Annotated in this window: 376 protein-coding genes, 10 tRNA genes, 1 other RNA gene and 7 pseudogenes (1 of these 394 cut by a window edge); 158 read left to right on the top strand and 236 right to left on the bottom strand. The window is 61.9% G+C overall.

Features of this window, described 5'->3' with window-relative positions; genetic code table 11:
• Nucleotides 1-89: 89 nt before the first annotated feature.
• Nucleotides 90-2,516 carry a TonB-dependent receptor gene (locus J3B00_RS10550; protein WP_209867423.1) on the top strand — a complete coding sequence of 809 codons (2,427 nt, stop codon included), beginning with the start codon at nt 90-92 and terminating at the stop codon, nt 2,514-2,516.
• A gap of 172 nt (nt 2,517-2,688) precedes the next feature.
• On the opposite strand, the gene J3B00_RS10545 is transcribed toward J3B00_RS10550, so the two are convergent.
• From J3B00_RS10545 to J3B00_RS10520, 6 genes are all read right to left on the bottom strand, one after another.
• Nucleotides 2,689-3,651 carry an alpha/beta hydrolase gene (locus tag J3B00_RS10545; protein WP_209874753.1) on the bottom strand — a complete coding sequence of 321 codons (963 nt, stop codon included), beginning with the start codon at nt 3,649-3,651 and terminating at the stop codon, nt 2,689-2,691.
• 32 nt (nt 3,652-3,683) lie between these two features.
• A complete protein-coding gene (locus J3B00_RS10540; protein ID WP_209867422.1) occupies nt 3,684-16,013 on the bottom strand; it encodes a non-ribosomal peptide synthase/polyketide synthase in 12,330 nt (4,109 codons plus the stop codon).
• On the bottom strand, nt 16,010-23,911 hold the full coding sequence (locus J3B00_RS10535; RefSeq protein WP_348635938.1) for an amino acid adenylation domain-containing protein: 7,902 nt from the start codon (nt 23,909-23,911) through the stop codon (nt 16,010-16,012). Before J3B00_RS10535 ends, J3B00_RS10540 begins: the two co-directional genes overlap by 4 nt.
• Nucleotides 23,912-23,922: 11 nt before the next feature.
• Nucleotides 23,923-27,303 carry a non-ribosomal peptide synthetase gene (locus J3B00_RS10530; RefSeq protein WP_209867421.1) on the bottom strand — a complete coding sequence of 1,127 codons (3,381 nt, stop codon included), beginning with the start codon at nt 27,301-27,303 and terminating at the stop codon, nt 23,923-23,925.
• Nucleotide 27,304: 1 nt separating this feature from the next.
• Nucleotides 27,305-41,560, bottom strand: a complete 14,256-nt coding sequence (locus tag J3B00_RS10525) for a non-ribosomal peptide synthase/polyketide synthase (protein ID WP_209867420.1) — start codon at nt 41,558-41,560, stop codon at nt 27,305-27,307.
• Between the two features lie 293 nt (nt 41,561-41,853).
• Entirely contained in the window at nt 41,854-54,807 is a 12,954-nt protein-coding gene (locus tag J3B00_RS10520; protein WP_209867419.1) for a non-ribosomal peptide synthetase, read from the bottom strand.
• 1,076 nt (nt 54,808-55,883) lie between these two features.
• Here J3B00_RS10520 and J3B00_RS10515 point away from each other — a divergent pair.
• Nucleotides 55,884-56,414 carry an RNA polymerase factor sigma-70 gene (locus J3B00_RS10515; RefSeq protein ID WP_209867418.1) on the top strand — a complete coding sequence of 177 codons (531 nt, stop codon included), beginning with the start codon at nt 55,884-55,886 and terminating at the stop codon, nt 56,412-56,414.
• A 36-nt stretch (nt 56,415-56,450) separates the two neighbouring features.
• Here J3B00_RS10515 and J3B00_RS10510 read toward each other — a convergent pair whose 3' ends face one another.
• Nucleotides 56,451-57,464, bottom strand: a complete 1,014-nt coding sequence (locus J3B00_RS10510) for a GNAT family N-acetyltransferase (protein WP_209867417.1) — start codon at nt 57,462-57,464, stop codon at nt 56,451-56,453.
• Between the two features lie 64 nt (nt 57,465-57,528).
• Entirely contained in the window at nt 57,529-58,329 is an 801-nt protein-coding gene (locus J3B00_RS10505) for a transporter substrate-binding domain-containing protein (protein ID WP_209867416.1), read from the bottom strand.
• A gap of 150 nt (nt 58,330-58,479) precedes the next feature.
• On the opposite strand from J3B00_RS10505, the gene J3B00_RS10500 reads away from it, so the two are divergent.
• Both J3B00_RS10500 and J3B00_RS10495 read left to right on the top strand, forming a co-directional pair.
• Nucleotides 58,480-59,031, top strand: coding sequence for an exonuclease domain-containing protein (locus tag J3B00_RS10500; protein ID WP_209867415.1), 552 nt, complete (start codon nt 58,480-58,482; stop codon nt 59,029-59,031).
• 74 nt (nt 59,032-59,105) lie between these two features.
• The gene (locus tag J3B00_RS10495; protein ID WP_209867413.1) at nt 59,106-59,390 is read left to right on the top strand and encodes a pyrimidine/purine nucleoside phosphorylase; all 285 of its coding nucleotides are present in this window, start codon (nt 59,106-59,108) and stop codon (nt 59,388-59,390) included.
• Nucleotides 59,391-59,496: 106 nt separating this feature from the next.
• On the opposite strand, the gene J3B00_RS10490 is transcribed toward J3B00_RS10495, so the two are convergent.
• A complete protein-coding gene (locus tag J3B00_RS10490) occupies nt 59,497-60,189 on the bottom strand; it encodes an alpha/beta family hydrolase (protein WP_209867411.1) in 693 nt (230 codons plus the stop codon).
• A gap of 49 nt (nt 60,190-60,238) precedes the next feature.
• Here J3B00_RS10490 and ccoN (J3B00_RS10485) point away from each other — a divergent pair, with 49 nt between their 5' ends.
• From ccoN (J3B00_RS10485) to J3B00_RS10410, 16 genes are all read left to right on the top strand, one after another.
• Nucleotides 60,239-61,663 carry a cytochrome-c oxidase, cbb3-type subunit I gene (ccoN, locus tag J3B00_RS10485; RefSeq protein ID WP_209867409.1) on the top strand — a complete coding sequence of 475 codons (1,425 nt, stop codon included), beginning with the start codon at nt 60,239-60,241 and terminating at the stop codon, nt 61,661-61,663.
• A 13-nt stretch (nt 61,664-61,676) separates the two neighbouring features.
• Nucleotides 61,677-62,285 (top strand): cytochrome-c oxidase, cbb3-type subunit II, encoded by a 609-nt coding sequence (gene ccoO, locus J3B00_RS10480; RefSeq protein WP_209867407.1) that lies wholly within the window; start codon nt 61,677-61,679, stop codon nt 62,283-62,285.
• 9 nt (nt 62,286-62,294) lie between these two features.
• Entirely contained in the window at nt 62,295-62,486 is a 192-nt protein-coding gene (locus J3B00_RS10475) for a CcoQ/FixQ family Cbb3-type cytochrome c oxidase assembly chaperone (protein ID WP_209874747.1), read from the top strand.
• Nucleotides 62,483-63,424 carry a cytochrome-c oxidase, cbb3-type subunit III gene (gene ccoP / locus J3B00_RS10470; protein ID WP_209867405.1) on the top strand — a complete coding sequence of 314 codons (942 nt, stop codon included), beginning with the start codon at nt 62,483-62,485 and terminating at the stop codon, nt 63,422-63,424. Before J3B00_RS10475 ends, ccoP (J3B00_RS10470) begins: the two co-directional genes overlap by 4 nt.
• A 512-nt stretch (nt 63,425-63,936) precedes the next feature.
• Nucleotides 63,937-65,379: a cytochrome-c oxidase, cbb3-type subunit I gene (ccoN, locus tag J3B00_RS10465; RefSeq protein ID WP_209867402.1), complete on the top strand. Its 1,443-nt coding sequence runs from the start codon at nt 63,937-63,939 to the stop codon at nt 65,377-65,379.
• A complete protein-coding gene (ccoO, locus tag J3B00_RS10460) occupies nt 65,379-65,987 on the top strand; it encodes a cytochrome-c oxidase, cbb3-type subunit II (protein WP_209867400.1) in 609 nt (202 codons plus the stop codon). The genes ccoN (J3B00_RS10465) and ccoO (J3B00_RS10460) overlap by 1 nt, the downstream gene beginning before the upstream one ends.
• Before the next feature lie 5 nt (nt 65,988-65,992).
• On the top strand, nt 65,993-66,190 hold the full coding sequence (locus tag J3B00_RS10455) for a cbb3-type cytochrome c oxidase subunit 3 (RefSeq protein ID WP_209874744.1): 198 nt from the start codon (nt 65,993-65,995) through the stop codon (nt 66,188-66,190).
• A complete protein-coding gene (gene ccoP, locus J3B00_RS10450) occupies nt 66,187-67,170 on the top strand; it encodes a cytochrome-c oxidase, cbb3-type subunit III (protein WP_209867399.1) in 984 nt (327 codons plus the stop codon). The genes J3B00_RS10455 and ccoP (J3B00_RS10450) overlap by 4 nt, the downstream gene beginning before the upstream one ends.
• 252 nt (nt 67,171-67,422) lie before the next feature.
• Entirely contained in the window at nt 67,423-68,838 is a 1,416-nt protein-coding gene (gene ccoG, locus J3B00_RS10445; RefSeq protein ID WP_209867396.1) for a cytochrome c oxidase accessory protein CcoG, read from the top strand.
• An 11-nt stretch (nt 68,839-68,849) separates the two neighbouring features.
• Nucleotides 68,850-69,374, top strand: coding sequence for a FixH family protein (locus J3B00_RS10440; RefSeq protein ID WP_209867395.1), 525 nt, complete (start codon nt 68,850-68,852; stop codon nt 69,372-69,374).
• A gap of 159 nt (nt 69,375-69,533) precedes the next feature.
• Nucleotides 69,534-71,999 carry a heavy metal translocating P-type ATPase gene (locus J3B00_RS10435; RefSeq protein WP_209867392.1) on the top strand — a complete coding sequence of 822 codons (2,466 nt, stop codon included), beginning with the start codon at nt 69,534-69,536 and terminating at the stop codon, nt 71,997-71,999.
• 11 nt (nt 72,000-72,010) lie between these two features.
• On the top strand, nt 72,011-72,223 hold the full coding sequence (gene ccoS / locus J3B00_RS10430; protein WP_209867390.1) for a cbb3-type cytochrome oxidase assembly protein CcoS: 213 nt from the start codon (nt 72,011-72,013) through the stop codon (nt 72,221-72,223).
• Nucleotides 72,216-72,899 (top strand): sulfite exporter TauE/SafE family protein, encoded by a 684-nt coding sequence (locus J3B00_RS10425; RefSeq protein WP_209867388.1) that lies wholly within the window; start codon nt 72,216-72,218, stop codon nt 72,897-72,899. The genes ccoS and J3B00_RS10425 overlap by 8 nt, the downstream gene beginning before the upstream one ends.
• A 131-nt stretch (nt 72,900-73,030) precedes the next feature.
• A complete protein-coding gene (hemN, locus tag J3B00_RS10420) occupies nt 73,031-74,413 on the top strand; it encodes an oxygen-independent coproporphyrinogen III oxidase (protein WP_209867387.1) in 1,383 nt (460 codons plus the stop codon).
• Between the two features lie 189 nt (nt 74,414-74,602).
• A complete protein-coding gene (gene fnrA / locus J3B00_RS10415; RefSeq protein WP_209867385.1) occupies nt 74,603-75,337 on the top strand; it encodes a Crp/Fnr family transcriptional regulator FnrA in 735 nt (244 codons plus the stop codon).
• A gap of 55 nt (nt 75,338-75,392) precedes the next feature.
• Complete coding sequence (locus J3B00_RS10410; protein WP_209867382.1) at nt 75,393-75,941, top strand: adenine phosphoribosyltransferase; 549 nt, start codon at nt 75,393-75,395, stop codon at nt 75,939-75,941.
• A 199-nt stretch (nt 75,942-76,140) separates the two neighbouring features.
• Here J3B00_RS10410 and recR read toward each other — a convergent pair whose 3' ends face one another.
• The 5 genes from recR to J3B00_RS10385 all read right to left on the bottom strand — a co-directional run bounded on the left by recR (nt 76,141) and on the right by J3B00_RS10385 (nt 81,107).
• A complete protein-coding gene (gene recR / locus J3B00_RS10405; RefSeq protein ID WP_209867380.1) occupies nt 76,141-76,743 on the bottom strand; it encodes a recombination mediator RecR in 603 nt (200 codons plus the stop codon).
• A 217-nt stretch (nt 76,744-76,960) separates the two neighbouring features.
• On the bottom strand, nt 76,961-77,287 hold the full coding sequence (locus tag J3B00_RS10400; RefSeq protein WP_119143025.1) for a YbaB/EbfC family nucleoid-associated protein: 327 nt from the start codon (nt 77,285-77,287) through the stop codon (nt 76,961-76,963).
• A gap of 63 nt (nt 77,288-77,350) precedes the next feature.
• A complete protein-coding gene (gene dnaX, locus J3B00_RS10395) occupies nt 77,351-79,402 on the bottom strand; it encodes a DNA polymerase III subunit gamma/tau (protein ID WP_209867377.1) in 2,052 nt (683 codons plus the stop codon).
• A 166-nt stretch (nt 79,403-79,568) separates the two neighbouring features.
• Complete coding sequence (locus tag J3B00_RS10390; protein ID WP_209867375.1) at nt 79,569-80,468, bottom strand: EamA family transporter; 900 nt, start codon at nt 80,466-80,468, stop codon at nt 79,569-79,571.
• Nucleotides 80,469-80,609: 141 nt separating this feature from the next.
• Complete coding sequence (locus J3B00_RS10385; RefSeq protein WP_209867373.1) at nt 80,610-81,107, bottom strand: DUF2938 domain-containing protein; 498 nt, start codon at nt 81,105-81,107, stop codon at nt 80,610-80,612.
• Between the two features lie 85 nt (nt 81,108-81,192).
• Between J3B00_RS10385 and J3B00_RS10380 the strand changes: the two genes are divergently transcribed.
• From J3B00_RS10380 to J3B00_RS10355, 6 genes and pseudogenes are all read left to right on the top strand, one after another.
• Entirely contained in the window at nt 81,193-81,600 is a 408-nt protein-coding gene (locus J3B00_RS10380) for a helix-turn-helix domain-containing protein (protein ID WP_209867370.1), read from the top strand.
• 616 nt (nt 81,601-82,216) lie between these two features.
• Nucleotides 82,217-82,363: pseudogene (locus J3B00_RS10375) on the top strand (DUF3077 domain-containing protein); the annotation flags it as partial.
• A gap of 558 nt (nt 82,364-82,921) precedes the next feature.
• Nucleotides 82,922-84,226, top strand: coding sequence for a site-specific integrase (locus J3B00_RS10370; protein WP_209867368.1), 1,305 nt, complete (start codon nt 82,922-82,924; stop codon nt 84,224-84,226).
• A gap of 752 nt (nt 84,227-84,978) precedes the next feature.
• Nucleotides 84,979-85,431 carry a phage antirepressor KilAC domain-containing protein gene (locus J3B00_RS10365; protein ID WP_209867366.1) on the top strand — a complete coding sequence of 151 codons (453 nt, stop codon included), beginning with the start codon at nt 84,979-84,981 and terminating at the stop codon, nt 85,429-85,431.
• Between the two features lie 522 nt (nt 85,432-85,953).
• Nucleotides 85,954-86,808 (top strand): Rha family transcriptional regulator, encoded by an 855-nt coding sequence (locus J3B00_RS10360; protein ID WP_209867364.1) that lies wholly within the window; start codon nt 85,954-85,956, stop codon nt 86,806-86,808.
• 154 nt (nt 86,809-86,962) lie between these two features.
• Nucleotides 86,963-87,847 (top strand): helix-turn-helix domain-containing protein, encoded by an 885-nt coding sequence (locus J3B00_RS10355; protein WP_209867361.1) that lies wholly within the window; start codon nt 86,963-86,965, stop codon nt 87,845-87,847.
• Nucleotides 87,848-88,738: 891 nt separating this feature from the next.
• On the opposite strand, the gene J3B00_RS10350 is transcribed toward J3B00_RS10355, so the two are convergent.
• The gene (locus J3B00_RS10350) at nt 88,739-89,098 is read right to left on the bottom strand and encodes a hypothetical protein (protein WP_209867359.1); all 360 of its coding nucleotides are present in this window, start codon (nt 89,096-89,098) and stop codon (nt 88,739-88,741) included.
• Between the two features lie 509 nt (nt 89,099-89,607).
• On the opposite strand from J3B00_RS10350, the gene J3B00_RS10345 reads away from it, so the two are divergent.
• Both J3B00_RS10345 and J3B00_RS10340 read left to right on the top strand, forming a co-directional pair.
• Nucleotides 89,608-89,838, top strand: a complete 231-nt coding sequence (locus J3B00_RS10345; RefSeq protein ID WP_209867357.1) for a helix-turn-helix transcriptional regulator — start codon at nt 89,608-89,610, stop codon at nt 89,836-89,838.
• 670 nt (nt 89,839-90,508) lie between these two features.
• On the top strand, nt 90,509-91,294 hold the full coding sequence (locus J3B00_RS10340) for an Abi-alpha family protein (RefSeq protein ID WP_209867355.1): 786 nt from the start codon (nt 90,509-90,511) through the stop codon (nt 91,292-91,294).
• Nucleotides 91,295-91,434: 140 nt separating this feature from the next.
• On the opposite strand, the gene J3B00_RS26550 is transcribed toward J3B00_RS10340, so the two are convergent.
• Nucleotides 91,435-92,112, bottom strand: a complete 678-nt coding sequence (locus tag J3B00_RS26550; protein ID WP_348635937.1) for a hypothetical protein — start codon at nt 92,110-92,112, stop codon at nt 91,435-91,437.
• Nucleotides 92,113-92,726: 614 nt separating this feature from the next.
• Between J3B00_RS26550 and J3B00_RS10330 the strand changes: the two genes are divergently transcribed.
• Nucleotides 92,727-93,287, top strand: a complete 561-nt coding sequence (locus tag J3B00_RS10330) for a recombinase family protein (protein WP_209867353.1) — start codon at nt 92,727-92,729, stop codon at nt 93,285-93,287.
• A 336-nt stretch (nt 93,288-93,623) separates the two neighbouring features.
• On the opposite strand, the gene J3B00_RS10325 is transcribed toward J3B00_RS10330, so the two are convergent.
• The 4 genes from J3B00_RS10325 to J3B00_RS10310 all read right to left on the bottom strand — a co-directional run bounded on the left by J3B00_RS10325 (nt 93,624) and on the right by J3B00_RS10310 (nt 98,378).
• Nucleotides 93,624-94,799, bottom strand: a complete 1,176-nt coding sequence (locus tag J3B00_RS10325; RefSeq protein ID WP_209867351.1) for an HNH endonuclease — start codon at nt 94,797-94,799, stop codon at nt 93,624-93,626.
• A 256-nt stretch (nt 94,800-95,055) separates the two neighbouring features.
• Nucleotides 95,056-96,195 carry an HNH endonuclease gene (locus tag J3B00_RS10320; RefSeq protein WP_209867349.1) on the bottom strand — a complete coding sequence of 380 codons (1,140 nt, stop codon included), beginning with the start codon at nt 96,193-96,195 and terminating at the stop codon, nt 95,056-95,058.
• A gap of 119 nt (nt 96,196-96,314) precedes the next feature.
• Complete coding sequence (locus tag J3B00_RS10315) at nt 96,315-97,610, bottom strand: HEPN domain-containing protein (protein WP_245362523.1); 1,296 nt, start codon at nt 97,608-97,610, stop codon at nt 96,315-96,317.
• Between the two features lie 513 nt (nt 97,611-98,123).
• The gene (locus tag J3B00_RS10310) at nt 98,124-98,378 is read right to left on the bottom strand and encodes a hypothetical protein (protein WP_209867347.1); all 255 of its coding nucleotides are present in this window, start codon (nt 98,376-98,378) and stop codon (nt 98,124-98,126) included.
• A gap of 674 nt (nt 98,379-99,052) precedes the next feature.
• Here J3B00_RS10310 and J3B00_RS10305 point away from each other — a divergent pair.
• From J3B00_RS10305 to J3B00_RS10295, 3 genes and pseudogenes are all read left to right on the top strand, one after another.
• A pseudogene (locus J3B00_RS10305) lies at nt 99,053-99,178 on the top strand (sulfate transporter CysZ); the annotation flags it as partial.
• 81 nt (nt 99,179-99,259) lie between these two features.
• On the top strand, nt 99,260-99,964 hold the full coding sequence (locus J3B00_RS10300) for a recombinase family protein (RefSeq protein ID WP_245362522.1): 705 nt from the start codon (nt 99,260-99,262) through the stop codon (nt 99,962-99,964).
• 314 nt (nt 99,965-100,278) lie between these two features.
• Nucleotides 100,279-100,485 (top strand): hypothetical protein, encoded by a 207-nt coding sequence (locus tag J3B00_RS10295; protein ID WP_209867345.1) that lies wholly within the window; start codon nt 100,279-100,281, stop codon nt 100,483-100,485.
• Nucleotides 100,486-100,679: 194 nt separating this feature from the next.
• Here the strand turns inward: J3B00_RS10295 and J3B00_RS10290 are convergent, their stop codons facing one another.
• From J3B00_RS10290 to J3B00_RS10260, 7 genes are all read right to left on the bottom strand, one after another.
• On the bottom strand, nt 100,680-102,125 hold the full coding sequence (locus J3B00_RS10290; protein WP_209867343.1) for an ATP-binding protein: 1,446 nt from the start codon (nt 102,123-102,125) through the stop codon (nt 100,680-100,682).
• Nucleotides 102,122-103,291 carry a DUF262 domain-containing protein gene (locus J3B00_RS10285; RefSeq protein ID WP_209867341.1) on the bottom strand — a complete coding sequence of 390 codons (1,170 nt, stop codon included), beginning with the start codon at nt 103,289-103,291 and terminating at the stop codon, nt 102,122-102,124. Before J3B00_RS10285 ends, J3B00_RS10290 begins: the two co-directional genes overlap by 4 nt.
• A 378-nt stretch (nt 103,292-103,669) precedes the next feature.
• An RNA gene (gene ffs / locus J3B00_RS10280) (signal recognition particle sRNA small type) lies at nt 103,670-103,766 on the bottom strand.
• 121 nt (nt 103,767-103,887) lie between these two features.
• Nucleotides 103,888-106,218: an NAD-dependent DNA ligase LigA gene (gene ligA / locus J3B00_RS10275; RefSeq protein WP_209867339.1), complete on the bottom strand. Its 2,331-nt coding sequence runs from the start codon at nt 106,216-106,218 to the stop codon at nt 103,888-103,890.
• 99 nt (nt 106,219-106,317) lie between these two features.
• Nucleotides 106,318-107,208 (bottom strand): cell division protein ZipA, encoded by an 891-nt coding sequence (gene zipA, locus J3B00_RS10270; protein ID WP_209867336.1) that lies wholly within the window; start codon nt 107,206-107,208, stop codon nt 106,318-106,320.
• Between the two features lie 205 nt (nt 107,209-107,413).
• The gene (smc, locus tag J3B00_RS10265) at nt 107,414-110,902 is read right to left on the bottom strand and encodes a chromosome segregation protein SMC (protein ID WP_209867334.1); all 3,489 of its coding nucleotides are present in this window, start codon (nt 110,900-110,902) and stop codon (nt 107,414-107,416) included.
• Between the two features lie 3 nt (nt 110,903-110,905).
• Nucleotides 110,906-111,565 (bottom strand): GntR family transcriptional regulator, encoded by a 660-nt coding sequence (locus tag J3B00_RS10260; protein ID WP_209867332.1) that lies wholly within the window; start codon nt 111,563-111,565, stop codon nt 110,906-110,908.
• 267 nt (nt 111,566-111,832) lie between these two features.
• Here J3B00_RS10260 and xdhA point away from each other — a divergent pair, with 267 nt between their 5' ends.
• The 4 genes from xdhA (at nt 111,833) to guaD (ending at nt 117,914) form a co-directional block, all read left to right on the top strand.
• The gene (gene xdhA, locus J3B00_RS10255; protein WP_209867330.1) at nt 111,833-113,287 is read left to right on the top strand and encodes a xanthine dehydrogenase small subunit; all 1,455 of its coding nucleotides are present in this window, start codon (nt 111,833-111,835) and stop codon (nt 113,285-113,287) included.
• Entirely contained in the window at nt 113,280-115,679 is a 2,400-nt protein-coding gene (gene xdhB / locus J3B00_RS10250) for a xanthine dehydrogenase molybdopterin binding subunit (RefSeq protein WP_209867327.1), read from the top strand. Before xdhA ends, xdhB begins: the two co-directional genes overlap by 8 nt.
• Nucleotides 115,680-115,753: 74 nt before the next feature.
• A complete protein-coding gene (gene xdhC / locus J3B00_RS10245) occupies nt 115,754-116,599 on the top strand; it encodes a xanthine dehydrogenase accessory protein XdhC (RefSeq protein ID WP_209867324.1) in 846 nt (281 codons plus the stop codon).
• A gap of 10 nt (nt 116,600-116,609) precedes the next feature.
• The gene (guaD, locus tag J3B00_RS10240; protein ID WP_209867322.1) at nt 116,610-117,914 is read left to right on the top strand and encodes a guanine deaminase; all 1,305 of its coding nucleotides are present in this window, start codon (nt 116,610-116,612) and stop codon (nt 117,912-117,914) included.
• 219 nt (nt 117,915-118,133) lie between these two features.
• Here the strand turns inward: guaD and J3B00_RS10235 are convergent, their stop codons facing one another.
• Complete coding sequence (locus J3B00_RS10235) at nt 118,134-118,892, bottom strand: GntR family transcriptional regulator (RefSeq protein ID WP_209867320.1); 759 nt, start codon at nt 118,890-118,892, stop codon at nt 118,134-118,136.
• 384 nt (nt 118,893-119,276) lie between these two features.
• Between J3B00_RS10235 and J3B00_RS10230 the strand changes: the two genes are divergently transcribed.
• On the top strand, nt 119,277-120,596 hold the full coding sequence (locus tag J3B00_RS10230) for an NCS2 family permease (protein WP_245362759.1): 1,320 nt from the start codon (nt 119,277-119,279) through the stop codon (nt 120,594-120,596).
• Nucleotides 120,597-120,728: 132 nt separating this feature from the next.
• On the opposite strand, the gene J3B00_RS10225 is transcribed toward J3B00_RS10230, so the two are convergent.
• From J3B00_RS10225 to uraH, 3 genes are all read right to left on the bottom strand, one after another.
• Nucleotides 120,729-120,875, bottom strand: coding sequence for a hypothetical protein (locus J3B00_RS10225; protein WP_209867315.1), 147 nt, complete (start codon nt 120,873-120,875; stop codon nt 120,729-120,731).
• A gap of 766 nt (nt 120,876-121,641) precedes the next feature.
• Nucleotides 121,642-123,009, bottom strand: a complete 1,368-nt coding sequence (gene ltrA, locus J3B00_RS10220) for a group II intron reverse transcriptase/maturase (protein WP_209867312.1) — start codon at nt 123,007-123,009, stop codon at nt 121,642-121,644.
• A gap of 544 nt (nt 123,010-123,553) precedes the next feature.
• Nucleotides 123,554-123,907 carry a hydroxyisourate hydrolase gene (gene uraH / locus J3B00_RS10215; RefSeq protein ID WP_150572689.1) on the bottom strand — a complete coding sequence of 118 codons (354 nt, stop codon included), beginning with the start codon at nt 123,905-123,907 and terminating at the stop codon, nt 123,554-123,556.
• Between the two features lie 388 nt (nt 123,908-124,295).
• Here uraH and puuE point away from each other — a divergent pair, with 388 nt between their 5' ends.
• The 7 genes from puuE (at nt 124,296) to J3B00_RS10180 (ending at nt 131,270) form a co-directional block, all read left to right on the top strand.
• Complete coding sequence (gene puuE / locus J3B00_RS10210) at nt 124,296-125,222, top strand: allantoinase PuuE (RefSeq protein WP_209867310.1); 927 nt, start codon at nt 124,296-124,298, stop codon at nt 125,220-125,222.
• A complete protein-coding gene (gene uraD / locus J3B00_RS10205) occupies nt 125,222-125,737 on the top strand; it encodes a 2-oxo-4-hydroxy-4-carboxy-5-ureidoimidazoline decarboxylase (protein WP_209867308.1) in 516 nt (171 codons plus the stop codon). Before puuE ends, uraD begins: the two co-directional genes overlap by 1 nt.
• 69 nt (nt 125,738-125,806) lie before the next feature.
• Nucleotides 125,807-126,310, top strand: a complete 504-nt coding sequence (locus J3B00_RS10200) for an ureidoglycolate lyase (protein ID WP_209867306.1) — start codon at nt 125,807-125,809, stop codon at nt 126,308-126,310.
• Between the two features lie 62 nt (nt 126,311-126,372).
• Nucleotides 126,373-127,692, top strand: a complete 1,320-nt coding sequence (locus tag J3B00_RS10195; protein WP_209867304.1) for a urate hydroxylase PuuD — start codon at nt 126,373-126,375, stop codon at nt 127,690-127,692.
• A gap of 156 nt (nt 127,693-127,848) precedes the next feature.
• The gene (locus J3B00_RS10190) at nt 127,849-129,204 is read left to right on the top strand and encodes a nucleobase:cation symporter-2 family protein (protein ID WP_209867302.1); all 1,356 of its coding nucleotides are present in this window, start codon (nt 127,849-127,851) and stop codon (nt 129,202-129,204) included.
• Between the two features lie 142 nt (nt 129,205-129,346).
• Entirely contained in the window at nt 129,347-130,132 is a 786-nt protein-coding gene (locus J3B00_RS10185; RefSeq protein ID WP_209867300.1) for an outer membrane protein OmpK, read from the top strand.
• 355 nt (nt 130,133-130,487) lie between these two features.
• On the top strand, nt 130,488-131,270 hold the full coding sequence (locus tag J3B00_RS10180) for an outer membrane protein OmpK (protein ID WP_209867298.1): 783 nt from the start codon (nt 130,488-130,490) through the stop codon (nt 131,268-131,270).
• Nucleotides 131,271-131,607: 337 nt separating this feature from the next.
• Here the strand turns inward: J3B00_RS10180 and J3B00_RS10175 are convergent, their stop codons facing one another.
• Nucleotides 131,608-132,522: a DUF808 domain-containing protein gene (locus J3B00_RS10175; RefSeq protein WP_209867296.1), complete on the bottom strand. Its 915-nt coding sequence runs from the start codon at nt 132,520-132,522 to the stop codon at nt 131,608-131,610.
• A 130-nt stretch (nt 132,523-132,652) separates the two neighbouring features.
• Between J3B00_RS10175 and J3B00_RS10170 the strand changes: the two genes are divergently transcribed.
• Nucleotides 132,653-133,264: a TetR/AcrR family transcriptional regulator gene (locus J3B00_RS10170; protein ID WP_209867294.1), complete on the top strand. Its 612-nt coding sequence runs from the start codon at nt 132,653-132,655 to the stop codon at nt 133,262-133,264.
• 153 nt (nt 133,265-133,417) lie between these two features.
• On the opposite strand, the gene J3B00_RS10165 is transcribed toward J3B00_RS10170, so the two are convergent.
• On the bottom strand, nt 133,418-133,858 hold the full coding sequence (locus J3B00_RS10165) for a heme-binding protein (RefSeq protein ID WP_209867291.1): 441 nt from the start codon (nt 133,856-133,858) through the stop codon (nt 133,418-133,420).
• A 258-nt stretch (nt 133,859-134,116) separates the two neighbouring features.
• Here J3B00_RS10165 and gcl point away from each other — a divergent pair, with 258 nt between their 5' ends.
• The 9 genes from gcl to J3B00_RS10120 all read left to right on the top strand — a co-directional run bounded on the left by gcl (nt 134,117) and on the right by J3B00_RS10120 (nt 145,890).
• Nucleotides 134,117-135,892 (top strand): glyoxylate carboligase, encoded by a 1,776-nt coding sequence (gcl, locus tag J3B00_RS10160; RefSeq protein WP_209867289.1) that lies wholly within the window; start codon nt 134,117-134,119, stop codon nt 135,890-135,892.
• A gap of 57 nt (nt 135,893-135,949) precedes the next feature.
• Nucleotides 135,950-136,732, top strand: coding sequence for a hydroxypyruvate isomerase (gene hyi, locus J3B00_RS10155; RefSeq protein WP_209867286.1), 783 nt, complete (start codon nt 135,950-135,952; stop codon nt 136,730-136,732).
• 168 nt (nt 136,733-136,900) lie between these two features.
• Nucleotides 136,901-137,794 (top strand): 2-hydroxy-3-oxopropionate reductase, encoded by an 894-nt coding sequence (locus tag J3B00_RS10150; protein WP_209867284.1) that lies wholly within the window; start codon nt 136,901-136,903, stop codon nt 137,792-137,794.
• 227 nt (nt 137,795-138,021) lie between these two features.
• Entirely contained in the window at nt 138,022-139,296 is a 1,275-nt protein-coding gene (locus J3B00_RS10145; RefSeq protein WP_209867282.1) for a glycerate kinase, read from the top strand.
• A complete protein-coding gene (pyk, locus tag J3B00_RS10140; protein ID WP_209867280.1) occupies nt 139,293-140,708 on the top strand; it encodes a pyruvate kinase in 1,416 nt (471 codons plus the stop codon). Before J3B00_RS10145 ends, pyk begins: the two co-directional genes overlap by 4 nt.
• Nucleotides 140,709-140,897: 189 nt before the next feature.
• Nucleotides 140,898-141,776: an urea transporter gene (locus J3B00_RS10135; RefSeq protein ID WP_209867277.1), complete on the top strand. Its 879-nt coding sequence runs from the start codon at nt 140,898-140,900 to the stop codon at nt 141,774-141,776.
• Nucleotides 141,777-141,820: 44 nt separating this feature from the next.
• Nucleotides 141,821-142,645, top strand: a complete 825-nt coding sequence (locus J3B00_RS10130) for an ion transporter (protein ID WP_209867275.1) — start codon at nt 141,821-141,823, stop codon at nt 142,643-142,645.
• 92 nt (nt 142,646-142,737) lie between these two features.
• Nucleotides 142,738-143,736, top strand: coding sequence for a sulfate ABC transporter substrate-binding protein (locus J3B00_RS10125; protein WP_209867273.1), 999 nt, complete (start codon nt 142,738-142,740; stop codon nt 143,734-143,736).
• A gap of 123 nt (nt 143,737-143,859) precedes the next feature.
• Entirely contained in the window at nt 143,860-145,890 is a 2,031-nt protein-coding gene (locus J3B00_RS10120) for a mechanosensitive ion channel domain-containing protein (protein WP_209867271.1), read from the top strand.
• A 117-nt stretch (nt 145,891-146,007) separates the two neighbouring features.
• On the opposite strand, the gene J3B00_RS10115 is transcribed toward J3B00_RS10120, so the two are convergent.
• On the bottom strand, nt 146,008-146,937 hold the full coding sequence (locus J3B00_RS10115; protein WP_209867269.1) for a class I SAM-dependent methyltransferase: 930 nt from the start codon (nt 146,935-146,937) through the stop codon (nt 146,008-146,010).
• 32 nt (nt 146,938-146,969) lie between these two features.
• A complete protein-coding gene (locus tag J3B00_RS10110; RefSeq protein WP_209867266.1) occupies nt 146,970-147,875 on the bottom strand; it encodes a DMT family transporter in 906 nt (301 codons plus the stop codon).
• 135 nt (nt 147,876-148,010) lie between these two features.
• Between J3B00_RS10110 and J3B00_RS10105 the strand changes: the two genes are divergently transcribed.
• Complete coding sequence (locus J3B00_RS10105; RefSeq protein ID WP_209867264.1) at nt 148,011-148,448, top strand: Lrp/AsnC family transcriptional regulator; 438 nt, start codon at nt 148,011-148,013, stop codon at nt 148,446-148,448.
• 332 nt (nt 148,449-148,780) lie between these two features.
• Here the strand turns inward: J3B00_RS10105 and J3B00_RS10100 are convergent, their stop codons facing one another.
• The gene (locus J3B00_RS10100; RefSeq protein WP_209867262.1) at nt 148,781-149,008 is read right to left on the bottom strand and encodes a hypothetical protein; all 228 of its coding nucleotides are present in this window, start codon (nt 149,006-149,008) and stop codon (nt 148,781-148,783) included.
• Between the two features lie 21 nt (nt 149,009-149,029).
• On the opposite strand from J3B00_RS10100, the gene J3B00_RS10095 reads away from it, so the two are divergent.
• Together J3B00_RS10095 and J3B00_RS10090 are read left to right on the top strand one after the other, a co-directional pair.
• Nucleotides 149,030-150,562: an NCS1 family nucleobase:cation symporter-1 gene (locus J3B00_RS10095; RefSeq protein ID WP_209867259.1), complete on the top strand. Its 1,533-nt coding sequence runs from the start codon at nt 149,030-149,032 to the stop codon at nt 150,560-150,562.
• 16 nt (nt 150,563-150,578) lie between these two features.
• On the top strand, nt 150,579-151,307 hold the full coding sequence (locus J3B00_RS10090) for an aspartate/glutamate racemase family protein (protein WP_209867257.1): 729 nt from the start codon (nt 150,579-150,581) through the stop codon (nt 151,305-151,307).
• 29 nt (nt 151,308-151,336) lie between these two features.
• Here the strand turns inward: J3B00_RS10090 and J3B00_RS10085 are convergent, their stop codons facing one another.
• The 14 genes from J3B00_RS10085 to ccmA form a co-directional block, all read right to left on the bottom strand.
• Complete coding sequence (locus J3B00_RS10085; protein WP_209874734.1) at nt 151,337-151,996, bottom strand: histidine phosphatase family protein; 660 nt, start codon at nt 151,994-151,996, stop codon at nt 151,337-151,339.
• Between the two features lie 180 nt (nt 151,997-152,176).
• Nucleotides 152,177-152,515, bottom strand: coding sequence for an FKBP-type peptidyl-prolyl cis-trans isomerase (locus tag J3B00_RS10080; protein ID WP_209867255.1), 339 nt, complete (start codon nt 152,513-152,515; stop codon nt 152,177-152,179).
• A 73-nt stretch (nt 152,516-152,588) separates the two neighbouring features.
• Nucleotides 152,589-152,996 (bottom strand): GFA family protein, encoded by a 408-nt coding sequence (locus tag J3B00_RS10075; RefSeq protein ID WP_209867253.1) that lies wholly within the window; start codon nt 152,994-152,996, stop codon nt 152,589-152,591.
• Between the two features lie 63 nt (nt 152,997-153,059).
• Complete coding sequence (locus tag J3B00_RS10070; protein WP_209867251.1) at nt 153,060-153,998, bottom strand: 2-hydroxyacid dehydrogenase; 939 nt, start codon at nt 153,996-153,998, stop codon at nt 153,060-153,062.
• Between the two features lie 139 nt (nt 153,999-154,137).
• Entirely contained in the window at nt 154,138-154,557 is a 420-nt protein-coding gene (locus J3B00_RS10065) for a hypothetical protein (protein WP_209867249.1), read from the bottom strand.
• A 12-nt stretch (nt 154,558-154,569) separates the two neighbouring features.
• Nucleotides 154,570-155,757, bottom strand: a complete 1,188-nt coding sequence (gene ccmI, locus J3B00_RS10060) for a c-type cytochrome biogenesis protein CcmI (protein WP_209867247.1) — start codon at nt 155,755-155,757, stop codon at nt 154,570-154,572.
• Nucleotides 155,750-156,226 (bottom strand): cytochrome c-type biogenesis protein, encoded by a 477-nt coding sequence (locus J3B00_RS10055; protein ID WP_209867245.1) that lies wholly within the window; start codon nt 156,224-156,226, stop codon nt 155,750-155,752. The genes ccmI and J3B00_RS10055 overlap by 8 nt, the downstream gene beginning before the upstream one ends.
• A complete protein-coding gene (locus J3B00_RS10050; protein ID WP_209867243.1) occupies nt 156,223-156,759 on the bottom strand; it encodes a DsbE family thiol:disulfide interchange protein in 537 nt (178 codons plus the stop codon). The genes J3B00_RS10055 and J3B00_RS10050 overlap by 4 nt, the downstream gene beginning before the upstream one ends.
• The gene (locus J3B00_RS10045; protein WP_209874731.1) at nt 156,756-158,729 is read right to left on the bottom strand and encodes a heme lyase CcmF/NrfE family subunit; all 1,974 of its coding nucleotides are present in this window, start codon (nt 158,727-158,729) and stop codon (nt 156,756-156,758) included. Before J3B00_RS10045 ends, J3B00_RS10050 begins: the two co-directional genes overlap by 4 nt.
• Nucleotides 158,730-158,740: 11 nt before the next feature.
• Nucleotides 158,741-159,199, bottom strand: a complete 459-nt coding sequence (ccmE, locus tag J3B00_RS10040) for a cytochrome c maturation protein CcmE (RefSeq protein ID WP_209867241.1) — start codon at nt 159,197-159,199, stop codon at nt 158,741-158,743.
• On the bottom strand, nt 159,196-159,372 hold the full coding sequence (ccmD, locus tag J3B00_RS10035; RefSeq protein ID WP_209867239.1) for a heme exporter protein CcmD: 177 nt from the start codon (nt 159,370-159,372) through the stop codon (nt 159,196-159,198). The genes ccmE and ccmD overlap by 4 nt, the downstream gene beginning before the upstream one ends.
• Nucleotides 159,369-160,136 carry a heme ABC transporter permease gene (locus tag J3B00_RS10030; protein WP_209867237.1) on the bottom strand — a complete coding sequence of 256 codons (768 nt, stop codon included), beginning with the start codon at nt 160,134-160,136 and terminating at the stop codon, nt 159,369-159,371. Before J3B00_RS10030 ends, ccmD begins: the two co-directional genes overlap by 4 nt.
• 58 nt (nt 160,137-160,194) lie before the next feature.
• Complete coding sequence (gene ccmB, locus J3B00_RS10025) at nt 160,195-160,863, bottom strand: heme exporter protein CcmB (protein WP_209867235.1); 669 nt, start codon at nt 160,861-160,863, stop codon at nt 160,195-160,197.
• A complete protein-coding gene (ccmA, locus tag J3B00_RS10020) occupies nt 160,860-161,492 on the bottom strand; it encodes a cytochrome c biogenesis heme-transporting ATPase CcmA (protein ID WP_209867233.1) in 633 nt (210 codons plus the stop codon). The genes ccmB and ccmA overlap by 4 nt, the downstream gene beginning before the upstream one ends.
• A gap of 254 nt (nt 161,493-161,746) precedes the next feature.
• On the opposite strand from ccmA, the gene J3B00_RS10015 reads away from it, so the two are divergent.
• From J3B00_RS10015 to J3B00_RS10000, 4 genes are all read left to right on the top strand, one after another.
• The gene (locus J3B00_RS10015) at nt 161,747-163,315 is read left to right on the top strand and encodes a flagellar hook-length control protein FliK (protein ID WP_209867231.1); all 1,569 of its coding nucleotides are present in this window, start codon (nt 161,747-161,749) and stop codon (nt 163,313-163,315) included.
• Entirely contained in the window at nt 163,312-163,656 is a 345-nt protein-coding gene (locus tag J3B00_RS10010; protein WP_209867229.1) for an EscU/YscU/HrcU family type III secretion system export apparatus switch protein, read from the top strand. Before J3B00_RS10015 ends, J3B00_RS10010 begins: the two co-directional genes overlap by 4 nt.
• A gap of 58 nt (nt 163,657-163,714) precedes the next feature.
• Nucleotides 163,715-166,519, top strand: a complete 2,805-nt coding sequence (locus tag J3B00_RS10005; protein ID WP_209867227.1) for a DUF6543 domain-containing protein — start codon at nt 163,715-163,717, stop codon at nt 166,517-166,519.
• A gap of 1,028 nt (nt 166,520-167,547) precedes the next feature.
• Complete coding sequence (locus J3B00_RS10000) at nt 167,548-170,343, top strand: DUF6543 domain-containing protein (protein ID WP_209867225.1); 2,796 nt, start codon at nt 167,548-167,550, stop codon at nt 170,341-170,343.
• A gap of 237 nt (nt 170,344-170,580) precedes the next feature.
• On the opposite strand, the gene J3B00_RS09995 is transcribed toward J3B00_RS10000, so the two are convergent.
• The 58 genes from J3B00_RS09995 to J3B00_RS09710 form a co-directional block, all read right to left on the bottom strand.
• Nucleotides 170,581-170,976 carry a DUF2802 domain-containing protein gene (locus J3B00_RS09995; protein WP_209867222.1) on the bottom strand — a complete coding sequence of 132 codons (396 nt, stop codon included), beginning with the start codon at nt 170,974-170,976 and terminating at the stop codon, nt 170,581-170,583.
• 1 nt (nt 170,977) lies between these two features.
• Complete coding sequence (locus J3B00_RS09990; RefSeq protein WP_119143286.1) at nt 170,978-171,457, bottom strand: chemotaxis protein CheW; 480 nt, start codon at nt 171,455-171,457, stop codon at nt 170,978-170,980.
• A 66-nt stretch (nt 171,458-171,523) separates the two neighbouring features.
• Nucleotides 171,524-172,423 (bottom strand): CheW domain-containing protein, encoded by a 900-nt coding sequence (locus J3B00_RS09985; protein WP_209867220.1) that lies wholly within the window; start codon nt 172,421-172,423, stop codon nt 171,524-171,526.
• Complete coding sequence (locus J3B00_RS09980; protein ID WP_209867218.1) at nt 172,423-173,211, bottom strand: ParA family protein; 789 nt, start codon at nt 173,209-173,211, stop codon at nt 172,423-172,425. Before J3B00_RS09980 ends, J3B00_RS09985 begins: the two co-directional genes overlap by 1 nt.
• Before the next feature lie 78 nt (nt 173,212-173,289).
• Nucleotides 173,290-174,147: a flagellar motor protein MotD gene (gene motD / locus J3B00_RS09975; protein ID WP_209867216.1), complete on the bottom strand. Its 858-nt coding sequence runs from the start codon at nt 174,145-174,147 to the stop codon at nt 173,290-173,292.
• Nucleotides 174,148-174,150: 3 nt separating this feature from the next.
• The gene (locus J3B00_RS09970; RefSeq protein ID WP_209867214.1) at nt 174,151-174,891 is read right to left on the bottom strand and encodes a flagellar motor protein; all 741 of its coding nucleotides are present in this window, start codon (nt 174,889-174,891) and stop codon (nt 174,151-174,153) included.
• A complete protein-coding gene (locus tag J3B00_RS09965) occupies nt 174,891-176,030 on the bottom strand; it encodes a chemotaxis response regulator protein-glutamate methylesterase (RefSeq protein WP_209867211.1) in 1,140 nt (379 codons plus the stop codon). Before J3B00_RS09965 ends, J3B00_RS09970 begins: the two co-directional genes overlap by 1 nt.
• A gap of 45 nt (nt 176,031-176,075) precedes the next feature.
• Nucleotides 176,076-178,301 carry a chemotaxis protein CheA gene (locus J3B00_RS09960; protein WP_209867209.1) on the bottom strand — a complete coding sequence of 742 codons (2,226 nt, stop codon included), beginning with the start codon at nt 178,299-178,301 and terminating at the stop codon, nt 176,076-176,078.
• Nucleotides 178,302-178,313: 12 nt separating this feature from the next.
• The gene (locus J3B00_RS09955) at nt 178,314-179,102 is read right to left on the bottom strand and encodes a protein phosphatase CheZ (protein ID WP_209867207.1); all 789 of its coding nucleotides are present in this window, start codon (nt 179,100-179,102) and stop codon (nt 178,314-178,316) included.
• Nucleotides 179,103-179,120: 18 nt separating this feature from the next.
• Nucleotides 179,121-179,495: a chemotaxis response regulator CheY gene (locus J3B00_RS09950; protein ID WP_209867205.1), complete on the bottom strand. Its 375-nt coding sequence runs from the start codon at nt 179,493-179,495 to the stop codon at nt 179,121-179,123.
• 103 nt (nt 179,496-179,598) lie between these two features.
• Entirely contained in the window at nt 179,599-180,339 is a 741-nt protein-coding gene (fliA, locus tag J3B00_RS09945; protein ID WP_209867203.1) for an RNA polymerase sigma factor FliA, read from the bottom strand.
• Complete coding sequence (fleN, locus tag J3B00_RS09940) at nt 180,336-181,169, bottom strand: flagellar synthesis regulator FleN (protein ID WP_209867200.1); 834 nt, start codon at nt 181,167-181,169, stop codon at nt 180,336-180,338. Before fleN ends, fliA begins: the two co-directional genes overlap by 4 nt.
• Before the next feature lie 92 nt (nt 181,170-181,261).
• Nucleotides 181,262-182,572 carry a flagellar biosynthesis protein FlhF gene (gene flhF, locus J3B00_RS09935; protein ID WP_209867198.1) on the bottom strand — a complete coding sequence of 437 codons (1,311 nt, stop codon included), beginning with the start codon at nt 182,570-182,572 and terminating at the stop codon, nt 181,262-181,264.
• Between the two features lie 11 nt (nt 182,573-182,583).
• Nucleotides 182,584-184,713: a flagellar biosynthesis protein FlhA gene (gene flhA, locus J3B00_RS09930; RefSeq protein ID WP_209867195.1), complete on the bottom strand. Its 2,130-nt coding sequence runs from the start codon at nt 184,711-184,713 to the stop codon at nt 182,584-182,586.
• Between the two features lie 379 nt (nt 184,714-185,092).
• The gene (gene flhB / locus J3B00_RS09925; RefSeq protein ID WP_209867193.1) at nt 185,093-186,238 is read right to left on the bottom strand and encodes a flagellar biosynthesis protein FlhB; all 1,146 of its coding nucleotides are present in this window, start codon (nt 186,236-186,238) and stop codon (nt 185,093-185,095) included.
• 2 nt (nt 186,239-186,240) lie between these two features.
• Nucleotides 186,241-187,017, bottom strand: coding sequence for a flagellar biosynthetic protein FliR (fliR, locus tag J3B00_RS09920; protein ID WP_209867191.1), 777 nt, complete (start codon nt 187,015-187,017; stop codon nt 186,241-186,243).
• Between the two features lie 7 nt (nt 187,018-187,024).
• Nucleotides 187,025-187,294: a flagellar biosynthesis protein FliQ gene (gene fliQ, locus J3B00_RS09915; RefSeq protein WP_209867188.1), complete on the bottom strand. Its 270-nt coding sequence runs from the start codon at nt 187,292-187,294 to the stop codon at nt 187,025-187,027.
• Between the two features lie 21 nt (nt 187,295-187,315).
• Nucleotides 187,316-188,071 (bottom strand): flagellar type III secretion system pore protein FliP, encoded by a 756-nt coding sequence (gene fliP / locus J3B00_RS09910; protein WP_209867186.1) that lies wholly within the window; start codon nt 188,069-188,071, stop codon nt 187,316-187,318.
• Nucleotides 188,071-188,508 carry a flagellar biosynthetic protein FliO gene (fliO, locus tag J3B00_RS09905; RefSeq protein ID WP_209874728.1) on the bottom strand — a complete coding sequence of 146 codons (438 nt, stop codon included), beginning with the start codon at nt 188,506-188,508 and terminating at the stop codon, nt 188,071-188,073. Before fliO ends, fliP begins: the two co-directional genes overlap by 1 nt.
• 12 nt (nt 188,509-188,520) lie before the next feature.
• Complete coding sequence (gene fliN, locus J3B00_RS09900) at nt 188,521-188,979, bottom strand: flagellar motor switch protein FliN (RefSeq protein ID WP_209867184.1); 459 nt, start codon at nt 188,977-188,979, stop codon at nt 188,521-188,523.
• 47 nt (nt 188,980-189,026) lie between these two features.
• Complete coding sequence (gene fliM, locus J3B00_RS09895; protein WP_209867182.1) at nt 189,027-189,995, bottom strand: flagellar motor switch protein FliM; 969 nt, start codon at nt 189,993-189,995, stop codon at nt 189,027-189,029.
• A gap of 9 nt (nt 189,996-190,004) precedes the next feature.
• Nucleotides 190,005-190,502 (bottom strand): flagellar basal body-associated protein FliL, encoded by a 498-nt coding sequence (fliL, locus tag J3B00_RS09890; RefSeq protein WP_209867180.1) that lies wholly within the window; start codon nt 190,500-190,502, stop codon nt 190,005-190,007.
• A 308-nt stretch (nt 190,503-190,810) separates the two neighbouring features.
• The gene (locus J3B00_RS09885; RefSeq protein WP_209867178.1) at nt 190,811-192,073 is read right to left on the bottom strand and encodes a flagellar hook-length control protein FliK; all 1,263 of its coding nucleotides are present in this window, start codon (nt 192,071-192,073) and stop codon (nt 190,811-190,813) included.
• Between the two features lie 71 nt (nt 192,074-192,144).
• A complete protein-coding gene (locus J3B00_RS09880) occupies nt 192,145-192,492 on the bottom strand; it encodes an Hpt domain-containing protein (RefSeq protein ID WP_209874725.1) in 348 nt (115 codons plus the stop codon).
• Between the two features lie 41 nt (nt 192,493-192,533).
• Nucleotides 192,534-194,225 (bottom strand): fused response regulator/phosphatase, encoded by a 1,692-nt coding sequence (locus tag J3B00_RS09875; RefSeq protein WP_209867176.1) that lies wholly within the window; start codon nt 194,223-194,225, stop codon nt 192,534-192,536.
• Nucleotides 194,226-194,233: 8 nt separating this feature from the next.
• Nucleotides 194,234-194,539, bottom strand: coding sequence for an STAS domain-containing protein (locus tag J3B00_RS09870; RefSeq protein WP_209867174.1), 306 nt, complete (start codon nt 194,537-194,539; stop codon nt 194,234-194,236).
• Nucleotides 194,540-194,740: 201 nt separating this feature from the next.
• Nucleotides 194,741-195,193, bottom strand: coding sequence for a flagellar export protein FliJ (fliJ, locus tag J3B00_RS09865; protein ID WP_209867172.1), 453 nt, complete (start codon nt 195,191-195,193; stop codon nt 194,741-194,743).
• Between the two features lie 6 nt (nt 195,194-195,199).
• Nucleotides 195,200-196,558 carry a flagellar protein export ATPase FliI gene (gene fliI / locus J3B00_RS09860; RefSeq protein ID WP_209867170.1) on the bottom strand — a complete coding sequence of 453 codons (1,359 nt, stop codon included), beginning with the start codon at nt 196,556-196,558 and terminating at the stop codon, nt 195,200-195,202.
• On the bottom strand, nt 196,548-197,309 hold the full coding sequence (gene fliH / locus J3B00_RS09855) for a flagellar assembly protein FliH (protein ID WP_209867168.1): 762 nt from the start codon (nt 197,307-197,309) through the stop codon (nt 196,548-196,550). Before fliH ends, fliI begins: the two co-directional genes overlap by 11 nt.
• Before the next feature lie 285 nt (nt 197,310-197,594).
• A complete protein-coding gene (fliG, locus tag J3B00_RS09850) occupies nt 197,595-198,614 on the bottom strand; it encodes a flagellar motor switch protein FliG (RefSeq protein ID WP_209867165.1) in 1,020 nt (339 codons plus the stop codon).
• Entirely contained in the window at nt 198,607-200,385 is a 1,779-nt protein-coding gene (gene fliF / locus J3B00_RS09845; protein ID WP_209867163.1) for a flagellar basal-body MS-ring/collar protein FliF, read from the bottom strand. Before fliF ends, fliG begins: the two co-directional genes overlap by 8 nt.
• A gap of 14 nt (nt 200,386-200,399) precedes the next feature.
• Complete coding sequence (gene fliE / locus J3B00_RS09840) at nt 200,400-200,732, bottom strand: flagellar hook-basal body complex protein FliE (RefSeq protein ID WP_209867161.1); 333 nt, start codon at nt 200,730-200,732, stop codon at nt 200,400-200,402.
• A gap of 263 nt (nt 200,733-200,995) precedes the next feature.
• A complete protein-coding gene (locus J3B00_RS09835; RefSeq protein ID WP_209867158.1) occupies nt 200,996-202,357 on the bottom strand; it encodes a sigma-54 dependent transcriptional regulator in 1,362 nt (453 codons plus the stop codon).
• Nucleotides 202,357-203,553, bottom strand: a complete 1,197-nt coding sequence (locus tag J3B00_RS09830) for an ATP-binding protein (protein WP_209867156.1) — start codon at nt 203,551-203,553, stop codon at nt 202,357-202,359. Before J3B00_RS09830 ends, J3B00_RS09835 begins: the two co-directional genes overlap by 1 nt.
• Nucleotides 203,554-203,906: 353 nt before the next feature.
• Nucleotides 203,907-205,382 (bottom strand): transcriptional regulator FleQ, encoded by a 1,476-nt coding sequence (fleQ, locus tag J3B00_RS09825; RefSeq protein ID WP_209867154.1) that lies wholly within the window; start codon nt 205,380-205,382, stop codon nt 203,907-203,909.
• A 169-nt stretch (nt 205,383-205,551) separates the two neighbouring features.
• Nucleotides 205,552-205,848: a flagellar protein FliT gene (gene fliT, locus J3B00_RS09820; RefSeq protein ID WP_209867152.1), complete on the bottom strand. Its 297-nt coding sequence runs from the start codon at nt 205,846-205,848 to the stop codon at nt 205,552-205,554.
• A 15-nt stretch (nt 205,849-205,863) separates the two neighbouring features.
• Nucleotides 205,864-206,259, bottom strand: a complete 396-nt coding sequence (gene fliS, locus J3B00_RS09815) for a flagellar export chaperone FliS (RefSeq protein ID WP_209867149.1) — start codon at nt 206,257-206,259, stop codon at nt 205,864-205,866.
• Between the two features lie 134 nt (nt 206,260-206,393).
• Nucleotides 206,394-207,791, bottom strand: a complete 1,398-nt coding sequence (gene fliD / locus J3B00_RS09810; RefSeq protein WP_209867147.1) for a flagellar filament capping protein FliD — start codon at nt 207,789-207,791, stop codon at nt 206,394-206,396.
• Between the two features lie 78 nt (nt 207,792-207,869).
• Nucleotides 207,870-208,226 (bottom strand): flagellar protein FlaG, encoded by a 357-nt coding sequence (locus tag J3B00_RS09805; RefSeq protein WP_209867144.1) that lies wholly within the window; start codon nt 208,224-208,226, stop codon nt 207,870-207,872.
• 69 nt (nt 208,227-208,295) lie between these two features.
• On the bottom strand, nt 208,296-209,168 hold the full coding sequence (locus J3B00_RS09800; RefSeq protein ID WP_209867142.1) for a flagellin domain-containing protein: 873 nt from the start codon (nt 209,166-209,168) through the stop codon (nt 208,296-208,298).
• Nucleotides 209,169-209,440: 272 nt separating this feature from the next.
• Nucleotides 209,441-210,376: a ketoacyl-ACP synthase III gene (locus tag J3B00_RS09795; RefSeq protein ID WP_209867140.1), complete on the bottom strand. Its 936-nt coding sequence runs from the start codon at nt 210,374-210,376 to the stop codon at nt 209,441-209,443.
• 292 nt (nt 210,377-210,668) lie between these two features.
• Nucleotides 210,669-212,051 (bottom strand): class I SAM-dependent methyltransferase, encoded by a 1,383-nt coding sequence (locus J3B00_RS09790; protein ID WP_209867138.1) that lies wholly within the window; start codon nt 212,049-212,051, stop codon nt 210,669-210,671.
• Between the two features lie 46 nt (nt 212,052-212,097).
• Nucleotides 212,098-214,824 carry a glycosyltransferase gene (locus J3B00_RS09785; RefSeq protein ID WP_209867135.1) on the bottom strand — a complete coding sequence of 909 codons (2,727 nt, stop codon included), beginning with the start codon at nt 214,822-214,824 and terminating at the stop codon, nt 212,098-212,100.
• Nucleotides 214,825-214,878: 54 nt separating this feature from the next.
• Nucleotides 214,879-218,436 (bottom strand): glycosyltransferase, encoded by a 3,558-nt coding sequence (locus tag J3B00_RS09780; RefSeq protein WP_209874723.1) that lies wholly within the window; start codon nt 218,434-218,436, stop codon nt 214,879-214,881.
• A gap of 92 nt (nt 218,437-218,528) precedes the next feature.
• Entirely contained in the window at nt 218,529-220,106 is a 1,578-nt protein-coding gene (locus J3B00_RS09775) for a flagellar hook-associated protein 3 (protein WP_209867133.1), read from the bottom strand.
• Nucleotides 220,107-220,119: 13 nt separating this feature from the next.
• Nucleotides 220,120-222,153 carry a flagellar hook-associated protein FlgK gene (gene flgK, locus J3B00_RS09770; protein WP_209867131.1) on the bottom strand — a complete coding sequence of 678 codons (2,034 nt, stop codon included), beginning with the start codon at nt 222,151-222,153 and terminating at the stop codon, nt 220,120-220,122.
• Nucleotides 222,154-222,165: 12 nt separating this feature from the next.
• On the bottom strand, nt 222,166-223,362 hold the full coding sequence (gene flgJ / locus J3B00_RS09765; protein WP_209867128.1) for a flagellar assembly peptidoglycan hydrolase FlgJ: 1,197 nt from the start codon (nt 223,360-223,362) through the stop codon (nt 222,166-222,168).
• A gap of 11 nt (nt 223,363-223,373) precedes the next feature.
• Nucleotides 223,374-224,483, bottom strand: coding sequence for a flagellar basal body P-ring protein FlgI (locus J3B00_RS09760; protein ID WP_209867125.1), 1,110 nt, complete (start codon nt 224,481-224,483; stop codon nt 223,374-223,376).
• 12 nt (nt 224,484-224,495) lie between these two features.
• Nucleotides 224,496-225,191, bottom strand: a complete 696-nt coding sequence (flgH, locus tag J3B00_RS09755) for a flagellar basal body L-ring protein FlgH (protein ID WP_209867123.1) — start codon at nt 225,189-225,191, stop codon at nt 224,496-224,498.
• A 48-nt stretch (nt 225,192-225,239) separates the two neighbouring features.
• Nucleotides 225,240-226,025 carry a flagellar basal-body rod protein FlgG gene (gene flgG / locus J3B00_RS09750; RefSeq protein WP_209867121.1) on the bottom strand — a complete coding sequence of 262 codons (786 nt, stop codon included), beginning with the start codon at nt 226,023-226,025 and terminating at the stop codon, nt 225,240-225,242.
• Between the two features lie 46 nt (nt 226,026-226,071).
• The gene (gene flgF, locus J3B00_RS09745) at nt 226,072-226,812 is read right to left on the bottom strand and encodes a flagellar basal-body rod protein FlgF (RefSeq protein WP_209867119.1); all 741 of its coding nucleotides are present in this window, start codon (nt 226,810-226,812) and stop codon (nt 226,072-226,074) included.
• Nucleotides 226,813-227,069: 257 nt separating this feature from the next.
• Nucleotides 227,070-227,255 carry a hypothetical protein gene (locus J3B00_RS09740; protein WP_209867117.1) on the bottom strand — a complete coding sequence of 62 codons (186 nt, stop codon included), beginning with the start codon at nt 227,253-227,255 and terminating at the stop codon, nt 227,070-227,072.
• Nucleotides 227,256-227,326: 71 nt separating this feature from the next.
• Complete coding sequence (locus J3B00_RS26795; protein ID WP_209867115.1) at nt 227,327-229,090, bottom strand: flagellar hook-basal body complex protein; 1,764 nt, start codon at nt 229,088-229,090, stop codon at nt 227,327-227,329.
• A gap of 30 nt (nt 229,091-229,120) precedes the next feature.
• Nucleotides 229,121-229,822: a flagellar hook assembly protein FlgD gene (gene flgD / locus J3B00_RS09730; protein WP_209867113.1), complete on the bottom strand. Its 702-nt coding sequence runs from the start codon at nt 229,820-229,822 to the stop codon at nt 229,121-229,123.
• Nucleotides 229,823-229,837: 15 nt separating this feature from the next.
• Nucleotides 229,838-230,281: a flagellar basal body rod protein FlgC gene (gene flgC, locus J3B00_RS09725; RefSeq protein WP_209867111.1), complete on the bottom strand. Its 444-nt coding sequence runs from the start codon at nt 230,279-230,281 to the stop codon at nt 229,838-229,840.
• A 2-nt stretch (nt 230,282-230,283) separates the two neighbouring features.
• The gene (gene flgB, locus J3B00_RS09720) at nt 230,284-230,691 is read right to left on the bottom strand and encodes a flagellar basal body rod protein FlgB (protein ID WP_209867108.1); all 408 of its coding nucleotides are present in this window, start codon (nt 230,689-230,691) and stop codon (nt 230,284-230,286) included.
• Nucleotides 230,692-231,128: 437 nt separating this feature from the next.
• On the bottom strand, nt 231,129-231,956 hold the full coding sequence (gene cheR / locus J3B00_RS09715; protein WP_209867106.1) for a protein-glutamate O-methyltransferase CheR: 828 nt from the start codon (nt 231,954-231,956) through the stop codon (nt 231,129-231,131).
• Nucleotides 231,957-232,006: 50 nt separating this feature from the next.
• A complete protein-coding gene (locus tag J3B00_RS09710; protein ID WP_209867104.1) occupies nt 232,007-232,936 on the bottom strand; it encodes a chemotaxis protein CheV in 930 nt (309 codons plus the stop codon).
• A 65-nt stretch (nt 232,937-233,001) separates the two neighbouring features.
• Between J3B00_RS09710 and flgA the strand changes: the two genes are divergently transcribed.
• The 4 genes from flgA (at nt 233,002) to J3B00_RS09690 (ending at nt 235,560) form a co-directional block, all read left to right on the top strand.
• A complete protein-coding gene (gene flgA, locus J3B00_RS09705) occupies nt 233,002-233,754 on the top strand; it encodes a flagellar basal body P-ring formation chaperone FlgA (protein ID WP_209867102.1) in 753 nt (250 codons plus the stop codon).
• 152 nt (nt 233,755-233,906) lie between these two features.
• On the top strand, nt 233,907-234,221 hold the full coding sequence (flgM, locus tag J3B00_RS09700; protein ID WP_209867099.1) for a flagellar biosynthesis anti-sigma factor FlgM: 315 nt from the start codon (nt 233,907-233,909) through the stop codon (nt 234,219-234,221).
• A 47-nt stretch (nt 234,222-234,268) separates the two neighbouring features.
• A complete protein-coding gene (locus tag J3B00_RS09695) occupies nt 234,269-234,736 on the top strand; it encodes a flagellar protein FlgN (RefSeq protein WP_209867097.1) in 468 nt (155 codons plus the stop codon).
• Between the two features lie 80 nt (nt 234,737-234,816).
• A complete protein-coding gene (locus tag J3B00_RS09690; RefSeq protein WP_209867094.1) occupies nt 234,817-235,560 on the top strand; it encodes a flagellar brake protein in 744 nt (247 codons plus the stop codon).
• Between the two features lie 845 nt (nt 235,561-236,405).
• Here the strand turns inward: J3B00_RS09690 and J3B00_RS09685 are convergent.
• The 3 genes from J3B00_RS09685 to bkdR all read right to left on the bottom strand — a co-directional run bounded on the left by J3B00_RS09685 (nt 236,406) and on the right by bkdR (nt 240,023).
• A complete protein-coding gene (locus tag J3B00_RS09685) occupies nt 236,406-237,737 on the bottom strand; it encodes an MFS transporter (RefSeq protein ID WP_209867092.1) in 1,332 nt (443 codons plus the stop codon).
• A 128-nt stretch (nt 237,738-237,865) separates the two neighbouring features.
• Entirely contained in the window at nt 237,866-239,107 is a 1,242-nt protein-coding gene (locus J3B00_RS09680; protein ID WP_209874720.1) for a glutamine synthetase family protein, read from the bottom strand.
• A gap of 430 nt (nt 239,108-239,537) precedes the next feature.
• The gene (bkdR, locus tag J3B00_RS09675) at nt 239,538-240,023 is read right to left on the bottom strand and encodes a Bkd operon transcriptional regulator BkdR (protein ID WP_054891915.1); all 486 of its coding nucleotides are present in this window, start codon (nt 240,021-240,023) and stop codon (nt 239,538-239,540) included.
• A 197-nt stretch (nt 240,024-240,220) separates the two neighbouring features.
• Here bkdR and J3B00_RS09670 point away from each other — a divergent pair, with 197 nt between their 5' ends.
• From J3B00_RS09670 to J3B00_RS26530, 6 genes and pseudogenes are all read left to right on the top strand, one after another.
• On the top strand, nt 240,221-241,453 hold the full coding sequence (locus J3B00_RS09670; RefSeq protein ID WP_209867090.1) for a 3-methyl-2-oxobutanoate dehydrogenase (2-methylpropanoyl-transferring) subunit alpha: 1,233 nt from the start codon (nt 240,221-240,223) through the stop codon (nt 241,451-241,453).
• A gap of 1 nt (nt 241,454) precedes the next feature.
• Nucleotides 241,455-242,513 carry an alpha-ketoacid dehydrogenase subunit beta gene (locus J3B00_RS09665; protein ID WP_209867088.1) on the top strand — a complete coding sequence of 353 codons (1,059 nt, stop codon included), beginning with the start codon at nt 241,455-241,457 and terminating at the stop codon, nt 242,511-242,513.
• Nucleotides 242,514-243,785, top strand: coding sequence for a dihydrolipoamide acetyltransferase family protein (locus J3B00_RS09660; protein WP_209867086.1), 1,272 nt, complete (start codon nt 242,514-242,516; stop codon nt 243,783-243,785).
• 2 nt (nt 243,786-243,787) lie between these two features.
• Nucleotides 243,788-245,167 carry a dihydrolipoyl dehydrogenase gene (lpdA, locus tag J3B00_RS09655; RefSeq protein WP_209867084.1) on the top strand — a complete coding sequence of 460 codons (1,380 nt, stop codon included), beginning with the start codon at nt 243,788-243,790 and terminating at the stop codon, nt 245,165-245,167.
• Nucleotides 245,168-245,530: 363 nt separating this feature from the next.
• Entirely contained in the window at nt 245,531-246,904 is a 1,374-nt protein-coding gene (locus J3B00_RS09650; protein ID WP_209867081.1) for an LLM class flavin-dependent oxidoreductase, read from the top strand.
• 76 nt (nt 246,905-246,980) lie between these two features.
• Nucleotides 246,981-247,359, top strand: a pseudogene (locus J3B00_RS26530) (tail assembly protein); the annotation flags it as partial.
• 163 nt (nt 247,360-247,522) lie between these two features.
• Here the strand turns inward: J3B00_RS26530 and J3B00_RS09645 are convergent.
• Entirely contained in the window at nt 247,523-248,191 is a 669-nt protein-coding gene (locus J3B00_RS09645; RefSeq protein ID WP_209867079.1) for a hypothetical protein, read from the bottom strand.
• 533 nt (nt 248,192-248,724) lie between these two features.
• Between J3B00_RS09645 and J3B00_RS09640 the strand changes: the two genes are divergently transcribed.
• The 8 genes and pseudogenes from J3B00_RS09640 (at nt 248,725) to J3B00_RS09605 (ending at nt 253,985) form a co-directional block, all read left to right on the top strand.
• On the top strand, nt 248,725-249,438 hold the full coding sequence (locus tag J3B00_RS09640; protein WP_209867077.1) for an endonuclease NucS domain-containing protein: 714 nt from the start codon (nt 248,725-248,727) through the stop codon (nt 249,436-249,438).
• 288 nt (nt 249,439-249,726) lie between these two features.
• Nucleotides 249,727-250,014, top strand: coding sequence for a hypothetical protein (locus tag J3B00_RS09635; protein WP_245362519.1), 288 nt, complete (start codon nt 249,727-249,729; stop codon nt 250,012-250,014).
• A 130-nt stretch (nt 250,015-250,144) separates the two neighbouring features.
• Nucleotides 250,145-250,645: a phage major capsid protein gene (locus J3B00_RS09630; RefSeq protein WP_245362518.1), complete on the top strand. Its 501-nt coding sequence runs from the start codon at nt 250,145-250,147 to the stop codon at nt 250,643-250,645.
• Between the two features lie 129 nt (nt 250,646-250,774).
• On the top strand, nt 250,775-250,972 hold the full coding sequence (locus J3B00_RS09625) for a hypothetical protein (protein WP_209867075.1): 198 nt from the start codon (nt 250,775-250,777) through the stop codon (nt 250,970-250,972).
• 310 nt (nt 250,973-251,282) lie between these two features.
• Entirely contained in the window at nt 251,283-251,585 is a 303-nt protein-coding gene (locus J3B00_RS09620; protein ID WP_348635935.1) for a hypothetical protein, read from the top strand.
• Nucleotides 251,585-252,229 (top strand): annotated as a pseudogene (locus J3B00_RS09615) (tail assembly protein). The gene J3B00_RS09620 and the pseudogene J3B00_RS09615 overlap by 1 nt, the downstream one beginning before the upstream one ends.
• 299 nt (nt 252,230-252,528) lie before the next feature.
• Entirely contained in the window at nt 252,529-253,239 is a 711-nt protein-coding gene (locus J3B00_RS09610) for a hypothetical protein (protein ID WP_209867071.1), read from the top strand.
• 89 nt (nt 253,240-253,328) lie between these two features.
• Entirely contained in the window at nt 253,329-253,985 is a 657-nt protein-coding gene (locus J3B00_RS09605; RefSeq protein ID WP_209867069.1) for a hypothetical protein, read from the top strand.
• A 47-nt stretch (nt 253,986-254,032) separates the two neighbouring features.
• On the opposite strand, the pseudogene J3B00_RS09600 reads toward J3B00_RS09605, so the two are convergent.
• From J3B00_RS09600 to phnN, 4 genes and pseudogenes are all read right to left on the bottom strand, one after another.
• Nucleotides 254,033-254,248: pseudogene (locus J3B00_RS09600) on the bottom strand (hypothetical protein); the annotation flags it as partial.
• Nucleotides 254,249-254,432: 184 nt separating this feature from the next.
• Nucleotides 254,433-255,713 carry a hypothetical protein gene (locus J3B00_RS09595; protein WP_209867066.1) on the bottom strand — a complete coding sequence of 427 codons (1,281 nt, stop codon included), beginning with the start codon at nt 255,711-255,713 and terminating at the stop codon, nt 254,433-254,435.
• Between the two features lie 101 nt (nt 255,714-255,814).
• Nucleotides 255,815-255,891: transfer RNA gene (locus J3B00_RS09590), tRNA-Arg, on the bottom strand.
• A 120-nt stretch (nt 255,892-256,011) separates the two neighbouring features.
• Entirely contained in the window at nt 256,012-256,617 is a 606-nt protein-coding gene (gene phnN / locus J3B00_RS09585; protein WP_209874716.1) for a phosphonate metabolism protein/1,5-bisphosphokinase (PRPP-forming) PhnN, read from the bottom strand.
• 346 nt (nt 256,618-256,963) lie between these two features.
• On the opposite strand from phnN, the gene J3B00_RS09580 reads away from it, so the two are divergent.
• Complete coding sequence (locus J3B00_RS09580) at nt 256,964-257,290, top strand: Arc family DNA-binding protein (protein ID WP_003254499.1); 327 nt, start codon at nt 256,964-256,966, stop codon at nt 257,288-257,290.
• A gap of 142 nt (nt 257,291-257,432) precedes the next feature.
• Here the strand turns inward: J3B00_RS09580 and mgtE are convergent, their stop codons facing one another.
• The 21 genes from mgtE to acs all read right to left on the bottom strand — a co-directional run bounded on the left by mgtE (nt 257,433) and on the right by acs (nt 279,051).
• Nucleotides 257,433-258,875: a magnesium transporter gene (mgtE, locus tag J3B00_RS09575; RefSeq protein ID WP_209867064.1), complete on the bottom strand. Its 1,443-nt coding sequence runs from the start codon at nt 258,873-258,875 to the stop codon at nt 257,433-257,435.
• A gap of 398 nt (nt 258,876-259,273) precedes the next feature.
• A tRNA-Arg gene (locus tag J3B00_RS09570) sits at nt 259,274-259,350 on the bottom strand.
• A 73-nt stretch (nt 259,351-259,423) separates the two neighbouring features.
• Nucleotides 259,424-259,500: transfer RNA gene (locus tag J3B00_RS09565), tRNA-Arg, on the bottom strand.
• Nucleotides 259,501-259,572: 72 nt separating this feature from the next.
• Nucleotides 259,573-259,649, bottom strand: a tRNA-Arg gene (locus J3B00_RS09560).
• Nucleotides 259,650-259,759: 110 nt separating this feature from the next.
• Nucleotides 259,760-259,850 (bottom strand) — tRNA-Ser (locus J3B00_RS09555).
• 72 nt (nt 259,851-259,922) lie between these two features.
• The gene (gene csrA / locus J3B00_RS09550) at nt 259,923-260,111 is read right to left on the bottom strand and encodes a carbon storage regulator CsrA (RefSeq protein ID WP_003254503.1); all 189 of its coding nucleotides are present in this window, start codon (nt 260,109-260,111) and stop codon (nt 259,923-259,925) included.
• Between the two features lie 170 nt (nt 260,112-260,281).
• A complete protein-coding gene (locus tag J3B00_RS09545) occupies nt 260,282-261,517 on the bottom strand; it encodes an aspartate kinase (RefSeq protein WP_209867062.1) in 1,236 nt (411 codons plus the stop codon).
• Between the two features lie 84 nt (nt 261,518-261,601).
• A complete protein-coding gene (gene alaS / locus J3B00_RS09540) occupies nt 261,602-264,226 on the bottom strand; it encodes an alanine--tRNA ligase (protein ID WP_209867060.1) in 2,625 nt (874 codons plus the stop codon).
• 334 nt (nt 264,227-264,560) lie between these two features.
• The gene (astE, locus tag J3B00_RS09535; RefSeq protein ID WP_209867058.1) at nt 264,561-265,568 is read right to left on the bottom strand and encodes a succinylglutamate desuccinylase; all 1,008 of its coding nucleotides are present in this window, start codon (nt 265,566-265,568) and stop codon (nt 264,561-264,563) included.
• A 10-nt stretch (nt 265,569-265,578) separates the two neighbouring features.
• Nucleotides 265,579-265,869 carry a topoisomerase II gene (locus tag J3B00_RS09530; protein ID WP_209867056.1) on the bottom strand — a complete coding sequence of 97 codons (291 nt, stop codon included), beginning with the start codon at nt 265,867-265,869 and terminating at the stop codon, nt 265,579-265,581.
• A 13-nt stretch (nt 265,870-265,882) separates the two neighbouring features.
• Complete coding sequence (gene astB, locus J3B00_RS09525; protein WP_209867054.1) at nt 265,883-267,232, bottom strand: N-succinylarginine dihydrolase; 1,350 nt, start codon at nt 267,230-267,232, stop codon at nt 265,883-265,885.
• Between the two features lie 23 nt (nt 267,233-267,255).
• Nucleotides 267,256-268,719, bottom strand: coding sequence for a succinylglutamate-semialdehyde dehydrogenase (gene astD, locus J3B00_RS09520; protein ID WP_209867052.1), 1,464 nt, complete (start codon nt 268,717-268,719; stop codon nt 267,256-267,258).
• Between the two features lie 2 nt (nt 268,720-268,721).
• Nucleotides 268,722-269,747 carry an arginine N-succinyltransferase gene (gene astA, locus J3B00_RS09515; RefSeq protein WP_209867049.1) on the bottom strand — a complete coding sequence of 342 codons (1,026 nt, stop codon included), beginning with the start codon at nt 269,745-269,747 and terminating at the stop codon, nt 268,722-268,724.
• A gap of 80 nt (nt 269,748-269,827) precedes the next feature.
• Nucleotides 269,828-270,847 carry an arginine/ornithine succinyltransferase subunit alpha gene (gene aruF, locus J3B00_RS09510; RefSeq protein ID WP_209867046.1) on the bottom strand — a complete coding sequence of 340 codons (1,020 nt, stop codon included), beginning with the start codon at nt 270,845-270,847 and terminating at the stop codon, nt 269,828-269,830.
• A gap of 148 nt (nt 270,848-270,995) precedes the next feature.
• On the bottom strand, nt 270,996-272,204 hold the full coding sequence (locus J3B00_RS09505; RefSeq protein WP_209867044.1) for an aspartate aminotransferase family protein: 1,209 nt from the start codon (nt 272,202-272,204) through the stop codon (nt 270,996-270,998).
• 247 nt (nt 272,205-272,451) lie between these two features.
• Nucleotides 272,452-273,432, bottom strand: a complete 981-nt coding sequence (argR, locus tag J3B00_RS09500; RefSeq protein ID WP_209867041.1) for a transcriptional regulator ArgR — start codon at nt 273,430-273,432, stop codon at nt 272,452-272,454.
• A gap of 99 nt (nt 273,433-273,531) precedes the next feature.
• A complete protein-coding gene (locus J3B00_RS09495) occupies nt 273,532-274,296 on the bottom strand; it encodes an ATP-binding cassette domain-containing protein (RefSeq protein ID WP_209867039.1) in 765 nt (254 codons plus the stop codon).
• Between the two features lie 22 nt (nt 274,297-274,318).
• Nucleotides 274,319-275,017, bottom strand: a complete 699-nt coding sequence (locus J3B00_RS09490) for an ABC transporter permease (RefSeq protein WP_209867037.1) — start codon at nt 275,015-275,017, stop codon at nt 274,319-274,321.
• Nucleotides 275,014-275,703: an ABC transporter permease gene (locus J3B00_RS09485; protein WP_209867034.1), complete on the bottom strand. Its 690-nt coding sequence runs from the start codon at nt 275,701-275,703 to the stop codon at nt 275,014-275,016. The genes J3B00_RS09490 and J3B00_RS09485 overlap by 4 nt, the downstream gene beginning before the upstream one ends.
• A gap of 91 nt (nt 275,704-275,794) precedes the next feature.
• Nucleotides 275,795-276,580 carry an ABC transporter substrate-binding protein gene (locus J3B00_RS09480; protein ID WP_209867032.1) on the bottom strand — a complete coding sequence of 262 codons (786 nt, stop codon included), beginning with the start codon at nt 276,578-276,580 and terminating at the stop codon, nt 275,795-275,797.
• A gap of 509 nt (nt 276,581-277,089) precedes the next feature.
• Nucleotides 277,090-279,051, bottom strand: a complete 1,962-nt coding sequence (acs, locus tag J3B00_RS09475) for an acetate--CoA ligase (RefSeq protein ID WP_209867030.1) — start codon at nt 279,049-279,051, stop codon at nt 277,090-277,092.
• A 410-nt stretch (nt 279,052-279,461) separates the two neighbouring features.
• Between acs and J3B00_RS09470 the strand changes: the two genes are divergently transcribed.
• Nucleotides 279,462-279,719 (top strand): DUF2790 domain-containing protein, encoded by a 258-nt coding sequence (locus J3B00_RS09470; protein ID WP_209867028.1) that lies wholly within the window; start codon nt 279,462-279,464, stop codon nt 279,717-279,719.
• A gap of 73 nt (nt 279,720-279,792) precedes the next feature.
• Here the strand turns inward: J3B00_RS09470 and J3B00_RS09465 are convergent, their stop codons facing one another.
• Complete coding sequence (locus tag J3B00_RS09465; protein WP_209867026.1) at nt 279,793-281,352, bottom strand: sigma-54-dependent transcriptional regulator; 1,560 nt, start codon at nt 281,350-281,352, stop codon at nt 279,793-279,795.
• Between the two features lie 254 nt (nt 281,353-281,606).
• Here J3B00_RS09465 and phhA point away from each other — a divergent pair, with 254 nt between their 5' ends.
• The 3 genes from phhA to J3B00_RS09450 all read left to right on the top strand — a co-directional run bounded on the left by phhA (nt 281,607) and on the right by J3B00_RS09450 (nt 284,511).
• The gene (gene phhA, locus J3B00_RS09460; protein WP_209867024.1) at nt 281,607-282,395 is read left to right on the top strand and encodes a phenylalanine 4-monooxygenase; all 789 of its coding nucleotides are present in this window, start codon (nt 281,607-281,609) and stop codon (nt 282,393-282,395) included.
• A 39-nt stretch (nt 282,396-282,434) separates the two neighbouring features.
• A complete protein-coding gene (locus tag J3B00_RS09455; protein WP_209867022.1) occupies nt 282,435-282,791 on the top strand; it encodes a 4a-hydroxytetrahydrobiopterin dehydratase in 357 nt (118 codons plus the stop codon).
• 532 nt (nt 282,792-283,323) lie between these two features.
• On the top strand, nt 283,324-284,511 hold the full coding sequence (locus J3B00_RS09450; protein ID WP_209867020.1) for an MFS transporter: 1,188 nt from the start codon (nt 283,324-283,326) through the stop codon (nt 284,509-284,511).
• A gap of 38 nt (nt 284,512-284,549) precedes the next feature.
• Here J3B00_RS09450 and J3B00_RS09445 read toward each other — a convergent pair whose 3' ends face one another.
• On the bottom strand, nt 284,550-287,570 hold the full coding sequence (locus tag J3B00_RS09445) for an FAD-binding and (Fe-S)-binding domain-containing protein (protein WP_209867018.1): 3,021 nt from the start codon (nt 287,568-287,570) through the stop codon (nt 284,550-284,552).
• 151 nt (nt 287,571-287,721) lie between these two features.
• Here J3B00_RS09445 and J3B00_RS09440 point away from each other — a divergent pair, with 151 nt between their 5' ends.
• A complete protein-coding gene (locus J3B00_RS09440; protein ID WP_209867016.1) occupies nt 287,722-288,606 on the top strand; it encodes a LysR substrate-binding domain-containing protein in 885 nt (294 codons plus the stop codon).
• A 77-nt stretch (nt 288,607-288,683) separates the two neighbouring features.
• Here the strand turns inward: J3B00_RS09440 and J3B00_RS09435 are convergent, their stop codons facing one another.
• The 6 genes from J3B00_RS09435 to J3B00_RS09410 form a co-directional block, all read right to left on the bottom strand.
• Nucleotides 288,684-290,102 (bottom strand): amino acid permease, encoded by a 1,419-nt coding sequence (locus tag J3B00_RS09435; RefSeq protein WP_209867014.1) that lies wholly within the window; start codon nt 290,100-290,102, stop codon nt 288,684-288,686.
• Between the two features lie 704 nt (nt 290,103-290,806).
• The gene (rluB, locus tag J3B00_RS09430; RefSeq protein ID WP_209867011.1) at nt 290,807-291,910 is read right to left on the bottom strand and encodes a 23S rRNA pseudouridine(2605) synthase RluB; all 1,104 of its coding nucleotides are present in this window, start codon (nt 291,908-291,910) and stop codon (nt 290,807-290,809) included.
• 260 nt (nt 291,911-292,170) lie between these two features.
• Entirely contained in the window at nt 292,171-292,956 is a 786-nt protein-coding gene (gene scpB, locus J3B00_RS09425; protein ID WP_209867009.1) for an SMC-Scp complex subunit ScpB, read from the bottom strand.
• Nucleotides 292,957-292,977: 21 nt separating this feature from the next.
• On the bottom strand, nt 292,978-293,676 hold the full coding sequence (locus J3B00_RS09420) for a ScpA family protein (RefSeq protein ID WP_209874713.1): 699 nt from the start codon (nt 293,674-293,676) through the stop codon (nt 292,978-292,980).
• 125 nt (nt 293,677-293,801) lie between these two features.
• On the bottom strand, nt 293,802-294,431 hold the full coding sequence (locus J3B00_RS09415; RefSeq protein ID WP_209867006.1) for an L-threonylcarbamoyladenylate synthase: 630 nt from the start codon (nt 294,429-294,431) through the stop codon (nt 293,802-293,804).
• 13 nt (nt 294,432-294,444) lie between these two features.
• On the bottom strand, nt 294,445-295,305 hold the full coding sequence (locus J3B00_RS09410) for a PHP domain-containing protein (protein ID WP_209867004.1): 861 nt from the start codon (nt 295,303-295,305) through the stop codon (nt 294,445-294,447).
• 67 nt (nt 295,306-295,372) lie between these two features.
• Here J3B00_RS09410 and J3B00_RS09405 point away from each other — a divergent pair, with 67 nt between their 5' ends.
• The 6 genes from J3B00_RS09405 (at nt 295,373) to J3B00_RS09380 (ending at nt 299,903) form a co-directional block, all read left to right on the top strand.
• Nucleotides 295,373-295,969 carry a septation protein A gene (locus J3B00_RS09405; RefSeq protein ID WP_119143676.1) on the top strand — a complete coding sequence of 199 codons (597 nt, stop codon included), beginning with the start codon at nt 295,373-295,375 and terminating at the stop codon, nt 295,967-295,969.
• Nucleotide 295,970: 1 nt separating this feature from the next.
• On the top strand, nt 295,971-296,270 hold the full coding sequence (locus J3B00_RS09400; protein WP_209867001.1) for a YciI family protein: 300 nt from the start codon (nt 295,971-295,973) through the stop codon (nt 296,268-296,270).
• A 113-nt stretch (nt 296,271-296,383) separates the two neighbouring features.
• Nucleotides 296,384-296,734, top strand: a complete 351-nt coding sequence (locus J3B00_RS09395; protein ID WP_209866999.1) for a translation initiation factor 2 — start codon at nt 296,384-296,386, stop codon at nt 296,732-296,734.
• Nucleotides 296,735-296,741: 7 nt separating this feature from the next.
• Nucleotides 296,742-297,419 (top strand): response regulator transcription factor, encoded by a 678-nt coding sequence (locus tag J3B00_RS09390; RefSeq protein ID WP_209866997.1) that lies wholly within the window; start codon nt 296,742-296,744, stop codon nt 297,417-297,419.
• Nucleotides 297,420-298,082: 663 nt separating this feature from the next.
• A complete protein-coding gene (locus J3B00_RS09385) occupies nt 298,083-298,499 on the top strand; it encodes an LTXXQ domain protein (RefSeq protein WP_209866995.1) in 417 nt (138 codons plus the stop codon).
• 69 nt (nt 298,500-298,568) lie between these two features.
• A complete protein-coding gene (locus tag J3B00_RS09380; RefSeq protein WP_209866992.1) occupies nt 298,569-299,903 on the top strand; it encodes a HAMP domain-containing sensor histidine kinase in 1,335 nt (444 codons plus the stop codon).
• 32 nt (nt 299,904-299,935) lie between these two features.
• Here the strand turns inward: J3B00_RS09380 and J3B00_RS09375 are convergent, their stop codons facing one another.
• Nucleotides 299,936-300,490 carry a nitroreductase family protein gene (locus J3B00_RS09375; protein WP_209866990.1) on the bottom strand — a complete coding sequence of 185 codons (555 nt, stop codon included), beginning with the start codon at nt 300,488-300,490 and terminating at the stop codon, nt 299,936-299,938.
• A gap of 147 nt (nt 300,491-300,637) precedes the next feature.
• On the opposite strand from J3B00_RS09375, the gene J3B00_RS09370 reads away from it, so the two are divergent.
• Nucleotides 300,638-302,092, top strand: coding sequence for a TrkH family potassium uptake protein (locus tag J3B00_RS09370; protein ID WP_209866988.1), 1,455 nt, complete (start codon nt 300,638-300,640; stop codon nt 302,090-302,092).
• Here the strand turns inward: J3B00_RS09370 and J3B00_RS09365 are convergent.
• Complete coding sequence (locus J3B00_RS09365; protein ID WP_209866985.1) at nt 302,049-303,104, bottom strand: AraC family transcriptional regulator; 1,056 nt, start codon at nt 303,102-303,104, stop codon at nt 302,049-302,051. The genes J3B00_RS09370 and J3B00_RS09365 overlap by 44 nt on opposite strands.
• Before the next feature lie 155 nt (nt 303,105-303,259).
• Here J3B00_RS09365 and J3B00_RS09360 point away from each other — a divergent pair, with 155 nt between their 5' ends.
• From J3B00_RS09360 to J3B00_RS09350, 3 genes are all read left to right on the top strand, one after another.
• A complete protein-coding gene (locus J3B00_RS09360) occupies nt 303,260-303,571 on the top strand; it encodes a DUF962 domain-containing protein (protein ID WP_209866984.1) in 312 nt (103 codons plus the stop codon).
• Between the two features lie 94 nt (nt 303,572-303,665).
• The gene (locus J3B00_RS09355; protein ID WP_209866982.1) at nt 303,666-304,430 is read left to right on the top strand and encodes an AraC family transcriptional regulator; all 765 of its coding nucleotides are present in this window, start codon (nt 303,666-303,668) and stop codon (nt 304,428-304,430) included.
• Nucleotides 304,431-304,554: 124 nt separating this feature from the next.
• Nucleotides 304,555-305,445 carry a DMT family transporter gene (locus J3B00_RS09350; protein ID WP_209866980.1) on the top strand — a complete coding sequence of 297 codons (891 nt, stop codon included), beginning with the start codon at nt 304,555-304,557 and terminating at the stop codon, nt 305,443-305,445.
• On the opposite strand, the gene J3B00_RS09345 is transcribed toward J3B00_RS09350, so the two are convergent.
• Entirely contained in the window at nt 305,446-305,727 is a 282-nt protein-coding gene (locus J3B00_RS09345; RefSeq protein ID WP_209866978.1) for a SelT/SelW/SelH family protein, read from the bottom strand. It abuts the gene before it with no gap.
• Nucleotides 305,728-305,793: 66 nt separating this feature from the next.
• Here J3B00_RS09345 and J3B00_RS09340 point away from each other — a divergent pair, with 66 nt between their 5' ends.
• Complete coding sequence (locus J3B00_RS09340) at nt 305,794-307,980, top strand: patatin-like phospholipase family protein (protein WP_209866977.1); 2,187 nt, start codon at nt 305,794-305,796, stop codon at nt 307,978-307,980.
• Nucleotides 307,981-308,088: 108 nt separating this feature from the next.
• Here J3B00_RS09340 and J3B00_RS09335 read toward each other — a convergent pair whose 3' ends face one another.
• Entirely contained in the window at nt 308,089-308,526 is a 438-nt protein-coding gene (locus tag J3B00_RS09335; protein WP_209866975.1) for a MarR family transcriptional regulator, read from the bottom strand.
• 146 nt (nt 308,527-308,672) lie between these two features.
• Nucleotides 308,673-310,820 (bottom strand): DNA helicase RecQ, encoded by a 2,148-nt coding sequence (gene recQ / locus J3B00_RS09330; RefSeq protein ID WP_209866973.1) that lies wholly within the window; start codon nt 310,818-310,820, stop codon nt 308,673-308,675.
• 247 nt (nt 310,821-311,067) lie between these two features.
• On the opposite strand from recQ, the gene J3B00_RS09325 reads away from it, so the two are divergent.
• Nucleotides 311,068-311,655 (top strand): UPF0149 family protein, encoded by a 588-nt coding sequence (locus J3B00_RS09325; RefSeq protein ID WP_209866971.1) that lies wholly within the window; start codon nt 311,068-311,070, stop codon nt 311,653-311,655.
• Entirely contained in the window at nt 311,652-312,026 is a 375-nt protein-coding gene (locus J3B00_RS09320; RefSeq protein ID WP_209874710.1) for a YbaN family protein, read from the top strand. Before J3B00_RS09325 ends, J3B00_RS09320 begins: the two co-directional genes overlap by 4 nt.
• Nucleotides 312,027-312,071: 45 nt before the next feature.
• On the opposite strand, the gene J3B00_RS09315 is transcribed toward J3B00_RS09320, so the two are convergent.
• Nucleotides 312,072-318,101, bottom strand: coding sequence for a retention module-containing protein (locus tag J3B00_RS09315; RefSeq protein WP_209866970.1), 6,030 nt, complete (start codon nt 318,099-318,101; stop codon nt 312,072-312,074).
• A 438-nt stretch (nt 318,102-318,539) separates the two neighbouring features.
• Here J3B00_RS09315 and J3B00_RS09310 point away from each other — a divergent pair, with 438 nt between their 5' ends.
• From J3B00_RS09310 to J3B00_RS09300, 3 genes are all read left to right on the top strand, one after another.
• Nucleotides 318,540-319,913, top strand: coding sequence for a TolC family outer membrane protein (locus J3B00_RS09310; protein ID WP_209866968.1), 1,374 nt, complete (start codon nt 318,540-318,542; stop codon nt 319,911-319,913).
• 76 nt (nt 319,914-319,989) lie between these two features.
• A complete protein-coding gene (locus J3B00_RS09305) occupies nt 319,990-322,125 on the top strand; it encodes a type I secretion system permease/ATPase (RefSeq protein ID WP_209874707.1) in 2,136 nt (711 codons plus the stop codon).
• A gap of 21 nt (nt 322,126-322,146) precedes the next feature.
• The gene (locus J3B00_RS09300; protein ID WP_209866966.1) at nt 322,147-323,493 is read left to right on the top strand and encodes an HlyD family type I secretion periplasmic adaptor subunit; all 1,347 of its coding nucleotides are present in this window, start codon (nt 322,147-322,149) and stop codon (nt 323,491-323,493) included.
• Nucleotides 323,494-323,567: 74 nt separating this feature from the next.
• On the opposite strand, the gene J3B00_RS09295 is transcribed toward J3B00_RS09300, so the two are convergent.
• The 3 genes from J3B00_RS09295 to J3B00_RS09285 form a co-directional block, all read right to left on the bottom strand.
• On the bottom strand, nt 323,568-324,167 hold the full coding sequence (locus J3B00_RS09295) for a DTW domain-containing protein (RefSeq protein ID WP_209866964.1): 600 nt from the start codon (nt 324,165-324,167) through the stop codon (nt 323,568-323,570).
• A 181-nt stretch (nt 324,168-324,348) separates the two neighbouring features.
• Nucleotides 324,349-325,914: a PAS domain-containing methyl-accepting chemotaxis protein gene (locus J3B00_RS09290; RefSeq protein ID WP_209866962.1), complete on the bottom strand. Its 1,566-nt coding sequence runs from the start codon at nt 325,912-325,914 to the stop codon at nt 324,349-324,351.
• 143 nt (nt 325,915-326,057) lie between these two features.
• The gene (locus tag J3B00_RS09285) at nt 326,058-326,951 is read right to left on the bottom strand and encodes a LysR family transcriptional regulator (RefSeq protein ID WP_209866959.1); all 894 of its coding nucleotides are present in this window, start codon (nt 326,949-326,951) and stop codon (nt 326,058-326,060) included.
• A gap of 223 nt (nt 326,952-327,174) precedes the next feature.
• On the opposite strand from J3B00_RS09285, the gene speB reads away from it, so the two are divergent.
• Nucleotides 327,175-328,125 carry an agmatinase gene (speB, locus tag J3B00_RS09280; RefSeq protein ID WP_209866957.1) on the top strand — a complete coding sequence of 317 codons (951 nt, stop codon included), beginning with the start codon at nt 327,175-327,177 and terminating at the stop codon, nt 328,123-328,125.
• A 124-nt stretch (nt 328,126-328,249) separates the two neighbouring features.
• Complete coding sequence (locus tag J3B00_RS09275) at nt 328,250-329,629, top strand: sodium:solute symporter (RefSeq protein ID WP_209866955.1); 1,380 nt, start codon at nt 328,250-328,252, stop codon at nt 329,627-329,629.
• Between the two features lie 158 nt (nt 329,630-329,787).
• Here J3B00_RS09275 and J3B00_RS26790 read toward each other — a convergent pair whose 3' ends face one another.
• Nucleotides 329,788-329,916: a PA1414 family protein gene (locus J3B00_RS26790; RefSeq protein WP_281075133.1), complete on the bottom strand. Its 129-nt coding sequence runs from the start codon at nt 329,914-329,916 to the stop codon at nt 329,788-329,790.
• A gap of 124 nt (nt 329,917-330,040) precedes the next feature.
• Entirely contained in the window at nt 330,041-330,934 is an 894-nt protein-coding gene (locus J3B00_RS09270) for a LysR family transcriptional regulator (protein ID WP_209866954.1), read from the bottom strand.
• Between the two features lie 107 nt (nt 330,935-331,041).
• Between J3B00_RS09270 and J3B00_RS09265 the strand changes: the two genes are divergently transcribed.
• Nucleotides 331,042-332,214 (top strand): YbfB/YjiJ family MFS transporter, encoded by a 1,173-nt coding sequence (locus tag J3B00_RS09265; RefSeq protein ID WP_209866953.1) that lies wholly within the window; start codon nt 331,042-331,044, stop codon nt 332,212-332,214.
• Between the two features lie 136 nt (nt 332,215-332,350).
• On the opposite strand, the gene J3B00_RS09260 is transcribed toward J3B00_RS09265, so the two are convergent.
• Nucleotides 332,351-333,277, bottom strand: coding sequence for a DMT family transporter (locus J3B00_RS09260; RefSeq protein ID WP_209866952.1), 927 nt, complete (start codon nt 333,275-333,277; stop codon nt 332,351-332,353).
• Between the two features lie 96 nt (nt 333,278-333,373).
• The gene (locus J3B00_RS09255; RefSeq protein WP_209866951.1) at nt 333,374-333,778 is read right to left on the bottom strand and encodes a transcriptional regulator; all 405 of its coding nucleotides are present in this window, start codon (nt 333,776-333,778) and stop codon (nt 333,374-333,376) included.
• 193 nt (nt 333,779-333,971) lie between these two features.
• On the opposite strand from J3B00_RS09255, the gene J3B00_RS09250 reads away from it, so the two are divergent.
• On the top strand, nt 333,972-334,274 hold the full coding sequence (locus J3B00_RS09250) for a type II toxin-antitoxin system RelE/ParE family toxin (RefSeq protein ID WP_209866948.1): 303 nt from the start codon (nt 333,972-333,974) through the stop codon (nt 334,272-334,274).
• The gene (locus J3B00_RS09245) at nt 334,267-334,560 is read left to right on the top strand and encodes an addiction module antidote protein (RefSeq protein WP_209866946.1); all 294 of its coding nucleotides are present in this window, start codon (nt 334,267-334,269) and stop codon (nt 334,558-334,560) included. Before J3B00_RS09250 ends, J3B00_RS09245 begins: the two co-directional genes overlap by 8 nt.
• 72 nt (nt 334,561-334,632) lie before the next feature.
• Here the strand turns inward: J3B00_RS09245 and J3B00_RS09240 are convergent.
• Nucleotides 334,633-334,785, bottom strand: a pseudogene (locus J3B00_RS09240) (3-oxoacyl-ACP synthase); the annotation flags it as partial.
• Between the two features lie 244 nt (nt 334,786-335,029).
• Between J3B00_RS09240 and J3B00_RS09235 the strand changes: the two are divergent.
• Entirely contained in the window at nt 335,030-335,302 is a 273-nt protein-coding gene (locus tag J3B00_RS09235) for a hypothetical protein (RefSeq protein WP_209866941.1), read from the top strand.
• Between the two features lie 89 nt (nt 335,303-335,391).
• On the opposite strand, the gene J3B00_RS09230 is transcribed toward J3B00_RS09235, so the two are convergent.
• On the bottom strand, nt 335,392-336,753 hold the full coding sequence (locus J3B00_RS09230; RefSeq protein ID WP_209866938.1) for a DEAD/DEAH box helicase: 1,362 nt from the start codon (nt 336,751-336,753) through the stop codon (nt 335,392-335,394).
• Between the two features lie 104 nt (nt 336,754-336,857).
• Here J3B00_RS09230 and J3B00_RS09225 point away from each other — a divergent pair, with 104 nt between their 5' ends.
• Nucleotides 336,858-338,159, top strand: a complete 1,302-nt coding sequence (locus J3B00_RS09225; RefSeq protein WP_209866936.1) for a mechanosensitive ion channel family protein — start codon at nt 336,858-336,860, stop codon at nt 338,157-338,159.
• 32 nt (nt 338,160-338,191) lie between these two features.
• On the opposite strand, the gene J3B00_RS09220 is transcribed toward J3B00_RS09225, so the two are convergent.
• The 3 genes from J3B00_RS09220 to J3B00_RS09210 form a co-directional block, all read right to left on the bottom strand.
• Nucleotides 338,192-339,067: a carboxylate/amino acid/amine transporter gene (locus J3B00_RS09220; RefSeq protein ID WP_209866933.1), complete on the bottom strand. Its 876-nt coding sequence runs from the start codon at nt 339,065-339,067 to the stop codon at nt 338,192-338,194.
• 291 nt (nt 339,068-339,358) lie between these two features.
• The gene (locus J3B00_RS09215; protein WP_209866931.1) at nt 339,359-339,958 is read right to left on the bottom strand and encodes an FMN-dependent NADH-azoreductase; all 600 of its coding nucleotides are present in this window, start codon (nt 339,956-339,958) and stop codon (nt 339,359-339,361) included.
• 109 nt (nt 339,959-340,067) lie between these two features.
• The gene (locus J3B00_RS09210) at nt 340,068-340,382 is read right to left on the bottom strand and encodes a 3-phosphoglycerate kinase (protein ID WP_209866929.1); all 315 of its coding nucleotides are present in this window, start codon (nt 340,380-340,382) and stop codon (nt 340,068-340,070) included.
• Between the two features lie 48 nt (nt 340,383-340,430).
• Between J3B00_RS09210 and J3B00_RS09205 the strand changes: the two genes are divergently transcribed.
• From J3B00_RS09205 to J3B00_RS09190, 4 genes are all read left to right on the top strand, one after another.
• A complete protein-coding gene (locus J3B00_RS09205) occupies nt 340,431-341,354 on the top strand; it encodes a LysR family transcriptional regulator (protein ID WP_209866927.1) in 924 nt (307 codons plus the stop codon).
• A 13-nt stretch (nt 341,355-341,367) separates the two neighbouring features.
• The gene (locus J3B00_RS09200; protein WP_209866925.1) at nt 341,368-342,180 is read left to right on the top strand and encodes an alpha/beta hydrolase; all 813 of its coding nucleotides are present in this window, start codon (nt 341,368-341,370) and stop codon (nt 342,178-342,180) included.
• Nucleotides 342,174-342,731 carry a peptidylprolyl isomerase gene (locus J3B00_RS09195; RefSeq protein ID WP_209866922.1) on the top strand — a complete coding sequence of 186 codons (558 nt, stop codon included), beginning with the start codon at nt 342,174-342,176 and terminating at the stop codon, nt 342,729-342,731. The genes J3B00_RS09200 and J3B00_RS09195 overlap by 7 nt, the downstream gene beginning before the upstream one ends.
• A gap of 64 nt (nt 342,732-342,795) precedes the next feature.
• Nucleotides 342,796-344,628: an ABC transporter ATP-binding protein gene (locus J3B00_RS09190; protein WP_209874704.1), complete on the top strand. Its 1,833-nt coding sequence runs from the start codon at nt 342,796-342,798 to the stop codon at nt 344,626-344,628.
• Between the two features lie 152 nt (nt 344,629-344,780).
• Here J3B00_RS09190 and J3B00_RS09185 read toward each other — a convergent pair whose 3' ends face one another.
• Nucleotides 344,781-345,908 (bottom strand): GNAT family N-acetyltransferase, encoded by a 1,128-nt coding sequence (locus J3B00_RS09185; protein ID WP_209866920.1) that lies wholly within the window; start codon nt 345,906-345,908, stop codon nt 344,781-344,783.
• A 242-nt stretch (nt 345,909-346,150) separates the two neighbouring features.
• On the opposite strand from J3B00_RS09185, the gene J3B00_RS09180 reads away from it, so the two are divergent.
• On the top strand, nt 346,151-347,395 hold the full coding sequence (locus J3B00_RS09180) for a putative porin (RefSeq protein ID WP_209866917.1): 1,245 nt from the start codon (nt 346,151-346,153) through the stop codon (nt 347,393-347,395).
• 177 nt (nt 347,396-347,572) lie between these two features.
• Here the strand turns inward: J3B00_RS09180 and J3B00_RS09175 are convergent, their stop codons facing one another.
• Nucleotides 347,573-348,694 (bottom strand): beta-ketoacyl-ACP synthase III, encoded by a 1,122-nt coding sequence (locus J3B00_RS09175; protein WP_209866915.1) that lies wholly within the window; start codon nt 348,692-348,694, stop codon nt 347,573-347,575.
• Between the two features lie 173 nt (nt 348,695-348,867).
• Entirely contained in the window at nt 348,868-352,773 is a 3,906-nt protein-coding gene (gene hrpA, locus J3B00_RS09170) for an ATP-dependent RNA helicase HrpA (RefSeq protein ID WP_209866913.1), read from the bottom strand.
• A 596-nt stretch (nt 352,774-353,369) separates the two neighbouring features.
• Between hrpA and J3B00_RS09165 the strand changes: the two genes are divergently transcribed.
• Together J3B00_RS09165 and J3B00_RS09160 are read left to right on the top strand one after the other, a co-directional pair.
• Nucleotides 353,370-354,734, top strand: a complete 1,365-nt coding sequence (locus tag J3B00_RS09165) for a glutamine synthetase family protein (protein ID WP_209866911.1) — start codon at nt 353,370-353,372, stop codon at nt 354,732-354,734.
• Nucleotides 354,735-354,764: 30 nt separating this feature from the next.
• Nucleotides 354,765-356,072, top strand: coding sequence for an FAD-binding oxidoreductase (locus tag J3B00_RS09160; protein WP_209866909.1), 1,308 nt, complete (start codon nt 354,765-354,767; stop codon nt 356,070-356,072).
• A 74-nt stretch (nt 356,073-356,146) separates the two neighbouring features.
• Here J3B00_RS09160 and fadD1 read toward each other — a convergent pair whose 3' ends face one another.
• The gene (fadD1, locus tag J3B00_RS09155) at nt 356,147-357,844 is read right to left on the bottom strand and encodes a long-chain-fatty-acid--CoA ligase FadD1 (RefSeq protein ID WP_209866907.1); all 1,698 of its coding nucleotides are present in this window, start codon (nt 357,842-357,844) and stop codon (nt 356,147-356,149) included.
• A gap of 292 nt (nt 357,845-358,136) precedes the next feature.
• A complete protein-coding gene (gene fadD2, locus J3B00_RS09150; protein ID WP_209866904.1) occupies nt 358,137-359,825 on the bottom strand; it encodes a long-chain-fatty-acid--CoA ligase FadD2 in 1,689 nt (562 codons plus the stop codon).
• 213 nt (nt 359,826-360,038) lie between these two features.
• Here fadD2 and J3B00_RS09145 point away from each other — a divergent pair.
• Nucleotides 360,039-360,254, top strand: a pseudogene (locus tag J3B00_RS09145) (alpha/beta hydrolase); the annotation flags it as partial.
• A gap of 34 nt (nt 360,255-360,288) precedes the next feature.
• Nucleotides 360,289-360,759 (top strand): MaoC family dehydratase, encoded by a 471-nt coding sequence (locus tag J3B00_RS09140; protein WP_209866902.1) that lies wholly within the window; start codon nt 360,289-360,291, stop codon nt 360,757-360,759.
• Nucleotides 360,760-360,876: 117 nt separating this feature from the next.
• On the opposite strand, the gene J3B00_RS09135 is transcribed toward J3B00_RS09140, so the two are convergent.
• Genes J3B00_RS09135 through J3B00_RS09120 form a run of 4 tightly spaced genes read right to left on the bottom strand, consistent with a single transcriptional unit; the run spans nt 360,877 to nt 363,452 of the window.
• The gene (locus tag J3B00_RS09135; protein ID WP_209866900.1) at nt 360,877-362,115 is read right to left on the bottom strand and encodes an RNA polymerase sigma factor; all 1,239 of its coding nucleotides are present in this window, start codon (nt 362,113-362,115) and stop codon (nt 360,877-360,879) included.
• Nucleotides 362,115-362,606 (bottom strand): SRPBCC family protein, encoded by a 492-nt coding sequence (locus tag J3B00_RS09130; RefSeq protein ID WP_209866898.1) that lies wholly within the window; start codon nt 362,604-362,606, stop codon nt 362,115-362,117. Before J3B00_RS09130 ends, J3B00_RS09135 begins: the two co-directional genes overlap by 1 nt.
• A gap of 18 nt (nt 362,607-362,624) precedes the next feature.
• A complete protein-coding gene (locus J3B00_RS09125) occupies nt 362,625-362,969 on the bottom strand; it encodes a YciI family protein (RefSeq protein WP_209866895.1) in 345 nt (114 codons plus the stop codon).
• A gap of 57 nt (nt 362,970-363,026) precedes the next feature.
• On the bottom strand, nt 363,027-363,452 hold the full coding sequence (locus J3B00_RS09120) for a nuclear transport factor 2 family protein (RefSeq protein WP_209866892.1): 426 nt from the start codon (nt 363,450-363,452) through the stop codon (nt 363,027-363,029).
• 172 nt (nt 363,453-363,624) lie between these two features.
• Here J3B00_RS09120 and J3B00_RS09115 point away from each other — a divergent pair, with 172 nt between their 5' ends.
• Nucleotides 363,625-364,416 (top strand): AraC family transcriptional regulator, encoded by a 792-nt coding sequence (locus tag J3B00_RS09115; protein WP_209866889.1) that lies wholly within the window; start codon nt 363,625-363,627, stop codon nt 364,414-364,416.
• On the opposite strand, the gene J3B00_RS09110 is transcribed toward J3B00_RS09115, so the two are convergent.
• From J3B00_RS09110 to J3B00_RS09100, 3 genes are all read right to left on the bottom strand, one after another.
• On the bottom strand, nt 364,386-365,024 hold the full coding sequence (locus J3B00_RS09110; protein ID WP_209866887.1) for a LysE family transporter: 639 nt from the start codon (nt 365,022-365,024) through the stop codon (nt 364,386-364,388). The genes J3B00_RS09115 and J3B00_RS09110 overlap by 31 nt on opposite strands.
• Nucleotides 365,025-365,130: 106 nt before the next feature.
• Nucleotides 365,131-366,096: a threonine dehydratase gene (locus tag J3B00_RS09105; RefSeq protein WP_209866884.1), complete on the bottom strand. Its 966-nt coding sequence runs from the start codon at nt 366,094-366,096 to the stop codon at nt 365,131-365,133.
• Nucleotides 366,097-366,313: 217 nt separating this feature from the next.
• Nucleotides 366,314-366,571, bottom strand: a complete 258-nt coding sequence (locus J3B00_RS09100; protein WP_209866882.1) for a DUF2790 domain-containing protein — start codon at nt 366,569-366,571, stop codon at nt 366,314-366,316.
• A gap of 247 nt (nt 366,572-366,818) precedes the next feature.
• Between J3B00_RS09100 and J3B00_RS09095 the strand changes: the two genes are divergently transcribed.
• Nucleotides 366,819-367,268 (top strand): GNAT family N-acetyltransferase, encoded by a 450-nt coding sequence (locus tag J3B00_RS09095; RefSeq protein WP_209866880.1) that lies wholly within the window; start codon nt 366,819-366,821, stop codon nt 367,266-367,268.
• Here J3B00_RS09095 and def read toward each other — a convergent pair.
• The 3 genes from def to J3B00_RS09080 all read right to left on the bottom strand — a co-directional run bounded on the left by def (nt 367,223) and on the right by J3B00_RS09080 (nt 369,059).
• On the bottom strand, nt 367,223-367,759 hold the full coding sequence (gene def / locus J3B00_RS09090) for a peptide deformylase (protein WP_209866878.1): 537 nt from the start codon (nt 367,757-367,759) through the stop codon (nt 367,223-367,225). The genes J3B00_RS09095 and def overlap by 46 nt on opposite strands.
• Nucleotides 367,756-368,715 carry a YihY/virulence factor BrkB family protein gene (locus tag J3B00_RS09085; RefSeq protein ID WP_209866876.1) on the bottom strand — a complete coding sequence of 320 codons (960 nt, stop codon included), beginning with the start codon at nt 368,713-368,715 and terminating at the stop codon, nt 367,756-367,758. The genes def and J3B00_RS09085 overlap by 4 nt, the downstream gene beginning before the upstream one ends.
• A gap of 164 nt (nt 368,716-368,879) precedes the next feature.
• On the bottom strand, nt 368,880-369,059 hold the full coding sequence (locus tag J3B00_RS09080) for a CsbD family protein (protein WP_209866874.1): 180 nt from the start codon (nt 369,057-369,059) through the stop codon (nt 368,880-368,882).
• A gap of 241 nt (nt 369,060-369,300) precedes the next feature.
• On the opposite strand from J3B00_RS09080, the gene J3B00_RS09075 reads away from it, so the two are divergent.
• Together J3B00_RS09075 and J3B00_RS09070 are read left to right on the top strand one after the other, a co-directional pair.
• Nucleotides 369,301-370,773 (top strand): NosD domain-containing protein, encoded by a 1,473-nt coding sequence (locus J3B00_RS09075; RefSeq protein ID WP_209866871.1) that lies wholly within the window; start codon nt 369,301-369,303, stop codon nt 370,771-370,773.
• Nucleotides 370,774-371,027: 254 nt separating this feature from the next.
• Nucleotides 371,028-371,408 carry a hypothetical protein gene (locus J3B00_RS09070; RefSeq protein ID WP_209866869.1) on the top strand — a complete coding sequence of 127 codons (381 nt, stop codon included), beginning with the start codon at nt 371,028-371,030 and terminating at the stop codon, nt 371,406-371,408.
• On the opposite strand, the gene J3B00_RS09065 is transcribed toward J3B00_RS09070, so the two are convergent.
• Complete coding sequence (locus tag J3B00_RS09065; protein WP_209866867.1) at nt 371,409-372,245, bottom strand: S1-like domain-containing RNA-binding protein; 837 nt, start codon at nt 372,243-372,245, stop codon at nt 371,409-371,411.
• A gap of 131 nt (nt 372,246-372,376) precedes the next feature.
• Here J3B00_RS09065 and J3B00_RS09060 point away from each other — a divergent pair, with 131 nt between their 5' ends.
• Nucleotides 372,377-373,246, top strand: coding sequence for a DUF6279 family lipoprotein (locus tag J3B00_RS09060; RefSeq protein WP_209866865.1), 870 nt, complete (start codon nt 372,377-372,379; stop codon nt 373,244-373,246).
• Nucleotides 373,247-373,253: 7 nt separating this feature from the next.
• On the opposite strand, the gene aceK is transcribed toward J3B00_RS09060, so the two are convergent.
• Nucleotides 373,254-374,969 carry a bifunctional isocitrate dehydrogenase kinase/phosphatase gene (aceK, locus tag J3B00_RS09055; protein WP_209866863.1) on the bottom strand — a complete coding sequence of 572 codons (1,716 nt, stop codon included), beginning with the start codon at nt 374,967-374,969 and terminating at the stop codon, nt 373,254-373,256.
• Between the two features lie 152 nt (nt 374,970-375,121).
• Between aceK and J3B00_RS09050 the strand changes: the two genes are divergently transcribed.
• The 3 genes from J3B00_RS09050 to J3B00_RS09040 all read left to right on the top strand — a co-directional run bounded on the left by J3B00_RS09050 (nt 375,122) and on the right by J3B00_RS09040 (nt 377,429).
• Entirely contained in the window at nt 375,122-376,003 is an 882-nt protein-coding gene (locus tag J3B00_RS09050) for a DMT family transporter (RefSeq protein ID WP_209866860.1), read from the top strand.
• Between the two features lie 404 nt (nt 376,004-376,407).
• Nucleotides 376,408-376,647: a pyocin S6 family toxin immunity protein gene (locus tag J3B00_RS09045; protein ID WP_209866858.1), complete on the top strand. Its 240-nt coding sequence runs from the start codon at nt 376,408-376,410 to the stop codon at nt 376,645-376,647.
• A gap of 311 nt (nt 376,648-376,958) precedes the next feature.
• A complete protein-coding gene (locus tag J3B00_RS09040) occupies nt 376,959-377,429 on the top strand; it encodes a DUF4265 domain-containing protein (protein WP_209866855.1) in 471 nt (156 codons plus the stop codon).
• Between the two features lie 19 nt (nt 377,430-377,448).
• On the opposite strand, the gene J3B00_RS09035 is transcribed toward J3B00_RS09040, so the two are convergent.
• The 3 genes from J3B00_RS09035 to cysK all read right to left on the bottom strand — a co-directional run bounded on the left by J3B00_RS09035 (nt 377,449) and on the right by cysK (nt 379,677).
• Nucleotides 377,449-378,384, bottom strand: a complete 936-nt coding sequence (locus tag J3B00_RS09035) for an aspartyl/asparaginyl beta-hydroxylase domain-containing protein (RefSeq protein ID WP_209866853.1) — start codon at nt 378,382-378,384, stop codon at nt 377,449-377,451.
• A 23-nt stretch (nt 378,385-378,407) separates the two neighbouring features.
• Nucleotides 378,408-378,593 carry a hypothetical protein gene (locus J3B00_RS09030; protein WP_209866851.1) on the bottom strand — a complete coding sequence of 62 codons (186 nt, stop codon included), beginning with the start codon at nt 378,591-378,593 and terminating at the stop codon, nt 378,408-378,410.
• Nucleotides 378,594-378,702: 109 nt separating this feature from the next.
• The gene (gene cysK / locus J3B00_RS09025; RefSeq protein ID WP_209866848.1) at nt 378,703-379,677 is read right to left on the bottom strand and encodes a cysteine synthase A; all 975 of its coding nucleotides are present in this window, start codon (nt 379,675-379,677) and stop codon (nt 378,703-378,705) included.
• Nucleotides 379,678-379,802: 125 nt separating this feature from the next.
• On the opposite strand from cysK, the gene J3B00_RS09020 reads away from it, so the two are divergent.
• The 3 genes from J3B00_RS09020 (at nt 379,803) to J3B00_RS09010 (ending at nt 383,098) form a co-directional block, all read left to right on the top strand.
• Nucleotides 379,803-380,876, top strand: coding sequence for a DUF748 domain-containing protein (locus J3B00_RS09020; protein WP_209866846.1), 1,074 nt, complete (start codon nt 379,803-379,805; stop codon nt 380,874-380,876).
• Nucleotides 380,877-381,061: 185 nt separating this feature from the next.
• Complete coding sequence (locus J3B00_RS09015; RefSeq protein WP_209866843.1) at nt 381,062-381,907, top strand: MoxR family ATPase; 846 nt, start codon at nt 381,062-381,064, stop codon at nt 381,905-381,907.
• 12 nt (nt 381,908-381,919) lie between these two features.
• The gene (locus J3B00_RS09010; RefSeq protein WP_209866841.1) at nt 381,920-383,098 is read left to right on the top strand and encodes a VWA domain-containing protein; all 1,179 of its coding nucleotides are present in this window, start codon (nt 381,920-381,922) and stop codon (nt 383,096-383,098) included.
• Between the two features lie 108 nt (nt 383,099-383,206).
• Here J3B00_RS09010 and J3B00_RS09005 read toward each other — a convergent pair whose 3' ends face one another.
• The 6 genes from J3B00_RS09005 to J3B00_RS08980 form a co-directional block, all read right to left on the bottom strand.
• Complete coding sequence (locus J3B00_RS09005; protein ID WP_209866838.1) at nt 383,207-384,121, bottom strand: biotin-dependent carboxyltransferase family protein; 915 nt, start codon at nt 384,119-384,121, stop codon at nt 383,207-383,209.
• On the bottom strand, nt 384,118-384,801 hold the full coding sequence (pxpB, locus tag J3B00_RS09000) for a 5-oxoprolinase subunit PxpB (RefSeq protein WP_209866836.1): 684 nt from the start codon (nt 384,799-384,801) through the stop codon (nt 384,118-384,120). The genes J3B00_RS09005 and pxpB overlap by 4 nt, the downstream gene beginning before the upstream one ends.
• Nucleotides 384,798-385,577, bottom strand: coding sequence for a 5-oxoprolinase subunit PxpA (locus tag J3B00_RS08995; RefSeq protein WP_209866834.1), 780 nt, complete (start codon nt 385,575-385,577; stop codon nt 384,798-384,800). Before J3B00_RS08995 ends, pxpB begins: the two co-directional genes overlap by 4 nt.
• 147 nt (nt 385,578-385,724) lie before the next feature.
• Nucleotides 385,725-386,246 carry a DUF2937 family protein gene (locus tag J3B00_RS08990; RefSeq protein WP_209866832.1) on the bottom strand — a complete coding sequence of 174 codons (522 nt, stop codon included), beginning with the start codon at nt 386,244-386,246 and terminating at the stop codon, nt 385,725-385,727.
• Between the two features lie 9 nt (nt 386,247-386,255).
• Nucleotides 386,256-387,029, bottom strand: coding sequence for a class II glutamine amidotransferase (locus tag J3B00_RS08985; protein WP_209866830.1), 774 nt, complete (start codon nt 387,027-387,029; stop codon nt 386,256-386,258).
• A 14-nt stretch (nt 387,030-387,043) separates the two neighbouring features.
• Nucleotides 387,044-387,538 (bottom strand): MFS transporter, encoded by a 495-nt coding sequence (locus tag J3B00_RS08980; RefSeq protein WP_209866827.1) that lies wholly within the window; start codon nt 387,536-387,538, stop codon nt 387,044-387,046.
• Between the two features lie 177 nt (nt 387,539-387,715).
• Here J3B00_RS08980 and J3B00_RS08975 point away from each other — a divergent pair, with 177 nt between their 5' ends.
• Nucleotides 387,716-389,749 carry a S9 family peptidase gene (locus tag J3B00_RS08975; RefSeq protein ID WP_209866825.1) on the top strand — a complete coding sequence of 678 codons (2,034 nt, stop codon included), beginning with the start codon at nt 387,716-387,718 and terminating at the stop codon, nt 389,747-389,749.
• A 96-nt stretch (nt 389,750-389,845) separates the two neighbouring features.
• The gene (locus tag J3B00_RS08970) at nt 389,846-390,313 is read left to right on the top strand and encodes a cyclic nucleotide-binding domain-containing protein (protein WP_209866823.1); all 468 of its coding nucleotides are present in this window, start codon (nt 389,846-389,848) and stop codon (nt 390,311-390,313) included.
• On the opposite strand, the gene J3B00_RS08965 is transcribed toward J3B00_RS08970, so the two are convergent.
• A complete protein-coding gene (locus J3B00_RS08965; RefSeq protein ID WP_209866821.1) occupies nt 390,310-390,588 on the bottom strand; it encodes a hypothetical protein in 279 nt (92 codons plus the stop codon). The genes J3B00_RS08970 and J3B00_RS08965 overlap by 4 nt on opposite strands.
• 132 nt (nt 390,589-390,720) lie before the next feature.
• Between J3B00_RS08965 and J3B00_RS08960 the strand changes: the two genes are divergently transcribed.
• From J3B00_RS08960 to J3B00_RS08950, 3 genes are all read left to right on the top strand, one after another.
• A complete protein-coding gene (locus J3B00_RS08960) occupies nt 390,721-391,086 on the top strand; it encodes a YajD family HNH nuclease (protein ID WP_119144066.1) in 366 nt (121 codons plus the stop codon).
• A gap of 60 nt (nt 391,087-391,146) precedes the next feature.
• Nucleotides 391,147-391,617, top strand: a complete 471-nt coding sequence (locus J3B00_RS08955; protein WP_186555290.1) for an RNA methyltransferase — start codon at nt 391,147-391,149, stop codon at nt 391,615-391,617.
• A 111-nt stretch (nt 391,618-391,728) separates the two neighbouring features.
• Nucleotides 391,729-392,076, top strand: a complete 348-nt coding sequence (locus J3B00_RS08950) for a DUF2892 domain-containing protein (RefSeq protein WP_209866819.1) — start codon at nt 391,729-391,731, stop codon at nt 392,074-392,076.
• A 41-nt stretch (nt 392,077-392,117) separates the two neighbouring features.
• On the opposite strand, the gene J3B00_RS08945 is transcribed toward J3B00_RS08950, so the two are convergent.
• Complete coding sequence (locus tag J3B00_RS08945) at nt 392,118-393,326, bottom strand: hypothetical protein (RefSeq protein ID WP_209866816.1); 1,209 nt, start codon at nt 393,324-393,326, stop codon at nt 392,118-392,120.
• Nucleotides 393,327-393,367: 41 nt separating this feature from the next.
• Nucleotides 393,368-393,817, bottom strand: coding sequence for a YcgN family cysteine cluster protein (locus J3B00_RS08940; RefSeq protein ID WP_209866814.1), 450 nt, complete (start codon nt 393,815-393,817; stop codon nt 393,368-393,370).
• 170 nt (nt 393,818-393,987) lie between these two features.
• Between J3B00_RS08940 and J3B00_RS08935 the strand changes: the two genes are divergently transcribed.
• Entirely contained in the window at nt 393,988-394,581 is a 594-nt protein-coding gene (locus J3B00_RS08935) for a nitroreductase family protein (RefSeq protein ID WP_209866812.1), read from the top strand.
• A 33-nt stretch (nt 394,582-394,614) separates the two neighbouring features.
• Here J3B00_RS08935 and J3B00_RS08930 read toward each other — a convergent pair whose 3' ends face one another.
• From J3B00_RS08930 to J3B00_RS08915, 4 genes are all read right to left on the bottom strand, one after another.
• A complete protein-coding gene (locus J3B00_RS08930) occupies nt 394,615-395,547 on the bottom strand; it encodes a D-2-hydroxyacid dehydrogenase (protein ID WP_209866810.1) in 933 nt (310 codons plus the stop codon).
• Between the two features lie 75 nt (nt 395,548-395,622).
• Nucleotides 395,623-395,916 (bottom strand): YcgL domain-containing protein, encoded by a 294-nt coding sequence (locus tag J3B00_RS08925; protein ID WP_209866807.1) that lies wholly within the window; start codon nt 395,914-395,916, stop codon nt 395,623-395,625.
• The gene (rnd, locus tag J3B00_RS08920; RefSeq protein ID WP_209866805.1) at nt 395,916-397,046 is read right to left on the bottom strand and encodes a ribonuclease D; all 1,131 of its coding nucleotides are present in this window, start codon (nt 397,044-397,046) and stop codon (nt 395,916-395,918) included. Before rnd ends, J3B00_RS08925 begins: the two co-directional genes overlap by 1 nt.
• A 102-nt stretch (nt 397,047-397,148) precedes the next feature.
• Nucleotides 397,149-397,514, bottom strand: a complete 366-nt coding sequence (locus tag J3B00_RS08915) for a 5-carboxymethyl-2-hydroxymuconate Delta-isomerase (protein WP_209866803.1) — start codon at nt 397,512-397,514, stop codon at nt 397,149-397,151.
• A gap of 116 nt (nt 397,515-397,630) precedes the next feature.
• Here J3B00_RS08915 and J3B00_RS08910 point away from each other — a divergent pair, with 116 nt between their 5' ends.
• On the top strand, nt 397,631-397,867 hold the full coding sequence (locus J3B00_RS08910; RefSeq protein ID WP_209866800.1) for a YdcH family protein: 237 nt from the start codon (nt 397,631-397,633) through the stop codon (nt 397,865-397,867).
• Nucleotides 397,868-397,947: 80 nt separating this feature from the next.
• Here J3B00_RS08910 and J3B00_RS08905 read toward each other — a convergent pair whose 3' ends face one another.
• Complete coding sequence (locus J3B00_RS08905; RefSeq protein WP_209874700.1) at nt 397,948-399,129, bottom strand: aminotransferase class I/II-fold pyridoxal phosphate-dependent enzyme; 1,182 nt, start codon at nt 399,127-399,129, stop codon at nt 397,948-397,950.
• Nucleotides 399,130-399,290: 161 nt separating this feature from the next.
• Between J3B00_RS08905 and J3B00_RS08900 the strand changes: the two genes are divergently transcribed.
• From J3B00_RS08900 to J3B00_RS08885, 4 genes are all read left to right on the top strand, one after another.
• On the top strand, nt 399,291-399,749 hold the full coding sequence (locus J3B00_RS08900; protein WP_209866799.1) for an Lrp/AsnC family transcriptional regulator: 459 nt from the start codon (nt 399,291-399,293) through the stop codon (nt 399,747-399,749).
• Between the two features lie 168 nt (nt 399,750-399,917).
• Nucleotides 399,918-400,922 (top strand): GTP 3',8-cyclase MoaA, encoded by a 1,005-nt coding sequence (gene moaA, locus J3B00_RS08895; protein WP_209866797.1) that lies wholly within the window; start codon nt 399,918-399,920, stop codon nt 400,920-400,922.
• 20 nt (nt 400,923-400,942) lie between these two features.
• Nucleotides 400,943-401,842, top strand: a complete 900-nt coding sequence (locus J3B00_RS08890; protein ID WP_209866796.1) for a bestrophin family protein — start codon at nt 400,943-400,945, stop codon at nt 401,840-401,842.
• A 100-nt stretch (nt 401,843-401,942) separates the two neighbouring features.
• Nucleotides 401,943-402,827: a LysR family transcriptional regulator gene (locus J3B00_RS08885; protein WP_209866795.1), complete on the top strand. Its 885-nt coding sequence runs from the start codon at nt 401,943-401,945 to the stop codon at nt 402,825-402,827.
• Between the two features lie 8 nt (nt 402,828-402,835).
• Here the strand turns inward: J3B00_RS08885 and xenA are convergent, their stop codons facing one another.
• Nucleotides 402,836-403,927, bottom strand: coding sequence for a xenobiotic reductase XenA (gene xenA / locus J3B00_RS08880; RefSeq protein ID WP_209866794.1), 1,092 nt, complete (start codon nt 403,925-403,927; stop codon nt 402,836-402,838).
• A 52-nt stretch (nt 403,928-403,979) separates the two neighbouring features.
• Between xenA and J3B00_RS08875 the strand changes: the two genes are divergently transcribed.
• The gene (locus J3B00_RS08875; RefSeq protein WP_209866793.1) at nt 403,980-404,315 is read left to right on the top strand and encodes a helix-turn-helix domain-containing protein; all 336 of its coding nucleotides are present in this window, start codon (nt 403,980-403,982) and stop codon (nt 404,313-404,315) included.
• Between the two features lie 558 nt (nt 404,316-404,873).
• On the opposite strand, the gene J3B00_RS08870 is transcribed toward J3B00_RS08875, so the two are convergent.
• The 6 genes from J3B00_RS08870 to J3B00_RS08845 all read right to left on the bottom strand — a co-directional run bounded on the left by J3B00_RS08870 (nt 404,874) and on the right by J3B00_RS08845 (nt 411,500).
• Nucleotides 404,874-405,785, bottom strand: a complete 912-nt coding sequence (locus J3B00_RS08870) for a 2-hydroxyacid dehydrogenase (protein ID WP_209866792.1) — start codon at nt 405,783-405,785, stop codon at nt 404,874-404,876.
• Between the two features lie 10 nt (nt 405,786-405,795).
• Nucleotides 405,796-406,644: an ureidoglycolate lyase gene (locus tag J3B00_RS08865; protein WP_209866790.1), complete on the bottom strand. Its 849-nt coding sequence runs from the start codon at nt 406,642-406,644 to the stop codon at nt 405,796-405,798.
• 28 nt (nt 406,645-406,672) lie between these two features.
• Nucleotides 406,673-407,413, bottom strand: a complete 741-nt coding sequence (locus J3B00_RS08860; protein ID WP_209866787.1) for an SDR family oxidoreductase — start codon at nt 407,411-407,413, stop codon at nt 406,673-406,675.
• Nucleotides 407,410-408,858: an MFS transporter gene (locus tag J3B00_RS08855; protein WP_348635980.1), complete on the bottom strand. Its 1,449-nt coding sequence runs from the start codon at nt 408,856-408,858 to the stop codon at nt 407,410-407,412. Before J3B00_RS08855 ends, J3B00_RS08860 begins: the two co-directional genes overlap by 4 nt.
• A 12-nt stretch (nt 408,859-408,870) precedes the next feature.
• A complete protein-coding gene (locus J3B00_RS08850) occupies nt 408,871-410,454 on the bottom strand; it encodes an aldehyde dehydrogenase (NADP(+)) (protein ID WP_209866783.1) in 1,584 nt (527 codons plus the stop codon).
• 101 nt (nt 410,455-410,555) lie between these two features.
• A complete protein-coding gene (locus J3B00_RS08845) occupies nt 410,556-411,500 on the bottom strand; it encodes a LysR family transcriptional regulator (RefSeq protein ID WP_209866781.1) in 945 nt (314 codons plus the stop codon).
• Nucleotides 411,501-411,615: 115 nt separating this feature from the next.
• Here J3B00_RS08845 and J3B00_RS08840 point away from each other — a divergent pair, with 115 nt between their 5' ends.
• Genes J3B00_RS08840 through J3B00_RS08830 form a run of 3 tightly spaced genes read left to right on the top strand, consistent with a single transcriptional unit; the run spans nt 411,616 to nt 416,054 of the window.
• Nucleotides 411,616-412,797 (top strand): fumarylacetoacetate hydrolase family protein, encoded by a 1,182-nt coding sequence (locus J3B00_RS08840; RefSeq protein WP_209866779.1) that lies wholly within the window; start codon nt 411,616-411,618, stop codon nt 412,795-412,797.
• Nucleotides 412,798-412,842: 45 nt separating this feature from the next.
• On the top strand, nt 412,843-414,234 hold the full coding sequence (locus tag J3B00_RS08835; protein ID WP_209866776.1) for an MFS transporter: 1,392 nt from the start codon (nt 412,843-412,845) through the stop codon (nt 414,232-414,234).
• Nucleotides 414,235-414,266: 32 nt separating this feature from the next.
• Nucleotides 414,267-416,054, top strand: a complete 1,788-nt coding sequence (locus tag J3B00_RS08830; RefSeq protein ID WP_209866774.1) for an IlvD/Edd family dehydratase — start codon at nt 414,267-414,269, stop codon at nt 416,052-416,054.
• Nucleotides 416,055-416,288: 234 nt separating this feature from the next.
• Here J3B00_RS08830 and mqo read toward each other — a convergent pair whose 3' ends face one another.
• Both mqo and J3B00_RS08820 read right to left on the bottom strand, forming a co-directional pair.
• Nucleotides 416,289-417,926, bottom strand: coding sequence for a malate dehydrogenase (quinone) (mqo, locus tag J3B00_RS08825; RefSeq protein ID WP_209866771.1), 1,638 nt, complete (start codon nt 417,924-417,926; stop codon nt 416,289-416,291).
• Between the two features lie 359 nt (nt 417,927-418,285).
• Nucleotides 418,286-418,477 (bottom strand): DUF4223 family protein, encoded by a 192-nt coding sequence (locus J3B00_RS08820; protein ID WP_101317458.1) that lies wholly within the window; start codon nt 418,475-418,477, stop codon nt 418,286-418,288.
• A 734-nt stretch (nt 418,478-419,211) separates the two neighbouring features.
• On the opposite strand from J3B00_RS08820, the gene J3B00_RS08815 reads away from it, so the two are divergent.
• Nucleotides 419,212-419,355 (top strand): hypothetical protein, encoded by a 144-nt coding sequence (locus tag J3B00_RS08815; protein ID WP_209866768.1) that lies wholly within the window; start codon nt 419,212-419,214, stop codon nt 419,353-419,355.
• A gap of 1,263 nt (nt 419,356-420,618) precedes the next feature.
• Here the strand turns inward: J3B00_RS08815 and J3B00_RS08810 are convergent.
• The 5 genes from J3B00_RS08810 to dapA form a co-directional block, all read right to left on the bottom strand.
• Nucleotides 420,619-420,708: transfer RNA gene (locus J3B00_RS08810), tRNA-Ser, on the bottom strand.
• 91 nt (nt 420,709-420,799) lie between these two features.
• On the bottom strand, nt 420,800-421,510 hold the full coding sequence (purC, locus tag J3B00_RS08805) for a phosphoribosylaminoimidazolesuccinocarboxamide synthase (protein WP_209866765.1): 711 nt from the start codon (nt 421,508-421,510) through the stop codon (nt 420,800-420,802).
• Nucleotides 421,511-421,540: 30 nt separating this feature from the next.
• On the bottom strand, nt 421,541-422,299 hold the full coding sequence (locus J3B00_RS08800) for an MBL fold metallo-hydrolase (protein ID WP_209866762.1): 759 nt from the start codon (nt 422,297-422,299) through the stop codon (nt 421,541-421,543).
• Nucleotides 422,300-423,415: an outer membrane protein assembly factor BamC gene (gene bamC / locus J3B00_RS08795; protein WP_209866759.1), complete on the bottom strand. Its 1,116-nt coding sequence runs from the start codon at nt 423,413-423,415 to the stop codon at nt 422,300-422,302.
• 17 nt (nt 423,416-423,432) lie between these two features.
• A complete protein-coding gene (gene dapA, locus J3B00_RS08790) occupies nt 423,433-424,311 on the bottom strand; it encodes a 4-hydroxy-tetrahydrodipicolinate synthase (protein ID WP_209866757.1) in 879 nt (292 codons plus the stop codon).
• A gap of 259 nt (nt 424,312-424,570) precedes the next feature.
• On the opposite strand from dapA, the gene J3B00_RS08785 reads away from it, so the two are divergent.
• Complete coding sequence (locus tag J3B00_RS08785; RefSeq protein ID WP_119143957.1) at nt 424,571-425,131, top strand: glycine cleavage system protein R; 561 nt, start codon at nt 424,571-424,573, stop codon at nt 425,129-425,131.
• A gap of 10 nt (nt 425,132-425,141) precedes the next feature.
• On the top strand, nt 425,142-425,615 hold the full coding sequence (locus tag J3B00_RS08780) for a peroxiredoxin (RefSeq protein ID WP_209866755.1): 474 nt from the start codon (nt 425,142-425,144) through the stop codon (nt 425,613-425,615).
• A 104-nt stretch (nt 425,616-425,719) separates the two neighbouring features.
• On the opposite strand, the gene J3B00_RS08775 is transcribed toward J3B00_RS08780, so the two are convergent.
• Both J3B00_RS08775 and J3B00_RS08770 read right to left on the bottom strand, forming a co-directional pair.
• Nucleotides 425,720-426,790, bottom strand: a complete 1,071-nt coding sequence (locus tag J3B00_RS08775) for an AI-2E family transporter (protein ID WP_209866752.1) — start codon at nt 426,788-426,790, stop codon at nt 425,720-425,722.
• Between the two features lie 21 nt (nt 426,791-426,811).
• Nucleotides 426,812-427,051, bottom strand: coding sequence for a sulfurtransferase TusA family protein (locus tag J3B00_RS08770; RefSeq protein ID WP_209866749.1), 240 nt, complete (start codon nt 427,049-427,051; stop codon nt 426,812-426,814).
• A 122-nt stretch (nt 427,052-427,173) separates the two neighbouring features.
• Between J3B00_RS08770 and J3B00_RS08765 the strand changes: the two genes are divergently transcribed.
• Nucleotides 427,174-428,607 (top strand): M48 family metalloprotease, encoded by a 1,434-nt coding sequence (locus J3B00_RS08765; protein WP_209866746.1) that lies wholly within the window; start codon nt 427,174-427,176, stop codon nt 428,605-428,607.
• Nucleotides 428,608-428,654: 47 nt separating this feature from the next.
• Here the strand turns inward: J3B00_RS08765 and nadA are convergent, their stop codons facing one another.
• The gene (gene nadA, locus J3B00_RS08760) at nt 428,655-429,713 is read right to left on the bottom strand and encodes a quinolinate synthase NadA (protein ID WP_209866744.1); all 1,059 of its coding nucleotides are present in this window, start codon (nt 429,711-429,713) and stop codon (nt 428,655-428,657) included.
• Nucleotides 429,714-430,014: 301 nt separating this feature from the next.
• Nucleotides 430,015-431,532: a YdgA family protein gene (locus tag J3B00_RS08755; protein WP_209866742.1), complete on the bottom strand. Its 1,518-nt coding sequence runs from the start codon at nt 431,530-431,532 to the stop codon at nt 430,015-430,017.
• Nucleotides 431,533-432,039: 507 nt separating this feature from the next.
• Between J3B00_RS08755 and J3B00_RS08750 the strand changes: the two genes are divergently transcribed.
• The 3 genes from J3B00_RS08750 (at nt 432,040) to J3B00_RS08740 (ending at nt 436,665) form a co-directional block, all read left to right on the top strand.
• The gene (locus tag J3B00_RS08750) at nt 432,040-433,392 is read left to right on the top strand and encodes an APC family permease (RefSeq protein WP_209866740.1); all 1,353 of its coding nucleotides are present in this window, start codon (nt 432,040-432,042) and stop codon (nt 433,390-433,392) included.
• 56 nt (nt 433,393-433,448) lie between these two features.
• Nucleotides 433,449-435,575 (top strand): methyl-accepting chemotaxis protein, encoded by a 2,127-nt coding sequence (locus J3B00_RS08745; RefSeq protein WP_209866738.1) that lies wholly within the window; start codon nt 433,449-433,451, stop codon nt 435,573-435,575.
• 130 nt (nt 435,576-435,705) lie between these two features.
• Nucleotides 435,706-436,665: a cation transporter gene (locus J3B00_RS08740; protein ID WP_209866735.1), complete on the top strand. Its 960-nt coding sequence runs from the start codon at nt 435,706-435,708 to the stop codon at nt 436,663-436,665.
• A gap of 73 nt (nt 436,666-436,738) precedes the next feature.
• Here J3B00_RS08740 and J3B00_RS08735 read toward each other — a convergent pair.
• The 18 genes from J3B00_RS08735 to J3B00_RS08650 all read right to left on the bottom strand — a co-directional run bounded on the left by J3B00_RS08735 (nt 436,739) and on the right by J3B00_RS08650 (nt 450,995).
• Nucleotides 436,739-436,814, bottom strand: a tRNA-Lys gene (locus tag J3B00_RS08735).
• A gap of 61 nt (nt 436,815-436,875) precedes the next feature.
• On the bottom strand, nt 436,876-437,550 hold the full coding sequence (queC, locus tag J3B00_RS08730) for a 7-cyano-7-deazaguanine synthase QueC (protein WP_209866732.1): 675 nt from the start codon (nt 437,548-437,550) through the stop codon (nt 436,876-436,878).
• 17 nt (nt 437,551-437,567) lie between these two features.
• Nucleotides 437,568-438,215 (bottom strand): 7-carboxy-7-deazaguanine synthase QueE, encoded by a 648-nt coding sequence (queE, locus tag J3B00_RS08725; protein ID WP_209866730.1) that lies wholly within the window; start codon nt 438,213-438,215, stop codon nt 437,568-437,570.
• 803 nt (nt 438,216-439,018) lie between these two features.
• Nucleotides 439,019-439,837 carry a tol-pal system protein YbgF gene (gene ybgF / locus J3B00_RS08720; RefSeq protein WP_209866726.1) on the bottom strand — a complete coding sequence of 273 codons (819 nt, stop codon included), beginning with the start codon at nt 439,835-439,837 and terminating at the stop codon, nt 439,019-439,021.
• Nucleotides 439,838-439,842: 5 nt separating this feature from the next.
• Nucleotides 439,843-440,343 (bottom strand): peptidoglycan-associated lipoprotein Pal, encoded by a 501-nt coding sequence (gene pal / locus J3B00_RS08715; RefSeq protein ID WP_012273762.1) that lies wholly within the window; start codon nt 440,341-440,343, stop codon nt 439,843-439,845.
• A gap of 54 nt (nt 440,344-440,397) precedes the next feature.
• Complete coding sequence (gene tolB, locus J3B00_RS08710) at nt 440,398-441,669, bottom strand: Tol-Pal system beta propeller repeat protein TolB (protein WP_245362741.1); 1,272 nt, start codon at nt 441,667-441,669, stop codon at nt 440,398-440,400.
• 26 nt (nt 441,670-441,695) lie between these two features.
• Complete coding sequence (tolA, locus tag J3B00_RS08705) at nt 441,696-442,772, bottom strand: cell envelope integrity protein TolA (RefSeq protein ID WP_209866722.1); 1,077 nt, start codon at nt 442,770-442,772, stop codon at nt 441,696-441,698.
• The gene (gene tolR, locus J3B00_RS08700; protein WP_209866721.1) at nt 442,772-443,224 is read right to left on the bottom strand and encodes a protein TolR; all 453 of its coding nucleotides are present in this window, start codon (nt 443,222-443,224) and stop codon (nt 442,772-442,774) included. Before tolR ends, tolA begins: the two co-directional genes overlap by 1 nt.
• A gap of 14 nt (nt 443,225-443,238) precedes the next feature.
• Nucleotides 443,239-443,934: a protein TolQ gene (tolQ, locus tag J3B00_RS08695; protein WP_119143916.1), complete on the bottom strand. Its 696-nt coding sequence runs from the start codon at nt 443,932-443,934 to the stop codon at nt 443,239-443,241.
• 2 nt (nt 443,935-443,936) lie between these two features.
• Entirely contained in the window at nt 443,937-444,389 is a 453-nt protein-coding gene (gene ybgC / locus J3B00_RS08690) for a tol-pal system-associated acyl-CoA thioesterase (RefSeq protein ID WP_209866720.1), read from the bottom strand.
• Nucleotides 444,390-444,511: 122 nt separating this feature from the next.
• A complete protein-coding gene (gene ruvB / locus J3B00_RS08685; RefSeq protein WP_209866719.1) occupies nt 444,512-445,558 on the bottom strand; it encodes a Holliday junction branch migration DNA helicase RuvB in 1,047 nt (348 codons plus the stop codon).
• A complete protein-coding gene (gene ruvA, locus J3B00_RS08680; RefSeq protein WP_209866717.1) occupies nt 445,555-446,172 on the bottom strand; it encodes a Holliday junction branch migration protein RuvA in 618 nt (205 codons plus the stop codon). The genes ruvB and ruvA overlap by 4 nt, the downstream gene beginning before the upstream one ends.
• Before the next feature lie 108 nt (nt 446,173-446,280).
• Entirely contained in the window at nt 446,281-446,805 is a 525-nt protein-coding gene (gene ruvC / locus J3B00_RS08675) for a crossover junction endodeoxyribonuclease RuvC (RefSeq protein WP_209866714.1), read from the bottom strand.
• 162 nt (nt 446,806-446,967) lie between these two features.
• Nucleotides 446,968-447,714 carry a YebC/PmpR family DNA-binding transcriptional regulator gene (locus tag J3B00_RS08670; protein WP_209866712.1) on the bottom strand — a complete coding sequence of 249 codons (747 nt, stop codon included), beginning with the start codon at nt 447,712-447,714 and terminating at the stop codon, nt 446,968-446,970.
• 111 nt (nt 447,715-447,825) lie between these two features.
• The gene (gene aspS, locus J3B00_RS08665) at nt 447,826-449,601 is read right to left on the bottom strand and encodes an aspartate--tRNA ligase (RefSeq protein WP_209866710.1); all 1,776 of its coding nucleotides are present in this window, start codon (nt 449,599-449,601) and stop codon (nt 447,826-447,828) included.
• 94 nt (nt 449,602-449,695) lie between these two features.
• Nucleotides 449,696-449,917 (bottom strand): zinc ribbon domain-containing protein, encoded by a 222-nt coding sequence (locus J3B00_RS08660; protein WP_209866708.1) that lies wholly within the window; start codon nt 449,915-449,917, stop codon nt 449,696-449,698.
• Nucleotides 449,918-450,010: 93 nt separating this feature from the next.
• Nucleotides 450,011-450,340, bottom strand: a complete 330-nt coding sequence (locus J3B00_RS08655) for a ribbon-helix-helix domain-containing protein (RefSeq protein ID WP_209874697.1) — start codon at nt 450,338-450,340, stop codon at nt 450,011-450,013.
• 181 nt (nt 450,341-450,521) lie between these two features.
• Nucleotides 450,522-450,995 carry a Dps family protein gene (locus J3B00_RS08650; RefSeq protein WP_186555362.1) on the bottom strand — a complete coding sequence of 158 codons (474 nt, stop codon included), beginning with the start codon at nt 450,993-450,995 and terminating at the stop codon, nt 450,522-450,524.
• Nucleotides 450,996-451,273: 278 nt separating this feature from the next.
• On the opposite strand from J3B00_RS08650, the gene J3B00_RS26785 reads away from it, so the two are divergent.
• A complete protein-coding gene (locus J3B00_RS26785) occupies nt 451,274-451,867 on the top strand; it encodes a cold-shock protein (RefSeq protein WP_281075080.1) in 594 nt (197 codons plus the stop codon).
• 44 nt (nt 451,868-451,911) lie between these two features.
• On the opposite strand, the gene J3B00_RS08640 is transcribed toward J3B00_RS26785, so the two are convergent.
• Nucleotides 451,912-452,118 carry a SlyX family protein gene (locus J3B00_RS08640; protein WP_209866706.1) on the bottom strand — a complete coding sequence of 69 codons (207 nt, stop codon included), beginning with the start codon at nt 452,116-452,118 and terminating at the stop codon, nt 451,912-451,914.
• A 4-nt stretch (nt 452,119-452,122) separates the two neighbouring features.
• A complete protein-coding gene (locus tag J3B00_RS08635; protein ID WP_209866704.1) occupies nt 452,123-452,542 on the bottom strand; it encodes an HIT domain-containing protein in 420 nt (139 codons plus the stop codon).
• A gap of 764 nt (nt 452,543-453,306) precedes the next feature.
• Between J3B00_RS08635 and J3B00_RS08630 the strand changes: the two genes are divergently transcribed.
• The 3 genes from J3B00_RS08630 (at nt 453,307) to J3B00_RS08620 (ending at nt 457,467) form a co-directional block, all read left to right on the top strand.
• Complete coding sequence (locus J3B00_RS08630) at nt 453,307-454,617, top strand: OprD family porin (protein ID WP_209866702.1); 1,311 nt, start codon at nt 453,307-453,309, stop codon at nt 454,615-454,617.
• A gap of 159 nt (nt 454,618-454,776) precedes the next feature.
• On the top strand, nt 454,777-456,492 hold the full coding sequence (locus J3B00_RS08625; RefSeq protein ID WP_209866701.1) for a proline--tRNA ligase: 1,716 nt from the start codon (nt 454,777-454,779) through the stop codon (nt 456,490-456,492).
• 21 nt (nt 456,493-456,513) lie between these two features.
• On the top strand, nt 456,514-457,467 hold the full coding sequence (locus J3B00_RS08620) for a hypothetical protein (RefSeq protein WP_209866699.1): 954 nt from the start codon (nt 456,514-456,516) through the stop codon (nt 457,465-457,467).
• Nucleotides 457,468-457,607: 140 nt separating this feature from the next.
• On the opposite strand, the gene dinB is transcribed toward J3B00_RS08620, so the two are convergent.
• Nucleotides 457,608-458,666 carry a DNA polymerase IV gene (gene dinB, locus J3B00_RS08615; RefSeq protein WP_209874691.1) on the bottom strand — a complete coding sequence of 353 codons (1,059 nt, stop codon included), beginning with the start codon at nt 458,664-458,666 and terminating at the stop codon, nt 457,608-457,610.
• 221 nt (nt 458,667-458,887) lie between these two features.
• Here dinB and J3B00_RS08610 point away from each other — a divergent pair.
• The 4 genes from J3B00_RS08610 to mprF form a co-directional block, all read left to right on the top strand.
• A tRNA-Met gene (locus J3B00_RS08610) sits at nt 458,888-458,964 on the top strand.
• Nucleotides 458,965-459,098: 134 nt separating this feature from the next.
• Nucleotides 459,099-459,175: transfer RNA gene (locus tag J3B00_RS08605), tRNA-Met, on the top strand.
• A gap of 132 nt (nt 459,176-459,307) precedes the next feature.
• A tRNA-Met gene (locus J3B00_RS08600) sits at nt 459,308-459,384 on the top strand.
• A 253-nt stretch (nt 459,385-459,637) separates the two neighbouring features.
• Nucleotides 459,638-461,373, top strand: the 5' portion of a protein-coding gene (gene mprF, locus J3B00_RS08595) for a bifunctional lysylphosphatidylglycerol flippase/synthetase MprF (RefSeq protein ID WP_209866696.1). Its footprint extends 907 nt past the window's final position; only the first 1,736 of its 2,643 coding nucleotides appear in the window; the start codon lies at nt 459,638-459,640; the stop codon falls past the right edge of the window.

Below are 461,373 nucleotides of genomic sequence, written 5' to 3'. Positions count from 1 at the left end.
GTTTGTCACCCGCCGTGCGTCATACCCGTAGTCAACACAAAAACAGATCTGCCCAGCCTATCCACTCAACATCTACAACGAGCACCGAAATGCCCACCCACCTTCGATTGAATCACTTGACCCGGGCGCTTGGCCTTCGACGCGCTTTCAACGTACAACTGCCGGCGCTGGCAGTGACTCTGGCCCTGCCCCTGGCCGCCCTGGCGCAAGATCAGCAACTGACCTTGAGTATCCCGGCACAGCCATTGAGCTCGGCGCTTAAGGCATTTGCGCAACAGACCGGCGTGCAGGTGTTGTATGAGCCTGATGCCGTGCAGAATCTGCGCTCGGGTGCGTTGAATGGTCGCTACAGGCTGGATGAGTCGGTACGTATTCTGTTCAGGGAGAGTGGCCTGCGCTATCAGTTGCGCGACAACACCTTGACCTTGCAGGCGACCCATGAGGGTGACAGCGCAATGCTCCTCGATGCCACGAGCATCCAGTCCGCTGCCTTGGGTGCAACTACCGAAAACACAGGCTCGTACACCACAGGTGTGACCAGCACAGCCACCAGGCTGGGGCTGTCGCCACGCGAGACGCCCCAGTCGGTCAGCGTCGTCACCCGCCAACAGATGAACGACCAGAACATGCAGTCCCTGGAAGACGTGGCCATGGCCGCGACAGGGATCAATACCGTCAAAGGTTTCGGTACCGAGCGCCCACTGTATTACTCGCGAGGATTCCAGGTGGACGACCTGCAGGTCGACGGCCTGCCAACCAGCGTGACCGAAAGCTTCTCGATGGACGTCATGTCCGTGAACAACATGGCCATGTACGATCGAGTCGAGATCGTGCGCGGCGCCAATGGCCTGCTGCAAGGTGCGGGCAACCCGTCGGCGGCCATCAACATGGTGCGCAAGCGGCCTACCCGGGACTATCAGCTCAAGGCCGAGATAGGTGCAGGTTCATGGGATAACTACCGGACCCAGCTGGATGTCGGTGGCCCGTTGAATGCCGAAGGGACCCTGCGCGGTCGAACGGTACTGATGTACAACAACCGCAATAGCTACCAGGACTACGCTGGCAAGGAAAACCAGCTGTTCTATGTAATCGGCGAAGCGGATCTGAGTGACTCGACCACCTTGACCGTCGGTGGATCGCTGCAGCAAGACAACAACAACGGCTATGACTGGGGTGGGCTGCCGACCCACAAGGACGGCAGCTTCTATGACTTTTCCCGCTCGACGTCCCTGGCCGGCAAATGGGCCTATCTGGACAAGCTGAACCGCAACGTCTTCGCCGATATCAAGCACTCCTTCAACGAAGACTGGAACCTGACCGTCGCGACCAATCTCATCTGGTCCAATGCGGATTTTCTGGCACAGGTCGGCTATCACACCCCCAACAGCGACTCGATAATGGAGTACTTCCCCAACAGCGCCAGATACGATGACGAGCAGATCAACCTGGACGCAGCGCTGAACGGCGCATTCAACCTGGGGGGCCAGAAGCATGAAGTGGTCGTGGGCACGAGCATGCGCCGCGATCGACTGCAGTACGTGACCGGCTCGCCTGCCATCAACCCCAAGGTAGACGTACTCGACTTCAACTCTTCGCAGTTTCCCAAACCGGAAATTGTCGGCGATCTCACACCAAGCCGCCATGTGCGCAAGGACAAAGGGATCTACGCGGCTACCCGTCTCAATCCTACCGACGACCTCCACGTGATCCTCGGTAGCCGCTTGAGCTGGGTCGATTACGATACCCAAGGGCCATGGGAAACCGACCGATTCAAGGAAGACCGCAAGGTCATTCCGTACGGCGGCATCGTTTATGACCTCACTGATCAGGCCTCGGTCTACGCCAGTTACACCGAAATCTACAAACTGCAAAGCAACTACAGTGTCGACAACAAGCTGCTCGCCCCCACGACGGGTAGCAACTACGAGATCGGCCTGAAGAACGAGCTGTTCGACGGTAGGCTCAACACCTCCCTGGCGCTTTTCCAGGTCGATCTGACGGGTCTGCCCCAGGTTGTTCCCGAGGCAGGCCGTGTCTGCGGACCGAACCGCGATGCACGCTGCTATACCGAAGGGGCCAAGGTGCGCAACCAAGGTTTCGATGCTGAAGTGTCGGGCGAGCTGATGCCTGGATGGAATGCGTCGATGGGTTACACCTACAGCCATCCCAAGTACGTTGCCGGAGCCAGCAAGGGCGACACCTACGGCACGGAAAACTCGCCTCAGCGACTGTTCAAGGCGGCTACCACCTATCAGCTGCCGGGTGAGCTGGACCAATGGCGAGTGGGTACCAGCATCTATCACCAGAGCAAGCTGTACCTGAACAACATCACTCAGAACGCTTACAACCTGGTCGATCTCAACGCCAACTTTCGCGTCAACCAGAATGTCAGCGTCCAGTTGAACCTCAACAACGTGTTTGACGAGAAGTACTACACAGCCATCTTCAGCCCAGACACCGGCAACTACTACGGCGCCCCGCGCAATTTCGCGCTTACCCTGCGCTACGAAAACTGATCTGCCCTGCGCCAGCCACCTCCGAGCCTGGGCTCACAGGTGGCTGGCGCCTTGCCCTCCTCCTTTGAACACCACCTGACCAGTCCATTCAGCAGGCCCCGTGCAAGCGTGCTTGCCCTATGCCCCTGACTGACCGCAATGCTCATTGCCAGGCCAGTCCGGGGCTGGAGATTTATCGGGCTTTGGCGATCAGCGCAAGCAGGCTGTCGACCAACCGCTCGTAGACGGTTGAAACTTCTGCAGTCACTGACATCATGCGCAGCAGGTCGTGGGTCATGTCCTGTGCCAGGATGATGTCCACCTCCACTGCGCAGGCTTGCAATCGCTCGGCGTATGCTTGCCCTTCATCCAACAGCGGATCCAGGCCGGCCAGCAAGATGATGGCTGGAGCGACACCGCTCAGGCTCTCTGCCCGCAATGGAGAGAAACGCCAGTCGTGACGATCCAGGGGTTCGCGGGCATAGAGGTCATAGAACCATTCGAGCGTTTCGTCCTCCAGCAAGTAGCCCTCCCCGAACAGGGTGCGCGAGGCGTATTCGCCCCCCGCATCCGTGACCGGGTAACACAACAATTGCCCGATTGGCCGGACCGCGGCAGCCTTGCCTTGCCTGGCGGCATGCAGGGCCAGGGTGGTGGCCAGGGTCGCGCCGACGCTGTCGCCGGCAAGGACGACGCGTTGCAGGTCCAGGCCCTTTGCCCGGGCCAGCGACGGCAGCGCCTGGAGCACATCCCAGCCGTCCTCGAAAGCCGTTGGGAAGCGGTGCTCGGGAGCCAGGCGATAACCTACCGAAACCACCGCGCAGCCTGACCGTGCACACAGCTCACGGCATACGCCATCATGTGAATCCAGGCTGCCGACGACAAAGCCGCCCCCGTGAAAATACACCAGCACCGGCAGCGGCTGGCTATCGGCCTGCGCAGGTTTGTACACACGCAACGGCAAAGCCGCACCATCGCGTGCTGTACAGGTCAGCACAGCGAGCTCCAGGTTCTGCGGCGTGTGCCAGCGCAGACGCTGCGTGGCCAGCTCGAAACTCGCGCGTGCCTGCACCGGACCAAGCCGATGCAAGGCCTGATCCTGTGGGTTCATTGCAACCATATCGAGAAACGCTTCCAGATCGTTGTTCAACTTGATATTCCTTGAGAAAAACCGCTTGGCGCTTGCCCTCAGGCAGCGCCATTCACGCAGAGACAGTGATCAATCAGCAGTTCAAGTTCTTCGCGGTAGCTTTCCATCAAGGCGTCGATGGTCTGCGCCCGATACCGGCGCTTGCTGTAGACACATCGCAACGAAAGTGAGCCATCGTAGACCTGACCGACGATTTCCAACCAGTTGGCCAGGCGCGCCCTCGGGCTATAGCAGTCGCCTGATCCTTCCGGGGCGGGCTCGAGCAAGGCCTGCTTATCGAAGCTTTGGTCGAACTGACCGAAATAGTTGAACGTCACGCGCGGTTGAGCTGCAGCCGCCAAGCGCTCGCGCATCCGAGGTTCGCCCAGGTAACGCAACACGCCATAGCCGACACCCTTGTCCGGTACCGCCGCCAGTTGTCGTTGCGTCGCCTGAATCGACTCACCGACCGCCGCAGCATCTCCAGGAACGAGGCGTACCGGGAACATACTGGTGAACCAGCCCACTGTGCGGGACAGATCAACGCCTTCGTAAAGGTCTTCGCGACCATGTCCTTCGAGCTGGATCAATGCGGCATCTTCACCACTCCAACGGCACAGCACACGTGCCAGAGCAGCCAGCAGAATGTCGTTCACCTGGGTGCGATAGGCGGCAGGCGCCTGCTTGAGCAACTGCGCAGTCTTTTCCCGAGTCAGGTAGAGATGGGCGGCCGCCTGCTCGCTGACCTGATTGCGCCCGCGCGGGTTGTCGCAAGGAAGCTCGCTCGACAGCGGTTCGAGCTGAGCAAGCCACCAGTCACCCTGCTGAGCGGCAATCGATGCAGCCTGTGTCCGCAAAAGTTCTGCCCAAGCCCTGTAGCTGGTGGTGCGAGCAGGCAATGCCGGCGTAGCGCCCTGGGTACAGGCTTGGTAGGCCCGCTGCAGATCCTCGAGCAGTATCCGCCATGACACACCGTCCATGACCAGGTGATGGATGACCAGCAACAGTCGCGCCTGCCCATCGGCAAGCTGTACGTGCAAAGCCCGCCAGACAGGTCCATCGACAAGCCCCAGGCTGCGTTGGGCTTGATTCGCCAGCGCCATCAGCGCCTGCTCATCACACGCCTGTTCACGCTGCAACAGCGGTTGCCTGGCCTCATCGGATGTCAGGTAGCGTTGCAGCCAACGACCGTTCTCCTCGACGAAGCGAAGCCGCAGGGCGTCATGGTGCTCTTCGATGCATGCAAGCGCTTTATCGAGCGCATCCAGGTCCAGATTGATGCGCGGCTTGAGCATCAGGGCCTGGTTGAAGTGCGCCGGGTCCGGAAGCTCCTCGGCGAACATCCACTCCTGGATGGGCAGCAGATTGAACAGGCCGTCGACCGCTCCGGTGTCGGCGGCCTGCACGGGCGCACGATCGGCCTGGTCCTGCTTGCCGACGATCGCTTCGATGGTCTGGTAACGCAGCACATCACGCAGTTTGAGTTCCATGTCCAGGGTCGGGTGATTCCTCACCCGAGACACGACTTGCAGGCTGAGAATGGAGTCGCCACCGAGCTCGAAGAAGTTGTCCGTTATGCCGACGGAATCGACCTGCAACACCTCCTCCCAGATCTGCGCCAGCAACCGCTCCTGCTCGTTGCGAGGAGCGACATGCCCTGAGGACTCGAATATCGGCTCCGGCAAGCGCTTGCGGTCGAGCTTGCCGTTCGGTGTAACCGGGAACGCGGACAACACGATGATCTGCGCCGGCACCATGTACTCTGGCAATTCGGCGGCCAATACGGCTCTTAAAGCCTTCGCCAGACTCGCCTCGTCACCTACCACATACCCGATCAGTTGCTTGCCCACCGACGTTTCGTGCACCACCACCACAGCGTCCCGCACCCCGTCCTGGGTGCGCAGCACGGCTTCGACTTCACCCAGTTCGATCCGGAAACCCCTGATCTTGACCTGGTTGTCGATACGGCCCACGTAGTCGACCGTGCCGTCATCCCGTCGACGCACCAGGTCACCACTGCGGTAGATACGAGCTCCGTCCTTACCAAGCGGGTCAGGCACGAAGCGCTCCGCCGTCAGGCCAGGGCGGCCGTAATAGCCGCGAGCCACCCCGTCGCCGCCGATCATCAATTCACCCGCAAAGCCCGGAGGCAGCGGATTGAGTTCGTCATCGAGTACGCGAAGGGAGCGCCGACCTACGGCATGGCCGATAGGTGCATAGGCAGCCAAACAATGACCGTCGCCAGGCACCTTCCACAGAAGCGGCGTCACCACCGTTTCGGTCGGGCCGTAGCCATTGGTCATCCAGGAAGGCTTGAGCGCCGCCCTGACCTGCTCGAACGTCTGTTCGGGCACCGCATCGCCACCGAAGCAGTAGATCTGCACCGGTGGCGGCTGATCGCCGCTGGCCTGTACCGACTCTGCCAGTTGCTTCAGGTAGGCCGGCGGGAAACAGGCGATGGTGATGCGCTGGCGCCACAAGGCCTCCAGGGTCTGCTCCACGGTCCACAAGTCGCCGTCGCGAATAACCAGCGTGCCACCACTGAGCAGGGTACTCAGCCAGCGTTCCTGAGCCCCGTCGAAGGCGAACGACATGAAATGCAGTTCGCGCGTCGAGGGCCCCATTTCATATCGTTCAACGATAGCCTGGCAATGCCGACTCAATGGCCCCTGAGCGACGGCCACGCCCTTGGGCTTGCCAGTCGAGCCTGAGGTATAGATCAGGTAGGCCAGGTTGCCATCTTCGATGGCCGCGGGAGGCAGCACGATCTGCGGGGCAAGCTGATCGCCATCAGGCTCGACGACTTGTACGCGTTCCAGTGACGGCAGGCGCTGAAGCAGCGAGTGGCGCGTCACCAGCATTTTCATGCCCGAATCCTCGATCATCCAGGCCAGACGATCAGCCGGATACTCGAGATCCAGAGGTACATAGGCCGCGCCCGTCTTCATGATCGCCAGCAATGTCACGACCAGCTCCAGCGACCGCTCCAGGGCCACGCCGACGATCACTTCGGGCGCGGCACCCTTGAGCCGCAGCACTGTGCACAGTTGCTCGGCCTGCCGCTCCAGCTCCGCGTAGGTGAGGCTTCGCTCGGCACACACCAGCGCGATGGCATCAGGTTGGCGCTGAGCGTGTGCTGCGATCGACTGCGCCAATGTCTGCGCACCATACGCCGTCGCAGGCTCTGCGCCCCATCGCGCTGCCTGCTCCAGTTGTGCAGGCAGCAAGCACTGGAGGTTGCCGAGGCGCGCCTGCGGCTGGCTCAGCATCGCGTCCAGCGTGGCTTCCATGGTCTGCCGGATGCCTTGTACCGACGCTTCACTGAAGCTGTTGCGCAGGTACAGGTATTCGATCGACAAGGTGTCGTTGAGATGCACGGCCAAGTCCATGGGGACGTTGGTGACACCCACGCCACTGGATTCGCCAAAACCCACTTCGGTATCGGACGACTCGCGCATGCTCTCGTCGATCGGGTAGTTCTCGAACACGATGATGCTGTCGAACAGCGTCTGCCCGGGGGTACCGGACCACCTCTGGACATCGTTAAGTGGGGTATGCGACCAGTTGCGCAGTTCCAGGTTGTATGCCTGCAGGTCACGGAGCCAGTCTTCCAGGCAGGTGGTCGGATCAAGTTCCTGCGATACCGGCAACGTGTTGATGAACAGCCCCAAGGTACTGTCAGCGCCCGGCAGCGACTCTGGCCGACCGGCGACGGTCGCCCCGAAGGTGACTGCAGACTTGGCCGTGTAGCGCTGCAGCAACAGCAGCCAGGCGCCCTGGATCACGGTATTGGGCGTGATCCTCAGGCTTCGGCAGTAATCCTGCAGGCGCGTCGTCCACGCTTTGTCCCAGCGCGAATAGAGCGCGTTGTGCCCGGTTTCGATAGAGCTGTGTCGCGGGTGAATCGTCTGGGCCAGCAAGGTAGGTTCGACACCTGCCAGGCTTTCACGCCAGAACACCTCCTGCCGCCCCTTGTCCTGGGACTGCAGCCACGCGATGAAATCACCATAGCGACCGACATTGCCGGACACCGGTTTGCCGGCGTAGTGCTGCATGACCTCGGCAAACAGACGGGATGTGCTCCAGCCGTCCATCAGGATGTGGTGGCTGGTCCAGACCATGTGATAGGTGTTCGAGTCCAGCTTCACCAGCAACAACCGATGCAGAGGCGCCTGGGTCAGGTCGAAACCGTTCAGCCACTCTTCATGGGCAAGCGCCTGCAAGGTGGCTTCAGGCGCCTCGCTGCCCTGCAGATCGATTTCCCGTACGGGCATCTGCGCATGTGCATGGACAACCTGCAGCGGTTCGGCCAGGCCGGCCCAGTGGAAACTGGTGCGTAGCACCTCGTGACGCGCGGTTACCGCTGCCCATGCCTGAATGAAAGGTGCCGTCTTCAGGCCAGTCACCGGCAGGCTGACCTGATGGATATACAGCCCTTCACCCTTCTCCTCGATAGAATGGAACAGCATGCCTTGCTGCATCGGCGAGAGCGGGTAGACATCTTCGATGACGTCGACGGACAGGGGCAGCAATGCGCGCTGTTCTTCACTGACGACGACACGTGCAATGACCGGCGCTTCGGATACTGGCGCCTGGCGCTCCAACGTCGCGGCCAGTTGAGCGATGGTCTGCTGCTCGAATACCCGTTTAGGCGAGACGTCGTAACCCGCGAGCCGCGCCTTGCTGGCGATGCGGATCGACACGATCGAGTCGCCACCGAGTTCGAAGAAGTTGTCGTGGATACCGACCTGCTCCCGCTGCAAGATTTCTTGCCAGATCAGCGCCAGGGCGCCTTCGACCTCGTTGCTCGGAGCAGTGTATTGCTGCGCGGTAGCCTTGAGTTCGGGCATTGGCAGGCGCTTGCGGTCCAGCTTGCCGTTGGGTGACAGCGGCATGCTGTCGAGCAGGACGTAATGGTAAGGCACCATGTAATCCGGCAACCGTCGAGCCAGCACGGCCTTTACATCGTTCAGGTGGTCATCTCGGTCGATGACGACAAATGCCACCAGTTGCTTGCCCGTCGCGAGATCGATTGCCAGGACTGCGGCTTCCTTCACGGCCGGGTGCTCCAGCAGGCTCGCTTCGATCTCGCCGAGCTCGATACGCAGGCCGCGGATCTTCACCTGATGGTCGATCCGCCCAGCGTATTCGATCACGCCGTCTTCACGCTGGCGCGCCAGGTCACCCGTGCGGTAAAGACGCTCCCCGTCACCAAAGGGGCTGACACAGAAACGCTCGGCCGTCAGCATCGCGCGCTCATGGTAACCGCGGGCCAGGCCGATACCGCCCAGATACAGCTCGCCTGTAACGGGCGGCGGCACGGGATTGAGCTCATCGTCGAGAATGTAGGTACGCAGGTTGGCGATCGGTCGGCCGATCGGGACGCTGTGACTCTGTTCGTCCACACAGTGCCAATGGGTTACGTCGATGGCCGCTTCGGTAGGCCCATACAGGTTGTAGAACTGGGTACCCGGCAGCAATGCCATTGCGCTGCGTTGCAGCTCCAGCGGCAGCGCCTCGCCGGAACACATCACCTGCCGTAGCGACGCACAGGCAGCCTGCGGGCTATCGCCACTGATGAAGGCCTGCAGCATCGACGGCACAAAGTGCAACGTGGTGATCGCTTCGGCCTCGATCAGACGCATCAACAGCGCCGGGTCGCGATGTTCGCCCGGTTTGGCAAGCACCAGGCGGGCTCCCGTCATCAAAGGCCAGAAGAACTCCCAGACCGATACATCGAAGCTGAAAGGGGTTTTCTGCAGGACCTTGTCATCGGCGCCCAATGCGTAAGCGTCCTGCATCCAGAACAGTCTGTTGAGCAGCGCTTCATGGGTATTGGCCGCACCTTTTGGCTTGCCGGTCGAGCCCGAGGTGTAGATCACGTAGGCAAGATTGCCAGGGTGCCCTGCAAACGCCAGGTTGTCAGCCTCGCGCGGCAGGTAGTCGTCCGGCTCATCGAGCATCATGGTCTGGACATGTGGACAGGCAGGCAGCTGAACATCTCGATGGGTCAACAGCAGCTGGATTCGGCTGTCTTCGATCATGTACGCCAGACGGTCCTGCGGATACTCAGGGTCGAGGGGGACATAAGCCCCTCCTGCTTTCAGGATCGCCAGCAATCCCACAACCATGTCCACCGAGCGCTCCAGGGCAATGCCGACCAATGCGTCCGGCCCCACCCCGCGCTCGCGCAAGCTGTGCGCCAGGCCGTTGGCGCGGGCATTGAGCTGCCGGTAGGTGAGCTGCTGCCCGGCAAATACCAGTGCGATAGCGTCGGGCTGTTGCTGTGCCTGTGCCTCGAACAGCTGGTGCACGCAATGCGAGCCAGGATACTCGACCGTCGTGTGGTTCCACTCCTCCACGATGCGACGGCGTTCATCCACGCCCAACATCGGCAGCTCGGCGATCAGGCGCTGCGGCGTCTGGATGATCGCATGCAGCAGATTGGCGAAGTGAACGGCAATTTGCTCGATGTCCCGGTCGCTGAAGCTCGAACGGTCATAGCTGTAGTGAACGGACAACTGCGTGCCCAGGCCGATGGCCAAGGTCAAGGGGTAGTTGGTCTGCTCGTGAATGTGCGTGTCGTTGAACGTCAAGCCTGCAGGAGCGCCTTCGCGCAGTGCCTCGGAAACGGGATAGTTCTCGAACACCAGCAAGGTATCGAACAGCCCCTCCGCAGACACGCCCGCCAGGCGCTGGACATCATACAGCGCGGTGTGTTCATGCTCACGCAATGCCAGGTTCCGACCCTGCAGCTCGGTGACCCATTGTTCCACGGTCATCGTCGGCTGCAGCCGGTTGATCACCGGCAACGTATTGATGAACAGCCCCAGCTGATGCTCCGAGCCGGGCACTTCCGCCGGTCGGCCGGCGACCGTGGCGCCCACGGCGACACATTCCTGGCCAGTATGGCATTGCAGCAGCAACAGCCAGGCCGCTTGCACTAGCGTATTGACGGTGACCCGTCGCTCACGGGCAAATTCACTCAGCGACGCCTGCCAGTCCAGCACCTGATAATGGTCGGCATAACCGCTGTCCTTGCCCGACTTGCCTTGTCGGAACACTTGCGCCAGATGTGTCGGCTCCTGCAGATCCAGCAGTTGCTCCCGCCAGAAAGCGTCGCTGCTATCCTTGCTCTGGGCCTGCAGCCAATGGATGTAGTCACGATAGCGTCCAGGCTTGCGCTCGGCCGGTTGCCCCGCATAGTGCTGCAGCACCTCGCCTAGCAACTGCGAGTTGCTCCAGCCATCCATGAGAATATGGTGGCTGGTGTAGATCAGGTGATGGCTGTCGTGCCCTGTACGGATCGCGGTGATCCTGAGCAACGGATCACTCTGCAGGTCGAAGCCCTTGCGCCGATCGTTCTCGGCCCAGAGGGAGAGCTCCCGCTGCAGATCCTTGTGCGCCGACCAGTCGAGCTCGATGCAAGGTATCTGCACCTGCTGACGGATGATCTGCAAAGGCTGCTCGAACAAAGTGATGAAGCTGGCACGCAGGACGTCATGCTGCGCCGCCATCGCTTGCCAGGCCTGATCGAAGCGCGCCACGTCCAGGCCCTGCACGTCGACGCGCATCTGGTTGATATAATCGCCGGTCTGCTCATAGGCGCTGTGGAACAACATCCCCTGCTGCATCGGCGACAAGGGGTAAATGTCCTCGATCCCGGCGACGGCGACAGGCAGCGCGTCAAGTTGCGCCTGGCTCAAGCTGCACAGCGGGAAATCCGAAGGCGTCCTGCCGAACGCATCTGCGGACACGCAATGATCAATCAGTTCCTGCAGTTCCCGAGCGTATTCGGCTGCCAGTCGTTCGACTGTCGTGACGTCGAACATGGCTTGGCTGAAGGTCCAGTTCAGGCTCAGCTCACCTTTGAATATCTGCCCATCGATCGATAACCAGTTGCCCAGCGGCGCCGTCTCGCCCCGGCTTGCGCCACTGTGCTCGGCGGCAGGTACCAAAAAGGCTGCCTCGTGGAGCTCGCCGGCAGGCTCGTCGAAGCTGCCATCGAACTGCCCGAGGTAATTGAAGGTGATCCTGGGCGGTGCCAATGTCGCCAGGGCCTGGCGCGCCTCCCGATCGCCCAGATAGCGCAGCGCGCCGAACCCAAGACCTTTGTTGGGAACCGCCCGCAACTGCTCCTTGATGGTCTTGATCGAGGTGTCCATCGCTTCGCTGGTGCTGAGCCTGACCGGGAACATGCTCGTGAACCATCCCACGGTGCGGCTGAGGTCGACCGTATCGCACAGTTCTTCACGACCATGCCCTTCCAGTTGCACGAGCACATCTTCCTGCTTCGTCCAGCGGGCGATCACCCGGGCCAGGGCAGTCAACAACAGGTCGTTGACCTGGGTGCGATAAGCCCTAGGGGCGTGCTGCAGGAGCTGGCGGGTGTAGCGCTGATCGAGCCGTGTCCGGGCGACAGCTGCATGCCTGGCCTGCAGTGAACCGTAAGCGTTGTCGCAAGGGAGCGTGGCATCGACATCCGCTGACAGTGCCTGCCAATAAGGCAGTTCACTGCGCAGTACCTCGCTGTTGGCGTAATTCTGCAACGCCTCGGCCCATGCCTTCACGGAACTGGTCTTGGCCGGCAGGGCAATGGTCTGACCGAGCTCCGCCTGGCGGTAGGCAGCTTGCAGGTCTTCGAGCAGAATTCGCCATGAAACGCCATCCACGGACAGATGGTGGATCACCAGCAACAGCCGCTGGGTACCGTCGGGCAGGTCTGCCAGGACGGCTCGCAGCAGTGGCCCTTGCTGCAGATCAAGGCTGCGTTGCGCCTTATCGCACAGCGCCGGCAGTTCGGACGGGTGCTGAAGTTGCGCTTGCCACAGACAATCCGCCTGGGCTGGCTCGCCGATCTCGCGATAGCAGGCGGACCAAGAGCTGTCATCCTCCTGCGCGAAGCTCACGCGTAATGCATCGTGATGGGCCAGCAGCGCTTGCAGGGCGCGGTCGAGCACATTGCTGTCCAGGGCCTGGCCGGGCTTGAGCAAAAGGGCCTGGTTCCAGTGGTGACGATCGGCGATGTCATCGTCGAAGAATGCCTGGTGGATCGGCAGCAGCTGCAGGTGTCCCTGCACGGCGCCCTGATCGATCTGCATGGCCGGGGTCTGCCCCTTGCCGACCACTGCCGCCAGCCCTTCGACTGTCTGGAGCTGGAATAGCTGCTTGGGAGTGAATGTCATGCCCTCGCGTCTGGCCCTGCTGACCACCTGGATCGAGATGATCGAGTCGCCGCCCAGTTCGAAGAAGTTGTCGGTAGCCCCTACCCGTTCAAGCTTGAGAACGTCTGCCCAGATCGCTGCGATTCGTTGCTCGAGAGGGTTGCGCGGCGCCACATGGTTTTTCTGCCGCCGACGTTCATCCGGGCGTGGCAGTGCCTTGCGATCCAGCTTGCCGTTTGGGGTCAGCGGCAGGGCATCGACGAACAGCAGATGACTGGGGACCATGTAATCCGGCAATGTGGCCTTGAGGTGCCGGCGCAGGTGCTCTTCCAGTTCGCCAGCATGTACATCGACCACCAGATAGGCGGCCAACTGCTTGGCACTCGGCCCATCGATATCGATCACCACGGCCTCGCGCACGCTGTCGTGCTCCAGGAGCTTGGACTCGATCTCGCCAAGCTCGATGCGCAAACCGCGAATTTTCACCTGATGGTCGAGGCGGCCGGCGTATTCGATCACGCCGCCCGAGCGGTACCGCGCCAGGTCACCGGTGCGATACAGGCGCGCACCGCCCTGCTCGCTCCGATCATACGGGTCGGGCACGAATCGCTCAGCCGTAAGCCCCGGACGGCGATGATATCCACGCGCCAGACCCACGCCGCCCAGGTAGAGTTCACCAGCAGCACCTTGCGGTACCGGCAGCAAGGCGCTGCTGAGGATATGCGTCTTGAGGTTATCGATAGCGGTGCCGATCGGCACGCTGCCATTGGCTTGCGCCTGGCAAGTCCAGTGAGTGACGTCGATTGCCGCTTCCGTCGGGCCGTAAAGGTTGAAGAGCCCGGCGTGCGGGAGCCTCGCCAGGACTTGCTCGGAAAGGTCTGCAGGCAATGCCTCGCCACTGCAGACCACTCGCTTGAGTGTCTCGCACAGCTCTACATGCTCGCTGGTCATGAATGCCTGGAGCATGGACGGAACGAAATGCAATGTGGTGATCTTGTAGTGTCTGATCGACTCGACCAGGCGTTCGGGATCACGGTGATCGCCAGGTCGAGCCACCGCCAGCCGCGCGCCGGTGAACAGTGGCCAAAAGAACTCCCACACCGATACGTCGAAGCTGAAGGGGGTCTTCTGCAGCACGGTGTCGCCATGATCCAGACCGTAGGCCTTCTGCATCCACCAGAGCCGGTTGACCAGCGCCTGATGGGTGTTGCCCGCGCCCTTGGGCCTGCCGGTCGAACCTGAGGTGTAGATCACATACGCCAGATCGGCCGGCAGGTTGAGATTGACAGGGTCGGCATCGCTATAGGCAGCCAGCCAGTCCTCTGCGCCATCGAGCACGATGCAGGCGACGCTGGGATCGATCGGCAACTGGTCGCGCAGAGCGCTCTGAGTCAGCAGCAAGCGGATGCCGCTGTCCTCCATCATGTAGGTCAGGCGTTCGGCCGGGTACTCTGGATCGAAAGGCACATAGGCGCCCCCGGCCTTGAGCACGGCGAGCAGTCCGACCACCATCTCCAACGAACGCTCCACCGCGATGCCTACCAGCACGTCCGGGCCTACGCCTTGGTCGCGCAACGCGTGGGCGAGCCGGTTGGCGCGCTGGTTCAGTTGACGGTAGGTCAATACATCCTCGCCGAACACTACCGCAGGGGCCTGCGGCGTCGCGCGGGCTTGCGCTTCGATCAGCTGATGCATGCCTTGGTCGGCAGGATAGGACGCTTGAGTGCTATTCCATTGCTCCACTATCTGCTGATGCTCCTGCGCGCCCAGCATCGGCAACTCGGCGACAAGCTGCCAAGGTCGCTCGGCGATCGCCTGCAACAAATGGGTCCAATGCGAAGCCATGCGAGCGATCGACGACGCTTCGAACAGCGCCGTAGCGTAGTTGAGCTCTACCGCAATCCCACGCTCATGCTCGACTGTGTTCAGCGTCAGGTCGAACTGGGCGGTCTGTCGCTCCCAGCCGATGCCTTCGACATGCAGACCCTGCAGGCGCCGGGCATCTCCCTTGGACTGTGTCTGGTGGTTGTACATGACTTGGAACAACGGGCTGTGGCTCAGGCTCCGTTCCGGGTGCAGCGCTTCGACCAATTGCTCGAAGGGAAGGTCCTGATGAGCTTGGGCCGCCAGCATGGTCTTGTGCATCTGGCCGAGCAGGCCAGTGAATGTAAGCGAGTCATCGAACTCGGCCTTGAGGACCTGGGTGTTGACGAAGAAGCCGATCAGACGCTCGGTTTCGACCCGATTGCGATTGGCGATGGGAATACCGACACGCACTTCATCCTGACCCGAGTAGCGATGCAGCAGGGTCTGGAAACTGGCCAGCAGCAGTGTGAAAAGCGTCACTCCCTGCTGTTGCGCCTGCTGCTTGAGCGCGCCGGCAAGCGCTGCTTCGAGCTCGAACTTCAGGCTGGCGCCCTCGAAACACTGCGTCGCCGGACGCGGCCGGTCGCTGGGCAGTTCCACCACCGGATGTTCATCCCCCAGGTGCGCCTGCCAGTACGCCAGCTGGCGCTCCTGCTCACCCGCTTCCATCCAGTGCCGTTGCCAGATGGCATAGTCGGCATACTGGATGGGCAGCGGTGCCAGCGCCAGGGTGTCGCCGGTACATGCGTGGGCGTAAAGCTCGATGAGCTCGTCGACCAGCACCTGCATTGACCAGCCATCGGTAGCGATGTGGTGCAGGGTGATGATCAGAACATGATCATCCTCTTGCAGACGCAGCAACCTGACTCGCGTCGGCCACTGGCGCTCCAGATCGAAGGGCGTTCGAGCCTCGGCTTCGACCCATGCCTTGAGCTGAGGGTCGATTGCACCAGCCCCCCCGATATCGACAGCTTGCGCTTCAAGCTCGAACGACTCCGAAGGGTGAATGACCTGCACAAGCTGCTCGTCGTCGTGCACGAACGTCGTACGCAGGGTCTGGTGCCGCACGATCAAGGCCTGAAAGGCGCCACCCAGGGCATCGATATCCAGGTCTCCCTGCAGCCTCAGCGCGATAGGCAGGTTGTAGGCCGTGCTCTGCGGATCCATCTGCCACAGGAACCATTGACGCTGCTGGGCGAACGATACCGGGACGCGGTCGAATAGCGACTGAGTGCAAGGCACTGGCAAGTTGGCCGGGGAGATGTTCTCGGCGTGCATCTTCTGCAGATACAGCTTGCGCTTGGCCAGTGGCAGCGTGACAAAACGCTTGGCGATATTCAGCGCGGCATCGTTACTCATTCATTCACCTCGAACTCTTCAAAAAGCATATCCAGACGCTGCAGTTTTTCGTCGAAAGCCGACGCGTCGCCGATGGATTCGATGTATCTGGCGAAATCGCCAAGGACCGGATGCAGGAAGAGAACGGCCGGTTCCACGGTCAGTCCCAGCGAAAGTTGCAAGCGCGAGAGCACCGACAGCGCCAGCAGCGAGTGCCCTCCCAGCTCGAAGAAATTGTCATTGAGACCGACCTTCTCGACATTCAGCAGCTGCGCCCAAACGGCAGCGATCTGCTGCTCCACCTCGCTCTGCGGCGCGACATACCCTTGCTGCGATACACCGATATCAGGCTGGGGCAAGGCTTTACGGTCGAGCTTGCCGTTGGGTGTCAGCGGTAGCGCATCGAGCCAGGTGAGGTACGCGGGAACCATGTAGTCCGGCAAGGTCGCGCGCAGCTGTTCGCGCAGATGGCGACGCAGGGCACTGCGTTGTTCGTCCGTCGCGACCGCTTCGCCGCTCGAGACCAGGTAGCCGGCCAGTTGCTTGCCGCCAGGGCCATCGATGTCGATGACCACTGCCTCGCGCACCGCAGGATCATCGATCAACCTTGCCTCGATCTCGCCCAGTTCGATGCGATAGCCACGCACCTTCACCTGGTGGTCGATGCGGCCCACGTACTCGAGCAGCCCATCGCTGCGATAGCTGGCCAGGTCACCGGTACGGTAGAGCCTGCCACCGCCCTGCCCGCTGCGATCGTATGGATCCGGGACGAAGCGCTCGGCCGTCAATGCGGCGCGACGTTGATAACCCCGGGCCAGGCCATCGCCACCGATCATCAGTTCCCCGGCAATGCCGGTCGCGGCTGTCGAAAGGTCGTGCGCCATGACCTGCAAGGTCGTGTTGGCGATCGGCTTGCCCAGCAACGGCAAGGGGTGGTGGTTGTCCAGGCAGTACGCCGCCGACCAGATCGTCGTCTCGGTTGGCCCGTACAGGTTCCAGATGCGCCCGGACAGCGGCAGCAGCTGCTCGGCGAGGTCGACAGGCAGTGCCTCACCGCCACTGATGACCTTGCAACCGCGCAAGCTCTGCGCAGGCAGCGCCTGCAGCAGCATGCGCCAGGTCGAAGGTGTGGCCTGAATGGTGGTGATGGCGTGGCGCTCGATCACAGCCTGCAGCGCCGACGGATCCTTGTTCTGGCGCTCGCCGATCAGCACCACCGAAGCCCCGGCCAACAACGGCAGGTACAGCTCCAGGCCGGCAATGTCGAACGACAGCGAGGTCAGCGCCAGGACCCGATCGCGGGCGTCGATCCCCGGCTCGACCGCCATGCTGGCGAGGAAGTTGACCAGTGCCTGGTGGCGCACCTCGACCCCCTTGGGCCGACCGGTGGAACCGGAGGTGTAGATGCAATAGGCGAGATGCTCGGGATGCTGCACGATGCCGAGGTTCTCGCCATCAAAGGCCTCGACCTGATGCCAGTCGCTGTCCAGGCACCAGGTCTGCGCGCTGTGCGCGGGCAACTGCGGCAGCAGATGGCTGAGGGTCAGCAGCAGATGCGCCCCGCTCTGTTCCATCATGTACCCCAGGCGCTCGCGGGGATACTCCGGGTCCAATGGCACATAGGCGCCACCGGCCTTGAGGATCGCCAGCAGGCCAACGACCATTTCCACCGATCGCTCGAGCGCAATCGCGACCAGAACATCCGGCCCGACGCCCAATGTGCGCAGCTTGCCCGCCAGGCGGTTGGCCCGCTGATTGAGCTGGCGATAGCTCAAGGTCTGCTCGGCAAACAGCAGTGCCAGGGCCTCAGGGGTGCGCGCGACCTGCATTTCGAACAGCTCGGGCAGGCTGCGCTCATGCGGGTACTGCATCTGGGTACGGTTCCAGTCGTGGACGATGCGCTGTCGCTCTTCGTCATCGAGCATCTGCAGTTCACCGACAGGGGTATCGGCGTGCTGTACCAGAGCGCGCAGCAGATTGGCAAAGTGCCGGGCGATCTGCTCGACGCCGGTGTCGCCGAGGTGGCTGCGGTCGTAGTGGTAATGGACCGTCAGGGCATTGCCCGACTCGATCATCAGCGTCAACGGATAGTTGGTCCGCTCGCGATTCTGCGTGCCTGAAAACGCCAGGCCTGCGCTGGAGCCCTGCTGCAGGACTTCACCGACCGGGTAGTTCTCGAACACCAGCAGCGTGTCGAACAACTGCTCACCGGCCGAGCCCGCCCAACGCTGAATGTCATAGAGCGGCGTGTGTTCATGTTCGCGCATGCTCAGGTTCTGCGCCTGCAGACGTTCGACCCACTCCCCCACCGGCAGGTCAGGCTGCAGTCTGGCTGCCACCGGCAAGGTATTGATGAACAGGCCCAACTGGTGCTCGACGCCGCGCAGGTCTGCCGGCCGTCCGGCAACCGTGGCACCGAATGCCACGCCTTCCTGACCGGTATAGCGGTGCAACAGCAACAGCCAGGCTGCCTGCAGCAACGTGTTGATCGTCACCCGCCGCTGCCTGGCAAACGCGCTCAACGCCTGGAAGCACGCTGCGTCGAGCGTCTGATGATATTCGCCATGGCCAGCATCCGCGCGGCTACGATCCAGGCGCAGCGCCTGGGCCAGTCGCGTGGGCTCGGTGAGGTGCAGCAATTGCTGGCGCCAGAACGTCTCGCTCTGCTCGGCATCCTGGCGCTGCAGCCATTCGATATAGTCGCGGTAGCGGCCTGCCGGTCGTTCCAGGGCAACGCCCGCGTAGTGCTGCAACACCTCGCCCAGCAGCTGCGCATTGCTCCAGCCATCCATCAGGATATGGTGGCTGGTGAAGATCAGGTGATGCCGCTCGCTGCCTGTCTGGATGACCGTCAGTCGCAGCAACGGCGCCGCCTGCAGGTCGAAGCCACGCCGACGATCGGCCTCGGCCCAGGTATCCAGACGCCCCTCGAGGTCATCCTGCGCGGCCCAGTCAAACACGTCGAAAGGCAGCTCGACGTGTTTGCGAATCACCTGCACCGGGCGTTCCAGGTTGGCGACGAACGCGGCGCGCAACACGTCGTGTCGATCCAGCATTGCCTGCCAGGCAAGCTTGAAACGCTCGATGTCCAGGCCCGAAACGTTGACGCGCATCTGATTGACATACTCACCCTGGCCCTGCTCGAAGACCGTGTGAAACAGCATGCCCTGCTGCATGGGCGAAAGCGGATAGATGTCTTCGATTGCACCTGCCGGGATCGGCAAGGCATCCAGCTGGGCCTGATCCAGCGCCGCCAGCGGGACATCGGACGGTGTAAGGGCGCCGACGCCCTGGCTGACGCAATGGTCGATCAACGCCTGAAGTTCGCTGACATAGTCGTCGGCCAGGGTCTGGACCGTGGCGCGGTCGAACATGTCCTGACTGAACGTCCAGGCCAGGCTCAGTTCGCCGGCGTAGACCTGCCCGTTGATGGACAGCAGGTTCTCCAGCAAGGCCTCGGCAGACTGGCTGGCACCGCTGCTTTCTTTGGCTGGCTGGAGGAATCGCTCGGTGCCCGGGGCCGAGCTTTCGGCGAAGGTACTGTCAAGCTGCCCCAGGTAATTGAACGTGATGGGTGGCACTGGCAGGCGAGCCAGCACATCGCGTGCGTGCGAATCCCCCAGATACCGCAGCGCGCCATAGCCGACGCCCTTGTCGGGGATCGCGCGAAGTTGTTCCTTGATCTGCTTGATCGAGGCATCAAGGCCCGACGCCGCGGTCAGCTTCACCGGGAACAGGCTGGTCAGCCAGCCGACAGTGCGGGTCAGGTCGACCACATCGAAGAGGTCTTCACGGCCATGCCCTTCCAGTTGCACCAGCACTTCATCGCGTTGGGTCCAACGGCCGATCACGCGGGCCAGGGCGGTCAGCAGCAAGTCGTTGACCTGGGTGCGGTAGGCCGCTGGCGCCTGTTGCAACAGCCGTGACGTCTGCTGCCGGTCAAGGCGCGCATGCACCGTCGCGGCGTGGCGGCCATGCAGCGATCCATCAGCCCGGTCCTGAGGCAGTTGCGCCTCGACCCCTTGCAACTGCGACTGCCAATAACCGAGCTCTGCCTGCACTGCATCGCTCTGCGCGTGGGCCTGCAGCCGTTCAGCCCAGGCTTTGGTCGAAGTGGTCCTGGCGGGCAGCACGGCAGGTTGACCTGCCACGTGACGGTCATAGGCGTTCTGCAGGTCTTCCAGGAGAATGCGCCAGGACACGCCATCCACCGCCAGGTGATGGACAACCAGAAGCAGGCGCTGGCTGCCATCGGGCAGGATCGCCAATACACCGCGCAACAGCGGCCCCTGTTGCAGGTTCAGGCTGCGCTGTGCGCGTTCGCACAGGGCTTGCAGCGCTTCAGCGTCGGTCAGGGTTTCTGTCCACAGCAGCCCGGCCTCGACGTCGCCCGGGGCGCAATGAGCGGCGAGCCATGCACCTGCGTCCTGTTGTGGCGTGAAGCGCAGGCGCAACGCATCGTGATGCTCGAGCAGCGAGTGCAGTGCCTTCTCCAGCGCTGCGCCATCGATGAGCTTGGTCGAAGCAAGCAGGACCGCCTGGTTCCAGTGATGAGGCTCGGCGATCGACTGTTCGAGAAACGCCTGCTGGATGGGCAACAAGCGTGTCTCGCCGACCACCGGAGCCTGGTCGATCTGCGGGCCGCTGCCTTCCATGCGCGTGGCCACCGAGGCCAGCTCTTGTACGGTCTGATGCTGGAACAGCGCCTTGGGCGTGAAGCGGATCCCGACCTGTCTTGCCCGGCTGACGACCTGGATCGAGATGATCGAGTCCCCTCCCAGTTCGAAGAAGTTGTCCGTCACGCCGACCTGATCGAGCTTCAGGACCTCGGCCCAGATCGCCGCGATCTGTTGTTCCAGCTCGCTGCGCGGGGCCACGTAGCTGTCCTGCAAAGCGCTTGCGTCGGGCTTGGGCAGGGCCTTGCGGTCCAACTTGCCGTTGGCGGTCACCGGCAGGCGCTCGAGGAACAGCAGGTGGGTCGGGACCATGTAGTCGGCCAGCCCGAGCCTGAGGTGCTCGCGCAGTTCGCTGCGCAGTGCGTTCTGCTGCTGCGGGTCGGCCGGCGGTTCGCCGGCCACCACCAGGTAGCCGGCCAGTTGCTTGCCGCCTGGCCCGTCGATGTCCAGCACCACCGCCTCGCGCACGCTCGGGTGCTCGAGCAGGCGTGTCTCGATTTCGCCCAGTTCGATGCGCAGGCCGCGGATCTTCACCTGATGGTCGAGACGGCCTTTGTACTCGATCACCCCGTCGGCCCGATAACGTGCCAGGTCACCGGTGCGGTACAGGCGACCGCCGCCTTGGGCCGTGCTGTCGAAGGGGTCCGGGACGAAGCGTTCCGCGGTCAGCGACGGGCGCCGGTGATAACCACGGGCCAGGCCGACGCCGCCCAGGTACAGCTCACCGGCCGCTCGCGGGGCGACGCTCTGCAGCCCGGCGCCGAGGATGTGTGTCTTCAGGTTGTCGATCGGCCGGCCGATCGGCACGCCGCTCTCGCTGCCCGGGCGGCAGGTCCAGTGGGTGACATCGATGGCCGCTTCGGTCGGGCCATAGAGGTTGTACAACTGAGCGCCGGGCAGCCGCGCCAGGGTCTGTTGCGCCAGCTCTGCGGGCAAGGCTTCGCCGCTGCACACCACGCGCTTGAGGCCGCTGCAACGCTCGACCTCGGCGCTGCCCATGAACGCTTGCAGCATCGAGGGGACGAAGTGCAGCGTGGTCACCGCGTGCTGCCTGATCACCTCGACCAGGCGCTGCGGATCACGGTGTTCACCCGGCTGCGCCACGGCCAGGCGTGCGCCGACAAGCAACGGCCAGAAGAACTCCCAGACCGAGACGTCGAAACTGAACGGGGTCTTCTGCAGCACCGTATCGTCGGCGTCGAGGCCGTAGGCCTTCTGCATCCAGCACAGGCGGTTGACCAGGGCGCGATGGCTGTTGCCCGCGCCCTTGGGGCGGCCGGTGGAGCCGGAGGTGTAGATCACGTAGGCCAGGTTGTCCGGGCAGGTGGCGTGCACCAGGTTGGCGTCGCTGTAGCCCGGCAGCGGCTCGAGCAGCAGCGGCTGCACACCCTCGGGCACCGGCAACTGCGCCAGCAGGTGGGCTTGCGTCAGCAGCAGGCGGATGCCGCTGTCCTGCATCATGTAGGTCAGGCGCTCTGCGGGGTATTCCGGGTCCAGCGGCACATAGGCGCCGCCGGCCTTGAGGATGCCCAGCAGGCCGATGACCATCTCCACGCTGCGTTCGGCAGCGATGCCCACCAGCACGTCCGGCCCTACACCCTGCTCGCGCAGCTTGTGCGCCAGCTGGTTGGCGCGCTGGTTCAGTTGGCGATAGCTCAGTGTCTGCTCGGCAAATACCAGTGCCGGGGCGTCCGGGGTGGCGGCGACCTGGGCCTCGATCAGAGCCTGCAGGCACTGCTCGGCCGGGTACGCGACCTGGGTGCGGTTCCAGTCGTGGACCACCTGTTGCTGCTGCGCGGCATTCAACAGCGCCAGCTCGGCGATGCGCTGCTGCGGCTGGGCGACGATGGCGGCCAACAGGTCCTGCCAGTGCCCGGCGAGCTGGGCGATGGTGGCTTCGTCGAACAAGGCGGTTGCGTAGGTCAGGAACGCACCGATACCGTGCTCGTGCTCGAGGGTGTTCAAGGCCAGGTCGAACTGGGTGGTATGGATTTCCCAGTCGAGCGCCTCGAGGGTCAGGCCTGGCAGACGCCTTGTCTGGCCACGCCCCTCACTGGCGTGGTTGTGCATCACCTGGAACAACGGGCTATGGCTGAGGCTGCGCTCCGGCTGCAGGGCTTCGACCAGCTGCTCGAACGGCAGGTCCTGACGCGCCTGTGCGTCGAGCCCGGCCTGGTGGACCTGCTCGACCAGCGCGTCGAAGGTGGTGGTCAGGTCGAATTCGGCCTTGAGTACCTGGGTGTTGACGAAGAAGCCGATGAGGCCCTCGACTTCGCTGCGATTGCGGTTGGCGATCGGGACGCCGACACGGATATCGTTCTGCCCGCTGTAGCGGTGCAGCAAGGCCTGGAAGCTTGCCAGCAACACCGTGAAGAGGGTCACGCCCTGACGCTTGGCCAACAGCTTCAGCGAGTCGGCCAGCGCATCGCCGATGGCGATGTCGAAGCGTGCGCCTGCGTGACTCTGCACCGAGCCGCGCGGGCGGTCCAGCGGCAATTCGAGCACAGGTTGTTCGTCACCCAGACGCGCCGTCCAGTAGCCCAGTTGCTTCTCGCGTTCGCCCGCCTCCATCCATTGCCGTTGCCATAGCGCGTAGTCGGCGTACTGCACAGGAAGCGCCGGCAGTTGCAGCGCCTGTCCGGACCTGCCCGCCTCGTAAAAACGCACCAGCTCGTCGACCATGATCGGTGTCGACCAGCCATCGGAGACGATGTGGTGCAAGGTCAGGACCAGTACATGGTCATCCGCCGCCAGACGCAGCAGCTTGACCCGCAGCAGGGGGCCCTGCTCCAGGTCGAATGGCTGTTGAACTTCGTGCTCCACCCATGACTTCAGCGCCGCACTGGCGTCGGCACCGATGTCCTTGAGCGTTTCGATGACCAACGCGAAGGGCGCCTCGGGGTGAATCACCTGCACCGGTTGGTCACCGTCGAGGTGAATGGTGGTGCGCAGGGTTTCATGTCGAGCGATCAGGGCGTCAAAGCTGGCCTGCAGCGCCTGAAGATCGAGATCGCCTTTCAGGCGCAGGGCGACCGGTATGTTGTAGGCGCTGCCCTGGGGGTCCATCTGCCAGAGAAACCACTGCCGCTGCTGGGCGTAGGACAACGCCAGAACCTCCTCCGGCGCTCTCGCAGGGATCGGCGTGACTCCGTACAAGTTGATTCCCTGACGCTTCAGGAGCATGGCCAGAGCGTGACGCTCTTTGGTGGACAACGATTTGACGGAGTCGAGCAACGCTTGCACAGATGTATCCCCTATGAAATCAGTTCATCAATTTCCTCCGTGGTTAGACGTTTGAGCGCCTCCAGCGATTTAGCCAGTTCTGCCTGAATAGGGTCGATTTGCTGATTTTTCTGTTCGAGGCAACGTGAGAAATCCTCCAGCCGGGGCTGTTCGAACAGTTCTTTCAAGGTGGCGTCGATGCCTGTCGCCTCACGAACGCGCACGATCACTTGGGTGGCGGACAGCGAATGGCCACCCAAGGCGAAGAACCCATCGCCTAGGCCGACCCTCTCGAGCTTAAGCACGTCTGCCCAGATCGCCGCGACCTGCTGCTCCAGCTCACTGCGCGGGGCCACGTAGCTATCCTGCAAAGCGCTTGCGTCGGGTTTGGGCAGGGCCTTGCGGTCCAGCTTGCCGTTGGCGGTCACCGGCAGGCGCTCGAGGAACAGCAGGTGGGTCGGGACCATGTAGTCGGCCAGCCCGAGCCTGAGGTGCTCGCGCAGTTCGCTGCGCAGTGCGTTCTGCTGCTGCGGGTCGGCCGGCGGTTCGCCGGCCACCACCAGGTAGCCGGCCAGTTGCTTGCCACCTGGCCCGTCGATGTCCAGCACCACCGCCTCGCGCACGCTCGGGTGCTCGAGCAGACGTGTCTCGATTTCGCCCAGTTCGATGCGCAGGCCGCGGATCTTCACCTGATGGTCGAGACGGCCTTTGTACTCGATCACCCCGTCGGCCCGATAACGTGCCAGGTCACCGGTGCGGTACAGGCGACCGCCGCCTTGGGCCGTGCTGTCGAAGGGGTCCGGGACGAAGCGTTCCGCGGTCAGCGACGGGCGCCGGTGATAGCCACGGGCCAGGCCAACGCCGCCCAGGTACAGCTCACCGGCGGCTCGCGGGGCGACGCTCTGCAGCCCGGCGCCGAGGATGTGTGTCTTCAGGTTGTCGATCGGCCGGCCGATCGGCACACCGCTCTCGCTGCTCGGGCGGCAGGTCCAGTGGGTGACATCGATGGCCGCTTCGGTCGGGCCATAGAGGTTGTACAACTGGGCGCCGGGCAGCCGCGCCAGGGTCTGTTGCGCCAGCTCTGCGGGCAAGGCTTCGCCGCTGCACACCACGCGCTTGAGACCGCTGCAACGCTCGACCTCGGCGCTGCCCATGAACGCTTGCAACATCGAGGGGACGAAGTGCAGCGTGGTCACCGCGTGCTGCCTGATCACCTCGACCAGCCGCTGCGGATCACGGTGTTCGCCCGGCTGCGCCACGGCCAGGCGTGCGCCGACAAGCAACGGCCAGAAGAACTCCCAGACCGAGACGTCGAAACTGAACGGGGTCTTCTGCAGCACCGTATCGTCGGCGTCGAGGCCGTAGGCCTTCTGCATCCAGCACAGGCGGTTGACCAGGGCGCGATGGCTGTTGCCCGCGCCCTTGGGGCGGCCGGTGGAACCGGAGGTGTAGATCACGTAGGCCAGGTTGTCCGGGCAGGTGCCGTGCACCAGGTTGGCGTCGCTGTAGCCCGGCAGCGGCTCGAGCAGCAGCGGCTGCACACCCTCGGGCACCGGCAACTGCGCCAACAGGTGGGCTTGCGTCAGCAGCAGGCGGATGCCGCTGTCCTGCATCATGTAGGTCAGGCGCTCTGCGGGGTATTCCGGGTCCAGCGGCACATAGGCGCCGCCGGCCTTGAGGATGCCCAGCAGGCCGATGACCATCTCCACGCTGCGTTCGGCAGCGATGCCCACCAGCACGTCCGGCCCTACACCCTGCTCGCGCAGCTTGTGCGCCAACTGGTTGGCGCGCTGGTTCAGCTGGCGATAGCTCAGTGTCTGCTCGGCAAATACCAGTGCCGGGGCGTCCGGGGTGGCGGTGACCTGAGCCTCGATCAGCTCCTGCAGGCACTGCTCGGCCGGGTACGCGACCTGGGTGCGGTTCCAGTCGTGGACCACCTGTTGCTGCTGCGCGGCATTCAGCAGCGCCAGCTCGGCGATACGCTGCTGCGGCTGGGCGACGATGGCGGCCAACAGGTCCTGCCAGTGCCCGGCGAGCTGGGCGATGGTGGCTTCGTCGAACAGCGCAGTGGCGTAGGTCAGCGATACCGCGATGCCAGCCTCGTGCTCCACGGTCTCCAGGGTCAGATCGAACTGCGCGGTGCTGCGCTCCCAGTCCAGGGTCTCGACGGTCAGCCCGGGCAACTGCCGACCCTGCCCGCGCGCTTCGGTCTGGTGGTTGTACATGACCTGGAACAGCGGGCTATGGCTGAGGCTGCGCTCCGGCTGCAGGGCTTCGACCAGTTGCTCGAACGGCAGGTCCTGATGGGCCTGGGCGCCAGAGACGCGTCGCTGGGTCTGCTCGAGCAGCTCAATGAAGGTCGTGCCCAGGTCGAATTCGGCCTTGAGTACCTGAGTGTTGACGAAGAAGCCGATCAGGCCTTCGGTCTCCATTCGATTGCGATTGGCCGTGGGTATGCCGACCCGGATATCGTTCTGCCCGCTGTAGCGGTGCAGCAAGGTCTGGTAGCTGGCCAGCAGGAGCATGAACACTGTCACGCCCTGATCACGCGCCAGCTGTTTGAGGTCGGCGCACAGTGCATCGTCCAGGGTTATATCCAGGCTTGCACCTGCCCGGCTCTGCAAGGCCGGGCGCGGATGGTCGGTCGGCAGCTCCAGCACCGGCTGTTCACCACCGAGCTCCGCCTGCCAGTACGACAGCTGACGCTCCAGCTCGCCCGCTTCCAGGCACTGGCGCTGCCAGATGGCATAGTCGCCATACTGGATCGGCAGGTCCGGCAACGACGCCGGCTGGCCGAGGCGATGCCCCTCGTAGCTGCGGATCCACTCGTCCAGCAGTATCGGCATCGACCAGCCATCGGAGACGATATGGTGCATGACCAGGATCAGCACGTGATCGGTCTCGCTCACCTGCAGCAGCTTCACCCGCCACAGCGGCATCTGCCCCAGGTCGAAGGGTTGGCCGGCCTCTTCTTCGATGCGCCGTGTCAGGCGCTCGGCGAAACCGGCGTCTGCTGCCTTTGCAAAGGGCTCCCGAACTATTTCCACCCGCACGTCTGGGTCAACGACCTGGACAGGCTGGTCGCCGTCCTGGGCAAAAGCGGTACGCAGGCTTTCATGGCGTCGCACCAGGTCTTCAAGGCTGCGCTGCAGCAAGTCGCAATCCAGGGTCCCCTTGAAACGTAAGGCCATGCTGATGTTGTAGGCAGCGCTCTGCGGCTCGAACTGCCAGAGAAACCACTGTCGCCGCTGGGCGTACGACAGGCCGATGGGGCCCCATTCGTCGCGTATCTGCGGGATCGGCAGGCGAGCGAAGCTCATGCCCTTGGACTGCATCTTTTCAAAGAATTGCTTGCGCTGCGCCAATGGCAGATGCAGGAACCGTTTTACCAGCTCGATGTTCTGGGCCGTCATTTCAAACACTCTCCAGTTCTGCCAGGAAATCACTCAACTCATCGACATCCGCTGCGCTGGCAGGCGCCAGCTCAGCCATCGTCGCCACGTAGTCGGCAAGCCGTCCGGCACCGAACAGGGCCGAAAGCGGCACCTCCAGCCCCAGCAGCAACTGCACGCGCTGGGTAGCCTGGACTGCCAGCAGCGAATGCCCGCCCAGCTCGAAGAAGTTGTCGTTGAGGCCGACCCTTTCAAGCTTCAGTACATCGGCCCAGATCGCTGCGACGTCCTGTTCCAGCGGGCTCTGCGGTGCGACGAACTGCTGCTGCAGTTGCGTGGCATCAGGGCTGGGCAACGCTCGTCGATCAAGCTTGCCGTTTGCCGTAAGGGGCAGCGTTTCCAGAAATACCTGGTGGGCAGGCACCATATGCTCGGGCAGTGTCGCCTTGAGGTGCTCGCGCAGGCTCTCGCGCAACGCTGCCGAGGGCGCTTGGGCAGGGATCAGATAGGCAACCAGTTGCGTACCGCTTGGGCCCTCCATGGCGAGTACCACCGCTTCGCGGACTTGCGAGTGCTCCTGCAGCCTGGCCTCGATCTCGCCCAACTCGATACGGAAACCGCGGATCTTCACCTGATGATCGACACGACCGACGTACTCGATCGCACCCTGGATGCGATAGCGTGCCAGATCGCTGGTGCGGTAGAGGCGACCGCCACCCTGCTCGCTGTCATCGAACGGGTCGGGTACGAACCGCTCCGCCGTGAGCGCCGCACGTCGGTGATAGCCACGGGCAAGGCCGGCCTGACCAACGTGCAGTTCGCCATGACAACCAGGGGCGGCGATGTTGAAGTCAGCATCGAGCAGGTACAGCGACTGATCCGGGATCACCTCGCCGATGGGGCTGACGCCATCGCGCTGCAGATCCTCGCGACACACTGGTCGGTAGGTGACATGCACCGTGGTTTCAGTGATGCCGTACATGTTGATCAAGGTCGGCTGGCTGTCGCCGAAGTGGTTGAACCACGGTGCCAGGCTCCCGACATCCAGTGCTTCGCCTCCAAACACGATATAGCGCATGGCAAGCTCAGTCTGACCCTGCGGCCTTGCGCAGGCGTGCGGGATCAGTTGCTTGAACGCCGATGGTGTCTGGTTGAGCACCGTGACCTGCTCACGGACCAGCAGCGCGTGGAAGTCCGCAGGCGATCGGGCAACGTCCTTGGCCACGATCACTGCCTTGGCCCCATGCACCAGCGCACCAAACAGTTCCCAGACCGAGAAATCGAACGCGTAGGAATGGAAGACGCTCCAGACATCCTGGCTGTCGAACCGGAACCAGTCCTGGGTTGCCTGGAACAGGCGCACGACGTTGTGATGGGGCAGCAAGGTCCCTTTGGGCTTGCCGGTAGACCCCGAGGTATAGATCACGTAAGCCAGGTTTGCCGGTTGCGTAAAGTTGACCGGGTTGGCTTCGCTGTAGCCCAGCAGTGGCTCCAGGAGCAGCGGATCGACATCTTCAGGTAGCGGCAAGTGAGCGAGCAGATGCGACTGGGTCAGCAACAGGCGAATACCGCTATCGCTCATCATGTAGGCCAGGCGATCCTCCGGATACTCCGGATCCAGCGGCACATAGGCGCCTCCCGCCTTGAGGATGCCCAGAAGGCCGATGACCATTTCCAGACTGCGATCCACAGCGATCCCCACCAGTACATCCGGGCCCACGCCCTGCTCGCGCAGCCTGTGGGCCAGCTGATTGGCGCGCCGATTGAGATGGCTGTAGCTGAGTGTCCGCTCGCCCGACACCACGGCAATGGCCTCCGGCGTACGCGCGGCCTGGGCTTCGATCATCTGGTGCAGGCATTGATCGGGATGGTGATTAGCAGGCGCTCGATTCCAGTCCTGGATGATTGCCTGCTGCTCCTGTGCGTCAAGCAAGTTCAGTCGAGCGACCACTTGCTGCGGGTCCTCGACCAGCGCCTCCAGCAAGGTACCGAAGTGGCGGGCGATCTGCGCGATGCTTTCTTGCGCGAAACACTGCCGGTCATAGCTGTAGTGCACCGACAGGTGCGTACCTGCGCCAATCGCCAGGGTCAGCGGCACGCTCGACTGTTCATGGCCGTGCACGTTGCCGAATTCGAGCCCGGCGGGTGCGCTCTGCTGCAACGCATCGCCGACCGGGTAGTTCTCGAACACCAGCAGGGTATCGAACAGCCCTTCACCACCCGATCCGGCCCAGCGCTGAATGTCGTACAAGGGGCTGTGCTCGTATTCGCGCAGCGCCAGGTTCTGCGCCTGCAATTGCTGCACCCACTCCGCCACCCGCTGCTGTGGGCGCGGGCTGGCGACCACCGGCAGTGTGTTGATGAACAGCCCCAGCTGTTGCTCGACGCCTCGCAGCTCTGCCGGGCGACCGGATACCGTAGCGCCGAAGCTCACGCACGATTGCCCGGTGTAACGCTGCAGAAGCAGAAGCCATGCCGCCTGCACCACGGTATTGACGGTCACTCGCTGCTGCCGGGCAAAGGCACCCAAAGCCTGCGTCTGCCGCTCGCTCAAGCGCTGCTGGTGCTCACCGTAGCCCGTGCCCAGGCGGGTCTTGTCCTGACGCATGGCCAGCGCCAGGCGCGTGGGCTCATTCAGGTCATGCAACTGCTGCTGCCAGAAGACCTGGCCCTGCTGGGAATCCTGGCGCTGCAGCCATTCGATGTAGTCGCGATAGCGGCCCGTCAGCCCGCTGTTGGCCAGCCCGGCATAGGCCTGGAGCACCTCACCGAGCAACTGCGCATTGCTCCAGCCATCCAGCAGAATGTGATGGCTGGTGAACACCAGATGGCAGGACTTCTCGCTGGTTTGGATCACCGCCAGACGCAGCAGGGGGTCATGCTGCAGGTCGAAGCCCTTGCGCAGGTCCGCATCGGCCCAGCTGTCCAGGGCCGCGCCCTGCTCGGCGACGCCCACCCAGTCCAGGTGCGTGAACGGCAGTTCGAGCTGCCTGCGGATCACCTGCAGAGGGTGCTCGAAGCAGGTCACGAAGTTGGCCCGCAGCACTTCATGGCGATCGACAGCGGCCTGCCAGGCAAGCCTGAAGCGTGGCACGTCGAGCCCTTTGACATCGACGCGCATCTGGTTGATGTAATGCCCGCCGCCCTGCTCGAGCAGGCTGTGGAACAGCATGCCCTGCTGCATCGGCGCAAGGGGATAGAGGTCTTCGATGTGCGCCGCCGGAATCGGCAGGCTGTCCAGCTGGGTCTGGGTAAGCCCGGCCAGCGGGACGTCCGAAGGGGTCAGACCTGACTGGGCATCCTCCAGGCAATGCGCGACGATCGCCTCGAGCTCGGCGGCGAACTGGTCGGCCAGGCGCTGCACCGTATCAACCTCGAACATGTCGCGGCTGAAGGTCCACTCCAGACTCAGCTCACCGGCATAGACCTGGCCATTGATCGACAACCAATTGTCCAGCGGCGCTTCGGTGCTCTGGCTGGCGCCGGCGCTTTCGTCGGCGGGCACCAGGAATGCCGGCGCATCGGCGTGCGCGGCCGGTGCGAAGCTGCCGTCGAACTGCCCCAGGTAGTTGAAGGTGATGCGTGGGGTCGGCAACTGCGCAAGGGCGGCTCGAGCCTGGTCATCGCCCAGGTAACGCAGGGCACCGTAGCCGATGCCTTTGTCCGGGATCGCCCGCAGCTGTTCCTTGATGCGCTTGATCGACGCGTCAAGCGTCTGCTCCGGACTCAGCCGCACCGGGAACACGCTGGTGAACCAGCCCACGGTCCGCGTCAGGTCGAGGGTATCGAACAGGTCTTCACGACCATGCCCTTCCAACTGCACGAGCACGTCGCTGCGCTGGGTCCAGCGTGCGATGACGCGGGCCAACGCGGTCAGCAGCAGGTCGTTGACCTGTGTGCGGTAGGCAGCAGGTGCCTGTTGCAGCAGTTGCCGGGTACTGGCCGAGCCAAGACGGGTGCGGGCGGTGCCGACATGCATGCCATGCAACGAGCCACCAGGGTTGTCACAAGGCAGGTCGGCATCAGCGTGGCCGAGTTGCGCCTGCCAGTAAGCCAACTGCGCCTGCAACGCTTCGCTGCGTGCGTAGGTCTGCAGGTGCCCGGCCCACGCTTGGGTCGAGCTGGTCTTGGCGGGCAGGCCGAATGGCTGGCCAGCGTGCAGCTGGTTGTAGGCGGTTTGCAGGTCTTCGAGCAGTACACGCCAGGAGACCCCGTCCACCACCAAGTGATGGATCGCCAGCAACAAGCGCTGGCTGCCATCCGCGAGGGTCGCCAGCAATGCTCGCAGCAAAGGACCGCGCTGCAGATCGAGGCTACCTTGAACCTCATCGCACAACGCTTCGAGGACCTCTGCATCAGCCACCGTAGCCTGCCACAGCAGACCTTGCTGTGGGTCGGGCGAGCCGTAATGGGCCGTCCACTCGCCCCCTGCACAATCAAAGCGCAGGCGCAGAGCGTCATGGTGGATTACCAGGGCCTGAAGCGCCTGCTCCAGCGCCTGGCTGTCGAGCGCCTCGCCTGCCTTGAGCAGCAGCGCCTGGTTCCAGTGGTGGCGCTGGGCAATGTCCTGCTCGAAGAACGCTTGCTGGATCGGCAACAGCAGGGTCTGGCCACTGGCAGCCTTCTGCTCGATCAACAGGCCGCCTTCGCCCCCTTGCCGGGCGACCGAGGCCAACCCTTGGACGGTCTGGTGCTGGAACAGCTCTTTGGGAGTGAAGCGAATTCCCGCCTGGCGCGCACGGCTGACCACCTGGATCGAAATGATGGAATCGCCACCCAGTTCGAAGAAGTTATCGGACAGCCCCACCTTGTCGACTTTCAGCACATCCGCCCAGATCCCGGCGATGGTCTGCTCCAGCGCGTTTCGAGGTGCGACGTACACCTGCTGCAGCTGGCTGACGTCGGGCGTGGGCAGGCCCTTGCGGTCCAGCTTGCCATTGGGCGTGAGCGGCAACTTGTCGAGGAAGACCAGGTGGGTGGGCACCATGTAGTCCGGCAAGATCGCCTTGAGGTGATCGCGCAACTCGCTGCGCAGCAGGCTCTGCCCCTGCAGGTCGTCGAGTTGCACATCCGCGCTGACCAGATACGCAGCCAGCTGCTTGCCGCCTGGACCCTGGATGTCGATCACCACGCTTTCGCGCACTGCCGGGTGATCCTGCAACCGCGCCTCGATCTCGCCAAGCTCGATACGAAAACCGCGGATCTTCACCTGATGGTCGATACGCCCCAGATAGTCGACCAGACCGTCGGCCCGGGTGCGGGTCAGGTCACCACTGCGGTACACGCGCTCGCCGTTCGCAGCGAACGGGTCGGGCACGAAGCGCTCGGCGGTCAGCCCTGGGCGGTCGAGATAGCCCCGCGCCAGGCAGAGCCCGCCGAGGAACAGCTCGCCACTGTGACCCAACGGCACCAGGTTGAGGCTGGCGTCAAGCACATAACTGCGGCGGCACCCGACCAGGCGGCCGATAGGGGCGTAGGCCGCGCCGCAGGTATCGCCAGGCGACGCGCTCCAGAGCAGCGGTGTGACCACGGTTTCAGTCGGCCCGTAGCCGTTGAAGATGTATTGCGGGCGCAGGGCCTGCCAGGCCAGCTCGTAACCGGCTTGCGGCACGGCATCACCGCCAAAGCAGTAGATGCGCACCGGCGGCGGGTTGCCCACGCGCAGGGCATGCTCGGCCAGCTGTTGCAGATAGACCGGCGGGAACACCGCAATGGTCACGCCATGCCGGTGCATCTCGGCGTAGGCCTGCTCGGGCAGCCACAGGCTGTCGTCGCGCACCAGCACACTGGCGCCGTTGATCAGCAGGTGCATCCAGGCCTCATGGGCGCCATCGAAGGCAAATGACATGAAGTGCAGCTCGCAATCCTGCGGGCCGGTTTCATAGCGCTCACCGTTGGCCAGGATGTGCGAGGCCAGCGGCCCATGCGCCACGGCGACGCCCTTGGGCATGCCGGTCGAGCCCGAGGTGTAGATCACATAGGCAAGGTTGTGCCTGGACAACGCCACCTCGGGTGCCGTGTCCGGGCCTTGCTGCCAGGCGGCCGGCAGGTCCACCGCCAACGTCGGCAAACCCTGAGGGATCGGCAGCGTGCCCAGCACATCGCTCTGGGTCAGCACCAATGCCGCGGCGCAGTCCTGCATCATGTAGCGCAGGCGGTCCTGCGGATAGGCGATGTCCAGCGGTACATACACACCACCTGCCTTGAGCACCGCCATGAACGCCACCATGATGTCGGTGCAGCGGCGCATGGCGATGACTACCCTGACCTCGGGGCCGACGCCCTGCTCGATCAGGCGGTGCGCCAGGCGATTGGCCTGCGCATCGAGTTGGCGGTAGCTCAGGCGTTGATCGTCGAAGCGGATCGCGATGGCTTCGGGCGTGCGGGCGACCTGGTCGGCGAACAGTTGATGGACGAAACGGTCGTCCGGATGATCGTCGCCGGTCTGGTCCCACGCTGCCAACAGCTGCTCACGCTCGTGGCTGCCCAGCATCGCCAGCTCGGCGACGCGCTGATGGGGTTGTCGCACGATGTCGGCCAGCAGATTGCACCAGTGCTGCGCCAGCGCCTCGATGCGCGGACGGTCGAACAGCGACGTGGCATAGACCAGCGAAGCGCCCAGACCTTCGGCATGCTCGAAGGTGTCCAGAGTCAGGTCGAACTGTGCGGTATAGCGCTCCCAGGCCAGGCCTTGAACTTCCAGCCCGGGCAGGCTGCGCGTCTGCCCCCGGAGCTCGGACTGGTGATTGTAGAGCGCCTGGAACAGCGGGCTGTGGCTCAGGCTGCGTTCGGGGTGCAGCGCCTCGACCAACTGCTCGAACGGCAGGTCCTGATGAGCCTGGGCCGCCAGGGCGGTCAGGCGCGTCTGTTCGAGCAACTGGCTGAAGGTGGTGTGCAGGTCGAAGTCGGCCTTGAGCACCTGGGTATTGACGAAGAAGCCGATCAGGCGTTCGGTTTCCAGGCGATTGCGGTTAGCGATCGGCACCCCGACGCGAATGTCGTCCTGCCCCGAATAGCGGTGCAACAGGGTCTGGAAACTGGCCAGCAGCAGCATGAACAGGCTGACGCCCTGCTGCTGGGCCAATGCCTTGAGCGAGTCCACCAGGTCGCGATCCAGGTCGATGGCGATACTGGCGCCGGCGAAGTCCTGGGTAGCCGGGCGTGGGCGATCGCCGGGCAGTTCGAGAACCGGTTGGCGGTCTCCCAGCTGGCCCTTCCAGTAGGCCAGCTGGCGCTCTCGCTCACCGGCCTCCATCCACTGCCGCTGCCATACGGCGTAGTCGGCGTACTGCACAGGCAGTTCAGGCAGCTCGACCGTTTGCCCAGTGCGCAGCCCTTGGTACAACTGCACCAGCTCATCGACCATCACCGGCATCGACCAGCCATCGGAGACGATATGGTGCAAGGTCAGTACGAGGACATGGTCATCTTGTGCCACGCGTAACAGTTTCACGCGCAGCAACGGCCCGTGCTCCAGGTCGAAGGGGCATTGCGTCTCTGCCTCGGCCAGACGCTTGAGCAGCGCGGCCAGGTCGTCCCCCTCGCGCAGTTCGACCACCTCGCTTGGCAGGTTGAACGGCTGCGCTGGATGGATCACTTGCAGGGCATGGTCACCCGCCTGGCGGAAGGTAGTACGCAGGGTCTCGTGTCGCGCGATCAACGCTTCGAAGCTCAGGCGCAGTGCATCGACATCCAGATCGCCGCGCAGGCGCAGGACCGTGGCCATGTTGTAGGCGGTGCTTTCAGGTGCCATCTGCCAAAAGAACCACTGCCGCTGCTGGGCGTAGGACAAGGCCAACGGCTGCGTACGGTCGACCGGCTGCAACGCCGGGGCGGGCGCGTCCGTGCCCTGCCCGATCAATGCGACGAAATCAACCAGTAGCGGGGCTTCGAACAGCGTGCGCAGGGGTATTTCCAGGCCCAGGGCCTGGCGGATGCGCGAGGTGACTTGGGTGGCCAGCAACGAATGCCCGCCCAGTTCGAAGAAATGATCGGTCAGACCGATACGGTCTACCTTGAGGACCTGGGCCCAGATGGCAGCGATCTGTCTTTCACGTTCGCTGCGAGCGGGCACATAGGCAGGCTGGTCAAGATTCAGCTCGGGCTGTGGCAGCGCCTTGCGGTCCAGCTTGCCGTTCGGCGTCAGCGGCAACGCGCCGAGGAACATCAGGTGCGCCGGAACCATGTAGTCCGGCAATGCGCCCTTGAGGTGGCTTGCCAGGTTTTCGCGCAACGCATCCTGCTGTTCGAGAGCACCCTCGATCACCAGATAGGCGACCAGTTGCTTGCCGGTCGGCCCGTCGATGTCGATCACCTGTGCTTCGCGCACCTTGGCATGCTCTTGCAGCCGCGCTTCGATCTCGCCCAGCTCGATGCGCAGGCCGCGAATCTTGACTTGATGGTCGATGCGACCGACATAGTCGATAACACCATCGACACGGTAGCTCGCCAGATCGCCGGTACGGTACAAACGCCCGCCGCCGACCGGGTCGAACGGGTCGGGAATGAAACGCTCGGCGGTCAATGCCGGGCGGTTGAAATAACCACGGGCGAGGCAGCCGCGGCCACCGATCAGCAGTTCGTTCACCCAACCGACCGGGGCCAAGCCAAGGCCATCGTCACAGACGTACGTCACCCTGCCGCCCACCGCCCGACCGATCGGCACGATGGCTTTGCCACCGGCACCGGGCTGCAAGCCGGCGCAGTCCTGCACGGTGGTCACCACGGTCGCTTCGGTAGGCCCATAGGTATTGAGCAGACGCGCCTGCTGCAGGCCGCTGGCGTACCAGTCGCCGAGACTTTCCATCGGCATGGCCTCACCCCCCACGTGCACCTGACGCAGCGACGCGCAGGCGCCGGCAGGCAGTTTTTCCGCCGCCAACATGCGCCAGTAGGCGGTGGTCAGGTCCGCCACGGTGATGCCGTGGGTGACGATGGCCTGCTTGAGGGTTTCGATGTCCCACAGCTGCGGTCCGCGCATGACCACCCGGGCACCGCAACACAAGGCTGGGTAAAGCTGCTCGACGAAGCCATCGAAGTTGACCGTGGCAAACTGCAGCACCCGATCACTGGCGTCGAGTCGCGAATAGTCAGCCGCCACGCTGCAGAACACCGACAGTTCTCGATGAGCGACGGCCACACCTTTCGGCTTGCCGGTGGATCCGGAGGTGTAGATCACGTAGGCAAGGTTGTCGGCGACAGTCAGGTTCACCGGGTTGGCTGTGCTGTAGTTGTCCAGCCATTGCTCATCCGCCTGCATTTCCAGGCAGGTCACTGCAGGGGAAATCGGCAGCGTCGGTGCCAGGTGAGGCTGGGTCAGGAGCAGGTAAATGCCGCTGTCCTGCATCATGAAACGCAGGCGTTCCTGCGGGTATTGCGGGTCGAGCGGCACATAGGCAGCACCGGCCTTGAGGATGCCCAGCAGGCCTACCACCATGTCCAGGCTGCGTTCCACGGCGATGCCGACACGCACATCAGGCCCCACGCCAAGTTCGCGCAGCTTGTGGGCCAGCTGGTTGGCGCGGCGGTTGAGTGCGTGGTAAGTCAGCGTCTGATCATCGAGGACCAGCGCCGTGGCCTGCGGTGCGCGCTGGGCCTGCGCCTCGAACAGCTGATGCACGCCAAGGTCTTCGGCGAAACGCAAGGGGGCCGAGTCGACGGCTTCGAGTGCCAGCGTGTGCTGGGCTGCGGTGAGCAGTGGCAACTCGGCGACCGGCAATGCCGCCTCACTGGCCAGTGCGCCCAGCAGGTTGACCCAGACCGATGCCAGGCGCTCGATCCGCTCGACGTCGAACAGGTCCGATGCATAGCCGAAGGAGGCGATCACGCCATCGCTGCGTTCGAGGGTGTCCAGCGACAGGTCGAACTGCGTGGTGTGCTCGACCAGGTCGACCTCCTCGACGCTCAGCCCTTGCACGCTGTCGCCGGAGACCCGCTCGCCAAGATTGCTCAGGTGGTTGTACATGACCTGGAACAGCGGGTTGTGGCCCAAGCCCCGCTCGGGCTTGAGCGCTTCCACCAGTACGTCGAAGGGGATGTCCTTGTTCGCCTGAGCCTGCAGGGTGGTCTCCTTGACCGCCAGCAGCAAGTGCCTGAAGGACTGCAACGGGTCGACCGCCACGCGAGCGACCAGCGTGTTGACGAAGAAACCGATCAGACCTTCCAGCTCGAGGCGATTGCGGTTGGTCACCGGGATGCCGATGTTGAGCGTTTCGCGTCCGCTGTAGCGCGACAGCAGCAGTGCGAACGAGGCCAGGAACACATGGAACAGCGTGGCATTGGCGGCAACCGCCAGGCGCTGCAGATCGGCCGTGAGCGCGGCTGGCAGGAGCACATCCACGCGCCCGCCTCGATAGCTTTGGACCTGAGGACGAATACGGTCGGCAGGCAGCTCGAGGACTGCAAAATCGTCTTCCAGCGTGGCTTTCCAGAATGCCAGCTGAGCCTGCAGCTCGCCCGAGGCCAGACGTTCGCGCTGCCAGGCGGCGTAATCGGCGTATTGCACTGCCAGCGCCTGGCGTTCGAGCGGCTGCCCGGTGGTGTGAGCGTTGTAGACGGCAGCCAGCTCGCGGACCATGACGCTCATGGACCAGCCGTCCGAGACGATGTGGTGCAACAGCACGGTCAGCACTTGCTCCTGCGAGCCACCCTGGAACAGCTTGACCCGGATCAGTGGACCCTGTTCGAGGTCGAAGGGGGTGAGCGCTTCGTCCTGTATGCGCTGCTGCAGCGCCTGGCCGTCCGCCGCACTGAGGTCATGAAATTCGATGATCGGCGATGCTGCGGGCAGTACGCGCTGCAGGGGGATGCCGTCATGCTCTTCAAAGACCGTGCGCAGGGATTCGTGGCGCATCACCAGCGCATCGAACGCGGCCTGTATGGCGGCGCGGTCCACCTGACCTTGCAAGCGTACGGCCAGGGGGGTGTTGTAGGCGGTGCTCTGCGGGTGCAGCTTCCAGAACATCCACTGGCGATACTGAGCATGCGAAACCTGCAGCGCGGTCGTCCGGTCCAGGGCCTGGATTTCCCCTCCGGCGACCTGCTCCAGCCCCTGCAGCGCTTCGGCGAAACCGGCCAGGTCGGCAGTGTCGAAGAGCACCCGCAAGGCCACGTCCAGGCGCAGTTGCTGCCTGATCCGCGAGACTACCTGGGTAGCCAGCAACGAATGCCCACCCAAGGCGAAGAAGTTGTCGTCGAGGCCGACCTGGTTCTGTTGCAGCACGTCGGCCCAGATGGCCGCGACCTGGCTCTGCAGCACTGTCTCTGGAGCGCGGTAAACGGCCGTGACAGCGACCGGTTCAGGCAGCGCCTTGACGTCGACCTTGCCGTTGAGGGTCACTGGCAGACGCTCCAGCAGCATCAGGTAATGCGGCACCAGATGCTCGGGCAGGGCCAGCTTCAGCGCGGCCCGAATGCCGTCGACGACGGCTTGACGGGCCTCGTCCTGTGCTGGCCAGCGCTGGGGGACCAGGTAGGCGGCCAGCTGCCGATCGGCGTCTTCGCCAACCACTCGCACAACGGCGCTTTCGATCCCCGGCAACTGCCGCAGACAGGTATCAAGCTCGGCCAGTTCGACGCGGTAGCCGCGAATCTTCACCTGGCCATCGATACGTCCGGCGAAAACGCGTTCACCGTCAGCATCCAGGCGTATCCAGTCGCCGCTACGGTACATCCTCGCACCTTCGGTACCGCTGGGGTCGGGCACGAAACGCTCGGCGGTGAGCGCCGCCTGGCCCAGGTAGCCACGCGCAAGCCCTGCACCGGCGATATAGAGCTCTCCCCTGGCCTTGCCGGGCACCGGTTGCAGACAGCTGTCCAGCACATGGGCGCGCAGGTTTTCCAGGGGCTGGCCGAGCAGCGGCAGATCCTGCAGGGCATGGGTAAGGACACCGACCGTGGTTTCGGTAGGGCCGTAGTGGTTGATCACGTCGAGGCCGGGCGCCAAAGCCTTGATCCGGCCCAGAAGTGCCGCGCTGCAGGCTTCGCCCCCGACCACCAGGCAGCGCCGTGGCAAGGCCTCGGCGCCGGCGGCGAGCATGGCCTGCAAGTGCGAGGGGACGATTTTCAGTGCATCGATGGCATGGGTCTGCAGGTAGGCGGCGAAGACCTCGGCGTCGAGCACCGTCTCCTTGGGCAGCATGTGCAGGGTCTTGCCGTAGCACAGCGCACCGAACAGCATGGTGTGGCCAAGGTCGGCCGCAGGCGTGGTGACCATCGCCAGGCTGCTGATCTGGTCCATTGGCAGGCGTTGGCTCACGCCGCGCACATAGTTGACCAAGGCGCCGTGGCTGACCGCGACGCCCTTGGGCTTGCCAGTGGTGCCGGAGGTGTAGATGACATAGGCAAGGTTGTCTGCATGGACCGCCACCTTGGGCGCCGACGCTGGCGGGTAGTCGCCCTCGAGGGCGATCGCCGTCACGCCTTGGGGCAGGCTGATCTGCCCTGCTCGGCCAAGCACCCAGTTGACCGCGCTATCGGCAAGCATGAAGTTGATGCGAGACTGGGGCTGGTCAGGGTCCAGCGGCAGGTAGGCGGCCCCGGCCTTGAGCACGGCCAGGATGCCGATAAGCATCTCGCAGGAGCGGTCGGCCACCACGCCGACCCGCTGGTCCACCTGTACGCCACGATCGAGCAGTGCCTGAGCCAGGGCATCCGAGCGTGCCTGCAAAGTGGCATAGCTGATCCGACCGGCGTCTGCGCTCGCTGCCAGGCCCTGCAAGTTGCGCTTGGCGGCCGTTTCGATCAGGTGATGAACGCACAGGTCGGGCTCTGGCGAACCGGCAGCTTGCTGCTCCACCCAGTTCGCCGCCTGAGTCGCCAAGGGCAGCTCGCCAACCGGAGTGGCGGATGATTGGGTCAGCCCATCGAGCAGTCGCAGCCAGTCTTCGCCGAAACCGATGATCGTGGTTTCTTCGAAGACATCCAGCGCATAGGTGAGCACAGCGTGCAGACGCCCGGCGCTTTCATAAGTGTCGAGGGATAAGTCGAAGCGAGCGCTGTGCTTGTCCAGGGCGACCTTTTCCAGCGTCAGCCCGCTACCAAGGCGGACCTGACCGGCGTCGGCGATAGCCGCCTGATGGTTGAACAGCACCTGGAACAACGGGCTCTGCGCGCTGCTGCGGTCCAGGTCGAGCGCCTCGACCAGGCGCTCGAACGGCAGGTCCTGGTGCGCCTGGGCCCCGAGGGCGGTGTCCTTGACCCGGCCGAGCAGTTGGCTCACATCCATGAGCGGGTCGATATCGGTATGCAGCACCTGGGTGTTGATGAAGCAGCCGATCAAGCCCTCGACTTCGGTACGGTGACGGTTGGCGACCGGAACGCCGACGCGGATCGCGCGCTGGCCACTGTAGCGTTGCAGCAGCAGCTTGAACGATGCCAGCAGCACCATGAACAGGGTGACGCCCTGGGCACTGGCCAACGCCCTGAGACGCTCGGCGAGCGCCGGATCGATCTGCAACTCGCGCCGTGCGCCGCGGTGGCTCTGTGCACCAACACGCGGATGGTCGAACGGCAACTCCAGCACGGCATGATCATCACCCAGTTTGTCGCGCCAGTAGCTCAGCTGACGCTCCTGCTCACCGGCTTCCAGCCAGCTGCGTTGCCACAGCGCATAGTCGCGGTACTGGATGGGCAGAGCCGGCAGGATCGCTTCGCTGCGCTGACACGCGGCATCGTACAAACGCACGAACTCGTCGATCAGTACATTCAGCGACCAGCCGTCGGCAACGATGTGGTGCAGGGTAAGCAGCAACACGTGCTCGTCGGTGGCCAGTTGCAGCAGGTTCACGCGCAGCAGCGGTCCCTGCAGCAGGTTGAAAGGTGCCTGCGCTTCGGCTTCGGCCAGAGACGCGACACGGGCCTCGCGTTGCGCCATTGCCAAGGCGGTTAGGTCATGCTCGACGATGGCGACTGCCTGTGCGGCGACAACGTCCTGGTACAGGTGCTCGCCCTGGGTGCGCAGGCGCGTACGCAGGCTCTCGTGGCGCGCGACCAGACGATCGAACGCCTGCTGCAGGGCTGGGCGGTCGAGCTGGCCTTGCAGGCGCACGGCCATGGGCAGGTTGTAGGCCGCGCCCTGCGGGTCCAACTGCCAGAGAAACGACATGCGTCGCTGGGCATAGGACAACCCATCGCGCTCATCGCAGGCAACATCGGCAGGGATCGGAAACACGGAAAAGTCGACGCCCTCTGCCTGTAGCCCAGCCAGGAACAAACGGCGTTTTTCCGGCGGCAGTTCGATAAAGCGGCGAGCGAGTTTCAACGAGTTTTCGGCATTCATGCGATGCGTCCTTAGCGATAGGAAGCGGGACCACAGGGCCCAGTCATCCCTCAAAGACGAAACAGCCGCGAGCTGATTTAGCCCAAGCCCCGGCCACCGACGACAGCCCGGGCTGCTCGATTAAATCGCCGGGAAGGCGACTCGTCTGAACGTCATGCCTACCCTCCAGAAGGGGCCTCGCGATGCTCTCCACCCCTGGGCAGCCCCAATAGTTCGTTTCCCGCTTGAGTGGCGGGTCGGGCGGGCTTTGGATTGATTTGAGAAAGTCGGGGGCGCTTTGCGACCCCGACTTTCTACAGCCCTTCGAGTTGCGCCATCAGATCACTAAGCCGATCAACCTTGTCGTCATCCAGCGCACTGCCCTGCAACCCCTGCACATACTCGGCCAGCTCCTCCACCGTGCTGCACTCGAACATCGCCCGCAGCGGCACGTTCAGCTGCAGCTGCTTCTGCACCCGCGAGGCGATCTGCGTGGCCAGCAGCGAATGCCCGCCCAGCTCGAAGAAGTTGTCGTGCACCCCTACCCGCTCGGCCTTCAGCACATCGGCCCAGATACCCGCCAACACGTCCTCCAGCTCATTGCGCGGCGCCTGGTAGGCCTGGCTGTGCTGGCCGCCGATGTCGATGGCCGGCAGCGCCTTGCGGTCGAGCTTGCCGTTGGCATTGTGCGGCAGGCTGTCGAACCAGCCCCAGTGCAGCGGCACCATGTACTCCGGCAACTCGGCACGCAGGCGTTGCTTGATCTGCTCCAGCAATGCGGCATCGGCGGCGATCCCCTGGTGTGCCACCAGGTAACCGACCAGATGCTTGCCGTTGGCGCCTTCCTGTACGCCCACCGCTGCATCGCGGATTTGCGCCTGTTCGTGCAGGCGGGCTTCGATCTCGCCAAGCTCGATGCGGTAGCCGCGTATCTTCACCTGGTGGCCGATGCGCCCGACGTACTCCAGCACACCGTCCGGGCGCTGCCGCGCCAGGTCACCGGTACGGTACAGGCGCTCGCCCGCAGCACCATGGGGATGGGGGATGAACGCCAGGGCAGTGCGCACCGGGTCGCCGACATAGCCACGGCCCACGCCGGTGCCCGCAACGCACAGCTCACCCACTGCGCCCAACGGCACCAGTGCCTGCTCTTCGCCAAACAGGTACAGGCGGTTGTTGTCGGTCGGCGTGCCGATCGGCAGGTAGCTGCCTTGGGTCGACGCGGCATCGACGCGGAAGAACGCCACGTCATCGGAGCATTCTGCCGGGCCGTAGGCGTTGACCAAGCCGATCTGTGGGTAACGCTGCAGCCACTGCGCGGCCAGCTCCGGTGGCATGGCTTCGCCGGTCGGCAGCATCCAGCGCAGGCCGTCGAGGGTCTGGTGGTCGTTGGCCAGCATGCCCTGGATCAGCGACGGCACGCTTTCCAGCACAGTGATGCCGGTGGCTTGCACATGCGCCAGCAGGCCCTGCGGATCATGGGCGATGGCATTCGGCACGATCTCCACCTTGGCGCCGAACAGCGGCGCGGCAAGGAACTGCCACACCGAAATGTCGAAGCTTTGCGAGGCGGTCTGGGCGATCACGTCGTGCTCGCTCAGGGCCAGGTACGGCACCTTGCTCAGTTGGTTGTTGAGCATGCCACGCTGCTCCACCATCACCCCTTTCGGCAAGCCGGTGGAGCCTGAGGTGTAGATCACATAGGCAAGGTTGTCCGGCCCACTGTGAATGCCAGGGTTGTGGCTGGCAACCGGGCTGGCCTGGGTGTCTTCCCAAACCAGCAGCTGCGGCCGTAGCGCAACGTCCAACTCGGCCAGCAACTGCCGGCCTTGCTCGGCACAGGCTGCACTGCACACCAGCACCGGGGTACGGCTGAGCTGGATGATGCTCTGCAGGCGCGCCGCCGGCAGCCCTGGGTCCAGCGGCAGGTAGCCGGCGCCGGCCTTGAAGCTGCCGACGATCATGCCCAGCAGCGGCAACCCGCGCTCGGCCAGCAGCGCCACCGGTTGGTCCACCTTTACGCCGGCCGAGATCAAGGCGTGGCCCAGGCGGTTGGCCGCCAGGTTCAGCCCGGCATAGTCGTAGGAGGCCGCCAGGCAGCGGGCCACGGTACGTTCCGGGTGGGCGGCCACCTGCGCCTCGAACTGCGCGATGTAGCTCTGTTCCAGCGGATAAGCCCGCTCGGTGCGGTTGCAATCTTGCAGCAGGAAGCGCTGTTCTTCTGCCCCCAACAGCGGCAGAGCGCTGACCTCGCCGTCGAAGCCCTCCACCAGCGCCAGCAACAGGCGCTTGAACTCGGCCAGCAGGCGCTCGACGGTCGGGTAGTCGAAGTAGCGTTGGTCGAACGACAGGTGCAGGCCCAAATCGTCACCCGGGTAGCACACTGCCGTCAGCGGGAAGTTGGTGTGGGTACGGCCCGAGTCGGAGCTGGCGTTCAGGTGCTGGGCGTGGTCGAGCACGGCGGTTTCCACCGGCGCGTTCTCGAACACGAACAGGCTGTCGAACAGCGGCTGGCCCTTGGGCAGCTCGCTGCACTCCTGAATCGCCACCAGCGGCAGGTACTCGTACTCGCGCAGCTCCATGTTGCTTTGCAGCAGGCCCTGCAGCCACTGACGCACACTGCAACGCTCACCCGACACGGGCAACTGCACACGCAGGGCAACGCTGTTGATGAACAAGCCGACGGTGCGCTGCATCTGCGGCATGCTTACCGGGCGCCCGGCCACGGTCACGCCAAAGGCCACGTCGCGGTCGCCACTGTAGCGTGCCAGCACCAGGGCCCAGGCGGCCTGGGCGAAGGTGTTGACGGTAAGCTGGTGGGCCTGGGCCAGTTCGCGCAGGCGCACGCCTGCGCTCACGTCCAGCCGGGTGTAGCAGTCGCCGACGACCATGCCGCTACCGGCGTGGTCATGGCGCAGCGGGCGGTCGCTAGGGATGGCCGTGGCGCGTTCGAAGCCGGCCAGGTTGGCCTGCCACCAGGCGCGTGCATCATCCAGGCCCTGGCGTTGCAACCAGCCGATGTAGTCGCGGTAACGCGGCGGCACCGACAGCTGGGCCTGGCGACCGTCGCCGAGGGCCTGGTAAACCTCGAAGAAGTCGTTCATCAACAGCGAGCGGCACCAGGCATCAATGAGGATGTGGTGGTTGCTCATCATGAACCAGTAGCGCTCGTCGGCCACGCGCACCAGGCGCAAGTGGAACGGTGCTTCGCTGAGCAGGGCAAAACCGGCCTCGCGCTCCTGCTGGTGCAGGGCCTGCAGGCGCTGCTCCTGGGCCTCGTCAGCAAGGCCGCGCCAGTCCTGGTAGTCCACCGCCAGCGTGCCCGGCTTGTGGATGATCTGCAGCATCGCCTCGCCGCTGTTCCAGCTGAACGATGCGCGCAACGCTTCGTGGCGCGCCACCACGGCCTGCCAGGCTTGGGCGAAACGTTCAGGGTCCAGGGCACTGTTGATGCGGTAGCGGTCTTGCATGTAGTAGAGGCCGGTGCCCGGCTCCAGCAGGGTGTGCAGGAGCATACCTTCCTGCATCGGCGTCAGCGGGTAAACGTCCTCGATCTGCGCAGCCGGTACCGGCAGTGCGTCGATCTGTTCCTGGGTCAGGTGCGCCAGCGGGAAGTCCGATGGGGTGAAGCTGCCGTTGCCATCGGCCAGGCAATGCGCGACCAGCGCCAGCAGCTCCTGGCGATAGGCCTCTGCCAGCCGGGCAATGGTCTGCGGCTCATAGCGCTCGGCGCTGAAGGTCCAGCGCAGTTGCAAGGCACCGCCATACACCTGGCCATCGACGCTCAGCCAGTTTGGCAGTGGTGCATCGAGGTCATGCGCCAGACCAGCCGGCGTCTCCAGCGGCTGGAACAGCGCCGCGCTGTCGAACTGCTGGTCGAACTGGCCCAGGTAGTTGAAGGTGATACGCGCCTGCGGCAAGGCCGCCAGCTGCTCGCGCCCGGACGGGTCGGCCAGATAGCGCAGTACGCCGTAGCCCAGGCCCTTGTGCGGCACCTGGCGCAGTTGTTCCTTGATGCGTTTGATCGAACCGGCCCGCGCCGCGTCGTCCTCGCCTGGCAGCGGGCGCAGGCTCAGCGGGTAGGCGTTGGTGAACCAGCCGACGCTGCGGGTCAGGTCCATGTCTTCGAACAGCCCGTCACGGCCGTGACCTTCGAGCTGTACCAGCACTTCCTCATCGCCGCTCCAGCGACTCAAGGCACGTGCCAGTGCAGTCAAAAGCAGGTCGTTGACCTGGGTGTGATAGGCCGCCGGGGCCTGTTGCAGCAGTTGCCGGGTCTGCTCCACGTCCAGGCCGATGGCCAGGGTCTGGGCGTGGCGGTGCAGGTTGCCGCCCTGCGGATGATCACACGGCAGCTCGCGGCGCACGCCGCCCAGTTGGCCTTGCCACCAGCTCAGTTCGTCGCGCAGCGAATCGCTGCCGGCGTAACTGGCCAGACGCGCAGCCCAGTCGCCCATGGCATGAGTCTTGGCTGGCAGCGGCTGACCACGGTAAAGCGCCTGCAGGTCTTCCAGCAGTACCCGCCAGGACACGCCATCGACCACCAGGTGATGGATCGCCAGCAACAGGCGCTGGCTGCCCTGCCCGTCACGCACCAGCAAGGCGCGCAGCAGCGGGCCTTGTTGCAGGTCGAGGCTGCGCTGCAGGTCGGTGTACAGCGCCTGGCAATCGGCGAAATCGGCGACGGTGGCGGTCCACAGCAATTGCCTGGCGTCAGGTTGGGCGTACTCCGCCTGCCAGCGGTCACGGGCCTCGCAGAAGCGCAGGCGCAGGCTGTCGTGGTGCTGCACCAGCATAGCCAGGGCCTGCTCCAGTAGCGCCTCATCCAGCGCTTGACGCGCCTCCAGCAACACCGCCTGGTTCCAGTGCTGCGGCTGCGGCACTTCGCTGTCGAAGAACCAGTGCTGGATCGGCGTCAGCCCGCTCTTGCCCTGACGCAGCCCCTGTTCGACCGTGCTCGCGGCTTCGCTGTGCTGAACCACGGCCGCCAGGGTCTGGATGGTCTGGTGCTGGAACAGGTCACGCGGGGTGAATTGCAAGCCGGCCTGACGGGCCCGGCTGACCACCTGGATCGACAGGATCGAGTCGCCGCCCAGTTCGAAGAAGTTGTCCTGCACACCCACCCGGGCAACGTTGAGCACATCGCGCCAGATCTGTGCCAGTTGCGTTTCCACCTCGCTACCAGGGGCCTGGTACTGTTGACGCGCTTGTTCCAGGTCCGGCAGCGGCAGCGCACGGCGGTCGAGCTTGCCGTTACCCATCAGCGGCAGGCAGTCGAGCAGCACCAGGTGCGCAGGCACCATGTAATCCGGCAGGTGCTGGCGGGCATCGGCTTTCACTGCTTCACGCAGCAGGCTTTGCGCCTCGCTACCGGCGCTGGCCTGCTTGCACACCAGATAACCCACCAACTGCTTGCCACCCGGCAGGTCGAGGGCCAGCACCACGGCCTCGTCGACATCGGCATGGGCCTGCAAGCGGCTCTCGATCTCGCCCAGTTCGATGCGGAAGCCGCGGATCTTTACCTGCTGGTCGGCACGCCCGACGTACTCGACCAAGCCGTCAGTGCCCAGCCGCACCAGGTCGCCAGTGCGATACAAGCGGCCACCTTCGCGGCTGAACGGGTCGGCGACGAAGCGCTCGGCACTGAGGCCCGGGCGGTCGTGATAGCCCTGGGCCAGGCCGGCGCCGCCAACGTACAGTTCGCCAATGCCACCTTGCGGCAACAGGGCAAGGTCTTCGTCGAGGATGTAGGCCGTGCGGCTACCGATGACGCGGCCGATCGGCACACTGCCGAGGTCCGCTGGCAATACCTCAGGCGCCAGGCAGGCCAGCGGCATGACCACGGTTTCGGTCGGGCCGTAGGCGTTGAAGAACTGCTGCGGCGCAAAGGCCTGGCGAATACGCTGCAGGTGCTCACCGGTCAGCGCTTCGCCACCGGTGATCACCAGGCGCACCGGCAGTTGTTCGCCCTGCCCGCTCAGGTATTGAGCCAGCTGGCTGCCATAGCTGGGGGTAAAGCCCAGAATGCTCACCTGCTGCTCGCGCACCAGCTGGCAGATGTCCTCGGCGCCCCACTGACCCTGGGCGCGCAGTACCACACGGGCACCGCACAGCAACGGCACCCACAGGCGCTCGCTGGCAGCGTCGAAGTTGATCGAATAGAAATGCAGCTCGCAATCATCGCTGCGCATGCCGAACGCCGCGATTACCGCCTGACAGTGCATGGCGAATTCGCCATGGCTGACCACCACGCCCTTGGGCTTGCCGGTGGAGCCGGAGGTGTAGATCAGGTAAGCCTGGTGCTGCGGCAGGTTGAGGTTGTCCAGAGGCGCATCGCTGTACGCCACCAGGCAGGCGGCATCGTCTTCCAGGCTCCAGCGGGCCACGCCCTCAGGCAGCTCGCCCAGGGTTTGCAGCAGCTCACGCTGGCTGAGCAGCAAGCCGATGCGGCTGTCTTCGATCATGTAGCGCAGGCGGTCGAGCGGGTACTCGGGGTCGAGTGGCACGTAGGCGCCGCCGGCCTTGAGAATGGCCAGCAGACCGACGACCATTTCCAACGAGCGCTCCAGCGCCAGGCCCACGCGTACCTGCGGGCCGACGCCACGCTCGCGCAGGGCGCGGGCCAGGCGGTTGGACTGCTGATCGAGTTCGGCATAGCTCATGTGCTGGCCGGCGAAGGTCAGCGCGCCAGCCTCTGGCGTGCGCGCCGCCTGGGCGGCGAACAGGCCGTGCAGGGTCTGCTCGAGGTCGAAGCCGTGCTCGCCCTGCAACTGGCCGGCCAGCACCTGCTGTTCGGCGCTGCCGAGCATCGGTAGCTCGCACAGGCGCTGCTGCGGGTTGTCCAGCAAGCCGACCAGCAGCTGCTGCCAGTGCTCGGCCATGCGCGCGATGCGGGGCTCGTCGAACAGGTCGCGGCTGTAGGTCAGGCAGCAACCCAGGCGGCCGTCGAGGTCGGTGACTTCCAGGTACAGGTCGAACTTGGTGGCACTGGCGTCGTTGACCAGATAATCCACCTGCATGCCGGCCAGTGTGCGGCTTTGCTGGAAGGCCCAGCGCTGCACGTTGCACATCACCTGGAACAGCGGGTTGTAGGCGCTACTGCGCGGCGGTTGCAAAGCTTCCACCAACTGATCGAACGGCAGGTCCTGGTGCGACTGGCCTTCGATGGCGGCCTGGCGCATCTGCTCCAGCAGCGCGTTGGCGGTCATCTGACCGTCCAGCTCGCAGCGGAGCACCTGGGTATTGAGGAAGGCGCCGATCAGGCCTTCGCTTTCCGGGCGGATGCGATTGGCCACCGGCGCACCGATGCGCAGGTCACGCTGGCCGCTGTAGCGGTGTAGCAAAGCGGCCAGGGTGGCGGTCATGGTCATGAACAGGGTCAGGCCGCGCTGGCTGTTGAAGGCATGCACACGGGCGACCAGCGCCGGGTCGAGTTCGAAGCGGTACAACTCACCGCGGTGGCTCTGTACTGCCGGCCGCGGGCGGTCGGCAGGCAACGCCAGCACCGGGTGCTCATCGCCCAGGCGGTCCTTCCAGTAGGCCAATTGGCGAGCGCCCTCGCCGCTTTCCAGCCATTGCCGTTGCCACACGCTGTAGTCAAGGTATTGCACCGGCAGCGGCGCCAGCGGTGACTCGCGGTCATCGACAAAGGCTTCGTACAGTTCGCCCAGCTCGCGGGCGAAGATGTCCATGGCCCAGCCTTCGGTGACGATATGGTGCAGGGTCAGCACGACGTAGTGCTCGCGCTCGTCGGCCTTGACCAGGCAGGCGCGCAGCAACGGGCCGCGCTCCAGGTCAAACGGCTGGTGCGCCTGGTCGTCGGCCAGTTGTTGCAGGCGTTGCTGGCGGGCATCAATGGGCAAGGCGCTGGAGTCTTGCCAGTCGAGGTGCAGGCCACTGTCTTCGGCCACGCACTGATACGGCACGCCGTCGATGCTGGGGAAGGTGGTACGCAGGGTTTCGTGGCGCACGATCAGCGCCTGCAGCGCACGCTCGAAGGCGTCCACATGCAGGGTACCGCGCAGGCGCGCCATACCGCCGACGTTGTATGCGGGGCTGTCCGGCTCCATTTGCCAGAGGAACCACATGCGCTGCTGCGAGTACGACAGCGCTACGGCCTGACGGCGGTCGACGCGAGCGATTGCGCCTTGCAGGTTGCGCTCGCCGGCCGCGCGGATGCGAGCGATCTCGGCACAGAAGGCGCCCAGCTCACTGGCTTCGAACAGGGCCTTGAGCGGCAGCTCGACATCGCAGGCCTGGCGGCTGCGCGAGACGATCTGGGTGGCCAGCAGCGAGTGTCCGCCCAAGGCGAAGAAGTCATCCTGCAGACCGACGCGCGGCAGGTTCAGCACCTCGCGCCAGATGGCGGCGACCTGTTGCTGCAACTCGGTTTGCGGCTCGACATGTTCGCGTTGCTGCCACACCGGGGCCGGCAGCGCCTTACGGTCGACCTTGCCGCTGGGGCCCAGTGGCAGCTGTGCCAGCTGGATGAGCTGCGCCGGCACCATGTACGCGGGCAGTTGCTCGGCCAGCACGGCCAGGACTTCGCCGGGCTGCGCACTGCCACGGTAATAACCCACCAGTTGCGCGCCAACGGCATCCTTGTGAATCAGCACCAGCGCCTGCTCCACACCTGCCTGTGCCAGCAGGCAGGCCTGCACTTCCTCAGGCTCGACGCGGAAACCACGCACCTTTACCTGCTGGTCGAGGCGACCGAGGTATTCCAGCGCCTCAAGCTGCACCTGCCAGCGGGCACGGTCGCCGCTGCGGTACAGACGCTCGCCGTGCCCGTCGGCCTGGGGCACGAAGCGCTCGGCAGTAAGGCCGGGGCGGCCAAGGTAGCCACGGGCCAGGCCCGCCCCACCGAGGTACAGCTCGCCCGGCACGCCGGGGGCGGTCAGCTCAAGCTCATCGTCCAGCACACGGCACACCACATTGCCCAGCGGCCGGCCGATTGGCGAGCGCTCGCCATCCGCCGCCTGGCAGTGCCAGTGGGTGACGTTGATGGCGGTTTCGGTCGGGCCGTAGCGGTTGTGCAACTGCACCTGCGGCAGCACTTGCAGCACGCGGTCACGCAGCGTGGCAGAGAGCGCTTCGCCACCGGAGAACAACCGGCGCAGGCTGCTGCAGGCACCCGCCTGCGGCTCCTGGACGAACACCTGTAACAGCGGCGGCACGAAGTGCAGCGTGGTCACGCCATGGGCCTGCACCAGCGCGGCAATGCGCTGTGGATCACGGTGTTCGCCGGGGCCGGCAAGTACCAGTGTGCAGCCGGTCACCAGCGGCCAGAAGCATTCCCACACCGACACATCGAAGCTGATCGGCGCCTTCTGCATCAGCACGTCGCTGTCATTCAGCGCGTAGGTGGCCTGCATCCACTGCAAGCGCTCGGCCAGCGCCGCATGGGTATTGCCCACGCCCTTGGGCTGGCCGGTGGAGCCGGAGGTGTAGATCACGTACGCCAAATTGTCGCCGCAGAGGTGCAGGCCAGGCGCGTGGCTGGGCCAGCTGTCCAGGTGCAGCTGGTCGAGGGCGATGGCGCTGACCCCGTCGACCTGCGGCAGCTTGCCCAGCTGGCTGCTGTGGCTCAGCAACAGGCCGGCGTTGCAGTCGGCGAGCATGTAGGCCAGGCGTTCGGCCGGGTAGTCAACGTCTAGCGGCACATAGGCGCCGCCGGCCTTGAGGATCGCCAGCAGGCCCACCAGCAACTGCGGTGAACGCTCGATGGCGATCGCTACGCAGGTGTCGGGGCCGACGCCTTTGTCGCGCAGGTAGTGCGCCAGGCGGTTGGCCTGCTGGTGCAGTTCGGCGTAGTCGAGGCTACCGCCGTCCCAGGCCAGGGCAGTGCGCTGCGGGGTCAGGCGTGCCTGCTGATTGAGTTGCTCGACCAGCAGGTGCTGCGGTGCGCTGGCCGGTGCCTGGCCCCAACCCAGCAGTTGCGCGCGGCCAGGTTGGTCGAGCAATTGCACCTCGCCCAGCACCCGCTGCGGCGCTGCGCACACCTGTTCGAGCAGCGCCAGCAGGTGATGGGCCAGACGTTTGACGGTGCTGGCGTCGAACAGCTCGGCGGCATAGTCAAAGGCCAGGCTCAGGCGGCCCTGATGGTCTTCTTCACTGTGCAACTGAAGGTCGAACTTGGCTTCACGGCTGTGCCACGGCAGCTCCTCGGCCAACAACCCCGGCAGGCGACGCAGGGCCGACAGGTCGCGTTGCTGGTGGTTGAACATGACCTGGAACAGACCTTGCTCACGGGCTTCAGGCAGGGCTTCGACCAGCTGTTCGAACGGCAGATCCTGGTTAGCCTGCGCCTCAAGGGTGGCCTGGCGCACTTGGGCCAGCAACTGCGTGAATGGCAGGCGGCCATCGAGCTGCGCGCGCAGTACCTGGGTATTGATGAAGAAGCCGACCATACCCTGGGCTTCCAGGCGCGGGCGGTTGGCGTTGGGCACACCGACACGGATGTCAGCCTGGCCGCTGTAGCGGTGCAGCAGTGCCTGCCAACCGGCCAGCAGGACCATGAACAGGCTGGCCTGCTGTTCGCGGGCCAGGCCCTTGAGTGCGTCAGCGAGCTTGGCCGGCACCTTGAGGTTGAACCGCGCAGCACTGTGCTCGCGCTGGCTGGCGCGGGGGTGGTCGGTGCACAGGTCGAGCACCGGCAGTTCATCACCCAACTGTGCCTTCCAGTGCTGCAGTTGGCGTTCGGCTTCACCGCCGGCCAGCCATTGGCGCTGCCAGGTGCCATAGTCGGCGTAACCCAGGGTCAGCGGTGCCAGGTTGGCCTCCAGGCCCTGACAACGGGCAGCGTAAAGCTTGGCGAATTCATCCAGCAGGATGTTCAGCGACCAGCCGTCAGCGACGATGTGGTGCAGGGTCACCCATAGCTGATGGTCTTCGTCGTCCAGGCGTGCCAGGGTCACGCGTAGCAATGGGCCTTGGGTCAGGTCGAACGGCTGACGGGCCTCGGCTTCACGCTGGTCGGTGACCTGCTCGAGGGTTTGGCCTTCGAGGTCCAGACGGCGCAGGCTGAACGACTGCTTCGGCAAGATGCGTTGCAGGGCCTCGCCGTTTTCTTCGCTGAATACCGTGCGCAGGGATTCGTGGCGTGCCACCAGCGCCTCGAACGCCGCTTCCAACGCGCTTTCGTCCAGCTCGCCGCGCAGTTGCAGGCCGGCCGGGATGTTGTAGGCCGCCGATTGCGGCTGCAACTGCCACATGAGCCACAAGCGGTTCTGCGCCAGCGACTGGGGCAAGGCCTGAGTGCGCTCCAGCGTTGCGATGGTGGCGGTGCCAGCAGCGCCCTCGGCGATGATCGACGCCACAGCGTTACGGTAATCGGCCAGTACCGGCGCTTCGAACAAGGTGCGCAGGCTCAGGTTGACACCCAGCTCATCGGCCAGACGCGCGCTGGCCTGGGTGGCGGCGATGGAGTTGCCGCCCAGCAGCAGGAAGTGGTCGTCTGCCGCAACCGCCTCAACCTTGAGGATATCGCGCCACACAGCGGCGATGCGCGCCTGCAGCTCATCGCCAACAGCCGCGCTTGCACCGGTTTCGTTCAGGTCAGGGAAGCGCGCGTAGCAGTCCAGGCTGCCATCGTCCATACGCAGGCGACAGGCCGAGCGCTGCAGCTTGCCACTGGAAGTCTTGGGCAACGCGCCCGGGTTCAGCAGCAGGACCACGGCCGGGGCCTGGCGGCAGGCGTCGGCGATCACCTGGCGCAGGGTCTTGATCAGGTCCTGGGGCTTGATTGCCTTTTGCACATTGCGGCTGATCTCCACTGCCACGCCGATGCCCTCCTCGCCGCGCTGCTCGACGGCAAACACGGCCACCCGGCCTTTGCGCAGCACCTCGACTTCGCGTTCAAGGGTTTTTTCAAGATCCTGCGGGTACAGGTTCTGACCGCGCACGATCAGCATGTCTTTCAGTCGCCCGGTGACAAACACCTCGCCCTCGCGCATGAAGCCCAGGTCGCCGGTGCGCAGCCAGGTCTGGCCGTCCATTGCAACGAAGGTACGGGCGCTGGCTTCTGGGTTGCGCCAGTAACCCAGGGCGATGCTCGGGCCACCCGCCCAGATTTCGCCGACCTGGTTGTCGCCCAGCACCTGCAAGTGCTGCGGCTCGACAACACGTACCGGGTGACCGGGCTGCGGGTAGCCGCAGCTCATCAGCACGCTGCCTTTGCCCGGCTCGGCGCGGTTGGCGGCGAAGGCTTCGGCGTCCAGTTGCAGCGCGGCGATGCCCTGGCCACGGCGGCTGCCGCTGACGAACAGGGTGGCTTCGGCCAGGCCGTAGCTGGCGAAGAAGCTTTGCGGGTCGAAGCCGCTGGCCTGGAACTTGTCGGCGAACGTCGCCAGGCTGTCCTGGCGGATCGGCTCGGAGCCGGAATAGGCCACGCGCCAGCGGCTCAGGTCGAGCCCGGCCAACGAGGCCTCGCTAACCCGCTCGCTGCACAGGCGATAGGCAAAGTCGGGGCCACCGCTGATGGTGCCGCCATACTCGCTGATGGCCTGCAACCAGCGCTGCGGCCGGGCCAGGAAGTAACCCGGCGACATCAATACGCACGGCACGCCACTGAAGATCGGCTGCAGCAGGCCGCCAATCAGGCCCATGTCGTGGTACAGCGGCAACCAGCTGACGATCACGTCGTCGGGGTTGAGGTCGATGCCGAAACCTTGGCGGATCAACTGTTCGTTGGCCACCAGATTGCCGTGGCTGACCTGCACGCCCTTGGGCAATGCGGTGGAGCCCGAGGTGTACTGCAGGAAGGCGACGTCATCAGCCTTCAGCACGGGCTCGCGCCAGTTCGCGGCCAGCGCCGAGTCCAGGCTGTCCACTGCCAGCAGTTCAGGGCCGTTGTCCGCCGCCAGCGCTTCCAGGCCTTGCAGGCTGCCGTGCAAGGCCGTAACAGTCAGCAGCAGGCGCGGCTCGGCATCGTCGATGATCGACAGCAATCGCTCTTGATGGTGCTGGCGGGCCGACTCCGGCGGGTAAGCCGGTACCGCGATCACCCCGGCATACAGGCAACCGAAGAACGCCGCCACGTAGTCTGGACCACTGGGGAACAACAGCACAGCACGGTCGCCGAAGCCGGCACGGGCCTGCAAGGCAGCGGCGATGGTGCGTGCACGCTGGTCGAGCTCCCGGTAGCTGAGCACGGCCTGCTCGCGGGGATCGTCGGCCAGAAAGCGCAAGGCGATCTTGTCCGGGGTCTGCGCGGCGCGTTGCGCCAGGGCCTGGACCAGCGAGTGCGGGAGTTCGAAGGCGTCCGTCATGGGGTGTTCCTGCCAGTGTCTGGGTAAGTCGCGCCGGCGCGGCCACGCAAGGTCGGTGGGCAGCGTTCGGCAGCCGGATGTACACAGGGGAACGGATTGGCGGACGGAATAATTAAGGTTCTTCACGGATTGTGGAGTGAGATGGGGCTGGGGCTGGGGCTTGCAGGTTGAGGGCTTATCCATTTGATGGGGTGGCGCTGCTGGCCCCTTCCGCCCTTACGGCGGTCACTTTTTTTCTTGGAGAAAAGTAACCAAAAACCGCTGGCTCCCACATACGGCCTCCTGAGGTCTCCAAGTTACGGGTGGCGTCTGGGCTGGCGTTGTTTTCGATAGTGGCATAGGTGGTGGATATTCGGGCCTCTTCGCGGGGCAAGCCCGCTCCTACAGGTACAGCGCAAACTTTGAATTCGGCGCAACCCCTGTAGGAGCGGGCTTGTCCCGCGAAGAGGCCGGGACTGCCAATGCAAATCGCAGGGCGCAGCCCTGCCAGCCACACCACAATTCCGCTGGTAAATAAACAAAGCGAGAGCGCAGCGATTCGCCCGCCGTTGCCCTGGCTGTTGATCTTGATCTGGCTCTTGATCTACCAGCGACTTCAGGAGGCCGAGCGCAGGTCTTGCGCAGGGAGGTGGAGGCCATGGATGGCCGGAAAGCGCTGAGGCCCAGGATGGGCCGTACAGCGCGGTCCTCCCGGAGCAAGACCGGAGCGAGGGAACCCGTAGCGCAGCGAAGGGCCGGATGCAGGAGCAAGCGGTTTTTGGTTACTTTTTTCCAAGAAAAAAAGTGACCCGCCGTAAGGGCGGAAGGGGCCCGAAAAGCCACCACATCAATTGGATAAGCCCCCCAACCTACAAACCCCACCACCCGAACCACCCCCCCGGGCAATCCGATGGCAGACCAACGATACGGACCAAGAAGTGACCCGCTTCACGCTGTTGCGAATAGAACCAACCGGAATACGTACTGATTCGATTTCGCATTTGACAATAATTATCATTGGGAATAGCGTGTCGCACGTCGTTGGAAGCATCCAGTTACAGGATGCTCCCTCCCCCTTAAGAGACAAGGTGATTTCCATGGCGGAACAGCTATCCACAGGTAAGTGCGATTCACCCTTGCTGCAGGCATTCGTCGACAACCGAAGCATTCTGGTCAAAATCGCCGCACGGATCACTGGCTGCCGTTCGCGCGCTGAGGATGTGGTGCAGGATGCATTCTTTCGGCTCAGTACCGCGCCGCAGATCACCTCGTCCTTCAAGGCTCAGCTGAGCTACCTGTTCCAGATCGTGCGCAACCTGGCGATCGACCACTATCGCAAGCAGGCGATGGAGCTGCGCTATTCCGGTAGCGAGGAAGAAGGGATGAATGTCGTCATTCAGAACGCCTCGCCAGAAGCCAAACATATCAATCTGACGACGCTCGAAGACATCGCTGAAGCGCTCAACGAGTTGCCCAAGCGCACCCGCTATGCCTTTGAGATGTACCGCCTGCATGGCGTGCCGCAGAAGGACATCGCCAAGGAACTCGGCGTATCGCCGACCCTGGTCAACTTCATGATCCGTGATGCCCTGGTCCACTGCCGCAAGACCGCCAGCCGCCTGGCTTGAGGCATTCAGGGGTCGCCAGGCGACCCCGCCCAGCGGTCAGACTAACGCACACCGATCAAAAAACCGCTCGCGCCCCAGGATCATCAGCGCTGCCCGCTTGTGAGGGAAGTCAAACTCCTTCTCGCAGTGGAAGCACTGATTCTGCATATAGCCGATCATCTTCGCGTTATCAGCCCGCGGTTCGGCTACCACGCGCTGAGTGCGCGGATCATCCAGGAACAGGTAGTGCACCAGCGCCGACATCCAGCTGGCAACCTTGTGCGGCCCACGATGGCTCTCTTCGCCTACCAGCATGTGGATACCGCGGTCATAGTCGTCAGCCGGGTAGAACGGCGCAATGCGGTCTTCCTTGGCCCAATAGGCCTCGAAATAGGCGAACGGTTGATCGTCGAAACAGCCAATCAAGGTCAAGGTATGCGGGTCAGCCTCAAGCTTGGCCAGGTACTCCCGGTGTTGCTCCAGGCTGCCCTGCTCCTGCCAGAAATGCGCCACCCGCGGGTTGTTCTGCCAACGGTTGTAACGCTGCAGATCCTGCTCGATCTCCAAGGTGCGCAGCGACACCCACGCCCCCAGCCGCGCATCGAAACGCCGATACACCTCACCCCGCGGCTTGGGCGCTCGCACCGGGTGACGCTTGCCATGGCTCATCTGCATCTGCTGCGGATAAACCCCCACAGCCGACTCACCCAACCAAGGCTGCGGAAGCTGCCAGAACAGTGTGCGCTCACTGAGGTAGACACCTGCTCGCTCAGTGGCCAGCAACAAACCATTGGCCTGAGCCTGCGGCACCGGGTCGGGCAAATGCCACTCAAGCCGCTGGCAACCCGGATCGCGCGCAAACAGCCAATAACAGGCCGCCCACAACGCTTGTTGCGGCCGCTCACGGCACAGCTCCAGCACTTGCACGGCAAGCACCTCGCCCGGTGCCAGGTGGAGCTGAATCAGCGGGCGGCCCTCAAGGGTCAGGCTCAGGCGACAGTCACCCTCATCGGCACTGAGGCTACGCCAACGGGGTAAGGACAGGGGCTGCGAAGCGGCATCGAACGGCATGGTCTTGGCTCACGGCAAATGAAAGAAAGGCTCACTTGTGCAAACGTCAGCGCACCACGCTAATTTAGTGGCCAGGCGCGGCAACGGTGATTCGATAAGGCTGAAAGATCCGCAGCAGTTCGCCGTTGTCGCGCAGGCGATCCAGTAACAGCTCGAACGCTTGGCTGCTGATCGGTGCGCCCGGACGCAACAGGGCGTAGTGATGGTAGACCTGGTCCACCCGATCGGAGGCCATCAGCTGATTACGGCTGGCCGGGTTGCGCACTAGAAAGTCGCTGAAGAACGAGCGCGTCACCAAAGCGATATCGGCACGCCCGCGCTGGACCATGAACAGGTTGCTGTCGTGGGAATAGGTCAGCGTCGCGTTGTAGCTGGCGCTCAACTGGCGCGAGTCGGCAGTGAACTTGGCGAAGGCGTAATGATAGCCGTTGAACAATGCCAATCGTTTGCTTCGAAGGTCGTCGAAATAGTGCTGGTCGCGCCCAGGTTGGCGCTGTGCGACAAAGATTTCGGCGTCCTCCAGACCCATGTCGACGGCCTGGTGGGCAATCTGCTGCCAACCCCACTGCGGGTTCTCGAAGATCGCCATGTCAGTGCGACCCTGCTGAAAATCACCAAAGCGTCGCGGAATCGAGGTCGGCACCAGAACGAAGTGATAGTCATGCTGCAGCGTGTTCAGGGCCGCGGCCAGTTGCGGCAACAAGCCGCTGTCGACGCCTTGCTCCGGGCGCACGGTATACGGCGGGAAATGCGCCGCGCCGATCCTCACCTCGACGCAGGCTTGAGCCTGAGCAGGTGCAGCCAGCCACAGCAGGGCGAACATCAGCAGCGGGGACATGGCCTTGAGCCTGGGCATTGGAGTCAAGACACACACTCGATACGGGACGTAACCTCGATTGGCCTAAGCTAGGCGTTTTCCCGCCCAGGCACAACCGCCGGGTATGCCAAAGTGCCAGGGGGTGTCGCGCGGGCCGACTTTGGCTACGCTCTAGCAAGTCTTGCAAGGGAGCCCACCATGGCCCATTGGTTAGTGATCGACCTGGAGGCCACCACCGACGACGGTGGCTGGCCGGTCACGGAAATGGAAATCATCGAAATTGGCGCCAGCCTGGTGACCCGCGAAGGGCATGAGGTCGACCATTTCCAATGTTTCGTCAGGCCCAAACGGCGCCCGCAACTGACGCCGTTCTGCCGCGAGCTGACCCACATCAGCCAGGCCGATGTGGATGGCGCGGCCTGTTTTCGTGAAGCCTGGGCCCAGTTCGAGGGCTGGCTCGGCGCGCAGGCCGATGCGCTGCAGGCCTGGGTCAGTTGGGGTGACTATGACCGGCGGCAATTGCTTCAGGAATGGCACGACTACAAGGTCCGCAGCCGGCTCCAGGATCTGCCCCACATCAACCTCAAGCAGCGCTTCGCCAAGGCGCGTCACCTGCAGCGCCCCGCCGGCCTGAACGGCGCGCTGCAACTGGCCGGCTTGCAGTTCACCGGCCAGCAGCACCGTGCCCTGGAAGACGCGCGCAATACCGCACGCCTGCTGCCGCTGAGCCTGCCGGCCGACGGCGCCTGAAAGCAGATGACGACGGGGCAGGCCTTGGGCATACTGGCCAGCCCTTTTTCTCATCCTTTTTCAGGAGTCGCCCCATGTTCAAGGTCAACGAGTACTTCGATGGCACCGTCAAGTCGATCGCCTTTACCGGCGAAGAAGGTCCGGCCACCGTTGGCGTGATGGCCCCGGGCGAATACGAATTCGGCACGGCCAAGCGCGAGATCATGCACGTGGTTTCCGGCGCGCTGACCGTCAAGCTGCCGGGCAGCGACAACTGGGAAAACTTCACCGCCGGCAGCCAGTTCAATGTGCCTGCCGACAGCAAGTTCCAGCTGAAAGTGGCTGTTGAAACCGCTTACCTGTGTGAATACCGCGACTGATGCATTGAATGTGCGGGCCTCTTCGCGGGGCAAGCCCGCTCCTACAGGTTCAGCATGATCCCTGTAGGAGCGGGCTTGCCCCGCGAAGAAGCCCGCCCAGATACCCTCAACCGCGAATAAACGCCGCCACCCGCTCCGCCGCCGTCTGCAAATGCCCTTCATGGGTCAACCCCGACGCCTTCAACGGCTTCAGGTCATGGTCCGCCGCACCCAGCCAGCACACTTCGATCGCCGGCGACAGTTGATACCCTTCCACCGCCTGCCGGTTGCCCAACGCATCACGCTCGCCCTGCACGATCAACGTGCGCGTACGCAACCCTGCCAGATGCTCGACCCGCGGCTTTTCCGGCTTGCCCACGGCATAGAACGGATAGCCCAGGCATACCAGCGCATCGACCTCCAGTTCATCCGCCACCAGGCTGGCCATGCGCCCGCCCATCGACTTGCCGCCAATCGCCACAGGCCCCGTGACCAAAGGTCGCACCTGCCCATACACCTCGCGCCAGCGCTCCAGGAGCACCTTCTGCGGATTGGGTGGCCGCTTGCCACCGCTGAGCCGCCGCTCGGCCATGTAGGGAAACTCGAAGCGCACCACGGCCACGCCTTGTGCCGCCAGCCTTTGCGCCATATCGCTCATGAAGCCGCTGTCCATCGGCGCGCCTGCGCCATGGGCGAGGATCAAGCAGCCCGAATAGCCGCGATCACTGCCTGTTTGTGGAGCATCGCAGCGCAAGCCTGGGACATTTCCCACATGCGCCCATTGACCCCCGTCAATACCGGCACTTTGCCCTTCTTTCATTCTTGCCTCGCTGTTTAGCCTGCCTATAACCGTGGATGGGAACCCATACATGAACACAACACCCAGTACCGCCTATAACTACAAGGTGGTCCGCCAATTCGCCATTATGACGGTGGTGTGGGGAATCGTCGGGATGGGGCTCGGCGTATTCATCGCCGCTCAACTCGCCTGGCCCTCACTCAACTTCGACCTGCCGTGGACCAGCTTCGGCCGCCTGCGCCCGCTGCACACCAATGCGGTGATCTTCGCCTTCGGCGGCTGCGCGTTGTTTGCCACCTCCTATTATTCGGTGCAACGCACCTGCCAGACCACCCTCTTCGCACCGCGCCTGGCAGCGTTCTCGTTCTGGGGCTGGCAACTGGTCATCGTCCTCGCCGCCATCAGCCTGCCGCTGGGCTACACCAGTTCCAAGGAATACGCCGAACTGGAATGGCCGATCGATATCCTCATCACCATCGTCTGGGTGGCCTACGCAATCGTCTTCTTCGGCACGCTGATCAAGCGCAACACCAAGCACATCTATGTCGGCAACTGGTTCTTCGGCGCGTTCATCCTTACCGTGGCGCTGCTGCACATCGTCAACAACCTGGAGATCCCGGTCAGCCTGACCAAGTCCTACTCGGTCTACGCCGGCGCCACCGACGCCATGGTGCAGTGGTGGTACGGGCATAACGCGGTGGGTTTCTTCCTGACCGCAGGCTTCCTCGGGATGATGTACTACTACGTGCCCAAGCAAGCCGAACGGCCGGTGTATTCCTATCGCCTGTCGATCGTCCACTTCTGGGCGCTGATCACCCTGTACATCTGGGCCGGCCCGCATCACCTGCACTACACCGCCCTGCCCGACTGGGCACAGTCGCTGGGCATGGTGATGTCGCTGATTCTCCTGGCACCGAGCTGGGGCGGCATGATCAACGGCATGATGACCCTCTCCGGGGCCTGGCACAAACTGCGCAGCGACCCGATCCTGCGCTTTCTGGTGGTGTCGCTGGCGTTCTATGGCATGTCGACCTTCGAAGGCCCGATGATGGCCATCAAGACGGTCAACGCCCTGTCGCACTACACCGACTGGACCATCGGCCACGTGCATGCCGGCGCCCTCGGCTGGGTGGCGATGATCTCGATCGGCGCGCTGTACCACACCATCCCCAAGATCTACGGCAAAGAGCGCATGTACAGCATCGGCCTGATCAACGCGCACTTCTGGCTGGCAACCATCGGCACCGTGCTGTACATCGCCTCGATGTGGGTCAACGGCATCGCCCAAGGCTTGATGTGGCGTGCGGTGAACAGCGACGGCACGCTCACCTACTCGTTCGTCGAAACCCTGGTGGCGAGCCACCCCGGCTTCATCGTGCGCTTCGTTGGCGGGGCGATCTTCCTCAGCGGCATGTTCCTGATGGCCTGGAACACCTGGCGCACGGTGCGCGCACCACACACCGTGCCCGCCCCTGCCAACGCCCAACTGGCCTGAGGAGACACGCCTGATGAAACATGAAGTCATCGAGAAAAACGTCGGCCTGCTGGCCATCCTGATGGTCCTGGCCGTCAGCATCGGCGGCCTGACCCAGATCGTCCCGCTGTTCTTCCAGGACGTCACCAACAAGCCGGTCGAGGGCATGAAGCCATACACCGCGCTGCAGCTCGAAGGCCGCGACATCTATATCCGTGAAGGCTGTGTCGGCTGCCACTCGCAGATGATCCGCCCGTTCCGCGCCGAGACCGAGCGCTACGGCCACTATTCGGTGGCCGGTGAGAGCGTGTGGGATCACCCGTTCCTGTGGGGCTCCAAGCGCACCGGGCCGGACCTCGCGCGGGTCGGCGGACGCTACTCCGACGACTGGCACCGGGCGCACTTGTACAACCCGCGCAACGTCGTGCCCGAGTCGAAGATGCCGTCCTACCCGTGGCTGGTGGCCGATCAGGTCGACAACAGCCACACCGAGGCCAAGATGCGCGCCCTGCGCACCCTCGGCGTGCCCTACAGCGATGCCGACATCGCCGGGGCCCGCGAGGCGGTCAACGGCCATACCGAGATGGACGCTCTGGTGGCCTACCTGCAGGTGCTCGGCACCGCGATCAAGAACAAGAGGTAAGCAATGGACCTGTCAATTGACATCGGCATGATCCGCGGCATCGGCACCCTGGTGGTGATGATCGCCTTCATCGGCCTGAGTCTGTGGGTCTTCAACCGCCGCCGTGACCGTGATTTCGCCGAAGCGCGCCTGCTGCCCTTCGACGATCACCGCCTGCCCCCTGCCGGGCAGGAATCTGCCATGAGGAATAATCGGCAATGACCACCTTCTGGAGTACCTACATCAGTGTACTGACCCTCGGCAGCCTGATCGGCCTGACCTGGTTGCTGCTCAGCACGCGCAAGGGGCAGAGCTCGGACACCACCGACCAGACCATGGGGCACAGCTTCGACGGGATCGAGGAGTACGACAATCCGCTGCCCAAATGGTGGTTCTGGCTGTTTGTCGGCACCCTGGCATTTGGCGTTGGTTACCTGATTCTCTATCCGGGCCTGGGCAACTGGAAAGGCATCCTGCCCGGCTATGAAAACGGTTGGACTCAGGTCAATGAATGGCAGCGGGAAATGGACAAGGCCGACGCGCGCTTCGGGCCAATCTTCGCCAAGTTTGCCGCCATGCCGGTGGAAGAAGTGGCCAAGGACCCGCAAGCGCTGAAAATGGGTGGCCGTCTGTTTGCCTCCAACTGTTCGGTGTGCCATGGCTCGGACGCCAAGGGCGCCTATGGCTTCCCCAACCTGACCGACAGCGACTGGCGCTGGGGTGGCGATCCGGAGACGATCAAGGCGTCGATCATGAGCGGTCGGCACGGAGTCATGCCGGGTTGGGCAGAGGTGATCGGCGAACAGGGCGTAGCCGATGTGGCGGCATTCGTCCTGACCAGCATGGACGGCCGCAGCCTGCCGGAAGGGGCCAAGGCCGATCCGCTCAAGGGCCAGGAGATCTTCGCCGGCAACTGCGTGGCCTGCCACGGGCCTGAAGGCAAAGGCACCCCGACGATGGGCGCGCCTGACCTGACCCATCCGCAGGCGTTCATCTATGGTTCGAGCTTTGCCCAGTTGCAACAGACCATTCGCTATGGTCGCCAAGGGCAAATGCCGGCGCAGGAAGATATCCAGGGGCATGACAAGGTGCACCTGCTGGCTGCCTATGTGTACAGCCTGTCGCAGCAAGAGCCCGCTGAAACCGTAACTGCGAAATAACCCCGCCCTCCAAGCCCACACACAGATCCTGTAGGAGCGGGCTTGCCCCGCGAAGGCGTCAGCCCTGACAACATCGTTGCCGGGCCTGACGCCTTCGCGGGGCAAGCCCGCTCCTACAAGGGCTGGGTGGCTCCGCTCCTGCTTGCACCCCCTTCGAACAGAACTAAGCTTGTTGCCAAAGTGGCCACGCACTCAGCGTCGGCCTACAACGCGGCGCATGGCCTGACGCCGCGCAGACTTTGGCACGGTTCAACTTACGGCTTTGGGATGATACCTAGGGTATCCTGACCCGAAAAAAGCCTGACCGATCGATCAGAAAAAGTTGAAAAACGGTACACATTACAAGAATTTATTTGTGTACAATCTTTCGAACCCGAAGCCGCGGGACGGCGGCGAAAAGGGCCTGGACACGGGTCGGCGCAAGCAGCCTTGGATTGCGATAACCCTGGTGGTTACCGATACTGGCGCCGATTTTCAACCAACAAGAACTACCCAAACCGTGGAACCTTAGAATGAGCACAGCAATCAGTCCGACTGCTTATAACTATAAGGTGGTCCGCCAGTTCGCCATCATGACGGTGGTCTGGGGGATCCTTGGCATGGGCCTCGGCGTCTTCATCGCCTCGCAACTGGTATGGCCTCAGCTGAACCTGGACCTGCCATGGACGAGCTTTGGCCGCCTGCGCCCACTGCACACCAACCTGGTGATCTTCGCCTTTGGCGGGTGTGCGCTGTTCGCCACCTCCTACTACGTGGTGCAGCGCACCTGCCAGACCCGGCTGATCTCCGACGGCATGGCCGCCTTTACCTTCTGGGGCTGGCAGGCGGTGATCGTCAGTGCACTGATCACCTTGCCGATGGGCTACACCACCACCAAGGAGTACGCCGAGCTCGAATGGCCGATCGCGATCCTCCTGGCCATCGTCTGGATCACCTACGCACTGGTGTTCTTCGGCACCATCGTCAAGCGCAAGACCAAGCACATCTATGTCGGCAACTGGTTCTACGGCGCGTTCATCGTGGTCACCGCGATGCTGCATATCGTCAACCACATCTCGTTGCCGGTCAGCCTGTTCAAGTCGTACTCGGCTTACGCCGGTGCCACCGATGCGATGATCCAGTGGTGGTACGGCCATAACGCCGTAGGCTTCTTCCTCACCACCGGTTTCCTGGGGATGATGTACTACTTCGTGCCCAAGCAAGCCGAGCGGCCGATCTATTCGTATCGGCTGTCGATCGTGCACTTCTGGGCGCTGATCACCCTGTACATCTGGGCCGGCCCGCACCACCTGCACTACACCGCCCTGCCCGACTGGGCGCAGTCGCTGGGCATGGTCATGTCGATCATCCTCCTGGCACCGAGCTGGGGCGGCATGATCAACGGCATGATGACCCTGTCCGGGGCCTGGCACAAACTGCGCACCGACCCGATCCTGCGCTTCCTCGTGGTGTCGCTGGCGTTCTACGGGATGTCGACCTTCGAAGGCCCGATGATGGCCATCAAGACGGTCAACTCGCTGTCGCACTACACCGACTGGACCATCGGCCACGTGCATGCCGGCGCCCTCGGCTGGGTGGCGATGATCTCCATCGGCGCCATCTACCACATGATTCCCAAGCTCTACGGCCGCATCCAGATGCACAGCATCGGCCTGATCAACGCGCACTTCTGGCTGGCGACCATCGGCACCGTGCTGTACATCGCCTCGATGTGGGTCAACGGCATTACCCAAGGCCTGATGTGGCGCGCGATCAACGATGACGGCACCCTCACCTACTCGTTCGTCGAGGCCCTGCAGGCCAGCCATCCGGGTTACATCGTCCGCGCCCTGGGCGGTGCGTTCTTTGCCTCGGGCATGCTGTTGATGGCCTACAACGTGTTCCGTACGGTGCGTGCCGCTGACGCGACACAAGCGGAAGACGCCGCCAAGATCGTCGTCGTGGGAGCGCACTGATGAAGCATGAAGCAGTCGAGAAGAATATCGGCCTGTTGGCCTTCTTCATGGTCATCGCCGTGAGCATCGGCGGCCTGACCCAGATCGTCCCGTTGTTTTTCCAGGACGTCACCAACAAGCCGGTCGAAGGCATGAAGCCGCGCACGGCGCTCGAGCTCGAAGGCCGCGATATCTATATCCGCGAAGGTTGCGTGGGTTGCCACTCGCAGATGATCCGTCCGTTCCGCGCCGAGACCGAACGCTATGGGCACTACTCGGTGGCCGGTGAAAGCGTCTGGGATCATCCGTTCCTGTGGGGTTCGAAGCGCACCGGGCCGGACCTTGCCCGGGTCGGCGGCCGCTATTCCGACGATTGGCACCGTGCGCACCTGTACAACCCGCGCAACGTCGTGCCTGAGTCGAAAATGCCGTCCTATCCGTGGCTGGTCGAGCACACGCTCGATGGCAAGGACACCGCGAAGAAGCTCGAAGTGCTGCGCACCCTCGGTGTGCCGTACACCGACGCCGACATCGCCGGTGCTGCCGACGCGGTCAGGGGCAAGACCGAGATGGACGCCCTGGTGGCGTACCTGCAAGGCCTTGGCACCATCATCAAGAGCAAACGGTGACGCTGATGGATATCGGAATGATCCGTGGCCTGGGCACCGTGGTGGTGATGGTGGCTTTTGTCGGCCTGGCGCTGTGGGTGTTCAACCCACGGCGCAAGCAGGATTTCGACGAGGCGACGCGATTGCCCTTTGCCGATGATCCCGAGGCCAGCCAGCACGTCGACAAAGCGCAAGCAAAAGCGTCTAGGAGCAAACAAGAATGACAACCTTCTGGAGTCTGTACGTCAGCGTCCTGACGTTGGGCACGATCTTCGCCCTGACCTGGCTGTTGCTGTCGACCCGCAAGGGCCAGCGCGAAGAGATTACCGACGAGACCGTCGGGCACGCCTTCGATGGCATCGAGGAATACGACAACCCGCTGCCCAAGTGGTGGTTCTGGCTGTTCGTCGGCACCATCATCTTCGCCCTCGGTTACCTGGTGCTGTACCCGGGGCTGGGCAACTGGAAAGGCATCCTGCCCGGCTACAGCTACCTTGATACCGACAAGCAGACCGAGTTCAGCAACGGCCAGCCAGGCTGGACCGGCGTGCACGAGTGGGAAAAGGAAATGGCCAAGGCCGACGCCCGCTTCGGACCAATCTTCGCCAAGTTCGCCGCCATGCCGATCGAAGAAGTGGCCAAGGACCCGCAGGCACTGAAAATGGGTGGCCGGCTGTTCGCCTCCAACTGCTCGGTGTGCCACGGTTCCGACGCCAAGGGCTCGTATGGTTTCCCCAACCTGACCGACAACGACTGGCGTTGGGGCGGCGAGCCGGAGACCATCAAGACCTCTATCCTGAACGGTCGTCATGGGGTCATGCCGGCCTGGTCGGAAGTGATTGGCGAACAGGGCGTGGCCGATGTCGCCGCCTTTGTCCTGACCAACCTGGACGGGCGCACCTTGCCCGAAGGGATCAAGGCCGACGCCGCCAATGGGCAGAAAATCTTCGCCGCCAACTGCGTTGCCTGCCACGGCCCGGAAGCCAAGGGCACGCCGGCCATGGGCGCGCCTGACCTGACCCATCCGCAGGCGTTCATCTACGGCTCGAGCTTTGCCCAACTGCAGCAGACCATTCGCTATGGCCGCCAGGGCCAGATGCCGGCGCAAGTCGATCTGCAGGGTAACGACAAAGTGCACTTGCTGGCGGCGTATGTGTACAGCCTGTCGCAGCAGGAGCAAGAAGAAACCGCCAAGGCTGATTAGCGGTCTGTCAGTGCCGGCCTCTTCGCGGGTTACCCGCGAAGAGGCCGGCAAATCCATCCCGAAATGACCTGGATCAATTGACACCCGCCATAACACGATTCAACCCGCCAACCCAATGCGGCTAAAAGTCGCACCACCGCCCCGCCCCGCCAACACAGGCGTATCATGGGCCGCAGAGCGCCAGCAGACGGCGCACGACCACGGCCGGCACGCACTGGCCATGGCATTTCTCCACAGCCGTGGGACTTGATGATGAGCAAGCAAATACCGGTACATGACGTCACCCCGCCTGCCAGCAAAGGAAAGGATTCCGTCGACCTCTACGCCTCTCGCGAGAAGATCTACACCCGTGCGTTCACTGGCATTTTCCGCAGGTTGCGGATGGTCGGCGGCGCCGTGCTGTTTCTGCTCTACTTCGGCACCGTATGGCTGAACTGGGGCGGCCACCAGGCAGTCTGGTGGAACCTGCCCGAGCGCAAGTTCTACATTTTCGGCACGACCATCTGGCCGCAAGACTTCATCCTGCTGTCGGGCATCCTCATCGTCGCCGCCTTCGGCCTGTTCTTCATCACCGTCTATGCCGGCCGGGTGTGGTGCGGCTACACCTGCCCGCAAAGCGTCTGGACCTGGATCTTCATGTGGTGCGAGAAGGTCACCGAAGGCGACCGCAACCAGCGCATCAAGCTCGACAAGGCGCCGATGAGCGGCAACAAGCTGCTGCGCAAGACCGCCAAGCACACCCTGTGGCTGCTGATCGGCCTGGTCACGGGCCTCACCTTTGTCGGCTATTTTTCGCCGATCCGCGAACTGGTCATCGAGTTTTTCACCGGCCAGGCCGACGGCTGGGCGTACTTCTGGGTCGGCTTCTTCACCCTCGCCACCTACGGCAATGCCGGCTGGCTGCGCGAGCAGGTGTGCGTGTACATGTGCCCGTATGCGCGCTTCCAGAGCGTGATGTTCGACAAGGACACGCTGATCGTCTCCTACGACCCGCGCCGTGGCGAACCCCGCAGCCCGCGCAAGAAAGACCTCGACTACAAGGCCCAGGGCCTGGGCGACTGTATCGACTGCACGATGTGCGTGCAGGTCTGCCCAACCGGCATCGACATCCGCGACGGCCTGCAGATCGAGTGCATCGGCTGCGCCGCCTGTATCGACGCCTGCGACAGCATCATGGACAAGATGAACTACCCCAAGGGCCTGATCAGCTACACCACCGAGCACAACCTGTCGGGCCAGAAGACCCACAGGGTCAGGCCACGGCTGATCGGCTATGCGCTGGTGCTGCTGGTGATGATCGGCGCCCTGGCCGCAGCTTTCGCCACCCGCTCGCTGGTCGGCTTCGATGTCAGCAAGGACCGCGTGCTGTACCGCGAGAACGCCCAGGGGCGGATCGAAAACGTCTACAGCCTCAAGATCATGAACAAGGACCAGCGCGACCACGTCTATGTGCTCGACGCCAGCGGCCTGCCCGATCTCAAACTCGAAGGCCGGCGCGAGATTGCCGTGGCCGCCGGTGATATCGTCAGCCTGCCGGTGCAGCTGTCGGTCGCCCCCGAGCAATTGCCGTCGACCACCAACGACGTCCTGTTCACCCTCAAGGATGCCGATGACAACGGCACCAAGGTTGAAGCCAAGAGCCGCTTCATCGGCCCGCAAATACGCTAAGGAACCGCTCCATGCCTGCCACCGCCACCAGCCCCTGGTACAAGCACCTCTGGCCCTGGATCATCATTGGCATCCTGACCACCTCGGTGTGCCTGAGCCTGACCATGGTCAGCATTGCCGTGCGCAATCCGGACAACCTGGTCAACGACAACTACTACGAGGCCGGCAAGGGCATCAACCGCTCGCTGGACCGCGAGCTGCTGGCGCAGACCCTCAACCTCAAGGCGCGGGTGTTCCTCGACGAGCTGACCGGCGAAGTCGAACTGCGCCTGAGCGGTAACAGCGACCCGCAAACGCTGGAGCTGAACCTGATTTCGCCGACCCAACCGGACAAGGACCGCAAGGTACAGCTGGCGCGCAGCGAGCCGGGACGCTATATCGGCCAGCTGGATGACAAGGTCGAGGGCCGGCGCTTCGTCGAATTGCTCGGTAGCCAGGATGGCCAGGTGTGGCGGCTGTTCGAGGAAGAGAAAGTCGCGCATGGCGTGACCCTGGAACTGGGTGACGAGGCCCTGCAAGGGGCCGAGCATCGATAATGACCGGCGCTAGCTGGGGCCGCTGCCGGCCCCTTCGCGGGTCAAGCCCGCTCCTACAGGATCTGCGCCGGCTTCAACAACGACGCACTACCTGTAGGAGCGGGCTTGACCCGCGAAGGGGCCGGCAGCAGCCCATCTCACCCATAAGACAGTAACCCGATGACCCACCCCACCCTCTGCTACCACTGCGCCCTGCCCGTCCCCGCCGGCAGCCGTTTCACCGCCGTGGTGCTCGGTGAACCACGTGCGTTCTGCTGCCCCGGTTGCCAGGCCGTGGCCGAGTCGATCGTCGCCGGTGGCCTTGAGCATTACTACCAGCATCGCAGCGAAACCAACGCCAACCCCGAGGCCTTGCCACGCCAGCTGCAGGACGAACTGGCGCTGTACGACCGGGCCGACGTGCAGCAAAACTTCGTCCGTCATCAAGGCGCCCTGGCCGAGGCGGTTCTGATGATCGAAGGCATCAGTTGCGCCGCCTGTGGCTGGCTGATCGAAAAGCACCTGCGGGCACTGCAAGGTGTCGCCGAAGCCCGCCTCAACCTCTCTAATCACCGCCTGTTGATCAGCTGGGACGACCAGCAACTGCCGCTCTCACGGCTGTTGGCCGAACTGCGCCAGATCGGCTATGCCGGCCATCCCTACCAGCCCGATCAGGCTGCCGAGCAGTTGGCCAAGGAAAACCGCAGCGCCCTGCGCCGACTGGGCGTGGCCGGCCTGCTGTGGTTCCAGGCGATGATGGCGACCATGGCCACCTGGCCGGAATTCAACATCGACCTGAGCCCCGAACTGCACACCATCCTGCGCTGGGTCGCGCTGTTCCTGACCACGCCCATCGTCTTCTACAGTTGCGCGCCGATATTCAAGGGCGCCGCCCGCGACCTGCGCACCCGCCACCTGAGCATGGACGTCTCGGTCTCGCTGGCCATCGGCCTGGCCTACTGCGCAGGGATCTGGACGGCGATCACCGGCAGTGGCGAGCTGTACTTCGATACCGTTGGCATGTTCGCACTGTTCCTGCTCACCGGCCGCTACCTGGAGCGGCGCGCCCGCGAACGCACCGCGGCGGCCACCGCGCAACTGGTCAACCTGCTGCCGGCCTCGTGTCTGCGGCTCAACGACGATGGCCGCAGCGAGCGCATTCTGCTCGCCGAACTACAGCGCGGTGATCGCGTGCAGGTGTTGCCCGGGGCGGTGATTCCGGCTGACGGGCGCATCCTCGAGGGCTGCTCGAGCGTCGATGAGTCACTGCTGACCGGTGAATACCTGCCACTGGCGCGTCGTCCGGATGACCGTGTCACTGGCGGTACGCTCAACATCGAAAGCAGCCTGACCGTCGAGGTCGAAGCGCTCGGCCAGGCGTCGCGCCTGTCGGCGATCGTCCGCCTGCTGGAGCGGGCCCAGGCGCAGAAGCCGCGCCTGGCGCAGATCGCCGACCGCGCCGCGCAGTGGTTCTTGCTGTTCAGCCTGCTCGCCGCCGCCGCGATCGGTGTGCTGTGGTGGCAACTGGATGCCTCGCGGGCGTTCTGGATCGTCCTCGCCATGCTCGTCGCCACCTGTCCCTGCGCCCTGTCCCTGGCGACCCCGACGGCGCTGACCGCCGCCACCGGCACCCTGCACAAGCTCGGCCTGTTGGTGACCCGCGGCCATGTGCTGGAAGGCCTCAACCAGATCGACACGGTGATTTTCGACAAGACCGGCACGCTCACCGAGGGTCGCCTGGCCCTGCGCAGTGTACGTCCGCTTGGCGCGCTCGCCGCCGACCGCTGCCTGGCCTTGGCCGCAGCCCTGGAAAACCGCTCCGAACACCCCATCGCCCGCGCCTTCGGCCGCACCGCGCAAGCCGCCGAGGAGGTGCAGAACGTGCCCGGCCTGGGCCTTGAGGGGCAGCTCGACGGCCAGCGCCTGCGCATCGGCCAGGCCAGTTTTGTCTGCGCCCTGAGCGGCGCCGAAGTGCCGCCAGTGCCCGAGCCGCGTGGCCAGTGGCTGCTGCTCGGTGACCGCCAGGGGCCGCTGGCCTGGTTTGGCCTCGATGATCGCCTGCGTGACGACGCCAAGGCCCTGCTCGACGCCTGCAGGGCGCGCGGCTGGCGGACCTTGCTGCTGTCCGGCGACAGCTCGCCGATGGTCGCCGAAGTGGCCGCGCAACTGAACATCGACCAGGCCATTGGCGGTTTGTTGCCGGACGACAAGCTGGCACGCCTGCGCGCGTTGCAAGCCGAAGGTCGCAAGGTGCTCATGCTCGGCGACGGGGTCAACGACGTGCCGGTGCTGGCCGCCGCGGACATCAGCATCGCCATGGGCTCGGCCACCGACCTGGCCAAGACCAGCGCCGATGCCGTGTTGCTATCCAATCGCCTGCAGGCGTTGGCGCAGGCCTTTGACCTGGCCCGGCGCACGCGCCGCGTTATCCTCGAGAACCTGCTCTGGGCCACCCTGTATAATGGCCTCATGCTGCCCTTCGCCGCGCTGGGCTGGATCACCCCGGTGTGGGCCGCCATCGGCATGTCGGTCAGCTCGTTGATCGTGGTTCTCAATGCCTTGCGCCTGACCCGCTTGCCGCAGGCGCCCGTGGCAGCAGATCAGCCCCGCGTTGAAGCCGGCACCGGCTCAACCCTTCTCAACTGAGCGATACCACCATGCCCGCCCTCTACATCATGATCCCCGCAGCCCTGCTGATCGTCGGTGTGGCCATCTACATCTTCTTCTGGGCGGTGGACAGCGGTCAGTACGACGACCTCGACAGCCCGGCACACAGCATCCTCTTCGACGACCAGGACCCGAGCCACCAGGCTGCGGTCAAGCACGACAGCGCCAAGCCCGCCGACGAGGACAAGACCCCTCGTGACTGAGTTGCTGCCACTGCTGGGCTCCGCCCTGGTCCTCGGCCTGCTCGGTGGAGGGCACTGCCTGGGCATGTGTGGCGGGCTGATGGGCGCCCTGACCTTGGCCATCCCCCGTGAACAACGGGGCAGGCGCCTGCGCCTGCTGCTGGCGTATAACCTGGGGCGGATTCTCAGCTATGCCTGTGCCGGCCTGCTGGTCGGCCTGGCCGGCTGGGCCGTGGCCAGCAGCCCTGCCGCCCAGGCGCTACGGGTGGTGGCCGCACTGCTGCTGATCGCCATGGGGCTGTACCTGGCTGGGTGGTGGAGCGGGCTGACCCGGGTCGAAGCACTGGGACGGGGCTTGTGGCGGCACATTCAACCGATCGCCACGCGCTTGCTGCCGGTGTCCAGCATACCGCGGGCACTGTTGCTCGGCGCGCTATGGGGCTGGTTGCCGTGCGGGCTGGTGTACAGCACCTTGCTCTGGGCAGCGAGCCAGGGCAATGCCGGCTACAGCGCGGCGTTGATGATTGCCTTTGGGCTAGGCACCTGGCCGGTGTTGCTGGCCACCGGGCTAGCGGCGGAGCGGGTCAACCGCCTGCTGCGTAAACGCAGCGTGCGCGTGGCCGGCGGCGTGCTGGTGATGCTGTTTGGCCTGTGGACCCTGCCCGGGCCGCACCAGCACTGGCTGATGGGGCATTGAGATTGCCGGGGCGGCGGACCGGTCGAAGGACTGCGCAGCGGCCCCAATGCTTTTTGATACAAGTCAACATAGATTCTTACAGACGCGCCTAGACTCCGGACACTGATGCTCCTTTTCCGGGGACTACCCACATGCTCGACGACATTCGTTGGGATGCCGACCTGATCCGCCGCTACGACCTGGCCGGCCCTCGCTACACCTCCTACCCGACCGCGGTGCAACTGCACAGCGAAGTGGGTTCTTTCGACCTGCTCCACGCCCTGCGCGAAAGCCGCCGGGCGACGCGCCCGCTGTCGCTGTATGTGCACGTGCCGTTCTGCGCCAACATCTGCTACTACTGCGCCTGCAACAAAGTCATCACCAAGGACCGCGCCCGCGCCCAGCCCTACCTGCAACGCCTGCAGCAGGAAATCCAGCTGATTGCCTGCCACCTGGCCCCTGAACAGCGTGTTGAACAGCTGCACTTTGGCGGCGGTACCCCCACCTTCCTAAGCCACGTCGAGCTACGCCAGTTGATGGCTACCTTGCGCCAGCACTTCAACCTGGTCGACGATGCCAGTGGTGACTTCGGCATCGAGATCGACCCGCGCGAGGCCGACTGGTCGACCATGGGCCTGCTGCGTGAACTGGGCTTCAACCGGGTCAGCCTCGGCGTGCAGGACCTCGACCCAGTGGTGCAGCGCGCGGTCAATCGGCTGCAGAGCCTGGAGCAGACCCGCACGCTGATCGAGGCGGCGCGTACCCTGCAGTTTCGCTCGGTCAACCTCGACCTGATCTACGGCCTGCCCAAGCAGACTCCGGAGGGCTTCGCCCGCACCGTCGACGAAGTGATCCGCCTGCAGCCCGATCGCCTGTCGGTATTCAACTACGCGCACCTGCCCGAACGCTTCATGCCGCAACGGCGCATCGACAGCAGCGACCTGCCGGCCCCGGCAGCCAAGCTGGAGATGCTTCACGCCACCATCGAGCAACTGACCGGCGCCGGCTACCGCTACATCGGCATGGACCACTTCGCCCTGCCCGACGACGAACTGGCGATTGCCCAGGAAGAAGGCACTTTGCAGCGCAACTTCCAGGGCTACACCACCCACGGTCACTGCGACCTGATCGGCCTCGGGGTGTCGGCGATCAGCCAGATTGGCGACCTCTATTGCCAGAACAGCAGCGACCTCAACACCTACAAAGAGACTCTCTCCAGCGCCCAGCTGGCGACCCAGCGTGGCCTGTTGTGCAACCAGGACGATCGTCTGCGCCGCGCCGTTATCCAGCAACTGATCTGCCACTTCGAGCTGAGCTTCGAGCAGATCGAACGGCAGTTCACGATCGATTTTCGCGGTTACTTCAACGCTCAATGGCCACAACTGCAAGCGATGCACCGCGATGGCCTGATCAGTCTGGATCGCCACGGCTTCAAGGTCCTGCCTGCCGGTCGGCTGCTGGTGCGGTCGGTGTGCATGGTGTTCGACGGCTACCTGGCCCAGCTTGATCGCCAGCGTTTTTCACGGGTGATCTGAGCCAGAGCAAGACGATATACCCACATGGACATCGTTCAGTGAGCGACACACTAAGGACTGGTGAACGGCTACGGCACACCCCTGCCGTAGCCAGGTCGACGCGGCCGCAAAAAGTGCGCGCTGGCCTCCAGCCTATGCCGTCGGTTATCCTTACGGCTTATGTGTGATTTCCCACAAGGATCGATTGAAATGTCCGAGCCAGTCAAACTGCGCACACACAATCAGGCCCATTGCAAGGATTGCAGCCTGGCCCCCCTGTGCCTGCCCCTGTCCCTCAACCTTGAGGACATGGACGCACTGGATGAGATCGTCAAACGCGGTCGCCCACTGAAAAAGGGCGAGTTTCTGTTCCGCCAGGGTGACGGTTTCGCCTCGGTCTACGCAGTACGCTCCGGTGCGCTCAAGACCTTCAGCCTGAGCGACAGCGGCGAAGAGCAGATCACTGGCTTTCACCTGCCCAGCGAACTGGTCGGCCTGTCCGGCATGGACACCGAGGCCTATCCGGTTTCGGCCCAGGCGCAGGAGACCACTTCGGTCTGCGAAATCCCGTTCGAGCGCCTCGATGAACTCTCCGTGCAGTTGCCGCAACTGCGCCGTCAATTGATGCGGGTGATGAGCCGCGAGATTCGCGACGACCAGCAGATGATGCTGCTGCTGTCGAAAAAGACCGCCGACGAGCGCATTGCAACCTTCCTGGTCAACCTGTCAGCGCGCTTCCGTGCACGCGGTTATTCGGCCAACCAGTTCCGCCTGAGCATGTCGCGCAACGAGATCGGCAACTACCTGGGCCTGGCCGTGGAGACCGTGTCGCGGGTGTTCACCCGCTTCCAGCAGAACGGTCTGATCAGCGCCGAGGGCAAGGAAGTGCATATCCTCGACCCGATCCAGCTGTGCGCCCTGGCCGGCGGCGCAATGGACGCCTGAATCCGCCAGCACTACGGGGTATACTTGCCGCTTGGTTTTACAGGATACCCCTTACATGCACAGCGACACCTTCGACCTCAAAGCCCTGATCCGTCCGGTAGTGGACTTCCCCAAGGCAGGCGTGATCTTCCGTGACATCACCCCGCTGTTCCAGTCGCCGCGCGGCTTGCGCTATGTGGCCGACCAGTTCATCGAGCGCTATGTCGAGGCCGAGTTCAGCCACATCGGCGCGATGGACGCGCGCGGCTTCTTGATCGGCTCGATCATCGCCCACCAGTTGAACAAGCCGCTGATCCTGTTCCGCAAACAGGGCAAGCTGCCGGCTGATGTGCTCTCGGAGGGCTACCAGACCGAATACGGCGAGGCTTTCCTTGAAGTCCACGCCGACAGCATCTGCGAAGGTGATTCGGTGCTGATCTTCGATGACCTGATCGCCACTGGCGGTACCCTGCTGGCGGCCACCAACCTGGTGCGTCGCACCGGTGCCCAGGTGTTCGAAGCGGCTGCGATCATCGACCTGCCAGAGCTGGACGGCTCGCGTCGCCTGCAGGCGGCCGGCGTGCCGACCTTCTGCCTGACCGAGTTTTCCCTGAACGAATACTGAGTCGCCTGTCTTTGGGCCGCTTTGCGGCCCAGCGTCCCGGTAAATCGGCTCCCATCCCTGTAGGAGCGGGCTTGACCCGCGAAACCGGCGAAGCCGGTGCCATCCACCACGGTGGCTGGACCGGCCTCTTCGCGGGTCAAGCCCGCTCCTACAGGGTATGCGGCGCGCCTGCCAAAAGGCTGGGTGATCTTCTACTGACTCACAACGAAATCGGCCGGCGCCCAGCCAACGCATGGGCCAAGGTCCCGCCATCGACCAGTTCCAGCTCGCCGCCCAGCGGCACGCCATGCGCAATCCGCGAAGCCACCAGCCCCTTCTCGTTCAGCAATTGCGCAATGTAGTGCGCCGTCGCCTCACCTTCCACAGTCGGGTTGGTCGCCAGAATCACCTCAGTAAAACTGCCCTGCTCTTCAATCCGCGCCATCAGCTGCGGAATGCCGATCGCCTCAGGCCCCAAGCCGTCCAGCGGCGACAGGTGGCCTTTCAATACGAAGAAGCGCCCGCGATAACCGGTCTGCTCCACTGCGTACACATCCATCGGCCCTTCCACCACGCACAGCTGGGTATCGTCGCGGCGGACATCCGCGCACAGCGGGCACAGCTCCTGCTCGGTCAGGGTGCGGCACTGACGGCAATGGCCTACCCCTTCCATCGCCTGGGTCAGGCTCTGGGCCAGGCGCAGGCCGCCACTGCGATCGCGCTCGAGCAACTGCAGCGCCATGCGCTGGGCGGTTTTCTGACCGACGCCAGGCAAGATGCGCAGCGAGTCGATCAGTTGGCGAATGAGAGGACTGAAGCTCATGGGAAAGGCCTGACAGATCAATGAGAGGCGGTTTATACCGGCCAAGGCAGGCAGCGTCAAATCAGCTAGCCGTTGCTGCGGTTGACCTACGGACGCCTGCCAGCGTTCACATGCCTGGCAGCGGGCCGTAGCGCAGGCGAAAAAAAACGCCCGGTGCGAACCCCGAGCGTTTTTGCCGCGACCTGTCCTGCAAGGCCTGGTCGCCGGCCAGTACCCATCAGAATGGCATCTTGAACCCAGGCGGCAACTGCATACCGGCAGTCATGCCACCCATCTTGTCCTGGCTGTTCTGCTCGACCTTGCGTACTGCGTCATTGACGGCAGCAGCGATCAGGTCTTCCAGCACTTCCTTGTCTTCCTGCATCAGGCTGTCGTCCAGGCTGATGCGCTTGACGTCATGACGCCCAGTCATCACCACACTGACCAGGCCCGCACCGGATTGACCGGTCACTTCTGCATTGGCCAACTCTTCCTGCATCTTGGCCATTTTTTCCTGCATCTGCTGCGCCTGCTTCATCAGGCCGGCCATGCCACCTTTCATCATGGGGTACACCTCGATTGGGTCATGTGATGCGCCCGGCACACTGCCGGCCACACGGATATCGGTTTACTGCGCCTGGCTGACCAGGGGCTCCACAGGTTCAATAGTATCCTGCCGCACGGTCGCGCCAAACTGGCGGATCATCTGCTGGATGAGCGGATCCTGCTCGATCGACACTTCCGCCTCATGCTGACGTTCGGAACGCTTGCGCGATGCGGCTTGGGCTGGCGTCTCCTGTTCGGGGCGGATCAGCTCGATCTTCAGCTGCAAGGTGCGCCCAAGGTGCTGGTTGAGCGCCTCGTTCAAGCGCCGCTGCTGGGTCGAGTTGAACAGCGCGCCCTGAGCAGGGTCCAGGTGCAGCAGCCACTCATCACCGTCGGCAGCGATCAGCGTACAGTTTGCGGCGATGTTGCCTGTCATCCCGGATACAGGCAACTGTGGGAATAATTCCAGCCATTGCAGGGCCAGGCCGGTGGCCGGCTTGGATGCTGGCAGTGGCTCAGGCAGTGCAGCCGGCTCGGCCTCGTGCACGTGTTCAGCCAGTTCGTCCAGGTAGCTGAAGCCGACCGGGTCAGACTCTGGCGCGTAATAGTCTTCGTCCAGCGGCGGCTCGTCGTCGCGGTCCATGCCTACCGATTCGTAGGCAGAGGGGTCGAACGGCGGCTCATCATCTGCAGGCTGGGCACTCTGCGGCGCCACTGCCGGCGCCGCTGGTTGTGGCGCGGGTCTGGCGGCTGGCGCAGGAGCAGCGGGCTCGTCCCACGGCAGGTCGATGACCTCTTCCACCACAGGTTCGGGCGCAGCCACAGCGATTTCAGGCTCAGACTCAGGCACAGCCTCGGGCGCTGCGGGCACTGCAACCGGCTCGACGACAGCAGGCTCTGCCGCCGCTACAGGCACGGCAACTGCAACCGGCACCTGGGCAACTGGGGGTTCGGCAACAATTGCCGCCGCTGCCACCGGTTTTGCAGAATCAGCTGTGGCCTGGCTGATCCCCACCGGCTTTAGTACCGGTTTCGGTGCGTCGTCGGTATCGGCCGGCCTGAACGCCAGCATGCGCAACAGGACCATCTCGAAGCCGCCACGCGGATCCGGTGCCAACGGCAGGTCGCGTCGGCCGATCAAGCCCATCTGGTAATAGAACTGCACATCTTCGGCCGGCAGCGCCGAGGCCAGGCTCAACACCCGGTCACGGTCGCCGTGGCCGTTATCGACCGCCTCCGGCAATGCCTGGGCAATCGCCACCCGGTGCAGCACGTTGAGCATTTCGGCCAGCACGCCGCTCCAGTCCGGGCTCTGCTCGGCGAGGTCGCGCACGGCCTCGAGCAGTGCCCGCGCATCGCCTTCGAGCAGTGCCTGCAGTACGCCATACACCTGCCCGTGGTCGAGGGTGCCGAGCATCGCCCGCACATCAGCGGCGAGCACCTTGCCTTCGCCAAAGGCGATGGCCTGGTCGGTCAGGCTCATGGCGTCGCGCATCGAGCCATCGGCAGCGCGCCCGAGCAGCCACAGGGCGTCTTCTTCGTAGGGAACGCTCTCCGCACCGAGCACATGGCTCAGGTGCTCGACCACCCGCTCCGGGCTCATGTTCTTCAGCGAGAACTGCAGGCAACGCGAGAGGATGGTCGCCGGCAGCTTCTGCGGATCCGTCGTGGCCAGGATGAACTTGACGTAGGGTGGCGGCTCTTCCAGCGTCTTCAGCAAGGCGTTGAACGAGTGGGTCGAGAGCATGTGCACTTCGTCGATCAGGTAGACCTTGAAGCGCCCACGGCTCGGTGCGTACTGGACGTTGTCGAGCAGTTCGCGGGTGTCTTCGACCTTGGTGCGGCTGGCGGCGTCGATCTCGATCAGGTCGACAAAGCGCCCCTCGTCGATCTCGCGGCACACCGAACAGGTGCCGCAGGGCGTCGAAGTGATGCCGGTTTCGCAGTTCAGGCACTTGGCGATGATCCGCGCGATGGTGGTCTTGCCGACCCCACGGGTGCCGGTGAACAGGTAGGCGTGATGCAAGCGCTGGTTGTCCAGGGCGTTGATCAAAGCCTTGAGCACATGGGTCTGGCCGACCATTTCGCGGAACGAGCGCGGACGCCATTTACGTGCAAGAACCTGATAACTCATCAAAAAACCATCGCAAACTGAACCAGCGGGAGATCGCTAATGCTAGCGGAGCGGGGCCGAAATTGCACCCGGCCAATCTCGTCTACATTAAGGAACGCATGGTTCTGCGCTGATCAGGCCAGTCACCAACCCTATGCAGAGCCGGCAAGATCCCGCCTGGCATGCTTCATGCGGTGTTTGAACGCGTTTCTATGAATGACTGCAAGGCGTGCGCATTGAGAAAAATCAGGATTCCCAGCAATACCACCCCGATCGCCACTCCCTGAAGCTGGCTCATTTCTTCCCCGAAAAAAACATGCGAAGCAAGCAAACCTGATACAGGTACCAACAACGACAGCGGTGCGACCGTGGTTGCCGGGTATTTTTTCATGAGGTTGTTCCAGACCAGATAACCCAAGATCGTCGTGATATAACTTTGAAACCCGATTGAAAACACCGCTCCCCAGCTCAGGCTTTCTGCCAATCCTGAGAAGGGTTCCCATCCTTTGGCGACCAGGGTTAGTGCGAAAATGGCGGGCACCGAGAACAGGCTGGACCAGATGATGAAAGCCATCATTTCGACGGGACGATTGAATTTGACCAGCAGATTGCAGAAAGACCACGCCAACGCCGCGACCAGTATCAACGCTATGCCAGCGGGCGTGGACGAAGCATCAGTGGACAAAAGAATGATCATTAAGCCCACAACAGCCAGCAACATCCCGCAGCCGTGCAGTGCGGTTATGCGCTCCTTTAACAACACGCTACTGAAGATGATCGTGAAGAATGCGCTGAATTGCAGGAACACCGAAGACATCCCAGGCGACAAACCTTGGTACATGGCAAAGTTGACCATCCACCATAGCCCCGCCCCGAACAGTACGCCGTATAACGCCAAGACATAAAAAGAAATACCAGCCGGCCTTCGGATGAAGAACACCAACGGAATCGCGCAAAAGGTGAATCGTAGTAGGGTCAACAGATAGGGGTCGAGCGACCTCAAGCCGAGCTCGATCACTGAAAAATTACCCCCCCACACTATCGTGACCAATACGCCAGCGGCGAAGTCCAGCTTGCTAAGTTTCATTTTCGTGCGCCTGTTGTCTGACCAGCCCCCACACTATCAGCGCCGGCCGCGACTGAATGCCAGACGTCACCCCGACGACGCGTCAGGCCCATCTGAATTTTCCGGCCCTCTATAAACATGACGTGTTTAATCAGCAACCTGTCAGGCAGGCCAAATAGCACAGGACAACTGTGCAGACATGAACAGGCCGAGGCCGAAAACGGCATGGGTGCAGAGGCTGCGCAAGCAGTTTTTCAAAGGCGTGGGTGTTTTCGCAGCAAAGAACCCCGCCCCCATTGCCGGCTGCATCAGGCATAGCGGCGCTATGGCCGAGCACAGACCAAAAATCAGCGCCTGAGACAGTGTCGGCGATAGCAGCCATCCCTGCCCCGCCATTGCGACCAGCAGCCCTGCGAATAGCAGCCCGATCGCATAGTGCAGCAGCCAACCCCAGGCTAGCTCATGACGCACTGGCGTAGCCTTGGCGATTGCCTGATGGCGAATACGCCCTTGCAGCACATGCCCCGCCCAGCGGCCAAGCATGGCGTAGTTCAATGTGGTAATACCCAGGCGCCTGAGCAGCAGGGTCCACAAGTCCATGACCAGAGTGGCACCGATGCCGATGAGTATGATGGATAAGGTCAGGTTGGCGATGGTCATTGTGAATGCCTCTGGCGAGTTGACGGAAAAGCCCAATGCCGCGCAGCATAGAAGTTGAAGTCAACTTCAAGTCAAGGAGTCGTCAATGGACATCGCCGATGTGGCCAAACGCACTGGAGTGCCTGCCTCGACGCTGCGTTACTACCAGAAGATCGGCTTGCTTCGGTCGTTGTCAGGGCCCGGTCAGCGCCGACAATTTGCGGCGGACGTGGCGGATCGGCTGGCGCTGATTGCATTGGGGCAGGCAGCGGGTATTTCGCTGGACGAAGTGGGCGCGATGCTGGTGGACCTGCAGGTGGATCGGGGGATGTTGATCGCCAAGGCAGACGAGATAGATGCGCGGGTGAAGCGGTTGCAGGCGATGAGCAAGGGTCTGCGGCATGCGGCGGCGTGTCCGGAGAAGGATCATCTGGCGTGTCCGACGTTTCAGCGGTTGATGAAGTTGTCGGCCGCGGGGGCGCTGCCGGCTGAGCCGAGGCGGAAATTGATTTAGAGAAATCCTTTAGGAGCGGCGGTGCGGCGATCGGACTTGCCCGCGAAACCGGCACAGCCGGTGCCTGCCATACACCGGGGTGGCTGGGCCGGCCTCTTCGCGGGACAAGCCCGCTCCTACAGGGGTATGCGCCGTATTTGAAGGCTTTGTTCTCTGCGCGGTAGTGCAGCCCTCAGACACCTCAGATGCCCTCCAGTCGTAGGACATTTCCGAACCTGAAACCAAATACTTCAGATTAGTCGTGCTTCGGAACTATCCTACGCGCCTTGCCGAAGCGCCTGTCTTGTCGGGGATATGCCTCGGGGATAACTTCCTCGGGTCGCCATATCTGGTGACCGGGTGTGAGAACCCGTACGAAACTCATTCGGCAAGCCGTTATGGCAGCCGTACGCCGGCAGACTTCGGTCTGGCCGAGTTTGTCCGTTTCCTCGGTTTCTCACCCTGCGTACGGCTGCCACCTTGACCCGTAAGAAGGCTGAGATGGCAGCTCCTGCTGAAATGGAGATTCGCCATGAAAAAAATAGTGCCCGCCCCCCTCTTCCGACAACAGCCCCATCTACGCCTCCATTCAACCCGACCTTTACCCACCTGACGCCTTGGCCCACACCCTTGAACTTCAGTGCTGCTCGGCTATATCAAACACCTGGTGCGCGAAGGGGATATGGAGGATGACCACAAGTTTCTTGGGGCTGCCGATTACCTGAGTGCGTTTGCCAAGGCGATCATGGACGACATCGAGGCTGCACGTAGCCGGTTGCATTGAGTCTGGCTTGAGATTGCCGGGGCCGCTGCGCAGCCCTTTCGCGACACAAGGCCGCTTCCACACCGTCCGCGCTCGCCCTGTAAATAGGGAGCATGCACGATCAGGGTGGGAGCGGCCTTGTGTCGCGAAAGGGCTGCGCAGCGGCCCCAAACCAGGCGACCAAGCCTTAACTGATAAGCGCTGGAGGTTGACCCGCGAAGAGGCCCGCAAACACACCATCCGCCAGCAAGGCAGACAGCGAATAAATTCTGGAGAGGGAGGTTTGACGCTGAGGCAGGACAGTCGGCATATTTTCCGACCCCTGAAATGGAGGCGGCCCCACCAGCCACACCCCGGCACTCAATGTCCCCGCCTTGGCTGCTTCCTTCCGGATCTGACCAGGTAGCATGCAAGCATGCAAGGGAATCAATGCAGGCCTTACAGGAAAAGGGTTTGAGGCTGATGAGGGTGCAGTATCTCTACCTGCGTGAACACCACGCATGGACGCTCATGGCTTGGGGTGTGACCAGAATTGTTCCACTCAATTGGTCCACTTTAGTGGTCCACTCTGGTGATCTCATGGCCTATATCGTCCGCCGACAGTCTGTCTATTACCTCAACCTGAGACTACCGAAGCACCTGTTCCCGAACCGTGACACCCTTCGTCTATCGCTGCGAGTGAGAGAGCGTCAGGCAGCCCTGTACCTTGCCAGCTCACTTGCTCAGCAGGTAAACAGCCATCTGAGCGAACACCCCTTAACGTCCCCCGAGACTCTGCGTGTGCTGTGCGTTCAATGGCGCGACTCGTCACCTCTGCCAACCACCCTGCCGCAACTGCACCGGGCAACGGTCACCCCAGCCAACCCGTCAAGTAACGGCCCTACCCTCGCTGCTCTCTCGAAGCTCTATATAGAAGAAGGGAAACGTGGCGGCACATGGCGGCAGGGCAGTATCGATGACGTAGAACGTGCCCTAGCGGATCTGTTCGAGCTGATGGGTGATATGCCTGCGGTAGCGTTCGATGCTCAACAAGCCCGCCTGCTGAAAGAACGGCTCAGTCGCTGCCCCCAGTACTTTGGCCTACGCCCCGAGTTCAAGGGCAAGACCCTGAGACAGGTGGTGGAATCAGGCAGCACGTACAAACCCATCACCGCCGTGACTGTGAACAACAGGCTCCGCAAGCTCAATGCCTTCCTGAATTGGTGCAGGGTGAACGGGTATGTGGCTGACAACCCGCTAGCCGGAATGAAAGTGATGACAGGATCTGCCAAAGAGGCACGGCTGTCGTTCGACTCTGGCGACCTGATAATTCTCCTAAACCAGGACTTCCTACTTAAAGAAGCCCGCAAGCTTCCATGGCGTTACTGGCTGCCGCTGCTTGGGCGAGTCACTGGGGCACGCATTGAAGAGCTGTGCCAACTACGTGTCGATGACTTCATTGAACAGCAGGGCATCCAGTGCATCCGCGTTGATGACAGTCGCGAAGGACAAAACCTGAAGAACGCCAGCAGTCGTCGTGTGCTGCCTCTGCACCCCGCACTTATCGATCTAGGCCTGCTTCAGCATGTTGAAGCAGTTAAGGCGACTGGAGCTGATCGCCTGTTCCCCGAACTAGAAGCGGTGCGAGGGAAGCTGGGCCACGCACCCTCGAAGTGGTTTGGGCGGTACAAGATGAAGCTGGGCATCACCGACCCGAGGAAGACTTTCCACAGTTTTCGCCACACGCTCATCGACGACTTACGCGACGCCGGGGTACAGGACTCACTCATCAAGAGAATCGCCGGGCACGAGGACAGCGCGGTGACCTTCAGCATTTATGGCAGCCGATCCCCGTTGAACGCGATGATGGACGCACTTCGCAATATTCCCGTGACCCAAGCCTAGCCTAGCTCGATGGCCGAACCACCGGGTCCGGCCTTCTATAATGAGAGATGCCCCACGGGACCAGAAACCTTAAAGGGGCAGCCCAACGGTGGGTGGTGGATAGAAACTTACTGCGACGCTTTTTTTCAGGTGACTTGTTGACAGGGATTTCTGAGCCTGTATGATGGCACCCATCACCAAGCCACCGGTGATTATCAGGCCCCAATAGCCAGCTGCAACACCTACCTCCCTGCGGATTCGACCAAAAGTTGAATTGTTAGCACGGAGGTTTTGTCGTGCCCTGGATTTGACAAATCTAGACATCCTAGACCTAGTTTCAACCACGCGAGTAGCCTCAATGCCCTGACGACACGCCCAGCACTGATCTGCAACACATCCTCAGCCTGTAAAGGAGCGCAGCCATGACATAAGAGAATCACCCTTGTTCACTCGGCTAAGCATAGAGCCGCAAGGTAAAGCTGATACCCCAACTCTACTCATAAAACGGAATATCGAGTTTCCGTGACGGCATCACTTTACCTAAATCCCCTACAATTACAGAGAGAACATTCGATGCCCTGACAACACGAACAACTACACACCTCGCCCGCATTAGAGTCACGCGAGGAAACCGCAATCTATTAATGCCCACAATCATCGCTAAACTAATAGCGACGGGCAACTGCACTCCAAATTTGAGAAGTTAACATCATATGAAAACGCAAAACACATACACCCACCCAACACACAACCAAACAGCTGGCGCTGTAATCATGGCTAACGGAACCCCCTTCACGGTGCCGAATACGCTCTACAACACGCTAAAACTCGCTGCTGATCTGGAAGGAGAACGCGAAGCACTGACTAGCTTAGTGGATGTACTGGAACGACAGCTGGATGCTGATGCAGATAAGGTAGAGTTCTACGACGACATGGCCGGCACAGAGGAGCTCTTTAATACAGGCGTCACTGCTAAGGCGAATGATACGGGCAAGACAAGGTTCGTCAAATATCTTGTTCAGCATAAGATTCTGATGGGCGGGGGATATAAGCGCAACCTACCATACCAGCAACATCTGGATGCTGGACGATTCAAGGTTGTGTGGGTCAATTGCGTGGACCGCAAGACCGGCAAGCGGAAGATCACTCCCGTTCCTCTGTTCACTGGTAAAGGGATCATCTGGATTCAGCAATTTATTAAGCAGAACGGACGAGATGGCTTGTAATGGGATTGGCTTGGCACTACCAAAGCGGTAGTTAAGGGCACCACTGCATCATGACTGCCACTTGGCGAGCCAAGTCTAAATGGGAAAGTGCGGGGCCGGGAACGACGTTATGCACCGATCTTGGCTGAAGCACTCTTAGAGGATCGCTAATGGTAACGCATGGACAGCCGCTGTACACATTGCAATAAACCACCAAATTAACACCCGGCGAGCTCGATAGCCTTCTCCCAGAAGGCAATCTTATTTGCTGCAGCCCATAGGCCGTTGAGCAGACGTGGGCTTCGCGGCACCTGGAGAAAGGCGGACCAACAACCTAATTTCTCGGTAGGAGCACCCATTGATGACTTAATAATTATACCGAGCATTTATCCGCCCTGACGATCTATGCCTGACGCCTGTTCCATCGTAAACCGACTTCCTATCACCCACTTAAGACTGAAGCGAATGTGTGTGTGTGTGTGTGGGGGGGGGGGGGGGGGGGGGGGCGGATGACTTAAATCCTGTACTTATAGAGAGAAACAAATGACCCAGAATATTAGCTACAATCAGGCTGTAACCAAACATACCACCAGCAGCATTCTTGCTGGTAATGGAGGCCCCATCGAAGTCCCCGCCTTCAGCACTACGATTAATGGCGACGATGACACTGAACATCCTGTGACCATGAGCAGCCTGGAGATTGCAGAACTGACAGGCAAGCGGCACGACAACGTAGCCCGTGACATCCGGACGATGCTCGAAAGCCTTGATTTGCCCCACCTCAGTTTTGAGGGCGGATATAAAGACCTGAATAATCAGGAGCGGATGTGCTTTAACCTCCCACGCGATTTGACTGAAACGCTGATCACCGGTTACAGCATCCCGCTTCGCCACAAGGTTGTTGTGCGATTGCGTGAACTTGAGACCAAGGCGGCCAAACCGCCTGCGTTCATACTGCCGGATTTCACGAACCCAGTTGTAGCAGCTCGCGCTTGGGCTACAGAGTTCGAAGGCCGCACCCTGGCCCTTGAGATTGTGAAGGAACGCGACGAGAAGATTGCCAAAGATGCACCGAAGGTTAAGGTGTTCAACAAGTTCATTGCCTCAGGAGGCTTGTACGGTTTTCAAGAGTTCTGCACGCAACTGAGTGTGAATCAACGCACCATTAAACTTTGGCTTCGTGATATCAAGTGGCTTCGTGTAAACCGCTGGGAGCGTAATCCACTCCCGACTGCCAAAGCTGTAGACGATGGTTACTGTAAAGTAATCTCTGAACAGAATGAGTATGGCTTCAGTCAAGTAATCAAGTTCACTGAGAAGGCCAAGGCCTATGTTGAACTCAAGGCCCCAGACCACGTTCGCAAGAAAGTTGATGGCAGCCACTCTCAGGCAGCATAACCATGTACCGCGATGCCGTTGAATATCACCCAGTGCACTTCTTGACTCCAGGGAGTAATGCACTGGGGTTGTTAGCAACGAGTTCCCGACCATCCATAACCGGAACACACCGAGGCTCGCACATGAACTAGATCGCACACAAGGAATAACATTCATGAAGTTAAATACAGCTACGCTCGAACATATCGCATGCCCCACTGAACAACTTCGAGCAAAAGTAGCCGAAGCCCGAACCACATTACTTGGCAGTGATGTTTACGACAAAAATACTGGAGAGTATTACGGGACCTACATTGAAGTTCCATTCTCACCAGGCCAGCCCTCAAAACAGCCAGATAAACCTACTAGGCTGAAGGAGCGCTGGTACGCTGAAGAGGATGGCACCCCTCGACTCTTACAGGACAACCCAAGTAGCCCTCCGCAACTCGCTCCGATTATTGAGCTGTTTCCTCGACAACCGGATAAACAACCGGGGCAGAAGTCGCGGGCGGGCAAGAAACCCCAGGTTATCGACAACCCCCTTGCCGATATTTTGAGCGTTCTGAGCTTTGAGGGTCACCACACGCCCTGGTTAGATGACTTCGCCTTTGGAGCGATATACATGGGCCCAGGTTTGATCGGGGGCCGCCACAGCGTATCCCTCGCAGACGTCAAGCGGGTACTGCGCATTCATGAACTCTCAGTAGCGGCGGCGGCTGAATGTCTCTGCAATCATGACAGGGAACCAATGAGCACCCGGCAGATACAGCGGGTAATACAAGCCGCAAGAACCGCACTACGTGGCATAGCATTACATCTTGAACGCCACTCGCACATTGCTGAATCCGTTGGCATGACGATCAACTTCGACACTCTCTGGCCAGCTCAAGGCGAACGCGATTTAACAACTGTCCCCCGCTCAAAGAAATACCTGGCACTGGAGATGAGGCGGGCGGGAGCTCCGATCAAAACGGTCGCGAGAGAGCTGGGCATCTCCAAGAACACTGTCAAGGCTTGGGATAAAGGGTCACTGCCGGTAGCAGAGAGGGGGGGTCAATGATCGGCAATTAGCGACAGATATATAGAGTGAATCTCGCCATGCTCAGCATGGTGAGTGAACGCATGGCCAAAGCGAAGCTTTGAGATTAACCACCTCTACTACTTATTAGCCATGTAACGTTGACGTCACCGATGATAGCCTGTGCCTAGAGGAACATATGATAATCTTGCAGGGTTAACGGGGAGATGGGGCGGACAGCCCTCCCCGCTCTTGATCTTAACTGTAGAATCAAGCCCCGGAGTTGATGTTCGTGACGATGCGTCACATATTGTTATGAAAGCTAACATTGCAAGCATAAGGGGCTTCTACTCTGCCCCAACTCTAATGAGTGCATTCATGGGTAAATGTCAATGTAGCTTAGTGAGCCGGGACTATCGGGAACTCCTCGTGGGGACAAGACCGTGAAGCGCTTAGCGCCTAGATCGAGCGCTTCGCACAATTCCGCGCCACTGTGTTGTGCTAAGACCTCGTTGCCAGGTGGTAGATAGCCAAAGGTCTCAGTGGAGCCAGTATCCATAACGACAATGTCGATTCGCTCACGGGTTACGTCTGAATCATGCTGAAAACGTAGCTCGCGGAGGTCGCGTAGCTGCTAAAAGACCGCCGCGCCGCTGCCGAGGCTCACCCTGTACCACTGTTCCATGACGACGCCCACCAATCGTAACAAGCCAGCCCTTACCTTACTCGTCGACCGAGAGAGTCACATCTCAAGCTGGGAAATGCCAAAAATGGAGTGCCAAGCCGGCAAGGCACACCAGCATTTCATGCAATACGACTTCGCCAGACGCTTACCACCAATCTGCCCCACGCAACTGATGACACCGGTAGGAAGACTTTGCCCGCACTTCCACTCGACACGGCAAAGGCAGCAACACTTGCAGCGGGACACCCTTAGAACCGCGTGGTTAAGCGACCATGGCGAAGGTCGCCTAAGCACAGCTCCATCCGCTCGTCGAGTGCACCGACTAACCGCACGTGCTTGGAGTACTTGATCCTAAACTCAAGAGCAGCGGCAATTTTGTTTACCTGCCACCATGCATGGGCTTCATATGGATCATCGAAGTGCCTAGACTTGTCTCCACATATTGCCCTATAGCGTTGCTGTGATGTCGACCAGCCCACGAAAGGGATATCTGGTAGTGCCGGATCTGGGTAGGGAAGCTTCTGAGACCCACCAATGCAGAAAAACTTGTTGACCTCCTGTGGCACGAACACACAGGTAATCGGGCCGTAATCGGCGTTGCCGGTCATGAGGATATCCTTGTCCAAGCACCACGAGGCTTCATTCAGATCGTATCCGTACTCCCCCCGCGACCAACATACAAAATGCTGAAAGCTCTCGAAGCTCGACCTTGCCTCCGCATACCCTGGATTGGCTAGCTTCCTCGCACTGGACGTGCAACGCTCCATCAACGCACCGTATCTGCTCGCACTAAGGCTTTGATAAGTGATCGTCTCGCCCTCACCAGGCTCAGACCAGTGCTTCAACCACTGACCGTTAAGCTCTCTATCGTATTTAACCCTGACCTTGCGTTGCTTCATGTACCTGAACCCTATCAAGCCGCGTCGAGTGCGGCTAAAAACCAAACGGTGAGTCGGTAACCCCGACAGACCACTACCCACCAATCGAACCGCCGCTTGCAGTACAGCGCCATACCACAATGCAATGGTGCACATGTCGACACTGGTAGGATGGCATTCCACCCCGATGTCACGATTAGTGTGTTCACGATTAGAGCACATCCCTGGACGATGGGGAAATGCCTGCCCCACCCCACCATCCAGCCCTGCAACATCAATTCGGCACCCGAGTCAGGGAGCTGCGTGTGGCTATGGGCATGAGCCAGGAGGCTTTTGCTGATCGGTGTGGCTTCGCTAGGACGTACATGTCCCGTATAGAGACGGGGGGAGCGAATCCGTCCATCAACGCCATCAAGGTGCTGGCCGACGCCCTAGGCGTCAGCATTTCCGCTCTGTTTGAAGGAATGTGAGCCAGCGCCAAGCCTACACGCCAACGCTTTATTTAATTGGTTGCTAATCGCCAACTAGGCCTATGCGCGCACCTCTGACAGCTAGCCTTTCCTCTAACCCCTATTCATGCTGGGATTGATACGCGCAGGGTCAAGAGAATCGCCCTCCTGAGGAATTAACCTTTCAAATAATAAGGGCTTAGGTTCAGCCAGTCATTTAGCTGCCGCGATGAAGGAGAAGGCCGCTATCTAAGCAGCCGGTGGAGCATCCGGGCTGCTGCAATGATCGGAGAGCAGGGAGGCAGGCATCATGTCGGAACAAGAAGTTTGCATCACCACAGTGGTCCCGCGTCTCTGGGGGAATCAAATGGCCATGTGCGAGGCCCTTCCTGCCCTGGCGTTACTGCTTACTGAGACCGGCCACCCTGATCAGGCTGTACGGGTAATGCAACTGTCCAAGAGACTTCTGGATTCAAGCTACAAGATCGAACCGGCAATCAGGGCTCTCGTGGAGATATCAGGCAGGAGGTTTCGGCCTGCCAATGATGAAGACGCTAATCCCTGATACTTGTGAGAGCGAGACAAACCCTGTAAAGGACCGAGCGTGTCGACTCCACTCTTTGAATCTATGGTAATAGCGCCCTGACCAGTCCATACTAAGCTATCGCCAGAATAAAATTGAGAGCCTTACATGACCATATTACCGGATGTAGAGGTCAAACTGGATCTAACACCAGTCTTGCAAAGCACCTATCAAGATGCAGCTTCGCCGCTACTTCAAGAAGTTGGTAAGCTGGGAGCGGATGCTGCCCGAATGGTTCGACTTGCACTATTTCCAGTACAGTTTGCTTCACATTATCAAAAGCGACTTGAGAATTACCTAAACCAGGCACTACAGCGCGTCCCGGAACAGGATAGAGTCAAGCCTGTAGAATCACTGGTTTTACAAGTATCTGAGAAGCTGCGCTTTCAGGAAGAAGACTCCTTGTTAACAGATATGTACTTAGAGCTTCTTGCATGTGCATTTGACAAGCGCCGCTGTGGTCAAGCTCACCCTGCATTCACCGGATTGATATCGCAGCTTAGTCCGGACGAAGCAATTCTGCTCAATCATCTAGCCGGCCCCTTAGCTAGAATTTACATCGGCAAGGAACTGCTATCATGGACCGAACACTCGCGCGACATAAAAGCGCATCTAACTGCTAACTCACTTGAACCAGTAGAGTTAGATTGGAATCGTTTCATAGCCCCTGAGATTCTTTCGCAGCCAGCTTACTTGCAGCTTTACATACAACACCTACAGACACTCGGGCTGATTGAGTACGTTAATGACCAACAACACGCTCTCGCTTCATGCTTCAGTGTATTAAATGGGCAACCAGCCTGGGCGGTAAAGCTGAGTGAATTCGGTAGCTTATTCCATGCCGCTTGCACACGTGGGCCGACAATCAAGGCGACCACAGCAGACAGGATTTGAAAGTTTTGGGGCGGAACGCTAGCCTGCCCCAACACGGAAATTAGCTCATGGCGCAGCAGCGAAACCTCCCTTCCAATGATCCCTGACCGCTAGTAAGAAAGGCTCATTGACCAGGTGGAATTTGTCAAACTGCTCCAACGCTAAATACCGTATCGTTTATTGCCGCCAGCGGTTATGCAGTATCGACCACCTCTAGGCCCATAGCACACATTACCGCCCGCACATGAACAGCCCCCACCACTATCGAAGCCCCCTCCCTGCCGCTGCTCCTGCTCATAGGCTCTATGCTGAGCTCTCCTGTGCTCAGCAGATTTAGCCGCAACACGAGCCTGAACACTAGCCTGCTTCTTGAGCTCAGCGAATTGCTCAGAGTAGGGAGCGATAGCAAGAGTATGAAGGAGTTCAAATTTCTCAACCGCCTCTCTTACTCGAACTTTCGGACTATTTGACTCATAACGCTTGCTTTCAGTAATAGCCATCTCCGCACCGGCACGAAGGTATGGATCTCGATCATTAGTTTTGCGGACAACCTCTCGAGCCATTGCCTCATAATCTATCGAAGGCTGAGAAGAGTAAAAGTCAAACATGTTTTCGCCATCTTCAATCATGCGTTTCAATGGCGCCTCCAATGATTGCAGGGATGCAATGGCGGCAAGCACCTCGCCCTCCGATGTATTTTGGTTGCCACTGACAACATCACTAACGTAGCGGCTCATTGCAAATTTCAGCAGGGACACCCTGGAGTTGACCAAAGACTTAGCGTCATACGCTGACTGGCTGTAGGTCTTAGGCGTGGATGAATCTAGGTAAACATACACGATACCTCCCCCACTAGCGTTGCTTCCCAACCTCACTACTTCTGCCGAAGAATTGAGGTACGAAGCTGGGGAATTTGTCTGACCCCGCTTCAGCGCTAGCTGTCTGCGGACCTCGCTGTCTACAAAAAACGAGCAAGTCCTAACCGTCGCTTTCGCTGACGAACAGCCCCTCGCATCGAGGTCGCTGAGATTGCAAGTTCTATCGCTGTACTGGGGCTTGCACATAATCAAGTAATGCTGATTCTGACACCCGGCAAGGAGTGCCGTCATGATAAAGCCAGTTAGCAGTAGTCGAAGCATCAAATTCCCCATCCTGGGATTCAAGCAAGATGGCAGTTCGCCAGTGGATTTAACTTTATACAAGATCCGCACAGAGACTGTGAGGGTGTTCTCGCCGAAACACCGCCGCATCGAGGTTACCAGATAGCCGCCTGCGGGTATGACCTCGCCAAGTCCTAAGAAGCCTAGCTTTGTAGTCTTTAGGCTCTACCCAACCGACCACAAGCTGATGAATACACTTAACCCCAGAGATCCGTGTTCATTAGACTTGATTTTATTAATGAATACAGTCACACTGCCAGCATCTAGAATCAAATGAATACAGAGGCAGCCGTATGGCACGAGTTGGATACATCCGTGTTAGCTCCATAGATCAGAACGTAGATCGCCAGCTTGATGGTGTTACTCTGGATAAAGTCTTCACCGACAAAGAGAGCGGTGCTACGACCGACCGCCCGCAATTACAAGCGATGCTTGAGTACGTGAGAGAGGGAGATAGCATCGTCGTTCACTCGATTGATCGGTTTGCTCGCTCGCTGTCCGACCTGCTCAAACTGGTAGAAGACCTGACCAAGCGGGGCATATTTATCCGCTTTGATAAGGAGCAGTTGGAGTTCACTGGCGAGGACAACCCGACCCAGCAATTGATGCTATCGATGATGGGAGCTGTCGCACAATTTGAGCGAGCTATGATCAGGGAACGCCAACGAGAAGGTATCGCCAAGGCTAAAGAGAGAGGCGCCTACAAAGGCCGTACTAAGACAGTGGATGACGCAGCAATACGAGCAGCTATCGCTGGTGACGGCGTAACCAAGGGCTTGTCATTCCGTAAGGCGGCTGAGCAATTGCGTGTAAGCCTGAGCACCATCCAGCGTGCGATGAAGGCTAGCACCTGACTTCACTCAATCCAAGCCACTACAATTGTTGAGATGACATTATGGATGATGATAAAGCGGCCGTCCTGGCCGATACCTTAGAATTGCTGCACCTTAACCAGATCGCCCTCAGAGCTTCGGTGGAGGAGGTCAGTGCCTGGATACGAAAGCGGGGCAGCTTGAACGTCCACCATAACGTGATGGCGATCCTAGAGGCACTGGACACCAATTCGGAAGCAATAGCTTCAGCCATAGAACGGCTGCGACCCTAGCTAACGACCCCGCCTGCGATATTCTGGAATTTGCGCCACTGGCAGCGACAGCGAATAGTCGAGGTTCTTAACACCGCTCCCCAGATCAAGCATTTGACTGCAGACGAGCCAGATGCATCTGACGCTGCAGCTCCTCAATTGTGAGGGCTGGCATTGAGCGATGAAGCATCGCGTGGCAATTAGGACAAACCGGACGCAGGTCTTGCTCTGGATTCAAATCATATTCCCCACCCTGCTCCGACAAAGGTTTAAGGTGATGAACATGTATGAACCCCCTACCTAACTCCCCATAAACCTTCTCAAACTCAAAGCCACATACAAAGCACTTTCGCCCCCAACGCTTAACACATCGCAATCTAGCCCCACGATCTCGTTCATACACTTTGACTATCTTCATTGAAGCAGCACCCTCAAGCACAGTCGCAGAGACTGCCCCCTCAACTAATTTCTGTATATGCTGAGAACTAAAATCCCACACCACCTTTAGAGGATCCCCATCAGCGGCGTCCACTACTTCATATGGCAGAGCAATCCCAGCGAACATAAATGGATCTCTATCACTTTGACGATAGAAGACGAATACACTCTCTTCTTGACCAATAAGCTTAGAGACAAGCGGCTGACCCAGCCTATAATCCGATCTAGCGTACCAAACCAACCTACTGTCAAGGTAGTGATTATTATAGTTATGCCCAGTCCTGCCAGCGCTGCCTACATTACAGAATAAAAAGTGGTTACCAGCGTGATAAACATGCCCGCTGTACCACTTACCACCAGTGGGGCGAGGGATGCCGAGCAATGCGAGCACCCCTACCCTCGTGTATTCTTGCCCAACATTAAATGACAGACTCTGAACATCAGAATCATAAGAAGAATTATTTAACATCTCGGCTCCTGATGCTGCATCCATCCCCCCTGAGAAAGCACCTGCACTCTGGTCTGGTCTTACGACCTTGTAACCAACATTGCTAAGCCGCTTTTCAGCAGATGAGATCAAGTAATCATCAAAGAACCTTGCCCATCGACTCTCTAAAATTACCGCCTCAACGGTCAAATCCAACCTACCCCCTATAAAGAGCCTGGTAAATCCATTGGAAACCTTAGGTTTCGTGAGCAGTGACACGGCGGTTTTGTAACCACCAATTGAGCCGAGCATCTTTAAAAACTCAATCGGCCTATACTTAACGGCCCGTTGAGCTTCTGCTGCTTTCTCTCGCAAAAAAGCAGTAAATACGTCGTCTTCCACTGGAGTCATTGACATTGGCTATTCCCTGCAATTGTTCGCTTCATAAACTTCATCTCTATGCATTCACTCAAACCACACCATAGTAGCATGGAGCCTAAATGAAGATAATCGATTATAAGCGTAGCGGCATCGGCAGTGATACTTAATAACTCCTCAGTAGGGAGCCCTTTGCCTTCCTGAGAACTGCGTTGACCACTAACGCATTACGCCATCACCCCAACTGCTTCGCGCTTTTTTATAGGACAAAGAGAACGGCTAAAGGTAAACAAGGTCAGCGCGGGGCCCGTCGCCGCATATTCCCAATAATATGCACTAGGTAAGGTGTCAGCTCATGCATGAGTAATCCGGAAAGCTTTTCGAGATCCGGTTCCGTAAGAATGGCGCCTTCATCCAGACCAAGGTTGCTGATTGTATATTGCACTGCCCTATCAATAGCTTGATCTCTTGCTCTTAGAGCTGAGCGCTTCACGGCCTCACTTAATATACAATCAAACGCTCGCTCAATGCTGCCATCAGGAATGCGTCCATAGTTATAAGATGCATGTACATCAGCTCTATCAAGCCCAAGGTCAAATTCTATATCAATTTCCTGAGAACTTCTTGGATCAATACAGTAACTAGTATGCACAGGCGCACCCGAATAACTCTCAGCCAAGCATACCACCATCCGCCGGACGCCGAAGAACTCTACATACCCAAGCAGTTGACCATCCGTCCCCCGGTTACTCACTGTCACACAGTGAAGTGGAATCCCTTCCGGCCTACGCAGAATTAAATCACTCTCATACCAGTACCCGAAGCATGCCTCCGCTCCGTCCTCCAGCAAATACTGCCTGGCATTAATACAATGTTGGGGTACAACCCCGTTAACTACAGCAAAACAAAGCACAGATTTAACGAGCGAGCGACCCGATAGCGGACCACCAAACTCCATGATAAAATTCAGCGGGCTCTCTGAATACCTTGACTGCACTCCAGAGTTGGCAATGGCCGACTCCAAGTCAAATTTAGGATACTTCCGCTTAACACCTTTAAGTATCTTACGCGCCTCTTCAGGAGTACGAGCGACGAGCTCAATCTTCATCGCTCCAGAACCTTCGGGAGTTTGGCTGAACGTGGCTCTAGCTGGACTCATGCTACCATCAGCATGTAGCAATAGCTCCTCGCCGTCGAGGTTCTCAACCTTTAACGAGGGCAACTCTCCACGCTCCCTTTTTATTCCAATTAACAGGCTAAGAGAGTGAAGGTCCTTTGCTAAAGCGCTATCCCAAGCCTGGCCAACACCACTATTACACCTAATACAAAGCACACCAGATACCTTGTAGCGTCCGCCAACGGCATTAATTATAATGTGCTCATCAGAATCATTATCTGACGTAATCGCGACATCACACAGCACACACTCTTTCACCTCTCCTCCTTAAGAATAACTCTTGGAACACCGGCGACACGACCACGACTGAGCACCCTATTCCATTTTGACAAGTACTACTTATGCTCTGAGTCACCAATACGAGATTCAGAGTTTGACTATACTGATTTAACCGGTGTTGTGCCGTGAAACTTATGAATGCATTCCACATCAGCTTTCAACTGCAGTCGGCTGACCATCCCTCGGGATATCATCATTGATACCTCGATCAGGATAAAAGCCGCCCACTTACTAACATCCACAACATCTCGCAAAACGATGTGATCATGTCTAGCATCGTGGACTGCCTCACTACGAAGCTGATAGAGCTGAACTATTCGCCGATCTATGAGGCCCCACCCTTCAGGATTAGAGTAACGGTAACGGCCATAACAAAGCAAAGCCGTCAACCCTCTTCTAATCTGCTCAGTCACCTTAGACTTACTGATTGAAAACATACATTCGATACAGCTCCAATACTTTACGAACTTCATCTCAAGACTTGTATCTGCTTGAGCATCTAAGAACCAGTAAAGAGCGCGATATACAGCACTTTCCGCGTCACCCCTAGCGTCGGACTGTATGATACGAATAATTGCTTGAAACCACTCACAAGCGACAAGAGAGTCAGCATGCTCTCTAGTGAAGTCCAAACGTTGGATACCATCGAAGCTGGTTTTGAGATGGAGGAGCTTAGAGTTAGAATTTATGGAGAACCATGTGACCGCTCCCGGTTTGAAACGGCCTTCTAACCCAGGCACAAGGCGCACTGCCGCTCCGCCGCGTTTCAGGCAAACAGCACAAGAGAGAGCAAGCAAGCCACAGGTTGCCTTCGCCAATTCGAAGAAGCGACGCTCTGCATTATTCGGACTCCCTTTAACCCGAGCACTTAGCCACAAGCCGTGTTTAGTTTCTTTCCATGCGGCATTGATAACTGCATCTTGAGCAACACTGGACTTCAGCACACCGAAACTAGGCTTACTAATGACCACACTACCTATATTAAAACCATCAAGATCCACGAACTCAATACCACTCAAAGCTGTATAGAATTCATGCTCACTCACGCAGCGAACTGCTACGTCTTCAACCTCTCTAAAAAAGCATTCTACGCTATCAACAACATCATCTTCGTACCAACGCCCCAAAACCTCTTTACACACAAGATCAATATCACTCGCGTCGACATACTCCTTACCCGAAAGCGTTTGCCAGACGAGTCCACTCAGACGCTCAAAACTTTCTAGCGCCGCATTGGAAAAACACACTATATCGCCTTTGGGCGTCTTCACTTGCCTATAAACACTTTCCATAAAGCCGAAAGCCTTAGAAGCTTGATACTCAGTCATAAGATTCGCTGCTTTCAGCAAAACACTTAAGGCTGCCTGAGCTTGTCGCAATTGCTTCGATGGCATGGATATCCGTTACCTTGGCAGTAGGAGGATCAGTTCATCTTAGTTTTGGGGATATGGGGTACGCAACAACCCACCACAGGTATCAGATAGCTTGCGTACCGCATGTGTCTGATATCTTAAACGCTAATAGCTGGACCTGCAGTCATACGCATAACAGATACTAAAAGGCCCCGCCGTAGCGGGGCCTGATCTCCTGTTAGTAGCTCCGCAATGCGCCAGTCAAGAGGGTAGAGGAACTGCGAGCTCCCTTCCACTCAGCAGCCGGCTGAGTTCCTTGCATGAGTAGGGCCTCGTAGTCAGTGATACCAGCGGTCCTAGCTGCGAGGGCTACATGCTCTCGCGCAATCCGTTCAGCGCTCGCAGGCGTCGTGCTGGGTGTAAATTGCACGGTCCAGAGGGTGGTGAGCTTGTGTTTCACATAGTGATGGTTCTTCAGCACCTCGTAGAACCTGGCCCGCGCAGCGGTGGAGACAGAACCGTTCAAGTCCACAGTGAGAATTGCATGAATGGTCATTATTTACGCCCCCGCTGCTTGTTGGATTGAGCTACCACAGACGCTGCGAGCACCTTGGTATCAGCACTGAACTTGGTGCTTTGCAAAGCCTTGCCAGCTTTTGCTTCCATCTCAGCGCTCGTCTGCTTACCAGTTTTTGCCTGAGCCAAAGCAGACGCAGCAAAGCTCTTGGCTATAGCGGAAGCAGCAGGATCACGAAGCGTCTCAGAAGCCAGCTTGGCGACTTTAGGGGAGGTTCGATTAGTATTGGTCATGGTTGTCAAATCTCAATCAAAGGTAGATTTGTCAGACCAGAGGCTTGCCAACGAGCAGGAAGCCATTGACGCAGGCTACACGGTTTGGCTCAATGCTCGTCCCCTGGACTAACGCGTAGTCGCTACCGTGGTGTCAGGTGGTGCGGGTGATTGCGTTCTAAGTTTGGCGACCGAAGCGCTATCACTCGCAGACTCTTCTTCCTACCTCGTCCGAGGTCAGTAACTGGCAAGGACACTACATCTAGTGCCTAGCTCTTGCCTGCAATACAAGATAATGCGGTCTCGGGGCCTTTGCAAGGTGAGCGCCTGTGGATAACTTGTGCATAGATTTTGTGTGATTCGTGGGTATCGGCTGTGGGCCTTATCCCCAGAGGTTTTCACTTTTTTTGGGAGCACGTACAAGGCCTGTCGCCGTTTGCCGGGGTCGGCCCCTCTTACAGAAGCCTGTAGTTGTGCCACAACCACTCTCCTTCCGCCCCTTGCTGAAATGCTCCACTGCCTAAGGACACTCCTACGCTCGGGCGGCTCTTCATCGCCCGGAACCCGAGCCAGGCCAAGTAGTGGAGCGCGCAGTCTGCCCCTTCACACGATATCCACCTAGCTGATACGTTTCCCGCTCAACCCCCTTGGGGAAGGGCATTGATTTAACGTGGGTTGCAGACGATGTATTAGGCTTCTTGCCTCGCGCGCTGGCGTTGTTGATCCTCTCGTTCATCCCGGTGGTGAACGTCATCGCCGCGCCGCTGTGGTTGATTTTCGGTGTGTGGATGATGGCGATCCAGTACATCGACTATCCGGCAAGACCGAGCAATTTACTCCACACCAATAATTACAACTTTTGGTAGGTCGTTCTAACAGATGTAAAATCTATCTATCCGCTATTGTCCAGAGACCACCAGCGTGAGTCCGGCCTGGGCCTCGACGCTCAGCGGGAGTACATCAAGGTTGCCGCACAGCAACATGGATGGCAGGTCGTGACAGAATTTGAAGACGTGGGGGTCTCGGGATCTATTCACCCGCTACAGCGCCCAGCAGGGGCATCAGCGTTCGCCAATGGCAGGACTGTGGTAGTTGCCAAGCTTGACCGACTGAGCCGAGACGTTGAGCACATTGCTGGCCTGATGAAACGAGGCAACTTCAAGGTCGCGACAATGCCCAACGCCTCTACGGTGGAACTGCACATTCACGCGATGCTGGCCGAGCAGGAACGCACCATCATCAGCGAACGAACCAAAGCCGCTCTTAAGTCTCTGGAGGCACGAGCAGCGGCTGGTGACACCGAAGCATTGGAGAAGATCAATAACCGCTCTCAGGCACTCGCCAAGGTTCGTAGCATGCTGAATAGGACGAAGGGACACGATACCCAGCGTCAGCAGGCAGACGAACGTGCAGCGTCGGTCAAGGACACTATCCGGTTGTGCATCCATGATGGTGCCAGTAGCCTACAAGCGGTGGCCGATTGCTTAGTTGCACGTAAGATACCTACCGCTCGTGGTGGACAGTGGTCACCGACGGCTGTGATGCGTGTGATGCAGCGACTGGGCTTGGAACTGGCTAAGGCCGCCAGCGGCCCTACAAGCTTGTAAACCTCCTTCAACACCACGTTTGGAAGTCTTTCGAACACCCCGCGATATTTTGAAATCGTAGTGTGCGGCTCGCTACGGGCCAGCCAGAAGCATTAAGCACCGACTCACCCGTTCACCCGCGAGCCAGTTGCTAACGTTCCTCATTTGAGACACTCCGATGATATTCCGACTCCGGCTCACCCTAATATTCGGCAGTAGCTGACGCACGGTTTAGATGATTGCAGGTATCTGCCAATATGGAGATGGCAGGGTATTAAATCCGCACTCCCTAACCTGCCACTCACGATTGAAGCTCACCCACGAGGCATCCCATCATGGAAGACAAGGCCGCAGTAGTCGCTGACACCCTTGAAATGCTGCTGATAAATCAGACAGCGTTACGGGCAGCCATCGAGGAAGTGGATACGTGGATACGCCAGCGTGGCTCAGTTAACATCCATGAAAACGCAATGGTTGCACTCGAAGCCCTAGAGACCAATGCCGAGGCCATGGCGTCCGCTATTGAGCGACTACGCTCATAGCCGCCTTCGGGGCGGCTATCTTTCACCTTCAATACTATATAAAAGTGCTAGGTGGCTAGGACAGTGTAGGGTCTCGGCGGCATAGCTAGATTCAGCCCTGCGAGGCTGAAGAGTTGAAAGTTACCGCCTCTACCGATACCCAGACCTATCTCTTAGGTGATAGCTCGCCCTACAAACGTGCATAAGACGAATTATCATAGAGCTTGTTTAACATCCGCGATGAACTGGCGAGCAGCAGCATCGTTTCCATTAATCCAGATCTTTGTAATACCCTTAATAAAATGAGATTTTTCTATGTTTAACCCCCCTGATACATGACGAGCCCAGTCATGAAAATCGACCCCCGCAGCAGCCGCTAGAGCAACATCCAAATCTAGCCGGTCTACGCGAAGCTCTCGTGCAGTCTCATCCCTATCAAAGCCATGAAAACCACTTTGAAGAATTCTATCTGGAGCTTCAGCACCAGGCAAGAAAACATGGGGCCACGGAAGAACTAGTTGACCACGCGACTCTCTTTGATCCCCATCAAAGCATCCAATGAGAGTGGCCCAGCCTTGCACCCTAGGCATTGTACGAAGGATTTTAACTATTTCTGACTCACCATCACTCGATACGGAGTAGCTTATTTGCCTAGAAAAATCTGGATCAATATTTTCAACCATAGCCTCGCAAAATTCTTTCGCAGTATCATCCTCAACAATAAGCAGAGCCTTGTGAGAAACCCCACCACCTAACAATGAAGATATGTGATGCTGGCGTGGCGATGTTATCACCTTTGAACGCGAACCACTCCCCAAGAGCAAGTACACGTTGCTTATTGGTATCTTCTGCAAAATCACTGGCGAATGCGTTGTCAGCAGAAAACTAATCCCCCTCTGCTTCCCTTCTCTGGCCAGGAAGTCCATAAAAGCAACTTGAGACCGTGAAGAAACATGAGTTTCTGGCTCCTCAAGAATCACCAAGGAGTCACTTGACGCCCGTTGAACCGCCCATATAGCAGTGAGCATTGCTAGCTCCCCCTGCCCCATGGTTTCACTGCAATACTCAACATCCTCAATTTTAACCTTAAAGTACGGCCACACATCGAATGGGCCATATTCTAAAACTTCCCACACCTCACAGGCACTGTAATTCTTACCCACTACATAGGATGCCAGCTTGACCTGCGGCTCAGAAAAAACCCTCCCTGTGATTCCGTCAAGCACGTCTTCAAATGCTTCATCCCCCTGGACTTGCTGCCGACACATGGTAGAAAACAACGAGGGATCAAGCCAAGTACAGGCTACCGTATCATCACCTTCGACAATCTTTTTGCCGCTAGAGAAAGTGACACGACGAGCATGCTGCGTGCCGCTCTTATCTATATTGAAATTTATTATTGAGCCATTGATGCGGTCTTGCTGAACAATCAGGTCAGGGGTGCCAGATGAATTTAACAAACCCTCAACAATAGCATGAGCAAAAGTTGATTTACCTACACCGTTCCCACCAACTAGAGCTGAAATACCCTTCCCCAAAGGCACACGGGCATCTTCAATTGTTTTAGAGTTCTCCAGCGTTATGACCTGAATGCATTCGGCGTAATCTCGCTTGAAGACCGCTCTCCAATCATCATTAAAGCTAGCGGCGCGGACACTCATTTCAGCTCCCCCCAACCTGAATTCTGAATGAGACGACTGAGAGCGTCTGGCTCACGCACCCCACTAGAACTAATCAACTTCAGTCTATCCTTGATGTCAGTCAGGGCCGTAGAGCTATATCCGCTAGCTACTGAAAACTCCAAAAACGCGTACCATATTGCAAAGTCACGCAGAAGGATTGATGAGACATCAGCCACCCTAGAAGTCGCTCGATCCTCATATATTGGAATTAGTGCAAGTGCAGAAGAAGCTTCTGAACCCTCCTCTCTCTGGGAACTCTCAACTCCAAGCAGGTGAAAATAAGTCAAGAACTGACCAATATACTTAGAGTGCTTGGAATCAAAAGCACCAAGCAGCGTTCCTCGAGCAACAAACACCAGCCAGGAGTACAATGTTGCCTTGTTGAATTTCGGTTTCGGAACCGTAGCGCACGACTCGACAAATAGATCTAAGCAACTCGCCAAACAGGAGCGATCATGACCGCCAAGTGGCTCTTCACTCCTATAAAGCTCCACCAAGTCATTACCGATTATCTTCGTTGCAATCGTGCCGCGCTTGACGGTCAACGCAACACGACAAATCACGTCATCATAAGCCATTCGAGCATTTGAAAACCCGAACTGCTCCTTACCGACACCACGCGCCTCTAAAGAAAGCACAAGCTCTCTTATTTGATCTCTAACTGGACCGTAGAATGCATTTCTCTGCTCAGCCCCTGTCAAGTTTGAAGGCTGATTTAGACGATAGAATAGCTCTGCTGGCTCTGATGGCTTAAAATCGACAATCCTATATAGCCGAAGCGTAAACTGGTCAAACTGGCGCTTAACCTCATCAGGAAGCATCCTATACTTCAACCCATCTAAATCTTGAATCTTAGGATCTAAGGGGTCCGTAGATCCATCTACAGCGAATTCTCCCCGGACAAAGTCCCGGATCGCCACTAGACGCTGCTGACCATCTAGTACCTCTTGCTTTCTTGTTTCAGGGTTCTCAATCACGTGAATCGGTGGGACGTGCCACTCACGAAGAACGCTGTCTATCAATCTTTGCTTTTTAGACTTCGGCCAAACCTCACCCCGTTGGAAATTTGGCTGCAAATCCAACGCCAGCGATTCGATCCGGGTCATAACTGTCTGAATATCCGGATCCCAGGGAACTAGCCGCATGCTTCCTCCTTAAGCAATGAGAGTCAATGTGCGAGCATAACAGATTCGGCTCACGGACCAATTCGAGATCCGCTTCATCATGGACGGCACACCACACACCTCAACATAAACAGAAGCTACTTTTCTGAAACCAGTGTGATTGCTCTGGACGCGTCGAAGATGGAGTTCCGGCGGCTTGGCAGTTAGCAAAGACCAGCATCAGCCCGATAGGGCACGTAGAAATCTGAACTGGAAGAACAGCGGCAGGGCGGAAAGCTAGAGAGAGGTGATAGAATTGCCGGCATGGTGCACCACTTAGGTGTACTACGGCACTGGTCCACTTCGAGATTTTGAGAGAGGAAAGTCCTTTAGAATTAAGGACTTACAGTATGGAGGCAGCCCCACCAGCCACACCCCGGCACACGATGTTCCCGCTGTGGCTGCTTCCTTCCGGATCTGACCAGGTTAACGGGTAATCGTTGCGGAGGGACCGATGGAGCCACCACTACGCTGCTCGCCATGTGACGAGCCGCGCCATTGTACCGCTCTGAGACGAAGTTACAACCTCTGCATCAAGAAAAAACCATCATTTCTCAATGACTTGTCCCGCAACCCCCTCAAACGCTAATGCCCTGCTCGCCAAGGAAGACGATAAACGCATCCTCATCCAGCACCTTCACCCCCAGCTCACTGGCCTTGGTCAGCTTCGACCCGGCACCCGGCCCGGCAACCACACAGTGGGTCTTGCCCGACACCGAGCCCGCCACCTTGGCGCCCAGGCTCTCCAGCTTGTCTTTGGCGATGTCGCGGCTCATGCGTTCGAGGCTGCCGGTCAGTACCCAGGTCTGGCCCGCCAGTGGCAGGCCTTCAACAACTTTCTTCTCACTGGCCCAGTGCATGCCGAACGCTAGCAGCTGCGCCTCGATATCCCGCGCCAGTTGCTGGTTGGCCTCAACCTTGAAGAACTCACGCACTGCTTCGGCCTGCTTGGCCGCCAGGGCTTGGCGCAGGTCGATACCGTCGGCAGCGATGATCTGCTCCAGACTGCCCAGCTTGGCCACCAGCTTCTCGGCACCGGTCGGGCCAACCGAGGCGATGTCGAGCTTGGCGATCAACCCGGCCAAGGTGGTGCTGGCAGCAAACTCCGGGGCCAGCTCACCTTCGTCCTGCAGTTGCATGCCGCTGTCGAGCAATTGCTGGATGACCTCGCGGTTGTGCGCGTCCTCGAAGAAGTTGTGGATCTCGTGAGCGACTTCCAGGCCGATGTCCGGCAGGTAGGTCAGCACTTGCGGCAAGGCCACTTGAACCCGCGCCAGGCTACCCAGCGAGCGCGCGAGGACCTTGGCGGTCTCCTCGCCAACATCGGGAATCCCCAGGGCGTAGATGAAGCGCGCCAGGGTCGGGCGTTTGCTGTCCTTGATGGCGTCCAGCAACTTGTTGCTGGAAACCTCGGCAAAGCCTTCGAGGTCGACGATCTGCTCGAAGGTGAGGCTGTAGAGGTCTGCCGGCGAGCGGATCAGGCCTTCATCGACCAACTGCTCGACGCTCTTCTCACCCAAACCGTCGATGTCCATGGCCCGCCGCGAAACATAATGGATGATCGCCTGCTTGAGCTGCGCCGCACAGGCCAGGCGGCCAACGCAGCGGTACACCGCCCCTTCACTGGTGGTCTCCTTGCCCTTGCTGCGCTTGATCAACTGGGTACGCTCGACCTGCGAGCCACACACCGGGCATTCACTCGGCACCTCGACCGGCCGGGCATCGTCGGGACGGCGCTCGAGCACCACTTGCATGACCTGCGGGATAACGTCACCGGCGCGACGGATGATCACCGTGTCGCCGATACGCAGGCCCAACCGGGCGATTTCATCCATGTTGTGCAGGGTCGCATTGGACACCGTCACGCCAGCCACCTTGACCGGCTTGAGCCGCGCCACGGGGGTGACGGCGCCGGTGCGGCCGACCTGGAACTCGACGTCGAGCACTTCGGTCAGCTCTTCCATCGCCGGGAATTTGTGGGCGATGGCCCAACGCGGTTCACGTGCGCGGAAGCCCAGCTCGCGCTGCGAGGCCAAGCTGTTGACCTTGAACACCACGCCGTCGATCTCGTAGGGCAACTCGTTGCGCCGGGCGCCGATGTCACGGTAGTAGTCCAGGCACTCTTCAATGCCGGCAGCGTGCTTGAGCTCGCGGCTGATGGGCATGCCCCAGGCCTTGAGCTGCTCGAGGATGCCGATATGGCTGTCGGCGATGCTCTCGGAGACCTGGCCCAGGCCATAGCAGCAGAACTCCAGCGGGCGGCTGGCGGTGATCTTCGAATCCAGTTGGCGCAGGCTGCCGGCAGCGGCGTTGCGCGGGTTGGCGAAGGTCTTGCCACCGCTTTCGGCTTGCGCAGCATTGAGCCGGTCGAAGCCGGCCTTGCTCATGTACACCTCGCCGCGCACTTCGAGCACCGCCGGCCAGCCACTGCCCTGCAGTTTGAGCGGGATATTGCGCACGGTGCGCACATTGCTGCTGATGTCTTCGCCGGTGCTACCGTCGCCGCGGGTGGCACCTTGCACCAGCTGGCCATCGCGGTAAAGCAGGCTGACCGCCAGGCCGTCGAGCTTGGGCTCGCAGCTGTAATCGACCTTGCCTGGCTGGTCGAGGCCGTCCACCACCCGCCGATCAAACTCGCGCAGGTCGGTTTCTTCGAAGGCGTTACCCAGGCTGAGCATGGGCACTTCATGACGGACCTGGCTGAACGCGGCCAGGGCACTGCCACCGACGCGCTGAGTCGGCGAGTCTGGCGTCACCAGGTGCGGATGCTCGGCTTCCAGCGCCTTGAGCTCGTTGAACAGCCGGTCGTATTCGGCATCGGGGACGCTTGGCTCGTCGAGCACGTAATAGCGGTAGTTGTGCTGATCGAGCTCGGCACGCAGTTCATGGATTCGGGTTTCGGCGGTCATGGTCATCTTCTCTTGCAAAGCAAAAGAGCAGCCCCGGGGCTGCTCTTGCGCTTGAATCATACGGACAGGATCGAGGCAGGATCTGTCCGTTCGGTGGTATCAACGCTTCTGGGTCAGCGCACGGCGCTCGAACTCGACGATGCGCTGGCGATAATGCTCGATGGTCTGCGCGGTCAGTACGCTGCGCTGGTCATCCTTCAACTCGCCGTTCAGCTCATGGGCCAACTTGCGCGCCGCGGCGACCATTACATCGAAGGCCTGCTTGGGATGACGCGGGCCCGGCAAGCCAAGGAAGAAGCTCACCGCACGGGTGCTGAAGTGGTCGATGTCGTCCAGGTCGAACACGCCCGGCTTGACCGCATTGGCCATGGAGAACAGTACTTCGCCATGACCGGCCATGCTTTCGTGGCGATGGAAGATGTCCATCTCGCCAAAACGCAGACCGCTCTCGAGAATGTTCTGCAGCAGCGCCGGGCCCTTGAAGCCGCTCTCATCGCGGGAGATGACACTGATCACCAGGACTTCTTCAGCCGGTGGCATATCCTTGACGCTGCTGTTCGACGACGTCGACGAGGCATAACCACCGTTGCGGTTGCTCTCGGTTTCGTAGTCATCGTCAGCATCGGCAAACAGGTCGGGCTCACGGCTATCGGCGGCCAGGCTCAGGTCACCCTGCTGCGATTCAGTGGCGCGCTTGCCGCGCTTGGAAGCCTTGCTCGGCTTGATATCGCGCTCGCGCTCACGTCCGGCGCTGAGCGACGGCAGGTCGGTTTCATCCAGCTCCGGCTCTTTATGCTCACCCTCGAGCACGCGCGCAGGGCCGAGCACCTCAGCCCCGCCCTCTTCATCGGGCAGGTTGGTGTAGCTGCGGTCCAGACGGAATTTCAATTTGCCCTTGCCACCACGCATGCGACGCCAGCCGTCAAAAAGAATACCGGCGATGACAATGATGCCGATGACGATCAGCCACTCGCGCAGACCGATTTCCATGTAATCCCGTGCCTCTATCAAAAATATGCTTGAAAACAAAGGGTTCAAAGCCCTTTAACACGTGGCGCCAACTCTATGTTCTGACAGGCGTTTTACCCACGCAAAATACACGTGACATTAAGCTAGCACGACCTTGCGCAACTTTACACCGTCTGTCGCACATGACAGGGGCTTTTACCGTGGGAAAACGCCCTATCTTCGCTTATCAGGTGTCTACCATGGCCATTGCTTCCTCTACATCAACTGCAACAAGACGTGAACAGCCCGGCTCGTGCATGGTCACCCCCATCAATTGATCGGCCATTTCCATGGCGATCTTGTTGTGGGTGATGTAGATGAACTGCACGGTCTCGCTCATCTCCTTGACCAGCCGGGCGTAACGCCCGACGTTGGCATCGTCCAGCGGCGCATCGACTTCGTCGAGCATGCAGAACGGTGCCGGGTTGAGCTTGAAGATGGCAAAAACCAACGCTAGCGCGGTCAGGGCTTTTTCGCCGCCGGACAGCAGATGAATCGTGCTGTTTTTCTTGCCCGGCGGACGCGCCATGATCGTCACCCCAGTATCGAGTAGATCTTCGCCCGTCAGTTCCAGGTAAGCACTGCCGCCACCGAAAACTTTTGGAAAAAGCGCCTGTAAACCGGCATTTATCTGATCAAAGGTATCTTTGAAGCGGTTGCGGGTTTCCTTGTCGATCTTGCGAATGACGTTTTCCAGGGTCTCCAGCGCTTCGACCAGATCAGCATCCTGAGCATCCAGGTAACGCTTGCGCTCAGACTGCTGCTCGTACTCTTCGATGGCCGCCAGGTTGATCGCGCCGAGGCGTTGGATACGCCCCTCGACCTGTTCCAACTCTTGTTCGGTGCCCTGCTCGCTGGCGTCCGGCGCCAAGCTGGCAAGGACGCCTTGCAGATCGAAGCCATCGGCGAGCAGTTGCTCCTGCAAGGTCGTGCGACGCAGTTCCAGGCCTTGCGACTCCAGGCGGGACTGCTCGAGCTGGCCGCGCAGCAGTTGCGCCTGCTGCTCGGCCTGGCTGCGGCGCTTCTCGGCGTCGCGCAGTTCGCGGTCGGCCTCGTCCATGTGCAGGCGGGCCAAGCGCATTTCTTCATCGACGCTCATGCGTCGCTCGAGCAATTCTTCCAGCTTGAGGCGCAGTTCCTCCTGCGGTGCCTCGCCCTCCTCCAGGTTCAGGCTCAACTGCTCCTGGCGTTCGCTGAGGCGGGCGGCTTGCTGCTCAAGACGCTCCAGGGCCTGGCGGGTGGAATCATGCTGAGCGCGCAGCGAGCCCAGGCGCACGGCCAGTTGATGGGCATGGTCCTTGTGCTGGCGAGCCTCTTGGCGAATACGGTCGAGGCCTTCGCGCAAGGTGTCGCGACGGGCCAGCAATTGCTCGCGCTGGTCGGTGTCCTGGGCCATCAGGTCGAGGGCTTCCTGCAGGATCAGGCGCCCCTCGCCCAGCTGTTCATGCTCGATGGCGCGCTGTTCTTGCAGCTCGGTCAGCTCTTCTTCAAGCCGGCGTCGACGCAACTCAAGCTGTTCGGCGCGGGCACGGCCGGCAGACAGCCGCGCCTTGAGTTCACCGTGCTGGCGGTTTTCGTCCTGGCTGCGGCGGCGCAGTTGCTCGCGCTGCTCTTCAAGGTCGCGCTGTTGTTCACGATGGGCCTGCAGTTGCTGATCCAGCTGTTCGAGCAGCGCCTCCTGCTCCAGTTGCTCGGCAGCCAGCCGTTCGATCTCCTGGCCGCGGGCGAGGATGCCACCTTCGGCTTCACCGCCGCGGCTGACCCGCAAAAAATTCCGCCCGACCCAGTAGCCATCGCGACTGACCAGGCTCTGCCCGGCGCCCAAGCCGGAACGCCGCGCCAGTGCTTGCTCAAGACTTTCAACGGGCAGCACCTGACCGAGCCAAGGCGTCAGGTCGGTGCGCCCCTCGACCTTGTCGAGCAGGCTCCCGACCAATCGTGTGCCGTCCCCATCGGCCAGCAGCAAGCGCAGGTCGCCCTGCTCCAGCGCCGCAAAGTCGAGACCGGCGAAGTCATCTACCAGTAGCGCTTGCAGGTCGGCGCCCAGCACGGTTTCCACCGCCAGCTCCCAGCCGGGCTCGACACGCAGCCCTTCAGCCAGTGTGGGGCGTTGTTCCAGGCCTTGGGCGCGCAGCCAGTCGACGGCACCAGCGGCAGGCTCCAGCGCGGCCTGTTGCAGCGCCTCAAGCGAGGCCAGACGACCGCCCAGACGCTGCTGATCGCCCTGCACCTGCTGGTGGGCCTGAGTCGCCTGCTGGAGTTGCTCACGCACGCCCTCAAGCCGCTCGACCACTTCCTGCTCGGCGACGTGCAGCTCTTCAAGTAGTAACTCGCTGCTGGCCACCTGCTCGGACAATTCGAACATGGCGGCATCCTGCGGATCTGCGCCCAGTTGATCGCGCTCTTCGCCAAGCTTGCGCTGGCGCTCGGCCAGGCGCTCAAGACCAGATTCGAGCTGCTGCAGACGCGACTGCTGAACTTCGGCCTGACGCCGCGGCTCGGCCGAGCGGGTATTGAAAACGTCCCACTGCTCCTGCCAACCGTGCATGCCCAGCTCGGCTTCTTCGAGGGTGGCCGCCGCTTCTTCGGCAGCGGCCAGGGTCATCTCCTGCTCCGGCTCGAGCATGGCCAGCTCTTCGCCGAGGGTGGCCAGCAAGGTGCGATCGTGCCCCAGGTGCGACTCGGTCTCCAGGCGCGTGCGTTCAGCTTCCTTGAGGTCATCCTGCAACTGCCGCAGACGCTGCTGGCCATGCTGGATGCTCTGCTCGACCCGGGCGATATCGCCGGCAACCGAATAGAAGCGGCCTTGTACCTGGTTGAAGCGCTCGGACAACTCGTGATGGCCATCACGCAGGCGCTCGATGCTGGCATCGGCATTGCGCTGCTCGGCCACCAAGGCCTCGAAGGCCACTTCCTGATCGCCGGTAATCGCCGTGCGCTGCTGCACACGCTCATCCAGCGCACGCCAGCGCAGGGCTGACAGACGCGCCTTGAGCTGGCGTTCGCTGGCCTTGTATTCACGGTACTTCTCGGCCGCCTGGGCCTGACGGTGCAAGCGTTCGAGCTGACGCGCCAGCTCATCGCGCAGGTCGGTCAGGCGGGCGAGGTTTTCCTGGGTGCGGCGAATGCGGGTTTCGGTTTCGCGGCGGCGCTCCTTGTATTTGGAGATGCCTGCCGCTTCTTCGATGAAATTGCGCAGTTCCTCGGGCTTGGCTTCGATCAGCTTGGAGATCATGCCCTGCTCGATGATCGAGTAGCTGCGCGGCCCCAGCCCGGTGCCGAGGAAGATGTCGGTAATGTCGCGTCGACGGCACTTGGTGCCGTTGAGGTAATAGGTGTTCTGCGCGTCGCGGGTGACCTTGCGCCGGATCGAGATCTCGGCATAAGCCGCATACTCGCCGACCAAGGTGTTGTCGCTGTTGTCGAACACCAGTTCGATGCTGGCCTGGCTGACCGGCTTGCGGCTGGTCGAGCCATTGAAGATGACGTCGGTCATCGACTCGCCACGCAGGTTTTTCGCCGAGCTTTCGCCCATGACCCAGCGCACCGCATCGATGATATTGGACTTGCCACAGCCATTGGGGCCAACCACGGCGGCCATGTTGCTGGGGAAGTTGACCGTGGTCGGGTCGACGAACGACTTGAACCCGGCCAGGCGAATGCATTTGAGGCGCATCGGTCAGGTCCGCGCCAATGCCGCCAGCACCAGCTCGCAACTGCGCTGGCAATAGGCAACCAATACCTCGCGGATTCGCGGCAGGTCGCGCGCGACCACCGCACTGAGCAGGCGGTCGAACAGTTCGAGGTAGTCGAGCATGTTTGCCTGACGCTGATCGAGCGCCAGGTAATAGGCACGGCTCATGGCCGGCTGAAGGTTCTCGACGGTTTCCTGCAGATACGGATTGTCGGCGAATGGATACGCTGCACGCATCACCGCGAAGCTTTCGGCAACGAAAGTCTTGATATCGGTGCTGGCATGGGCCTGTTGCAGGCGCTGCTGAATGCCCATAAACGGCATCAGGTCGGTCTCGGTGCGCCATTTTTGCGCAACGGCATTGCCGAGCAGGATGTAGAACTCGCCCATCAAGGCACACAGGCTGCGCACGCTACGCTCGTCGAGCTTGGTTACGTGGGCGCCACGACGCGGCAGGATCGCTACCAGATGGCGACGCTCGAGGATCAACAGCGCCTCACGCACCGACCCGCGGCTGACGTTCAGTGCCTGGGTGACCTTCTGCTCCTGGATGCGCTCGCCTGGCGCAAGTTCACCGCGGATGATCCGCTCTGCCAGGTAGTGGGCAATTTGCTCGGAGAGACTGTCCGGCGCCTTGAACGTCATGGTTTTCCTTCAAAATCATTGAACTGGGCACAAGGGGCGGATTGTAGCGCACTTGCCTGGGGCTCGCGCAGAGGGGCATCGCGGTTTATTCGCGGGCACCGCCCCCACCCGAGCGGCGCGATCTATGCTTGTAGGAAAGGCGTCAGGTGCGGCGAAGACTCGGCATGCGCGATTTCTTGACCTTTGAGTCAGAAAAATATTGACCCAATGATCAAGCCTGCTTAGAGTCCGCCGGAACAACAATAAAACCATTGCGAGGCCTTCCCCGTGATCCAGTTTCTCGTTAACCAGGAGCTGCGTAATGAGCACGCCCTGGACCCGAACATGACGGTGCTGCAATACCTGCGCGAGCACCTCGGCAAACCCGGCACCAAGGAAGGCTGCGCCAGTGGCGACTGCGGCGCCTGCACCGTGGTAGTGGGTGAGCTGATCCAGGACGAGCAGGGCCAGGACAGCCTGCGCTACCGCAGCCTCAACTCGTGCCTGACGTTTGTCTCATCGTTGCACGGCAAGCAATTGATTAGCGTCGAAGGCCTCAAGCATCAGGGCGAACTGCACAGCGTGCAGCGGGCCATGGCCGACTGCCATGGTTCGCAATGCGGCTTCTGCACCCCGGGCTTCGTCATGTCGCTGTTCGCCCTGCAGAAGAACAGCGACGGCCCCGACCTGCACCAGGCCCAGGAAGCTCTCGCCGGCAACCTCTGCCGCTGCACCGGCTACCGGCCGATCCTCGATGCCGCCAAGCAGAGCTGCACCTCGCCGTGCCGCGACCAGTTCGACGCGCAACAAGCGCAGACCATCGCCCGCCTCAAGGCCATCACCCCGGCCGAGACCGGTGAGCTGAACAGCGGCGACAAGCGCTGCCTGGTACCACTGACCGTCGCCGACCTGGCTGACCTGTACAGCTCGCACCCGGAAGCCCGGCTGCTCGCCGGTGGCACCGACCTGGCGCTGGAAGTGACCCAGTTCCACAAGACCTTGCCGGTGATGATCTACGTCGGCGGTGTCGCCGAGCTCAAGCGCATCGACACCACTGCTACCCATCTGCAGATCGGCGCTGCTACCCCGCTGACCGACTGCTACGGCGCGCTAAGCGCGGAATACCCGGACTTCGGCGACCTGCTGCACCGCTTTGCCTCGCTGCAGATCCGCAACCAGGGCACCCTCGGCGGCAATATCGGCAACGCCTCGCCGATCGGCGATTCGCCGCCCTTGCTGATCGCCCTGGATGCCCAGGTGGTCCTGCGCCAAGGCCAACGCCAGCGCACCTTGCCCCTTGAAGACTACTTCATCGACTACCGGATCACCGCCCGCCAGGACAGCGAGTTCATCGAGAAGATCATCGTGCCGCGCGCGAGCAACGACTGGACCTTCCGTGCCTACAAGGTTTCCAAGCGCCTCGACGACGACATCTCCGCGGTGTGCGCGGCGTTCAACCTGAGCATCGATGACGGTGTGGTCAGTGGCGTGCGCATCGCCTTTGGTGGCATGGCAGCCATCCCCAAGCGCGCGCGCGCCTGCGAAGCCGCCCTGCGCGGCAAACCGTTCAACCAGGCCAGCATCGAACGCGCCTGCCAGGCCTTGGCCGAAGACTTCAGCCCGCTCACGGATTTTCGCGCGAGCAAGGAATACCGCCTGCTGACCGCACAGAACCTGCTGCGCAAGTACTTCATCGAACTGCAATCGCCGCACATCGAAACCCGGGTGACCGCCTATGTCTAACCATCACGCCTTCAAGAGCCAGGCCGAGATGGCCGAACTGTTCCGCCAGGACCTGACCACCGGGGTCGGCCGCAGCGTCAAGCACGACAGCGCCGACAAGCACGTGACCGGCGAGGCGATCTATATCGATGACCGCCTTGAATTCCCCAATCAGCTGCACGTCTATGCGCGCACCTCAGACCGCGCCCATGCGCGCATCCTGCGCATCGACACGTCGCCGTGCTATGCCATCGAAGGCGTGCGCATTGCCATCACCCACGAAGACATCCCCGGCCTGAAGGACATCGGCCCGGTGGTTGCCGGTGACCCGCTGCTGGCCATCGACAAGGTCGAATTCTTCGGCCAGCCAGTGCTCGCCGTGGCCGCGCGCGACCTCGACACCGCGCGCCGCGCTGCCATGGCGGCGATCATCGAGTACCAAGACCTCGAGCCGGTGCTCGACGTGGTCGACGCCCTGCGCAAGAAGCACTTCGTCCTCGACAGCCACACCCACCAGCGCGGCGACTCGGCGGCGGCATTGGCCAGCGCCCCGCACCGACTACAAGGCACGCTGCACATCGGCGGCCAGGAGCACTTCTACCTGGAAACGCAGATCTCCTCGGTGATGCCCACCGAAGATGGCGGGATGATCGTCTACTGCTCCACCCAGAACCCCACCGAAGTACAGAAGCTGGTGGCCGAAGTACTCGATGTGCCGATGAACAAGATCGTCCTCGACATGCGCCGCATGGGCGGCGGTTTCGGCGGCAAGGAAACCCAGGCGGCCAGCCCCGCTTGCCTGTGCGCGGTGATCGCGCGGCTTACCGGCCAGCCAACCAAGATGCGCCTGCCACGGGTCGAAGACATGACCATGACCGGCAAGCGTCACCCGTTCTACGTCGAGTACGACGTAGGCTACGACGACGATGGCCGCTTGCATGGCATCCAGTTCGACCTGGCCGGCAACTGTGGCTACTCGCCCGACTTGTCTGGCTCGATCGTCGACCGGGCGATGTTCCACTCGGACAACGCCTATTACCTGGGCGATGCCACCGTAAATGGTCACCGCTGCAAGACCAACACCGCCTCCAATACCGCCTACCGCGGTTTCGGCGGCCCGCAGGGAATGGTCGCCATCGAGCAGGTGATGGACCACATTGCCCGCCAGCTCGGCCGCGACCCGCTGGCCGTGCGCAAGGCCAACTACTATGGCAAGACCGAGCGTAACGTCACCCATTACTACCAGACCGTCGAGCACAACCTGCTCGAGGAAATGACCGCCGACCTCGAGGCCAGTAGCGACTACGCCGAGCGGCGCGAATCGATCCGCCGCTTCAATGAGCACAGCCCTGTATTGAAGAAAGGCCTGGCGCTGACCCCGGTCAAGTTCGGCATCTCCTTCACCGCCACCTTCCTCAACCAGGCCGGGGCGCTGATCCACATCTATACCGACGGCAGCATCCACCTCAACCACGGCGGCACCGAAATGGGCCAGGGCCTCAACACCAAGGTCGCCCAGGTCGTCGCCCAGGTGTTCCAGGTTGATTTCGACCGCATCCAGATCACCGCAACCAATACCGACAAAGTCCCCAACACCTCGCCGACCGCCGCCTCCAGCGGCGCCGACCTGAACGGCAAGGCCGCGCAGAACGCCGCCGAGATCCTCAAGCAACGCCTGACCGAATTTGCCGCGCGGCACTGGAAGGTCACCGAGGAAGACGTCGAGTTCCGCAACGGCCATGTGCGCATTCGCGAAGAGATCGTCAGCTTCGAGAGCCTGGTGCAGCAGGCCTACTTCGCCCAGGTGTCGCTGTCGAGCACCGGTTTCTATCGCACGCCGAAGATCTTCTACGACCGCACCCAGGCCCGCGGTCGGCCGTTCTATTACTTCGCCTTCGGCGCAGCCTGCGTCGAGGTGATCGTCGACACCCTGACCGGCGAGTACAAGATGTTGCGCGCCGACATCCTGCATGACGTCGGCGACTCGCTGAACCCGGCCATCGACATCGGCCAGGTCGAGGGCGGCTTCATCCAGGGCATGGGCTGGCTGACCACCGAAGAGCTGGTATGGAACGCCAAGGGCAAGCTGATGACCAACGGCCCGGCCAGCTACAAGATCCCGGCCGTGGCCGACATGCCGCTGGACCTGCGCGTCAAGCTGGTGGAAAACCGCAAGAACCCGGAAGACACCGTGTTCCATTCCAAGGCCGTCGGCGAGCCGCCGTTCATGCTCGGCATGGCCGCCTGGTGCGCAATCAAGGATGCGGTGGCGAGCATTGCCCACTACCGCGTGCAGCCCGACATCGACGCCCCGGCAACGCCCGAGCGGGTCCTGTGGGGCTGTGAGCAGATGCGCAAGGCAGTGGCTACTGCGCAACCTGCGGTGCAGGAAGTGGAAAGCGTCACGCACTGACAACACCCTCCCTGTGGGAGCGGGTTCAACCGCGCCCACAGGGGCCGTGTAGATCTTCAGAGAGGTTCAGGATCATGCACCAATGGATCAACGCCCTCGCCGACCTGCAAGCTCGCGGCGAACCCTGCGTGCTGGTCACCATCATCGAGGAACGCGGCTCGACCCCGCGCAACGCCGGCTCGAAGATGGTCGTCAGCGCCCGCCAGCTGTTCGACACCATCGGCGGCGGCCACCTGGAATACAAAGCCTTGCACATCGCCCGGCAGATGCTCGAGGAGCAACGCAGCACGCCCCACCTGGAGCGTTTCAGCCTCGGCGCCAGCCTTGGCCAATGCTGCGGCGGCGTCACCGTGCTGTTGTTCGAACCGATGGCCGCGGTGCAGGCGCAGATCGCCGTGTTCGGCGCGGGCCATGTCGGCCGGGCTCTGGTACCCTTGCTCGCCGCCCTGCCCTGCCGAGTGCGCTGGATCGACTCACGCGAGCAGGAGTTTCCCGAGCTGATCCCCGCCGGGGTCAGCCGAATCATCAGCGAGGAGCCGGTTGACGAAGTCGCTGACCTGCCGCCAGGCAGCTACTGCATCGTCATGACCCACAACCACCAGCTCGATCTGGAGCTGACCGCGGCCATCCTCAAGCGCAATGATTTCACCTGGTTCGGCCTGATCGGCTCGAAGACCAAGCGGGTCAAGTTCGAGCACCGCTTGCGCGAGCGCGGCTACGACGATGCCCTGCTGGCGCGCATGCGCTGCCCAATGGGCCTCGCCGAGGTCAAGGGCAAACTGCCGATCGAGATCGCCGTGTCGATTGCCGCCGAGATCATTGCCACCTACAACGCCTGCTTCGGCCAGCACGATGCTGCCGTCAACGCCGGCCCTATCGCCCAACTGCTGCCGCCTTCCCGGCGCAGCCAAGCCATCTGACGAGCGTTATATGAGCACAACCCGCAAAGCCTACCGTTCCGCCATCCTGCACAGCGTCGCCGACCCTGCCGAGGTCGGCCTGGAAGCGTCGCATGCCTATTACGAAGACGGCCTGCTGGTGGTCGACAACGGCCGCATCAGCGCGCTCGGCCATGCCAGCGACCTGTTGCCCACCCTCGATGCCGATATCGAAGTGGTGCACTACCAGGACAGCCTGATCACCCCGGGTTTCATCGACACCCATATCCACTTCCCGCAGACCGGCATGATCGGCTCCTACGGCGAGCAATTGCTGGACTGGCTGAACACCTACACCTTCCCGTGCGAAAAACAGTTCGCCGACAAGGACCATGCCGACAAGGTCGCGAAGATCTTCCTGCAGGAACTGCTGCGCAACGGCACCACCACCGCACTGGTGTTCGGCAGCGTGCACCCTGAGTCGGTCAATGCCCTGTTCGAAGAAGCCGAGCGTCTTGACCTGCGCCTGATCGCCGGCAAGGTGATGATGGACCGCAATGCACCTGACTACCTGACCGACACCGCCGAATCGTCCTACAGCGAGAGCAAGGCGCTGATCCAGCGCTGGCATGGCAAGGGCCGCCTGCACTACGCAGTAACCCCACGCTTCGCGCCGACCAGCACCCCCGAGCAATTGGCCCTGGCGGGGCAGCTGCTCAAGGAGCATCCAGGCGTGTACCTGCACACCCACCTGTCGGAGAACCTCAAGGAGATCGACTGGGTCAAGGCGCTGTTCCCCGAGCAGAAGGGCTACCTGGACGTCTATGACCATTTCGAGCTGCTCGGTGAGCGCTCGGTGTTCGCCCACGGCGTGCACCTGTGCGACGACGAATGCCAGCGCCTGGCCGAAACCGGCTCGGCGGTTGCCTTCTGCCCGACCTCCAACCTGTTCCTCGGCAGCGGCCTGTTCAACCTGCCGCAGGCGGAAAAATTCAAGGTCAATGTTGGCCTGGGTACCGACGTCGGCGCCGGCACCAGTTTCTCGCTGCTCAACACCTTAAATGAGGCGTACAAGGTCATGCAGATGCAGGGCGCACGCCTGCACCCGTACAAATCGCTGTACCTGGCGACTTTAGGTGGCGCCCGAGCGCTGCGCTTGGACGACCGCATCGGCAGCCTGCAACCGGGCAACGACGCCGACTTCGTGGTGCTCGACTACAAGGCCACGCCACTCCTGGACTACCGTATCCAGCAGTCCAACAGCATCGAAGAAACCCTGTTCGTGTTGACCACCCTCGGCGATGACCGCACCGTGCGCGAAACCTACGCCGCCGGACGCTGCGTGCACCAGCGCTAAGCTTCGCGCGCCAGGCCCCGGTACTCTGCGCCGCCGATCGCCGCCCCGGGCCAATGGCCAGTGGCGTTGCAGGGTGCCGGCATTTGCAGTGACAGCTCGGGCCCCTTCGCGGGGCAAGCCCGCTCCTACAGGTTCGGCGGCGTTCACCGATCCTGTAGGAGCGGGCTTGCCCCGCGAAGAGGCCCGAAGCCTCACCACACAGTCACCCGAGGAAGACGATCAACCCTTGGCCGGTGCGCGCTTCTTGGTCTGCAGCAAGTGCGAAAACACCGCATGCAGATCATCCGAAGCACTCTCTTCGTCCAGGTTCAACTTGCTGTCGATATGGTCCATGTGATGCATCATCAGGCTCACCGCCTGCGCGGCATCGCGCGCCTCGATGGCGTCGATCAGTTGCATGTGTTCATCGTACGAGCAATGCGAGCGGTTGCCGCTCTCGTACTGGGCGATGATCAGTGAGGTCTGCGACACCAGGCTGCGCTGGAAGCTCACCAGCGGTGCATTGCCCGCCGCCTCGGCCAGCTTCAGATGAAACTCGCCGGACAAGCGGATCCCCGCGCCACGATCGCCACGGGAGAAGCTGTCGCGCTCCTCGCGGACCATATGCCGCAGCTCGTTGAGTTGCTCGACGGTTGCATGCTGCACCGCCAATTCAGTGATGGCCCGTTCGACCATGCGCCGCGAGAAGAACACCTGGCGCGCTTCTTCAACCGTTGGGCTGGCGACCACAGCGCCGCGGTTAGGCCGCAACAGCACCACGCTTTCATGGGCCAGGCGCGACAGCGCACGGCGAATGATGGTGCGGCTGACGCCGAAGATCTCGCCCAACGCTTCCTCGCTCAACTTGGTGCCAGGCGCCAGGCGCTGCTCAAGGATCGCCTCGAAAATATGCGCGTAGACGATGTCGTCCTGGGTACCGCTGCGGCCGGCCTTGCCAACGCGCACAGGTTTCTTGAGAGGTTGCAGCTGTTCGTTCATGGGCACTCGAGCACGGGAATCCGCCAGTCGGACCTTGACTGTAATACCTGTCAGAGGGTGGATGGCAAGCCCTGGTTGATAAATAAGGGGAAAGGTATGCGTCCATTGTACACAGGCTGACCCGTTTCTGCAGGTGGCCTTTTCGCCATATAGCCACACTGCGAAGGATTGTGCGAACAAAAGATAAAACATTATTTGCATTCTTTGTACACAAAAGGATAATCCAGCGAGCGACTTCCTGACCCATAAGTCAACAAAACGGTCAGGCGTCTGCCACCCCCTCGCGGAGTCACCAAGTGCATGGCGCAGGTCACTGGCTCCGAACAACAAGAAATACTTGAGGAGTACCCCGCTGTGGAAAGCCGCAAATCCGAAGCCCCTACGCTGGATCTCGCCCCGCCGCCCGAAAGGAGCTGGCTGGAGCGGATTTTCAAACTCAAGCACCACGGCACCACCGTCAGGACGGAAATGATCGCCGGGGTGACCACCTTCATCACCATGGCCTACATCATCTTCGTCAACCCCAACATCATGGCTGATGCGGGTATCGATCACGGCGCGGCATTCGTCGCCACCTGCATCTCGGCGGCACTCGGTTGCCTGTTGATGGGCCTCTACGCCAACTGGCCGGTCGGCCTGGCACCGGGGATGGGCCTCAACGCCTTCTTTACCTACACCGTGGTCGGCACCATGGGCTACACCTGGGAGGCCGCGCTGGGTGCGGTGTTCGTTTCCGGGGTGCTGTTCATGTTCCTGACCTTGTCGAAGGTGCGCGAGTGGTTGCTCAACAGCATCCCGTTGAGCCTGCGCCATGCAATGGGGGCTGGCGTCGGATTGTTTCTCGGACTGATCGGCCTGAAGACCGCAGGCATCATCGTCGACAGCCCGGCCACGCTGATCAAGCTGGGCTCGCTGCATGAACCTGGCCCGCTGCTGGCGGCGGTGTGCTTCCTGATGATCGCCATCCTCAGCTACAAACGGGTATTCGGCGCGATTCTGATCAGCATCGTCGGCGTCACCCTGGCCGGCTGGGGACTGGGCCTGGTCAAATTTGGCGGGGTGGTGTCGATGCCGCCGAGCCTGGCGCCGACCTGGATGGCCATGGATGTCGCCGGCGTGTTCAACATCAGCATGATCAGCGTGGTCCTGGCGTTTCTCTTCGTGCACATGTTCGACACTGCCGGAACCTTGATGGGCGTTGCCCAGCGAGCCAACCTGGTGGGGCCGGATGGCAAGATCGAAAACCTGTCACGGGCCTTGAAGGCCGACAGTGCATCGAGTGTGTTTGGTGCAGCGGTGGGTGTACCGCCGGTGACCAGCTACGTCGAGAGCGCGGCAGGTGTTGCGGCGGGTGGCCGTACCGGGCTGACTGCCGTGGTGGTTGGCATCCTGTTCGTCGCGGCGATGTTCTTCGCCCCGCTGGCGGGGATGATCCCCGCCTATGCGACTGCTGGCGCGCTGATTTATGTGGCGATGCTGATGATGGGCAGCATGGCCCATATCAACTGGGACGAAGCGACTGACAGCATTCCGGCGATCGTCACGGTGATCATGATGCCGTTGACCTTCTCTGTAGCGGACGGCATTGCGCTGGGCTTTATCAGCTATGTGGTGCTCAAGGCGGGGACGGGCAAGTACAAGGAAATCTCGGCCAGTTTGTGGGTACTGTGCGCGATATTCATTGCCAAGTTCGTGTTCCTTTAACCTCCGCTGCGATAACCAAGGGCGCTTCGGCGCCCTTTCTTTTGGGCTGGGCTTTGGGGGTGTGCGGTGAGGATTGTGGGCTTATCCGTTTGATGTGGTCGCGCCACTGGCCCCTTCCGCCCTTACGGCGGGTCACTTTTTTTCTTGGAAAAAGTAACCAAAAACCGCCTGCTCCTGCATCCGGCCTCCTGACGTCGCGAAGTTACGGGTGGCGTCTGGGCTGGCGTTGTCTTCGACAGTGGCTGCGGTGGTGGATATTCGGGCCTCTTCGCGGGACAAGCCCGCTCCTACAGGTATTGCGCAAATTTTGAATTCGGCGCAACCCCTGTTACGGGTGGCGTCTGGACTGGCGTTGTCTTCGATAGTGGCAGGTGTGGTGGATATTCGGGCCTCTTCGCGGGGCAAGTCGGATCGCCGCACCGCCGCCCCTACAGGTATTGCGCAAATTTTGAATTCGGCGCAACCCCTGTTACGGGTGGCGTCTGGGCTGGCGTTGTCTTCGATAGTGGCAGGTGTGGTGGATATTCGGGCCTCTTCGCGGGACAAGCCCGCTCCTACAGGTACAGCGCAAATTTTGAATTCGGCGCAACCCCTGTAGGAGCGGGCTTGTCCCGCGAAGAGGCCGGGACTGCCGATGCAAATCGCAGGGCGGAGCCCTGCCAGCCACACCACAATTCCGCTGGTAAATAAACAAAGCGAGAGCGCAGCGATTCGCCAGCCGTTGCCCTAGCTGTTGATCTTGATCTTGATCTTGCTCTTGATCTACAGCGACTTCAGGAGGCCGAGCGCAGGTCTTGCGCAGGGAGGTGGAGGCCATGGATGGCCGGAAAGCGCTGAGGCCCAGGATGGGCCGTACAGCGCGGTCCTCCCGGAGCAAGACCGGAGCGAGGGAACCCGTAGCGCAGCGAAGGGCCGGATGCAGGAGCAAGCGGTTTTTGGTTACTTTTTTCCAAGAAAAAATCGGCATAGGGGGCAGCCCTCTAGCCGCGCCCCTGCCACACCACCCGGCATGCGGGTCCGCACCGGGCGGTTCGAGAACTCCAGATCAGATCAGGCGGGGTAACCCCATCCGGTCAAACCAGGCAACCGTCAGTACGCCATGAATCAGGCCGGCACTGTTATGCCATACCCTATGGCTCTGCGCCGCAGTCTGTGCAGCCAACTTGGGGCTGGCGCCCATCTTGCGCACTTCACGATAGATCGTTCTGCCGGTTCTCCATTGCTTGAGCTGGATCGCCCTGAGCCTTCGTCGTATCCACCCGTCCAAACGCCTCCACATCGCGGTGGTTTGCGACAAGCAGAAGTACGCTTTCCAGCCCAGTAGGTAAGGTCTCAACCCCTCAATCACCTGCTCCAGACTTCGACCACCATTACGTTTGGTCAACCCCCGGATCCGTTGTTTGAAGGTCTGTAACGCCTTGGTTGTTGCCCAGCGTCTGATCTTGCCTTGCGCTGACAGCCAGAAGCCGTACCCCAGAAACTTTCGACCAAACGCACTGCCAACCGCGCTTTTGCCTTCGTTCACCCGCAGCCCAAGACGACCGTAAAGGCGTCGGAGCAGTGCCATCACCCGCAAGCCGGCTTTGGGGCTTCGAACGTAAACGTTGGCATCATCCGCATACCTGACGAAGCGATGACCCCGTCGCTCCAGCTCCTTGTCCACCTCATCCAGCACCACGTTCGCCAACAGGGGTGAAAGCGGACCGCCTTGCGGCGTCCCCTGTCGGTCCACCACTATGTCCTGGCCGATCAATGTCCCGCAGTTCAGGTAGGCACGAATCAGGCGCAGTACGCCACGATCAGTCACCGTCCTGCTCAGCCGGGCGATCAGCAAGTCATGCTGGACGCAGTCGAAAAACTGCTCAAGATCCACGTCCACCACGATTCCACACCCCGAATGGATGTGTTGCTGCGCGGCCAAAACAGCTTGGTGCGCGTTGCGACCGGGGCGAAAACCATAGCTGTGCTCACTGAAACCAGGATCCAGCAAAGGCTGGAGAACCTGCAGCAGCGCCTGCTGGATGACCCTGTCCGTGACCGTCGGTATACCGAGCTTACGCTCGCCACCGCCCGGCTTTGGGATCAATACCCTACGCACCGGCGCTGGCCGGTATTCACCCGCCAGCAGTTGCCGACGGATCAGCGGCCACGCCGTTTTCAGGTGCTCTACGGTTTCGTCGATCGTGAGACCGTCTACACCTGCAACACCTTTGTTCGAACGCACCCGCTTGAGTGCAAGCAATAGATTTTCTCTGGTTAGGGCTGCTTGCAGCAGCCCTCCATCTGTGGGGTTTGGATCATGTCGCGGACAGCCAGCTTCAACGCTGGAGCCGCGCGCCAGGGATTCACCCCTCTTCGTCGACTCCCGCCCCGAGTTACCAGGCATCTGTTGCACGGCCGGCTGTATCTTCATGTCAAACCACTTTCCTTCTCGTTCGGCCCTTCGCTGTTAAACAGCTACTACGACCTCTGCTGACTTCTCGCTCCAGCTCACACCGTCGTCCTTTCGGACACAAGGCGAGATCTCCCCGGGTAAGAACGCCATCCTTCACCTCACAACCGCCGCATTTACGTATCCGGCCTTTAGGCCACAAGAGCTTCGCAGGCACTTGGCTGCTCGCCCTGACCGAATACGCCTCAGATGCGATTCGTGTACCTCGGCTCAAGGTTTATGCTCCACGCTTCCTCCCCACAGTCGGTCGCCCTTCTGCAGTTGCGCTTCGCTTCGCTCGCTGTGGCCAGCTCGCGGGAGGACTTGCACCTCCAGGATGGCGCCCATGCCGGGCGCACAAGTGACCCGCCGTAAGGGCGGAAGGGGCCGGTAGCACCACCACATCAAATGGATAAGCCCCCAACCCAACCCAACCCCAACCCCCCCTGGCAAAAAGTCCAGACGAAAAAAAGCCCGCCAGTGTGAGAGCGGGCCAAGGACCTACGAAGATTCTTCTAGCGACCAACTAGCTTCCACGATAGGTCGAGTAGCTGTAAGGCGAGATCAGCAACGGCACATGGTAGTGCTCCTGCTTCTCGTCGACCCCAAAGCGCAGCACCACAACATCCAGGAACGCCGCTTCTGGCAAAGCAACGCCCCGAGCCCGATAGTAATCCCCGGCGCTGAACTGCAACTGGTAGACGCCGGTACGGTAATCATCACCCTGCAGCAACGGCGCATCGACGCGGCCATCGCTATTGGTCAGCGCGGTGTTTACCAATTCCAGCTGCTGGCCTTCGACACGGTACAGCTCGACCTTGATCGAGCTGCCTGGGCAGCCATGCGCAGCGTCCAGTACGTGAGTGGTCAAACGTCCCATTTGCGTGTCGCCTCTTGTTCAGTTCGTGGGCAGAAAATACCCAGCAAGCACCCTAAGAGGGCCTGCCGTGTGCGGGAATGAGTTCATTAAGACACTTTCTCAATAGATTGTACACAATTTTTTAGACCCTTCCGCACCACCGCCTCTCACGCCTGCGAAAACCTGCTATGTGAGGCCGGATATGGGTTGTATGCGCAGGCCAAGGTCATTAGCTGACCATTCAGGCAAGTTTCTTGCAAAGCATTCTCAAGCGACAAAAGGGCAGAAATGCGGAAAAACAGGCTTACAAAAGATTTCAGAAGTTGTATACAATCAGCCTATCCGGTGAGTGCGACAACCCGACGCGGGCCCACCACCCCTCGCACAACGTACAAGAAGGAAGACTGCAGTGAGCGCTGACTACCCTCGCGACCTGATCGGTTACGGCAACAACCCACCTCACCCGCAATGGCCGGGCAACGCCCGCATCGCGCTGTCTTTCGTACTCAATTATGAAGAAGGTGGCGAGCGCAACATCCTGCACGGCGACAAAGAGTCCGAAGCCTTCCTCTCTGAAATGGTTGCCGCCCAGCCCCTGCAGGGCCAGCGCAACATGAGCATGGAATCGCTCTACGAGTACGGCAGCCGCGCAGGCGTATGGCGCCTGCTCAAGCTGTTCAAGGACACCGGCGTGCCGCTGACCATCTTCGCCGTGGCCATGGCCGCCCAGCGCCACCCTGACGTGATCCGCGCCATGGTCGACGCTGGCCATGAGATCTGCAGCCACGGCTACCGCTGGATCGATTACCAGAACATGGACGAGGCCCAGGAACGCGAGCACATGCTCGAGGCCATCCGCATTCTCACCGAGCTCACCGGCGAACGCCCGCTGGGCTGGTACACCGGCCGCACCGGCGCCAACACCCGCCGCCTGGTGATGGAAGAAGGTGGTTTCCTCTATGACAGCGACACCTACGACGACGACCTGCCCTACTGGGAAAGCAACAACCCGACCGACAAGCCGCACCTAGTGATCCCCTACACCCTGGACACCAACGACATGCGCTTCACCCAGGTGCAGGGTTTCAACTGCGGCGAGCAATTCTTCCAGTACCTCAAGGACGCCTTCGACGTGCTCTACGAAGAAGGCGCCGAGGCGCCGAAGATGCTCTCCATCGGCCTGCACTGCCGCCTGATCGGTCGCCCGGCGCGGCTGGCTGCGCTCAAGCGCTTCGTCGAGTACGCCAAGAGCCATGAGCAGGTCTGGTTCGCCCGTCGCGTGGACATCGCCCGCCACTGGCACACCACCCACCCGTACCAGAAAGAGAACGCCTGATGACCGCCTTCAAGACCCTCACGCCATCGACCCTCGACCGCGACGCCTTCGTCAGCGCCTTTGCCGACGTCTACGAGCACTCGCCGTGGGTTGCCGAGAAGGCCTATGACCTGGGCCAACTGGCAGAGCTGGACGAGGTCGAAGCCCTCCACCAGCGCATGAGCGACATCCTCCTCAGCGCCAATCACGCTGACCAGCTGGCCTTGATCAACGCTCACCCGGACCTCGCCGGCAAGGCCGCGATCCAGGGAGAGCTGACCGAATCGAGCACCAACGAACAGGCCGGTGCCGGTATCCACCAGTGCACCGCCGAAGAGTTCGCCCGGTTCACCGAACTCAACGACGCCTACAAGGCCAAGTTCCAGTTCCCGTTCATCATGGCGGTCAAGGGCAGCAACCGGCACCAGATCCTCGCCGCGTTCGAGAAGCGCATCCATAACGATGCCGCTGCCGAATTCAAGGAAGCCCTGGCGCAGATCAACCTGATCGCGTTGTTCCGCCTGCTGCAACTGTAACAACCGCGGGCCCGCGCCCGCCGCAACCGTCTTAGCCCTATTCAGAACATAGAAGAAGAGATAACAAGCATGCGCACACTAGTGATCGAGCCCCTGACCAAAGAAGCCTTCGCCCAGTTCGGTGACGTGATCGAAACCGACGGCAGCGACCACTTCATGATCAACAACGGCTCGACCATGCGCTTCCACAAGCTCGCCACGGTCGAAACCGCCGAGCCCGAGGACAACGCCATCATCAGCATCTTCCGCGCCGACGCGCTGGAAATGCCCTTGACCGTGCGCATGCTGGAACGCCATCCGCTGGGCAGCCAGGCTTTCATTCCGCTGCTCGGCAACCCCTTTCTGATCGTGGTCGCGCCAGTTGGCGATGCACCTGTATCAGGTCATGTCCGCGCCTTCCGCAGTAACGGCAGGCAGGGCATCAATTACCATCGCGGCGTTTGGCACCACCCGGTGCTTACGATCGAAAAGCGGGATGATTTCCTGGTGGTTGATCGCAGTGGTTCCGGCAACAACTGCGACGAGCATTACTTCAGCGAGGAACAGATGCTGATCCTCAATCCCCACCAATAAGAAAAGGTCGGTCATCCAGGGGCCATGCGTGCCTGAGTTGTGACCGGCAAGAGGTAACTACTGTGGAAGCACACCTTCACGAATGGCTGAACCTGAGCATTCGCTGGGTTCACATGATCACCGGCGTGGCCTGGATCGGTGCATCGTTCTACTTCGTCTGGCTGGAGAACCACCTGAATCGAAGCAACCCGCGCGATGGGTTGTCAGGTGACCTCTGGGCCATCCACGGTGGCGGTATCTACCACCTGGAGAAGTACAAGCTCGCGCCGCCAAAAATGCCCGAGAACCTGCACTGGTTCAAATGGGAAGCCTATTTCACCTGGATGTCCGGGATCGCCCTGCTGTGCGTGGTGTTCTACTGGAACCCGACGCTCTACCTGCTGGCACCCGGCAGCACCCTCAGCGGTGCCGAAGGCGTTGCCATCGGTATCGGCTCGCTGGTGGCCGGCTGGTTCATCTACGACATCCTTTGCGACTCGCCACTGGGCAAGCGCCCCGCCCTGCTCGGCGGTGTGCTGTTCGTGCTGATCATCGCCGCCTGCTGGGGCTTCAGCCTGGTGTTCAGCGGCCGTGGCGCCTACCTGCACACTGGCGCGATCATCGGTACGATCATGGTCGGCAACGTGTTCCGCATCATCATGCCGGCCCAACGCCAGCTGGTGGCTGCGATCGAGAACAACCAGACGCCTGACCCGTTGCTGCCGGCCAAGGGCCTGCTGCGCTCGCGCCACAACAACTACTTCACCCTGCCGGTGCTGTTCATCATGATCAGCAACCACTTCCCGAGCACCTATGGCAGCCAGTACAACTGGCTGATCCTGGCCGGGATCGCAGTGGCTGCGGTATTGATCCGTCACTACTTCAACACCCGTCACGACAGCAACAAGTACGCCTGGACCCTGCCGGTCGGCGCCCTGGCGATGATCTGCCTGGCCTACGTCACCGGCCCCAAGCCGATGTCTGTTGCGCCTGAGCAGGCTGCGGCGAAGATCGACTACCAGCCGCTGCCAGCCACTGCCGTAGGCGGCAAGACCGCCGCCGAGCTGCGCGCCGAAGAAGCCACCAAGGCTGCCCAGGCACCTGCCGAGGCGCCAGCCCAGGCCAGCGCCCAGGGTGCGGGTGACACCTTCGACACGATCCACAATGTCATCCAGGAACGCTGCACCGTGTGCCACTCGTCGAAACCGACCAGCCCACTGTTCAGCACCGCACCTGGCGGCGTGGTATTCGACACGCCGCAACAGATCCAGGCCCAGGCCGCGCGGATTCAAGCGCAAGCGGTTGCCAGCCAGATCATGCCGCTGGGCAACATCACCCAGATGACTGTCGAGGAACGCAAGCTGGTCGGTGACTGGATCGCCAAGGGCGCCCCGGTCAACTGATCGACACCGCAAGCCATACATCGACGTCAAGCTGTACGTAGTACGTTGCAAGCATCGAGCTAGGACTCCCGGTGGTACCCAGGCCTTGTCTGGCAAGCCTGCCACCGGGAGCCCGACGCTTGGCTCCGAGAATAAGAACAAAACTCGAGGTGCTGCATGTCCGAGTCATCCAAGGCGTACATTCCCGTTGCGCCGCCCCGACAGCCCCTGCCCCTGTTTCAGCTGATTCTGGTCGGCCTGCAACATGTGCTGCTGATGTACGGAGGCGCGATTGCCGTGCCGCTGATCATCGGCCAGGCTGCTGGCCTGTCACGCGAAGAAGTCGCGTTCCTGATCAACGCCGACCTGCTGGTCGCAGGCGTTGCCACCATCATCCAATCGTTCGGTATCGGCCCGGTCGGCATTCGCATGCCGGTCATGATGGGCGCCAGCTTTGCCGCTGTCGGCAGCATGGTGGCCATGGCCGGCATGCCCGGGGTGGGCCTGCAGGGGATCTTCGGCGCGACCATCGCCGCCGGCTTCTTCGGCATGCTGATCGCGCCGTTCATGTCCAAGGTGGTGCGCTTCTTCCCACCACTGGTCACCGGCACGGTGATTACCTCGATCGGCCTGTCGTTGTTCCCGGTCGCGGTCAACTGGGCCGGCGGCGGCGACCAGGCAGAAACCTTCGGCTCGCCGATCTACCTGATGGTGGCCAGCCTGGTGCTGGCGGTCATCCTGTTGATCAACCGCTTCATGCGCGGGTTCTGGGTCAACGTTTCGGTACTGGTCGGGATGGGCCTGGGCTATATCCTGGCCGGCTCGATCGGCATGGTCGACCTGTCGGGCCTGGGTGCTGCACCCTGGCTGCAGGTAGTGACCCCGCTGCACTTCGGCATGCCGACGTTCAGCCTCGCACCGATCCTGTCGATGTGCCTGGTGGTGGTGATCATCTTCGTCGAGTCCACCGGCATGTTTCTCGCGCTGGGCAAGGTGACCGATCGCGAAGTAACCCCAGGGATGCTTCGCCGTGGCCTGTTGTGCGATGCCGGCGCATCGTTCATCGCGGGCTTTTTCAACACCTTCACCCACTCCTCGTTTGCCCAGAACATCGGCCTGGTGCAAATGACCGGGGTACGCTGCCGCTACGTCACGGTCATGGCCGGCGCCATGCTGATCATGCTCAGCCTGCTGCCCAAGGCGGCCTACCTGATCGCCTCGATCCCGCCGGCGGTACTCGGCGGTGCGTCCATCGCCATGTTCGGCATGGTCACCGCGACCGGGATCAAGATCCTCCAGGAGGCGGACATCGCTGACCGGCGCAACCAGTTGCTGGTGGCAGTGAGCATCGGTTTTGGCCTGATCCCCGTGGTCAAGCCGGAATTCTTCGCCCAGATGCCTGGCTGGATGGAGCCCATCACCCACAGCGGCATCGCCATGGCCACGCTCAGTGCCCTGGTGCTGAACGTGCTGTTCAACATCCTCGGTGGGGCTGATCGGGCGGCGCACAACGACGCCTGTCACCAGCACTGAATGAGAAGGGGTGGCGCTGCTGCCCACCCCGTTTCTCATACCTCGTAGCAACGCATCACCGTCGGCCCGCCGGAATGGGCCGTCCGGGGCGCCTGCGCGCCGAAAACACCCCAACAAAAACAATAAGTCCGGGAATCACAACATGAAGCGCATCACCTCGTCCCTGTTGCTGGGCAGCAGCTTGCTGGCCGCCCTCCCCACCCACGCCGGCGAATGGCTGCAGTGGCATGGCGAAAGCCTGTCGTACTTGTACGGCAAGGACTTCAAGGTCAACCCAGGCATCCAGCAGACGATCACCTTCGAGCACGCCAACAAATGGAAGTACGGCGACACCTTCATGTTCGTCGACAAGATTTTCTACAACGGCAAGGCCGACGCCAGCAAAGGCGTCACTACCTACTACGGTGAGTTCAGCCCACGCCTGTCACTGGGCAAGATCACCGGCCAGAGCTTCGCCTTCGGCCCGGTCAAGGACGTGCTCCTGGCGATGACCTACGAGCGTGGTGAAGGCGACAACGAGGCCTACCTGATCGGCCCCGGCTTCGATCTGGCGATCCCTGGCTTCAACTACTTCACCCTCAACTTCTACCTGCGCAACACCGAAGGCAGCCGCCCCGGTGACAATGTCTGGCAGATTACCCCGGCCTGGTCCTACACCATTCCGGTCGGTCGCTCCGACATTCTCATCGATGGCTACATCGATTGGGTGGTGGACAACGACCAGACCCGCCGCGGCACCTACCACGCCAACCTGCAGTTCAACCCGCAGGTCAAATACGACCTGGGCAAGGCGCTCAACCTCGGCGCCAAACAGCTGTATGTCGGCTTTGAATACAGCTACTGGAAAGACAAATACGGCATCGACAGCCGTGGCAACGTCGACAGTAATCAGAGCGTTGCCAGTGCGCTGGTGAAAGTGCACTTTTAAGAATCTGACCAAGCGCCCAAGTTTGGTGAGTAGTGCTCCAGGACGGAGCACTTGAGGCGCGACGCGCAAGTGAGTAATCTGCGCGCCCCCTCGCTCAGGGCAGAATGATTTCTGCCCGCGTTTTCTGACCGCTCAGTCAATGAATTCGGGCGGTTGGCCAACGTGTTGCCAGCCTTACAGTACCCTTTTCATCCGTTCAGAAAGACGTCGAGCAGGATAGCTGCGACCAACTGCGAAAGTTGGCGCAGCTCTTGCCAAACAGTTGTGGCCTATCGAAAAAAACTGACTCAAAAGACAAGAAAGGCGCCACTTACGAGCGCCGACAACAGATAGAAACAAGGGAGCGACACACCCAATGCGTACCATCAATAGCCTGATCCTCGCCGGTGGCCTGCTGGCTTCTGGCGCAAGCGTCGCTGGTGACCTGCTGCAGTGGCAGAACAACAGCCTGACCTACCTGTGGGGCAAGAACTTCAAGGTCAACCCGGCGATCCAGCAAACCGTCACCTTCGAGCACGCCGATGGCTGGAAGTACGGCGACAACTTCATCTTCGTCGACAAGATCTTCTACAACGGCAAGAAGGACTCGGGTAACGGCGACAATACCTACTACGGCGAGATCAGCCCGCGTTTGTCGTTCGGCAAGATCTTCGACCAGAAGCTGGCATTCGGCCCGGTCAAGGACGTGCTGCTGGCGATGACCTACGAGTTTGGCGAGGGTGACACCGAGTCGTACCTGATCGGCCCTGGCTTCGACCTGGACATCCCGGGCTTCGACTACTTCCAGCTGAACTTCTACCAGCGCACCACCGACGGCAGCCGTGCCGGTGACAATGTCTGGCAGATCACCCCGGTCTGGTCGTACACCATTCCTGTGGGCTCCTCCGACATCCTCATCGACGGTTTCATGGACTGGGTGGTCGACAACGACGAGAACCGCCGCGGTACCTATCAGGCCAACCTGCACTTCAACCCGCAGGTCAAATACGACCTGGGCAAGGCGCTGCACCTGGGTGACAAGCAGTTGTATGTGGGCTTTGAGTACGACTATTGGAAGAACAAGTACGGGATCAAGGATTCCGACGGGTTCACCACCGACCAGAACACCGCCAGCCTGCTGGTCAAGGTGCACTTCTGATCTGAGTAGCTGGGGCTGCTGCGCAGCCCTTCGCGGGGCAAGCCCGCTCCTACAGGATCTGCGTCGATCACAAAATCCGGCCGACCGCGGATCCTCCTACAGGATCTGCGTCGATCACAAAATCCGACCGATCCCGGATCCTCCTACAGGACCTGCGTCGATCACAAAATCCGACCGATCCCGGATCCTCCTACAGGATCTGCGTCGATCACAAAATCCGGCCGACCCCGGATCCTCCTACAGGATCTGCGTCGATCACAAAATCCGGCCGACCGCAGATCCTGTAGGAGCGGGCTTGTCCCGCGAACCGGGGCCTTGCCCCGGCCATCCACTGCGGTCACTTGGCGGGTTTGAACGCTCGCCACACCTTGCCCACCACACTCACCAGCGCCAACACCAGCGCCCCGGCAACCATCCCGACAACGCCATTGAGCAACGCCCCGGTCAACGCCCCACCGCGCCCGGCACTGAATGCCTCGATCGCATGATGCAGCGGCTCGACGCCATGCACCAGAATCCCGCCACCGACCAGAAACATTGCCGCAGTACCAATCACCGACAGGCTCTTCATCATGTACGGCGCCGCCCGCAGGATGCCGTTGCCCACCGCCTGGGCGGCACGCGAAGCCTTCTGGGTCAGCCACAAGCCAAGGTCATCCAGCTTGACGATGCCGGCCACCAGCCCATACACGCCGATGGTCATGACAATCGCAATGCCCGACAGCACGATGATCTGCTGGGTCAGCGGCGCATCAGCCACGGTGCCCAGGGTGATCGCGATGATCTCCGCCGAGAGGATGAAGTCGGTGCGCACCGCGCCCTTGATCTTGTCCTTCTCGTAGGCCACCAGATCAACCTTGGGATCAGCCACCGCCTCTGACCGCGCGCTGTGCTCGGCGTCGTCCTCGGCCTTGCCATGGAGGAAGGGGTGCGCCAGCTTCTCGAACCCCTCGAAGCACAGGTAGGCGCCCCCCAGCATCAGCAGCGGGGTCACCGCCCAAGGAATGAACGCACTGATCAACAGCGCCGCCGGCACCAGGATCAGCTTGTTAAGGAACGAGCCCTTGGCTACCGCCCAGACCACCGGGATTTCCCGTTCGGCGCGCACGCCGGTGACCTGCTGGGCATTGAGCGCGAGGTCGTCACCGAGTACGCCGGCGGTCTTTTTAGCCGCGACCTTGGTCATCAGCGAGACATCGTCGAGCACTGTCGCGATGTCGTCGATCAGTACCAGTAGACTGCTTCCTGCCATGTTTGCCTGTATCCCATAGAGTCAATCGCCAAATTCTAGCCCAAACCTGCTGCCTTGAGCGTCCGTCAGGGCCGGTGCTACCATGCCCGATCCCTCTTAGAGGCGACCATTCCGAGGAAGATCCCTGACAATGAGCACCATTCGCGAGCGCAACAAGGAACTGATCCTGCGCGCGGCCAGCGAGGAATTCGCCGACAAGGGCTTTGCCGCCACCAAGACCAGCGACATCGCGGCCAAGGCCGGCCTGCCTAAGCCAAACGTGTACTACTACTTCAAATCCAAGGACAACCTCTACCGCGAGGTCCTGGAAAGCATCATCGCGCCGATCATGCAGGCGTCCACGCCGTTCAACGCCGACGGTGATCCCAAGGAAGTGCTGAGCGCTTATATCCGCTCCAAGATCCGCATCTCGCGTGATCTGCCACATGCTTCCAAGGTATTCGCCAGCGAGATCATGCATGGCGCGCCGCACCTGTCGCCGAGCCAGGTCGAGCAGCTCAACGAGCAGGCCCGGCACAACATCGAATGCATCCAGCGCTGGATCGAGCGCAAGCAGATTGCTCCGGTCGATGCCCACCACCTGATGTTCAGCATCTGGGCGGCGACGCAGACCTACGCGGATTTCGATTGGCAGATTTCAGCGGTCACCGGCAAGGCCAAGCTGGCTGACAGTGATTACGAAGCCGCGGCCGAGACGATCATTCGCCTGGTATTGAAGGGATGTGAGCCAGAGGCGGCCTGAGCCGGCCCTAGGGGCTGCTTTGCAGCCCATCACGGGACAAGCCCGCTCCTACAGGGGTCGATTAAATCAATGAGTTAGCGTTGTTGTGGGAGCGGCCTTGCCGGGGCGCCGGACCGGTCGGAAAGGGCCGCAAAGCGGCCCCAATGGCACAGATCAGGCAGCCACACCCGCATCTGCCGTCAAGCCAACCTCCTCGATCGCAGTGATCGCGCACTGCTCGTCGATATCCGACGTATCCCCGCTGATCCCCACCGCGCCGAGCACTTTGCCGGCTTGATCACGAATCAGCACGCCACCCGGCGCCGGCACCACCGGCCGCTCGCCCAGCCCATTCAGCGCGGCAAAAAATGCCGGCCGCTGCTGCGCATCCAGCGCCAGCAAGCGCGAGCCCTTGCCCAGGGCAATCGCGCCCCATGCCTTGCCGGTCGCCAGGTCCGGGCGCAACAGGCTGCCGCCATCCTCGCGCTGCAGCGCCAGCAGGTGACCGCCGGCATCCAGCACCACCACGGTCAGTGGCGCCGCGTTGATCTTGCGGCCCGCCGCCAGCGCGGCGTTGACCAGGCCGACAGCGACTTTCAGGGTCAATGTAGTCATTGCAAAGGTCCTCTTCTTGTTGTGAGAAGCCCCGAGGGCAGTTAAAAACCTGTCCTGCAAATAGAACACAACGGCATATCTTTTTGTATACAATATTTTTAGACGATCGTGCACGATCAGACTAAACGCCGTTTTTATGGGCTTCCCGACGAAAGCTATCGGTTCCGATGAAAATGGATTGACCTAAGCCGCCGAGCGTGAATACACTTTGCCGCAGAGCAAGTTGTATACAATTACAAAATCGATGAGGCACAACCCATGAGCAAAATGAGAGCAATCGATGCAGCCGTGCTGGTCATGCGCCGTGAAGGTGTAGATACCGCGTTCGGCATCCCAGGGGCTGCCATCAACCCTCTGTACTCGGCCCTGAAGAAAGTCGGCGGCATCGATCACGTCCTCGCTCGCCACGTCGAAGGCGCCTCGCACATGGCCGAGGGTTACACCCGTGCCAATCCGGGCAACATCGGCGTGTGCATCGGCACCTCCGGCCCTGCCGGCACCGACATGGTCACCGGCCTGTACAGTGCGTCGGCCGACTCCATCCCGATCCTCTGCATCACCGGCCAAGCCCCGCGTGCACGCTTGCACAAGGAAGACTTCCAGGCCGTCGACATCACCAACATCGTCAAGCCGGTGACCAAATGGGCCACCACCGTGCTCGAGCCGGGCCAGGTGCCGTACGCCTTCCAGAAGGCCTTCTTTGAAATGCGCAGCGGCCGCCCAGGCCCTGTGCTGATCGACCTGCCGTTCGACGTGCAGATGGCCGAGATCGAGTTCGACATCGACGCCTACGAGCCGCTGCAGGTGAACAAGCCTGCCGCCAGCCGCGTACAAGCCGAAAAAGCCCTGGCCATGCTCAACGACGCCGAGCGTCCGCTGCTGGTCGCCGGTGGTGGCATCATCAACGCTGATGCCTGCGAGAAACTGGTCGAGTTCGCCGAACTGACCGGCGTACCGGTGATCCCGACCCTGATGGGCTGGGGCATCATCCCTGACGACCACCCACAGATGGTCGGCATGGTCGGTCTGCAGACTTCGCACCGCTACGGCAACGCCACCCTGCTCAAATCCGACCTGGTACTGGGCATCGGCAACCGTTGGGCCAACCGCCACACCGGCTCGGTCGACGTCTACACCGAAGGCCGCAAATTCGTCCACGTCGACATCGAACCGACCCAGATCGGCCGCGTGTTCACCCCGGACCTGGGCATCGTTTCCGATGCCGGCAAGGCCCTGGACGTGTTCCTCGAAGTGGCCCGCGAGTGGAAAGCCGCCGGCAAGCTGAAGGACCGCGGCGCGTGGCTGGAAGACTGCCAGCAGCGCAAGGCCAGCCTGCAGCGCAAGACCCACTTCGACAACGTGCCGGTCAAGCCGCAGCGGGTTTATCAAGAGATGAACCAGGTGTTCGGCAAAGACACCTGCTACGTCAGCACCATCGGTCTGTCGCAGATCGCCGGCGCGCAGTTCCTGCACGTGTACAAGCCGCGTCACTGGATCAACTGTGGCCAGGCCGGCCCGCTCGGCTGGACCATTCCTGCTGCACTGGGCGTGGTCAAGGCCGACCCGAAACGCAAGGTGGTCGCGCTGTCCGGTGACTACGACTTCCAGTTCATGATCGAAGAGCTTGCAGTGGGCGCGCAGTTCAACCTGCCATACGTCCACGTGCTGGTGAACAACGCCTACCTCGGCCTGATCCGCCAGGCGCAGCGTGGCTTCGACATGGATTACTGTGTACAACTGGCGTTCGAGAACATCAACTCGACCGAAGCCGGCAGCTACGGTGTCGACCACGTCGCCGTGGTCGAAGGCCTGGGTTGCAAGGCCCTGCGTGTGTTCGAGCCGGGTGACATCGCCCCTGCCCTGCTCAAGGCGCAGAAAATGGCCGAAGAGTTCCGCGTACCGGTCGTGGTTGAGGTGATTCTCGAGCGTGTGACCAACATTTCCATGGGCACCGAGATCAACGCGGTCAACGAGTTCGAAGACCTCGCCCTGGTCGGCAACGACGCGCCTACCGCGATCTCGATGCTCGACTGACTGCCTGACGCCCCCGCGCCGGCTGTGCCGGGGGCCTTCTTCTGCAAGGAGACAACCATGCCTCGCTTCGCTGCCAACCTGTCCATGCTGTTCACCGAGCAGGACTTCCTGGCCCGCTTCAAGGCCGCCGCCGACGCTGGCTTCAGTGGCGTCGAGTACCTCTTCCCGTACGATTTCAGCCCCGCCGAGATCAAGCAGCAACTCGACGGCCACGGCCTGACCCAGGTGCTGTTCAACCTGCCGGCCGGCGACTGGGGCAAAGGTGAGCGCGGCATCGCCTGCCACCCGGACCGCGTTGAAGAATTCCGTGCCGGCGTCGACAAAGCGATCGAATACGCCAAGGTGCTGGGCAATACCCAGATCAACTGCCTGGCCGGTATTCGTCCGCAGGGCCTGCAGTGCGCCGATGTGCGCAAGACCTTTGTCGACAACCTGAAGTTTGCCGCCGACAAGCTGCAAGCCGCCGGGATCCGCCTGGTCATGGAAATGATCAACACCCGCGACATCCCCGGCTTCTACCTGAACACCACCAAGCAGGCGCTGGAGATCCAGGCCGAGGTCGGCAGCGCCAACCTGTTCCTGCAGTACGACATCTACCACATGCAGATCATGGAAGGTGACCTGGCCCGTACCCTCGAGGCCAACCTGAAGCTGATCAACCATGTCCAGCTGGCCGACAACCCCGGCCGCAACGAGCCAGGCACCGGCGAGATCAACTACCGCTTCCTGTTCGAGCACCTGGACCGCATCGGCTACCAGGGCTGGGTGGGCGCGGAGTACAAGCCGCTGACCACCACCGAGGCAGGCCTCGGCTGGCTCAAGACCCATAACGCAATCTAAGGCACGCACGCGCCCTCTGCAGGAGCGGGCTAATCCCGCGAAGAGGCCTGCCCAGCTACCGCGGGGCATGGCAAGGGCTGCGCCCTTGTTCGCGGGGCAAGCCCGCTTCTACAGGGGTGCGAGTCGCCTCTCCAGCGAGATTCAACAATTACAACGAGGTAATCTCTCATGGCTAAAATCGGTTTCATCGGCACCGGCATCATGGGCAAGCCCATGGCCCAAAACCTGCAAAAAGCAGGTCACAGCCTGTTCGTTTCCACCCACCACGACGCGGCCCCGGCTGAGCTGATCGCCGCCGGCGCAGTCGCCCTGGCCAATCCGAAGGAAGTGGCCCAGGAAGCTGAATTCATCATCGTCATGGTTCCCGATACCCCACAGGTCGAAGCCGTCCTGTTCGGTGAGAACGGCGTAGCCGAAGGCATTGGCCCGAACAAGATCGTCATCGACATGAGCTCGATCTCGCCGACCGCCACCAAGGCCTTCGCCGAGAAGATCAAGGCCACCGGTGCCGCCTACCTGGACGCGCCAGTCTCCGGTGGTGAAGTCGGTGCCAAGGCAGCGACCCTGAGCATCATGGTCGGCGGTTGCCCGAAAGCCTTCGAGCGCACCCTGCCGCTGTTCGAACTGATGGGCAAGAACATCACCCGCGTCGGTGGCAATGGCGATGGCCAGACCGCCAAGGTTGCCAACCAGATCATCGTCGCCCTGAACATCCAGGCCGTCAGTGAAGCGCTGCTGTTCGCCGCCAAGAACGGTGCCGATCCGGCCAAGGTGCGTGAAGCACTGATGGGCGGTTTCGCTTCGTCGAAAATCCTTGAAGTGCATGCCGAGCGCATGATCAAAGGCACCTTCGACCCAGGCTTCCGCATCAACCTGCACCAGAAGGACCTGAACCTGGCCCTGCAAGGCGCCAAGGAGCTGGGCATCAACCTGCCCAATACCTCCAACGCCCAGCAAGTGTTCAGCACCTGTGTCGCCCTCGGTGGCGGCAACTGGGACCACTCGGCGCTGATCAAGGGCCTGGAGCACATGGCCAACTTCTCGATCCGCGGCGACAAGTAACAGGTTGTAAGCCTTCTCTGGCCTCTTCGCGGGACAAGCCCGCTCCTACAGGTACTGCGCGAATCCTGTAGGAGCGGGCTTACCCCGCGAAGCAGCCAACACCGATGAGCCTGCGACCACGGGCCCGTCAGTGGCAACGCGCAACACCGCCCCTGGTTCAGCCTGCACGGAGGCAGTTCCGGGGGCGTTTTTGCTTTAGCAGAACAACAATAATCTGGGAGCCTGCCATGTCGGTCGATCCGCAACAATTACTCCGCGAGCTGTTCGACACAGCCATCGCCGCCGCCCACCCCCGCCAGGTCCTCGAACCCTACCTGCCCGCCGACCGTAGCGGCCGGGTCATCGTCATCGGTGCCGGCAAGGCCGCCGCCGCCATGGCCGAAGTGGTCGAAAAAAGCTGGCAGGGCGAAGTCTCCGGTCTGGTCGTGACCCGCTACGGGCACGGCGCCAACTGCCAGAAGATCGAAGTGGTCGAAGCCGCTCACCCGGTCCCCGACGCCGCCGGCCTGGCCGTGGCCAAGCGCGTGCTGGCGCTGGTCAGCAACCTGTCCGAAGACGACCGCGTGATCTTCCTGCTGTCAGGCGGCGGCTCGGCCCTGCTGGCCCTGCCCGCCGAAGGCCTGACCTTGGCCGACAAGCAACAGATCAACAAGGCGCTGCTCAAATCCGGCGCCACCATCGGCGAGATGAACTGCGTGCGCAAGCACCTCTCGGCAATCAAGGGCGGCCGCCTGGCCAAGGCCTGCTGGCCAGCCACGGTGTACACCTATGCCATTTCCGATGTGCCGGGCGACCTCGCCACGGTGATCGCCTCTGGCCCGACCGTGGCCGACCCGAGCACCTCGGCCGACGCCCTGGCAATCATCAAGCGCTACAACATCGGTGCGCCCAAGGCCGTCATCGACTGGCTCAACAACCCTGCCTCGGAAACCGTCAAGGCGGATGATCCGGCGCTGGCCCGCAGCCACTTTCAGCTGATCGCCAAACCCCAGCAGTCGCTGGAAGCCGCCGCCGTCAAATGCCGCCAGGCCGGCTTCAGCCCGCTGATTCTCGGCGACCTCGAAGGTGAGTCGCGCGAAGTCGCCAAGGTGCACGCCGGGATCGCCCGGCAAATCGTCCTGCACGGCCAGCCGCTGAAAGCGCCCTGCGTGATCCTTTCCGGCGGCGAGACCACCGTCACCGTGCGCGGCAACGGCCGTGGCGGGCGTAACGCCGAGTTTCTGCTCAGCCTTACCGAAAACCTCAAGGGCATGCCTGGGGTGTACGCCTTGGCTGGCGACACCGACGGCATCGATGGCTCGGAAGAAAACGCCGGCGCCGTAATGACCCCGGACAGCCATGCCCGCGCCGCTGCCCTGGGTCTGTCAGCCTCGGACGAGCTGGACAACAACAACGGCTACGGCTACTTCGCCGCGCTGGATGCGCTGATCGTCACCGAGCCGACCCGCACCAACGTCAACGACTTCCGCGCCATTCTGATCCTCGAGACTCCGCAATCATGACGCCTGATAAAAAAGTCAAAATCCTCGCCACCCTCGGCCCAGCCATCAATGGCATCGACGATGTGCGCCAACTGGTCGAAGCCGGGGTGAACATCTTCCGCCTCAACTTCAGCCACGGTGAACACGCCGACCACGCCCTGCGCTACCAGTGGATTCGCGACGTCGAACAGCAGCTCAACTACCCGCTGGGCATCCTCATGGACCTGCAAGGGCCAAAGCTGCGCGTGGGCCGTTTTGCCGAAGGCAAGGTTCAGTTGCAGCGCGGCCAGGCCCTGCGCCTGGACCTCGACAGCACGCCGGGCGACAGCCGCCGGGTCAACCTGCCACACCCGGAAATCATTGCTGCGCTGGAGCCGGGCATGGACCTGCTGCTTGATGACGGCAAGCTGCGCCTGCGGGTGACCGCCAAACACAGCGATGCGATCGACACCGAAGTGCTCGCCGGTGGCGAGCTGTCCGACCGCAAGGGCGTCAACGTGCCGCAGGCAGTGCTCGAGCTCAGCCCGCTGACCGAAAAAGACCGCCGCGACCTCGCCTTCGGCCTGGAGCTGGGTGTCGACTGGGTGGCGCTGTCGTTTGTTCAGCGCCCGGAAGACATCATCGAAGCGCGCCAACTGATCGGCGACCGCGCCTACCTGATGGCCAAGATCGAGAAGCCTTCGGCGGTCGAGCAGTTGCAGGCGATTGCCGAGCTGTCCGACGCGATCATGGTTGCCCGTGGCGACCTGGGCGTGGAAGTGCCGGCCGAAAGCGTGCCGCAGATCCAGAAACGCATCATCAATACCTGCCGCCAGCTCGGGCGCCCGGTGGTGGTGGCGACACAGATGCTCGAGTCGATGCGCTTCTCGCCGGCGCCGACCCGCGCCGAGGTCACCGACGTGGCCAACGCCGTGGCCGAAGGCGCCGATGCGGTGATGCTGTCGGCCGAGACCGCCTCGGGTGACTACCCACTGGAAGCCGTGCAGATGATGAGCAAGATCATCCGCCAAGTCGAAAACGGCCCGGACTACCAGGCCCAGCTCGACGTTGGCCGGCCCAAGGCCGAGGCTACCGTCTCGGATGCGATCAGCTGTGCGATCCGCCGGATCAGCGGGATCCTGCCGCTGGCGGTGCTGGTCAACTACAGCGAGTCGGGTGCCTCGACGCTGCGTGCTGCGCGTGAGCGACCACGGGCGCCGATCCTCAACCTGACGCCGAACCTGGTCACCGCACGGCGCCTGAGCGTGACCTGGGGCGTGCATTCGGTGGTCAACGACCGTCTGCGCCAGGTCGACGAGATCTGCTCGACGGCGCTGGAGATTGCCCAGGCGCAAGGCATGGCCAGCCGGGGTGACACCTTGCTGATCACCGCCGGTGTGCCTTTCGGCAAACCGGGAACGACTAACACGCTACGGATCGAGACACTGATCTGAGACCGCCGGGGGCGCTTTGCGCCCCATTCGCGGGTCAAGCCCGCTCCTACAGGAATCTCACAAATCCTGTAGGAGCGGGCTTGACCCGCGAATGGAGGGCAAAGCCCTCCCTGGCCCAGGCAACACCGACGCTGCGGAAAACCGAGGCCCAAAGAGGCCCACCGCCCACCTCAACCCTACTGACTGCCCATGTACACGAAAAATTTCGTCAACCCGTGCCCCGACTGGGCCACGGCGCTGCTCAACGGCTTCAGCCAGGTGGTGCTGCAGCGCAACCCGCTGTGCGGCCTGTGCTGCCTGCTGGCCATCCTTCTGACCGCGCCCAACCTGGTCGGCGGCGCCCTGCTCGGCGCCCTGGCCGGCCTGCTCACCGCACAACGGCGCGGCTATGACCGCGGCGACCGCCAGGCCGGGCTGTACAGCTACAACGGTGTGCTGATCGGCGTACTGTTCAGCGCGGTACTGCCGTGGTCGGCGATTTTACCGCCGCTGATCATCGCCGCCGGTGGCCTGTCGAGCATCCTCGTCCATCAATGGCGCAAGCGCGGCGGCTATCTGCTGACGGTCTATACGGCGCCGTTCGTGCTGTTCGGCTGGGGCGCCCTGCTCCTGGCCGAGCCTTCGGCGGTGAGCGCCCCGGTCGAGGCTGAGCCGGTCCAGGCTCTGGCCCGCGGCCTAGGCCAGATCTTCCTCCTCGACCAACCACTGGCCGGCGTGCTGATCGCGATCGGCCTGTTTATCTGCAACCGCTACGCTGCGTTCTGGGCACTGCTTGGCTCCGCTATCGGCGGCAGCGTGGCGCTGCTCGCCGGCGAAGCACAGACCGCCTGGATGGGGCTGCTGGGGTTCAATGCGGCGCTGGCCGCGCTGGCCTTCTGCAGCCAACGCGAACGCCCCTGGCTGCCGTTGCTGGCCATTGTCCTGGCGATCCTGCTGCAGCCGCTGTTCAACCTGCTGCCAGTCGCCGGGCTGACCGCCCCGTTTGTCACTGCCTGCTGGTTGCTCAATCTGAGCCTGCACCTGCCACGCCTGGCCGGAGGTGGCAACCCGCGCCGCTTGCACAGCTGAGGGGCAGCCCCTAGGCTCTGGCCATTGAACATTGGAACGCGCCCATGCCAACCCCTGCGAGCCTGCGCGAGCGGCTCTACATCATCGTCTTCCAGACCGACACCACGGCAGGCAGACGCTTCGACAAGACCCTCCTGCTGATCATCCTTGCCAGCCTGGTGACGGTCATCCTCGACAGCATCGACCAGGTGCACCAGAGCTATGCCGGCCTGCTCGCCGCCATCGAATGGGGCTTTACGGCGATCTTTCTCGCCGAGTACCTGACGCGCCTGTACTGCTCGCCCAAGCCGCTGCGGTATGCCTTCAGCTTCTACGGGCTGGTCGACCTGCTGGCGATCGTGCCCGGGATCATTGCGCTGTACTACAGCGACGCCCAGTACCTGCTGATCATCCGCGTGATCCGCATGCTGCGAATCTTCCGCGTGCTCAAGCTTGGCCAGTACCTCAAGCAGGCCAATTACCTGATGGCGGCGCTGCGCGGCAGCAAGCAGAAGATCATCGTCTTTCTGGTCACCGTATCCACCCTGGTGACCGTGTTCGGCACCTTGATGTACGTGATCGAAGGCCCAGAGCATGGCTTCACCAGTATCCCCAAGGGTATCTATTGGGCCATCGTCACCCTGACCACCGTCGGCTTCGGCGATATCGTGCCCAAGACCCCGCTAGGCCAGGTGCTGTCGTCACTGGTGATGATCACCGGCTACTCGATCATCGCCGTACCCACCGGCATCTTCACCGCCGAACTGGCCAATGCCATGCGCGGTGAGCAGCTGCAGCATGACTGCCCGGTATGCCGCAAAAAAAGCCATGAACATGGCGCGGCATTCTGCTCGCGCTGCGGTAATGCACTGTTTACCAAGCGGGAATAACCAAAGCGTTTTTTGTTCTTTAAACCGCTGCGAAGCACCCGCTATAGTCGCTGGCAATCTGCCAACAATTCTTAAAGAACAAGGAATGCGTCGTGAAAAAACTGTTCACTGCCTCACTGCTTGCCGCGGGCCTGACCCTCGGCAACCTGGCCCATGCAGCGCCGACCCTGCTTAACGTTTCCTACGACGTGATGCGCGACTTCTACAAGGACTACAACAGCGCGTTCCAGAAGCACTGGGAGGCTGAGCACAAGGAGAAGGTCGCCCTGCAGATGTCCTTCGGTGGCTCGAGCAAGCAGGCGCGGGCAGTGATCGATGGCCTGCCGGCCGATGTCATCACCATGAACATGGCGACCGACATCAACGCCCTGGTCGACAACGGCAAGCTGGTCCCGGACAACTGGGTGACACGCCTGCCGAACAACAGCGCGCCGTTCACCTCGGCCACCGTGTTCATCGTCCGCAAGGGCAACCCGAAAGCCCTGAAAGACTGGCCCGACCTGCTCAAGGATGGCGTGCAGGTAATCGTGCCCAACCCGAAGACCTCGGGTAATGGCCGCTATACCTACCTGTCGGCCTGGGGCTACGTGCTGAAGAACGGCGGCGACGAGAACAAGGCCAAGGACTTCGTCGGCAAGCTGTTCAAGCAGGCGCCGGTGCTCGATACCGGTGGCCGTGCCGCCACCACCACGTTCATGACCAACCAGATCGGCGACGTGCTGGTGACCTTCGAGAACGAAGCCGAGATGATCGCGCGGGAGTTCGGCCGCGATCAGTTTGAAGTGGTCTATCCAAGCGTTTCGGCCGAAGCCGAGCCGCCGGTGAGCGTGGTCGACAAGGTTGTCGACAAGAAAGGCACCCGCGCCGTGGCCGAGGAATACCTGAAGTACCTGTGGTCGCCTGCGGCCCAGGAGATCGCCGCGCAGAACTACCTGCGCCCGCGTGATCCGGCGGTGCTGGCGAAGTACACCGACCGCTTCCCGAAAGTCGACTTCCTCTCGGTCGAGAAGACCTTCGGTGACTGGCGCACCGTGCAGAAGACCCACTTCAATGACGGTGGCGTGTTCGATCAGATCTATACCGGTCAGTAACTGACACTGACTGGGGCTGCCACGCAGCCCCAGTCAACCGCAGCCGCTTGAACTTCCCAGCCCATTGCCAATCAGTTCCTTGAGTAACCCTTCTCCGCTCGCCCCGGCCCAAGGAGTACTCCAGTGCTGCGTTTCCTCACCCCGTTCCTGCTTGGCATGATGCTGAGCACCTCACTGTTCGCCGCTGACCCCACGCCTGCCGAAACACCTGCCGAGGAGCCGGCCCCAGTCCTCCAGGGCGGCCTGCTCGGTGCGTTGGCCGACAGCTTTGACAGCGCCGCCCAGCAACTCGATCTCGACGCCCACCTGGTCGACGCCTGGCGCCTGCGCACTGATCGCGCGGCCAAAGAGGTCGAGCGCCTGGTCAACCGGCATTCGGCCGAAGACTCGTTGCAACTGACCGGTAACTTTCTGCTGCTGACCCTGACCTGGGCCGCCAGCTTCGCCCTGCTGACCACGCTTGGCCGCTGGCTGGCCGGCCGCTGCGGGCGAACCCGCCTGGTGCAGTCACGCAAACGGCTGCGCGGCCTGCTCGGCTATTTGCTGCCCTACACGCTGCCAGCCTTGGCCAGCCTGCCGCTGACCCTCTACGCCAGCCGCTTCCTTGACCCCTCGGTGGCCCGCGCGCTGGGCCTGAGCCTGGCCTACGCCACCAGCAGTGGCCTGTTCTCGACGTCGATCATTCTTTGCCTGATCACCCTGTTTGACGCCGGCCACAAGCGCTCGGCGGTGGCAGTGATCCGCCGCTTGGCACCCCGCTCGCTGTTCATGATCGGCTTTCTGGCGGCCTGGAGCGACGCCCTGACCAGCCCGCAGATTGCCCGCCAACTGGGCGGCAACGTCACCGCCAGTATCGCGGTGATCACCGGCCTGCTGGCCACCTTCATCTTTGCCAGCCTGGTCCTGCGCCTGCGCCGACCGGTGGCCCACCTGATCCGCAACCGCGACCTCAAGGACCGCCTCCAGCACCGCGCTGTCCAGGAAACCCTGCGGATCTTTTCCAACCTCTGGTACCTGCCGATCCTGATGATGATCCTGGTATCGGCCATTCACCTGATCGGCGCTGGCGAAGAAAGCCAGAAGGCCCTGCAGAACGCCCTGCTGACCACGGTGCTACTGGTGGCCGCAGTATTCCTCAGCACCCTCATGCAGCACCTGCTCGCCTCCGGCAGCGTCGATACCGAGCAACGCGTGCGGCCCTACAAAGAGCTGCTACGCAGCCTCGCCCATGCACTGCTGCGAATTGCCATGGCGGTGGCCTTCATCGAGCTGCTGGGGCGCATCTGGGGTTTCTCGGTGGTCAACTTCGCCCTGAGCAACAGCCTCGGCCAGGCGATCAGCAACTCGTTGTCGAGCATCGGCCTGATCCTGCTGGTGACCTGGCTGCTGTGGGTGGTCCTCGACACCGCGATCCAGGAAGCGCTCAAGCCGGCGGTAGGCAAACGCGCCGCGCGTCAGCCGAGTACCCGCACGCGGACCATCCTGCCGATGCTGCGCAACGCCATCAAAGTGGTGCTGATCGTGATCTGCACCATCACCACCATGGCCAACCTGGGGATCAACGTCGCGCCGTTGCTGGCCGGTGCCGGGGTGATCGGCCTGGCGATCGGTTTTGGCTCGCAGCAGTTGGTCCAGGATGTGATTACCGGGCTGTTCATCCTGATCGAAGACACCATCTCGATCGGCGACTGGGTGGTGCTTGATTCAGGCCACGCGGGCACCGTCGAGAGCCTGACCATCCGTACCCTGCGCCTGCGCGATGGCAAAGGCTTCGTGCATTCGGTGCCGTTTGGCCAGATCAAGGCGGTCACCAACCAGTCGCGGCAGTTCGCCTATGCGTTTTTCTCGGTGCAGTTCACGTATGACAGCGATGTCGATCAGTCGATGGCGCTGATTCACGAGGTGGGCAAGTCGATCAGCGAAGACCCCCTGCTGAGGATCAACCTGCAGGGGCCGTTGCAGGTGTTCGGGGTAGACCGGATGGACTTGAACGGGTTTGTCCTCACCGCCCAGTTCCGCACCATTTCCGGTGGGCAATATGCGGTGAGTCGTGCGTTCAACGAGCGCCTGAAAAAGCGCGTGGACCAGACCGACAATGTCGCGTTTGCGCAGGTGTATCCGATGCTCGCGCAGCCTCGCGCAGTGTCAGCCTGAGAGGGTGGTGGATGGCACCGGCTTCGCCGGTTTCGCGGGGCAAGCCCGCTCCTACAAGGTTCACCGCAATCCCTGTAGGAGCGGGCTTGCCCCGCGAAGGGGCCGGTACGGCTGGCCTCAATCCTGTTGACGGAACACCAACGCCTTCAATCCACCCTCCGGGTCCGCATCAGGAAACTCCGGCGGATTCTCCAGCCGCTCGACAAACGTCAGCCCAGGCGCCTGCTCGGCCATGCCCTGAATCAGGAAGTCCGAGCCAATCCCCGGGTCATTTACACAGGCCAGCACCGTCCCGCCCGCGCTGAGCAACTCCGGCAAACGCCGGAGAATCTTCGCGTAGTCCTGGGTCAACACGAAGCTGCCACGCTGGAAGGTTGGCGGGTCAATGATGATCAGGTCATACGGCCCATACTTGCGCACCTTGCCCCATGACTTGAACAGTTCGTGCCCGAGAAACGCCACCTGGCCTACATCATGGCCGTTGAGCCGATGATTTTCACGGCCACGCGACAGCGCCGACTTGGCCATGTCCAGGTTGACCACTTGCACGGCACCACCGGCCATGGCCGTCACCGAGAAGCCACAGGTATAGGCGAACAGGTTGAGCACGCGTTTGCCCGCAGCTTGTTCACGCACCCAGCGCCGGCCGTAGCGCATGTCGAGGAACAGCCCGTTGTTCTGCCGTACGCCCAGATCAAGCAGGTAGGTCAGGCCGTCTTCGACCACTTCACGTTGCTGCACCGGCTCACCAAGCAGCCACTGGCCAGGGCTGTCGGGCAGGTAGCGGTGCTGGATCAGGATCGCCTCGCCCGTCCATTGCGGGGCCTGGGCAAGCTTGCGCAACATGGCTTCAAGCGCTGCCAACTGGCCCTCGGCCGGCTCGCGAAACAACGCCACCAGCAGCACACCCTGCAACCAGTCCACGGTGATCTGCTCAAGCCCCGGCCAGCAACGGCCACGGCCGTGGAACAGGCGGCGGGTCTCTGCGGGTGCAGGGTCGAGGGCAGTTAGCAGGTGCTGTTCGAGGGTGTCGATCACGGAGGTCATGGGCAAGTCGCAAGGCTTGAAAAGGGAGCATTCTACCCAATGCCGGCCTGCTTGACGGCTACCTTCGAACGAAACCACCAGCCCTGCTGCATACCCGCCGCTGCCAGCAGGATCAGCGCCACCCCCAGCCATTGCAACGGCGCCAGACGATGGCCGAAGGCCAGCCAGTCGACCAGAATCGCCGCAATCGGGTAGATGAACGACAGCGCACCGGTCAGCGCAGTAGGCAGACGCTGGATGGCACTGTACAGCAGCACATACATCAGCCCGGTGTGGACGACGCCCAGCGTCACCAGGCTGGCCAGCGCCGGCATTTCGCCCGGCAACCCACCGAGCTTGACCCACGGCGCCAGCAGGATGGCGCCGGTGGTGACCTGGATCAGCGCGATCAGGTGCGGCGGCGTGCCGCTAAGGCGCTTGATGATCAGTGCCGCGACCGCATACAAAAACGCCGCGCCCAAGGCCAGGCCGATCCCCAGCAGGTACTCACTGCCACTGCCCTGCCCCGCGCCATGCGCGCTGACGATGGCCAGCATGCCGACGAACGCCACGCTCAGCCAGGTCAGTTTGGCGACAGTGATCTTCTCACCGAGGAACAGCGCCGCGAGCCCGACCAGAATGAACGGCTGGACGTTGTATACCGCGGTGCCGATGGCGATTGAGGCGCGAGAGTAGGAGGCGAACAACAGTAACCAGTTACCGACGATGGCCACCCCGCTGACCACGGCCAGGAGCAACGCAGTACGGCCAATCACCCCAGGCTTGAGCAAGCCGAAACCGGCACAGATCAGCAGCAAGGTGCCAGCGCCGAATACGCAGCGCCAGAACACCACCTCCAGCACCGGTCGGCCGGAGACCAGCACGAACCAGCCGATGGTCCCGGAAATCAGCATGGCGACCACCATTTCCAACGAGCCACGGCGTACTGAACTGTCCATCTCACACCTCCTGATGACGATGGCAACAGTATGAACAAGGGCCGGCGCTGCCTTCCAGCGGATAAACAAGGCGCAGCCTGCCTTGCACCTTTACTATCAAGGCAATACTCCGCATCTGCCTGAGGAAGTAAAAACATGACCGACGCCATCGATCAACTGCTGATCAATGCCCTGATGGAAGACTCACGGCGCTCACTCAAGGCCCTTGCGCACATCAGCGGGCTCTCCGCCCCCAGCGTCAGCGAGCGCCTGCGCCGACTGGAAGAACGTGGCGTGCTCCGTGGCTACACGGTTGATGTCGACCCGCGCAGCTTTGGCTACCAGTTGCAGGCCATCGTGCGCATCCGCCCGTTGCCCGGGCAGTTGCAGGAAGTCGAACGGCAGATCATTGCCATCCCCGAGTTCACCGAATGCGACAAGGTAACGGGTGACGATTGCTTCATCGCCCGCCTGCATGTGCGCTCCATGGAGCAACTCGACAGCTTGCTCGACGGCCTCAATGTGCTGGCCGAGACCAATACGGCGATCATCAAGAAAAGCCCGGTAAAGCGACGGCTGCCACCGATGGACTGAGCACTGGATTTGCGGGTGTCGTGCAGTGACGGCCTCTTCGCGGGGCAAGCCCGCTCCTACAGGATCTACAGCGTTCACCAAACCTGTAGGAGCGGGCTTGCCCCGCGAAGAGGCCGTCACTGACACGCCTAACTCCAACTGCTGGTGATTTTTTGTACACAAGAATGTCACCTTTAGTGCCATTTTTGTGTGCACTTCTGAGAAGTAACGCACCACGACGTTACACACCGCACTCTTAAAAATCTGACCAATTAATCAACTAATTGAACACAATAAAAATATATCCTGTTCATTTGGTCAACTTATAAATCCATTTATTCATAAACTTATCTTTAAATAGTAAAGATTGAAAATGATGGCAAGCTAAAACCAGCATCCACAATGGCATAGAACTGGCTTTTGTGTGTTTGTGTTTTGTATACAAAGTTAAGCAAACACAAATACACAATAACGCGCAGCGCCTGTTCCAACAGGCCGCCGCCTTCAGAACCCAGTGATGCCAACGCCTGCATCGGATGAAACAGCGAGCCCGTGCGCCCTCGCCTATTCATCGCAGCCAACGTGCATCAGGAGCCGCCGGAATGAGTAGCAGCCTCGACCTTGCCCCTGAACTATCCGTCGCCAGCACCCCGTCCACGTCAACGTTGACCGGCCACTTGCCGAACCTCGAACTCAGCCCGCGCCTGCACAACCGCGACCTCGCCCCGACCCGCAGCGAAGGTCGCCGCTGGGGCGGCTACAGCATCTTTGCCCTGTGGACCAACGACGTACACAACATCGCCAACTACTCCTTCGCCATGGGCCTGTTCGCGCTCGGCCTGGGCGGCTGGCAGATCCTTCTGTCGCTGGCGATCGGGGCAGTGCTGGTGTACTTCTTCATGAACCTGTCCGGCTACATGGGGCAGAAAACCGGCGTACCGTTCCCGGTCATCAGCCGCATCGCCTTCGGGATCCACGGGGCGCAGATCCCTGCACTGATCCGCGCGGTCATCGCCATCGCCTGGTTCGGCATCCAGACCTACCTCGCCTCAGTGGTCCTGCGCGTGCTGCTCACCGCCGTCTGGCCGCAACTGGCCATGCATGACCAGGACAGCATCCTCGGCCTGTCGAGCCTGGGCTGGGTGTGCTTCGTGGCGATCTGGCTGGTGCAACTGGTGATCCTTGCCTACGGCATGGAGATGGTCCGCCGCTACGAAGCGTTCGCCGGCCCGGTGATCCTGCTGACGGTGGCCAGTCTGGCCGGGTGGATGTACTTCCAGGCCGACACGCGCATCGCCTGGTCAGTGGCCGAGCCACTCAGCGGCTATGAGATGTGGCGCAACATTTTTGCCGGCGGCGCCCTGTGGCTGGCGATCTACGGCACCCTGGTGCTCAACTTCTGCGACTTCGCCCGCTCTTCGCCGTGCCGCAAGACCATCCGCGTCGGCAACTTCTGGGGCCTGCCGGTGAACATCCTGGTATTCGCGATCATCACCGTAGTGCTCTGTGGTGCGCAGTTCCAGATTAACGGGCAGATCATCGACAGCCCGACCCAGATCGTCGCGAGCATCCCCAGCACGCCGTTCCTGGTGCTCGGCTGCCTGGCCTTCCTGATCGTCACCGTGGCGGTGAACATCATGGCCAACTTCGTCGCGCCGGCGTTCGTCCTCAGCAACCTGGCGCCCAAGCATCTCAACTTCCGCCGCGCCGGGCTGATCAGCGCCACCCTGGCGGTGCTGATCCTGCCGTGGAACCTGTACAACAGCCCGTTGGTGATCGTGTATTTCCTGTCTGGCCTGGGCGCCCTGCTCGGCCCGCTGTACGGGGTGATCATGGCCGACTACTGGCTGCTGCGCAAAGGCTGCATCAACGTACCGGAGCTGTATAGCGAGAACCCTGCCGGCGCCTATCACTACACCCGCGGGATCAACCTGCGCGCGGTGGCAGCGTTCGTCCCCGCCGCGTTGCTGGCGATCGTCCTGGCACTGGTGCCCAACTTCCATGGCGTGGCGCCGTTCTCCTGGCTGATCGGGGCTGGCATCGCCGCAGCGGTGTACCTGCTGATCGCCCCGCGCAAGCGCCTCTACCACGATGTCAGCGGCGAGTGCATTGCCGTCGACCACAGCAGCCACTGATCAAGGAGATCCCTGCATGCGTATTCTGATCGTCAACGTCAACACTACCGAAGCCATCACCGAGGCCATCGCCGAGCAGGCGCGCAGCGTTGCCGCACCGGGCACCGAGATCATCGGCCTGACGCCCTGGTTCGGCGCAGAGTCGGTCGAGGGCAATTTCGAGAGCTACCTGGCGGCAATTGCCGTGATGGACCGGGTGTTGGCGTATGAGGGGCCGTACGATGCGGTGATCCAGGCCGGCTACGGTGAACACGGCCGTGAGGGCCTGCAGGAGCTGCTCGACGTGCCGGTGGTCGACATCACCGATGCTGCCGCCAGCACCGCCATGTACCTGGGACATGCCTATTCAGTGGTGACCACCCTGGACCGCACCGTGCCGTTGATCGAGGACCGCCTGAAGCTTTCGGGGCTGTATGACCGCTGCGCTTCGGTGCGCGCCAGCGGGCTGGCCGTGCTTGAGCTTGAGGCCGATCCGCGGCGTGCGGTCGAGGCGATTGTCGAACAGGCCGAACGGGCCGTGCGCGAGGACAAGGCCGAGGTGATCTGCCTGGGCTGCGGCGGCATGGCCGGGCTTGATGAGCAAATTCGCCAGCGCACCGGGGTGCCGGTGGTGGATGGGGTGAGTGCCGCGGTAACCATTGCCGAGTCGCTGGTGCGGCTGGGGCTGAGCACGTCCAAGGTGAGGACGTATGCGACGCCCCGGGCGAAACAGGTGATTGGCTGGCCGATGCGGCTTGGCCGCTGATTGAGCATCGGCCTGAGCCGGCCTGCTGCTCAGGTCGGACAGGCCTTGTTGCCGCCATCGAGACCCTGACGGACATTACGGCTGAGCATGCTGGCCTTGCCGTCATGCCAGGTCAGGGTAATCACGTACAAGCTGTCGAAATCCTCATTGCTCCAATCATCAGTGATCACCTGTTCATCCCCTGCAGCCTTGCCGGCCACCGCGTTGATCAAGTCCGGCAGGTAGCCGTGCGACCAAGCGGTATAGACCGTCGCATTGCGATACTTGTTACTGGTCAGCTCGTCTGCCAGGGCATCGTAGTCATTGGCCCCGTAGTCGATATTGACTGGCAGGCCCAGGCGGATGGCACTCGGCGTAATCGTCATCAGCGGACGGATGTAGCTGTAGCTGAGGTCCTGGCTGCCTTCCTCGACATGCCGCGAAGGATTGGCGGCGAACACGTAGTCGGCCTCACCCACCCGCTCGGGCAATACCGTCGCAAGGTCGATTGCGCGGTTGAGGCCCTGACAGTTCAATTGACCGAGGCCCTCGCCAGGCTTTTCGGCGTGGCGCAGGAAGACCAGGGTCTGCACACCGTCGACCGGCTGCTCGCGGCTTTCCACGACGCCCAGCGTGACGGGTACGAGAATCGCGGCAAGCGCGGCGACCAACATCAGGTGACGGCGTCGCAAGTAGTGCGGCAACTTCATGGCGAAAGACTCATCCGGCAAATAGAGGGAGGCGTCCATGCCTGCATTCCATGCTCGTCGACCGGGGTCTATTAGGCAATAGCCGCCCGGCGCGGCATTTCCTAGACCGCTAAACGTGAGCAAAATTCACTTTAGCGGGCAAACGTTGCCAAATGATGTCGTTAGCAAGGTAGCAGCGGATCAGTCGTCGCGGGTCAGCACTTCAAGCAATTCGATCTCGAAGGTCAGGTCCGAATGAGGTGGAATCGCGCCCACGCTGCGCTCGCCATAGGCCAATTCCGCTGGCACCTGCAACCTGCGCTTGCCACCGACGCGCATCCCCATCAGGCCTTGGTCCCAACCCTTGATCACTCGACCGCTGCCGATCACGCACTGGAACGGCTTGCCGCGCGACCAGGACGAATCGAACTCGCTACCATCGGCCAGCCAGCCAGTGTACTGGGTAGTGATCAGCGCGCCCTTGACCACGGCCTTGCCGTCGCCTTCTTGAAGATCAATGACTTGCAGTTCGCTGCTCATGCGGGTTCCTTTCAAGCGGATATCGAAAGGCGCCGTTTTCTCAGGTCTGCCGCGGTTTGGCAAGCACGGTTGGCTAGTTGTGTTCGTCGAAAGCTTGCTGGCCGGTGAGTTCGCGGGTCTGGTTGGCAAAGCAGTACCATGCTGGTTTTTCTTCAACAAAGATCTGCAAATCGAAGGCCCAGGCTTCGTCGCCGTCGAGCAGGCCAACCGGAATGGCATAGAAGTCGTTGGCCTTGAGCCGGTAATAAAGGTGCGTGCCGCACTGGCCGCAGAAGCCACGCTGGGCCCAGTCGGAGGAGTTGTAGACGCTGGGCGCACGGCCGTCGATCTGCGGCGGCTGGCTGCAGCTGACCACCAGCAACGGGCCGCCGGTCCATTTGCGGCACATGCTGCAGTGGCAGGCGCTGATCTGGGTGCTATCGATCAGGGCGGTCAACTGGGTGGCGCCGCAGAGGCAGGAACCTTGCTTGTGCAGGGGCATGGGAAGCTCCTTCAACGTGAGCGGGAGCTGGCAAGTATAGGCACGGGGTGGCGATCAATCGGATTAGTGACGCACCGGCGTCAGCACCGGCTCGCCGGCAAAGAATGCCTGCAGGTTGCGCAGCACCAGGGTGACGGTATCGCGCGCGGCTTCTGGCGATTGCCCGGCCACGTGCGGAGTCAGTACGGTATTGCCCAACGCCTTGAGCGCTTGCGGCACGGCCGGCTCGTCATCGAATACGTCCAGCGCTGCGCCGGCGAGGGTGCCGTGTTGCAGGGCTTCGGTCAGCGCGTGAGTGTCAACCACGCTGGCCCGGGCGATATTGACCAGATAGCCTTCAGCGCCGAGCGCTTTGAGTACCTCAGCGTTTACCAGATGGCGGGTATTGGCCCCACCCGGGGTGGCGATCACCAGGATGTCGACGGCGTCGGCCAGCTGCAGCGGGCTGTCGTACCAGCTGTAGGCGACGTCGGTACGGGGTGTGCGGCTGTGGTAACTGATGCTCATGTCAAAACCCAGCGACGCCCGTTTGGCAATCGCCAGGCCAACCGCGCCAAGGCCGAGGATACCCAGGCGCTTGCCTGATACCGAGGGGCTGATGACCCGATTCCACTCGCCACGGCGGGTGCTGGCATCACCGCGAGGAATGTCGCGCAGCAGCGCCAGGAGCATGGCCAGGGTGTGATCGGCGACCGCGTCTGCATTGGCGCCCGCGCCATTGGTGACGGTGATGCCGCGGGCTGCGGCAGCAGTCAGGTCGACCTGCTCGTAGCCGGCACCGATCACACAGATGATCTGCAGGTTGACCAGGGTGTCGATTTCAGTGGCGGTGAGGCCCAGCGGACCACGGGTGAGGACCGCGTCGATCTCGTGCGCATGGCGGGTGATGGCCTCGGCACGCAGCTGCGGCGACTGGGCGCGAATCAGGCGGTAACCAGCCTGCTCCAGCAACGGCAGGTAAACGTCGACGGTTTCAACCAGTACCAGGACTGTCTTGCTCATGCACCCTCCGGCTCAAATGCGAGGGGGGATTATGCGGGGACGGGGGCAAGTACAGTCAAGATTACTGTCAGGGTTGTCAGGACGCCCGTTAGATCGCGACAACGCTCAAGGCATGCGCCGGATAGATAACCAGCCCTCGCTATTGCGCAAACGCCCGCCCCAACCCACCTGGCACGCCACTGCTGTCAGTCTCCTGCCAAGGCCCCTCTGGGCTCAGCGACCAGCTCCAGCCGCCGTCATAGCGGTAATAGGTGCGCTGGCGATAGAACGTATTGGGCTTCTTCTCCAACACATACACGCCAAGCTTCGGATCCCAGTGACTGGCCCCCCCAGGCGGCGGTGCAAAGCTGGCAGACGTGCGCGGCATCGGCTTGGGTATCGCCGCCGGCTTGCTCGGCTGGGTCCCAGGCTGGCTGCCCGGCAGTGGCTTGACCACCGGCCCCTGGCGCGGTGGCACGGTCTCGATCGGCGGCAACGGCTGTTCGACCGGTTCACGCACGGTACACGCGGACAGACCCAGGGCCAGGGTGATCAGGGTCAAACGAACAGTGCTGTTCATGGCGGGGTTCTCTTAGCGGTCAGGGCTGTCGATGGTCACATGCTGAGTAGCCGGGCTACGGTTGCTCAGCGGCGCACTTTGGCCGATCCATTCGCCTTGGGTCGGCTGGCCTGCGCGGGAGACACGTGCAACCAGTTGGACTTCATTGAAATCGGACAGTTTCATCTGCGCCATCATCGCATCGGCATCAGACAATTCCAGCTCGATCGGCAATTGGGCCACGGTGACCCGCTTGGCCGCCAACGGCATGGGTGGCCCGCTGGTGGCCCGGGCAAAGATGAATACCGTGTCGCCCGGCTGCACCTTGTCCTTGAGCGCTGCCGCCAGTTCAACCCTGACCTTGAGCCGGGCAGCCGGCGCAGCTGCAACGCCCGGCTGGGCCTGGAGCCGCTCGGCAGCGCGGTCGATACCACCCTGCAACGCCGCCCGCGACGCATCGCCTTCGGGCAGTTGCGCCAGCAGCCGCTGCCAATAGTCGATCGCCTCCTGATAGCGCTCGCCCTCGAAGGCGGCGATACCACGCAGGCCGAGGCTGGTGACTTCGTTCGGGTCGGCCTTGAGCGCCTCGTCGGTGAGTGCCTGCACCTGCGCGTTCCATTGTTTGTCAGCGGCAAAGTACAGGGCCTGGGCCCACTGGCCGAGCAGCTCGGGCTGGCGTCCGGCCAGGGCCAGCGCTCGCTCGAAGGTCTTCGCCGCATCGGCCGGGCGCTGATCGGCCATGTAGGCACGGCCGAGGAAGTACAAACCTTCAGCTGAGTCGGGCTGGGCCTGGACGGCGCGCTCCAGGCGGGTGGTCATCTCATCCATGGATTTCGGCGCCTCGGCGAACTCGCGGGTCAGCTCGACCTTGTCGGCGGCGCCGAAATGCAGGTACAGGCCCAAGGCCATGACCGGCACCAGCACGGCTGCCAACAGCGGTAGCGCCTTGCCCAGATGACCTTGGCGCGGCGCCTCGGCGCCCTCGGTGTCGGCCAACAGCTCACGCGCCGCTTCATCGCGACCGGTGGCCAGTTGCCCGGCATCGAGCACGCCTGCGGCCTGCTGGGCAGCAAGCTCGGCAACGCGCTCCTGGTACAACGCCACGTTGAGGGCGGTACGGTCTTCTTCCTGCTGACGGCCACGGCCACGCAGGATCGGGATCAGCAAAAAGCCGAGGGCGGCGAGCAACAGCAGGCCCGCGCCAAGCCAGAATTCAGTCATGGGTGTGTTCTTTATCCAGCAGTTTGGCGAGACGCTCGCGTTGTTCGGCGGTCAGCTCATCGGAGCCAGCCGCCACCGGGCCATGACGCCGACGGACAATCACCGCCAGCACCACGAAGCCACCGACCAGCAGTATCCCCGGGCCGAACCAGAGCAGCCAGGTACGCCCGCTCAAGGCCGGCTTGTAGCGCACGAAATCACCATAGCGATCGACCATGAAATCGACGATCTGCTGGTTGCTGCGGCCTTCGCCGAGCATACGGAAGATTTCTCGGCGCAGGTCAGCGGCAATCGGTGCGTTGGAGTCTGCGATATCCTGGTTCTGGCACTTGGGGCAGCGCAGCTCCTTGGTCAGTTGCTGATAGCGCTCACGCTCGGCGTCGTCGCGAAACTGATAAGTGTCGATCGCGGCCTTGGCCACGCCAGCCAGGCTCAGGCCAAGCACGGCCGCCGCTAACCAGCGCTTCATGGCTTGGCCTCATCGACCAGGCCCTGGTACAGCGGCGCCAGTTGCTCGCGCCAGACCGTGGCATCGACGACGCCGACGTGTTTGTAGCGAATCACGCCCTGAGCGTCGATGAGGAAGGTCTCCGGCGCGCCATACACGCCCAGGTCCAGGCCCAGGGTGCCCTGCTCGTCACGGATATCCAGCTGATAGGGATTATGGAAATCGGCCAGCCACTTCAACGCCGCGGCATTGTCATCCTTGTAGTTGATGCCATGGATCACCACGCCCTGCTCTGCCAGCTGGTTCAGGTACGGATGCTCGACTTTGCACGATGGGCACCAGGTGCCCCAGACATTGACCAGCGCCGGTCGGCCGAGCAGGTCGGCCTGGGTCAGGGCCCGCTCGCCCTGCACTGACGCCAGGGAAAACGCCGGGAACGGCTTGCCGATCATTGCCGAAGGCAGTTCGTCAGGCTTGAGGAACAGCCCCTTGTAAAGAAACACCGCCATCAGCAGAAACACCGCCAGTGGCAGAACCATGATCCAACGCTTCATGCAGTTGCTCCAGACACGCCCAGGACATCACGCACCCGGGTCTTGACCTTGACCCGGTAGCGCCGGTCGAAGGCCGCCAGCAGGCCACCCAGGCCGGTCAGCAGACCGCCCAGCCAGATCCACCTGACGTAAGGTTTGATATGCACGCGCACCGCCCAGGCACCGTTCTCCAGCGGCTCGCCGAGGGCGACGTAGAGGTCACGGGTAAAGCCGGCGTCGATACCGGCCTCGGTCATCATCGACTGCTGCACGGTGTACAGGCGCTTCTCGGGGTGCAGCACGCTGACTTCACGGCCATCGCGCGAGACGCGCACAGTGCCCTTGTCGGAGATGAAGTTCGGCCCTTCGAAGTGCTTGGCACCCTCGAACAGGAAGTGGTAACCGCCGAGCTCGACGGTTTCGCCCGGCGCCATGCGCAGGTCGCGCTCACTGCTGTTGCTGCTCGACAGCACCACACCCAACGCGCAGACCGCCAGGCCCACGTGCGCCAGTTGCATGCCCCAGTAGCTGCGCGAGAGGCCGCGCAGGCCCTTGCCCAGGCCTTTGTGACGGGTCTTGTCGAAGATGTCGCGCAGACCCGCCAGCACCACCCAGGCAGCCAGGGCGAAGGTGGCCAGCGCCGGCCAGTCGAAATCATCGGCGATCAGCCCGGCGATCGGTGCGAGGATCGCGCTGCCGATCAGCACCGGGGTCAGCATGCCTGCCAGCCACTTGCCCGGGGTGTTCTTCCAGCGCACCAGCACACCGACCCCGAGCACCACCATCAACAACGCCATCAACGGCAGGAACAGCGCATCGAAGTACGGCGGGCCGACCGACAGCTTGGCCCCGGTCAGCGCATCCAGTACCAGTGGGTACAGCGTCCCCAACAGGATCATCGAGGCCGCCACCACCAGCACCAGGTTGTTGGCCAGCAGCAGCGTCTCCCGCGACCACAGGGCAAAGCCCACGTGGCTCTTGACCACGGGAGCGCGCAGGGCAAACAGGGTCAGCGAGCCACCGACCACGAACAGCAGGAAGATCAGGATGAACACGCCACGCGACGGGTCGGCGGCAAACGCATGCACCGAGGTCAGCACCCCGGAGCGGACCAGGAAGGTCCCCAGCAAGCTCAGCGAGAAGGCAGCAATCGCCAGCAGCACCGTCCAGCTCTTGAACACCCCGCGTTTCTCGGTGACGGCCAGCGAGTGGATCAGCGCCGTGCCTACCAGCCACGGCATGAACGAGGCGTTTTCGACCGGGTCCCAGAACCACCAGCCGCCCCAGCCGAGCTCGTAATAGGCCCACCATGAGCCCAAGGTGATACCCACCCCGAGAAAGGCCCAGGCAACGATGGTCCACGGCCGCGACCAGCGCGCCCAGGCCGCATCCAGGCGCCCGCCGAGCAATGCCGCGATGGCAAAGGCAAAGGCCACCGAGAAGCCCACGTAGCCCATGTAGAGCATCGGCGGGTGGACGATCAGGCCGAAGTCCTGCAGCAGCGGATTAAGGTCGCGGCCATCTGTCGGCACTTGCGGCAACAGGCGCTGGAACGGGTTGGAGGTGACGATCAGGAACGACAGGAAGCCCACGCTGATCATGCCCATCACGGCCAGCACGCGGGCCAGCATGACCTGCGGCAGCTGCCGGGAGAACACCGAGACGGCAAAGGTCCAGCCACCAAGGATCAGTGCCCAGAGCAACAACGAGCCTTCATGGGCGCCCCACACCGCACTGAACTTGTAGTACCAGGGCAAGGCGCTGTTGGAGTTGCTGGCAACGTAGGCGACCGAGAAGTTATCGGTCATGAAGGCATGGGTCAGGCAGGCAAAGGCAAACGCGAGGAAGGCAAACTGACCCCAGGCCGCCGGCCGTGCCAGGCTCATCCACAGGCTGTCACCACGCCAGGCGCCCAGGAGCGGCACGCTGGCCTGCACGACGGCAAAGCAGATGGCCAGGATCATCGCCAGCTGGCCCAGTTCGGGAACCATCAGGGCAGCGTTCATGGTCTTTGCTCCGTACCGGCGGCAGCGGCCTGGCCGCTTTCCTTGAGCGCCTTGGTCACCTCGGGCGGCATGTATTTCTCGTCATGCTTGGCCAGCACTTCATCGGCCACCACCACGCCCTCGGCATTGACCTTGCCCAAGGCCACGATGCCCTGCCCTTCACGGAACAGGTCTGGGAGGATGCCGCGGTAGGTGATTGGTACCGACTTGTTGAAGTCGGTGACCACGAAACGCACGTCCAGCGAGTCGGACGAGCGCTGCACCGAGCCTTTTTCAACCATGCCACCGGCGCGGATGCGGGTGTCCAGCGGCGCTTCGCCATTGGCGATCTGGGTCGGGGTGTAGAACAGGTTGATGTTCTGCTGCAGGGCACTCAGGGCAAAACCCACTGCGACGGTGACACCGACCAGCAGGCCGACGATGAGCAACAGGCGTTTCTTGCGCTGCGGATTCACAGATTGTTCTCCCGGCGCAGACGACGCGCCTCTTCTTGCAGGTAGCGACGTCGACCGAGCAGCGGCGCGGCGACGTTGAGGGCCAGCACCGCCAGGCAGATGCCATAGGCCGACCACACATAAAGGCCATGGTGGCCCATGGCGAGAAACTCGCCGAAGGAGGCGAAACTCATGGTGCGGCCCTCCGCCCGAGACTGTTCAAGACTTCTTCCCTGACCCAACTGGCGCGCGCCTCGCGCTTGAGCACTTCCAGACGCATGCGCAGTAGCAGCACCGCACCAAAGAAGCAGTAGAAGCCCAGCGCCGTCAGCAGCAGCGGCAGCCACATCTCTGCGGGCATCGCCGGCTTTTCGGTGAGGGTGAAGGTGGCGCCCTGGTGCAGGGTGTTCCACCACTCCACCGAGTACTTGATGATCGGGATATTGATCACGCCGACAATCGCCAGCACCGCACAGGCCTTGGCCGAGCTGTCCCGGTTGCTGATCGCCTGGCCCAGGGCAATGATGCCGAAGTACAGGAAAAGCAGGATGAGCATCGACGTCAGGCGCGCGTCCCAGACCCACCAACTGCCCCAGGTCGGCTTGCCCCAGATCGCCCCGGTGACCAGCGCCACCGCAGTCATCCAGGCGCCGATGGGGGCTGCGCACTGCAGGGCGATGTCGGCGATCTTCATTTTCCACACCAGGCCGACCACGCCGGCCACCGCCAGCAGCACATAGCAGGACTGCGCCAGCATGGCCGCCGGCACGTGGATATAGATGATGCGGAAGCTGTTGCCCTGCTGGTAGTCCGGTGGCGCAAAGGCCAGGCCCCAGGTAATGCCGACCGCCAGCAGGAGGATGGCGGCGACGGTCAGCCACGGCAGCAGGCGGCCGCTGATGGCATAGAACCATTTTGGCGAGCCGAGCTTGTGAAACCATGTCCAGCTTATTTTCATCAGGGTGCATCCGGTGTTGTCTGGGCTTTAGGCGGTTGCTCCGCAGGCCCAGATCTCGTTATTCGCCGACGCTGATCTTCAGGCCGGCCGCTATCGCAAAGGGTGCCAAGGTCACAGCCAGCGCAGTCAGGCTGGCCAGCCACAATAAATGGCCGGTCGCCGGCATATTCTGCAACGCCGCTTGCAGGGCGCCACTGCCCAGGATCAATACTGGGATATACAGCGGCAGGATCAGTAACGCCAGCAGCAAGCCGCCGCGCTTGAGGCCGACCGTCAGTGCCGCGCCGACTGCACCGAGCAAGCTCAGCACCGGCGTGCCCAACAGCAGCGAGGCCAGCAGCACCGGCAGGCAACTGCTTGGCAGCCCGAGCATCATGGCCAGCAGCGGCGCCAACAATACCAGCGCCAGCCCGGAAAAGATCCAGTGCGCCAGCACCTTGGCCAGCACCAGCAGCGCCAACGGATGCGGCGACAGCACCCACTGTTCCAGTGAACCGTCTTCAAAATCGCTGCGAAACAGCCCGTCGAGCGAGAGCAGTACCGCCAGCAATGCAGCCACCCAGACCAAACCAGGCGACAAGGTTTGCAACAATTGTGTCTCTGGGCCCACCGCCAGGGGAAACAGGGCAACCACGATGGCAAAGAACACCAACGGATTGGCCAGCTCCGCTGGGCGGCGGAACAACAGGCGCGCTTCGCGGCGCAACAACAGGACGAATACACTCATGCCGCCCACTGCCCCACGTTCAGTTCACGGTAAGCGGACGGCTTGCAGACCAGGCTGTGGTGGGTAGTTAGCACCACGGTGCCGCCGGCTTCGCAATGGGCCGCCAGATGGGCCTCGAGTTGCGCGACGCCCTGCTTGTCGAGGGCGGTGAACGGCTCGTCGAGGATCCACAACGGCGGGCTGTCCAGGTACAGCCGGGCCAAGGCGACACGCCGCTGCTGGCCGGCCGACAAGGTGTGGCACGGCACGTCCTCGAAGCCGCGCAAGCCTACCGCCTCGAGCGCCTGCCAGATCGCGTCGGGGCTGGCCGGCTGGTGCAGGGCACAGAGCCAGGCGAGGTTCTCCTCGGCGGTCAGCACATCCTTGATACCGGCGGCATGGCCAATCCACAGGAGCATGCTGGCCAAGGCATGGCGCTGCTCGGCGAGTGGCCGGCCATTGAGCAGGATCTGCCCGGCGGTGGGCTGCATCAGCCCGGCCAGCAGCCGCAACAGGCTGGTCTTGCCACTGCCGTTGGGGCCGCTGACTTGCAGCATGTCGCCAGGGCGCAGCTGGAAATCCAGGTGCTCGAAGAGCAGCCGCCAGTCGCGTTCGCAGGCCAGGCCAGTGGCTTGAAGGTCGAGGGTCACGGTTTCGCCTTATGCTGTGTAGGGCTCGTCATCGGTGTCGTCTGCTTCGCGGGTCAAGCCCGCTCCTACAGGGTCTTCGCCGCCCCTGTAAGAGCGGGCTTGACCCGCGAAGCAGACGACACCGATATCAGCCATGTGTCTCAAGTCGCCCCCTGCCCTGCCGTTATACTGAGCAGTGATGGGCGGCGCGGCCGGCATTATTACACGCGGCGAATCGCTGCCAAGAGGGCTGGCCCCACAGGTTGTATACAATCATGACCGAAATCAATAGTCTCGGCACACAAACAGTGCTACCGGTACAAACGGCCAAGGCAGCGATGACCGGTGAACTGCTGCGCCTGCTGCAACCGCAGCCAGGCCTGCTGGCTGCGGGCGATACCGTTCGCGCCGAAGTCATGTCGCTGAAACAGATTGGCGTCGACTTCCAGTTGCTGTTGCGCCTGACCCTGGCCAACGGCAGCCAGACCCAGCTCCAGGCCAACGCCAATCAGCCCTTTGCCCTCGGCAGCCAACTGCTGCTCAGCCAGACCGACGGCAACCGGCTGGCCGTCATGGTTCAACAGGCCAATGCCGGTAACGCCACCACCCTCACCCGCCTCGACACCACGCAGGTACCGATCGGCACGCTGCTGCAAGGCAAGGTCCTGACCAGCCAGGCGCTGCCACTCAACCCCGGCGAGGCGGCGAGCTTCCGCTCGCTGGTGAGCCTGCTCAACAGCAGCCAGGCCGGCGCCACCCTGAGCATCGACAGCCCGCGTCCGCTGCCCATCGGCAGCCTGCTCAGCGCCTTGGTGCAAGGTGATCAGTCGCTGCGCTTCGTGCCACTGAGCGGCCGTCAGGAGCAACTGCTGGTCAGTCAGCAACTGGCCACCCAGCAGAGCCGCCAGGCATCGCTCACTGGCGTCTTGAACGCGCTGCAGCAATTGACCAGCACTGCCGCCAGCAATGGCGAAGTGCGCGCCACGGCCGAACGCCTGTTGGCCAGCCTGCCGGACGCACGCCAGTTGGACGATGCCAAGGGCGTGGCCCAGGCGCTGTCCAACAGTGGCGGATTTCTCGAGTCGAAGCTGCTCGGCGGGCAAGCCGCCGGCATCGCGCCGGACATCAAGGCGCAGTTGATCCGCCTGGTCGCCCAGGCGCTGCCCGGCGTCCCCGGCAATCCGGTCATCAGCCCGGCGGTTGCCGCCAACACCCTGGCCCAGGTCCTCCCGGGCATGGCTCGCAGCGCCTTGGGCATGCTCGACCGGGTCAGCCCACGCCCTCAACCGGGGACCTTCCCCCTGCCCTCGCGGCTGCTGCAGAACCTCGAGCAAGACGCTGATCTGCAACAACTGCTGCGCCTCGCCGCAGCGGCCATCTCGCGCCTGCAAAGCCACGCGCTGTCCAGCTTGCAGCAGACCGGCACACTGGAAAACGGCAACCTGCAGACCACTTGGCAGACCGAGATCCCGATCCGCCACGGCCAGGACTTCATCCCTCTGCAGGCCAAGCTGCAACGTGAAGAAACCGCGCAACAGCAGGCTGACCCACAGCGCGAGCAACGCGATCCGCTGGAGTCGCTGTGGCGCATCGAACTGGCGTTCGACCTGCCGCCGCTGGGTCCTTTGCAGGTCCAGGCGCAACTGAGCCAGGGACGATTGTCTGGCCAACTCTGGGCAGAGCTGCCACGCACTGCGCAGTTGATCGACAGTCAACTCGGCAGCTTGCGCGCCCGTCTGCTTGAGCGTGGCCTGGAGGTGGGCGACCTGGCGTGCCATCCCGGCACCCCGCCCCAAGGCCCACGAACCCGACTCGAACAACGCTGGGTGGACGAGACCGCATGAGCAACAAGCAACCACGCCAGGCCATCGCCCTCAGCTACGATGGCGACCAGGCCCCTACCCTCACTGCCAAGGGCGATGACGAGCTGGCCGAAGCCATCCTCGCCCTGGCTCGCGAGCATGAGGTGCCGATCTACGAAAATGCCGAGCTGGTGCGGCTACTGGCGCGCCTGGAACTGGGCGAGCAGATCCCCGAAGCGCTGTACCTGACCATCGCCGAGATCATCGCCTTCGCCTGGCAGCTGCGCGGCAAAGTGCCGCCAGGCTTTAACGACGAGCCTGTCCCCCCTCGCGATATCACCCCTGACAGGCTGCGCCTGCCACCGACCACAAGCACTAAGTAACGCCTGCCAGCGGCAAAGCCTACCGATCCTGTGCGGCTCCATCCCACAGGATCCCCCCATGCCCTACATACCGAGCGAAAACCTGCACCTGCCGCGCGAAGCGCTGATCGACTTCCCGCGGCCCGACACCCTCGCCAGCGAGCAGTTGGCAGGCTGGCTGCGGGGTCGAGGCATCGAGCTGGCGCCGGCCGACATCGACGTTGTCACCCTGCACTACCAGTACGAACCGCTGGGCGAAGGTCGCCAGCACTTTCGCGAAAACGCCATCGTCACGCAAAAAATGTCCCTGGTCGAAGCACTGCTCGGCAATTGGCAGGGTGAGCCCAGCGAGGGCTATGGCAATTTTCATTTCGGCGACTGGGCCGGCCTGGCACCACAAGGCGCGGTCACCCTGGTTGAACGCCTGGAGCCGGAAATCGCCTTGTCCAACGCCTCGGCGTACCTGATCTTCAATGGCCTCTATCGGCGCACCAGCCCGCAGGTCTATGGTCCTCAGACCAAGCTGGCGGTGAGGGCCGAAGACTTCCAGGGTTTCATATGGGGCCTGCACTTTCACCACTTGTACCGAGCCAGCCTCGACCGCTTCTGGGAAGCGCGCCTCGCCCATTACCAGCGCGCGCTGAAGATCAGCTTCATCGCGGCCTGCAACCGGCAGGTGCTGGAAGGCAGTCTGTCGGACCAAGGCCAGCGCCTGGCTTGGCAGGCGGCAGGCCTGAGCCGGAGCAAGCTGCCCGCGTTGCAGCGACGGATGCTCAATGTCTACGGCTACACCTCGACCTCGATCCTTTGCCTGACCGACGCCGACAGCGGATTCACCCTGCTCTACCTGCCGGGCAACGCCTCACCCTTGCATGAATTTTCCGATCAGGCGGCCATGCAGCAGTGGTTCGCCGAGCAATGCCAGGACCCGGCGAAGCGAGTCGCACTGGAACGCTATTTCACTCCCGCCGACTGGCCCGACGGCCTCGACTACAGCGGTTTGCGCACCGCACTCAAGGGCCTGGGGCTGTACCCTAAACCGCACCGGCTTGCGGTCAACCACGATGGCTTCGCAACCAGTGGCTTCTGGGTTGCTCAGGAGATGGTCAACTACCGCGCCCAGACTTACAGCCCGCTCATCATCGGCGATCTGTTTGCCTACCTGGCAGAACGGCAAAAACAACGCAGCTACGAAGATGCCGACAGCCAGATCACCACCAACCACCAGATCGACAAGGCGCGCTGGACCAGCTACCTGAATGCGGCCATGGTCATCATCAGCCCGTTGGCGATGGTCGTGCCGGAACTGATTCCCGTCCTGCTGACCGGCGGGCTGAGCCAGTTCGCACTGGGCATGGATCAGCTGCTCAACGGCAAGACGCTGGAGGAGAAGTCCAGCGCCGTGACCACTCAGGTGTTCGGCCTGCTCAACGCGTTGCCACTGGCCGCCACCCTGGCGGCCGACCCGGCGCAGGTCTACCGCTGGTACCGACCCGGCTTTGTCACCCCGTCCCGGCTGCGCGACCTGCTCAGCGCCGGCAGCCCAGCCGCCAGCCAGGCCGAAGAAATCGAGCTGGCACCCGCGGAAAGTGCCTTCCGTGAAGCGCCTGTCATACCGTCCTCGCAGATCAGCGCGCTGGCCACGCGCATCGATGCAAACCTGCACGTGCGCTTCCTCGGGTGGTTCGAAGAGGACGGCAAGGCAACCGGCAAGTGGATGGAATACGAGCTGGCCAGCGACAGCTTCATCAAGCTCGAAGAGGCGCGACTCGCTGAACCGCCGCGCTGGATCGTCAGCAACCGCAGCACCCTGGTCAGGCTGGCCGACCTCAGCCACCCGGTCAGCGATGTGCAGCGCATGGCAACCCTGCGAGCGCTGGGCATCCATGTGCATTTGCCGATTGAACTTGGCGCCTACGACGCGCTGGCGACTACGGCCATCCCGCGGATCATTTCCAGCCTCTGGGTAGGCGACCGCGCCATCGGGCCGACCTTTCTCGAAGCGCTGGCGCATAACGCCCAAGCCTTGAGCGCAAGCGACTACCGTTACCAGCTGTTCCTGTCGCGACTGAACCCGGACGCCTATCAGCACAACCTCGCCTTGCTGGCCGAAAGAGCGCCCACCCTGGTGGTCTCGCCGCTGGAACAGCAGCCTTTCTTCCAGGCATTCACCACCTCGAGGTACTTCAGCCAGTACCAGGCCGCAATCGACGGCAATGGCGGCGTTGCCACCAATTTCAGCTCAGCCTGCGACATCTTGCGCTATCGGCTGCTCAGCCACTTGGGTGGCATCTATCTGGATGCCGACGACCAATTGCTGCTGGCCGCCAGACCGGAGCGTGATCCCCTTCCGCTGTTGCGCCAGCCTCTCAAGACCTCCGCGGACGGCCTCTTACTGGCACCGCCGGTGTCCAACGACCAGATGGGGATGTACATCAAGTTCAACAGCAGCGTGATCGGCAGCCATCCCGGCAACCCGACTCTGCAGGCTATTTCCGATGAGATCCTGCGGCGCTACCAGCTAGAACCGACTTTCTACAGCCGCCGCCCCTTCCGAGCTGACAACAGCGCGGCCCTCGCCGCCTATTCCCGACGACTGAGCCTGCTTACCGGGCCGGGCGTGCTCAACGATGTCATCGACCAGCGGCTGCCCTGGCTCAGCCAGCTGCGTGAAATCTGCAATCTGCTGGTTGCGCCTCTGCATGACGTGCATCGAGCGATCAATCTGCGGGGGTTCAGTCAGACGTTGCACGAGCATGTGCCTATGGACCAGATCTTTCAGATGGGCCAGGCGCACAGCTGGTGGATCACTGAGCCGGCCGCTAACTCGCTGTCATCCGTGATCCCATGTATCAGCGCTCTGCCGAGTTCGAGCTCCGGGTGAAACCGCCGAGGGGTTGATTAAGGGTTCTTCAGTGATTGTGGGGGGAGATGATTGGCTTGGTTGGCTTGGCTTGGCTGGCTGGTTGGCTTGGGAATTGTGGTCTTATCCAATTGATGTGGGGGCGCCACTGGCCCCTTCCGCCCTTACGGCGGGTCACTTTTTTTCTTGGAAAAAAGTAACCAAAAACCGCCTGCTCCTGCATCCGGCCCTGCGCTGCGCTGCGGGTCCCCTCGCTCCGGTCTTGCTCCGGGAGGACCGCGCTGTACGGCCCATCCTGGGCCTCAGCGCTTTCCGGCCATCCATGGCCTCCACCTCCCTGCGCAAGACCTCCACTCGGCCTCCTGAAGTCGCGAAGTTACGGGCGGCGCCTGGTCTGGCGTTGTTTTTGATAGTGGCATGGGTGGTGGATATTAGGGCCTCTTCGCGGGGCAAGCCCGCTCCTACAGGATCTGCGCAAATTTTGAATTCGGCGCAATCCCTGTAGGAGCGGGCTTGCCCCGCGAAGAGGCCGGTACTGCCAACGCAAATCGCAGGGCGCAGCCCTGCCAGCACCCCACAAATCCGCTCGTAAACAAACAAAGCGAGAGCGCAGCGATTCGCCTGCCGTTGCCCAGGCTGTTGATCTTGCTCTTGATCTACCAGCGACTTCAGGAGGCCGAGCGCAGGTCTTGCGCAGGGAGGTGGAGGCCATGGATGGCCGGAAAGCGCTGAGGCCCAGGATGGGCCGTACAGCGCGGTCCTCCCGGAGCAAGACCGGAGCGAGGGAACCCCGCAGCGCAGCGGAGGGGCCGGATGACGGAGCCAAGACCTTTTTGGTTACTTTTTGGGGCGTTTGCCAAAAAGTGACCCGCCGTAAGGACGGAAGGGGCCATCACAGCCACTACATCAAATGGATAAGCGCCCAACCCACAAGCCCAAGACCCAGACCCACCCCCCCGAAGTCCGCGAAAAACCTAATTAAATAGCCCCGCAACGTCCGCCAGTCGAGCCACCTTTGCCAGCCTTACCCCACGACAAAAGTGACCTGCATGAACAACCAATACGTGAACGCCAAGGGTGTGCAATACGTACGCGACAACCTCACCGGCTTCCCCAGGCCGGACCGGGCGGCGGCCGATGCCATACGCCAATGGGCCACAGCACAAGGCCTGGCGCTGGACCCAGACAAGACCGACGCCGTCACCCTGCACTATCAGCACGACCCGCAACGCGGCTGGGTCGGGGTCGTCACGCAGAAGATGAGCCTGACCCAGGCAGTGTTGTCCAACTGGCAGGGCGAGTCGAACAACAACATGATCGGCGCCGCTCTCGGTGCACCCTGGGCCGGCCAGTTTCCCGAGGCCCCCCTGACAATCGTCGCAAGCCTGCGCGGTCAAGGCCTGATCCACTACGGCGACCCGTACGCGATCTTCAACGGCCTGTTCCGCCAGACCGAAACCCAGGAATACAGCGCAGACACCCATGTCCCGCTATCGGCCGAGGCCTTCCAGTCGTTCATCTGGAACCTCGACTTCCACGCACACTACAAAGCGATGCTCGACAGCTACTGGCAAAGCAATCTGGAAAGCTACCGTATCGGGGCCAAGATCAACCTGCTTGCCGCGTGCAACAAGCAAGTCAGTGAAGCCAGCCTCAGCGACGCGGGCAGGCAGCTGGTCTGGCAGGCCTGTGGCCTGCTGGCCACACCGCCGCTGACCAGCAGCACAGGCAAGGCCCGCAGCAAAACCAGGATCCAGTCCAGGTTGCTCAACGTTTATGGCTACCCCTCCACCGACCTGTTGTGCCTGCGCGATACCGTCAGCGGCCTGACAATCCTGTATATCCCTGGCAACGCCTCGCCATTGCATGAGTTCAGGGACAAACAGCACCTGTTCGACTGGTTTACCCAACAGTGCCGTGAAGCCCCAACCCGCGACGCACTGCAGGCCCACTTTGCCCTCGCCGACCGCGACGACGGTCTGAGTTACAGCGGCCTGCACACCGCCCTGTGTGGGCTAGGCAGCTACCCCAAGCCCTACCACCTCGACAGCGACCGCCCCGGCTTCACCACCGAAGGCATCTGGGCGCCGGCCGACTACATCAACTACAAGGCCAAGGACTACAGCCCGCTGATCGAGGGCGACCTGTTCCTAACCCTGGCCAAGCGCCACAAGCGGCGCAGCTACCAGGACGCCGACTTCATCATCACCCGCGACAGCGACGTGACCAAGGCCAAATGGCGGGGCTACCTGAACTCGGCGATCAACCTGCTGGCACCGCTGGCACTGGTGGTGCCGGAACTGGCGCCGATATTCGCCCTCGGTGGCGTCGCCCAGTTCGGCTTGGGCCTGGACCAGGCCATCCACGGCAAAACCGCGCAAGACAAGGCCGACGGCGTCACCACCACGGTATTCGGCCTGCTCAACGCGGCGCCCCTGATCACCACCGGATTGTCCAAGGCGCCGGTGCTGCTGCGTTTCAAGCAAGATCGATTCGTCCTGCCCAGCCGGGTCAATGAGCAACTTGGCTATCCATTGAGCCCCATCACCCCGCCGCACTTGCCCGCGGCCGACGTGGCTGACTATTTCCACCTGCCGGAGGCGATTGCGCCGCTGCCCGCGGGTAACCCTGGTATCGCCGGCGCAATCATCAGGACGCCGCGATACGACGGTACTCCTGACCTGCTCACGGGGATGATCGGCGGTTATAACGCGGAGATGGTCTACGATATCGAGGCGGATGCCTTCATTACCGAAGGTGATCTCAACGAGGTTGCACCCACCTATTACATCGCGACACCAGACTCGCTCAACCTGATCGAGGTCAACGCCGCCTCCCGCCCCGTCACCGACCAGATGCGCATGTCCAGCCTGCGCGCGCTGGGGGTCGATCTGCAGCTGCCTGTCTCCCTCCCTCACTTGCCCAGTGAAAGTCTGCACCCCATCCCCAAGCAGATCCTCAGCATCTGGGTAGGTGACCGTGTTCTCAGTCAAAGCCTGATAGCCAATATCGCCACCAATGCCGATCGGCTCAACGGCAGTCAGTACGCATTTCGCCTCTATTTGTCCAAGACTACTCCGGCGGCATTCGAACAGAACCTCCAGTTGCTGAGCGCCCGGGCGCCCGGGGTGACGGTGCTGCCGTTGGAAGAACAACCGTTCTATGCAGGTTTTCGCAGCCACCCGAACTACCGCCAGTACGCCGCCGCCATTGACGGCAATGGCGGCACTGCGAGCAATTTCGCCTCGGCCTCGGATGTCCTGCGCTATGCCTTGCTCGACCACGAAGGCGGCTTGTACATGGATATCGACGATACCCTGCTGATGCCCGGCGAAACCGCCAACATGCTCCCGGACCCCGCGCAGGAAACGCCAGGCGAAGCCCTGGATCAGGTGCCTCTGGCGACCAGCGCCGAAGGGCTCCTGCTGTACCCGCCCATGTCCAACGAAAAGATGGGCATGAACTGCCTGTACAACAGCAGCCTGATTGGCAGCCATGCCGACAACCCGACGCTCAAGGCAATCCTTCAGGAAATGCACAGCCGCTACCTCGCCGAGCCGGCGTTCTACGATACCCGTCCGACCCTGCAAAGCGACCCGGAAGCCTTCTATCGCTACGCCAGCACCCTCAGCCGCCTCACAGGCCCAGCGCTGTTGACCGACGTGGTCGACCGCCACCTGCCCGCCCTGCAGGTAATGCGGCAGATCAACAACCTGTATGCCTTCCCTCGAATCAATTCATGGCGCTTTATCAACCTTGAGCACTACAAAGCGATCCGCGCCCAATTGCTGCCGCTTGACCGGGTGGCCCGGGTAGGTGGCTTCAACTCTTGGGCCAAGCCATGACACCTTGAAAAAAGGCGACCCGCGAATTAATGCCGGTCAGTTGAACCAGGTCGCCTGTTTTGGGGCCGCTTTGCGGCCCTTTCGCGACACAAGGCCGCTCCCACAGTGACCGTGTATGCCGCTATTTACAGGGCAAGTGCGGACATTGTGGGAGCGGCCTTGTGTCGCGAAAGGGCTGCAAAGCAGCCCCCGACGGCTTAACTGACCGGCATCAACCCGGGGTTCGCCTTTGCTATCTCATTCGCTGCGGTGCAGCTTGGTCATCAACTGCGCCTCGGCCTGGGTCAGGCCACAGGTCTGGGTCAGTTCCTCGACACTGGCGCCCATCCCCACCAGCTTGGCCGCCTGGGAGAAGGTCACGTCGTTAGGATCACGCTGCTCCAGCTTGTGCAGTTTATCCGGCAATGGCGCCACCACCGTGCGCAACTCATGCAGCGCCTCGCCCATACGCACCGTGCCGTTCTGATAATCGTCCAGGCGCTTGGCCAGGTCCTTGATGCGCTGGTCGCGCAGCGCGTCGCCCTGTGCCTGCTGGGTAGCCAGCTCGCGCTGGCGTTTGCTGTAGTTGAGGAAGAACCACAGGCTCAGCGCCCAGAGCAGCGCCAGGAAGATGACAGCAACCTCGAAAATCAACTCAGATATTCTCCAGCTCGGACCACTCTTCCTCGGTCATCATCTTGTCCAGTTCGACCAGAATCAACAGCTCGCCGTTCTTGTTGCACACGCCCTGGATGAACTTGGCCGACTCTTCGTTACCCACGTTCGGCGCGGTCTCGATCTCCGACTGACGCAGGTAGACCACTTCCGCGACGCTATCGACCAGAATGCCGACCACTTGCTTGTCGGCCTCGATGATGACGATTCGGGTATTGTCGGTGACTTCGGTCGGCACCAGGCCAAAGCGCTGGCGGGTGTCGATCACGGTGACCACGTTGCCGCGCAGGTTGATGATGCCCAGCACGTAGCTCGGCGCACCCGGTACCGGCGCGATCTCGGTGTAGCGCAGGACTTCCTGCACCTGCATGACGTTGATGCCGTAGGACTCGTTGTCCAGGCGGAAGGTTACCCACTGCAGGATCGGATCTTCGGAACCTTGTGCGGACGACTTTTTCATTCCCCTACCCTCAAAATCCGCCATCGGCGGTGTGCTCGGTCTGGCCGCGACAGCGGCGGCCTTCATTTATTGGTGTTTGGCGTGCATCTGTTTGACGGCGCCGCTGGCGATCAATTCGGCCAGTTCGGCGACATCGAGCAAGGCACACATGTGTTCGATCACCGTGCCGGCCAGCCACGGGCGCTGCCCGCGCTGGCTGCGCCACTTGATCTCGTTCGGGTCCAGGCGCAGCGAGCGGCTGACCTGATGCACCGCCAGCCCCCACTCGTAGCCCTGAACAGAAATCACATACTGCAGGCCCTGGCGAAAATCCTCGCGGTAACGGTCAGGCATGACCCAGCGCGCAGTGTCCAGCACCTTGAGGTTACCCGCCTGGCAGGTGAGGATGCCGAGGAACCAGTCAGGCTGGCCGAACAGCGGTGTCAGCTCCTGGCCGGCCAGGGTATAGATCGAACCCAGGCAGACCAACGGCACCGCCAGAGTCAGCCCGGCGACATCGAACAGCAAACACTCGAAGGGCTCGGCTGCCCAGTGCGGGCGACCATCGGCGGTGACCGGCGGTACCGGCATGCGCGCCGACGGCAGGTGCACATCGACCACGGGCGCAACTTTCTCGGGAGCCTGCACCTGGGTCAATACCGGAATACTGGCCTCGGCCACCACCTCGGCATCGACCACAGTGACAACCGGCTCCGGAGCGGGCGCAACCGGCGTCAGGACGCTGGCGAGAAGCTTGGGCTGCGGCTCGGCGAACGCGCGGGTGGCCAACGCTGGCGCAGCTTCTGGCTGGCGCTGGGCATCAAGCGCCTGCTCCTCGCGCACCGCCGCTTCGAAGTCTTCGCCAGGCGCTGCCGCAGGTAGTTCGACAAGTATGTCGAACGACTCGGTGGCCTCCTGAAGCAAACCATCGAGGTAGGATTGCAAGGCCAATTGGGGCTTGCTGGTGATCTGCCGCACTGGGTTCATCAGGCCACCTGCAGGGCGGGTTTATAGGTAAGCATGTGCTTGAGCAGCGCGCGGTAGGCGACTACCCCGCGGCTCTTGCCATCGAATTGCGACGGCGTGACACCTGCCCTGCTGGCATCACGCAGGCGCGTGTCGACCGGGATGTAGCCCTGCCAGACGCTCTCTGCGTAGGTGTCGCGCAAGACCTTGAGGGTTCCCAGCGAAGCCTGCGTGCGGCGGTCGAACAGGGTCGGCACGATCTGATACGGCAGCGCCTGCTTGCGCGAGCGGTTGATCATGGCCAGGGTGCCCACCATGCGCTCCAGGCCCTTGACCGCAAGAAACTCGGTCTGCACCGGGATGACCAGCTGCTGGCTGGCCGCCAGGGCATTGACCATCAGCACGCCGAGCAGTGGCGGGCTGTCGATCAGGGCGAAGTCGAAATCCTGCCACAGCTGCGCCAGACTCTTGGCGATCACCAGGCCCAGGCCACTCTGACCCGGCGACTGGCGCTCGAGTACCGCCAGTGCGGTGCTCGACGGCAGCAAGGCGATGCGCTCATGACTGGTCGGCAGCAGCAGCTGGCCCGGCAGCCCTTCTGGCACCGTGCCCTTGTGCAAAAACAAGTCGTAGCAACTGTGTTCCAGCGCATCCGGGTTATGCCCGAAATAACTGGTCATGGAGCCATGTGGATCCAGGTCGACAACGACCACGCGCTTGCCCGCATCGGCCAGCAAACCGGCCAGGGCGATAGTGGTGGTGGTCTTGCCGACGCCACCTTTTTGATTGGCTACTGCCCAGACTCTCATGGTGCGCTGCTTCCTCCCGGTATGGCCGCCTGCCCTGCCGGGAACGGTGTGAAATTCAGTGACGGGGATTTGACGGGGCTAGCCCCCTCCCGCCGGTGCAGTGGTTGCCGGTGCACTTTGTGTGCCAGCACGGCGCAATGCCGCATCGGGTGTGGCATTGGCGCTGCCGGTCGCGGTCAGGCTGCGGCGTACCTCGAGGTTGCGCGAGATCACCAACACTACCCGGCGGTTGCGCGCGCGGCCTTCGGCTGTGTCATTGGTGGCAACCGGCTGGTATTCGCCATAACCCACCGACGCCATGCGCCCTGGGTTGACCCCGTTCATGGCCAGCAAGCGGACGATACTGGCCGCGCGCGAGGCCGACAGTTCCCAGTTGGTCGGGTACTGCGCGGTACGGATCGGCAAGTTGTCGGTAAAGCCTTCGACGTGCACCGGGTTGGCGAACGGCTTGAGGATGTTGGCCACCTTCTCGATGATGGCGAAAGCGGTATCGCTGGGCATGGCGTCGCCGCTGCCAAACAGCAGCGACGAGTTGAGCTCGATCTCGACCCACAGTTCATTGCCGCGCACGGTCATCTGGTTGGCGCTGATCAGGTCGCCAAAGGCATCGCGTACGTCATCGCTGATGGTCTGCAACGGATCGGTGCTGGTCTGCGCCAGGCCGGCGTCGGTCTCTTCGCTGTCCTTGACCAACGGCACGGCCGGCCTGACGCTGAGCGGCTGCTCATCGCCGATAGGAATTGGCTGCATGCTCCGCTCAGGGTCGTTGAATACCCCCAGCAGTGCCTGGGAGACGACCTTGTACTTGCCCTCGTTGATCGAGGAGATCGAATACATGACCACGAAAAAGGCAAACAGCAGCGTGATGAAGTCGGCGTACGATACCAGCCAACGTTCATGATTTTCGTGTTCCTCGGTATGACGACGGCGACGCATGGCTTACTCCATGAAGCCTTGCAGCTTCAGCTCGATCGAGCGTGGGTTCTCGCCTTCGGCGATCGACAAGAGGCCCTCCAGGAGCATCTCGCGGTAGCGCGATTGACGCATGACGATGGCTTTGAGCTTGTTGGCGACAGGCAGCAGGATCAGGTTGGCGCTGGCCACGCCATAGATGGTGGCGACAAAGGCGACCGCGATGCCATTGCCCAGCTGCGACGGATCGGCCAGATTGCCCATGACATGGATCAGGCCCATCACGGCACCGATGATGCCGATGGTCGGCGCGTAGCCACCCATGCTCTCAAAGACTTTTGCCGCCTGGATATCGCGGCTCTCCTGGGTCAGGAAATCGACCTCGAGGATACTCCGGATGGCCTCCGGCTCAGCGCCATCGACCAGCAGCTGCAAGCCCTTGCGGGCATAAGGATCGGGTTCGGCGTCAGCCACTCCTTCCAGCCCGAGCAAGCCTTCCTTGCGCGCGGTGAGGCTCCAGTTGACCACCCGATCAATGCCGCCAGCGAGATCGACCCGCGGCGGGAAGAGGATCCAGCGGACAATCTGCAGCGCGCGCTTGAACGACGACAACGGCGCTTGCAGCAGCGCCGCGCCGAGGGTGCCGCCGAGCACGATCAACGCGGCCGGGGCATTGAGCAGCGCGCCAACGTGGCCACCCTCGAGGAAGTTGCCGCCGACAATCGCGACGAAGGCGAGGATCAGGCCAATCAGGCTGAGGACATCCATCAGACACAGGCCTCGACCAGGTGCTTGCCGATCTCGTCCAGGCTGTACACCGCATCCGCCAGATTGGCTTTGACGATGGCCATGGGCATGCCGTAGATCACGCAGCTGGCTTCATCCTGGGCCCACACGGTGCTGCCGCCCTGCTTGAGCAGGCGCGCACCTTCACGACCGTCGGCGCCCATGCCGGTGAGCACCACCGACAGGACCTTGTCGCCATACGACTTGGCCGCCGAGCCGAAGGTGATGTCCACGCACGGCTTGTAGTTGAGACGCTCGTCGCCCGGCAGAATCTTCACCGTGCCACGGCCATCGACCATCATCTGCTTGCCACCGGGGGCCAGCAGGGCCAAACCTGGACGCAACACGTCGCCATCCTCAGCTTCCTTGACACTGATCTTGCACAGTTTGTCCAAGCGCTCGGCAAAGGCTTTGGTGAAGGCCGCGGGCATGTGCTGGATAAGCACGATCGGCGCCGGAAAATTGGCCGGCAGCTGGGTCAGGACCCGCTGCAGCGCCACCGGCCCGCCGGTCGAAGTACCGATTGCGACCAGCTTGTACGGCTTGCGCTTGGGCGCTGGCGCATGACTGGCAGCTGGCGCCGCGGCCCGCACCGGGGCAGCCGTGCGCACCGGCGCCGTGCCAGCGAAACTGCTGGCAGGTGCATGACTGCTGGCCGCTGCCGTCGGGGCTGGCGCTGCAGTGGGCGCCGGCGCGGGCGCGGCATAGCTGCCAAAACGGCGGTTGCTGCGCGACAGGGTATGGACCTTTTCGCAGAGCAGTTGCTTGACCTTGTCCGGGTTGCGCGAGATGTCTTCGAAGTTTTTCGGCAGGTAATCCACCGCGCCGGCATCCAGCGCATCGAGTGTGACCCGCGCGCCTTCATGGGTCAGCGAGGAGAACATCAGGACCGGCGTCGGGCAGCGCTGCATGATGTGGCGCACGGCAGTGATGCCATCCATCATGGGCATTTCGTAGTCCATGGTGATGACATCGGGCTTGAGCGACAGCGCCTGGTCGATTGCTTCCTTGCCATTGGTCGCGGTACCCACGACCTGGATCGTCGGGTCCGCCGAGAGAATTTCCGAGACGCGGCGGCGGAAGAAACCGGAATCATCCACCACCAGGACCTTGACTGCCATAAACACTCCATTAGGTGGCGCAACCGCGAGGTCGCGCCACCGAAATCAATAACGCCGGGCGGCGTAACGCTTGAGCATGCTCGGAACATCGAGGATCAGCGCGATACGACCGTCGCCGGTAATGGTGGCGCCGGACATGCCCGGGGTTCCCTGGAGCATCTTGCCCAGCGGCTTGATCACCACCTCTTCCTGGCCGACCAGCTGATCGACCACAAAGCCGATGCGCTGAGTGCCCACTGAGAGGATCACCACGTGCCCTTCGCGTTGCTCCTCGTGCACCTGGTTCTGCACCAGCCAGCGCTTGAGGTAGAACAGCGGCAGGGCCTTGTCGCGGACGATCACCACTTCCTGACCATCGACCACGTTGGTGCGCGACAGGTCGAGGTGGAAGATCTCGTTGACGTTGACCAGCGGGAAGGCGAACGCCTGGTTGCCCAGCATGACCATCAGGGTCGGCATGATCGCCAGGGTCAGCGGCACCTTGATGACGATCTTCGAGCCCTGGCCCTTGGCCGAGTAGATGTTGATCGAGCCGTTGAGCTGGGAGATCTTGGTTTTCACCACGTCCATGCCCACGCCACGCCCGGACACATCGGAGATCTCGGTCTTGGTCGAGAAGCCCGGGGCGAAGATCAGGTTGTAGCAGTCCGATTCGCTCAGGCGTTCGGCCGCGTCCTTGTCCATCAGGCCTTTTTCCACGGCCTTGGCACGGAGGATGTTCGGGTCCATGCCCTTGCCGTCGTCAGAGATCGACAAGAGGATGTGATCGCCTTCCTGCTCGGCCGACAGCACTACCTTGCCTGTGCGCGCCTTGCCGGAGGCCTCGCGCTCATCGGGCATTTCGACGCCATGGTCGACGGCGTTGCGCACCAAGTGCACCAGCGGGTCGGCCAGGGCCTCGACGAGGTTCTTGTCGAGGTCGGTCTCTTCACCGACCAGCTCCAGGTTGATTTCCTTCTTGAGCTGGCGCGCCAGGTCACGGACCAGACGCGGGAAGCGGCCGAAGACTTTCTTGATCGGCTGCATGCGGGTTTTCATCACCGCCGTCTGCAGGTCGGCGGTCACCACATCAAGGTTCGACACGGCCTTGGACATGGCCTCGTCGCCACTGTTGAGGCCCAGGCGGACCAGGCGGTTACGCACCAGCACCAGTTCGCCGACCATGTTCATGATCTCGTCCAGGCGCGCAGTATCGACGCGCACGGTGGTTTCCGCTTCGCTGACGTGTTTTTCCGCAGCCGGAGCCGCAGCTCGGGCCGGCGCCGGGGCGACTGGCCGGGCAGCGGCCACGGCTGCAGCGCTGGGGGCTGCTGCGGGCTTGACCGCAGGGCTGGCTTCGACCTTGGCGGCGACCGCCGCCACTGGCGCCTCGGCGGTTACCGTGTCGGCGTTGAACTTGCCCTTGCCGTGCAGTTGGTCAAGCAAGGCCTCGAATTCGTGCTCACTGATGTCATCGCCGCTGGCGGCGGGTTCGCCACTGGCAACAGGCGCGGCCGCAGCCGGCAGCGCGTCGGCGGCAAAGGTGCCCTTGCCGTGCAACTGGTCGAGCAGCGCTTCGAATTCGTCGTCGGTGATTTCATCGCTGGCCGGCGCCGCTGCAGGTGCCTCTGCCGGCGCGACGGCGACTTCAGCAGAGAACTGGCCCTTGCCGTGCAGTTGATCGAGTAACGACTCGAATTCAGCGTCAGTGATCTCGTCAGCGTCAGCAGCCACCGCGTCCAGCGCCTTGGCCGGTTCGGCCAACGACTGTTCGCTGGCAGCAGCCTGCGCCTTGACCGCATCGAGGGAATCGAGCAGCTGTTCGAATTCGGTGTCGGTGATGTCCGCCTCGGCGGCAGCAACCGGAGTCTCTTCGACTGCCGGCACGACGGCCACGGCAGCACCCGGCTCAGCCAGGCGCGACAACGCCGCGAGCAACTCGGGCGTGGCCGGGGTAACTTCACTGCGCTCGCGCACCTGGCCGAACATGCTGTTGACCGCGTCCAGCGCTTCAAGCACCACGTCCATCAGTTCGGCGTCGACCCGGCGCTCACCTTTGCGCAGGATGTCGAAGACGTTCTCCGCGATATGGCAGCACTCCACCAGCTCATTGAGCTGAAGGAAGCCGGCGCCCCCTTTTACAGTGTGAAAACCGCGAAAAATTGCATTGAGCAGGTCGGCATCATCAGGTCGGCTTTCCAGCTCGACCAATTGCTCGGACAGTTGCTCAAGAATTTCGCCGGCTTCTACCAGGAAATCCTGAAGGATTTCTTCATCGGCGCCGAAGCTCATTAAACGTGCTCCCTAAAAACCAAGGCTGGACAGCAGATCGTCGACATCGTCCTGACCGGACACGACGTCTTCACGCTTATCGGCATGAATCTGCGGACCTTCACCCCGAGTCGGATGTTTTTCTTGATCTTTTTCAGCACGCAGCTGCTGGTGGTCATGTTCGATACCGGCAAAACGGTCGACCTGACTGGCCATCAGCACGAGCTTGAGCAGATTGCTTTCTACTTCGGTGACCAGCGCCGTGACGCGCTTGATCACCTGGCCGGTCAGGTCTTGGTAGTCCTGGGCCAGCAAGATATCGTTGAGGTGCCCCGAAACCTTACGGTTACCTTCGGCGCTGTGTGTCAGGAAGCTGTCGACCCGTTTGACCAGGTCGCGAAACTCTGGCGCAGCCACTTCGCGGCGCATGAAACGCTGCCAGTCGGCGCTCAGCGCCTGGGCCTCAGCTGCCAGCTCATTGAGCACGGGCGTGCCCGCCTCGACCAGGTCCATGGTGCGATTGGCCGCACCCTCGGTCAGCTTGACCACATAGGACAAGCGCTCGGTGGCGTCGGTGATCTGCGAGACTTCTTCAGCCTGCGGCATGGACGGGTCGATCTGGAAGCTGACGATGGCACTGTGCAGCTCACGGGTGAGCTTGCCGACTTCCTGGTACAGGCCTCGGTCACGGGTCTGATTAAGCTGATGAATCAGCTGAACAGCCTCGCCAAAACGGCCGCGCTCAAGGCTCTCGACCAGTTCCTGGGCATGCTTTTTCAGGGTCGATTCGAACTCACCCAGCGATGTATTGTTTGACTCCATGGTGCCCCCTGGCGTGACTTAGCCGTTCACGCGTTCGAAGATCTTTTCGATCTTTTCTTTGAGCACCTGGGCAGTGAAAGGCTTGACCACGTAGCCATTGACGCCGGCCTGGGCCGCTTCAATGATCTGCTCGCGCTTGGCCTCGGCGGTGACCATCAGCACTGGCAAGTGCTTGAGGCGGTCATCGGCACGCACCTGACGCAGCAGGTCGATGCCGCTCATGCCGGGCATGTTCCAGTCGGTTACCAGAAAATCGAACGCTTCGCTGTGCAGCATCGGCAACGCAGTGGTGCCGTCGTCGGCTTCCTTGACGTTGGTGAAGCCCAGATCACGCAGCAGGTTCTTGATGATCCGCCGCATCGTCGAGAAGTCGTCAACGATGAGGATTTTCATGTTTTTGTCCAATTAGACCTCCAAGCAGTCTTAAACGCGCTCGGCCCCGAGCGCGCATTCAATCAATTCGGTACAAGGTGAAACGACTGCATCGAAACTGCGCTCAGCGTGCCCGCCATTCGCCCAGACGGCTGCGCAGACGCGCTGCGCATTGGCTGTGCAACTGGCTGACACGTGATTCGCTGACCCCCAGCACCTCACCGATTTCCTTGAGGTTCAGCTCTTCGTCGTAGTACAGCGCCAGCACCAGCCGCTCGCGTTCCGGCAGGTTGGCGATCGCGTCGGTCAGCGCAGCCTGGAAGCGCTCGTCTTCCAGGTCGCGTGACGGCTCGACCTGGCCGCTGGCGCCGTCCTCGTGCAGCCCTTCGTGCTCGCCGTCCTGCAACAGGTCGTCGAAACTGAACAGGCGGCTGCCCAGGGTATCGTTCAGGATCCCGTAGTAATCATCGAGACTCAGTTGGAGTTCGGCAGCAACCTCGTAATCTTTAGCGTCGCGACCACTTCTTGCTTCAACCGCGCGCATTGCGTCACTGACCATACGGGTATTGCGGTGCACCGAACGCGGCGCCCAGTCGCCCTTGCGGACTTCATCGAGCATGGCCCCGCGGATGCGGATGCCGGCATAGGTTTCAAAACTGGCGCCCTTGCTGGCGTCGTACTTGTTGGCCACTTCGAGCAGGCCGATCATGCCGGCCTGGATCAGGTCTTCGACCTGGACGTTGGCCGGCAGGCGCGCGAGCAGGTGGAAGGCAATGCGCTTGACCAGCGGCGCGTAACGCTCGACCAGCTCGTACTGGGCGTCCTTGGACGCCTTGCTGTACATCTTGAAACCGCTCGCACTCATAGCACTGGTCCCGCACTGGTGGGTTGCACCAGACGCTCGACGAAAAACTCCAGGTGTCCGCGTGGATTGGCCGGCAACGGCCAGCTGTCGACCTTCTGCGCGATGGCCTTGAACGCCAGCGCGCACTTGGACCGAGGGAAGGCTTCATAGACCGCCCGCTGCTTCTGTACCGCCTTGCGTACACATTCGTCGTACGGCACGGCGCCGACGTATTGTAGGGCGACGTCAAGGAAGCGATCCGTGACCTTGGTCAACTTGGCAAACAGGTTGCGCCCTTCCTGCGGGCTCTGGGCCATGTTCGCCAGCACGCGGAAGCGGTTCATCCCGTAGTCGCGGTTGAGCAGCTTGATCAGTGCGTAGGCGTCGGTGATCGAGGTCGGCTCATCGCACACCACCAGCAGGACTTCCTGCGCGGCGCGGACAAAGCTCACCACCGAATCACCAATGCCGGCGGCGGTGTCGATCACCAGCACGTCGAGGTTGTCGCCGACTTCGCTGAAGGCCTGGATCAGCCCGGCGTGTTGCGCGGGCTGCAGGTGCACCATGCTCTGCGTGCCGGAGGCAGCCGGGACAATCCGCACACCGCCAGGTCCCTGCAGCAGCACATCGCGCAGCTCGCAGCGGCCCTCGATGACATCGGCCAGGGTGCGCTTGGGCGTGAGCCCGAGCAGGACATCGACATTGGCCAGGCCAAGGTCGGCGTCCAGCAGCATGACCCGGCGGCCCAGCTCGGCCAACGCCAGGGACAGGTTTACTGAAACGTTAGTCTTGCCGACGCCACCTTTGCCACCGGTCACGGCGATCACTTGTACGGGATGCATGCTACCCATATCTGTTCTTTACCTTGTCTCGCTTGGACCGAGGCCACATGAAGGGCTGTTCTCAAAGCCCTTGATGTAGGTACTTTTCACTTCGTTCATCCTCAACCCGCGCGCTTGCCAGAGTTGTGGTAGAGATCAGCGAACATGTCGGCCATCGCCTCTTCGCTGGGGTCTTCCTGCATTTGCACACTGACCGCCCGGCTGACCAACTGATGCTTGCGCGGCAGGTGCAGGTCGTCAGGAATGCGCGGGCCATCGGTGAGATAGGCCACGGGCAGTTCATGACTGATGGCCAGGCTCAGCACTTCGCCGAGACAAGCCGTTTCATCAAGCTTGGTCAGGATGCAGCCGGCCAGGCCACAGCGCTTGTAGCTGTGGTAGGCCGCGGTCAGCACCTGTTTCTGGCTGGTGGTGGCCAGTACCAGATAATTCTTCGCGGCAATGCCGCGGCCGGCCAGGGTCTCGAGCTGCATGCGCAGGGCCGGGTCGCTGGCCTGCAGGCCAGCGGTATCGATCAGCACCACGCGCTTGCGCAGCAGCGGCTCCAGCGCCTGGGCCAGGGACTCGCCCGGGTCGACGTAGGTCACCGACACGTTAAGGATCCGGCCAAGGGTCTTGAGCTGCTCCTGGGCGCCAATGCGGAAGCTGTCCATGCTCACCAGGGCCAGGTTGCTGGCACCGTACTTGAGCACGTAGCGCGCCGCCAACTTGGCCAGGGTGGTGGTCTTGCCCATGCCGGCCGGGCCGACCATGGCGATCACTCCACCCTCCTCGATCGGTTCGATTTCCGGCACATCGATCATCCGCGCCAGGTGCGCCAGGATCATCCGCCAGGCTTGCCGGGGTTCATCGACCTCGCCAACCAGATCAAGCAGTTCACGCGCCAGCGCACCGGTCAGGCCGACCCGCTGCAGGCGACGCCAGAGGTTGGCCTGCATCGGCTTGTTGCCCTGCAACTGGCCCCACGCCAGCGAGCCGAGCTGCACTTCGAGCAGTTCGCGCAAGCCCGACAGCTCTTCGCGCATGGCATCGAACAGGCGTGGATCAACCGGTGCCAGGGCAGCTGCGGCGGGCACCGGTGGTACCTCCACATGCGCCTCGACCAGCGGCTCGGAAGCGGTCAGCGACAGCCCGGCAAACAACTGCCGGTTGCCTTCGTCGGTATCGGTGCGGTTGCTCAGCTCGGCCTGGGCGGTAGCGATGCGCGAGTGGGTCTTGCGCAGCTCGTCTTCGAGCTCGACATTGGGCACGCGCGGGGCCAGGGCCGACAGCTTGTAGTCCAGCGCGGCCGTCAGCTCGACACCGCCGGCAATGCGCCGGTTACCGATGATGGCGGCATCGGAGCCAAGCTCATCCCGGACCAGCTTCATGGCCTGACGCATATCGGCGGCGAAAAAACGCTTAACTTGCATAACCCACTACCTCAGCCGTTGGGGCCCACGGTGGCAACGATGGTGACTTGCTTGTTGTCAGGTATTTCCTGATACGCCAAAACATGCAAATTCGGTACAGCCAGGCGACCGAAGCGCGACAACATTGCGCGAATCGGCCCGGCTACCAGAAGAATAGCGGGTTGGCCCTGCATCTCCTGACGCTGGGCCGCTTCGATCAGCGAACGTTGAAGCTTCTCGGCCATGCTCGGTTCCAGGAGAACACCATCTTCCTGACCTTGCCCGGCCCTCTGCAGACTATTGAGCAAAATCTGTTCCAACCTTGGTTCCAAGGTGATCACAGGCAGCTCGGACTCAACGCCGACAATGCTTTGCACGATGGCGCGACACAATCCGACGCGCACTGCCGCCACCAGCGCGGCGGTATCTTGACTCTTGCCGGCGTTGTTGGCGATCGCCTCGGCGATACTGCGAATGTCGCGTACCGGCACCTGCTCGGAGAGCAACGCCTGCAGGACCTTGAGCAGCCCCGACAAGGAAATGACACCTGGCACCAGCTCTTCGGCAAGTTTAGGCGATGCCTTGGCCAGCACCTGGAGCAATTGCTGGACTTCTTCGTGGCCAATCAGCTCGTGACAGTGCTTCTGCAGGATCTGGTTCAAGTGCGTCGCGACCACCGTGCTGGCGTCGACCACGGTATACCCCAGCGACTGCGCCTGGGCCCGCTGACCGACATCGATCCACACCGCCTCCAGGCCGAAGGCAGGGTCACGTGCGGCGATGCCGTTGAGGGTACCGAACACCTGGCCTGGGTTGATCGCCAGCTCGCGGTCGGGATAGATCTCCGCCTCGGCCAGGATCACCCCCATCAGCGTCAGCCGATAGGCGCTGGGCTGCAGGTCGAGATTGTCGCGAATGTGCACTGTCGGCATGAGGAAGCCGAGGTCCTGGGAGAGCTTCTTGCGCACCCCCTTGATCCGCGCCAGCAACTGCCCGCCCTGGTTGCGGTCGACCAGCGGAATCAGCCGGTAACCCACCTCAAGGCCGATCATGTCGATCGGAGTCACGTCATCCCAGCCCAGCTCCTTGGTTTCCATGGCGCGCTGCGGCGAAGGCAGCAGATCTTGCTGGCGCTGCACTTCGGCCAGCGCCTTGACCTTGCTTGCCTGCTGCTTGCGCCAGACCAGGTAGGCAGCGCCGGCCGCTACCACGCCCAGGCCGAGGAAGGCCACGTGGGGCATGCCCGGCACCAGGCCCATGACGATCATGATCCCGGCCGCAACCGCCAAGGCCCGCGGCGAGTCGAACATCTGCCGGTTGATCAGCTTGCCCATGTCCTCGGAGCCCGAGGCCCGGGTAACCATGATCGCGGCGGCGGTGGACAGCAGCAACGACGGCAATTGCGCCACCAAACCGTCACCGATGGTCAACAGAGCGTAGACCTTGCCGGCCTCGCTGAATGGCATGCCGTACTGCAGCATGCCGATCAGCATGCCGCCAATCAGGTTGATGAACAGAATCAGCAGGCCGGCGATAGCATCACCACGAACAAACTTGCTGGCACCGTCCATCGAGCCGTAGAACTCGGCCTCCTGGGCTACTTCGCTGCGGCGGGCCTTGGCCTGCGCCTGGTCGATCAGGCCGGCATTAAGGTCGGCGTCGATGGCCATCTGCTTGCCGGGCATGGCGTCGAGGGTGAAACGCGCGCTGACCTCGGAGATCCGCCCGGCACCCTTGGTCACCACCACGAAGTTGATGATCATGAGGATGGCGAACACCACCGCACCGACCACATAGTTACCGCCGATCACCACTTCACCGAAGGCCTGGATCACCTTGCCCGCGGCCTGGTGGCCCTCATGGCCGTGGAGCATGACCACCCGGGTCGAGGCGACGTTGAGCGCCAGGCGCAGCAGGGTCGCCACCAGCAGGATGGTCGGGAATGCGGCGAAATCGAGTGGGCGCAGGGCGTAGACGCAGACCAGCAGGACCACGATCGACAGGGCGATGTTGAACGTGAAGAACACGTCGAGCAGGAATGGTGGAATCGGCAACATCATCATTGCCAACATCACCAGCAGCAGCAGCGGCACACCCAGGTTGCCCCGACCGAGGCCGGCCAGGTTGTTGCGGGCGTTGCTGATTAACTGAGTGCGATCCACCGCGAGTCCTCTTCGAGCAAAAACTTTGACGCCGTCAGGGCGACTGGCGCTGTCTTTGCAAGAAGCTGTCCAACTTTGGCCTGGGCCTCTCAGTACCGGCCTTTTCGCGGGGCAAGCCCCAATTTGCGCCAATGAAAACGTGCTGATCCGGTAGGGACAACGGCGATTACCCGCATTGGGATTGTATGTGGCTGTGAGTCAGCTGGTGAGGGCTTCGCCCTCATTTCGCGACACAAGGCCGCTCCCACAGAGACCGCGCCAGCTTGAGGTTTAGTGAAAGGCAGTTGCTCACACAGAGACCGCGCCAGCTTGGGAGCAGCAGGGCTGCCGGACAGGTCGCGATGGGCTGCGACGCGAGCCTAAACCAGACAACCCGACCTCAACTGTCGCGGCGCAGATCCGGCGGGATCGGCAGATCTTCCTTCAACGGCTCCGGCCGCTTGCCCTTGCCCGCGCGGAACTGGCGGATCTGGAACACATAGGCCAGCACCTGCGCCACCGCCAGGTACAAGCCCGCCGGGATCTCCTGCTCAACCTCGGTCGAGTAAAAGATCGCCCGCGCCAGCTCCGGCGACTGCAGGATCTGCACCTTGTGCTCGGCACCAATCTCGCGGATCTTCAACGCGATGAAGTCGGTGCCCTTGGCCAGCAGCAGCGGCGCTGCCGCCCCACCCTTCTCAGGGTCGTACTTCAACGCCACCGCATAGTGAGTCGGGTTGGTGATGATCACGTCCGCCTCGGGGATCGCCGCCATCATCCGCCGCTGGGACATCTCCCGCTGCAACTGACGAATCCGCTGTTTGACCTCGGGCCTGCCGTCGGAGTCCTTGTGCTCGTCGCGCACTTCCTGCTTGGTCATCTTCAGTTTCTTGTGCGTCTGCCACAGCTGGAACGGCACGTCTGCCGCCGCAATCAGCAACAATCCCGACGCCATCCACAAGGCACTCCAGCCCACCACCTGAATGCTGTGAATGATCGCCTGTTCCAAGGGTTCATTGGCAATCGCCAGCAGCGCATCACGGTCCTTGGACAGCACCACCAACCCCACCACCAGGATCAGCACAAACTTGGCGATGGCCTTGATCAGCTCGGTCAAGGCATTGAGCGAGAACATCCGCTTGATCCCGGCCAACGGATTCATCCGACTGAATTTTGGCTGCAGCAGGCTGCCGGAAAAGATGAACCCACCCAAGGCGATCGGCGCCACGAACGAGATCACGAACAGCAGCACCAACAGCGGTTGGACCGCCCACAAGGCCTTTTCGCCGGAGGCCAGGAGCAAGGTACTCATGGTCCGCTCATCCATCAGCACTTCACGCGACAGGGTGAAGTTCATGTGCATGAGGTCCATCAGGGTTTCGGCCATATGCCCGCCGAACGCCAACAGCCCGCCTGCCCCACCCAGGGTCACCGCCACGGTATTGAGCTCCTTGGAACGGGCGATTTCACCTTTCTTGCGCGAGTCCTTCACCCGCTTGTCGGTGGGATCTTCTGTCTTGTCCTGACCGCTTTCGCTCTCGGCCATGGTCAGCGCGCCCTTGCCAGTTCACGCAGCCATTGCAGCGCTTCAGTGACCAACTCCTGGTAATGGGCATGGATATCGGCCAAGCCTACCCAGAACATCCAGATACCCAACACCAGGGTCAACGGAAAACCAATCGAGAAGATGTTCAACTGCGGTGCAGCGCGGGTCATCACCCCAAAAGCGATGTTGACCACCAGCAGCGCCGCGATCACCGGCAGGATCAGCAGCAAGCCGGCACCGAACACCCAGCTCATGCGCCCGACCATCTCCCAGTAGTGATTGACCACCAGGGCACTGCCCACCGGCAAGGTGGTGAAACTTTCAGTGAGGATCTCGAATGCCACCAAGTGACCATTCATGACCAGGAACAGAATGCTTACCAGCATGGTCATGAACTGGCTGACCACTGCCACGTTGACGCCGTTGGCCGGATCGACCATGGACGCGAAGGCCATACCCATCTGCACCGCGACGATCTGCCCGGCAATCACGAAGGCCTGGAACAGCAGCTGCAAGGAAAAACCGAACAAGGCGCCGACGATGACCTGCTCGCCGCACAGGAGCAGGCCGCGCAGGCTCAGCGGCTCGAACTCGGGCAGCGGTGGCAGCCCCGGCACGATCGCCACGGTGATGGCCACCGCCGCGTACAGGCGGACCCGCGCCGGCAGCATCTTGGTGCCGAAGATCGGCATGGTCATCAGCACCGCAGTCACCCGAAACAGCGGCAACATGAAGGTGGCAACCCAGGTGCCGATCTGCGCAGCGCTCAGCTCCAGCATGGTCTTCTCACCCGATCAGCAGCGGGATGTTGTTGTACAGGTTGAGGAAGTACTCCATGAACTTGGTCACCAGCCAAGGCCCGGCGACAATCAGCGTCACCAGCATCACCAGCAGGCGCGGAAGGAAGCTCAGGGTCTGTTCGTTGATCTGCGTGGCGGCCTGGAACATGGCCACCACCAAGCCCACCAACAGGCTCGGCACGACCAGTACGGCAACCATCAGGGCGGTCAGCCAGAGCGCATCACGGAACAGGTCAACGGCGACTTCAGGTGTCATGCAAGGCTCTCCTTGACGGCGTCAGACGCCGCCGAAACTGCCAGCCAGGGTGCCCATGATCAGCGCCCAGCCGTCAACCAGGACGAACAGCATGATCTTGAACGGCAGGGAAATGATCAGCGGCGACAGCATCATCATACCCATCGCCATCAGTACACTGGCGACCACCATGTCGATGATCAGGAACGGGATGAAGATCATGAAGCCGATCTGGAAGGCGGTCTTCAGCTCCGAGGTGACGAACGCCGGCACCAGGATAGTCAGCGGGGCCTGCTCGGGGCTGGCGATGTCGGTGCGCTTGGACAGGCGCATGAACATGTCCAGGTCGCTCTGCCGGGTCTGCGCCAGCATGAAGTCCTTGAGCGGGCCCTGGGCCTTGTCGATGGCCTGCTGGGCAGTCATCTGCTCGTTCAGGTAGGGCTGCAGGGCATCCTGATTCACCTTGTCGAACACCGGCGCCATGATGAACAGGGTGAGAAACAGGGCCATGCCGGTCAGCACCTGGTTCGACGGGGTCTGCTGCAGGCCCAGCGCCTGGCGCAGGATCGAGAAGACGATGATGATCCGGGTGAAGCTGGTCATGAGGATGACAAACGCCGGAATGAAGCTCAGCGCCGTCATGATCATCAGGATCTGCAGGCTGACCGAATACTCCTGCTGGCCGTCCGCCCCACTGGACAGGGTAATGGCCGGGATCGACAGCGGGTCGGCGGCCAAGGCCAACGGCGCGGCCATCAGCAGCGCCAGGGTCAACAGTACGCGCAGGGCGCCGGTCATCACTTCTTGTCCTTCTGATCCTTGCCCATCAGCTCCAACAGCCGCTGGGCGAACTCTGGCGCGGCCGGACGGGCACCGCTTGGCACCTCGACCGGCTCGGCCAGCACATGCAGGGCCTCGATGCTGCCCGGGGTGTGCCCGATCAGGATCTGCTCCTTGCCCACCTGCACCAGCAACAAGCGGTCGCGCGGGCCGATGGCGCGGCTGCCGACGATCTCGATCACCTGCCCGCCGCGCGGCGCCGCACCTTGCATGCGCCGCAGCAGCCAGGCCAGGAAGAAGATCAGGCCGACCACCAGCAACAGGCCCAGGACCATCTGCGTCAGCTGTCCACCCAGGCTGCCGGGCGGCGTGCTCGCAACAGGGGCGCCCGCCACCTGGGCAGCGATCGCCGCTTCACTGGCCAGCAGCGTCGCGGCGGCCATCACGGCGCGCATGACAGGCTTCACTCAGCGCAGCTTCTTGATGCGTTCGCTTGGGCTGATCACGTCGGTCAGGCGGATGCCGAACTTCTCGTTGACCACCACCACTTCGCCGTGAGCGATCAGGGTGCCGTTGACCAGCACGTCCAGCGGCTCGCCGGCCAGCCGATCAAGCTCGATCACCGAGCCCTGGTTGAGCTGCAGCAGGTTGCGGATGTTGATTTCGGTACTGCCGACTTCCATCGAGATGCTCACCGGGATGTCCAGGATCACGTCCAGGTTCGGCCCTTCGAGGCTGACATTCTCGTTTGGCTTGGGCGAGCTGGCGAACTCTTCCATCGGCAGGCGACCCGAGCCGCCGCCATCACCGGCCAACAGGGCGTCGATATCGGACTGCCCGGCATCACCGGTTTCTTCCAGGGCCGCAGCCCACTCGTCGGCCAGGGCCTGGTCCTCGGCAGAGGTGATCTCGTTTTCGTTAGCCATAAAATCCTCGACAGGCATTCAATTCGGGGGTTGCGACCGGCACGCCGTCAGCGGCGCTCGATCGGATCGATGATCTGCAGCGACAGGGTGCCCTTGTGCGAGCCCAGGCGTGCCTTGAACGACGGCACGCCATTGGCGCGCACGACAAGGTGCTCTGGCAGCTCTACCGGGATCACATCGCCTGGCTGCATGTGGAGGATGTCGCGCAGCTTCAGCTGGCGCCGGGCCACGGTCGCTGTAAGCGGTACGCTGACGTCCAGGACGTCCTCGCGCAGGGCCTTGACCCAACGCTCGTCCTGGTCGTCCAGATCGGACTGGAAGCCGGCATCGAGCATCTCGCGCACGGGTTCGATCATCGAGTACGGCATGGTCACGTGCAGGTCGCCGCCGCCACCGTCGAGTTCGATGTGGAAGGTCGATACCACCACCGCCTCGCTCGGGCCGACGATGTTGGCCATGGCCGGGTTGACCTCGGAGTTCATGTACTCGAAGTTGACCGGCATGATCGCCTGCCAGGCTTCCTTGAGGTCGACGAAGCACTGGTCGAGGACCATGCGCACCACGCGCAGCTCGGTCGGGGTGAACTCACGCCCTTCGATCTTGGCGTGACGGCCGTCGCCGCCAAAGAAGTTGTCGACCAGCTTGAACACCAGCTTGGCGTCGAGGATGAACAACGAGGTGCCACGCAGCGGCTTGATCTTGACCAGGTTGAGGCTGGTCGGGACGTACAGCGAATGCACGTACTCACCAAACTTCATCACCTGCACACCGCCCACCGCGACGTCAGCGGAACGCCGCAACAGGTTGAACATGCTGATCCGGGTGTAGCGGGCGAAACGCTCGTTGATCATTTCCAGGGTCGGCATGCGCCCGCGGACGATCCGGTCCTGGCTGGTCAGGTCGTAGCTCTTGACGCTACCCGGCTCGGCAGCGGTCTCGGTCTCTACCAGGCCATCGTCCACGCCGTGCAACAGCGCATCGATCTCATCCTGGGACAGCAAGTCCTGTACGGCCATCTCGGACTCCTACTGCAATACAAAATTGGTGAACAGCAGCTGGTCGATGACCGGCTTGCCGACTTCCTTCTGCGCCACTTCCTGGACCACCACGGTGGCCTTCTGGCGCAGCATCTCCTGACCCACCGAACTGCTCGCCAGGGTGTCGAAGCCTTGACCGGAGAACATCATCACGAGGTTGTTGCGGATCACCGGCATGTGCACCTTGAGCGCATCCAGGTCAGCCTGGCTGCGGCCCTGCAAGCTGATACTCACCTGCATGTAGCGCTGGCGGCCGTTCTGGTTGAAGTTGACCACGAAGGCCGGGGTCAACGTCTCGTAGATCGCGGCCGGCTTGGCACTGGCCAGGGCGGGGTCTACTGCCGGCGCGGCATCACTCTTGTGCATGATGAACCAGGTGGCACCGACCGACAGGCCGATGGCCAGCAGCAAGGCGCCGGCCAGCATCAGGATCAGCTTGAGTTTGCCTTTCGTGGCGGGGTCTTTCACTGCGTCGCTATTCGCCATGCCAATAATCCGTCGTCCAGCTGGGGTAGAAAGGAGGATGACGTGGCTTGAGCAAGTGTTATGCCAGAATTCCTATGACGGCCGAACAGACTTCCGCATCAGCGGACTGAAGTGATATCTGCGGTGAGCATACGGGGGCTGCTGCGCAGCCCTTTCGCGACACAAGACTGCTCCCACAAGTAGGTAGCAGGCAGGGCGCGATAGCGTCGCCGTACCTGTGGGAGCGGCCTTGTGTCGCGAAAGGGCCGCGTAGCGGCCCCAGCATTGGTGCTTTCACCGAAGAAATACAGGTAACGCACAGAAGGCCTTCAGGCGTAGTAATCCACCGCGCTGTCGCCGATGACCACCTGTTGCTCCATTGGCCGCGCAGCTTCGGCCGTACCGCCCTGCTCCGCCGCTGCGGCTTCAGCCCGTCGCGCGGCAACCCCGGACAACTGCGAAGCGTCCTGCTGGGCCTGCTGTTGCTGGCCCCGCGACTGATCGGCGACGCTCACATCCGGCTGCGCCAGCCCTTGCTGGGCGAACAGCTCGCGCAAGCGGTGCAACTGGCTGTCGAGCGTATCGCGCACGCCAGCATGGCCGCTGATGAAGGTGACCTGGGTCGACTGATCCGTCGCGACATTGACGCGGATGTCCAGGCGCCCAAGCTCAGCTGGCTCGAGCTGGATATCAGCAGACTTGAGGTTCTGACTGGAGAGATACATGACGCGGTTGACCAGCCCCTCAGTCCAGGCGCCCTGGTTCATGGCCAGCGGCTGGTGCAGCGGCGCCGGGGTGGCAGGCACGGCATTGGCGGTCTTGGCCGTGGCGGCCTGGGTCAGGTTGGCCAGGCGATCGGCAAAGTTGTCGACGCGGGTATCACTGCTGGCACTCTTGGTGTCTTTCAGGCCGTCTTCAAGCAGATTGCCAAACGCATTATCGCCAGGCTCGGATTCGCCGCCCTCCGCCTCGGCCTGGCCGACCAGATTCGCCAAGGTATTGACGGCTGCCTGATCGTCACTGGCTGGTTGAGCGCTGGCGTGCGCCGAGGTAGTGCCCTTTGCCTGGGCGCTCTGTTCGAGCGCCAGGCGCAGCGTGGGCAGCCCCGCCAGCGCATCGGCCTCAGGATCAAAGGCCTCCTCTACAGCTTCTTCTACAGCCGTTGCCGCGGGCTGTAGCGCCACCGCCTGGAGCACCGGCGCAACGGCCTCGGCCTGAGCCTGGATCAATTGCGCACCAGGCTGCGCGTCGCTGACCTGGCCGGCCACCAGGTTGGCGTCGAGCGATCCGGCGCTATCACTTTGCGCGCTATCGGCCGCCTGCTGAGACGGATCATTGGCTGGCAACTTATTGCCGTCAGCGGCAACCGCCGGCTTGTCGCCGGCGTCTTTGTTGCCGCTGGGCGCGCTGCCCTGAGTACCTTTTGGCCGGCCTTGGGCAACCTTGTCGTCTGCCTGCCTGGCCATCACCTGATCGAAGCCCTTGCCCTGCTCGCCCGCCGTACGCTGTGGCTTGTCGGCCATGGCAGCGCTCGCGCGCGACGATGCACCTGCGACGTTGGCTTGCAACAAAGGGTTGGGTGAAACAGGCATTGAACGTCTCCGCGCCGGAAGGCATAACAGTCATCTGAGCAGAGAGAGGCAAAACTCGCGCCAGCTTTAGCTCAGCCTGTCGAAACACGCTCGCACTCGCCGCGATAGAAACACTGCACAGCCCGGTATTCCTGATCGATGCGGGTGATCAGGTCCTCAATGCCGTGCAGCGATGACTGCCGCACACGGTCTTCGAGCTGTTGGCACAACGCAGCCAGGCCCACTGCACCCATGTTGCTGCTGCTGCCCTTGAAACTGTGGGCAGCCATGCCCAGTTCGGCGGCGTCTCGCGCCCCGTGCAGTTGGCTCAGGCGGCGCTCGGAGTCCTCCAGAAACGTCTCCAGCAACTGCTGATAGCCGCCCTCCATGACTTCCTGCAGGTCACTGAGGACTTTGTAATCGATGTGCACGTCCATCACCTGTTCACTCCCTGTATCGGCAGCCTCGCGCTGCGAAGGGCTCACCAGAGCACCTCCACCCGTGCGCATCGGCCACCTTCTGTCCATTGTGCATGCTGACTCAGGCGCCGCACCAGATTTACCCCGCGACCACTCAAGCCTTGCGCCTGCAACGGCTGCGCCAGCAACTGCTGGACATCAAAGCCGCTGCCGCTGTCACGGATCTCGATGATCAGACGACCGCCGTCGCCACGAGGTTCCACCTTCAAGTCAAACCGCACATGACCAGCAACCAACCCAGCCAGGCGGGCGCCACGTTCGCGGTAATAAGCAGCGAACCCCAGCGCGTCGCGCTTGAGCGTTGAGTCCAGGCCCAGCACGCCATGTTCCAGGGCATTCGAGTAGAGCTCGCTGAGCAACGTGTGCAACAGCCCGCTACTGGGCCGCAGCCCGTGGATTTCCTGCAGCAGTTGCAGCAGGTAAGGCACGGGATTGAAACGCTTCAAACTGGCGCCGCGCAATTCGTAGCTTAGCGACCAATCCAGCGGACTGGAGCGCCCGCTGTCGGAATACACCATCGCCTGTGGCAGCTCCAGGCTCGGCGCGATCATACGGATATCACACAAGCTGATGTCGTCCCGGGGCCGCCCGCCAAATCGCTCCACGGCCTGCAGCACTTCGTCGAACAGCCGCTCGGGTTGACGATTGTCCGCCACCACCGCCTGCAGCCGCTCGACACCGAACAAGCGCTCCTGATCATCGCTGGTATCGATCACCCCGTCCGAGAGCAACAACAGCCGCTCATCGACGCCCAAGGCCAGCACCAGGGTGCGGTCATCGAACCGCTCGGGGCTGAGCACCCCCAATGGCAGATGAGTCGACGCCAGGCTGCCCAACACCTCGCCGTCGATCCCCAGGTGGTAGCCATCAGGCATGCCCCCGTTCCAGACCTCGACCGTGCCGCACTGAAAGCTCAGGTTGAGCAGCATCGCGCAACAGAACATGTCCACCGGCAGGATGCGCTTGAGCTTGGCGTTCATCTCGCGCAGGGTCTCGGCCAGCCCGTAGCCCTTGGCGGTCATGCCGTAGAACACTTCGGCCAGCGGCATCGCGCCCACTGCGGCGGGCAAGCCGTGGCCGGTGAAGTCGCCCAACAGCACATGCATATCGCCCGACGGGGTGAATGCCGCCAGCAACAGATCGCCGTTGAACAACGCATAGGGCGATTGCAGGTAGCGGATATTCGGCGCACGCAGGCAGCCGGTGTGCGCCACCTTGTCGAACACTGCCTTTGCCACCCGCTGCTCGTTGAGCAGGTGGTGATGGTGGCGGGCGATTTCATCCCGCTGCTGGAGGACTGTCGCCTGCAGGCGGCGCAAGCGGTCCATGGCGCGGATCTTGGCGCCGAGGATCACTGCACTGTAGGGTTTGGCCACGAAGTCGTCGCCACCCGCCTCAAGGCAGCGCACCAGGGCGTCCTCCTCGCTCAGCGAGGTGAGAAAGATGATCGGCACCAACGCTTCGCCGGCCAAGGCCTTGATCTGGCGGGCCGCCTCAAAGCCATCCATGACGGGCATCAACGCGTCGAGCAGGACCAGTTGCGGGCGCTGTTCAACGAACAGGGCAACCGCCTGCTCGCCGTTGTCGGCAGTGAACACCTCATGCCCATGGCGCCGGACGATCTGCGCAAGCAGCAGGCGATCGGCCGCACCGTCCTCGGCAATCAAGACACGCAGCGCATGCTCTGCGGGCATGGCGGCGATCAACTGATGTCGAACAGTTTATCGAAATTGGAGATGGCGAAGATCTTGCGCACATCAGAATTGGCGTGGACCACCCGCACATCAGCGTCATCGCCGCCAACATGGTCACGCAACAGCAGCAACATGCCTAGCGCCGAACTGTCCAGATAGGTCGCCTCTTTGAGGTCGATCACCACCTGATCAGGTTTGTGGTTGTGGCGCTCGTAGGCATCCCTGAATTCCTGATGCTTGCCGAAATCGAATCGGCCTTTGACGGCGATGGTGAGGGTTGTGCCGTCCGCTGAAAGCGTGGGTTCGACTGCCATGCTAGCGATTCCTTCGATGATGGCGGATACAACTTGGAAAGGTTTAGCAGCCGCGGCGCGGCGGTGCAAGCCAACGTGGCGACAGGCCGGTCAGCGTCGACCTCTTCGCAGGTAAACCCGCTCCCACAGAACTAACGCTAACTCATTGATTTAGCAGAACCCTGTAGGAGCGGGCTCGCCCCGCGAAGAGGCCCGAACGGGCTACATGAAGCTCTGCCGCGGCAGCCGCTGGGATAATTCATCCAGCAACTTCTGCTCGCGCTTGTCCTCGGCACGCCGCGCCTCGTCCAGATAGCGCTGGACCAGCTTGCGCAAACCCTCGACCCTGGCATAGGCCTGCTGCCAGGTATTGCGGGCGTTGTTCAGGTTGGTCTGATGCCAGGTCAGGCTCTGCCGCTGCTGGGTCATGGCCGTTTCCAGCTGCGCCAGGAAGCGCTGGTAGTTGAGCAGCCAGCTGCCATTGACGCCTTGCCCGCCGCGATTGATCCATTGCAGCTGGTAATCCTCGCGAAAGCGCTCGAGTTCGGCGAGTTTGGCCTGAGCCTGGGCGACCTGCTGCTGAAAATGCCCCAGGCGCTGGACAGCCTTGCGCTCCGCCTCTTCGGCCATTTCGACCACCGGCGCCAGACGCGCCGCTCGGCTAGGCATGCTCATGGCCTATCAGCCGCCCGCCGGCGCGGCGAACACCGCGCCCAGCTGTTCGCGGCTCTGTGCCATGCCAACGTTCTCATCCAGGCCTTGGCGCAGGAAGCCCACCAGCTTGGCCTGCAAGGCGATGGCAAGGTCGGTCTCCGGGTCACCACCGGGCACATAGGCGCCCACGCTGATGAGGTCGCGACTCTGCGACAGGCGCGACCACAACTGCTTGAATTTTTGCGCCTGACGCAGGTGATCGACATCGACCACCTGGGGCATGACCCGGCTGATCGATGCTTCGATATCAATGGCCGGGTAGTGGCCTTCTTCGGCCAGGCGCCGCGACAGCACGAAGTGACCATCCAGCACACCCCGCGCGGCGTCGGCGATCGGGTCCTGCTGGTCATCACCTTCGGACAGCACCGTATAGAACGCCGTGATCGAACCACCGCCGGCCTCGGCATTACCCGCACGCTCGACCAGCTTGGGCAGCTTGGCGAACACCGAAGGCGGATAGCCACGGGTTGCCGGCGGCTCACCGATGGCCAGGGCGATCTCACGCTGGGCCTGGGCGAAACGGGTCAGGGAGTCCATCAACAGCAGGACGTTCTTGCCCTTGTCACGGAAGTATTCGGCGATCCGCGTGCAGTACATGGCTGCGCGCAAACGCATCAGCGGCGCATCGTCGGCGGGCGACGCCACCACTACCGAGCGCTTCAGGCCTTCTTCACCGAGAATGTGCTCGATGAACTCCTTCACCTCACGACCCCGCTCGCCAATCAGGCCGACCACGATGATCTCGGCTTCGGTAAAGCGCGTCATCATGCCGAGCAGTACCGACTTACCCACGCCAGTACCGGCGAACAGGCCCAGACGCTGGCCGCGACCAACCGTCAACAAACCATTGATGCTGCGGATGCCGACATCCAGCGGCTGGCTGATCGGGTCGCGGTTGAGCGGGTTGATGATCGGCCCATCGAGCGGCACCCAGTCCTCGGCTTTCATCCCGCCCTTGCCATCCAGGGCACGTCCGGCACCGTCGAGCACCCGGCCAAGCATGCTCATGCCCATGGGCAGACGGCCGCTGTCGTCCAGCGGCACGACACGGGCGCCCGGGGCGATCCCGGCAATGCTGCCGACCGGCATGAGGAACACCTTGGTGCCGGAGAAGCCCATCACCTCGGCTTCAACCTGCACCGGGTGATAGCTGTCGTCGTTGATCACCATGCAGCGACTGCCCACTGCGCCACGCAGCCCTTCGGCTTCCAGGGTCAGGCCGACCATGCGCAGCAGACGGCCTTCCACGACCGGCTGCTCGGGCAACTTGATGACCTCGGCGTAGCCGCCGAGGCGCTTGCCGAAACTGGTGCGGTCAAGGCGCATCGGTGCTCCCCAGCGCAAGGGAAAGGTCTGCTGCCGCCGGATGCAAGGCCTGGTCGTGCAACTGATCGAACAGCTGCGCCACGGCCTTCTCCATACGGGTTTCCATGGTCGCGTCGATGCGACTGTGAGCGGTCTCGATGCGGCAGCCGCCGGGCAGCAGCGCCTCATCTTCGAGCAGCTTCCAGTTCTCCTCATGCCGCTCGCGCAGGGCCTTGGCCAGCTCGAAGTCCTGCGGATTGAGGTGAATGCGAATATTGTCGGCGCCCATCGGCAGCAGCTTGAGCGCTTCGCGCAGGACATGGGTGATCTGGCTGGAGTCGGTGCGCAACTCACGGCCAATCACCTGGCGCGCCATGTGCGCGACCAGATGCACCACAGAGCGCTCGATCTGCGTGTCCTGCTCGGCGATCGGCTCGAGCAGATGCCCCATCAGTTGCTCGAGTTCGGCCAGCTTGGCCGTCAGGGCGACTTCGGCCTCCTGGCGAACCTTCAACTGGGTGCTGTGAAAACCTTCGCGCTCGCCCGTGGCGAAGCCTTCGTTATAGGCCTCCTCACGGATCGCTTCGAGCTCTTCAAGGGTCAGCGGCTGGACTTCCTCGAGCGGCACTTCTTCAACTTCGGCCTCGATGATTTCCGGCTCGGGCTCCGGCACATACTCAGGCTCAGGGTCGAAGCTGGGCAGCGTCCACACGTCGACGCCTTCAAGGTCGCGGGCGCGGATCAGATCGCTGGTGTGTTCGCTTTTGGACATGTCGTAGGATTCTCAAAAGTCGGCCAACGCGATCCCTGCAGGAGCGGGCTTGTCCCGCGAAGAGGCAGGGCCAGCCGCTGTTGTGTATGGCACCGGCTCTGCCGGTTTCGCGGGTCAAGCCCGCTCCTACAGGGTTCCGTTAAATCAATGAGTTAGCGTTAGTTACATGAGAGCGGGCTTGCCCGCGCAGGCGTCGGCACGGGCAAGCAAGGCCAACCTGCCGACGCCTTCGCGGATACACCCGCTCCCACAGAGGGGATGGCGCCAGCAGGCCAGCCGCCGCGATCAGATCATTTCTTCGGCGCCTTTGCCGCCGAGCACGATCTCGCCAGCATCGGCCATACGCCGGGCGATGGTGAGGATTTCCTTCTGCGCCGTTTCGACGTCGCTGACCCGCACCGGGCCCTTGGCCTCGAGGTCGTCGCGCAGCAGCTCCGAGGCACGCTTGGACATGTTCTTGAAGATCTTGTCCCGGACCCGCTCGTCGGCCCCCTTGAGCGACACCACCAGCACGTCCGAGGACACCTCGCGCAACAGCGCCTGGATCCCGCGGTCGTCGACGTCGGCCAGGTTGTTGAAGACGAACATCAGGTCTTCGATCTGCTCCGACAGGTCGTTGTCGATCTCGCGGATCGAGTCCATCAGCTGGCCTTCCACCGAACTGTCGAGGAAGTTCATGATGTCTGCAGCGCGCTTGATGCCACCCAAGGTGGTGCGCGCGGCGTTGGAGTTGCCCGAGAACTGCTTCTCGAGGATCTGGTTCAACTCTTTCAGCGCCGCTGGCTGCACGGTATTGAGCGAGGATACGCGCAGGATGATGTCCAGACGTACCTTGTGGTCGAAGTTACCCAGCACTTCACCGGCCTGGTCTGGGTCCAGATATGCCACCACGATGGCCTGGATCTGCGGGTGCTCGAAGCGGATAACGTCGGCCACGGCACGCGGCTCCATCCACTTGAGGCTGTCCAGGCCACTGGTGTTGCCACCGAGCAGGATGCGGTCGATCAGGCCGTTGGCCTTGTCTTCGCCAAGCGCCTGGTTGAGCATCTTGCGGATGTAGCCATCGGAGCCAACCCCCAGGCTGGTCTGGTCGCCGACGATCTCGACGAACTCGCTCATCACCTGCTGGACCTGCTCGCGATGGACGTTGCCCATCTGCGCCATGGCCACGCCGACCCGCTGCACTTCCTTGGGGCCCATGTGCCGCAGGACCTGGGCAGCATCGGTCTCGCCCAGCGAGAGCAGGAGGATCGCCGCCTTGTCGGTGCGGCTCAACTTGGCGGTAACGGCTCGGTTATCACTCATCGGCGTTGATCCACTCTTTCACGACCTGGGCCACGCGACCCGGGTCCTCGGCCACGAGGCCCTTGATTGCGTTCAGCTGTGCCTCATAACCCTCGCTCGGGCTCGGCAACAGAATGCTTTGCGGGCCACCCAGGCTGACCCGGTCGTTGGCCAGTTCGCCATCCAGACCGATCATCCCGCCCAGTTCCATGTCGCCGTCTGCGGCGGCTTGCTTGCCACCACTGGTAATGTTGTTGAGCACCGGCCGCAGCACGCCGAACACCAGTACCAGGATGAACACCACGCCCAGCACTTGCTTGACGATGTCCCAGAACCACGGCTGGGTGTAGAACGCGGCTTCGGCGATTTCCACGCTGCGGTCAGCGGCGAACGGCACGTTGATCACGGTCACGCTGTCGCCACGACTGGCATCGAAGCCGACGGCATCCTGGACCAGGCGGGTGAAGCGTGCCAGGTCGTCGGCAGCCCACGGTGCGCGGGTGGTCTCGCCGGTGGCGGCGTCGATCTTGGCCTGGTCGTCGACCACCACCGCCACCGACAGGCGGCTGAGGCGGCCTTGTTGTTGACGGGTGTGGCTGATCGAGCGGTCCAGCTCGAAGTTCTTGGTCGACTGCTTGCGCTTGTCGGCTGGATACGGCGCGAGCATCGGTTGCCCAGTGGCCGGGTCCATGATCTGCGCGCCATTGGCATCCAGCAACGGCTGGCCTGGCTGCACCGCACCGGCCGGCGCGGCGCCGGCAGCAGCGTTCTGCGGCGCGGCGGCAGCGGCTGGCGGCTGATTGCTGAGGGCACCCGGCACGCCTTGCGGACCCTGGCTGCTGGTGCGCTGCTCATCCACCGACTGCTCACTGCGCAGGGCTGGCTGGTCAGGGTTGAACTGCTCGGAGGTGGACTCGACCGCACTGAAGTCGACATCGGCGGACACTTCGGCCTTGTAGCGGTCGTTGCCCAGCACCGGCTGGAGAATGTTGTGCACACGCTGGGTGAGCATGCCTTCCATGCGCCGACTGTAATCGAACTGCTTGCCGGCCATGCTCAGGGCGGTGTCCTGCAACTGATCGGAGAGCAGGTTGCCCTTCTGGTCGACCACGGTGACCTGGGTCTTGTCCAGCTCGGGAACGCTGGTCGCCACCAGATTGACGATCGCCATTACCTGGCCCGCCTCGAGGGCCCGGCCTGGGTACAACTCGACCAGCACCGAGGCGCTCGGCTTGCGCTCGTCACGGACGAACACCGAACTTTTCGGGATTGCCAGGTGCACGCGTGCCGCCTTGACGTTGTTCAGGCTCGACACCGTGCGCGCCAGTTCGCCTTCGAGGCTGCGACGGTAGCGGGTGGTTTCCATGAACTGGCTGGTGCCCAGGCCCTGCTCTTTGTCGAGCAGCTCGAAGCCAACGTTGCCATCGCCTGGCGCCACGCCAGCGGCTGCCAGTTTCAGGCGCGCACGGGAGAGGTCGTCGGCCTTGACTAGCAGAGCGCCGGAGTTGGGCTCCACGTTATAGGGGATGTCGGCCGCGCCGAGCACTTCCATGACCTGCTTGGTGTCCATCCCGGCCAGGCTGCCATACAGCGGCCGGTAGTCCGGCTGCTGCGACCAGAGCACCACGGCAAAACCAATGGCCACGCTGGCAGCCAGGCCGACCAGCAGGCCAACCTGACGCAGCATGGGCATGCGTGAAATATTTTCCAGGAACGACATGCCGAACAGCGGCGGCTTGGCCACTGGCGGCCCACTCTTGGTGGGGGCGTTATCGACGACTGCTTCGGCCATGACTCAATCTGTCCTCAAACCGGCATCTGCATGATGTCCTGGTACGCCTGGACCAGCTTGTTGCGTACCTGGGTAAGGGCCTGGAACGATACGGAGGCTTTCTGCGAGGCGACCATCACGTCGGTCAGGTCGACGCCGCTCTTGCCGATTTCAAAGGCGTTGGCCAGGTTGGACGAGGCTTGCTGGGTTTCATGGACCTTGCCAATAGCCTGGCCGAGCATGTCGGCAAAGCTGCTCTGCCCTGGCGCCAGCTCAGGCGCGGCAGCGACCTTGGGCAGCGACATGGCATCGGCCTGCATGGCACGCATGTCCAACATCAGACGATTGAATTCAACACCTTGGCTCATGAACTTCTCTCTCCGGCGGCCGCATTTTTTTGACACTCATGCAGCGGATAGCCTACGTAAAGCAACAAAGGTGCCAGCCATCGCGACTAATTTCCCAGGGATCACACAATTCCTGTGGGAGCGGCCTTGCGTCGCGGATAGGGCCGCAAAGCGGCCCCGGCGATCTTTGCGGCGCAGCTGAAGACCTGGGGCCGCTTCGCGCCCCTTTCGCGACACAAGGCCGCTCCCACAGAGGTCCGCACCAGTTGCAGATGATTTGCCTGTCAGCCGAACAGGCTGGCCTCGACGTCGAACCCGGCATCGCGCATCTGCGCCAGCTTGTAACGCAAGGTGCGCGGACTGATGCCCAGGCGCTCGGCTGCCTCTTTGCGCCGACCGCGCTCGGCGCGCAGGGTATCGATGATCATCTGGTACTCATGGCGGCGCATGTCATCGCCCAGTCCGCTGGCCTCTGCAGTGGCTTCAAATGATGGCTCAGTGCCAGCTGACAAGGGAATGGCGCCTGCCAGACAGAAATCCGCCGCCTCGATAAGGCCGCCCTGCTGGAGGATCAACGCCCGCTGCAGGGCGTTGTCCAACTCGCGCACGTTGCCCGGCCAGGCATGCTGCTGCAGGCAACTGCGGGCGGCGGCGGACAAGCGCACCGGCGCATGCTTCATCTTCGCCACATGGCGCGCCAGCAACCGCTCGGCCAGCGGCAGGATATCGCCGCTGCGCTCGCGCAGCGGGCTCCAGGCCAGCGGAAACACCGACAACCGGTAGAACAGGTCTTCACGGAAGCGCCCCGCCGCCACTTCACCGGCCAGATCGCGGTTGGTGGTGGCCAACACCCGAATATCCAGCGTGATCGGCTTGCGCCCGCCGACCCGCTCGACTTCACGCTCCTGCAACACGCGCAGCAGCTTGGCCTGCAAGCCCAGCGGCATTTCCGATATCTCGTCGAGCAGCAAGGTACCGCCATTGGCCTGTTCGAACTTGCCCGCTTGGGCGGCGATGGCACCGGTGAACGCGCCCTTCTCATGGCCGAACAAGGTTGCTTCGAGCATGTTGTCGGGGATCGCCGCGCAGTTGATCGCGACGAACGCCTGCGCGGCACGCGAGGAATGCTGGTGGATGTAACGCGCCAAGACTTCCTTGCCGGTGCCCGACTCGCCGGAAATCAACACGGTGGAATCACTCCGGGCAACCCGCGCGGCCAGCTCGAGCAATTGCCGGCTGGCCGCTTCGCAGGCGACCGGCCCATCTTCATCGACACCGCCCACCCGACCGCCCGCATGCCGCTCGACCAGGCTAAGCAGCGCTTTGGGCTCGAACGGCTTGACCAGATAATCTGCCGCGCCCTGACGCATGGCCTGCACCGCCCGCTCGACTGCGGCATGGGCGGTCATCAGCAGGACCGGCAACTGCGGATGCTGGCTGCGCAGCTGGGCCAGCAACTGATGACCGTCCATGCCCGGCATGTTGACATCACTGACCACCAGGCTGAACGACTCGCGAGCCACTGCCTCGAGCGCCTCCTCGCCACTACCGACAGCCAGGTAGGCGAAACCGCCGATTTCCAGGGTGTCGGCCAATGCCTGACGCAGGGCCCGATCATCCTCGACCAACAGCACCTTGACGCCCATCACACGGCCTCCATTGGCAACTCGCCAATCAGCGGCAGCACCACCTGCACGCAGGTGCCGCGGGCGACTTTCGAGCGCAGTTGCACGCTGCCCTGGTGAGCCCGGACCACGGCCTGGACCACCGCCAGGCCGAGGCCGGTACCGGTGGCCTTGGTGGTCAGGAACGGCTCGCCGAGCCGCGCCAGCAGTTGTGCGTCGATCCCGCAGCCGGCGTCACTGATGCACAGGTGCAGGGCCAGCCCGCGACGGAACAGGTGAATCTTGACCCGCGCAGGCGTCGGGCTGGCCTGCAAGGCATTTTCGATCAGGTTGAGCAAGGCGCCTACCAGGGTGTCGCGATTGCACAGCAGCTCACCCAGGTGGGTATCGCATTGCCAGCGTACCGAATGCCCTTGCACATGCGCCTGAGCGGCCTGTTGCAGGGCCTGGAACAGCGCCTTGGGGCTGACCCGGTCGGCCAACGGCAGCTCGCCACGGGCAAACACCAGCATGTCGCGCACCTGGTGCTCCAGTTCGTGCAGGCGCTCTTTGAGATTGCCGGCGAAACGCTGGCGGGTGTCCTTGGCCAGTTCTTGCTGTGGATCAGCCAGATGGCTGGCGTAGAGCATCGCCGCCGACAACGGCGTACGAATCTGATGGGCCAGGGAGGCGACCATGCGCCCCAGCGACGACAAGCGCTCATGGCGTGCGAGCTGGTCTTGCAGGCGGCGGGTTTCGGTCAGGTCAGTCAGCAATACCAACTGGCCGGGCTCGGCATCCAGCGAACGGGTAGCAATCGACAGGCGTCGGCCATCGCGCAGCGACACTTCGTGGCCGTCATCCTTGCGCGGGGCAAAACTGCGGGCGATGACCTGACGCCACAACTGGCCGATCAGCGGCTCGCCAAGCAGCTCGCAGGCTGCCGGGTTGGCTTCACTGACCAAGCCTTGCGCATCGATCACGATGACCCCGCCCGGTAGCAGGTCGAGCAGGTTCTGCAGGCGGTTGGCCAGGCGCTCTTTCTCGTCCAGCTCGGCCATGCGCTGCGCGCTGACCACGGCCAGCTCACCTTTGAGTTCACGCACCCGCGCTTCGAGCATGCCGTACGACTCGTTCAGCTGGCTCGACACCTGGTTGAACAGCGCGACCGCCTGCTCACGGCCTTGGTGGGCTTGCTGCTCGTCCGGAATACGGGAAATCGGGGCGGCCTGGGGCATCGTGCTCTCTCGCGTGGCTGACCGTCATAAAAACGGTGTGTTGCCAGCGGTGTAGCAATAGCCGTGCCGGAGATAGGGGTATCTGCAGTTCTGCTGGGGCATGTTAAATCGTGGGGCCGCTTTGCGGCCCTTTCGCGACACAAGGCCGCTCCCACAGTGTCCGTGCCTGCCCTGTAAATAGCGGCATGCACGATCCATGTGGGAGCGGCCTTGTGTCGCGAAAGGGCTGCAAAGCAGCCCCCGGCGTCTTAACTGACCGGCATTGGGGCAAGCCCGCTCCTACAGAGTGTGCGCCGGCCCTGCAGGAGCGGGCTTGCCCCGCGAAAGGGCCGGCGCTGACGCGCCGCCAGGCGTCAATCCTCTGCCTGCTCCTCGCCACCCTGCCGGCTCATGCCGTACTTGCGCATCTTCTCAACCAGCGTGGTCCGGCGAATCCGCAAGCGTTCAGCCGCCCGCGCAACAATGCCATTGGCATCGTCCAGCGCCTGCTGGATCAAGCCTTGCTCAAGGTTGCCGAGGTAGTCCTTCAGGTCCAGCCCTTCCGGCGGCAGCATGGCGTGATTGGAGAAGCTCGGCGCATGGCCATTGATTGCCACGCGCTCTTCGAGGTCGCTGCGCAGACTGTCGACCAATTGCTCGTCTTCGTCATCGACATAGCGGAACTTCTTCGGCAACTCCGACACGCCAATCACGCCATACGGGTGCATGATCGCCATGCGCTCGACCAGGTTGGCCAGTTCACGCACGTTACCCGGCCAGCCATGCCGACAAAGCGACATGATCGATGCCGAATTGAAGCGGATCGAACCGCGTTTCTCGTGTTCCATGCGCGAGATCAGTTCATTCATCAGCAACGGGATGTCTTCGACGCGCTCGCGGAGCGGGGCCATCTCGATCGGGAACACGTTCAGGCGATAGTAAAGGTCTTCGCGGAAGGTGCCCTCCTCGATCATGCTCTCGAGGTTCTTGTGGGTCGCGGCGATGATCCGTACATCGATGCTCTGGGTCTTGTTGCTGCCCACCCGCTCGAAGGTACGCTCCTGCAGCACACGCAGCAGCTTGACCTGCATAGGCAGCGGCATGTCGCCGATCTCATCGAGGAACAGCGTACCGCCATTGGCCAGCTCGAAGCGCCCGGCACGGCTGGTGATCGCCCCGGTAAAGGCGCCCTTCTCATGCCCGAACAGCTCACTCTCGAGCAGCTCTGCCGGGATCGCCCCGCAGTTGACCGGCACAAAAGGCGCTTCACGGCGCTTGGAGTGATAGTGCAGGTTACGCGCCACCACTTCCTTGCCGGTACCGGACTCACCCAGGATCAGCACGCTGGCATCGGTATCCGCCACCTGCTGCATCATCTGCCGCACGTGCTGGATGGCGCGGCTGGTACCGACCAGGCTACGGAACAGATTGGTTTCGCGCTGGCGACCGCGCTCACGGGCTTGGTCGTACATCTCGCGGTAGACCTGGGCGCGGTGCAGCGAGTCGAGCAACTGGCTGTAGCTCGGCGGCATCTCCAGACTGGACAGGACGCGGCGACGCAGGTCTTCGGGGAAGTCCGCCGAAGAATTTTCACCGAGCAGCAATACCGGAAGGAACTCATCCCAGGCAGCCACTGTCTTAAGGAGCGCCAAGACGCCTGCTGGGGCACTGACCGTACCGATCAGCACGCACAGCACTTCGCGACTCGAAGACAATGCCTCTACCGACTGCTGCCAGTCCTGGCTGGAGCACGGCAGGTTTTCTTCGCCGAGGAAATTAAGCACCACCGCGAGATCGCGGCGGCGGGCGCTGTCGTCATCGATCAGGAGAATCTTGGTTTCACGCCACATGCAATAGCAACTTCCCTAGTCATATCGGCGCCCCCGAGGGCGTGCTCGACATCATTCCGACTGAATGGTCAGTGTTAGGACGTCTGAAATTCGAATACAGCCACTAGTAAAGTCAAAAAAAACTACACAGTCAAATTTATGGCGCGCAGATTTTTGCATCTTGTCAGTGTCAGCTGAACAGATGGTATACCTTGGCGGCGTTTTTCGCCTGACGGATTTGCATCATCTCGTCGACTAAAGTTTGACGCTCGCCACTTGCAACCTCAATTAAATGGCGATAGACCTCGAGCAATTGCTCAAGGCTGGCCCTTACAGCGCTTTCATTTTCAGACGCTTCAGCCAGTACGTCTTCGACGCACAGCCGACACTCGAGGTCGAGTTCGCCCACCGCATCCCAGTCGCGCCCGGCCAAAGCAGCCAGCAGCGCTTCGCGGGTCTGCTCGATACGCTCGATAACCTCGCTCATGACAGTCTCCTTGAATCAGCCTTCAGGCTGCTGGTCGGCGATCGCGTCCCAGCCTTCCTTGACCGTGATCAGCAGGCGCGCGACTTCGTCGATGATGGCTGGATCACTCTGCACGTTGGCCTCAACCAGGCGGCGGCTCATGTAGGTGTAGAGGTTATCCAGCTCTGTCAGGCTCTCGGCGTGGTTTTCCAGGTCGAGACCCTCGCGCAGGCCGCCGATGATGTCGATGGCCTTGCCGATCAGGATGCCCTTCTGGGCGATATCCTTGCGGGCAATCGCGCCCTTGGCCTGGGCCAGACGATCCAGACCACCCTGCATGAGCATTTGCACCAGGCGGTGCGGGCTCGCCTCGGACGTCTGCGCCGCACCGTTGACTTTCTGGTATTGCCGAAGGGCCAACATCGGGTTCATGTATCTACCTCGTTGCAGCGAAAAGGTTGCTTGTACCTTGTGTATCGCCGCCGCGTCAAAAAACTTTAGCGGCTGAAACAAAAAGCCCGGCGCGTCGATATGACGCAGCCGGGCTTTGCACGAGCAGCCAGGAATCAGGATTTCTTGGCTTGGGCGTTGATGGCTTCGAAGATCGAGGTGATCTGGTCGGCCTGGGCCTTCATCTTGCCCAGCGCGGTATCCAGGGCAACGTACTTCTTGGTCAACGAGTCGGTCAGCGAGTCAGTACGACGATCAAGCGCAGCCTGCTGCTCGGCAAGGTTCTTGGCCACTTTGTCCAGGTTCGTCTTGCGATTCGCCAGGCTACCATCGGTGGCGTTGTAAGGGTTAACTGCCTTGTTCATGCGTTCAAAGAGGCCATTGGCGCCCGTGAACAGCTCCTGCACTTCGCCACCCAGCTTCTTGTCGTTCATCGCCGCGGTGAACTTGGTGCTATTGAACTCCAAGCTGCCGTCTTTCTGGGTGTTGACACCCAGCTGGCTTAACGTGGTCAGACGATCACCCGAACCTACCTCAGTTAACACACTGCGTATGTCCGACAGTAATGAGCGCGTTGTAGGGTCATTGGTCAGAGAGCCCAACACCATATTGCCATCTTCGTCTGTGCTGGTACTGGTTAGCGACGAAATGGCCTTCTGCAGTGTGTTATAGGCATCAACGAAACCTTGAACAGATGTCTTCAGGCCGTCATTGTTAGCGGCTACCGTCACCTTGGTCGCTGTGCCAGCCGCACTGGCGCCAGTAAGCTCGAGCTTGATGCCACTGATAGCATCGCTGACCGTATTGGAAGCACTCTTTACCTCAAGACCATCGATCAGAACTACCGCATCCTTAGCGACCCCGGTAATGAAGCCCGCGCCGTTATCCTCCATGGACTGGGTACCATCGATGTCCAGGCCAAGGCCCGCCACCGAGATATCGGTGTTGGCACCGGTAGCAGTGGAACCAAGAACCAGACGCGCTCCATCTTTACCGGCAATGATGTTCGCGGAGAAACCGTTATCACCCAACTCTTTGTTAATCTGATCACGCACAGTCTGCAGCGTGGCGTCGGCCCCCACCTTCACGGTGTATTCTTTACCGCCCTGACTGATGACCAGGTCACCTTCAGCGATAGCATGGCTTGCACCACCACTGAATGGCTGGCTTGCAACCTTGGAGCTGGTCGCCACATTCTTGACTTCGATGCTGTAGGTACCTGCCACAGCCGTATTGCTGGCAGTGGCCTTTACAATTGCCTCACTTGCAGAAGATGCGGCGAAAGCATTGAACGAGGGCGCAGCTTTATCGTTGAGCTTGCCCATGGCCGTTGTAAAAGCCGTAAGGGCACTTCGCAGCGCGCCAACCCCTGAGATATACGCAGTATTGTTAGCAGTCTGCCGAGTAATCTGCGCCTGCTTGGCTGCAGTATCGGCGTTGACCAAGGCGGAAACGATCTGGGTAATGTTTAAACCAGAACCCAGGCCAGTACTGGAAGTAATCGGGCTTGCCATGCTGCTATCCCTCTCGTCAACGTGTCAGCCCACTCCTGCGGGACTAACATGCCTCACTTCATTGATATTCGCCGCCAATCATACCTTGGCGTCGAACAGAACACTGTTGACATCGCTCAGGCTGCGAGCGATCCGCAGAGCCTCCTCCGATGGCAGCTGACGAATCAGTTGCCCGCTATCGGTTGCGATGACTTTGACAACAATCTTGCCGGATTCTTCATCCGTGGAGAATGCCAGGTTGCGCTGTGACGCCTTCAGGAATTTTTCGATTTCCGAAACTGCACTCTTGACCTTTTCAGCATCCTTCGCCGCCAAAGAGTCTTCATCCACTTCGCGCTTAGCATGCTCCGCCTCGCGGGCAACCGGCTTTTCGGCAACCTGCTCAGCCGAACGTGCGGCCGGATACGACAGGTTCAGCTTGACGCTCATGTCCATGTCCACCACCTCGCAATGAAAAGGCGGGGAAGCACTGCAAGAGCACTTCCCCGCCAGCAACTAGGCAGATTAGCCCAGCAGCTTGAGTACTGCCGACGGCAGTTGGTTGGCCTGTGCCAGAACCGAAGTGGAAGCTTGCTGCAGGGTCTGCTGCTTGGTCAGCTGAGCAGTTTCAGAAGCGAAGTCGGTGTCCTGAATACGGCCACGAGCAGCTTCGGCGTTCTCGTTGATGTTCTGCAGGTTGTTGATGGTGCTGGTCAGGCGGTTCTGGGCAGCACCCAGGTCAGCACGGGTGGTGTTGATGTTCTGCAGTGCGTCATCGATACCGGTAACCACCGCCTGGAACAGAGTATCGTAGTCATCCGCCGTCATGTCAGAAGCAGACATAGCAATGGTGGAGTTTGCGTTCAGAGCCGACATGACACCAGTATCACTGGTGTCTACCGATGCGCTCAGAGTAATGGAGATCTGGTTGCCAGTACCGCCATTAGAGCCCACCTGGAAGGTCATGGTGCCAGCGTCACCGCTCAGGAGCTTCTTGCCGTTCAGCTCAGTGCTACCAGCGATACGGTTGATTTCATCCAACATCGCCTTGAACTCGCCGTTGAGGGCGTCACGGTCCTTGAAGCTGTTGGAGTCGCTTCGAGCCTGCAGGGCCAGTTCACGCATCCGCTGCAACATGTTGGTCTGCTCTTGCATCGCACCTTCAGCAGTCTGGGCGATGGAGATACCGTCGTTGGCGTTCTTGATAGCCATGGTCTGACCACGGATTTGCGAAGTCATGCGAGTCGCGATCTGCAGGCCTGCAGCATCGTCTTTGGCGCTATTGATCTTCAAGCCCGACGACAGGCGGGTCATCGAAGTGGCCAGTGCATCGGAAGCACGGTTCAGGTTTTTCTGAACGCCCAGAGAGGTGGTGTTGGTGGTAACGGTCAAAGCCATGACGAATTCCTCGTTGGATTGGGTACTGCGGCTTCCGGCCTTGGCAATTCGCCGGGTGTGGCACAGAGAACCTTCGTAATAGTTATCGTCGTCAAGGCGGGTTGCTTTAGGGGATTTTCAAAAAAAATTGCTGGCATCCTGCCAGCCCAATGAAATCAAGGTGTTGACGCCAGAAGTCTGGCGCACCGCCCATGCTGGTTTGGCGGGAACCGCAAAACCCTCATAAAAAAAAGCCGCCAGAAAGCGGCGGCGTTTGGTATCGCAAGAAAGGGTCAGTCACTGCGCTCGATAATAGCCGAGCCCCAGGATAGCCCGACACCGAAGCCACTAAGCGCGACGCGTTTATGCTGCGAGCCAAGCACGTGCTTTTCAACCAGCAATGGAATGCTCGACGACACGGTATTGCCGGTCTCGATCATATCCTTGACAAACTTATGCTTGTGCTCACCATCGTCGAAACGCGCTGAAACGGCATCGACAATTGCAGCACTGCCCTGATGGAGGCAGTACACGTCGACATCCTCAGCCCTGAGCTCACTCGCCTCAAGCAATTGCTGCAGATGGGCAGGCACCTTGACCAAGGCAAAGTTATATACCTGGCGACCATTCATGAAGAATTTGCCGTCAGTGGTGCGCAGATGCTCGGCACCCGCACCGTCGCTGCCAAACAGCGATTTACCTAACTGCCAGGCGGCATCTTCGCCCATCCAAGTGGCCGTGGCCGCATCCCCGAATAGCATGGTGGTATTGCGGTCCTCGGGGTCGACGATCTTGGAGTAAGGGTCAGCGGTGATCAGCAGGCCGTTCTTGAGGCCCGCCGCCTCCATGAAGCCTTTCATCACATAGAGGCCATAGACATAGCCAGAGCAACCCAGCGAAACATCGAAGGCAGCAACCGCGGTCGACAAACCCAGTTTGTGCTGAACGATAGCGGCAGTGTGCGGCAGCCCTTCAGCATCACCGTTCTGGGTCACGACGATCACCGCATCGATAGCGGCCGGATCGAGTGATGGATTAGCAGAGAACAGATTCTTTGCAGCTTGCACGCACAGGTCGGAGGTTTCCTGACCGTCATCTTTGCGCGGCAAGAAGGTCGAACCGATCTTGCCAAAGATAAAATCCTGATCTTTGCCGAATTTTGCGCCTTGGGCGTAGTTGTCTACCCCTTTAGCCGGCACGTAACTGGCGATACTTTTAATGCCAATCATATGGCTTCCCAATTCTGAAAAAGCAAAATGCCTGCTGAGCGGCACGAGCGTTTGCGGGGGAGGCAAAGCTCCTGGCAACACGCTTCATCAGCTCAGCCGTTCCCGGTTGCGGCAATCATATCAGTGAAGATGCTTGCCGTAACTTCCGAGTCACGTGCTTTTGTCTATTCCCGGGAGCAAGCGCAACGGCGCCCGCTTGGAATCCATTGCACGTTCAACCCAAGTATTGGTTGGGGCGCCCGATCAAGAGACGCCCTTGAAGCTGGTTACGCTCACCCGGCGCAACCTCTGATCAATTGACGACCGCTCTGATTACGTACTGTAACGGCAAGGCATCCTGCACGGCAGCTTCCGGGTCTTTGCCTGCCGCCGTCGCCATTGCATGGATAACCGGCAGATAGCGCTCGCGCTGGGGCTCGTCGAACACGCGCGGTATCCCCGCCTCCACTGTCAAACCCGCCTGGGTGAACATTTCCAGCATGGTGGCAAGTGTAAACCAACGGATATGCGTCCTGTCGAACAGGCCCGAGTCTTCATACCTGAAGTCTCCAACACTCAAGCGAACCTGAACACTCCAATGCTGGGCGTTCGGGATACACGCAACGATACTGGTACCTGGCGCGCTCGCCTGACGGATTATGTTCAACAGGTGCCACGGATCGTACAGATGCTCCAACACATCGCCAAAGACCCAGCAATCGGCCGCAAGATCCGTGGCCAGAAGGTCAGTAGTCACTGCCTCAATATTCATGTCCAGCACACGGTCACAATGCTCCCGGGCCAGCGCCGCGTAACTGGGTTCGATCTCGATCCCCGTGTAATGCACGCTCGGGTTCAGCTTCTTGTACTCACGGGCAAGTGCACCCGAACTGCAACCAATTTCCACCACGCGCGTTGCATTGACTGGCATTAATTTCAGAAGATCAGAATTGTGTCGCTGATGGACCGGTGTTTGGCTTTGCACGCTTTTCTCCTGAACGGTGGGATCTCGCTTTTCGTCATACTTGCTTTGATAGCGGCGCAAACCTTCTCGCCAGCTAGGTGTGCCGAACGCGCCCCCGCTCTCATGCACGACGCTAAGTGGCCAAGTCCCCATGCGCAGTCCTTTTGCCTCGGCCTGACGACAAAAGTCCATGTCATAAAAATGGAACTGAAACTGCTCATCGAAACTTACACCGGCCTGTACCAGCCGCTCACTATCGGCAGCCAGCAACAGCCCATCCAGCAGCTTGCATGCCTGCGGCGCCGGTCCGAAGTTAGAAACAGCGCATGGGAAACTGCTGCCATGCCCTACAGCGCCACTCAGGAAGCATTTGTCATCCCAGGTGAGCCGTTCGTCGACAAACGCCCACGCCGGTTGCCCCTCAACGCGGCGGGTGTTGCCTGCAAGGCCAATGACATCGAAGGTTTCAACCCCATCCCTTAACCGCTCCCCCCACCAGTAATCACATAGGTGTACGTCATCATGCACAAATACCAGGATTGCTGGATCTTCTTTGGCCTGATCGATGGCACGGTTGTACAGGGTCGACAGCCCTTCAGTATTGCGCGCGTGGAGCACCAACTCTACTGGATTAGACGCGTGATGAATCTGCAGGGACCGGCCCAATGCAGTTTTGCTCGGGAAATCCTCACGAGACTCACGCGTCGCACAAATAATTCGGATAGGTTTCATGTGGCTATCTGTCAATAAGTGGTTCATAGGGCAATACGACACTGAATTACAACGCTGCCAACCAGGCCAGCCCCGCACCGGGCGTTACCTTTTCATCGAAAGCGCGCCCGGTAAAAGCCTGCGGCCAACGTTCGCACAGCGCTTGCGCGACGCGCGTATCAAATGCCGATGCACGCCTGACGCTGACCTCAGACTGCGGTGCCCAGACCGCCATCAAACCCGCGTCCTGGACACGCAGGGAAAGGTCGATATCGCTCCCAGGCATGCCCTGCAATCCACCCACCTGCTCAAACAGACCCTTGCCCAACATCAAGCAATCGCCTGAGACGGCAGAGCAGCTACGAACCGATTGCTGCCAGCGCTGTTCTGCACTCAACCATGGCTCATGTATCCGCGGGCCATCGAGCAATTGATAGCCTGCGTGCGAGAGCGTCGCGCCCGCGCCATACAAGGCGCCGCCAACCACACCCACTTCAGGACGCTGGACTTCATTGAGAAGGCTTTCGAGCCAAGCAGGGCTCATCACTTCTCCTGCACCGGAAAATAGCACCAGGTACTCGCCCCGAGCCTGGCTGGCGGCCAGATTGAGCAAGTCGTCATGCGATCCTCCAGGCTTGCCCATCAACAATCGCACGCGGCTGCCCGCGCCCTGGGGAGCTTCGCCTTGAGGAGCATCAGCATCACCCACGCACGCTACCAGGATCTCATAGCGCGGGTAGCGAGTGCGCTGCACGATGCTGGTCAAGCAAGGCTGGAGCGCGGCAAGTCCGTCCATGCTGGCGATCAGGATGCTGACTAACGGCGTAGTGCCATGCCGGTAATCAATACCCAGGCCGGCCACACCCCGTTCACTGACATTGGCACGATAGCCAAGCTGTCTGAGGTGCCGTTCCAGTACCGTAACGGCCTCCTTAGTCATGGCCTCTGGCGACTGCTCGCCCAAAATCAAGTAGTCATCCAGATGAGCCAAGCTGGCCATCCCCTGAGCCTCTACAAGGCGCAGCAGCAGGTCGAGCTCCAAGGCTTGCGGCTGGCTTTCGCTGTATGCCCCCACGTCAAGCACTGCCTGACGTCGCATGAGCCAGTGCCGAGACATCAATCCAGGTTGACTGCGCAGCAAGTCCAGGTCGGCGCCTGGGCGTACCACGTCGTGCAACCGTCCCTGATCATCTCGCTGAACTTCATGGGCACAAATGGCCTGACACGCAGGTCCTTCGGCCAACTCCAAAAGCAGGTGCATGAGTCCGCCGGCGAGCACTTGCTCGCCAGCGTGCAACAACATCAACCATTCGCTGGGCAATTGGTGAATCACTTGGTTCAGATGAGCGACCCAGTTCTCAGGCGTGACTTGAACAAAATGAAGTGTTTCTTGGGAAGTCGTGATCACCGGCAGTTTGCCAGCTTTGAGCACCAGCAACTTGAAGTTGCGTACACCACTGCCTAGCAGACTATCGAAAGTAGCTTGTAATCCCGCATCATCATCGCCCAAGTCCAGCACCACAAAAGCGAGCTGAGGCGGGGGCGACTGCTCTAGTTGCTCCAGCACACGCTGACGAGCGACATCGTCCAGAATTGTGGTATCGAGCAGCGCGAGCAAATGGCCTGATGGGGTCGCGGCCAGCCCTTGCTCAGGAGAAAGTGCCGGAATTGCTGCCAACCGCTGGCACCAGTCCTGCAGTTCACGTACCGGGCGCTCATCGGTGTCTGCGGCCCATGATCCGGACAAGCGCAGGCAAACTTCGCGATTGAACATGCCTAACGCCATTGCTTGCAGATAACGCTGCTGCAGACTGCCAGGCGTGTCGTTGGCATGCACCTGCAACAATTCGCGCTGACGCACCCAAGCGCCTTCCAGGGCGCGGTAATGCTGCGCGCCAGCCGGCCAGGCATGACACAGGAATTCCAACTCGACCAAGCTATCGAACAACTCAATGTGGTAATACGGCATCTCAACGTACTGTTGTGGCGCGAACACTCGCCCAGGCGCCGCTGCGACACTCTTCCACGTCGAGGTAAACAACAATCGCTGTTCTGATGCGCCATACGTGTCGCGCACGAAGCGATTGAGCACGTCGAAGTTATCACTGCAAAGGCCAACGCCGGCCGAGTCCCACTCACGCAGCGTGCGTAGCGCCAATGTCAGACGCTCCTCCAACTGAGTCGCAGATAACGGGGACACCACATACTCACTCACCACATCGGTTTGCTCGAGACGCTCGATTTCGCCATGGGTCAGCAGCGCGTACGACAACCCCACACGCCAGGCAGGGAAATCGACAGCGTCTGGCAGATGGGTCAAAACAGCCTTCAGCGCTGATACACGCAATACAGCACGCCAAGCCTGCTGAGCGGCCTGAGCATAGACCTGCAGACGGCTAAGGGCGCTTTGTTCGGCCGAAGGTAACACTGCCGATCCAACCTTGTGATATGTCACCTCGCAATTGGCCGTGGCATAACCCAAGGCATACCCTTGCGCACCGATTGCCTGGGACGCCCCGTGCAAGAGCGCGGCTGCATTATCCAAAGCTGCCGGCAGGATGAAGTCAGCATCCAGGCTCAGCACCACCAAGGGCGTCGTCACTTGATCCAGCGCTTGCATCAAACGCTCTTTGCAAACCTCGCCCGAACTGACGCCATGCAATGACTCTAGCGCGACGCACGGCACGTCTGCTTGGCTGTAGTAATGATGCGCTCGTGCACGGGTATCGGCTTGCTCGTGGCCGAGCAGGATGACGGTTACATCACTGCGAGCCCCGGTAGTGATTACGCTCATAAAACACCTGTTTCAAATGATGGTTTAGCGCCCAGCCACGCCAGGCGCCGGAATTCAGTCGGCAAGCCAGGCGTTGGCCCAGTGCTGCAGATGGCGCGGCGCAAGCACGTAGTCGCGCAATACCGCTTCGCGAAGCCTATCGCCTTGGATATAGCTAGCGCCTGGGTCAGCAAGGTGCATACGAATGGCATCCAGCCACAATTCGGTTGTGTTTGAGCGGACCCGAGTGCATGGCAGGTAACCGTCGTAAGCCTTGGTGTCTGTACAGATCACCGGAAAGCCACAAACACCGTACTCCAGCAGCCGTAGATTGCTCTTGCAGTCGTTGAACAGGTTTTGTTCGAGGGGCGCCAAGGCAAGGTCGAGGTTAAGACTGGCCAGCTTGCGCGGGTACTGAGACAGCGGGACGCCCTTATGAAATTCCTTGATATAGGGACGCAGCATTTCCGGGCACATACCAAAAAACACCCAGTCAACCTCATCTGCAAGTGCCCGAACGACGCCCAGCATCAGCTCCAGGTCACCACGATGGCTCGTACCTCCCGCCCATCCGACTCGCGGCTTTGCGCTCGTCTGGCGCTGACTTGAAAGGCCCGTCCACAGTGATGCGGACAACATGTTCGGAACAACCCGAATATCACGGTGCAAATGCGACAGAGCGTCTGCCAGTGGCTCCGTGGAAACCACCAACCGGTCACACAGCCCGATCGCTTGACCCAATAGTTCACCGATATTTTTTGGCCGATTACGGATGTGATCATTTTTTTCAGACGGTTCGATCACGTAATCGTCAATTTCGAATATTCGCCGAGCACTGGAGTATTTCTTGAGCTCTGCGATTTCCTTGATGCTGTCGGCGGAATAGCGCAGTTGCAAGATCATCGTATCCGGCTTTTCCCGCTCTGCCGCTATAGGGTCGACTGCCTGATAACTGATCCGTCCTTGAATCCAGCCGGCGCGCTCCAGCTCTGAGAATGGCTGAATGACCCGATAATGCCCGATAGCGGACGTATTGAAAGGTAACGCCAGAACCGACGGCATTACCCGAGCGATAAAGGGATCCCAACCACTACGCAGCCCTGGCTCGAGCCTGAAGCCCCCTTGTATGAGGCTCAAGTTCTTATTGTAAGCCGGGTCATTGGCGACAGTGGGCAGCCAGCGCTGATAAAAGGCCTGCTGGTCAACATGCTCCTTGCTAGGTGCGCTAGAGGCCATGCGAGCCACTCTCGAAAACGGCGTCCAGACTACAAGGTAGCCTGCCTCACGCACCCTCAAGCACAGATCTGCATCGAACCAGCTTTGCTGCAGCGCCTGCGTATCCAAGCCTTGCAGCTCATTGAAAAGCTCACGCCGAATCATCAAACAATCCAGGCTCAACGCACTCCAGTTCTGTACCAGACGCGACCGGCCCAGATAGCTTTCAGCGTCAGCCGCATTCCCCGCAAACGGATTACCCGCAGGGCCGTTCAGACCCAGGACCAATGCACTGGGTCCAGCAGTACCATCGCGGGCATAAAGTTTCGGCCCGACTATTCCCACCTCGGGACGCTGGGCTTGGCTCATCAGCTCATGCAACCACTGTGCGTCAAACAGCGCGCACCCGACATCAAACAACAAGAGATAGTCGCCATACGCGTGTTCACCGCCCAGGTTCAGGCTTGCCGCCCCCGCCTGTACGTCGACCTCAAGTATACGCAACTGGTGACTGCCCATACCCTTCATGGCCATCAGCCAATCACGCACTTCAACAGGTTCATCCCCGCTGGCGATCAACAACACTTCATAGTTGCTGTAATGGGTGTACTCAAACAGCGACTCGACACAACGGCGCAACGTCAGCAGGTCACTGCCGACCTGAATCAAAATAGAGACGCTAGCCTGAAACTCGTGCTGATAGTGCACGCGGCTCGCCATACTCTTGGCAACTGCTTCAACTTCAGCTGCTACCCCCATGCGCGTCAAATGCGCACGCACCACTCCGGCGGCATGGGCTTGGACTGTCGGATCAAGCATCCAGTCGGCGTAGGTATGCTGGCTCTGCACCAGCAACTCGGGAATATGCTCGATTGCTGTTAAACCATGAGTTTCGACTAAACGCCAAATCGCATCATGGGGCGCCAGGCTGCCGAACTGGGTATCAAAACCTTCCAGGGCAGACAGCGCCTTGCAGTTGAATGCCAGCTGTCGACCTACGTAAGGCAAGCTGCGCATCAGATCCAAATTGAAGTCGGGCTTGAAAATCGGCTGGCTCGATTCGCGCCCATTGTAAGCACCTTCATCGCTGTACAGACATAAGCTGCTGGCATTCAATGCCATGCGCTCTGCCATGATCACCAGCGCGTGGGGATGTAGGCGGTCTCCCGCGCGCAACAGTAGCACCCAGTCCGCCGATGAGTTCGCCAGCCAGGCATTCACATTACCGAAGCCATCCTCATGGCGAAGCTGAAGCCGTACCCCCGTCACCGTCAATAAGGGCAGTTGACCGGTGCCCAGCACCTGAATATCGCTCGCGGCATATGACTGCTGAGCCAGGCTATCGAGAGTGGCACGAAGGGCAAGCTCTTCGCCTTCGTCGCAGAACACTACCGGCATAATACGGGGACGGCTTTGCCACTGCTCGACACGCTTGGGCAACAGCCGTTGCTGCCCCTCAGACAATGTTCGACACTCCAGCCAGTCAGCGTACAACTCTACGAAACTGAGGCTCTGAGCGCCCACCTGCTGATTGAAAGAAGCCATTTGCCGGCTAGTAAAGTTACGCATTTCCAGCTCTAGCCACACATCTTCAACGCCGCCAGTGTATGAGGGCATCGGCAAGTAACGCACCCATCCTTCGGCAGGTTCCTGCTCACCTGTTCGCGCGGCCAACATCTGCTGCAACCATTCAGTCTCACCCTTGGCCGCCTCAGTCATCGCCACGTGATAACTGAGCCTTCCAGCATGAATCCGTTCTACGCTCAGCACCTGTTCAAGGCTGGCCAAATGCCCACGACGCAGTAGGCAAATGTACAACGCCATATCTAATCGCGCACAAAAGCCCTGTCCATCCTGCACCAACATCTCCAGGTATTCCCCCACCTGGGCACGGCGGAAAAGTGCGTGGCTGATACCACCAAACAGGTTGACTGCATTCTCGGCAACACACGCCAACAGATCTGTACCATAGAGCACAGCAGTGGTCGGAGCGACCACTGCGTTGAGCGCTCGGGAAGGCAGCAAGATGTCATCGGCGTCGCAGACCAGCCGCTGGCTGATCACCATGTTCACCTGCTCATGATCACACAGCGCCCTCACCTGGAAGCTTATGCACTGGGTCATCAAGAGGTCATCGTCGCAGAGGAATTTAACCATCTCCCCTGTAGCGTGACCGAGGCACGCCTGCATGTTACGGGCGAACCCAAGGCGCCCTGGATTGCGCACGTAACGCAGTGCTACCGAAGACGTCTCGCTCAGCTCATCGCAAATCTTCTTGATCTCCTGACCCAGGCTGTCATCACATATGACGACTTCCAGGTTCGGGTAATCCTGGTTCAGCGCGCTGCTCAAAGTGCGGCGGAAGAAAGCGGGATTGAACGCTGGGATGGCGATGGAGACAAGAGGTTGTGCGTTCACGCGTTGCTCACTTAGCGATAAAACATTCAATGTCATCAGGCACGCCGTGGCGGTAATCTGTGTACAGGCCGCCTAGCACGATCAGGCGTCAATCAGATGTAATTGACCAACGATAGCCCCGCAACTTTCGCGTAAGCCTGCAGTGAAGCCTGCAACATGTTGGTTTGCATCGTCAGGCGAAGCATCACCTCTGCTGGGTCACTTTCACGAATCGAACTCTGGGTCTTGACGTTCTCAGCGCTCAACGCTTCATTGGTTTCGGCCTGCACATCCAGCGACTGCCCACGCCCACCTATTGCGCTGATCGACGACGACACCTGGCTGATGCCACTTGCAATGTTGCCTATAGCCGAATCCAGCGATGCCAGGAAGTTCTGCCGCGCCACCGGGTCAGCATCTTGCGGTGTCGTTAGCGCAGTACGCAGCTTGCTGATGGTGTCGAGCACGTTCTGAGTCTGATGCGTTTCTACCTTGACGGCGAACGAATCCCCAGCGTTTGGTGCACCCGACAACTCAAAGCTGACACCGGCTACAGTTGCGGTAGTCCCATTCGGCCCACCCAATGCACCGGAAGCGACCGGGCGGCTATCAGTAGTAACCGGTGAGGCATACAGTTCGAAAGTGCTGGTTCCCGTAAATTTGAGGACTGCTCCCCCTGGTGGGAACGCCGCTTTATACGCAGCCTTGTCAGTGATGCTCGCGCCAGTCACTTGCTCAGATGAGGCATTACCCGGGCTGCGGGTTCCTGAAAGCTGATCGGCCTTCGAACTCAGACTGAACGTATGGCCAGCGATGGCGGCATCTTCGTTGCCCTTGTCGCCATCCTTGTAGGTGATGTCCAGTCGTAGGTCGACGCCCCGGAAGCTGATGGTGGTGTTATCACCATTGGGATCGAACTTACCGCCCTGACTGGCTTCTAGCGTCACGTCATTATTGTTGGCATCGGTGATTTTGAATTCGGTGCTGCTGCTGAATTCGATTTTGTAAGGCTCTCCACTGCGGAAGCGATCGTTGTAGGTCGAGTTGCCCGATACCTGACCATTGGAAAGGCCAACACGGCCATCGTCCGTCGCTGGCGCGGTCATCTTGGTCTCGCTGCGACTGGTGTTGAGCGCTTGCTCGAACGCGTCGTAGCCAGTCTCGTTGGCAGCCAGGCTGATCATGTCCCCGACCTGCAGGTTCAGCTTGCCTTGGTCGCCCTGATAGCTGTAGGTCCCGTCGGCGTTGCGCGCGTAGGGCGGGGTGTCGCCTTTCGAACCGGAGAAGAGGTATTGACCGCTCTCGTCCTTGCTATTCATCAACGTCAACAACTGGTCTTCCAGTGAAGCGAGTTCATCCGCGTTGGCTTTACGATCTGCATCAGTGAAAGCGCCGTTACCTGAGCTCACGGCCAGTTCATTTACACGCTGCAGAAGTGTACCGATCGAGTTCAAGGTGCTCTCGGCAGTCCCCAGCGCATTTCGCACATTGGTGATGTTGCCCGAATACTGCTTGAGCATGTTCTGCTGCTGCTCCAGCTGTAACAAGCGCGCTGCACCCACCGGGTCGTCCATACCGGTCCGCACACGGATGCCGTCGCTGGCCTCCTGCTGAGTCTTCACCGTGTTGGCAAAGTTCTTCTGGTAATTGGCGCTGTTGGTGTTGTAGAACTGCGAAGTAGAAATGCGCACGGTCTACGGCTCCTTAAAGGCTGTTGATCAAGGTGGCGAAGGTTTCCTGGGCCGCCTTGATGATCTGCGACGACGCGGTGTAGTACTGCTGGAACTTGACCAGGTTGCCGACCTCTTCGTCGACCGACACACCCGACAACGAATTTCGGCCATCCAGTGCAGAGGTCTGCAAGGCACTGGTGGCGTTACCGTCCATCTTCGCCTGATTGGCCTTGCCACCCACATTGGACACCAGCTTGGCATAGGCATCAGTGATGCTGATGCCCTTGCCATTGGCGCCGACATCGACGGTCGACTTGGTCTGCAGGTCGATCACCGACTGGGCGTTGCGGTTGTCGGCCGAGCCTGCGCCGGTCAGCGCCACACTGAAGCTGTCACCCGTCTGCGGCGCGCCGTTGACGTTCATCTCGAAGGTGAAGTTGCTGCCCAGCGCGTTACCGTTGGCATCGACCATCGGCACCGACAGCTGCAGCTTGTTGTCCTGCCCGGGGATGATTGTGCCGGTGCCGATCGAATCGCCCTTGGCGTTGTACAGCGTGTAGCTTTGCGGCGAGGCGGTGTTGTCGCCGAACACCAGCTTCACCGGGGTGGAATACTTGAGGCCGGTCTGCAGCTGATTGAGCTGAGTCGGGTCGTAGATATCCAGCTCTGAGGTAAGCGTCGGCTGGGTGATCACCCCCGTGCCCTTGTTGCCCGCGCCACTGGTGCCGGTCAGCGGCGCAGACAGGGCCAGGCGCTTGGGATCGGTCAGTACCGACTCGATGTCGGATGCTGCATTGCGAGTGGGGGTGATCTTGAAGCTGTCGCCGGCAGCCACGGCGGCGCCGTTGAGCGAAAGGCTGAAACCGTCGATCACCGGAGGCGGCGTCTGGCCCAGGTCGTAGCTACCCATCTCGGTGTTATCGGGCAAACGACGCACGGAATAACCGGTGGCACTAGTAAAGGTCACCTGGTAATCGTTGGTGGTCAGCTTGCCGGTGTCCTTGATGGTCACATCCAGGTTGCCAGAGCCTGCGCTGTTGCCCGGTTTGGCGACACTGCGTTCGCTGATTGCCTTGGCGCTGTTGATATCGCCGAACAGAATGGCGCCGAAGTCGCCGTTCTTGTCGACCCCTTGCGCCAGCTGGCTGTTGATCGCATCGGCGACCACCAGGGCAACCCGCCCAAGCTCGTTGAGCGCCGGATCGAGGGTATCACTGCGGTAGCGAATCAGGCCGCCGAGTTCACCACCGGTGGTGCTGTTGGTGATGTCCATCTTGGTCGAACCGCGGTTGAGCACCAGGCTCATGCGGGTCGGATCGGTCGCACCCGGTTGGACACCGATAGTCTGGGTGGTATTGCCCAGTACCAGCGCTTGGCCGTTCTTCAGATAGATGTCGTAGTTGCCATTTTTCTGCTCGACCACATCAGCGCCGATCAATGCTGTCAGCTCGCGCACCGCACCATCGCGTTGATCAAGCAGGTCGTTGGGCTGGCCGGAGACGGCACTGGCTCGCACGATCTGATCGTTGAGGTCGGCGATGCTTTTGGTCAGGTTGTTCACCTGAGTAGCGATCGCGGCCATGTTGCTGTTGATATTGCTGTTCTGCTGGTTCAACTGCGCCGAAAGCGTATTGAAACGCTTGGCCAGGCTCTGCGAGCTGCTCAGCAACAACTGCCGCGAGGCATCTTCGTTGGGTTTGGCAGAGGCGTCCTGCATGGCGCTGAAGAAGCTCTGCAGTGCGGCGGTGATACCGGTGTCGGCACTCGACAGTGAAGCGTCCAGCGAGGTGATCTGGCTGAGGTAGGCGCTGGCGTCGCTGGACAGCGAGGTGGTCGTGCGCAACTGGTTCTCGAGAAACGCGTTGTACACCCGACGCACGTCGGCCAGGGTGGTCCCGGTACCGATGTAGACGTTGCCTTGCTGCTCTGCGCCTTTGGTCTTCTGCACGTTCTGCTGGCGCGAGTAGCTGTCGACATCGGCATTGGCGATGTTGTTACCCAGGGTGTACATCCCGGACTGCGCGGCGCCAAGCCCCGACATGCCAATATTGATCAAACTCGCCATGGTTGCGGACCCTTATAGTTGCGTTGTAGTACCGAGCGACGCATAGCTCTGGTACGACTTCATCTGTCTTGCGATCTGCGAGATCTTGCTGGCGTAGTTCGGGTCGGTTGCATACCCGGCCTTTTGCAGTTCTCGCACGAACTGTTCTGGGTTATCGGCTGATTTCACTGCATCTTGATAGCGCGAATTGCTCTGCAGCAGGCTGACCAGGTCGTGGAAGCTGTCCTGGTAGGAATCGTAGGAACGGAACGCTGCCGTCTCCTTGACGAACTGCCCGTCACGAAACTCGCTGGTGATCGCCCGCGCTTCGCCGCCTTGCCAACTGCCCGTGGCCTTGATGCCAAACAGGTTATGGCTGCTGCTGCCGTCGCCGTTACGCATGACCGACTTGCCCCAGCCGGTTTCCAGCGCCGCCTGGGCCACCAGATAGCGTGGGTCGACACCGATCCGCTTGGCGGCCTGCTCGGCCATGGGCAGCATGGTGGCGACGAATTCGTCGCTGTTGCCAAAGGCCCGCTTCGGCGCCAGCGGCGGCTGGGCCACGGCGCGACCGAGAATACGCGTGCCGCCATCGGCCGCGGCAAAGGCCTGCGCCGGCTCCCAGTCACCCTTGACCACGCCATTGACCATTTGCCCATCACGGGCCGGAATGGCAGCGCTATTGGTGGTTGCCGCCGGAGTACCCGCCGACGGCACGATGCCGGCCAGCAGGCGATCGGTGAGCTTGCCCGGCAAGGACAGGCGTCGTGAGTTGAGCGCCGCGACGTCGTTGCGTGTGCTCGTGGTTGAACTGCCGTGTACCGGGTCGGCCACCTTGGCACCCCACAGCGCCGGGCCAGCGGCCTCGCCACGCAGGAACGGATTGGGCGTGGCAACCTGGGCCTTCTGCTTGGACAGCTGGCGCATCAGGACTTCCTGCAAACCGATACCACCGCCCTCGCGGGACATGCTCACGGCCAACTGCTGGTCGTACATGTCGCGGTACTGCTTGACCGTTTCGGTGTTCATCGGGTTATCGGCGGCGAGCACGTCGCTGGCCTTGCGTGACGCCTTGAGCATCTCGCTGATGAACAGCGACTCGAATTCCTGGGCTACCTTGCGCACATTGGCTTCGCTGTCGCGATCACCATGCTTGAGCGACGTCAGGCGATTGAGGTCGGTATAGGCGCCGCTGTCGGCGTGGGTCGAGACCAGGCTCTTGGAGTCCATGCGCGGGTTCCTCAGATCACGATCAGGTCGGCTTGCAAGGCGCCGGCCTGCTTGAGGGCTTCAAGAATTGCCATCAGGTCGCTGGGCGCTGCGCCAACCTGGTTCACCGCGCGGACGATTTCATCCAGCGTGGTCCCCGGGCCGAACTTGAACATCGGCTTGGCTTCCTGCTCGGCATTGACCCGCGAGCGTGGCACCACGGCGGTCTGGCCGTTGGAGAACGGCCCCGGCTGGCTGACGATCGGGTCTTCGGTAATGGTCACGGTGAGGCTGCCGTGGGTCACGGCTGCCGGCGACACCTTGACGTTCTGGCCGATGACGATGGTGCCGGTACGCGAGTTGATGATGACCTTGGCCACCGCCTGGCCCGGATCGATCTCGAGGTTTTCCAGAATCGACAGGTAATCGACCCGCTGGCTCGGATCCATCGGCGCCGTGACCCGGACCGAGCCGCCATCCAGGGCTTGGGCGACACCCGGGCCGAGCAGGTCGTTGATCTTGTCGACGATGCGCTTGGCGGTGGTGAAGTCTGGCCGGTTGAGGTTCAGGGTCAGGCTGTTGCCCTGGTTGAAACCGCTCGGCACGGCCCGCTCGACGCTGGCACCGCCGGGGATGCGACCGGCCGACGGTACGTTGACGGTGATCTTCGAGCCGTCACGGCCTTCGGCATCGAAGCCGCCCACCACCAGGTTGCCCTGGGCGATGGCGTAGACGTTGCCGTCGATACCCTTGAGCGGCGTCATCAACAGGCTGCCGCCGCGCAGGCTCTTCGAGTTACCAATCGACGACACCGTGATGTCGACAACCTGACCAGGCTTGGCGAACGCCGGCAGGTCGGCATGCACCGACACCGCGGCGACGTTCTTCAACTGCACGTTGCCGGAGCCGGCCGGTACCTTGATGCCGAACTGCGACAGCATGTTGTTGAAGGTCTGCAGGGTGAACGGGGTCTGGGTGGTTTGGTCACCCGTGCCGTTGAGCCCCACCACCAGGCCATAACCAATCAGCTGGTTGGTGCGCACGCCAGAAATACTGGCGATGTCCTTGAGGCGTTCGGCGTGAGCGGCGAACGCACAGGACATGAGGAGTGTTGCGGCAATCAGCTGCCTGATGTTGAACATGGGCATCCAGACTCAGAAAGGCCACAGCGGGCTGATGAAGAAGCGGTCCAACCAACCCGGCTGGCTGGCATCGGCAAACGAGCCAGTACCCGAATAAGTGATGCGCGCATCGGCAATACGGGTCGATGGCACGGTGTTGTCGGTCGCGATGTCATCGGCGCGGATCAATCCGGCGATGCGTACCAGTTCGTCACCGGTATTGAGGGTCATCCACTTCTCGCCGCGCACGGCAATGATGCCGTTGGGCAGCACTTCGGCCACGGTGACGGTGATCGAGCCGGTCAAGGTATTGCCCTGGGCCGCCTTGCTGTCGCCCTTGGTCGCACGGCTGCCGCTGTAGCCGGCATCGAGCGACAGGTCGCCACTGCCCAACGGGTTATTGGTGTTGGGGATCGCGCCAAACAACGAGGTCAGGCCGATGTTGGCCGTGCTGTCCTTGTCGATCTGCGAGTTGGCGCTCTTGCTGGCCGAGGTGCGCTCGTTCAGGGTGATGGTGATGATGTCACCGACCCGGAACGCCTTGCGGTCGCCGTACATGTCCTGTTCGAAACCGGCCTGGTAGATCGAACCGTTGTTGGCCGACGCCGGCAATGGGGTGCGCGGCAACACCGGCGCGTAGTACGGGTCGTTGGGTTTGGGCGTCGGACCGACGCAACCGGCCAACAACACCGCCCCCCCCAGGGCGAATACGGACAACAGACGCTTCATGACACTTACCTCACGGTGGAACAGACGCTGCAACAGCGACCTCAGGGATTACAGCTGCTGGGTGACGAACGACAGCATCTGGTCGGCGGTGGAGATGACTTTGGAGTTCATCTCGTAGGCACGCTGAGTGGTGATCATGTTGACCAGCTCTTCAACGGTGCTGACGTTGGAGTTTTCCAAGGTCTGCTGCAGGGTCGTACCAAAGCCGTTCAGGCCCGGCGTACCCACCTGCGGCGCGCCACTGGCAGCGGTTTCCAGGAACAGGTTGTTGCCCATCGCCTGCAGGCCGGCCGGGTTGATGAAGTCGGCGGTCTGGATGTTGCCGATGACCTGCGCAGCCGGGTTACCGGCGATGGTGATCGACACGGTGCCATCCTGGCCAACGGTGAAGGTCTGGGCATCGTTGGGCACGACGATGGCCGGCTCCAGGGCGAAGCCGTTGGCAGTGACGACCTGGCCATCGGAGTTCAGGTGGAAAGTACCGTCACGGGTGTAGGAGACGGTACCGTCGGGCTGCAGCACCTGGAAGAAACCGCGACCGTTGACGGCCATGTCCAGCGGGTTCTCGGTGGTCTGCAGGCTGCCGACCTGGAAGTTTTTCTGGGTGCCGACAATGCGCACACCGGTACCGACCTGCAGGCCCGACGGCAGTTCGCTGTCCTGGGTCGACTGGGCACCTGGTTGGCGCTTGACCTGGTAGAGCAGGTCCTGGAACTCGGCGCGATCACGTTTGAAGCCGGTGGTCGAGACGTTGGCCAGGTTGTTGGAAATGACCGTCAGGTTGGTGTCCTGGGCGGACAGACCGGTTTTAGCGACCCAAAGAGCCGGAAGCATAGTGTTCTCCTCGTGCGCCTGTTTTACGGCACCCGTTCAAATGTGATTAGCCGATTTGCAAAACACGCGCCATGGCTTCGTCGCCTTCCTTGGCCGTGTTCATCATCTTGACGTGCAGTTCGAATTGACGGGACAGCGCCAGCACCGAGGTCATCTCTTCGACGGCGTTGACGTTGCTCGACTCAAGGAAGCCCGAGACCACCTTGACGTTGATGTCGGCATCGGCCGGCTGGCCGCTGGTGGTGTGGATCATGCCGTCCAGGCCTTTGGTCAGGCCTTTGATGTCGGGGTTGACCAGCTTGATCCGGTCGACTTCGGCCATCACCCGCGGATCCTCGCCCATGGCGCGAATGCTGATGGTGCCGTCTTCGCCGACCTCGACCTTCTGCTCGGGCGGAATGGCGATCGGGCCGCCATTGCCTATCACCGGCATGCCGTTGCCGGCACGCAGCACACCGAGGGCGTCGATGTTCAGGCTACCGGTACGCACATAGGCCTCGCTGCCGTCGGGTGCCTGCACGGCGATAAAGCCGTTGCCGCTGACCGCGACGTCCAGTTCGCGCCCGGTTTCAACCAGGGCACCGGCGCTGAAGTCGGTGGCCGGGCGCTCGCTCAGGGCAAACGCGCGCGACGGAAAGCTGTCACCAAACACCGGCATCGAACGCGCCTGCTCGAGGTCACGCTGGAAGCCGTTGGTGGAAATGTTCGCCAGGTTGTTGGCGTGGGCCTTCTGCGCGAGCGCGTTCTGGCTGGCGCCGGTCATGGCCACGTAAAGCATCTTGTCCACAGTCATTCTCCGCTGCACTGGCGATCGTTTGCCGCTCGCCGCTGCTGTGCAGGCAACAAAGCAAGTTCCGAACCAACTTTCAAAAAAGATGAAAAAGCCAGTGAATACGGGGTTTTAAGGCGAGTCAGGGAAAGACGGCCGCCGGATATCCGGCGCCATGTTGCCGGGGACGGCAAACCCGCTTGGGATCAGGTCAATGCGCGGCCGTTGGCACTGCGCACGACTTGGACCTGCCGGGGCCGCTGCGCAGCCCATGCCTACGGCGCTCGGCAGCCGCCATTGGTGTAAGGCCCGGCAAAGCGCTTCCAGCCCTCCCCCGGCGACCACTGCGAGCACACTAGGCGCCCATCGGCCTGGCTCTCCCAACGCCACCATGGTGCAGTCCCGGCCTGCGCCTGGAGCAGAAACAGCGCAGCAGCACAGGCGACGATAAGGTACTTCATGAGCTGCTCCTCAAAAACGACAGACCCCTTGCGATCAAGGGGTCTGTGATTACGCCTGCTTCAGCAACTCATCAGGCCATCTGAATGATGGTCTGCATGATGGTGCTTTCGGTGGAGATGGTCTTGGCGTTGGCCTGGTAGTTGCTCTGCGCCTTGATCAACTCGACCAGCTCCTGGGTCAGGTTGACGTTGGAGCCTTCCAATGCGTTGGACTCGACACTGCCCAGCGTGCCGGTCTTCGGCGAGTCGATACCAGGGATGCCGGAGGTGTAGGTTTCAGTCCAGCGGGTACCGCCCTGTTGCTGCAGACCTTGCTCGTTGGCAAAGCTGGCGATGGCCACCTGACCAACAGCGCGCGACTGCGAGTTGCTGAAGCTGGCGAACAGTACGCCGGTCGAGTCGATGCTCAGGCTGGACAGGATGCCAGTGGCATAACCGTCCTGAGATTGCGACATGCGTGCGCTCTCGGTGTTGTAGGAGGTGGTGCTGTTCATCGACAGACGCATGCCAGCGGCATCGCCTACCGCACCATTGGAACCCCATACACCGGCCGGATCTTCAACCGCAGGCACCCAGCCGACCATGCTGAAGACGCTGTTGGTCACCGTGAACGAAGAGCCTGCCGGATGCCCGGTGTTGTCCGCAGTCATCGAGTTGACGCTGCCGTCGCTGTTGAAGTTGATGGTGCCCACCAGCGGCTCGGTGCTGGCCGGGTTGAACGGATTGCGACCATCAACCAAGGTGTACAAGGTCCACTCGTTGGTGCTGGTCTTGCGGTAGAACTGCTCGAGGGTGTGCTCGTTACCCTGGCTGTCGAAGACCTTGGTCGGGAACGACTTGCTGTACGTCGTTTCATCGGACGGATCGAAGGCCTTGTTGGCGACCATCACCGGCAGGTTGCTGGTCGCCAGGGAGATACCACCCGCAGCGCCAGTGGCGCCACTGGCTACCCAGTCACCATTGACATCCTGCTCGGCCGGCACCCAGCCAACCATGCTGAAGGCGTTGTTGTTGACCGTGAACGAAGCGCCCGCCGGTACACCGGTGGTGTCGGCAGTCATCGAGCTGATGGAGCCATCATTGTTGTAGTTGATGGTGCCCGACAGCGGCGCGGTGCTGCTTGGATCGTAGGGGTTGCGGCCGTCGACCAGGGTGTACATGGTGTACTGGTTGGTGCCGGTCTTGCGGTAGTACTGCTGGACGTCGTGCTCGACACCGGCACTGTCGGTGGCCTTGCTGGTGAACGCCTGGGTGTAGGTGGTCGGATCAGCCGGATTGAACGCGGCCATGACCGGCGGGGTGCTGTTGTCGAAGATCTGGAACGGGATCGACGCTGCCGAGGAGTTCAGGTTCAGCCCCTGGTCGATCAGGCTGGTAGCCTTGGGTTGCAGTGCCGAAGTGTCGATCTTCAGGTCGGTTAGCGAACCCTTCTGGATGTTGCCGGCCGTGTCCGCAGCATAGCCTTGCAGGCGCATGCCGTCGGCGGTGACCACGAAGTTGTCTTTGTTGGTCTGGAAGGCACCGGCACGGGTGTACATCTTCGAGCCGTTGTCGTTGAGGATAAAGAAGCCCTGCCCCTGAATCCCCATGTCCAGCACGTTGCCGGTGTTGTTGATGTCACCCTGGGTGAACTGCTGGGAGACCGCTGCCAGGCGTACGCCGTTGCCGATCTGGTTCTTGCCCACGCCCAGGCGGTTGGCGCCGGCATAGACGTCGGCGAACTCGGCGCGCGACGATTTGAAACCGGTGGTGTTGACGTTGGCGATGTTGTTGCCAGTAACGTCAAGTTGCTTGTTGGCTGCGTACAGACCGCTAAGACCGATATTGAAAGACATGTAATTGCTCCTGTTGCCGTCTAGTCGGCCTTAGATCCCGATGGTTTGTACGTCGGACAGGGAAACCTTCCCTAGCCCGGCCAGGTTCAGCACCATTTCGCCGGAGGCACTAAAGCTGACGCTGGTCACTTTCGCCGGCAGCAGGGTATTCATCTGCACCGACTGGCCGTCCACGGTGGTGCTGGCAGTGAAGGTGTAGGTACCCGGGTCGACCTTCTCGCCACTCGAATTGGTGCCATCCCAGATGAAGTCGGCGTAACCAGCCGCCTGCTCGCCCATCTCGATGGTCTTGACGGTGTTGCCGTCCTTGTCCTTGATGGTGATCTTCGCTTCGCTGATCGACTGCGGCACCACAAACTGCGCGTTGAAGCTCTCGCTGGTGTCGACCACGGCCTTGTCGTTCTGCACGACCACCGAGCGCCCCACCAGCGACGATGCCTGCAAGGCCTGGGACGAGCCCAGCGAACTGGTGATGGTATTGACCGAATCGTTCAGCGAGGTAATCCCCTCGAGACTGCTGAACTGCGCCAACTGCGCCACGAACTCGCCGTTGTCCTGTGGGTCCAGCGGGTTCTGGTGCTGCATCTGGGTAACCAGCAGCTGCAGGAACGCGTCTTTGCCGAGGGTATCGGTGCCGGTCTGAGATGCAGTGTTGGTGGCGGTCTTCTTGGTGCCGGTGCTGACACCCGACGCCGCGAGGACGTCATTGAGCGAAGTGCTATCGATAGCCATGGTCCTGATTCCTTATCACTGACCCAGGGTCAGCACTTTCTGCATCATGGTCTTGGCGGTGTTCATCAGCTCGGCGTTGGTCTGGAACGAGCGATTGGCGGAAATCATGTCAGCCATTTCCTCGACCACGTTGACGTTCGGGTAATAGACGTAGCCGTCTTTGTTCGCCGCCGGATGGTTGGGCTCGTAGCGGGCTTCCAGATTGCTCTGATCCTCGACGATACCCATGACCTGCACGCCCTGGCCGGCCTCGCCCTGGTCTTCGAACAGCGATTGCCCGACGCCGCCCTGGGCCTGCTGGAAGGTGGTGGCGAACACCGGGTGACGCGCGCGGTAAGTCTGGTCGATGCTCGACGAAACGGTCTCGGCGTTGGCGATGTTCGAGGCGACAGTGTTGAGGCGGGTATTCTGCGCACTCATGCCGCTACCGGCGATGTTGAAAACGTTGGCAAGGGACATGGTCACTCTCCGCGCAGGGCCGATACCAGCCCTTTGAATTTACTGTTGAGCAAGGTGAAGCTGGCCTGGAAACCGATCGCGTTTTCTGCGTAGTTGGACTGCTCGATCTGGGCGTCGACGGTGTTCTGGTCGATCGAAGGCTGCATCGGCGTGCGGTACTGCAGGCTATCGTCGGCCATGGCCAGGCCTTGTGCCTCGATGTGCCGGGTATTGGTCCGGTCCAGGGCAATGCGCCCTTTCTGCTGCTTGTCGGACTCGGCGGCGAGCACCGAAGAGAAGTCCATGTCACGCGCCTTGTAATTGGGCGTATCGGCGTTGGCAATGTTGTTGGCCAGCACTTCGGCGCGCTGCGCGCGGAAGCCCAGGGCCTTTTCATGAATGCCAAGCGCCTTGTCGAAACTGATGCTCATGTCTGAAAACCTTCGACGGTTGACCGGAATGTCGTTGGTCAAGCTATAGCAAGGCCTGTGCCAACCAGGCCGAAGCCACGTAAACCGGGACATTGCCAGCTACGCGGCACTCTGCCATGCCAGAAAAGCGGCAAAGTGCTTCCGCTTGGCGAGTGGCGAGCGGCAATCACTGAGCGGCAAAAGCGGCAATCCAAAAAATTGACGCCAGGCAATCGGGTTCCGTGGTTTCGCTGATTTCTTCGTGGGAGCCGGTAATGCTGGGGGCGCTTTGCGCCCCTTTCGCGACACAAGGCCGCTCCCACAGGGGGGACCGCGCAGTACCTGTGGGAGCGGCCTTGTGTCGCGAAAGGGCTGCAAAGCAGCCCCAGGCGCTTAAGCCAGGCGCGAGGCCAAAAAAAACCGGCGCCTGACGACGCCGGTTTTTTTCATCAGTCCAATCACTTGGCCTGGTAAATGATCCCAGGACTGCACTGAACCATCTGATAATGATCCGGCAAGCCATTGAGCGCTTCGGAAGCCCCCAGGAACAGATACCCGCCAGGCTTCAACGTGCTGTGAATACGCAACAAGATGTCTTTCTTCACCTGCGCCGAGAAGTAGATCAACACGTTCCGGCAGAACACCACATCAAACTTGCCCAGCGCCGCATAACTGTCGAGCAGGTTGAACGAGCGAAACTCGACCCGGCTGCGAATCGGCGCCTTGATCGCATAACGCCCCGCCCCCTTGGGATCGAAGTAACGCTGCAGGCGCTCCGGCGACAAGCCACGCGCAATCGCCAGGCTGTCGTACTCGCCGCTCTTGCAGTTGGTCAGCATGGTGCCCGACAAGTCAGTGGCAACAATCTGCGCACCCATCTTCAACTGGCCGAGGTTACTGCGCTCGAACTCGTCGATGGCCATCGACAGCGAATACGGCTCCTGCCCCGAAGAGCACGCCGCCGACCAGATCCGCAGACGCTGCCCCGGATTACCCTTGATGAACTCCGGGATAACCTTGTTCTTGAGCACTTCGAACGGGTAGGTATCGCGAAACCAGAGCGTCTCGTTGGTGGTCATGGCGTCGACCACCTGCTCGCGCAGGCCGCTGCGCGGCTGGCTCTGGATGCGCTGGACAAGCTCGCCCAGCGACTTGATACCCTGCTGCTCCATCAACTTGTTGAGACGGCTCGAGACCAGGTACTGCTTATTCTCACCCAGCAAGATGCCACAGGCTTTCTCCAGGAAGACCCGGAACTGTTCGAAATCCAAATTACCCGTAGACACTACTGCCGCCTCTATTCAATTGCTGGGGCCGGGGACATGCCCCGGCCGTTTCAATGCGTCGCCTTGATCCGGTCGACTACCCGCTGGGCCAGGTCGTCCGGTTTGAACTTGGCCAGGAAGTCGTCGGCGCCGACCTTCTTGACCATGGCCTGGTTGAACACCCCAGACAGTGAAGTATGCAGGACGATGTGCAATTTTTGCATGCGCGGGTCACTGCGAATCTCTGCCGTGAGGGTATAGCCATCCATTTCTGGCATTTCAATGTCCGAGATCATCATCAGGAACTCTTCTTCCGGACGCTTGCCCTCGTCGACCAGCTTGCGCAGGTAGTCCAGCGCCTGCCGACCATCATTGAGCGCCACCACCTCGACGCCGACCGTCTGCAGGCAGCGGCTGACCTGCTTGCGGGCGACCGACGAGTCATCGACAGCCAGCACCCGCAGCAGCACGGCCTGGTCCTGCACCTCGGCAGACACCACGCCGGCCGACACCGACTCGGACGACGGCGCGACTTCGGCCAGGACCTTTTCCACGTCGATGATCTCGACCATGCGATTGTCGACCCGGGTGACCGCTGTCAGGTAATGGTCACGGCCGGTGCCCTTGGGTGGCGGATGAATCTCCTCCCAGTTCATGTTGACGATGCGCTCGACCGAGTGGACCAGGAAGCCCTGGGTCTTGGTGTTGTATTCGGTAATGATGACGAAGCTCTTGCGGGTCTCTTCCTGCAGCCCGGGCAAGCCGGTGGCCATCGACAGGTCGAGGATCGGGATGGTCGCCCCGCGAATATTGGCGACGCCGCGCACCACCGGATGAGACTTGGGCAACACGGTCAGGTCCGGGCACTGCAGCACCTCGCGGACCTTGAACACATTGATGCCATACAGCTGCGAGCCATTGAGGCGGAACAACAAGAGTTCCAGACGATTCTGCCCAACCAGCTGCGTGCGCTGGTTGACCGAATCCATAACACCAGCCATGCCAGACTCCTTAACGTTTCTGCCTGCCTATTAAAGTCGGCACGGGCTTTGCTTTTTTTAGCGTCATGTATACGAAAACGCCATTTTCCCGACGACTGACGCGCCTGCTGGCTGGCCCACTGGCCGTGCTTTGCCTGCTGGCACCCAGCGCTCGCGCGCTGGCAGATGCGATCACCTTGCCTGAACAGCTTATCGGTGTCACCCAAGGGTTTCTTGAGTTCACTGTCGAGGATTATCTGGCGAGCACGCAGACGCAGGGGCGTTACGAGATCCAGGTGAACAACCTCGACCCGCGCCTGCGCATGCCGCTGTGCAGCCAAGCGCTTGACGCTTCGCTGGAAAGCCCGGCACAACCTTTGGGACGGGTGACGGTGCGGGTACGTTGCGACAGCAGTGCGCCCTGGACCGTGTTCGTTCCGGCGCAGGTCAAGCTGTACCGCGAGGTGGTGGTGATGGCCCGCCCGCTCAGGCGCGAGAGTGTGGTAGGTGAAAACGACGTGACCCTGCGCGAGCGCGACGTTGGCACGCTCAGCCAGGGGTTTCTCGGCAGCCTGGACCAGGCCGTGGGGATGAAACTGCTGCGCCCTGCCGTACTTGACCAGGTACTCACCCCGCAACACCTGGAACAGGCCGACGTAGTACGCAAGGGCGACCAGGTGGTGATCATTGCCCGCAGCGGCACGTTGAGCGTGCGCATGCCCGGCGAGGCGTTGGCCAAGGGCGGCCTGAGTGAACAGATCCGAGTCCGCAACCTGAACTCCAAACGGGTGATCAAGGCTCGGGTGACAGCGCCCGGGCAGGTCGAGGTGGCGATGTAACAAGGCTGGCGGGAAGGAACCGCTTTACCTAAACTGTGTCAGAAATGGGGTTACGCGAGCTTGCTGACAAGCGGCTATGCATTCGTGCCTAAAGTTTTTTTCGGGTTGGCCGAAAACATGGCAAGCGTCCAAATACCCAGGGGTTTCTGATCATGGTCATCGACTTCAGTCGTCTTAATAGCTCTCCGGCCGTCACCGGCGGCGTGCGCAGCACCAGCGCGACCGGCACCGCCGAAAAACCCGGCGAAACCAGCGAAGCGCCAGCACGCGCCAACGTCAGCGGAGAGGCAGTACACCTCAGTCAAGAGGCCCAGCAGTTGCAAAAGATCAGCGACAAGCTGCGCGATCAGCCCACCGTCAACAGCGCCCGCGTGGCCGAGTTGAAGCAGGCGATTGCAGATGGCAGCTACCAGGTCGATGCCGGCCGGGTCGCCAGCAAACTGCTTGAATTCGAAGCTCAGCGCTAAGCCATCGGCGCGCTGACTTCAAGGACGCTATAACCCAAGAGCCAGCCATGCACGACATTACTCTGCTGCAATTGATCGAAGACGACATCGCGCCTACCCAGGAGCTGCTGGAACTGCTGCAAAGCGAAGCAGTCGCCCTGCATGGCCGCGACATGGCCGCGCTGGAGCAGATCCTCGCGCGCAAGCAGTCGTTGATCGTGTTGCTCGAGCAGCAGGGCCAGCGCCGCAACAACCTGCTTGCCAGCCTTGGCCTGAGCGCCAATCGTGCAGGCGTACAGGCCGTGGCCGAGCAATCGCCGAATGGCGAACTGATCATGCAGCAGCTCGCCGTCCTTACCCAGCTGATGGACGCCTGCCAGCAGATCAACGAGACCAACGGTCGGATCATCCAGGTCCAGCAGGCCGCTACGGCCAACCAGATCAGAATCCTCAACGGCGGCGATTCCCCGTCGCTGTACGACAGCCGTGGCGCGACTTCGCCAATGGCCAAGCCTCGGGCGATCAGCCAAGTTTGATTTTTTCTATCATGGCACGGAACATACTGGCAAAATGCCGTTACTTGCGTGTGTCGTATTTGCCTGGAGATTGATAACCCGTGTTCAATGAATCCGATGCTCCCCAGCCCCCAAAGGTGCTGAGCACTCCTTTGGAGATCACGGCCAACCTGCGCCAGCTGCTGGATAGCCACGATCCGCTGATCATCACCTTCCATGAACGCAGCCAGCGGTTCCAGAGCTACGTGGTGCATGTGGACCGTGACAGCAACACCCTGGCATTCGATGAACTGATCCCGCGTGACGGTGAAAAGTTTATCGAGAACGGCGAGCCGTTCCGCGTCGAAGGCTTTCATGACGGGGTGCGTATTGCCTGGGAATGCAACACTCCCCTGACCATTTCTGAAGTTGACGGTCACCGCAGCTATCGCGGGCCGCTGCCCGAAGAAGTGGTGTACCACCAGCGGCGCAATGCTTTCCGCGCGGCGCTTAAGCTGTCGCAACTGGTCGACGTTATCCTGGATGGCACTCACCTCAAGGGCAATGGGGCGCTGCGCGGCAAGCTGCTGGACATCTCTGCCACTGGTTGCAAGATGCGTTTTGACGGCGATGTCGAACAGCGCTTGCAGCTGGGCCAGGTTTACGAGCGGTTCAAGGCGGGTAATCCGTTGGGGTTGAGCGATGTGATGGTGGAGCTGCGTCATCTGCACTTTGAAGAGCGCATCAACACCACGTTTGCTGGGGTGCGGTTCCATAACCTCACTGGCCAGTCGCAGCGCAAGATCGAGAGTTTTGTCTACCAGCTGCAGCGTGAGGCGCGGCGGTTTGACAAGGACGATTACTGATTTTTGTGCTGACATGAAAAATGCCACCTTCGGGTGGTTTTTTTTTGGGTTTTTTACGGATTGGTGGGGATGGTGGGTATTGGTCTTGGCTTTGGCTCTGGCCTGGTAGCTTGGGGCTTATCCATTTGATGTGGTGGCGCCACTGGCCCCTTCCGCCCTTACGGCGGGTCACTTTTTTTCTTGGAAAAAAGTAACCAAAAACCGCTTGCTCCTGCATCCGGCCCCTACGCTGCGCTTCGGGGTTCCCTCGCTCCGGTCTTGCTCCGGGAGGACCGCGCTGTACGGCCCATCCTGGGCCTCAGCGCTTTCCGGCCATCCATGGCCTCCACCTCCCTGCGCAAGACCTGCGCTCGGCCTCCTGAAGTCGCTGTAGATCAAGAGCAAGATCAAGATCAACAGCCAGGGCAACGGCTGGCGAATCGCTGCGCTCTCGCTTTGTTTATTTACCAGCGGAATTGCGGTGTGGCTGGCAGGGCTGCGCCCTGCGATTTGCATTGGCAGTACCGGCCTCTTCGCGGGACAAGCCCGCTCCTACAGGATGGGCGCAGACTTTGAATTCGGCGCAATCCCTGTAGGAGCGGGCTTGCCCCGCGAAGAGGCCCGAACATCCACCACACCTGCCACTATCGAAGACAACGCCAGCCCAGACGCCACCCGTAACTTGGCGACTTCAGGAGCAAGACCGGAGCGGAGGGCCGTATGTGGGAGCAAGCGGTTTTGGGTCACTTTTTTCCAAGAAAAAAAGTGACCCGCCGTAAGGGCCGAAGAGGCCAGAAAAGCCACCCCATCAAATGGATAAGCCCACAATTCCTAAGCCAGCCAGACCACCCAAGCCCACGGCGAACTCAGCTGACCTTGCCCACCTCAGGCTCAGGCCCCACACCCTGCTCCTGTTCTTCTTCGGTATCCTCCGCCCCAATCGGCGCCTGCATCACATCCTGCACCGTCTGCTCATCAACCCGCGGGTCGAGTGCCGCCGACAACGGCGAACCTGCCGCCGGCATCGCCACGTGACCCAACGGAGCATCCTGAACCTGGTGCAACCCAGTGACCGCCTTCGGCCGAATCCGCCAGACCAGCACCAACGCGAAAAACAGGAAGAACGCATAAAGCATCTGCGGGCCCAGCACCTTCATCAGCACACCGGCCGCCAACGGCCCGATACAGGCGCCCACGCCATAAGTCACCAGCAACATGGCCGTCAGCGACACACGCCGCTCACTTTCGACATGGTCGTTGGAAAACGCCACGGCCAGCGGATACAGGCAGAACTGCAGCAGGGAAATCACAAAGCCGATGCCGAACAGCATTTCCAACGGCACGCTAGGCAGAATCGCCAGCGGCAACGCCGCCAACGCCAGCCCGCCCGCCGCCGTGCGGATCAACACCGCACGGTCGTAGCGATCAGACAACCAGCCCAGTGGCCATTGCACCACCAGCCCGGCAAAGATGCAGCACCCCATGAACAGACCGATCTGCTCGGTGCTCAGCCCTTGATTGGCCGCATACAGCGGCGCCAGGCCGTAGAACGAACCGACGATCAAGCCCGCTCCCAGCACCGTACTCAGCGACTGCGGTACGCGCTTGATGAAGAACTTCGGCTCCATCGGCGCCGGGCGCAACGGCGCCGGGTGAATCCGCCGGGTCATTGCCACCGGCACCAGGCACAGCGCAAAGCACATGGCGACCAGCATCAGCAGCTCAGGGCCCAGTTCGGGATGCACCACCAGGATCAACTGACCGAGCACCAGGCCCAGGTACGAGGCGATCATGTAGCCACTGAACACGGCGCCACGCTGCTTGGCATCAGCCTGCTCGTTGAGCCAGCTTTCAATGACCATGTACTGGCACATCATGCCAAGGCCAACAATGATCCGCAGTCCGACCCAGACCGGCAACAAGTCAGTCAGCCCATGGCCGAGCACCGCCGCTCCGACGATCCCGGCACAGGTGGCGTAGGCCCGGATATGCCCGACCCGGGCGATGAGCCGGTGGCCAATCTTGCCGCCCAGTGCCAAACCAAAATAGTTGGCCGCCATCAATGCACCAATCCACAGGCTGTCGACATTGTCGGCAGCCAGGCGCAGGGCCAGGTACGTACTTAACAGGCCCGAGCCGATCAGCATCATCAAGGCGGCGAAATACAGCGAACGAAAAGACTTCCAGATCTGTCGCATGCGTCCCGAAGGGCTCCCTGGTCAGGTGGAGGATAGTGCTCGCAAGCATAAGGGCAAATGCACGGAGGCGCAGGCCCTGCGGCGCAAATAAAGCCGCAGGGACGTGTCCAGTGCCAGTTGTGTCGCGATCAGGCCTGAGCCGCCAGCACGCGCCGTTCCCAGGGCGTGATTTCATCAAAGAAGTCGCTCAGCTCGAGGGTCTTGGTCGCGACATAGCCTTCGATGAACTCACTGCCGAACAGTTCCCGCGCAAGCGTGCTGTGCTTGAGCCGCGCCAGTGCCGCATGCAGGGTGCAGGGCAGACTCAGGTGCTCCGGCACGGTGAATTCGCCCTGGATCGCCGCGGCAGGCTGCAAGCGCTGTTCGATGCCATGCAGGCCGGCAGCGAGGCTGGCGGCGATCGCCAGGTACGGGTTGGCATCAGCGCCCGGCAAGCGGTTCTCGACACGCCGCGCAATTGGCGCACTGGCCGGAATGCGCAGGCCCGCCGCGCGGTTGTCTTCAGACCAACAGGCATTGTTCGGCGAGGCATACGGATGACAGAGACGCTGGTAGGAGTTGACGTTGGGGGCGAACAACGCCGTGAAGTCGGCCATGCACGCCTGCAGCCCGCCAATGAAGTGCTGGAAGGTCTCACTGGCCTGCCCCGCCTCGTCGCTGAATACATTACGCCCGCTGGTAATCTCGACCAGGCTTTGGTGGATGTGCATCGAGCTGCCCGGCGTGCGCGCCAGCGGCTTGGCCATGCACACCACGATCAAGCCATGCTTGAGTGCGACCTCCTTGAGCAGGTGCTTGAACAGAAAGGTCTGGTCAGCCAGCAGCAGCGGATCACCATGCAACAGGTTGATCTCGAACTGACTGACGCCCATCTCGTGCATGAAGGTGTCGCGCGGCAGGCCGAGCGCCGCCATGCAGCGGTAGACCTCGCTGAAGAACGGCCGCAGGCCATTGTTGGAGCTGACGCTGAACGCCGAATGGCCCAGTTCACGCCGGCCATCCTTGCCCAGCGGCGGCTGGAACGGCTGGAGCGGGTCGGCATTGGCCGCGAAAACGAAAAACTCCAGCTCGGTAGCGACTACCGGTGCCAGGCCAAGGGCGGCATAACGGGCGATCACCGCCTTGAGCTGGCCGCGCGTGGACAGCGCCGATGAGGTGCCGTCGAGCTCGTTGGCATCACAGATGGCGAGGGCACGCGGGTCGTCGCTCCACGGCAGGCGATGGATCTGTGCCGGGTCGGCCAGCAAGGCCAGGTCACCGTCGTCGCTGCCGTAGAATTTCGCAGGCGGGTAGCCGCCCATGATGCATTGCAGCAACACCCCGCGCGCCATCTGCAGGCGTCGCCCTTCGAGGAAGCCCTCGGCAGTCATCACCTTGCCACGCGGTACGCCATTGAGGTCTGGGGTTACACATTCGATCTCATCAATGTCCGCCAGGTGCTCGCTGAGGGAGCGCAGGCTTTCGGTCGTCATGACACTGTCCTTGTTGTTTTCGCATGCCGGGACGGCAACGAGCACAACATAAGCCCGGGGTGTTTAAAATATCAAGCGGGTGATCGTGCGGGCCGTAACCCCGTAGGAACTGGCTTGCCCTAATAGTGTTCACCTAAGAATGCCGGGGCTGCTGCGCAGCCCATCGCGACGCAAGGCCGCTCCCACGCCGACCCTGTATGCCCCCATTTACAGGACAAGCGCGGACATTGTGGGAGCGGCCTTGTGTCGCGATGGGCTGCGCAGCAGCCCCGGCATTCTCAAGTGAACAGCATCAGAGAGGCCAGACCAGGCAACAAAAACCGCCAGTTCATTCACGCAAGGTCATGCCATTGGCCGGCAACGGCAGCGCGGTCTTGTAGCGCACCTGCTTGAGGGCAAAACTGGAGCGAATGTTGGCCACCCCCGGCAACCGCGTCAGGTAATCGAGAAACCGTTCCAGCGCCTGGATACTCGGCAGCAGTACCCGCAGCAGGTAGTCCGGGTCACCGGTCATCAGGTAGCACTCCATCACCTCCGGGCGCTCGGCGATCTCCTCTTCAAAGCGGTGCAGCGACTGCTCTACCTGCTTTTCCAGGCTGACATGGATGAACACGTTGACGTCCAGCCCGAGCACTTCGGGCGAAAGCAAGGTGACCTGCTGGCGGATCACTCCCAACTCCTCCATCGCCTTGACTCGGTTGAAGCACGGCGTCGGCGACAGGTTGACCGAGCGCGCCAGCTCGGCGTTGGTGATCCGGGCGTTTTCCTGCAGGCTGTTAAGAATGCCGATATCCGTGCGATCCAGTTTACGCATGAGACAAATTCACCTGATTCTTGTGTTTATCCGGAATGTTTATCTGCCCCCACGGACAAACGCAATGAACATGAGAGAAAAATTCTCCTGCCGTCCCTCTACCATGTAATTAGCGCTGACCTAACGGTCACAAGCCAGTAGTCAGCGGCGACCGCTTCAAAGCTCACAAAAACAACATCCGAGCGAGCGTAAACAGCATGAACGAGTACGCCCCCCTGCGTTTGCATGTGCCCGAGCCTACCGGCCGGCCAGGCTGCCAGACCGATTTTTCCTACCTGCGTCTGAACGATGCAGGTCAAGTCCGTAAACCGCCGATCGACGTCGAGCCTGCCGACACCGCAGACCTCTCCAACAGCCTGGTGCGCGTGCTCGACGAGCACGGCAACGCGCTCGGCCCGTGGGCCGCCGACATCGACCCGCAGGTGCTGCGCCAAGGCATGCGCGCCATGCTCAAGACGCGCATTTTCGACAGCCGCATGGTGGTTGCCCAGCGCCAGAAGAAGATGTCCTTCTATATGCAGAGCCTGGGCGAGGAAGCCATTGGCAGCGCCCAGGCGCTGGCACTCAACCGCAGCGACATGTGCTTCCCCACCTACCGCCAGCAAAGCATCCTGATGGCCCGCGACGTGTCGCTGGTCGAAATGATCTGCCAGTTGCTGTCCAACGAGCGCGACCCGCTCAAGGGTCGCCAGCTGCCGATCATGTATTCGGTGCGCGAAGCCGGCTTCTTCACCATCAGCGGCAACCTCGCCACCCAGTTCGTGCAGGCGGTCGGTTGGGCCATGGCCTCGGCGATCAAGGGCGACACCAAGATTGCCTCGGCCTGGATCGGTGACGGCGCCACCGCCGAGTCCGACTTCCACACCGCGCTGACCTTTGCCCACGTGTACCGCGCGCCGGTGATCCTCAACGTGGTCAACAACCAGTGGGCGATCTCCACCTTCCAGGCCATCGCCGGCGGTGAATCGACTACCTTTGCAGGCCGTGGTGTGGGCTGCGGGATCGCCTCGCTACGGGTCGACGGCAATGACTTCGTCGCGGTCTACGCGGCCTCGCGCTGGGCTGCCGAACGCGCCCGCCGCGGCCTGGGCCCAACCCTGATCGAATGGGTCACCTACCGCGCCGGCCCGCACTCGACCTCCGACGACCCGTCCAAATACCGCCCGGCCGATGACTGGAGCCACTTCCCGCTGGGCGACCCGATCGCCCGCCTCAAGCAGCACCTGATCTATATCGGCCAGTGGTCCGAAGACGAACACCAGGCGACTACCGCCGAGTTCGAAGCCGAGGTCATCACGGCGCAGAAGCAGGCCGAACAGTACGGCACCATGAGCAACGGCCAGATCCCGAGCGCCGCCTCGATGTTCGAGGACGTGTACAAGGACATGCCCGATCACCTGCGCCGTCAGCGCCAACAGCTGGGGGTCTGAGATGAACGATCACAACAACAGCATTGACCTGGAAACCGCCATGTCCACCACCACCATGACCATGATCCAGGCCCTGCGCTCGGCCATGGATGTCATGCTTGAGCGCGATGACAACGTGGTGATCTACGGCCAGGACGTTGGTTACTTCGGCGGCGTGTTCCGTTGCACCGAGGGCCTGCAGAGCAAATACGGCAAATCCCGCGTGTTCGACGCCCCGATCTCCGAGAGCGGCATCGTCGGCACGGCGGTGGGCATGGGCGCCTATGGCCTGCGGCCGGTGGTGGAGATCCAGTTTGCCGACTACTTCTACCCGGCCTCCGACCAGATCGTCTCGGAAATGGCCCGTCTGCGTTACCGTTCCGCCGGCGAGTTCATTTCGCCGCTGACCCTGCGCATGCCGTGCGGCGGCGGTATCTATGGCGGCCAGACCCACAGCCAGAGCCCGGAGGCGATGTTCACCCAGGTCTGCGGCCTGCGCACGGTAATGCCGTCCAACCCGTACGACGCCAAAGGTTTGCTGATCGCCTCGATCGAATGCGACGACCCGGTCATCTTCCTCGAGCCCAAGCGCCTCTACAACGGCCCGTTCGACGGCCACCACGACCGGCCGGTAACGCCCTGGTCGAAGCATGCCCAGAGCGCCGTGCCTGATGCTTACTACACGGTACCGCTGGACAAGGCGGCGATCACCCGCCCAGGCAACGACGTCACCGTGCTGACCTATGGCACTACCGTCTACGTGTCGCAGGTCGCGGCCGAAGAGACCGGTGTCGACGCTGAAGTGATCGACCTGCGCAGCCTGTGGCCGCTCGATCTGGAGACCATTGTCGAGTCGGTGAAAAAGACTGGCCGCTGCGTGGTAGTACACGAAGCGACCCGCACCTGTGGCTTTGGCGCCGAACTGGTGGCGCTGGTTCAGGAGCATTGTTTCCATCACCTCGAGGCGCCGATCGAGCGCGTCACCGGCTGGGACACGCCCTACCCTCACGCACAGGAATGGGCGTATTTCCCAGGCCCTTCGCGGGTGGGTGCGGCATTGAAACGGGTCATGGAGGTCTGAATGGGCACGCACGTCATCAAGATGCCGGACATCGGTGAAGGCATCGCGCAGGTCGAGTTGGTGGAATGGTTCGTCAAGGTCGGCGATGTGATCGCCGAAGACCAGGTGGTGGCCGATGTCATGACCGACAAGGCCACGGTAGAAATCCCTTCGCCGGTCAGCGGCAAGGTGCTTGCCCTCGGCGGCCAGCCGGGTGAGGTCATGGCGGTCGGCAGCGAGTTGATTCGCATTGAAGTCGAAGGCAGCGGCAACCACGTCGACCCGCCGCAGGCCAAGCCCGTCGAGGCTCAAGCAGCCCCGACCCCAGCGCCCGCCGAGGTGCGCGCCGAGTCGCCCGCAGTGCCTAGCCAGCCGACGCCCGCGCCAAGCGCCGCCGCGATCGTGCCGCGCCAGGCCAACGAAAAACCGCTGGCCTCCCCGGCCGTGCGCAAGCGCGCCCTGGATGCCGGTATCGAGCTGCGCTATGTGCATGGCAGCGGCCCTGCCGGGCGCATCCTGCATGAAGACCTCGATGGCTTCATGAGCAAGCCCCACACCAGCAGCGGCCAGGCGCCCAGCGGCTATGCCAAGCGCAGCGACAGCGAACAGGTGGCGGTGATCGGCCTGCGCCGCAAGATCGCCCAGCGCATGCAGGACGCCAAACGCCGGGTGGCGCACTTCAGCTATGTCGAAGAGATCGACGTCACCGCGCTGGAAGCCCTGCGCCAGCAGCTTAACCACAAATACGGCGACAGCCGCGGCAAGCTCACCCTGCTGCCATTCCTGGTGCGGGCCATGGTCGTCGCCCTGCGCGACTTCCCCCAGATCAACGCGACCTATGACGACGAAGCGCAGGTCATCACCCGTCATGGCGCGGTGCACGTCGGCATCGCTACCCAGGGCGACAACGGCCTGATGGTGCCGGTACTGCGTCATGCCGAAGCCGGCAGCCTGTGGGGCAATGCCAGCGAGATCACCCGCCTGGCCCATGCCGCACGCAGCAACAAGGCCAGCCGCGAAGAACTGTCCGGCTCGACCATCACCCTGACCAGCCTCGGCGCCCTCGGCGGGATCGTCAGCACGCCGGTGGTCAACACCCCGGAAGTGGCGATTGTCGGCGTCAACCGCATGGTCGAACGCCCCGTGGTGGTCGACGGCCAGATCGTGGTGCGCAAGATGATGAACCTGTCCAGTTCGTTCGATCACCGCGTGGTCGACGGCATGGATGCCGCCCTGTTCATCCAGGCCGTGCGCGGCCTGCTCGAACAACCCGCCTGCCTGTTCGTGGAGTGAGCATGCCACAGACTATCAACACCACCCTGCTGATCATCGGTGGCGGGCCTGGCGGTTATATCGCCGCGATCCGCGCCGGGCAACTGGGCATCCCCACGGTATTGGTCGAAGGCCAGGCGCTGGGCGGTACCTGCCTGAACATTGGCTGCATCCCGTCCAAGGCGCTGATCCATGTCGCCGAGCAGTTTCACCAGACCGCACGCCACGCCGGGCAGTCGCCGCTGGGCATCAGCGTCTCCGTTCCGCGCCTGGACATCACGCAAAGCGTGGCCTGGAAAGACGGCATCGTCGACCGCCTGACCAGCGGCGTTGCCGCCTTGCTGAAAAAGCACGGTGTGACGGTGATCCACGGCTGGGCGAAGATCATCGACGGCAAAACCGTTGACGTCGATGGCCAGCGTATCCAGTGCGACCACCTGCTGCTGGCGACCGGTTCGAGCAGTGTCGAGCTGCCCATGCTGCCGCTGGGTGGGCCGATCATCTCCTCCACTGAAGCGCTCGCACCGACGTCACTGCCCAAGCACCTGGTGGTAGTCGGCGGCGGTTATATCGGCCTCGAGTTGGGCATTGCCTACCGCAAGCTGGGCGTGCAGGTCAGCGTGGTGGAAGCGCGGGAGCGCATCCTGCCAACCTATGACGCCGAGCTGACCGCGCCGGTGGTCGAGTCACTGAAAAAGCTCGGGGTCGCCCTGCACCTGGGGCACAGCGTCGAAGGCTACGACGACGGCTGCCTGCTGGCGCGGACTGCGCAAGGTGAACAATTGCGCATAGAGGCCGATCAGGTGCTGGTTGCCGTGGGCCGCCGCCCACGCACCCAAGGTTTCAACCTCGAGAGCCTGGCGCTGAACATGAACGGCTCGGCGGTGGCCGTGGACGAGCGCTGTCAGACCAGCATGCGCAACGTCTGGGCGATTGGCGACCTGGCGGGCGAACCGATGCTGGCCCACCGGGCCATGGCCCAGGGCGAGATGGTCGCCGAGCTGATTGCCGGCCACGCACGACGCTTCGAGCCAGCGGCGATTGCCGCGGTGTGCTTCACCGACCCGGAACTGGTGGTAGTTGGCAAGACGCCGGAACAGGCCAGTGAATCGGGACTGGACTGCATCGTTGCGCAATTCCCGTTTGCCGCCAACGGACGGGCCATGACCCTGGAATCGAAAAGCGGTTTCGTGCGGGTGGTTGCCCGGCGTGACAACCACCTGATTCTGGGTTGGCAAGCAGTCGGGGTGGGCGTATCGGAGCTGTCGACCGCGTTTGCCCAGTCGCTGGAGATGGGCGCCTGCCTGGAAGACATTGCCGGCACCATTCACGCGCACCCGACCCTGGGCGAAGCAGTGCAGGAAGCTGCACTGCGGGCGCTGGGCCAGGCGCTGCATATCTGACCAGTGATCCAGGGGCGCGCTGCGCGCCCCTGTCGCGACCAAAGGCCGCTCTGACAGAACTAACGCCAAGTTAATGATCAAGCAAACCCTGTAGGAGCGGGCTTGTCCCGCGAAACCGGCGAAGCCGGTGCCATCCCCCCTGTGGCCGGCTGGCGTCGTCAAGGGAGAGCGACCCTGCCCTTACAAAGCAGGCTAACCCACATTCCAGCTGACCCCCATTGCGCGATAGAGCATCTGGATGCTTACTTATTCCTATAAATTATTATTTAACAAATGCTTATTACGCTTTAATCACTCCCCCTTCTGGCACTGCCGACCGCCCCGGCAGTCTGCCAACCGCTCAATGATCCTGCAGGGAAGATGATGGCCGATCCAAAACCTTTGCTTTTTGCGCTGTACGAACAAGCCAGCGTTGGCTGCGGCGGCGCGCCCAGCCTCTGGACCCACCCTGCGGATGACCGACTCAGCATCAACTCGTTGAGCTACTGGTCGAACCTGGCGCGAATAGCCGACCAGGCCAACCTCGACATGCTGTTTTTTGGCGACGTGCTGGGCTTCTACGACGTGTTTGGCGGCAATGCCGACGCGGCGATGAAATGGGCCGTGGAAGCGCCCGCCAACGATCCGTTGATGATCATTCCGGCCTTGGCCGCCGTTACAGAAAACCTCGCGTTCGGGGTCACCGTCACTACCAGCTATGAGCATCCGTTCACCCACGCCCGGCGTTTCAGCACCCTCGACCACCTCACCAACGGCCGGGTCGGCTGGAACATCGTCACGTCTTACCTCTCCAGTGCTGCGCGCAATTTTGGCCTGGAGCAGATGATCAAGCATGACGATCGCTACGAGCGCGCCGAAGAGTTTCTCGATGTGGTCTACAAGCTCTGGGAGGGCAGTTGGGCCGCTGACGCCGTTGTCGCCGACAAGGCTCGCCAGCTGTATGCCCGAGGCGACCGGGTGAGGCCGATCAATCATGCCGGCGAACACTACCGGGTAGCCGGCCCGCACCTCTCCTCGCCCTCACCTCAGCGCACGCCCCTGCTGATCCAGGCCGGCTGGTCGGGGCGTGGCCGAGAATTTGCCGCCAAGCACGCTGAGCTGATCTTCATCGCCAAGTCCAACCCACACGAGATCCGCGAGGGCCTTGAGCAGATCTGGGCGATGGCGCAAACACGCGGTCGCCAGTCGACCGATGTGAAGTCCTTGACCGTACTGCGCATCGTCACCGGCAAAACCGAAATCGAGGCCCAGCGCAAATACGATGAGCTGCAAAGCAACTATCACTTGCAGGCGCAATTGGTCAGTTATGCGGGTGACACCGGTATCGATATCAGCCGCTACGCCGACGGTGACGCCCTGTCGACGCACACCGAAGGCATGACCTCGTACGTGATGCGCCCCGACGGTAGCGGCAAACCGCTGACGGCCGGCGACGTCAAGCAGCGCTTCGCCAAGGTGACCCGCGGCAGCGATCTGATCCTGGTTGGCACCCCGCAGCAGGTGGCTGAGCGGATCGAGGAGCACGCACGTATTTCAGGTACCAGTGGCTACATGATCAACCCGTTGATCAGCCCCGGCAGCCTTGAAGATTTCGTCGAACTGATCATTCCCGAGCTGCAGAAGCGCGGTTTGTATCGCACGCAACCACAACGTGGGACCTTCCGCTCGCGGTTGCGCGAAGACGGTAGCAGTCATCTGCCGGATTCGGCGTACGGGGCATCGTTCCGCTTTGACTGAGCTGGACTGTGGGGCGCATGGCGCGCGATACAGGAGAAATGCAGGATGGAATTTGTTTCACGGTCTTCAAGAACGGAAGAACATCAGCGAGGGCGAACTTGAGTTTGGCGGGGCCCGAGAGCTTTGGTTTTTCCCAGTAATTCATGGCAGCAAGCGTGGCGGGCTACTGCAGACCGTTCTCGGCGCTGCGCTGATCGTTGCGGCTTCATTTGCTACGGGCGGGCTGCCGGCCTTATGGGCGCTGGCATTGCTAACGTGGCGGGTGGAGTAATGCAGATGCTCAGCCCACAGGCCAGGGGGCTAAGCCATAGCGGCTCACCCGAGAACCTAGCCAGCTACGCCGGGTCAGCGAAGAACACCACAGCGAGCGGCCTACCGTGTCGATCTGCATTGGCAAACGCCGCTGGGGCAGGGCGATCATCTCGGCATCAATCGTGACTCAGGACAAGGCGTAAGCAACTGCTGATAAGAGAGGGGCGCCGGCCCAAGTGGCGCATTACTCCAGCATTCCGAAGACGTCCTTTCCTAGGTGACTCCTCACTTTTGCGGAGTTACCCTGCCGAGTGATAACTAGTTTCGGCTTAGTCCCTCATGCGAGCGCCCACTTCGAAGGCTGTTTCAGACATCTTCTTGCGAGCGCTTCCGTCGACGTCGCTCTCGGGCAGCCAGCCGCTTCTCATGAAGTCGGTCGATAGCGCTGTAGACATCAACCTGGATGTGCTTTCGTGAAATGTCGGCCAGATTCTTCTCCATCTTCTTCAGGTGCTGGGCGACATCAACCGCTGGATCATTTCCAAGCCAGCTAACCCCCTCATGATCAGACATCCTCAGAATGTACGAATTTTCCTCTCGGGTTTTGTCAGAGCTACTTTTGATCCAGGATATCTTGACCTCGAATGTCTTCCCCTTGAGGGCCTGATATTCGGATAAGTAACTGCAGAGCCCTGCCCCAGGCTTGAGCACACTGATTCTTTCGAACGGGATCTTGGCGTCGTCGTTCATGGCCTCACCGTTCTGCAGTGGAGGGGTTATCGCGACCCTGATGTCATACGCGGTCGCATTCCCGGTGTTGTCCACGTGCAGGTTGAAATGCCTTGCTGACCACCGATTCGGGGCCAAGGTCACGACCACGTGAGGCTGAGCTGACGCCTCGGCCATTCTGGTAGTTTCCCTTGCAAGGACCAAGGTCACTCGCCACAGAAAGAAGGTCGCGATCGCCGTAGCGATTGTTCCGAGCAGCCCGCCGACCCCAAGTATCAGGCTCTGCCAAGGCTCTAGATCTGACATGATCAATCCGTCCGTAAATTGTCGAATGCGTCCGGCTCCGAGTGTAACCCGCAGCAAAGGCAATCGCTCCACTGGAGTACAAAGGGCCTGAATCGTGACGATGCCGGAAGTGATCGCAACCAGCGCTGAGAGACCTGCATCAACCATTTGGCTACGCTGGCTCGCAAGGCGGGATTCCCAATTTGATGTCCGATTCTCGGCCCACTAGCCTTGGCAGCCGACTGGAGTGGCCGATAAACGTGATCGGTGCTCATATTTAAGCAAAGGGAAGCCCACAGGCGAGCCCCCTTCAATTCTGCTACACGGCAGAGCTGGCCGACTGGGCATGGTGAATATCACCACTCCTAGTGCAAAGGTGTTCCCAAGACAGAGATGCCAGCCGCAAAGGGCGACTACGGAGCAAGTGCCACCTCTGGTGTTAGAGGTGGGGCACCTCAGATATGAGGCCATCCACCACAACGCCGCGCTGGCAGTGCCATACCTCCAGCAGCTACCCTGCCCGACCTACACCATTCAGCCATGGACGAAATCAGATGCAGCCACCAAAAAGATACTCAGTCGTGATGGTGGGCCTGGATGGTGGGCACACCCTTTATCCCATGAAGGAATGGTGCCGCCAGAATGCTGGTGAAGCTCCGCCTATAGACCCCAACACGAACTCTCAGCAACTACGTCGCGCCTTCGCGCGCATGGGCTGGGTCGTTGAGGAAACAGAAACACAGGTGCTCGTCCTTCACCCCGGCACACCGAAAACCGCTATCCAAGCCATCGAGAACGAAGATCTGGCCCAAGAGGGTGAAGACACCCCAGATTCAGATCGAGAGACAGTTTTTGAGCTGGAATGGCAGCTTAGGGACTTCATTTCCCACAATATCGAGTCACTGAAGGTCGAAGGCAAACCGTTGCGCCTTTACGTTGACCCCCAGGGTAGGGATGGCGTTGAGTACCCGACCAGCGTAGGCCCAATAGATATCCTCGCGTTGGATGCTGACGACTCGTTCGTGATATTCGAACTGAAACGCGGTCGGGTGGCAGATCGCGCTATTGGCCAGATCAGCCGCTACATGGGCTGGATCAAGAAGAACCTTGCCAAAGAGAAGGCGGTGAAAGGTGTCATCGTGGCTAAAAGCATCAGCGCCAACCTACGCCACGCTATTGTAGCGGTCCCAAACGTCTCGCTTTTTGAGTACGAAGTAGAATTCAGCCTGAAGCAAATATTTGAAGCTGATGGACCATCGTCGGACTAAGCGTAAGAAAGAACCCAGCTATCCCCCGCCCTGCCAAATACGGCCCTATTGCGGGTGTCCTCAGATTTGAGGGCACCCGCTTTCGCCTGGCCGGACTGGGCGGCGATGTGCCATGTTCGAGCCATATTCGTTCGAAAGTGAGGAACCCATGGAAGATAGGCCCCCGAGAACATCGTAGAGTTCAAGAAAAAAGCAGCTGATAAGACCAGTTACAAGACTCGACTGGAGGCCGTTGAAGAGCTTGGCCAACACCGCTGCCAGCAGTCTAAAGACATACTATGGAGGCTGATGATCAACGACCTTGTTCACGGTGTCCAACACAGGGCTTTTCTGAAGCTGCAGGCTTTCGGGGAAGAGGTAAGACTGCCCCGGAAGAAGAAGGGGCACCTGATCAAGGATATCAATAAGAAGCTTGCTGTAGTCGATCGCGCCATGTCGGCCAGCTACACCCGGGATGACTTCAACGCGAAATTCAAAGAGCTGTACCCGGAAGCGTTCGACGTTTACTCCTTCGAGAAGAAGGGTAGTTTCGACAAGTGGATTCAGAACGTATTGAACTCACTCCCCAAAAGCTGAGAAAGCCACTCAGCACAGTGTGGGAAGGCTTTCGCCCGCCTGGCGGAACGACATGCCAAAGCATCTTATGCAGCGACATTTAAGCCCCTAGACAATGACCCTGGCCGCGCCACGACACCCGACCCAGAAGTTGGAAGCCGAACTCATCAACGGCGACGGTGGACCAGGTGAAATCCTCGGGTTCAAGGAGCAGGCAATCGCTGCTGGCATCACCACCGGCAAGCCAGCTGACCGCATCGGCGCAGCCCTCACTGACCTCAAGGCCGAAGGTTGGAACCCGAACGTCATCGTGATGAACCCGCGTGACTGGTTCGCCATCGAGAGCGAGCGCGCCGAGGATGGCGACGGCCAGTATGTGATCGGTACACCGCGTGATCCTGCGCCACCCAGCTTGTGGGGCACTCCAGTCGTCGTCACCAACGGTATGCCGCAGAGTGAAGCATTGATCCTTGATACCAGCGTGGAAGCGCTGCTGGACCGCCAGGAGGTGACCGTTGAGGCCAGCCGCCATGACGGTGACAACTTCCGCCGCAACATGGTGACCATCTTGGCAGAGCTGCGCGCTGGCCTGGCTGTGTTCGCTCCCACAGCTACTCGACTCGTCACGCTGGCCGGCACGCCGACACCGTAACAACGAGCGTGGGTTAGCTGTGAGTGCCACGACCTCCTAACCGCAGCAGTCGGAGCCCTTCTTTCCTTTGTGGGGTGATCCGGCACTGGCCCGCACTAGCGGGCCTTTTCATTCATACCGGAGAAGACCATGAGCCATACCAATCTACCCAAGCCAGTTCAACGAGCCCTCAACCAGATCGCCCACAGCCGCGCCCTGTTGCGCCAGATGGAAGAGCGTGAGCGGTTGAGCAAAGAGATCGATCGCCTGTTGGCCAGCGGCCTGAGCGCAGCCGAAGCGCTGGAGCAGATCCGGTCGGCGCCGCCGTACATCGCGCCGACCTACTGAGGGGGGCGGGTCGAAAGTCTGGAAGGTTCGCTGACCTAGACCGCCTAGGACCCCACGTACACATTTTTTTCCCGGTTAAAAAAAGTTAAAACGAGGTTAACGCCATGCCGAACGTGCATGGGGCTGGAATCCACGGAAACAGCGGCATAGACGCCGATAGCACCCTCTGGCGGGTGTTAACCGAGTTAACACCTTTAACCTCGAAAAGTTAACGCTTTAACTCCCGCGAGTTAACACCTGGAGGCTACCTCTGATGACCTTTCAATCAGCTCCATCCACCTTTCAAGAGCGTTTCTCCCGAGCCTGTGACGTGGCCACCTTCTCTCTGGACAAAGGCGGTCCCTGTTACCTGTTGTGGGAAGTCGACCATGTCCAGGCCGGCCAGAGGGTGAAGCTCGATGGCGTGTTCTTCACAGAGGAGGAGGCACGAGTCTCGGCCGACTTACTGCGTGGCACCATGCGTGGCGCTCGCGCTTCCATGTGGAGCTATGCGCCCAACTGGAACCCTGACCCTGCCCGAGAGGCCTCCATCCGCCTGGAGGCGTTGCAGTGCCGCAAGATGCTTGCTCGGCGCCTGGGTGTGCACCTGGCTATGCCACAGGAGGCCGTGTGATGACCGCCGCCGTGATCGATTATGCATCCAAGACCAAAATCCGCCTGGGCGGCTTCTTGGGCAAGAAGTACGGCAAGCACCACCACTTCGTGCTGGATCGTGGCGACGCTCGAGAGGCCACCAAGGCTCTGGATGCAAACAACCCAGGCTTCGCTCGTGACCTGGCGGACTCTGAAACGAAGGGGCTGCGCTTCGCCATCTTCAAGAACGGGAAGAACATCAGCGAAGGCGAACTTGACCTGGGCGGGTCCAAGGAGCTCTGGTTTGTACCCGTTGTGCACGGCAGCAAACGCGGCGGGATGCTGTAAACCGTGGTTGGGATTGCGCTGGTGGTAGCGGCCTCCTACTTCACTGGAGGTTTGGCCGCCGGCGGTGCCGGGCTATTGGGTGCCGGAGCTGGTTCGCTCGCCACAGCCACTGCAGCATTCGGCTTCTCGATGATCGCACAGGGAGTCATTGGAGCCCTTAGCCCGCAGGCGAAGGGGCTGTCTCAAAGTGCAGCACCAGAAAATAGGCCTTCCTATGCTTTCGGCAGCGCCCGAAACACCACCGCCAGCGGTAACCCTGTCCCGATCTGCATCGGCGAACGCCGCTGGGGAGGAGCGATCATTTCCTTCGGGATCTATCCGCAGGATAAGGTTTAAGGCGAGCCGGGCCCCTACATACCCCGAATTCCGGGTATGTAGGGGTGTCCTTAGTTTTGAGGACACCCCGAAGGCCTTTGCCCACCGCTGATGCAATCAGGCATCCGGCCTCTGAGCGCTTTAGTTAGTGGCCTATTCCTCGTTCAATGGATTTGCATTCCTTTGCCTAACTCTGCACTCAGTGCAATGGCCGATCTGCTGCCAAAGCCCGCAGCGGGCCTGGGCCGGTCATTCCGTTGCACTACCCACGGCCTTTGCACTTTTTTGCGACGGAAAGCGCGTCGGCGGGAGGGGGACAAGTGTTTTTTTTACCGAGATTTTTTCACCGCGCCTTTTCCTACCCCGCTCTGCTCATCGGGCGCTTTGCTTTCTGCCGTGGCATGCTTAACCTCTTCCCTTTCCACAACAATCTGGATGGGTGGACTATTCAGTACACTCCCGAATATTTGGATACCTATAAAGTGTCGCATGCAATATCTATTGGTTCCATTGAAGAGCACATTTTTCTTTTGAATCAGCTCGCAACTTCTAGCTTGACCTACGTCGGAGAGTTGCGGAATAGCTTTGCATTTCATAAGGAGGAGGAGTGGCAGGTCTCAGAATTTGACTATGAGTTCATGCGATATCAAGGTCAGCTAGAGTCAGTGGTCAGTGACTATTTAATTCAAAGCGCTACACGCACAAGCATATTCCAGGACTCTTGGAAAGTAGGGGGTATTGGATATGATTCCAATGAAGATGCGTATCAAAGATTTGAAAACGTGGCTAGGTGTACGGAAGGCGAGGTTGGACTGTCGGTACGGGAAGTATGTAATAAGATAATTCACGCAATCAAGTTTGAGCTGGAGTGCGTGTGTGCTGAGCAGCAGAGGCTAAAATACTGGAGCGGAAAATGCCACTTGCACGGTGTACAGAGAGGCAAGTGTTGGCATGTCGAGTTGAATGTTAAGCAGTGGGGCTTTGTGTTGCAGTATTACTATGATACCGTTGACATCGCTACCTCTGAGTGATGTCAGTTATTTTGGTTGTGGCTTTTTATCTGGCAGCGATTTAAATTATTTGAATCAGTTGTTGTGCTCCGAATTTTGAGTAGAGATATATGGATATAGAAACTTTAAACCAGTGCTTGCAGTACGTACAACTCACGCGCCCGAAGAGTGATTTCGATAAGTTTATTCCTCTTATAGGTGCGTTGTGTGGTGCGATTGTGGGCGGATCAATCACCTATTTCATTGCAAGGCAAAAAGATCAGCGCTCGGAAGAAAATAAGTTAACTTGTTGCATAGAGGATGTGGGAAAAATTCAAGACTCCACTGATTCATTCATAAAAGAGTTAATGGGGCCCATGCAGGCTACGGCGTTGAAACAGGATTTGGTTAGACACAGGCTTCCTTACAACATTAGCCCCTTGTGCCTGGGTCGCTACTTTACTGATATCGCTCATGTATTCAATAGAGAGCAACGCTCATGGATCCAAGAAGTAATGAGCGACTTGGAATCGGTCAACGAGAAAATTCCAAAAATCATTAGCCGTAAGGATGTGCATAACTCGTATGATTACTCGGTACTGCTATTGAATGCGAGTGCTGCTGCTATCAATGTATCTAAAGCTTGCAGAAAAATAATATCTGGCAAGGAGCTTGTTGTGGGTGATGCTGAGCTTTTTAACGAGATAGGCTGTACGAATGATCAGGTTTCATACAGAGGCATGCTGATTAAGAATATTGATAATAATAACAATTTTCTCGGCTTGTGATTTTATCTCGCCATTCAATAGTTAAACCACCTTACCGGTGGTTTAACTTACGAGGTGATTGGCTTCAGTTTCGCGCTCATGCTCTGGGCTCCCGCCGCAGCACTAGTGAATGCACCCGCGTTGTTCGGGACTGGGCTCGGCCCGTGGACGTGGCTGGCCAGCTGGGTGTTCATCTGCCCCACCAGGTCGAGCAAATCGCACAGCACCTGCAGGACGTTCACCCCCTCAGACCCCAACCAAGTCTTGGGCGCCTGCAGGCTCTGATGCAGGTCGCTTCCGGTCGTCGCGTGATGGGGACGAAACGGGGACAAAAAGGGGAAAATTTCTGGCCTGAAACACAAATGGCTTACGCTGATTGGACGTACGCCATTGATTTTATTGGTGGGCCCACACCGACTTGAACCGTGGACCAAAGGATTATGAGTTCTTAGACCTGCAAAATTAATTTCAATCGGACGACTTAGATGCTCCAGCGCCCGATTTAGACTTTTCACGAGCTAGCAAGCCCGATACAAATCCTGTCAGTTGCCCACTAAAGTTTGGGACAGTTTTAATGGCATCTTTAATAAGATCTGACGAAAGAATTTCCTGCCAAGGACTACCATGGCTTTCTGGCGCAACGAATCGAAGTGGTTGCTCATCTAACCGCGCCAATGCGGACCTAAGCAACTCCACTTGCAAAGCGGGATCAATGGTTGATGCCTCTTTCCTGTAGCCTTCATAAGCCTTAGAAACGGAAGCCTTAAATCCGTAATCCTCAGAAAGTCGAAAGCATTGCCCTATCTGTTTGGTCGACAACCACGCAAACCATATTGGCGCCCCAACTGACAAAACGGACAGTAGAAGATTGATGATAATAGCAGTATCACTTGCACTAGGTGTTTTTATTAAGTCCGCAAGTCTAGAGAGCTGGCTGGATCCGAAATAGCTCCCAGCGGCAAGCGATACAAGCAAACCGACAACCCAAAGCTTCATGGACACGCCCAAATCAACAGATCGTTCAGCAAAGGCGGCGGCGAGCCCTTGGCTTGTAGCCGCCGAGTAAGCTGCATCCGCTTTCTTAACAACATCAGCAGTATCAACTGCAACCTTCGCTAGGTCTTTTTGCGTAGTTTCGACCTGCTTCAGGCTAGCGCGAACTTGTGCGCAATCCGCTTCAGCATCTTTTAAAAGCAGGACTAGACGATCTCTGCCATCTCGTACAACTTCAAGGTCTTCAGGTAACTGAATTGCAGCTTCACTCGCCGCCTCGATTCGCTGTATGAGAATTTCAAGATCATCTGACCTACGAGTGATATCCTTGGTCTTAGCCTCAGCCGACTGAAGAAGTCTACCAGCCACGCGAGCCTGCTTTTGTAAATCCTGAACGTTGTCATTTCTTAACACTCTATTCAAGGCGCGCTTTAGAGCATCAAGAGTGAACATAACAGCTGGTATCGCCAGCTGTGGGTTAGACCAAAGTTGTGTGACAGTGTTGACACGTAAAAACTGAATTCGATCAAAAAAAGACTGTAGTGCGTTATCCTGCTCGAAGCGGGCTTCATCGACGTCCTTGGTCAACATCGACTTAATTTCATTCACAACGCTTACGATGTCAGCACTGGTCATACTTGGGAAGGACCAGTTGCCATGAGCGATACTGAAAACAGAGTCAGCCGGAATCGAGGAGTCTATAGCTGCAGAGAGCTGCTCCAATTCATTGATCAGACGGAGTTGTGCAGCATTCATCTAAACCTCCTTGTTTGAGATGCTAGAGGATTCTTGCACCCTCAATGCACCCAAGGCGAGAGATGCACAAACCGAAAGTTCAGCCTAAGCCTTGATTTATATGGCGTCCCAGGGCCGGTTCGAACGGCCAACCTTCCCCTTAGGAGGGGGATGCTCTATCCAATTGAGCTACTGGGACACAAGTACCCTCGGCGAGCGCCGAATGGGCTGGACGGCGAGCATGTTAACCAGCAGGGCGCCGTTTGTCATGCCTGATACAGGCTTTTTGCACGTAATCCTTTTCTCCACCTTTGCAGCATCACTCACTCTGCTCTAGCGGGCCTATCAAGCCTTGTTCGCGCAGCAGCGCAAAGAATGCGCTAGCGGCCGCCTGCAAGGTGCTGGAGTTGTCCAGCAGATGCACCTGCGCATCGGCCTGGGCTTGCAGCCGAGCGCCGCGCTGGAGGCGCTGCTCGACCTCATCAGCTGTTTCTCGGCCCCTGGCCAACAGGTGCTGGCGCAGCACCTGCGGCGCCACTTCAAGCTGAATAGCCAGCAGGTCGGGGTAACGCTGGCGCGCTTCAGCGAGATAGCCGCGCGAACCATTGACCAACACATGACGGCCGGCCTGCAACCAGTCATCAATCTGCACAGGAATCCCATAGGCAAGGCCGTTTGCCCGCCAATACATGGCAAACTCGCCCGCTTCGCGCATCGCCTCGAACCGCTCGGGAGTCACGCCCTGCGCCAATTCACCCTTGGCTTCGGGCGATCGGGTAATGACCCGCCGGGCGATTTCAATCCCCTGAGAAGCCAATTTCGCCCGCACGGCATCGATCAAGGAATCTTTTCCCGATCCTGATGGTCCAACGAGAAATATCAGCCGAGCGGCCGTCCCAGGCCCGCCGCTTGCTTCATGTTGCATAGCCACTATGCTCTCTGTTAGGGACCTTGCGGATTCTAGGTGTTTTCCCTGCCCTTTTCCGCCCGTTACCAGATTTTGACGGCAGAGGTCTGACAATCAGGTGCTTCGAGCAAAGCAAAACTTTTCAAACCAGTACTCATTTCTGATAATTGGTACTGGCAAAAAGCCTTCAGCCGGATCACTATTTGTCACAGAATTGACGCCAAGGAAACGGCGAATTTGAGGCAAGATGAGCGCCCAAAATTACATGACGGTTGAACATTTTGTAGTCGCCACGGTCATATTTTCCACCGTGCGGGCAATTTGAGAACCGCTTCCCCCTGAACCAGAAAACCGGTCAATTTATATGCGCCCAATGAAACAGGCTATCTATTCAAGCCGCACCGCTGACAAGTTTGTCGTCCGCCTGCCAGACGGGATGCGTGAGCGCATTGCCGAGGTAGCGCGCAACCATCACCGCAGCATGAACTCCGAAATCATCGCACGCCTGGAGCAGAGCCTCATCCAGGAAGGCGCATTGGGCGACGAGCTGAGCATGCGCCTTGATAGCCCAGAGCTGAGCCTGCACGAGCGTGAACTGCTGCAGCGCTTCCGTCAGCTCTCCCACCGCCAGCAGAACGCGCTGGTTGCACTGATCGCCCACGATGTGGAAATGGCCGCCGACGCGTCCTGATGTGATGTGCGAATACAAAAAAGCCAGCTGATGCTGGCTTTTTTCGTTTTTGGCGTTGAGGTGTTTGTTGCCTGTGCGGGCCTCTTCGCGGGGCAAGCCCGCTCCTACAGGCTGGGCTGCCCCGCATAGGGCGTAACAAGCCTCAGAGCAGGAATACCGTCGCCAACCCGAGGAAGATGAAGAAACCACCACTGTCGGTCACGGCCGTGATCATCACACTCGCCCCCATCGCCGGATCGCGACCCAGTCGTACCAGCGTCATCGGGATCAACACGCCCATCAGCGCAGCCAACAACAGGTTCAAGGTCATCGCAGCGGTCATGACCAAACCGAGCGACCAGCTGCCATACAGCCAGAAAGCCACCGCACCAATCACACCGCCCCAGACCAGGCCGTTAATCAGCGAAACCGCCAGCTCCTTGCGCATCAGCCGCGAGGTATTGCCCGGGCTGACCTGATCGAGCGCCATGGCGCGAACAATCATGGTGATGGTCTGGTTACCCGAGTTACCACCAATACCTGCCACGATCGGCATCAACGCAGCCAACGCCACCAGCTTCTCGATCGAACCTTCGAACAGGCCGATCACCCGCGAGGCGAGAAACGCGGTGACCAGGTTGATTGCCAGCCATGCCCAACGGTTGCGCAGCGAACGCCAGACCGAGGCGAAGATGTCTTCTTCTTCGCGCAGACCGGCCATGTTGAGGACTTCGCTTTCGCTCTCCTCACGAATCAGGTCAACCATCTCGTCAATGGTCAGACGGCCGATCAGGCGGTCGCTCTTGTCCACTACCGGCGCAGAAACCAAGTCGTAACGCTCGAACGCCTGGGCGGCGTCATAGGCATCTTCGTCGGGATGGAAGGTCACGGGATCGGTCGCCATGACATCGGCAACCTGCTTCTCCGGATCATTCACCAGCAGACGCTTGATTGGCAGCACACCCTTGAGGATGCCGTCGGAATCGACCACGAACAGTTTGTCGGTATGGCCTGGCAGCTCCTTCAAGCGGCGCAGGTAACGCAACACCACCTCAAGGCTGACGTCTTCGCGGATGGTGACCATCTCGAAGTCCATCAGTGCACCGACCTGCTCCTCGTCATAGCTCAGGGCGGAGCGGACACGCTCACGCTGCTGGCCATCGAGGGTCTCCATCAGCTCATGGACAACATCACGCGGCAACTCGGGTGCGAGGTCGGCCAGCTCGTCGGCATCCATTTCCTTGGCCGCAGCAAGCAGCTCGTGATCATCCATGTCGGCGATCAGCGTCTGGCGTACCGCATCGGACACTTCAAGGAGGATGTCGCCGTCACGCTCGGAGCGAACCAGCTGCCATACGGTCAGACGGTCATCCAATGGCAGGGCTTCGAGGATGTAGGCGATGTCTGCAGGGTGCAGATCGTCGAGCTTGCGCTGCAGCTCGACCAGGTTCTGGCGGTGGACCAGGTTTTCCACGAGGTCATGATGATGACCTTCCTGACGGTGGGTCAGGTCTTCAACAACGCGCTGGCGCTGCAACAGGTCGATCACCTGGGACAGGCGATCTTGCAGGCTCTCTTGCGCTTTTTTTACTTCTACTTCAGTCATAGGCGAACTCCACTCCCAGCAGCGGAGCACGCCGGGGGAATCAATCGGTCAGATCTAACTTGGCAAATCGTGTTAGGGAGTAACTACTGGGTAAGTCCATGGTGGTATTCCACAAGCCCCGGCGGGGCTGACGGGCGCAATCATACACTGCAACAGTCGTCGGATCGCTTAAATTTTTGGCCAGAACAATCGTTTGCGCGATAAAGCTATGACAACGCTAGAGGCTATCAGTGCGACGGCGGGTATCGATGAAAAAGCACACCTGCGTGCTCTGCTATGGCGTGAAGTGCGCAGCAGGCTTGATCGGCTTGAGCTGGAGTCTAGCGGAGAGTACTGACAAATCAGTGAAACTGCGGACAACAAAAAGCCCGCCATAAAGGCGGGCTTCTTGATGAAGATGGTGGACTCAGCAGGATTCGAACCTGCGACCGCTCGGTTCGTAGCCGAGTACTCTATCCAGCTGAGCTATGAGTCCACATTGGTAGTTTTAGACCAGGTTACCACTGGTTGAAACAAGGTGCCTGTGCAAGCACAAACACCGTGCTATATGGTGGACTCAGCAGGATTCGAACCTGCGACCGCTCGGTTCGTAGCCGAGTACTCTATCCAGCTGAGCTATGAGTCCAAGTTGGTAGTTTTAGACCAGATTACCACTGGTTGAACAATCAGACCCTGCAAGCACGATCTTCATGTTGTATGGTGGACTCAGCAGGATTCGAACCTGCGACCGCTCGGTTCGTAGCCGAGTACTCTATCCAGCTGAGCTATGAGTCCGTATTTCTTGCCGCGCATTATAGTTCGCTTTACCGATTTAGCAAGAACTTTTTTCGTTTAATTTCAACGACTTACCGTTCTTACTCAGTTGAAGCGCCCTACATCAATAATGGCGGTGAGGGGGGGATTCGAACCCCCGATACCCTTATGAGGTATACTCCCTTAGCAGGGGAGCGCCTTCGGCCACTCGGCCACCTCACCGCAACACGAGGCGTATATTAAACAGGACCCTCCTCGTTTGCAAACCTTTTTTTCAAAAAAACTTCAAAAAAATTAAAGGCTTGGCTCTTCGTCCTTCTCTTTCTTGATCCGCAGGTAGATTTCCTCGCGGTGAACAGCCACTTCTTTGGGCGCGCTGACGCCAATGCGTACCTGGTTGCCTTTGACACCCAGGACCGTAACAGTGATCTCACCGTCTCCAATGATCAGGCTCTCGGCGCACCGACGAGTCAGAATCAACATAGCTTTCTCCTTACGCAGTTCAATCAGGGATAACAGTCTGTGGTAGCAGGACCTTGGTCGTGGACGCTAATAGGGCCTGCAAGGATGACGGGAGGAAAATGGACAGGTTTCCCTCTCCGACATCCAGAAACGCGAAGGGCGCGGCAAGCCGCGCCCCTCAAGCAGTCGCCTTACTCGCCTTGACGAGCAGGGGCGTCCAGCTCGAAAGCGGTGTGCAGGGCACGTACCGCCAGCTCGAGGTACTTCTCTTCGATTACCACCGAGACCTTGATCTCGGAGGTGGAGATCATCTGGATGTTGATGCTCTCCTTGGCCAGGGCTTCGAACATACGGCTGGCGACACCCGCGTGGGAGCGCATGCCGACCCCGACGATGGAAACCTTGGCAATCTTGGTGTCGCCGATCACTTCACGGGCACCGATCTCGCGAGCGGTGTTTTCCAGCACCTTGAGCGCCGCATCGTACTCGTTGCGGTGCACGGTAAAGGTGAAATCGGTGGTGTTATCGTGCGCGACGTTCTGCACGATCATGTCCACTTCGATGTTCGAAGCGCTGATCGGGCCGAGGATCTTGAAGGCAACGCCCGGGGTGTCCGGCACGCCACGAATGGTCAGCTTGGCCTCATCACGGTTGAAGGCGATACCGGAAATGATCGGCTGTTCCATGGATTCCTCTTCATCAATGGTAATGAGGGTACCTGGACCCTCCTTGAAACTGTGCAGCACGCGCAGCGGTACGTTGTACTTGCCGGCGAACTCGACGGAACGGATCTGCAACACCTTGGAGCCGAGGCTGGCCATTTCCAGCATCTCTTCGAAGGTGATCTTCTCCAGACGACGCGCCTGAGGCACCACCCGCGGGTCGGTGGTGTAAACGCCATCGACATCGGTGTAGATCTGGCACTCGTCGGCCTTGAGCGCCGCTGCCAGCGCCACACCGGTGGTGTCCGAGCCACCACGCCCGAGGGTGGTAATGCTGCCGTGCTCATCCACGCCCTGGAAACCGGCAACCACCACCACGCGCCCTGCCTTGAGGTCGGCGCGGATCTTCTGGTCGTCGATCTGCAGGATGCGCGCCTTGTTGTGCGAGCTGTCGGTAAGGATGCGCACCTGATTGCCGGTGTAGGACACCGCCGGTACGCCACGCTTGATCAAGGCCATGGCCAGCAGGGCGATAGTCACCTGCTCGCCGGTCGAGACGATCACGTCCAGTTCACGCGGAACCGGCTTGTCGCTGATCTGCTTGGCCAGGTCGAGCAGGCGGTTGGTTTCACCGCTCATGGCCGACAGCACGACCACCAGGTCATCACCGGACTCACGGAATTTCTTGACCTTGTCGGCAACCTGCTCGATCCGCTCGATGGAACCGACAGAGGTGCCGCCAAATTTCTGTACGATCAACGCCATTTCAAAGCTGCCTCTGCCCACGATGGGCACCCAATAATCAATCCAACATGAATGGCCCGCGACCAAGGCCGCGGGCCATTCATCTCAAAGCCCCTGTTCGGCGAACGGCACGGCCAGGGCCAGGGCACTGTCCAGCGCAGCGACGTCGACGCCACCACCCTGGGCCATGTCCGGACGACCACCGCCCTTGCCGCCCACCGCTGCAGCGGCCTGCTTCATCAGATCGCCGGCCTTGAGTTGGCCGGAGAGGTCTTTGGTCACGCCAGCCACCAGCACGACCTTGCCCTCATGCTCGCTGCCCAGCAGGATCACTGCGTGGCCGAGCTTGTTCTTCAGTTGATCGACCAGGGCCAACAGGGCCTTGCCGTCCTGACCATCCAGGCGAGCGGCGAGCACCTTGGCACCCTTGACCTCAACAGCCGCGTTGGAGAGATCGTCCCCGGCGGCGCTGGCGGCCTTGGCCTGCAGCTGTTCGAGCTGCTTCTCCAGCTGACGGTTGCGCTCAAGCACAGCCGACAGCTTGTCGATCAGGTTGTCGCGGTTGCCCTTGACCAGTTGCGCAGCTTCCTTGACCTGCTCTTCAGCAGCGTTCAGGTACGCCAGCGCGGCAGCGCCGGTGACCGCTTCGATACGGCGCACGCCAGAGGCCACGCCGCCTTCACTGATGATCTTGAACAGGCTGATATCGCCGGTGCGCTTGGCATGGATGCCACCGCACAGCTCGACCGAGAAATCGCCACCCATGCTCAGGACCCGCACGGTGTCGCCGTACTTCTCGCCGAACAGCGCCATGGCGCCCTTGCGCTTGGCGGTTTCGATATCGGTCAGTTCAGTGGTGACCTCGGTGTTACGGCGCACTTCGCGGTTGACGATCTCTTCAAGCTGCTTGATCTGCTCTGGCTTGACCGCCTCGAAGTGGCTGAAGTCAAAGCGCAGGCGCTGACTGTCGACCAGCGACCCCTTCTGCTGGACGTGCTCGCCCAGCACCTGGCGCAGCGCTTCGTGCAGCAGGTGCGTGGCGGAGTGGTTCAGCGCGGTCGCGTGCTGGACCTCGGCGTCGACTCGGGCTTCGATCTGCGCACCGACGCTCAGCGTGCCGCTGGCAACCACACCGTGATGGAGGAATGCACCGCCGGTCTTGGTGGTATCACGCACGTCGAAGCGCACGCCGGCAGCCTGCAGGTAACCGGTGTCGCCGATCTGGCCACCGGATTCGGCATAGAACGGGGTGCGGTCAACGATCACCACGCCCTGCTCGCCTTCGCTCAACTGCTCGACGGCCTGGCCATCCTTGTACAGGGCAACGACCTTGGCCTGGCCTTCGGTGGCGTCGTAGCCGAGGAACTCAGTGGCGACGTCGACCTTGACCAGGCTGTTGTAGTCCATGCCGAAGGCGCTGGCAGAACGTGCGCGCTCGCGCTGGGCGTCCATTTCGCGCTCGAAGCCTGCCTCGTCGATGGTCAGCTCGCGTTCGCGGGCGATGTCGGCGGTCAGGTCCATCGGGAAGCCGTAGGTGTCGTACAGTTTGAACACCACGTCACCGGGGACGACCTTGCCCTGCAACTGGGCCAAGTCCTGCTCGAGGATGCGCAGGCCCTGCTCGAGGGTCTTGGCAAACTGCTCTTCTTCGCTCTTGAGCACGCGCTCGATATGCGCTTGCTGGCTCTGCAGCTCAGGGAAGGCTTCGCCCATCTCGGCGACCAGTGCGGCCACGATCTGGTAGAAGAAGCTGCCCTTGGCGCCGAGCTTGTTGCCGTGACGGCAGGCGCGACGAATGATCCGGCGCAGCACGTAACCACGGCCTTCGTTGGACGGCAGCACGCCATCGGCGATGAGGAAGCCGCACGAACGGATATGGTCGGCAACCACCTTCAGCGACGGCTGGCCGTCGTTGCTGCAACCGATGGCCTTGGCTGCAGCCGAGAGCAGGTTCTGGAACAGGTCGATCTCGTAGTTCGAGTGCACGTGCTGCATTACCGCACTGATCCGCTCCAGGCCCATGCCGGTGTCCACCGACGGTGCTGGCAGCGGGTGCAGGACGCCATCGGCGGTGCGATTGAACTGCATGAAGACGTTGTTCCAGATCTCGATGTAGCGGTCGCCGTCTTCTTCCGGCGAGCCGGGTGGGCCGCCCCAGATGTCGGCGCCGTGATCGTAGAAGATCTCGGTGCACGGACCACATGGGCCGGTGTCGCCCATGGTCCAGAAGTTGTCCGATGCGTACGGCGCGCCTTTGTTGTCACCAATGCGCACCATGCGCTCGGCCGGCACGCCGATTTCCTTGGTCCAGATGTCGTAGGCTTCGTCGTCACTGGCGTAGACGGTCACCCAGAGTTTTTCCGCGGGCAGGTTCAGCCACTGCTCGGAGGTCAGGAAGGTCCAGGCGAAAGTGATCGCGTCGCGCTTGAAATAGTCGCCGAAGCTGAAGTTGCCCAGCATCTCGAAGAAGGTGTGGTGACGCGCGGTGTAGCCGACGTTTTCCAGGTCGTTGTGCTTGCCGCCGGCGCGGACGCACTTCTGGCTGCTGGTAGCGCGAGTGTAGGCGCGCTTTTCCTGGCCGAGGAAGCAGTCCTTGAACTGGTTCATGCCGGCATTGGTAAACAGCAGGGTCGGGTCATTGCCCGGAATCAGGGAGCTGGAGGCGACTCGGGTATGCCCCTGCTCCTCGAAGAAGCGAAGGAAGGCTTCACGGATTTCTGCGCTTTTCATAGGTTCTTCCACGGAAACGGCGGCCGTTAAGGCAAACACGTCGAAACGACGGCAAAGGGCCGCATTATATCGGTCCTGCAATCTCGGTGCAGTGTGTTTATGCGATGGAAACCGTCGATCAGACGGAATTTCAGGTCAACGCGAGCGAAACATGACCGGGATGCTATGTCGAGCCTTTGGCCAGTGGCAAGCCAATTACCGCTCAGGGGAAGGGAAAATGGAATAGAAGGTTAATTAAAAGGATTTCATGCCAGGTGGGATCCAAAAACAGGCGGGGGCTCAGGGCGGGCCTCTTCGCGGGGCAAGCCCGCTCCTACGGGCTTTGTGAACATCCTCAGGCCAGGCGCTGACCCGTATCCGGCACGATCAGGATCCCCGCCCGCAGCCCATTGCGTACCTTGGGATTGGGGAAGATGATCCGCGCGCCCTCCTCCTCCACCACCCAGCGCGTCTCGGCCAGGTCCTCGGCCAGCAGGTAACCTTTGCTCAGCTCGGAGAAGTTCTCGATGTCGGCCGGCAAATGCAGGTGGAAGTGGTCACTGTGCTTGATGATCTCACGGGCAACGCTGAACAACTGCAGGCCATCGAGGGTGTCATCGGCCGGCGGCTCGTTGCCTTCGATGATCTGCCGCAGTCGGGTTTGCAGCCGGTCTAGATTGACCTGCTCGTTCTGCCCGAATGGGCGCGCCTTGCCCAACTCCAGGGTGAACGCCTCGGCACCCAACTGCTCGTAGGTAAAGGCGCTGAAGGTGATCGAAGGCTTACTCTGCAGCAGCACCGCCTCCATGCCCGCCTCACGCAGGCGCACCAGCTCGCGGCGCGAATGCTGACGACCTTCCTTGTAGGGATAGAGGGCAAACTGCTCGATCTTCGAACCGCGGATCGCGGTATGCAGGTCGTAGTGCAGGCGATCACGTCCCGGCACACTGAAGAACACCCGGGCAAACTGCTCGAGCTCCGCAGCGCGCAGTGCCTCGAAGCCACTGGACAGCTCGTGCTTGCCATTGAACAGGCGGTTGATGTCCTGCTCGACATAGCGCTCGCCACGGCGAATCGCCGCTGGGCTACCGAACAGGAACAACACTCGCGCACGCGGCTTGATCTCGCCCCGCGCGACGCCGTGCAGCAACTCGTCGAGAAGCTCGATCGGCGCCGTCTCGTTGCCATGAATGCCCGCCGACAGCAGCAGATCGAGGCCGTTGTCCTGGCCCTCGGGCGGCCGCACTTCCAGCGCGCCCTCCCCCAGCCAGCGCAAACGCACACCACCGACTGTCACCTGGGTCTTCTCGGCCGGTTCGTGACTGGCCAGGGTCAGGTCAAGCAATTTGCCGAGGGCGAGCATAGGCGCTTCCTTAGTGGTTGTGACCGCAGTCAGGACCATGCACGTGGTCATCGTCGTCGCCGAGCTCAGCCGGCTCCATTTCCAGCTGCAGGCTGACCAGGTTGGTGGCCATCGGGCGCAGCAGCAGGTTGGCGAACTCGCTGTCGCCTTCAGCGACATCGACGCCGATCAGCAACTGACCACGGCCGTCCTGCTGAATCCAGACTTCTTTACCCTGCCAGAGCACCGCAAACCGGGTGCAGGAGGTTTCCAGCTGGGTGCCATCGTCATCTTCCAGGATCAGGCGCAGGGCATCGGACATTACAATTCTCTCTTCATGGTTGGCGTTGGAACGGGTAGACCGAACCCAACGTGAGGATCTGGGTGAGGTCATCCAGCGCCGTACGGCATTCGTCCAGCAGCTGCGGGTCGGCAAGGTCGCTCTCGCTCATGCGATCACGGTAGTGCCGGTCGACCCACTGCAGCAGCGTGTCGTACAGCGACGGCGACATGATAACGCCTGGATTGACCGCTGCCAGTTCAGTTTCCTTCAAGGCCACGCGCAACCGCAGGCAAGCCGGGCCACCGCCGTTCTGCATGCTCTGCTTGAGGTCGAACACCTTGACCTCCCTGACCGGTCCGCCTTGGCTGGTCAACTGGCCGAGGTAATTCCAGACCCGCTCGTTATTGCGGCACTCTTCCGGGACCACCAGCAGCATCGAGCCGTCATCGCGCGACAGCAACTGGCTGTTGAACAGGTAGGAACGCACTGCGTCCTCGACCGCCACCGCCGCACGCGGCACGCGGATCGCCTGGAAGTTGCCACCCTTGCTGGCCAGTTTAGCCTGCAGTTGGGCCAACACCGCATCGGTGTCGAGGAAGGCGTCTTCGTGGTAGAACAGCACCTCGCCATTACCCACCGAAATCACATCGTTGTGGAACACGCCCTGGTCGATCACCGCCGGGTTCTGTTGAGCGTAGACCACGCCATCATCACTGAGCCCGTGCAGGCGGGCGACTGCCTGGGAAGCCTCGAGGGTTTGCCGGGCCGGGTACTTCTGCGGCGCCGGGTAACGGCTGTCGAACGCACTGCGGCCATAGACAAAAAACTCCACGCCCGGCTCGCCGTAGGCGCGGCAGAAGCGCGTGTGGTTGGCGGCGCCCTCGTCGCCAAACTGGGCCACCGCAGGCAGCGCCTGGTGGTGAGCGAACACCTGCTCATCGGCGAACATCGCCGCCAGCACGCGACTGGTAGTCGGGTGCTCGATGCTACGGTGGTATTTGCAGTTGAGGTTGGCCGCGGTGAAGTGCACCCGGCCATCGGCGGTGTCGGCACTGGGGCTGACGGTGGCGGCATTGGCCACCCACATGCTCGACGCCGAGCAACTGGCGACCAGCAGTGGCATGGCTTCCTTGGCGGCGCGCCGGATCACCTCGGCGTCGTTGCCGGTGAAGCCCAGGCGGCGCAGGGCGGCGACATCCGGACGCTCCTGCGGGGCGAGCACGCCCTGCTTGAAGCCCAGGTCGCTCAATGCCTTCATCTTGGCCAGGCCTTGACGTGCCGCTTCACGCGGGTTGGAGCACTGTTGGCTGTTGCTCTGCGAGGCCACGTTGCCGTACGACAGGCCGCCGTAGTTGTGGGTCGGCCCCACCAGGCCATCAAAATTCACTTCGTAGGATTTCATCGGCTAGGCTCCGAGACCGTTTGTTATAAGGTGACGCCCGGCGTCAGCGACGCCGGCAGGACAAGGCTGGCGGTCTCCAGCGAAGCCACGGGGTAAGCACAATAGTCCGCCGCATAATAGGCACTGGCGCGGTGGTTACCGCTGGCGCCGATGCCACCGAACGGCGCGCTGCTGGCGGCGCCGGTGAGCTGTTTGTTCCAGTTGACGATGCCGGCGCGGCTGCGCAGCCAGAAGTACTGATAGCGCGCATGCGAGTCAGACAACAGCCCGGCGGCAAGGCCGTACTGGGTGGCGTTGGCCTCGTCGATGGCAGCGTCGAAGTCGTGGTAGCGGATCACCTGCAGCAGCGGGCCGAACAACTCTTCGTCCGCACGGTCAGCGACTCCGGTGACATCCAGGATGCCCGGGGTCAGCAGGGCGGCACCCGGCTGCGGTTGAGTCATTGCCAGCAGTGCCGAGGCACCGTTGCCCAGCAGTGCCTGTTGCGCGTCGAGCAGCGCCTGAGCGGCCTCCAACGAAATCACCGACCCCATGAACGGCGCGGGCTGCTGATCGAAGGCACCGACCGTGATGCTGCGACAGACCTCGACCAGTCGCGACAGCAAGCCGTCACCCCAGGCGCCTTGCGGCACCAACAGCCGACGGGCGCAAGTACACCGCTGGCCGGCAGAAATGAACGCCGACTGAATGATCGTGTACACCGCCGCATCGAGGTCCTTGACCTCGTCCACCACCAGCGGGTTGTTGCCCCCCATTTCCAGCGCCAGGATCTTGTCCGGGCGGCCGGCGAACTGCTGGTGCAGCAGGTTGCCCGTACGGCTGGAGCCGGTGAAGAACAAGCCGTCGATAGCTGGGTTGGCTGCCAACGCCACGCCCGTTTCACGCGCCCCCTGCACCAGGTTGAGTACGCCTGGCGGCAAGCCGGCCGCGATCCAGCACTTGACCGTCAGCTCGGCGACCTTGGGCGTCAGCTCGCTGGGCTTGAACACCACGCAATTACCCGCCAGCAGCGCCGGCACGATGTGCCCGTTAGGCAGGTGACCGGGGAAATTGTACGGGCCGAACACCGCCACCACGCCATGCGGCTTGTGCCGCAGCACCGCGGTCGCGTCAGCCAGCGGACCACTCTTCTCGCCCGTCCGTTCGCGGTAGCTTTGCAGCGAAATCGCCACTTTGTTGACCATGCTGGTGACTTCAGTAGCCGACTCCCAGAGCGGCTTGCCGGTTTCTTCGCCAATGCAGCGCGCCAGTTCGTCGGCATTGGCCTTGAGCTGCTCGGCGAACGCTTCGAGCACGCTGATGCGCGCATCCAGGCTCAGTTGCGCCCAACCGGGGAATGCCTGGCGCGCGGCCTGCACCGCTGCTTCGACCTGACCGGCGGCAGCCCCTTGGCCTTGCCAGAGCACGGCCTGGCTGACCGGGTTCAACGACTGCAGGGGTTCACCCTGCCCCGCGTGCCATTGTCCAGCAATGTAGTGCGTGGTCATGACTAGGCCTCCCGACCGGCCGACAGCGGCACCGCGCGAACATGATCGCCGACCCCAAGGCGCAAGCGCTTGGCAGTCGGCGGATCGACCACCAGGGTACCGGCGGCCAGGCGTGCGGGAGCAGCGGTGATGCGGCAGTCGTCACGTTTGCGGTTGTGGATCAGGTAAGGGGTGGCATCGTCGCCCGGCGTGCCCACGGCCAGTACCAGGTTCTGGCTGTCGCGCACCGCGCGAATCTTCGCGGTCTCGCACTCAATGGCCGGGCCCGCATCGAAGATGTCGACGTAACCCTGATAGTTGAAGCCTTCACGCTCGAGCATGGCCAGGGCCGGCTCGGTGTCAGTGTGCACCCGGCCGATGACCTCACGCGCCGCTTCCGAGAGGAAACAGGTGTACAGCGGAAACTTGGGCATCAGCTCGGCAATGAACGACTTGTTGCCGACGCCGGTGAGGTAGTCGGCCTGGCTGAACTCCATCTTGAAGAAGTGCCGGCCCAGGCACTCCCAGAACGGCGAGCGGCCAGCAGCGTCGGAGATGCCGCGCATTTCGGCGATGACTTTCTTGCCGAACAGCTCCGGGAACTCGGCGATGAACAACATCCGCGCCTTGGACAGCAGGCGGCCGTTGAGGCCGTTGCGATGGTCGCTGCGCAGGAACAGCGAGCACAGCTCGGAGTTGCCGGTGAGGTCATTGGCCAGGAACAGCGTAGGGATCTCGCGGTAGATGTTCAGCTCTTGCGACGCACTGACGGTCAAGCCGACCCGGTAGTTGTACCAGGGCTCGCGCAGGCCGACGGCACCGGCGATGGCACTGATGCCCACCACCAGGCCTTCATCGTTTTCCAGCACGAACAGGTAATCGGTGTCGCCACGCCCGGCTTCGCCGGTAAAGCTCTTCTCGGCCCAGCGCACGCGCTGCGCGAGACGTTCCTCGTTGGCGGGCAAAGTGGTCAACCCGGTGGTGCCGGTACTGCGCGCCAATTCGATCAGCGCGGGTAAATCGCTGCTGCGTACAGGACGAACGATCATGCTATCTCCTTGTGCGGCGGTCTGTGCCTGCCGCGAAACACTGTTCCGGGTCGCTGGCCCTGGCTATCCGGCCACGGGCATCAAACGGCGACCAGGCGCACGCTTGCTCCTTCACCGACGCCCAAGGCATCGGCCGCTTCGCTGTTCAGGCTGACCGGCTTGCCCGGCACCCAATCCAGCTCCAGCAGTACTGCGCGGTAGTCCTGCAACTGGCCATTGCACACCAGGTACGGACGCCCGCCTTTGACCGGCGCGTCTTCAAGCTTGACCGGCACCACTCGACTCTGGCCGATCGAGCGAATGCCCGAAGCGCGCGCATGCAGGGTTGGCCCGCCATCGAAGATGTCGATGTAGTGTTCGGTCTCGAAGCCTTCGCGCATGAGGATGTCGAAGGTGATCTGCGCGCGCGGGTGGACCTGGCCCATGGCTTCCTGGGCCTCATCGGGCAGCAGCGGCACGTAGATCGGGTAATGCGGCATCAGCTCGGCCAGGAAGGTCCGGCTCTTCAGGCCACACAGGCGTTCGGCCTCGGCATAGTTGAGGTCGAAGAAGTTGCGACCAATCGAATCCCAGAACGGCGACTCGCCTTGTTCGTCGCTGTAGCCGACTATTTCGGTCACCACCGAATCGGCGAAGCGCTCGGGGTGCGCGGCCATGAACAGCAAGCGGCCGCGCGAGTTGAGCTCGGCCCAGCCGCTGCCGACCAGCTCTGGCAGGATGTAGAAACTGGTCAACAGGCTGTTGCCGGTGAGGTCGTGGCACAGCGACAGCACGTGGATCTTGTTGTGGATCTTCAGTTCACGCGAGGCGTGCACGAAGGTCTCGTTGCGAAAACTGTAGAAGGGCTCGGAATAGCCTGCCGAAGCGACGATTGCCGAACAACCTGCGAGCTTGCCGGTGACGCTGTCTTCAAGCACGAAGAAGTAGCTCTCTTCGCCGTTGAAGCTCACTTCGGCGGCAAACGAGGTCTCGGAGGCGGCGATCTTGTCGCCCAGGCGCGCGGCGTCATCGGGCAGCGAAGTGACACCTACCGGGCTGTCCGCAGCCATGCGCTGCACTTCATTCAGGTCAGCCATTTGCGCGGGGCGCATTACCAGCATGGTGTCACTCCTTTCGGGTCTACGGGCCGCACGGGGGCGGCACGGAAAAGCGGCGGGCGCACTACTGCAAAAGGCGTCCGCACTGGAATTCAGGCATCGCCGGGCAGGCCGCAGTCGGCGCCTGACCGGCGAAGGTAACGCGGGGCTATCAGCCCTGGAGCAGCTTGGCCACGGCGCGCTCGAAGCGGTCCAGGCCTTCATCGATGTCGGCGTCTTCAACCACCAGGCTCGGTGCGAAGCGGACCACGTCCGGGCCTGCCTGAAGCACCATCAGGCCTTCTTTCTCGGCGGCATTGAGGACGTCCTTGGCTTTGCCTTTCCAGGCGTCAGTCAACACGCAACCGATCAGCAGGCCCACACCACGCACCTGGCTGAACAGCTCGACTTTCTCCAGACGAGCCTTGAAGCGCGCATGTTTGGCCGTGATCCCGGCAAGGGTCTCGGGGGTGTTGATCACGTCCAGCACCGCGCAGGCGACCGCGCAGCCCAGCGGGTTGCCGCCGTAGGTGGTGCCATGGGTGCCGACGGCCAGGTGCTTGGCCAGGTCATCGGTGGTCAGCATGGCGCCGATCGGGAAACCGCCACCCAGGCTCTTCGCGCTGGTGAGGATGTCCGGGGTCACGCCGTAGTGCTGGTAGGCATACAGCGAGCCGGTGCGGCCGACGCCGGTCTGCACTTCGTCGAAGATCAGCAGGGCATTGTGCTCATCGCACAATTTGCGCGCGCCCTCGAGGTAGGCCAGATCGGCCGGAACCACACCGCTTTCGCCCTGGATCGGCTCGATCACTACCGCGCAGGTCTTGTCGGAGATCTGTGCCTTGAGCGCTTCCAAGTCGTTGTAGGGCACGTGGCTGATGCCGGTGATCTTCGGCCCGAAACCGTCGGAGTACTTCGGCTGGCCGCCGACGCTGACGGTAAACAGGGTGCGCCCGTGGAAGCTGTTCACGGTGGCGATGATTTCGTGCTTTTCAGGGCCGAAGCGGTCATGTGCAACACGACGGGCCAGCTTGAAGGCGGCCTCGTTGGATTCGGCGCCGGAGTTGCAGAAGAACGCCTTGTCGGCAAACGTCGCCTCCACCAGCTTGTGGGCCAGGCGCAGGGCCGGCTCGTTGGTGAAGACGTTGGAGACGTGCCAGAGGGTATTGGCCTGCTCGGTCAGGGCCTTGACCAGTGCCGGATGGCAATGACCCAAGGCGTTTACCGCGATGCCGCCGGCGAAGTCGATCAGCTCGCGACCCGACTGGTCCCAGACGCGGGAACCCTCGCCTCGCACAGGAATGAACGCCGCCGGGGAGTAGTTGGGAACCATGACCTGGTCGAAATCGGCACGTTGCACCGGGGCTTGCTCAACGGACATCTGAGTCTCCTGAAGCGGAACGCTGGCCTGGAAGTGGCGAGCGATGGGGGGATTGTAAGGACTGATAAGCGCCTGTCCTTGCGGCCAAGCGACAACTTGTTACAGCGCAAAACCCTGTTTTGACCAGGCTTTCGGCAATGCGACAAACAGTGTCGCAATCGCGCAGTGTAAAGGAGCGAAGAGTGGCCGGGGAGAGCCCAGCGCCAAATGGGTGAACGGGTGTTCACCGCACTGGCCTGCCAACGCGTCAGCCGCGCTCGGCAGGCGCCGAGCTCAGCTCGAAGGGACTGTTGCTGCGTCGCTGGTTGCGGTCTTCGCGCGGGGTGGCGCCAAAGAAGTTGCGATACGCGCTGGAGAAGTGCGGCCCCGAGGAGAACCCGCACGACAAACCAATCTGAATGATCGATTTGCTGGTCTGCATCAACATCTGCCGGGCCTTGTTCAGGCGCAGCTCCAGGTAATACTGGCTAGGCACCCGATTGAGGTACTGCTTGAAGATCCGCTCCAGCTGCCGACGCGAGACGCACACATGCTGGGCGATCTCGTCAGTGGTCAACGGCTCTTCGATGTTGGCCTCCATCAACAGCACCGCCTGGGTCAGCTTCGGATGGCTCGAGCCCAGGCGGTTCTGCAGTGGAATACGCTGGCGCTCGCCCCCCTCGCGGATGCGTTCGACCACCAGCTCTTCAGACACGGCACCGGCCAGCTCCGCCCCGTGATCACGCGCCAGCACTGCCAACAGCAGGTCGACCACGGCCATGCCACCACAAGCAGTGAGCCGGTCGCGGTCCCAGTCGAACAGGTGGCTGGTGGCGATCACCTTGGGGAAGCGCTCGCCAAAATCATCCTGCCAGCGCCAATGCACCGCGGCCCGATAACCATCAAGCAGCCCCAGCAGGGCCAGCGGATAGACCCCGGCCGACAAGCCACCGATCAGGCAACCACTGCGCGCCAACTGCTTGAGGTTGCTGGACAGCGCGGCCGTGATCGCCTGCGGTGGTTCGTCGGCCAGCAAGAACAGCTTCTGAAAGCCTTCGAGGCGACCGTTCCAGGCTTCACCCGGCAAACGCCAGCCGACCTGCTCGCTGGGCTCGGCCTGGAGAAACGCCAACTCGTAGACAACATCCGGATGCACCCGCTGGGCCACCTGCAATGTTTCCTCGGCCAACGCCAGGGTCAACGGCTTGGTGCTGGGCCAGATCAGAAATCCGATTCGCTGGGTGGTCATAGGGCGTGGTCCGAAACCTGAGGTGATTCGAGTCAGTAGCGCCGGGTCAGGCTGCGCTCGCTGCGCAGCATGCCCTATTCTGGTGCAAAGGTGCAGCGTTTACTTCAGGCTGCCCGAGAGAAACTGCTTGAGCCGTTCTGATTGCGGATTGACCAACACCTCGCGGGGGTTGCCGCGCTCCTCCACCACACCCTTGTGGAGGAATACCAGCTGATTGGAGACCTCGCGGGCAAAGCCCATCTCATGGGTCACAACGACCATGGTGCGGCCTTCCTGGGCCAGCGCCTGCATGACCTTGAGGACGTCACCGACCAGCTCCGGGTCGAGTGCAGACGTGGGCTCGTCGAACAGCATCACCTCCGGCTCCATCGCCAGCGCCCGGGCAATCGCCACACGTTGCTGCTCGCCACCGGACATATGCCCCGGATAGGCATCCTTGCGGTGGGCGACGCCGACCTTGGCCAGATAGTGCTCGGCCTTTTCCAGGGCCTCCTTCTTGCTCATGCCGAGGACATGCACCGGCGCTTCGATGATGTTCTCCAGCGCCGTCATGTGCGCCCACAGATTGAAATGCTGGAACACCATCGACAGACGCGAACGCATGCGCTGCAACTGGCGCGGATCGGCCGCCTTGAGCGCGCCGTCCTTGCCCGCCACCAGCTTGAGTTCTTCGTTGTTGAGCAGGATCTTGCCGGCATGCGGCTGCTCGAGCAGGTTGATGCAGCGCAGGAAGGTCGATTTGCCTGAACCGCTGGAGCCGATGATGCTGATCACATCGCCCGCCTTGGCGGCCAGTGATACGCCCTTGAGCACTTCATGGCTGCCATAGCGCTTGTGCAGGTCTTGGACTTCGAGTTTGTACATGCTGTCGGTTCTCACAGAGCGTTCAGTGCTTGCGCGGCGCCAGGTAGCCGAGCCAGCGGCGTTCGGCCATCTTGAACAGGCGCACCAGAATGAAGGTCAGGCACAGATAGAACACGCCCGCCGTGATGTAGGCCTCGAAAGGCAGGTAGTACTGGGCATTGACCGTGCGCGCGGCACCGGTGATATCGATCAGGGTGACGATCGACGCCAGGCTGGTGGTCTGCAGCATCATGATCACTTCGTTGCTGTACTGCGGCAGCGCCCGGCGCATGGCCGAGGGCAGCAGGATGCGCCGGTACATCTTGAACCGCGACATGCCCATCGCCTTGGCCGCCTCGATCTCGCCATGGGGCGTGGCCTTGAGGCTGCCGGCGATGATCTCCGCGGTGTAGGCACTGGTGTTGATGGCGAAGGCCAGGCAGGCGCAGAAGGTTGCGCTCGACAGCCACGGCCAGAAGATGCTCGCGCGCACCGCTTCGAACTGAGCCAGGCCGTAGTAGATCAGGAACAGCTGCACCAGCATTGGCGTACCGCGGATCACGTAGGTATAGAGCCAGGCGCTGATGTTCACCAGCGGCCGCTTGGAAACCCGCATCAGCCCCAGCGGCACCGCCGCCAGCAGACCGAACAACAGCGACAGCGCCAACAGCTTGAGCGTGGTCAGCAGCCCGCCGAGGTACAGCGGCATCGCTTCCCAGATGACGTTGTAGTCGAAGATCATAGTTCAGCCGCCTTGACGCCCACCGAATAGCGCCTCTCGAGGTACTTCAGCACCAGCAGCGAGACACTGGTGAGCACCAGGTACAGGGCTGCCACCGCCAGAAAGAAGGTGAAGGGTTCGCGGGTGGCATCGGCCGCCTGCTTGGCCTTGAACATCATGTCCTGCAAGCCGACCACCGAGATCAGCGCCGTGGCCTTGGACAGCACCAGCCAGTTGTTGGTGAAGCCCGGGATCGCCAGGCGGATCATCTGCGGCACCATGATGCGGAAGAACACCTGGCGACTGCTCATGCCATAGGCCATGCCGGCCTCGGCCTGGCCCTTGGGAATCCCCAGGAAGGCCCCGCGGAAGGTCTCCGACAGGTAGGCGCCAAAGATGAAACCGAGCGTACCGATGCCGGCTGCCAACGGATTGAGGTCGATATAGTCATCGTAGCCAAGCAGTGGCGCCAGCCGATTGATCAGGTCCTGGCCGCCGTAGAAGATCAGCAGGATCAGTACCAGATCCGGAATGCCGCGGATCACCGTGGCGTACAGATCGCCCAGCCAGGCCAGCCAGCGCACCGGCGACAGGCGTAGCGCCACGCCGATCAGGCCAAGGACGATGGCCAGGGCCATCGACGACAGGGCGAGCTGTAGCGTCAGCCACGCCCCATCGAGGATGACTGCCCCGTAGCCTTTCAACATGATTGGGATTCCTCAGACCTTGGGAATGAAAAATGGTGCAAACCTCAGAGCTTCTGCTGTTTGCACCATTGCACAGGTGATACTCGACGTTTTACTTGGCTTCAGGGCCATAGATGTCGAAGTTGAAGTACTTGTCCTGGATCTGCTTGTACTTGCCGTTGGCGCGGATCGCGGCAATGGCGGCGTTGATCCGCTCGACATTGGCCGTGTCGCCCTTGCGCACGGCAATGCCGATGCCGTCGCCGAAGTACTTGGCGTCGGTGAAGGCCGGGCCTACAAAGGCAAAGCCCTTGCCGGCGTCAGTCTTGAGGAAGCCGTCTTCGAGCAGGGTCGCGTCAGCCACGGTACCGTCCAGGCGACCGGCAGCGACATCCAGGTAGATTTCGTTCTGAGTACCGTAAGGCACGACAGTGGCGCCCTGAGGAGCCAGCACTTCGTTGGCGAAACGGTTGTGGATCGAACCGCGCTGAACGCCGATCTTCTTGCCTTTGAGCTCGGCCAGCGAGTCGCTCACCGTCGCACCCTGCTTCATCACCAGGCGTGCCGGGGTCAGGTAGTAGCGGTTGGTGAAGTCGACCGATTTCTTGCGGTCGTCAGTGATCGACATGGACGACAGAATCGCGTCGATCTTGCGTACTTTCAGCGCCGGGATCAGGCCGTCGAACTCTTGTTCGACCCAGGTGCACTTGGCCTTCATCTCTTCGCACAGGGCGTTGCCGATGTCGTAGTCAAAACCCGCGATGCTGCCATCGGGCTGCTTGAAGGCGAACGGTGGGTAGGCGGCTTCAATACCGATTTTCAACGGCTTTTCATCAGCGTGCGATACCAGGGAAAACACGGACAGCGCCAGGGCGCCAAGCAGTGCAAGCTTCTTCATCAGGTAACTCCATCGGTACGGGGCAATACAAGGCAGGGGGTAACAGCTGCCCGAATGCGAATGGGTACAACGCAAGCCGCGAGGGGTATCGACCAAGGTCGCAGACCACGAGCGAGTGAGTGGCATTTTAACGACAGCCCGTTAGTCGATATTTCTTCAAAGCGACAACTAGTTATAGAAGCGCCTGAAACCGCGGCGGGCGATATTGACAGCTCTCGCGCATTATGCAAGAGCGGAAGAAAAACAACCTGTAACCAAAGCAATAAGTGCGCCTATTATTGGCAAAGCCTTGTATTCCGGCAAGTGTAGCGTGTCGAGACGGCATCAAGGAGATGAAATTGCCCAATGATAGCCCTTGGATGTTGCTGCCTGCCCCGTTCTCGTGCGAAAGGGGTGACAGAAAAGGGTTACCGATGAATGTCGAGGTAACAGAATGCAAAAACCCCGCCGTTTGCTCGGCGGGGTTGCTTGCACTGCGCTAAAAACGGGGGCGCAGCGCCCCCACTCCATCAGGCCGAAGCCAGGTTCATCTGTTTGTGGGTATCGATCAGGTGCTGCACCACGCCAGGATCGGCGAGTGTCGAGATATCGCCCAGCCCACCATATTCCGCGGTAGCGATCTTGCGCAGGATGCGCCGCATGATCTTGCCCGAACGGGTCTTGGGCAAGCCTGGCGCCCACTGGATGACATCCGGCGAAGCAATCGGGCCGATCTCCTTGCGCACCCAGTTCTTCAGCTCCAGGCGTAACTGCTCGCTCGGCTCGACGCCAGAGTTGAGGGTGACATAAACGTAGATGCCCTGCCCTTTGAGGTCGTGCGGAACACCGACCACGGCCGCTTCGGCGACCTTGGCGTGGGCGACCATCGCGCTCTCGATCTCGGCAGTCCCCATGCGGTGACCGGAAACGTTGAGCACGTCATCGACGCGACCGGTGATCCAGAAGTAGCCGTCTTCGTCGCGACGCGCGCCGTCACCGGTGAAGTACATGCCGCGGAAGGTCTTGAAGTAGGTGTCGACGAAGCGGTCATGGTCGCCGTACAGCGAACGCGACTGACCTGGCCAGGAGTCGAGGATCACCAGGTTACCCTCTGCGGCGCCCTCGATCAGGTTGCCCAGGTTATCCACCAGCGCCGGCACCACGCCGAAGAACGGCCGCGTCGCCGAGCCCGGCTTGAGGCCAGTGGCGCCCGGCAGCGGGCTGATGAGGATGCCGCCGGTTTCAGTCTGCCACCAGGTGTCGACGATCGGGCAACGCGACTTGCCGACGGCCTGGTGATACCAGTTCCACGCCTCCGGGTTGATTGGCTCACCGACCGAGCCCAGCAGACGCAGGCTGGAACCGTCGGCACCGGCCACGGCGGCCTCACCCTCGGCCATCATTGCGCGAATGGCGGTCGGCGCGGTGTAGAGGATATTGACCTTGTGCTTGTCGATGATCTTCGACACGCGGGTGATGTCCGGATAGTTCGGCACGCCTTCGAACAGTACGGTGGTCGCGCCGTTGGCCAGCGGGCCATAGACGATGTAGCTGTGACCCGTGACCCAACCGACGTCGGCGGTGCACCAGTAGACCTCGCCCGGACGGTAGTCGAATACCCGCTCGTGGGTCAGTGCGGCATACACCATGTAGCCGCCGGTGGTGTGCAGCACGCCCTTGGGCTTGCCGGTCGAGCCGGAGGTATACAGGATGAACAGCGCTTCCTCGGCACCCATTTCCTTCGGTGCGCAGTGGCTGGAAGCAACCTTCATCAGGTCTTCGAACCAGATGTCACGGTGCTGGTGCCAGGCGATCTCGCCACCGGTGCGCTTGCACACGATGATCTTCTGCACGCTGCTGGTTTCCGGGTTGGTCAGCGCCAGGTCGACATTGCCCTTGAGCGGCGTACGCTTGCCGCCGCGCACACCTTCATCGGCAGTGATGACGATTTTCGACTTGCAGTCGATGATGCGCCCGGCCAGCGCTTCAGGCGAGAAGCCGCCGAACACCACCGAGTGAATCGCGCCGATACGTGTACAGGCCAGCATGGCCACCACCGCTTCGGGGATCATCGGCATGTAGATGGTCACCACATCGCCGCGGTGCACGTCCTGGCCACGCAGGGCGTTGGCGAACTTGCAGACCTGCTCGTGCAGCTCACGGTAGGTGATGTTGCGGCTTTCGGAAGGGTCATCGCCCTCCCAGATGATCGCCACCTGGTCGCCGCGCTCTTCGAGGTGGCGATCCAGGCAGTTGTAGGAAACGTTCAGAGTGCCATCGGCAAACCACTTGATGTCGACATGGTGGTCGTCGAAGGAGGTCTGCTTGACCTTGGTGAACGGCTTGATCCAGTCCAGGCGCTGGGCCTGCTCGCGCCAGAAACCGTCGGGGTTGATCACCGACTGCTGGTACATGGCCTTGTAGGTAGCCTCGTCGGTCAGGGTGGTAGCCGCAACCTCGGGACGAACGGGATACAGTGGAGCCGCACTCATCTGTGTTACCTCGGTGTAATAGTTGTTTTTGTATGGGACCGTTTGTAACTGTACCAGAGCGGCAATGGCCATTCGACGTTGGTAGTAGCACACCCCTCTTCGACTCCGGGCATCTTGCGAAACCGCTCTAGTACGGGCGATGCCAGCAATTAGCCAGCAACCCTCCGATATTCTTCAAGGGATTGTTACAGATTCTGTCAACAGTCTTTATCAAAACCCCCACTGTTTCGGGCCAGGGGCCAGGCCTAGAATTGATCTCGCCAACAACGGCAAGGCGATTAACTTCTGGCAACAGCCCCCACGAAGGCATCCGTTAATCCCCCGCTAACTTTCCTCATTTAAAACTGGCTGTACTCGCGACGTCAAAAGCGCCGCGTGCCCTCTTACGACCTTAGACAGGTAAACAGAAAATGAAAGCGTTACTGGCATTGGTACTTGGCGGTCTTTGCAGCGCGGCGATGGCCGGCGAAGTTGCAACACATGTCGAGCAGATTCCGGTTGAACAGTACACCTACTCACAGCACCTGGATATCGCCCGCGTCCTGTCGATGAGCGAAGTCCCCAATATCTGCGAAGTAGTCCCCGCGCGCATGACCTATGAAGACTCCCAGGGCCAGAAGCACATTCTCGAATACCGTGTCATGGGCAACGGTTGCTCTAACGGTTAAGCCCGGTGATCGGGGGCCCTACGGGCCCCTATCCGACCGATACAGCGCCCCGGCAATCGAACGAACACCGCGATTAACCGCCAGACTTGTTAAGCGCATAGTCGCGCAACTTGTTGGCAATCGTTGTATGCGAAACACCTAGACGCTTGCCCAGCGCCCGACTACTTGGAAATTCCCCTACCAAGGATTCCAATACGGCCTTTTCAAACCGGCCAACTATTTCCGAAAGTTCGCCATCCAGGGAAAACTCTCCCAACGGTTGCCGCACACCATAATCGGGCAAACGTATATGCTCACCCTTCACTATCCCGCCATCGCATAATGAAACCGCTTGAAACAATACGTTTTCCAATTGGCGTACATTGCCCGGCCAGTGATAGTGCGCAAGTTTGTCTCTCGCCGCTGGCGCCAGGCGCGGCAGCACGCAACCAATCTGCCGACTGGCCTGGTCGAGAAAATGCTCCACCAGCCCTTCCAGGCCGTCCATGCACTCGCGCAACGGCGGAATATGCAACGACAGCACATTCAACCGGTGGTAGAGGTCCTGGCGAAACTCTCCCCTGGCGCACAACTCGGACAGATCGACCTGAGTCGCGCAGATCACGCGCACATCAAGGTAGACCTCCTCATCACTGCCGACCCGCCGAAAGCAGCCATCCTGCAGGAAGCGCAGCAGTTTCACCTGCAAGCGCGGGCTCATCTCCGCGACCCCATCGAGAAACAGCGTGCCGCCCGCCGTCAACTCCAGCAGCCCGAGCTTGCCCTCGGCCCGCGCCCCCTCGAACGCCCCCGGGCCGTAGCCGAACAGCTCGGTTTCGGCCATTGACTCCGGCAGGCCAGCGCAGTTGAGCGCCATCAACGGCGCCTGGCCACGCGGGCTGGCCAGGTGACAGGCACGGGCCAGCAGCTCCTTGCCCGTGCCGGTCTCCCCCTCGATCAGCAAAGGCGCATCCAGCGGCGCCATGCGCCGCGCCTCACGCACCACCGCAGCCATCACCTTCGAGCTCTGGAAGATGCTGTCAAAGCCACGCAGCTCCTGCTTGCGCACGTTATAGATGCGCTCGCCGATGCGGTCGGCCCGGTGCAGGGTCAACACGGCCCCGGCCAGTGCTTCGCTTTCGTCGTGCTCGGACTGCAGCGGGGCGATGTCGGCGAGAAACACATCGCCCTTGACCTTGATCCGCAGGCCGTTGATCCGCGACTTGTTGGCCCGGACCAGCTCCGGCAGGTCGAAGTCTTCGACATAACGCGCCAGCGGCAAGCCCGGCACCTCGTCGACGCGCACCCCCAGCAGCTGCGCCGCCGCCCGGTTGGCGGCGACGATGCTGCCACCCATGTCGATCGACAACACCGGAAACTCCAGCGCACCCAGCAACGCGTTGAGCTCCATGTGCCGACGCTCGCTGGGCATCAGCCCCACGCGCTTGACGCCGAACACCCCGGCGATCGACTCGAACTTGGGCCGCAAGGCCTGGAATTGCAGGTTCACCAGGTTTGGGCAATGCAGGTAGATGGCATTGCCGTGATCGCCACCCACCTCCCCGCGCAAGACGTTGATGCCGTACTCAACCAGCAGGTTGAGGATGTCTCGCAAGATGCCGATGCGGTTCTGGCAATGCACTTTGATACGCATGAAGAGCTCTCGAAGCGGGCGGATTTTTCATCCGCGCGCAGAAAAGTCGTAAAGATAAGCTGACAAATACCGGTGAACGATCAGCTGGATCTCCGTGATTTTCCTGGATACCGCCCATTTTGTAAAATTTACGTTACGAAATCTCACGCCACACCCCCTCCAGACCTCTGGAGACTGCGTGCAAAGCCGACGCCGAGCGGATATTCCTAAGCATGTCGCGATCAAAACAATAAAGCCCTCACCAGGAGAGCCACATGAAACAGACGCACTACGTGGCACGCGAGCCCGATGCACAGGGTTTTATCGAGTACCCGCAGCAGGAACATGAGGTGTGGAACACCCTGATCACCCGTCAGCTGAAGGTGATCGAAGGGCGGGCATGCCAGGAATACCTGGACGGCATCGAGCAGCTCAAGCTGCCGCATGAGCGCATCCCCCAGCTTGGCGAGATCAACAAGGTGCTCGGCGCCACCACCGGCTGGCAGGTCGCCCGGGTTCCGGCGCTGATCCCGTTCCAGACCTTCTTCGAGCTGCTCGCCAGCAAACGCTTCCCGGTTGCCACCTTTATCCGCACCCCGCAAGAGCTCGACTACTTGCAGGAGCCGGACATCTTCCACGAGATCTTTGGCCACTGCCCTTTGCTGACCAACCCGTGGTTCGCTGAATTCACCCACACCTATGGCAAGCTCGGCCTGGCCGCCACCAAGGAACAGCGCGTCTACCTGGCGCGGCTGTACTGGATGACCATCGAATTCGGCCTGATGGACACGCCGCAAGGCCTCAAGATCTACGGTGGCGGCATCCTCTCGTCACCTAAAGAGACGGTCTACAGCCTGTCCAGCGAGCCTGAGCACCAGGCCTTCGACCCGGTCGAGGCAATGCGCACGCCGTACCGCATCGACATCCTGCAGCCGCTGTATTTCGTCCTGCCGAACCTCAAGCGCCTGTTCGACCTCGCCCATGAAGACATCATGGCGATGGTCGAACAAGGCATGCAGTTGGGCTTGCACGCGCCGAAGTTTCCACCCAAGGTCGCGGCCTGAGCCGCCTTGACGATAACAACTCAAACTGGAACCAGACCCATGAATGCCTTGAACCAAGCTCACTGCGAAGCCTGCCGCGCCGATGCACCGAAAGTCAGCGACGATGAACTGGCGCAGTTGATCCGCGAGATCCCGGACTGGAACATCGAAACGCGTGACGGCCACATGGAGCTTGAGCGGGTTTTCCTGTTCAAGAACTTCAAGCACGCCCTGGCGTTCACCAATGCCGTGGGTGAAATCGCAGAAGCCGAGGGCCATCACCCAGGTTTGCTGACCGAGTGGGGCAAGGTCACCGTGACCTGGTGGAGCCACTCGATCAAAGGCCTGCACCGCAACGACTTCATCATGTGCGCGCGGACTGACAAGGTTGCCGAGGCGGCTGAAGGCCGCAAGTAAATCGCGCGCGACGCATATTTTGATGGATGGCACCGGTTCTCGCCGGTGTTCGCGGGGCAAGCCCGCTCCTACAGGGGGATGCGCAACCCTGTTGGGCGGGATTGTCCCGCGAACACCGGCGAGAGCCGGTGCCAGACACCCCCGCCAATACCCGCCTCTCCCCGCCTCGCCGTCCGGTATCCGCACGCAACCCGACAACTGACAGGCAAAAAGTTCAAACTGTCATGCAGACTGCTGTATCCTGCTCAAGCTTTTTCAAAGCCCCAAACGCGCCTGGCGCAGCCTTTTCACTCACACTTGCGAGGACGACGAGATGCACGAAATCCCGAATCTTCCCTTCCCAAGCTTGAACCCAGAAGAGCACACCGTTGCCGCTCACTCCGAACCGACGCCTGCCGTCGAGGATGGCGACGATACATCCAGCGCTGATCAGGAATAACTGCGCACGACAGTGTGAAAACGGCTGACTTACGGGAACTCCCACGTCATCGCGTTTTCACACCGTCCAGAACCTCTGCCACGAAGACCCCCAATGCCCGACTCACCGCGCCCCCTTGCGGTCACCCTGCAAGTCGTCTCGATCGTCCTTTTCACCTTTATCGGCTACCTGAACATCGGCATCCCCTTGGCCGTACTGCCTGGCTATGTGCATAACACACTGGGCTTCAGCGCCGTGGTCGCAGGCCTGGTGATCAGCGTGCAGTACCTCGCCACCCTGCTCAGCCGCCCCACCGCCAGCCGCCTCATCGATAACCTCGGCAGCAAGAAAGCCGTCATGTATGGCTTGTTCGGCTGTGGCCTGAGCGGGGTGTTCATGCTGGCCTGCAGCTTTCTCAGCGACTGGCCATGGCTGAGCCTGGCCTGCCTGCTGATCGGCCGGCTGGTGCTGGGCAGCGCGGAAAGCCTGGTCGGCTCTGGCTCGATCGGCTGGGGCATCGGCCGTGTAGGCGCCGACAACACCGCCAAGGTGATCTCCTGGAACGGCATCGCCAGTTATGGCGCACTGGCCGTCGGCGCTCCGCTCGGGGTATTGATGGTCAAGCACTGGGGGCTGTGGAGCATGGGCGTCAGCATCATTCTGCTGGCAGTGATCGGCCTGTTGCTGGCCTGGCCCAAGCGCGCCGCGCCGATCGTCAGCGGCGTGCGCTTGCCGTTCCTGCAGGTGCTGGGCAAGGTCTTCCCGCATGGCTCGGGCCTCGCCTTGGGCTCGATCGGCTTTGGCACCATCGCCACGTTCATCACCCTGTACTACGCCAGCCGGGATTGGCCTAACGCCGCGCTGACGCTGAGCCTGTTTGGCGCCAGCTTCATCAGCGCGCGGTTGCTGTTCGGCAACCTGATCAACCGGATTGGCGGGTTCCGTGTGGCAATCGCCTGCCTTTCGGTGGAAACCCTCGGCCTGCTGATGTTGTGGCTGGCACCGAACGCGGAGATTGCCCTGGCCGGGGCAGCACTGAGTGGCTTTGGCTTCTCGCTGGTGTTTCCGGCACTGGGAGTGGAAGCGGTCAACCAGGTGTCGGCGGCCAACCGCGGGGCTGCGGTGGGGGCGTATTCGCTGTTTATCGATTTGTCGCTGGGGATCAGCGGGCCACTGGTCGGCGCGGTGGCGGCAGGCTTTGGTTTTGCGTCGATGTTTCTCTTTGCGGCAGCGGCCTCGTGCTGTGGCTTGCTGCTGAGCGTATACCTGTATCGCCAGGCGCGGCGACTGCGCGCGGCCTGAATAGCTATCGCGGGGCACGCCCGCGATAGCTCTGACGATCAGCGCTGGGCGTACTGCAACACCACTTCCAACGGGTGGCGCATCTGCCGATCAGCCAGGCGTTTGACCTGGCTGCGGCACGAATAGCCGGTCGCCAATGGCTCGCCTTCCTTGTCCAGCTTGGTCGCCCACGACTGCTCGAAGATGGTCCGCGAGGTCTGCTGGTTGCGCGCCTCGTGGCCATAGGTCCCGGACATGCCGCAGCAGCCGGTTGCCTCGGTCACCAACTTGAGCCCCATCAGGGCAAACACCTGCTCCCATTGGCGAGTACTGGCGGGCACGTTGGTCTTCTCGGTGCAGTGCGCCATCAGGCGGAAGTTGCCGGGGTTGGCCGTCATCTGCTCTGGCAACACGTCGATCAACCACTCCTGCGGCAGCAGTACCTTCGGGCAATCTTCCAGGCCAGGCACCTTCTGATACTCCTGGCGATAGACCAGGGTCATCGCCGGGTCGAGCCCAACCAAGGGCACGCCACAATCGGCCAGGGCCTTGAGCTGACTGCCATTGCGAATCGCCGCCTTGGCAAACGCGCCGAGGAAGCCCTGCACGTGCAGTGGCTTGCCATTGGCACTGTACGGCGCAAGGAACACGCGATGGCCAAGGCGATGCGCCAGCTCGATGAACGAGGCCAGCAGCGGCGTTTCGAAGTAGCGAGTAAAGGCATCCTGGACCAGCACGATACTGCGCTCGCGCTGGGCCGGGGTCAGCTCGCGCAGCGCTGGCACGCTGGCCACGCCGACGCGGCAGCGGGTCAGGGTCGCCTGGAAGTTGAAGCGGCTGATCAGCGGGCTGTCGACCATGCCGATCTTGTCCGCCAGCAGCTTGCTGACCCACTTCGAACCCATCACCGCGTTGTACAGGCCCGGCGCATAGGCCATGTAGGGGATGCTGAACTCCAGCGAGCCAATCAGGTAATCGCGCAACGGGCGCTGGTAGCGACCGTGGTAGAGCTCAAGGAAGCGCGAGCGGAAGTCCGGGACATTGACTTTGATCGGGCACTGCCCCGCGCACGACTTGCACGCCAGGCAACCGGCCATGGCGTCATACACTTCGTGGGAGAAATCAGCCTGGCCTTGCTGCTGTGCGCGGTTGTTGCGCAGCCGCGTCGGCAGCCCCTTGAGCCAGGACACCTTGCTCCGCGCAGCCGCCAGCACGTCGATATCCGCCGCACCTTGCAGGCGCAGCCATTCGCGAATCAGCGAGGCACGGCCCTTGGGCGAATGCTGGCGCTCGCGAGTCGCCTTCCAGGACGGGCACATGGCATCGTTGGGATCGTAGTTGTAGCAGGCACCGTTACCGTTGCAATGCACGGCGCTGCCGAAGCTCTGCCAGACGCGCTCATCGATGGTCCGGTCAAGGTCGCCGCGCAAGGTCACGCCATCGACCTTGGTCAGGCCTTCAACGTTGTCTGGTGGGGTGCAAATCTTGCCCGGGTTGAGCTGGTTGTGCGGGTCGAACGCGCCCTTCAGGCGCTGCAGCGCCGGGTACAGCGCGCCGAAGTACTCAGGCACATATTCCGAACGCAGGCCTTTGCCGTGCTCACCCCAGAGCAACCCGCCGTAGCGCTTGGTCAGCGCCGCGACGGCATCGGAGATCGGCTTGACCAGCGCGGCCTGGGCCGGGTCTTTCATGTCCAGGGCCGGGCGCACGTGCAGCACGCCGGCATCGACATGGCCGAACATGCCATAAGCCAGCCCGTAGCTGTCGAGCAGGGCGCGGAAATCGGCGATGTAGTCCGCCAGTTGCTCCGGCGGCACCGCAGTGTCTTCAACGAAAGGCTGCGGGCGCACCTCACCTTCGACGTTGCCGAGCAGGCCTACCGAGCGCTTGCGCATGGTGTACACGCGAGTGACCGCCTCGGCGCCCTCGGCCAGGGTGTGCCCCAAGCGCTCGACGCCCTTGTCAGTCTGCAAGTGCGCGATGAACGCCTGCACCCGCGCGTTGACCTCGGCCGGCTCATCGCCGCAGAACTCGATCAGGTTGATACCCAGGGTCGGCCGCTCGGCGTCGGCCGGGAAGTACTCGGCGACGCTGTGCCAGACGATGTCTTTCATCGCCAGCATCAGCACCTTGGAGTCGACCGTTTCGATCGACAGCGGCTTGTGCGCCATCAGCGCATTGGCGTCGCGCAGGGCGTCCATGAAGCTGGTGTAGCGGACGTTGACCAGCACTGCGTACTTGGGAATCGGCAGGACGTTGAGCTTGGCCTCGACCACGTAGCCGAGCGAGCCTTCCGCGCCGCACAGCACGCTGTTGAGGTTGAAGCGGCCCTGCTCGTCGCGCAGGTGCGCCAGGTCGTAGCCGGTCAGGCAGCGGTTGAGCTTGGGAAAGGTGCTCTCGATCAGCTCGGCCTGGGTTTCCTGGATCTCGCGGGCGGTACGGTAGACCTCACCGGCGCGGCCTGGAGCGGCGCAGGCCTGGTCCAGCGCGGCATCGTCGATGGGCAGGCTGTGCAGGCGCTCGCCGCCGAGCAGCACGCTGTGCAACTCCAGCACGTGATCGCGGGTCTTGCCGTAGGTGCAACTGCCCTGGCCACTTGCGTCGGTGTTGATCATGCCACCCACGGTGGCACGGTTGGAGGTCGACAGCTCGGGGGCGAAGAACAGCCCATGGGGCTTGAGTGCGGCGTTGAGCTGATCCTTGACCACGCCGGCCTGGACCCGCACCCAACGCTCTTGCACATTGATTTCAAGAATTGTGTTCATGTGCCGCGACAGGTCGACAACGATACCGTCGGTCAACGACTGGCCGTTGGTCCCCGTGCCGCCACCGCGCGGGGTCAGCCGGATCTGCTGGAAGCGCGGCTCGTTCATCAGTGCTGCGACCTTGGCTACGTCGTCGGCATCCAGCGGGAACACCGCCGCTTGCGGCAGGCGCTGGTAGATCGAGTTGTCGGTGGCGAGCACGGTGCGGGTGGCGTAGTCGGCGCTGATCTGGCCACGGAAGCCGCTGCTGCGCAGGACTTCGAGGAATTCGGGGTAATTGACGGCAGGTGCGCTAGTCGACAGCTGGGCGATCATCGTTGGATGGCCTCTTGATATGGGCTGATTCACGGTAAACGTGCCACCCTGGCATGAATGACGCTGGCAAGGATGACGAGTAGGCCAATGTTCCTGTACTTTCCAGCCAGGGGCAAATGGATATTCCTGCCGCTATTGATGAGCTTTATGAATGAATTACCGCCACCTGACGCCCTCGATGTCCTTGCTGCTGGCATTCGAAGCCGCAGCGCGGCATGAAAGCTACACCCGCGCCGCTGCCGAACTGTCGCTGACCCAGAGTGCGGTCAGCCGCCAGGTGCAGGCGTTGGAGCAGCAACTGGGCCTGACGCTGTTTCGCCGCGAGGGGCGTCAGGTGCAACTGACGGACGTCGGCCGCTTGTACCAGCGCGAGCTGAGCGAGGCCCTCGGGCGGATCCGTAGCGCGACCCTGCAGGCGCTGGCCTACCAGTCCGGTGTCGGCACCTTGCGCCTGGCCACCCTGCCCACCTTTGGCTCGAAGTGGCTGCTGCCGCGCCTGCACGCTTTCTATGCTGCGCACCCCGGCATGCTGGTGCATATCCATTCGCGCATCGAAGCGATCAATTTTGACACCAGCGAAATCGACGCGGCGATCGGCGTTGCCAGCCATGACTTGCCGGGATTGATCTGCCACCGCCTGCATGCCGAGGAGCTGCTGGTGATCCTGCCGCCGAACGCGGCCAACGATGGGCAGGCCTGGAGCCCGGCGCGGATCAGTGGCGAGGTGCTGCTCAACGTGGCGAACAACCCGCACGCCTGGGGTGAATGGTTCTCGCACCATGACCTGCCCCACCGCTCGATGCGCCTGGGGCCCAGCTTCGAGCTGACCTCGCACTTGATTCAGGCGGTGCGCGCGGGGATTGGCATCGGCCTGGTGCCGCGAATCCTGGTGGAGGAAGAGCTGGCCAAGGGCGAGCTGTTCAGCCCCGGGTCGGCATTTGCCAGCCAGCGCAGTTATTACCTGATCTATCCGCCGCGCAACGAGGCGCTGCCGTCGTTGCGGGCGTTTCGTAGCTGGCTGCTGGAGCAGATCTGACCGACTGGCCAGCACAGGCAACAAAAAACCCGCTGCCAGTCGCCGGGCAGCGGGTTTTCATCCAAACCTATCAGCGCTTACTTGGCCACCGACTCCGCAGCGCCAGCACCGTCAACGGCACGCTTGCTCTTGACCGAATAGGCCAGGAACATCACCAGCAGCCACACCGGGATCGCATACACCGAGACCTGGATCCCCGGAATCATCAGCATGATGCCCAGGATCAACACGACGAAGGCCATCACCACATAGTTGCCGTAGGGGTACCACAGCGCCTTGAACAGCGGCTTCTGACCGGTACGGTCGAGGTGCTGACGGAATTTGAGGTGCGAGTAGCTGATCATCGCCCAGTTGATCACCAGCGCCGCCACCACCAGCGACATCAGCAACTCGAGGGCATGCTGCGGCATGAAGTAGTTGAGCAGCACGGCAACCAGAGTCACCGCCGCCGACACCAGGATCGAACGCACAGGCACCCCGCGCTTGTCGATCTTGGCCAGGCCGGCTGGCGCATCACCCTGCTGGGCCATGCCGTAGAGCATGCGCGCGTTGCAGTAGGTACCGCTGTTGTATACCGACAGCGCCGCCGTCAGGACCACGAAGTTGAGCAGGTGAGCAGCCACGTCGCTACCCAGCAACGAGAACACCTGAACGAACGGGCTGCTGCCATAGCTGCCGCCCGAAGCGTCGATGCTGGCGACCAGGTTGTCCCACGGGGTCAGCGACAGCAGGATGACCAAGGCACCGATGTAGAAGATCAGGATGCGATAGATGACCTGGTTGATTGCCTTGGGGATCACAGTTTTCGGCTTGTCGGCCTCGGCAGCGGTAAAGCCGAGCATTTCCAGGCCACCGAAGGAGAACATGATGATCGCCAAAGCCATTACCAGGCCACTGACGCCATTCGGGAAGAAGCCGCCATGCGCCCACAGGTTGGTAACCGAGGCTTCCGGGCCGCCGCTGCCGCTGGTCAGCAGGTAGGCACCGAGGCCGATCATGCCGACAATGGCCACCACCTTGATGATCGCGAACCAGAACTCGGCCTCGCCGAACACTTTGACGTTCATCAGGTTGATAGCGTTGATCAGCAGGAAGAACGCCGCAGCAGTGACCCAGGTCGGGATCTCCGGCCACCAGTAGTGGACATACTTGCCCACTGCACTGAGTTCGGACATGCCTACCAGGATGTACAGCACCCAGCAGTTCCAGCCCGACAGGAAGCCGGCGAAACCGCCCCAGTACTTGTGGGCAAAGTGGCTGAAGGAACCGGCAACCGGCTCTTCGACGATCATTTCACCGAGCTGGCGCATGATCATGAAGGCGATGAAGCCGCAGATCGCATAGCCAAGGATCATCGAAGGGCCGGCAGACTTCATTACCCCGGCCGAGCCCAGGAACAACCCGGTACCGATCGCGCCACCCAGCGCGATCAGCTGGATATGGCGGTTTTTCAGGCCGCGCTTGAGCTCGCCTGACTGCATGTTTTGTCCACTCATGAACGAAGTCACCTGCTTGTTTTTATCTGTGACGGAATCGGACCCACCGCGCTCGTGGCGCAGCGGAATGGGCAAGGTGGTTACCTTGGATTTTCCTCGACTCGGGCGACGCGGCGGGCAACAAAGGGCCCTGGACAGTCAACCGGGAGTCAGGAGCGCGCGGTACGCAAGGGGGTCACAGATAAAACGCGGCGCATTGTATACCTTCGCGAACGCGCAGGCGTCAACGCGTTGCGTCATTTCCTGTAAGAAAAACGCACCGGTCCCGTGGTATTTGCCTGAAAAGGCGGAGTGATCGGCGTACATGGCGCCTCCATTTGTTGTTCTGTTAACCGGGCTCTGCGGCCTGGCCATGCACACGGCATGGGCGCTATATCAGCGTGTGGCGGGGGGTTGGGCAAGGGGCTGGCGAGCTGCGCGAGCGCTCTGGCATGGGCTGTTCGGCAAGTTCTGTTTACACGCGGAGTGATCAGCCGTGAAACTCAGCGAAATCGTAAAAAAATGCTTACAGCCTGGCTAATAAACTTTCCAGTCAAAGCCGGCACCGCTCCCACAGAACGCGCACACCTGCAAAAATGCGTACCCCTGTGGGAGCGGCTTTGCCGGAGCGCCGGGCCGGTCGGAAAGAGCTGCACATCAGCTGCAAAATCTCCAGGCGAAAAAAAACCAGCCCGAAGGCTGGCTCTTTTCATACAACGGCCGAATCAGCCGCGCGGCTTGCCGCGGCCACCGCCAGCAGGCTTGCCATCGCTAGGCTTGCCGCGCAGGGGGCGATTGCCCTCTGGTTTGCTGGTGCGTTTGCGCATGTCGCTCGGGCGCTCGGCAACGGTGCTGCTGCTTGGGCGGCTGCCCTTGCGTGCAGCGGCGCTGTCTTCACGCGCTGGACGCGCCGGACGCTCGGCCTGGCCTTCCTGCGCCGGGCGCAGGTTGCGTACGCGCTCGCCACGGCCCAGTGGACGCGTGGACTTGCGCTGCATACGCTCCATCTTGTCCTTGGCCTTGAGGTTCATGGTCGGCAGCGCGACGGGCTGCAGGCCGACTTCAGCGGCAAGGATGTCGATTTCGTACTGGCTCATTTCGCGCCAGCGGCCCATCGGCAGGTCGGAGTTGAGGAACACCGGGCCGAAACGCACGCGCTTCAGACGGCTGACGATCACGCCCTGGGATTCCCACAGGCGGCGCACCTCACGGTTACGACCTTCCATCACCACGCAGTGGTACCAGTGGTTGAAGCCTTCGCCACCGGGCGCCTTCTGGATGTCGGTGAATTTCGCCGGACCATCTTCGAGGACCACGCCAGCCTTGAGGCGGTCGACCATTTCGTCGTCAACTTCGCCACGCACACGTACCGCGTACTCGCGGTCCATCTCGTAGGAGGGGTGCATCAGGCGGTTGGCCAGCTCACCGTCGGTGGTGAACAGCAGCAGGCCGGTGGTGTTGATGTCGAGGCGACCGATGTTGATCCAGCGGCCCTCTTTCGGACGCGGCAGGCGATCGAACACGGTTGGACGGCCTTCTGGGTCGTCGCGGGTGCAGATCTCGCCATCGGGCTTGTTGTACATGATCACCCGGCGAGTAGCCTCGGAGGCCTCCACGCGCTTGATCAGCTTGCCATCGACGGCAATCGCGTCGTGCAGGTCGACACGCTGGCCAAGGGTAGCGGCAACGCCGTTGACCTTGATCCGGCCCTGGCCAATCCAGGCTTCGACGTCACGGCGCGAACCCACGCCAATACGGGCGAGGACTTTCTGCAGCTTTTCGCCGGACGGAGGAATTGGCTGGGTATCTAGCAGGTCTTTGTCACTCATCTGGGCACCTCCCGGTGTAAGAATGAAATGCGGGTTTTGGCGACGAATGCGCCAAAGGGGCGCGCATCATACGCGGTTCGCAGGGCGAACGCACTCGAGAGTAGCGGGTTTTGTGTGGGCCGCGCAGGTTTGCGCCAAACGGTCGGTTGCGCGGTGCCAGTCGCGCCCTCTTCGCGGGGCAAGCCCGCTCCTACAGGGATCACACCAACCCTGTAGGAGCGGGCTTGCCCCGCGAAGAGGCCAGCGCAGGCGCCGCCGATTCAAGGCTTCGGCTCAATCTCAGCGTCAACCGAAGATTCCTCGTGGAGATCTTCAGAGGCCTCACGCAAGTCGTCGAAATCGGTCTTGAGGCCCTCCTCCATCGCATCGAGTTCGACCAGCAAGCTCCTGAAACTGGTCTCTTCCACCGGCTCGCCCGCCTCACTATCGCCTTCACCCAAGCTGGCATCTGCCAACGCCTGCAGATGCGCCGGCACCGGCGCATCATCCGGGTCGAGCAGCGGCTCAGGCTCCATTTCGCGCAGCTCGGCCAAGGCGGGCAAGTCCTCAAGGCTCTTCAGGTTGAAGTGATCGAGGAACACCTTGGTGGTGGCAAACATCGCCGGCCGACCCGGCACCTCGCGATAGCCAACGATCCGGATCCACTCACGCTCCATCAGGGTCTTGATGATATTGGTATTGACCGCCACCCCGCGCACGTCTTCGATTTCACCACGGGTGATCGGCTGACGGTAGGCAATCAACGCCATGGTCTCGAGCAGCGCACGCGAATAGCGCTGCGGCCGTTCTTCCCACAGCCGGCCCACCCACGGCGCATAGGTCTCACGGATCTGCAGGCGGTAGCCGCTGGCCACTTCCTTGAGTTCGAAGGCACGGCCATTACAGGACTTGGCCAGCACCTCCAGAGCTTTCTTGAACACGCCAGGCGCAGGCCGCTCCGCCTCTTCGAGCAGTTCATACAGACGTTCAAGGGATTGCGGCTTGCCCGAGGCCAGCAGAAACGCCTCGATCAGCGACGCCAGGTCGCGCGGTTCATTCAGGTTCATGGGTCTTCAGGTCTGCTTGCTTCACTCGGTCCGGGCGCGGACATGGATCGGGGCGAAAGGCTCATTCTGCACGAGTTCGATGAGCGATTCCTTAACCAGCTCGAGAATCGCCATGAAGGTGACCACCACGCCGAGTTTGCCCTCCTCGGCCGTGAACAGCGCGACAAAAGGCACGAAAGCACCGCCTTTGAGGCGCTCGAGCACATCGCTCATGCGTTCGCGGGTCGACAGCGTCTCGCGGGTGATCTGATGGCTCTCGAACAGGTCATTGCGGCGCATGACTTCGGCCATCGACAGCAAGATTTCCTCCAGGCTGACCTGCGGCAACAGTTTGCGCACCTTGGCCTGCGGGGCTTCCAGGCGCGGTATGACCACGTCGCGGCCAACCCGGGGCAACTGGTCGATGCCCTCGGCGGCGGCCTTGAAACGCTCATACTCCTGCAAACGACGAATCAGCTCGGCGCGGGGATCGCCCTCTTCTTCCTCGATTTCAGCCGAACGGGGCAGCAACATGCGCGACTTGATCTCGGCGAGCATGGCTGCCATCAACAGATACTCGGCGGCCAGTTCCAGGCGCACCGACTGCATCATCTCGACATAGCTCATGTACTGGCGGGTGATTTCCGCCACCGGGATGTCGAGGATGTCGATGTTCTGTTTGCGGATCAGGTACAACAACAGGTCAAGCGGCCCCTCGAAGGCTTCAAGGATCACTTCCAGGGCATCCGGCGGAATGTACAGGTCCAACGGCAGCGCGGTGAACGCTTCGCCATAGACCAACGCCAGCTGCAGTTGCTGGGGCGTTTCGCTGGCTTCGAGCGACGGCTGGGCCTCGATCAGTTCGCTCACGCGTTCGCCATGAACGGCGCGGGGTCGCCGCAGCCCACACGAACCACCTCCGGCTCGTCACCGGTCAGGTTGATCACGGTCGAGCCCTTGAGGTCACCAAAGCCGCCGTCGATGATCAGATCGACATGATGCTCCAGAGCCTGGCGGATCTCGTAGGGATCGCTCATCGGATCGTCATCGCCGGGCATGATCAGGCTGACACTCATCAACGGCTCGCCGAGCTCTTCAAGCAGCGCCAGCACGATCGGATTGGACGGCACGCGCAAACCGATGGTCCGGCGTTTTTCATGCATCAGCAAGCGCGGCACTTCGCGGGTGGCATTGAGAATGAAAGTGTACGGGCCTGGCACGTGCGCCTTGAGCAAGCGGAAGGTGGCCGTGTCGATCTTGGCGAACAGGCCCATCTGCGACAGGTCGCAGCACAGCAAGGTGAAGTTGTGGTTCTTGTCCAGCTGGCGCAGGCGGCGTACCCGCTCGACCGCTGTCTTGTCGCCAATCTGGCAACCCATCGCATAGGCCGAGTCGGTGGGGTACACCACCACGCCGCCCTTGCGGATGATTTCAACGGCCTGTTTGATCAGGCGCGCCTGCGGGTTTTCCGCGTGAATCTGGAAAAATTGGCTCACGAAGTCTTCCTGTTCATATCGCCATAGGCTGTTCATGCTTGAATCGGCGCCACAGAGGTGGCAGGTCCTCGGGCAATGGCCGGTAGGCACCGATCTCGCCCCAGGTGCCGGGGCCGTGGAAGTCACTGCCAGCACTTGCCAGCAGGCCGAACTCACGGGTGAGGATGGACATGGTGCCCACCTGCTCGGCGGGCATCATCCCATTGACCACTTCAAGCGCCTGCCCACCTGCCTGAATATAGTCGGCAATCAGCCGTCTGCGCTTGCTGCGGGTCAGTTCGTAGTGCATGGGATGGGCCAGGCTCACCCAGGCATTCGACCGGCGCAGGGTCGCGACAGTTTCCTCGAGTGTCGGCCAGTGCAGCTTGACGTCGCCCAGCTTGCCGGCACCGAGCCACTTGCGAAAAGCCTCGCCACGATCCTTTACATGGCCCGCCCGGACCAGGTACTCGGCAAAGTGCGGACGTGCCGGCGCATTGCCACTGTCGCCCAGTTCCTGCTGCACCGCGCGCGCACCATCGAGGGTGGCGGGCATGCCCTTGGCCGCCAGCCGACGGTCGATTTCTTCGGCGCGCAGCCAGCGACCGCGGTGCAAGGCCTCGATAGCCTCGAGCAGCGGCGGCGCATCGAGGGGAAAATCGTAACCCAATATGTGGATGGTGGCACCGCCCCAGGTGCAGGACAACTCGACCCCACTGACCCAGTGCATACCACGCTCAACGCAGGCTTTACGGGCCTCTGGCAAGCCTTCGAGGGTGTCGTGATCGGTCAGGGCGAGCGTCTGCACCCCGTGCTCGTGGGCGCGGGCGACCAGAATCGAAGGCGCCAGAGCGCCATCGGAGGCCGTGCTGTGACAGTGCAGATCAACATTCATGGAGGAGCGCTACCGCTGGAATCGATGTTTGATATTATGCCGACACATCCCGCTTCTGGCTGCCATTGTGAAACAATTCATCGATTTCATCCCGCTGCTGCTGTTTTTCATCGTCTACAAGCTTGACCCGCGCCCACTCGAGTTCGCCGGCCAGAGCTTCGAACTGGGCGGCATCTACAGCGCCACTGCGGTGTTGATCGCAAGCTCGCTGGCAGTCTACGGCGCCCTGTTCATCCGCCAGCGCAAGCTGGAAAAAGGCCAATGGCTGACGCTGGTGGCGTGCCTGCTGTTCGGCGGCCTGACCCTGGCGTTCCATAGCGAGACCTTCCTCAAGTGGAAGGCGCCGGTGGTCAACTGGCTGTTCGCAATCGCCTTTGCCGGCAGCCACTTCATCGGTGACCGGGTGTTGATCAAGCGCATCATGGGCCACGCGCTGACCCTGCCGGACGCGATCTGGGCACGGCTGAACCTGGCCTGGATCTGCTTCTTCCTGATCTGCGGCGCGGCCAACCTGTTCGTCGCCTTCACCTTCCAGAGCTTCTGGGTCGACTTCAAGGTGTTCGGCAGCCTGGGCATGACCGTGATATTCCTGGTCGCCCAGGGCGTCTACCTGTCGCGCCATCTGCACGACAGCGATCCCACTACCCCCAAGACCGAGGATTGACATGCTTTACGCCATTATTGCCAGCGACGTCGCCAACTCGTTGGAAAAGCGCCTGGCCGCACGCCCTGCGCACATCGAGCGCCTGCAGCAGCTCAAGGCCGAAGGCCGTGTAGTGCTGGCCGGCCCGCACCCGGCAATCGACAGCAACGACCCGGGCGAGGCCGGCTTCAGCGGCAGCTTGATCGTGGCCGAGTTCGACTCGCTGGTGGCAGCGCAGGCATGGGCCGATGCCGATCCGTACGTTGCAGCCGGGGTATACGACAAGGTTGTGGTCAAGCCTTTCAAGCAAGTGCTGCCTTGATCGTAGCGTGCCAGTCAGGGCTCGAGGGGAGTCCTGACTGACACGACGCCCCGCTCATCTAATCCGACCAACGGCCGACAACCTCCTGAATCGATACCAACTCAGGAGTTCCGATGCGCCAAGGTCCGCTGTCCCTGCTGCTTTGCCTGCTGTTGCTGAGCCCGTTGGCCTGCGCCAACAACGCCTTGTCGTTGGAGTCCGGTGCACGGACTACCGAGCTGCAACAACGCCTGGAAGAGAGCGACAAGCAACGTGCGACCCTCGCCGAGCAGCTCACCCGCCTGCGCCAGGACAACCAACGCCTGGCGCTGTCGATCAAGCAAATGCAGGCCAATACCCCCCAATCGCCGATCACCGACCAACAATTATGGTTTCTGATTGGTTCAGGCGTTGCACTGTTCTCGGTACTCTGCGGTATCTTTGCCAGTGGCGGACACAGAAGACGCCGTCAATGGTTGAATTGAGTGAGTCATGAGCGAGCTGTTACTGATTGATGATGACCAGGAACTCTGCGAGCTGCTCGGCAGCTGGCTGACCCAGGAAGGGTTCGTGGTACGTGCCTGTCACGATGGCCTGAGCGCGCGCCAGGCCTTGGCCGAACAGGCACCGGCCGCCGTGGTGCTGGACGTGATGTTGCCCGACGGCAGCGGCCTGGAGCTGCTCAAGCAGTTGCGTACCGAGCATACCGATTTGCCCGTGCTGATGCTGTCGGCCCGGGGTGAGCCGCTGGACCGTATCCTCGGCCTGGAACTGGGTGCCGATGATTACCTGGCAAAACCGTGCGATCCACGCGAGCTGACCGCTCGCCTGCGCGCGGTGCTGCGCCGTAGCCATCCGGCGGCGATCAGCAGCCAGGTCGAGATCGGTGACTTGGCCTTTAGCCCGGCGCGCGGGGTGGTCAATGTCGAGGGTCGCGAGATGACCTTGACGCTGTCTGAGAGCCGCATCCTCGAGGCCCTGCTGCGCCAGCCTGGCGAGCCGCTGGACAAACAGGACCTCGCGCAGATTGCCCTTGGGCGCAAGCTGACGCTGTATGACCGCAGCCTCGACATGCATGTCAGCAACCTGCGCAAGAAGGTCGGCCCGCATCCTGACGGCAGGCCGCGAATCGTTGCCCTGCGCAGTCGCGGTTACTATTACAGCCTCTGAGTCGTTGCGAGCGGCAGGTTCTCCTTGGATTTTTCGGGGGCTATGAGCTGTTTGCTTGGCTGGCTTAGGAATTGTGGTCTTATCCATTTGATATGGTGGCGCTACTGGCCCCTTCCGCCCTTACGGCCATCCCTTTCAAGGTCTTTGCGTTAACTCCGAATTTCATCATGTAGGCCAGCAATGCCGGGGGCGCTGCGCACCCCTTTCGCGACACAAGGCCGCTCCCACAGAGATAGCGCATGCCTCAAGAGCGGCGCGGCTCGCTCCTCTGGGCAACTGTCTTGCACTCAACCTCAAGCTGGCGCGGTCTCTGTGGGAGCGGCCTTGTGTCGCGAAAGGGGTGCGCAGCGCCCCCGACATACTCAAGTCAGACACAATTTCAAAATATCTTGAAAGGGATGGCCGTAAGGGCGGAAGGGGCCAGTGGCACCACCACACCTAATGGATAAGCCCCCAGCTTCCAAGACCCAGACCATAACCCCCGGCAACTCCTGAAAAACCAAAAAAAGCAGCCTGCCCCCTCCAATACATCTCTCGTAACTCACACCTTACAAATCCCCCCGCGTCTTTACCCTGCCTTTACCGTCACCTGACCGCGCTTGACCTTGATCTCCCTAAACTGGGCTCATCCGGTAACGACCGGCCCATGACAGGAGATACACCATGCGCAAGACCCTGATCGCCCTGATGTTCGCCGCCGCCTTGCCAACCGTTGCCATGGCCATGCCCGAAGGCGGCCCGCGCCACGACGGCCCACATCACCGCGGTGACGCGCCTTTCGCCCAGCTGGACCTGACCCACGAGCAGCGCCAACAGATCGGCAAACTCAAGGGCGAAGACATGAAAGCCCACCGCGACATTACCAAACGCTACCTGGACAAACTGCCAGCAGCCGACCAGAAAGCCATGAAGGACGAGCTCAAGGCCCGTCACGACAAGACCCAAAGCGAAATCCGCGGCCTGCTCAAGCCCGACCAGCAGAAGAAGTTCGACGAGCAGCAGAAAAAACGCGCCGAACGCAAGGCTGAATGGAAAGAGTTCCAAGCCTGGAAGGCTGCCAAAGCCGGCAAGGCCCAGTAAGCTGTCAAACCGATACCCGGCCCGCCCGCAAGCGGGCCGGGTTTTTCCCGTTTGGAGGAGGTACTCGTCTTGCGTTCACTGTTCTGGCGCATCCTGGCCAGCTTCTGGCTCGCCATCACCCTGGTCGCCGGTCTGTCGATCCTGCTCGGCCACATGCTCAACCAGGATAACTGGATCCTCAGCCGCCACCCGGGCCTGAACACCCTGGCCAGCCATTGGGCGCAGCATTACGAAGACGAAGGCCTGGAGTCCTCGCAACACTTTCTGGAACGCCGCAAACAGCGCTTCAAAATCGATGTGCAAGTGCTCAACGACGTGGGCGATGCAGTGGTGCCTGGCACCTTCCCGCGGCGCGCCGCCGACTTCGAAGCGCGCCAGCGCAATGATGAGCGCCGCCTGCCCTGGCGACGCCTGACCGAGGAATACACCAGCCCGAAAACTGGCGAGACCTATCTGCTGATCTACCGTATTCCGCATCCGGCGCTGGATGCCTGGCACCGCGAGAGCCTGCTCTGGCCGCTCAGCGCCCTGGGCATCGCACTGGTGGTGTTGACCTTGTTCAGCCTGCTGGTGACGCTGTCGATCACCCGCCCATTGAGCCGCTTGCGCGGAGCGGTGCACGACCTTGGCCAGACCAGTTACCAGCAAAACAGCCTGGCCAAACTGGCCGGGCGCCGCGATGAGTTTGGTGTGCTGGCCACCGACTTCAACAAGATGGGCGCACGCCTGCAGAGCCTGATCGGCAGCCAGCGCCAGTTGCTGCGTGATGTGTCCCACGAGCTGCGCTCACCGCTGGCGCGCCTGCGCATCGCCCTGGCCCTGGCCGAACGTGCCGAGCCTGAGCAGCGTCAGGCGCTGTGGCCGCGACTGACCCGTGAGTGCGATCGACTGGAAGACCTGATCAGCGAAATCCTCGCCCTGGCCCGGGTCGATGCCGAGCAGTCGCTGGCCGAGCCAGTTGATGTCAATGCCCTGCTCGGCAGCGTACGCAAGGATGCACTGCTGAGCGCACCGGATCAGGAAATCCGCCTCGAGGCCATGCCCGGCCTGACTCTGCAGGGCTGGCCGACGCTGGTCGAGCGTGCCGTGGACAACCTGGTGCGCAATGCCCTGCGCTTCAGCCCGCCCGGGCAGCCGATCGAGATCAGTGCGGGGCTCGAGCATGATCGCGTGGTGGTGACCGTGCGTGACCACGGCAAAGGCGTGGCGCCGGAGTACCTGGCCCAGTTGGGCGAACCGTTCTTCCGTGCGCCCGGGCAGGATGCGCCGGGGCATGGGCTGGGCCTGGCGATAGCCCGGCGGGCAGCGGAGCGCCACGGTGGCAGCCTGACGCTGAGTAACCATGCCCAGGGTGGCTTTGTGGCGCGGCTGGAGTTTCCTGTGACGGCTGTAGTGGGCAGTTGATCGCTGGGGCTGCTACGCAGCCCCCGACTCACTTACTCCCAGGCGCGAACAAAGTCGGTAGTTTCCAGGATTGGAGCAGTGCGCGGCTCGTTGACTGGCGTCCCCACATAGAGGTAACCGATCACCTCTTCGTTCGCCTCCAGCCCCAAGCCCCGGTGCACATGCGCATCAAAGGCCAAGTCGCCGGTCCGCCACACTGCGCCGATACCTTGCGCATGCGCCGCGATCAGGATGCCATGCGCGGCACAACCCGCTGCCAGTTGCTGCTCCAGCTTGGGCACCTTGAAGTGATCCTGCAGACGCGCAATCACTACGATCAGCAAGGGTGCCCGCATCGGCATGGCGCGAGCCTTGTCCAGCGCGGCCTGGCTGGCGTCACCTTTATTGGCGACCGCTTCGGCAAACAGCTCGCCAAGCTTTTCGCGCGCCGCGCCCTCGATGGTGAGGAAGCGCCAAGGGCGCAACTGGCCATGATCCGGCGCGCGCAGCGCGGCCTGGAACAACGCCTCGCGCTGGGCAGGATTGGGCGCCGGGTCGGTCAGGCGTGGTACGGATACACGGTTGAGCAATGCGTCGAGAGCCTCCATCGGCTACCCTCCTGGCAGATCAAAAGTGCCGTCATTCTGCACTATTGCCGCCGCTACGGCACAATCTACAGGTAATCCAATGCGTTTACTTCACCGGACGCACAGGTAGAATGGCGCCCCTTTCCGTATCGAGTCAGAGCAGATCACATGGCGTTGCCGACCTTAAGGATCATTGGTTTCATCATCGGCATCTTCCTGATCACCCTGGCGGTCAGCATGGTCGTTCCCATGGCCACCCTGGTGATCTTCGAACGCACTGGCGACATGCCCTCGTTCCTCTGGTCGAGCCTGATCACCTTTATCGCCGGCCTGGCCCTGATCATTCCCGGCCGCCCCGAACACGTCCACCTGCGCCCGCGCGACATGTACCTGCTGACCGTCAGCAGTTGGCTGGTGGTCTGCGTGTTCGCCGCGCTGCCGTTTCTCCTGACCCAGCACATCAGCTACACCAACGCCTTCTTCGAAAGCATGTCAGGCATCACTGCCACCGGCGCCACCGTGCTCAGCGGCCTCGACAACATGTCACCGGGGATCCTCATGTGGCGCTCGATGCTGCACTGGCTCGGCGGCATCGGCTTCATCGCCATGGCGGTGGCGATCCTGCCGCTGCTGCGCATCGGTGGCATGCGTCTGTTCCAGACCGAATCGTCGGACCGCTCGGAAAAGGTCATGCCGCGCTCGCACATGGTCGCCAAGTCAATCGTGCTGGTCTACGTCGGTATTACCTTTATTGGCAGCCTGGCCTTCTGGTGGGCCGGCATGAGCCCGTTCGATGCGATCAACCATGCCATGTCGGCGATCTCGACGGGCGGCTTCTCCACCTCCGACCTGTCCCTGGCCAAGTGGGACATCCCCGCCGTGCACTGGGTCGCAGTGGTGGTGATGATCTTTGGCAGCATGCCCTTCACCCTGTACGTGGCCACCTTGCGTGGCAACCGCCGGGCGCTGCTCAAGGATCAGCAGGTGCAAGGTCTGCTGGGCATGCTCATCGTCACGTGGCTGGTGCTCGGCACCTGGTACTGGGCCACCACCGACCTGCACTGGCTGGACGCCCTGCGTCACGTCGCACTGAACGTCACCTCGGTAGTCACCACCACCGGCTTTGCCTTGGGCGACTACAGCCTGTGGGGCAATTTCTCGCTGATGTTGTTCTTCTATCTCGGGTTTGTCGGCGGCTGCTCCGGCTCTACTGCAGGCGGAATAAAGATTTTCCGCTTCCAGGTGGCCTATATCCTGCTCAAGGCCAGCCTCAACCAGCTGATCCACCCGCGCGCAGTGATCAAGCAGAAGTACAACGGCCACCGTCTCGATGAAGAGATCGTGCGCTCGATCCTGACCTTCTCGTTCTTCTTCGCCATCACCATTTGCGTCATCGCCCTGCTGCTGTCGCTGCTCGGGGTCGACTGGATGACGGCCCTGACCGGCGCCGCGGGCACCGTTTCCGGGGTTGGTCCGGGGTTGGGCGAGGTGATTGGCCCAGCCGGCAACTACGCCACCTTGCCGGATGCCGCCAAATGGATCCTGGCCGGCGGCATGCTGCTCGGCCGCCTGGAGATCATTACGGTACTGGTGTTGTGCATGCCGGCGTTCTGGCGTCACTGACCGGCTCAGCGCCCAGGCGTGAGCGGTACTCGCTCGGGGTGGCGTCGAACCAGCGGCGGAACGCTCGGTAGAAGTTGCTCGGGTCGGCGAAGCCCAGGAGGTAGGCGGTTTCCAGCAAGGTCATGCCCGGTTGGGCGAGGTACTGCTCGGCCAGCTCCCGCCGGGTATCGTCGAGCAGGTTCTGAAAACTGGTGCCCTCCTCCTGCAACCGGCGCTGCAAGGTACGCTGCGACAGGTGCAGCGCCTGGGCCACGGTTTCGCGCTTGGGCTCGCCCTGAGGCAGGATGCGGCACAAGACCTGACGCACCCGATGGGTAACCCGGCTTTCCGAGAAGCGCGCCAGGTATTCGCCGGCAAAACGGTCATGCAGGATGGCCATCGCTTCATTGGCGGTGGGCAGTGGCGCTTCCATGTCAGCCCGCTCGAACACCAGTGCGTCGTGGGGCGAATCAAACACCAGCGGTGAGTGGAACGCTACCTTGTAAGGCTCGACGTTTTTCGGCTGTGGCCCCTGGATCAGCACCCGCCGCGGCTGGATCGGCCGACCGCTGAGCCAGGTACACAATGCCAATGCGCAGGCCAGCGAGGCCTCGGCGCTGTGTCGGGTAGGCGGCAAGTGGTCGCCATGTACCGTCAGGATCAGGGCATACCCATCCGGCCCGAGACGGAAGCTCAGGTCAGAACTTTCGGCAATGATCCGCTGATAACGCACCAGACGCTCGAAGCCCTCGGCAAGTGTGCGGCTCGACATCAGCGCGTAGCCGACCACATGGAAGGAGGCCGGACGCACCACCCTGGACATGTTCAGGCCAATCGCTTCGTTGCCCGACAGCTCGACCGCCAGCTGCCAGAGCCGGGTCATCGAGTCTTGCGAAAAGCGTGCATCCGGGTCGTCGAGGGCGGCAAAATCCAGCCCAAGTTGCTTGAACATGGCGCGGCAATCGAGCCCTTCCAGCTCTAGCGCCTTGACGATCCCTGATGCCCAGCTGGCTGACGTGGTTCTTTCGCTCATGGCAGGCTTCTTGTGCTGACCGCTCCAGCGGTGAAGGCCAAGGATACTCAATTGGCGCTTATTGTCACTGGCCCTCGCTGCTAATCACTCTAGACTCGAATCAGGCTCCACGCCGTGTATCCGACTCAATGACAAGTATTTCCGGGAGCACAGCCATGAACCGCACAGCGCAGTTCCGCAGTTTTGCCGAGTTCTACCCCTATTATCTGGGTGAGCACAGCAACCCCACCTGCCGCCGCTTGCACTTCGTCGGCACCAGCCTGGTGATTGCCCTGCTGGCCTACAGCATCGCCAGCGGCAAGTGGTTGCTGCTGCTGAGCGTGCCGATTTTCGGCTACGGTTTTGCCTGGATCGGGCACTTTTTCTTCGAGAAGAACCGGCCGGCCACATTCAAGCATCCGTGGTACAGCCTACTCGGCGATTTCGCCATGTTCCGCGACATCTTGCTAGGCAAGGTCAGCCTCTGATCAAGTCGGTGGCTTCCAGCGAAGCCGCCAAGCACCGGCCCTGACACGCGTGGTCACGGTGTACACTGCAGGCCTGCCACGCCAGGACTGCCCAATGACCACCGGCCCGATTCTTTCCCTGCGCCACTACCGCGACGAGCTGATTGCCCACAGCCATGACCACCCGCAATTGGTCTTTGGCCTCGGCGGCCGGCTGGATTTCGAGGTGCTGGGGCGCGGTGCGCGGGTCGACCGGCAAGCGCTGGTCGTGGTCCCGGCCGGTGCCCATCACACCTGCGGCAGTACCGCCGGGAGCCACTGCCTGGTGCTGGATGTGCCTGGCGAGCCGTGGCTGCACGAACAACTCGGGGCGCATGCCGATGCCAGTCGCCGCCTGTTCGAACGGCCCGGTGCCGTGGGCCTGGACAACCGTCAGCAACAGTTGGTCGACTGGCTTGCCGCCAGCCCTGTGGATGATCCCTTGATCGCTCGCCAGGGCGCCTCCCTGCTGCTGGCCAGTCTCTGCGCGCAGCACTCGGCCTGCGTGGTCGACATGCGCCTGCCCTACGCGGCGTTCGATGCGCACATCGAGCAGTACGCGGCGTATCCGCTGCAAGTAGCCGACCTGGCGCGCCTGGCCGGGTTGTCCAACGCTCGGCTGCATGCGCGCTTTGCTGCCGAGTGCGGGCTGACGCCGATGGATTACATTCGCCAGCGCCGGCTGCTCAAGGCGCGGCAACTGCTCAGGGAAACCCGGCTGCCGGTTGGCGAGGTCGCTGCACGGGTCGGCTACAGCTCGCAGAGCGCGTTTTCTGCGGCCGTGCTGCGCGACTTTGGTTGCTCGCCGATGGCATTGCGGCGCGAGCCTGGCGACAACTGACGCGAGGGGCGCGACAGACAACTGCACTGAGTAGACCTTAGAGTGTGGTGTCGCATTTATCGGGGCTGCCCCGCGAAGGGCGGCAAAGCCGCCCCAGCAATCCCAACAGCCGGCAAGGACTTACATGAACCACCGTACTGCACTCGGCGCCCTGCACATCGGCGCGCTGTTCTTCGGCCTGACCGGCGTCTTCGGCAAACTGGCAGCCTCGGCCAGCCCGACCATCATTGTGTTCGGCCGCGCCGCCTTCGCCGTGCTCGCGCTAGGCCTGTTTGCCAGCCTGGCGCGCCAGGCCTGGCAGCCGCTCAATGGTCAGGACCTGCGCCGCCTGCTGCTCGGCGGGGTACTGCTGGCCGGGCACTGGGTGAGCTTTTTCATCGCGGTAAAAGTCGCCGGCGTGGCCATCGCCACGCTCGGCTTTGCCAGCTTTCCGGCCTTCACCGTGATCCTCGAAGGGCTGTTGTTCCGTGAGCGCATCCGGCGCAACGAGACCGTGCTGGTGGTCCTGGTAAGCATCGGCCTGATCCTGGTCACACCGGCCTTCGACTTGGCCAGTGAAGCCACCAGCGGACTGCTCTGGGCACTGCTATCGGGGCTGCTGTTCTCACTGCTGTCGCTGACCAACCGCGCGGGCTCCGGACGCCTGCCAGCCGTGCAGGCAGCGCTGTGGCAGAACCTGGTGGTTGCCCTGTGCCTGGTGCCCTTCGCCGCACCCGGCCTGGCCAAGGTGAGCGGCATGGACTGGCTGTGGATCGGCTTGCTGGGGGTGTTCTGCACCGGCATCGCCCACAGCCTGTTCGTCGCCGCCCTGGCCGTGATCAAGGCGCGCACCGCTGCGGTGGTCTTCGGCATGGAACCGGTGTACGGCATCGCGGTGGCATGGGCGGTGTTCGCCGAGACGCCAACCTTGAGCATGCTCGCTGGCGGCGCGCTGATCATCTTCGCCATTGTCTTGTCCAGCCGCCTTGGCGCAGAACAATCGGCCAAGCAACGTTCGTTGGCCGAGGGTGCTTGATCAGCGATCGTTGTGGCCAAGGTCTCGCTGCGGATCGATCTGGTCGCGCACGCGCTGCTTGAGCACCTTGGCCTCGGGGAAACCGCCGTCGGCCTTGCGCTCCCAGATCTGCACGCCATCGCAGGTGATCCGAAACACACCGCCGCTAGCCGGTTCCAGCGCCACCCGAGCGAGTTCATCGGCAAACGTGCTGAGCAGCTCCTGGGCCAGCCAGGCCGCGCGCAGCAGCCACTGGCACTGGGTGCAATAGGTGATGACAATTTCTGCCTTGGCGTCGGCCATGATCAGGTTTCTCCCGCTGAGTGGACGCTTATACTAGCGGCCTTTCTTCCGGGTTTGAGACTGATAATGCGCCGCCTGCTGTTGTGCCTGATGCTGACGCTTACTTCCTGCTGCGTGCTGGCTGCCGAGCAGGCACGGCCCAAGGTCGGCCTGGTGTTGTCGGGCGGCGCCGCGCGCGGCCTGGCGCATATCGGCGTGCTCAAGGCCCTCGAAGAACAAGGGGTGCACATCGATGCCATCGCCGGCACCAGCATGGGGGCAGTGGTCGGCGGGCTGTATGCCTCGGGCTACAGCGTCGAAGAGCTGGAAAAGCTGGCAACCACCCTCGACTGGCAACAGGCCCTCTCGGACGCACCGCCGCGCAAAGACGTGCCGTTCCGGCGCAAGCAGGATGACCGCGACTTTCTGGTCAAGCAGAAGCTGAGTTTTCGCGACGATGGCAGCCTCGGCCTGCCGCTGGGCGTGATCCAGGGCCAGAACTTGTCGCTGCTGCTGGAAAGCAAGTTGGCGCACACCGCTGACACGCGCGACTTCGACAAGCTGCCGATCCCCTTCCGGGCGGTGGCCACCGACATTGCCAGTGGTGAAAAAGTGGTGTTCCGCCGCGGTCACCTGCCCCAGGTGATCCGCGCCAGCATGTCGATCCCGGCGGTGTTTGCCCCGGTCGAGATGGACGGGCGCCTGTTGGTGGACGGCGGCATGGTCGACAACATCCCGGTCGATGTTGCCCGTGAGATGGGCGTAGACCTGGCCATCGTGGTCGACATTGGCACGCCGTTGCGCGACCGCAAGCAACTGGCGACCGTGGTCGACGTGCTCAACCAGTCGATCACCCTCATGACCCGGCGCAATTCCGAAGAGCAGCTGGCCAGCCTGCATGACCAGGACATCCTCATCCAGCCGCCGCTGGCCGCCTTTGGCGTGACCGATTTCGGCCGTACTCAGGAGATGATCGATGCCGGCTACCGTGCCACCCGCGCGCTCGACGCACGCCTGGCCATCCTGCGCCGCGCCGAAGGCGATGCCGAGCTAGCCGTGGCGCGCTCCCCGCGCAATCGCCGGCCGGTGATCACCGCAATCAAGGTAGAAAACGACTCCAAGGTCAGTGATGACGTGATCCGCTACTACATTCGCCAACCCATCGGCGAGCCGCTGGAGCTGGAGCGACTGCAAACCGATATGGGCACCCTGTATGGCCTGGATTACTTCGATGGCGTGCAGTACCGCGTAGTGCACAAGGGCGATGATCACACCCTGGTGATCAACGCGCGTGGCAAGAGCGGCGGTACCGACTACCTGCGCCTGGGGCTGAATTTGTCGGATGACATGCGCGGCGACAGCGCCTTCAACCTCGGCGCGAGCTACCGCGTCAACGGCATCAACCGGCTCGGTGCCGAATGGCTGACCCGCGGCCAGATCGGCGACCAGCAAGAGCTGTACAGCGAGTTCTACCAACCGCTCGACATCGGCTCGCGTTACTTCGTCGCGCCGTACCTGGACCTGGGCTCACAGAATATCGAGGCGACCCTCGATAATGACCCGGTCGCCGAGTACCGGCTGGAGCGTTATGGCCTTGGGGTCAATCTGGGCCGGCAGATCGGCACTTACGGTGAGGTGCGATTGGGAGTGGGCAAGGCTTGGGGTGAGGCCGAGGTGCGCATCGGCGATCAGGACCTGCCCAAGGTCAGCTTCAACGAAGGTTTCTACGAGTTGAAGTACTCCTTCGACACGCTGGATAACGTGTACTTTCCGCACAGTGGCGAGGACATCGGCCTGACCTTGCGCAAATACGACGCCTCGCTGGACTCGGACACCGAGTACCGGCAGTGGCAGTTGAACATGGACAAGGCCTTTAGCCACGGGCCGGACACTTGGGTGCTGGGCGGGCGTTACGGGCGTACGCTGGATCAGACGGAAGTGGTCACATCGAGCTTCGTGCTGGGCGGCGCGCGGCAACTGTCCGGCTTCCGCCAGGACTCGGTGTCGGGGCAGAACGTCAGCTTGCTGCGGATGGTCTATTACCGGCGCTTGACGCCGCGGGCGTATCTGCCGCTGGACTTCCCGCTGTATGTCGGGGGGTCGCTGGAGCGTGGGCGAGCGTGGAACAACGACAATGAGTTCGACAGCGGGTATATCAATGCGGCTAGCGTGTTTCTTGGGCTTGAGACGCCGCTAGGGCCGTTGAACCTGAGTTATGGGACAAATAGCGAGCATCAGCAGGCGGTGTACCTGAACCTTGGGCATACGTTCTGAGGGATCGGTTTAATGAAGGGAGGGCCAAGGCTGCAAAGCAGCCTCGGCCTAATCAAGCCAGACCCTGTGTCAAAAAATCTTGAAGTGCAGCCCACTGTCCCACAACTTTCAAGGCTTCTCGAGATTCCCAAGAATCTTCGCATGCACCCGCATGCAGATTTCCAGGTCAGCCTCATCAACCCCACTGAACAGCTCAAGCCGCAGTTGGTTGGCAATCGTCTCGATCTGGTCAATCAGCGGCTTGGCCGGCGGACACAGCTGAATCTTTTTGGCCCGCCGATCCTCCATCACCGCCTGCCGACGCACCAACCCCTGCCCTTCCAGGCTATCAAGCAGACGCGCCAGGGTTGGACCTTCAACGCCCACACTCTGGGCCAGCTCACGCTGGGTCGGGGCTTCCTCGAAACGGGCCAGGTGCAACAGCACCAGCCAGCGCGCCTGGGACAGATTGAGCCCGGCCAGGCGGCGGTCCAGCTCGGCGCGCCAACCCCGGGACATCTGGGCCAGTTGCATACCGAAGCGGTGTTGGTTGTCAGTCAAGGGCATAAACAACTCATGGATAGTACTAATTATTAGCCAGCTAACCATGCTCTTGCCTGGCAGGCAAGGCTATCCAAGAGCGAAATGTCCGATAATCGTCATAAAGCATGACAGAGGTCAGCCGCGGCCCACCTGTTGGCGGGCAGATCGGATCAGAGCTCGAACTCGGCCGCCAACGCAGCACGGATGCAATACAACACACCCTCTGGCACACGTTTTTCAAACTGGGCGGCGATGGCCGACACCGGCGGCAGCTCCCCCTCGCCGTCGAGGAAGGCATCCTGTACTTCCATCATCAGCTCTTCGGGCAGGTCCAAGGCCTGGTCCAGACTCAGCTCCTGACGACCAATGGCTTGAGCCAGCAGGCTGTAGACGTTCTTCTCGCTGCAATTGAGCTGGCCGGCGATCTGCATCGGCGTCATGCCGGCACGCGCCAGGCTGACCAACTCGTGGCGCAGATCGACAACCACTTTCGGCGTATCGGCGGCGCTTTCGCCGCCGTTGAGCACCTCGAGGAACGCCTGGCCATAGCGCTCCAGCTTGCGCGCACCAACGCCACTGACCTGGGCCATGTCGCTGAGGCTGGCCGGCTGGCTGCGCAGCATCTCGAGCAGGGTCGAGTCGGGGAAGATGACGTACGGTGGTACGCTGTGCTCTTCGGCCAACTTGCGCCGCAAGGTACGCAAGGCCTCCCACATCTCCCGCTCTTCACCCCGCACCAATTGGCTGGCCGGGCTGCCACTACTGCCGCCAGAGCTCTTGGACGAGGTTTGCGGCTTGAGATCGCGGCGCAGTTGCAGGTTGACCTCACCGCGTAGCAGCGGTCGACAGCTGTCGGACAGGCGCAGGCCGCCGTAGCCCTCAAGATCGATGTCGACCAGCCCACGTGCCACCAGCTGGCGGAACAGCGAGCGCCATTCGTTTTCGCCCAGCGACTTGCCGACAGCAAATACCGAAAGCTTCTCGTGACCGAAGTTGCGCACCTTCTCGGTATCCTTGCCCACCAACACGTCGACCAGATGACCGACACCGTAGCGCTGCCCGGTACGGAACACCGCCGACAACGCCTGGCGGGCTGGTTCGGTGGCATCCCAGGTCTGCACCTGGTCGACACAGTTGTCGCAATGCCCACACGGCTGCTCGAGCACTTCATCGAAGTAGGCCAACAGCGATTGCCGGCGGCAGCGCGTCTCTTCGCACAGCGCCAGCATGGCATCGAGCTTGTGCTGCTCGACGCGCTTGTGGCGCTCATCGCCTTCGGAGTTCTGCAGCATCTGCTTGAGCATGACCATGTCCTGCAGGCCGTAGGCCATCCAGGCATCAGCAGGCAGGCCGTCACGGCCGGCACGACCGGTTTCCTGGTAGTAGGCCTCGAGCGACTTGGGCAGGTCGAGGTGGGCGACGAAGCGCACGTTGGGCTTGTCGATGCCCATGCCGAAGGCAATCGTGGCGACCATGATCAGGCCTTCCTCGTTGAGGAAGCGGCGCTGGTTGGCCGAGCGCGTCTCGGCCGCCAGGCCGGCGTGATAGGACAACGCCGGGAAGCCTTGCTCGCAAAGGAAGGCGGCAGTCTCGTCGACTTTCTTGCGCGACAGGCAGTAGACGATACCGGCGTTGCCCCGGCGCTCGCCGAGAAACGCCATCAATTGCTTGCGCGGCGCTTCCTTGGGCACGATGCGGTAAAAGATGTTCGGCCGGTCAAAGCTCGACAGAAAGCGTTCGGCGCCCTGCAAATGCAGGCGCTGGACGATCTCTTCGCGGGTACGCATGTCGGCGGTAGCGGTCAGGGCGATGCGCGGCACATGCGGGAACAGCTCGGCCAACTGGCCCAGTTGCAGATATTCCGGACGGAAATCATGGCCCCATTGCGAAACGCAGTGGGCCTCGTCGATGGCAAACAGCGAGACATCCAGCCCCTGCAGGAACTCGAGCATGCGCGGCTGAACCAGACGCTCGGGCGCCAGGTAGAGCATCTTTACCTCGCCGCGGCGCAGGCGCCCAGCCAGTTCGCGCTGCTGCTCGGCGTTCAGCGTCGAGTTCAGGGCAGCCGCCGCCACGCCAAGTTCGTCAAGCGTTGCGACCTGGTCGTCCATCAAGGCGATCAGCGGCGAGACCACCACGGTCAAGCCTGGGCGCAGCAGCCCGGGCACCTGGAAGCAGAGCGACTTGCCGCCGCCGGTGGGCATCAATACCAGGGCGTCGCCACCGTTGGCCACGCATTCGATGATCGCTGCCTGGCGCCCACGGAAACTGTCGTAGCCGAAGATGTCCTTGAGGACGCGCTGAGCCTGTTCGAGCATTGCAAACTCCGAAATCGCCGTACCATTCCTTGACACAGGCTGGACGATAAACCCGCCCTGCACACGTGCGAATGCGTAAGCAGCTTTTGCCACAGACCCCAAAACGGGCTCCCTGGCTGAAAAACGACGGATTATACCCCACTGTCCACCGCTACAGGACGCCTCGGTGACAGACGTTCCCTTTGCCCCGTCTGCGCAGCAAGATGCTAGAATTCATTATCGTTTAATTCCCCAAGGTAGCCCCGTAATGTCCTTCGCCGAGCAACTGACCCGCCTGCAAGTCTTCCTCGATGCCGACGAGCTGCATGAAGAAGCGCTGGATTACGTCGCCGCCCATGGCTACCTGACCGCGCTGTCGATCACCTCCGAGGTCGTTCCTGATCGTGAATGGATCGATGCGCTGTTCGCCGAGGAACCGCAATATTCCGGCGAGGCCCAGCGCACCGAGATCGAAGCCACCCTGGTCGCATTGAAGGCGCACATCAGCCGTCAGCTGGCCAGCGACGAGGAATTCGAGCTGCCGTGCGAGCTGGACCTGACCGAAGAGCCGGACGATTCCGAGCTGCGCGGCTGGTGCATCGGCTTCATGGAAGGCGTGTTCCTGCGCGAAGAAGCCTGGTTCGAAAACGCCGAGGAAGAAGTCAGCGAAATGCTTCTGCCGATCATGGTCGGCTCGGGCCTGTTCGATGAGCAACCGGAGTTCGAAGACATCGCCAAGGACGCCAACCTGCAGGACGACATGATCGTGCAGATTCCTGAAGCGCTGACCGCCCTGTACCTGCTGCTGCACGCACCTGACGAGAAGCCGGCGCTGCTCAAACCGCGCCACCACTGAGTGCGTTCGTGCGCTACCTGCTGCTGGCCATCGGCTGGCTCAGCGTCGCGCTGGGGGTGCTGGGGATCTTCCTGCCGGTGTTGCCCACCACCCCGTTCCTGCTCCTGGCTGCGGCGTGCTTCGCGCGAAGCTCGCCGCGCTTTTATGCCTGGCTGGTGAACCACCCCAGGCTCGGGCCATGGATCCGCGATTACCTCAGTGGCGAAGGTATTCCGCTCAAGGGCAAGGTCTACGCCATTGGCCTGATGTGGGCGAGCATAGGTTTGTCGTGCTACCTGGTGCCGTTGTTCTGGGCCCGGGTGTTCATGCTGACCAGTGCGGTGTTGGTGAGTGTGTATATCCTCAGGCAGAAGACCTTGCGCCGGCGCTGAGCCAGAGTGCTGTGTATCGGGGCTGCTGCGCAGCCCCTAAAGGGCTTACACGGTATCCACCTTCAACGAGTGATCATTGAGCATCCCATTGATGATGGTCGCCGTATCATGCCCCGACGCAATCATCCCCCCCGCCCCCGCCGTCACCCCATAGTGCTGAGCAAGGTCCACCCCAGCGAGATCAATGCTCTGCGTTGGCGCTGCCCCCGCCACGCTGCTGACCTCGATGGTCGAGACGACGTTACCGCCTGAAGCCGCGACCTTGAAGTGCAGGTAGTCATCCAGCGACCCCGCGCTGGCATTTTCCCCTTGCAGCAATTGCGACAGGTCGAGGCGGTCACTGCCAGGTGTGAAGTCGCTGACGGTGTCGTGCCCACTGTCGCCGTTGTGCCAGACAAACGTGTCGCTGCCGCCCCCACCCGCGAGCACATCATTGCCATGCCCGCCATCGAGCTGGTTGTCTGCGCCGTTGCCGGTGAGCCTGTCATCGAAGTCCGAGCCGATCAGGTTCTCGATGCTTACCAGCGTGTCCAGACCACCACCGCCTGTGGCCTGCTGACCCGTGACGCTCAGATCGACCGTCACCGCTGCCGACGCTGAGGCGTAACTGGCGGTGTCGATCCCGTCACCGCCGTCGAGGGTGTCATTACCAGCGCCAGCCAGCAGCACATCATCGACCGAGGTGCCCCCCAGGGTGCTGCCTGCATGGTCGGTGCTGCCCACCGCGCCGCCATGGCTGTCGCTGAGCGTATAACTGCTGGGGTAGTCCTGGTTCTCGCTATTGGCGGAGTTGATCACCCTGCTCAGCTTATGGCTTTCTTCGGCCTTGGCGTTGTCGACGTCGTTCGGCATGTTGACCAAGGGGACGCTGGAGAGGCCGTCGTGGCTGACAGTGGAGCTGCCGCCATCGCTGATGGGCGGGTAGCTGCCAGCGGCATCTTTCCACTCCGTCATCAGGTTGCCTTCGGGGCGGTCGTGATCAAGCTTGAGCGTTTCACCCTTGGACGAGGTCACGCTGATCAGGTCCTGACCATTGGCATCGCTGCTGACCTGCCCGAGCAATCCGGCGACCAGCAGCGCGGCGCTCATGCTGCTGGCGTTGGCGACAAACGCACTGCTGTCCAGGGCCACCCGCTGGCTGGCAACCATCTGCCGGTCTTGAATGTAGAGGGTGACCGTGGTGGTGCTTTCGTCGCCGTCCGCATCGCGGATGGTGTAGACGAAGGTATCGGTCGCCCCGGCCGGGCAGACGCTGTCGGGGTAGGACTGATAGGTGCCGTTGCCCTCGGCATCGACAATGACGTGACCGTAGGTACCCTGCACGATCACCCCGAGCTGACCGTGCGCAGGGGTCGACGTATCGTTGCCCGCGCGCACGCCGACCACGTATTTGCCATCGCTGAGGACATCCGCGCCGAACACGTCATTGCTTAACAGGTTGCCACTCACCTGGCACCCTTCGAGCACCGATGACGCGTCGCAATGCGCTTGCGGTACGTCGTCGACGATGCTGATGACAATGGTGCTGGTGGTGCTGTTGCCGAGTGAGTCGGTCGCCTGGTAGGTGAAGGTTTCAGTGGTGATGTTGGCGCCGTCGTTCTGGTGCACCGCTGAGTTCGGTGCCGAGGTCAGCGTGTAGCTGTAGGAACCATCGGCATTGACCTGGATCTGACCATGCTGGCCGACAGGATCGCCGACCAGGCTGTAGGTGAGCGCGCCATACCCTCCGCTGACCGCACCGACCAACGTGCCGGTGGCGGTTTCAGCGGTGGAACACGGCTGACTGCCGATCAGGTCAAGGGCCTGCTCATAAACCGTGACATCGCTGTCCTGGCTGGCAACCAGTTGGTTGTCCCGAACATGAATGGTGACCGTCGTGGTGCTTTCGTCGCCATCCGCGTCGCGGATGGTGTAGACGAAAGTGTCGGTCGCCCCGGCCGGACAGACGCTGTCGGGGTAGGACTGATAGGTGCCGTTGCCCTCGGCATCGAGAATCACGTAACCATAGGCGCCCTGCACGATCATCCCGAGCTGGCCATGAGCCGGGGTCGACGTATCGTTGCCCGCGCGCACGCCAACCACGTATTTGCCATCGCTGAGGACATCGGCGCCGACCACGTCATTCCACAGCAGGTTGCCACTGACCTGCCCCCCTTCGAGCACCGAGGACGAGTCGCAATGCGCTTGCGGCACGTCGTCGACGATGTTGATGACGATGGTGCTGGTGGTGCTGTTGCCGAGTGAATCGGTTGCCTGGTAGGTGAAGGTTTCAGTGGTGATGTTGGGACCGTCGTTCTGATGCACCGGTGAGTTCGGTGCCGAGGTCAGCGTGTAGCTGTAGGAACCATCGGCATTGACCTGGATCTGGCCATATTGGCCAACGGCATCGCCCACCAGGCTGTAGGAGAACGCGCCGTAACCACCGGTGACTGCACCGACCAGGGAGCCCGTGGCGGTCTCAGCCGGTGAGCCCGGTTGGCTGCCGATCAGGTCGAGGGCCTGCTCATAAACGGTGATATCGCTGTCCTGGCTGGCGACCAGCTGGCTGTCCTGAATATGAATGGTGACCGTGGTGGTGCTTTCATCACCGTCGGCATCACGGAGGGTATAGACAAAGGTGTCGGTAGCACCGGCCGGGCACACGCTGTTGGGGTAGGACTGGTAGGTGCCGTTGCCCTCGGCATCAAGGATCACGTAACCATAGGTGCCTTGCACGATGACCCCGAGCTGACCGTGCGCAGGAGTCGCCGTATCGGACCCGGCGCGCACGCCGACCACGTATTTGCCATCACTGAGGACATCCGCGCCGACCACGTCATTCCACAGCAGGTTGCCACTCACCTGGCAGCCTTCGAGTACCGCTGCCGAGTCACAACGAGCTTGCGGCACATCATCGACGATGCTGATCACGATGGTACTGGTGGTGCTGTTGCCGAGTGAATCGGTCGCCTGATAGGTGAAGGACTCCGTGGTGATGTTGGGGCCGTCGTTCTGGTGCACCGGTGAATTCGGTGCCGACGTTAGCGTGTAGCTGTACGAGCCATCGGCATTGACCTGGATCTGGCCATACTGGCCAACGGCATCGCCCACCAGGCTGTAGGTCAGGGCACCGACCCCGCCGCTGACCGAACCCACCAGCGTACCGGTCGCGGTTTCAGCGGTTGATCCCGGCTGGCTGCCAACCACGGTGCCGGGCGCCAGGTCGTTGCCGTCCTTGATCAGGTCCAGGGCCTTTTCGTAGACCGTGACGTCGGTGTCCTCACTGGCCAGCAGTGAGTTGTCATGCACGCTGATGGTGACCGTGGTGGTGCTGAGGTCGCCGTCCGCATCGCGAATGGTGTAGACAAAGGTGTCCGTTGCGCCTGCCGGGGGCACGCTGTTGGGGTAGGACTGATAGGTGCCGTTACCCTCGGCATCAAGCACAACGTAGCCGTAGGTGCCCTGCACGATCACCCCGAGCTGGCCGACGGCGGGCGTCGAGGTGTCGCTGCCGGCACGCACGCCAATCACGTACTGGCCATCACTCACGGTATCGGCGCCGATGATGTCATTCCACAGCAGGTTGCCGCTGACCTGGCCGCCCTCGGTCACGCTGGCGAAATCGCAATGTGCCCTGGGTACGTCATCGACGATGGTCACATCTAGGGTACCGGTGGCGGTACTGCCGTCGCTGTCCTGGGCCGTGACCGTGAAGCTCTCCTGCAGGTTGTTGACGCCATCAGCAGTAGCGTGCGCCTCATTGTCGAGCAGGCTGTAGCTGTAGCTCACCACCCCCGTGCTCGGCTCGTAGCCGGTAATCGTCAGGGTGGTGCCCAGCGCAGTGGTCACCGACTGCGGGAAGGCCTGCGCGACGCCGCCGCTGACCAGGGTGATGCCGGCAACGGTCAGGGTCTGCAGGCCATCGGCCGCCGTCACGGTGAAGGTGCCGCTCGGGCTGAGAGCGCCAGGATTGGGCGCGCTACCGTCGCTCAGGTGCTTTTCGTAAACCGTCAGCTCGCCACCGCTGGCGTCCAGCCCGCCCAGCGTGACCGGGTCATCCAGGTTGCTGATGTTCAGGGTCAAGGTTGCGCTGCTGGTATCGCCATCGGCATCCGTGATCGTGTAGGTGAAGGTCTCGACCCCATCGCCGCCGCCTTTCAGTGCCTTGAAATTAGCGTCATCCGGGTTGAGCGTGTAGGTGTAGGCGCCGTTCGCCGCCAGCACCAACGTGCCGTAAGTGCCGGCAAAGGTGCCGGCGATCACCGGCCCGCCGGTGACCCGGTCTGCGCCCTGCTGGTCGTTACTGAGGACGTTGCCGCTCAGCTCGAGGTGCTGTTCGGTGGCGACAATGGGATTACTGTCGTGCTCAGCCTGCGGTACATCGTCGATGATATTCACCAGCAGGTTGCTCGACGCGCTGCTGCCGTCGCGGTCTTCGGCGATGACGCTGAACTGCTCTTGCAGGGTATTGCTGCCATCGGCGTTTGGGTGCGCTTCGTTGTCGAGCAGGGTGTAGCTGTAGCTCACCACGCCGCTGCTCGGGTTGTAGCCGGTGATGGTCAGGGTGTTGCCCAGCGGCGTGGTGACGGACTGCCCCACGCCGACGACAACGCCGCCACTGATCACGGTGATGCCGCCGACAGTCAAGTTCTGCAGGCCATCGGCTGCAGTCACGGTGAAGGCGCTGCTCTGGGTCAGGGCGCCTGCGTTCGGCGCACTGCCATCGCTGAGGTTTCTTTCATAGACATTCAGGCCGTCGCCGTTGATTCCCACCCCACCCAATGTCACCGGATCGTCGAGATTGCTGATGTTCAGGGTGAGCACCGCGCTGCTGCTATCGCCGTCGGCATCCCTGATCGTGTAGCTGAAGGTTTCTACGTTACTGTCGCCGCCTTTCAGGCCTTTGAAGTCCGGGTCATCGGGGTTGAGGGTGTAGGTGTAGCTGCCATCGGTGGCCAGCACCAGTGTGCCGTAGGTACCGGTGAAGGTGCCGGCAATCACTGGCCCGCCAGGCACACGGTCGGCGCCCTGCTGATCGTTGTTGAGAACGTTGCCGGTCAGTTCAAGCTGCTGCTCGCTGGCGCTGACCGGGTTGCTGTCATCGACCGCCTGGGGCACGTCATCATGAATGATCACGTCCAGGCTGCCAGTGGCGACATCGCCGTCGCTGTCGCTGACCCACACCGGCAGGTGCTCATTGACGGTATTGCTGCCGTCACCGGTGGCATGCTGTTCGGCACCGGTGAGGGTGTAGCTGTAGCTCACCACGCCGGTGCTTGGGTTGTAGCCGGTGATGGTCAGCGTGTTGCCCAGTGGCGTGCTGACCGACTGCCCTACCCCGGTGACGATGCCGGCGGTGACCACGTTGATGCCGCCAACGCTGAGATTGAATACACCGTCGGCCGCCACCACGGTGAACGACCCTTGCTGGGTCAGCGCCGCCGGGTTGCTGTTCGATCCCAGCGCAAGATTGGCCTCGTCCAGCGCCAGTTCGCTTGGGCTCAGATCCAGCCCTTGCAGGCTGACCGGGTTGTCTATGCGATCAACCGGCGCTCGCGGCACGTCGCCATTATCATTGTTGTTGTCGATGTCCAGATCACCGACATACCGATTGGCAAGCTCCGGAATGCCATTGAAGCCGGCCGTGGGGAAGCCAATTTGAGGATCGACCCGCGCCGCCACTTCCTCGAGCATGACGAAACTGTGCCCACCGCCCAGCGCCCCCGGCGCTGCCGAGCCATTGGGCCCGGCCGCAGGTGCCTCGCCCTGCTGCGACGGGTCGGCGCCGGCAGCGATGGCTTGCTGCAAACGCGCCACATCGGCCAACTGCGCGTCGCTTGGCGGTGCATCGGCACTGTGTACGTGGGGTGCGCGGTTGGCGAGGAGGTCTGCGCTCATCTGCAGGCTGCTGTCGCGGCCCAGGGTCAGCTCGGCACCATTGTTCAAACGGACCGCCACGGCACCGGCGCTGCCGGTCTGCAACTGTTCGCCGGCAAACAGACGATCACCTTCGACCACCAGGCGCCGAGCGCCGTCGCCGCCCACCGCGAATACCTCGCCGACCACTTTGCTGACAACCCCGATAAATTTAGCCATGCGCGTACGCCTCCCTTGCCGATCGGATTTCGCAGCGTGAATAGCAGGGGGTCTACTGCGGTGAGGAGGCTCCAGCCTGATATAAAGGCGATAGTAATGATGGAACTTGGCCACCACTGAGCGACAATTTTCTGTCGCCAAATTCCGCCTTACTCTCCTTTCCAGCCCCTTTAGCTGCAAAAATTCTTGAACCTTTCCCAAGTGGCCTAAATCTGCCGATTGCAGCTTGATTTATGGGCCCGGTGAGTAGAACAATGTCGCGGATTCTTTAGACCTCATAAGTTTTTTTTCGCATAGCATTTATGAAAAAGAGTTCTTAGGTTGGGCGTTAAATGTTCTTAGCTCTGTTGTTACAAACTTGAAACAGTATGACTATCATTTTTCGTCATTTTTTTGGCGATTGCAGGACACATTTAGAGACCAGGGAGATGTACCCCAATGCGCGTTCTTACACCCATCACCAGTGCAATCCTGTTGGCCATGGCGTGCGCCAACGTTCAGGCGATGTCGATTACCGAGGCTGTTCAGAACGCCGTGGACCATCACCCGGAAATCAGCTCCTACCGCAACAGCCGGCTGTCTGCCGATGAGGATGTGAAGTTCGCCCGCGGCGGCTACTACCCAAGCGTCGACCTGGTAGCCGGCTATGGCCGGCAGCGCTCGGACAACCTCAACACCCGCGGCGTGAATGCCGACGGCACGCGCAATCACAATAAAGAGACGATGAACTACACCCAGTCGGAGCTGCGCCTGCGCCAGATGCTCTTCGACGGTTTCAACACCGCCAACGAAGTCGGGCGCACCGAGGCTGTGGCCAACTCCCGCGCCTATTACGCCCAGGCGGTGGCCCAGGATGTCGCCCTGCGTACCATCGAGGTCTACCTCGAAGTGCTCAAGCGTCGTGAGCTGGTGACCCTGGCCAAGAACAACCTGCAGGCGCACCTGCGGGTAAACGATCAGATCGGCCTGCGCACCGAGCGCGGCGTCGGTAGCACCGCCGACCTCGATCAGTCGCGCGCACGCCGCGCCCTGGCGGAAAACAACATGGACACCGCCGAAGTCGACCTGGCCGATGCCGAGGCCAACTTCTACAGCGTGGTCGGGCGCATGCCGGACGAGCTGGAAACGCCTTCGACAATCAAGGTCGAAATGCCCGGCACGATCGATGACGCACGCCGCGGAATGCAAGAGAACAACCCCTACCTGCGCTCTGCCCAGGCGGACGTGAACGCCGCCGAGCAACAGTACGAAGTGGCCAAGTCGCCGTTCTACCCGCGCCTTGATGCAGTGCTGGCCACCGGCGCCAACAACAACCTCGGCGGTGAGCGCGGGCACAGCAACAACGATTGGCAGGCCGGTGTCGAGCTCAGTTACAACCTGTTCCGCGGCGGCAGTGACAAGGCCCGCTTGCAATCCGATTCACACAAGATCAACCAGGCCCTGGACATCCGCAACAACGCCCTGCGCGAGCTCAACGAGAACCTCAGCCTGTCGTGGAACGCCATGAACAATGCGCGCAAGCAGACCCCGACCGCGCGCGAATATGCTGAAACCACCCAGCGCGTGCGCGCGGCCTACCAGGATCAGTTCGGTCTCGGCCAACGGACCTTGCTGGACGTGCTCGACAGCGAAAACGAGCTGTACAACGCCAATCGTCGCTACACCGAAGTGCGTTACACCGAGGAGTACTCGATGTACCGCGTGCTGGCGACCATGGGCGAGCTGCTGAGCAAGCAGCGTATTTCGCTGCCCCCGGAAGCCATCGCCAAGACTGAAGTACGCAGCGAAGCCAGGTTGCCCGAAATGCGCTAACCCGCACTTTCCCGGAGAAGCCTTCGGACGGTGCTGGAACCCTCCCCTGCGGTAGGAGTAGGCCATCGTGACCAGTATGCAGAGTGCCCAGCCGCGCCTGGACGTTGATGATCCGTTACTCGATGGCCTGTTGATCCTGTGCAAGCTGCACGGTTGCCCGGCGAGCCGTGCCAGCCTGTGCAGCGGTCTGCCGTTGGCCACCCGGCAGCTGGGCGCTGAGCTGCTGCCACGGGCGGCGGCCCGCGCCGGCTTGCAGGCGCGGGTGCTCAAGCGCGAGCTGACCGCCATCTCTGCGCTCAACCTGCCGGTGCTGCTGCTGCTCAACGAGGGCCGCGCCGCTGTGCTGCAGCGCTGGGGCGAGGACGGCCGGGCGCTGATTCTGCCCAGCGAGGCCGAAGGCGGTGAGCAATGGGTCGAGCGCCAGGCACTTGAGCAGGCCTATTCCGGCGAAGCCCTGTTCGCACGCCCGCGACACACCTTGGAGAACCTGCGCACGCCGTTGATGCCGAGGGTCGAGGCGTGGTTTCGCGACACCCTGCGGCATTCGCGCTGGCTCTACAGTGATGCCCTGCTGGCCAGCCTGCTGATCAACCTGCTCGGCCTGATGGTGCCGCTGTTCGTCATGCAGACCTACGACCGGGTGGTGCCCAACCAGGCGCTGTCGACCCTGTGGGTGCTGGTTGCGGGATTGTTCATCGGCACCGCCTTCGAGCTGGTGTTGCGCATGGTCCGCGCGCACCTGTTGGACCAGGCCGGGAAGAAGACCGACCTGATCCTGTCCGCGACCCTGTTCGAGCGCATCACCGGCATGTCGATGAAGGCCCGCCCGGCCACCATCGGCGGCTTTGCGCAGAGCATCCATGACTTTCAGGGTCTACGCGAATTTCTCACCGCAGTTACCCTCACCAGCATCATCGACTTGCCGTTCGTGGCGCTGATGCTGGTGGTGATCGGCCTGCTCGGCGGCTGGCTGGTGGTGATCCCGCTGGTGGCCTTCCCGATCGCGGTGGGCTTTGCCCTGTTCATCCAGATTCGCCTGCGCGACACCGTGGAAAAAAGCCTGAGCCTCGGCGCGGTGCGTCAGGCGCTACTGATCGAGACCCTCGGCGGCCTGGAAACGCTCAAGGCTTGCGGCGCAGAAAGCGAGCGCCAGTATCACTGGGAACACACCAACGGCGCGATAGCCCGGCTTGATGCCCACGCCCGCAACCTGTCGTCACTGGCCAGCAACGGCACGCTGTTCATCCAGCAGTTCTGCGGCATGGCGACCATCGTCGCCGGGGTCTACAGCATCATCGCCGGCAGCCTCAGCGTCGGCGCCCTGGTCGCCACCTACATGCTTGGCAGCCGGGTGCTGGCGCCGCTCGGGCAGATCGCCGGGCTGATCACCCGCTACCAGCAGGCCCAACTGACCATGCGCAGCACTGATGCCCTGATGGCCTTGCCGCAAGAGCGTCAAGCTGAACAACAGGCCCTCGAGCACACCACGCTCAAGGGCGGCCTGGGCGTCAGCCACGTCACCTTTCGTTACCCCGGGCAGAACGCCGCGGCGCTCAATGACATCAACCTGACCCTGCAACCTGGCGAGCGGATCGGCATCGTCGGCCGCAGCGGCTCCGGCAAGAGCACCCTCGGTCGGCTGCTGATGGGCTTCTATCATCCAGACGAAGGCCAGGTGCTGCTGGACAACCTCGACCTGCGCCAGCTGGACATCGCCGACCTGCGCAGCCAGATCGGCTATGTCGCCCACGACCTGCCGCTGCTGGCGGGCAGCCTGCGCGACAACCTGACCTTGGGCGCCCGGCATGTCAGCGACGCACGGATGCTCGAGGTGGCCGAGCTGACCGGGGTCAGCGAACTGGCCCGGCAGCACCCGCACGGCTTCGACCGGCCGGTGGGCGAGCGCGGCCAACTGCTCTCCGGCGGCCAGCGCCAAGCGGTGTTGCTGGCCCGGGCACTGCTGCTGGAACCGCCGATCCTTATTCTCGACGAGCCCACCAGCCACATGGACAACAGCAGCGAGGAGCAACTGCGCCAGCGCCTGCTCGAATGGGTGCCGGGCAAAACCGTGCTGCTGGTTACCCACCGCACCTCGCTGCTCAGCCTGGTCGATCGGTTGCTGGTGCTGGACAACGGCAAGATCGTTGCCGACGGGCCGAAGGATGCGGTCATCGATGCCCTGCGCAAGGGCCGCATCGGAGCGGCCTTGTAGTCATCCTTCGAGGAATAGTCCATGCCGTTGATGCGCAGTTATTTCCAGGGTGCCGGCAAGACCGCCGAGCGCGACTACATGCCCGAACTGGCCGGCGCCACCTTGCAGGATTCGCCGCGCCTGTCGCGCCTGACCGTGTGGCTGGCTGCCGCGCTGCTGCTGGTGGCGCTGGCCTGGGCCAGTCTGGCCGTGCTTGACGAGGTCACCGTCGGTGAAGGCAAGGCCATCCCTTCGAGCAAGATCCAGGTGGTGCAGAACCTCGAGGGCGGCATCGTCACCGAGCTCTTTGTTCGCGAGGGCCAGATGGTCGACAAAGGCGCGACCCTGTTGCGCCTGGACGACACCCGGTTCTTGTCGAACAAGGGCGAGAGCGAGGCCGACCGCTACGCGCTGACCGCCCAGGTCGAGCGCCTGTCGGCCGAAGCCGAGGGGCGGCCGTTCCAGCTGTCGGCGGAGATTCGTGCCAAGTCGCCGCAGGTGGCCGAGGACGAGACCGCGCTCTACCAGTCACGCCAACGGCGCCTGACCAGCGAGAAGCAGACGCTCAGTGAACAACTGCGGCAAAAGACCCAGGAGCTGGCCGAGTTCCGCTCCAAGGTCGACCAGTACCGCTCGGCCCTGGGCTTGCTCCAGCAAGAACTGAACATGTCCTCGCCGTTGGTCGGCACCGGGGCGATTTCGCCGGTGGAGATCCTCCGTCTGAAGCAACGTACTGTCGAAGCGCGCGGTCAGCTCAATGCCACCAGCCTGGCGATTCCCCGGGCTGAGGCGGCGGTGGCGGAGATCAAGAGCAAGGTGCAGGAGGCCGACGCGGCGTTCAGGTCAGAGGCGGCCAAGGAGCTCAATGACAAGCGCACCGATCTGTCGAAGATTACCGCGACCAGTATTGCCATCGATGACCGGGTCAACCGGACCACGGTGGTGTCGCCGGTGCGTGGCATCGTCAAGCTGTTGAAGGTCAACACGATTGGTGGGGTGGTGCAACCGGGCAGTGACCTGGTGGAGATCGTGCCGATCGAGGACAACTTGCTGATCGAGGCCAAGGTGCGCCCGCAAGATGTTGCGTTCCTGCATCCTGGACAGACCGCCATGGTCAAGTTCAGTGCCTACGACTACACCATTTACGGCGGGCTCAAGGCCAAGCTGGAGTTGATCGGTGCGGACACGGTCACGGATGACAAGGGCAATGCGTTTTACTTGATCCAGGTGCGCACCGACAAAAATCACCTGGGGGGCGATAACAAGCCGTTGTTGATCATTCCGGGGATGGTAGCGACGGTGGACATCATCACCGGGCAGAAAAGTGTGCTGGATTATTTGCTCAAGCCGGTGCTCAAGGCACGGACCGAGGCGATGCGTGAGCGGTGAAGGCCATGATTATCTGGGTGTCAGTGCCGGCCTCTTCGCGGGACAAGCCCGCTCCTACAGGTTAGCCAAACATCTTAATCGCCACCGTGATTACGCGCGAACGTCTCCCGCCCCATGGCCCTGATCTGCCCTTCGATCAGCGCCTCGAACGGGCGCAGCAATGCATCGAAGCACACCGGCGCCTCCAGTACATTCAGGCTCTGCACCACGGCCTCCAGGGTCGACAACGCGCCAGCCTCGGGCGCCTTGCGCAGCCGATAGCGCGACGGCGTAACCTGCTCCAGGGTTACCCGCGGCAATGCCGCCAGCAACGGGTTCAGGTAGATCAGCTTGCGCGCCTTGCGCCAGGTACCGTCGGGCACGACCAGCAGCAATGGGGTGTCATCCGTTTCGCCATAGGCGGTCAGCGGCTGGGCCTCTTCACCGGGAAACAACAACACCGGGCGATACCCCGGCAGCGCCAGCAGCGCCTCCAGGTCAGCAAACACCTCAGCCACACGCAGCTCGCCATTGACCAGACCCAAGGCAGCCAAACGTGCGGTGTTGAGTGCATGCGCAGTCTCACTCGGATGCTGTAGCAGCAACACACGGGTGCGGCTTTCAAGGCGGGGAATCAGCGAGCAAAGGCAATGCTCTAGCGCACGCTTGCAGCGCTCGCAGCGGGGTCTGGACATCGGCGTCTCCTGGGGCGGGCAAGTGTGCCATAACACCCTTTGCCGGTGAAGATCACGCTGCGGGCCGGAGCGGCCCGGTCAGCGTGGGGTATGGCACCGGCGTTGCCAGTTCGCCGACCCTGTAGGAGCGGGCTTGCCCCGCGAAGAGGCGATAACTGCCGATGCACATTCAGCTCTTCTGCTATCGGTTGAAGCGCTCCGCCAGGCTGTGCAGGTATTCCGCCATGCGTTCGAGGTCTTGGCTGATCTCGGCGCCTTGCTTGGCCTGCCCCGCGCTCTGATCACACAGATGGGCAATCCGCGTGATCTGCTGGTTGATGTCTTCCGCGACATGGCTCTGCTGCTCGGAGGCGGTCGCCATCTGCTGGCTCATGCCGGTAATACGGCTGACCGCCTGGGCGATCCCTGCCAATGCTTCGCGCACCGCCTCGACACTGTGCACGCTGTCGCGCGAGATCTGCTCGCCGCGGTTGGCGGTCGACACCGCGCGCTCGGCCCCAGCGCGCAAGGTGGCAATGATATGGTGGATTTCGTCGGTGGACGCGCGGGTGCGCTGGGCCAGTGAGCGCACTTCATCGGCGACCACGGCAAAACCGCGCCCCTGCTCACCGGCACGGGCCGCCTCGATGGCGGCGTTGAGCGCCAGCAGGTTGGTCTGCTCGGCAATCGAGGTGATCACATCGACCACGCTGCCAATTGATTGGGTCTGCTCGGCCAGGGCGTTGACCGCCTGGCCGATATCGCTGACGGCTTCGCTCATGCTGCCCATGGCCTGCAGGCTTTGCTGGGCCAGGGAGGTGCCCTGCTGGGCCAACTGGTCAGCATCGCTGGCTGCGTGAGCAGTGCTCTGCACGTTGTGGGTGACTTCTTGGATAGTGGCGGCCATCTGCGCGATGGCGGTGGCCGACTGATCAGTCTCGCTGCGCTGGCGATCGAGCATCTGCGCCTGGGCATCGGACAGCTCCGCCGATTGGGCAGCACGCGACTTGACTCCGATACCGGCATCCACCAGACGCGTCAGCGCCGTCTGCAGGCGCGCTTCCTCGCTGAGAATGGCCAGGTCGAGCTGCCCGCGCAGGCCGGGATTGTCGCTGTAGGTCAGGGCCACCAGCGGGCTGGTGAAAGCCTTGGGATGCTCGTCGAGGGTGCGCTGGATCGCCCGGTTCTGGCGATGTTCGACCAGGTACCAGGCACCTAGCAAGCTGGCCATCAGCAACCCCAGCGCGGCATACGGCGGTAGCCACAGGTAACCCGCGGCCGACAGCAAGCCTGCAGCGATGATGGGCCAACCCTGGCCAAGGCCATGGCCCAGGCGCGCCACCCAAGGCACCGCCGCGCGCCCGCCGCGCAGTCGCGCATAGAGGGCTTCGGCGCGGCGGATCTGCTCGCGGCTGGGTACCGAGCGCACCGACTCGTAGCCACTGATCCGACCGTTTTCATAAACCGCCGTGACATAGGCGCTGACCCAATAGAAGTCGCCGTTTTTAGCGCGGTTCTTGACCACCCCCATCCACGGCTTGCCCTGCTTGATGGTCTCCCACATATGGCCGAACACGGACGGCGGCATGTCGGGGTGGCGCACCAGGTTGTGCGTCTGACCGACCAGTTCATCGTAGGTGAACCCGCTGATCGCCACGAACGCATCATTGCAGTAGGTGATACGGCTGTTGAGATCGGTGGTGGAGATCAGCCGCTGATCGCTGGAGAACGTTCTTTCATGCTCGGTGACGGGCAAATTCATGCGCATCGGGGCAGTCCCTGCTTGGGTAGATGACGTGACGGGAAATTCCTGCAAAGCAACTAGATGTTTAGCAGAGTGCCACCCGCTCAGCGGTCAACCTTTGTAGGAAATTTCCCCATCTCGACGGAATGTCTTCAACAGCGGAGCGCTCAGCCCACGTTGAGCTGGCTTTTTAGCAGGTCGCGGAAGGTCTGGATCAGCGGCTCACGGCTACGCCCTCGGCGAACGATCAACGAAAATGGCGCCTGATAACCAAAGGTCGCCGGCGACAGCACGCGCAGGTCACCCTTCTCGACCCACGCCTGGGCATAGTGCTCGGGCAGGTAGCCGATGTAGGCACCGGAGAGGATCAGAATCAGCTGCGCCTCCATGCTCTCGACGGTCGCCGCGCTGTGCTTGAAGCCATGCCGGGCCAGCTCGGCCTGGCTCCAGTAGCCCCGGCCAACCATGCGTTGCTGGGTCACCACCAGCTCTGGGATACGCCGCTCGACATACAACGGATGCCGGCTACTGCAGTACAACCAGTGCTGCTCGCGGTATAGCGGTTGATAGACCAGGCCACTCATGCGCGAAGAAAACGCGCCGATGGCAAGGTCGAGGCGATTGTCCTGCACGCCCAGTTGCAGCTCGTAGGGGCTGGACACCGACAAGTGCAGGTGCACCGCTGGATGCTCCTGGCTGTAGGCGCCGATGGCTTCGGCCAACGGCAAGGCGCGGTCGCCGACCGTGGAATCGATCACGCCCAGATTGAGGGTGCCGCGCAACTCGCCCTTGAGCGCGGCGGCGTACTGCTCGAAGCCGTCCATTTCTGCCAGCAGGCGCAGGGTCTCCTGATGGAACAGCTCACCCTTGCTGGTCAGGCTGAAGCCGCCCCGACCGCGGTGGCAGAGGACAATCCCCAACGCGCTTTCGAGCTGGCTCATGTAGGTGCTGATGGCCGAGGTCGACAGGTTCAGGTCACGCTGGGCATTGGCGAAGCCCTGGTGGCGCACCACGCTGACAAAGATGCGCAGCAGTTTCAGGTCGGGCAGTGAAGAGGCCATGGCACAACGGTTCCGCAAGCTGGAAATCGCCAGAGTCTAACCGAGGCCGGATGATTAGTTTAGAAAATCCTGAAGTAAGTATTTGCCGGTAGCGATTCTTTCCAAGCACTACCTTGCGCAGACTGGCCGAAATGTCCCTAGCCGCCGGCACTCTGCGCCCGCTTGGCGCGCGGCGGCACAGGTTCGAACAAACAAAACAATCGACCGACTGATGAGGCCCACCGTGGACAAGACTCTCCACCAACCACTGGGCGGCAACGAAATGCCGCGTTTCGGCGGCATCGCCACCATGCTCCGCCTGCCCCACCTGCAAACGGCCGAAGGCCTGGACGCCGCATTCGTCGGCGTGCCTCTGGACATCGGCACGTCGTTGCGTTCGGGTACGCGCTTCGGCCCACGGCAGATCCGTGCCGAGTCGGTCATGATCCGCCCCTACAACATGGCTACCGGCGCCGCACCGTTCGACTCGCTGTCGATTGCCGACATCGGCGACGTCGCGATCAACACCTTCAACCTGCTCGACGCCGTGCGCATCATCGAAGAAGCCTACGACACCATTGTCGAGCATAATGTCATCCCGCTGACCCTCGGTGGCGACCACACGATCACCCTGCCGATCCTGCGTGCCCTGCACAAGAAGCACGGCAAGATCGGCCTGGTCCACATCGATGCCCATGCCGACGTCAACGATCACATGTTCGGCGAGAAGATCGCCCATGGCACCACCTTCCGCCGCGCTGTCGAAGAAGGCCTGCTGGACTGCGACCGTGTGGTGCAGATCGGCCTGCGCGCCCAGGGCTACACCGCCGAGGACTTCAACTGGAGCCGCAACCAGGGCTTCCGCGTGGTTCAGGCTGAGGAGTGCTGGCACAAGTCGCTGGAACCGCTGATGGCCGAAGTGCGCGAGAAGGTCGGGGGTGGCCCGGTGTACCTGTCGTTCGACATCGACGGCATCGACCCGGCCTGGGCTCCAGGTACCGGCACTCCGGAAATCGGTGGCTTGACCACCATCCAGGCAATCGAGATCATCCGCGGCTGCCAAGGCCTGGAGCTGATCGGCTGTGACCTGGTCGAGGTCTCGCCGCCCTACGACACCACCGGCAACACCTCGTTGCTGGGGGCCAACCTGCTGTTCGAGATGCTTTGTGTACTGCCGGGCGTAGCGCACCGCTGATCCCTCAGCGGCTGGAGCAGCACCAGGGCAGTGAGGCCCGCCAACACAAGAACAGACCGCCGGGCACCGTGCACCCGTCCGGACGGTCGATCTCGCCATAATAAAGATAATCGGGAGACCCCCAATGGCCTTGGACATCATTGTTGTACTGATCTATGCCGCCGGCATGCTCGCGCTTGGCTGGTACGGCATGCGCCGTGCAAAGACCCACGAAGACTACCTGGTCGCCGGGCGCAACCTCGGCCCGACCCTGTACATGGGCACCATGGCCACGACCGTGTTGGGCGGTGCCTCGACCGTTGGCACCGTGCGCCTGGGCTACGTCCACGGCATTTCCGGCTTCTGGCTGTGCGCCGCGCTGGGCCTGGGGATCATCGCCCTGAACCTGTTCCTGGCCAAACCATTGCTGCGCCTGCGCATCCTCACCGTGACCCAGGTGCTGGAGCGTCGCTACAACCCCATGGCGCGCCAGGCCAGTGCGGTCATCATGCTGGCGTACGCGCTGATGATCGGCGTCACCTCGACGCTGGCCATGGGCACCGTGCTGGAAGTCTTGCTCGACCTGCCGTTCTGGCTGTCGCTGCTGCTCGGTGGCGGTGTTGTGGTGGTGTATTCGACGATTGGCGGAATGTGGTCGCTGACCCTGACCGACATCGTCCAGTTCGTGATCAAGACCGTTGGCCTGATGTTCATCCTGTTGCCGGTATGCCTGTACAAAGTCGGCGGCTGGGATCAACTGGTGGCGCAACTGCCGGCGTCCAGCTTCAGTTGGACCACGATCGGTTGGGACACCATCATCACCTACTTCCTGATCTACTTCTTTGGCATCCTGATTGGCCAGGATATCTGGCAGCGGGTGTTCACCGCGCGTGACGCCAAGGTCTGCCAGCGCGCAGGCACTACCGCCGGTGTCTACTGCGTCGTGTATGGCCTGGCCTGCGCCCTGATCGGCATGGCAGCGCATGTGCTGATGCCGGACCTGGCCAACCCGAACAACGCCTTCGCGGCGATGATCAAAGCCACCCTGCCCGACGGCATTCGTGGCCTGCTGATGGCCGCTGCGCTGGCAGCAATGATGTCCACTGCCAGTGCCGGCCTGCTGGCCGCGTCCACCACCATTACCGAGGACCTGCTGCCCAAGCTGCGCGGCGGCAAGCAATCGAGCCTGGCCATGAGCCGTCTGTTCACCCTGCTCACCGGCCTGGTGGTGCTGGGTATCGCCCTGGCGGTGAATGACGTGATCAGCGCGCTGACCCTGGCCTACAACCTGTTGGTCGGCGGCATGCTGATCCCGCTGATGGGGGCGATCTTCTGGAAGCGCGCCACCACTGCCGGCGCTATCTGCAGCATGTCGCTGGGCTTTGCTACCGCGCTGCTGTTCATGTTCAAGGATGGCCTGGATGCCAACACGCCGATCTACTACAGCCTGGCGATTGGCTTGGTGAGCTTTGTGCTGGTCAGCCTGATGTCGCGGCGGTCGCTGGTGGCAGCGAAGCTGGCCTGATAGTCAGGTAGAGGCACAAACAAAAAGGCCGCGGCATCTTGAGATGCGGCGGCCTTCTTGTTTGTTTTGTCGGTGCCAGCCTCTTCGCAGGGCAAGCCCACCTGGTAAAGAGCCACAAAAAAGCCGCAGTATCCAACGACACGGCGGCTCTGGTGGTTTCAACGCCGCCGAGGTTGGCGTTTGCGTTGCTCTTCGTCAGTCGGTATCGGTACCGGCTGCAGGGGTGGTGGAATCAAACCCAAGGCTACCCCCAGGTCATGGAGCCAGTTGAACAGTGGTGTTTTCATAGTGCCCCCTTCACGGGTCAGCCTCACGGCGAATCAATCCTGCGATGCTTCATACAGATCATAGTCCGATGTCCTGTACTACGCCTACGCCTGATCTTACGGATATGGGCAATTTTGATCCGGATCAAGTTGTCGCGGGGGCTTCCGACCGCCGGTCAACTGTTTCACCTTGTTGCAGGTCGATCCAGGCCTGCAAATTTGCCCCGCACATGCCCTGTCGCCACATCAGCCAGGTGACCGCCTGATCGAACGGCGCTTGCAGCCGATGCACGCGTACCTGATCGCGCCCTGGCAGGCTGTCGAGCATCGACTGTGCCATCAACGCCACCCCCGCCCCGGCAATCACACAGGCGAGCATGCTCTGGTACGACTCGATCTCCATGACCCGCCCCATAGGCGTGTGGTCGTGGGCATACCAGGCTTCCAGGCGCATGCGGTACGAGCAGCCCTGGCGGAAGGTGAACACCGCCCGACCCGCCACATCGCGGGCGCTGCGCACCTCGGGGTGCTCGCAGCTGGTGATCAGCACCAGTACTTCCTCACACAACGGCACGCCGTCCAGCCCGGCCAGGCTCGGCGGGCCATCAACCAGCGCGGCATCCAGCCGGTGGCTCATCAAGCCTTCGAACAAGTCGCCACTGGGCGCCGCCTGTACCTGCAGGTTCACTGCCGGGTAGAGCTGGTGATAGCGGGCCAGTAGCGGCGGCAAATGGGTTGCCGCAGTGCTGTACATCGTCCCGAGGGCGAAGTCACCTGCCGGCTGGCCGCCCCTGACCGCCGAGAGCGCCTCTTCGCGCAAAACCGACAAACGGTGGGCGTAATCCAGCAGCACCTTGCCTGCCGGCGACAACTGCAAGCGCTGGCGCTCGCGCAGAAACAGCTCGACGCCCAGTTGTTCTTCCAACTGACGCAGGCGTGTCGACAGGTTCGACGGCACCCGGTGCAGGCGCTCGGCAGCGCGGGTCAGGGAGCCCTCCTCGGCGACCGCCTGGAAGATGCGAAGCTGACTGAATTCCATGCCATTCTCCAAAACAGAACAACTTGATCACGATTATTCAATTTTATTGAAGACCATTACAACCTACCCTGCTGTTCATCGCTCACCCCAGCGCAGGAGCCTTTCTCATGTCGCCGTTCGTACAATTGCTCGCCAGTGCCGTGGCCCTGATGATGGCCATGGGCATCGGCCGCTTCGCCCTGACCCCCCAACTGCCCACCCTGATTGCCGAAGGGCAGTTCGACCTGACGGCTGCGGGCCTGGTGGCCGCAGCCAATTACCTCGGCTATTTTCTTGGCGCAGTCGACGCCATGTTTGCCCGACGGCCTGCGCAAGTGCGGCTGCGCCTGCATGCAGGGCTGTGGCTGTGTGTGCTGTTGACCCTCGCGTCATGGGCGGTATCAGGCTTCTGGAGCCACCTGCTGCTGCGCTTGGGTACCGGCGTGGCCAGCGCCTGGGTGCTGGTGATGATTACCAGCCTTACCCAAAAACTGGCTGCCGCCCATGGCACACCGCGTCTTGGCGCGCTGGTGTTCGCCGGCCCGGGCCTCGGCATCGCTCTGACCGGCTTGCTGGCCCTGGCGGCGCACTTGCTCGGCATGGGCTCAGCTGCACTGTGGCTGATCTACGCGGTGGCGGCGCTGGTCATGTTGCTGGCCGTACGGCCCTGGCTGCCGCAGGCCCAGACGCCTGCCGTGGCGACCAGCACCGTGCAGATGGCTGCCACACGCAGCCCAGGCATTGCTCGGCTGGGGCTGGTGTACGCCTTGTACGGGGTCGGTTACATCCTGCCGGCCACCTTCCTGTCGCAGATGGCCAACCAGCGCTTCCCTGGCCATTGGCTGGCCGACCTGTTCTGGCCGGCCTTTGGCCTGGCAGCGGCACTCGGGGTGGTCGTGGTCAGCCTGCGCCGCACCGGTAGCACCCGCGGCTGGCTGACAGTGACACTCTGGCTGCAGGGCCTGGGCGTACTGGCCTGCCTGATGGGCGATGGCCTTGGTCTGGGCTTGGGCGTGCTGCTCTGCGGCGGGCCGTTCCTGGCCTGCATGCAGCTGGTGATGCAGCGCTCACGGGAGTTGGCGCCGCAGGCTACGCAGCGTAATGCCGGGCTGTTGACGGCCTGCTTTGCACTGGGTCAGTTGAGCGGGCCGCTCTTGGCGGCGCTGAGCAATCATTACAGCGGGAGCTTGCAACCGGCGCTGATCCTGGCCGCGAGTGGGCTGGGGCTGGCCGGGGTGCTGGTCCTGATTGGCAGTAGCCAGCGTGCGGCGTGTCAGGTGGGGATGCGTGCAGTGTCCTGAGGGGGCAGGCGCCTGTGCCGGCCTCTTCGCGGGGCAAGCCCGCTCCTACAGGATTGGGGAGTGACCGGGATCATCTGATCGACTCGAAACCTGTAGGAGCGGGCTTGCCCCGCGAAGAGGCCGGCACAGCCACGACTTATCCGACGACTCTGCGCAGTTGCTTACGCACCCAAGGCTCAGCGCTGACCAATACAACGCCAAACAGCACCATCACCGCCCCCAGCACAAAATTCACGCTCAGCGGTTCACCCAACAGCAGTACACCGAAGGTCACCCCGAACAACGGCGTGATGAACGAGAACACCGCCAGGTTCGAAGCCAGGTATTTGCGCAGCAGCCAGAACCAGGTCAGGTAGCTTACAAACGAAACCACCAGCCCCTGAAACAACACACTGCCAATGGCCAGCGGCGTCAGCGATACCTGGCCGATCTGCCCGCTGAGCAGGGCAATCAACAGCAGCCCGACAAAACCCACCATCAGCTGATAGAACAACGTCAGCGTCGCTGGCGCCTCTGAAAGCCGTGAGCCACGCACCACCACCGTAGTCGCGCCCCAAGCCAGGCCGGCCAGCACGCCGAACGCATCACCGAGCAAGGTACGCCCATCGATATGGTCCAGTTGCAGGCCGCCCGCAAAGGCGGTGGCAATCCCTGCAAAAGCCACCACAATGCCCAGCCACTGCAACAAGCGCAGGCGTTCGCTGGGCAGCATGAAGTGCAGGCCGAGCGCGGTAAACACCGGCGCGGTGTAGAGAAACACCGACATGTGCGCTGCCGAGGTGAGTTTCAGCCCCTCGGCGATGAACAAGAACTCCAGCCCAAACAACGCCCCCGCCAGCAAGCCCCCACGCCAGGTCGTGCCTACCTGGCCCCAGCCGCCGCGCCAACAGATCAGCACACCCACCAAAACAGCGGCGATGCCAGAGCGCAAAGCGGCCTGCATGACCGGCGCGATGTCCACTGCAGCCCACTTGATCAGCACCTGCTGACAGCCCCAGACCAGGCACAGCGCAAGCATCACTTGCAGGGCAAAGGCGTCGGGGTTCTTGCGGACCGCGCTCATGGGCGCGCTCCTTGGAAGGGCGATGGCATTGGCAAGGCTCGGCAGGGAAATGGGATCCACTGCCGATTATCGGGTGCTATTGGTCAGCCTTCCAGCCTAAATTGCGCCGCCGGCAATCTGCGCCTTGGCCGACACCTGCTCGAAGGTACTTTCGTCCAAAGGGTCGTGCTGCTCGTCCAAGACCTGACGGGGGTGTTCGAAACCGGGAATACTGCTATCGATCAGACTCAGCAAGCGTGAACCGCGCTCGGTCAGCACGTAATTGGCGCCATTACCGCCCTCCTCGGTCGGCCGACTGTCGATGTAGCCGCGCTCGAGGAGGATCTTCTCGTACTCGCAGGCACGCGTTTTCAACTGGTCGAGATCGCCGACCGGCTGACCGGCAGCGGCCAGTGCAGCGGCATGCTGCTCGGCATAGGGGCGCGGGGTGAAGCTTTGCTCAGCGCCGTTCTGCACTTCGTGCAGGAGGCGTTGGATCAGATCCCAGTCGTAGCTGCTCATGGAGGTTGGCTCCTGCTGTGAACGGAGGGGGTTACACAGCTTGGGACCTGTGGGGCGTGGTGAGCGTTCAGATGGATGATCAGTCTGCGGGTTGTAGTGAATGATTGAACTGACTGGTGCTGGAGATCTTTCCCACAGCGGTTAGAGAAGCGATTGCATAGGCCAGCTGTATTTTTTAAACTACGATCGCTCGATGAAAAAAATCGAGTCCAGTACGTTCAAACATTGGCTTGCCAGGCTGAAGGACAACGCCGGAAAAGCTCGAATTGTTTCCCGAATCAACCGCCTGACTGAAGGACTCCCAGGCGACGTTGCCCCCGTGGGACAAGGGATCAGCGAGCTGCGAATCCATCATGGTCCCGGCTATCGTGTCTACTTTCACCAGTCCGGGGACACTTGGGTGATCTTGCTGTGTGGTGGCGATAAGGGCAGCCAAAGCCGTGACATTCATGTCGCGCATCAGATCCTGCGGTTATGGAGAATGCAAAATGACTGAGACGTTTACCGAGTTTGATCCGGCTCGCTATCTTACTGATCCGCAAGCCATCGCAGAATTCATGTCAGACGCCTTGGAAACCGGAGACGCTGCATATGTGGCTAAAGCGGTGGGAGTAGTCGCCAGGGCAAAGGGGATGACTGAGCTTTCTAGAGAGACCGGGTTGTCTCGAGAACAGTTGTATCGCTCATTCAGCGCGCAAGGTAATCCGACTCTGAAAACATTCCTGGCGGTGATGAAGGCGCTTGGCGTTGATATGACGGCACGGCCGCATCCTGCTCGTTGATGCCTTGAGCACTTCATTCAGCCCTCAACTGCTAACCGTAGGCTTAATCATGGGATCAGGTCTGTATACAGGATCAAGTTGAATCGTCACTGCTTGCTTGAAAGGCAAGCGCAGCTCTGCCTGGCGGAAGAATTTCTCAGTGAGCGCGGAGATATCCGTGGTGTCGATTTCTCCATCTTTCAGCTGAGCCAGTCGGCTCCATTCAGTTCTGGACGGCTTGATCATGATATGTAGCCTCTGGTCTTCGCGGGTTTCGCACAGGAATTCAGTTCCCTAGTAGCCACCGAGACTAGGGAGTTTTTGAGCAAATCAACAGAACCTGGCTAGGCCGATTACGTCCGCCGGAAGCGCCCTACATACAATCAGGAAAGGGCTTGCCAGCTCTTACCGGGTGATCACAGCCGTTGAACTTCCAACACCGTTCCCCCTCAACCGGATACAGCCACTCAGCCACCCGGAGATGAAACGGATGAAACTGCTCCTGCGCATCACCTGTGCAACCACCCTGCTCTGCGCGCTGCCCACATGGGCCTGCACGCCGGAGGAAGCCACGCAAAAACGCGAGGACCTGGCCAAGCTGGTCACTCAGCTGACCGAACAGAATCCGCAGAAGGCCAAGGAGATCAACGACGAGCTGCAGGGCATGGACCTGGCAACCGAAAGCAAGGATCTGCCTGACAAGTGCCAGCTGATCGACCGCAGGCTGCAGGAACTCAAGGTCGCCGAGAAGAAAGCGGAGTGATTGGCATCAGCGCCTGCCCCTACCGACCACGCAAACAACACCGGCCTCATCAGAGGCCGGTGTTGTAATCAGCAAACAAGCGGGAAGACTTACTCAGCCTTCGGTACGCGCTTTTTCAGTGGCGCCAGGCCATCTGTGCTGGCCAGCGGTGCGTTTGGACGCGGCTTGGCGGTAGGTTTGCGCTTGGCGGCGGCTTTCTTCTCGCCGGTCTTCTTGTCGACCTTCTTCTTCTTGACGCCTACGGCCTTACCCGAAGCCTTGACCTTCTTCGGCCCGTTGTAGGTGCCTTTGACTTCCTTGATGACACGGCGCTCGAACTGCTGCTTGAGGTAGCGTTCGATGCTCGACATCAGGTTCCAGTCGTTGTGAGTGATCAGCGAGATCGCCAGGCCTTCACCACCGGCACGGCCAGTACGGCCGATGCGGTGAACGTACTCGTCGCCACTGCGCGGCATGTCGAAGTTGATCACCAGGTCCAGGCCGTCGATGTCCAGGCCACGTGCCGCCACGTCGGTGGCGACCAGCACCTTGGAGCCGCCCTGCTTGAAGCGTTCGATGGCCAGCTTGCGGTCTTTCTGGTCTTTCTCGCCGTGCAAGACGAACGCTTTCACATCCTTGGCCACCAGGTGACCGTAGACACGGTCGGCCAGCGCACGGGTGTTGGTGAAGATGATCGCCTTCTGGAAGGTCTCGTTGTCCAACAGCCAGTGGACGATCTTCTCTTTATGCTGGTCATGGTCGGCCATGATGATCTGCTGGCGAGTACCTTCGGCCAACTGCGAGACGCTGTTGAGCATCAGGTGCTCAGGGTTCTTCAGGACCTTGCCGATGATGTCGCGCAGCGCCGCGCCGCCGGTGGTGGCCGAGAACAGCAGGGTCTGCTCGCGGTTCTCGCACTCCTTGCACAGGCGCTCCATGTCTTCGGCGAAGCCCATGTCGAGCATGCGGTCGGCTTCGTCAAGCACCAGCACCTGCACGTGGGACAGGTCCAGGTTGCCAGCATTGAGCTGCTCGAGCAGACGCCCCGGGGTGCCGATCAGCACGTCCGGCACCTTGCGCAGCATGGCGGCCTGCTCCTTGAAGTCTTCACCGCCGGTGACCAGGCCCGACTTGATGTAAGTGAACTGCGAGAACAGCTCGACCTGCTTCAGGGTCTGCTGGGCCAGCTCGCGGGTCGGCAGCAGGATCAATGCACGGATCTCCACGCGCGGCCCGCCCAGATCAGTCAGACGGTTGAGCATCGGCAGGACGAATGCTGCGGTCTTGCCGCTGCCGGTCTGCGCCGTCACCCGCAGGTCACGCCCCTGCAACGCCAGGGGAATGGCCGCCGCCTGCACCGGAGTCGGCTCGACAAATTTCAGCTCGGCCACGGCTTTGAGGAGGCGTTCATGCAGGGCGAATTGGGAAAACACGGGGGTAACCTCGGGCAAGTGCGTAAATTCAAGTTGCATAGGGTAACGTTTTCCGCCGCCAGAACCGAATTTCTTTTGGCAACTTTGCCTCGATCCGCGCTCTAATTGCCCCTCGTTCCGCAATACAGACCGCTGCAACGCTCATGGATATCCAACGACTCTGGCACGACACCCTCGACCTCTGGGGCACCCTCGACCAACATCCGACCCTGCACGCCGCCCTCGGCTTGGCCGTACTGCTGCTGATCTCCCTGGTGATCGGCCGCCTGACGCGCTTCCTGGTGCTGCACGCCAGCCGCCTGCTGGCCCGGCAACAGGCGCTGAAATGGCTCGACGACCTGCGCCATAACAAGGTCTTTCATCGCCTTGCGCAAATCTCTCCCTCACTGATCATCCAGTTCGGCCTGAAACTGGTGCCCGAACTGGGTGCCACCGCCCAGCACTTCCTTGGCAACGTCGCCCTGGCCTTCAGCCTGCTGTTCATGACCATGGCCGTGTCGTGCCTGCTCGACGCCCTGCTGGACATCTACGCACGCACCGAGCACGCCCGCACCCGTTCGATCAAAGGCTACGTACAGTTGGCCAAGCTGGTCCTGTGGGTGCTCAGCGTGATCGTCATCATTGCCACCTTGATCGACCGTTCGCCGCTGTTGCTGCTGTCGGGCCTTGGCGCGATGTCGGCGGTACTGCTGTTGGTGTACAAGGACACCCTGCTGTCGTTCGTCGCCAGCGTGCAGTTGACCAGCAACGACATGTTGCATGTCGGTGACTGGATCGAAGTGCCGCAGGTCGGCGCCGACGGTGACGTGGTGGACATTACCCTGCACACGGTCAAGGTGCAGAACTTCGACAAGACCATCGTCTCCATCCCCACCTGGCGCCTGATGAGCGAGTCGTTCCGCAACTACCGCGGCATGCAGCAATCAGGCGGCCGGCGGATCAAGCGCAGCCTGTTCATCGATGCGGCCGGCGTACGTTTTCTGACCCGCGAGGAAGAACAGCGCCTGAGTGGCGTACGCCTGCTCGGCGACTACCTGACCAGCAAGCGTGAAGAACTGCAGGCCTGGAACGAAGCACTGGGGCCGGTCCCCGAGCTGTCGGCCAACCGCCGCCAGCTGACCAACATCGGCACCTTCCGCGCCTTTGCCCTGGCGTATCTGCGCAACCACCCGAACGTGCACCAGGGCATGACCTGCATGGTCCGCCAGATGCAGACCGGCGCCGAGGGTGTGCCGCTGGAGATCTACTGCTTTACCACGACCACGGTGTGGGCCGAGTACGAGCGGATCCAGGGCGATATCTTCGATTACCTGCTGGCGGTGCTGCCGGAGTTTGGCCTGAGCCTGTATCAGCAGCCGAGCGGCAATGACATGCGCGTCGGCTTGCAGGCCCGGCCCGCCGAGCTGCTGGCGCCGCAGCGCCAGCAGCAGTGGGAAGAAGCCTGACAGAAAAAGGGGCCGCTAAGCGGCCCCTTTGTTCATGCGCGTCGCCCTATGGGCGCCACCCCTTTGCTGCCAACCCGGCTCAGCCAGACCGATGCCAGGATCACCGTCCCGCCGATAAACAGCCGCCCCAGCGGCTCGTCCTGGTTCCAGATCAGCAGGTTGAGCAACAAGCCGACCGGTACATGCAGGTTGTTCATCACCGCCAGCGTACCGCCAGAAACCAGGCAGGCGCCCTTGTTCCACCAGTACAAGCCCAACGCGGTGGGGACCAGCCCCAGGAACAACAGCACCAGCCATTGCGTATCGGTGCTCGGCAAGTGTTCGGTGTTACCGAACAGCAGGAACGCCGGCAGTACGACGAGCAGCGCGCCCAGGTAGAAGTAGCCAAAACGCTTGTAATGCGGCAGGTCGCTGGGGTTGCGAGCCACCAGGTGGCGGTACAACACCTGGCCGGCGGCATAGGTGAAGTTGGCCAGTTGCAGCAGCAGGAAGCCGATGAAGAACTCGCCGCTGATGGTGTCCATGCGGATCACCGCCGCGCCGGCGACCGCCACCAGCGCAGCCAACAGCGCCCAGGGATTGAAGCGGCGATTGAGTGCGTCTTCGATCAGGGTCACGTGCAGTGGGGTGAGGATGGTGAACAGCAGCACCTCCGGCACGGTCAGCACGCGGAAGCTGAGGTACAGGCAGACGTAGGTGATGCCGTACTGCAGGGCGCCGATCAACAGCATCGAGCGCATGAAGCCCGGCTCGACCTGACGCCAGCGAGTCAGCGGCAGGAACACCAGTCCGGCCAGTACCACCCGAGCGAGCACGGCGAAATAGCTGTCGACGTGCCCGGCCAGGTATTCGCCGATCAGGTTGAAGGAAAACGCCTGGATCAGCGCGACGATAATCAGGTAGCCCATGGTGCTCTCTCGTGAATCAAGGCGGCGACCTTAGCGGGTTGCTGGCGGCGGGGCAACTGTCGGGGCAGGTGTTGGCCGGGCGGGCCTCTTCGCGGGGCAAGCCCGCTCCTACAGGGGCGGCGTCGACCGCAATATTTGGCCATTCCCCAGACCTGTAGGAGCGGGCTTGCCCCGCGAAGAGGCCAGACCGGCCAACACAAAAACCCCAGGCATAAAAAAGCCCGACCATCACATGGCCGGGCAGGCACACCCAAGGAGCAACAGGTGTCAGGGTTGGGAATTCGTTAAACCTCAGGCCACCGAGGCCAGCTGCGCCTTGGCCTGGTTCAGGCCTTTCTCATGGAAGTCGCCACTCATGTTCAAACCCTCGGCATGAATGAACGTCACCTCATGAATACCGATGAAGGCCATGACCTGGCGCAGGTACGGTTCCTGGTGATCGCTGGTGGCACCGGCATGAATGCCGCCACGGGCCGTCAGCACGATGGCGCGCTTGCCCGCCAGCAGCCCCTGCGGGCCAGTCGGGGTGTATTTGAAGGTGATACCGGCACGCAGCACGTGGTCGAGCCAGGCCTTGAGCGTGCTCGGGATGGCAAAGTTGTACATCGGCGCGGCCATCACCAGCACATCGGCGGCCAGCAGCTCATCGGTGAGCAGGTTGGAGCGTGCCAACGCCTCACGCTCGATTTCGGAGCGCTGTTCTTCAGGCTTCATCCAGCCGCCGAGCAGGCTGGCGTCCAGATGCGGCACCGGTGACACGGCCAGGTCACGCACAGTGATCTCGTCGGCCGGATGCGCCGCGTGCCACTGCGTGATGAAGTCACGGGTCAGCTGGCGGGACACGGAGTCCTGCTGGCGAGCGCTGCTTTCGATGATCAATACGCGGGACATGGGTGCCTCCATCGGCAGAAAGGGGTGCGATTCGATGGAGGTGAGATTAAAGGTTGACCTATCGATAAAAAAGCGTAAAAAGTGGGTTCAATCTATCGATTAATCAGTTTTATTGCGGCTTGCAGCTCAGCGCGATCCGCAGCTTGATGATCTGCCGGTTGAACTTGGCCGTAACGTCCACGCTCTGCTTGGCCGCCACATTGACCCGGCGCACCCGCGGGGCCTCGGGGCCGTTGCGGAATATCACCCGGCACGCTGCGGCCACCTCGCCATAGTTGTTCAGGGTGATGTTGCCGATGTCGTAGGCGGTGTCATAGGTGGTGTAGTCGAGCTTGACCCCGGTCAGCTCCTTCTCGACGTCGATCGGATAGGCCTGGGCCCCGAGGGGCAGGCACAGCAGTAATGCCAGACAACATTTCTTCATGGTGCGCTCTCCTTGATAGCGCGCAGCTTAGGACAACAGGAGCCGTAGATGAAAGCGCCCCGCGTGACCCTGGATCAGTGGCGGACCCTGCAGGCAGTGGTCGACCACGGCGGGTTTGCCCAAGCGGCCGACGCCCTGCACCGCTCGCAGTCGTCGGTCAGCTACACCGTGGCGCGCATGCAGGAGCAACTGGGCGTGCCGCTGCTGCGCATAGACGGCCGCAAAGCGGTGCTCACCGAAGCCGGCAATGTCCTGCTGCGCCGCTCGCGCCACCTGGTCAAGCAAGCCAGCCAGCTCGAAGACCTCGCCCACCACATGGAACAAGGCTGGGAAGCCGAAGTGCGCGTGGTGGTCGATGCTGCCTATCCCAGCGCCCGCCTGGTGCGCGCCCTCAGCGCGTTCATGCCGCAAAGCCGCGGTTGCCGCGTGCGCCTGCGTGAAGAAGTGCTGTCAGGCGTCGAAGAGGTGCTCCACGAGGGCATTGCCGACCTGGCCATCAGCAGCTTCAGCATCCCCGGCTACCTGGGCACCGAATTGAGTTCGGTGGAGTTCGTCGCCGTCGCCCATCCCGAGCACAGCCTGCACCGCCTGGGACGAGAGATCACCTTCCAGGACCTCGAGAGCCAGTTGCAAGTGGTGATCCGTGACTCCGGCCGCGCCCAACCCAAGGACGTCGGCTGGCTCGGCGCCGAGCAACGCTGGACGGTCGGCAGCCTGGGCACCGCGGCGACCTTCGTCGGCAGCGGGCTGGGCTTTGCCTGGTTGCCGCGGCACATGATCGAGCGCGAGCTGCGCGACGGCGTGCTCAAGCCCTTGCCGCTCGATCAAGGTGGCAGTCGCCACCCACTGTTCTACCTTTACTCGAGCAAGGAGAAGACCCTGGGCCCGGCGACGCAGATCCTCATCGACCTGCTGCGCAGTTTCGACACCGCGCCACTGGACGTGCCCTTCGCAGCCCCCGCACAAGCCTGAGAGGACGGCGCCCATGGCGTATTTCGAACACGAAGGATGCACGCTGCATTACCAGCAATATGGCCAGGGCGAACCCCTGGTACTGCTGCACGGCCTGGGCTCGAGCTGCCAGGATTGGGAACTGCAGTTACCTGAACTGAGCCGTCACTACCGAGTGATCCTGATGGACATCCGCGGTCACGGCCGCTCCGACAAGCCGCGTGACGGTTATCAGATCGCCACCTTCAGCGAAGACCTGCTGGCCCTGCTCGAACACCTGCAGACCGGCCCCGTGCACTTCGTTGGCCTGTCGATGGGCGGCATGGTCGGCTTCCAGTTTGCCGTCGACCACCCGCAGTGGCTGCGCAGCCTGTGCATCGTCAACAGTGCCCCTGAGGTCAAGCGGCGCACCCGCAATGACTGGATCTGGTGGGCCAAGCGCTGGAGCCTTGCGCGCATCCTCAGTGTCGAAACGGTGGGCAAGGGTCTGGCCGCGCGGCTGTTCCCCAAACCCGGGCAAGCCGATCTGCGGCAGAAGATGATCCAGCGCTGGGCACGCAACGACAAACGCGCCTACCTGAAGAGTTTCGACGCCATCGTCGACTGGGGCGTGGCGGAACGCATCAGCCAGATTCGCTGTCCCACACTGGTGATCGCCGCCGACCACGATTACACCCCGATACAACTGAAAGAGCGCTACGTCGCCCTGATACCCGAGGCTAGACTGGCGGTCATCGAAGATTCCCGGCACGCTACACCGCTTGATCAACCCGAGGTCTTCAACCAGACCCTGCTGCACTTCCTCGCAGCTGCATCCACCTCTCAAGGATCTTTGAGCCCATGCTGAAAAAACTCCTGCTCGCCGCCTGCTCGGTCGCCTTCGCCACCAGCGTCATGGCTTCGGACAAGACCCCTCACGTGCTGATCGACACCAGCTTCGGTCAGATCGAAGTCGAACTGAATGCTGAAAAAGCGCCGATCAGCACGAAGAACTTCCTTGAGTACGTTGACAGCGGTTTCTACAACAACACCATCTTCCACCGGGTGATCCCGGGCTTCATGGTCCAGGGCGGTGGTTTCACCGAACAGATGGTCCAGAAAGACACCCGTGACCCGATCCGTAACGAAGCCAGCAATGGCCTGCACAACGCCCGCGGCACCCTGTCCATGGCCCGCACCTCCAACCCGAACTCGGCTACCAGCCAGTTCTTTATCAACGTTGCCGACAACGCCTTCCTCGACCCGGGTCGCGATGCCGGTTATGCGGTGTTCGCCAAGGTCACCAAAGGCATGGACGTGGTCGACCAGATCGTCAATTCGCCGACCACCACCAAAAAAGGCATGCGCGATGTCCCGGCCGATCCGGTGTTCATCAAGTCTGCCAAACGCATCGACTGACCACGGCCGCTCACATGGATGTGAAGCCGCCTGAGGGTCGGGTAGAACAGGAGTTGCAATGCCCATGCTGTACCGCCGTTTCGAGAAACTGATCGACATCTTCCGCGAGGCGCCGAGCGAGGCGCCGCCGAGTACGGTGTGGCCCTTCTATCTCTACTACCTGCGCCAGGTCTGGCCGAGCTTCGTCGCTCTGCTGTTCGTCGGCCTGTTCGCAGCACTGATCGAGGTGGCGATGTTCGGCTACCTGAGCCGGATCATCGATCTGGCCCAGGGCACGCCGAATGCCAATTTCTTCAGTGAGCACAGTGGCGAACTGATCTGGATGCTGGTGGTGGTCCTGCTGTTGCGACCGCTGTTCTTTGGCCTGCATGACTTGCTGGTGCACCAGACCATCAGCCCGGGCATGACCAGCATGATCCGCTGGCAAAACCACAACTACGTGCTCAAGCAGAGCCTGAACTTCTTCCAGAGCGATTTTGCCGGGCGCATCGCCCAGCGCATCATGCAGACCGGCAACTCCCTGCGCGACTCGGCGGTACAGGCCGTGGATGCGCTGTGGCACGTGCTGATCTACGCCATCAGTTCGCTGGTGCTGTTTGCCGAAGCCGACTGGCGCCTGATGCTGCCCCTGCTGATCTGGATCGGCTGCTACATCGCCGCGCTCTACTACTTTGTGCCCAGGGTGAAGGCGCGCTCGGTGATTTCCTCCGACGCCCGCTCCAAGCTGATGGGACGCATCGTCGACGGCTACACCAACATCGCCACCCTCAAGCTGTTCGCCCACACCGACTACGAGCGACAGTACGCCCGCGAGGCGATCAGCGAACAGACCGAAAAGACCCAGCTGGCCGCCCGCGTGATCACCAGCATGGATGTGGTCATCACTACCCTCAACGGCCTGCTGGTGGTCACCACCACCGGGTTGGCGCTGTGGTTGTGGAGCCAGTCGCTGATCACCGTCGGCGCCATTGCCCTGGCCACCGGCCTGGTAATCCGCATCGTCAACATGTCGGGCTGGATCATGTGGGTGGTCAACGGCATTTTCGAGAACATCGGCATGGTTCAGGATGGCCTGCAGACCATCGCCCAGCCGGTCAGCGTCACCGATCAACCCCAAGCGCCAGCGCTCAAGGTCAGCCGCGGTGCCGTACGTTTCGACAATGTCGGCTTCAACTACGGCAAGGCGGGCAAGGTCATTGACGGCCTCACCCTGGACATCCGCCCGGGTGAAAAGATTGGCCTGATCGGCCCGTCGGGGGCGGGCAAATCGACTTTGGTCAACCTGCTGCTGCGACTCTACGATGTGGAGAGCGGGCGCATCCTGATCGACAACCAGAACATTGCCGAGGTCAACCAGGCCAGCCTGCGCGCGCAGATTGGCATGATCACCCAGGACACCTCGCTGCTGCACCGCTCGATCCGCGACAACCTGCTCTATGGTCGTCCTGAGGCCAGTGAAGAGGCGGTCTGGGAGGCCGTGCGCGGGGCCAGTGCGGACGACTTCATCGGCCAGCTGTCCGACGCACAGGGCCGCACCGGTTTTGATGCGCATGTCGGTGAGCGCGGGGTGAAGCTGTCCGGCGGCCAGCGTCAGCGCATCGCTATCGCCCGGGTGCTGTTGAAGAACGCGCCGATCCTGATCATGGACGAAGCAACCTCGGCGCTGGACTCGGAGGTTGAAGCGGCAATCCAGGAGAGCCTGGAGACCCTGATGCAAGGCAAGACCGTGATCGCCATCGCTCACCGGCTGTCGACCATTGCCCGCATGGACCGTCTGGTGGTGCTGGACAAGGGGCATATCGTCGAGAGCGGCACGCATGCCGAGCTGCTTGCCCAGCAAGGGTTGTATGCGCGGTTGTGGCATCACCAGACCGGCGGGTTTGTCGGGGTCGATTAGGCCAGGGCATACCAACGCTCTGTATGTTGTTGCCTGATCTGATCATGGTGGTCAGCAAGGCTGGGGGGCGCGTAGCGCCCCCCAGCGAGCTCAAGCCAGATACAAGGCAAAACTCTAACGCGATATTCCGCGCAGGCCGGTCAACTCAAAAGTCAGTCCCGCCGATAGGGCAACATCCCCCGCGCCTCGTCGGCATACGCCCGTATCCCTTCCCGCTCCTGCCCAAGGAAATCCTCCACTGCCCGCCGCAAGCCAGGGTGCAGCAGGTAGTGCCACGACCGGGTAATCACCGGCTCGAACCCGCGAATCAGCTTGTGCTCACCCTGGGCCCCTGCATCAAAGCGCTGCAACCCTTCAGCAATGGCAAAGTCCATGCCCTGGTAGAAGCAGGTCTCGAAATGCAACCGATCAAACTCATCCAGGCAGCCCCAGTAGCGCCCATACAGGCTATCGCCGCCAACCAGGCTCAAGGCCATTGCCACCTCACGCCCTGATTGCCGCGCCACCACTACCCGGATCGCCTCGGGCATGCGCTCGGCCAGCAGGCTGAAGAACTCCCGCGTCAGGTATGGCGCGCGTCGACGCACGGCGTAGGTATTGGCGTAGCAGAGATAGACGAAGTCCCACTGCAGCTCGCTCAACTGATCGCCCCGGTACCATTCGAAGTCGATGCCGTGGCCCAGCACCTGCTCGCGTTCCTTGCGCATCTGCTTGCGCTTGCGCGAGCTCAAGGTATCGAGAAAATCCTGGAAATCGCGATAGCCGCGATTGCTCCAGTGAAACTGGCACCCCAGCCGCTCCAACCAGCCCGGCAGGCCGCCGATGGACGCATCCAGGGCACTGTCAGTGAAGTTGATATGCGCGCTCGACAAGCCGCCCTTGCCCAGATATTCCGGCAACGCCTGCAGCAACAACAGGCCATCGGCAGGCTCGGCGGTCAGCAAGCGCGGGCCACTGACCGGGCTGAACGGCACCGCACCGAGCAGTTTGGGGTAGTAGGCGATCCCGGCCCGCTCGCAGGCATCGGCCCAGCCATGATCGAACACGTACTCGCCGAACGAATGCCACTTGCGATACGCCGGGAGTATCGCCCGCACCTGCCCGTCACGCTCCAGCAGCAGATGCTCGGCAGCCCAACCGTTTGCCGGGGCAATACTGCCGCTGTCCTCCAATGCACTGAGGAAGGCATGGCGCAGGAACGGTTCGCCCGCAGGCACCAGCGCGTCCCAGGTCGCTGCGGGCAGATCGCGAATGTGGGCAAGGCTGTACAGACTGATCACGCTTTCAACTCACGACGATGAGACGCTCAGTATCCGGCAAGGATGGCGCGGCTGACAAATGAGCAAGGGCGTTCTTAACGTCAGCGCCATCAAATAGACATTATTCTGTCATTACCCCCCGCAATACTTGCGCCTGTTTTCCGGAACCCCAGCGACCTGTCTATTCAGGCCTTTTCCGAAGACTTGCCAACTCGGGGGAAGGCGCAACAGCCTCCCCACACTTGTCCAACAGGGAGAACCGTATGCGTCTTGTTTCTACACTTACTGGGGTGAGCCTCACCGGCCTGATGCTGGCTCTGAGTACTCCAGCCAGTGCCGCAGTCGACGCCAAGCTGCTCGAAATGCTTCGTGCCAATGGCTCGATCAACCAGGCGCAGTACAACGAGCTGCAAGCCGACCTGTCCACGGAAACCAAGGAAAAGGCAGACCAGAAGGCCAAGACCGATCGCCTGAGCTCCTTTGAACAGAAAGTCGCCTGGGCCGCCAAGACCCAGATCAAAGGCGATGTGCGCCTGCGTTACGAAGACGTCAACGTCGATGACCCGAACTCCAGCAGCGGCAACCAGGACCGTCAGCGCGTGCGTGCTCGCGTCGGCTTCTACAGCGAGATCAACCCGCAGGTCGACGCTGGCATCCGTGTCGCCACCGGCAGCAGCGCTGATCGCCGCTCCACCAACCAGAGCCTGGACAACTACTTCGACAAGAAATCGCTGTGGGTCGACCTGGCCTACCTCGACTGGCACCCGACCGCTCTGCCGGGCCTGCACCTGATCGGCGGCAAGATGGCCCAGCCGTGGGTCAGCATGGGTGACATCATCTGGGACAGCGACATCAACCCGGAAGGCGTGGCCGCTACCTACAAGACCGACCTGGGCGGCGCCGAAGTGTTCGCCAGCGCCGGCCAGTACACGCTCAAGGACAACGTCGACGGTGACGGTGTGCAGTACAAGCACGACGCACAGGTCTACCACGGCCAGTTGGGCGCCCGCTTTGCACCGGCAGATGTGCTCAAGCTCACCGTGGGCGCAAGCATCTACGGCTACGATAACGACAAGGAAGCAACCATTCTGCAGTCGTTCGGCAACACCACCAACGAGTTCAACCTGGTGGAAGGCTTCGGCCAGATCGACTTCACCGGCCTGGCCATCCCGCTGTCGGCGTATGGTCAGTACGTGAAGAACACCGAGAGCACCGACGGCGAAGACCAGGCCTGGCTGGCGGGTCTGAAGACCAAGGTGGGTGCCTGGAGCCTCGACTACAACTACCGCGACGTACAGCGTAATGCCGTGGTCAGCCTGTTCACCGACTCTGACTTCGGTAACGGCTTCACCGGTTCGCGCGGGCACAAGTTCAAGGTTGGCTACGAGATCGACAAGAACTTCTCGCTGGGCGCTGCCTACCTGATGGCCAAGACCGACCTGTCGCAATTGCCGAACAGCAATGCCGATGTCGATACCTTGCAGGTTGACCTAGAAGCCAAGTTCTAAGCTGCTACACCTTGGCGTGAGTTTGAGCGGGAAGTGCCGATACCCATCCGGCGCTTCCCGTTTTTTTTGTGGTGTCAGGTGGGCCTCTTCGCGGGGCAAGCCCGCTCCTACAGGGGTGTAGGTGACCCTGTAGGAGCGGGCTTGCCCCGCGAAGAGGCCCAACCTGACAAGCCCAAATCAGCGCTTGCGCAGAATCACGCTACCGATCGAATAGCCCGCACCAAACGAGCTCAGCACACCCACCGCGCCCTTGGGCAGGTCATCCTGATACAGGTGGAAGGCAATCACCGACCCCGCCGAACTGGTGTTGGCATAACGGTCGAGAATCACCGGCGCGTCCTCTTCGGGTACATCACGTCCCACCAGCTTCTTGACGATCAGCTGGTTCATGCTCAGGTTGGCCTGGTGCAACCAGAAGCGCTTCACATCACTCGGTTGCAGGTCGTTCTCGCCCAGGTGCTGGCCGACCAGCTCAGCCACCATCGGGCACACCTCGCGGAACACTTTGCGCCCTTCCTGGACGAACAGCTTGTCCGCCGCCCCCTCGCCCTCCTCGGCAGCGCGGTTGAGAAAGCCGAAGTTGTTGCGGATGTTGTTCGAGAACTGGGTCAGCAGTTTGGTGCTGACGATGTCGAACTGATGGGCCGACGTGGCCAGGTCGGCACGTTCAAGCAGCACGGCAGTGGCGGCGTCACCGAAGATAAAGTGGCTGTCGCGATCGCGGAAGTTCAGGTGGGCGGTGCACACCTCCGGATTGACTACCAGTACCGCCCGGGCCTGGCCCAATTGCACGCTGTTGGCGGCCGTCTGGATGCCGAAGGTGGCCGATGAGCAGGCCACGTTCATGTCGAAGGCAAAGCCCTGGATGCCCAACGCCGCCTGCACCTCGATGGCGATGGCCGGGTACGGCCGCTGCAGGTTGGAACAGGCGACGATCAGCCCATCGACATCGGCCGCCGTACGACCCGCGCGCTGCAGCGCTTGGCGTGCAGCGTTGACGGCCATCTCGCAGAGAACCGACGGCTCGTCGTTGGCGCGTTCGGGCAAGCGCGGCTTCATCCGCTGCGGGTCGAGAATGCCGGCCTTGTCCATGACGAAGCGGCTCTTGATCCCCGAAGCCTTCTCGATGAAGGCAGCGTTGGATTCGGCCAGCGCTTCAACCTCACCTCGTGCTATGGCGTCGGCGTGGTCCTGGTTGTACTGGTTGACCCAGGTATTGAAGGAGTCCACCAGCTCTTCGTTGGAAATGCTCTGGGCCGGGGTATACAGGCCGGTGCCGCTGATCACGACGTTATGCACGGTCGTTCCTCTGGTCAGAGGCCATCGCCCTGTTTAGCGCTGGCCGGGAATGGGGGCAACATACTGGCACCTTGGTACCAATTTCAACTCGTTCGCTACCTGTACGAAAGCGGGCGAACGGGGCCGCAACGCGACCCCGAAAACACCCGCAAGTGTGCCACAACTGTGGAAGTTTAGCCCTCCACCAGGCTCCACTGTTTGCTCAGTCGCTTGTCGGAAACCGCGACTTTGGTGCCCAACTGCTGGGCAAACAACGACACCCGGTATTCCTCCAGCAACCAGCGATAGAGAGTCAGTTGTTCATCCCGCTTACCTTCCTGGGCATGCTTGTCGGCACGCGCCTTGTACTGAGCCCAGAGGTTGCTCAGCTCAGCGCTCCAGACCCGGTCTTTCTGCACCTGACTGCCGAGCTTCTCGAGGCGCAACTCGACCGCCTTCAGGTAGCGTGGCAGCTCCTTGAACCACAGGCTCGGTGTCTCGCGGACAAAGCCCGGGTACACCAGGTTGGCCAGCTGTTGCTTGATGTCGTTCAGGGCCACGGCGTGGCTGAGGTCGATCTTGCCCTTGAAGCGCTTCTGCAGACCATGCCACAGCTTGAGCACCTCCAGGGTCAGGCGCGCCAGCCGCTCGGCATGCTCGGCCCAACTGCCGCGCTTGCGCTCGACCAGCGAGGCAAGACCGGCGCCATCGCGCGGCAGTTGCGGTTCGCCTTCAAGGATGCAGCTGTCGAGGCTGGCCAGCAGGATGTCCTCGACCAACGCGTCGACCCGGCCCATGTCGCGGTACAACAGGCCCAGCTCGGTCAGCCCAGGCAGCTTGCCACGGAGAAACTTGGCCGGCTCCGCCAGCTGTTGCAGGAGCAGGCGCTGCAGGGCACGACGGTGCTGGAACTCGGCCTCGGCGTGAGTCGAGAAGCGCCCTTCGCGCACGCTGCCGCTGTCTTCGACCAGCGCCGGGTAGACCGTCATCGACAGGCCGGCAATCTTCTGCTGGGCCGTCTCGGCGACCTGGGCGAAGGCCTTGGCCTGAACCGGCTGCGCGGTCTTTTCCGTGCGCGGCATGGCCAGCGCGGCCTGGCTGGCGGCGACGAAGCGCGCGGTCAGCTCGGCAAGGTCGCGGCCTTCGCCAAGGAACTTGCCCTCGCCGTCGACCACTTCGATGTTCATCCGCAGGTGGTTCTCGACCAGCCCGGCGGCTTCCGCCCACGCCTCATCGGCCACCCGTGCGCCCGTCATGCGCAACAGTTCCTGGCCCAAGGCCTGGGGCAAACCGCCCTGGCCGAAGGTCATCCGCGACAACGCGGCCTTGACGAAGTCAGGTACAGGCACGAAGTTCTTGCGCAGCGCCTTGGGCAGGTTGCGCACCAGCGCCACACACTTGGCCTCGATCAGGCCCGGCACCAGCCATTCCAGACGCTCGCCGGGCAGGCTGGGCAACAACGGCGCCGGTACCCGCACAGTGACACCGTCGCGCGGGTGATTGGGTTCAAAGTGGTAGCTCAGCGGCAAGGTCAGCTCACCGACCTTGAGGCTGTCGGGGTACTGCGCGGCAGTCACTTCGCTGGCCTCGCGGGCGAGCACGTCCTCTTCGCGCATGATCAGCAGATTGGCATCCTTCTGGCTGGTCATGCGGTACCAGGCATCGAAGGTCGCGGTCTGGTGGATCTCCGCCGGCAGGCGCGCTTCATAGAACCCGTAGAGGGTTTCTTCGTCGGCCAGAATGTCCCGCCGACGAGCCTTGGCTTCGAGCTCGTCGAGCTGTTCGAGCAAGCGCTTGTTGGCCGTCAGGCACTTGGCCCGCGACTGGATTTCGCCGCCAACCAGGCCCTCACGAATGAACAGTTCACGCGACACCACCGGGTCGATCGGCCCGTAGTGCACCGGCCTGCGGCCAACCACGATCATCCCGTAGAGGGTGATCTGCTCGTAGGCCACGACCTGGCCGCGCTTCTTCTCCCAGTGCGGTTCGAAGTGGTTCTTCTTGATCAAGTGGCCGGCCAGCGGCTCGATCCAGTCGGGCTCGATCTTGGCCACCATGCGCGCATACAGCTTGGTGGTCTCGACCAGCTCGGCGGCCATCACCCACTGCGGCCGCTTGCGGCCAATACCCGAGGACGGGTGAATCCAGAACCGCCGCTGGCGGGCGCCGAGGTAATCGCCGTCTTCGGTCTTGTGGCCGATCTGGCTGAGCAAACCGCTGAGGATGGCCTTGTGCATCCGCGGATAATCGACCGGGTCTTTGTTGACCGTCAGTTGCAGGTCGCGGCAAATCAGCGCCAGCTGGCGATGGGCATCACGCCATTCGCGCAGGCGCAGGTAATTGAGGAAGTTCTTCCGGCACCAGTTGCGCAGCGGGTTGGCGGTCAGCGCCTGGCGCTGCTCTTCAAAGCCGCGCCACAGATTGACCAGCCCGGCGAAGTCGGAGTCGACGTCTTTCCACTGGGCATGGGCCTGGTCGGCGGCCTGCTGGCGCTCGGGCGGACGCTCGCGCGGATCCTGCACCGACAGCGCACTGGTGACGATCAGCACTTCCTGCAGGCTGCCCAGGCGCGCGCCTTCAAGCAGCATGCGGCCCAACCGCGGGTCGATCGGCAGACGCGCCAGCTGGCGTCCGAGCGGGGTCAGCTGGTTCTCGCGGTTGACCGCCGAGAGCTCCTGCAGCAGGTTGAAGCCATCGCTGATGGCTTTGCCATCCGGCGGCTCGATGAACGGGAAGGCGTCGATGGCGCCCAAGCGCAGGTGCAGCATCTGCAAGATGACCGCAGCGAGGTTGGTGCGCAGGATCTCAGGGTCGGTAAAAGCCGGCCGGCCGTTGAAGTCCTCTTCGCTGTAGAGGCGAATACAGATGCCCGGCTCGACCCGGCCGCAGCGACCCTTGCGCTGGTTGGCACTGGCCTGCGAGACCGCTTCGATGGGCAGGCGCTGGACTTTGGCGCGATAGCTGTAGCGGCTGATCCGCGCAGTGCCGGTATCGATCACGTAGCGGATGCCCGGTACGGTCAACGAGGTTTCGGCGACGTTGGTCGCCAGCACCACCCTGCGTCCCGGGTGCGACTGGAAGATCTTCTGCTGCTCGGCCGGCGACAGCCGCGCGTACAGCGGCAGGATCTCGGTGTGGCGCAATTGCGCCTTGCGCAGGATCTCGGCCGCATCGCGAATTTCCCGCTCGCCTGGCAAAAACACCAGCACGTCGCCCGGGCCTTTGCCGGCGCCGCGCTCATGGGCAGCGATCTCGTCGAGGGTGGCCAGGATTGCCTGGTCGACAGTCAGGTCGTCTTCGACCCGGTTGCCTTCCTCGTCCTGCTCGCTGGTCAGCGGCCGGTACCAGGTATCGACCGGGTAGGTGCGACCCGAGACTTCGATGATCGGCGCATTGTCGAAATGCTTGGAGAAGCGTTCGAGGTCGATGGTCGCCGAGGTGATGATCAGCTTCAGCTCTGGGCGGCGATGCAGCAGGGTCTTGAGGTAGCCGAGCAGGAAGTCGATGTTCAGGCTGCGCTCATGCGCTTCGTCGACGATGATCGTGTCGTAGCGTTCGAGGAAGCGGTCATGCTGGGTTTCAGCCAGCAGGATACCGTCGGTCATCAGCTTGACCAGGGTATTGGCATCGCTCTGGTCTTCGAAGCGCACCTGGTAGCCGACCAGCGCGCCCAGCGGCGTGCCGAGTTCTTCGGCGACCCGCGCCGCCACACTGCGCGCGGCGATCCGGCGCGGCTGGGTGTGGGCGATCTGGCCGTGCCGGCCGCGGCCCAGCTCCAGGCAGATCTTGGGCAGCTGGGTGGTTTTGCCGGAGCCGGTCTCGCCGGCGATTACCAACACCTGGTTTTCGGCAATGGCCTTTTTGATCTCGTCGCGCTTGGCGGCGATCGGCAGGTTGTCGTCGTAGCGGATGCTCGGCACGCTCTGCTGGCGCGCAGTGACCTTGGCGAAGGACGCCTGGACCTTCTCGACCCACTGGGCGAGCTTGGCCTCATCCGGGCGCTTGCGCAGCTCATGGAGTTGCCGGCGCAGCCGATGGCGGTCGGCGATCATGGCGTGGTCGAGGTTGTTCAGCAGCTGGTCGATGGCGTTGTCTGTCATGGGGCTTTTTAATGATGCAGGTGAGCCTGCTTGTGCATGATCGGCATTCGAAGGGGGGCGATTGTCGCATATCGAAGCGGGTTTTGGATTGCAGCGTGGGGTAACCGGCGCCGATCTGCAGATAAGCACTGTTCCTGTAGGAGGGGCTTGTCCCGCGAAGAGGCCATCACTGCGACAGTGGCGCATGGCACCGTCTGCGCCGGTGTTCGCGGGTCCAGCCCGCTCCTACAGGGGGCGCGCTTGACGGCCATGCCAATGTTTAGCCGAGCGCGAACTGAAGGTCGCCATTCACGCATTTAATCAACCTTACAGGCCATGGGAGTATCGATCCATGACCGCCCTCCCCTGCACCGCACGCCCGCCGTCCCGCCCTTCCCTGGCGAAGGTCAGGGCGCTTGTCGGCGAAAACCCGCTGGTGCATATCATCCTCGCCTTCTGGGCCCTTTGGCATTGTCGCCACGCGCGCCCCCCGGACACTTCGCTCACGCCGCACTGACCAGACCCGACGGGCAACCGCCGGTTAACCCAGTCCGACCGACCGCCCATAGCGGCGGTGGTCCCGTGCGCCTCAGCAATGATGCGCGAGCGAACCCATCATGCACTTTGCTCCCCTTGAGCACGCCCAACGCTTCTTGGCCGACAACCCCGACATCGACCTGATCGAGCTGTTCATCCTCGACGCCAATGGCGTGCCACGCGGCAAGCTGCTGCACCGCGACGAGCTGCTGGCGGTCTATCAAAGCGGCCGCCCGCTGCCCAGCACCATCCTCGGCCTGACCCTCAATGGCGACGACGTGGAAAACTCCGGCCTGGTCTGGGACGTCGGCGACATCGATTGCCGCGCCTACCCGCTCGAAGGCAGCCTGGTCCGCTTGCCTTGGCGCCGGGTGTCGACCGCCGCCGTGCAGGTCAGCATGCACCCCAGCGAAGGCCTGCCGGCCAGTGTCGCCGACCCACGCCATGTACTGCTGCGCACCATCGACGCGCTCAAGGCCGACGGCTACCACCCGGTGATGGCCTGCGAACTGGAGTTCTACCTGCTCGACCAGCAGCGCGATGCCTACGGCCGTCCGCAACCGGCACTGGACAATGATGGCGGCCGCCCCCGCGCCACCCAGGTCTACGGCCTGCGTGAGCTGGAGCAGATCGAACCGTTTCTCGCCGACCTTTACAGCGCCTGCAAGGCCCAGGGCATTCCCGCCCGTACGGCGATTTCCGAATACGCCCCAGGCCAGGTGGAGATCACCCTGGAGCACGGCGATGCGCTGGCCGCGATGGACCAAGCCGTGCGCTACAAGCGCCTGGTCAAAGGCATCGCCCACGCCCACGGGATGCAGGCGTGTTTCATGGCCAAGCCGTTTTCGCACCTGGCCGGGACCGGCATGCACATGCACCTGAGCCTGGCCGATGCCAACGGCCACAACCTGTTCGCCAGCAGCGATCCAGCGGGCACCCCGCTGCTGCGCCAAGCGGTCGCCGGCATGCTTCGCCACCTGCATGAGTCGCTGTTGTTGTTCTGCCCCAACGCCAACTCGTTCCGCCGCTTCCAGGCCAACAGCTATGCACCGCTGGCGCCAACCTGGGGCGTCGACAACCGCACCGTGAGCCTGCGCGTGCCGGGCGGCCCGGCCAACAGTCGGCACATCGAGCATCGCATCTGCGGCGCCGACGCCAACCCGTACCTGGCCGCTGCCGCGATCCTCGCCGCCAGTCACCAGGGCATCCGCCAGCAGCTCGATCCCGGCGCACCGGTTGAAGGCAACGGCTATGCCCAGGCTACCGAACATCTGCCCACCGACTGGCTGACCGTACTTGATGCCCTCGAGCAGTCGAGCTGGGCCAGGGAAGCCTTGGGCGAGGCGTTTCTCGGCGTCTACCTCAAGGTCAAGCGCGCCGAATACCGCCAGTTCATGGCCGAAGTCGGCGAGCAGGACTGGCGCTGGTACTTGCACCAGGCCTGAGCCCTACCCTCTTTACCTGAAGGAACACGCATGAACGCAGCAGTGAAGAACGGACCGGCCCAGCGCGCGCCGTCCTACTACAGCGCCACCCTCAACGACCAGACTCATTACCCGACCTTGCAGGGTACGCATCAGGTCGACGTGGCGATCATCGGCGGCGGCTTTACCGGTGTCGCCACCGCGGTGGAGCTGGCCGAACGCGGCCTCAAGGTGGCCATCGTCGAAACCAACCGGATTGGCTGGGGCGCCAGCGGGCGCAATGGCGGCCAGGTCACCGGTAGCCTGTCGGGCGATGAAGCGATGCGTACGCAGATGCGCGACCGGCTCGGTGCCGAGGTCGACGACTTCATCTGGCAGTTGCGCTGGCGCGGCCACGAAATCATCGAGCAGCGGGTGCAGCGCTATGCGATCGACTGTGACCTCAAGCGCGGTCACCTGCATACGGCGATGAAGCCTTCGCACATGGCCGAGCTGCGCGGTTTTCAGGCCGAGGCGCAGCGACGCGGCATGGCTGACCAGGTCGAGCTGCTTGATCGCGCCGCGGTCGCCCAGCACCTGCAGAGCCCGCTCTATCTGGGTGGCCTGAAAAACCTGCGCAACCTCCACCTGCACCCGCTCAATCTGTGCCTGGGCGAGGCGCGCGCCGCACACAGCCTGGGCGCGCTGATCTTCGAGAATTCCGAGGTCCTCGAGATCATTCACGGCCCACGCCCGGCGGTGGTCACCGCCCAAGGCAGGATCGAGGCGCGCCAGGTGATGCTTGCCGGCGATGTCTACCACTCACTGGAAAAGCGCCAGCTCAAGGGCAAGATCTTCCCGGCCATGGGCGGCATCGTCACCACCGCGCCGCTGGGCGAACTGGCCGAGCAGATCAACCCGCACGATCTGGCCGTGTACGACTGCCGCTTCGTCCTCGACTACTACCGCCTGACGGCCGACAAGCGCCTGTTGTTCGGCGGTGGCGCCAACTATTCGGGCAAGGACTCGCGGGACATCGCCGGCGAGTTGCGCCCCTGCATCGAACGCACCTTCCCCGCGCTCAAGGGCGTGCCGATCGAGTTTCAGTGGAGTTGCGCCATGGGCATCGTGGTCAACCGCATTCCGCAGCTGGGCAAACTCTCGGACCATGTCTGGTACTGCCAGGGGTATTCCGGACACGGTGTTGCCACCAGTCACATCATGGGCGAGATCATGGCTGAAGCGCTGACCGGGACACTGGAGAAGTTCGACACCTTTGCCGGGTGCAAACACATCAAGGTGCCAATGGGGGACTTGCTGGGGAATCCGCTGTTGGCGGCGGGGATGTGGTATTACCAGATGCTGGAGAGGCTGCGTTAAGAGCCAGGCATGCACAGTCTCTGTGGGAGCGGCCTTGTGTCGCGAAAGGGGGCGCGTAGCGCCCCCAAGCGCAATCAGGCGATCTTCTTCAGACCTTGCTTCTTGAGCTCTTCATCGCGCAACTCACGACGCAGGATCTTGCCGACGTTGGTGGTCGGCAACGCGTCGCGGAACTCGATGTAGCGTGGCACCTTGTAGCCGGTGACGTTGGCGCGCATGTGCTCCATCACCTGTTCCTTGGTCAGGGTCATGCCCGGCTTGACCACGATGAACACCTTGATCAGCTCGCCCGACTTCTCGTCTGGCACACCGATGGCCGCGCACTGCAGCACACCCGGCAGGCCAGCGAGGACGTCTTCGAGCTCATTGGGGTACACGTTGAAACCCGAGACCAGGATCATGTCCTTCTTGCGGTCGACGATGCGCATGTAGCCATCGGGCTGAATCAGGGCGATGTCGCCCGTCTTCAGCCAACCCTCACGATCAAGGATCTCGGCGGTGGCGTCTTCACGCTGCCAATAACCCTTCATCACTTGCGGGCCTTTGACGCACAGCTCGCCGACCTCACCAAGCGCCACTTCCTGGCCGCTGTCGTCGATGATCTTGCACAAGGTCGACGGCACCGGAATACCAATAGTGCCAATCTGGTTCGCTTCGGCCGGGTTGACCGCTGCGACCGGGCTGGTCTCGGTCATGCCATAGCCTTCGCAGATAGCGCAGCCAGTCACGGTCTTCCAGCGTTCGGCCACGCTCTGTTGCAGGGCCATACCACCGGACAGGGTGATTTTCAGCGCGGAAAAGTCCAGCGCGCGGAAGCCCTCGTTATTGCACAGGGCAACAAACAGGGTATTGAGGCCGACAAAGCCGGAGAACTTCCACTTGCCGAGTTCCTTGACCATCGCTGGCAAGTCGCGCGGGTTGCTGATCAGCACGTTGTGGTTGCCGATCAGCATCATTGCCATGCAATGGAAGGTAAATGCATAGATATGGTAAAGCGGCAGCGGGGTGATGAGGATCTCGCAGCCTTCCTGCAGGTTCGCCCCCATCAGCTCGCGGCACTGGAGCATGTTGGCCACCAGGTTGCGATGGGTCAGCATGGCGCCCTTGGCCACGCCGGTAGTGCCGCCGGTGTACTGCAGCACGGCGACATCGTTGGGCTGCGGATTGGCTTCGGTGACCGGCTGGCCGGCGCCCTTGGCCAAGGCATCGTTGAAGCGCACGGCGGCCGGCAGGTGATACGCCGGGACCATCTTCTTCACGTACTTGATCACGCTGTTGATCAACAGGCGCTTGAGCGGTGGCAGCAGGTCGGCCACTTCTGTGACGATGACATGCTTGACCTGGGTCTTGGGCACGACCTTCTCGGCCAGGTGGGCCATGTTGGCCAGGCACACCAGGGCCTTGGCGCCAGAGTCGTTGAACTGGTGCTCCATTTCCCGTGCGGTATACAACGGGTTGGTGTTGACCACGATCAGGCCTGCGCGCATGGCGCCGAACACCGCCACCGGATACTGCAGCACGTTTGGCAGTTGCACGGCGATGCGGTCACCCGGCTTGAGATCGGTATGCTGCTGCAACCAGGCGGCAAAAGCGCCCGACAAGGCATACATCTCGCCATAGGTGATAGTCTTGCCCAGGTTGCTAAAGGCGGGTTTATCGGCAAAGCGTTGGCAGGATTGCTTGAGTACTGCCTGGATATTGGGGAATTCGTCAGGATTGATTTCCGCCGTTATCCCGGCTGGGTACTTATCCTTCCAAAAATTTTCGATCATGGAAGCCAACTCCTTCAGCAACAGCGAAATTCTTCACGCGTTCATGCGCTTATTATTGATATGCGAAGTCGGTTCATTGCAAACCGTATCCTCTGAAAGCGGGCCGAGAGTAACAGCTTTGCCTGGGGTCGCCTAGAGGCCAAGTCCGGCCTTATGGTCACAATTATGACTCAATGAATTATATGAGTCATTTTTAGAGTAATTAGCCAAAATGTCGCAAATTAGGCTGTAACGCCGAGTCTGCCTGCCTTCAGTCAGGTAATGCTGGGGGCGCTGCCCACCCCCAGATAGCTCAGGCGATATCGCGCAACTCGCGGCGCAGGATCTTGCCGACCGGGGTCATCGGCAACGAATCGCGCAGGACGATGTGCTTGGGTACTTTGTAGCCGGTGAAGTTGGCCTTGCAGTAGGCCTTCAGTTCCTCGACGCTGACGCCACCCTCGCGCGGCACCACAAACAGCTTCACCGCCTCTCCCGAACGCTCGTCGGGCACACCGATCGCCGCGCAGTTGGCGACCTGCGGGTGGCCCATGATCACGTCCTCGATTTCGTTCGGGTACACGTTGAAGCCCGAGACGATGATCATGTCCTTCTTGCGGTCAACGATGCGGGTAAAGCCATCCGGGTCGATCACTGCAATATCACCGGTCTTGAACCAGCCGTCGGCATCCAGCGCCTGGGCAGTCGCCTCAGGCTGTTGCCAATAGCCTTTCATCACCTGCGGGCCCTTGATGCACAACTCACCGCGCTCACCCAGAGGCAGCTCATTGCCGTCATCGTCGATCACCTTGAACGCCGTGCCCGCCACTGGAATACCCACGGTACCCAAGCGGGCCAACGCGCCATAGGGGTTGGTGCTGGCCACTGGCGAGGTCTCGGTCAGGCCATACCCCTCGACGATGCGACAGCCGGTAATGCTTTCCCAACGCTCGGCAGTGGCCTTGACCAGTGCCGTGCCGCCCGAGTTGGTGACCTTGAGCGCTGAGAAATCCAGCGACTTGAAGCCCGGGTGGTCCATCAGCGCGACAAACAGGGTGTTGAGGCCCAGTAATGCCGAGAAACGCCACTTGCCCAGCTCCTTGATAAAGCCAGAGATGTCGCGCGGGTTGGTGATCAGTACGTTGTGGTTGCCGGTGACCATCATGCACATGCAGTTCGCCGTGAACGCATAGATGTGGTACAGCGGCAACGGCGCGATCATCACCTCCTGGCCGTCCTTGAGCAGCTTCTGCCCGTCCGGCCCATGCTGGGAGAAGCACGCCAGCACCTGCAGCATGTTCGCTACCAGGTTGGCGTGGGTGAGCATGGCGCCCTTGGCCAGGCCGGTGGTGCCGCCGGTGTACTGCAGCACGGCAATGTCGTCGAGGCTCAGTGGCACCGGCTTGTGCGTCAGCGCCCTGCCCTCGCGCAGTACCTGCTTGAACGGTACCGCCTGCGGCAGATCGAAGGCGGGGACCATCTTCTTCACCTTGTCGACCAGGGTATTGACCAGCCAGCCCTTGGCGGTGGGCAGCAGGTCGCCCATTTTTGCTTCGATCAGGTACTCGATACCGGTGTCGGGCAGCACCTCCTGCACGCGCTTGCCGAACAGGTTCAGGTACACCAGCGCACGGGCGCCGGAATCCTTGAACTGATGGCGCATCTCGCGTTCGGTATACAGCGGATTGGTGTTGACCACGATCAACCCGGCCCGCATCGCGCCGAATACGGCGATCGGATACTGCAGCACATTGGGCATCTGCACCGCGATGCGATCGCCCGGGACGAGGTCGGTGTGCTGCTGCAGCCAGGCAGCAAATGCCGCCGAGTGCCGCTCGAGCTCGGCGTAGCTGAGGGTGATCCCCAGGTTGCTGAAGGCCGGGCGGTCGGCAAAGCGCTTGCAGGAGCGCTCGAAGACTTCGACGACGGAGCGGTAGGCATTGATATCAATGCTAGAAGGCACGCCCGCCGGGCGCTTGTCATTCCAGAAATCGGCTTGCATTTATTGTTGTTCCTCTCTGCCTGGAGCGTCCCTGACCTGCTTGCCGAAAGGTAAACAGGCGTTCAGCCGACGTTAGCAGGTAAGCCAGGAGTGGCAAACACGCCAAGGGCCGCCATTAACATCGTGAATCTTATTTGTGGCCTTTCTGCAATCAGAACCGCCAGCCCGTCGTGCTGGGGCTTGCGATGTCGTTGCGACCCTGGCAACAGGCAAATTGACGGCGAATGTGATCCGATGAGCACCGGCAAGCGTCTCAAGGATCTGCCGGCAGCTCTGAGCGCGTTCGGCAACCGCACTGTGCAGCTGCGCCTGTACCCTCAGACGCGCCACTCGCTGCTCAACGAAATCAATCGCGACGAGGTCAGTACCGATATACTCGGCTGGCTCGAGCAAGCACTGGCCCTTGGCCGCGCGGCTCGCAATGAATGATAGGCAGGCCTCGTCCGCTAATAAGGAAGCCCTGATGACCCAGGTCACCAACACCCCCTACGAAGCCCTCGAAGTGGGTCAGACAGCCACCTTTGAGAAAAGTGTGGAAGAACGTGACATCCAGCTGTTCGCCGCGATGTCGGGGGATCACAACCCGGTGCACCTGGATGCCGAGTTTGCGGCCAAGAGCATGTTCCGCGAACGCATTGCCCACGGCATGTTCAGCGGCGCCCTGATCAGTGCCGCGGTCGCCTGCACCCTGCCTGGCCCGGGTACCATCTACCTGGGGCAACAGATGAGCTTCCAGAAGCCGGTGAAGATCGGTGACACCCTGACGGTGCGCCTGGAGATTCTCGAGAAGCTGCCCAAGTTCAAGGTGCGCATCGCCACCAATGTCTACAACCAGAATGATGAGCTGGTGGTTGCCGGTGAGGCCGAGATCCTTGCGCCGCGCAAGCAACAGACGGTTGAGCTGGTATCGCCGCCGAACTTTGTCGCCAGCTGAGATTGCGTGCTGCAGGGCAGACCTCTTCGCGGGGCAAGCCCGCTCCTACAGGTGTTCAGCAATCCTGTAGGTGCGGGTTTGCCCCCGCGAAGAGGGCAGTCCTGCCTCCCCCACAGTTCATTCCAACTCGCGCAGCCGCCGTTCGATATGCCGGCGCTCCGGCACTTGCCGGGTCAGCGCCAATGCCTGCCGCCACGCTTGCCGCGCTTGTTCGAGCTGCCCCAACTGATGCAACAGCTCAGCCCTGGCGGCATGCGCCAAGTGATAATCAAGCAATTCGCCCCGCTGCAGAATCGCCTCGACCGCCGCCAGCCCCGCCTGCGCACCATCACGCCTGGCCAGCGCGGCCGCCCGATTGAGCTCGACCACCGCCGACGGCCAATGGCGCTGCAACACCTCATACAGCCCGACAATCTCCTGCCAATCGGTATCCTCGGCCCGCGCCGCCTCGGCATGCACGGCAGCAATCGCCGCCTGCACGCTGTAAACGCCAATCTGCCGACTACGCAGCGCCTGCTGCACCAACTGGCACCCTTCAGCGATCTGCGCATGGTCCCATAGGCTACGGTCCTGCTGATCGAGCAGCACCAACTCGCCATCGTCGTCGGTGCGCGCCCGTTGCCGCGAGGCCTGCAACAGCATCAGCGCCAGCAGGCCGAGCACCTCCGGGTCCGGCAGCAACTGCGCAAGCAGACGCCCTAGGCGAATGGCTTCATCACACAGCTCACCCTGCAACAGCGCCTCACCCGAAGAAGCCGAATAGCCTTCGTTGAACACCAGGTAGATCACCCGCAACACGCTCTCGAGCCGCTCGGGCAGCTCAGCCAGCTCCGGCACCTGATAAGGAATGCGCGCATCGCGGATCTTGGCCTTGGCTCGGACAATGCGCTGGGCAATGGTCGCCGGGCTTTGCAAAAAGGCGCGGGCAATCTGTTCGGTGGTCAGGTCGCAGACTTCGCGCAGGGTCAACGGCACTTGGGCATCGAATGCCAGCGCCGGGTGGCAGCAGGTGAAGATCAGCCGCAGGCGGTCGTCGCCAAGCAGCTCGTCTTCGCCAGGATCGCGGCCTTCACGGTCCAGCAGCATGATCAGGTCTGCCTGAGAGCGATCGAAGCGGGCTCGCCGGCGCAACGCATCGATCGCCTTGAAGCGGCCAGCCGATACCAGCCAGGCCCGCGGATTGTCAGGTATACCGTCGCGCTGCCAGCGTTCGACGGCGATGAAGAAAGCATCGTGCATGGCCTCCTCGGCCAGGTCGAAGTCGCCCAGCAAACGGATCAGAGTGGCCAGGATCCGCCGCGAGTCGCGCCGGTAGACTGCCTCGAGCTGCTCGCGTAATGCCTGCGACGCGAGCATCAGTCAGGCATCCGCTGGGTGACCACCTCCACCAGGCGGTCCAGGCTCTCACCCCAGCCCTGATGAAAGCCCATTTCTTCATGGGCACGACAATCGCTGGCACTCCAGTGCCAGGCACGGGCGGTATAGCGGGTTTTGCCATGTTCCTCGTCGAAGGTCACCACGGCGGTCATGAAGGCTTTGTCCGACGGTACCCAGCCAGGTTTGAAGGCATCGGTGAAAACCAGCCGGCGCGGCGCGGCGATCTCGAGAAATACGCCCTGATTGTTGTATTCGGTACCGTCAGGGGCGCGCATCAGCGTGCGGAACAGGCCACCGACCCACAACTGCATTTCGCATTCCGGGGTGGTCATGCCGTGCGGCCCCCACCATTGCATGAGCCACTCGGGCTCGCTCCAGGCGCGGAACACCTTGGCCGGAGGGGCGTCGATCAGGCGGCTGATAGACAGTTCGTGCTGCGCCGATCCGTGGCCAGGGTGTGCGAGGGTCATTGTTATTGTGCTCCGCAGTCAGGGTTGCAGTTCGCGTACCGGGCGGACTTCGACACTGCCGACCCGCGCAGCGGGAATCCCTTTGGCAATGTTCAACGCTTCGTTGAGGTCGCGGGCATCGACCAGGTAAAAACCGGCCAGCTGCTCCTTGGTCTCGGCAAAGGGCCCATCGGTCAGGCTCATGCGGCCCGCCCTTACGCGCACGGTAGTGGCTGTCTGCACCGATTTGAGCGCCTCGGCAGCAAGCATTCGCCCAGAACCGTGCAGCGCTTCGGCGTACGCCTGGCACTCGGCATCTGCCGGGCTGTCCGCCAGGCTGTGCAGCAACCCTTCGTCACAATAGACCAGACACAGGTATTTCATGGTTGTCTCCAGCGCTTGCGCACAGTGCGTTTGGCGATAAAAGCAGGGGTTTTCAGCTCAGGGTTTGAGGTCGAACAAAGCCTTCTGGGTTTCCATGTCGAACGGCGCCGACCAGTGTTCGTGGATCACCTGCCATTGCCCTGCACTGCGCCGATAGCCAACACTGGCGCGCATGAAGCCGCACTGGCTGTCATCGTCGGCCGGGCCGCAGCGGTTCAACCAATGGGCCAGGCCCAAATCGCCATCGCCGTGGACGGTAAGTTGCTCCATTTCGAAGATCATCGGGCCTGTACACATGCCCATGCACATTTCCCAATGAGCGCGATAAGCGGCCTTGCCCTTGAATTGCAGGGCCTTGATTGCGTCGAAGGCGACGATATCGTCGGCATAGGGCGCGGTGATGCCGTCCATGTCGCGCTCGCGCACCGCCTGCATCCAGGTGTCGATCAGTTGACGGAGTTCGGTTTCGGCTGAGGTGTTCATCGGTCGATTCTCGCCAGCATGGCGCGGGGGTGTCCGGCGCCTTCACCAAGTGATCGAACGGGGGGCTGCGCAATCGACAGCTCGATGAAAAATAGTTGGTTCTGCCGGCGTTATCTTCGATAGTTGCAGGGTTGTGGCCGGCACGACCGACACATGCCCCCAGGAACTTGCCATGCCATTGACCAGCGAACCTTTGCACGCCACCCCACAGCTCGAGCTGTCCTGGGTACGTGCCAGCGGCGCCGCCAGCTTCCCCCGCCACACCCACGACGAGTACGTCCTCGGTGCCAACCTCAGCGGGCATGAAAGAATCTGGCTCGATGGCCGGGAAATGGATGTGTTGCCCGGTCAGGTGACCCTCTACAACCCCTTGGCCGTCCAGGGCTCAGCGTTCGCCGAAGGTGGCGTCGAGTACATCAGCCTGCACGTGGCCCCTGAGGCGCTGAGTGAGGTGATCGCTGCCAACAACCTGCGCTCGACCGCTCAACCGCCCAGCTTCGAGCACGGCATCCTGCAGCGGCCAGCCTTGTTCGCCGCTCTGCTCGAGCTGGCTCAAGCCAACGTCGAACACCGTGAACAGGCGCAGCTGCTGCTGTTCGCCCAGCTGTTGCTGCAGGCCTCGACGGCGCCAGGTGAGCAGTCACCCGCTGTCGCGAGCAGCCAGGCCTTCATGCGTGATCACCTGCATCAACGCCTCGAGCTCGACCAACTGGCGCAGGTCGCCGGCCTGAGCAAGTTCCACTACGTGCGTTGTTTCAAGAAGGCTACCGGCCTGGGGCCGCTGCAGTACCACATGCAACTGCGCCTGATCGAGGCCCGTCGGCGCCTGCGCCTGGGGCGACATCCGCAGGATGTGGCGCTAGACCTCGGCTTCTATGACCAGAGCCACTTCATCACCGCGTTCCGCCGGGTGCACGGGGTAACCCCGCAGCATTACGCCGCGGCGAGGATAAACTCGCGGTAGCCCGAAACGATCACGTAGACCGCGAAATAGCAGAAGATCGCCGCCGACAGCAGGTACGACCAGGTCAACAAGCGATCACCGAGCAAGCGCCCTCCCTGGCTGGCGATACCGCACAGGCTGACACACCAGAACACGCCGGCAGCAAAGAAGCCGCTCAGAAACAGCCCTGCATCCAGCAGACTGCCGCCACCGGAGCGGGAGATCAGCACTCCGCCTACCGCGGCGAACCAGAGAATCGCGCTGGGCGACGACATCGCCAGAAAGATGCCGCGCAGAAACTCGCGCCAGGCCGACTCCACCACCACCTCTGCCCGCGCCTGCATGTGCCCGCCGCGCCAGGCCGCCAGGATCATCTTCAGCGCAAACCACACCAGCAACACCGAGCCGCCCAGCCACAGGCTCCAACGGACCGCCTCGAACTGCAGCAGCACGGTCATCCCGGCCAACGCCGCGACCGCATAGACCAGATCACCCACGCAAGTCCCCAGCCCGAGCCAGAAACCTTGGAGAAAACCACGCTGCATGGCCAGGGTAATCATGGCGATGTTGGCGATGCCGATGTCCAGGCACAGGGACAGGCTAAGGAGAAAACCGTTGGAAAAAGGCATGAGGACTTGGCACACGACGCTGAAAGACAGGCCTGATCATCCCGCAAACAGGCGCAAAGGTATTGGAAGAAATTGCGCCTGTTCAAACCATCGCGACCTTAACCATTCAGAATCTTTCAACACCCGCCAGAACCCGCGCATAGCGTTCACGGTCCACATTCGCCCCACTGAGCACCACCGCAACGCGCTTGCCAGCCTGCCGCTCGCGCTCCTGAAGCAGTGCCGCCAGCCCGGCAGCGCCAGCGCCTTCGGCCGTGTTGTGGGTGGTTTCATGGTACAGGCGCATGGCCTCGGCCACTTCTTCATCGCTGACGCGCACGATACGCGCGGCATGCTCGTGGATCAGGGCGAACGCCTGCGGGTGTGGCATGCGGCAGGCCATGCCATCGGCGAAGGTGTCGGCTGTGGCGGTAGTGACGATGCGGCCTTGCTCGAAGCTTTGCGCGTAGGCATCGGCGGCGCTGGAGACCACGCCGACGATCTCGGTACGCAAGCCGAGCAGGTTGCGCGCCTGGATCAGCCCGCAGATGCCCGAACCCATGCCGATCGGCACATACACGCAATCGAGGTCGGCGACGGCTTCAAACAACTCCAGCGCGTAGGTTGCGACGCCGCGCACCAGCTCCGGGTGGAACGACGGCACCATGTCATAACCCAGTTGCTCGGCCAGCTGCGCGGCGTGCTCACGGGCCACATCGAAGTCGGCGCCATACTCGATCAGCTCGGCACCGAGGGCGCGCATGGCGGCGTTTTTTTCCCGCGAGTTACCCTCAGGCACCACGATCATCAAGGGAATGCCTGCCTGGCGGGCGGCAAGTGCCATGCTCTGGCCGTGATTACCGCGCGTGGCGGTCACCAGGCCCCGTGGGGGCGTGCCGCCTGCCAGCAATGAACGGACATAGACCAGACCTCCGCGCACCTTGAACGCCCCGGTGGGCGCATGGTTCTCATGCTTGACCCACACCTGGCAACCGACCCGCTCGGCGAGCACAGGCCAAACGTGCTGAGCGGTAGCGGGCAGGTGCTGGTGGACGAAAGCGGCGGCTTCGCGCAGGGCTGGCAAATCGAACATGACGATCATCCTTCATCGGTCTGAGTGTGATCCGATCCTAGGCGCAGCGCGTTGCATGGGTAAATCGATATCTTGCATATGTCGTCAATTCGAAGGGATTACTGAGCTTTGCGACACTCCGCTCAATGCCTTGCGCATCAGCCTGTCGACGGCCACCAGCCAGGCACCGTTGAAGCAGGGACTGGAAGCCGTGCGACAAGCCTTGGGACGTGCCTGATCAACCCTGAGTGCAACCCTCGCCCATGGCGCGATACTGCAAGGTGTGGACCTGGCCCTGGTGGTCTTCGTAGGTCATGGTGGCCGGCACCACCTCGCAGACGTTGGGAATGGTCGACAGGCTGATCACGCGCTTGATATCAAGGTTCATCGAGTAGTCGTACTGGATGGCCACAGGCGGGTTGGAAACCGGCTGAACCTCGTTGGCGAGGGCGAACGAGGACATCCCGGCTAATGCAAGAATCAAAAGTGCTTTCATGGTGTTTGGCCTTCAAGGCAATCACGCGAAATGATTACTTCAATATGCCGTCAATGGCGCGGAGAAGTTGTCATCCACTGCGAAGATGACACGAAGTACCGTTCCCGCTTTGTCGTACTGCTGGAGGGAATGAGTAAATTTTACGCCTCGTACGGCAGAGTTGAAGCCCGCAGTATGACAATCACCCTTGCGGGATATGCAACAATCTGCGACAAAGCCACCGATTTGAATTGACTGCAAAGTGACCATGACTGCCGTTGAGATCAGCACACTGACCGGCCTGCAGCGCCGTCTCCTCGATTACTTCTATCGACAGCACGGCTCGCGCATGCGTTCCGCCGCTGACGGTGTGCTGTGGGTTGCCCGTGTCGAGGGGATCATCGCGGGCCTGAGCCTGAGCCCGGTTGCCGACGGCCAGTGGCTTACTGGACTGTTGGTCGACCCGCAATGGCGTGGCCGTGGCGTTGCTGGAGAGCTGATAAAGGTGGCACTGGCGCAGGTGTCAGGCCCGACCTGGCTGTTCTGCCACCCAGACCTGCAAGCCTTCTACCAGCGGCTGGCGTTCAGCCCCGCTGATGCACTGCCCGATGCCTTGGCCATGCGCCTGACGCGCTATCAACGCAGCAAGCGCCTTATCGCCCTGGTACGCGATCAGTCGTCGCTGACGTCCAGCCCGGGGAACAGCACCTCGGTATAGCCGAACTTGGCGAAATCCTGAATGCGCGAAGGGTACAACCGGCCGATCAGGTGATCGCACTCGTGCTGCACCACGCGGGCATGAAAACCATCGGCAAAACGGTTGATCGGATTGCCTTGAGGGTCGATGCCTGAATAGCTGATGTGCTTGTAGCGCGGCACTACACCACGCAAGCCCGGCACCGACAGGCAGCCTTCCCAGCCGTCCTCGACCTCAGTGGCCAGCGGCGTGATCAACGGGTTGATGAGGATGGTCTGCGGCACCGCCTCGGCGTCCGGGTAGCGCTCGCTGCGTTCGAAACCGAAGATCACCAATTGCAGGTCAATGCCGATCTGCGGCGCGGCGAGGCCGACACCACCGACGTGGTGCATGGTCTCGAACATGTCGTCGATCAACTGTTGCAGTTCGGCACTGCCGATCATGTGCTCGGGCACGGGTGGGGCGATGCGCAGCAGGCGCTCATCGCCCATCTTCAGGATGTCTCGGATCATCTGGGGTTCGGCTCGCGGGTGTGGGGTTCGGCGGCCGCCGGATGCTCATGGCCGAGCACGGTAATGGTTTCCTGCGGCTTTTCGCCGTCGAAATCCTTCTCGCCGGGGTTCTTGCCCTCCGCCGACATGTGCTCGATCACCGCATTCATCTCGGCGCCGAGCAAGAGTACGGCGGCGGAAATGTAGAAGTACAGCAGCAGTACGATGATCGCCCCGATGCTGCCATACATGGCGTTGTAGTCGGCAAAGGTCTTGACGTAGTAGCCGAACCCCAGCGAGGCGATGATCCACACCACCACTGCCAGCACCGAGCCTGGGGTGATGAAGCGGAATTTCTGCTTCACATCCGGCATGACGTAGTAGATCAACGCCACCGCCACCATCATCAGAATGATGATCGCCGGCCAACGCAGGATGGTCCACAGGGTGACGATGAACTCCTGCATGCCGATCTGCGCGGCGATCCACTCCATCACTTGCGGGCCGAGCACCATCAAGGCAGCCGCGGCCAGGAGCATCCCGGCAATGCCGATGGTGTAGAAGATCGACAGCGGGATGCGCTTCCACACTGGACGCCCTTCCGGTACGTCGTAGGCAGCGTTCATCGCGCTCATCATCAGCCGCACACCGGCCGAGGCGGTCCACAGGGCAATCACAATACCTACCGAGAGCAGGCCGCCCTTGGATTGCTGCAGCTGGTCGATTACCGGGTTGACCTGCTCGAGGGCTTGCGGCGGCAGCACCAGCTCGGACTGCAGGCGCAGCCAGGAGAAAAAGTCCGGCAGGTGCAGGAAACCGATCAGGGCAATCAGGAACAACAAGAAAGGGAACAGCGAAAACAGCATCTGGTAGGCCAGTGCCGACGCATAGGTGGACATCTCGTCATCGAGAAATTCGCTGACAGTGCGCACCAGCACACGGTGCAGGGGAAGGCCCTGCAAGGCGGGAAAAATCATAGCGTCTCCTTTCGCCGCTCGATCATCTGGGGGCTGGCCGTCTCAACGGGAGGCCTTGTTTACTGCATGCAAGTCTAATAGACCACGCCAGCATCGATGCAGCTCATTGCCGCGCTAAAGAAAACGGCCGCCAGAGGGCAGCCGTTTTCCTACACCAGAGCCGATTAAGGCTTCTTCACGGCGTCCTTTACTTCGCCAACCTTTTGCTGGACTTCGCCTTTGACTTCCTGAGCCTTGCCTTCAGCCTTCAGCTTGTCGTTGTCGGTGACCTTACCCACACCTTGCTTGATATTGCCCGCTGCTTCGTTGGCCATACCTTTGACTTTGTCTTTGGTGCCACTCATGGGGAAATCTCCTTGAAGCAAAGACACGATAACTGTGTCGACATAGCATCGACTCATGCCGGCCGGCGAGAGTTTCAATTGATTTTCAGCGAATTCGCTTAACGGTAATCAGCGGGCGAATATCGCCCCAAATCGCCTGCCAGAGCTGCGCAAGCCGCCACCCCTTGCCTAGAATCGCTGCCAACGACCGCCCAACGCAGGCGGCTTTCATAACAACAACAGCTTTCGGAATCCCGCACCCATGCGCCTCATGCCTGTGCTGGCAGCCTTGCTGCCGCTATTCCCCTTGCCTGCCTTCGCCACTGCGCAGACCGCCACCCAGACCTTGCAGGTCACCCGCTACGCCGATGACGGCGAGCCCGGCAGCCTGCGTTGGGCGATAGAAACCAACAACCAGAACCCCGGCCAGTACCAGATCGACATCGCCGCGATCGGCCAGCCGCCGTACGTCATCCGTCCGACCCGCGCGCTCCCGGAAATCAAAGGCCCGGTGCGCATCACCGGCCTGTCCTGGGCCCGCGACGGCCAGTACATCGCCATCGACGGTTCGGGCTACATCAAGGACCAGGGCGTGCGCACCTGCCCAGGTGCCATGCCCGGCCAGTTCGGCACCAACGTACGCACTACCACCAACCCCGGGCTGGTCTTGCGCGACACGCAGGGCGTGCACATCAGCGGCCTGGAAGTGCGTAACTTCTGCATCGGCATCCTGGTCAATCGCGCCAGCGCCAACATCATCGAAGACAACCGCATCATCGCCAACAAGGGCGGTGCCGGCATCATGCTCACCGGCGATGACGGCGCGGGCAACCCGACCGCCACCACCACCAATAACAACAAGGTCCTGCGCAACCAGCTGATCGACAACGGCGACGGTCTGGAACTCACACGCGGCGCGGCGTTCAACCTGGTGGCCGACAACCTGTTCCGCTCGACCGCAGCCAATCCCGAGCCGTCGCAAGGCATCGAGATCCTCCTGGGCAATGACAACAACGTGGTGCGCAACCGCTTCGAGAACTACTCCGACGGCCTCCAGATCAATTGGGGCAACCGTAACTACCTGGGTGCCAACACCTTCAGCGGCAATTCGATCGGGGTCAGCATCACCGGCGAGGGCAACATGCTCGACGGCAACCTGATCCACGGTAACCGGGTAGGCGTAGCCTTGCGGCCAGAGCCGAACATCACCCGCACGCGCCTGACCGCCAACCGCATCTGGGCTAACAGCCAGGACATCCGCCGCTGCGAGGCGGGCGGTTCGTGTGTGCCGGAGCAGCGCACCGGCGCGATCATCTTTGGCGTACCAGCCCAGGCGCATGCCTTGTACGTAGGGTCGCGCGGGGTGGGTGCCGAGCTGGCGAAGAAAGACCAGGCGGTCATCTGCGATGCGCAAGGCGAGCCGAAGCCTTGCCAGCCATTGCCCAACCATAACCAGCAGCCGCCGCGGCTGCTGGCGCTGGACAAGGACGTGTTGCGGGGCGAGGTGCAGGGGCCGGCATCGAGTCTGCTGCGCATCGAGCTGTTCGGTAACGCCAGCGCGCAGGCGAGCGAAGCCGAGCAGTATCTCGGTGAAGTGCTGGTGAACAGCGATGAGCAAGGCCGCGCGCGATTTGCCCAGGTGCTGGAAAATGCCGGTAATTTGCACAGTTTCACCGCGACGGTGACCACCGCGGATGGCGCCACCTCGGAGTTGAGCCAGCCACTAAGGCGCTGAGGCATCCTGGGGCCGCGTTGCGGCCCCTTCGCGACACAAGGCCGCTCCCACAGAGACCGCGCCAGCTTGAGGTTTAGTGCAAGGCAGTTGCTCCCACGGGGATTTCAGCACCCTGCAAAATGGCGCTGATCCTGTAGGAGCGGCCTTGTGTCGCGAAAGGAGCGCAACGCGGTCCCGGCAATCTCGGACTTGTTCACGACGAGCCGGCACCGCACAATGTCAGGTCACCCCAGCGTCAACCCGCAGGAACCTGCATGAAACTCGATAAACCCAGCGCAATCGCGCGGCGCAACCTTGCGCTGGCCAAGCCGGTGCTCAACAGCGACAACTCCCTGTTCGCCATCCTCGACCCCAAGCGCAACCTGTGGTGGTTCGATGTCCCGGTGGCGCTGCTGCGCAAAGGCCAGCCCGACTGGGTCAACCTGCTGTTGCACAGCCCCGAATCCGATGAGCTGCAGCACCTCAAGGTGCCGATCAACTTCCTGCGTGCTCATCAAGAGCAAATGGAAGTGCGCAAGCCCGGCAAGCGCCGCTCGACCATCAGCCTGGCGCTGAGCGCCGACCGCGATTCGCTGCTGCGCGATACCCGCCCAGGCGGCGAGCAGCTGGACTTCCGCACCTTCGTGCAGGACTGATCAGACCTGCTCGATGCGATCGTCATGGATGACGATCAAACCTGCCTTGAACAGCGCACCAATGGCTTTCTTGAAGTTGCCCTTGCTGACGTTGAACATTTTGCTGATCACCTGCGGATCGCTCTTGTCACACACCGCCAGGGTGCCGCCTTCGGCTTGCAGGCGAGTCATGATCTGCTCTTGCAGGGTATCAGCCAGCGCCTGACCAACCGGCTGCAGGCTCAGGGCGATCTTGCCGTCGTGGCGCACTTCCTTGATGAAGCCCTTCTCGTGCATGCCCGAGCGCAGGAACTTGAACACCTCGTTCTTGTGGATCAGGCCCCAATGGCGGTTGTTGATGATCGCCTTGAAGCCCATGTCCGTCTCATCGGCCACCAGCAACTCGACCGGTTGACCGACGGTGTACGCCGCCGGGGTAAGGTCGAGGTAGCGATCCAGGCGCGCCGTGGCAGTGATACGCCGGGTGCGTTTGTCCAGATAGGCGTGGACCAGGCAATAATCGCCGATCTTCAGCGAACGCTTTTCTTCCGAGTAAGGCATCAGCAAGTCTTTGCTCAACCCCCAATCGAGGAAGATACCGGCACCGTTGATGTCCTTGACCTTCAGGCTGGCGAATTCGCCGACCTGGACCTTGGGCTTCTCGGTGGTGGCGATCAGCTGATCTTCGCTGTCCAGGTAGATGAACACGTTGAGCCAGTCGTCGAGCTCGGTGGGCGTGTCCTTGGGGATGTAACGCCGCGGCAGGAGAATCTCGCCGTCTGCGCCGCCATCCAGGTAGAGGCCGAATTCGACATGTTTAACGATTTGCAAACTGTTGTAACGCCCGAGTAGAGCCATTTCCGATGTTCCTCAAGACAAGGCGACTATTCTACACCTGAACCCGCCTCGTCGCCCGACCGCTGGTTCAGGGGGAACCGCCAAGGTGCCCTCGCGTCTACTGCCTGGCAAGCCTCTGCAAGGATCTGCTCATGCCTGTCTGCCTGACAACTGCCCTGCGCTGCACCCTGTTCGCCCTCGCCTGCACCCTGGCCATGGTGGGTTGCAGCCGTATCGACCTGGCCTATCGCAACCTCGATACCCTGGTGCCGTGGTCGCTGGGCGACTACCTGGACATGAACCGCGAGCAGAAGTCCTGGCTCGACCAACGGTTGCAGGAGCATCTGGCCTGGCACTGCAAGACGCAACTGCCCGGCTATCTCGACTGGCTCGATCAGATGCGCGAAATGGTTGCCAAGGATCAAGTTACCGACCAGGCCTTGCAGCAACGTACCGTCGAGGCACGCCAGGCCATCAGCCGGGTGACGGAGGCGATCACGCCGTCCGCGACCGAGCTGTTGCGCGGCATGGATGATCGGCAAGTCGACGAGATGCGCCAGGCGTTTCGCCAGGACATCAGCGAACGCCAGGCCAAGTACGTTGCAACGCCGCTGCCCCAGCAAATCGAAAACCGCGCCACACGCATGGAGAAACGCCTCAAGCCCTGGCTTGGCGAGCTCAACGCAGCCCAGCGCCTACGGGTGATGAGCTGGTCGCAGGCGCTGGGCGACCAGAACCGGCAATGGATCGCCAACCGCGCCCATTGGCAACAGCAACTGATGCTCGCCATGAACCAGCGCGCTACGCCAAGCTTCGAGCCACGCCTGGCGCAACTGCTGCAGCGCAAGGAAAGCCTGTGGACGCCGGAGTACCGTGCGGCGTTCGAGAATACCGAACAGCAGGCGCGCAGCCTGTTGGTGGACCTGGTGAAAGAGAGCAGCCCGGCGCAGCGTCAGTACCTGCAGGAGCGCCTGGCCAAGGTCCGCACCAGTTTCAGTGAATTGAAGTGCCTGAAGAGTTGAGTGTGCATCAGCGTACCTTGCGTCGATAAGGAAACACATCAATCACCTTGCCCCCCTGAATCGCCGCCTGCAGCCCCTTCCAGTAATCCGCGTCATACAGTTCCCCATGCAGGCGGCTGAACAACTTGCGCTGCCCCATCTCGGCAAACAGAAACGGCGGAAACTCCTCCGGAAACACGTCGTGCGCCCCAATCGAATACCACGGCTCCCCTGACATCTCATCCTCGGGATAACGCGGCGGCGGGATATGGCGGAAGTTCACCTCGGTCAGAAAGCAGATCTCGTCATAGTCGTAAAACACCACCCGCCCATGCCGGGTAACGCCGAAGTTCTTCAGTAACATGTCACCGGGGAAGATATTCGCCGCCGCCAGCTGCTTGATCGCCAGCCCGTAATCTTCCAGCGCCTCCAGCACCTGGGCCTCGCTGGCCTGCTCCAGGTACAGGTTGAGCGGGGTCATGCGCCGCTCGGTCCAGCAGTGGCGGATCAGTACCGTATCGCCGTCCAGGACCACGGTGGACGGCGCCACTTCGAGCAACTCGGCCAGGCACTCGGGGTCGAACTTGCCGCGCGGAAAGCGAAAATCGGCAAACTCCTGGGTGTCGGCCAAGCGCCCGACCCGATCGATGCTTTTGACCAGGCGATACTTGTCGAAGACCGTCGCACGGTCGACGGTCTTCGACGGTGAGAAGCGGTCCTTGATGATCTTGAACACCGTATTGAAGCCCGGCAGGGTGAACACGCTCATGACCATGCCGCGCACGCCGGGTGCCATCACGAAGCGGTCTTCGGTAGTGGCCAGGTGATTGATCAGCGCCCGGTAAAACTCCGACTTGCCATGCTTGTAGAAGCCGATCGAAGTGTACAACTCAGCGATGTGCTTGCCCGGCAGGATCCGCTTGAGAAAGTTGACGAACTCGGCCGGCACCTGCACATCGACCATGAAGTACGAGCGGGTGAACGAGAAGATGATCGACACCTCGGCCTCGTCGGTGATCAACGCGTCGGCCTCGATGCCATGCCCTTCGCGGTGCAGCAGCGGGATCACCAGCGGCCACTGTTCGTCCTGGGTGAACAAACGGCCTACCAGGTAGGCACCTTTGTTACGGTAAAGCACAGGCGAAAACAGCTCTACGGTCAGCGCCGGGTCCTTGCACACCCAGTCGGGCAGGCATTCGCGCAGTTGCTCTTCGAGCCGGGCCAGGTCGCCTTCCAGGTCGCCATACGGCACGCTGAACGGGTAGTCGGCAAAGATCGCCCGCAACAGCCCCTTGAGGTTCGTGCCGAGCGCGTAGCTGCGCGTTTGTGCGGCCCGCTGGTGGCTGCGCATGGCAGGTCGGGTGGTATGGATGAACATGCAACCATCGCTGATCTGGTCATGGCTGAACAGGCTGCAGAACAGCGAGTTGTACCAGGTCTCGGACAGTTCATCGTCCAGACGCGGATCAATCAGCCGGATGTAGGCACTCTTGACCAGCGGCCACTGCTCGACATCCAGCAGCACCTCTGGGTCGAAGGCATCCCGCAGCCAGCCGTTTACCTCGCCGACCTTCTCTTCATAGAGATTGATGCGCGCAGCTGCCGCCCGCTGGATCTGTTGCCACTGCGCCCGCTCGAAGCGCTCGCGTGCGCCCAGGGTGATGCGGCGGAAATGCTCGCGGTAGTTGTCGAAGCCATCGAGGATCATCCGGGCGATCTCGGTCGCCGGCCAGGACTGAGTCATACAAGAGCCTCTGCGCGGGGTTCAAGGGCTCAGCTTAGTAGTGCCGGCGGGTTTTGGTGAGTTGCGGGCCAGCACTTACAGCGCAAGAAAGCACAAGAACCGCCACCTGGGCTGACGTACACTCCCGCCCTGCCCTGTTGCCGGAGACCGTTGTGAGCCCCATCGCCCTTGCCCGCCTGCTAACCCTTGCCGCCGTCTGGGGTGCGAGTTTTCTGTTCATGCGCATCATCGCCCCCGAGCTTGGCACTGTGCCGACCGCCTTCTTCCGGGTATCGATTGCCTGCCTTGGGCTGGTCGCCATCGTCGCTGCTGCGCGCGTGCGCTGGGACTTCAACGGCAAGCTCGGCGCCTGCCTGGTATTGGGCATGATCAACTCGGGGATCCCCGCCACCTTTTATTCGGTGGCCGCGCAGGTGCTGCCGGCCGGCTATTCGGCAATCTTCAACGCCACCACGCCACTGATGGGCGTACTGATCGGCGCACTGTTCTTCCGCGAGCCGATGACCGCGAGCAAGCTGTGCGGGATCTTCCTCGGCCTGTTCGGCGTCGGCATCCTCAGCGGGGCCGGGCCGGTCGCGCTGGACATGGCCTTGCTGCAAGGCGCCCTGGCCTGCCTGGCGGCGACCACCTGCTACGGCTTTGCCGGCTACCTCGCGCGGCGCTGGGTCAGCGGGCTCGACAGCCGTCTGTCAGCACTGGGCAGCATGCTGGGCGCCACCCTGCTACTCACGCCACTGTTCGCCTGGAGCGCACTGACGCAGCCGCCGGCCAGTTGGGGCGGCTGGCAGGTGTGGCTGTCGCTGCTGGGGCTGGGCCTGGTGTGTACGGCGTTCGCTTACATCCTGTACTTCCGCCTGCTGGCCGAGATCGGACCGGTCAAGGCCAGCACCGTGACCTTCCTGATCCCGGTATTCGGCGTGCTGTGGGGGGCGTGGTTGCTGGATGAGGCGCTGTCGATGGGACACCTGTATGGCGGGCTGCTGATTGGCCTGGCCCTGTGGCTGGTGCTCAAGCCGGCGCGGACCCTTTCTTAGAAGTGGTGCCTGTCCGGGGCATCCCTTTCGAAGGCTCTGACATTGCGTCCGGCGGGAGTACGCCGGGGCTGCTCTGCAGCCCTTTCGCGACACAAGGCCGCTCCCACAGGTGCCGCACTGCTATCGAGCCATTTGCAGGAATGCGCAGCCGAGCACAAAAAACCGACCTCGGCTGACGTACCCTCCCGTCCTGCTGTTATCCGAGACCAATGACCCCCATCGCGATTTCCTGTGCCACAGCAGCCTTTCGCAGCAATTGATGATTTTTCATAATCTTTGGGAATCGTCCGGCAGACATGCCAAGCATCAAGGAAGTAACGTTCTTTCGCACTCGGACGGCTCCGACCTTCAAAACAAGCCCGCAAAACCGGAAGAACCACGCATGAATATACTCAGAGGTCGTTATGTACTTGTGCATCACGGGATTTTTGCCAGACAGTTTTCAAGATAGCGCGTTGAAATATGAGCTGGACGTGGCGCCTGAGTTTGAGCAGAGGGTCATGGATATTCTGGGCTGGAATAGCCTTGCCGCTGAGGCTGATGGGGAGTTGCCGCTGACCCATGAGCAGGTCAGCCGGATTGCAGATGCCGTCAATGAAACGCTGCCCCACAACTTCGACATGTTTATCGGCGTTGTTGCCTAGCAACCACCACAACCACACTGCAGAGTACCGATGAAACCCACCCACACCGGAGGACTGTCATCCTGCGTCTTCGAATGAACGAGCATTGATGGACGTGCTGATTGGCCTGGCCCTGTGGCTGGTGCTCAAGCCGGCGCGGGCTGTTTCTGAGAAGTAGTGCCTGTCCGGGGCATCCCTTTCGAAGGCTCTGGCATTGCGTCCGGCGGGAGTACGCAGGGGCCGCTTTGCCGGCTTCAACCATCAATCCAAGGGGACACCACCCGCAAACCGCCTTACGATACGCAGGAGCCAACTCACTCAGACCCCGCACCATGACCCTCGACAGCAATCCCCACTTCAAGAAAGTCCTGTTCCGCCTGGAACAGGACGCACAAGGCTATCCCCCGGCGTCAGTGGAAGGCCTCTGGGCAAAACAAGTCGAAGGCGGCTACCTCGTCGACAATATTCCCTTCTACGCCTACGGCATTGCGCCGGGCGACATCATCAATACCCATGACGAAGGTGAACACACCTGGTTCGACAGCCTGCAGAAAAGCGGCGGTGCCTCGGTGTTCCGTGTGTTGGCCAAGGCCCCCGGCAGTCTCGAGCAAGTGCGTGCAGCCCTGCTCGAGTTCGGCTGCCCCAGCGACGCCGAGCAGGCGGTGAAGATGCTCGCCGTCGAAGTGCCACCGACGATCGCCCTCGACACCCCGCTCTACTACCTGCTGACTCAGCGCGAAGCCGGCACTCTGGAGTTCGAGGAAGGCGTGCTGCGCCACGCCATCCCGGAAGAGTTCCGCTAAAGGCCTACAGCACGAACGATCAGAACAACCAGCGATACAGCAGATACGCAACCACTACCGCCAGCACCGGCCGCAGAATCCGATAAGCCTTGGGATTGGCCCGCTTGAACTGTTTCACACGGGTACTGATCTTGTTGCTGAAGCGCTTGCTCCAGGCATATGCCTGGTTGATCCCGCCGACCCGCTCATCATCAGTGTTCTGCGGCGCGGTCGCGCGGCCGAGGAAGGCGCTGACCTTGCGGTTGATGCGGGTCATCAGCGGGCTGGTAAGCGGCCGTTCGATGTCGCAGAAGAGGATCACCCGGGTCACGTCGGTCTCGTTCTTCACCCAATGCACGAAAGTCTCGTCAAACATCACGTCTTCGCCATCGCGCCAGGCATACGGCTGGCCATCGACATAGATGCGGCAGCTGTCCGAGTTGGGCGTCGACAAGCCCAGGTGATAGCGCAGGGAGCCGGCGAACGGGTCGCGGTGCGGGTTCAGGTGGCTGCCACCGGGCAACAGGGCGAACATCGCGCCTTTGACATTGGGGATGCTGCTGACCAGCTCGACAGTTTTCGGGCACAGGGCTTCTGCCGAGGGCAGCGGTTTGTCGTACCACTTCAGGTAAAAGCGCTTCCAGCCCTTCTTGAAGAACGAACCGAAACCGGCGTCGTTGTCTTTCTCGGCGGCGCGGATGTAGCCCTCGTCGAACAGGCGCATGGCCTCTTCACGGATGACCTGCCAGTTGTCCTTGAGCACGTCGAGCTCGGGGAAACGCTGGCGGTCCAGGTAAGGCTTGGACGGCACGCCGGAGAACAGGTACATCAGGCTGTTGTACGGGGCAAACAGCGCCGAGTGGTTGACGAACTGGCGCAGCACCGGCAGGCGCGCCTTGCCGCGCAAGTGCACGTACAGCACGCTGCCGATAAACACCAGCAGGACACCCGCCTTGGCGACAAAGGAAAAGGTCATGCAACACTCCTTGGCATAGGAAATCAGGCCATCACTTCCAGATAGCCGGACATCATAAACCCATCCGCCGCAGGTAAAAACAACTTGGGGCGGATAGCAATGTTGAAGATTTTGTAATAAAGGGGATGGTTGGGGTATTGCGTTCGGTCAGGGGAATGCGGGTTAAAGGGGAATTCTGGTGAGTCAGTGACGGCCTCTTCGCGGGGCAAGCCCGCTCCTACAGGTATTACGCCGAATTCAAAGTCTGCGTAAATCCTGTGTAGGAGCGTCGGTGCGCCGGTCCGGCTAGCCCCGCGGAGGCCACCACTGACCGACCGCTTATTGCTGGTTTTCCTGCTCGGTGAACAGGTCGGCAAAGAGCATGCTCGACAGGTAGCGCTCGCCAGAGTCCGGCAGGATCACCACGATAGTCTTGCCCTGCATCTCCGGTTTCTCGGCCAGGCGCACCGCCGCTGCCATCGCAGCACCACAGGAAATCCCGCAGAGGATGCCCTCTTCCTGCATCAAGCGCAGGGCCATCGCCTTGGATTCTTCATCAGTCACCGTCTCGACTAGGTCGACTACCGACAGATCAAGGTTCTTCGGCACAAAGCCGGCGCCGATGCCCTGGATCTTGTGCGGGCTGGGCGTGAGTTCTTGTCCGGCCAGGGTCTGGCTGATCAGCGGCGAGGACAGCGGCTCGACCGCCACCGACAGGATCGGTTTGCCCTGGGTGTGCTTGATATAACGCGACACGCCGGTGATGGTGCCACCAGTACCGACGCCCGCCACCACCACATCAACCGCGCCCTCGGTGTCGTTCCAGATCTCCGGGCCGGTGCTCTTCTCGTGGATTTCGGGGTTGGCCGGGTTGTCGAACTGGCCCGGCTGGAAGTACTTGGCAGGGTCGGAGGCAACGATCTCATTGGCCTTCTCGATCGCGCCCTTCATGCCTTTGGCGGGCTCGGTCAGGACCAGCTCGGCGCCCAGCGCCTTGAGCACCTTGCGCCGCTCCAGGCTCATCGAGGCCGGCATGGTCAGCAGCAGCTTGTAGCCGCGCGCGGCGGCAACGAAGGCCAGGCCGATGCCCGTGTTGCCCGAGGTCGGCTCGACGATGGTCATGCCCGGCTTGAGCTTGCCGCTGCCCTCGGCATCCCAGACCATGTTGGCGCCAATCCGGCACTTGACCGAATAACCGGGGTTGCGCCCTTCGATCTTGGCCAGAATGGTCACCCCGCGCGGGGCGATACGGTTGATCTGCACCAACGGCGTATTGCCGATGGAATGGGCGTTGTCTGCGTAGATACGGCTCATGGCAGGGTCCTTAACCGAGCGGGGGAAAGCCTCAAGGGTAAGCCTGCCTGAGGGGAGCGTAAAGCCCGTTCGAACTCCGCGCTGGCGGCTGCGGTCAACCGGACACCCGCAGTGGAGAGCCTTCGATGAAAGCCCGTTATCGCTGGCCACTGGTCGGCCTGGTCAGCCTTGTCGCGTTACTGGTAGTGCTGCACCTGGCCCTGCCGTACCTGGTGCGCGACTACCTCAATGACAAGCTGGCCGACATGGGCGACTACCGCGGCCAGGTCAGCGATGTCGACCTCGCCTGGTGGCGCGGCGCCTACACGATCAACGGCCTGAAAATCGTCAAGACCACCGGCAAGGTCCCGGTGCCGTTTGTCGACGCCCCGGTGATTGACCTGTCGGTAAGCTGGCACGCGCTGTGGCACGACCACGCGGTGGTCGCCGAGGTTGAGTTCATGCGCCCGCAACTGAACTTCGTCGACGGCCCGAGCAAACAGAACTCACAGACGGGTCAAGGGACCGACTGGCGTCAGCAGCTGGAAAAACTGGTGCCGATCACCCTCGACGAAGTGCGCATCGATGACGGCACGCTGACCTTCAGCAACTTCAATTCCAAGCCTCCCGTCGACCTCAAGGCGACCCGGCTCGAGGCGAGCATTCGCAACCTGACCAACGTGCGTGACGAGAAGGGCCGGCGTGATGCCAGCTTTGAAGCCACGGCCCTGCTGTTGGGTGATGCCAAGGTGGAAAGCCGCGCCACGTTCGACCCGTTCAGCGATTTCGACGACTTCGAGTTTCGCCTGCGCGCCACGGGTATCCAACTGCGCCGCTTGAATGACTTTGCCAGCGCCTATGGCAAGTTCGACTTCAATGCCGGCCACGGCGATGTGGTGATCGAGGCCCAGGCCGACAAGGGTCGGCTCAACGGCTATATCAAACCGCTGCTGCGCGACGTCGACGTGTTCAACTGGCAACAGGATGTACAAGACAAGGACAAAGGCTTTTTCCGCTCGATCTGGGAGGCGGTGGTCGGTGCCAGCGAAACCGTGCTGAAAAATCAGCCAAAAAACCAGTTCGCTACCCGCGTCGAACTCAGTGGCAGCGTGCATCAACAGGACATCAGTGGCTTCGAGGCGTTTCTGCAGATTCTGCGCAATGGCTTCGTCCAGGCGTTCAGTGCACGTTACGAGCAGCCGGCGCCTGATTCCGACTGAGGGTAAGCGCGACGCACCATTCAGAGACTGAATACCCGGTCTGCGTTTGCAGGTGGCGGGGGCCGGGTTATAGTCGGTTACAAATGATCAACAATGTTGTCTGGGCCAGCCCTTTCACGGGGCGTCGTGGGAGCGGGCTTGCCCCGCGATAGCGCCGACGCGGACACCCTATAGAGGATCGCTTCATGAAGTTCGAAGGCACCCGCGACTACGTCGCCACAGATGACCTGAAGCTGGCGGTCAACGCAGCGGTCACCCTGGAGCGTCCCTTGCTGGTCAAGGGCGAGCCAGGCACCGGCAAGACCATGCTGGCCGAGCAACTGGCGGAGTCGTTCGGCGCCAAGCTGATCACCTGGCATATCAAGTCCACCACCAAGGCCCACCAGGGCCTCTACGAATACGATGCGGTCAGCCGCCTGCGTGACTCGCAACTGGGCGTGGACAAGGTCCACGATGTGCGCAACTACCTGAAGAAAGGCAAGCTGTGGGAGGCCTTCGAGGCCGAAGAGCGGGTGATCCTGCTGATCGACGAGATCGACAAGGCCGACATCGAGTTCCCCAACGACTTGTTGCAAGAGCTGGACAAGATGGAGTTCTACGTCTACGAAATTGACGAGACCATCAAGGCCAAGCAACGCCCGATCATCATCATTACTTCGAACAACGAAAAAGAGCTGCCGGACGCCTTCCTGCGTCGCTGCTTCTTCCACTACATCGCCTTCCCCGACCGCGACACCTTGCAGAAGATCGTCGACGTGCACTACCCGAACATCAAGCAGTCGCTGGTCAGCGAAGCGCTCGACGTGTTCTTCGATGTGCGCAAGGTGCCGGGCCTGAAGAAAAAGCCGTCGACCTCGGAACTGGTCGACTGGCTCAAGCTGCTGATGGCCGACAACATTGGCGAGGCGGTGCTGCGCGAGCGTGATCCGACCAAGGCCATCCCGCCCCTGGCCGGCGCGCTGGTGAAGAACGAGCAGGACGTGCAATTGCTCGAGCGCCTGGCGTTCATGAGCCGCCGCGGTAATCGCTGACAGGAGCCGGTCATGCTGCTCAACCTGTTCAACGAAATGCGCGCGGCCAAGGTGCCGGTGTCGGTGCGCGAACTGCTCGACCTGCTCAATGCCCTGCAGCAGCGCGTGGTGTTCGCCGACATGGACGAATTCTACTTCCTGGCGCGGGCCATCCTGGTCAAGGACGAGCGGCACTTCGACAAGTTCGACCGGGCCTTCTCGGCCTATTTCAAGGGCCTGGAAAACCTCGACCGGCACCTGGAGGCGCTGATTCCGGAAGACTGGTTGCGCAAGGAGTTCGAGCGTTCGCTGAGCGATGAAGAGCGTGCGCAGATTCAGTCCCTGGGCGGGCTGGACAAGCTCATCGAGGAATTCAAGAAGCGCCTCGAAGAGCAGAAAGAACGCCACGCCGGCGGCAACAAGTGGATCGGCACCGGCGGTACCAGTCCGTTTGGCTCAGGCGGTTTCAACCCGGAGGGCATTCGGGTCGGCGAGGCCGGCAAGCGCCAGGGCAAAGCGGTCAAGGTCTGGGACCAGCGCGAGTACAAGAACCTCGACGACCAGGTCGAACTGGGCACGCGCAATATCAAGCTGGCCCTGCGCCGGCTGCGCAAGTTCGCCCGCCAGGGTGCAGCCGAAGAGCTCGACATCGACGGCACCATCGACCACACCGCGCGCGATGCCGGGCTGCTGAATATCCAGATGCGCCCCGAGCGGCGCAATACGGTGAAGTTGCTGTTGCTGTTCGACATCGGCGGCTCGATGGACGCCCATGTGCGGGTGTGCGAGGAGCTCTTCTCGGCATGCAAGACCGAGTTCAAGCACCTGGAGTACTACTACTTCCACAACTGCGTGTACGAATCGGTGTGGAAGAACAACCTGCGGCGCACCTCGGAGCGCTTCGCCACGTTCGATCTGCTGCACAAGTATGGCGATGACTACAAGGTGGTGTTCGTGGGCGATGCGGCGATGGCGCCGTACGAGATCACCCAGCCGGGGGGCAGTGTCGAGCACTGGAACGAAGAAGCCGGGTATGTGTGGATGAAGCGCTTCGTGGAGAAATTCAAGAAGGTGGTGTGGATCAATCCATACCCGCGCCAGACCTGGGATTACACCGCCTCGACCCACCTGGTCCGCGAACTGGTCGAGGACAAGATGTATCCGCTGACCTTGCAGGGGTTGGAGGATGCGATGAAGTACCTGTCCAAGTAGTTGTTGTCGTCTGGGCCGGCCTCTTCGCGGGGCAAGCCCGCTCCTACAGGATAGCGTGCACCGCACTACCTGCAGGAGCGGGCTTGCCCCGCGAAGAGGCCGGTATTGTCACCGCCAACGCTTGAGATACGCCTGCTGCTCCTGCCACGCCAACTCCTGCAGCACAGCCTTGAAGCGCACCTGCGCGCCCGGCAGGCACTGCGCCAGTTGCACGAGCGCCAACGGCGTCAGCGCGCCCAACCGCGGATACCCGCCGATTGTCTGCCGATCATTAAGCAATACGATCGGCTGTCCATCCGGTGGCACCTGCACCGCGCCCAAGGGGATCCCTTCGGAAATCATCGGCGGCCCCTGGTACTCCAGTTGCGGCCCCAGCAAGCGAATGCCCATGCGATCCGCTCGACTGTCGAGGGTCCAGTCACGGTTGAACGCGTCGAACAGGCTGGTGCCACTGAACTGGCCGATCTGCGCGCCCATCACCAAGTCCAGCAAGGGGGCGCCGGCATAGACCGGACGCAGCGCCTCAGGTACCTCGCACAACGCCGGCGAACCTGCAGCGAACGTCAGCAATTGCCCTTTGCCCAGCGCCCTGCCCTGACCATCAAGCCCACCGAGCGCTTCGCGCACCACCGTGGCACAACTGCCCAGCACCGCCTCGGCCTGAAAGCCACCGACTGCCGCAAGGTACGCCCGGGCGCCCTGCAGGGGTTGCCTGAAGCTGAGCTGCTGGCCCCTGTTCAGAGCAAAGCTGCGCCACGGTTTGAGCGGTTGTTGATCGATTCGCGCATCCAGGTCCGCACCGGCCAGGGCCAGGCAGCAGTCGCGCTCGGCGACCACACTGAAGCCGCCCAACGCCACTTCAATGACCGGCGCATGCAGGGCATTGCCGAGCAAACTGTTGGCCCAGTACATCGCCACCCAGTCCAGCGCGCCGCCTTGAGTAACGCCCAGGTGGCGTACACCAAAACGACCGCCATCCTGCACTTGGCAGAGCGCCGTGCTGGCTTCGATCCTCAAACTCATGCCTGGCCCTCCAAGGGACAATCATCACCACCCAGGTCGATGAATTGCGCATGCTCGATCGCCACGAAACGTACGCGGTCGCCGGGTTGCAGCAAGCTGTAGCCGTCGCGCTCGCGATCGAACAGGCGCACCGGGGTGCGCCCGATCAAGTTCCAGCCGCCCGGCGAGACGGCCGGATAGGCCGCAGTCTGCCGCTCGGCAATGCCCACGCTGCCAGCTGCCACGCGCTTGCGCGGGGTACTCAGGCGCGGGCTGGCCAGACGCTCATCGACCAACCCCATGAAGCCGAAACCGGGGGCAAAGCCCAGGGCAAACACCGGGTACTCACGTTCACTGTGCAGGCGGATCACCTCTGCTTCGGACATCCCTGCACGCGCCGCCAGCAGCGGCAACTCGGGGCCTACGCTGCTGTGGTACCACACTGGAATCTCGTGGCGACGACCGGTACTGCCGGTGTCAGGCTGCAACCCAGCCAAGGCTTGATCGATCAAGGCACGTGCCTGCGCAGGTGACAGGTCGAACTGGACCATCAAGGTGGTGTAGGAAGGCACCAGATCGACCAGGTGCTGGCCAAAGGCGCTGTTCAGGCGCTGACTGGCGGCGAGAATCCAGGGCATGTTGGCTTCATCGATGGCATCGAACAGGCGCACCATCAGGCTGTCGATGGCGACCACCTTCATGGCTGCATCAGGCCATCGAGGGCTTGGCGAATCTGCCGCACCGCCGCCACCGAGCTGTCATTGTCACCGTGCACGCACAGGGTGCTGGCGGCCAGCTGCACTGTGCTGCCATCGTCGGCCAGCAGCGCTTCACCGCGCGCCAGGCGCAGGGCCTGGTCGATGACCAGCGCCGGGTCATGGTGCACTGCGCCGGGCAGACGCCGCGACATCAGGTGGCCACTGGCGGTATAGCCGCGGTCGGCGAAGGCCTCGAACCACAGTGTCACGCCAATCTCATCACCCAGGGCCTGCGCCGCGCTGTCGTCGGCGGTGGCCATCAGCATCAGCGGCAAGCCGGGGTCATAGGCCGCTACGGCTTCGAGCACCGCACGTAGCTTGAGCGGGTCGGCCATCATGTCGTTGTACAGTGCGCCGTGCGGCTTCACATAAGCCACGCGGCTGCCCTGGACCTTGCAGATGCCGTCCAGCGCGCCGATCTGGTAGTGCAGCAAGTCGCGGATCTCCTCGCTGCTGCAAGCCATCGAGCGGCGGCCGAAGCCGACCAGGTCGGGGTAGGCCGGGTGGGCTCCGATGGTCACGCCATGCTGCAGCGCCAGCGCCACCGTGCGGCGCATGATGCTCGGGTCGCCGGCATGGTAACCACAGGCGATGTTGGCGCAGTCGATGTAGGGCATCACTTCGGCATCCAGGCCCATGCGCCAGCTGCCGAAACTCTCGCCCATGTCGCAATTGAGTAGCAGGGGTTTCACCAGGCGGACTCCCATGTCGATGTTCATGTGCCTACCTTAACGCGCTTGGAGGTATGGCGAACATAGACTCAAGGCCGCTCCCACAGGTCTGCGCTGAACCTGTGTGCGGCCTTGTGTCGCGAAAGGGCTGCAAAGCAGCCCCAGCGGGCTCAAGCCAAAAGAGCAGCCCGCGACCTAGCGCCAGCTCTCTTTGACGATCTTGCGTCGCCCGCCCATGATCACCCAGCCCAACAGCAGCAACAGGCTCTCCACCACGAACGCCAGCAGGAACCCAGTCGCCAGGCCCCAGCCAATCGCCTCGGGCACCAGCAGGATCTGGTAGCTATAGCCCTTGAGCGTCTCGTCACGCAGCTGCGGGTCCGCCTGCACCAGCACGTGCCAGCTCTGGCTCACCCAGGAGCCCTGCATCGCCTGCCACTCTTGCTCAAGCAGCTCGTTACGGATCAGCAGACTCTCGATGCTATTGGCGTCGCTGTTGAACACCGGGTCGTCACTGCTGCGGTAATGCCGCAGCAAGGCTTGCAGGTCGCCATTGAAGAAGCGCTGGGCGGTCTCCTGGAAGCCAGACAACGCCTCGCGCGATTCAAGCACGTGCGCCTCGACCCGCTGGCTGTAGTCCTTGACCACGCCTGGAACCTGGATACCGGCCAGCAGGCCAAAGGTGAACAACAGCAACCGCAGGTAACTTCTGAACATGCCGGGTCCTTAGCTTTGCCCATGGGCGATACATTCGCCATGTCGCCACAATGCCCATTGCCCAGGCAGGTAGCGGTTCCAGGTCTCGTTTTCGGTCAGTGCTTCGGTCGCAATCACCGTGACTACGTCATTAGTGGTGGTTTCAGACTGGAAATCGACGATCACGTCGACATCCTTGAGCCGTGCCGGGCCGAACGGGGCACGTCGGGTAATGTGCACCAGCTTGGTCGAGCAGAAGCAGAACAGCCAGTCGCCATTGCTGAACAGGCAGTTGAAGACCCCCTTGCCGCGATACTCGGCACAGGCTTCGACCAGCACCGGCAGCAACTGTTCGACCTCGACCGGCTCCGGGAAGGCGCTGCGCACGCGGTTGAGCAAGTCGCAGAAGGCCGCTTCGCTGTCGGTATCACCGACCGGTCGGTAGAAGGTGGTTTGCCCGCTGAACTCGGCCAATTGGCCATTGTGCGCAAAACACCAATTGTGCCCCCACAGTTCGCGCATGAACGGGTGGGTATTGGTCAGGCAAACCTTGCCGACATTGGCCTGCCGAATGTGGCCGATGACCACTTCGCTCTTGATCGGATAACGCTGTACCAGGTTGGCCACTTCCGACTCACTGCTCGCCGCCGGATCCTGGAACAGGCGCAGGCCGCGACCTTCATAGAAGCCGATGCCCCAGCCGTCACGGTGCGGGCCGGTCCGGCCGCCACGCTGCATCAGGCCGGTGAAACTGAAGACGATATCGGTGGGGACATTGGCACTCATGCCCAGCAGTTCGCACATGCTCGCGGCTTCCCTTAAAGACGTGGCTCGACCCGACCACGGCCGGGGGCCGCAGGCGGCGGATCGTTGCGGTAGCGGTCATTGCGGTCGGCGGCGACCGGCGCCTCGACCAGCACTTCGTGGTCTTCCTGGGCCTGGCGCTGGGCAGCGGCGGCGGCCAGTTCGCGGCGCTCGCGGGCGCGTTTTTCCAGCGGCCAGCGCAGCAGTACGAAAATCAGGTACAGGGCAAACGCGATCATGCCGTACATGGCCAGGTCGGAAGCGGCGCGCCAGGCGTTGTTGCCGACCTTGAAGGCGATATCCAGGGCACTGATGGCAATGGCCGGGGCGAAGCTCTCCTTGACCGGATCGACGATGGTCGGGGTCAGCAGCAGTACTGCGACGATCACCCGCAGCGGTTCACGCAGCCAACGCCACATCCAGCCAGTGAGTTTGAAGCTCACCAGCAGACAGCCGAGGGCGGCCACGGCATAAAGGCCCCAGGCGAGGGTATAGTCGTTCTCGGTCATGGTGTTCGTGCAAGCCAGGCAAAGAGATGCCTATGATAAACACTTTTAGGCGCAGGCGCCTGTTAAGCCATTAGCCGGACAAGCCCACTCCCACAGGATCACCGCTCCCCCTGTAGGCACGGGCTTGCCCCGCGAAGAGGCCAGCACTGCCGCCCCTTGCCTCGGACGAGACCCCAGATGCCCAATCCACCTATTGCCCAGCCCGCCCCCGGCGACGATCCCTACGCCTGGCTGCAGCAGCGCGACACCCCCGCAGTGCTCGACTACCTGGAGGCCGAAAACGCCTATCAGGAAGCCTGCCTTGCCGAACAGGCGCCGCTGCGTGAACAGCTGTTCGAAGAAATCAAAGGCCGCATCCTCGAAACCGACCTGTCGCTGCCCTCGCCGTGGGGCCCTTGGCTGTATTACACCCGCACCACCGCGGGCGACGAATACCCGCGCCACTACCGCTGCCCCCGCCCTGCCGACGATTCCAACACCGTCGACCAAGGCCGCGAAGAACTGCTGCTCGACCCCAACGCCCTCGCTGCTGGCGGTTTTCTTGCCCTCGGCGCCTTCAACATCAGCCCCGATCACCGTCTGCTGGCCTACAGCCTCGACACCAGTGGTGAAGAAACCTACACCCTGTACGTCAAGGAGCTGGCCAGCGGCAGCGTCACCACCCTGCCCTTCGAGGACTGCGACGGCAGCATGACCTGGGCCAACGACAGCCAGACCCTGCTGTTCGCCGAACTGGACGACACCCACCGCCCTTGGCGCCTGCGCCGCCACACCCTCGGCGAGGCCGACGCGCAGACCGTCTTCGAAGAGCCGGACGGGCGCTTCTTCCTGCACTGCTACCGGGCCAGCTCCGAGCGCCAGCTGATCCTGCTGCTCAACAGCAAGACCACCAGCGAGGCCTGGGTACTCGATGCCGACACCCCGCATGCCGCCTTCAGCTGCCTGGCGCCACGCCAGGAAAACCACGAGTACTACCCCGACCACGGCCAGCTCGACGGTCAATGGCGCTGGTTCATCCGCAGCAACCAGGACGGCATCAACTTCGCCCTGTACCAGGCGCCGGCCGACCAGGTGCCCCGCCGTGAGCAGTGGCAAGCGCTGGTCCCCCACCGCGAAACGACCATGCTCGAAGGCCTGAGCCTGAATGCCAGTGCACTGGCGTTGAGCTTGCGCGAAGGCGGCCTGCCAATCATCGAAGTGCACCCGCAGGGCTTGCCGCCCTACCGCGTCGAGCTGCCAGACGCGGCCTACAGCCTGTATGTGCAGGACAGCCTGGAGTTCGCCAGCACGCGCATCCGCCTGCGTTACGAAGCGCTCAATCGCCCGGCCCAGGTGCGCCAGCTGGAGCTCGCCAGCGGTGCCCAGCAAGTGCTCAAGCAAACACCGGTGCTGGGCGCCTTCGATGCCGACGCGTATGTCAGCCAGCGCCTGTGGGCGACGGCCAAGGACGGCACGCTGATCCCGATCAGCCTGGTTCGCCGCCGTGAAGACCTGGACCAGTGCGTGCCGCTCTACCTCTATGGCTACGGTGCCTACGGCGAAAGCCTCGACCCCTGGTTCTCGCATGCCCGCCTGAGCCTGCTCGAACGCGGCGTGGCCTTCGCCATTGCGCACGTGCGTGGCGGCGGCGAGCTGGGTGAAGCCTGGTACCGCGCTGGCAAGCAGGAGCACAAGCAGAACACCTTCGACGACTTCATCGCCTGCGCCGAGCACCTGATCAGCGAAGGCGTGACCCGCAGCGAGCGCCTGGCGATCAGCGGTGGCAGCGCCGGCGGCCTGCTGATCGGCGCGGTGCTCAACCAGCGGCCGCAACTGTTCCGCTGCGCGATTGCCGAAGTGCCGTTCGTCGATGTACTCAACACCATGCTCGATCCGGACTTGCCGCTGACCGTCACCGAATACGACGAGTGGGGCAATCCCGAGGAGCCCGAGGTGCATGCACGCATCAAGGCCTATGCGCCCTATGAGAACGTCAAGGCTCAAGCCTACCCAGCCATGCTGGTAATCGCCGGCTACAACGATAGCCGCGTGCAGTATTGGGAAGCTGCCAAATGGGTAGCTCGCCTGCGCACGCGCAAGACCGATGACAACCTGTTGTTGCTCAAGACCGAGATGGGCGCCGGCCACGGTGGCATGAGCGGACGCTACCAAGGCCTGCGTGATGTGGCGCTGGAGTATGCGTTCGTGTTCAATGAGCTGGGCGTGGTGTAACCCGCGATGCTTGTTGTCTAACCTGGTGTACGACAACAATTGCGCGTGGGAACTGCGCCCAGTCGCCGTTCCCACGCTATGACCAGAAGAACAACCATGCCTGACCATTCCCAGCTCAATGCCGAAATCCGTGACATGCTCATGGACTGCGGCCTGTTCGACAGCTTGCAACCCTCTGACTTTCAGGCTGTGGCCGGTTATTTCAGCCTGACGCACATGAGCGCAGGCGAAAGCATCTTTGCCGAAGGCGACGCGGGCAGTTTCATGTGCATCCTGCACCGCGGTCAGGTCTCGGTACGCAAGACCGACGGCGCTGGCCAACAGGTGGAAATCGCCACCTTGCGCCGCGGCGCCTTCGGCGAAATGGCCGTGCTCGATGGCGAGCGGCGCTCGGCCAGTTGCATAGCGGCCAGCGAATGCCAGCTGCTGACCCTGGGCAAGGACTCATTGGAAAAAATGCTCAACGAAGCTCCACGCATCGCTGCGCGGATCATCCGCGCCCTGGCCGTGGCCCTGTCCAAACGCCTGCGGATGCAGGATGGCCAGCGCCTGGCGCAGGTCTAGTCATCCTTGGGCGGTGGCCGCGGCGGCGGCTGCTGCATACCGGGCAAGGCCGAATCCTTGGGCGGCCCGGGCAGCGGCATGGGCGGCAGCAACGGGGCTCCCGGCTGGCTGTCGTAGGCCTTGGGTGGCGCGCTGGGGGTGATCTGCGGATACGGCGTGGGCGTGGCAGTGCCCGGTGCGCCAGGCACCGGCGTGGTGATGCGCGGCTGCTGGCCAGCGGCTTCAGCCGTCGGCACGCTAGCCAGGATCAATGCGGCGAGGATCGCATGCAACATCTGCAACCTCCTGTCAGGAATCTCTCTACAGCCTACGCGCATGTTCAGGTTTTTGCCTGTCCGCCTGACCTGCAAGCGCGCTAGACTCAACCCTATAACCGTCATTCGCCTGATTACAAGAAAGGTAACACCATGAGTTCCACCCTCTCCGCCACCGCCCGCCTCGACCGCATCATCGCCGACGCCAAGCGCGACAAGGAAATGGGCTACCGCGACAAGGCCCTGAAGATGTACCCGCACGTGTGTGGACGTTGCGCCCGTGAGTTTGCCGGCAAGCGCCTGTCGGAGCTGACCGTGCATCACCGTGACCACAACCACGACAACAACCCCCAGGACGGTTCCAACTGGGAGCTGCTGTGCCTGTACTGCCACGACAACGAACACTCGCGCTATACCGATCAGCAGTACTTCAGCGAAGGCTCGACCAGTACCCCGAGCATCGCCAAGGCCACCCACAACCCGTTTGCCGGGCTGGCTGGGTTGCTGAAAAAAGACTGACCCCCCGCAGTGGCCGGCAAGCCCGTATAATCGCGTTTTTTTTGCGAAGGGCCCCGGCACGTGGCAAACAAACGGTACAGCTGCATCGGCCTGTTCAACCCCAAATCCCCGGAAAACGTCGGTTCGGTGATGCGTGCGGCGGGATGTTACGGCGTCAATTCGGTGTTCTACACCGGCAAGCGCTACGAGCGCGCACGCGATTTCGTGACCGATACCAAGCGGGTGCATTACGACATCCCGTTGATCGGCATCGACGACCTGCAGCGGATCATCCCCCTCGGTTGCACCCCGGTTGCGGTGGAGCTGGTCGAGGGCGCCCGGCCCCTGCCTGAGTACACCCATCCGGATCGCGCTATTTATATCTTCGGACCGGAAGACGGCACGCTTGATGAAAGTGTGCGGGCTTGGTGTGAGGAGACGATCTACATCCCCACCGAGGGCTGCATGAACCTCGCGGCGACGGTCAATGTGGTGCTGTATGACCGCTTGGCCAAGGGACTGAACACGCGGTCTGGGCCAAAGTTCAAGTAAGGACTGTGAGATTGCTTGTATAGCGGCCAGTGGACGTCCGCCTGGCAAACCGACTGAACGCACGCAACTGGCCCAGGGTCAGCTGCTTACACTTCATGCGGAGACCTTGCCATGCTCGATATTCATTCCTCCTCGCTAGCCAAAGAGCACAATGTTCACGGCCTGGAAAGAGCCAGCTCGTTGGCCGGTGGCGCACTGATGGTCAGCAAGGGGCTGCGTCAGGGTGGCCTGATCGGCCTGCTGAAAGTGGCGGTCGGCGGCATGGCCCTGGCCCGCGGCTTCAGTGGCCATTGCTCGACCAAGGCCTGGTGGTTGCGTCATCGCCAGGAGTACCAGCGCTTGCGCGGCGATATTCAGCGCAGTGCGGCGGAGCTGGAGGTACTCAGGGACAGCGCCGAGGCGGCGACCCGCGGGGTGACGGTGCTGGGTGATGATTCTCTCAGTACCCCGAAAGCCTGAGCCTGCCCTTGGGGCTGCGGTGCAGCCCCGCTTGAGAGCGCCTAGCGCAAGAGCTTGCTTTGCAGCACTTCGGACTCGCGCCCCAATACACTCTCGCTGATCTGGATGAACTCATCAGTATTGACGCTGGGCAAGCGCATCAACCCCCGGGTGACATCATCCAGTGAGCGCTTGTTCTGCGTATACAGGCGAATTTCGCGGTCAAGCGACTGCAACAGCAGCACGCCCCGCGCCACCTGGCCAGGGTCGGCCTGCTTGCCACGCAGCCGGGTAACCTTGGCGCCCTGCTTGTGCATGCGCGCTTGCCAGGCCTCGTAGCGGTCATCACTCACACCACCGGCACGGCGCAGCAGTTCGGTCGCGTAGTAATCGGTCAGGCTTTCACTTATCCAGTCACTGCCATCGCGATCATTGATCTGGGCAAATAGCTGTACCAGCTCACGCAACAGCGGACTGCTGCCGGCCTCGCTGATCAGCGGCCGGTTGGCGTGCAGGAACAGCGAATTGCGCCCCGGCAACACCCCCCGCCACATTTCGTCGCGCGCGCCCACCAGCAACAACTTGGGTGGATTACGCGGGAACACCGCTTGCAGTTGCGGCCAGACAAACGTCAACAAGGTCAGGGTGTCCATGCGCCGCATGCCCTGCCCTTGCGGCGCTGCCACCGTCACTTCGGTTTCGCCCAGGCGGGCGCGACGGCTGCCGAGGTTGCCGGCCAGCACCCAGCCAGTCGGCCGGTCGAACAGCCGCGAGACGTTATCAATGCGGAACTTCTGCTTGCCGATACGCGGCCAGGCGGTCTCAACGCTCTTCCAGCCCGCTGGCAGCTCGAAGGCCAGCCGCGCGACCAGCTCGGTGCCGTCCTGCTGATCGAGGCGCGCGGGCGGAACCAGTTGATCACCACGGAACACCGCCCACTGCGGGGTTATCCGGCTTTCATAGGCGCCGCCATGGGGTTTCTGCTCGAGCTGCACGCGGTAGCTGAGGCTGGTCTTGCCCGCCGCAGGCCGCCAGACGCCGCGCTCGCCCTGCTGTTGCCACTGACCGTCGGCCTGGAACCCGCTATAGACGCCCTGTTTGCCCAGCGCGAAGTCCAGGCTGCGCACCACGCTGCCGTCGGCCAGGGTCAGGCGCACCTCAGCCTGACCGCTCGCGGGGAGCAAGCGCACCTGGTAGTCGAGATCGACCTTCTTGGCCCAGGCTGGCGAGCAGAGCGCAAGCGCGAGGGCCAACAGCAGAGGGCGACGCATACAGAAACTCCTTGTTCAGCAGAGGCGGTAGGCCGGCGGGATCAGCCGGCGCGGAAAATCAGGTGGTCTTCCCAGTCGTCTTCGTCCACGTCGTTTTCGCTGAGCATGCGCCCGGACTGGGAGATGCGCTGCTCATGCACCTGCGTGCGATCGCCACAGACCAGATGGTGCCAGGCCGGCAGGTCCTTGCCCTCGCTGACCAGACGATAGCCGCAGGTCGGCGGCAACCACTTGAACTCATCGGCCTTGCCCGGCGTGAGCTGGATGCAGTCTGGCACGTGCTTGAAGCGGTTGGGATAGTCACTGCACTGGCAGCTGTCGAGGTCGAGCAACTTGCAGGCGATGCGTGTGTAGTAGACGCTGTTGTCGTCTTCGTCCTCGAGCTTCTGCAGGCAGCACATGCCGCAGCCGTCGCAGAGTGATTCCCACTCTTGCGCACTGAGCTGGTCAAGGGTCTTGCGCCGCCAGAAAGGCGCGGTGTCAGCCATCATCACACGGTTTCCTGCATCTATGCTTTATCGTTGGCGCGCGGCACCGGCGTTTATCCACGGTGCGCGGCGGCGCCAGTCTAGAGCCTGGCCTTGGGCAAAGCCAGACCGCTTGTCAGTGCTGGCCAGACGCAGTAGCGTGCGGGGTTTAGCCAACCTCAGCAGGAACCCGCATGAGCGCCAATCCACGCGTTGCCGACTACGCCATCAACGAGCAGTTCATCAATCGCTGGTCGCCACGGGCGTTCAGCCCCGAGCCGATCAGCGAAGAAACCCTGCTGAGCTTCCTCGAAGCCGCACGCTGGGCGCCTTCGGCGTTCAATTCGCAGCCGTGGCGCTTTCTTTATGCCCGCCGCGACACGCCGAGCTGGGAGCGTTACCTGGAGTTGCTGGTGCCGTTCAACCGCAGCTGGGCACAGCAGGCTTCGGCGCTGGTGCTGGTGATGTCCAAGACTACCTTTACCGCGCCCGGCGCCAGTGAAGAAACTCCGGCCCTGTGGCACACCTTCGATACTGGCTCGGCCTGGGGCCATCTGGCGTTGCAGGCGAGCATCAGTGGCTGGCACACCCACGGCATGGCCGGGTTCGACCAGGAGCTGGCCCGCAAGGAACTGAAGATTCCCGAGGGCTACGTCCTGCATGCCATGGTTGCGATCGGCAAGCTGGGTGACAAGGCGAGCCTGGCCGAGGGCCTGCAAGCGCGTGAAGTACCGAGCCCGCGTCGACCGCTGAGCGAATTGGTCGCCGAGGGCGATTTCAGCCTGTAAACCGCCTGGGGCCGCGCAGCGGCCCCAGCGATCTCAATAGCCGCGCTGAAAATCCACTTCACCGCGCAACGCTTGCCCCGCCGCGAACTCGCGAACATTCTCGACAAACAAGCGCACCATCGCCACAGGCGAGGTCGGCGCCGAGCTGTGCCCGGTCAACAGCAGCCCCCAGGCCGTCCAGAACGGATGACGCGCAGGCAACGGCTCTTGCCGGCAGACGTCGATCACCGCGCCAGCCAGATGCCCCTGTTTCAATGCCTCGACCAGGTCGGCATCGACCACCGCCACCCCGCGCCCGGCATTGATGAACAACGCACTGGGCTTGAAGCGCTGGAACAGCGCGGCGTCATACAGATCGTGGGTCGCCGGCGTATCCGGCAGCAGATTGAGCACATAGTCCGCCTGCCCGACCATCTGCGGCAGTTGATCCAAACCGGCCACCTCGACGAACGGTGCCTGTGCGCGCGCCGTGCTGGCAACACCACGCAGGACCACCCCGAACGGCACAAGGAACTCGGCAACCCGTTGGCCGATATCACCGGTGCCGACGATCAGCACCTGGCGGCCCTCCAGGGTCCGCCCGGGGCGATCATCCCAGCGCCGCTCGACCTGGCTGACCAACCGCGACAACACATCGCGCTCATGGCCCAGCATGTAGGTCAGCATGTATTCGGCCATCACCTGGCCAAAAATGCCCACCGCACGGGTCAGCCGGTAATCGCGCGGCAAGCCCTCGCCGAGCAATGGCGTGATGCCGGCCCAGGTCGACTGCACCCACTGCGGCTTGTGCCCTTGGCGCAGCAGGCTGGCCAGCAGGTCGGGCTGGCCCAGCCACACCGGGCACTGCGGCGCCAGGCGGGCCAGCTCGGCCGAATCACCGCTGGTGAGGATCTCCAGCTCCGGGGCCGCCTCAGCCAGCAAGCCAGCATAATTGGCATGATCCTGTTCAGCGATCAGTACACGCATCTCGAAGACAACCTTGGCAAAAGCAGAGGCGACCCGACGCCGGATCGCTTGGCAGAGGATGGGCGACGCGCGGCGTCAGACCGGGTCGTTACGGCGCAGCAGTTCTTCGGGCAGGTGCTCGATGTACTCGTCTTCAAGCGGCGGCATCTGCAGGTGATAGCCCTGGTTTTCGAGGTTCTCCAGGACTTTGGCAATGTCTTCGCGGGCCAGCTGGCGCTCGGGCGTCAGCACCAGGTCGAAGGCGTGCACGGGCTTGCCGAAGGCTGGCAACAGCCCCTCTGGTACGCGCTCCAGGCCATCGGCCTTGAGCACATAGAGGTACATTTCGTTCTTGCGTGGGCTCTTGTAGATCGAACAGATACGTTTCATCAGGATTCTCCGGCACCTGCCAGATCATCCAGCAGCGCCTGGCCCATACGCTCACGGCGCCAGCCGCGCAGCGAATCGGGCAATTGATAGGGACCCTTGGGGTAGCCGCTCTTGAGCAGGGCTTCGAGGGTCTTCTTGCGCAGCATCAGCTCCGGGGCAATGCCCAATCGCTCGCCTTCGGCCTGGCCGACCGTACGCAGGCGCTTGAGTACGGCCGAGGCTTCGATCGGCAACGGCTCGGGCAATGCCTGCGGGTACTGCTCGGCTGGCACGCTACCGGCCTTTTTGATCAGCTTGAGCAGGAATTCGCCGTCCTGGCGGATGGTGCGCGGATGCATGTCGTCGATCTTGGCCAGCGCCGAGAGATTGTCCGGCTGGGTCTTGGCCATCGGCCACAGCGAATGCTCGCGCAGCACCCGGTTGCGCGGCACATCCCGGTTGCGCGCTTCGCGCTCGCGCCAGGCGCACAGCTCGCGCAGCACGGCCAGTTGCTGGCGCGACAGCTTCCAGCCCAGCTTGACGTCGCGATAGAGGGTCTCGGGTTCGACTTCACGACGCATCTGCGCCACCAGTTCGGCGCCGTCTTCCAGCACCCAGGCGTACTTGTCGTCTGACAGCCGCGGGCGCAACGCAATGAACAACTCGGCCAGGTGCACGGCATCTTCGGCGGCGTAGCTGACCTGGGTGTCGGAGAGCGGCCGCTGCAACCAGTCGGAGCGGGTCTCGCCCTTGGGCAGTTCCAGCCCGAGCACGTCCTGCACCAGGCGCGAGTAGCCCATCGAGAAACCGATGTTCAGGTAGCCCGCAGCCAACTGCGTGTCGAACAGCGGCTGCGGCAGCTTGCCGGTCAGGCGCAACAGCACTTCGAGGTCTTCGCTGCAGGCGTGCACGACCTTGACCACGCTGCTGTCTTCGAGCAGTTCGGCCAGCGGCTGCCAGGCGTTGATCAGCAAGGGATCGATAAGGAAGGCCTTCTGCCCGTCACCTACCTGGAGCAGGCCGGCTTTCGGATAGAAGGTGTCAACCCGCATAAATTCGGTGTCGAGCGCTACGAAGGGCAGTTCGCGCCAGGTCCGGCAGTGTTCGGCCAGGCTCTGGTCGTCACGGATCCAGTGTATTTCGATGGCCACGAGGCTCTCCCACAATCATTGGCGCGCAGTATATACGGCGCGGGCTCTGCGCGCGCAACCTGGCGACCATCGCCTCGATTGTGGGCTTGCCGCAGGGCTTGATCAGCCAGGCAAACTGAGTTTGGCGTACGGCGCACGGTCGATATCCAGGATCTCGACGGCCAACTGGATATCCAGGCCGGCCTGCGCGGGGATGGCCTCTTGCAGCACTTCGAGCAAGCGCGACGACAACTGCTGCTTCACTTCTGCCGAACGGCCGCTGAGGATCGCCAGGCGCACATGGGCAAATGCGCGCTCGGCGGGCGAAGTGCCGACCCGGTACTTGGCGAACGCTTGCGCGCGGCTCTTGATGTCCCGTTCTTCGCCAAACTGACCGCTGGCAAACAAGGCGTGGTTCAAACGCAACAGCAGCACATCGACGTTCAGCTCAGGCAGGTTGTCGCTGTATTCCAGGTTCATGTGAGGCATGCGCGGGTTTCCGGGTTGTAGGATGACTCGACAGACTACCCCACTCCCCCACAGCAGCAAAGGCGGCTATCCTCAAGATTCAACGCCTTTCGCCAACCCCTGAAAGAGGTGAAGAAATGCCCGTACCGCATGATCTGCTCGCTGACTTGCACATTACCGCCGAGGAATTCCAGAAACGGATCGACAAGGATCCGGCACTGCACAAATTACACAAGGAATATAACGGCAAGGACAAGGAGGTGGTGGCCGCTGAAGGCAATGCCAGCACCGATGACGCGGTGACCCGCCTGCGCAAGGAACGCCTGCTGATCAAGGACAAGATCGAACGGCTCGTGCATCCGGCCAAGACCTGAACATTACTCTGACAACGCGCTGCCAGAGCTGACGCTATCGCGGGGAGCGTGGTCTGGCCCCGCGATAGCGTCAGTTAAATTCATCGGGCTGCCGACGCCTGCAACGCGCTCTCCAGGTCGTCGATCAAGTCGCGGTAATCCTCGATCCCCAACGACAACCGCAGCAGGTTCTCGCTGATGCCCATGACGCCTTTCTGCTCCGGGCTCAGCGAGTTGTGCGACATGGTCCAGGAGTGGTTGATCATGCTCTCGACACCGCCCAGCGAATCGGCCAGGACAAAGATCGACAGCGCCTCCACCAGCCGATTGACCGCCGCCCGATCACCGTTGATGCGCATCGCCACCACCGCGCCACCGGTACGCATCTGCTGCGTGCACAGCGCATGCTGGGGATGGCTGGGCAAGCCTGGGTAGTAGACCTGCTCGACCTGCGGATGGCTTTCGAGGTACTGCGCCACACGCAGGGCGTTGGCGCTCTGGCGCTCCATGCGTACGTCGAGGGTCTTCAGCCCGCGCAGGGCCAGGTAGCAATCGAACGGCCCCTGAATCGCGCCCACAGCCATGCTGATCTTGCGCAGGCGCGCCAGCAGCGCGTCAGTGGCAGCAACCACGACGCCGCCGGTCAAGTCGGAATGGCCGCCAATGTATTTGCTCGCCGAGTGCATCACCAGGTCTACACCTAGCGTGATCGGCTGCTGGTTCCACGGTGAACAGAAGGTATTGTCGATGCAGGTGAGGATGCCGCGCTCACGCGCCAGCGCGCTGACCGCCTTGATATCGACCAGGTGCAGCAGCGGGTTGGTCGGCGACTCGATCCAGATCAGTTGGGTTTCCGGGCGAATGGCCGCCGCGACCGCGTCCAGATCGTTGAGGTCGACATAGCTGGTGGTCAGCCCGGAGGTACGCCCGCGGTAGTCTTCCAGCAGGCGGAAGGTGCCGCCGTAGACGCCGTTCATCACCACCACATGGGCATCCTTGGAGAGCAGCTCAAGCACAGTGGCGGTGGCGCTGACCCCCGAGGCACAAGCGACTGCGCCAACGCCCTCTTCAAGGGCCGCTACACACGTCTCGTAGGCATGCCGGGTGGGGTTGCTGACGCGGCTGTAGGCGTATTCCGGGTGATCGTCCAGGCCGCGCTTGCTGAATGAGCTGGAGGTGACGATGGCCGGGAAGATGGCGTTGTCGGCAACGCTGGATTGCTCCCCAGCGTGAATGGTGCGGGTGGCGAAGTTGCGCGGCTTGTCGGACATGATCGGGCCCATGGACGGGAAAGGAAACGGGTGGGTGTGCGCCACTATCGCATATCCGACGACTGCCGGCTGGCAGCAGAACATCCTTGTCGGTTTCCCTGGCCAGGTATTCTCTGCATGCTCCGCCTGGGCTAATCTCGAGGAAATTTTTCTGCAAGCAGCCAGCCGCCGATATGGACAGTTTCGACCAGCACATCCTCACCCTGCTCCAGCGCGACGCCTCGCTGTCCCTCAAGGACTTGGCCGAAGCCGTCAACCTCACCACCACGCCCTGCTGGAAGCGGGTCAAGCGTCTTGAGGAAGACGGTTATATCCGCGGCCGCGTAGCGCTGCTCGACCCGCATAAGCTGGGCTTGGGCCTGACCGTGTTTGTCCAGCTCAAGACCCAGCGGCATGACAGTGCCTGGCTTGAGCAGTTTGCGGCGACGGTGAGCGGCTTCGAGGAAGTGATGGAGTTTTATCGGATGTCGGGCGACTGGGATTACATGCTGCGGGTGGTGGTGGGCGACATCGCGGCGTATGACCGCTTCTACAAGAAGCTGATCACGAGTACCGATGGGCTGTCGAACATCACCTCGAGTTTTGCCATGGAGCAGATGAAGTACACCACCGCCTACCCAGTGCACCGCTGATCAGTGCCGCCCTCCTCGCCGGGCAAGCCCTTGATAACCGTGCTTTGCAGCGGTGATAGAGGAGACTGATCAACTGAGCGGGGAAAGCAATTTGACGCAGCCCCCCGCAGGTTATAGCTTGGACTCATGTGCGGCGATTTGTCCGCCCCCAACCATTCGAGTGCGACTGTGGAACACACTGCCCAGGCCCTGATCGACGGCTTCAACCGAAGAATCGACTACCTGCGCATGTCGGTCACCGACCGCTGTGACTTCCGTTGTGTCTATTGCATGGCCGAAGACATGCAGTTCTTGCCGCGCCAGCAGATCCTCAGCCTCGAAGAGCTGTACCAGGTGGCCGAGCGCTTCGTTGCCCTGGGCACCCGCAAAATTCGCCTTACCGGTGGCGAGCCGCTGGTTCGCCAGGGCATCGTCGATTTGTGCGGGCGCATTGCCGCCCTGCCCGGCCTGCGCGAACTGTGCCTGACCAGCAATGGCTCGCAACTGGGCCGCCTTGCGCAACCGTTGTTCGACGCCGGCGTCAGCCGCCTGAATATCAGCCTCGACAGCCTCGACGCCGACCTGTTCCGGCAACTCACTCGCACCGGCGATCTGCACCAGGTGATTGCCGGCATCGACGCCGCGCGGCGCGCAGGGTTTCGCCGGACCAAGCTCAACTGCGTGGTGCTCAAGGGCCGCAACGACGGCGAACTGGTTGACCTGGTGCGCTTTGCCATCGACCGCGAGCTGGACATTTCCTTCATCGAAGAAATGCCGCTGGGGGTCATCAGCGAGCACCAGCGCGGCGAGTCGTACTGTTCAAGCGATGAGGTCCGCGAACGTCTCGCCGCCCATTTCAGCCTGATCGAGTCGGCCGAATCCTCCCAGGGCCCGGCCCGTTACTGGCGCCTGGCCGAGGCGCCGCAAACGCGGGTTGGCTTCATTTCGCCGCACAGCCACAACTTCTGCGCCACCTGTAACCGCGTGCGCCTGACCGTTGAAGGGCGCTTGCTGCTGTGCCTGGGCAACGAGCATTCGCTGGACCTCAAACAGGTACTGCGGGCCCACCCTGGCGACAGTGACCGCCTGGAAAAAGCCATCCGCGAGGCGGTGCAGCTCAAGCCCTATCGTCACCACTTCGAGGTGGGCGGCGACGTGCAGATCCTGCGCTTCATGAACATGACCGGCGGCTGATCGGCCGCCTCTGGACTTCCATGATCGTCCACTCCCGCCCCGATGTACTGCGCGTGCTGTTTACCCTCAAGGGCTCGATCGTCAAGCGCATCGCCCTGCGCTGCCTGCTGGTCACCCTGCTGGCGGCGCTGATCGTACTGGTCGAGCGGCACTACCCGCAGCTGTTCTCGCCGGTCAGCGCTACGCCGTTCACCTTGCTCGGGCTATCGCTGTCGATCTTCATGAGCTTTCGCAACAACGCCTGTTATGACCGCTGGTGGGAAGGGCGCAAGGCCTGGGGCAAGCTGATCATCGAGGTGCGCTCGTTTGTTCGTGAAAGCACGGTGATTGCCGATGAGCGGCTGCGCAGCGAGCTGCTGCGCGGGCTGTGTGGATTTGCCCATGCACTGAACGCCGGTCTGCGTGGCGAAGCGCCACTGAGCGCAGCCCGGCCTTGGCTGAGCGAAACCGCGGTGATCAGTTCGCACAATGTCTGCGATGGCATCCTGCAAGAGATTGGCGGGCACTGCTCGCGCCTGGCGCAGAGCCAGCAGATCAGTGAATGGTGCTACACCCTGCTGGAGCAGCGCCTGCTGGGGCTGTCGGAAGTGCAAGCGACCTGCGAGCGGATCAAAGCCACCCCGCTGCCCTTTCCTTACACCCTGCTGCTGCACCGCACTATCTACATCTTCTGCCTGCTGCTGCCGTTTGCCCTGGCCGAGCCGCTGGGCTGGCTGGCGCCGCTGTTCACCACCATTGTCAGCTACACGTTCTTTGGGCTGGATGCGATTGGTAACGAGCTGGAGGATCCGTTTGGCCGCGACGAGAACGACCTGCCAACGGATGCCTTGGTGCGCACGATCGAGCGCGACGTGCTGGCGGCACTGGGGCATGCGCCGCTGCCGCCGGTATTGATGCCGGTGGAGCATGTGTTGAGCTGAGGGCTGGCCATGCGCAGAGGACGCCACGCTGGACACTAATAATTGGCCAGCCACGGCCGACTTGGTTAAGGTCGTCACACCCGATCGTGCAGGCCGCCCCATGGACATCAAGCAGCTCAAGTTCCTCCTTGCCCTCGACCAGACCCGCCACTTCGGCCAGGCCGCCGCGCTGTGCCACATTACCCAGCCGACCCTGTCGATGCGCCTGCGCAACCTTGAGGACGAATTGGACCTGGTGCTGGTCAAGCGCGGCCAGCGCTTCGAAGGTTTCACCGAGGCGGGCGAGCGTATTCTGGCCTGGGCGCGCACCCTGCTCGCCGCCCATGACGGGCTGCAGGCCGAAGCCGCCAGCTGCCGTGGCCAAGTGGTCGGCAGCCTGCGCCTGGGCAGCGTGCCGCTGGCCAGCTTCAACCCGATGCACCTGCTGCTGCCACTGCGCGAAAAGTATCCCGAGCTGCACTTCCAGCTCAGCTCGCACACCTCCGAGCAGATCGTCGACGGCCTCAGCCGCAACCAGCTGGACCTGGGCATCTGCTACCTCGACCAGGTCAACGCGAGCTTCTTCGATGTGATCGAGCTGGGCACCACCACCATGGGCCTGTTGCACGACAACCGGCATTTCCAGTTCGAACAGGCCACGCTGCGCTGGGAAGACCTCAGCGACATTCCGCTCGGCCTGCTCAGCAAGGGCATGCACTACCGGCAGTCGCTCGACCTGAGTTTTCGCAGCCGCGGCCTGGAACCGCTGGCGGTGCTGGAGAGCGACTCGACCTTTCAGCTGATCCAGGCGATCACCAGCGGCCTCTGCTGCGCACTGATGCCACTGGACTGCGGGCTGGAAGAACTCAGCCGAGACATGCGCATCATCCCCGTTACCGACGCCAGCGTGCTCAGCCCGCTCGGCCTGCTGCTACGCCGCAGCGAGCCGCGCTCGGCGATTGCCCAGCAGTGCTTCGACGAGGCGCGGGCGTTGTTTGGCGCCTGATCACTGACTCAGCGATACCGCTCCAGCCAATGCGCATAAGGCGCCGGCAGGGTCCAGGAGGCCTTGTCGACACCCAGTTCCTTGGCCGCAAAATACGCCCAGTGCGGATCCGCCAGGTGCGCGCGACCTACCGATACCAGGTCCAGCTGACCCGCCTGCAGTGCCCCTTCAGCCAGCTGCGGGGTACCAAAGCCCCACGCCGAAGTCACCGGCAGATCCGCCTCGCGGCGCACGCGTTCGGCAATCGGCCCCATGAACGCCGGGCCCCACGGAATGTTGGTCTCGGCAATGGTAAAGCCCACGCTGACGCTCAGCAGGTCCAGGCCACCGGCCTTGAAGCGACGTGCCAGTTCAATCGACTCTACCAGGGTCTGCTCGTCGCGGCCGTCATACTCCAGCACACCAAAGCGCGCGGTCAGTGGCAGGTTTTCTGGCCACACCTCACGCACGGCCGCCAGCGTTTCGAGAAGGAAGCGGCTGCGGTTATCAAAGCTGCCACCGTAAGCGTCGGTACGCTGGTTGCTGTGCTCGGAGAAGAAGCTCTGGCCCAGGTAGCCGTGGGCAAAGTGCAGTTCGATCCATTCAAAGCCAGCATCACGCGCACGACGGGCGGCGTCGACGAAGTCCTGGCGGACACGGGCGATATCGTCCAGGGTCATGGCCTGCGGCACTTTGGGCAGGTGGGCACCAAAGGCGATGGCCGACGGGGCGATGGTGTCCCAGCCACGCGCATCATCGGCAGCGATATGGTCGTCACCTTCCCACGGACGGTTGGCGCTGGCCTTGCGTCCGGCGTGGGCGATCTGGATGCCCGGCACTGAACCGGCGGCCTTGATGGCCTGGACCATCGGTACGAACGCCTGCGCATGGGCGTCGCTCCAGATCCCGGCGCAGCCGGGGGTGATGCGGCCTTCCGGGGAGACTGCAGTGGCCTCGACCACCACCAGGCCGGCACCACCCCGGGCCAGGCCGGCCAGGTGGACATGGTGCCAATCATTGACCATGCCGTCCTCGGCCATGTACTGACACATCGGCGGAATGGCGATGCGGTTGCGCAGGGTTACGTCCTTGAGGGTGTAGGGTTCGAACAAGGCGGACATGGTAAAGCTCCAGGGCTGATTTCAGATACGATAGTTCGATTATATTCGAACTATGGCAATTTGTGAAACCCCCGTTATCATATGGCCCATGCGAGCCTACAAACACCCCACTGCCGACGACCTGATTCTTGAGCGCGTGCTCTACGCCCTGAGCGACCCTGTGCGCATGGAAATTGTCCGCCATTTGGCGGGCGTCGCCGAGGCCAGTTGCGGCGAGCTTGACGGCGGCCGACCGAAGTCGAGCATGTCGCATCACTTTCGTGTGCTGCGTGATGCCGGGCTGGTGCATACGCGGAATGTCGGCACTACGCATATGAATTCGCTGCGTAGTGATGAACTGGATGGGCGGTTTCCGGGGTTGCTGAATAGCATCTTGCGCCAGCTGTGAATGGCTGTGCGTGAGGTTGATGCCGTCCGCGTGATGGGCTTTGGGGTTTTGTGGGCTTATCCATTTGATGTAGTGGCGCTGCTGGCCCCTTCCGCCCTTACGGCGGGTCACTTTTTGGCAAACGCCCGGTGTGCCGGCCCAGCCAAAAAATAACCAAAAAGGTCTCGGCTCCATCATCCGGCCCCTACGCTGCGCTTCGGGGTCCCCTCGCTCCGGTCTTGCTCCGGGAGGACCGCGCTGTACGGCCCATCCTGGGCCTCAGCGCTTTCCGGCCATCCATGGCCTCCACCTCCCTGCGCAAGACCTGCGCTCGGCCTCCTGAAGTCGCTGTAGATCAAGAGCAAGATCAAGATCAACAGCCAGGGCAACGGCTGGCGAATCGCTGCGCTCTCGCTTTGTTTATTTACCAGCGGATTTGTGGCGCGGCATGGCAGGGCTGCGCCCTGCGATTTGCATTGGCAGTGCCGGCCTCTTCGCGGGGCAAGCCCGCTCCCACAGGTCCAGCGCCGTCCCTGAGCTCAGCGCTGTTCCTGTACCGCGAAGAGGCCTGGCCTGCGCTCAGTAACCTTGCAGCACCGCCCGCACCACGCACTCAGCCATGGCCCGTCGGGTCTGTAAGGTGGCACTGCCCAGGTGCGGCTGCAGCACCACGTTGTCCAGCCCCAGCAACGCCTCAGGCACCTGCGGTTCATGCTCGAACACGTCTAGTGCGGCGCCGCCAAGCCGGCCATCGAGCAGCCTTGCGACCAGTTCGTCCTCATCGACCACGCTGCCTCTGGCGACATTGACCAGTACCCCTTGCGCGCCTAGGGCGGCAAGCACTTCAGCGTTCACCAGATGCCGTGAGGCCGCGCCGCCGGCCGCCGCCACCAGGAGAATGTCCGAGTCGGCGGCAAGGCGCTGCGCGCTGGCGTGATAGGCGTGAGCGCAGCCCTCCAGCGGGCGGCGGTTGTGATAGGCAAGCGTCACCCCGAACGGCTGCAGCCGCTCGGCGATGGCCTGGCCGATCCGTCCCAGGCCGATGATGCCGACCCGCTGCCCACGCAGGCTGGTGCCTAGCAAGGGAAACCCGCCCTGGCGCCACTGCCCCTGCCGGACAAAGCGATCCGCCAGGCACACCTGGCGCAACAGCGCCAGCAGCAGCGCCACGGCCTGATCGGCCACCGCATCGGTGAGAATATCGTCGGTGGTGGCGATGCGAATGCCCCGCGCCGTGGTCTGCTCCAGGTCGATGCGATCAAGGCCGACCCCGTTCACCGCAATCAGCCGCAGCCCCGTCAGCCCCGCCAGCAACCAACCCGGCACACCCTCGCCGCCGTTCGTCACCAGGGCGGCGAAGCGCTCGGGACGCTCGTCCAGCAGCGCTTGCCGGGCCCCTTCATCGTACGCGCGGAGCAACTCGAAACGTTCGCCCAGCTGGGCTTCGTAGTCCGCCAGCAGCGGCGCCAGCATCAACAGCTCAGGCTTCATCAGCATTTCCTCAGTCTGCCTGCACGGTGACCTGGCGTTGCTCGCCAAGGCCGTCGATACCCAGGCGCAGGGTCTGCCCTGGCCGCAGGAACACCGGCGCAGGTTTGATCCCCATGCCGACGCCTGGCGGCGTGCCGGTGGAAATCACATCCCCCGGCTGCAAGCTCATGCAGCGGCTGAGGTAGGCAATCAGCTGCGGGATACTGAAGATCAGCGTGCGCGTATTGCCGTCCTGGTAGCGCTTGCCGTCGACCTCCAGCCACAGACCCAGCGCATGCGGGTCGGCGACTTCGTCACGGGTCACCAGCCAAGGGCCGATCGGCCCGAAGGTGTCGAACCCTTTGCCCTTGTCCCAGGTACCACCGCGCTCGAGTTGCCACTCACGCTCGGACACGTCGTTGATCACGCAGTAACCGGCGACATGCTCAAGGGCGTTGGCCTCGTCGATGTAGCGCCCGCCCTTGCCGATCACCACGCCCAGTTCGACTTCCCAGTCGGTCTTGGTCGAACCCCGAGGGATCTCGACGTTGTCGTTCGGGCCGCAGACGGCGCTGGTCCATTTGCTGAAAATGATCGGTTCGCTGGGCACCGCCATACCGGCTTCCGCGGCGTGGTCGGCGTAGTTCAGGCCGATGCAGATGAACTTGCCGATCTTCCCGACACACGCGCCGATGCGGGGGTTGCCGGCGACCAGCGGCAGGCTCGCCGGGTCGAGCCTGGCCAGGCGTGCGAGGTTCTCGGGCGCCAGCGCGCTACCGGCGATATCGTCGAGCTGCCCGGCAAGGTCGCGAATGCGCCCCTCACTGTCGAGCAAGCCTGGTCGCTCCGCACCCTTGTCGCCATAACGCAACAGTTTCATGGGTATCTCCTGTGTCGATTCAAAGGGTTTACAGGCTCATGCCGCCGTCGATCAGGTGCACGCCGCCGGTGGTGTAGGCCGAGAGGTCGCTGCCCAGATAGACCGCCAACTGGGCGATTTCTTGCGGGCTGCCGATGCGCCCCATGGGCTGGCGGCCGACGAATTGCCGATAGACGTCCTCAGCCGTGCTGCCCTGGGCCGCGGCCTGGGCGGCAATCCGTTGCTGCAGCGACGGCGATTCAACGGTGCCGGGGCAGATTGCGTTGCAGCGAATGCCCGCGCCGACATGGTCGGCGGCGACCGCCTTGGTCAGGCCGATCACCGCCGCCTTGCTGGCGCCATAGGCGAAGCGGTTAGGCACTGCCTTGACGCTGGAGACCACCGACGACATGTTGATAATCGAGCCGCCACCGCGGCGCAACATGCCCGGCAGGGTGGCGCGAATCATCCGGTACATGGCGGTCACGTTGATGGCCAGCGAGCGTTCCCAGGCCGCTTCGTCGCAGTCCAGGATCGACCCGCTGTGCACATAACCCGCGCAGTTGAACAGCACGTCGAGATCGCCCAGCTCGGCGCACAACGCCTCGATGGCCGAGGTCGAGGTGACATCGAGCAGCCGCGCCTGGATGCCCGGTTCGTCCCGCAGGCGATCAAGTTGGATATCGGTGCCGATCACCTCGGCACCCGCTGCGGCGAAGGCCTGGGCACTGGCCAGGCCAATGCCCTGCCCCGCAGCGGTGATCAGCACGCGCTTGCCGGACAGGTTCATGCCGCCTCCAGTTTCAGCTCGGGGTTGGCCTGCGGCTCATGGCGGCCGAGCATCGCCGCCGGGATCGCCAGGATCAGCAGGGCACTGACGAACAGGCAGCCGCCCAGCACGTAGGTGCCGTTGTTCATGTTGCCGGTGAGGTTTTCCGCCACGGCGGTGATCATCGAACCGGTGAAGCCGGACAGGTTGCCGATGGCGTTGATCATGCCGATCCCGGCGGCGGCGGCAACGCCCGACAGCAGCGTGCCCGGCAGCGTCCAGAAAATCGGCATCAGGCTCAGCACACCGGACGCGGCCACGGTGAGAAACACCACCGAAAGCACCAGGTCGTGGGCGAAATAGGCGCTGAGGATCAACCCGCACCCGCCAATGAACGCCGGAATCGCCGCGTGCAGGCGGCGCTCGCCGGTGCGGTTGGAGTGGCGCGCGTTGAGCAGCATGGCGATCACCGCGACACCGTAGGGGATCGCTGTCAGCAGGCCGATCTCGAAGGTGCTGGTGATTCCCGCGCTCTTGATGATCGACGGCATCCAGAAGGCCAGGCCATAGAACCCGGTGTTGAAGGTCAGCAGGATCAACACCAGCAGCCAGACCCGCGGGTTGAAGAACACCTCGCCGAGGCGCGAGACCTTGCCCTGCTGGTCTTGCTGCAGGTTGGCCTTGAGCATCTGCTTCTCGTCCGCCGACAGCCAGTGCGCCTTGTCGATGTTGTCGCACAGGCAGGTGAATACCACGACCGCCATGATCACCGAAGGCAGGCCTTCGATCAGCAGCATCCACTGCCAGCCGGCCATACCGTGCCAGCCGTTGAGGCTGGTCATCAACCACCCTGAGAGCACCCCGCCCAGGGTCAGGCTGACCGGCATGGCCATGAGGAAGCCCGACATCACCCGGCTCTGGCGGTGGGTCGGGAACCAGTAATTGAGGTAGAGGATCACCCCCGGGAAGAACCCGGCTTCGCAGATGCCGAGCAAAAAGCGCAGCGCGTAGAACATGGTGCTGGCTTCGACATGGAACACCCCGGCGAGCGGCACGGTGAACGCCACCGCCATCGAGATGATCGCCCAGCTCAGCATGATCCGAGCGATCCAGAAGCGCGCGCCGTAGCGGTGCAGGAGCAGGTTGCTGGGCACTTCGAAGAGGAAGTAGCCCCAGAAGAACACGCTCGCGCCCAGGGCGTAGACAGTGTTGCTGAACTGCAGGTCGTTGAGCATATCCAGCTTGGCGAAGCCAATGTTGACCCGGTCCAGGTAGGCGGCCATGTAGCACAACAGCAGGATCGGCAGGATGCGCAGGATTACCTTGCGGTAGGTGCGGTCTTCGAAGCCCGGATCGCGGGCCGGTGCAGCGGGTTGGCTGTGCATTGTTGAAGCCCCTCGGCATGTCGTGCATGCCTGATTGTTGTTATCGACAGGGCACCGGGCGCGGCACGCCCGGTGGTACAGCGGTTCAGCGATCTATTGCAGCGGGTCGCGGCTGGGCTGGCCATCGACCAGGCGCAGCAGGCCCAGCGGGTTGTCGTCGCGCAGGGCCTCGGGCAGCAGGGCTTGCGGGAAGTTCTGGTAGCACACCGGACGCAGGAAGCGCTCGATCGCCAGGCTGCCGACCGACGTGCCACGGCTGTCGGAGGTGGCCGGATATGGCCCGCCGTGGACCATCGCATCGCAGACCTCGACCCCGGTCGGGTAGCCATTGATCAACAGGCGGCCGGCCTTGTGCTCGAGCAAGGCGACCAAGTCGCCGGCCGCGGCAAGGTCGTCAGGCTCGCCGAGCAGAGTCGCGGTCAGTTGCCCGCCCAGCGCATGCAAGGCCGCCAACAGCTCGGCGCGGTCGGCCAGCTCGACCACCACCGTGGTCGGGCCGAAGACTTCCTCCTGCAGCAAGGGTTCGGCGCTCAGCAGCAGCTCGGCGCGCGCCTGGAACAACTGCGGGCTGGCCTGTTCGACGCCTTGCTCGGCACCGGCCAGGTGACGGATGCCAGCGTGCGCCTTGAGCTTTGCCACACCATGGGCGTAGCTGCGCAAGGTACCCGCGTTGAGCATGGTCTGCGCCGGCTGATCGGCGATCCGCGCCTGCAGCTGCTCGACAAACCCGCTGAACTCGGCCGAACGCACACCGAGCACCAGCCCCGGGTTGGTACAGAACTGCCCGCAGCCGAGCACCACCGACGCGGCCAGCTCGGCGGCAATCGCCTCACCGCGCTGCGCCAGCGCGCTGGGCAGGACGATGACCGGGTTGATGCTGCTCATCTCGGCGAACACCGGAATTGGTTGCGCCCGAGCCGCGGCCATGTCGCACAATGCGCGGCCGCCTTTCAGCGAGCCGGTGAAGCCCACCGCCTGGATCCCCGGATGCTTGACCAGCGCTTCACCCACGCCTGCGCCGAAGATCATGTTGAACACACCGGCGGGCATCTGGCAGCGCTCGGCGGCGCGGATGATCGCCGCGGCGACCGCTTCGGCAGTGGCCATGTGGCCACTGTGTGCTTTGAACACCACCGGGCAGCCGGCGGCCAGCGCTGCGGCGGTGTCGCCACCGGCGGTGGAGAACGCCAGCGGGAAGTTACTGGCGCCGAACACCGCCACCGGCCCCAGACCCAGCCGGCACTGGCGAATGTCCAGGCGCGGCAGCGGCGTGCGCTGCGGCTGGGCGCGGTCGATGCGCGCTGCGAGAAAATCCCCCCGGCGCAGGACCTCGGCAAACAACCGCAACTGCCCACTGGTACGCGCCCGCTCGCCCCGGATACGCGCCGCCGGCAGCGCCGTCTCGCGGCTGACCAGGGCGATGAAGTCGTCATCCAGCGCCTCGAGCTCGTCGGCGATGGTGTCGAGGAACTCGGCGCGCCGTTGTGGCGCCAGCGCTCGATAATCGGGATAGGCCTGCGCCGCAGCGCTGGCCGCGGCGTCCACCTCGGCCGTGGTCGCCTGGTAGAACGCGCCTGGCAGTGCCTCGCCGGTACGCGCGTCGAGGCTGTGCAACAGCGGTTGGCCCGCGGCGCTGCGCGCGCCGCCGATAAATTGCTGACCTGGGTGTGAAGTCATGGACGTTCCTTGGCAATGCTGGAAAACACTGGACGCTAATCTAGGCGGGCCTGCGATTCTTTCCCAATGGCATTTGTGGATCATCCGATAACAGCTGGTTATCAAACTTCGCGAACTTTACGCGCGTCGGCCAGGAGGATTTCGGCGAACTCCAGCGCCGCCCCGCTCAGTGTTTCGCCCTTTCGGGTGAGGATGCCGTAGTCCTGGGGCTCCAGGTGCAAGGGGGTATCGACAATGCGCAGCACCCCGCTGGCCAGGTGCGGCTCGACCATGGCCTGGGGCAGCATACCGATCATCGGCCCGCCCTGCAGGACCTTGAGGAAGGTCTGCATGGAAATGGTGTCGATGGTATTGCGCGGTACGCCGACCCCAGCCTCGGCAAATGCCCGTTCCATCCGGCCACGGATCGGCGTGCCTTTGGGATAGAGAATCCACGGCCATTCGAGCAGCTGTTGCAGCGCGACCGGCCCCTCTTCGCAGAGCGGGTGCTGGTGGTTGACGACAAAGCAGAACGGCTCCGGCGCCAGCGCCTGGAAGTCGAAGCGCTGACGCTGGGCTTCATCAGTGAAGCGCGCCACCGCCAAGTGCAGGATCTTGTCCTCGAGCATGGCCATCAGGTGGTCGCTGGTCTGCTCCACCACTTCGATAGACAACAGCGGCCAGCGCTGCTTGATCTGCACGATGGCGTTCGGCAGCGCCACCGCAGTGGCGGCGAAGATGCCGCCGACCTTGAGGTGGCCATGACCGCCCCGACGCAGGCTGCCGATCTGGTCGACGAAGTTGCGCGCATCGTTGAGGGCCACCTGAGCGTACCGCACGACCTGCTCGCCGAGGGCGGTGGGCGGCATGCTGCGCGGCTGACGTTCGAACAGGGCAAAGCCCAGCAGGCTTTCGATCTCCTTGAGCATCTTGCTGATCGCCGGCTGGCTGAGGTTCATCTGTTGCGCCGCCAGGTGCATGTTGCGGGTCCGCCCGAGGGTGTCGATGAGCAACAGGTGGCGGAACTTGAGCCAATTGCAGACATGGGAAAACGACAGGTCGGACATGGTATTCGCCTTTGGTGCAATAACCAGATGTTATCGAATAGTGAAAATATGCCATTGGAGTTTATCGCGTCGCTTACCTAGCGTGCAGCTTTCAGGACTCAAGAGACTCATTGCCATGCCGCTGACCCTAACTCCCGCCAATACCCTGCCGCACGACGGCCTCACCGGCACCCTGGTGGGCCGTGCCTGGATCCCCGGACAGATCGCCGGCCCCTCGCCGATCGCCCTGCGCGCCGACGGCGTGTTCGACCTCTCCGAGCGCTTTGCCACCCTCAGCGAACTGTTCGAATGCGACGCCCCGCTGGCGGCGCTGCGGGCCACCCCGGGGCGTTTCGTCGGCAGCCTCGAGGCCCTGCTGACCAACAGCGGCGACCAGCCCGACGCCAGCCGTGCCCACCTCTTGCCGCCGCTCGACCTGCAGGTGATCAAGGCCGCCGGCGTGACCTTTGCCGCGAGCATGATCGAACGGGTGATCGAGGAGCAGGCCGGGGGTGACGCCGCCCGCGCCGAGGCCGTGCGCGCCACCGTCTGCGCGGTGATCGGTGACAACCTGCGCGCGGTCAAGCCCGGCTCCGAGCAGGCGCAGGCGCTCAAGGCGCTGTTGATCGAGCAAGGCCTGTGGTCGCAATACCTGGAAGTGGGCATCGGCCCGGACGCCGAGGTGTTCACCAAGGCCCCGGTAATGGCCGCCGTCGGCAGCGGTGCGGTGATCGGCGTGCACCCCGGCTCGCAATGGAACAACCCCGAACCCGAAGTGGTGCTGGTGGTCGACAGCCGCGGCCGGATCCACGGCGCGACCCTCGGCAACGACGTCAACCTGCGCGACTTCGAGGGGCGCAGCGCGCTGTTGCTGAGCAAGGCCAAGGACAACAACGCGTCCTGCGCGATCGGCCCGTTCATCCGCCTGTTCGACGAGACCTTCGACCTCGATGCGGTGCGCAACTGCGTGGTCGAGCTGGAAGTGCGCGGCAGCGATGGCTTCGTGCTCGCCGGCAGCAGTTCGATGGACCAGATCAGCCGCGACCCCGAAGACCTGGTGAGCCAGACCGTCAACGGCAACCACCAGTATCCCGACGGCTTTGTGCTGTTCCTCGGCACCCTGTTCGCGCCCACCGAAGACCGCGACCATCCAGGCGCCGGGTTCACCCACAAGGCCGGTGACCAGGTGCGCATCGCCAGCCCGCTGCTCGGTGCCCTGCACAACCAGGTCAGTTGCAGCGACCAGGCCGCGCCGTGGACCTTCGGCCTCGGCGCGCTGATGCGCAACCTGGCCGCGCGAGGCCTGCTGAACCGCTGAGCCGCTCGAGCGCCGTCCCCATAACAACAACAAGCGAGGCAGACCATGCAACCCGAGGCCACCCCTACCCCCACGCCCGATCCGCGCCAGCTGCGCCGGGCCATTTACACCGGCGCCGTCGGCAGTGCCCTGGAGTACTACGATTTTGCCCTCTACGGGCTGGCCTCGGCGCTGGTCTTCGGCCATATCTTCTTCCCCTCGCTGGGCACCACCGGCGCCCTGCTGGCGAGCTTCGCCACCTACGGCGCGGGGTTTCTGGCGCGGCCGTTCGGCGGGCTGTTCTTCGGTTCGCTGGGGGATCGAAAGGGGCGCAAGCTGGTCCTGCTGCTGACCATCGCCCTGATGGGCACCGCCACCACCTTGATCGGCCTGCTCCCCACCGGCCCGGTCGGGGCGGTGCTGCTGGTGCTGCTGCGCCTGCTGCAAGGCTTTGGCGCCGGCGCCGAACAGACCGGCGCGGCCACGCTGATGGCCGAGCTGGCCCCGCGCGAGCGCCGCGGGTTCTATGCCGCGCTGCCGTTCATCGGAGTGTTCAGCGGGCTGGCCCTGGCGACCATCACCTTCCGCGTGCTGCAGGCCACGCTGACCCCGGAGCAACTGCTCGACTGGGGCTGGCGCCTGCCGTTTCTGGCCAGCGTGGTGCTGATCTTCATGGCCGTATGGATTCGCCTGAAGCTCAAGGAGAGCCCGGTGTTCCAACAGCTCAGCCAGAGCCAGCAGGTCATCGAGTCGCCCATGCGCGCCGTGCTGCGCAACGCCCGGCGACCGCTGCTGGCGACCACCTTGATGCGCATGGCCGAAACCGGTTGCTCGACCCTCTACGCCACCGTTTCGATCGCCTTTCTGACAGGCTTCGCCAGCCGCCACCTTGGCGAGAGCGGCGCCAACCTGGCCGGTATCGGCACCAACGCGGTGCTCGCGGCGAGCATCGTCAGTATCTTCACCACGCCACTGTTCGGCGCCCTCTCCGACCGTTACGGACGCCTGGCGGTGTACCGCGGCGGTGCGCTGTTCGGCGCACTGTGGGCGCTGCCGTCGTGGTGGATGATCGACAGCGGCGATCCGACCCTGGTCTGCGTCGCCGTGGTCGGCGGTTTCGCCCTGGCCGCCAACAGCATGCTTGGCGCCCAGTGCGCGCACTTCACCGAACTGTTCGGCAACCGCTATCGCTATTCCGGGGTGGCGCTGTCGCGGGAAATCGGCGCGATGCTCTCTGGCGGCCTGGCGCCGATCCTGGGGATCTTCCTGGTCGGCCTGGCCGGTGGCGCCTATTGGGTGCTCGCGCTGTATACCTTGGCCCTGACCGGGCTTACCCTGCTCGGCACGTTGCTGTCGACCGAAACCCGCGGGCGAGACCTGACCCTGCTCGATGACGCGATCGGACGTGGCGCCGCCACCTCCACCGTTCCCGCACACGCCAGCGTTCTGCAACGCTGATCTGCGCCCCATAAAGACAAGAGAGACTTGAGATGAGCCACACGCCAAAACGCCACCTGCGCAGCCAGCAATGGTTCGACGACCCCAGCCACGCCGACATGACCGCTCTGTATGTCGAGCGCTACATGAACTACGGTCTGACCCGCGAAGAGCTGCAGTCCGGTCGGCCAATCATCGGCATCGCCCAGACCGGCAGTGACCTGACCCCGTGCAACCGCCACCACATCGAGCTGGCGCAACGGGTCAAGGCCGGCATCCGCGACGCCGGCGGCATCCCCATGGAGTTTCCGGTGCACCCGATTGCCGAGCAGAGCCGGCGCCCCACCGCCGCCCTCGACCGCAACCTGGCCTACCTCGGCCTGGTGGAGATCCTCCACGGCTATCCGCTCGACGGCGTGGTGCTGACCACCGGCTGTGACAAGACCACCCCGGCCTGCCTGATGGCCGCGGCCACCACCGACCTGCCGGCCATCGTCCTCTCCGGCGGGCCGATGCTCGACGGCCACCACAAGGGCCAGCTGATCGGCTCAGGCACCGTGCTCTGGCATGCCCGCAACCTGATGGCGGCCGGTGAGATCGACTACGAAGGCTTCATGGAGATGACCACGGCCGCCTCGCCGTCGGTGGGCCACTGCAACACCATGGGCACCGCACTGTCGATGAACGCCCTGGCCGAAGCGCTGGGCATGTCGTTGCCCGGCTGCGCGAGCATCCCGGCGCCGTATCGCGAACGGGGCCAGATGGCCTATGCCACCGGCCGGCGCATCTGCGAGCTGGTCCTGCAGGACGTGCGCCCGTCCTCGATCATGACCCATCAGGCGTTCGAGAACGCCATCGCCGTCGCCTCGGCCCTGGGCGCCTCGAGCAACTGCCCGCCGCACCTGATCGCCATCGCCCGGCACATGGGTATCGAGCTGTCCCTGGACGACTGGCAGCGCGTCGGCGAAAGCGTGCCGCTGCTGGTCAACTGCATGCCGGCTGGCAAGTACCTGGGCGAAGGCTTCCACCGCGCAGGCGGCGTGCCAGCGGTGATGCACGAGTTGCAGAAGGCCGGGCGCCTGCATGAGGACTGCGCCACGGTCAGTGGCAAGACCATCGGCCAGATCGTCGGCGACGCGGTCACCAGCAACCGCGAGGTGATCCTTCCTTACGACGCCCCGCTCAAGCACGGCGCAGGCTTCATCGTGCTCAGCGGCAATTTCTTCGACAGCGCGATCATGAAGATGTCGGTGGTGGGCGAAGCCTTCCGCCAAACCTACCTGTCCGAGCCTGGCCAGGAGAACAGCTTCGAGGCGCGGGCGATCGTCTTCGAAGGCCCCGAGGACTACCACGCGCGGATCGACGACCCGGCGCTGGACATCGACGAGCGCTGCATCCTGGTCATCCGTGGCGCCGGCACCGTCGGTTATCCAGGCAGCGCCGAGGTGGTCAACATGGCCCCGCCGGCAGCGCTGATCAAACGCGGCATCGACTCGTTGCCGTGCCTGGGCGACGGCCGCCAGAGCGGCACCTCGGCCAGCCCGTCGATCCTCAACATGTCACCCGAAGCGGCGGTGGGTGGCGGCCTGGCCCTGCTGCAAACCAACGACCGGCTGCGCGTCGACCTCAACGACCGGCGCGTCGACCTGCTGGTTGATGAAGCGGAAATGGCCCGCCGCCGCGCCGCCTGGACGCCACCCGTGCTGAACTCGCAGACGCCTTGGCAGGAGCTGTATCGCCAACTGGTCGGCCAGCTGTCCACCGGCGGCTGCCTGGAGCCGGCGACCCTGCACATGAAAGTGATCGCCCGCGAGGGCGGCATGCCGCGCCACTCCCACTAACCCCTCAGCGGGCGCCGGTGGTCTGCTCCACCTGCTCCTCGAACCAGCTGAGCACTGCCTGGCACGCGAAGCAGACACCACACTGGATGGCACGGGCTTCGCCCTGGTATGCGGCCCCTATGAAGCCCCAAAAAAAACCACGCGCAGTCAATGCGCGTGGTTTTTCAGGCGAAGCTGCCAGCCTCTTCCAGAGGCCGGTAGTGAGCGGCATCCATCAGCCGCCCCTGCGCTTGGTTACAGCGCCATGTCGCTGGCAGGATTGCTCTCGACCGGCGTGCTCGGCGCGGCATCGGCACCCACGCTCTGATCAATTACCGGCGGCTTGCCCAACTGCAGGGTCTCAGCAGTGTAGTTCCACTCTTTCTGCACAGCGGCCGGCGAGTCGTTCAGCTTGGTGCCGTAGCTCGGCACGATCTCGTGCAGCTTGGCTTGCCACTCAGGCGTCGCGACTTTTTCCTTGAACACGGTTTCGAGCACGTTGAGCATGATCGGCGCAGCGGTCGAAGCACCTGGCGAGGCGCCCAGCAGGCCAGCAATGCTGCGGTCCTGCGAGGTAACGACTTCGGTGCCCAGCTTGAGCACGCCGCCCTTCTCTTCATCACGCTTGATGATCTGCACGCGCTGACCGGCCTGCCACAGGCGCCAGTCTTCTTTCTTGGCGTGCGGGAAGTAGGTCTGCAGCGCGGCGAAGCGGTCGTCATCAGACAGCATCAGCTGGCCAGCGAGGTACTCGACCAGCGGGTACTGCTCGACACCCACCTTGGTCATCGGCCATACGTTGTGCAGCGTGGTGCTGCTCAGCAGGTCGAGGTACGAGCCGTTCTTGAGGAACTTGGTCGAGAAGGTCGCGAATGGGCCAAACAGGATGACTCGCTTGCCGTCCAGCACGCGGGTGTCCAGATGCGGTACCGACATGGGTGGCGCGCCGGTCGACGCGATGCCGTAGGCCTTGGCCATGTGCTGCATGGCTACGGTCGGGTTCTCGGTCACCAGGAACGAACCGCCGACCGGGAAGCCTGCGTATTCCTTGGCTTCAGGAATGCCCGACTTCTGCAGCAGTTTCAACGCGCCGCCACCAGCACCGATGAACAGGAACTTGGCGTCGGTAGCCGTCTGGGTACCGTCCTTGAGGTTCTTGTACTCGACGTGCCAGGAGCCGTCCTTGTTGCGGGTGATGTCCTGGACTTCGCTCGACAGCTTCAGGTCGAAGTTCGGGCGGGTCTGCAGGTGCTTGACGAACTGACGGGTGATCTCGCCGAAGTTGACGTCGGTACCGATCGGCGTCCAGGTCACGGCGAGCTTCTGGCTCGGGTCGCGCCCTTCCATCATCAGCGGAACCCACTTGGCGATCTGCGCGTGGTCTTCGGAGTACTGCATCGGGCGGAACAGCGGGCTGGCCTGCAGCGCATCGTAACGCTTCTTGAGGAACTTGATGTTGTCATCGCCCCAGACGAAGCTCATGTGCGGGGTGCTGTTGATGAACGAACGCGGGTTGTTCAGCACGCCCTGGCGCACTTGCCACGACCAGAACTGACGCGAAATCTGGAAGGCTTCGTTGATCTCGATGGCCTTGGAGATATTGACGTTGCCGTCTTTGTCTTCCGGGGTGTAGTTCAGCTCGGCGAGGGCCGAGTGGCCGGTACCGGCGTTGTTCCAGCCGTTGGAGCTTTCTTCGGCGACGCCGTCGAGGCGCTCGACCATCTCCATCGACCAGCTCGGCTCGAGCTCGTTGAGCCAGACCGCCAGGGTCGAACTCATGATGCCGCCGCCGACCAGCAGCACGTCGACTTTCTTGGCTTCTTCAGCGTGCGCCTGCATCAGGGTCGCTGCGACAGCCAGACCCAGCAGGGTCTTGCCAGCTTTCTTGAACATTGATCAATTCCAATCGTTAGCACGTAAGGAAGGCCTAGGCGGGGCCTCGTTGTTCCATGTCCTTCAGCGCGCGCTTGTTATTGATCATTGGAGTCAGCAGCTTAGAAACAGGGACGCCAGCCTCGGGTCGAAATGACCGGCCAGGGCTGAAACGTTTTTCCGATTGTAACTGAAATGCCAGCACAAACAAATTGCGGGGATGGGCGCAAGGTGGCGCGATGCCTCAGTGACCGAACGCCGCGCCCTGGTGGCTAGCTCGCGAAGCGGCCGCGCAGCCCGCAAACAAAAACCCCCTGCCACGTGAATGGCAGGGGGTCTTGGACTAAACCGTAGTCGGTTCAGTCGGACAACCTCTAAAATTACTGCTGTTGAGGCAGTTTATCGATCGGGCCGCAGCCGCCAATAATTTTAGATACAGAAACCGAAGGGTGGAACAGGTAGTCGTAAGAGCAATTCTTTTGCTGGTTGTAGACTTGGCCGGTGCAACCCGACAGCAGTGCAACACCCGATACGACTGCTACAGCAACGGTAGCTTTGAACAGCTTTTTCATACTAAGTCCTTTAAATTATGACGCGCTATCATACTGAAAGCGCGGCGCAGCTTACCGGAATCGGGGAAGATGATCAAATCAGCGCAGACGCGCACTTGTTGACCGGTGATTTAATTGATTGAGGACCAAACTGTATATTGAGTGGAACGACAGTTTCTGTTGTGTCAGTTATGGCCTCTTCGCGGCTCAAGCTCGCTCCTACAGGCGCTGTGCAGATCGCACAGCTGGTGAGCGACGCGGACCCTGTAGGAGCGGGCTTGCCCCGCGAAAGCGGCGCCAGTCCTACAACCTAATAATCAGATTTTCCCCATTCCCTGTAGTCCATTTCCCAAACAAACTAATACCGCCTCCAAGCCGTTGCCACTGCTCCGGACTCGCCCTAGTCTCGCCTGGTCGTTGCCAAATCAACGACCGGCTTTGACAGGCCTAACAGATCCCCGAGCACGTACTCCGTTCATGGCGGCTGTACGCGGGGCACCTTGTGTGCGCCGGGTTCTCTGGGATCCTCGGTCTGTCAACCCGTGTACAGCTGCCACCCTCTTGTTTGACAGCATGCCTGAGCCTTAACCATCGCCCAAGAAACGGTTCTGCTGCACACCAAACCACCCGACCAAGTTCTCACTCTCGCGACCCTGCACGAAATCGACAACGCTTGTAGCTTGGTCGAAGTTGCATTAAGTCGAATTCAGTCAAAGCAATAAATGGCTAACTAATCGAATTGAAGAGGAAGAAACATGGACAAGGATAATGATGCAAAAGACCTGGCCAATGCGCCGACCTTGCATACCGCCGTGCATTATCTTACCGGCATGGCTAAAGCCTTATCGCGAGACGTGATGCATGGGTTGATGAAGCCAGTGGATTCACCTGCCCCATAGCAACCCAAAAGCCGGGCCGCTCAAAGCCTTCTGAAATAGCGTCTGTTTTAAGTACGCCTGGGCTGCCTTGCAGACCTTTCCGACCGGTCCGGCGCTCCGACATGGCCGCGCTCAAACAACAAACGCTAACTCATTGATTTAGCTGAACCCTGTAGGAGCGGGCTTGCCCCGCGAAACCGGCGAAGCCGGTGCCATACACCACGGTGGCTGGACCGGCCTCTTCGCGGGGCCAGCCCGCTCCTACAGGGGATGCGCCGCATCTACGGGCTTTGTTCTCTGCGCGACAGCGCAGCCCGAAGGGCTGGCCAATCTTCCACAAGAGAACGGCGTCGCCTGAAGGCATACACAATAGTCGTGGGAGCGGCCAGAGCGCCATACCGGTTGGAAAAGGGCGCACAGCGACCCAGTATTGCTCGCCTCGGTGACGAAGCCAGAATAATACGCCTAGACTCACTAAAAAACTCAGCAACGACCAAGCAGAGGCCGTGAGTGTCACGTCTTACAACTATTAATCAGATTTTCCCCATTCCCTGTAGTCCATTTCCTAAACACACTAATACCGCCTCCAAGCCGTTGCCACTGCTCAGGACTCGCCCTAGTCTCGCCTGGTCGTTGCCAATTCAACGACCAGCTTTGACAGGCTGAGCTCAGAATCCGGTGACTGCTTTATGGCAGCCGTCCGTGGGGCACATTCGTGTGCGCCGAGATCCTGAGCCTCGGTCTGTCAACCTGCGTACGGCTGCCTCCATTGGTTTGACAGCTTGTGGTGGACGGCTCCCAACCGCTCAGGGATTACTATGTTAAAAATCGTTCCCGATCCACCCTGCTACTCAAGCGACTCCACCCACTCTCTCGAAGACATCCTCGTCCAGATCTCGGAGTACCTGGTCTAAGCCCTAACCGTTGCCCAACAAACGGTTCTACTGCACACCAAACCACCCGGCCAAGTTCTCACTCTCGCGACCATGCACGAAATCGACAACGCCCGTAGCTTGGTCGAAGTTGCGTTAAGTCGAATTCAGTCAAAGCACTGATCGGATAACTAATCGAATTGAAGAGGAAGAAATATGGACAAGCCTCTGGACTCACCTGCTCCATAGCAGCCCAAAGGCGGCCGCTCAAAGCCTTCTGTAATCGCGTCTGGCTTGAGTACGCTTCGGCTGCTTTGCAGCCTCCACAATGAAAACATGAGCTTCATGCCTGGCGTGCAATCCAGAAACGAAAAAGCCCCGCAGATTTTCATCTGCGGGGCTTTTCGATGTATGGCGGAGAGATAGGGATTTGAACCCTAGGTACTGTTGCCAGTACAACGGATTTCGAATCCGTCCCGTTCGACCACTCCGGCATCTCTCCAATGGCGCGAATCATACCAGCGATTTCGCCAAACGCAAACCTTTTTTTTAAAAAATTCGCGTGGTATCAAACGCTTGCGTCAATGCGTGCCTTACAGCGGCACGCCCAGACGCTTGGCAACTTCTTCGTAGGCTTCGATCACGCCGCCCAGACCCTGGCGGAAGCGGTCCTTGTCCATCTTCTCGCGGGTTTCTTTGTCCCACAGGCGGCAGCCGTCCGGGCTGAACTCGTCACCGAGGACGATCTGGCCATGGAATACGCCGAACTCGAGCTTGAAGTCGACCAGCAGCAAGCCGGCGTCATCGAACAGCTTGTTCAGCACTTCGTTGACCTTGAGCGACAGCTTCTTCATTTCCACCAACTGCTCGGCGGTGCCCCAGCCGAACGCAACGACGTGGGATTCGTTGATGAAGGGGTCGCCCTTCTCGTCGTTCTTGAGGAACAGCTCAAAGGTCGATGGCTCGAGCTTGATGCCCTCTTCAACGCCCAGGCGCTTGACCAGGCTGCCAGCGGCGTAGTTACGCACGACGCATTCGACCGGGATCATGTCGAGCTTCTTCACCAGGCACTCGTTGTCGCCCAGCAGCTTGTCGAACTGGGTCGGCACACCGGCTTCTTCCAGTTTTTGCATGATGAAGGCGTTGAACTTGTTGTTCACCATGCCCTTACGGTCGAGCTGTTCGATACGCTTGCCGTCGAACGCCGAGGTGTCGTTACGGAACAGCAGGATCAAGCGGTCGGCGTCATCGGTCTTGTAAACCGATTTGGCCTTGCCGCGGTAGAGTTCTTCGCGTTTTTCCATGATTGGGCTCCGCTTGCTTGAGTAGGTGGGCTAGGCGATTTCGCGCCAGTCGAGCCCGTGTTCCTGATTCGCCACCTGAAGCCAGTCCGGGTCGCACCCCAAGGTGTCGACGAAGCACTGGCGGGCCAGTTGTGGCAGGTTGTTCTTGCTGCTGAGGTGAGCCAGCACCAGGTGCTGCAGGTGCTGCCAACCCAGCTCGGCCACCAGATTTGCGGCCTGGTGGTTGTTCAAATGTCCTTGGCTGCCGCCCACCCGTAGCTTGAGAAAACGCGGGTAATGACCGCGAGCCAGTAGATCACGGCAGTGATTGGCCTCGATCAGCAAGGCATCCAGGCCTTGGTAGCGCTCCAGCAACCTGCTGTCGTAACAGCCAAGGTCGGTCAGCATGCCGAAGCGCCGGCGACCGTCGCTGATCACGTACTGCAAGGGCTCGAGCGCATCGTGCTCGACCCGCGCAGCACTGACTTGCAGCGCACCAATGCTCACGCTGTCGCCACAACCGAGAAAACCGGCCACCTCCACCGGCTTGCGCAAACCGCGCAAGGTGCCCTGGCTGAGGTAGACCGGTACATTGTAGCGCCGCGACAGCAAGCCTACGCCATGCACGTGGTCGGCATGTTCATGGGTGACCAGCACCGCACTGAGTTGCGCCGGGGCAACCCCGAGCAGCGCCAGGCGCCGCTCGGTTTCACGCAGGGAAAACCCGCAATCGACCAGGATGAACGTGTCACCACTGGCGATCAGCGTGCCATTGCCCTGACTGCCGCTTCCGAGTACTGCGAAGCGCACTTAACCCAGGTGGTCCTGAATGACGCTCAGCACGCGGCGGGCGACATCGGCCGGAGCCACGGTGTTGATGTTCTTCTCGACGGTAACCTGCACGCTTTCACCGACCTTGCTCAGGCGCACCTGATAACGCTCGGCACGCTCTTCGCGCTCTTCCTTGGTCGGCTCGCTGCCGAACAGGCGGCTGAAGAAGCCAGGCTGGTTCTGCTTGTCGTCAGGCTTCTCGGACAAGTTGATGTAGTACAGGCCCAGGCTGCGGTTGATGTCTTCGACGCGCCACTCGCCCTGCTCCAACGCACGGCCTACGCCAGACCAGGCACGGTCCAGGTCGGAACCCAGGTACAGCACTGGGTTGCCGCTGCCGTCTTCGCTCAGGCTGACGCGGCTCGGCGCATCGAAATCACGCGCGGCCAACAGCGATACCGAACCGCCCTTCTCGGCGCTGCGGTTCATGCTGGCGAGCATTTCGTCGACCAGCAGGGCATCGACGCCGGTATTGGTCGAGCTGGACGGGAAGTCGCTGTCGGCAGTGCTGCCGGCTGCACGCTCAACGCTGACCACGTACACCTCGGAGGTGTTGCGCTGCACGCCGGGCTCCATGCGCACACGCACGCGGACTTCGCTTTCTGCGCTACTGGCAGAGCTGGCCAGACGCTGGCCGAGCGACGCCGAAAGCTCGTCGAAGCGCTGCCAGGTGGTGGTGAATTCGCCGGTCTGCGGGCGCTCTTCAGCGATGCGGAAACCGTTGTCTTCGAAGAACTGGTGCGCCACCGGCCAGACTTCGGCAGGCGAGCGCTGGGCCAGCACCCAGCGGTTGTTGCCGCTGCGTTGCAGGCTGAAATCGCTGACATCGGCACCCGCCGAGAGCGGCTGTGGACGCGGCACTTCGTACTCGCCGGTGGCGGTGTCGTCAGCCACGTTACGCGGGATCGGCAACAGCGGATCGAGGCGCTTGACGTTGGTAGCGTCGGCCGGCAGCTGCATGGCAGCGGTCGGTTGCGCCTGCAGGTAGTCGCTGCCGCGGTCGCGGAAATAACCCTCTTCGCCCCACAGCCACCCGCAACCGCTGGTGCTGGAAATGATCAGGGCAAGGGCGGAAAGACCAGCCAGTCGCTTCATGCGGTGTACTTCCTCGATTAAACCAGTACGCCGGACTGGCTCAAGGCAGTACGGACTTTTTCGTGACAATTGTCGCTCAGCCAGGTCAGTGGCAGGCGAATACCTTTATGCATCAAGCCCATCTCCACGAGTGCCCACTTCACCGGAATCGGGTTGGCCTCGCAGAACAGGTCCTTGTGCAGCGGCATGAGTTGTTCGTTGATCGCGCGGGCCTTCTCGGCATTGCCCTCAAGGGCGGCCTCGCACAGATCGGCCATTTCGCGCGGGGCGACGTTGGCGGTGACGGAGATGTTGCCCTTGCCGCCCAGCAGGATCAGCTCGACTGCAGTCGGGTCATCGCCAGACAGCACGATGAAGTCCTTGCTGACGCCGTCGAGGATGGCCTTGGCCCGGGCCAGGTCGCCGGTGGCTTCCTTGATGCCGATGATGTTCGGCACGCTCGACAGGCGGATCACGGTCTCGGCCTGCATGTCGCAGGAGGTGCGGCCGGGAACGTTGTAGAGAATCTGCGGAATGTCGACCGATTCGGCGATGTGCTTGAAGTGCAGGTACAGGCCTTCCTGGGTCGGCTTGTTGTAGTAAGGCACTACCAACAGGCAGGCGTCGGCGCCGGCATTCTTGGCGTTCTGGGTCAGGTGCACGGCTTCGGAGGTGGAGTTGGCACCGGTGCCAGCGATGACCGGGATACGCCCGGCAACCCGCTTGACCACGAACTCGATGACCTGGATGTGCTCTTCGACATCAAGGGTTGCCGACTCGCCGGTGGTACCGACGGCGACGATCGCGTGAGTGCCTTTTTCCAGGTGGAAGTCTACAAGTTTGCCGAGGCTATCCCAATCAAGACGCCCTTGTGCATCCATGGGTGTGACCAATGCCACCATACTGCCCGCAATCATGTAACTGCTCCTGCCGGAAAAAGAGAGCGGTAATGGTACTGGCGCTACCGGCCTTGCACAAGCGAAGCTGGCGGGCGGAGCATTCCCCTCGGCGCGGCTTTTCGATACCCTTGATCCTTTGATCGGTGCAGCGCGGCCCGTCGGGCCGTCGACAGTGCTCCCCGCGTGCGTCCATGACCGCCCATACCGGCCCGGGACCCTGCAGAAAGGAGGCTAGCCCCCGTCCTGCCCCGACCGCTCATCGCTTTAGGAATGCTGCATGTCCACCCCCACAGTCCGCGAACAATTCCTTGTCATCAGTGCCTTGGGCCCTAATCCCATGGAGCTGGCCAATGTCCTCAGCCGTGCCGCCGTCGACAATCGCTGCGCGGTGGTCACCTCGCGCCTGTCGCGCCATGGTGAAACCAGTGCCCTGGTCTTGCAGGTCGGGGGCAGCTGGGACGCCCTGGCGCGCCTCGAAGCCACCCTGCCGGGCCTGGGCAAGAAGCACGGCCTGACCCTCGACGTGGTGCGTAGCGCCGATCAGGAAGTGCGCCCGCAGGCCCTGCCCTATGTGGCGTATGTCAGCGCTGCCTACCGCCCGGACATCATCAACGAGCTGTGCCAGTTCTTCCTTGACCATCAGGTCGAGCTGGAAGCCATGACCTGCGATACCTACCTGGCCCCGCAGACTGGCAGCAGCATGCTCAATGCCCAGTTCACCGTGGTCTTGCCGGCCGGCACCCAGATCAGCTGGCTGCGTGACCAGTTCCTGGACTTTGCCGACGCACTGAACCTGGATGCGCTGATCGAACCGTGGCGCCCACAGAACCCGATGTAAGGAAACTCCCATGGCCGTAGCACTCGACCAACCCGTTGCCGATTTCCAGGCCCAGGCCACCAGCGGCCAGGCTGTGAGCCTCGCTGAACTCAAGGGTCAGCAAGTGGTTTTGTACTTCTACCCGAAGGACAGCACCCCGGGCTGCACCACCGAAGGCCAAGGCTTTCGCGATCAGCATGCAGCGTTCCAGGCTGCCAATACCGTGGTGTTTGGCGTATCGCGCGACGGCATCAAGTCGCATGAGAACTTCAAGGCCAAGCAGGGCTTTACCTTTGAGCTGATCAGCGACAAGGACGAGGCGCTGTGCCAGCTGTTCGATGTGATCAAGCTGAAGAAGCTGTATGGCAAGGAATACCTGGGGGTGGACCGCAGCACCTTCCTGATCGACAAGGATGGAGTACTGCGTCAGGAATGGCGTGGGGTGAAGGTGCCGGGGCATGTCGATGCCGTGCTGGCAGCGGCTGAGGCCCTGCACAAGGCTTGAGATCGGTTGGGGCTGCTGCGCAGCCCTTTCGCGACACAAGGCCGCTCGCACAAGGTTGGCGCAGCCCATTGAGGCGTGCGATCCCGCGGGAGCGGCCCCAGTGATCAGAGCAGCGGTGCTACCGCTGGCTCTTGCCGCGGCCAGGCATCCAGCACGGCCTTGAACAAGGTCGCCAGCGGGATCGCAAAGAAGATCCCCCAAAAGCCCCACAGCCCGCCAAACAGCAACACCGCGCAGATGATCGCCACCGGGTGCAGGCTGACCGCCTCGGAGAACAACAGCGGCACCAGCACGTTGCCATCCAGCGCCTGGATGATCGCGTACACCGCCATCAGGTAGATGAACTGATCACCCCAGCCCCACTGGAACAGCGCGATCAGCGTCACCGGCACGGTCACCACCACCGCCCCCACATACGGCACCACCACCGACAGCCCCACCAACAGCGCCAGCAACGCTGCGTAGTTGAGCCCCAGACTGATAAAGGCGATGTAGGTGGCGATCCCACAGATCAGGATCTCGATGCCCTTGCCGCGAATATAGTTGGCGATCTGCCGGTTCATCTCGTCGCCCACCCGCGTCAGCAGGGTGCGCTCACGCGGCAGGTAACCGCTGACCCAACGGGCGATCAGCTCGCGGTCCTTGAGGAAGAAGAACACCAGGATCGGCACCAGCACCAGGTAGATCATGGCGTTGACCAGCAGCGGCAGGCTCGACAGGGAGAAGGTCAACGCCCACTGGCCGAACTTGCCGATCTCGCCGCGCACCGACTCGATCGCGCGCAGCACCTGCTCGTCGCTCACCAGGTGCGGATAACGCTCTGGCAGCAGCAACAGCAGCGACTGCCATTTGCCGAGCATCCCCGGCAACTCGTTGAACAGCGTGATCAACTGATGCCAGAGCAGCGGCACCAGCACCAGCAGAAACACCGCCAAGGCCCCCATGAACAGGGCGAACACCACCCCGACCGCAACACCGCTGGGTACCTTCAGCCGCTCCAGGGCGTTGACCAGCCCCTGCATGAGAAAGGCCAGGACCAGCCCCGCCAACACCGGCGCGAGCATGCCGCCCAGGGTCAGTACCGCAGTGAAAGCCAGGAACAGCAGGACCGCCAGCACCACCGCCTCCTCGTCGGAGAAGTAGCGCTGCATCCAGTCGCGAAGCACTTTGAACATTGACGATCCTTGGGAGAAAACTCAGGCCTTGCGCAGCCAGTAGGTATAGGTGCCGGACTCGGCCGTTTCGTGCAGCAGCGTATGACCGGACAAGCGGGCAAAAGTGCTGAAGTCGCGTTGCGAACCGGCGTCGGTGGCAATCACTTTGAGCACTGCGCCGCTGGCCAGGCGATTGAGTTCCATTTTTGCCTTGAGCAGTGGCAAGGGGCAGTTCAGCCCGCTGGCGTCGAGTTCGGCGTCGCAGGTCAGGGTATCAATCATCCGAGGGGGCTCCTGGCGGGGACAACAGTGCATGGCAGACAAGCTTCGTAGGATACCGCCACTGGTCGCCAAGGTGTGAGCGGGCTACAGTAGGGATCTTTGACCCGACGCGAGCTTCATGCATGAATCTACTGCGCCCCACCCTGCTGACGCTGGCCTGCCTGATGGCCGTCCCCGGCCATGCCGACGACCTGCCGTCACTGGGCGATGCCAGTTCTGCCATCGTTTCACCGCAACAGGAGCATGAACTTGGCCGTGCCTGGCTGAGCCTGCTGCGGGGCAACGTCAAGCAGTTGAACGACCCGCAGCTCAAGGACTACGTCGAGACCAGCGTGTACAAGCTGGCTGAAACCAGCCAACTGCAGGACCGACGCCTGGAATTCATCCTGATCGACAGCCGCGAACTCAACGCCTTCGCCGCCCCCGGCGGGATCGTCGGGGTCAACGGCGGGCTGTTTCTCAATGCCCAGAGCGAAGGCGAATATGCCTCGGTGCTGGCCCACGAACTGGCGCACTTGTCGCAACGCCACTTCGCTCGCGGGGTCGAGGCCCAGCAGCGCATGCAACTGCCGATGATGGCCGCGCTGCTGGCGGGCATCGTACTGGCGGCGGGCGGTGGCGGGGACGCCGGTATCGGCCTGATCGCCGGCACCCAGGCGGCGGCGATTCAGGAGCAGCGGCGCTTCTCTCGACAGAACGAACAGGAAGCCGACCGCATCGGCATCCAGAACCTTGAGAAAGCCGGCTTCGATCCGCGCACCATGCCGAGCATGTTCGAACGTCTGGCGCGGCAGTACCGCTATGGCGCCAAGCCGCCAGAGTTTCTCCTGACTCACCCGGTCACCGAGTCGCGGATCGCCGACACCCGCAACCGTGCCGAACAGATGCCCAAGGGCGGCGTCGAGGACAGCCTGCGCTACCAGCTGATCCGCGCCCGCGTTGCCTTGACCTATGAAGAGACCCCAGGGCTTGCGGCCAAGCGCTTTCGTGATCAGCTCGACCAGAATCCCAACCTCGATGCTGCGCGCTATGGCTTGGCGCTGGCGCAGATCAAGGGTGGCCGTCTCAACGAAGCGCGCGAGAACCTCAAGCCGCTGCTGGCCAAGGCGCCCAACGACCTCACCTACAACCTGGCGCAGGTCGACCTGGACATCACCAACAACCGCCTGGCCGATGCCCAGCAGCGGGTCGAGCGGCTGCGCGGCCTGTATCCCAGCAATTATCCGCTGCAACAACTGCGTGCAGACCTGCTGATCAAGCAGAGCAAGCCAGCCGAAGCGGAGAAGGTGCTGGATGATCTGGTCAAGAAGCGCCCGGATGATCCGGATGTCTGGTACGAGGTGGCCGAGGTGCGCGGTTTGTCGGGCAATACCATTGGCCTGCATCGAGCGCGGGCCGAGTACTTCACCTTGGTCGGCGATTTTGACCAGGCGGTGCAGCAACTTGATTTTGCCAAGCGGCGGGCGGGGAGCAACTTCCCCCTGGCGTCGCAGATCGATGCGCGCCAGCGGCAGATTCTTGAGCAGCAGCGCATGGTCAAGGACATGATGCGCTAGGACGATGGGTGTACCGGGGCCGCAAAGCGGCCCTCGTTACGCAGAGATCAGGCGTTACCTGACAGCTTCATCCGCGCAGCCTGGGCGAAGTCGAGCATGCGCTTGAGCGGCTTGATCGCCCGCGGAATCAACGCCGGGTCGACGAGGATCTCGTTACTGCCCTTCTGCAGGCAGTCGAGCAAGCGCTCCAGGGTATTCATCGCCATCCACGGGCAGTGCGCACAGCTACGGCACGACCCACCATTACCGGCAGTCGGCGCCGCAACGAATTCCTTGTCCGGGCACAGCTGCTGCATCTTGTAGAAGATGCCGCTGTCGGTCGCGACGATAAAGGTCTTGTTTGGCAGGGTCTGCGCGGCTGCAATCAACTGGCTGGTAGAGCCCACCGCATCAGCCAGGTCGATCACCGACTCCGGCGACTCCGGGTGCACCAGGATCGCGGCATCCGGGTACAGCGCTTTCATGTCGGCCAACTGCCGCGACTTGAACTCTTCATGGACGATGCAGGCACCGTCCCACAGCAGCATGTCGGCGCCAGTCTTCTTCTGAATGTAGCGACCCAGGTGCTGGTCGGGGCCCCAGATGATGGTCTCACCGTTGTCCATCAGGGTCTCGACGATTTCCAGCGCGCAGCTGGAGGTCACCACCCAGTCGGCACGGGCCTTTACCGCAGCAGAGGTATTGGCATAGACCACCACGGTTCGCTCCGGGTGCTTGTCGCAGAACGCCGAGAACTCTTCTACCGGGCAACCCAGGTCGAGCGAGCAGGTCGCTTCGAGGGTCGGCATGAGGATGCGTTTTTCCGGGGTGAGGATCTTGGCTGTCTCGCCCATGAAGCGCACGCCAGCAACGATCACCGTATCGGCAGGGTGATTCTTGCCGAAACGGGCCATCTCCAGTGAGTCGGAGACACACCCGCCGGTTTCTTCGGCCAGCGCCTGGATCACCGGATCACAGTAGAAGTGGGCGACCAGAACGGCGTTCTGGGCCTTGAGCTCGGCGGCGATGGCCGCACGGTACTCGGCCTCCTGCGCGGGCGTCAGGGGATTAGGCTGCTTGGCGTCAAGATGAGCTTGAACCAACAGGCGTTCGGAAATCTGGGTCATGATCGCTGGACCTGCGGGCGCGCGTGCGCGTCAGTCGAGTGTATCACCCAGCCCTGGCAGATCGGCTATTGGTGCCGGACGGCACGCAGGCCCTCACGGCCCTCTGCGGGCGGGGATTATTATCGCGCCGAAGGCTACAGACAATCAGGTCAATGCAAAAGCTATTTTTGTGGCTTGCCCGCGTTCTCCGGCAGCTACAGCACACTTGCAGCCAGTCAAGAAGCCGGGGCTGCTCTGCAGCCCCAAACCCGGCGACCCGGTATTAGCGAACTGGCATTGGGGCCAGCCCAGCCAACGACGATCAGCCCTGCGGCGACAGTGCAGCCAAGTGCGCACCGAGGATCATGGCGAACTCCTCGAGGGTCATCTTCTTGCCGTTGAAATCGACCATGCCATCGGCATAGTGCAAGCTCGACACTACGTCGTCGCCCTTCACCGTGGCCATGCCGCTCTGCAGCGCCATCATGCCGACCATCTCGCCGGCCTGGCTCGACTGCTGGGCGATGGCCTGGGCATCGCTCTGGCCTTCAAGCAGGGCCTGCAGGGTCGCCAGGTCGCCGATCATTGGCTTGGACAGCGACAGCTCGCCCTTCAGCTGGCTGACCAGTTGCTTGCCGAGCTGGTCAGGCGGCAGATCGAACGACGCCGGGTTGGCGAAGTCCAGCGCCAGGCTGAAGCGGCTCTGGCCATTGGCAGTCTTGAACGAAAGGTCCTCGATGGCCAGTTTCGGCTTGGCGACGAGGAGCTTCTGCAAGTCGGCTTGAACCTTGACCTTCTCTTCCTCGCTCATGTTGAACGAAGGCAGCGGCTCGCCCGCCGCTGTGGCGCGCTGCATTTCCTGCACTTCAGGCACCTTGGTCTGGTACCACTCGGCCAGTGATTGCAGTGCGGGAATATCCAGCGACTTCAGGGTCACTACCATCTGCGCGCTACCCACCTGGCGACCCGCGTAGCTGATGTCGGACACCTTGTACTCGATACGCCCACCGAGCTTGTCCTTGCCTTCGGCGCTGTACAGGTTGTTTTGCTCCAGCCCCTTGAGCAAGAGCACTTCCTGTTTCGGCCCGAGAGTCGCCTGGATCTGCCCGAGGAGCAGGTCGAGGTTGCCGACATAGACCATGTCATAGCCGGTGCTGGCCAGATTGCCGCCGATCTTCAGGCCCTCAAAGGTAAAGCTTGCGGGCGGATGGTCGTCACCGACCAGTTTCATGTCCAAGCGCCCGGCATTGCCGTGGATCTTCACCGCCTTGCCTTCGCTGTCGCCGCTGAGCAGCAGCTGCAGGCCAGAGAAGTCCAGGGTATTGCCATCAGGCTCGTTGAACTTGACCGGCGCCAGGCGGATATCGCTGTCGATGTGACCGCCGTAGCCGACGCTGACCTGCGCAGTGACCGGCGACCGGTCGCCAGCGGCGTTGAACCAGGCCGCGGTGTAGTCATCCTTTTCCAGGCTGCCGTTGCTGGCAACCATCACCGGCATCAGCTTCAGGGCCTTGACCCGCGACCATGGAAACGGCCCGTGCTCGAGCTGATCGACAATACCCACGTCAAAGTTCAGCGCCTCGCCCTCGCCTAGCCAGACATCCTTGGCCTTGAGCCGGTAATGCGCGGTGCTGGAGAAGAAGTGCCGCTCCAACGAGACCAACTCCAGGGCCATGCTGCCGCCGGTGCCGGTGGTGGCCTTGGTCATTTCCTGGTTGGCGCGGGCGACCGAGCTGGCCAGCTCGGCAGGCAATTGCTTGCCGGTGTACCAGGCGCCAGCGATGGCTGCAACGGCGATGGCAACGGCCAGACCGGAAAGGATGCCTACTGATTTCTTCATGAATTGAACCGAGTGCTGTCCATAGGGCTAGGCGCAACAGACGTCGCGCGGGGGCGCAAAGGGTAGCACCGACGATCGCCTGATGCGGCGTCATCAGTGTGGAAATTGTTGCCTGAATGTTCCGAGCAAAACTCTATTCGTAAATTTTTACGAACATCATAATCGATCATAAAAGACAAAAAATGCACCAAAAAGCAGCATAAAGGCTTAAATAGCCGATTACGATCGTATTGCCGTAACACCTTGTCATGTTTAACTTGACGAGAATGGGCTAATCGTTTTTTATTTTCACCACGCAATCGAGCGCCCGCCGATCAAAGACAAGCAGCGCCGCGATCACCCTTCGTCCACCTGCCCAGATCCACCCAGCACGACCTGACACAGGCGCGCCGCACGCGCCAACTGCCGCTCCACCATAAAAGGTAAACAACATGGAGCCCACCCGCATGACCTTGTCGCGCCCGCAATACGCCTCCTACGCTGTCCAGGCCCCGGAGTGCTACCCGCATGCAGCCTGAACAGAACACTATCGGCGGCGGCCAGATGCGCAAGTCCCTGCGCCTGTGGCATGTGGTGATCATCGGTTTGGCGTATCTCACGCCGATGACCGTGTTCGACACTTTCGGCATCGTCTCCGGCATCACCGCCGGGCATGTTCCCAGTGCCTATATCCTGGCCCTGCTCGGCGTACTGTTCACCGCCGTCAGCTACGGCACCCTGGTACGCCGCTTCCCCCAATCGGGTTCGGCCTATACCTACACCCAGCGCGCAATCAACCCGCACGTGGGCTTTCTGGTCGGTTGGTCGTCACTGCTCGATTACTTGCTGCTGCCGATGGTCAACGCGCTGCTGGCCAAGCTGTATCTCTCGGCGATGTTCCCCGAAGTGCCGCAATGGATCTGGGTGGCAGGTTTCGTCACCCTGATCAGCCTGGTCAATATGCGCAGCATCAATCTGGTGGCGCATTTCAACGCGCTGTTCGTGGCGGTGCAGGTGGCGATCATTGCGGTGTTCATCTACCTCTGCGTACGCGGCCTTGACCACGGCGAAGGCCTGGGTACGGCCTGGAGCCTGAGCCCCTTCGCCGATGCGCAGACCCAGTTCAGCGCCCTCGCCGCCGGCGCGACCATCCTCTGCTTCTCGTTCCTTGGCTTTGACGCCGTGACCTGCCTGTCCGAAGAAACCCGCGACCCGGCCAAGACCATTCCCCGGGCGATCTTTCTGACCGCGCTGATTGGCGGCCTGGTGTTCATTCTGGTGTCCTACTTCATCCAGGCCTACTTCCCGACCATGCAGCGCTTCCACGACCAGGAAGCGGCACTGCCGGAGATTGCCCTGTATGTCGGCGGCAAGCTGTTCCAGTCGGTGTTCATCGCCTGCACGGTGATCAACACCATCGCCTCGGGCCTGGCTTCGCAGACCAGCGTATCGCGCCTGCTGTACGTGATGGGGCGTGACGGGGTGATTCCGAGCAAGGTGTTTGCCCGACTGCACTCACGCTACAAGACCCCGGTGGTGAACATCGCGGTGGTCGGCCTGGTGGCGATGTCGGCGATCTTCTTCGACCTGGTCACGGCAACCTCGGTGATCAACTTCGGCGCGCTGGTGGCGTTCAGCTTCGTCAACCTGTCGGTGATCAACCACTGCTACCTGCGCGAGAAGCGCAACAAGGGCGTGGCGAACACCCTCAAGTACCTGGTACTGCCGACCATCGGCTTTTGCATCATCGTCTCGCTCTGGCTCGACCTGAACGAGCACTCGTTGCTGTTTGGCGGCGCCTGGGCCCTGCTGGGGCTGCTCTACCTGGGCTGGCTGACCAAGGCCTTCCGCGTTGCGCCGCCCAACTGCATCGCTGAATGACCTCCCTTCGACGCCCGCCTGACCGCGGGCGTCGGCCTGTTCGAGAAGGAAATCCCATGCTCCTGCGCCGCCTCTCCATCCAGTGGAAGATCACCCTGCTCGCCGGCCTGTGCCTGCTGCTGGTCGTCGCCCTGTTGGTGGCCACATCGCTGACCCAGGCCCGACGCAGCTCAGCCGAGGTGTTTGCGGCCAACAGCGAACTGCTCGACCACAGCGCACGCCTGCGCTTGCAGGCTCACGCCGAAACCCAAGCGTTACGTATTCAGCGCTACTTCATGGATGCCTACCAGTACGGCACTGGCTTCAGCCGCCTGGTGCAGGTACTCCGGCAGCAAGGCGCCGGAAACGTGCGCGAAGCGCTCACCACCCAGGCCCGCGCCGCATTGGCGGGCAATGCCGACCTGATCGGCCTGTACCTGGTGTTCCAGCCAAACGCCCTCGACCAGCAGGATGCCCGCTTCGTCGGCCAGGCCACCCAGGGCAGCAATGACAGTGGCCGCTTCTCGCTGTACTGGTCGCAGCCGCAGCACGGCACCCTGGAGGCGGAGGCCATGCCCGAGTCGATGCTGGCCGACACCCGCGTCGGCAGCAACGGCCTGCCCTACAACCGCTGGCTGACCTGCCCGCAGGAGACCGCCAGGGCCTGTGTGCTCGAGCCCTACTTCGATGAGGTCAATGGCCGTCAGGTATTGATGACCAGCATCGCCCTGCCCTTGCTGGACCACGGCAAGGTGATTGGCGTGATCGGCCTGGACATCGGCCTGGACAACTTGCAGCAACTGAGCCTGGCCGGTCGCCAGGAACTGTTCGACGGCCAGGGCCAGGTCAGCATCGTCAGCCCGGCCGGATTGCTCGCGGCACATAGCCGCGACAGCGCGCAACTGGGCAAGCCACTCGCACAGGCGATAGGCCTGCAAGGCCAGGCGCTGCTGGCGGCAATACACGCCGGCCAGCCAGTACAGCGCATGGATGAAGGCCAGATGCGTATCTCGCGGCCGTTCGCACCGATCCCCGACATAGCGCCCTGGCAGGTTTTGCTGGAGCTGCCCGAAGCGGTACTGCAGGCGCCGGCGGTCGCCCTCAATCAACGCCTGGCCTCTGACAACCAGCGAGCTAATACCACTAGCCTGCTGATCGGTCTGGGGGCCGCCGTGGCTGGCCTGCTACTGGTCTGGCTGACCGCGCGCGGGGTCACGAGACCAATCCTTGTCGTGGCTGAGCGCCTGCGCGATATCGCTAGCGGCGAAGGCGACCTGACCCGCCGCCTGGACTATGCCAGGCAGGACGAGCTGGGCCAACTGACAGGCTGGTTCAACCGCTTCCTGGACAAGCTGCAACCAGTGATCGCCCAGGTCAAAGGCTCGCTGGACGAAGCGCGCGGCACCGCCGATCAGTGCGCGGCAATCGCCAGCCAGACCAGCAACGGCATGCAGCAGCAACAGCGCGAGATCGAGCAGGTCGCCACTGCCGCCAATGAGATGAGCGCCACCGCCCAGGATGTTGCGCACAACGCCGCCCAGGCAGCACAAGCCGCGCGTGGTGCAGATCAGGCCAGTCGCGAGGGCTTGCAACGCGTCGCCGATACCCGCGCGGCGATCGACCGCTTGGCCTACGACATGAACGCAGCGATGGCCGAGGCGCGCTCACTGGAAAGCCGTAGCGAGCAGATCGGCTCGGTACTGGAGGTGATTCGAGCGATTGCCGAGCAGACCAACCTGCTGGCCCTCAATGCCGCCATCGAGGCCGCCCGCGCCGGCGAGGCCGGGCGTGGCTTTGCCGTGGTCGCCGATGAAGTACGCAACCTGGCGCAACGCACCCAGGTTTCGGTAGAAGAGATTCGCCAGGTGATCGAAGGCCTGCAGCAGGGCACCCGGGAAGTCGTCGGCGCCATGCACGACGGCCAGCGCCAAGCCCAGGACAGCGCCGGACAGATGCAACAGGCCTTGCCCGCCCTGCAGCGGATCGGCGAGGCTGTGGCGGTGATCACCGACATGAACCTGCAGATTGCCTCGGCCGCCGAGGAGCAGAGTGCGGTGGCCGAAGAGGTAAACCGCAACGTCGCCGGGATTCGCGATGTCACCGATTCGCTGGCCGGCCAGGCCGATGAGTCGGCCCGGGTCAGCCAGGCCTTGAATCGGCTGGCCAACCAGCAGCAGGCATTGATGGAACAGTTCCGCGTTTAGTCCGTGCTGGCCGCTTCGCGGGGCGAGCCCGCTCCTACAGGATCTCCGCTAACCCTGTAGGAGCGGGCTTGCCCCGCGAAGAGGCCGGCACCGGCACCCCAGCAGTATCGCCTTGAATAGAGCTCACCTTATGGATACACCACGCAAACCCACCTTCTTCGACTTGACCTGCGAACAAGGCCTGCTCCGCGCCTCCATCGCCGTCACCCTGTTCATTGCCACCATCGGCATTGGCTTCGGCCTTGCCTCAGGCTCGTTCTCGATCGTCTTCGATGGCGTCTACTCGCTGGTCGACGCAAGCATGAGCGGCCTGTCGCTGGTGGTGGTCAAACTGATCACCGCCCATGTCACCAGCGCACAGATGTCGCGCAAGCTGCGCGAGCGCTTCTCGATGGGTTTCTGGCACCTTGAACCGATGGTGTTGGCGCTCAACGGCATTCTCCTCAGCGGGGTTGCCATCTATGCACTGATCAACGCCATCAGCAGCCTGCTCGAAGGCGGCCGTGACCTGGAATTCGGCCTGGCGCTGATCTATGCGGTGCTGACGGTGATCGCCTGCGTCACCATCGCCATCGTCGAAGCCCGCGCCAACCGCACGCTCAACTCCGACTTCGTACGCATGGACGTCAAGGGCTGGGTGATGTCTGCCAGCATTACCGCGGCGCTGCTGATTGCCTTCTGTGTCGGCCTGGCTATCCAGGGCACACGCTGGGAATGGATCTCGCCGTATATCGACCCGGCGGTACTCGGCCTGGTGCGCCTGGTGATCATTCCGTTGCCGCTGTCGGTGGTGCGCCAAGCGCTGGCGGAGATCTTCCTGGTTACCCCGATCGACCTCAAGCAGCATGTCGACAGTGTCGCCCAGGCCTTCGTCAGCAAACACGGCCTGCAGTCGTACCGCGCCTATGTGGCCAAGGTCGGGCGCTCGCGGGAAATCGAACTGTACTTCATCGTGCCAACCGACATGCCAGCGCGGACCATCGGCGAATGGGATGCGCTGCGCAACGAGGTCGGTGATGCGGTAGGCGGCGAAGGGCCGGATCGCTGGATCACGGTGGTGTTTACCGGTGATCCGGAATGGGCGGAGTAACTTTCGGCTTTTGAACACCATAAACGAAAAAAGCCCGCCTCCGTTTCCGGGGCGGGCTTTTTCGTACTGCGTATGGTGGGTCGTGTAGGATTCGAACCTACGACCAATTGGTTAAAAGCCAACTGCTCTACCAACTGAGCTAACGACCCGTTGGATGGCGCGTATAATACTGATTTCTAACGAGAAATCAACACCCCATCATAAAAAATTTCAAAAATAAGGCGTTGGATCTTCGACACCGGCAGCCTTGAAGCCGTCTGCACGCAGGCGGCAGCTGTCGCACTTGCGGCATGCGCGCCCCTGGTCGTCGGCCTGATAGCAGGACACGGTGAGGCTGTAGTCCACGCCACGGGCAATGCCGGCCTGGACGATCTGCGCCTTGCTCATGTTTTGCAGTGGCGCCTGAATACGGAAGCCCTGCCCTTCTACCCCGGCCTTGGTGGCGAGGTTGGCCATGCGCTCGAATGCTTCGACGAACTCAGGGCGGCAGTCCGGATAACCGGAGTAATCCACGGCATTGACGCCAATGAAGATATCGCGCGCCTCGAGTACTTCGGCCCAACCCAGGGCCAGCGACAGAAAGACGGTGTTGCGCGCCGGTACGTACGTCACCGGAATGCCTTCACTCGGCGCCTCAGGTACGTCGATGCTGCTGTCAGTGAGGGCCGAGCCGCCAATACCGTCAAGGTTGAGGCCGATCACTTTGTGCTCGACCACGCCCAGGTCGCGGGCGACCCGGGCCGCCGCGTCGAGCTCGGCGCGATGGCGCTGGCCGTAGTCAAAGCTCATGGTGTAGCAGCTGTAGCCCTCGGCCTTGGCCATGGCGACTACGGTGGCCGAATCGAGGCCACCGGACAGCAAAATTACCGCGCGTTTCTCAGTCATGTTCCGTTTCCTCGTTATCAGCGGCCCGGTTCGTCGTTCCACAGCTGCTTGTGCAGCTGCAACTGGAAGCGCACGGGCAGGTTGTCGGCGACAATCCAGTCGGCCAGGTCGCTGGCCTTGACCTGATGGTGGCTTGGCGAGAACAGCACCTCACCGGCGCGCTGCTCAAGGTTGTACTGGATCAGTTTGGAAACCGCCCAGTCGTAATCCTCGCGCGAACAGATGACGAACTTGACCTGATCATTGCGGGTCAGCAGCTCGATGTTCTCGTAGCGATTGCGGTGGGATTCTTCGGACCCGGGCGTCTTCAGATCAACAACCCGGCTGACCCGCGGATCGACCTTGGAGATATCCAGCGCGCCGCTGGTTTCCAGGGACACTTCATAGCCGGCATCGCACAGCCGGGTGAGCAACGGCAAGGCATTGGGCTGGGCCAGCGGCTCGCCACCAGTCACGCAGATATAGCGCGGACGAAAGCCTGCCACTTGTTCGAGGATATCGTCGAGGGTACGCACGGTGCCACCGGTGAAAGCGTAGGCACTGTCGCAGTATTGGCAGCGCAGGGGGCAGCCGGTCAGGCGCACGAAAACGGTGGGCAGCCCAGCCGTTCGCGTTTCACCCTGCAACGAGTAAAAGACTTCGGTGATGCGTAAGGTATCTTGCATGATCGCCACGGGCGAGACAGCTAAACAGGCTGTCTGCCTCCGTCAGGCACTGTCGCGGACTCGACATAGCGTTATCCGCGTTAGCGTATTGGAAAAAGGGCGCAAATTTTACCGGAAAATGAGGGGATCCGTCCAGAAACCTTGGATCACGCGGTTGTCACCGGACAACTACCTTTGTCCCTATGAAGTCGCGAAGTTACGGGCGGCGTCTGGGTTGCTGTTGTTTATGATAGTGGTATGGGTGGTGGATATTCGGGCCTCTTCGCGGGGCAAGCCCGCTCCTACAGGTCCTGAGGCGCTCACAAAAACCTGTAGGAGCGGGCTTGCCCCGCGAAGAGGCCGGTACTGCCAATGCAAATCGCAGGGCGCAGCCCTGCCAGCCACCCCACAAATCCGCTGGTAAACAAACAAAGCGAGAGCGCAGCGATTCGCCAGCCGTTGCCCTGGCTGTTGATCTTGATCTTGATCTTGATCTTGATCTACCTGCGACCTCAGGAGGCCGAGCGCAGGTCTTGCGCAGGGAGGTGGAGGCCATGGATGGCCGGAAAGCGCTGAGGCCCAGGATGGGCCGTACAGCGCGGTCCTCCCGGAGCAAGACCGGAGCGAGGGAACCCCGCAGCGCAGCGTAGGGGCCGGATGCAGGAGCAAGCGGTTTTTGGTTACTTTTTTCCAAGAAAAAAAGTGACCCGCCGTAAGGGCGGAAGGGGCCAGCAGCCTCACCCCGTCAAATGGATAAGCCCCCAACCCAAACCCCCAAGCCAAAAAAAACCCGCGCCAGGCGCGGGTTTCTTTAAACAGTCAATTCACAGCTTCTGCAAATCACGCTGAGCCAGTTGCGCAGCAGAAGTGCCAGGATACTGAGTCACAACCTGCTGCAGGATGCCCTTGACCTTGTCAGTGTGCCCAAGCCGACGCTCGACATCAGCCAGCTTGTACAACGAATCAGGCACCTTGCTGTGCTTCGGATACGACTGGCTGACCTTGGCAAAGGCCTGACTGGCACCTTGCAGGTCACCTTTGGCCAGGTTCACTTCACCCAGCCAGTACTGCGCGTTTCCGGCGTACTGACTGTTCGGGTACTTGCGCAGGAAGGCGTTGAACGCCTGACTGGCCTTGTCGAAGTCCTTTTGCTTGATCAGGTCGAAAGCAGCATCGTAATAGAGCTTTTCTTTCGCCGGATCACCCGGCTCGCTATTGGCGGCCGGTTGTTGGGCAGCAACGCCAGCGGCAGCGCCGGCAGCTGCACCAGCAGCAGCCCCAGGGGCGCCACCGGTTGAAGAATTATCGGGAGTCGCGGCAGGCGCGGCGCCACTGTTGATGCGACGGTCCAGGTCCTGGTATCGCTCCAGGTTTTCCTGCTTCATGCGCGACACATCGTTTTGCAGCTCTTCGATGATGCCTTGCTGGCGGGAAAGCTGGTCCTGCATCTGTTGCAGCTGCATGAACAGCTGGCCCTGTGCAGAAGCAGGGGCCGAAGCCCCTACTCCGGCAGAGGCGCCGCTCGTGCCGTAACCCGCGGGCGGATAACTGCTCGCGTTGTCATCTACTACTGGAACCGCAGCCCAGGCCGCAAGCGGCAGGCTGAGTGTGAGGACGGTCAAAGCACGGCGGCACATTCGCATAGGACTTACTTACGCAGTTCTACGCGACGGTTTTGAGCCCAGGATTGCTCGTCGTTGCCGGTGGCAACTGGACGCTCTTCACCGTAGGAAACCAGTTCCAGCTGTGCAGGGGAAACGCCCTGCAGAACCAGGTAACGCTGGACGGCCTTGGCGCGACGCTCACCCAGAGCCATGTTGTACTCGCGGGTGCCGCGCTCGTCGGTGTTGCCTTCCAGAACAACACGGTTGCCGTTGGACTTCAGGTCCTTGGCGTGAACGTCCAGAGCGCGCATGGCTTCTGGCTTCAGGTCCGAGCTGTCGTATTCGAAGTAGAAGGTGGTGATTGCGCGCAGGGCGGCTTCTTCGCTCAGGCTGCCATCAACAGCGCCAGTGTTGGCACCGTAACCAGCGTTAGGATCAACAGCAGCGCCTTCACCGGCGTTGTCGCCACCTTTCGAAGAGCAACCTACAGCTACAGCCATGGCCAGAGCCAGCGCAGCGAATTTACCAAACTTCAGCATTTCCATCGTGAAACTCCTAATGAAACCCCAGTGTGTTAAGCAAAACGTATTACGCCGCAATCAGTTCAGGTAAGGGGACCAGGACGGTTCTCTGACTTCGCCTTGCGCGGTAGGAAGCGGGAGCCTCACGCGTCCGTTGAGAGACACGAGCATCAAGACTCCCCGGCCCTGCTGGCGGGTGGCGTAGATTAGCATGGTGCCGTTAGGCGCGACAGTGGGAGACTCATCAAGACTGGTCTCGGAGAGAATCTTTACACTTCCGCGCTGCAGGTCTTGTGCAGCCACCTTGAAGTTGGTGAAACCCTGTTGGCGATGAATCATCACCAAGGTCTTCTCGTCCGCCGAAAGTTTCGGGTTGGCGTTGTAGTTACCAACGAAAGTTACCCGCTCGGCACTGCCGCCACTTACCGAAGTCTTGTAGATCTGCGGCTTGCCACCACGGTCGGAGGTGAAGTACAGGGTGTTGCCATCCTTGCCCCAGAACGGCTCGGTGTTGATCCCTGGGCCGGCAGTAACACGGCTGATCTGGCGCGAACCCATGTTCATCACGTAGATGTCCGGGTTGCCGTCCTTGGACAGCACAAACGCCAGGCGCGAACCATCCGGCGACCAGGCCGGAGCACCATTGAGGCCTTGGAAGTTGGTGATCTGCTCACGGCGACCGGTATCGATGTGCTGGACGAAGATGCGCGGACGGCGCTGTTCGAACGATACATAGGCGATACGCTTGCCATCCGGCGCGAAGCGCGGCGACAGGATCGGCTCACGCGACTGCAGCAGGGTTACCGCACGCGCACCGTCGTAGTCCGAACGCTGCAGGGTGTAGCGGGTGTTATTCGCAGAGAAGCGCTCGGCCGTCACGTACAGCATACGGGTAGAGAACGCACCCTTGATGCCGGTGAGCTTCTCGAACGACTGGTCGGCAATGTAGTGCGACATGTCGCGCAACTGGTCGACGGTGCCCGCGACGCTGCCGGTCAGCACTTGCTGCTCGGTGGCGACGTTGAACAGCGCGTACTGCACCTGCAGGCGGCCGCCGGACGGCACGATGCTGCCGACCATCACGTACTGGGCGCCCAAGGCTTTCCAATCGCGGAAGATGACTTCGCTGGCCTGGCTCGGCTGGCTGATCATGTTCTGCCGCGGGATCGGCGAGTAGTAACCGGAGTTGCGCAGGTCATTGCCGATGATATCGGCCATGTCTTCCGGCAGCACGCTACCACCCTGCAGACCGAACGGCACTACCGCGATGGGCGTGGCCCGATCACTGCCGCTGGTAACCAGGATGTTCTTTTCCTCTGCAACGGCCATACCTGCCACGCAGCAGAGCATGACCAGCAGTCCTCGAAAGAGTTTAATCACAACGCGAGATCCTCAGGTGTAAATGTCATCTTGAATGAACGATACGGATTGAACTCGTTCGGCTTCAAGCCCTGCATTTCGGTCAAACGACCAATGTTCTTCACTGCTGCCACCGCCGAGCTGTCGAACGGGCCGTCTCCACTGGAGCGGGATACGCTGACGCTGGTGATGGTGCCGTCCGGCAGCATGTTGATCTGCAGAACTACCGTCATACCCTTGCGTGCAGATGGCGGACGCGCCCAGCCCTCGGCGGCGCGCATGCGGATCAGGTCGTCGAAATCACCGGCCACCTGGTCGCCCTGCTCGTCAGCCAGCGCTTGTTGCCGTTCGGTGGTATCAGACAGCAGCTCGGCCAAGGCCTGGGCTTTCTTGTCTTCCGCCGCCTTGCGGGCCGCTTCCTGTGCTTTTTTCTTCTGGGCGTCTGCCGCGGCCTTTTTCTTGGCCTCTTCAGCTGCCTTCTTCTTCGCTTCCTCGGCCGCCGTCTTCTTCTTGGCGTCCTCGGCTGCTTTTTTCTTGGCGTCTTCGGCCGCTTTCTTCTTGGCCTCTTCCGCTGCGTCTTTCTTGGCCTCTTCCTCGGCTTTTTTCTTCGCCTCGTCTTCAGCCTTCTTCTTGGCGATGTCGGCCTGCTGCTTCTCGGCTGCCTTTTTCGCTTCGTCGGCTTTCTTGGCCTCGGCAGCCTTCTTGGCTTCAGCTGTCTTCGCCGCTTCCTCGGCTTTTTTAGCTTCGGCGGCTTCGCGAGCCTCCTCAGCCTTTTGAGCCGCGTCGGCTTTCTTTTGTTCCGCAGCCTTCACGGCCTCCTGCTCGACCTTCTTCTGTTCCAGCTGCTCGACCTCGGTCTGGCGCGAAGCGGTTTTTTTCGCTTCCCCGGCAATCTTCTGATTGGTCTGGGTGGTCGCCTGACTCTTGGACTTGAGCTGGTAGAGCGTAGCCTGAACGATAGGCTTGGAAGGCGGCAGCTCCGGTGTCATGGCGAAGCTGACGAACAGCATCGCGAACACCAGCACATGCAAGCCGATGGCCCAGACACTGGGCCAGAAGTAGCTTTCCGAGGCGGATGGCTCTCGCTGTTGCATCAGGGCGCCTCGGTAATCAGGCCAACGTTACCGACACCGGCCTTCTGCAACCCGCCCATGGCGCCCATGACCGAGCCGTAATCGACAGCCTTGTCGCCACGAATGAAGACCTGGGTCTGCTTGCCCTGGTCGCGACCAGCGGCAATGATCTTGGTCACCGCATTGGTCATGTCCGGCAAGGTCATGGCCTTGTCCATCTGCTTGTCGGTATCGACCTCGCTGCCAAGGTTCCAGTAGTAGGTCTTGTCGGACTTGATCGAGATGGTCAGGATCTGGACGTTGTTGTCCTGCGGCAAGGCTTCGCTGGAAACCTTGGGCAGGTCGACCTTCACCCCTTGGTTGAGCATGGGCGCCGTCACCATGAAGATGACCAGCAGCACCAGCATCACGTCGATGTAAGGCACCACGTTCATCTCGGCGACCGGCTTGCGTTTGTGGCGAACTCGGGCCATGGGTTTCTACCTGATTACTCTTCGCTGGTGTGCACTTTACGGTGCAGGATCGCCTGGAACTCGTCGGCGAAGGTGTAGTAACGACCGATCAGCACTTCGCTGCGTGCGGCGAAACGGTTGTAGGCAATGACTGCCGGGATTGCCGCGAACAGACCGATCGCGGTGGCGATCAGGGCTTCGGCAATACCGGGAGCTACCGTGGCGAGGGTCGCCTGCTGGGCAGAAGCCAGGCCACGGAAGGAGTTCATGATGCCCCACACGGTACCGAACAGACCGATGTACGGGCTGGTCGAACCGACGGTGGCAAGGAACGGCAGGCTCTGTTCGAGCTTTTCTTCCTCACGCGAAATCGCGACGCGCATGGCCCGGCCAACGCCTTCCATGACCGCGTCCGGATCCACACCCGGCTGCTGACGCAGACGCGAGAACTCTTTGAAGCCGGCCCGGAAGACCTGTTCGACACCGGAATCCGGGTCGGGGTTGCTGCCAGCCTGACGGTACAGCTTGGACAGATCGATGCCTGACCAGAAGCGCTCCTCGAAGGCATCCAGCGCACGACGACCGGCGCGCAGCATTGTGCTGCGCTGGAAGATCATGATCCATGAAGTGACCGAGGCGGCCACCAGGATCAGCATTACCAGCTGCACCACAATGCTGGCATTGCTGACCAGACTCCACATGGAGGTATGGTCGACGACGTTAGCTTCCACGCTTATTCTCCTGCATTCGATTGAGTACCCGTGCCGTCCGCCAGGAAGGCGTCGCGCAGCTCTGGGGGGATGGCCCGGGGTTTGAAAGTGTCGGCGCGCACGGCGGCCACCAGGAACTGCCCCTCACAGAGCAGCGTTGCATCTTTTTCCCGCCAGACCTGCTGCACGAAACGCAGGCTGGCGCGGTTCAACTCAACGACTTGCGCGGTTACCCGCAGTTCATCGTCCAGACGTGCCGGCGCGTGGTAGCGCGCCTCAGTGGAATGAACCACGAACAGCAGGTTTTGCCCGGCCAGTTGGTGCTGGGAAAAGCCCAGATGTCGCAGCCGCTCGGTGCGCGCACGCTCCATGAATTTCAGGTAGTTGACGTAATACACCACGCCACCTGCGTCGGTATCTTCGTAATAGACGCGACAGCGGTGTGCGAACGATTCCAGCCCATTTTGCGCGCGCATACTCTAGTGCTTACTCCTCAGCTTGCCAATCCGCCCCGGCAACTGTTTTTTCAGTAATGTCCCATTGCCAGCTCGCCATGAACATGCCAGCGGTAGGACCACGAAAACCCCGATTCGATCTGTCATTCATCGGCCGCCTCGGAAAAACCTACGGGGTCAGCCAGACGCCCTGGAATGTTCAGACCAAAATGCAGGTAGGCGTGCCGGGTGACCACACGGCCCCGCGGCGTACGCATGATGTAACCCTGCTGGATCAGGTACGGTTCAAGCACATCTTCGATGGTGTGGCGTTCTTCGCTGATCGCCGCCGCCAGGTTGTCAACGCCGACCGGACCACCGTCGAATTTTTCGATCATGGTCAGCAGCAGGCGCCGGTCGGAATGGTCGAAACCACGCTCATCGACGTCCAGCAGGTTCAGCGCCAGATCTGCCACCGCCTTGGTGATTTCGCCCTTGCCACGCACTTCGGCGTAGTCACGCACCCGCCGCAACAGGCGGTTGGCAATACGCGGCGTGCCGCGGGCACGGCGGGCAATTTCATAGGCACCCTGCGGATCGATGACCAGGCCGAGAATCCCGGCCGAGCGCGTGACGATGGTGGCCAGGTCTTTATCGCTGTAGAACTCCAGGCGCTGGACAATGCCGAAGCGGTCGCGCAAGGGGTTGGTGAGCATGCCGGCGCGCGTGGTGGCGCCAACCAGGGTAAAGGGAGGCAGGTCGAGCTTGATCGAGCGGGCCGCCGGGCCTTCGCCGATCATGATGTCCAGCTGGAAGTCTTCCATGGCCGGATAGAGCACCTCTTCGACAACCGGCGACAGCCGGTGGATCTCATCGATGAACAGCACGTCGTGCGGCTCGAGGTTGGTCAGCATCGCGGCGAGGTCACCCGGGCGCTCGAGGATCGGCCCCGACGTACTCTTGACCGACACCCCCATTTCCTGGGCAATGATGTTGGCCAGGGTGGTCTTGCCCAGCCCGGGCGGACCGAAGATCAGCGTGTGATCGAGCGACTCGCTACGGCCACGTGCAGCCTGGATGAACAGCGCCATCTGTTCGCGCACCACCGGCTGGCCGATGTACTCGTCCAGGCGCAGCGGGCGAATCGCGCGGTCATGGACCTCTTCGCGGTCGCGCCCGGAGGCGGCGATCAATCGGTCGGTTTCGATCACTTGCTAATCATCCCTTTGAGGCTGCGACGGATCAGATCCTCGCTGCTCAGGCCAGCCTTGTCCTTGATCGCCGACACGGCCTTGCTCGCCTCCTGAGGCTTGTAGCCCAGCGAGACCAGCGCACTGACCGCATCGGCCTCGGCGGTCGAGGCGCCGCCGACCGGTGCCGGACCGTCGGAGACCAGGGTGAACATCGCCGGGGAGGTTTCCCAGGCCTTGAAGCGATCCTTGAGCTCGACCAGCAGGCGTTCAGCGGTCTTTTTGCCAACACCGGGCACGCGCACCAGCACCGAGGCGTCCTGGGCCTGCACGCAACGCACCAGCTCGTCGATTTCGAGGCCGGACATCAGTGCCAAGGCCAGCTTCGGGCCGACGCCATTAAGGCGAATCAGCTCGCGAAACAGCTCACGCTCGCGTTTTTCGCCAAAGCCGTAAAGCAGGTGAGCGTCCTCGCGCACCACCAGGTGGGTGTGCAGAGTAACCGGCTCGCCGAGCTTGGGCAGGCGGTACAGGGTCGTCATTGGCACCTCGAGCTCATAGCCCAGGCCGTTGACGTCGATAATCAGGTGTGGCGGTTGTTTTTCCGCCAGGGTGCCGCGCAAACGTCCAATCACGTTTTGATCCTTCCTCACGGGCGCCGGCCATCGACCGGTCAACCCTATCAGCAAATGCGCCGGATGAACGTTTCACCCGGTCAAAATGTGTATCAGCGCATGAAGCGACTACAGACGCAAGCGTCCGCCGCGGCGCCGGGCCGTGGTCAGCCCATGGGGGATAAGGCTGGAGCGGGTGTGCGCATGGCACAGGGCAATGGCCAGGGCGTCGGAGGCGTCGATCTGCGGTTTCTGGGTGAGCTTGAGCAAGTGCATGACCATCATCATCACCTGCTCTTTATTGGCGCCGCCGGTACCGGCCACGGCCTGCTTGACCTGGGTGGCACTGTATTCGGCGATTTCCAGGCCCGCTTCGGCCGCAGCGACGATCGCCGCACCGCGCGCCTGACCGAGCTTGAGCGCCGAATCGGGGTTGCGCGCCATGAACACGCGTTCGATACCCATGGTCACCGGGCCATGCTGCTGGATAATCTCGCTCACACCTCGAAAAACGATCTGCAGCCGCTCAGGCAGCTCGCCGGCGCCCGTGCGGATACAGCCCGAGGCGACGTATTCGCAGCCCCGAGCAGTCTGGCGTACCACGCCGAAACCGGTGATGCGCGAACCGGGGTCGATACCAAGAATCAGTGTCATAGCGCCTGCAAGGGTTGGGCGCGTGGGCGCCACTGAAATATTGAAGCCCTGAGGGCGTCAGAAAGCTGCGCTGCCAATGCCGGCCTCATCGCGGGGCAAGCCCGCTCCCACGCATGCGCGGTGGGCCGGCATCGACGCCTGTAGGCGTTACTGCGGACAACCTTAACCCAGCTGCTCCATGATCTCGTCAGAGATCTGCGCATTGGAGTAGACGTTCTGCACGTCATCCAGGTCTTCGAGCATGTCGATCAGCTTGAGGACCTTCTCCGCGCCGTCCTGGTCCAGTTCGGCGCTGGTGGTCGGCAGCATGACGATCTCGGCGTCGGCAGCCTTGAAGCCCGCCTCTTCCAGGGCATTACGCACCGCATAGAAGCTGTTGAAGGAGGTAAAGACGTCGAAGGAGCCGTCGTCGTTGGTCACCACGTCATCGGCATCGGCTTCCATGGCCGCTTCCATCAGCGCATCTTCATCCACGCCGGCAGCGAAGCTGATCTGCCCCTTGCGCTCGAACAGGTAGGCCACCGAACCGTCGGTGCCGAGGTTGCCGCCGCACTTGGAGAACGCATGGCGCACGGCCGCTGCAGTACGGTTGCGGTTGTCGGTCATGGCTTCGACCATGATTGCCACGCCACCTGGGCCGTAACCCTCGTAGCTGAGCTCCTCGACGTTGTCGCTCTCATTGGTGCCCGCACCGCGCGCAACTGCCCGGTCAATAATGTCGCGGCTCATGTTGGCGCCCAGTGCCTTGTCCAGCGCCAGGCGCAGACGTGGGTTGGACGCGGGGTCAGCACCGCCCTGCTTGGCCGCGACGGTCAGTTCGCGGATCCACTTGGTGAAGACCTTGCCTCTCTTGGCATCCTGGCGCTCTTTGCGGTGCTTGATGTTCGCCCACTTGGAATGACCAGCCATAACGACTCCAAATCCTTGTAACAGAAACAGGTTCCGCCCCGAAGGGCGGAACGCGAGGAAATCTGCGCGCAAGCGCGTGGGTGCATCCGCTTGGATGCACCCGGGCCGGGCTTACTCGACCTTGGTCTGCTCGCGCAGACGGATGTGCAGCTCACGCAGGGCCTTGGCATCGACCAGGCCTGGGGCCTGAGTCATGACGCACGCGGCGCTCTGGGTTTTCGGGAAGGCGATCACTTCACGGATCGACTGCGCGCCGGTCATCAGCATGACCAGGCGGTCCAGACCGAAGGCCAGACCACCGTGCGGCGGTGCACCAAACTTCAGCGCGTCGAGCAGGAAGCCGAACTTCTCTTCCTGTTCTGCCGCCTCGATACCCAGCAGACGGAATACCGCCTGTTGCATCTCTTTGCGGTGGATACGGATCGAACCACCACCCAGCTCGGTGCCGTTGAGCACCATGTCGTAGGCGCGGGACAGCGCGGTGGCCGGGTTGGCCTCGAGCTCTTCCGGCGAGCACTTGGGTGCGGTGAACGGGTGGTGCAGCGCGGTGAAGCTGCCGTCTTCGTTCTCTTCGAACATCGGGAAGTCGACGACCCACATCGGTGCCCACTCACAGGTGTGCAGATTGAAGTCGTTGCCGACCTTGATGCGCAATGCACCCAGGGCTTCGCTGACGATCTTGAACTTGTCGGCGCCGAAGAACACGATGTCGCCGTCGACCGCGCCAACGCGATCCAGGATCACATTGAGGTTGGCCTCGGGGATGTTCTTGACGATCGGCGACTGCAGACCTTCAACGCCTTTGGCACGCTCGTTGACCTTGATGTACGCCAGGCCCTTGGCACCGTAGATGCCGACGAACTTGGTGTACTCGTCGATCTTGCTGCGCGGCATGCTGGCGGCGCCTGGCACGCGCAGGGCGGTGACGCGGCACTTCGGATCGTTGGCCGGGCCGGCGAAGACCTTGAAATCGACGTCCTTGAGCTGGTCGGCAACGTCGACCAGCTCCAGCGGGTTGCGCAGGTCTGGCTTGTCGGAACCGTAGCGACGCATGGCCTCTTCAAAGGTCATGTGCGGGAAGTCACCGAACTCCAGGTCCAGTACTTCCTTGAACAGCTTGCGGATCATGCTCTCGGTGAGGCCCATGATCTCGGACTCGTCGAGGAAGCTGGTCTCGATGTCGATCTGGGTGAATTCCGGCTGGCGGTCGGCACGCAGGTCTTCATCGCGGAAGCACTTGGCGATCTGGTAGTAACGGTCGAAACCGGCAACCATCAGCAGCTGCTTGAACAGCTGTGGCGATTGCGGCAGGGCAAAGAAGCTGCCCGCATGGGTACGGCTCGGCACCAGGTAGTCACGCGCACCTTCTGGGGTAGCGCGGGTCAGGATCGGCGTCTCGACGTCGAGGAAGCCGTTTTCGTCGAGGAAGCGACGGATGCTGGTAGTGATGCGCGAACGCAGACGCAGCTTCTCGGCCATTTCCGGACGACGCAGATCGATGAAGCGGTAGCGCAGGCGGGTTTCTTCGCCGACGTCCGAGTATTCGTTGAGCGGGAACGGCGGCGTTTCAGCTTCGTTGAGCACGGTGAGCTGATAACCCAGGATTTCGATACCGCCGGACGCCATGTTGGCGTTGACCGCACCGTCGGGGCGCTTGCGCACCTTACCGGTGATCTGCACCACGTATTCGCTGCGCACGCGGTCGGCGGCGGCGAAGGTTTCGGCGCGATCCGGGTCGAAGACGACCTGGGCCATGCCTTCGCGATCACGGATGTCGAGGAAGATCACCCCGCCGTGGTCGCGGCGACGATGGACCCAGCCGCAAAGGGTGACTTCCTGGCCGTCCAGGCTCTCGTTCAGTTGGCCGCAATAATGGCTGCGCATCATGATGGTGGTTCGCTTCTCGTGATTCGTGTATTCGGTGGAGGCCTTGGCCGCCCAGAAGGGCTAATACTGCAAGACCCGGTCGGTGCAATTCAACTCAGTCGGCCTTGTCGCCGCCGGCCAGATTCTTTTTTGCCCCGGTCTTGAAGTCGGTTTCGTACCAGCCGGTGCCGCTCAGGCGAAAGCCGGGCACCGACAGCAGCTTCTTCAATGCCGGCGCCTGACAGGCCGGGCAATCAGTCAAGGGCGCGGCGCTGATCTTCTGCAGCGTCTCGAATTGATGATCGCAGGATGCACATTGATAGTCATAAAGGGGCATGGGTGTCTCTCGTCAACCATAACGACTGGCTGCCGGGGCAGCAAAAAGCGGGATTATATATGGTTAAGGAGTGCTGTGCAGCCCGCCCGGCGATCAACGCACGCTTGGCGGATCGAGCAGCCAGGCTACACAGATCACCCGAATCAGGCCGCTGAAGTTTCTCACCCCGCCGTGACGCAGGTGAACTTCGCGGTCCACGTACGACAACACTGCACTGACCGAGCAGCCATTGGCCTCGGCGATGCGCTCAAGGATTCGCCAATACACCTGCTCGAGCCGCAGGCAGGTAGCAAAGCCGTTGAGCCTGACCGAACGCGACACCGGCCGCACCTGCAGCATGTCGAAGTCGGCACTGAAGGGGTCGACCCATGCCTTGACCGGCCACTTGCCCTGGCAAGCAACACGCCTGCACCTTTGCACCATGACTTCCATCGCTGCCACTCCATCGCCAAGGGAACCTCCCCCGTGCCGGAGCACTGGGGCCAAGGCCTCCAATGAAGCGCTGCAACGCCATTGAAAAGCAGCGGCAAGGTTTTCCGGGCGCAAATGCAAAGGCCCGGCAGCGCTGAGCGATGCCGGGCCTTGCTGGCACATCAAGGTGGGTTTACTTACCTTCCAGCAGCACCCGCAGCATCCAGGCCGTTTTCTCATGGACCTGCATGCGCTGGGTCAGCAAATCGGCGGTAGGTTCGTCGCTGACCTTGTCGACCACCGGGAAGATACTGCGCGCAGTGCGCGTCACGGCCTCCTGCCCTTCGACCAGCTGGCGGATCATCTCATCGGCGGGCGGTACGCCCTCCTCCTCCTTGATCGAGGAGTGGCGCGCATAGAAGGCATAGGAACCCGGCGCAGGGAAGCCCAGCGCGCGTATCCGTTCGGCAATCGAGTCGACCGCCAGGGCCAGCTCGTTGTACTGCTCCTCGAACATCAAGTGCAGGGTGCGGAACGACGGACCGGTGACGTTCCAATGAAAGTTATGGGTTTTCAGATACAGCACGTAGGTATCCGACAACAGGCGGGACAGCCCATCGACGATGGACTTGCGATCTTCTTCACTGATACCGATATCGATTGCCATGAAGCTCCCCTTTCCATAAGGCTTGATCAGTCAAGCGGGCGGAAAACACTGTAACAAGTCTTGCCCAAGCATGCATGTGACCCAGGGCAAACCTTCCCTGTCATCCCCTCGGTTTGAGATGCCTGCGGCTTTACTGTTAAATAGGCAGTGTGCCACCCGTGCGGATTGTGAATGCCGGGTGCATAGGCAGGCCAGTCGTGTGATCGCGCTTTCTCTCTCATGCGCACCACGCTGCCCGCTCTTCCTGTGATCGGCCTTATCAATGCGAGCCAACCAACATGTTCAAGATCGTCCATCTGGTGACGGGCGTAGCAGCCTTGCTGCTGTCGCTCATACCCAGCCTCAGAACCGATGCAACACCCTTCCTGCTGCAACCGGAGGCCGTTTACCTGGCCTTGCTCGGCCTGCTCAACCTGCTTCTTGCACCGGTAGTACCGCTGTACTATCGAGGCACGCGGCAGCAACTGCAATACCTGGCCAGCGCCCTGCTGGTCGTGGCGGTGGTCCTGCAGACCGTGGCCTTGCTGGCCCGCCCGGAACTGGGCAATTTGCCCGCCTTGCTCTGCGCTGCCTTGGCGGTGGCCCTGCACTTGGTCGCGAGCTTCAGCCGCAACGGTAAAAAGTCCCGCGCCCACGTTGGCACCACCCAGGATGCCAATACGCGTGATACCGGCACCGTCAAGTGGTTCAACACCTCAAAAGGGTTCGGGTTCATTTCCCGCGACTCGGGCGACGATATCTTCGTGCACTTTCGCGCTATTCGTGGCGAGGGCCATCGCGTCCTGGTCGAAGGCCAGCGCGTGGAGTTCTCGGTGATGCACCGCGACAAAGGCCTGCAAGCCGAAGACGTGGTGGCGGTGTCCCGCCGCTGATCGGACCCACCTTGCGGGAGCAACGCTCCCGCAAGCCGCATCGATCAGTAATGAGGTGGCGGCGCCTCTTCCCCTTCACTGCCGTACTGCCCAACCATTTCCTCGTAACGCTTGATCAGTTCAGCCATCTGCAACTGCAGACGGTCGATCACCCGCCCCTGCTCCACCACAACATCGTTGAGCGACTGGATGGTGTCATCCTGAAACGCCATGCGGGTTTCCAAGTCGATGATCTGCGCTTCCAGAGACATCTGCTCAAGCCTCCTTATAGTCGTCATTCAACGTTTCGCGCAGGCGCTGACGAAGCTCGGCAAGCTGCGCCTCGCCGTACTCGACGGCTGCCACCTTGCCCCACACCGGCGCCGGCCACGCCGCATCGTCGCGGCGACGCACGATCACATGCATGTGCAACTGGCTGACCACGTTGCCCAAGGTCGCCACATTCATCTTGTCGGCGGCAAAACTCTGTTGCAGGGCCTGCGCAAGGTAGGTGGTCTCCTGCCACAACTGTTGCTGGTCGGCGGCATCCAATTGGAACAGCTCGCTGATATCAGCACGGCGCGGCACCAGGATGAACCACGGATAGTTGGCATCCTTGCTGAGCAACAGACGGCACAGCGGAAAGTCTCCCAGAACCAGGGAATCCTGCTGTAGACGCGAATCCAGGACGAACACGGCAATCTCCTTCAAAGCTAGCAGCCCGCTGAGCGCAGGCACGATGAGCGAAGGATACCTTGCTTCACACTGGACAGCATGAAATGCGACATTCAAGACGCGAATCGGCACTCTTTTGGTTCGCGTACTGGCAAAAAGCCCCAAGGCGGTAACACAGCGCTACTTTTCGCACCAAAATGAGGCCCGGCAGTGCGAGCCACCCCACTCTTTCCCATTAAAACTACTCAGGATGAACAATTAGCGGTAACACATTGACTTAGTTAGCAACCTTACTGTTATTCCCGGTACGCGTTACTGGCACACCATCAGACAGCTTGGACCCCCTATTCCCGGCGGTTTGCTCCTTGCCCAGCGGGTTATTGTGAAAATTTCATCAACGCAGTGTGAAAATGAGCACGCTTGTTGCATTCATTCCTCGCCAAGTCGGCACGAGACCTGCATTGACCAGGTGGACGCGACAAATAAAACAGCGGCATTGGACAAACCAGGGAGTTTCACGCGTCGGTGGTATTGATTACAGATTCATGACGACACTTGAAACAACGCTGGGGTAAACGACTCCCTAACCGGGGCCGTGGTTTGTGACATGGAATTAACGAGAAGCGACAAGTCATAAAGTTTGCGAAAAGTTGCTTTTTACATATCGCCAAGAACAGTCAGCGTGATATACATTTTCGCCGACATAAAAAGAAAGAGCTGCCCCATATAACTAAAACTCTTGGGCGCAGCGGTACTCTTCCTAAAAACCAAAGGAGCAAATCACGATGCGCGTGATGAAGTGGAGCATGATCGCCCTGGCCGTTGCGGCAGGGACCTCGCAGTTGGCCATCGCCTCTTCGCAGGATGAATCCAAGGGTTTCGTCGAAGACAGCCAACTGGGTGTAAAACTGCGTAACCTGTACTTCAGCCGTGATTTCCGCAACAACGATGACGGCCAAAGCCGTGCCGCTGAATGGGGTCAAGGCTTCATCGGCACCTTCGAGTCGGGCTTCACCCAAGGTACCGTCGGTGTTGGCGTAGACGCCATCGGCCTGCTCGGCCTGAAACTGGACAGTGGCCGTGGTCGCGCTGGTACTGGCCTGTTCCCAACCGGTTCGGACGGTCGCTCGCAAGATGACTACTCCGAAGCTCACGGCGCCGTCAAACTGCGCATCTCGGACACCACGCTCAAATACGGCGGCCAGTTCACCGCACTGCCGGTATTTGCCACCGACGATAGCCGCCTGCTGCCAGAAGTTGCTGAAGGCTTCTTGCTGACCAGCAAGGAAATCAAAGGCCTTGAGCTGAACGCCGGTCACTTCACCCGCCTCAACGCCCAAGCCCAGTCCTACAAAGACAGCATCGGCGGCAAGAGCAACGGCGTCAAAGGCCCAGGCCTGACCGAAGCCAACATCTTTGGCGGCACTTACACCATCACCGACGGCCTGAGCACCAGCCTGTACTACTCGCGCGTCGAAGATCACTTCCGCAAGTGGTATGGCAACGTCAACTGGGCACTGCCGATCAGCGACAATCAAGGCCTGGTGTTCGACTTCAACATCTATGACACCAAGTCGATTGGCGACAACCGCACCGGCGCCTTCGTGACCAAGGCCGACGGCACCGATGAGCTCGACAACATTGCAGCGAGCCTCTCGGCCGCCTACAACATCGGCGCACACACCTTCACCCTGGCTTACCAGAAAGTGACTGGCGACGGCGACTATGCCTACGGCATCGACGGCGGCGGCACCGTGTTCCTGGCCAACTCGATCGCGCGTTCCGACTTCAACGCCGAAGACGAAAAATCCTGGCAGGCCCGTTACGACCTGAACTTCGCCGAGTTTGGCGTTCCAGGCCTGACCTTCATGACCCGTTATGTTCACGGTAGCGGCGCCACCACCCAGACCACCAGCAATGGCAAGGAATGGGAACGCGACATCGACATCAAATACGTCCTTCAGGAAGGCCCTGCCAAGGACCTGAGCTTCCGCGTCCGTCAAGCCACCTATCGCTCCAGCGACGGTGTCTACTACGGCTCGAACTCGATCGACGAACTGCGTCTGATCGTCGAGTACCCGCTGAGCATCCTGTAAGCCTGGCTTGCAGTGCCCCGCACTTGAAAAGCCCGGCGATCACGCCGGGCTTTTTCTTGGCTGACAACTGCCCCGCTGTGGGGCATCCTGTACGCTTTCGTTTCGCCCCCGTAGAATGCGGGGTCATTTCAACGTCTTAGGCAATCGACACGGCCCCCCATGCGCACCAGTCAATATTTGCTCGCCACCCAAAAAGAAACCCCTGCCGACGCAGTGGTCATCAGCCACCAGCTCATGCTGCGTGCCGGCATGATCCGCAAACTGGCCTCCGGCCTGTACACCTGGCTGCCGATGGGCCTGCGGGTAATGCGCAAGGTCGAAGCCGTGGTCCGCGAGGAAATGAACGCCGCCGGCGCCCTGGAAGTACTGATGCCAAGCATCCAGCCTGCCGAGCTGTGGCAGGAATCTGGCCGCTGGGAGCAATACGGCCCTGAGCTGCTGCGCCTGAAAGACCGTCACGGTCGTGAATTCTGCGTCGGACCGACCCACGAAGAGGTCATCACCGACCTCGCGCGCAACGAGCTGGCCAGCTATAAACAGCTGCCGCTGAACATGTACCAGATCCAGACCAAGTTCCGTGACGAGATCCGTCCGCGCTTCGGCCTGATGCGCGGCCGCGAATTCATCATGAAGGACGCCTACTCCTTCCATGCCGACCAGGCTTCCCTGCAGGAAACCTACGACCGCATGCACCAGGCGTACTCCAACATCTTTACCCGCCTGGGCCTGGACTTCCGTCCGGTGCAGGCCGATACCGGCTCCATCGGCGGCAGCTACTCGCATGAATTCCACGTCCTGGCCTCCTCCGGCGAAGACGACGTGATCTTCAGCGACAGCTCCGACTACGCCGCCAACATCGAGAAGGCCGAGGCCATTCCGCGCGAGACCGTGCGCCCAGCCCCTGCCGAGGAGCTGCGCCTGGTCGACACCCCGGACGCCAAGACCATCGCGCAACTGGTCGAGAACTATGGCCTGGCGATCGAGAAGACCGTCAAGACCCTGATCGTGCGTGGCGCCGAAGAGGGCAAGCTGGTTGCCCTGGTAGTACGCGGCGACCACGAACTGAACGAAATCAAGGCCACCAAGCTTGAGCAGGTCGCTGACCCGCTGGTGATGGCCACCGACGCCGAACTGCGTGACGCCATTGGCGCCGGCGCCGGCTCCCTGGGCCCGATGAACCTGCCGCTGGACTGCGTGATTGACCGCTCGGTTGCCTTGATGAGCGACTTCGGCATCGGCGCCAACCTCGACGACAAGCACTACTTCGGCGTCAACTGGGAACGCGACCTGCCGGTCCCACAGGTCGCTGACCTGCGTAACGTCGTCGAAGGCGACCCGAGCCCGGATGGCCAGGGTACCCTGGTGATCAAGCGCGGCATCGAAGTCGGCCACATCTTCCAGCTCGGCACCAAGTACAGCGAGGCGCTCAAGTGCCAGGTACTGGGCGAGAACGGCAAACCGGTGGTGCTGTCCATGGGCTGCTACGGCATTGGCGTGTCGCGCGTGGTCGCGGCTGCCATCGAGCAGAGCTACGACGACAAGGGCATCATCTGGAACGATGCCCTGGCACCTTTCCAGATCGCCCTGGTGCCGCTGCGCTACGAGACCGAAGTGGTCCGCGAAGCGACCGACAAGCTGTATGCCGAGCTCACCGCCGCCGGTTACGAAGTGCTGCTGGACGACCGTGACAAGAAAACCAGCCCAGGCATCAAGTTCGCCGACATGGAACTGATCGGCATCCCGCACCGGATCGTGGTCAGTGACCGCGGCCTGGCCGAGGGTAACCTGGAATACAAGCACCGCACCGAGCAGGATGCCCAAGTGTTGCCGCTGAACGAGGCGCTGACCTTCCTGCAAGCCCGCATCCGCCGCTGATAGCCCAATGCGCGAGTGATCATGTACAAGCGAAGTACCTTTACCCTGGGGGGCGCCGCACTCTGCGGCGCCCTGTTCGTCAGCGGCTGCGCCAACCAGATGTCCCAGCGTAGCGAGCATGAGGAACGCGTCGAGCGCAAACAGCTCGAACACAGTCTGCAAATCGACGTCGGCGAGCCCAAGGTAATGGAGCTTCCCCAGCGGCGCGTGCGGGTCCACGAGCAGCAGCGCTTCGAAGTCACCGAGTTCGAAGTGACCCGCCGCTATGACCGCTATACGCCCTACCAGCCTTGGCGGGAGGTCTACGAGATCCCGCTGGGTGCGGTGGCGGTGGTCGCCGGGATTGGCGCCAACGTGGTCAATATTTTCGCCTTGGGCAATCTGCCGGACAGCATCACGCATGACTGGCTGAGCTACGGCGTGGCCGGGATCAACCCGTTCATGAACGTGCAGTCCAACGGTCGCGCCCAGCAGAATCTGGCCGGGATCAGCGAGGTGGAGAAAGACAAGCGCGAGGAGTACACCAGTTTGCCCTGGAGCGAGCGCCTGGTCGAAGTCAAGGCCGGCAAGCTCAATCACGAGCTGACCACCGATCGCAACGGCGTGCTGCGCCTGAACTTGCTGGATGCGCCCTTCTCCGAGCAGAACCTCAGCCGCATCGGCACCCTGCACCTGCAGGTGGTCGATGAGGACAACGGCATTCGCGGCGATGCCAGTCTGCTGGTCAGTGGCAACCTGCGCAGTAAGCTGCTGGAAGCCCATGAGCTGATTTTCGATGACCTTGAGGACGACGATGTCGGCCAATGGGTGCATCGGATCAAGCGCTTGTCCGAACTGGGGCTGGAAGAGGAAGCAAGCGAGCTGGAGCAGAGCCTGATCGAACTCACGCGCAATGATCCGGAGCTGCAGCAGGAGTTTCTTCAGGCGCTGACCAAACAGGCCGGGCGACTGGTAGCTGATCCAGGCGCGCGCTAGGCCTGGCTATCTTGGGGCCGCTGCGCGCCCCTTTCGCGATACAAGGCCGCTGCCACTGGGTAAACACAGAACCTGTGGGAGCGGCCTTGTGTCGCGAAGGGGGCGCGCAGCGGCCCTGACATTTCGACCGCAAGCGCCGATCAAGCGTCCGGAAACAACTCCATCTGCTCATGCGCCCCACGCAGATCCCGCAGCCGCACGCCCACTCCCAGCAAGCGCACCGGCTTGCCACCGCGGGCAAATGCCTGACTCAACAACTGCCGATAGCTCTCCAGATCCCGCCCCGCGCCCGCCTGCTCCAGGGTCGTCTGGCTGAAATCATGAAACTTGACCTTCACGAACGGCTTGTCCGCCTTGTAGCTGCTGTCCATCCGCGCCACTCGCTCATTCAAGCTGTCCAATAGCGCCGGAAGCCGGCCAAGGCAACTCTCAAGGTCAGGCAGGTCAGTGTCATAGGTGTTCTCGACGCTTACCGATTGACGCCGGCTGTCATTGTGCACCACCCGCTCGTCAATCCCCCGCGCCAGCCCCCACAAACGCTCACCAAAACTGCCAAACTCGCGCACCAGGGCCAACTTTGACCAGTCGCGCATGTCCATGCAGGTCTCGATACCCAAGCGGGTCAACTTGTCGGCCGTCACTTTGCCCACTCCATGCAGACGCGCAACCGGCAAGGCGGCAACAAATGCTTCAACCTCCCCCGGGGTGATCACGAACAGTCCGTTAGGCTTGCGCCAATCGCTGGCAATCTTGGCCAGGAACTTGTTTGGGGCGACGCCCGCCGAGACGGTGATGTGCAAGGTCCTCGCCACTCGCTTGCGGATGTCTTCGGCAATGCGCGTGGCACTGCCGGCAAACCATTGACTGTCACTGACGTCCAGATAGGCCTCATCCAGCGACAGCGGCTCGATCAGCTCGGTGTAGTCACGAAAAATTGCATGGATCTCTCGCGAAGCTTCGCGATAGGCCTCAAAGCGTGGCTTGACGATCAACAGGTCGGGGCACAGCTTCAGGGCATGGCGCGACGACATGGCAGAGCGCACCCCATACGCGCGCGCCTCATAATTGCAGGTCGCAATCACCCCGCGTCGCTCGGCAGAACCGCCCACCGCCATCGGCCGCCCGGCCAGGCGCGGGTCGTCACGCATTTCGATCGCAGCGTAAAAGCAGTCGCAGTCGATGTGAATGATCTTGCGCAAGGACATGGATGACCGTCAGCACTGTAAATTCATACAGATATTACCGCATGCGTTACCTGCTGAGACAGTAACGCCTGGCGAGCACTCGACAATTGGCCTACAAGCCCCGCCGTTGCTGAGCCGCAGGCCGAATCTGGACGCTAACAGATTGAACGGAAAAGAATTTTTCTCAGAAATAGCTTGACTCTGTGCGGCGAATCCGTAGAATTCATCTCAACAGGCGCGGGATGGAGCAGCCTGGTAGCTCGTCGGGCTCATAACCCGAAGGTCGTCGGTTCAAATCCGGCTCCCGCAACCAGATATAGAAAAAGGCCACTGTCTCGACAGTGGCCTTTTTCGTTGTCCGCAATAAAGCCTCCGGAAATAAATTCAGCAAAATCAAAGGCTAACGTTTGACACTCGGTCAAATTCGCGTATAGTCCACCTCACTGACGCGGGATGGAGCAGTTTGGTAGCTCGTCGGGCTCATAACCCGAAGGTCGTTGGTTCAAATCCAGCTCCCGCAACCAGATTCAAGAAAAGGCCACTGTGCAAACAGTGGCCTTTTTTATTGCCTACGAATAAGCCCGCACGATAATTTGACTAAAATCAAAGATTAACCTTGACGGCAGTTCAGATATCCGTAGAATGCGCACCACTGACGCGGGATGGAGCAGTCTGGTAGCTCGTCGGGCTCATAACCCGAAGGTCGTCGGTTCAAATCCGGCTCCCGCAACCAAATCGTCAGAACAAACCCCGAACTGTTTCAAACAGTTCGGGGTTTGTTGTTTCTGGGGTTTGACTCCCTCTCTTGCCTGCCCCTCCCCTCGCCTGACTGTCCCGCTGCCTGTCCCACATGGATGAACTATCTTTAACCCTGGCGGACGGCTGAAAGCGTCTCCGCCCGGAGTAATATCTGGATACGTTTTCCTAAGGGACTTCCACTTGGCCGCACCTTCCCCCTACCTCGCGCTATCGGCCCGAGGTAACCCATGACTGCCCACACGCCAGAGTCACCGACGCCACTCACTGCCGCGCTGCCTGCCGCTGCCCAGCGTCTGCCTTGGCTGGAGCGGATGAGTCGCTATCGCCAACCGATCGGCCTGGCCCTGACCTTGCTGCTGTTCGGCATGGCCCTAGTCGCCTGCCGCCACCTGCTCAGCGAACTGGACATCTACGCTCTGCACGACGCCCTGCTCAGCGTGCCGAGTACCTCGCTGCTCGGTGCCCTGCTGGCAACCTTGGTGGGTTTCGTCATCCTGCTCGGCTATGAATGGTCGGCCAGCCGCTACGCTGCCGTGCAACTGCCCACCCGCACCTTGGTAATGGGTGGCTTCAGCGCCTTTGCCATCGGCAATGCCATTGGCTTGTCGATGCTTTCCGGGGGTTCGGTACGCTATCGTCTATATGCCCGGCAAGGCCTAGGCGCTGCCGAAGTGGCCCGAATGACCGTATTTGCCAGCCTGTCGCTGGGCTGTGCGCTGCCACCTCTGGCCGCATTGGCCACACTCAGCGATCTGCCAGCCGCGGCGAACGCACTGGGGCTGGCGCCGAGCCTGCTGGGTGGCATCGCCATTGCCGTGTTGGCGTTGACTGCGCTACTGGTGATCGGTCTGTACCGCCGCCGATTGGCCGAACAACCCCTGCGCGACAGCCTGTTGGTCCAACTCGGCCGACGCACCCTGCGCCTACCCGGTGCGCGACTGGCCGGGCTGCAGTTGCTGATCACCGCACTGGACGTTGCTGCGGCGGCCACGGTGTTGTACCTGCTATTGCCAGAGGCGCCGCCCTTCGCTGCATTCGTACTGGTCTACCTGCTGGCCCTGGCCGCCGGCGTACTGAGCCATGTGCCGGGCGGTGTCGGCGTCTTCGAAGCGATCTTGCTGGCCGCTTTTGCCGACCAGCTCGGCGCCGCCCCGCTGGCCGCGGCCTTGTTGCTGTACCGCTTGATCTACGTCGTGTTGCCGCTGCTGGTGGCCTGCGTGTTGCTGCTCGCCAATGAAGCGCGACGGTTGCTGTTCGCCCAGCAGGCGATCAAGGCTGCCTCGGGGCTGGCCGCGCCGGTGCTGGCGATTTTGGTGTTTCTGTCCGGGGTGGTCTTGTTGTTCTCCGGGGCAACACCGGAGATCGATACGCGTCTTGAGCACATGGGCTTTCTCGTCCCGCATCGACTCATCGACGCTTCGCACTTCGGCGCCAGCCTGATCGGCGTGCTGTGCCTGCTGTTGGCCCAAGGCCTGCGTCGACGCCTGTCTGCCGCATGGCTGCTGACCACGACACTGCTGCTGGTCGGCGCCCTGCTGTCATTACTCAAGGGATTCGACTGGGAAGAGGCCTGCGTACTGACCTTTACCGCAGCCTTGCTGGCCGTGTTCCGCCGCTCGTTCTATCGCCCTAGCCGCCTGCTCGAACTGCCCTTCTCGCCGGTGTACCTGGTGGCCAGCGCCTGCGTCGTCGGCGCATCGGTGTGGTTGCTGTTGTTTGCCTATCAGGATGTGCCCTACAGCCATCAGCTGTGGTGGCAGTTCACCCTGGATGCGGACGCTCCGCGTGGCCTGCGTGCAGCCATGGGCAGCGCAGTGTTGCTGGTGTTTGTTGCCCTGACCTGGTTGCTGCGCACTGCTCGACCGGTAATCCATCTGCCCAACGAGGAAGAGCTGCAGCGCGCCAGGCAGGTCCTGCTGGCCTCCGACCAACCCGATGGCGGCCTGGCGCTGACCGGCGACAA

Source organism: Pseudomonas sp. BP8 (genome assembly GCF_017875955.1).
GTDB lineage: Bacteria > Pseudomonadota > Gammaproteobacteria > Pseudomonadales > Pseudomonadaceae > Aquipseudomonas.
The sequence above is the reverse complement of the archived record's forward strand: the minus strand, read 5'-3'. Positions and strand labels throughout refer to the sequence as shown.

Coding starts and splice junctions, on each gene's coding strand:
- J3B00_RS10550 (WP_209867423.1), top strand. CDS start 90: ATGCCCACCCACCTTCGATTGAATCACTTGACCCGGGCGCTTGGCCTT.
- J3B00_RS10540 (WP_209867422.1), bottom strand. CDS start 16,013: ATGAGTAACGATGCCGCGCTGAATATCGCCAAGCGTTTTGTCACGCTG.
- J3B00_RS10530 (WP_209867421.1), bottom strand. CDS start 27,303: ATGACGGCCCAGAACATCGAGCTGGTAAAACGGTTCCTGCATCTGCCA.
- J3B00_RS10525 (WP_209867420.1), bottom strand. CDS start 41,560: ATGAATGCCGAAAACTCGTTGAAACTCGCTCGCCGCTTTATCGAACTG.
- J3B00_RS10520 (WP_209867419.1), bottom strand. CDS start 54,807: ATGACGGACGCCTTCGAACTCCCGCACTCGCTGGTCCAGGCCCTGGCG.
- J3B00_RS10515 (WP_209867418.1), top strand. CDS start 55,884: ATGGCGGAACAGCTATCCACAGGTAAGTGCGATTCACCCTTGCTGCAG.
- J3B00_RS10510 (WP_209867417.1), bottom strand. CDS start 57,464: ATGCCGTTCGATGCCGCTTCGCAGCCCCTGTCCTTACCCCGTTGGCGT.
- J3B00_RS10500 (WP_209867415.1), top strand. CDS start 58,480: ATGGCCCATTGGTTAGTGATCGACCTGGAGGCCACCACCGACGACGGT.
- J3B00_RS10495 (WP_209867413.1), top strand. CDS start 59,106: ATGTTCAAGGTCAACGAGTACTTCGATGGCACCGTCAAGTCGATCGCC.
- J3B00_RS10490 (WP_209867411.1), bottom strand. CDS start 60,189: ATGAAAGAAGGGCAAAGTGCCGGTATTGACGGGGGTCAATGGGCGCAT.
- ccoN (WP_209867409.1), top strand. CDS start 60,239: ATGAACACAACACCCAGTACCGCCTATAACTACAAGGTGGTCCGCCAA.
- ccoO (WP_209867407.1), top strand. CDS start 61,677: ATGAAACATGAAGTCATCGAGAAAAACGTCGGCCTGCTGGCCATCCTG.
- ccoP (WP_209867405.1), top strand. CDS start 62,483: ATGACCACCTTCTGGAGTACCTACATCAGTGTACTGACCCTCGGCAGC.
- ccoN (WP_209867402.1), top strand. CDS start 63,937: ATGAGCACAGCAATCAGTCCGACTGCTTATAACTATAAGGTGGTCCGC.
- ccoO (WP_209867400.1), top strand. CDS start 65,379: ATGAAGCATGAAGCAGTCGAGAAGAATATCGGCCTGTTGGCCTTCTTC.
- J3B00_RS10455 (WP_209874744.1), top strand. CDS start 65,993: ATGGATATCGGAATGATCCGTGGCCTGGGCACCGTGGTGGTGATGGTG.
- ccoP (WP_209867399.1), top strand. CDS start 66,187: ATGACAACCTTCTGGAGTCTGTACGTCAGCGTCCTGACGTTGGGCACG.
- ccoG (WP_209867396.1), top strand. CDS start 67,423: ATGAGCAAGCAAATACCGGTACATGACGTCACCCCGCCTGCCAGCAAA.
- J3B00_RS10440 (WP_209867395.1), top strand. CDS start 68,850: ATGCCTGCCACCGCCACCAGCCCCTGGTACAAGCACCTCTGGCCCTGG.
- J3B00_RS10435 (WP_209867392.1), top strand. CDS start 69,534: ATGACCCACCCCACCCTCTGCTACCACTGCGCCCTGCCCGTCCCCGCC.
- ccoS (WP_209867390.1), top strand. CDS start 72,011: ATGCCCGCCCTCTACATCATGATCCCCGCAGCCCTGCTGATCGTCGGT.
- hemN (WP_209867387.1), top strand. CDS start 73,031: ATGCTCGACGACATTCGTTGGGATGCCGACCTGATCCGCCGCTACGAC.
- fnrA (WP_209867385.1), top strand. CDS start 74,603: ATGTCCGAGCCAGTCAAACTGCGCACACACAATCAGGCCCATTGCAAG.
- J3B00_RS10410 (WP_209867382.1), top strand. CDS start 75,393: ATGCACAGCGACACCTTCGACCTCAAAGCCCTGATCCGTCCGGTAGTG.
- recR (WP_209867380.1), bottom strand. CDS start 76,743: ATGAGCTTCAGTCCTCTCATTCGCCAACTGATCGACTCGCTGCGCATC.
- J3B00_RS10400 (WP_119143025.1), bottom strand. CDS start 77,287: ATGATGAAAGGTGGCATGGCCGGCCTGATGAAGCAGGCGCAGCAGATG.
- dnaX (WP_209867377.1), bottom strand. CDS start 79,402: ATGAGTTATCAGGTTCTTGCACGTAAATGGCGTCCGCGCTCGTTCCGC.
- J3B00_RS10390 (WP_209867375.1), bottom strand. CDS start 80,468: ATGAAACTTAGCAAGCTGGACTTCGCCGCTGGCGTATTGGTCACGATA.
- J3B00_RS10385 (WP_209867373.1), bottom strand. CDS start 81,107: ATGACCATCGCCAACCTGACCTTATCCATCATACTCATCGGCATCGGT.
- J3B00_RS10380 (WP_209867370.1), top strand. CDS start 81,193: ATGGACATCGCCGATGTGGCCAAACGCACTGGAGTGCCTGCCTCGACG.
- J3B00_RS10370 (WP_209867368.1), top strand. CDS start 82,922: ATGGCCTATATCGTCCGCCGACAGTCTGTCTATTACCTCAACCTGAGA.
- J3B00_RS10365 (WP_209867366.1), top strand. CDS start 84,979: ATGGCTAACGGAACCCCCTTCACGGTGCCGAATACGCTCTACAACACG.
- J3B00_RS10360 (WP_209867364.1), top strand. CDS start 85,954: ATGACCCAGAATATTAGCTACAATCAGGCTGTAACCAAACATACCACC.
- J3B00_RS10355 (WP_209867361.1), top strand. CDS start 86,963: ATGAAGTTAAATACAGCTACGCTCGAACATATCGCATGCCCCACTGAA.
- J3B00_RS10350 (WP_209867359.1), bottom strand. CDS start 89,098: ATGACCGGCAACGCCGATTACGGCCCGATTACCTGTGTGTTCGTGCCA.
- J3B00_RS10345 (WP_209867357.1), top strand. CDS start 89,608: ATGCCTGCCCCACCCCACCATCCAGCCCTGCAACATCAATTCGGCACC.
- J3B00_RS10340 (WP_209867355.1), top strand. CDS start 90,509: ATGACCATATTACCGGATGTAGAGGTCAAACTGGATCTAACACCAGTC.
- J3B00_RS10330 (WP_209867353.1), top strand. CDS start 92,727: ATGGCACGAGTTGGATACATCCGTGTTAGCTCCATAGATCAGAACGTA.
- J3B00_RS10325 (WP_209867351.1), bottom strand. CDS start 94,799: ATGTCAATGACTCCAGTGGAAGACGACGTATTTACTGCTTTTTTGCGA.
- J3B00_RS10315 (WP_245362523.1), bottom strand. CDS start 97,610: ATGCCATCGAAGCAATTGCGACAAGCTCAGGCAGCCTTAAGTGTTTTG.
- J3B00_RS10310 (WP_209867347.1), bottom strand. CDS start 98,378: ATGACCAATACTAATCGAACCTCCCCTAAAGTCGCCAAGCTGGCTTCT.
- J3B00_RS10295 (WP_209867345.1), top strand. CDS start 100,279: ATGGAAGACAAGGCCGCAGTAGTCGCTGACACCCTTGAAATGCTGCTG.
- J3B00_RS10290 (WP_209867343.1), bottom strand. CDS start 102,125: ATGAGTGTCCGCGCCGCTAGCTTTAATGATGATTGGAGAGCGGTCTTC.
- J3B00_RS10285 (WP_209867341.1), bottom strand. CDS start 103,291: ATGCGGCTAGTTCCCTGGGATCCGGATATTCAGACAGTTATGACCCGG.
- ligA (WP_209867339.1), bottom strand. CDS start 106,218: ATGACCGCCGAAACCCGAATCCATGAACTGCGTGCCGAGCTCGATCAG.
- zipA (WP_209867336.1), bottom strand. CDS start 107,208: ATGGAAATCGGTCTGCGCGAGTGGCTGATCGTCATCGGCATCATTGTC.
- smc (WP_209867334.1), bottom strand. CDS start 110,902: ATGCGCCTCAAATGCATTCGCCTGGCCGGGTTCAAGTCGTTCGTCGAC.
- J3B00_RS10260 (WP_209867332.1), bottom strand. CDS start 111,565: ATGACGTTCAAGGCGCCGGACAGTCTCTCCGAGCAAATTGCCCACTAC.
- xdhB (WP_209867327.1), top strand. CDS start 113,280: ATGTCTAACCATCACGCCTTCAAGAGCCAGGCCGAGATGGCCGAACTG.
- xdhC (WP_209867324.1), top strand. CDS start 115,754: ATGCACCAATGGATCAACGCCCTCGCCGACCTGCAAGCTCGCGGCGAA.
- guaD (WP_209867322.1), top strand. CDS start 116,610: ATGAGCACAACCCGCAAAGCCTACCGTTCCGCCATCCTGCACAGCGTC.
- J3B00_RS10235 (WP_209867320.1), bottom strand. CDS start 118,892: ATGAACGAACAGCTGCAACCTCTCAAGAAACCTGTGCGCGTTGGCAAG.
- ltrA (WP_209867312.1), bottom strand. CDS start 123,009: ATGAAGATACAGCCGGCCGTGCAACAGATGCCTGGTAACTCGGGGCGG.
- uraH (WP_150572689.1), bottom strand. CDS start 123,907: ATGGGACGTTTGACCACTCACGTACTGGACGCTGCGCATGGCTGCCCA.
- uraD (WP_209867308.1), top strand. CDS start 125,222: ATGACCGCCTTCAAGACCCTCACGCCATCGACCCTCGACCGCGACGCC.
- J3B00_RS10200 (WP_209867306.1), top strand. CDS start 125,807: ATGCGCACACTAGTGATCGAGCCCCTGACCAAAGAAGCCTTCGCCCAG.
- J3B00_RS10190 (WP_209867302.1), top strand. CDS start 127,849: ATGTCCGAGTCATCCAAGGCGTACATTCCCGTTGCGCCGCCCCGACAG.
- J3B00_RS10185 (WP_209867300.1), top strand. CDS start 129,347: ATGAAGCGCATCACCTCGTCCCTGTTGCTGGGCAGCAGCTTGCTGGCC.
- J3B00_RS10180 (WP_209867298.1), top strand. CDS start 130,488: ATGCGTACCATCAATAGCCTGATCCTCGCCGGTGGCCTGCTGGCTTCT.
- J3B00_RS10175 (WP_209867296.1), bottom strand. CDS start 132,522: ATGGCAGGAAGCAGTCTACTGGTACTGATCGACGACATCGCGACAGTG.
- J3B00_RS10170 (WP_209867294.1), top strand. CDS start 132,653: ATGAGCACCATTCGCGAGCGCAACAAGGAACTGATCCTGCGCGCGGCC.
- J3B00_RS10165 (WP_209867291.1), bottom strand. CDS start 133,858: ATGACTACATTGACCCTGAAAGTCGCTGTCGGCCTGGTCAACGCCGCG.
- gcl (WP_209867289.1), top strand. CDS start 134,117: ATGAGCAAAATGAGAGCAATCGATGCAGCCGTGCTGGTCATGCGCCGT.
- hyi (WP_209867286.1), top strand. CDS start 135,950: ATGCCTCGCTTCGCTGCCAACCTGTCCATGCTGTTCACCGAGCAGGAC.
- J3B00_RS10150 (WP_209867284.1), top strand. CDS start 136,901: ATGGCTAAAATCGGTTTCATCGGCACCGGCATCATGGGCAAGCCCATG.
- J3B00_RS10145 (WP_209867282.1), top strand. CDS start 138,022: ATGTCGGTCGATCCGCAACAATTACTCCGCGAGCTGTTCGACACAGCC.
- pyk (WP_209867280.1), top strand. CDS start 139,293: ATGACGCCTGATAAAAAAGTCAAAATCCTCGCCACCCTCGGCCCAGCC.
- J3B00_RS10135 (WP_209867277.1), top strand. CDS start 140,898: ATGTACACGAAAAATTTCGTCAACCCGTGCCCCGACTGGGCCACGGCG.
- J3B00_RS10130 (WP_209867275.1), top strand. CDS start 141,821: ATGCCAACCCCTGCGAGCCTGCGCGAGCGGCTCTACATCATCGTCTTC.
- J3B00_RS10115 (WP_209867269.1), bottom strand. CDS start 146,937: ATGACCTCCGTGATCGACACCCTCGAACAGCACCTGCTAACTGCCCTC.
- J3B00_RS10110 (WP_209867266.1), bottom strand. CDS start 147,875: ATGGACAGTTCAGTACGCCGTGGCTCGTTGGAAATGGTGGTCGCCATG.
- J3B00_RS10105 (WP_209867264.1), top strand. CDS start 148,011: ATGACCGACGCCATCGATCAACTGCTGATCAATGCCCTGATGGAAGAC.
- J3B00_RS10095 (WP_209867259.1), top strand. CDS start 149,030: ATGAGTAGCAGCCTCGACCTTGCCCCTGAACTATCCGTCGCCAGCACC.
- J3B00_RS10090 (WP_209867257.1), top strand. CDS start 150,579: ATGCGTATTCTGATCGTCAACGTCAACACTACCGAAGCCATCACCGAG.
- J3B00_RS10085 (WP_209874734.1), bottom strand. CDS start 151,996: ATGAAGTTGCCGCACTACTTGCGACGCCGTCACCTGATGTTGGTCGCC.
- J3B00_RS10080 (WP_209867255.1), bottom strand. CDS start 152,515: ATGAGCAGCGAACTGCAAGTCATTGATCTTCAAGAAGGCGACGGCAAG.
- J3B00_RS10075 (WP_209867253.1), bottom strand. CDS start 152,996: ATGCCCCTGCACAAGCAAGGTTCCTGCCTCTGCGGCGCCACCCAGTTG.
- J3B00_RS10070 (WP_209867251.1), bottom strand. CDS start 153,998: ATGAGCAAGACAGTCCTGGTACTGGTTGAAACCGTCGACGTTTACCTG.
- J3B00_RS10065 (WP_209867249.1), bottom strand. CDS start 154,557: ATGAACAGCACTGTTCGTTTGACCCTGATCACCCTGGCCCTGGGTCTG.
- ccmI (WP_209867247.1), bottom strand. CDS start 155,757: ATGACTGAATTCTGGCTTGGCGCGGGCCTGCTGTTGCTCGCCGCCCTC.
- J3B00_RS10055 (WP_209867245.1), bottom strand. CDS start 156,226: ATGAAGCGCTGGTTAGCGGCGGCCGTGCTTGGCCTGAGCCTGGCTGGC.
- J3B00_RS10050 (WP_209867243.1), bottom strand. CDS start 156,759: ATGAAGCGTTGGATCATGGTTCTGCCACTGGCGGTGTTTCTGCTGATG.
- J3B00_RS10045 (WP_209874731.1), bottom strand. CDS start 158,729: ATGGTTCCCGAACTGGGCCAGCTGGCGATGATCCTGGCCATCTGCTTT.
- ccmD (WP_209867239.1), bottom strand. CDS start 159,372: ATGAGTTTCGCCTCCTTCGGCGAGTTTCTCGCCATGGGCCACCATGGC.
- J3B00_RS10030 (WP_209867237.1), bottom strand. CDS start 160,136: ATGAAAATAAGCTGGACATGGTTTCACAAGCTCGGCTCGCCAAAATGG.
- ccmB (WP_209867235.1), bottom strand. CDS start 160,863: ATGAGTGTATTCGTCCTGTTGTTGCGCCGCGAAGCGCGCCTGTTGTTC.
- J3B00_RS10015 (WP_209867231.1), top strand. CDS start 161,747: ATGACCGAAATCAATAGTCTCGGCACACAAACAGTGCTACCGGTACAA.
- J3B00_RS10010 (WP_209867229.1), top strand. CDS start 163,312: ATGAGCAACAAGCAACCACGCCAGGCCATCGCCCTCAGCTACGATGGC.
- J3B00_RS10005 (WP_209867227.1), top strand. CDS start 163,715: ATGCCCTACATACCGAGCGAAAACCTGCACCTGCCGCGCGAAGCGCTG.
- J3B00_RS10000 (WP_209867225.1), top strand. CDS start 167,548: ATGAACAACCAATACGTGAACGCCAAGGGTGTGCAATACGTACGCGAC.
- J3B00_RS09990 (WP_119143286.1), bottom strand. CDS start 171,457: ATGAAAAAGTCGTCCGCACAAGGTTCCGAAGATCCGATCCTGCAGTGG.
- J3B00_RS09985 (WP_209867220.1), bottom strand. CDS start 172,423: ATGAACCCAGTGCGGCAGATCACCAGCAAGCCCCAATTGGCCTTGCAA.
- J3B00_RS09980 (WP_209867218.1), bottom strand. CDS start 173,211: ATGAGAGTCTGGGCAGTAGCCAATCAAAAAGGTGGCGTCGGCAAGACC.
- motD (WP_209867216.1), bottom strand. CDS start 174,147: ATGCGTCGCCGTCGTCATACCGAGGAACACGAAAATCATGAACGTTGG.
- J3B00_RS09970 (WP_209867214.1), bottom strand. CDS start 174,891: ATGGATGTCCTCAGCCTGATTGGCCTGATCCTCGCCTTCGTCGCGATT.
- J3B00_RS09965 (WP_209867211.1), bottom strand. CDS start 176,030: ATGGCAGTCAAGGTCCTGGTGGTGGATGATTCCGGTTTCTTCCGCCGC.
- J3B00_RS09960 (WP_209867209.1), bottom strand. CDS start 178,301: ATGAGCTTCGGCGCCGATGAAGAAATCCTTCAGGATTTCCTGGTAGAA.
- J3B00_RS09955 (WP_209867207.1), bottom strand. CDS start 179,102: ATGGAGTCAAACAATACATCGCTGGGTGAGTTCGAATCGACCCTGAAA.
- J3B00_RS09950 (WP_209867205.1), bottom strand. CDS start 179,495: ATGAAAATCCTCATCGTTGACGACTTCTCGACGATGCGGCGGATCATC.
- fliA (WP_209867203.1), bottom strand. CDS start 180,339: ATGAGTGCGAGCGGTTTCAAGATGTACAGCAAGGCGTCCAAGGACGCC.
- fleN (WP_209867200.1), bottom strand. CDS start 181,169: ATGGGTAGCATGCATCCCGTACAAGTGATCGCCGTGACCGGTGGCAAA.
- flhF (WP_209867198.1), bottom strand. CDS start 182,572: ATGCAAGTTAAGCGTTTTTTCGCCGCCGATATGCGTCAGGCCATGAAG.
- flhB (WP_209867193.1), bottom strand. CDS start 186,238: ATGGCCGAGAGCGAAAGCGGTCAGGACAAGACAGAAGATCCCACCGAC.
- fliR (WP_209867191.1), bottom strand. CDS start 187,017: ATGCTGGAGCTGAGCGCTGCGCAGATCGGCACCTGGGTTGCCACCTTC.
- fliQ (WP_209867188.1), bottom strand. CDS start 187,294: ATGACACCTGAAGTCGCCGTTGACCTGTTCCGTGATGCGCTCTGGCTG.
- fliP (WP_209867186.1), bottom strand. CDS start 188,071: ATGACCGGCGCCCTGCGCGTACTGTTGACCCTGGCGCTGCTGATGGCC.
- fliO (WP_209874728.1), bottom strand. CDS start 188,508: ATGCGCGCCGTGATGGCCGCCGCGACGCTGCTGGCCAGTGAAGCGGCG.
- fliN (WP_209867184.1), bottom strand. CDS start 188,979: ATGGCTAACGAAAACGAGATCACCTCTGCCGAGGACCAGGCCCTGGCC.
- fliM (WP_209867182.1), bottom strand. CDS start 189,995: ATGGCCGTACAGGACTTGCTGTCCCAGGATGAGATCGATGCGCTGTTG.
- fliL (WP_209867180.1), bottom strand. CDS start 190,502: ATGGCGAATAGCGACGCAGTGAAAGACCCCGCCACGAAAGGCAAACTC.
- J3B00_RS09885 (WP_209867178.1), bottom strand. CDS start 192,073: ATGCCTGTTTCACCCAACCCTTTGTTGCAAGCCAACGTCGCAGGTGCA.
- J3B00_RS09875 (WP_209867176.1), bottom strand. CDS start 194,225: ATGCCCGCAGAGCATGCGCTGCGTGTCTTGATTGCCGAGGACGGTGCG.
- J3B00_RS09870 (WP_209867174.1), bottom strand. CDS start 194,539: ATGGCAGTCGAACCCACGCTTTCAGCGGACGGCACAACCCTCACCATC.
- fliJ (WP_209867172.1), bottom strand. CDS start 195,193: ATGAGCATGCCTAGCCGAGCGGCGCGTCTGGCGCCGGTGGTCGAAATG.
- fliI (WP_209867170.1), bottom strand. CDS start 196,558: ATGCGCCTTGACCGCACCAGTTTCGGCAAGCGCCTCGGCGGCTACGCC.
- fliH (WP_209867168.1), bottom strand. CDS start 197,309: ATGTCCAAAAGCGAACACACCAGCGATCTGATCCGCGCCCGCGACCTT.
- fliG (WP_209867165.1), bottom strand. CDS start 198,614: ATGAGTGATAACCGAGCCGTTACCGCCAAGTTGAGCCGCACCGACAAG.
- fliF (WP_209867163.1), bottom strand. CDS start 200,385: ATGGCCGAAGCAGTCGTCGATAACGCCCCCACCAAGAGTGGGCCGCCA.
- fliE (WP_209867161.1), bottom strand. CDS start 200,732: ATGAGCCAAGGTGTTGAATTCAATCGTCTGATGTTGGACATGCGTGCC.
- J3B00_RS09835 (WP_209867158.1), bottom strand. CDS start 202,357: ATGGGCGTCAAGGTGCTGTTGGTCGAGGATGATCGGGCCCTGCGTCAG.
- J3B00_RS09830 (WP_209867156.1), bottom strand. CDS start 203,553: ATGCCCCAGGCCGCCCCGATTTCCCGTATTCCGGACGAGCAGCAAGCC.
- fleQ (WP_209867154.1), bottom strand. CDS start 205,382: ATGTGGCGTGAAACCAAGATTCTCCTGATCGATGACGACAGCGCCCGC.
- fliT (WP_209867152.1), bottom strand. CDS start 205,848: ATGAGCGAGGTTATCGAGCGTATCGAGCAGACCCGCGAAGCGCTGCTG.
- fliS (WP_209867149.1), bottom strand. CDS start 206,259: ATGAACCCGATGTTGGCCCTTCGGCAATACCAGAAAGTCAACGGTGCG.
- fliD (WP_209867147.1), bottom strand. CDS start 207,791: ATGGCAAGCCCGATTACTTCCAGTACTGGCCTGGGTTCTGGTTTAAAC.
- J3B00_RS09805 (WP_209867144.1), bottom strand. CDS start 208,226: ATGGACATGAGCGTCAAGCTGAACCTGTCGTATCCGGCCGCACGTTCG.
- J3B00_RS09800 (WP_209867142.1), bottom strand. CDS start 209,168: ATGGCTTTGACCGTTACCACCAACACCACCTCTCTGGGCGTTCAGAAA.
- J3B00_RS09795 (WP_209867140.1), bottom strand. CDS start 210,376: ATGATTGGCATTAAAAGTATCGCCAGTTACGTGCCGGCTAAAGGGGTA.
- J3B00_RS09790 (WP_209867138.1), bottom strand. CDS start 212,051: ATGAAACCTATCCGAATTATTTGTGCGACGCGTGAGTCTCGTGAGGAT.
- J3B00_RS09785 (WP_209867135.1), bottom strand. CDS start 214,824: ATGAGCGTAATCACTACCGGGGCTCGCAGTGATGTAACCGTCATCCTG.
- flgK (WP_209867131.1), bottom strand. CDS start 222,153: ATGGCGAGTTTGATCAATATTGGCATGTCGGGGCTTGGCGCCGCGCAG.
- flgJ (WP_209867128.1), bottom strand. CDS start 223,362: ATGGACTCCAAGAGCCTGGTCTCGACCCACGCCGACAGCGGCGCCTAT.
- J3B00_RS09760 (WP_209867125.1), bottom strand. CDS start 224,483: ATGTTCAACATCAGGCAGCTGATTGCCGCAACACTCCTCATGTCCTGT.
- flgH (WP_209867123.1), bottom strand. CDS start 225,191: ATGAAGCGTCTGTTGTCCGTATTCGCCCTGGGGGGGGCGGTGTTGTTG.
- flgG (WP_209867121.1), bottom strand. CDS start 226,025: ATGCTTCCGGCTCTTTGGGTCGCTAAAACCGGTCTGTCCGCCCAGGAC.
- J3B00_RS09740 (WP_209867117.1), bottom strand. CDS start 227,255: ATGAAGTACCTTATCGTCGCCTGTGCTGCTGCGCTGTTTCTGCTCCAG.
- J3B00_RS26795 (WP_209867115.1), bottom strand. CDS start 229,090: ATGTCTTTCAATATCGGTCTTAGCGGTCTGTACGCAGCCAACAAGCAA.
- flgD (WP_209867113.1), bottom strand. CDS start 229,822: ATGGCTATCGATAGCACTTCGCTCAATGACGTCCTCGCGGCGTCGGGT.
- flgC (WP_209867111.1), bottom strand. CDS start 230,281: ATGTCCCTTGCCAACGTTTTCAACATCGCCGGTAGCGGCATGAGTGCG.
- flgB (WP_209867108.1), bottom strand. CDS start 230,691: ATGAGCATCAGTTTCGACAAGGCGCTTGGCATTCATGAAAAGGCCCTG.
- J3B00_RS09710 (WP_209867104.1), bottom strand. CDS start 232,936: ATGGCTGGTGTTATGGATTCGGTCAACCAGCGCACGCAGCTGGTTGGG.
- flgA (WP_209867102.1), top strand. CDS start 233,002: ATGTATACGAAAACGCCATTTTCCCGACGACTGACGCGCCTGCTGGCT.
- flgM (WP_209867099.1), top strand. CDS start 233,907: ATGGTCATCGACTTCAGTCGTCTTAATAGCTCTCCGGCCGTCACCGGC.
- J3B00_RS09695 (WP_209867097.1), top strand. CDS start 234,269: ATGCACGACATTACTCTGCTGCAATTGATCGAAGACGACATCGCGCCT.
- J3B00_RS09685 (WP_209867092.1), bottom strand. CDS start 237,737: ATGCGACAGATCTGGAAGTCTTTTCGTTCGCTGTATTTCGCCGCCTTG.
- J3B00_RS09680 (WP_209874720.1), bottom strand. CDS start 239,107: ATGACTGCCGAGGGCTTCCTCGAAGGGCGACGCCTGCAGATGGCGCGC.
- bkdR (WP_054891915.1), bottom strand. CDS start 240,023: ATGCGTAAACTGGATCGCACGGATATCGGCATTCTTAACAGCCTGCAG.
- J3B00_RS09670 (WP_209867090.1), top strand. CDS start 240,221: ATGAACGAGTACGCCCCCCTGCGTTTGCATGTGCCCGAGCCTACCGGC.
- J3B00_RS09665 (WP_209867088.1), top strand. CDS start 241,455: ATGAACGATCACAACAACAGCATTGACCTGGAAACCGCCATGTCCACC.
- J3B00_RS09660 (WP_209867086.1), top strand. CDS start 242,514: ATGGGCACGCACGTCATCAAGATGCCGGACATCGGTGAAGGCATCGCG.
- lpdA (WP_209867084.1), top strand. CDS start 243,788: ATGCCACAGACTATCAACACCACCCTGCTGATCATCGGTGGCGGGCCT.
- J3B00_RS09650 (WP_209867081.1), top strand. CDS start 245,531: ATGGCCGATCCAAAACCTTTGCTTTTTGCGCTGTACGAACAAGCCAGC.
- J3B00_RS09645 (WP_209867079.1), bottom strand. CDS start 248,191: ATGTCAGATCTAGAGCCTTGGCAGAGCCTGATACTTGGGGTCGGCGGG.
- J3B00_RS09640 (WP_209867077.1), top strand. CDS start 248,725: ATGCAGCCACCAAAAAGATACTCAGTCGTGATGGTGGGCCTGGATGGT.
- J3B00_RS09635 (WP_245362519.1), top strand. CDS start 249,727: ATGATCAACGACCTTGTTCACGGTGTCCAACACAGGGCTTTTCTGAAG.
- J3B00_RS09625 (WP_209867075.1), top strand. CDS start 250,775: ATGAGCCATACCAATCTACCCAAGCCAGTTCAACGAGCCCTCAACCAG.
- J3B00_RS09605 (WP_209867069.1), top strand. CDS start 253,329: ATGGATATAGAAACTTTAAACCAGTGCTTGCAGTACGTACAACTCACG.
- J3B00_RS09595 (WP_209867066.1), bottom strand. CDS start 255,713: ATGAATGCTGCACAACTCCGTCTGATCAATGAATTGGAGCAGCTCTCT.
- phnN (WP_209874716.1), bottom strand. CDS start 256,617: ATGCAACATGAAGCAAGCGGCGGGCCTGGGACGGCCGCTCGGCTGATA.
- J3B00_RS09580 (WP_003254499.1), top strand. CDS start 256,964: ATGCGCCCAATGAAACAGGCTATCTATTCAAGCCGCACCGCTGACAAG.
- mgtE (WP_209867064.1), bottom strand. CDS start 258,875: ATGACTGAAGTAGAAGTAAAAAAAGCGCAAGAGAGCCTGCAAGATCGC.
- csrA (WP_003254503.1), bottom strand. CDS start 260,111: ATGTTGATTCTGACTCGTCGGTGCGCCGAGAGCCTGATCATTGGAGAC.
- J3B00_RS09545 (WP_209867062.1), bottom strand. CDS start 261,517: ATGGCGTTGATCGTACAGAAATTTGGCGGCACCTCTGTCGGTTCCATC.
- alaS (WP_209867060.1), bottom strand. CDS start 264,226: ATGAAAAGCGCAGAAATCCGTGAAGCCTTCCTTCGCTTCTTCGAGGAG.
- astE (WP_209867058.1), bottom strand. CDS start 265,568: ATGCTCGCCCTCGGCAAATTGCTTGACCTGACCCTGGCCAGTCACGAA.
- J3B00_RS09530 (WP_209867056.1), bottom strand. CDS start 265,869: ATGTCCGATGCCCTGCGCCTGATCCTGGAAGATGACGATGGCACCCAG.
- astB (WP_209867054.1), bottom strand. CDS start 267,232: ATGAAATCCTACGAAGTGAATTTTGATGGCCTGGTGGGGCCGACCCAC.
- astD (WP_209867052.1), bottom strand. CDS start 268,719: ATGACCACGCACTACATTGCTGGACAATGGCACGCGGGGCAGGGTGAA.
- astA (WP_209867049.1), bottom strand. CDS start 269,747: ATGATCGTTCGTCCTGTACGCAGCAGCGATTTACCCGCGCTGATCGAA.
- aruF (WP_209867046.1), bottom strand. CDS start 270,847: ATGCTGGTAATGCGCCCCGCGCAAATGGCTGACCTGAATGAAGTGCAG.
- J3B00_RS09505 (WP_209867044.1), bottom strand. CDS start 272,204: ATGTCCGTTGAGCAAGCCCCGGTGCAACGTGCCGATTTCGACCAGGTC.
- argR (WP_209867041.1), bottom strand. CDS start 273,432: ATGACCACCCAGCGAATCGGATTTCTGATCTGGCCCAGCACCAAGCCG.
- J3B00_RS09495 (WP_209867039.1), bottom strand. CDS start 274,296: ATGTACAAACTCGAAGTCCAAGACCTGCACAAGCGCTATGGCAGCCAT.
- J3B00_RS09490 (WP_209867037.1), bottom strand. CDS start 275,017: ATGATCTTCGACTACAACGTCATCTGGGAAGCGATGCCGCTGTACCTC.
- J3B00_RS09485 (WP_209867034.1), bottom strand. CDS start 275,703: ATGTTGAAAGGCTACGGGGCAGTCATCCTCGATGGGGCGTGGCTGACG.
- J3B00_RS09480 (WP_209867032.1), bottom strand. CDS start 276,580: ATGAAGAAGCTTGCACTGCTTGGCGCCCTGGCGCTGTCCGTGTTTTCC.
- acs (WP_209867030.1), bottom strand. CDS start 279,051: ATGAGTGCGGCTCCACTGTATCCCGTTCGTCCCGAGGTTGCGGCTACC.
- J3B00_RS09470 (WP_209867028.1), top strand. CDS start 279,462: ATGAAAGCGTTACTGGCATTGGTACTTGGCGGTCTTTGCAGCGCGGCG.
- J3B00_RS09465 (WP_209867026.1), bottom strand. CDS start 281,352: ATGCGTATCAAAGTGCATTGCCAGAACCGCATCGGCATCTTGCGAGAC.
- phhA (WP_209867024.1), top strand. CDS start 281,607: ATGAAACAGACGCACTACGTGGCACGCGAGCCCGATGCACAGGGTTTT.
- J3B00_RS09455 (WP_209867022.1), top strand. CDS start 282,435: ATGAATGCCTTGAACCAAGCTCACTGCGAAGCCTGCCGCGCCGATGCA.
- J3B00_RS09450 (WP_209867020.1), top strand. CDS start 283,324: ATGCCCGACTCACCGCGCCCCCTTGCGGTCACCCTGCAAGTCGTCTCG.
- J3B00_RS09445 (WP_209867018.1), bottom strand. CDS start 287,570: ATGATCGCCCAGCTGTCGACTAGCGCACCTGCCGTCAATTACCCCGAA.
- J3B00_RS09440 (WP_209867016.1), top strand. CDS start 287,722: ATGAATTACCGCCACCTGACGCCCTCGATGTCCTTGCTGCTGGCATTC.
- J3B00_RS09435 (WP_209867014.1), bottom strand. CDS start 290,102: ATGAGTGGACAAAACATGCAGTCAGGCGAGCTCAAGCGCGGCCTGAAA.
- rluB (WP_209867011.1), bottom strand. CDS start 291,910: ATGAGTGACAAAGACCTGCTAGATACCCAGCCAATTCCTCCGTCCGGC.
- scpB (WP_209867009.1), bottom strand. CDS start 292,956: ATGAACCTGAATGAACCGCGCGACCTGGCGTCGCTGATCGAGGCGTTT.
- J3B00_RS09410 (WP_209867004.1), bottom strand. CDS start 295,305: ATGAATGTTGATCTGCACTGTCACAGCACGGCCTCCGATGGCGCTCTG.
- J3B00_RS09400 (WP_209867001.1), top strand. CDS start 295,971: ATGCTTTACGCCATTATTGCCAGCGACGTCGCCAACTCGTTGGAAAAG.
- J3B00_RS09395 (WP_209866999.1), top strand. CDS start 296,384: ATGCGCCAAGGTCCGCTGTCCCTGCTGCTTTGCCTGCTGTTGCTGAGC.
- J3B00_RS09390 (WP_209866997.1), top strand. CDS start 296,742: ATGAGCGAGCTGTTACTGATTGATGATGACCAGGAACTCTGCGAGCTG.
- J3B00_RS09385 (WP_209866995.1), top strand. CDS start 298,083: ATGCGCAAGACCCTGATCGCCCTGATGTTCGCCGCCGCCTTGCCAACC.
- J3B00_RS09375 (WP_209866990.1), bottom strand. CDS start 300,490: ATGGAGGCTCTCGACGCATTGCTCAACCGTGTATCCGTACCACGCCTG.
- J3B00_RS09370 (WP_209866988.1), top strand. CDS start 300,638: ATGGCGTTGCCGACCTTAAGGATCATTGGTTTCATCATCGGCATCTTC.
- J3B00_RS09365 (WP_209866985.1), bottom strand. CDS start 303,104: ATGAGCGAAAGAACCACGTCAGCCAGCTGGGCATCAGGGATCGTCAAG.
- J3B00_RS09360 (WP_209866984.1), top strand. CDS start 303,260: ATGAACCGCACAGCGCAGTTCCGCAGTTTTGCCGAGTTCTACCCCTAT.
- J3B00_RS09355 (WP_209866982.1), top strand. CDS start 303,666: ATGACCACCGGCCCGATTCTTTCCCTGCGCCACTACCGCGACGAGCTG.
- J3B00_RS09350 (WP_209866980.1), top strand. CDS start 304,555: ATGAACCACCGTACTGCACTCGGCGCCCTGCACATCGGCGCGCTGTTC.
- J3B00_RS09345 (WP_209866978.1), bottom strand. CDS start 305,727: ATGGCCGACGCCAAGGCAGAAATTGTCATCACCTATTGCACCCAGTGC.
- J3B00_RS09340 (WP_209866977.1), top strand. CDS start 305,794: ATGCGCCGCCTGCTGTTGTGCCTGATGCTGACGCTTACTTCCTGCTGC.
- J3B00_RS09335 (WP_209866975.1), bottom strand. CDS start 308,526: ATGCCCTTGACTGACAACCAACACCGCTTCGGTATGCAACTGGCCCAG.
- recQ (WP_209866973.1), bottom strand. CDS start 310,820: ATGCTCGAACAGGCTCAGCGCGTCCTCAAGGACATCTTCGGCTACGAC.
- J3B00_RS09325 (WP_209866971.1), top strand. CDS start 311,068: ATGTCCTTCGCCGAGCAACTGACCCGCCTGCAAGTCTTCCTCGATGCC.
- J3B00_RS09315 (WP_209866970.1), bottom strand. CDS start 318,101: ATGGCTAAATTTATCGGGGTTGTCAGCAAAGTGGTCGGCGAGGTATTC.
- J3B00_RS09310 (WP_209866968.1), top strand. CDS start 318,540: ATGCGCGTTCTTACACCCATCACCAGTGCAATCCTGTTGGCCATGGCG.
- J3B00_RS09305 (WP_209874707.1), top strand. CDS start 319,990: ATGCAGAGTGCCCAGCCGCGCCTGGACGTTGATGATCCGTTACTCGAT.
- J3B00_RS09300 (WP_209866966.1), top strand. CDS start 322,147: ATGCCGTTGATGCGCAGTTATTTCCAGGGTGCCGGCAAGACCGCCGAG.
- J3B00_RS09295 (WP_209866964.1), bottom strand. CDS start 324,167: ATGTCCAGACCCCGCTGCGAGCGCTGCAAGCGTGCGCTAGAGCATTGC.
- J3B00_RS09290 (WP_209866962.1), bottom strand. CDS start 325,914: ATGCGCATGAATTTGCCCGTCACCGAGCATGAAAGAACGTTCTCCAGC.
- J3B00_RS09285 (WP_209866959.1), bottom strand. CDS start 326,951: ATGGCCTCTTCACTGCCCGACCTGAAACTGCTGCGCATCTTTGTCAGC.
- J3B00_RS09275 (WP_209866955.1), top strand. CDS start 328,250: ATGGCCTTGGACATCATTGTTGTACTGATCTATGCCGCCGGCATGCTC.
- J3B00_RS26790 (WP_281075133.1), bottom strand. CDS start 329,916: ATGAAAACACCACTGTTCAACTGGCTCCATGACCTGGGGGTAGCCTTG.
- J3B00_RS09270 (WP_209866954.1), bottom strand. CDS start 330,934: ATGGAATTCAGTCAGCTTCGCATCTTCCAGGCGGTCGCCGAGGAGGGC.
- J3B00_RS09265 (WP_209866953.1), top strand. CDS start 331,042: ATGTCGCCGTTCGTACAATTGCTCGCCAGTGCCGTGGCCCTGATGATG.
- J3B00_RS09260 (WP_209866952.1), bottom strand. CDS start 333,277: ATGAGCGCGGTCCGCAAGAACCCCGACGCCTTTGCCCTGCAAGTGATG.
- J3B00_RS09255 (WP_209866951.1), bottom strand. CDS start 333,778: ATGAGCAGCTACGACTGGGATCTGATCCAACGCCTCCTGCACGAAGTG.
- J3B00_RS09250 (WP_209866948.1), top strand. CDS start 333,972: ATGAAAAAAATCGAGTCCAGTACGTTCAAACATTGGCTTGCCAGGCTG.
- J3B00_RS09245 (WP_209866946.1), top strand. CDS start 334,267: ATGACTGAGACGTTTACCGAGTTTGATCCGGCTCGCTATCTTACTGAT.
- J3B00_RS09235 (WP_209866941.1), top strand. CDS start 335,030: ATGAAACTGCTCCTGCGCATCACCTGTGCAACCACCCTGCTCTGCGCG.
- J3B00_RS09230 (WP_209866938.1), bottom strand. CDS start 336,753: ATGCAACTTGAATTTACGCACTTGCCCGAGGTTACCCCCGTGTTTTCC.
- J3B00_RS09225 (WP_209866936.1), top strand. CDS start 336,858: ATGGATATCCAACGACTCTGGCACGACACCCTCGACCTCTGGGGCACC.
- J3B00_RS09220 (WP_209866933.1), bottom strand. CDS start 339,067: ATGGGCTACCTGATTATCGTCGCGCTGATCCAGGCGTTTTCCTTCAAC.
- J3B00_RS09215 (WP_209866931.1), bottom strand. CDS start 339,958: ATGTCCCGCGTATTGATCATCGAAAGCAGCGCTCGCCAGCAGGACTCC.
- J3B00_RS09210 (WP_209866929.1), bottom strand. CDS start 340,382: ATGAAGAAATGTTGTCTGGCATTACTGCTGTGCCTGCCCCTCGGGGCC.
- J3B00_RS09205 (WP_209866927.1), top strand. CDS start 340,431: ATGAAAGCGCCCCGCGTGACCCTGGATCAGTGGCGGACCCTGCAGGCA.
- J3B00_RS09200 (WP_209866925.1), top strand. CDS start 341,368: ATGGCGTATTTCGAACACGAAGGATGCACGCTGCATTACCAGCAATAT.
- J3B00_RS09195 (WP_209866922.1), top strand. CDS start 342,174: ATGCTGAAAAAACTCCTGCTCGCCGCCTGCTCGGTCGCCTTCGCCACC.
- J3B00_RS09190 (WP_209874704.1), top strand. CDS start 342,796: ATGCTGTACCGCCGTTTCGAGAAACTGATCGACATCTTCCGCGAGGCG.
- J3B00_RS09180 (WP_209866917.1), top strand. CDS start 346,151: ATGCGTCTTGTTTCTACACTTACTGGGGTGAGCCTCACCGGCCTGATG.
- hrpA (WP_209866913.1), bottom strand. CDS start 352,773: ATGACAGACAACGCCATCGACCAGCTGCTGAACAACCTCGACCACGCC.
- J3B00_RS09165 (WP_209866911.1), top strand. CDS start 353,370: ATGCACTTTGCTCCCCTTGAGCACGCCCAACGCTTCTTGGCCGACAAC.
- J3B00_RS09160 (WP_209866909.1), top strand. CDS start 354,765: ATGAACGCAGCAGTGAAGAACGGACCGGCCCAGCGCGCGCCGTCCTAC.
- fadD1 (WP_209866907.1), bottom strand. CDS start 357,844: ATGATCGAAAATTTTTGGAAGGATAAGTACCCAGCCGGGATAACGGCG.
- fadD2 (WP_209866904.1), bottom strand. CDS start 359,825: ATGCAAGCCGATTTCTGGAATGACAAGCGCCCGGCGGGCGTGCCTTCT.
- J3B00_RS09140 (WP_209866902.1), top strand. CDS start 360,289: ATGACCCAGGTCACCAACACCCCCTACGAAGCCCTCGAAGTGGGTCAG.
- J3B00_RS09135 (WP_209866900.1), bottom strand. CDS start 362,115: ATGCTCGCGTCGCAGGCATTACGCGAGCAGCTCGAGGCAGTCTACCGG.
- J3B00_RS09130 (WP_209866898.1), bottom strand. CDS start 362,606: ATGACCCTCGCACACCCTGGCCACGGATCGGCGCAGCACGAACTGTCT.
- J3B00_RS09125 (WP_209866895.1), bottom strand. CDS start 362,969: ATGAAATACCTGTGTCTGGTCTATTGTGACGAAGGGTTGCTGCACAGC.
- J3B00_RS09120 (WP_209866892.1), bottom strand. CDS start 363,452: ATGAACACCTCAGCCGAAACCGAACTCCGTCAACTGATCGACACCTGG.
- J3B00_RS09115 (WP_209866889.1), top strand. CDS start 363,625: ATGCCATTGACCAGCGAACCTTTGCACGCCACCCCACAGCTCGAGCTG.
- J3B00_RS09110 (WP_209866887.1), bottom strand. CDS start 365,024: ATGCCTTTTTCCAACGGTTTTCTCCTTAGCCTGTCCCTGTGCCTGGAC.
- J3B00_RS09105 (WP_209866884.1), bottom strand. CDS start 366,096: ATGTTCGATTTGCCAGCCCTGCGCGAAGCCGCCGCTTTCGTCCACCAG.
- J3B00_RS09100 (WP_209866882.1), bottom strand. CDS start 366,571: ATGAAAGCACTTTTGATTCTTGCATTAGCCGGGATGTCCTCGTTCGCC.
- J3B00_RS09095 (WP_209866880.1), top strand. CDS start 366,819: ATGACTGCCGTTGAGATCAGCACACTGACCGGCCTGCAGCGCCGTCTC.
- def (WP_209866878.1), bottom strand. CDS start 367,759: ATGATCCGAGACATCCTGAAGATGGGCGATGAGCGCCTGCTGCGCATC.
- J3B00_RS09085 (WP_209866876.1), bottom strand. CDS start 368,715: ATGATTTTTCCCGCCTTGCAGGGCCTTCCCCTGCACCGTGTGCTGGTG.
- J3B00_RS09080 (WP_209866874.1), bottom strand. CDS start 369,059: ATGAGTGGCACCAAAGACAAAGTCAAAGGTATGGCCAACGAAGCAGCG.
- J3B00_RS09075 (WP_209866871.1), top strand. CDS start 369,301: ATGCGCCTCATGCCTGTGCTGGCAGCCTTGCTGCCGCTATTCCCCTTG.
- J3B00_RS09070 (WP_209866869.1), top strand. CDS start 371,028: ATGAAACTCGATAAACCCAGCGCAATCGCGCGGCGCAACCTTGCGCTG.
- J3B00_RS09065 (WP_209866867.1), bottom strand. CDS start 372,245: ATGGCTCTACTCGGGCGTTACAACAGTTTGCAAATCGTTAAACATGTC.
- J3B00_RS09060 (WP_209866865.1), top strand. CDS start 372,377: ATGCCTGTCTGCCTGACAACTGCCCTGCGCTGCACCCTGTTCGCCCTC.
- aceK (WP_209866863.1), bottom strand. CDS start 374,969: ATGACTCAGTCCTGGCCGGCGACCGAGATCGCCCGGATGATCCTCGAT.
- J3B00_RS09045 (WP_209866858.1), top strand. CDS start 376,408: ATGTACTTGTGCATCACGGGATTTTTGCCAGACAGTTTTCAAGATAGC.
- J3B00_RS09040 (WP_209866855.1), top strand. CDS start 376,959: ATGACCCTCGACAGCAATCCCCACTTCAAGAAAGTCCTGTTCCGCCTG.
- J3B00_RS09035 (WP_209866853.1), bottom strand. CDS start 378,384: ATGACCTTTTCCTTTGTCGCCAAGGCGGGTGTCCTGCTGGTGTTTATC.
- cysK (WP_209866848.1), bottom strand. CDS start 379,677: ATGAGCCGTATCTACGCAGACAACGCCCATTCCATCGGCAATACGCCG.
- J3B00_RS09020 (WP_209866846.1), top strand. CDS start 379,803: ATGAAAGCCCGTTATCGCTGGCCACTGGTCGGCCTGGTCAGCCTTGTC.
- J3B00_RS09015 (WP_209866843.1), top strand. CDS start 381,062: ATGAAGTTCGAAGGCACCCGCGACTACGTCGCCACAGATGACCTGAAG.
- J3B00_RS09010 (WP_209866841.1), top strand. CDS start 381,920: ATGCTGCTCAACCTGTTCAACGAAATGCGCGCGGCCAAGGTGCCGGTG.
- J3B00_RS09005 (WP_209866838.1), bottom strand. CDS start 384,121: ATGAGTTTGAGGATCGAAGCCAGCACGGCGCTCTGCCAAGTGCAGGAT.
- pxpB (WP_209866836.1), bottom strand. CDS start 384,801: ATGAAGGTGGTCGCCATCGACAGCCTGATGGTGCGCCTGTTCGATGCC.
- J3B00_RS08995 (WP_209866834.1), bottom strand. CDS start 385,577: ATGAACATCGACATGGGAGTCCGCCTGGTGAAACCCCTGCTACTCAAT.
- J3B00_RS08990 (WP_209866832.1), bottom strand. CDS start 386,246: ATGTTCAGAAGTTACCTGCGGTTGCTGTTGTTCACCTTTGGCCTGCTG.
- J3B00_RS08985 (WP_209866830.1), bottom strand. CDS start 387,029: ATGTGCGAACTGCTGGGCATGAGTGCCAATGTCCCCACCGATATCGTC.
- J3B00_RS08980 (WP_209866827.1), bottom strand. CDS start 387,538: ATGACCGAGAACGACTATACCCTCGCCTGGGGCCTTTATGCCGTGGCC.
- J3B00_RS08975 (WP_209866825.1), top strand. CDS start 387,716: ATGCCCAATCCACCTATTGCCCAGCCCGCCCCCGGCGACGATCCCTAC.
- J3B00_RS08970 (WP_209866823.1), top strand. CDS start 389,846: ATGCCTGACCATTCCCAGCTCAATGCCGAAATCCGTGACATGCTCATG.
- J3B00_RS08965 (WP_209866821.1), bottom strand. CDS start 390,588: ATGTTGCATGCGATCCTCGCCGCATTGATCCTGGCTAGCGTGCCGACG.
- J3B00_RS08960 (WP_119144066.1), top strand. CDS start 390,721: ATGAGTTCCACCCTCTCCGCCACCGCCCGCCTCGACCGCATCATCGCC.
- J3B00_RS08950 (WP_209866819.1), top strand. CDS start 391,729: ATGCTCGATATTCATTCCTCCTCGCTAGCCAAAGAGCACAATGTTCAC.
- J3B00_RS08945 (WP_209866816.1), bottom strand. CDS start 393,326: ATGCGTCGCCCTCTGCTGTTGGCCCTCGCGCTTGCGCTCTGCTCGCCA.
- J3B00_RS08940 (WP_209866814.1), bottom strand. CDS start 393,817: ATGATGGCTGACACCGCGCCTTTCTGGCGGCGCAAGACCCTTGACCAG.
- J3B00_RS08935 (WP_209866812.1), top strand. CDS start 393,988: ATGAGCGCCAATCCACGCGTTGCCGACTACGCCATCAACGAGCAGTTC.
- J3B00_RS08930 (WP_209866810.1), bottom strand. CDS start 395,547: ATGCGTGTACTGATCGCTGAACAGGATCATGCCAATTATGCTGGCTTG.
- J3B00_RS08925 (WP_209866807.1), bottom strand. CDS start 395,916: ATGAAACGTATCTGTTCGATCTACAAGAGCCCACGCAAGAACGAAATG.
- J3B00_RS08915 (WP_209866803.1), bottom strand. CDS start 397,514: ATGCCTCACATGAACCTGGAATACAGCGACAACCTGCCTGAGCTGAAC.
- J3B00_RS08910 (WP_209866800.1), top strand. CDS start 397,631: ATGCCCGTACCGCATGATCTGCTCGCTGACTTGCACATTACCGCCGAG.
- J3B00_RS08905 (WP_209874700.1), bottom strand. CDS start 399,129: ATGGGCCCGATCATGTCCGACAAGCCGCGCAACTTCGCCACCCGCACC.
- J3B00_RS08900 (WP_209866799.1), top strand. CDS start 399,291: ATGGACAGTTTCGACCAGCACATCCTCACCCTGCTCCAGCGCGACGCC.
- J3B00_RS08890 (WP_209866796.1), top strand. CDS start 400,943: ATGATCGTCCACTCCCGCCCCGATGTACTGCGCGTGCTGTTTACCCTC.
- J3B00_RS08885 (WP_209866795.1), top strand. CDS start 401,943: ATGGACATCAAGCAGCTCAAGTTCCTCCTTGCCCTCGACCAGACCCGC.
- xenA (WP_209866794.1), bottom strand. CDS start 403,927: ATGTCCGCCTTGTTCGAACCCTACACCCTCAAGGACGTAACCCTGCGC.
- J3B00_RS08875 (WP_209866793.1), top strand. CDS start 403,980: ATGGCAATTTGTGAAACCCCCGTTATCATATGGCCCATGCGAGCCTAC.
- J3B00_RS08870 (WP_209866792.1), bottom strand. CDS start 405,785: ATGAAGCCTGAGCTGTTGATGCTGGCGCCGCTGCTGGCGGACTACGAA.
- J3B00_RS08865 (WP_209866790.1), bottom strand. CDS start 406,644: ATGAAACTGTTGCGTTATGGCGACAAGGGTGCGGAGCGACCAGGCTTG.
- J3B00_RS08860 (WP_209866787.1), bottom strand. CDS start 407,413: ATGAACCTGTCCGGCAAGCGCGTGCTGATCACCGCTGCGGGGCAGGGC.
- J3B00_RS08850 (WP_209866783.1), bottom strand. CDS start 410,454: ATGACTTCACACCCAGGTCAGCAATTTATCGGCGGCGCGCGCAGCGCC.
- J3B00_RS08845 (WP_209866781.1), bottom strand. CDS start 411,500: ATGTCCGACCTGTCGTTTTCCCATGTCTGCAATTGGCTCAAGTTCCGC.
- J3B00_RS08840 (WP_209866779.1), top strand. CDS start 411,616: ATGCCGCTGACCCTAACTCCCGCCAATACCCTGCCGCACGACGGCCTC.
- J3B00_RS08835 (WP_209866776.1), top strand. CDS start 412,843: ATGCAACCCGAGGCCACCCCTACCCCCACGCCCGATCCGCGCCAGCTG.
- J3B00_RS08830 (WP_209866774.1), top strand. CDS start 414,267: ATGAGCCACACGCCAAAACGCCACCTGCGCAGCCAGCAATGGTTCGAC.
- mqo (WP_209866771.1), bottom strand. CDS start 417,926: ATGTTCAAGAAAGCTGGCAAGACCCTGCTGGGTCTGGCTGTCGCAGCG.
- J3B00_RS08820 (WP_101317458.1), bottom strand. CDS start 418,477: ATGAAAAAGCTGTTCAAAGCTACCGTTGCTGTAGCAGTCGTATCGGGT.
- J3B00_RS08815 (WP_209866768.1), top strand. CDS start 419,212: ATGGACAAGGATAATGATGCAAAAGACCTGGCCAATGCGCCGACCTTG.
- purC (WP_209866765.1), bottom strand. CDS start 421,510: ATGGAAAAACGCGAAGAACTCTACCGCGGCAAGGCCAAATCGGTTTAC.
- bamC (WP_209866759.1), bottom strand. CDS start 423,415: ATGAAGCGACTGGCTGGTCTTTCCGCCCTTGCCCTGATCATTTCCAGC.
- dapA (WP_209866757.1), bottom strand. CDS start 424,311: ATGATTGCGGGCAGTATGGTGGCATTGGTCACACCCATGGATGCACAA.
- J3B00_RS08785 (WP_119143957.1), top strand. CDS start 424,571: ATGTCCACCCCCACAGTCCGCGAACAATTCCTTGTCATCAGTGCCTTG.
- J3B00_RS08780 (WP_209866755.1), top strand. CDS start 425,142: ATGGCCGTAGCACTCGACCAACCCGTTGCCGATTTCCAGGCCCAGGCC.
- J3B00_RS08775 (WP_209866752.1), bottom strand. CDS start 426,790: ATGTTCAAAGTGCTTCGCGACTGGATGCAGCGCTACTTCTCCGACGAG.
- J3B00_RS08770 (WP_209866749.1), bottom strand. CDS start 427,051: ATGATTGATACCCTGACCTGCGACGCCGAACTCGACGCCAGCGGGCTG.
- J3B00_RS08765 (WP_209866746.1), top strand. CDS start 427,174: ATGAATCTACTGCGCCCCACCCTGCTGACGCTGGCCTGCCTGATGGCC.
- nadA (WP_209866744.1), bottom strand. CDS start 429,713: ATGACCCAGATTTCCGAACGCCTGTTGGTTCAAGCTCATCTTGACGCC.
- J3B00_RS08755 (WP_209866742.1), bottom strand. CDS start 431,532: ATGAAGAAATCAGTAGGCATCCTTTCCGGTCTGGCCGTTGCCATCGCC.
- J3B00_RS08750 (WP_209866740.1), top strand. CDS start 432,040: ATGCAGCCTGAACAGAACACTATCGGCGGCGGCCAGATGCGCAAGTCC.
- J3B00_RS08745 (WP_209866738.1), top strand. CDS start 433,449: ATGCTCCTGCGCCGCCTCTCCATCCAGTGGAAGATCACCCTGCTCGCC.
- J3B00_RS08740 (WP_209866735.1), top strand. CDS start 435,706: ATGGATACACCACGCAAACCCACCTTCTTCGACTTGACCTGCGAACAA.
- queC (WP_209866732.1), bottom strand. CDS start 437,550: ATGACTGAGAAACGCGCGGTAATTTTGCTGTCCGGTGGCCTCGATTCG.
- queE (WP_209866730.1), bottom strand. CDS start 438,215: ATGCAAGATACCTTACGCATCACCGAAGTCTTTTACTCGTTGCAGGGT.
- ybgF (WP_209866726.1), bottom strand. CDS start 439,837: ATGCGAATGTGCCGCCGTGCTTTGACCGTCCTCACACTCAGCCTGCCG.
- pal (WP_012273762.1), bottom strand. CDS start 440,343: ATGGAAATGCTGAAGTTTGGTAAATTCGCTGCGCTGGCTCTGGCCATG.
- tolB (WP_245362741.1), bottom strand. CDS start 441,669: ATGCTCTGCTGCGTGGCAGGTATGGCCGTTGCAGAGGAAAAGAACATC.
- tolA (WP_209866722.1), bottom strand. CDS start 442,772: ATGCAACAGCGAGAGCCATCCGCCTCGGAAAGCTACTTCTGGCCCAGT.
- tolR (WP_209866721.1), bottom strand. CDS start 443,224: ATGGCCCGAGTTCGCCACAAACGCAAGCCGGTCGCCGAGATGAACGTG.
- ybgC (WP_209866720.1), bottom strand. CDS start 444,389: ATGCGCGCGCAAAATGGGCTGGAATCGTTCGCACACCGCTGTCGCGTC.
- ruvC (WP_209866714.1), bottom strand. CDS start 446,805: ATGACACTGATTCTTGGTATCGACCCCGGTTCGCGCATCACCGGTTTC.
- J3B00_RS08670 (WP_209866712.1), bottom strand. CDS start 447,714: ATGGCTGGTCATTCCAAGTGGGCGAACATCAAGCACCGCAAAGAGCGC.
- aspS (WP_209866710.1), bottom strand. CDS start 449,601: ATGATGCGCAGCCATTATTGCGGCCAACTGAACGAGAGCCTGGACGGC.
- J3B00_RS08660 (WP_209866708.1), bottom strand. CDS start 449,917: ATGCCCCTTTATGACTATCAATGTGCATCCTGCGATCATCAATTCGAG.
- J3B00_RS08655 (WP_209874697.1), bottom strand. CDS start 450,340: ATGGTGCAAAGGTGCAGGCGTGTTGCTTGCCAGGGCAAGTGGCCGGTC.
- J3B00_RS08650 (WP_186555362.1), bottom strand. CDS start 450,995: ATGGCAATCGATATCGGTATCAGTGAAGAAGATCGCAAGTCCATCGTC.
- J3B00_RS26785 (WP_281075080.1), top strand. CDS start 451,274: ATGTTCAAGATCGTCCATCTGGTGACGGGCGTAGCAGCCTTGCTGCTG.
- J3B00_RS08640 (WP_209866706.1), bottom strand. CDS start 452,118: ATGTCTCTGGAAGCGCAGATCATCGACTTGGAAACCCGCATGGCGTTT.
- J3B00_RS08630 (WP_209866702.1), top strand. CDS start 453,307: ATGCGCGTGATGAAGTGGAGCATGATCGCCCTGGCCGTTGCGGCAGGG.
- J3B00_RS08625 (WP_209866701.1), top strand. CDS start 454,777: ATGCGCACCAGTCAATATTTGCTCGCCACCCAAAAAGAAACCCCTGCC.
- J3B00_RS08620 (WP_209866699.1), top strand. CDS start 456,514: ATGTACAAGCGAAGTACCTTTACCCTGGGGGGCGCCGCACTCTGCGGC.